General features: G+C 72.2%; 437 protein-coding genes, 7 tRNA genes and 3 pseudogenes (2 of these 447 only partly in view). 290 read left to right on the forward strand and 157 right to left on the reverse strand.

The window, feature by feature from the left end:
• The 4 genes in view from FHU33_RS03265 to FHU33_RS03280 are tightly spaced (at most 51 nt apart) and all read left to right on the forward strand, a layout consistent with a single transcriptional unit that may run on beyond the window.
• A protein-coding gene (locus FHU33_RS03265; RefSeq protein ID WP_142024081.1) for an NADH-quinone oxidoreductase subunit M crosses the window boundary here: on the forward strand, positions 1-42 show its 3' portion. It extends 1,563 nt beyond the left edge of the window; only the last 42 of its 1,605 coding nucleotides appear in the window; the start codon falls outside the window, past its left edge; it ends in the stop codon at positions 40-42.
• Positions 42-1,580 (forward strand): NADH-quinone oxidoreductase subunit NuoN, encoded by a 1,539-nt coding sequence (gene nuoN, locus FHU33_RS03270; RefSeq protein WP_142024082.1) that lies wholly within the window; start codon positions 42-44, stop codon positions 1,578-1,580. Before FHU33_RS03265 ends, nuoN begins: the two co-directional genes overlap by 1 nt.
• On the forward strand, positions 1,580-2,656 hold the full coding sequence (locus tag FHU33_RS03275) for a polyprenyl synthetase family protein (protein WP_142024083.1): 1,077 nt from the start codon (positions 1,580-1,582) through the stop codon (positions 2,654-2,656). The genes nuoN and FHU33_RS03275 overlap by 1 nt, the downstream gene beginning before the upstream one ends.
• A gap of 51 nt (positions 2,657-2,707) precedes the next feature.
• Entirely contained in the window at positions 2,708-3,883 is a 1,176-nt protein-coding gene (locus tag FHU33_RS03280) for a PQQ-dependent sugar dehydrogenase (protein ID WP_142024084.1), read from the forward strand.
• Between the two features lie 66 nt (positions 3,884-3,949).
• Here FHU33_RS03280 and FHU33_RS03285 read toward each other — a convergent pair whose 3' ends face one another.
• Together FHU33_RS03285 and FHU33_RS03290 are read right to left on the reverse strand one after the other, a co-directional pair.
• Positions 3,950-5,041 carry a 2-oxoacid:ferredoxin oxidoreductase subunit beta gene (locus FHU33_RS03285; protein ID WP_142024085.1) on the reverse strand — a complete coding sequence of 364 codons (1,092 nt, stop codon included), beginning with the start codon at positions 5,039-5,041 and terminating at the stop codon, positions 3,950-3,952.
• Positions 5,038-7,017, reverse strand: a complete 1,980-nt coding sequence (locus tag FHU33_RS03290) for a 2-oxoacid:acceptor oxidoreductase subunit alpha (RefSeq protein ID WP_211354990.1) — start codon at positions 7,015-7,017, stop codon at positions 5,038-5,040. The genes FHU33_RS03285 and FHU33_RS03290 overlap by 4 nt, the downstream gene beginning before the upstream one ends.
• A 175-nt stretch (positions 7,018-7,192) precedes the next feature.
• Here FHU33_RS03290 and htpX point away from each other — a divergent pair, with 175 nt between their 5' ends.
• Complete coding sequence (gene htpX, locus FHU33_RS03295; protein ID WP_142024086.1) at positions 7,193-8,065, forward strand: zinc metalloprotease HtpX; 873 nt, start codon at positions 7,193-7,195, stop codon at positions 8,063-8,065.
• Here htpX and FHU33_RS03300 read toward each other — a convergent pair.
• The gene (locus FHU33_RS03300) at positions 8,062-9,036 is read right to left on the reverse strand and encodes a DUF559 domain-containing protein (protein WP_142024087.1); all 975 of its coding nucleotides are present in this window, start codon (positions 9,034-9,036) and stop codon (positions 8,062-8,064) included. The genes htpX and FHU33_RS03300 overlap by 4 nt on opposite strands.
• 132 nt (positions 9,037-9,168) lie before the next feature.
• Complete coding sequence (locus tag FHU33_RS03305; protein ID WP_142024088.1) at positions 9,169-9,660, reverse strand: YajQ family cyclic di-GMP-binding protein; 492 nt, start codon at positions 9,658-9,660, stop codon at positions 9,169-9,171.
• A gap of 92 nt (positions 9,661-9,752) precedes the next feature.
• On the opposite strand from FHU33_RS03305, the gene FHU33_RS03310 reads away from it, so the two are divergent.
• Positions 9,753-9,834, forward strand: a tRNA-Tyr gene (locus tag FHU33_RS03310).
• A gap of 51 nt (positions 9,835-9,885) precedes the next feature.
• Here the strand turns inward: FHU33_RS03310 and FHU33_RS03315 are convergent.
• Positions 9,886-10,317 carry a pilus assembly protein TadG-related protein gene (locus tag FHU33_RS03315; protein WP_142024089.1) on the reverse strand — a complete coding sequence of 144 codons (432 nt, stop codon included), beginning with the start codon at positions 10,315-10,317 and terminating at the stop codon, positions 9,886-9,888.
• A 151-nt stretch (positions 10,318-10,468) separates the two neighbouring features.
• On the opposite strand from FHU33_RS03315, the gene FHU33_RS03320 reads away from it, so the two are divergent.
• The 9 genes from FHU33_RS03320 (at position 10,469) to FHU33_RS03360 (ending at position 18,930) form a co-directional block, all read left to right on the forward strand.
• A complete protein-coding gene (locus FHU33_RS03320; protein ID WP_142024090.1) occupies positions 10,469-10,753 on the forward strand; it encodes a hypothetical protein in 285 nt (94 codons plus the stop codon).
• Positions 10,750-12,945: a hypothetical protein gene (locus FHU33_RS03325; RefSeq protein ID WP_142024091.1), complete on the forward strand. Its 2,196-nt coding sequence runs from the start codon at positions 10,750-10,752 to the stop codon at positions 12,943-12,945. The genes FHU33_RS03320 and FHU33_RS03325 overlap by 4 nt, the downstream gene beginning before the upstream one ends.
• Positions 12,946-13,394: 449 nt before the next feature.
• Complete coding sequence (locus FHU33_RS03330; RefSeq protein ID WP_246063238.1) at positions 13,395-15,932, forward strand: putative bifunctional diguanylate cyclase/phosphodiesterase; 2,538 nt, start codon at positions 13,395-13,397, stop codon at positions 15,930-15,932.
• A 66-nt stretch (positions 15,933-15,998) separates the two neighbouring features.
• A tRNA-Thr gene (locus FHU33_RS03335) sits at positions 15,999-16,071 on the forward strand.
• Between the two features lie 47 nt (positions 16,072-16,118).
• A tRNA-Met gene (locus FHU33_RS03340) sits at positions 16,119-16,192 on the forward strand.
• A 96-nt stretch (positions 16,193-16,288) separates the two neighbouring features.
• The gene (rpmG, locus tag FHU33_RS03345) at positions 16,289-16,453 is read left to right on the forward strand and encodes a 50S ribosomal protein L33 (protein WP_092194908.1); all 165 of its coding nucleotides are present in this window, start codon (positions 16,289-16,291) and stop codon (positions 16,451-16,453) included.
• 32 nt (positions 16,454-16,485) lie between these two features.
• The gene (locus FHU33_RS03350) at positions 16,486-16,932 is read left to right on the forward strand and encodes an FAS1-like dehydratase domain-containing protein (RefSeq protein WP_142024093.1); all 447 of its coding nucleotides are present in this window, start codon (positions 16,486-16,488) and stop codon (positions 16,930-16,932) included.
• 157 nt (positions 16,933-17,089) lie between these two features.
• On the forward strand, positions 17,090-17,503 hold the full coding sequence (locus FHU33_RS03355; protein WP_142024094.1) for a MaoC family dehydratase: 414 nt from the start codon (positions 17,090-17,092) through the stop codon (positions 17,501-17,503).
• Positions 17,500-18,930: a M1 family aminopeptidase gene (locus tag FHU33_RS03360; protein WP_142024095.1), complete on the forward strand. Its 1,431-nt coding sequence runs from the start codon at positions 17,500-17,502 to the stop codon at positions 18,928-18,930. Before FHU33_RS03355 ends, FHU33_RS03360 begins: the two co-directional genes overlap by 4 nt.
• 18 nt (positions 18,931-18,948) lie before the next feature.
• Here FHU33_RS03360 and FHU33_RS03365 read toward each other — a convergent pair whose 3' ends face one another.
• Both FHU33_RS03365 and FHU33_RS03370 read right to left on the reverse strand, forming a co-directional pair.
• Entirely contained in the window at positions 18,949-20,199 is a 1,251-nt protein-coding gene (locus FHU33_RS03365; protein ID WP_142024096.1) for a pyridoxal phosphate-dependent aminotransferase, read from the reverse strand.
• Entirely contained in the window at positions 20,196-20,870 is a 675-nt protein-coding gene (locus FHU33_RS03370; protein WP_246063239.1) for a dihydrofolate reductase family protein, read from the reverse strand. Before FHU33_RS03370 ends, FHU33_RS03365 begins: the two co-directional genes overlap by 4 nt.
• Positions 20,871-21,034: 164 nt before the next feature.
• Between FHU33_RS03370 and FHU33_RS03375 the strand changes: the two genes are divergently transcribed.
• From FHU33_RS03375 to FHU33_RS03475, 21 genes are all read left to right on the forward strand, one after another.
• A tRNA-Trp gene (locus FHU33_RS03375) sits at positions 21,035-21,110 on the forward strand.
• A 73-nt stretch (positions 21,111-21,183) separates the two neighbouring features.
• Positions 21,184-21,711, forward strand: a complete 528-nt coding sequence (gene secE, locus FHU33_RS03380; protein WP_142024097.1) for a preprotein translocase subunit SecE — start codon at positions 21,184-21,186, stop codon at positions 21,709-21,711.
• A gap of 125 nt (positions 21,712-21,836) precedes the next feature.
• Positions 21,837-22,748, forward strand: coding sequence for a transcription termination/antitermination protein NusG (gene nusG, locus FHU33_RS03385; RefSeq protein WP_142024098.1), 912 nt, complete (start codon positions 21,837-21,839; stop codon positions 22,746-22,748).
• Positions 22,749-22,846: 98 nt separating this feature from the next.
• Positions 22,847-23,278 (forward strand): 50S ribosomal protein L11, encoded by a 432-nt coding sequence (rplK, locus tag FHU33_RS03390; protein ID WP_142024099.1) that lies wholly within the window; start codon positions 22,847-22,849, stop codon positions 23,276-23,278.
• A gap of 87 nt (positions 23,279-23,365) precedes the next feature.
• A complete protein-coding gene (gene rplA, locus FHU33_RS03395; protein ID WP_142024100.1) occupies positions 23,366-24,085 on the forward strand; it encodes a 50S ribosomal protein L1 in 720 nt (239 codons plus the stop codon).
• A gap of 348 nt (positions 24,086-24,433) precedes the next feature.
• Positions 24,434-25,072 carry a 50S ribosomal protein L10 gene (gene rplJ / locus FHU33_RS03400; RefSeq protein WP_142024101.1) on the forward strand — a complete coding sequence of 213 codons (639 nt, stop codon included), beginning with the start codon at positions 24,434-24,436 and terminating at the stop codon, positions 25,070-25,072.
• Positions 25,073-25,089: 17 nt separating this feature from the next.
• Positions 25,090-25,482 carry a 50S ribosomal protein L7/L12 gene (gene rplL / locus FHU33_RS03405; RefSeq protein WP_142024102.1) on the forward strand — a complete coding sequence of 131 codons (393 nt, stop codon included), beginning with the start codon at positions 25,090-25,092 and terminating at the stop codon, positions 25,480-25,482.
• 365 nt (positions 25,483-25,847) lie between these two features.
• Positions 25,848-26,984: an ABC transporter ATP-binding protein gene (locus tag FHU33_RS03410; protein ID WP_142024103.1), complete on the forward strand. Its 1,137-nt coding sequence runs from the start codon at positions 25,848-25,850 to the stop codon at positions 26,982-26,984.
• On the forward strand, positions 26,981-27,796 hold the full coding sequence (locus FHU33_RS03415; RefSeq protein WP_246063240.1) for an MlaE family ABC transporter permease: 816 nt from the start codon (positions 26,981-26,983) through the stop codon (positions 27,794-27,796). Before FHU33_RS03410 ends, FHU33_RS03415 begins: the two co-directional genes overlap by 4 nt.
• A gap of 67 nt (positions 27,797-27,863) precedes the next feature.
• Positions 27,864-28,730 (forward strand): MlaE family ABC transporter permease, encoded by an 867-nt coding sequence (locus FHU33_RS03420; RefSeq protein ID WP_246063241.1) that lies wholly within the window; start codon positions 27,864-27,866, stop codon positions 28,728-28,730.
• 7 nt (positions 28,731-28,737) lie between these two features.
• On the forward strand, positions 28,738-30,114 hold the full coding sequence (locus FHU33_RS03425) for an MCE family protein (RefSeq protein ID WP_142024104.1): 1,377 nt from the start codon (positions 28,738-28,740) through the stop codon (positions 30,112-30,114).
• Positions 30,115-30,131: 17 nt separating this feature from the next.
• Complete coding sequence (locus FHU33_RS03430) at positions 30,132-31,175, forward strand: MCE family protein (protein WP_246063242.1); 1,044 nt, start codon at positions 30,132-30,134, stop codon at positions 31,173-31,175.
• Positions 31,175-32,206 (forward strand): MCE family protein, encoded by a 1,032-nt coding sequence (locus FHU33_RS03435; RefSeq protein ID WP_142024106.1) that lies wholly within the window; start codon positions 31,175-31,177, stop codon positions 32,204-32,206. Before FHU33_RS03430 ends, FHU33_RS03435 begins: the two co-directional genes overlap by 1 nt.
• Entirely contained in the window at positions 32,203-33,444 is a 1,242-nt protein-coding gene (locus FHU33_RS03440; protein ID WP_142024107.1) for an MCE family protein, read from the forward strand. The genes FHU33_RS03435 and FHU33_RS03440 overlap by 4 nt, the downstream gene beginning before the upstream one ends.
• Entirely contained in the window at positions 33,441-34,718 is a 1,278-nt protein-coding gene (locus FHU33_RS03445) for an MCE family protein (protein WP_142024108.1), read from the forward strand. Before FHU33_RS03440 ends, FHU33_RS03445 begins: the two co-directional genes overlap by 4 nt.
• Positions 34,715-35,989, forward strand: coding sequence for an MlaD family protein (locus FHU33_RS03450; RefSeq protein WP_142024109.1), 1,275 nt, complete (start codon positions 34,715-34,717; stop codon positions 35,987-35,989). Before FHU33_RS03445 ends, FHU33_RS03450 begins: the two co-directional genes overlap by 4 nt.
• Before the next feature lie 52 nt (positions 35,990-36,041).
• The gene (locus FHU33_RS03455; RefSeq protein ID WP_142024110.1) at positions 36,042-36,698 is read left to right on the forward strand and encodes a hypothetical protein; all 657 of its coding nucleotides are present in this window, start codon (positions 36,042-36,044) and stop codon (positions 36,696-36,698) included.
• 304 nt (positions 36,699-37,002) lie between these two features.
• Positions 37,003-37,518 (forward strand): hypothetical protein, encoded by a 516-nt coding sequence (locus tag FHU33_RS03460; protein ID WP_142024111.1) that lies wholly within the window; start codon positions 37,003-37,005, stop codon positions 37,516-37,518.
• 381 nt (positions 37,519-37,899) lie between these two features.
• Entirely contained in the window at positions 37,900-41,388 is a 3,489-nt protein-coding gene (gene rpoB / locus FHU33_RS03465) for a DNA-directed RNA polymerase subunit beta (protein WP_142024112.1), read from the forward strand.
• A gap of 89 nt (positions 41,389-41,477) precedes the next feature.
• Positions 41,478-45,383, forward strand: coding sequence for a DNA-directed RNA polymerase subunit beta' (locus FHU33_RS03470; protein WP_142024113.1), 3,906 nt, complete (start codon positions 41,478-41,480; stop codon positions 45,381-45,383).
• A gap of 137 nt (positions 45,384-45,520) precedes the next feature.
• Complete coding sequence (locus FHU33_RS03475; RefSeq protein WP_425456752.1) at positions 45,521-46,708, forward strand: IS30 family transposase; 1,188 nt, start codon at positions 45,521-45,523, stop codon at positions 46,706-46,708.
• A gap of 222 nt (positions 46,709-46,930) precedes the next feature.
• Here FHU33_RS03475 and FHU33_RS03480 read toward each other — a convergent pair whose 3' ends face one another.
• From FHU33_RS03480 to FHU33_RS03490, 3 genes are all read right to left on the reverse strand, one after another.
• Positions 46,931-47,971, reverse strand: a complete 1,041-nt coding sequence (locus FHU33_RS03480; RefSeq protein WP_142024114.1) for an LLM class F420-dependent oxidoreductase — start codon at positions 47,969-47,971, stop codon at positions 46,931-46,933.
• Between the two features lie 83 nt (positions 47,972-48,054).
• A complete protein-coding gene (locus FHU33_RS03485; RefSeq protein ID WP_142024115.1) occupies positions 48,055-48,270 on the reverse strand; it encodes a hypothetical protein in 216 nt (71 codons plus the stop codon).
• Positions 48,271-48,342: 72 nt separating this feature from the next.
• Positions 48,343-49,350, reverse strand: coding sequence for a chymotrypsin family serine protease (locus FHU33_RS03490; protein WP_142024116.1), 1,008 nt, complete (start codon positions 49,348-49,350; stop codon positions 48,343-48,345).
• 613 nt (positions 49,351-49,963) lie between these two features.
• On the opposite strand from FHU33_RS03490, the gene rpsL reads away from it, so the two are divergent.
• The 36 genes from rpsL (at position 49,964) to truA (ending at position 72,953) form a co-directional block, all read left to right on the forward strand.
• Positions 49,964-50,338, forward strand: a complete 375-nt coding sequence (rpsL, locus tag FHU33_RS03495) for a 30S ribosomal protein S12 (RefSeq protein ID WP_012950487.1) — start codon at positions 49,964-49,966, stop codon at positions 50,336-50,338.
• Positions 50,338-50,808 carry a 30S ribosomal protein S7 gene (gene rpsG / locus FHU33_RS03500; protein WP_113811313.1) on the forward strand — a complete coding sequence of 157 codons (471 nt, stop codon included), beginning with the start codon at positions 50,338-50,340 and terminating at the stop codon, positions 50,806-50,808. Before rpsL ends, rpsG begins: the two co-directional genes overlap by 1 nt.
• 95 nt (positions 50,809-50,903) lie before the next feature.
• A complete protein-coding gene (fusA, locus tag FHU33_RS03505; protein WP_142024117.1) occupies positions 50,904-53,000 on the forward strand; it encodes an elongation factor G in 2,097 nt (698 codons plus the stop codon).
• A 102-nt stretch (positions 53,001-53,102) separates the two neighbouring features.
• Positions 53,103-54,296, forward strand: a complete 1,194-nt coding sequence (gene tuf / locus FHU33_RS03510) for an elongation factor Tu (RefSeq protein WP_142024118.1) — start codon at positions 53,103-53,105, stop codon at positions 54,294-54,296.
• A 101-nt stretch (positions 54,297-54,397) separates the two neighbouring features.
• Positions 54,398-54,703 carry a 30S ribosomal protein S10 gene (gene rpsJ / locus FHU33_RS03515; protein ID WP_014377994.1) on the forward strand — a complete coding sequence of 102 codons (306 nt, stop codon included), beginning with the start codon at positions 54,398-54,400 and terminating at the stop codon, positions 54,701-54,703.
• A gap of 15 nt (positions 54,704-54,718) precedes the next feature.
• The gene (rplC, locus tag FHU33_RS03520; protein ID WP_040338551.1) at positions 54,719-55,384 is read left to right on the forward strand and encodes a 50S ribosomal protein L3; all 666 of its coding nucleotides are present in this window, start codon (positions 54,719-54,721) and stop codon (positions 55,382-55,384) included.
• Positions 55,381-56,328, forward strand: coding sequence for a 50S ribosomal protein L4 (gene rplD / locus FHU33_RS03525; RefSeq protein WP_211354991.1), 948 nt, complete (start codon positions 55,381-55,383; stop codon positions 56,326-56,328). Before rplC ends, rplD begins: the two co-directional genes overlap by 4 nt.
• Positions 56,325-56,627, forward strand: coding sequence for a 50S ribosomal protein L23 (gene rplW, locus FHU33_RS03530; protein ID WP_142024119.1), 303 nt, complete (start codon positions 56,325-56,327; stop codon positions 56,625-56,627). The genes rplD and rplW overlap by 4 nt, the downstream gene beginning before the upstream one ends.
• 79 nt (positions 56,628-56,706) lie before the next feature.
• Positions 56,707-57,540, forward strand: coding sequence for a 50S ribosomal protein L2 (gene rplB / locus FHU33_RS03535; RefSeq protein ID WP_142024120.1), 834 nt, complete (start codon positions 56,707-56,709; stop codon positions 57,538-57,540).
• 31 nt (positions 57,541-57,571) lie between these two features.
• Positions 57,572-57,853 carry a 30S ribosomal protein S19 gene (gene rpsS / locus FHU33_RS03540; protein WP_029340037.1) on the forward strand — a complete coding sequence of 94 codons (282 nt, stop codon included), beginning with the start codon at positions 57,572-57,574 and terminating at the stop codon, positions 57,851-57,853.
• 20 nt (positions 57,854-57,873) lie between these two features.
• Positions 57,874-58,341 carry a 50S ribosomal protein L22 gene (gene rplV, locus FHU33_RS03545; protein ID WP_142024121.1) on the forward strand — a complete coding sequence of 156 codons (468 nt, stop codon included), beginning with the start codon at positions 57,874-57,876 and terminating at the stop codon, positions 58,339-58,341.
• The gene (gene rpsC, locus FHU33_RS03550) at positions 58,341-59,285 is read left to right on the forward strand and encodes a 30S ribosomal protein S3 (RefSeq protein ID WP_142024122.1); all 945 of its coding nucleotides are present in this window, start codon (positions 58,341-58,343) and stop codon (positions 59,283-59,285) included. The genes rplV and rpsC overlap by 1 nt, the downstream gene beginning before the upstream one ends.
• A 3-nt stretch (positions 59,286-59,288) precedes the next feature.
• Positions 59,289-59,705, forward strand: coding sequence for a 50S ribosomal protein L16 (gene rplP / locus FHU33_RS03555; RefSeq protein ID WP_097182408.1), 417 nt, complete (start codon positions 59,289-59,291; stop codon positions 59,703-59,705).
• The gene (rpmC, locus tag FHU33_RS03560) at positions 59,705-59,938 is read left to right on the forward strand and encodes a 50S ribosomal protein L29 (RefSeq protein ID WP_091929105.1); all 234 of its coding nucleotides are present in this window, start codon (positions 59,705-59,707) and stop codon (positions 59,936-59,938) included. Before rplP ends, rpmC begins: the two co-directional genes overlap by 1 nt.
• Entirely contained in the window at positions 59,935-60,228 is a 294-nt protein-coding gene (gene rpsQ, locus FHU33_RS03565; protein ID WP_142024123.1) for a 30S ribosomal protein S17, read from the forward strand. The genes rpmC and rpsQ overlap by 4 nt, the downstream gene beginning before the upstream one ends.
• A 240-nt stretch (positions 60,229-60,468) precedes the next feature.
• Positions 60,469-60,837: a 50S ribosomal protein L14 gene (gene rplN / locus FHU33_RS03570; protein WP_089336470.1), complete on the forward strand. Its 369-nt coding sequence runs from the start codon at positions 60,469-60,471 to the stop codon at positions 60,835-60,837.
• Positions 60,838-60,840: 3 nt separating this feature from the next.
• Positions 60,841-61,182, forward strand: a complete 342-nt coding sequence (gene rplX, locus FHU33_RS03575) for a 50S ribosomal protein L24 (protein WP_425456753.1) — start codon at positions 60,841-60,843, stop codon at positions 61,180-61,182.
• 5 nt (positions 61,183-61,187) lie between these two features.
• Positions 61,188-61,772 carry a 50S ribosomal protein L5 gene (gene rplE / locus FHU33_RS03580; RefSeq protein ID WP_142024124.1) on the forward strand — a complete coding sequence of 195 codons (585 nt, stop codon included), beginning with the start codon at positions 61,188-61,190 and terminating at the stop codon, positions 61,770-61,772.
• 17 nt (positions 61,773-61,789) lie between these two features.
• Positions 61,790-61,975, forward strand: coding sequence for a type Z 30S ribosomal protein S14 (locus FHU33_RS03585; RefSeq protein ID WP_089336472.1), 186 nt, complete (start codon positions 61,790-61,792; stop codon positions 61,973-61,975).
• 136 nt (positions 61,976-62,111) lie between these two features.
• Positions 62,112-62,516 carry a 30S ribosomal protein S8 gene (rpsH, locus tag FHU33_RS03590; protein WP_425456754.1) on the forward strand — a complete coding sequence of 135 codons (405 nt, stop codon included), beginning with the start codon at positions 62,112-62,114 and terminating at the stop codon, positions 62,514-62,516.
• 14 nt (positions 62,517-62,530) lie between these two features.
• Complete coding sequence (rplF, locus tag FHU33_RS03595; RefSeq protein ID WP_142024126.1) at positions 62,531-63,070, forward strand: 50S ribosomal protein L6; 540 nt, start codon at positions 62,531-62,533, stop codon at positions 63,068-63,070.
• Positions 63,070-63,477 carry a 50S ribosomal protein L18 gene (rplR, locus tag FHU33_RS03600; protein WP_142024127.1) on the forward strand — a complete coding sequence of 136 codons (408 nt, stop codon included), beginning with the start codon at positions 63,070-63,072 and terminating at the stop codon, positions 63,475-63,477. Before rplF ends, rplR begins: the two co-directional genes overlap by 1 nt.
• Before the next feature lie 49 nt (positions 63,478-63,526).
• Positions 63,527-64,141 carry a 30S ribosomal protein S5 gene (gene rpsE, locus FHU33_RS03605; protein WP_092194942.1) on the forward strand — a complete coding sequence of 205 codons (615 nt, stop codon included), beginning with the start codon at positions 63,527-63,529 and terminating at the stop codon, positions 64,139-64,141.
• Position 64,142: 1 nt separating this feature from the next.
• The gene (gene rpmD, locus FHU33_RS03610; RefSeq protein WP_142024128.1) at positions 64,143-64,322 is read left to right on the forward strand and encodes a 50S ribosomal protein L30; all 180 of its coding nucleotides are present in this window, start codon (positions 64,143-64,145) and stop codon (positions 64,320-64,322) included.
• Positions 64,323-64,335: 13 nt separating this feature from the next.
• On the forward strand, positions 64,336-64,779 hold the full coding sequence (rplO, locus tag FHU33_RS03615) for a 50S ribosomal protein L15 (RefSeq protein WP_142024129.1): 444 nt from the start codon (positions 64,336-64,338) through the stop codon (positions 64,777-64,779).
• Positions 64,780-64,896: 117 nt separating this feature from the next.
• The gene (gene secY / locus FHU33_RS03620; protein ID WP_142024130.1) at positions 64,897-66,207 is read left to right on the forward strand and encodes a preprotein translocase subunit SecY; all 1,311 of its coding nucleotides are present in this window, start codon (positions 64,897-64,899) and stop codon (positions 66,205-66,207) included.
• Complete coding sequence (locus tag FHU33_RS03625) at positions 66,207-66,812, forward strand: adenylate kinase (RefSeq protein ID WP_142024131.1); 606 nt, start codon at positions 66,207-66,209, stop codon at positions 66,810-66,812. Before secY ends, FHU33_RS03625 begins: the two co-directional genes overlap by 1 nt.
• A gap of 82 nt (positions 66,813-66,894) precedes the next feature.
• A complete protein-coding gene (gene map, locus FHU33_RS03630; protein WP_142024132.1) occupies positions 66,895-67,698 on the forward strand; it encodes a type I methionyl aminopeptidase in 804 nt (267 codons plus the stop codon).
• Between the two features lie 313 nt (positions 67,699-68,011).
• Entirely contained in the window at positions 68,012-68,233 is a 222-nt protein-coding gene (gene infA, locus FHU33_RS03635) for a translation initiation factor IF-1 (protein WP_012950459.1), read from the forward strand.
• A 73-nt stretch (positions 68,234-68,306) separates the two neighbouring features.
• Positions 68,307-68,420: a 50S ribosomal protein L36 gene (rpmJ, locus tag FHU33_RS03640; protein ID WP_012950458.1), complete on the forward strand. Its 114-nt coding sequence runs from the start codon at positions 68,307-68,309 to the stop codon at positions 68,418-68,420.
• A gap of 14 nt (positions 68,421-68,434) precedes the next feature.
• Complete coding sequence (rpsM, locus tag FHU33_RS03645) at positions 68,435-68,815, forward strand: 30S ribosomal protein S13 (RefSeq protein WP_089336481.1); 381 nt, start codon at positions 68,435-68,437, stop codon at positions 68,813-68,815.
• Between the two features lie 110 nt (positions 68,816-68,925).
• Positions 68,926-69,333 carry a 30S ribosomal protein S11 gene (gene rpsK, locus FHU33_RS03650; RefSeq protein WP_026857037.1) on the forward strand — a complete coding sequence of 136 codons (408 nt, stop codon included), beginning with the start codon at positions 68,926-68,928 and terminating at the stop codon, positions 69,331-69,333.
• 35 nt (positions 69,334-69,368) lie between these two features.
• Positions 69,369-69,995 carry a 30S ribosomal protein S4 gene (rpsD, locus tag FHU33_RS03655; protein WP_092194948.1) on the forward strand — a complete coding sequence of 209 codons (627 nt, stop codon included), beginning with the start codon at positions 69,369-69,371 and terminating at the stop codon, positions 69,993-69,995.
• 141 nt (positions 69,996-70,136) lie between these two features.
• The gene (locus FHU33_RS03660) at positions 70,137-71,216 is read left to right on the forward strand and encodes a DNA-directed RNA polymerase subunit alpha (protein WP_142024133.1); all 1,080 of its coding nucleotides are present in this window, start codon (positions 70,137-70,139) and stop codon (positions 71,214-71,216) included.
• A gap of 140 nt (positions 71,217-71,356) precedes the next feature.
• Positions 71,357-72,100, forward strand: coding sequence for a 50S ribosomal protein L17 (gene rplQ, locus FHU33_RS26380; RefSeq protein ID WP_142024134.1), 744 nt, complete (start codon positions 71,357-71,359; stop codon positions 72,098-72,100).
• A gap of 70 nt (positions 72,101-72,170) precedes the next feature.
• Positions 72,171-72,953: a tRNA pseudouridine(38-40) synthase TruA gene (gene truA, locus FHU33_RS03670; protein WP_281281668.1), complete on the forward strand. Its 783-nt coding sequence runs from the start codon at positions 72,171-72,173 to the stop codon at positions 72,951-72,953.
• On the opposite strand, the gene FHU33_RS03675 is transcribed toward truA, so the two are convergent.
• The 3 genes from FHU33_RS03675 to mobA are packed head-to-tail and all read right to left on the reverse strand — an operon-like array spanning position 72,931 to position 74,964.
• Positions 72,931-73,614: an SDR family oxidoreductase gene (locus FHU33_RS03675; protein ID WP_142024135.1), complete on the reverse strand. Its 684-nt coding sequence runs from the start codon at positions 73,612-73,614 to the stop codon at positions 72,931-72,933. The two genes, truA and FHU33_RS03675, sit on opposite strands and share 23 nt — an antisense overlap.
• Positions 73,615-73,653: 39 nt before the next feature.
• Positions 73,654-74,274 (reverse strand): AMIN-like domain-containing (lipo)protein, encoded by a 621-nt coding sequence (locus FHU33_RS03680; protein WP_142024136.1) that lies wholly within the window; start codon positions 74,272-74,274, stop codon positions 73,654-73,656.
• Between the two features lie 39 nt (positions 74,275-74,313).
• Positions 74,314-74,964 carry a molybdenum cofactor guanylyltransferase gene (gene mobA, locus FHU33_RS03685; RefSeq protein ID WP_142024137.1) on the reverse strand — a complete coding sequence of 217 codons (651 nt, stop codon included), beginning with the start codon at positions 74,962-74,964 and terminating at the stop codon, positions 74,314-74,316.
• A gap of 54 nt (positions 74,965-75,018) precedes the next feature.
• Between mobA and fdhD the strand changes: the two genes are divergently transcribed.
• Entirely contained in the window at positions 75,019-75,849 is an 831-nt protein-coding gene (gene fdhD, locus FHU33_RS03690) for a formate dehydrogenase accessory sulfurtransferase FdhD (RefSeq protein WP_142024138.1), read from the forward strand.
• A gap of 435 nt (positions 75,850-76,284) precedes the next feature.
• Here the strand turns inward: fdhD and FHU33_RS03695 are convergent, their stop codons facing one another.
• The 3 genes from FHU33_RS03695 to moeA form a co-directional block, all read right to left on the reverse strand.
• Positions 76,285-76,791 (reverse strand): MogA/MoaB family molybdenum cofactor biosynthesis protein, encoded by a 507-nt coding sequence (locus FHU33_RS03695; protein ID WP_142024139.1) that lies wholly within the window; start codon positions 76,789-76,791, stop codon positions 76,285-76,287.
• Entirely contained in the window at positions 76,788-77,261 is a 474-nt protein-coding gene (moaC, locus tag FHU33_RS03700) for a cyclic pyranopterin monophosphate synthase MoaC (protein WP_142024140.1), read from the reverse strand. Before moaC ends, FHU33_RS03695 begins: the two co-directional genes overlap by 4 nt.
• A 151-nt stretch (positions 77,262-77,412) precedes the next feature.
• On the reverse strand, positions 77,413-78,606 hold the full coding sequence (moeA, locus tag FHU33_RS03705) for a molybdopterin molybdotransferase MoeA (protein WP_142024141.1): 1,194 nt from the start codon (positions 78,604-78,606) through the stop codon (positions 77,413-77,415).
• Positions 78,607-78,678: 72 nt separating this feature from the next.
• Between moeA and FHU33_RS03710 the strand changes: the two genes are divergently transcribed.
• The 6 genes from FHU33_RS03710 (at position 78,679) to glmS (ending at position 84,677) form a co-directional block, all read left to right on the forward strand.
• Positions 78,679-79,659: a PfkB family carbohydrate kinase gene (locus FHU33_RS03710; RefSeq protein WP_142024142.1), complete on the forward strand. Its 981-nt coding sequence runs from the start codon at positions 78,679-78,681 to the stop codon at positions 79,657-79,659.
• 48 nt (positions 79,660-79,707) lie between these two features.
• A complete protein-coding gene (locus FHU33_RS03715; protein WP_142024143.1) occupies positions 79,708-80,193 on the forward strand; it encodes a beta-class carbonic anhydrase in 486 nt (161 codons plus the stop codon).
• 154 nt (positions 80,194-80,347) lie between these two features.
• Positions 80,348-80,791, forward strand: coding sequence for a 50S ribosomal protein L13 (gene rplM / locus FHU33_RS03720; protein ID WP_142024144.1), 444 nt, complete (start codon positions 80,348-80,350; stop codon positions 80,789-80,791).
• Positions 80,788-81,207, forward strand: a complete 420-nt coding sequence (gene rpsI, locus FHU33_RS03725) for a 30S ribosomal protein S9 (RefSeq protein WP_142024145.1) — start codon at positions 80,788-80,790, stop codon at positions 81,205-81,207. Before rplM ends, rpsI begins: the two co-directional genes overlap by 4 nt.
• Positions 81,208-81,228: 21 nt before the next feature.
• The gene (gene glmM / locus FHU33_RS03730; RefSeq protein WP_142024146.1) at positions 81,229-82,575 is read left to right on the forward strand and encodes a phosphoglucosamine mutase; all 1,347 of its coding nucleotides are present in this window, start codon (positions 81,229-81,231) and stop codon (positions 82,573-82,575) included.
• Between the two features lie 224 nt (positions 82,576-82,799).
• The gene (glmS, locus tag FHU33_RS03735; protein ID WP_142024147.1) at positions 82,800-84,677 is read left to right on the forward strand and encodes a glutamine--fructose-6-phosphate transaminase (isomerizing); all 1,878 of its coding nucleotides are present in this window, start codon (positions 82,800-82,802) and stop codon (positions 84,675-84,677) included.
• 17 nt (positions 84,678-84,694) lie between these two features.
• Here the strand turns inward: glmS and FHU33_RS03740 are convergent, their stop codons facing one another.
• Positions 84,695-86,557, reverse strand: a complete 1,863-nt coding sequence (locus tag FHU33_RS03740) for a GAF domain-containing SpoIIE family protein phosphatase (RefSeq protein WP_170182307.1) — start codon at positions 86,555-86,557, stop codon at positions 84,695-84,697.
• Positions 86,558-86,659: 102 nt separating this feature from the next.
• On the opposite strand from FHU33_RS03740, the gene FHU33_RS03745 reads away from it, so the two are divergent.
• The 4 genes from FHU33_RS03745 to FHU33_RS03760 are packed head-to-tail and all read left to right on the forward strand — an operon-like array spanning position 86,660 to position 90,820.
• A complete protein-coding gene (locus tag FHU33_RS03745) occupies positions 86,660-87,055 on the forward strand; it encodes a holo-ACP synthase (protein WP_142024149.1) in 396 nt (131 codons plus the stop codon).
• Positions 87,052-88,518: an NAD(P)H-hydrate dehydratase gene (locus tag FHU33_RS03750; RefSeq protein ID WP_142024150.1), complete on the forward strand. Its 1,467-nt coding sequence runs from the start codon at positions 87,052-87,054 to the stop codon at positions 88,516-88,518. The genes FHU33_RS03745 and FHU33_RS03750 overlap by 4 nt, the downstream gene beginning before the upstream one ends.
• Positions 88,515-89,657 (forward strand): alanine racemase, encoded by a 1,143-nt coding sequence (gene alr, locus FHU33_RS03755; protein WP_142024151.1) that lies wholly within the window; start codon positions 88,515-88,517, stop codon positions 89,655-89,657. Before FHU33_RS03750 ends, alr begins: the two co-directional genes overlap by 4 nt.
• Entirely contained in the window at positions 89,657-90,820 is a 1,164-nt protein-coding gene (locus tag FHU33_RS03760; protein WP_142024152.1) for an alpha/beta fold hydrolase, read from the forward strand. Before alr ends, FHU33_RS03760 begins: the two co-directional genes overlap by 1 nt.
• A gap of 5 nt (positions 90,821-90,825) precedes the next feature.
• Here the strand turns inward: FHU33_RS03760 and FHU33_RS03765 are convergent, their stop codons facing one another.
• Positions 90,826-91,728, reverse strand: coding sequence for a TIGR04222 domain-containing membrane protein (locus FHU33_RS03765; protein ID WP_281281611.1), 903 nt, complete (start codon positions 91,726-91,728; stop codon positions 90,826-90,828).
• On the opposite strand from FHU33_RS03765, the gene FHU33_RS03770 reads away from it, so the two are divergent.
• Both FHU33_RS03770 and tsaE read left to right on the forward strand, forming a co-directional pair.
• Positions 91,630-92,214: a uracil-DNA glycosylase gene (locus tag FHU33_RS03770; RefSeq protein WP_281281612.1), complete on the forward strand. Its 585-nt coding sequence runs from the start codon at positions 91,630-91,632 to the stop codon at positions 92,212-92,214. The two genes, FHU33_RS03765 and FHU33_RS03770, sit on opposite strands and share 99 nt — an antisense overlap.
• Complete coding sequence (tsaE, locus tag FHU33_RS03775; protein WP_142024155.1) at positions 92,211-92,663, forward strand: tRNA (adenosine(37)-N6)-threonylcarbamoyltransferase complex ATPase subunit type 1 TsaE; 453 nt, start codon at positions 92,211-92,213, stop codon at positions 92,661-92,663. The genes FHU33_RS03770 and tsaE overlap by 4 nt, the downstream gene beginning before the upstream one ends.
• A gap of 84 nt (positions 92,664-92,747) precedes the next feature.
• On the opposite strand, the gene FHU33_RS03780 is transcribed toward tsaE, so the two are convergent.
• Together FHU33_RS03780 and FHU33_RS03785 are read right to left on the reverse strand one after the other, a co-directional pair.
• A complete protein-coding gene (locus FHU33_RS03780; protein ID WP_142024156.1) occupies positions 92,748-93,164 on the reverse strand; it encodes a TA system VapC family ribonuclease toxin in 417 nt (138 codons plus the stop codon).
• A 6-nt stretch (positions 93,165-93,170) separates the two neighbouring features.
• Positions 93,171-93,392 (reverse strand): antitoxin, encoded by a 222-nt coding sequence (locus FHU33_RS03785; RefSeq protein ID WP_142024157.1) that lies wholly within the window; start codon positions 93,390-93,392, stop codon positions 93,171-93,173.
• 86 nt (positions 93,393-93,478) lie between these two features.
• Here FHU33_RS03785 and tsaB point away from each other — a divergent pair, with 86 nt between their 5' ends.
• From tsaB to tsaD, 3 genes are read left to right on the forward strand one after another with little or no spacing between them, the layout of a single operon-like run.
• On the forward strand, positions 93,479-94,117 hold the full coding sequence (tsaB, locus tag FHU33_RS03790; protein WP_142024158.1) for a tRNA (adenosine(37)-N6)-threonylcarbamoyltransferase complex dimerization subunit type 1 TsaB: 639 nt from the start codon (positions 93,479-93,481) through the stop codon (positions 94,115-94,117).
• Between the two features lie 17 nt (positions 94,118-94,134).
• On the forward strand, positions 94,135-94,629 hold the full coding sequence (gene rimI / locus FHU33_RS03795) for a ribosomal protein S18-alanine N-acetyltransferase (RefSeq protein WP_246063244.1): 495 nt from the start codon (positions 94,135-94,137) through the stop codon (positions 94,627-94,629).
• The gene (tsaD, locus tag FHU33_RS03800; RefSeq protein ID WP_211354993.1) at positions 94,622-95,665 is read left to right on the forward strand and encodes a tRNA (adenosine(37)-N6)-threonylcarbamoyltransferase complex transferase subunit TsaD; all 1,044 of its coding nucleotides are present in this window, start codon (positions 94,622-94,624) and stop codon (positions 95,663-95,665) included. Before rimI ends, tsaD begins: the two co-directional genes overlap by 8 nt.
• Before the next feature lie 73 nt (positions 95,666-95,738).
• On the opposite strand, the gene FHU33_RS03805 is transcribed toward tsaD, so the two are convergent.
• Entirely contained in the window at positions 95,739-96,968 is a 1,230-nt protein-coding gene (locus tag FHU33_RS03805; protein WP_246063245.1) for a class I SAM-dependent methyltransferase, read from the reverse strand.
• A 210-nt stretch (positions 96,969-97,178) separates the two neighbouring features.
• On the opposite strand from FHU33_RS03805, the gene groES reads away from it, so the two are divergent.
• The 3 genes from groES (at position 97,179) to FHU33_RS03820 (ending at position 101,159) form a co-directional block, all read left to right on the forward strand.
• Positions 97,179-97,487, forward strand: a complete 309-nt coding sequence (groES, locus tag FHU33_RS03810; RefSeq protein ID WP_092194970.1) for a co-chaperone GroES — start codon at positions 97,179-97,181, stop codon at positions 97,485-97,487.
• 108 nt (positions 97,488-97,595) lie between these two features.
• Entirely contained in the window at positions 97,596-99,239 is a 1,644-nt protein-coding gene (gene groL / locus FHU33_RS03815) for a chaperonin GroEL (protein ID WP_142024160.1), read from the forward strand.
• 180 nt (positions 99,240-99,419) lie between these two features.
• The gene (locus FHU33_RS03820; protein ID WP_142024161.1) at positions 99,420-101,159 is read left to right on the forward strand and encodes an IS1182 family transposase; all 1,740 of its coding nucleotides are present in this window, start codon (positions 99,420-99,422) and stop codon (positions 101,157-101,159) included.
• Between the two features lie 127 nt (positions 101,160-101,286).
• Here the strand turns inward: FHU33_RS03820 and FHU33_RS03825 are convergent, their stop codons facing one another.
• The gene (locus FHU33_RS03825; protein WP_142024162.1) at positions 101,287-101,586 is read right to left on the reverse strand and encodes a WhiB family transcriptional regulator; all 300 of its coding nucleotides are present in this window, start codon (positions 101,584-101,586) and stop codon (positions 101,287-101,289) included.
• Between the two features lie 348 nt (positions 101,587-101,934).
• Between FHU33_RS03825 and FHU33_RS03830 the strand changes: the two genes are divergently transcribed.
• Entirely contained in the window at positions 101,935-102,660 is a 726-nt protein-coding gene (locus FHU33_RS03830; protein ID WP_142024163.1) for a response regulator transcription factor, read from the forward strand.
• Between the two features lie 92 nt (positions 102,661-102,752).
• Here FHU33_RS03830 and FHU33_RS03835 read toward each other — a convergent pair whose 3' ends face one another.
• Positions 102,753-103,151, reverse strand: a complete 399-nt coding sequence (locus FHU33_RS03835) for a DUF5319 family protein (protein ID WP_142024164.1) — start codon at positions 103,149-103,151, stop codon at positions 102,753-102,755.
• 134 nt (positions 103,152-103,285) lie between these two features.
• Between FHU33_RS03835 and guaB the strand changes: the two genes are divergently transcribed.
• Genes guaB through guaA form a run of 3 tightly spaced genes read left to right on the forward strand, consistent with a single transcriptional unit; the run spans position 103,286 to position 107,521 of the window.
• Positions 103,286-104,800 (forward strand): IMP dehydrogenase, encoded by a 1,515-nt coding sequence (guaB, locus tag FHU33_RS03840; RefSeq protein ID WP_142024165.1) that lies wholly within the window; start codon positions 103,286-103,288, stop codon positions 104,798-104,800.
• 1 nt (position 104,801) lies between these two features.
• On the forward strand, positions 104,802-105,959 hold the full coding sequence (locus FHU33_RS03845; RefSeq protein ID WP_142024166.1) for a GuaB3 family IMP dehydrogenase-related protein: 1,158 nt from the start codon (positions 104,802-104,804) through the stop codon (positions 105,957-105,959).
• Positions 105,959-107,521, forward strand: coding sequence for a glutamine-hydrolyzing GMP synthase (gene guaA, locus FHU33_RS03850; RefSeq protein WP_142024167.1), 1,563 nt, complete (start codon positions 105,959-105,961; stop codon positions 107,519-107,521). Before FHU33_RS03845 ends, guaA begins: the two co-directional genes overlap by 1 nt.
• Positions 107,522-107,693: 172 nt before the next feature.
• On the opposite strand, the gene FHU33_RS03855 is transcribed toward guaA, so the two are convergent.
• Positions 107,694-108,461 carry an META domain-containing protein gene (locus FHU33_RS03855; RefSeq protein WP_170182308.1) on the reverse strand — a complete coding sequence of 256 codons (768 nt, stop codon included), beginning with the start codon at positions 108,459-108,461 and terminating at the stop codon, positions 107,694-107,696.
• A gap of 135 nt (positions 108,462-108,596) precedes the next feature.
• On the opposite strand from FHU33_RS03855, the gene FHU33_RS03860 reads away from it, so the two are divergent.
• The gene (locus tag FHU33_RS03860) at positions 108,597-109,670 is read left to right on the forward strand and encodes a sodium:calcium antiporter (protein WP_246063246.1); all 1,074 of its coding nucleotides are present in this window, start codon (positions 108,597-108,599) and stop codon (positions 109,668-109,670) included.
• A gap of 67 nt (positions 109,671-109,737) precedes the next feature.
• On the opposite strand, the gene FHU33_RS03865 is transcribed toward FHU33_RS03860, so the two are convergent.
• Positions 109,738-110,040, reverse strand: coding sequence for a hypothetical protein (locus tag FHU33_RS03865; protein WP_142024169.1), 303 nt, complete (start codon positions 110,038-110,040; stop codon positions 109,738-109,740).
• Positions 110,033-110,980 (reverse strand): PspC domain-containing protein, encoded by a 948-nt coding sequence (locus FHU33_RS03870; RefSeq protein ID WP_142024170.1) that lies wholly within the window; start codon positions 110,978-110,980, stop codon positions 110,033-110,035. The genes FHU33_RS03865 and FHU33_RS03870 overlap by 8 nt, the downstream gene beginning before the upstream one ends.
• A gap of 135 nt (positions 110,981-111,115) precedes the next feature.
• Between FHU33_RS03870 and FHU33_RS03875 the strand changes: the two genes are divergently transcribed.
• The 3 genes from FHU33_RS03875 (at position 111,116) to FHU33_RS03885 (ending at position 114,429) form a co-directional block, all read left to right on the forward strand.
• Positions 111,116-112,321, forward strand: a complete 1,206-nt coding sequence (locus FHU33_RS03875; protein ID WP_246063247.1) for an ATP-binding protein — start codon at positions 111,116-111,118, stop codon at positions 112,319-112,321.
• The gene (locus FHU33_RS03880; protein ID WP_211354994.1) at positions 112,318-112,977 is read left to right on the forward strand and encodes a response regulator; all 660 of its coding nucleotides are present in this window, start codon (positions 112,318-112,320) and stop codon (positions 112,975-112,977) included. The genes FHU33_RS03875 and FHU33_RS03880 overlap by 4 nt, the downstream gene beginning before the upstream one ends.
• Before the next feature lie 108 nt (positions 112,978-113,085).
• The gene (locus tag FHU33_RS03885; protein ID WP_142024171.1) at positions 113,086-114,429 is read left to right on the forward strand and encodes a short-chain fatty acid transporter; all 1,344 of its coding nucleotides are present in this window, start codon (positions 113,086-113,088) and stop codon (positions 114,427-114,429) included.
• A 4-nt stretch (positions 114,430-114,433) separates the two neighbouring features.
• On the opposite strand, the gene FHU33_RS03890 is transcribed toward FHU33_RS03885, so the two are convergent.
• Genes FHU33_RS03890 through FHU33_RS03900 form a run of 3 tightly spaced genes read right to left on the reverse strand, consistent with a single transcriptional unit; the run spans position 114,434 to position 116,659 of the window.
• Positions 114,434-115,168: a PIG-L deacetylase family protein gene (locus FHU33_RS03890; RefSeq protein WP_142024172.1), complete on the reverse strand. Its 735-nt coding sequence runs from the start codon at positions 115,166-115,168 to the stop codon at positions 114,434-114,436.
• Between the two features lie 10 nt (positions 115,169-115,178).
• Complete coding sequence (gene sigJ, locus FHU33_RS03895) at positions 115,179-116,090, reverse strand: RNA polymerase sigma factor SigJ (RefSeq protein ID WP_142024173.1); 912 nt, start codon at positions 116,088-116,090, stop codon at positions 115,179-115,181.
• Positions 116,087-116,659, reverse strand: a complete 573-nt coding sequence (locus FHU33_RS03900; RefSeq protein WP_142024174.1) for a carboxymuconolactone decarboxylase family protein — start codon at positions 116,657-116,659, stop codon at positions 116,087-116,089. Before FHU33_RS03900 ends, sigJ begins: the two co-directional genes overlap by 4 nt.
• Positions 116,660-117,151: 492 nt before the next feature.
• Here FHU33_RS03900 and FHU33_RS03905 point away from each other — a divergent pair, with 492 nt between their 5' ends.
• Positions 117,152-117,445, forward strand: coding sequence for a hypothetical protein (locus FHU33_RS03905; RefSeq protein ID WP_142024175.1), 294 nt, complete (start codon positions 117,152-117,154; stop codon positions 117,443-117,445).
• Between the two features lie 62 nt (positions 117,446-117,507).
• Here the strand turns inward: FHU33_RS03905 and FHU33_RS03910 are convergent, their stop codons facing one another.
• Positions 117,508-117,798 carry a chorismate mutase gene (locus tag FHU33_RS03910; protein WP_142024176.1) on the reverse strand — a complete coding sequence of 97 codons (291 nt, stop codon included), beginning with the start codon at positions 117,796-117,798 and terminating at the stop codon, positions 117,508-117,510.
• 334 nt (positions 117,799-118,132) lie between these two features.
• Between FHU33_RS03910 and pcrA the strand changes: the two genes are divergently transcribed.
• Complete coding sequence (pcrA, locus tag FHU33_RS03915) at positions 118,133-120,445, forward strand: DNA helicase PcrA (RefSeq protein WP_246063248.1); 2,313 nt, start codon at positions 118,133-118,135, stop codon at positions 120,443-120,445.
• Between the two features lie 103 nt (positions 120,446-120,548).
• Here pcrA and FHU33_RS03920 read toward each other — a convergent pair whose 3' ends face one another.
• Complete coding sequence (locus tag FHU33_RS03920) at positions 120,549-121,397, reverse strand: M23 family metallopeptidase (RefSeq protein ID WP_142024177.1); 849 nt, start codon at positions 121,395-121,397, stop codon at positions 120,549-120,551.
• Between the two features lie 326 nt (positions 121,398-121,723).
• On the reverse strand, positions 121,724-122,623 hold the full coding sequence (locus FHU33_RS03925) for an esterase/lipase family protein (protein ID WP_142024178.1): 900 nt from the start codon (positions 122,621-122,623) through the stop codon (positions 121,724-121,726).
• Positions 122,624-122,905: 282 nt separating this feature from the next.
• Between FHU33_RS03925 and FHU33_RS03930 the strand changes: the two genes are divergently transcribed.
• Positions 122,906-123,910: a hypothetical protein gene (locus FHU33_RS03930; protein ID WP_246063249.1), complete on the forward strand. Its 1,005-nt coding sequence runs from the start codon at positions 122,906-122,908 to the stop codon at positions 123,908-123,910.
• A gap of 35 nt (positions 123,911-123,945) precedes the next feature.
• Entirely contained in the window at positions 123,946-124,347 is a 402-nt protein-coding gene (gene icmB / locus FHU33_RS03935) for a coenzyme B12-dependent isobutyryl CoA mutase small subunit (protein ID WP_142024179.1), read from the forward strand.
• 73 nt (positions 124,348-124,420) lie between these two features.
• Here the strand turns inward: icmB and FHU33_RS03940 are convergent, their stop codons facing one another.
• Complete coding sequence (locus FHU33_RS03940) at positions 124,421-126,274, reverse strand: CocE/NonD family hydrolase (protein WP_142024180.1); 1,854 nt, start codon at positions 126,272-126,274, stop codon at positions 124,421-124,423.
• Positions 126,275-126,444: 170 nt separating this feature from the next.
• Here FHU33_RS03940 and sucC point away from each other — a divergent pair, with 170 nt between their 5' ends.
• The 7 genes from sucC to FHU33_RS03975 all read left to right on the forward strand — a co-directional run bounded on the left by sucC (position 126,445) and on the right by FHU33_RS03975 (position 134,045).
• Positions 126,445-127,608 (forward strand): ADP-forming succinate--CoA ligase subunit beta, encoded by a 1,164-nt coding sequence (gene sucC, locus FHU33_RS03945; protein ID WP_142024181.1) that lies wholly within the window; start codon positions 126,445-126,447, stop codon positions 127,606-127,608.
• A 28-nt stretch (positions 127,609-127,636) separates the two neighbouring features.
• On the forward strand, positions 127,637-128,512 hold the full coding sequence (gene sucD, locus FHU33_RS03950; protein WP_142024182.1) for a succinate--CoA ligase subunit alpha: 876 nt from the start codon (positions 127,637-127,639) through the stop codon (positions 128,510-128,512).
• Positions 128,513-128,778: 266 nt separating this feature from the next.
• Positions 128,779-129,924, forward strand: coding sequence for a hypothetical protein (locus FHU33_RS26130; RefSeq protein WP_211354995.1), 1,146 nt, complete (start codon positions 128,779-128,781; stop codon positions 129,922-129,924).
• Positions 129,925-130,007: 83 nt separating this feature from the next.
• Positions 130,008-131,183 (forward strand): cell division protein PerM, encoded by a 1,176-nt coding sequence (locus FHU33_RS03960; RefSeq protein WP_142024183.1) that lies wholly within the window; start codon positions 130,008-130,010, stop codon positions 131,181-131,183.
• A gap of 44 nt (positions 131,184-131,227) precedes the next feature.
• Positions 131,228-131,854 (forward strand): phosphoribosylglycinamide formyltransferase, encoded by a 627-nt coding sequence (gene purN / locus FHU33_RS03965; protein ID WP_142024184.1) that lies wholly within the window; start codon positions 131,228-131,230, stop codon positions 131,852-131,854.
• The gene (purH, locus tag FHU33_RS03970) at positions 131,851-133,401 is read left to right on the forward strand and encodes a bifunctional phosphoribosylaminoimidazolecarboxamide formyltransferase/IMP cyclohydrolase (protein WP_142024185.1); all 1,551 of its coding nucleotides are present in this window, start codon (positions 131,851-131,853) and stop codon (positions 133,399-133,401) included. Before purN ends, purH begins: the two co-directional genes overlap by 4 nt.
• A 2-nt stretch (positions 133,402-133,403) precedes the next feature.
• The gene (locus FHU33_RS03975; protein ID WP_142024186.1) at positions 133,404-134,045 is read left to right on the forward strand and encodes a pentapeptide repeat-containing protein; all 642 of its coding nucleotides are present in this window, start codon (positions 133,404-133,406) and stop codon (positions 134,043-134,045) included.
• On the opposite strand, the gene FHU33_RS03980 is transcribed toward FHU33_RS03975, so the two are convergent.
• A complete protein-coding gene (locus FHU33_RS03980; protein WP_142024187.1) occupies positions 134,042-134,596 on the reverse strand; it encodes a hypothetical protein in 555 nt (184 codons plus the stop codon). The genes FHU33_RS03975 and FHU33_RS03980 overlap by 4 nt on opposite strands.
• Before the next feature lie 154 nt (positions 134,597-134,750).
• Between FHU33_RS03980 and FHU33_RS03985 the strand changes: the two genes are divergently transcribed.
• From FHU33_RS03985 to FHU33_RS03995, 3 genes are all read left to right on the forward strand, one after another.
• Complete coding sequence (locus FHU33_RS03985; protein WP_142024188.1) at positions 134,751-135,050, forward strand: DUF3017 domain-containing protein; 300 nt, start codon at positions 134,751-134,753, stop codon at positions 135,048-135,050.
• A gap of 72 nt (positions 135,051-135,122) precedes the next feature.
• The gene (mdh, locus tag FHU33_RS03990; protein WP_142024189.1) at positions 135,123-136,076 is read left to right on the forward strand and encodes a malate dehydrogenase; all 954 of its coding nucleotides are present in this window, start codon (positions 135,123-135,125) and stop codon (positions 136,074-136,076) included.
• A gap of 38 nt (positions 136,077-136,114) precedes the next feature.
• Positions 136,115-137,329, forward strand: a complete 1,215-nt coding sequence (locus FHU33_RS03995) for an NADP-dependent isocitrate dehydrogenase (RefSeq protein ID WP_142024190.1) — start codon at positions 136,115-136,117, stop codon at positions 137,327-137,329.
• A gap of 139 nt (positions 137,330-137,468) precedes the next feature.
• Here FHU33_RS03995 and FHU33_RS25670 read toward each other — a convergent pair whose 3' ends face one another.
• The gene (locus tag FHU33_RS25670; protein WP_246063250.1) at positions 137,469-138,335 is read right to left on the reverse strand and encodes a CAP domain-containing protein; all 867 of its coding nucleotides are present in this window, start codon (positions 138,333-138,335) and stop codon (positions 137,469-137,471) included.
• Between the two features lie 260 nt (positions 138,336-138,595).
• Between FHU33_RS25670 and FHU33_RS04005 the strand changes: the two genes are divergently transcribed.
• On the forward strand, positions 138,596-139,924 hold the full coding sequence (locus FHU33_RS04005; protein ID WP_142024191.1) for a hemolysin family protein: 1,329 nt from the start codon (positions 138,596-138,598) through the stop codon (positions 139,922-139,924).
• An 80-nt stretch (positions 139,925-140,004) separates the two neighbouring features.
• Here the strand turns inward: FHU33_RS04005 and galE are convergent, their stop codons facing one another.
• Positions 140,005-140,961 carry a UDP-glucose 4-epimerase GalE gene (galE, locus tag FHU33_RS04010; RefSeq protein WP_142024192.1) on the reverse strand — a complete coding sequence of 319 codons (957 nt, stop codon included), beginning with the start codon at positions 140,959-140,961 and terminating at the stop codon, positions 140,005-140,007.
• Between the two features lie 74 nt (positions 140,962-141,035).
• On the opposite strand from galE, the gene hisC reads away from it, so the two are divergent.
• The 4 genes from hisC (at position 141,036) to FHU33_RS04030 (ending at position 144,820) form a co-directional block, all read left to right on the forward strand.
• Positions 141,036-142,148 carry a histidinol-phosphate transaminase gene (hisC, locus tag FHU33_RS04015; RefSeq protein WP_142024193.1) on the forward strand — a complete coding sequence of 371 codons (1,113 nt, stop codon included), beginning with the start codon at positions 141,036-141,038 and terminating at the stop codon, positions 142,146-142,148.
• Positions 142,149-142,237: 89 nt separating this feature from the next.
• A complete protein-coding gene (gene trpS, locus FHU33_RS04020) occupies positions 142,238-143,236 on the forward strand; it encodes a tryptophan--tRNA ligase (RefSeq protein WP_246063880.1) in 999 nt (332 codons plus the stop codon).
• Entirely contained in the window at positions 143,233-143,799 is a 567-nt protein-coding gene (locus tag FHU33_RS04025) for a 2'-5' RNA ligase family protein (protein ID WP_142024195.1), read from the forward strand. The genes trpS and FHU33_RS04025 overlap by 4 nt, the downstream gene beginning before the upstream one ends.
• A 55-nt stretch (positions 143,800-143,854) precedes the next feature.
• Positions 143,855-144,820, forward strand: a complete 966-nt coding sequence (locus FHU33_RS04030; protein WP_246063251.1) for a YihY/virulence factor BrkB family protein — start codon at positions 143,855-143,857, stop codon at positions 144,818-144,820.
• Here FHU33_RS04030 and FHU33_RS04035 read toward each other — a convergent pair.
• The gene (locus tag FHU33_RS04035) at positions 144,741-146,033 is read right to left on the reverse strand and encodes a D-alanyl-D-alanine carboxypeptidase family protein (protein ID WP_142024196.1); all 1,293 of its coding nucleotides are present in this window, start codon (positions 146,031-146,033) and stop codon (positions 144,741-144,743) included. The genes FHU33_RS04030 and FHU33_RS04035 overlap by 80 nt on opposite strands.
• A gap of 264 nt (positions 146,034-146,297) precedes the next feature.
• Here FHU33_RS04035 and FHU33_RS04040 point away from each other — a divergent pair, with 264 nt between their 5' ends.
• The 10 genes from FHU33_RS04040 (at position 146,298) to FHU33_RS04085 (ending at position 158,358) form a co-directional block, all read left to right on the forward strand.
• Entirely contained in the window at positions 146,298-147,347 is a 1,050-nt protein-coding gene (locus FHU33_RS04040; RefSeq protein ID WP_211354996.1) for a BMP family lipoprotein, read from the forward strand.
• A 317-nt stretch (positions 147,348-147,664) separates the two neighbouring features.
• Positions 147,665-149,254, forward strand: coding sequence for an ABC transporter ATP-binding protein (locus FHU33_RS04045; protein WP_142024197.1), 1,590 nt, complete (start codon positions 147,665-147,667; stop codon positions 149,252-149,254).
• A complete protein-coding gene (locus tag FHU33_RS04050; RefSeq protein WP_142024198.1) occupies positions 149,251-150,486 on the forward strand; it encodes an ABC transporter permease in 1,236 nt (411 codons plus the stop codon). The genes FHU33_RS04045 and FHU33_RS04050 overlap by 4 nt, the downstream gene beginning before the upstream one ends.
• Positions 150,483-151,760, forward strand: coding sequence for an ABC transporter permease (locus FHU33_RS04055; RefSeq protein ID WP_142024199.1), 1,278 nt, complete (start codon positions 150,483-150,485; stop codon positions 151,758-151,760). The genes FHU33_RS04050 and FHU33_RS04055 overlap by 4 nt, the downstream gene beginning before the upstream one ends.
• Complete coding sequence (locus FHU33_RS04060; RefSeq protein WP_281281613.1) at positions 151,760-152,200, forward strand: cytidine deaminase; 441 nt, start codon at positions 151,760-151,762, stop codon at positions 152,198-152,200. Before FHU33_RS04055 ends, FHU33_RS04060 begins: the two co-directional genes overlap by 1 nt.
• Positions 152,200-153,468 carry a thymidine phosphorylase gene (locus FHU33_RS04065; protein ID WP_142024200.1) on the forward strand — a complete coding sequence of 423 codons (1,269 nt, stop codon included), beginning with the start codon at positions 152,200-152,202 and terminating at the stop codon, positions 153,466-153,468. Before FHU33_RS04060 ends, FHU33_RS04065 begins: the two co-directional genes overlap by 1 nt.
• Before the next feature lie 154 nt (positions 153,469-153,622).
• The gene (locus FHU33_RS04070; RefSeq protein WP_246063252.1) at positions 153,623-154,525 is read left to right on the forward strand and encodes an ABC transporter ATP-binding protein; all 903 of its coding nucleotides are present in this window, start codon (positions 153,623-153,625) and stop codon (positions 154,523-154,525) included.
• Positions 154,522-155,355, forward strand: coding sequence for an ABC transporter permease (locus FHU33_RS04075; protein WP_142024201.1), 834 nt, complete (start codon positions 154,522-154,524; stop codon positions 155,353-155,355). Before FHU33_RS04070 ends, FHU33_RS04075 begins: the two co-directional genes overlap by 4 nt.
• 187 nt (positions 155,356-155,542) lie before the next feature.
• The gene (locus FHU33_RS04080; protein WP_142024202.1) at positions 155,543-156,619 is read left to right on the forward strand and encodes an adenosine deaminase; all 1,077 of its coding nucleotides are present in this window, start codon (positions 155,543-155,545) and stop codon (positions 156,617-156,619) included.
• 242 nt (positions 156,620-156,861) lie between these two features.
• Positions 156,862-158,358 (forward strand): DEAD/DEAH box helicase, encoded by a 1,497-nt coding sequence (locus FHU33_RS04085; RefSeq protein ID WP_142024203.1) that lies wholly within the window; start codon positions 156,862-156,864, stop codon positions 158,356-158,358.
• 67 nt (positions 158,359-158,425) lie between these two features.
• On the opposite strand, the gene FHU33_RS04090 is transcribed toward FHU33_RS04085, so the two are convergent.
• From FHU33_RS04090 to deoC, 4 genes are all read right to left on the reverse strand, one after another.
• Positions 158,426-159,775 carry a hypothetical protein gene (locus FHU33_RS04090; protein WP_142024204.1) on the reverse strand — a complete coding sequence of 450 codons (1,350 nt, stop codon included), beginning with the start codon at positions 159,773-159,775 and terminating at the stop codon, positions 158,426-158,428.
• A 70-nt stretch (positions 159,776-159,845) separates the two neighbouring features.
• Positions 159,846-160,715 (reverse strand): aldehyde dehydrogenase family protein, encoded by an 870-nt coding sequence (locus tag FHU33_RS04095; protein WP_142024205.1) that lies wholly within the window; start codon positions 160,713-160,715, stop codon positions 159,846-159,848.
• Complete coding sequence (locus FHU33_RS04100; RefSeq protein WP_211354997.1) at positions 160,712-162,157, reverse strand: aldehyde dehydrogenase family protein; 1,446 nt, start codon at positions 162,155-162,157, stop codon at positions 160,712-160,714. Before FHU33_RS04100 ends, FHU33_RS04095 begins: the two co-directional genes overlap by 4 nt.
• A 5-nt stretch (positions 162,158-162,162) precedes the next feature.
• On the reverse strand, positions 162,163-163,158 hold the full coding sequence (gene deoC / locus FHU33_RS04105; RefSeq protein ID WP_246063253.1) for a deoxyribose-phosphate aldolase: 996 nt from the start codon (positions 163,156-163,158) through the stop codon (positions 162,163-162,165).
• Positions 163,159-163,362: 204 nt separating this feature from the next.
• On the opposite strand from deoC, the gene FHU33_RS04110 reads away from it, so the two are divergent.
• The 3 genes from FHU33_RS04110 (at position 163,363) to FHU33_RS04120 (ending at position 166,178) form a co-directional block, all read left to right on the forward strand.
• Positions 163,363-164,595, forward strand: a complete 1,233-nt coding sequence (locus FHU33_RS04110; RefSeq protein ID WP_142024206.1) for an HNH endonuclease signature motif containing protein — start codon at positions 163,363-163,365, stop codon at positions 164,593-164,595.
• Positions 164,596-164,661: 66 nt separating this feature from the next.
• Positions 164,662-165,285: a uracil phosphoribosyltransferase gene (gene upp / locus FHU33_RS04115; protein ID WP_142024207.1), complete on the forward strand. Its 624-nt coding sequence runs from the start codon at positions 164,662-164,664 to the stop codon at positions 165,283-165,285.
• A gap of 2 nt (positions 165,286-165,287) precedes the next feature.
• Positions 165,288-166,178, forward strand: coding sequence for a Gfo/Idh/MocA family protein (locus FHU33_RS04120; RefSeq protein ID WP_142024208.1), 891 nt, complete (start codon positions 165,288-165,290; stop codon positions 166,176-166,178).
• A 93-nt stretch (positions 166,179-166,271) separates the two neighbouring features.
• On the opposite strand, the gene FHU33_RS04125 is transcribed toward FHU33_RS04120, so the two are convergent.
• Positions 166,272-166,835: a dihydrofolate reductase family protein gene (locus tag FHU33_RS04125; protein ID WP_142024209.1), complete on the reverse strand. Its 564-nt coding sequence runs from the start codon at positions 166,833-166,835 to the stop codon at positions 166,272-166,274.
• A gap of 181 nt (positions 166,836-167,016) precedes the next feature.
• Here FHU33_RS04125 and FHU33_RS24795 point away from each other — a divergent pair, with 181 nt between their 5' ends.
• Entirely contained in the window at positions 167,017-167,424 is a 408-nt protein-coding gene (locus FHU33_RS24795) for a DUF805 domain-containing protein (protein ID WP_170182310.1), read from the forward strand.
• Between the two features lie 19 nt (positions 167,425-167,443).
• Here the strand turns inward: FHU33_RS24795 and FHU33_RS04135 are convergent, their stop codons facing one another.
• The 3 genes from FHU33_RS04135 to FHU33_RS04145 all read right to left on the reverse strand — a co-directional run bounded on the left by FHU33_RS04135 (position 167,444) and on the right by FHU33_RS04145 (position 170,764).
• Entirely contained in the window at positions 167,444-169,069 is a 1,626-nt protein-coding gene (locus FHU33_RS04135; RefSeq protein ID WP_142024211.1) for a phospho-sugar mutase, read from the reverse strand.
• Complete coding sequence (locus FHU33_RS04140) at positions 169,066-169,881, reverse strand: NAD-dependent epimerase/dehydratase family protein (RefSeq protein ID WP_142024212.1); 816 nt, start codon at positions 169,879-169,881, stop codon at positions 169,066-169,068. The genes FHU33_RS04135 and FHU33_RS04140 overlap by 4 nt, the downstream gene beginning before the upstream one ends.
• A gap of 76 nt (positions 169,882-169,957) precedes the next feature.
• A complete protein-coding gene (locus FHU33_RS04145; protein ID WP_246063254.1) occupies positions 169,958-170,764 on the reverse strand; it encodes a purine-nucleoside phosphorylase in 807 nt (268 codons plus the stop codon).
• Positions 170,765-170,832: 68 nt separating this feature from the next.
• On the opposite strand from FHU33_RS04145, the gene FHU33_RS04150 reads away from it, so the two are divergent.
• The gene (locus FHU33_RS04150; protein ID WP_170182311.1) at positions 170,833-171,399 is read left to right on the forward strand and encodes a GNAT family N-acetyltransferase; all 567 of its coding nucleotides are present in this window, start codon (positions 170,833-170,835) and stop codon (positions 171,397-171,399) included.
• On the opposite strand, the gene FHU33_RS04155 is transcribed toward FHU33_RS04150, so the two are convergent.
• Together FHU33_RS04155 and FHU33_RS04160 are read right to left on the reverse strand one after the other, a co-directional pair.
• Positions 171,386-171,652: a hypothetical protein gene (locus FHU33_RS04155; protein WP_142024214.1), complete on the reverse strand. Its 267-nt coding sequence runs from the start codon at positions 171,650-171,652 to the stop codon at positions 171,386-171,388. The two genes, FHU33_RS04150 and FHU33_RS04155, sit on opposite strands and share 14 nt — an antisense overlap.
• Before the next feature lie 272 nt (positions 171,653-171,924).
• Positions 171,925-172,182: a hypothetical protein gene (locus FHU33_RS04160; RefSeq protein WP_142024215.1), complete on the reverse strand. Its 258-nt coding sequence runs from the start codon at positions 172,180-172,182 to the stop codon at positions 171,925-171,927.
• A 198-nt stretch (positions 172,183-172,380) separates the two neighbouring features.
• On the opposite strand from FHU33_RS04160, the gene FHU33_RS04165 reads away from it, so the two are divergent.
• The 6 genes from FHU33_RS04165 to meaB all read left to right on the forward strand — a co-directional run bounded on the left by FHU33_RS04165 (position 172,381) and on the right by meaB (position 184,628).
• Positions 172,381-176,769, forward strand: a complete 4,389-nt coding sequence (locus FHU33_RS04165) for an nSTAND1 domain-containing NTPase (protein WP_142024216.1) — start codon at positions 172,381-172,383, stop codon at positions 176,767-176,769.
• Positions 176,770-176,966: 197 nt separating this feature from the next.
• Positions 176,967-178,172 (forward strand): glutamate--cysteine ligase, encoded by a 1,206-nt coding sequence (locus FHU33_RS04170; RefSeq protein ID WP_142024217.1) that lies wholly within the window; start codon positions 176,967-176,969, stop codon positions 178,170-178,172.
• The gene (locus tag FHU33_RS04175; protein ID WP_142024218.1) at positions 178,169-179,482 is read left to right on the forward strand and encodes an amidohydrolase; all 1,314 of its coding nucleotides are present in this window, start codon (positions 178,169-178,171) and stop codon (positions 179,480-179,482) included. The genes FHU33_RS04170 and FHU33_RS04175 overlap by 4 nt, the downstream gene beginning before the upstream one ends.
• Positions 179,457-181,388 (forward strand): methylmalonyl-CoA mutase family protein, encoded by a 1,932-nt coding sequence (locus FHU33_RS04180; RefSeq protein ID WP_142024219.1) that lies wholly within the window; start codon positions 179,457-179,459, stop codon positions 181,386-181,388. The genes FHU33_RS04175 and FHU33_RS04180 overlap by 26 nt, the downstream gene beginning before the upstream one ends.
• Positions 181,385-183,592, forward strand: coding sequence for a methylmalonyl-CoA mutase (gene scpA, locus FHU33_RS04185; protein WP_142024220.1), 2,208 nt, complete (start codon positions 181,385-181,387; stop codon positions 183,590-183,592). Before FHU33_RS04180 ends, scpA begins: the two co-directional genes overlap by 4 nt.
• Before the next feature lie 40 nt (positions 183,593-183,632).
• Positions 183,633-184,628 carry a methylmalonyl Co-A mutase-associated GTPase MeaB gene (meaB, locus tag FHU33_RS04190; protein ID WP_142024221.1) on the forward strand — a complete coding sequence of 332 codons (996 nt, stop codon included), beginning with the start codon at positions 183,633-183,635 and terminating at the stop codon, positions 184,626-184,628.
• Positions 184,629-184,635: 7 nt separating this feature from the next.
• On the opposite strand, the gene FHU33_RS04195 is transcribed toward meaB, so the two are convergent.
• From FHU33_RS04195 to FHU33_RS04205, 3 genes are read right to left on the reverse strand one after another with little or no spacing between them, the layout of a single operon-like run.
• The gene (locus tag FHU33_RS04195; RefSeq protein WP_142024222.1) at positions 184,636-185,715 is read right to left on the reverse strand and encodes an iron-containing alcohol dehydrogenase family protein; all 1,080 of its coding nucleotides are present in this window, start codon (positions 185,713-185,715) and stop codon (positions 184,636-184,638) included.
• Positions 185,712-186,464, reverse strand: a complete 753-nt coding sequence (locus FHU33_RS04200) for a phosphocholine cytidylyltransferase family protein (RefSeq protein ID WP_170182312.1) — start codon at positions 186,462-186,464, stop codon at positions 185,712-185,714. Before FHU33_RS04200 ends, FHU33_RS04195 begins: the two co-directional genes overlap by 4 nt.
• 50 nt (positions 186,465-186,514) lie before the next feature.
• Positions 186,515-186,985, reverse strand: coding sequence for a gamma-glutamylcyclotransferase family protein (locus tag FHU33_RS04205; RefSeq protein WP_142024224.1), 471 nt, complete (start codon positions 186,983-186,985; stop codon positions 186,515-186,517).
• 127 nt (positions 186,986-187,112) lie between these two features.
• Here FHU33_RS04205 and FHU33_RS04210 point away from each other — a divergent pair, with 127 nt between their 5' ends.
• Positions 187,113-188,519, forward strand: a complete 1,407-nt coding sequence (locus FHU33_RS04210; RefSeq protein WP_142024225.1) for an NAD(P)H-quinone dehydrogenase — start codon at positions 187,113-187,115, stop codon at positions 188,517-188,519.
• 12 nt (positions 188,520-188,531) lie between these two features.
• Here the strand turns inward: FHU33_RS04210 and FHU33_RS04215 are convergent, their stop codons facing one another.
• Positions 188,532-190,211, reverse strand: a complete 1,680-nt coding sequence (locus tag FHU33_RS04215) for an LCP family protein (RefSeq protein ID WP_246063255.1) — start codon at positions 190,209-190,211, stop codon at positions 188,532-188,534.
• 351 nt (positions 190,212-190,562) lie between these two features.
• Here FHU33_RS04215 and FHU33_RS04220 point away from each other — a divergent pair, with 351 nt between their 5' ends.
• The gene (locus FHU33_RS04220) at positions 190,563-192,242 is read left to right on the forward strand and encodes a reprolysin-like metallopeptidase (RefSeq protein ID WP_142024226.1); all 1,680 of its coding nucleotides are present in this window, start codon (positions 190,563-190,565) and stop codon (positions 192,240-192,242) included.
• A 22-nt stretch (positions 192,243-192,264) separates the two neighbouring features.
• Here the strand turns inward: FHU33_RS04220 and FHU33_RS04225 are convergent, their stop codons facing one another.
• The 4 genes from FHU33_RS04225 to FHU33_RS04240 are packed head-to-tail and all read right to left on the reverse strand — an operon-like array spanning position 192,265 to position 196,521.
• A complete protein-coding gene (locus tag FHU33_RS04225) occupies positions 192,265-194,013 on the reverse strand; it encodes an acetyl/propionyl/methylcrotonyl-CoA carboxylase subunit alpha (protein ID WP_142024227.1) in 1,749 nt (582 codons plus the stop codon).
• A 59-nt stretch (positions 194,014-194,072) separates the two neighbouring features.
• Positions 194,073-194,681 (reverse strand): Maf family protein, encoded by a 609-nt coding sequence (locus FHU33_RS04230; RefSeq protein ID WP_142024228.1) that lies wholly within the window; start codon positions 194,679-194,681, stop codon positions 194,073-194,075.
• The gene (locus FHU33_RS04235) at positions 194,681-194,896 is read right to left on the reverse strand and encodes an acyl-CoA carboxylase subunit epsilon (RefSeq protein WP_142024229.1); all 216 of its coding nucleotides are present in this window, start codon (positions 194,894-194,896) and stop codon (positions 194,681-194,683) included. The genes FHU33_RS04230 and FHU33_RS04235 overlap by 1 nt, the downstream gene beginning before the upstream one ends.
• A complete protein-coding gene (locus FHU33_RS04240; RefSeq protein ID WP_142024230.1) occupies positions 194,893-196,521 on the reverse strand; it encodes an acyl-CoA carboxylase subunit beta in 1,629 nt (542 codons plus the stop codon). The genes FHU33_RS04235 and FHU33_RS04240 overlap by 4 nt, the downstream gene beginning before the upstream one ends.
• Positions 196,522-196,619: 98 nt before the next feature.
• On the opposite strand from FHU33_RS04240, the gene FHU33_RS04245 reads away from it, so the two are divergent.
• The 5 genes from FHU33_RS04245 (at position 196,620) to FHU33_RS04265 (ending at position 203,688) form a co-directional block, all read left to right on the forward strand.
• Positions 196,620-197,447 carry a biotin--[acetyl-CoA-carboxylase] ligase gene (locus tag FHU33_RS04245; protein ID WP_142024231.1) on the forward strand — a complete coding sequence of 276 codons (828 nt, stop codon included), beginning with the start codon at positions 196,620-196,622 and terminating at the stop codon, positions 197,445-197,447.
• Positions 197,448-197,619: 172 nt separating this feature from the next.
• Positions 197,620-198,858 (forward strand): acyltransferase family protein, encoded by a 1,239-nt coding sequence (locus FHU33_RS04250; protein ID WP_142024232.1) that lies wholly within the window; start codon positions 197,620-197,622, stop codon positions 198,856-198,858.
• Positions 198,859-198,937: 79 nt separating this feature from the next.
• Entirely contained in the window at positions 198,938-199,504 is a 567-nt protein-coding gene (locus tag FHU33_RS04255; protein ID WP_142024233.1) for a PH domain-containing protein, read from the forward strand.
• Positions 199,505-199,582: 78 nt separating this feature from the next.
• Positions 199,583-200,731, forward strand: a complete 1,149-nt coding sequence (locus FHU33_RS04260; RefSeq protein ID WP_142024234.1) for an exonuclease SbcCD subunit D — start codon at positions 199,583-199,585, stop codon at positions 200,729-200,731.
• Complete coding sequence (locus tag FHU33_RS04265; RefSeq protein WP_142024235.1) at positions 200,728-203,688, forward strand: AAA family ATPase; 2,961 nt, start codon at positions 200,728-200,730, stop codon at positions 203,686-203,688. Before FHU33_RS04260 ends, FHU33_RS04265 begins: the two co-directional genes overlap by 4 nt.
• Before the next feature lie 23 nt (positions 203,689-203,711).
• On the opposite strand, the gene FHU33_RS04270 is transcribed toward FHU33_RS04265, so the two are convergent.
• From FHU33_RS04270 to FHU33_RS04295, 6 genes are all read right to left on the reverse strand, one after another.
• Complete coding sequence (locus tag FHU33_RS04270; protein WP_142024236.1) at positions 203,712-204,866, reverse strand: glycosyltransferase family 2 protein; 1,155 nt, start codon at positions 204,864-204,866, stop codon at positions 203,712-203,714.
• Positions 204,863-207,184: a hypothetical protein gene (locus tag FHU33_RS04275; RefSeq protein WP_142024237.1), complete on the reverse strand. Its 2,322-nt coding sequence runs from the start codon at positions 207,182-207,184 to the stop codon at positions 204,863-204,865. Before FHU33_RS04275 ends, FHU33_RS04270 begins: the two co-directional genes overlap by 4 nt.
• A complete protein-coding gene (locus FHU33_RS04280) occupies positions 207,181-209,391 on the reverse strand; it encodes a hypothetical protein (RefSeq protein WP_142024238.1) in 2,211 nt (736 codons plus the stop codon). The genes FHU33_RS04275 and FHU33_RS04280 overlap by 4 nt, the downstream gene beginning before the upstream one ends.
• A gap of 53 nt (positions 209,392-209,444) precedes the next feature.
• A complete protein-coding gene (locus tag FHU33_RS04285) occupies positions 209,445-211,622 on the reverse strand; it encodes a glycosyltransferase family protein (RefSeq protein WP_142024239.1) in 2,178 nt (725 codons plus the stop codon).
• Between the two features lie 92 nt (positions 211,623-211,714).
• The gene (locus FHU33_RS04290; RefSeq protein WP_170182313.1) at positions 211,715-212,674 is read right to left on the reverse strand and encodes a lysylphosphatidylglycerol synthase domain-containing protein; all 960 of its coding nucleotides are present in this window, start codon (positions 212,672-212,674) and stop codon (positions 211,715-211,717) included.
• Positions 212,675-212,824: 150 nt separating this feature from the next.
• Positions 212,825-213,526, reverse strand: a complete 702-nt coding sequence (locus tag FHU33_RS04295; RefSeq protein ID WP_142024241.1) for an acyl-ACP--UDP-N-acetylglucosamine O-acyltransferase family protein — start codon at positions 213,524-213,526, stop codon at positions 212,825-212,827.
• Positions 213,527-213,729: 203 nt separating this feature from the next.
• Between FHU33_RS04295 and FHU33_RS04300 the strand changes: the two genes are divergently transcribed.
• Positions 213,730-214,821: a DegT/DnrJ/EryC1/StrS family aminotransferase gene (locus FHU33_RS04300; protein ID WP_170182314.1), complete on the forward strand. Its 1,092-nt coding sequence runs from the start codon at positions 213,730-213,732 to the stop codon at positions 214,819-214,821.
• 1 nt (position 214,822) lies between these two features.
• Complete coding sequence (locus tag FHU33_RS04305) at positions 214,823-215,788, forward strand: Gfo/Idh/MocA family protein (RefSeq protein ID WP_142024243.1); 966 nt, start codon at positions 214,823-214,825, stop codon at positions 215,786-215,788.
• Between the two features lie 78 nt (positions 215,789-215,866).
• Here the strand turns inward: FHU33_RS04305 and FHU33_RS26135 are convergent, their stop codons facing one another.
• From FHU33_RS26135 to FHU33_RS04325, 4 genes are read right to left on the reverse strand one after another with little or no spacing between them, the layout of a single operon-like run.
• Entirely contained in the window at positions 215,867-216,361 is a 495-nt protein-coding gene (locus FHU33_RS26135) for an acyltransferase (protein ID WP_170182315.1), read from the reverse strand.
• Positions 216,362-216,366: 5 nt separating this feature from the next.
• Positions 216,367-217,299, reverse strand: coding sequence for an NAD-dependent epimerase/dehydratase family protein (locus tag FHU33_RS04315; RefSeq protein ID WP_142024244.1), 933 nt, complete (start codon positions 217,297-217,299; stop codon positions 216,367-216,369).
• Between the two features lie 41 nt (positions 217,300-217,340).
• Complete coding sequence (locus FHU33_RS04320; protein ID WP_142024245.1) at positions 217,341-218,486, reverse strand: DegT/DnrJ/EryC1/StrS family aminotransferase; 1,146 nt, start codon at positions 218,484-218,486, stop codon at positions 217,341-217,343.
• Between the two features lie 54 nt (positions 218,487-218,540).
• Positions 218,541-219,062: a GtrA family protein gene (locus FHU33_RS04325; RefSeq protein ID WP_142024246.1), complete on the reverse strand. Its 522-nt coding sequence runs from the start codon at positions 219,060-219,062 to the stop codon at positions 218,541-218,543.
• An 87-nt stretch (positions 219,063-219,149) separates the two neighbouring features.
• Between FHU33_RS04325 and FHU33_RS04330 the strand changes: the two genes are divergently transcribed.
• From FHU33_RS04330 to FHU33_RS04350, 5 genes are all read left to right on the forward strand, one after another.
• Positions 219,150-220,364, forward strand: coding sequence for a 5-(carboxyamino)imidazole ribonucleotide synthase (locus FHU33_RS04330; protein ID WP_246063256.1), 1,215 nt, complete (start codon positions 219,150-219,152; stop codon positions 220,362-220,364).
• 2 nt (positions 220,365-220,366) lie between these two features.
• Entirely contained in the window at positions 220,367-220,873 is a 507-nt protein-coding gene (purE, locus tag FHU33_RS04335; RefSeq protein ID WP_142024247.1) for a 5-(carboxyamino)imidazole ribonucleotide mutase, read from the forward strand.
• 23 nt (positions 220,874-220,896) lie between these two features.
• A complete protein-coding gene (locus FHU33_RS04340; protein WP_142024248.1) occupies positions 220,897-222,051 on the forward strand; it encodes an acyl-CoA dehydrogenase family protein in 1,155 nt (384 codons plus the stop codon).
• Positions 222,052-222,144: 93 nt separating this feature from the next.
• A complete protein-coding gene (locus tag FHU33_RS04345; protein WP_142024249.1) occupies positions 222,145-223,779 on the forward strand; it encodes a class I SAM-dependent methyltransferase in 1,635 nt (544 codons plus the stop codon).
• Positions 223,776-224,138, forward strand: coding sequence for a DUF6752 domain-containing protein (locus FHU33_RS04350; RefSeq protein WP_142024250.1), 363 nt, complete (start codon positions 223,776-223,778; stop codon positions 224,136-224,138). Before FHU33_RS04345 ends, FHU33_RS04350 begins: the two co-directional genes overlap by 4 nt.
• Positions 224,139-224,153: 15 nt before the next feature.
• Here FHU33_RS04350 and FHU33_RS04355 read toward each other — a convergent pair whose 3' ends face one another.
• The 5 genes from FHU33_RS04355 to lhgO all read right to left on the reverse strand — a co-directional run bounded on the left by FHU33_RS04355 (position 224,154) and on the right by lhgO (position 229,983).
• Entirely contained in the window at positions 224,154-224,957 is an 804-nt protein-coding gene (locus FHU33_RS04355) for a TIGR03089 family protein (protein ID WP_142024251.1), read from the reverse strand.
• Positions 224,957-226,375 (reverse strand): LCP family protein, encoded by a 1,419-nt coding sequence (locus FHU33_RS04360; protein WP_246063257.1) that lies wholly within the window; start codon positions 226,373-226,375, stop codon positions 224,957-224,959. Before FHU33_RS04360 ends, FHU33_RS04355 begins: the two co-directional genes overlap by 1 nt.
• A 369-nt stretch (positions 226,376-226,744) precedes the next feature.
• The gene (locus FHU33_RS25320) at positions 226,745-227,098 is read right to left on the reverse strand and encodes a DUF6752 domain-containing protein (protein WP_142024253.1); all 354 of its coding nucleotides are present in this window, start codon (positions 227,096-227,098) and stop codon (positions 226,745-226,747) included.
• Positions 227,077-228,516: a class I SAM-dependent methyltransferase gene (locus FHU33_RS04370; RefSeq protein WP_170182316.1), complete on the reverse strand. Its 1,440-nt coding sequence runs from the start codon at positions 228,514-228,516 to the stop codon at positions 227,077-227,079. The genes FHU33_RS25320 and FHU33_RS04370 overlap by 22 nt, the downstream gene beginning before the upstream one ends.
• Positions 228,517-228,789: 273 nt before the next feature.
• Positions 228,790-229,983, reverse strand: coding sequence for an L-2-hydroxyglutarate oxidase (lhgO, locus tag FHU33_RS04375; protein WP_142024255.1), 1,194 nt, complete (start codon positions 229,981-229,983; stop codon positions 228,790-228,792).
• Between the two features lie 214 nt (positions 229,984-230,197).
• Between lhgO and FHU33_RS04380 the strand changes: the two genes are divergently transcribed.
• The 6 genes from FHU33_RS04380 to glfT1 all read left to right on the forward strand — a co-directional run bounded on the left by FHU33_RS04380 (position 230,198) and on the right by glfT1 (position 237,801).
• Positions 230,198-231,673, forward strand: coding sequence for an FG-GAP repeat domain-containing protein (locus tag FHU33_RS04380; protein WP_142024256.1), 1,476 nt, complete (start codon positions 230,198-230,200; stop codon positions 231,671-231,673).
• A 328-nt stretch (positions 231,674-232,001) separates the two neighbouring features.
• Entirely contained in the window at positions 232,002-232,523 is a 522-nt protein-coding gene (locus FHU33_RS04385) for a hypothetical protein (RefSeq protein ID WP_142024257.1), read from the forward strand.
• Positions 232,520-235,201, forward strand: coding sequence for an LGFP repeat-containing protein (locus tag FHU33_RS04390; protein ID WP_142024258.1), 2,682 nt, complete (start codon positions 232,520-232,522; stop codon positions 235,199-235,201). The genes FHU33_RS04385 and FHU33_RS04390 overlap by 4 nt, the downstream gene beginning before the upstream one ends.
• An 88-nt stretch (positions 235,202-235,289) precedes the next feature.
• The gene (wzm, locus tag FHU33_RS04395) at positions 235,290-236,120 is read left to right on the forward strand and encodes a galactan export ABC transporter permease subunit Wzm/RfbD (protein WP_246063258.1); all 831 of its coding nucleotides are present in this window, start codon (positions 235,290-235,292) and stop codon (positions 236,118-236,120) included.
• Between the two features lie 20 nt (positions 236,121-236,140).
• Entirely contained in the window at positions 236,141-236,914 is a 774-nt protein-coding gene (gene wzt, locus FHU33_RS04400; protein ID WP_142024259.1) for a galactan export ABC transporter ATP-binding subunit Wzt/RfbE, read from the forward strand.
• The gene (gene glfT1, locus FHU33_RS04405) at positions 236,911-237,801 is read left to right on the forward strand and encodes a galactofuranosyltransferase GlfT1 (protein ID WP_142024260.1); all 891 of its coding nucleotides are present in this window, start codon (positions 236,911-236,913) and stop codon (positions 237,799-237,801) included. The genes wzt and glfT1 overlap by 4 nt, the downstream gene beginning before the upstream one ends.
• Before the next feature lie 19 nt (positions 237,802-237,820).
• Here glfT1 and FHU33_RS04410 read toward each other — a convergent pair whose 3' ends face one another.
• Positions 237,821-239,758, reverse strand: coding sequence for a glycosyltransferase (locus FHU33_RS04410; RefSeq protein WP_142024261.1), 1,938 nt, complete (start codon positions 239,756-239,758; stop codon positions 237,821-237,823).
• A 7-nt stretch (positions 239,759-239,765) separates the two neighbouring features.
• Positions 239,766-240,953 (reverse strand): UDP-galactopyranose mutase, encoded by a 1,188-nt coding sequence (glf, locus tag FHU33_RS04415; protein WP_211354999.1) that lies wholly within the window; start codon positions 240,951-240,953, stop codon positions 239,766-239,768.
• Positions 240,954-241,099: 146 nt separating this feature from the next.
• Here glf and FHU33_RS04420 point away from each other — a divergent pair, with 146 nt between their 5' ends.
• The 4 genes from FHU33_RS04420 (at position 241,100) to FHU33_RS04435 (ending at position 244,899) form a co-directional block, all read left to right on the forward strand.
• The gene (locus FHU33_RS04420; protein ID WP_142024263.1) at positions 241,100-242,035 is read left to right on the forward strand and encodes a glycosyltransferase family 2 protein; all 936 of its coding nucleotides are present in this window, start codon (positions 241,100-241,102) and stop codon (positions 242,033-242,035) included.
• 19 nt (positions 242,036-242,054) lie between these two features.
• Positions 242,055-243,137 (forward strand): mannose-1-phosphate guanylyltransferase, encoded by a 1,083-nt coding sequence (locus FHU33_RS04425; RefSeq protein WP_246063259.1) that lies wholly within the window; start codon positions 242,055-242,057, stop codon positions 243,135-243,137.
• 22 nt (positions 243,138-243,159) lie between these two features.
• Positions 243,160-243,930 carry an SDR family NAD(P)-dependent oxidoreductase gene (locus tag FHU33_RS04430; protein WP_142024265.1) on the forward strand — a complete coding sequence of 257 codons (771 nt, stop codon included), beginning with the start codon at positions 243,160-243,162 and terminating at the stop codon, positions 243,928-243,930.
• Between the two features lie 150 nt (positions 243,931-244,080).
• Positions 244,081-244,899, forward strand: coding sequence for a DNA-3-methyladenine glycosylase family protein (locus FHU33_RS04435; RefSeq protein WP_246063260.1), 819 nt, complete (start codon positions 244,081-244,083; stop codon positions 244,897-244,899).
• A 13-nt stretch (positions 244,900-244,912) separates the two neighbouring features.
• On the opposite strand, the gene rfbA is transcribed toward FHU33_RS04435, so the two are convergent.
• The 4 genes from rfbA to cofD form a co-directional block, all read right to left on the reverse strand.
• Positions 244,913-245,779, reverse strand: coding sequence for a glucose-1-phosphate thymidylyltransferase RfbA (gene rfbA / locus FHU33_RS04440; protein WP_142024267.1), 867 nt, complete (start codon positions 245,777-245,779; stop codon positions 244,913-244,915).
• 83 nt (positions 245,780-245,862) lie between these two features.
• On the reverse strand, positions 245,863-246,471 hold the full coding sequence (locus FHU33_RS04445) for a dTDP-4-dehydrorhamnose 3,5-epimerase family protein (protein WP_142024268.1): 609 nt from the start codon (positions 246,469-246,471) through the stop codon (positions 245,863-245,865).
• Positions 246,472-246,480: 9 nt separating this feature from the next.
• Positions 246,481-247,602, reverse strand: a complete 1,122-nt coding sequence (locus FHU33_RS04450) for a coenzyme F420-0:L-glutamate ligase (RefSeq protein ID WP_142024269.1) — start codon at positions 247,600-247,602, stop codon at positions 246,481-246,483.
• Positions 247,595-248,545 (reverse strand): 2-phospho-L-lactate transferase, encoded by a 951-nt coding sequence (gene cofD, locus FHU33_RS04455; protein WP_142024270.1) that lies wholly within the window; start codon positions 248,543-248,545, stop codon positions 247,595-247,597. Before cofD ends, FHU33_RS04450 begins: the two co-directional genes overlap by 8 nt.
• 333 nt (positions 248,546-248,878) lie before the next feature.
• Here cofD and FHU33_RS04460 point away from each other — a divergent pair, with 333 nt between their 5' ends.
• Both FHU33_RS04460 and FHU33_RS04465 read left to right on the forward strand, forming a co-directional pair.
• On the forward strand, positions 248,879-249,145 hold the full coding sequence (locus FHU33_RS04460) for a WhiB family transcriptional regulator (RefSeq protein WP_170182547.1): 267 nt from the start codon (positions 248,879-248,881) through the stop codon (positions 249,143-249,145).
• Positions 249,146-249,292: 147 nt separating this feature from the next.
• The gene (locus FHU33_RS04465) at positions 249,293-250,102 is read left to right on the forward strand and encodes a hypothetical protein (RefSeq protein ID WP_142024272.1); all 810 of its coding nucleotides are present in this window, start codon (positions 249,293-249,295) and stop codon (positions 250,100-250,102) included.
• A gap of 3 nt (positions 250,103-250,105) precedes the next feature.
• Here FHU33_RS04465 and FHU33_RS04470 read toward each other — a convergent pair whose 3' ends face one another.
• Both FHU33_RS04470 and FHU33_RS04475 read right to left on the reverse strand, forming a co-directional pair.
• Complete coding sequence (locus tag FHU33_RS04470; RefSeq protein ID WP_142024273.1) at positions 250,106-251,014, reverse strand: hypothetical protein; 909 nt, start codon at positions 251,012-251,014, stop codon at positions 250,106-250,108.
• Positions 251,015-251,074: 60 nt separating this feature from the next.
• The gene (locus FHU33_RS04475) at positions 251,075-251,533 is read right to left on the reverse strand and encodes a metallopeptidase family protein (protein ID WP_142024274.1); all 459 of its coding nucleotides are present in this window, start codon (positions 251,531-251,533) and stop codon (positions 251,075-251,077) included.
• Positions 251,534-251,727: 194 nt separating this feature from the next.
• On the opposite strand from FHU33_RS04475, the gene FHU33_RS04480 reads away from it, so the two are divergent.
• Positions 251,728-252,078: a DUF3499 domain-containing protein gene (locus FHU33_RS04480; RefSeq protein ID WP_097182248.1), complete on the forward strand. Its 351-nt coding sequence runs from the start codon at positions 251,728-251,730 to the stop codon at positions 252,076-252,078.
• 369 nt (positions 252,079-252,447) lie between these two features.
• On the opposite strand, the gene FHU33_RS04485 is transcribed toward FHU33_RS04480, so the two are convergent.
• The gene (locus FHU33_RS04485) at positions 252,448-254,472 is read right to left on the reverse strand and encodes an HNH endonuclease signature motif containing protein (protein WP_142024275.1); all 2,025 of its coding nucleotides are present in this window, start codon (positions 254,470-254,472) and stop codon (positions 252,448-252,450) included.
• A gap of 204 nt (positions 254,473-254,676) precedes the next feature.
• On the opposite strand from FHU33_RS04485, the gene FHU33_RS04490 reads away from it, so the two are divergent.
• The 14 genes from FHU33_RS04490 (at position 254,677) to hpf (ending at position 273,870) form a co-directional block, all read left to right on the forward strand.
• A complete protein-coding gene (locus FHU33_RS04490; RefSeq protein ID WP_142024276.1) occupies positions 254,677-256,041 on the forward strand; it encodes a phosphomannomutase/phosphoglucomutase in 1,365 nt (454 codons plus the stop codon).
• Positions 256,038-256,247, forward strand: coding sequence for a Trm112 family protein (locus tag FHU33_RS04495; protein ID WP_246063261.1), 210 nt, complete (start codon positions 256,038-256,040; stop codon positions 256,245-256,247). The genes FHU33_RS04490 and FHU33_RS04495 overlap by 4 nt, the downstream gene beginning before the upstream one ends.
• 24 nt (positions 256,248-256,271) lie before the next feature.
• Positions 256,272-257,414 (forward strand): SIS domain-containing protein, encoded by a 1,143-nt coding sequence (locus FHU33_RS04500; RefSeq protein ID WP_142024277.1) that lies wholly within the window; start codon positions 256,272-256,274, stop codon positions 257,412-257,414.
• Positions 257,415-257,573: 159 nt separating this feature from the next.
• Positions 257,574-258,518 carry a DUF808 domain-containing protein gene (locus FHU33_RS04505; protein WP_142024278.1) on the forward strand — a complete coding sequence of 315 codons (945 nt, stop codon included), beginning with the start codon at positions 257,574-257,576 and terminating at the stop codon, positions 258,516-258,518.
• Between the two features lie 153 nt (positions 258,519-258,671).
• Complete coding sequence (locus FHU33_RS04510; protein ID WP_142024279.1) at positions 258,672-260,435, forward strand: glycerol-3-phosphate dehydrogenase/oxidase; 1,764 nt, start codon at positions 258,672-258,674, stop codon at positions 260,433-260,435.
• A 91-nt stretch (positions 260,436-260,526) separates the two neighbouring features.
• The gene (gene manA, locus FHU33_RS04515) at positions 260,527-261,702 is read left to right on the forward strand and encodes a mannose-6-phosphate isomerase, class I (protein ID WP_142024280.1); all 1,176 of its coding nucleotides are present in this window, start codon (positions 260,527-260,529) and stop codon (positions 261,700-261,702) included.
• Positions 261,703-261,892: 190 nt separating this feature from the next.
• Positions 261,893-264,148, forward strand: coding sequence for a hypothetical protein (locus FHU33_RS04520; RefSeq protein ID WP_211355001.1), 2,256 nt, complete (start codon positions 261,893-261,895; stop codon positions 264,146-264,148).
• 157 nt (positions 264,149-264,305) lie between these two features.
• Positions 264,306-266,195 (forward strand): glycosyltransferase, encoded by a 1,890-nt coding sequence (locus FHU33_RS04525; RefSeq protein ID WP_142024281.1) that lies wholly within the window; start codon positions 264,306-264,308, stop codon positions 266,193-266,195.
• A 178-nt stretch (positions 266,196-266,373) separates the two neighbouring features.
• Entirely contained in the window at positions 266,374-267,858 is a 1,485-nt protein-coding gene (gene ahcY, locus FHU33_RS04530) for an adenosylhomocysteinase (protein ID WP_142024282.1), read from the forward strand.
• A 151-nt stretch (positions 267,859-268,009) separates the two neighbouring features.
• On the forward strand, positions 268,010-268,726 hold the full coding sequence (gene mtrA / locus FHU33_RS04535; protein WP_142024283.1) for an MtrAB system response regulator MtrA: 717 nt from the start codon (positions 268,010-268,012) through the stop codon (positions 268,724-268,726).
• 55 nt (positions 268,727-268,781) lie between these two features.
• The gene (gene mtrB / locus FHU33_RS04540) at positions 268,782-270,500 is read left to right on the forward strand and encodes an MtrAB system histidine kinase MtrB (RefSeq protein WP_142024284.1); all 1,719 of its coding nucleotides are present in this window, start codon (positions 268,782-268,784) and stop codon (positions 270,498-270,500) included.
• The gene (locus tag FHU33_RS04545) at positions 270,497-272,221 is read left to right on the forward strand and encodes an LpqB family beta-propeller domain-containing protein (RefSeq protein ID WP_246063262.1); all 1,725 of its coding nucleotides are present in this window, start codon (positions 270,497-270,499) and stop codon (positions 272,219-272,221) included. Before mtrB ends, FHU33_RS04545 begins: the two co-directional genes overlap by 4 nt.
• 104 nt (positions 272,222-272,325) lie before the next feature.
• Entirely contained in the window at positions 272,326-273,147 is an 822-nt protein-coding gene (locus FHU33_RS04550; protein ID WP_246063263.1) for a ComF family protein, read from the forward strand.
• Between the two features lie 39 nt (positions 273,148-273,186).
• Entirely contained in the window at positions 273,187-273,870 is a 684-nt protein-coding gene (gene hpf / locus FHU33_RS04555; protein ID WP_142024285.1) for a ribosome hibernation-promoting factor, HPF/YfiA family, read from the forward strand.
• A 96-nt stretch (positions 273,871-273,966) separates the two neighbouring features.
• On the opposite strand, the gene FHU33_RS04560 is transcribed toward hpf, so the two are convergent.
• The gene (locus tag FHU33_RS04560) at positions 273,967-274,464 is read right to left on the reverse strand and encodes a GNAT family N-acetyltransferase (RefSeq protein WP_170182317.1); all 498 of its coding nucleotides are present in this window, start codon (positions 274,462-274,464) and stop codon (positions 273,967-273,969) included.
• Positions 274,465-274,535: 71 nt separating this feature from the next.
• On the reverse strand, positions 274,536-274,928 hold the full coding sequence (locus FHU33_RS04565) for a pyridoxamine 5'-phosphate oxidase family protein (RefSeq protein ID WP_142024287.1): 393 nt from the start codon (positions 274,926-274,928) through the stop codon (positions 274,536-274,538).
• 72 nt (positions 274,929-275,000) lie between these two features.
• On the opposite strand from FHU33_RS04565, the gene secA reads away from it, so the two are divergent.
• Positions 275,001-278,009 (forward strand): preprotein translocase subunit SecA, encoded by a 3,009-nt coding sequence (gene secA / locus FHU33_RS04570; RefSeq protein ID WP_142024288.1) that lies wholly within the window; start codon positions 275,001-275,003, stop codon positions 278,007-278,009.
• A 58-nt stretch (positions 278,010-278,067) separates the two neighbouring features.
• On the opposite strand, the gene FHU33_RS04575 is transcribed toward secA, so the two are convergent.
• Entirely contained in the window at positions 278,068-278,625 is a 558-nt protein-coding gene (locus FHU33_RS04575; protein WP_142024289.1) for an Rv3235 family protein, read from the reverse strand.
• 52 nt (positions 278,626-278,677) lie between these two features.
• The gene (locus FHU33_RS04580; protein WP_142024290.1) at positions 278,678-279,379 is read right to left on the reverse strand and encodes a LysM peptidoglycan-binding domain-containing protein; all 702 of its coding nucleotides are present in this window, start codon (positions 279,377-279,379) and stop codon (positions 278,678-278,680) included.
• A gap of 98 nt (positions 279,380-279,477) precedes the next feature.
• On the opposite strand from FHU33_RS04580, the gene FHU33_RS04585 reads away from it, so the two are divergent.
• Entirely contained in the window at positions 279,478-280,047 is a 570-nt protein-coding gene (locus tag FHU33_RS04585; protein WP_142024291.1) for a hypothetical protein, read from the forward strand.
• Positions 280,048-280,090: 43 nt separating this feature from the next.
• On the opposite strand, the gene FHU33_RS04590 is transcribed toward FHU33_RS04585, so the two are convergent.
• The gene (locus tag FHU33_RS04590; RefSeq protein WP_142024292.1) at positions 280,091-280,348 is read right to left on the reverse strand and encodes a helix-turn-helix domain-containing protein; all 258 of its coding nucleotides are present in this window, start codon (positions 280,346-280,348) and stop codon (positions 280,091-280,093) included.
• Between the two features lie 211 nt (positions 280,349-280,559).
• Between FHU33_RS04590 and FHU33_RS04595 the strand changes: the two genes are divergently transcribed.
• The 4 genes from FHU33_RS04595 to FHU33_RS04610 all read left to right on the forward strand — a co-directional run bounded on the left by FHU33_RS04595 (position 280,560) and on the right by FHU33_RS04610 (position 284,643).
• On the forward strand, positions 280,560-281,345 hold the full coding sequence (locus tag FHU33_RS04595; protein WP_246063264.1) for an SAF domain-containing protein: 786 nt from the start codon (positions 280,560-280,562) through the stop codon (positions 281,343-281,345).
• A complete protein-coding gene (locus tag FHU33_RS04600; protein ID WP_142024294.1) occupies positions 281,345-282,640 on the forward strand; it encodes a CpaE/TadZ family protein in 1,296 nt (431 codons plus the stop codon). Before FHU33_RS04595 ends, FHU33_RS04600 begins: the two co-directional genes overlap by 1 nt.
• Before the next feature lie 62 nt (positions 282,641-282,702).
• Positions 282,703-284,082 (forward strand): WS/DGAT/MGAT family O-acyltransferase, encoded by a 1,380-nt coding sequence (locus FHU33_RS04605; RefSeq protein WP_142024295.1) that lies wholly within the window; start codon positions 282,703-282,705, stop codon positions 284,080-284,082.
• A 48-nt stretch (positions 284,083-284,130) separates the two neighbouring features.
• Positions 284,131-284,643 (forward strand): DUF6912 family protein, encoded by a 513-nt coding sequence (locus FHU33_RS04610; protein WP_142024296.1) that lies wholly within the window; start codon positions 284,131-284,133, stop codon positions 284,641-284,643.
• Here the strand turns inward: FHU33_RS04610 and FHU33_RS04615 are convergent.
• Complete coding sequence (locus tag FHU33_RS04615) at positions 284,586-288,887, reverse strand: type VII secretion EssC family protein (RefSeq protein WP_142024297.1); 4,302 nt, start codon at positions 288,885-288,887, stop codon at positions 284,586-284,588. The two genes, FHU33_RS04610 and FHU33_RS04615, sit on opposite strands and share 58 nt — an antisense overlap.
• Positions 288,888-289,037: 150 nt before the next feature.
• Between FHU33_RS04615 and FHU33_RS04620 the strand changes: the two genes are divergently transcribed.
• Positions 289,038-289,331 (forward strand): WXG100 family type VII secretion target, encoded by a 294-nt coding sequence (locus FHU33_RS04620; RefSeq protein WP_142024298.1) that lies wholly within the window; start codon positions 289,038-289,040, stop codon positions 289,329-289,331.
• Positions 289,332-289,572: 241 nt separating this feature from the next.
• Entirely contained in the window at positions 289,573-290,079 is a 507-nt protein-coding gene (locus FHU33_RS04625; RefSeq protein WP_142024299.1) for a MaoC family dehydratase, read from the forward strand.
• 31 nt (positions 290,080-290,110) lie between these two features.
• Here the strand turns inward: FHU33_RS04625 and FHU33_RS04630 are convergent, their stop codons facing one another.
• Positions 290,111-290,557 (reverse strand): NUDIX hydrolase, encoded by a 447-nt coding sequence (locus tag FHU33_RS04630; RefSeq protein WP_246063265.1) that lies wholly within the window; start codon positions 290,555-290,557, stop codon positions 290,111-290,113.
• A gap of 98 nt (positions 290,558-290,655) precedes the next feature.
• Here FHU33_RS04630 and FHU33_RS04635 point away from each other — a divergent pair, with 98 nt between their 5' ends.
• The 5 genes from FHU33_RS04635 to FHU33_RS04650 all read left to right on the forward strand — a co-directional run bounded on the left by FHU33_RS04635 (position 290,656) and on the right by FHU33_RS04650 (position 294,028).
• Positions 290,656-291,279 (forward strand): DUF6758 family protein, encoded by a 624-nt coding sequence (locus tag FHU33_RS04635; protein ID WP_142024300.1) that lies wholly within the window; start codon positions 290,656-290,658, stop codon positions 291,277-291,279.
• 164 nt (positions 291,280-291,443) lie between these two features.
• Positions 291,444-291,602: a hypothetical protein gene (locus FHU33_RS24805; RefSeq protein ID WP_170182319.1), complete on the forward strand. Its 159-nt coding sequence runs from the start codon at positions 291,444-291,446 to the stop codon at positions 291,600-291,602.
• 12 nt (positions 291,603-291,614) lie between these two features.
• Complete coding sequence (locus tag FHU33_RS04640) at positions 291,615-292,256, forward strand: PH domain-containing protein (RefSeq protein WP_142024301.1); 642 nt, start codon at positions 291,615-291,617, stop codon at positions 292,254-292,256.
• A 22-nt stretch (positions 292,257-292,278) separates the two neighbouring features.
• Entirely contained in the window at positions 292,279-293,136 is an 858-nt protein-coding gene (locus FHU33_RS04645; protein WP_142024302.1) for a PHP domain-containing protein, read from the forward strand.
• Between the two features lie 37 nt (positions 293,137-293,173).
• Complete coding sequence (locus tag FHU33_RS04650) at positions 293,174-294,028, forward strand: RecB family exonuclease (protein WP_142024303.1); 855 nt, start codon at positions 293,174-293,176, stop codon at positions 294,026-294,028.
• A 65-nt stretch (positions 294,029-294,093) separates the two neighbouring features.
• On the opposite strand, the gene FHU33_RS04655 is transcribed toward FHU33_RS04650, so the two are convergent.
• From FHU33_RS04655 to FHU33_RS04670, 4 genes are read right to left on the reverse strand one after another with little or no spacing between them, the layout of a single operon-like run.
• The gene (locus FHU33_RS04655; protein ID WP_246063266.1) at positions 294,094-294,969 is read right to left on the reverse strand and encodes an oxygenase MpaB family protein; all 876 of its coding nucleotides are present in this window, start codon (positions 294,967-294,969) and stop codon (positions 294,094-294,096) included.
• Positions 294,966-295,883, reverse strand: a complete 918-nt coding sequence (locus FHU33_RS04660) for an alpha/beta fold hydrolase (protein WP_142024304.1) — start codon at positions 295,881-295,883, stop codon at positions 294,966-294,968. Before FHU33_RS04660 ends, FHU33_RS04655 begins: the two co-directional genes overlap by 4 nt.
• Before the next feature lie 43 nt (positions 295,884-295,926).
• Positions 295,927-297,072, reverse strand: a complete 1,146-nt coding sequence (locus tag FHU33_RS04665; RefSeq protein WP_142024305.1) for an outer membrane protein assembly factor BamB family protein — start codon at positions 297,070-297,072, stop codon at positions 295,927-295,929.
• A gap of 5 nt (positions 297,073-297,077) precedes the next feature.
• The gene (locus FHU33_RS04670) at positions 297,078-298,742 is read right to left on the reverse strand and encodes a DEAD/DEAH box helicase (RefSeq protein ID WP_246063267.1); all 1,665 of its coding nucleotides are present in this window, start codon (positions 298,740-298,742) and stop codon (positions 297,078-297,080) included.
• 355 nt (positions 298,743-299,097) lie between these two features.
• On the opposite strand from FHU33_RS04670, the gene FHU33_RS04675 reads away from it, so the two are divergent.
• Positions 299,098-299,751, forward strand: a complete 654-nt coding sequence (locus FHU33_RS04675; protein ID WP_246063268.1) for a ferritin-like fold-containing protein — start codon at positions 299,098-299,100, stop codon at positions 299,749-299,751.
• Positions 299,748-300,482 (forward strand): SDR family NAD(P)-dependent oxidoreductase, encoded by a 735-nt coding sequence (locus tag FHU33_RS04680; RefSeq protein ID WP_142024307.1) that lies wholly within the window; start codon positions 299,748-299,750, stop codon positions 300,480-300,482. The genes FHU33_RS04675 and FHU33_RS04680 overlap by 4 nt, the downstream gene beginning before the upstream one ends.
• A gap of 55 nt (positions 300,483-300,537) precedes the next feature.
• Here the strand turns inward: FHU33_RS04680 and FHU33_RS04685 are convergent, their stop codons facing one another.
• On the reverse strand, positions 300,538-300,774 hold the full coding sequence (locus FHU33_RS04685) for a DUF3107 domain-containing protein (RefSeq protein ID WP_092195138.1): 237 nt from the start codon (positions 300,772-300,774) through the stop codon (positions 300,538-300,540).
• Between the two features lie 115 nt (positions 300,775-300,889).
• Positions 300,890-301,519, reverse strand: coding sequence for a TetR/AcrR family transcriptional regulator (locus tag FHU33_RS04690; protein WP_142024308.1), 630 nt, complete (start codon positions 301,517-301,519; stop codon positions 300,890-300,892).
• Between the two features lie 68 nt (positions 301,520-301,587).
• Between FHU33_RS04690 and FHU33_RS04695 the strand changes: the two genes are divergently transcribed.
• From FHU33_RS04695 to FHU33_RS04730, 9 genes are all read left to right on the forward strand, one after another.
• On the forward strand, positions 301,588-302,670 hold the full coding sequence (locus FHU33_RS04695; RefSeq protein WP_142024309.1) for an alpha/beta fold hydrolase: 1,083 nt from the start codon (positions 301,588-301,590) through the stop codon (positions 302,668-302,670).
• Between the two features lie 134 nt (positions 302,671-302,804).
• Entirely contained in the window at positions 302,805-303,722 is a 918-nt protein-coding gene (locus FHU33_RS04700) for a DUF3152 domain-containing protein (protein WP_246063269.1), read from the forward strand.
• 229 nt (positions 303,723-303,951) lie between these two features.
• Positions 303,952-304,905: a mechanosensitive ion channel family protein gene (locus tag FHU33_RS04705; RefSeq protein WP_142024311.1), complete on the forward strand. Its 954-nt coding sequence runs from the start codon at positions 303,952-303,954 to the stop codon at positions 304,903-304,905.
• A 114-nt stretch (positions 304,906-305,019) separates the two neighbouring features.
• Positions 305,020-306,180 carry an adenylyltransferase/sulfurtransferase MoeZ gene (moeZ, locus tag FHU33_RS04710; protein WP_142024312.1) on the forward strand — a complete coding sequence of 387 codons (1,161 nt, stop codon included), beginning with the start codon at positions 305,020-305,022 and terminating at the stop codon, positions 306,178-306,180.
• A 100-nt stretch (positions 306,181-306,280) separates the two neighbouring features.
• The gene (locus tag FHU33_RS04715) at positions 306,281-306,865 is read left to right on the forward strand and encodes a TIGR03086 family metal-binding protein (protein WP_142024313.1); all 585 of its coding nucleotides are present in this window, start codon (positions 306,281-306,283) and stop codon (positions 306,863-306,865) included.
• Between the two features lie 94 nt (positions 306,866-306,959).
• A complete protein-coding gene (locus FHU33_RS04720) occupies positions 306,960-307,253 on the forward strand; it encodes an MGMT family protein (RefSeq protein ID WP_142024314.1) in 294 nt (97 codons plus the stop codon).
• Positions 307,254-307,307: 54 nt separating this feature from the next.
• Positions 307,308-307,478: a hypothetical protein gene (locus FHU33_RS24810; protein WP_170182320.1), complete on the forward strand. Its 171-nt coding sequence runs from the start codon at positions 307,308-307,310 to the stop codon at positions 307,476-307,478.
• A gap of 64 nt (positions 307,479-307,542) precedes the next feature.
• Positions 307,543-310,737: an ATP-dependent helicase gene (locus tag FHU33_RS04725; RefSeq protein ID WP_246063270.1), complete on the forward strand. Its 3,195-nt coding sequence runs from the start codon at positions 307,543-307,545 to the stop codon at positions 310,735-310,737.
• On the forward strand, positions 310,734-314,078 hold the full coding sequence (locus tag FHU33_RS04730; protein ID WP_142024315.1) for an ATP-dependent helicase: 3,345 nt from the start codon (positions 310,734-310,736) through the stop codon (positions 314,076-314,078). The genes FHU33_RS04725 and FHU33_RS04730 overlap by 4 nt, the downstream gene beginning before the upstream one ends.
• Before the next feature lie 135 nt (positions 314,079-314,213).
• On the opposite strand, the gene FHU33_RS04735 is transcribed toward FHU33_RS04730, so the two are convergent.
• Both FHU33_RS04735 and FHU33_RS04740 read right to left on the reverse strand, forming a co-directional pair.
• Positions 314,214-314,669 (reverse strand): hypothetical protein, encoded by a 456-nt coding sequence (locus FHU33_RS04735; RefSeq protein WP_142024316.1) that lies wholly within the window; start codon positions 314,667-314,669, stop codon positions 314,214-314,216.
• 650 nt (positions 314,670-315,319) lie between these two features.
• Positions 315,320-316,171, reverse strand: a complete 852-nt coding sequence (locus FHU33_RS04740; RefSeq protein WP_142024317.1) for an alpha/beta fold hydrolase — start codon at positions 316,169-316,171, stop codon at positions 315,320-315,322.
• Between the two features lie 57 nt (positions 316,172-316,228).
• On the opposite strand from FHU33_RS04740, the gene FHU33_RS04745 reads away from it, so the two are divergent.
• Positions 316,229-317,644, forward strand: coding sequence for a M20/M25/M40 family metallo-hydrolase (locus FHU33_RS04745; protein ID WP_246063271.1), 1,416 nt, complete (start codon positions 316,229-316,231; stop codon positions 317,642-317,644).
• A 10-nt stretch (positions 317,645-317,654) separates the two neighbouring features.
• Here FHU33_RS04745 and FHU33_RS04750 read toward each other — a convergent pair whose 3' ends face one another.
• Positions 317,655-318,422 carry a putative protein N(5)-glutamine methyltransferase gene (locus FHU33_RS04750; RefSeq protein ID WP_142024318.1) on the reverse strand — a complete coding sequence of 256 codons (768 nt, stop codon included), beginning with the start codon at positions 318,420-318,422 and terminating at the stop codon, positions 317,655-317,657.
• Positions 318,423-318,474: 52 nt separating this feature from the next.
• Between FHU33_RS04750 and FHU33_RS04755 the strand changes: the two genes are divergently transcribed.
• The 4 genes from FHU33_RS04755 to nudC all read left to right on the forward strand — a co-directional run bounded on the left by FHU33_RS04755 (position 318,475) and on the right by nudC (position 323,094).
• On the forward strand, positions 318,475-319,365 hold the full coding sequence (locus FHU33_RS04755) for a DUF2510 domain-containing protein (protein WP_142024319.1): 891 nt from the start codon (positions 318,475-318,477) through the stop codon (positions 319,363-319,365).
• A gap of 146 nt (positions 319,366-319,511) precedes the next feature.
• Complete coding sequence (locus FHU33_RS04760) at positions 319,512-320,822, forward strand: M16 family metallopeptidase (protein WP_142024320.1); 1,311 nt, start codon at positions 319,512-319,514, stop codon at positions 320,820-320,822.
• On the forward strand, positions 320,819-322,174 hold the full coding sequence (locus tag FHU33_RS04765; RefSeq protein WP_142024321.1) for a M16 family metallopeptidase: 1,356 nt from the start codon (positions 320,819-320,821) through the stop codon (positions 322,172-322,174). Before FHU33_RS04760 ends, FHU33_RS04765 begins: the two co-directional genes overlap by 4 nt.
• A gap of 56 nt (positions 322,175-322,230) precedes the next feature.
• Entirely contained in the window at positions 322,231-323,094 is an 864-nt protein-coding gene (gene nudC / locus FHU33_RS04770) for an NAD(+) diphosphatase (protein ID WP_246063272.1), read from the forward strand.
• Here nudC and FHU33_RS04775 read toward each other — a convergent pair.
• From FHU33_RS04775 to FHU33_RS04785, 3 genes are all read right to left on the reverse strand, one after another.
• Positions 323,087-323,641, reverse strand: coding sequence for a nucleoside/nucleotide kinase family protein (locus tag FHU33_RS04775; protein ID WP_246063273.1), 555 nt, complete (start codon positions 323,639-323,641; stop codon positions 323,087-323,089). The two genes, nudC and FHU33_RS04775, sit on opposite strands and share 8 nt — an antisense overlap.
• 95 nt (positions 323,642-323,736) lie before the next feature.
• Entirely contained in the window at positions 323,737-324,297 is a 561-nt protein-coding gene (locus FHU33_RS04780; protein WP_246063274.1) for an ANTAR domain-containing protein, read from the reverse strand.
• Between the two features lie 208 nt (positions 324,298-324,505).
• Positions 324,506-324,772 (reverse strand): mycoredoxin, encoded by a 267-nt coding sequence (locus tag FHU33_RS04785; RefSeq protein ID WP_142024324.1) that lies wholly within the window; start codon positions 324,770-324,772, stop codon positions 324,506-324,508.
• 165 nt (positions 324,773-324,937) lie between these two features.
• Here FHU33_RS04785 and FHU33_RS04790 point away from each other — a divergent pair, with 165 nt between their 5' ends.
• The 4 genes from FHU33_RS04790 to FHU33_RS24815 all read left to right on the forward strand — a co-directional run bounded on the left by FHU33_RS04790 (position 324,938) and on the right by FHU33_RS24815 (position 328,187).
• The gene (locus FHU33_RS04790; RefSeq protein WP_142024325.1) at positions 324,938-326,965 is read left to right on the forward strand and encodes an ATP-dependent helicase; all 2,028 of its coding nucleotides are present in this window, start codon (positions 324,938-324,940) and stop codon (positions 326,963-326,965) included.
• Positions 326,966-327,177: 212 nt separating this feature from the next.
• Positions 327,178-327,471 carry a hypothetical protein gene (locus FHU33_RS04795; protein WP_142024326.1) on the forward strand — a complete coding sequence of 98 codons (294 nt, stop codon included), beginning with the start codon at positions 327,178-327,180 and terminating at the stop codon, positions 327,469-327,471.
• Between the two features lie 144 nt (positions 327,472-327,615).
• Complete coding sequence (locus tag FHU33_RS04800) at positions 327,616-327,957, forward strand: WhiB family transcriptional regulator (RefSeq protein WP_281281615.1); 342 nt, start codon at positions 327,616-327,618, stop codon at positions 327,955-327,957.
• Between the two features lie 65 nt (positions 327,958-328,022).
• The gene (locus FHU33_RS24815; RefSeq protein WP_170182321.1) at positions 328,023-328,187 is read left to right on the forward strand and encodes a hypothetical protein; all 165 of its coding nucleotides are present in this window, start codon (positions 328,023-328,025) and stop codon (positions 328,185-328,187) included.
• 252 nt (positions 328,188-328,439) lie between these two features.
• Here FHU33_RS24815 and FHU33_RS04805 read toward each other — a convergent pair whose 3' ends face one another.
• From FHU33_RS04805 to FHU33_RS24820, 3 genes are all read right to left on the reverse strand, one after another.
• The gene (locus FHU33_RS04805) at positions 328,440-329,762 is read right to left on the reverse strand and encodes an ABC1 kinase family protein (protein ID WP_246063275.1); all 1,323 of its coding nucleotides are present in this window, start codon (positions 329,760-329,762) and stop codon (positions 328,440-328,442) included.
• 67 nt (positions 329,763-329,829) lie between these two features.
• Complete coding sequence (locus FHU33_RS04810) at positions 329,830-330,972, reverse strand: ThiF family adenylyltransferase (protein WP_142024327.1); 1,143 nt, start codon at positions 330,970-330,972, stop codon at positions 329,830-329,832.
• Positions 330,973-331,185: 213 nt separating this feature from the next.
• A complete protein-coding gene (locus FHU33_RS24820; protein ID WP_012950213.1) occupies positions 331,186-331,338 on the reverse strand; it encodes a DUF5679 domain-containing protein in 153 nt (50 codons plus the stop codon).
• A 494-nt stretch (positions 331,339-331,832) separates the two neighbouring features.
• On the opposite strand from FHU33_RS24820, the gene FHU33_RS04815 reads away from it, so the two are divergent.
• Positions 331,833-332,465, forward strand: a complete 633-nt coding sequence (locus FHU33_RS04815; RefSeq protein WP_142024328.1) for a M48 metallopeptidase family protein — start codon at positions 331,833-331,835, stop codon at positions 332,463-332,465.
• Here the strand turns inward: FHU33_RS04815 and FHU33_RS04820 are convergent.
• Positions 332,462-333,883, reverse strand: coding sequence for a zinc-dependent metalloprotease (locus FHU33_RS04820; RefSeq protein ID WP_142024329.1), 1,422 nt, complete (start codon positions 333,881-333,883; stop codon positions 332,462-332,464). The two genes, FHU33_RS04815 and FHU33_RS04820, sit on opposite strands and share 4 nt — an antisense overlap.
• A gap of 119 nt (positions 333,884-334,002) precedes the next feature.
• On the opposite strand from FHU33_RS04820, the gene FHU33_RS04825 reads away from it, so the two are divergent.
• The 3 genes from FHU33_RS04825 to FHU33_RS04835 all read left to right on the forward strand — a co-directional run bounded on the left by FHU33_RS04825 (position 334,003) and on the right by FHU33_RS04835 (position 338,323).
• On the forward strand, positions 334,003-335,025 hold the full coding sequence (locus FHU33_RS04825; RefSeq protein WP_142024330.1) for a YlbL family protein: 1,023 nt from the start codon (positions 334,003-334,005) through the stop codon (positions 335,023-335,025).
• A 164-nt stretch (positions 335,026-335,189) separates the two neighbouring features.
• Positions 335,190-338,165 carry a UPF0182 family membrane protein gene (locus tag FHU33_RS04830; RefSeq protein ID WP_246063883.1) on the forward strand — a complete coding sequence of 992 codons (2,976 nt, stop codon included), beginning with the start codon at positions 335,190-335,192 and terminating at the stop codon, positions 338,163-338,165.
• Positions 338,166-338,246: 81 nt separating this feature from the next.
• Positions 338,247-338,323 (forward strand) — tRNA-Met (locus FHU33_RS04835).
• A 95-nt stretch (positions 338,324-338,418) separates the two neighbouring features.
• On the opposite strand, the gene FHU33_RS04840 is transcribed toward FHU33_RS04835, so the two are convergent.
• The 3 genes from FHU33_RS04840 to FHU33_RS04850 all read right to left on the reverse strand — a co-directional run bounded on the left by FHU33_RS04840 (position 338,419) and on the right by FHU33_RS04850 (position 341,811).
• The gene (locus FHU33_RS04840) at positions 338,419-339,087 is read right to left on the reverse strand and encodes a response regulator transcription factor (protein WP_142024332.1); all 669 of its coding nucleotides are present in this window, start codon (positions 339,085-339,087) and stop codon (positions 338,419-338,421) included.
• Complete coding sequence (locus FHU33_RS04845) at positions 339,080-341,185, reverse strand: sensor histidine kinase (RefSeq protein ID WP_142024333.1); 2,106 nt, start codon at positions 341,183-341,185, stop codon at positions 339,080-339,082. The genes FHU33_RS04840 and FHU33_RS04845 overlap by 8 nt, the downstream gene beginning before the upstream one ends.
• Positions 341,186-341,256: 71 nt before the next feature.
• A complete protein-coding gene (locus FHU33_RS04850; RefSeq protein ID WP_142024334.1) occupies positions 341,257-341,811 on the reverse strand; it encodes a hypothetical protein in 555 nt (184 codons plus the stop codon).
• 537 nt (positions 341,812-342,348) lie between these two features.
• Here FHU33_RS04850 and FHU33_RS04855 point away from each other — a divergent pair.
• Positions 342,349-342,750, forward strand: a complete 402-nt coding sequence (locus FHU33_RS04855; RefSeq protein WP_142024335.1) for a hypothetical protein — start codon at positions 342,349-342,351, stop codon at positions 342,748-342,750.
• A 22-nt stretch (positions 342,751-342,772) separates the two neighbouring features.
• Here FHU33_RS04855 and FHU33_RS04860 read toward each other — a convergent pair whose 3' ends face one another.
• The 3 genes and pseudogenes from FHU33_RS04860 to FHU33_RS04870 form a co-directional block, all read right to left on the reverse strand.
• Positions 342,773-343,261 (reverse strand): DUF4148 domain-containing protein, encoded by a 489-nt coding sequence (locus FHU33_RS04860; protein ID WP_142024336.1) that lies wholly within the window; start codon positions 343,259-343,261, stop codon positions 342,773-342,775.
• Positions 343,262-343,302: 41 nt separating this feature from the next.
• Positions 343,303-343,611: pseudogene (locus FHU33_RS04865) on the reverse strand (integrase core domain-containing protein); the annotation flags it as partial.
• 243 nt (positions 343,612-343,854) lie between these two features.
• A complete protein-coding gene (locus tag FHU33_RS04870; RefSeq protein ID WP_142024338.1) occupies positions 343,855-344,313 on the reverse strand; it encodes a hypothetical protein in 459 nt (152 codons plus the stop codon).
• A 140-nt stretch (positions 344,314-344,453) separates the two neighbouring features.
• Here FHU33_RS04870 and FHU33_RS04875 point away from each other — a divergent pair.
• The 4 genes from FHU33_RS04875 to FHU33_RS04885 all read left to right on the forward strand — a co-directional run bounded on the left by FHU33_RS04875 (position 344,454) and on the right by FHU33_RS04885 (position 346,451).
• A tRNA-Met gene (locus FHU33_RS04875) sits at positions 344,454-344,527 on the forward strand.
• A 129-nt stretch (positions 344,528-344,656) separates the two neighbouring features.
• Positions 344,657-345,943 carry a cytochrome P450 gene (locus FHU33_RS04880; RefSeq protein ID WP_170182323.1) on the forward strand — a complete coding sequence of 429 codons (1,287 nt, stop codon included), beginning with the start codon at positions 344,657-344,659 and terminating at the stop codon, positions 345,941-345,943.
• The gene (locus tag FHU33_RS24825; RefSeq protein ID WP_170182324.1) at positions 345,940-346,134 is read left to right on the forward strand and encodes a ferredoxin; all 195 of its coding nucleotides are present in this window, start codon (positions 345,940-345,942) and stop codon (positions 346,132-346,134) included. The genes FHU33_RS04880 and FHU33_RS24825 overlap by 4 nt, the downstream gene beginning before the upstream one ends.
• Positions 346,135-346,166: 32 nt before the next feature.
• The gene (locus FHU33_RS04885) at positions 346,167-346,451 is read left to right on the forward strand and encodes a GNAT family N-acetyltransferase (protein WP_142024339.1); all 285 of its coding nucleotides are present in this window, start codon (positions 346,167-346,169) and stop codon (positions 346,449-346,451) included.
• A gap of 29 nt (positions 346,452-346,480) precedes the next feature.
• Here the strand turns inward: FHU33_RS04885 and FHU33_RS04890 are convergent, their stop codons facing one another.
• A complete protein-coding gene (locus tag FHU33_RS04890) occupies positions 346,481-346,978 on the reverse strand; it encodes a VOC family protein (protein ID WP_246063276.1) in 498 nt (165 codons plus the stop codon).
• Positions 346,979-347,063: 85 nt separating this feature from the next.
• Here FHU33_RS04890 and FHU33_RS04895 point away from each other — a divergent pair, with 85 nt between their 5' ends.
• The 6 genes and pseudogenes from FHU33_RS04895 to FHU33_RS04920 all read left to right on the forward strand — a co-directional run.
• Entirely contained in the window at positions 347,064-347,378 is a 315-nt protein-coding gene (locus FHU33_RS04895; RefSeq protein ID WP_142024340.1) for an antibiotic biosynthesis monooxygenase family protein, read from the forward strand.
• On the forward strand, positions 347,375-348,151 hold the full coding sequence (map, locus tag FHU33_RS04900) for a type I methionyl aminopeptidase (protein WP_142024341.1): 777 nt from the start codon (positions 347,375-347,377) through the stop codon (positions 348,149-348,151). The genes FHU33_RS04895 and map (FHU33_RS04900) overlap by 4 nt, the downstream gene beginning before the upstream one ends.
• A gap of 76 nt (positions 348,152-348,227) precedes the next feature.
• Positions 348,228-348,977, forward strand: coding sequence for a helix-turn-helix domain-containing protein (locus FHU33_RS04905; RefSeq protein WP_142024342.1), 750 nt, complete (start codon positions 348,228-348,230; stop codon positions 348,975-348,977).
• A gap of 20 nt (positions 348,978-348,997) precedes the next feature.
• A complete protein-coding gene (gene istA, locus FHU33_RS04910) occupies positions 348,998-350,278 on the forward strand; it encodes an IS21 family transposase (protein ID WP_142024343.1) in 1,281 nt (426 codons plus the stop codon).
• 5 nt (positions 350,279-350,283) lie between these two features.
• Complete coding sequence (istB, locus tag FHU33_RS04915; RefSeq protein WP_281281617.1) at positions 350,284-351,144, forward strand: IS21-like element helper ATPase IstB; 861 nt, start codon at positions 350,284-350,286, stop codon at positions 351,142-351,144.
• A gap of 77 nt (positions 351,145-351,221) precedes the next feature.
• Positions 351,222-351,782, forward strand: a pseudogene (locus tag FHU33_RS04920) (IS30 family transposase); the annotation flags it as partial.
• A gap of 43 nt (positions 351,783-351,825) precedes the next feature.
• Here the strand turns inward: FHU33_RS04920 and FHU33_RS04925 are convergent.
• The gene (locus FHU33_RS04925; RefSeq protein WP_142024344.1) at positions 351,826-352,962 is read right to left on the reverse strand and encodes a cystathionine gamma-synthase; all 1,137 of its coding nucleotides are present in this window, start codon (positions 352,960-352,962) and stop codon (positions 351,826-351,828) included.
• Positions 352,959-354,353: a cystathionine beta-synthase gene (locus FHU33_RS04930; RefSeq protein ID WP_142024345.1), complete on the reverse strand. Its 1,395-nt coding sequence runs from the start codon at positions 354,351-354,353 to the stop codon at positions 352,959-352,961. The genes FHU33_RS04925 and FHU33_RS04930 overlap by 4 nt, the downstream gene beginning before the upstream one ends.
• 241 nt (positions 354,354-354,594) lie before the next feature.
• Here FHU33_RS04930 and FHU33_RS04935 point away from each other — a divergent pair, with 241 nt between their 5' ends.
• From FHU33_RS04935 to FHU33_RS04945, 3 genes are all read left to right on the forward strand, one after another.
• The gene (locus FHU33_RS04935; protein ID WP_142024346.1) at positions 354,595-355,632 is read left to right on the forward strand and encodes an aldo/keto reductase; all 1,038 of its coding nucleotides are present in this window, start codon (positions 354,595-354,597) and stop codon (positions 355,630-355,632) included.
• A 309-nt stretch (positions 355,633-355,941) separates the two neighbouring features.
• Complete coding sequence (locus FHU33_RS04940) at positions 355,942-356,415, forward strand: XdhC family protein (protein ID WP_142024347.1); 474 nt, start codon at positions 355,942-355,944, stop codon at positions 356,413-356,415.
• Positions 356,416-356,423: 8 nt separating this feature from the next.
• Positions 356,424-357,809, forward strand: coding sequence for an FGGY family carbohydrate kinase (locus FHU33_RS04945; protein WP_142024348.1), 1,386 nt, complete (start codon positions 356,424-356,426; stop codon positions 357,807-357,809).
• A gap of 180 nt (positions 357,810-357,989) precedes the next feature.
• Here the strand turns inward: FHU33_RS04945 and hisN are convergent, their stop codons facing one another.
• Positions 357,990-358,793, reverse strand: coding sequence for a histidinol-phosphatase (hisN, locus tag FHU33_RS04950; protein ID WP_142024349.1), 804 nt, complete (start codon positions 358,791-358,793; stop codon positions 357,990-357,992).
• Positions 358,794-358,815: 22 nt separating this feature from the next.
• Positions 358,816-358,998 (reverse strand): DUF2795 domain-containing protein, encoded by a 183-nt coding sequence (locus FHU33_RS04955; RefSeq protein WP_142024350.1) that lies wholly within the window; start codon positions 358,996-358,998, stop codon positions 358,816-358,818.
• Between the two features lie 52 nt (positions 358,999-359,050).
• Here FHU33_RS04955 and FHU33_RS04960 point away from each other — a divergent pair, with 52 nt between their 5' ends.
• Positions 359,051-359,587, forward strand: coding sequence for a DUF2087 domain-containing protein (locus FHU33_RS04960; RefSeq protein WP_142024351.1), 537 nt, complete (start codon positions 359,051-359,053; stop codon positions 359,585-359,587).
• A 73-nt stretch (positions 359,588-359,660) separates the two neighbouring features.
• The gene (locus FHU33_RS04965) at positions 359,661-360,407 is read left to right on the forward strand and encodes a hypothetical protein (protein ID WP_142024352.1); all 747 of its coding nucleotides are present in this window, start codon (positions 359,661-359,663) and stop codon (positions 360,405-360,407) included.
• Between the two features lie 58 nt (positions 360,408-360,465).
• Here FHU33_RS04965 and rsgA read toward each other — a convergent pair whose 3' ends face one another.
• The 3 genes from rsgA to FHU33_RS04980 are packed head-to-tail and all read right to left on the reverse strand — an operon-like array spanning position 360,466 to position 364,294.
• Positions 360,466-361,482, reverse strand: coding sequence for a ribosome small subunit-dependent GTPase A (rsgA, locus tag FHU33_RS04970; RefSeq protein WP_142024353.1), 1,017 nt, complete (start codon positions 361,480-361,482; stop codon positions 360,466-360,468).
• A 10-nt stretch (positions 361,483-361,492) separates the two neighbouring features.
• The gene (gene aroA, locus FHU33_RS04975) at positions 361,493-362,785 is read right to left on the reverse strand and encodes a 3-phosphoshikimate 1-carboxyvinyltransferase (RefSeq protein WP_142024354.1); all 1,293 of its coding nucleotides are present in this window, start codon (positions 362,783-362,785) and stop codon (positions 361,493-361,495) included.
• A 48-nt stretch (positions 362,786-362,833) separates the two neighbouring features.
• Positions 362,834-364,294 (reverse strand): NAD-dependent succinate-semialdehyde dehydrogenase, encoded by a 1,461-nt coding sequence (locus FHU33_RS04980; protein ID WP_142024355.1) that lies wholly within the window; start codon positions 364,292-364,294, stop codon positions 362,834-362,836.
• Positions 364,295-364,427: 133 nt separating this feature from the next.
• Between FHU33_RS04980 and FHU33_RS04985 the strand changes: the two genes are divergently transcribed.
• Both FHU33_RS04985 and FHU33_RS04990 read left to right on the forward strand, forming a co-directional pair.
• Positions 364,428-365,174 (forward strand): SOS response-associated peptidase, encoded by a 747-nt coding sequence (locus tag FHU33_RS04985; RefSeq protein WP_142024356.1) that lies wholly within the window; start codon positions 364,428-364,430, stop codon positions 365,172-365,174.
• 2 nt (positions 365,175-365,176) lie between these two features.
• Positions 365,177-366,691, forward strand: coding sequence for a fused MFS/spermidine synthase (locus tag FHU33_RS04990; RefSeq protein ID WP_142024357.1), 1,515 nt, complete (start codon positions 365,177-365,179; stop codon positions 366,689-366,691).
• 90 nt (positions 366,692-366,781) lie between these two features.
• Here the strand turns inward: FHU33_RS04990 and ybaK are convergent, their stop codons facing one another.
• Positions 366,782-367,255: a Cys-tRNA(Pro) deacylase gene (gene ybaK / locus FHU33_RS04995; RefSeq protein ID WP_142024358.1), complete on the reverse strand. Its 474-nt coding sequence runs from the start codon at positions 367,253-367,255 to the stop codon at positions 366,782-366,784.
• Between the two features lie 209 nt (positions 367,256-367,464).
• On the opposite strand from ybaK, the gene FHU33_RS05000 reads away from it, so the two are divergent.
• Positions 367,465-368,151 carry a sigma-70 family RNA polymerase sigma factor gene (locus FHU33_RS05000; protein ID WP_142024359.1) on the forward strand — a complete coding sequence of 229 codons (687 nt, stop codon included), beginning with the start codon at positions 367,465-367,467 and terminating at the stop codon, positions 368,149-368,151.
• Positions 368,148-368,522: a mycothiol system anti-sigma-R factor gene (rsrA, locus tag FHU33_RS05005; protein ID WP_142024360.1), complete on the forward strand. Its 375-nt coding sequence runs from the start codon at positions 368,148-368,150 to the stop codon at positions 368,520-368,522. Before FHU33_RS05000 ends, rsrA begins: the two co-directional genes overlap by 4 nt.
• 68 nt (positions 368,523-368,590) lie before the next feature.
• Here the strand turns inward: rsrA and FHU33_RS26440 are convergent, their stop codons facing one another.
• A complete protein-coding gene (locus FHU33_RS26440) occupies positions 368,591-368,665 on the reverse strand; it encodes a 50S ribosomal protein bL37 (RefSeq protein ID WP_014377707.1) in 75 nt (24 codons plus the stop codon).
• Between the two features lie 171 nt (positions 368,666-368,836).
• Here FHU33_RS26440 and FHU33_RS05010 point away from each other — a divergent pair, with 171 nt between their 5' ends.
• Together FHU33_RS05010 and FHU33_RS05015 are read left to right on the forward strand one after the other, a co-directional pair.
• The gene (locus FHU33_RS05010; RefSeq protein WP_142024361.1) at positions 368,837-369,889 is read left to right on the forward strand and encodes a biotin carboxylase N-terminal domain-containing protein; all 1,053 of its coding nucleotides are present in this window, start codon (positions 368,837-368,839) and stop codon (positions 369,887-369,889) included.
• Between the two features lie 55 nt (positions 369,890-369,944).
• A complete protein-coding gene (locus FHU33_RS05015) occupies positions 369,945-370,169 on the forward strand; it encodes a biotin/lipoyl-binding carrier protein (protein ID WP_142024362.1) in 225 nt (74 codons plus the stop codon).
• A gap of 11 nt (positions 370,170-370,180) precedes the next feature.
• Here FHU33_RS05015 and FHU33_RS05020 read toward each other — a convergent pair whose 3' ends face one another.
• From FHU33_RS05020 to FHU33_RS05035, 4 genes are all read right to left on the reverse strand, one after another.
• Entirely contained in the window at positions 370,181-370,720 is a 540-nt protein-coding gene (locus FHU33_RS05020) for a hypothetical protein (protein ID WP_142024363.1), read from the reverse strand.
• Positions 370,721-371,878, reverse strand: coding sequence for a hypothetical protein (locus FHU33_RS05025; RefSeq protein WP_142024364.1), 1,158 nt, complete (start codon positions 371,876-371,878; stop codon positions 370,721-370,723). It abuts the gene before it with no gap.
• A gap of 215 nt (positions 371,879-372,093) precedes the next feature.
• Positions 372,094-372,591: a GNAT family N-acetyltransferase gene (locus FHU33_RS05030; RefSeq protein ID WP_142024365.1), complete on the reverse strand. Its 498-nt coding sequence runs from the start codon at positions 372,589-372,591 to the stop codon at positions 372,094-372,096.
• Between the two features lie 267 nt (positions 372,592-372,858).
• Entirely contained in the window at positions 372,859-373,428 is a 570-nt protein-coding gene (locus tag FHU33_RS05035) for a dihydrofolate reductase family protein (protein ID WP_142024366.1), read from the reverse strand.
• A gap of 269 nt (positions 373,429-373,697) precedes the next feature.
• Here FHU33_RS05035 and FHU33_RS05040 point away from each other — a divergent pair, with 269 nt between their 5' ends.
• A complete protein-coding gene (locus tag FHU33_RS05040) occupies positions 373,698-375,191 on the forward strand; it encodes a sensor histidine kinase (protein ID WP_142024367.1) in 1,494 nt (497 codons plus the stop codon).
• 112 nt (positions 375,192-375,303) lie between these two features.
• Here FHU33_RS05040 and FHU33_RS05045 read toward each other — a convergent pair whose 3' ends face one another.
• Both FHU33_RS05045 and FHU33_RS05050 read right to left on the reverse strand, forming a co-directional pair.
• Positions 375,304-375,555 (reverse strand): WhiB family transcriptional regulator, encoded by a 252-nt coding sequence (locus tag FHU33_RS05045; protein WP_142024368.1) that lies wholly within the window; start codon positions 375,553-375,555, stop codon positions 375,304-375,306.
• A 306-nt stretch (positions 375,556-375,861) separates the two neighbouring features.
• A complete protein-coding gene (locus FHU33_RS05050; RefSeq protein ID WP_142024369.1) occupies positions 375,862-376,884 on the reverse strand; it encodes a diacylglycerol/lipid kinase family protein in 1,023 nt (340 codons plus the stop codon).
• A 95-nt stretch (positions 376,885-376,979) separates the two neighbouring features.
• Here FHU33_RS05050 and FHU33_RS05055 point away from each other — a divergent pair, with 95 nt between their 5' ends.
• The gene (locus FHU33_RS05055) at positions 376,980-377,471 is read left to right on the forward strand and encodes a hypothetical protein (protein WP_246063277.1); all 492 of its coding nucleotides are present in this window, start codon (positions 376,980-376,982) and stop codon (positions 377,469-377,471) included.
• A 40-nt stretch (positions 377,472-377,511) separates the two neighbouring features.
• On the opposite strand, the gene FHU33_RS05060 is transcribed toward FHU33_RS05055, so the two are convergent.
• The 5 genes from FHU33_RS05060 to sodN form a co-directional block, all read right to left on the reverse strand.
• Complete coding sequence (locus FHU33_RS05060) at positions 377,512-378,294, reverse strand: HAD-IIA family hydrolase (protein ID WP_170182325.1); 783 nt, start codon at positions 378,292-378,294, stop codon at positions 377,512-377,514.
• Positions 378,294-378,791 (reverse strand): GNAT family N-acetyltransferase, encoded by a 498-nt coding sequence (locus FHU33_RS05065; protein ID WP_142024370.1) that lies wholly within the window; start codon positions 378,789-378,791, stop codon positions 378,294-378,296. Before FHU33_RS05065 ends, FHU33_RS05060 begins: the two co-directional genes overlap by 1 nt.
• On the reverse strand, positions 378,788-379,588 hold the full coding sequence (pssA, locus tag FHU33_RS05070; protein ID WP_142024371.1) for a CDP-diacylglycerol--serine O-phosphatidyltransferase: 801 nt from the start codon (positions 379,586-379,588) through the stop codon (positions 378,788-378,790). The genes FHU33_RS05065 and pssA overlap by 4 nt, the downstream gene beginning before the upstream one ends.
• A gap of 12 nt (positions 379,589-379,600) precedes the next feature.
• Positions 379,601-380,245: a phosphatidylserine decarboxylase gene (locus tag FHU33_RS05075; RefSeq protein WP_142024372.1), complete on the reverse strand. Its 645-nt coding sequence runs from the start codon at positions 380,243-380,245 to the stop codon at positions 379,601-379,603.
• 227 nt (positions 380,246-380,472) lie between these two features.
• Positions 380,473-380,877, reverse strand: a complete 405-nt coding sequence (sodN, locus tag FHU33_RS05080) for a superoxide dismutase, Ni (protein WP_142024373.1) — start codon at positions 380,875-380,877, stop codon at positions 380,473-380,475.
• Positions 380,878-380,928: 51 nt separating this feature from the next.
• On the opposite strand from sodN, the gene FHU33_RS05085 reads away from it, so the two are divergent.
• Both FHU33_RS05085 and FHU33_RS05090 read left to right on the forward strand, forming a co-directional pair.
• The gene (locus tag FHU33_RS05085) at positions 380,929-381,306 is read left to right on the forward strand and encodes a S26 family signal peptidase (protein WP_142024374.1); all 378 of its coding nucleotides are present in this window, start codon (positions 380,929-380,931) and stop codon (positions 381,304-381,306) included.
• Positions 381,307-381,376: 70 nt separating this feature from the next.
• On the forward strand, positions 381,377-382,567 hold the full coding sequence (locus FHU33_RS05090) for an NAD(P)-dependent malic enzyme (RefSeq protein ID WP_246063278.1): 1,191 nt from the start codon (positions 381,377-381,379) through the stop codon (positions 382,565-382,567).
• A gap of 33 nt (positions 382,568-382,600) precedes the next feature.
• Here FHU33_RS05090 and FHU33_RS05095 read toward each other — a convergent pair whose 3' ends face one another.
• From FHU33_RS05095 to FHU33_RS05135, 9 genes are all read right to left on the reverse strand, one after another.
• The gene (locus FHU33_RS05095; RefSeq protein ID WP_142024376.1) at positions 382,601-383,788 is read right to left on the reverse strand and encodes an RtcB family protein; all 1,188 of its coding nucleotides are present in this window, start codon (positions 383,786-383,788) and stop codon (positions 382,601-382,603) included.
• Positions 383,789-383,836: 48 nt separating this feature from the next.
• A complete protein-coding gene (locus FHU33_RS05100) occupies positions 383,837-384,298 on the reverse strand; it encodes a maleylpyruvate isomerase mycothiol-dependent enzyme family protein (RefSeq protein ID WP_142024377.1) in 462 nt (153 codons plus the stop codon).
• Entirely contained in the window at positions 384,295-384,465 is a 171-nt protein-coding gene (locus FHU33_RS25325) for a maleylpyruvate isomerase N-terminal domain-containing protein (RefSeq protein WP_211355003.1), read from the reverse strand. Before FHU33_RS25325 ends, FHU33_RS05100 begins: the two co-directional genes overlap by 4 nt.
• A gap of 322 nt (positions 384,466-384,787) precedes the next feature.
• Positions 384,788-385,501, reverse strand: a complete 714-nt coding sequence (locus tag FHU33_RS05110) for a metal-dependent hydrolase (RefSeq protein WP_142024379.1) — start codon at positions 385,499-385,501, stop codon at positions 384,788-384,790.
• Positions 385,502-385,621: 120 nt separating this feature from the next.
• The gene (locus tag FHU33_RS05115; RefSeq protein WP_142024380.1) at positions 385,622-385,810 is read right to left on the reverse strand and encodes a DUF6104 family protein; all 189 of its coding nucleotides are present in this window, start codon (positions 385,808-385,810) and stop codon (positions 385,622-385,624) included.
• Positions 385,811-385,835: 25 nt separating this feature from the next.
• On the reverse strand, positions 385,836-389,618 hold the full coding sequence (locus tag FHU33_RS05120; RefSeq protein ID WP_246063279.1) for a multifunctional oxoglutarate decarboxylase/oxoglutarate dehydrogenase thiamine pyrophosphate-binding subunit/dihydrolipoyllysine-residue succinyltransferase subunit: 3,783 nt from the start codon (positions 389,616-389,618) through the stop codon (positions 385,836-385,838).
• 175 nt (positions 389,619-389,793) lie between these two features.
• The gene (locus FHU33_RS05125; protein ID WP_142024382.1) at positions 389,794-390,600 is read right to left on the reverse strand and encodes an ankyrin repeat domain-containing protein; all 807 of its coding nucleotides are present in this window, start codon (positions 390,598-390,600) and stop codon (positions 389,794-389,796) included.
• Positions 390,601-390,728: 128 nt separating this feature from the next.
• Positions 390,729-391,484: an ABC transporter permease gene (locus FHU33_RS05130; RefSeq protein ID WP_142024383.1), complete on the reverse strand. Its 756-nt coding sequence runs from the start codon at positions 391,482-391,484 to the stop codon at positions 390,729-390,731.
• Complete coding sequence (locus FHU33_RS05135) at positions 391,481-392,401, reverse strand: ABC transporter ATP-binding protein (RefSeq protein ID WP_246063280.1); 921 nt, start codon at positions 392,399-392,401, stop codon at positions 391,481-391,483. Before FHU33_RS05135 ends, FHU33_RS05130 begins: the two co-directional genes overlap by 4 nt.
• A gap of 199 nt (positions 392,402-392,600) precedes the next feature.
• Here FHU33_RS05135 and FHU33_RS05140 point away from each other — a divergent pair, with 199 nt between their 5' ends.
• Genes FHU33_RS05140 through FHU33_RS05150 form a run of 3 tightly spaced genes read left to right on the forward strand, consistent with a single transcriptional unit; the run spans position 392,601 to position 395,803 of the window.
• Positions 392,601-393,071 carry a universal stress protein gene (locus tag FHU33_RS05140; protein ID WP_142024384.1) on the forward strand — a complete coding sequence of 157 codons (471 nt, stop codon included), beginning with the start codon at positions 392,601-392,603 and terminating at the stop codon, positions 393,069-393,071.
• 14 nt (positions 393,072-393,085) lie between these two features.
• Positions 393,086-394,144: an adenylate/guanylate cyclase domain-containing protein gene (locus FHU33_RS05145; RefSeq protein WP_142024385.1), complete on the forward strand. Its 1,059-nt coding sequence runs from the start codon at positions 393,086-393,088 to the stop codon at positions 394,142-394,144.
• A gap of 21 nt (positions 394,145-394,165) precedes the next feature.
• Positions 394,166-395,803: an ABC-F family ATP-binding cassette domain-containing protein gene (locus tag FHU33_RS05150; protein WP_142024386.1), complete on the forward strand. Its 1,638-nt coding sequence runs from the start codon at positions 394,166-394,168 to the stop codon at positions 395,801-395,803.
• Positions 395,804-395,808: 5 nt separating this feature from the next.
• Here FHU33_RS05150 and FHU33_RS05155 read toward each other — a convergent pair whose 3' ends face one another.
• The 3 genes from FHU33_RS05155 to FHU33_RS05165 are packed head-to-tail and all read right to left on the reverse strand — an operon-like array spanning position 395,809 to position 397,844.
• Positions 395,809-396,360 (reverse strand): GNAT family N-acetyltransferase, encoded by a 552-nt coding sequence (locus FHU33_RS05155; RefSeq protein ID WP_142024387.1) that lies wholly within the window; start codon positions 396,358-396,360, stop codon positions 395,809-395,811.
• A gap of 1 nt (position 396,361) precedes the next feature.
• Positions 396,362-397,483 carry an alpha/beta fold hydrolase gene (locus FHU33_RS05160; RefSeq protein WP_142024388.1) on the reverse strand — a complete coding sequence of 374 codons (1,122 nt, stop codon included), beginning with the start codon at positions 397,481-397,483 and terminating at the stop codon, positions 396,362-396,364.
• Positions 397,404-397,844, reverse strand: a complete 441-nt coding sequence (locus FHU33_RS05165) for a hypothetical protein (RefSeq protein WP_142024389.1) — start codon at positions 397,842-397,844, stop codon at positions 397,404-397,406. Before FHU33_RS05165 ends, FHU33_RS05160 begins: the two co-directional genes overlap by 80 nt.
• Before the next feature lie 205 nt (positions 397,845-398,049).
• Here FHU33_RS05165 and FHU33_RS05170 point away from each other — a divergent pair, with 205 nt between their 5' ends.
• On the forward strand, positions 398,050-398,820 hold the full coding sequence (locus tag FHU33_RS05170; protein WP_142024390.1) for an SDR family NAD(P)-dependent oxidoreductase: 771 nt from the start codon (positions 398,050-398,052) through the stop codon (positions 398,818-398,820).
• 14 nt (positions 398,821-398,834) lie between these two features.
• Here the strand turns inward: FHU33_RS05170 and FHU33_RS05175 are convergent, their stop codons facing one another.
• Positions 398,835-399,722: an alpha/beta fold hydrolase gene (locus FHU33_RS05175; protein WP_246063281.1), complete on the reverse strand. Its 888-nt coding sequence runs from the start codon at positions 399,720-399,722 to the stop codon at positions 398,835-398,837.
• Between the two features lie 174 nt (positions 399,723-399,896).
• Between FHU33_RS05175 and FHU33_RS05180 the strand changes: the two genes are divergently transcribed.
• The 3 genes from FHU33_RS05180 to FHU33_RS05190 all read left to right on the forward strand — a co-directional run bounded on the left by FHU33_RS05180 (position 399,897) and on the right by FHU33_RS05190 (position 404,503).
• The gene (locus FHU33_RS05180) at positions 399,897-400,232 is read left to right on the forward strand and encodes a helix-turn-helix domain-containing protein (RefSeq protein ID WP_142024391.1); all 336 of its coding nucleotides are present in this window, start codon (positions 399,897-399,899) and stop codon (positions 400,230-400,232) included.
• Positions 400,233-400,603: 371 nt separating this feature from the next.
• Positions 400,604-403,057, forward strand: coding sequence for an AAA family ATPase (locus FHU33_RS05185; protein WP_142024392.1), 2,454 nt, complete (start codon positions 400,604-400,606; stop codon positions 403,055-403,057).
• Between the two features lie 192 nt (positions 403,058-403,249).
• Complete coding sequence (locus tag FHU33_RS05190) at positions 403,250-404,503, forward strand: SIR2 family protein (protein WP_142024393.1); 1,254 nt, start codon at positions 403,250-403,252, stop codon at positions 404,501-404,503.
• A 31-nt stretch (positions 404,504-404,534) separates the two neighbouring features.
• On the opposite strand, the gene FHU33_RS26445 is transcribed toward FHU33_RS05190, so the two are convergent.
• Together FHU33_RS26445 and FHU33_RS05200 are read right to left on the reverse strand one after the other, a co-directional pair.
• Complete coding sequence (locus FHU33_RS26445; protein WP_142024394.1) at positions 404,535-404,996, reverse strand: ImmA/IrrE family metallo-endopeptidase; 462 nt, start codon at positions 404,994-404,996, stop codon at positions 404,535-404,537.
• Between the two features lie 47 nt (positions 404,997-405,043).
• The gene (locus FHU33_RS05200) at positions 405,044-405,334 is read right to left on the reverse strand and encodes a hypothetical protein (protein ID WP_142024395.1); all 291 of its coding nucleotides are present in this window, start codon (positions 405,332-405,334) and stop codon (positions 405,044-405,046) included.
• A 299-nt stretch (positions 405,335-405,633) separates the two neighbouring features.
• Between FHU33_RS05200 and FHU33_RS05205 the strand changes: the two genes are divergently transcribed.
• Positions 405,634-407,376: an SGNH/GDSL hydrolase family protein gene (locus FHU33_RS05205; RefSeq protein ID WP_170182326.1), complete on the forward strand. Its 1,743-nt coding sequence runs from the start codon at positions 405,634-405,636 to the stop codon at positions 407,374-407,376.
• Here FHU33_RS05205 and FHU33_RS05210 read toward each other — a convergent pair.
• From FHU33_RS05210 to FHU33_RS05225, 4 genes are all read right to left on the reverse strand, one after another.
• Positions 407,366-407,641: a hypothetical protein gene (locus FHU33_RS05210; protein ID WP_142024397.1), complete on the reverse strand. Its 276-nt coding sequence runs from the start codon at positions 407,639-407,641 to the stop codon at positions 407,366-407,368. The genes FHU33_RS05205 and FHU33_RS05210 overlap by 11 nt on opposite strands.
• A gap of 97 nt (positions 407,642-407,738) precedes the next feature.
• Positions 407,739-408,209: a helix-turn-helix domain-containing protein gene (locus FHU33_RS05215; protein WP_142024398.1), complete on the reverse strand. Its 471-nt coding sequence runs from the start codon at positions 408,207-408,209 to the stop codon at positions 407,739-407,741.
• 160 nt (positions 408,210-408,369) lie between these two features.
• Positions 408,370-408,624, reverse strand: coding sequence for a helix-turn-helix domain-containing protein (locus FHU33_RS05220; RefSeq protein ID WP_142024399.1), 255 nt, complete (start codon positions 408,622-408,624; stop codon positions 408,370-408,372).
• A 183-nt stretch (positions 408,625-408,807) separates the two neighbouring features.
• Positions 408,808-410,469 (reverse strand): hypothetical protein, encoded by a 1,662-nt coding sequence (locus FHU33_RS05225; RefSeq protein ID WP_142024400.1) that lies wholly within the window; start codon positions 410,467-410,469, stop codon positions 408,808-408,810.
• Positions 410,470-410,859: 390 nt separating this feature from the next.
• Here FHU33_RS05225 and FHU33_RS05230 point away from each other — a divergent pair, with 390 nt between their 5' ends.
• The gene (locus FHU33_RS05230) at positions 410,860-411,966 is read left to right on the forward strand and encodes a hypothetical protein (protein ID WP_170182327.1); all 1,107 of its coding nucleotides are present in this window, start codon (positions 410,860-410,862) and stop codon (positions 411,964-411,966) included.
• 185 nt (positions 411,967-412,151) lie between these two features.
• On the opposite strand, the gene FHU33_RS05235 is transcribed toward FHU33_RS05230, so the two are convergent.
• From FHU33_RS05235 to FHU33_RS05250, 4 genes are all read right to left on the reverse strand, one after another.
• Positions 412,152-413,651 (reverse strand): PH domain-containing protein, encoded by a 1,500-nt coding sequence (locus FHU33_RS05235; protein ID WP_142024402.1) that lies wholly within the window; start codon positions 413,649-413,651, stop codon positions 412,152-412,154.
• Complete coding sequence (locus tag FHU33_RS05240; RefSeq protein WP_170182328.1) at positions 413,651-414,166, reverse strand: PH domain-containing protein; 516 nt, start codon at positions 414,164-414,166, stop codon at positions 413,651-413,653. The genes FHU33_RS05235 and FHU33_RS05240 overlap by 1 nt, the downstream gene beginning before the upstream one ends.
• Positions 414,167-414,348: 182 nt before the next feature.
• Positions 414,349-414,501 (reverse strand): aureocin A53 family class IId bacteriocin, encoded by a 153-nt coding sequence (locus FHU33_RS26450; protein ID WP_142024404.1) that lies wholly within the window; start codon positions 414,499-414,501, stop codon positions 414,349-414,351.
• A gap of 1,222 nt (positions 414,502-415,723) precedes the next feature.
• The gene (locus FHU33_RS05250; protein ID WP_142024405.1) at positions 415,724-416,005 is read right to left on the reverse strand and encodes a site-specific integrase; all 282 of its coding nucleotides are present in this window, start codon (positions 416,003-416,005) and stop codon (positions 415,724-415,726) included.
• A gap of 149 nt (positions 416,006-416,154) precedes the next feature.
• Here FHU33_RS05250 and FHU33_RS05255 point away from each other — a divergent pair, with 149 nt between their 5' ends.
• The 13 genes and pseudogenes from FHU33_RS05255 to FHU33_RS26455 all read left to right on the forward strand — a co-directional run.
• On the forward strand, positions 416,155-416,484 hold the full coding sequence (locus tag FHU33_RS05255) for a hypothetical protein (RefSeq protein ID WP_142024406.1): 330 nt from the start codon (positions 416,155-416,157) through the stop codon (positions 416,482-416,484).
• A 6-nt stretch (positions 416,485-416,490) separates the two neighbouring features.
• Complete coding sequence (locus tag FHU33_RS05260) at positions 416,491-416,712, forward strand: hypothetical protein (protein WP_142024407.1); 222 nt, start codon at positions 416,491-416,493, stop codon at positions 416,710-416,712.
• Complete coding sequence (locus FHU33_RS05265; protein WP_142024408.1) at positions 416,709-417,269, forward strand: hypothetical protein; 561 nt, start codon at positions 416,709-416,711, stop codon at positions 417,267-417,269. The genes FHU33_RS05260 and FHU33_RS05265 overlap by 4 nt, the downstream gene beginning before the upstream one ends.
• On the forward strand, positions 417,266-417,457 hold the full coding sequence (locus tag FHU33_RS05270) for a hypothetical protein (protein WP_142024409.1): 192 nt from the start codon (positions 417,266-417,268) through the stop codon (positions 417,455-417,457). The genes FHU33_RS05265 and FHU33_RS05270 overlap by 4 nt, the downstream gene beginning before the upstream one ends.
• A gap of 219 nt (positions 417,458-417,676) precedes the next feature.
• Positions 417,677-417,895 carry a hypothetical protein gene (locus FHU33_RS05275; RefSeq protein WP_142024410.1) on the forward strand — a complete coding sequence of 73 codons (219 nt, stop codon included), beginning with the start codon at positions 417,677-417,679 and terminating at the stop codon, positions 417,893-417,895.
• A gap of 17 nt (positions 417,896-417,912) precedes the next feature.
• Positions 417,913-420,033, forward strand: a complete 2,121-nt coding sequence (locus tag FHU33_RS05280) for a type IV secretory system conjugative DNA transfer family protein (protein WP_142024411.1) — start codon at positions 417,913-417,915, stop codon at positions 420,031-420,033.
• Between the two features lie 202 nt (positions 420,034-420,235).
• Complete coding sequence (locus FHU33_RS05285; RefSeq protein ID WP_246063885.1) at positions 420,236-420,973, forward strand: replication-relaxation family protein; 738 nt, start codon at positions 420,236-420,238, stop codon at positions 420,971-420,973.
• A 29-nt stretch (positions 420,974-421,002) separates the two neighbouring features.
• The gene (locus FHU33_RS05290) at positions 421,003-421,959 is read left to right on the forward strand and encodes a DNA-methyltransferase (RefSeq protein ID WP_211355004.1); all 957 of its coding nucleotides are present in this window, start codon (positions 421,003-421,005) and stop codon (positions 421,957-421,959) included.
• Positions 421,960-422,000: 41 nt separating this feature from the next.
• The gene (locus FHU33_RS24830; protein ID WP_170182329.1) at positions 422,001-422,339 is read left to right on the forward strand and encodes an antirestriction protein ArdA; all 339 of its coding nucleotides are present in this window, start codon (positions 422,001-422,003) and stop codon (positions 422,337-422,339) included.
• Between the two features lie 110 nt (positions 422,340-422,449).
• A complete protein-coding gene (locus FHU33_RS05300) occupies positions 422,450-422,773 on the forward strand; it encodes a hypothetical protein (protein WP_142024415.1) in 324 nt (107 codons plus the stop codon).
• Positions 422,774-423,005: 232 nt separating this feature from the next.
• A complete protein-coding gene (locus tag FHU33_RS05305; protein ID WP_142024416.1) occupies positions 423,006-423,383 on the forward strand; it encodes a helix-turn-helix domain-containing protein in 378 nt (125 codons plus the stop codon).
• A gap of 72 nt (positions 423,384-423,455) precedes the next feature.
• The gene (locus tag FHU33_RS05310) at positions 423,456-424,091 is read left to right on the forward strand and encodes an ImmA/IrrE family metallo-endopeptidase (protein WP_170182330.1); all 636 of its coding nucleotides are present in this window, start codon (positions 423,456-423,458) and stop codon (positions 424,089-424,091) included.
• A pseudogene (locus FHU33_RS26455) lies at positions 424,088-425,146 on the forward strand (recombinase family protein); the annotation flags it as partial. The gene FHU33_RS05310 and the pseudogene FHU33_RS26455, both read left to right, overlap by 4 nt.
• Before the next feature lie 27 nt (positions 425,147-425,173).
• Here the strand turns inward: FHU33_RS26455 and FHU33_RS05325 are convergent.
• From FHU33_RS05325 to FHU33_RS05340, 4 genes are all read right to left on the reverse strand, one after another.
• Positions 425,174-425,620, reverse strand: coding sequence for a hypothetical protein (locus FHU33_RS05325; RefSeq protein WP_142024418.1), 447 nt, complete (start codon positions 425,618-425,620; stop codon positions 425,174-425,176).
• Between the two features lie 205 nt (positions 425,621-425,825).
• Positions 425,826-425,900, reverse strand: a tRNA-Arg gene (locus FHU33_RS05330).
• A gap of 59 nt (positions 425,901-425,959) precedes the next feature.
• Complete coding sequence (locus FHU33_RS05335; protein ID WP_142024419.1) at positions 425,960-426,625, reverse strand: DUF305 domain-containing protein; 666 nt, start codon at positions 426,623-426,625, stop codon at positions 425,960-425,962.
• A gap of 37 nt (positions 426,626-426,662) precedes the next feature.
• Entirely contained in the window at positions 426,663-427,409 is a 747-nt protein-coding gene (locus FHU33_RS05340; protein ID WP_142024420.1) for a thioredoxin-like domain-containing protein, read from the reverse strand.
• 161 nt (positions 427,410-427,570) lie between these two features.
• Here FHU33_RS05340 and argS point away from each other — a divergent pair, with 161 nt between their 5' ends.
• The 24 genes from argS to FHU33_RS05465 all read left to right on the forward strand — a co-directional run bounded on the left by argS (position 427,571) and on the right by FHU33_RS05465 (position 451,887).
• Complete coding sequence (gene argS / locus FHU33_RS05345) at positions 427,571-429,232, forward strand: arginine--tRNA ligase (RefSeq protein WP_142024421.1); 1,662 nt, start codon at positions 427,571-427,573, stop codon at positions 429,230-429,232.
• Positions 429,229-430,755, forward strand: coding sequence for a diaminopimelate decarboxylase (lysA, locus tag FHU33_RS05350; protein ID WP_142024422.1), 1,527 nt, complete (start codon positions 429,229-429,231; stop codon positions 430,753-430,755). The genes argS and lysA overlap by 4 nt, the downstream gene beginning before the upstream one ends.
• Positions 430,746-432,041, forward strand: coding sequence for a homoserine dehydrogenase (locus tag FHU33_RS05355; protein WP_142024423.1), 1,296 nt, complete (start codon positions 430,746-430,748; stop codon positions 432,039-432,041). Before lysA ends, FHU33_RS05355 begins: the two co-directional genes overlap by 10 nt.
• Positions 432,038-433,126: a threonine synthase gene (thrC, locus tag FHU33_RS05360; protein ID WP_211355005.1), complete on the forward strand. Its 1,089-nt coding sequence runs from the start codon at positions 432,038-432,040 to the stop codon at positions 433,124-433,126. The genes FHU33_RS05355 and thrC overlap by 4 nt, the downstream gene beginning before the upstream one ends.
• Before the next feature lie 20 nt (positions 433,127-433,146).
• On the forward strand, positions 433,147-434,067 hold the full coding sequence (gene thrB / locus FHU33_RS05365) for a homoserine kinase (RefSeq protein ID WP_246063283.1): 921 nt from the start codon (positions 433,147-433,149) through the stop codon (positions 434,065-434,067).
• Between the two features lie 245 nt (positions 434,068-434,312).
• A complete protein-coding gene (gene rho, locus FHU33_RS05370) occupies positions 434,313-436,421 on the forward strand; it encodes a transcription termination factor Rho (protein WP_142024424.1) in 2,109 nt (702 codons plus the stop codon).
• Between the two features lie 135 nt (positions 436,422-436,556).
• Positions 436,557-436,808, forward strand: a complete 252-nt coding sequence (rpmE, locus tag FHU33_RS05375; protein WP_142024425.1) for a 50S ribosomal protein L31 — start codon at positions 436,557-436,559, stop codon at positions 436,806-436,808.
• 102 nt (positions 436,809-436,910) lie between these two features.
• Complete coding sequence (gene prfA, locus FHU33_RS05380; RefSeq protein ID WP_142024426.1) at positions 436,911-437,975, forward strand: peptide chain release factor 1; 1,065 nt, start codon at positions 436,911-436,913, stop codon at positions 437,973-437,975.
• Positions 437,976-437,989: 14 nt separating this feature from the next.
• A complete protein-coding gene (prmC, locus tag FHU33_RS05385) occupies positions 437,990-438,826 on the forward strand; it encodes a peptide chain release factor N(5)-glutamine methyltransferase (RefSeq protein ID WP_142024427.1) in 837 nt (278 codons plus the stop codon).
• 27 nt (positions 438,827-438,853) lie between these two features.
• Positions 438,854-439,495 (forward strand): L-threonylcarbamoyladenylate synthase, encoded by a 642-nt coding sequence (locus FHU33_RS05390; RefSeq protein WP_142024428.1) that lies wholly within the window; start codon positions 438,854-438,856, stop codon positions 439,493-439,495.
• Between the two features lie 401 nt (positions 439,496-439,896).
• Entirely contained in the window at positions 439,897-441,165 is a 1,269-nt protein-coding gene (locus tag FHU33_RS05395) for a glycosyltransferase family 4 protein (RefSeq protein WP_142024429.1), read from the forward strand.
• Positions 441,162-441,650 carry a Cg1360 family ATP-synthase-associated protein gene (locus FHU33_RS05400; protein WP_142024430.1) on the forward strand — a complete coding sequence of 163 codons (489 nt, stop codon included), beginning with the start codon at positions 441,162-441,164 and terminating at the stop codon, positions 441,648-441,650. The genes FHU33_RS05395 and FHU33_RS05400 overlap by 4 nt, the downstream gene beginning before the upstream one ends.
• A gap of 130 nt (positions 441,651-441,780) precedes the next feature.
• Positions 441,781-441,993, forward strand: a complete 213-nt coding sequence (locus FHU33_RS05405) for a hypothetical protein (protein WP_246063284.1) — start codon at positions 441,781-441,783, stop codon at positions 441,991-441,993.
• Complete coding sequence (gene atpB, locus FHU33_RS05410; protein WP_142024432.1) at positions 441,990-442,814, forward strand: F0F1 ATP synthase subunit A; 825 nt, start codon at positions 441,990-441,992, stop codon at positions 442,812-442,814. Before FHU33_RS05405 ends, atpB begins: the two co-directional genes overlap by 4 nt.
• Before the next feature lie 103 nt (positions 442,815-442,917).
• Positions 442,918-443,145 carry an ATP synthase F0 subunit C gene (atpE, locus tag FHU33_RS05415; RefSeq protein WP_142024433.1) on the forward strand — a complete coding sequence of 76 codons (228 nt, stop codon included), beginning with the start codon at positions 442,918-442,920 and terminating at the stop codon, positions 443,143-443,145.
• Between the two features lie 51 nt (positions 443,146-443,196).
• Positions 443,197-443,775 (forward strand): F0F1 ATP synthase subunit B, encoded by a 579-nt coding sequence (locus tag FHU33_RS05420; protein ID WP_142024434.1) that lies wholly within the window; start codon positions 443,197-443,199, stop codon positions 443,773-443,775.
• A complete protein-coding gene (locus tag FHU33_RS05425; protein ID WP_142024435.1) occupies positions 443,775-444,650 on the forward strand; it encodes a F0F1 ATP synthase subunit delta in 876 nt (291 codons plus the stop codon). Before FHU33_RS05420 ends, FHU33_RS05425 begins: the two co-directional genes overlap by 1 nt.
• Positions 444,651-444,702: 52 nt before the next feature.
• Positions 444,703-446,340 (forward strand): F0F1 ATP synthase subunit alpha, encoded by a 1,638-nt coding sequence (gene atpA / locus FHU33_RS05430; RefSeq protein ID WP_142024436.1) that lies wholly within the window; start codon positions 444,703-444,705, stop codon positions 446,338-446,340.
• A gap of 3 nt (positions 446,341-446,343) precedes the next feature.
• Positions 446,344-447,327, forward strand: coding sequence for a F0F1 ATP synthase subunit gamma (locus FHU33_RS05435; protein WP_142024437.1), 984 nt, complete (start codon positions 446,344-446,346; stop codon positions 447,325-447,327).
• 75 nt (positions 447,328-447,402) lie between these two features.
• Positions 447,403-448,848, forward strand: a complete 1,446-nt coding sequence (atpD, locus tag FHU33_RS05440) for a F0F1 ATP synthase subunit beta (protein ID WP_142024438.1) — start codon at positions 447,403-447,405, stop codon at positions 448,846-448,848.
• 208 nt (positions 448,849-449,056) lie between these two features.
• Positions 449,057-449,254, forward strand: a complete 198-nt coding sequence (locus tag FHU33_RS05445) for a hypothetical protein (RefSeq protein ID WP_142024439.1) — start codon at positions 449,057-449,059, stop codon at positions 449,252-449,254.
• Between the two features lie 257 nt (positions 449,255-449,511).
• Positions 449,512-450,771 carry an RNA-guided endonuclease InsQ/TnpB family protein gene (locus FHU33_RS05450; RefSeq protein ID WP_170182331.1) on the forward strand — a complete coding sequence of 420 codons (1,260 nt, stop codon included), beginning with the start codon at positions 449,512-449,514 and terminating at the stop codon, positions 450,769-450,771.
• 283 nt (positions 450,772-451,054) lie between these two features.
• The gene (locus tag FHU33_RS05460; protein ID WP_142024441.1) at positions 451,055-451,444 is read left to right on the forward strand and encodes a F0F1 ATP synthase subunit epsilon; all 390 of its coding nucleotides are present in this window, start codon (positions 451,055-451,057) and stop codon (positions 451,442-451,444) included.
• Between the two features lie 41 nt (positions 451,445-451,485).
• Complete coding sequence (locus FHU33_RS05465; RefSeq protein ID WP_142024442.1) at positions 451,486-451,887, forward strand: DUF2550 domain-containing protein; 402 nt, start codon at positions 451,486-451,488, stop codon at positions 451,885-451,887.
• Positions 451,888-451,948: 61 nt separating this feature from the next.
• Here the strand turns inward: FHU33_RS05465 and FHU33_RS05470 are convergent, their stop codons facing one another.
• Positions 451,949-452,569: a cob(I)yrinic acid a,c-diamide adenosyltransferase gene (locus tag FHU33_RS05470; RefSeq protein WP_142024443.1), complete on the reverse strand. Its 621-nt coding sequence runs from the start codon at positions 452,567-452,569 to the stop codon at positions 451,949-451,951.
• Positions 452,570-452,642: 73 nt separating this feature from the next.
• Here FHU33_RS05470 and murA point away from each other — a divergent pair, with 73 nt between their 5' ends.
• Positions 452,643-453,347, forward strand: the 5' portion of a protein-coding gene (murA, locus tag FHU33_RS05475) for a UDP-N-acetylglucosamine 1-carboxyvinyltransferase (RefSeq protein ID WP_142024444.1). Its footprint extends 576 nt past the window's final position; only the first 705 of its 1,281 coding nucleotides appear in the window; the start codon lies at positions 452,643-452,645; the stop codon falls past the right edge of the window.

A 453,347-nucleotide genomic window follows, 5' to 3' on the forward strand; every position in this document is an offset into this window, starting at 1 on the left:
GCCGTCAGCGCCACCATGAGCGACCTCGGAGGGACCGACTGATGTTCGAGGCCCCTGACCTCTCCTTCGCCGCCCTGGCGCCGCTGCTGTTCATCTTCGGTGCGGCCTGCGTCGGCGTCCTCGTCGAGTCGTTCTGGCCCCGCGACACCAGGCACCCCGTGCAGGTGGCCGTGGCCCTCGTGGGAACGCTCGGCGCGCTGGGAAGCACCCTGCTGCTCGCCGGCCGCCGTGAGGTCACCGCCGACGGCGCCCTCGCCGTCGACGGCGCCGGGCTGTTCCTCCAGGCGACCATCGCCGGTCTCGGCGCACTGGCGATCCTGCTGTTCGCCGAGCGGGCGCTGGACCCCGCGCGGTCGGCGTTCGTGACCTCGGCCGCCGTGCCGGCGGGCAGCCCGCGTGACCGGGAGCTGCTCACCTCGACCCGGGTGCAGACCGAGGTCTACCCGCTGGCCACCTTCGCCATCGGCGGCATGATGCTGTTCGTCACGTCCAACGATCTGCTGATCATGTTCGTCGCGCTCGAGGTGCTCAGCCTGCCGCTCTACCTGATCAGCGGGATGGCCCGCCGGCGACGGCTGCTGTCCCAGGAGGCGGCGGTCAAGTACTTCCTCCTGGGCGCCTTCGCGTCGGCCTTCTTCCTGTACGGGCTGGCGCTGGTCTACGGGGCCACCGGCAGCGTCCGGCTCAGCGACATCCGGGACGCATCCCTCGCCGACGGCACCGACGTCCTGCTCGTCCTGGGGCTGGCGCTGCTCGTCGTCGGGTTGCTGTTCAAGGCCAGCGTCGCCCCGTTCCACACCTGGACGCCGGACGTCTACCAGGGCGCACCCACGCCGGTCACGGCATTCATGGCGGCGTGCACGAAGGTCGCCGCGTTCGGCGCGATCCTCCGCCTGCTCTACGTGGCCTTCGGCACCGCCGAGTGGACGTGGCGGCCGCTGATCTACGGGGTCGCGATCGTCTCCATGGTCGTCGGGTCCGTGCTCGCCCTCACCCAGACCGACCTCAAGCGCATGCTGGCCTACTCCTCGATCGCGCACGCCGGGTTCCTCCTCACCGGCGTCATCGGGCTCGGGGCCGGCGGGGAGGGCTCGGGCCTGGCGGCCACGATGTTTTACCTGCTGGCCTACGGGCTGACGACGATCGGCGCCTTCGCCGTCCTCACCCTGATCCGGGACGGCGACGGAGAGGCCGGCCATCTCTCGCAGTGGGCCGGCCTGGCCGCCCGCTCGCCGCTCACCGCCGCGGTGATGACGCTGTTCCTCCTCGCGCTGGCCGGTATCCCGCTCACGTCGGGGTTCACCGGCAAGTTCGCGGTGTTCCGGGCTGCCGTCGAGGACGGCGCGTGGCCGCTGGTCCTGGTCGCCGTCCTGGCCAGCGCCGTCGCCGCGTTCTTCTACCTGCGGGTCATCGTGCTGATGTACTTCTCGCCCCCCGCAGCCGACGGGCCGACGGTGGGCGTCCCGGGTCTGCCCACCACGGTCGTCCTGGCGATCACCGCCACGACGACCCTGGCGCTGGGCATCGTGCCCGGGTCGGTGCTCGACCTCGCGGAGCAGGCGGCTATCTTCGTCGGTTGATGACCGGAGCCCGTGCCGCAGTCGAGGGCACCAACCCCGAGGTCCAGGGCGGCAGCCCCCAGGCGCAGCGCCGGATCTCCACCCCCGCCTCGACCATCGGTCCCTGGCTGCCCGAAGGGGCGCTCGGTGCGTCGCTGGCCGACGGACTGGCCCGCGTGGAGTCGGCGCTCGTCGCGGCCGTCGGCAGCGAGCACGCCTTCATCCGGGAGGCGGCCGGGCACCTGATGTCGGCCGGCGGGAAGCGGTTCCGGCCGATGCTGGCGCTGCTCGCCGCCCAGTTGGGGGATCCGGATGCCCCGGGAGTCACCGAGTCGGCGGTCGTCTGCGAGCTGACCCACCTGGCGACGCTCTACCACGACGACGTCATGGACGAGGCCGCCGTGCGGCGGGGGGCGCCCAGCGCCAACAGCCGGTGGACCAACAGCATCGCGATCCTCACCGGCGACCTGCTCTTCGCCCGGGCATCGGACCTGCTGGCCGATCTCGGCCCGGAGGCGGTGCGCATCCAGGCGCAGACGTTCGAGCGGCTGGTCACCGGACAGATCCGGGAGACCGTCGGGGCCGAGCCCGGTGTCGACCCCATCGCGCACTACCTCGACGTGCTGGCCGACAAGACCGGCTCCCTGGTCGCCACCTCGGCCCGCTTCGGGGCGCGTTTCGCCGGGCTCGAGGAGTCGCTCGTCGCCGCCCTCACCGCCTTCGGCGAGGAGGTCGGCGTGGCGTTCCAGCTCTCCGACGACCTGCTCGACATCGTCAGCCAGGGCGGCACCTCGGGGAAGTCGCCCGGCACCGACCTGCGCGAGGGGATCGCGACGCTGCCCGCCCTGTTCGCCCTAGCCGGCGACGACCCGGCCGACGCCCGGCTGCGCGAGCTGGTGGCCCGGCCGGTCACCGACGACGACGAGCACGCCGAGGCCCTGGCGCTGCTGCGGTCCTCCACGGCACTGGAGCGCGCCAACGAGGTCCTCTCGCAGTACGCCGACCGGGCCCGCGCCCGGCTGGACGCCGTCCCCTCCGGGGACGTCCGGAACGCCCTGTCGGCGCTCTGCGACTACGTGGTCACGCGTACGAGCTGAGAAAGGACCCCCATGCCCCCCACCGCTCGCACGCTCGCGGCGGGACCCTGCATGGGGGCCGCCCTCCTGCTAGCCGCGTGCTCCGCAGGCTCCGCCGACGACGACGGCGCGAACCAGGTCTCCACCCCGCCGACGACGTCCCCGCCGACCGGCGCGCCGGGGCTGGAGGTCACCGTGGTCGCCGACGGTCTCGACCACCCGTGGGACGTCGCCCAGACACCTGACGGCACGCTGCTGGTCGATGAGCGTGCCGGCGGCCTCACCGCCGTCCTGCCGGACGGCACGGTGCGCGAGATGTCCGCTGACTTCGGCGACCTGTACGCCCGGGGCGAGACGGGCCTCATGGGTCTGGCGGTCGACCCGGGCTTCGCCGAGAACCGGCGGTTCTACACCTGCCAGGGCGTCACGGACGGCGGCCCGGACGGCGGCCCCTCGATCGAGGTGATCGCCTGGACGGCCGCCGACGACTGGAGCACGGCCACGCGCGTGGCCGATCCGCTGGTCCCCGGCATCCCGGCCAACGAGCAGTCGGGCCGGCACGGCGGCTGCCGCGTGGAGTTCGGCCCGGACGGTGCCCTGCTGATCGGTACCGGGGACAACGCCGTCGGCACCAACCCGCAGGACCTCGGCACGCTGGCCGGCAAGGTGCTGCGCGTCGACCCGGAGACCGGCGAGCCCGCCGAGGGCAATCCGTTCGCCGACCGGGCCGATCCCGAAGCGGCCTACATCTGGACCTACGGCCACCGCAACGTCCAGGGCTTGGCGGTGCGCCCAGGCACCGGCCAGGTGTTCTCCGTGGAGCACGGGCCGGACGTCGACGACGAGGTGAACCTCCTGCAGGCCGGTGCGAACTACGGCTGGGACCCGGTCGGCTCCGGGCGGTACGACGAGAGCGTTCCGATGACCGACCCCGCGCTCCCTGCGGCCGTGCCGGCGGTGTGGTCGTCGGGCGATCCCACGATCGCGCCCAGCGGTGCGACCTTCCTCGAGGGAGAGCAGTGGGCCGACTACGCAGGGCTGCTGCTGCTCGGCGTGCAGAAGGACACCGGCGTGCTCGCTCTGCGGCTCGACGACCAGGGCCGGCTGGTCGAGCAGTTCCGCATCCCGGAGCTCGAGGAGACCTACGGGCGGATCCGCACCCCGCAGCTCGGCGCCGACGGCGCGCTCTACGTGACCACCGACAACGGGGACGCCGAGGATGTGCTCCTGAGGGTCACGCCCCGCTGAGCGCGCCTCCTGCTCACGCGAGCAGCAAGTCCGCGCCGCGCGCCGCGGCAGTCATCACGTGGACTCTCAGGCCTCGACGGTCCAGGTGTCGCCGCCGGCCAGCAGCGCATCGAGGTCGGCCGGCTCCTGGACGCGAGCGACGTCGAGCTGCTCGGCCATCATCGCGTCGTACGTCGGCTTCTGCACCGACCGGAAGACGCCCATCGGCGTGTAGCGCAGATCCTGGCTCGAGAGCCGGGACAGGGCGAACGCGTAGGCCGGGTTCTCCCGATGCGCGTCGTGCACCACGATGTCGGACTCGTCGACCTGGTTGGTCTCGGCGATCCGCAGCCCGCCGAAGTCGTCGCGCACCACGCACGAGGCGCCGTCCGGACCGAACACCAGTGGCTTGCCGTGGTCCAGCGGGATCGACCACTGGGTGCCGGTGGCCGGGTCCTTGAGCAGCTCGAATGCGCCGTCGTTGAAGATGTTGCAGTTCTGGTAGATCTCCACCAGGGACGTGCCCTGGTGCTCGGCGGCCTGCCGGAGGACCTCGGTGAGCCCCTTGCGGTCGGAGTCCATCGCCCGGCCCACGAAGGTGGCGTCGGCGCCCAGCGCCAGCGACACCGGGTTGAACGGGGCGTCGATCGAGCCCATCGGCGTGGACTTGGTGACCTTCCCGACCTCGGAGGTGGGGGAGTACTGGCCCTTGGTGAGGCCGTAGATCCGGTTGTTGAACAGCAGGATCGTCATGTTCACGTTGCGGCGCAGGGCGTGGATCAGGTGGTTGCCGCCGATGGAGAGCGCGTCGCCGTCGCCGGTCACGACCCAGACCGAGAGGTCGGGACGGGAGGCGGCCAGGCCGGTGGCGATCGCCGGCGCGCGGCCGTGGATCGAGTGCATCCCGTAGGTGTTCATGTAGTACGGGAAGCGCGACGAGCAGCCGATCCCGGACACGATGACCATGTCCTCGCGGGCGATGCCGAGGCTGGGCAGGAAGCTCTGGACCGCGTTGAGGATGACGTAGTCCCCGCACCCGGGGCACCAGCGCACCTCCTGGTCGGTCTTGAAGTCCTTGCCCTTGAGTTCGGTCTGCTTGGGACCGTGGGCCTCGACCGAGTGCGCGATCGCGTCGGCGACGGGGCCTTCGGCCGGCATGCCGAGTTCGACGGTGGTCACTGGAGCTCTCCGTTCGCGGTGGCGCCGATGGTCTCGGGGGTCCCTGTGCGGTCGATGACCTCTTGGATGACGGCGGCCAGCTCGGCCGCCCGGAAGGGCAGGCCGCGGACCTGGGTGTGGCTCTCGACGTCGACCAGGTACTTCGCCCGCAGCAGCATGGCGAGCTGGCCGAGGTTCATTTCAGGGCAGACCACCCGGTCGTAGCGGCGCAGGATCTCCCCGAGGTCGTTCGGCATCGGGTTGAGGTGGCGCAGGTGCACCTGCGCGACCGCGCGCCCGGACCGGCGGATCCGCCGGCAGGCGGCACCGATCGGACCGTAGGTGGACCCCCAGCCGATGACGGCGACGCGGGCGTTCCCGTCGGGGTCGTCGACCTCGGTCGGCGCCAGGCTGTTGGCGATGCCGTCGATCTTGGCCTGGCGGGTGCGGGTCATGAAGTCGTGGTTGGCCGGGTCGTAGGAGATGTTCCCCGTCCGGTCGGCCTTCTCCAGCCCGCCGATGCGGTGCTGCATCCCCGCGGTTCCCGGGATGGCCCAGGGTCGCGCGAGAGTCTCCTCGTCGCGCAGGTAGGGCAGGAAGACGCCCTCCTCGCCGTCGGCGGCCTTCCCGTTCGGTTCCGTCGCGAAGTCCACGCTGCCGGTCAGGTCGGGAAGGTCGTCGATTGCCGGGACGGCCCAGGGCTCGGCTCCGTTGGCCAGGTACCCGTCGGACAGCAGGATGACCGGCGTCCGGTAGGTCAGCGCGATCCGGGTCGCCTCGAGGGCGGCGTCGAAGCAGTCACCGGGCGAGCGCGGGGCGATGACCGGGACCGGGGCCTCGCCGTTGCGGCCGAACAGGGCCTGCAGCAGGTCCGACTGCTCGGTCTTGGTGGGCAGGCCCGTCGAGGGACCGCCGCGCTGGACGTCGACGATGACCAGCGGCAGCTCGGTCATGACTGCCAGGCCGATGGTCTCGGCCTTCAGGGCCACACCCGGCCCGGACGTCGTCGTGATGCCCAGCGCGCCGCCGAAGGAGGCACCCAGCGCCGCGCCGATGCCGGCGATCTCGTCCTCGGCCTGGAAGGTGCGCACGTTGAACGACTTGTGCTTCGACAGCTCGTGGAGGATGTCCGACGCCGGGGTGATCGGGTAGGCGCCCAGGAAGATGGGCAGTCCCGACCGCTGGCCGGCCGCGACCAGGCCCAGCGCCAGCGCCTGGTTCCCGGAGATGTTGCGGTAGCGACCAGGCGCCATCGGGGCGGGCTTGATCTCGTAGGAGACCGCGAAGGCCTCCGTCGTCTCCCCGTAGTTGTAGCCGGCCCGGAAGGCCGCGATGTTCGCGGCGGCGATCTCGGGCTTGCGGCGGAACGTGCGCTCGAGGAAGCGGATCGTGCCCTCGGTGGGCCGGTGGTACATCCAGGAGAGCAGGCCGAGCGTGAACATGTTCTTCGAGCGCTCGGCCTCCTTCTTGCCGAGGCCGGATTCCTTCAGGGCGTCGGTCGTCATGGAGGTCAGCGGGACGCTGACGGTCTGCCAGCCCTCCAGCGACCCGTCCTCGATCGGGTTGGTCGCGTAGCCGACCTTCGCCAGGTTCCGTGGGGTGAACTCGTCGGAGTCGAGGATGAGCAGGCCGCCACCGGGAAGGTCGATGAGATTCGCCTTCAGCGCGGCCGGGTTCATGGCCACGAGGACGTCGGGAGCATCGCCCGGCGTCATGATGTCGTGGTCGGCGAAGTGCAGCTGGAAGGAGCTGACGCCCGGCAGGGTCCCCGTCGGCGCCCGGATCTCGGCCGGGAAGTTCGGCAGCGTCGACAGGTCGTTGCCGAAGCTCGCCGTCTCGCTGGTGAACCGGTTGCCCGTGAGCTGCATGCCGTCGCCGGAGTCACCGGCGAGCCGGATGACGACGCGATCGAGTTCGACGACGCTCTTCACCAGCCCGCCCGTCGCCGCACTGGTCAGCGGCTCGCCGTCCGCCGTGGTCGGGGTGAACGCAGTCATCAGTGGTGTACCTCCACCGGCCGAGGTTACGTGCGTGTGTCGGCGGCCGGGTTGTGGATCCGGACACCACGATCTCTCTGATCCTCCAACCGGGCGTCGGTCTCCCTCATTCCGACGAGGGAGAGGTCGCACCCGCCCGGGGAACGGCGTCCCGCGGCGCGGCGTTGGACCGGACGTGCAGCGCTGGAACAACGGACTCAAGACCGCCGTCCTCCTGGGGGCCATGGGTGGGCTGATCCTGGCCATCGGGGGCTTCGTCGGCGGTCGCGGCGGGCTGTTCATCGCGCTCGTGATCGCGCTGGGCGTGAACGGCTACGCGTACTTCAACTCCGACAAGCTGGCGCTGCGCGCGATGCGGGCGTTCCCCGTCACCGAGACCCAGGCGCCGCAGCTGTACGCGATGGTGCGCGAGCTGGCGACCGAGGCCCGCCAGCCCATGCCGCGGCTCTACGTCAGCCCGACCAATCAGCCGAATGCGTTCGCCACCGGCCGCAATCCGCGCAACGCGGCCGTGTGCGTCACCCAGGGCATCCTCGAGCTGCTCGACCGTCGCGAGCGGCGGGGTGTGCTCGCCCACGAGCTCTCGCACGTCTACAACCGCGACATCCTGATCAGCTCCGTGGCCGGCGCGATGGCCACGGTCATCACCTACCTGGCGCACATGGCGATGTTCGCGTCTCTGTTCGGCGGGCGGTCCGACGACCGGGGCGGGGGGAACGCGCTCGGGGGGCTGCTGCTGGTCTTCCTCGGGCCGCTGGCGGCCGGCCTGGTGCAGATGGCGGTCAGCCGCAGCCGCGAGTTCCAGGCCGACGCCTCGGGCGCGGTCCTGTCGCAGGACCCGCTGGCGTTGGCGTCGGCGCTGCGCAAGATCGAGCGCGGAGCGACCGCGCTGCCGCTGCCGCAGGACGACCGGCTGGTCACCCAGAGCCACCTGATGATCGCCAACCCGTTCCGCGGCCAGGGGATGGCCTCGATGTTCGCCTCCCACCCCCCGATGCCGCAGCGGATCGCGCGGCTGGAGGAGCTGGCCCGGGAGCTCGGCCGCTAATTGTCGGTTGACCTCGGCCACGGTGACCCACTGCCGGACATTCTGGCTCCAGGAACGTCCGCCACGGGGACACCGTGGACGCGCGTGCGGTAAGCGGCCGCGACCTGCGCGCCGCATGCCGTCGGACGGCGGGTGATGTCGGCATAGCTGAAGCGCAGGACGACCCACCCCAGGGCGGCCAGGGCGGCGTCCCGCCGGAGGTCGCGCTGCCACGCCTCGCGGTCGGCATGGAACGCCGCCCCGTCGAACTCGACGGCCAGCCTGACTTCCGGCCAGGCCGCGTCGACGTGCACGGTCCCGGCCCCCAGCCGGATCTCGTGCTGGAGCACCGGTGACGGCAGACCGGCGGCGAGGAGGGCCTGCAGGCCGAGGCGCTCCAGGTGGCTCTGCTGTCCGGCCGCAACTGCCCCGAGCAGCTCGCGGAGAGCGGCGAGTCCGGGGAGCCGGGGCACGAGGCCGAGCTCCGACTCGACACCGGCCGGGTCGAGACGCCGTTCCCTGGCGGCGCGGAAGACCGCCTGCTGCGCCAGGTCGGTGTAGCCGCGGCTGTGCCGACCCTCGTGAGCATCGCCCCAGGTGTCCACCAGCGCCCGCGCGATGGACGTGGCCGCGAGACCACTCGCGATGACGATGCCGGTAGGGCGCGCGCTGCGGTGGATGCGCAGCCACCGGGTGCTGCGGACGCGATCGCGCTGGACCGTGACGTCGAGCCGGGTCAGCCCCTCGTCCACCAGGCCGTGCGCGTGCAGGGCGCTCGCGTGGCGCAGAACGCCGCCGGTGTATCCCGTCGCGGCATGGGCCCGGACGGTCCAGTCGTCGCGCCACTCGGGCAGCGTGACCCAGCCGGGGTGCAGGCGGACGAGCCGACCGGACGCGAGCCACCGCCGGACGGTGCGGTCCGTCGCGGCCCTCGACAGCGTGGCGGCGGAAGCGGTTCGGCAGGGGCCCAGCAGGGCGGCGAGGTCGTGCACCGGGTCAGGGTGCCGCCCGGGCCCTCGGCGGCGCGGACATCGAGCCGGCGGCTGTGGACAGTGCGCGCACGGTGTCCCTCAGGCGGACATCCGGGATGCGGCAATGTCCGACTGAGGGTCACCGTGGCCGGGCTAGCGGTAGTTGTCGAACTGCAGGGCGACGTCGAGGTCGGCGCCGCGCAGCAGCTGCTGCACCGCCTGCAGGTCGTCCCGCTTCTTGCCGCTGACGCGGAGCTGTTCGCCCTGGATCTGCGCCTGGACCCCCTTCGGGCCCTCGTCGCGGATCAGCTTGGCGATCTTCTTGGCGACGTCGCTCTCGATGCCCTGCTTGATCTTGGCGCCGATCTTGTAGGTCTTGCCCGAGGCCTGCGGCTCGCCGGCGTCGAGCACCTTGAGCGAGATGTTGCGCTTGATCAGTTTCTCCTTGAACACCTCGAGCGCCGCGGCGACGCGTTCCTCGGTGTCGGCCTGGAGGCTGACGCCGTCCTCCCCGGCCCACGCGATGGTGGCGTTGGTCCCGCGGAAGTCGAAGCGCTGCGAGAGTTCCTTGCCCGCCTGGTTGAGGGCGTTGTCGACCTCCTGGCGGTCGACCTTGCTCACGACGTCGAAGGACGCGTCGGCCATGGCTTTTCTCCTTCCGCTGGGCGGACCGCGTCCCGGGGGGTTTCCGAGGACGTCGTCCGCCGTTCTTGTACGCTGCTCCGGTACCACCGCAGGGCGGGTTGCCCGAGTGGCCAATGGGAGCGGACTGTAAATCCGTCGGCTTAGCCTACGAAGGTTCGAATCCTTCACCCGCCACGCCCGGTACGACGGCCCCCGACCCCTCCAGGTCGGGGGCCGTTCGCGCGCTCAGGGCAGGGTCGGCGCGCGGGCGCTCGCAGTCGCGGTGCGCTCCAGGGGCTCGCCGCCCAGGAACAGCCAGCCGAAGGCGATGTCGACGTAGCGGGTGCACCGGACGGTGACCTCGGCGCCGTCGGTCTCGACCGCCCAGGAGTCCAGCGCGGTTCCTCCGTCGGCCAGCTGATCGGCGACGGCGGCCTGTGCGGTCGCCCGGGTGAACGGCAGGCCGTTCCCCAGCCCGTTCGTGTAGACGACGGCCTCGTCGGCGCGGTTGGCCGCAGCCAGTGCGGCGCCGTCGCACACCGACTGCACCTCCTGCTGCTCGAGGAACGCGTCGGACGCCGCGATGGCCCCGAACGCCATCAGCGCGGCCACGGTCCAGCAGACCAGCACGAAGGGCAGCGTCGACCCCCGCTCGGGGTTCCGGACGTCGCTGCGCACCCGGGCACTCTAGGCAGCGGAACGGTTGTCCACTGCCTGTGGACAGGATCTGTGGACACTGTGGACACCCGATCGGGTGGCGGCTTGGAGAAGCGACCGGGCCTGTGGACGACGGCCGCGGCAGGTGGTCCGGCCCCGCCAGACTGCCGCCATGTCCATCGAGATGCCGCCGGCCGAGGTCCACGCCCTCGCCCACACGTTGCGCGGGGCCGCCGCGGACGCCGAGGAGATCGCGCCCCGGCTGGCTCGGCCGGGAAACGTGGGGGACGTCCTGCTGCCGGGGGTGGAGGCGTTCCTCGACGGCCAACGAGCGGTCGGGCGGGCCCTGGCCGGAGAGCTCGGCTGGCTGGCCGCGACGGTCGCCGCCGTCGCTGACTCCTGGATGGCGCTGGACCGGGCGCTGCTCGCATCCCGTGGCCGGTCGGGTGCCGAATGACCGTCGAGATGCCGGACCCGGTGCCCCTCGACATGCCGCCCGGCGAGCCGGCCGCCGTCGACGACCTGGTCCGCGACGTCACCGGAGCTGCGTACTGGCTGGCCGTGCTGGCCGATCAGCTGTCGGGCCCGGCGGCGTCGGCCCCGGCATGGCTGGGCGCCGACGCGGTGGCGGCCGCGACCCAGCTGGCTCGCGTCGCCGCCATCACCCGCGGGTCCGCGGACGCGGTGCGGGCCACCGCCGGCCGGCTGAGCACCCACGGGGCGCTGCTGCGCGACACACGGCGCGAGGTGACCGCCCTCCGCGAGGAGCAGGACGAGGACTTCCGGGTGGCGTGGCAGCGCCTCGGGCAGAGCGAGGACCTGCGGCTGGCCGTGCTGACCGGCTCGTCCGCCTGGGTGGGGGTGGTGGCCGAGCTCGAGGCGGCGGAGTCCCGTCGTCGGCGGCGGCACGCACTCGTGCTCGAGGAGCTCGCGGACGACGCCGCCGCGACGGTCCGTGAACTGGCCGACGCCGGCCGGCTGGTGGGCGCCACCGGGCGGACGGGCGACGGTGGCCGCGTGCTGGCGTACCTGGCGGCGGAGCTGCCCGGGTGGGGGCATCCCGAGCTGGCCGGCCGGGGTCGTGCGCTGGCCGACGCCATGATGGGCGAAAGCCTCACCCCGGAGGAGCGCGCGGCCCTCGCCTCGGACTCCGCGAGCCTGGCCGGGAACCCCGTCTTCGCCACCGCACTCGTCCGGGGGCTGGGGGAGGTGGGCGTCGGCCTGCTGCTGCAGCTGCTCGGTCAGGACCCCGACGGTCCCGACAACCCGCTGGCGGGTGTCCTGGCATCAGCCCTCGGTGCCGCGACGCCGGGCCCGTCCGCGCACGACGGGGTGGCTGCCGTGCTCGGAGCCACCTACGTCCGCGCCGACGAGCGCATCGGCGCCGCCGCGACGGCTGCCGGGATGGCGGCCGTGCTCCTCGCGGGGGCCGGTTCCGCCGGGCTCCGGCCGGCAACCGCGGGGGAGTGGGCGCGGCAACTGCTGGTCCGCGAGCACGTCCAGAAGATGCCGGCCGGAACGGTGCCCGTGGCGTGGCCCTCCGAGGCGGCCGATCCGGTGGCGGTGGCGGTGCAGTTCGTGGCGCGGAGCGGCGACCCGGAGGCCGCAGCCGCTCTCCTCGGGGACGAGCGGGTCTGGGAGGCGCTGCTCGTACGGTTCTGGGGCGACGGCGGAACGGCTCTCGGCGACCTGGTCGCCGAGGCCGGGCGCGAGAGCGGCCCGGCCGGGGACCGGGCGGTGCGGCTCGGGCTGGAGACGATCGGGGCGGGGCTGGTCGAGGGGGACCCGGCCGACTGGACGGTGGACCGGGACGTCGTCGCGGCGGTGTCCCCGGCGTTGGGCGATGCGGTGGCCGCTCACGTGGACCTCGCGGCGAACGCCCTCGGGGCCGTGGCATCCGACGATGGGGCATCCGACGGCGTGGCATCCGACGGCGTGGCCTCCGGCGGCGGCGGCGGAGAAGCGAGCGGGGACCTGCTGAAGGGCCTGGGCTACCTGACGGTGGACCGGCAGGCCGCGGCTGCCGTGGAGGGTGCCCTCTCGGAGTGGGCCGGCATGCAGTCGCACGACCTGGCGGGGAGCAGTCGCGCACACCCGCTGCCCGCCGTCGCCGTCCCCGCCGCCTACCTCGCCGTCCAGGAGTACGGGCAGCGGTTGAACCACGCGCTGGACGGGTTCGAGCTGCAGGAGGAGGCCGAGAACAAGGAGCGGCTGTGGAACTGGACCGCTGGGTGGGTGCTGGAGGTGGTCTCCTACGTGCCGGTCAAGCCCGTGGCTGTCGCCGCCGACGTCCTGGGCGCGTACGGCCCACTCTTCCTCGACATGGACGGGACGTTCGAGCAGCTCCCGGACCGGGGACTGCGCCACGACGCCGACATGGCCGGCGCGAATGCACTCGCCGCGCTGCCGCCGGACCTGACGGCCCGGGCGGACGCCGTACGGGCGCAGGCCGAGGCGTCCTACCGGCGGACGGCGGGGTGGCTGGGCGATCCGGTGGCCCCGACGTCGCCGGAGAAGGACTGGGTCGGTGCCACCCTCGACCTCCTGACCGGAGGGATGGCCGACATGGGGATCGACGAGCTGCGCGACCGTGCGGAACGCGAGGGCGCCCACGGCCGCTTCGGTGGCCTGCTGCCCGGGCGGCGCTGACGGCGTCACCCACTCCAATTGGTGACGTGCCGTGGAAGTCTGATAACACAGAGCGACGACGCGACTGTCCGTCACCCGGTCGTGATCTTCGGTGCTTGTCCGATCGAGTGACGGGAAGCAATGTCTCCCGCGCGGTCCGTACTGAACGACGCTCTGCCCCCGCGCGTAGGTGGCTGCCGCAAGTCGCAGTCAGTCATGCCTGAGGAGGCGCTATGAGCAGCAACGTGCGTGGAGTTCGCTGGAGCCGTGGGGTTCGTTGGAGCCGTGGAGTTCGTTGGAGCCGCGGCGTTCGCTGGAGCTGAACTCCCGGGGGCCAGAGCCCCCGGGCGTGAGGCCCTTCAGTGAGGGGTCCCCGAACGACCGACCCATTAGGGTCACGAGGGGGTTGTCCGGCGTCTTCGCGCTGTTAGCCTCGTCGCGCCCATCTTCCCCGGGGAATGCAGGTAAGAGTGGCCCAGCAGGACGCCCGCGCGCCATACCGGCCGCCGTTGTTCCGCAATCCCTGGACGGTTGCGTGGCTGGCCTTCGCGTTGGCCGTTCCCGTGTCCCTCGCGGTGCTGTGGTCGGCTCCGGTGAGTGCCGAGCTGCCCTTGGTCCTCGCGCTCTTCTGCGCTCTCGCGGCCGCCGAGTGGTTCAGCGTCCACGTCGAGTTCCGGCGGCAGGGCTTTTCCGTCTCGGCGGCCGAACTGGCCTTCGTGATCGCGCTGGTCGAGATCGGTGGTGCCTGGACCGCGGTGGCCCGGGCGGCGGCGGTCGGTTTCGTCCTGCTCGCGCAGGGCTTCCCGCGGGCCAAGGTCGTCTTCAACATGGCCGTGGTGGCCCTCGAGGTCAGCGTGGCCGTCGCCGTCCTCACCTGGCTCCCCGTCGGTGACATCTCCTCGCCGGCCACGTGGCTCTCCTACCTGGTCGCCGTCCTGGCGGCCAGCGCGGTCGGGGCCCTGTTGACCGCAGGCGCCATCACGTGCACCCAGGGGTATCCCGGCCGTGCACTGTGGGCCAGCCTCCTCGTGACCGTGGTGATCATCGGCCCGGTGTCCGTCCTGGTCGGCCTCACGATCCTGGTGGTCGTCGACGTGAGCTCCTGGGCGTGGCTGATGGTCGCTCCGCTGATGCTGGCGCTCGTGCTGCTCTTCCGACGGTTCGCCGCGGTCTCACGCGAGGGGCAGACGCTGGAGCAGGTCTATGAATTCGCGCGACGGGTGGAGCAGGTCTCGCCCGACGAGGAGGGCACCCTCCAGATCGTGCACGCGGTCCGCGAGCTGCTGAACGCCGAGCGGGTGGCACTCTGGCTGCCGCCCTATCTGGACGAAGAGCCTCGAATGGTCGTCTCCGCGGAGAACGGGGCGGTCTGGTACGACGGCCCCGGCGACCCCGACGACGTCTTCCGCCGCCGCGCAGTGGCCTCGGAGGATGGCCCGGTCCGGGTGTCTCTCGACCGCGCGGACGAGGAGGAGACGGCCGCGCTGGCCCGGCGTGGTGTCTCCGATCTGCTCGGCGCCTCGGTGACGACCGCGGCCGGCGAGCCCGGTTACCTCGAGGTCTGCGACCGGCGCAGCGACGTCATCACCTTCGCCGACAGCGACCGCGCCGCCCTCGACTCGATGCTCACCCACGTCAACGCGGCGATCCGGCACCAGCAGCTGCTGACGCAGATCCGCTACGACGCCGACCACGACCGACTGACCGGGCTGCCCAACCGCCAGCGCCTGGCAGCCGAGATCGACGAGCTCCTCGCCGCCGACCCGGTCAGCGCACGGGCTGGGCTGATCCTGGCGGCGCTGGGCAACTACACCGAGGTAACCGACACCCTGGGTCACGCCGCGAGCGACGAGCTGCTGCTGGTCACCGCCGGCCTGCTGCGCGAGCACGCCCCGCCGTCGGCACGGCTGGCGCGGATGGAGGGCGAGCAGTTCGCCGTCCTGCTGCCCGGGCTCTCCCTGCAGGCCACCGAGCGCGCCGCCCGGCGGCTGCGGGAGGCGGCGTCGACGCGCGCCCGCGTGGCGGGTCTGGACCTGGAGGTCACGCTGACGATCGGGGTGGCCGCCGCACCGGTGCACGGCCCCGACTCCGGGATGCTGATGCAGCGGGCCGACGTCGCTCTCCTCGCGGCGGCCGAGTCCGGTGGGGTGGCCAGCTACCACCCGGTCCTCGACCAGCAGAGCCTGCGCCGGCTGCAGCTGGGTACCGAACTCGAGCAGGCGATGGCCGACGGGCAGATCAGCGTCGTCTTCCAGCCGATCATCGATGCCCAGACCTCCGACATCGTCTCGGTGGAGACGCTCGTGCGGTGGGCGCACCCGCGCTACGGGGCGATCGCGCCGGACGACTTCATCCACCTCGCCGAGCAGATCGGCCGCATCGGAGCGGTCACCGACCACGTGCTCGACCTCGCGCTGGCCCGCTGCCGGCGCTGGCTGGACCAGGACATCGCGCTGTCGGTCGCGGTGAACCTCTCGGTGCACTGCCTCACCGAGCCCGACCTCGTGGCGCGGGTGCGGCGCGCGCTGCAGCGGCACCGCGTGCCGGGGGAGCTGCTCACCCTCGAGCTGACCGAGGGCAGCGTCGTCGACGACTCGGTGCGCGACAGCACGGTGCTCGCGGACCTGCACGGGCTGGGCCTGCGGCTCTCCATGGACGACTTCGGCACCGGCTACTCGTCGCTGTCGCAGCTCCGTCAGCTGCCGATCGACGAGGTCAAGATCGACAAGTCCTTCGTGCTGGGGATGTCCACCAGCCAGGGGGAATCGTTCATCGCCCGCTCGATCATCGAGCTGGCTCACAACCTGGGCCTGCGTGTCGTGGCCGAGGGTGTGGAGGACGAGCTGACCCGCAACCTGCTGGCGGAGATGGGGTGCGACAAGCTGCAGGGCTTCCTGGTCAGCCGGCCGCTGCCCGACGACCGCCTGGAGAGCTGGCTGCTGGCCCGCACAGGTGTCCGGAAGGCTGCGCCGGGGGCCATCCACCGGCGCCTCTTCGTCCGGACCTGAACCGTCCGACCCCCTGCCCGGCGCGGGCCGCGGGTCAGGTACAGTTCTCGACGGCTCTTCGAGCACGCCCCTTTAGCTCAGTCGGCAGAGCGTCTCCATGGTAAGGAGAAGGTCTACGGTTCGATTCCGTAAAGGGGCTCTGTGGCCAGCCGGTCCTGTCGCGAGACCGGGCCGCACGGTCATCCCGGCGGTGTAGCTCAGCCTGGTAGAGCAAGCGGCTCATAATCGCTGTGTCACCGGTTCAAGTCCGGTCACCGCTACTCCCGACGGACCCCGCACTCCGGGGTCCGTCACCGTGTCGGCAGCCGCCGCCGCGATGCACTACACCTGCAACGACAAGGCTAGGAGCACTCCTCATGGCAGCAACCGACATCCGTCCGAAGATCACCCTGGCCTGCCAGGAGTGCAAGAACCGCAACTACATCACTCGCAAGAACCGGCGGAACGACCCCGACCGGCTCGAGTTGATGAAGTACTGCCCGCGTGAGCGCAAGCACACGCTCCACCGCGAGACCCGCTGACGCGGGTCCACAGCTGAGCCGAGGGCGGGAGCATGGCGCTGGACCGGGAGCTGGTCGGGCGCAGCTACCCGCCCTCAGCCGTCTACGAGGTCGGCCGGGCGAAGATCGCCGAGTTCGCCACCGCGATCGGTGCGGACGACCCGGTCCACCGCGACGCCGATGCCGCGCGTGCCGCCGGCCATCCTGACGTCGTCGCGCCCCCCACGTTCGCCATCGTGGTCAGTCTCGAGGCCGCCTTCGTCGTGCTGAGCGACCCCGACGTCGGTATCGACTACAGCCGCGTGGTCCATGGCGAGCAGAAGTTCGCCCACCACCGGCCGATCCGGGCGGGTGACCGGCTGGTCGCGACGACCACCATCGACGCGGCCCGGACCGTGGCCGGCAACGACATGCTGACGGCGCGGGTCGATCTCGCCACCGAGGACGGCGAACCCGTCTGCACCGCGACCTCGATGCTCGTGGCCCGGGGGGAATCGTGAGCGGACAGGGGCGTGAGCATCGCAGCGAGCGACCGAGCCGACAGCGAGTGAGCATCGCAGCGAGCGCCAGCGAGCGAGGAGCGGAGCGAGCGCGGAGGCGAGTAACGGCAGAGCGAGCGAGGAGCGGAGCGCCCCGCGGGAGCGAACGGGGGGTGTCGTGAGCACGACAGTCGAGGTGGGCGCGGAGCTGCCCGAGCAGGTCTTCCGCATCACCCGTGCCGATCTCGTCCGCTACGCCGGGGCCTCCGGCGACTTCAACCCGATCCACTGGAACGACCGCGTCGCGACCGCGGTGGGGCTGCCCGGGGTCATCGCGCACGGCATGTTCACGATGGCGCTGGCCGGCCGGGCGGTGACCGCCTGGACCGGTGACCCGTCCGCGGTCGTCGAGCAGCACGTCCGCTTCGGCCGGCCCGTCGTCGTCCCCGACGACGACGAGGGCGCCGAGGTGACGGTGCGCGGCACGGTCGGCTCGCTGCTCGACGACGGCCGGGTCCGGGTCGACCTCACCGTCACGACCGGCGGCGAGAAGGTGCTCTCCCTGGCTCGCGCGATCGTCCGTCTGGCATGAGGGGCCGGCGGCCGGTCGTCCTGGTCGCTGCCGGCGTGTTGATCCTGTCCGGCTGCACGTCCTTCGCCGAATCGGTGACCGTGGCGCCGCCTGCGGCCACGGAGCCCACGCCGGAGGCCGTGGAGGAGGGCTGCCCTGCTGCACGGGCCGAGCCCGACCCTGACCGGCCCGAGACAGCCCTCGACTTCCGGCTCGCGGACGACGGGCGGAGCGTCACCGGCACCGAGACCGTCGTCTTCACCCCGGACATCGACGTCCGGGAGCTGGTCTTCCGGCTCGTACCCAACGGTCCGGACTCCGCGCCGGCCGGTAACCGGCTGGTCGTCGAGGACGTCCGGGGGGACGACGTCGCCGGCGGCCGGTACGAGGCCGCGGGAGCGGCCGACCCGGGCGGGCTCTACGTGGTGGAGCTCGAGGAGGCGCTGGCGGCGGGAGAGTCCACCGAGCTGTCGCTGGACTTCTCGCTGACCCTCGGCAGTGGCGCGTTCGATCGGTTCGGCGTCGCCGGGGGCACCTCCTGGTGGGCGAGCGGTGCGCCGCTGCTCGCCTGGGAGCCCGGCGTCGGCTGGGCCCGCGACCCGTTCGTGGCGCTCAGCGGGGAGACCACGGCCAGCCCGGTCGCGGACACCGTCGTCACCGTCTCGGCTCCGGAGGAGCTGACGGTGCTGATGACCGGCGCTCAGGCCGAGCCCTCAGCCCCCCGCGACGGGCGGCGGATCTGGACATCGCGGGAGCCGGTCGCCCGCGACGTCGCGGTCGCGGCCGGGCCGTTCACCACCACGGGGACGACGACTCCGGGCGGTACCCGGGTGACGACCGGCGTGCTGCCCGGCGCCGAGGTCCCCGGCGACGTCCTCAGTGCCTGGACGGTGGCGGCTATCGCCGACCTCGAGGCGTTCCTCGGCCCGTTCCCCTACCGGACGCTGACAGTGGCGCTCCTGCCCGACCTCGGCGGCGGCATCGAGTACCCGAGCATGATCCTCGAGGCCACCCCGAGCCGGGAGGTCCTCGTCCACGAGGTGGCCCACCAGTGGTTCTACGGGATGGTGGGCAACTCGCAGTTCCGCGACCCCTGGCTCGACGAGGCATTCGCGTCCTGGGCCGAGGCCGTCGTCGACCCCGGCTCGGGTCTCGTCACCGAGCAGGCGCTGACCCTGCCCGGGCCGGTCGGCGCCGCCATGGACGAGTTCGAGACCTCGGGCAGCTACTTCCGGCTGGTCTACGACAAGGGCGGCGCGGCCTTGCTGGCGGCGCAGCGGGCCGTGGGGGACGCGGCCTTCGACGCGGCGATCAGGTGCTACGTCGATGCGACGGCATGGAGCATCGCCACGCCGACCGACGTCCATCGGGCGCTGGCCGACCTGCCGGGCGCGCTGGCCGTCCTCGAGGACGCCCAGGCCCTCGGGGAGGACGACGCCCCGCGCTGAGACCCCCGGGGCGGGTCGCTATTCGGCGGAGGCCAGCAGCCGCTGCATCCGCGAGACGCCCTCGACCAGGTCGTCGTCGCCGAGGGCGTAGGACATCCGCAGGTAGCCGGGTGTGCCGAAGGCCTCGCCCGGGACGACGGCCACCTCGGCCTCCTCGAGGATGATCTCGGCGAGCTCGACGCTGGTCTCCGCCGTCCGCCCGGCGATCGGCCGCCCCAGGAGGCCCTTCACCGACGGGTAGACGTAGAACGCGCCCTGCGGCTCGGGGCAGGCGACGCCGGGGATCTCCCGCAGCATCGACACGATCGTCTGCCGACGGCGGTCGAACGCCTCCCGCATGGTCGCGACGGCCGACAGGTCGCCGGTGAGGGCAGCGACCGCGGCGGCCTGGGAGACGTTCGCGACGTTGGAGGTCGCGTGCGACTGCAGGTTCGTCGCCGCCTTCACGACGTCGGTCGGCCCGAGGATCCAGCCCACCCGCCAGCCGGTCATCGCATAGGTCTTGGCGACGCCGTTGACGACGACGCAGCGCTCTGCGAGCTCGGGGACCACCACGGGCATCGAGGGTGCGGTCACCCCGCCGTAGGTGAGGTGCTCGTAGATTTCGTCGGTGAGCACCCAGATGCCGGCGTCCAGGGCCCAGCGGCCGATCTCCTCGACCTGCTCGGCGGGGTACACCGCGCCGGTGGGGTTGGACGGCGAGCAGAAGAGCAGCACCTTCGTGCGGGGTGTGCGGGCGGCCTCGAGCTGGGCGGCCGACACCAGGTACCCGCTCTGCTCGTCGGCCACGACCGGCACCGGGACGCCGCCGGCGAGCCGGATCGCCTCGGGATAGGTGGTCCAGTACGGCGCGGGCAGGAGAACCTCGTCGCCCGGGTCGAGCAGCGCGGCGAAGGCCTCGTAGACGGCCTGCTTGCCGCCGTTGGTCACCAGGACGTTCGCCGGGGTGGACTGCAGGCCGGAGTCACGCGCCGTCTTCGCGACGATCGCGTCCTTCAGCGCGGGCAGGCCGCCGGCGGGGGTGTAGCGGTGCATGGCCGGTTGGCGGCAGGCGGCGACCGCCGCCTCGACGACGTAGTCGGGGGTCGGGAAGTCCGGCTCCCCGGCGCCGAACCCGATGACCGGCTTGCCGGCGGCCTTGAGCGCCTTGGCCTTGGCGTCGACGGCCAGCGTGGCCGATTCGCTGATCGCGGCGATCCGGCGCGAGATGCGGCTCGTGCCCGTGGGGGCGGCGGACTGGCTGGCGGACTCCGAGGAGACGGCGGTCATGCCCCCATCGTGTCAAAGTCGGCCGGGCCGCGACGGAGCAGCACGTGGGCGACCGACCGCGACGGCGCGAACTCCACGCGGGTCCAGCCGCCCAGGGCGTCCCCGAGGTCGCCGAACAGCCGCTCACCGGCGCCGAGCAGCACCGGCACGACGACGACGTGCAGCTCGTCGAGCAGCCCCGCCTGCAGGTACTGCCGGACCGTGGAGACGCCGCCGCCGAGCCGCACGTGCCGACCGCCCGCCGCCTCTCGTGCGCGGTCCAGCGCCGCCTCGATCCCGTCGGTGACGAAGTGGAAGGTCGTCCCGCCGACCATCGCGACCGGGTCCCGCGCATGGTGGGTGAGCACGAAGACGTCGTGGTGGAACGGCGGGTCCTCGCCCCACCACCCCCGCCACTCGTCATCGGGGTCCCCCGAGCCGCCGACCGGGCCGAACATGTGGCGGCCCATGATGGTGGTTCCGATCCCCTCGGTCCCGCGGTCGGAGTACCGGCGGTCCACCTCCGGCGCGTCCGCGGCGAACATCCATTCGTGCAACTGCTCGCCGCCGACGCCGAGTGGGTCGTCCATGTCCTGACGCGGCCCCGCGCCGTACCCGTCGAGGGAGATCGAGAAGTTGTGCACCCGCAGTTCGGCCATGGAGGGTGGACCCGCCGGGATGGGCGAACTCATCGCCTGCGGGTCGCCTCGCCCGGGACGTTGGCTGCCGGTGCGTGCGGTCCCGTACACTTGCCGTCCTGGGGCAGCTGACCCCGCCACCGGCGTGCCCCGGAACCTCCCCGAGGCTCCGTGCTGTCGTGGTGAGGCGGGCGGTCCCGGGCCCCTCCCAGGGGACTAGGGGTGTAGCTCAATTGGCAGAGCAGCGGTCTCCAAAACCGCAGGCTGCAGGTTCAAGTCCTGTCACCCCTGCCACCGCACGGCAGGTACCGACCGACCATGCGGCCGCTCATCCGAGCGGTCACCACCACGAGGCGAGCGAGGCGCAGTGAGCGACGAGAAGCCGGGACGCGAGGACGACCCTCGCGACGCCGAGCTGACCGACGAGCAGCTCGATCGCGAGACGCCGGGGGTCGACGACGCCGCGGAGCTCGAGGCCGCCGAGGACGAGCTCGCCGCCGAGGCGGAGTCCGACGAGGACAAGGTGGTCACGGCCCGGGCGACCGGCGAGCGCAGTCGTCGCGGTCGCATCACCGCCGACGGCGACGACGAGGACGACGAGGCGCGGCCCACGCGGGCGCGCCGCCCGGCCGGTGCCCGTCCGGCCACGCGCGAGGGTGGTGGCACCCGCTCCCGGGCCGCAGCCGAGCGGGCCCGCACCGAGAGCGGGCAGAAGCGCTCGCTGGCCCGGTTCCTCCGCGAGGTCGTCGCCGAGCTGCGCAAGGTCATCTGGCCGGGCCGGCGCGAGCTGATCACCTACACCACCGTGGTCATCATCTTCGTGGCGTTCGTCGTCGCGCTGGTGGCTGGCCTGGACCTGCTCTTCGCCCAGGGCGTGATCGCCGTCTTCGGCTGATCTGTCGTCCCGCGCCTGCCGCCACCTGACAAGGAAGAGACAACACCTGTGATCGAGCTTGTGAGATCACCAATGAGCGCAGCACCGTCGGTCACGACGCCGACGAGCGCCAGCGAGGAGAAGTAGTGACCGACCCCCGCGAGCCCTTCGAGACCGCCACCCCGGTCGAAGGTGCGACCGCCACGGACCTGGACGACGCCCGCCTCGAGCAGCGCGGGACGGCAGACATCGAGACCGGTGCCGGTGACACCGGTGCCGCCGAGGGCTCGACCGACACCGCCGATCTCGACACCGGCACAGAGGTCTCGGACGTGACGCCGGAGATCGAGGGTGGCGACCCCGACAGCCTCGTGAGCGACCCGCTGACCGCCCCCGCCGAGGCCTCGGATTTGCCGGCCGCCACCGCGGAGGCGCAGGAGGACGAGGACCCGGTCGAGGCGATGAAGAAGGCGCTGCGCATCGCCCCCGGCGACTGGTACGTGGTGCACTCCTACGCCGGCTACGAGAACAAGGTGAAGACCAACCTCGAGGCGCGGATCCAGTCCCTGGACGTCGAGGACTACATCTATCAGATCGAGGTGCCCACCGAGGAGGTCACCGAGATCAAGAACGGCAAGCGCGCGCAGGTCAACCGCAAGGTCCTGCCCGGTTACCTGCTCGTGCGCATGGAGCTCAACGACGAGTCGTGGGGCGCGGTCCGCAACACCCCCGGCGTCACCGGCTTCGTGGGTGCGACCTCCAAGCCCTCGCCGTTGACCATCGACGAGGTCGTCAAGATCCTCGTGCCGGCGACCACGCCGCAGGCCGCGCGCACCACCGGGGCCGAGGCGGCGACCGGTGGCGCCGCCGCAGCCCCCACCGCCGTCGTCGACTTCGAGGTCGGCGAATCGGTGACCGTCATGGACGGGCCGTTCGCGACGCTCCCGGCCACGATCAACGAGATCAACGCCGAGCAGCAGAAGCTGCAGGTGCTGGTCTCCATCTTCGGCCGCGAGACGCCCGTCGAGCTGTCGTTCACCCAGGTCGCGAAGATATAGGCCCCCTCGCCCCTACGCCTCGCACGCTCGGCGCGGGCCCCTGCGAGGGCCTTCCAGCCAAGACCACAGCCCCACGTTCACGACGAAGAAGGAAAGTCATGCCCCCCAGGAAGCGGTTGACCGCGGTCATCAAGCTCCAGATCAACGCCGGTGCGGCGACCCCCGCCCCGCCCGTGGGTCCGGCGCTCGGCCAGCACGGCGTCAACATCATGGAGTTCTGCAAGGCCTACAACGCCGCGACGGAGTCGCAGCGTGGCAACGTGATCCCGGTCGAGATCTCGGTCTTCGAGGACCGGTCGTTCACGTTCGTCACCAAGACCCCGCCGGCCGCGCGCATGCTGCTCAAGGCCGCCGGCGTCGAGAAGGGCTCGGGCGAGCCGCACAAGACCAAGGTCGCCACGGTCACCCGTGACCAGGTCCGCGAGATCGCCACCACCAAGATGGCCGACCTCAACGCCAACGACCTCGAGCAGGCCGAGAAGATCATCGCCGGCACCGCCCGGTCGATGGGCATCACCGTCACCGGCTGAGCAACCGCTCCAGCCCGCACTCGTGGGAGGGCCTCGCCAGGCCCGTTCACCACATGACCGGGGCGCACGCCCCGGAGAGGAAACACCATGGCGAAGCACGGCAAGAAGTTCCGCGCAGTGGCCGAGAAGGTCGACCGCGACAACCTGTACTCCCCGCTCCAGGCCGCCAAGCTGGCCAAGGAGACGTCGACGACGTCCTACGACGCCACCGTCGAGGTGGCCATGCGGCTGGGCGTCGACCCGCGCAAGGCCGACCAGATGGTCCGCGGCACGGTCAACCTGCCGCACGGCACCGGCAAGACCGCCCGCGTCATCGTCTTCGCGACCGGTGACAAGGCTGCCGAGGCGGAGGCCGCCGGCGCCGACGTCGTCGGCTCGGACGACCTGATCGAGCGCATCCAGGGCGGCTTCCTGGACTTCGACGCCGCGATCGCGACGCCGGACCAGATGGCCAAGGTCGGCCGGATCGCCCGCATCCTCGGCCCCCGCGGCCTGATGCCGAACCCGAAGACCGGCACCGTGACCCCCGACGTCACCAAGGCCGTCAACGACATCAAGGGCGGGAAGATCAACTTCCGCGTCGACAAGCAGGCCAACCTGCACCTGGTCATCGGCAAGACCTCCTTCGACGAGGCCAAGCTGGTCGAGAACTACGCCGCGGCCCTCGACGAGGTCCTCCGCGCCAAGCCCTCCTCGGCCAAGGGTCGGTACCTGAAGAAGGTCACCGTCTCCACGACCATGGGCCCCGGCATCCCGGTCGACCCGAACCGCACCCGCAACATGCTGGTGGACGAGCCCACGTCTTGATGATCAGGTGACCTGATCGTCCGGGGTCCTACCTCACCGTCGACGGTGAGGGAGGACCCCATGGGACGAGGTAGGACGGCCCCGTTGCGTACCCGCGCGGCGGGGCCGTCGTCCTATCGCGTACTCTTGCTCCCGTTCCCCCCAAGACCGTTGGTCGTCGCACGTCCGCGTGCGATCGAAGGTCCCGGAGTTCCGGGCGGCCCGCGCAGGAGGACGGTTCGATCGACGGGCGCTCGCCGCCCGCCCCTCGCCCCGTGCGCCCTGCGCCGGGGCGTTCCTCGTCTCCGGGCCGTCGATCGCCGCAGTCGCGCAACGGCCGGTGGTCGCCCGACAGACGAGAGGAGGCCCATGCCCACGCAGGCGAAGGCCGCGGTGATCGACGAGATCACCGAGCGGTTCCAGAACTCGAGTGCGGCCGTGCTCACCGAGTACCGCGGGCTGACCGTGGCCCAGCTGACCCAGCTGCGCCGTTCCCTCGGTGAGGGCAGCAGCTACGCAGTCGTCAAGAACACCCTGACGAAGCGGGCGGCGGACTCGGTCGGATTCTCCGACCTCGGCCCGCTGCTCAACGGACCGACCGCGATCGCCTTCATCGAGGGCGACCCGGTCGAGGCCGCCAAGGCCATCCGTGACTTCGCCAAGGCCAACCCGATGCTCGTCGTCAAGGGCGGCGTCGTCGACGGCCGCACGGTCGACGCCGGTGAGGTCACCCGCCTCGCCGACGTCGAGCCCCGTGAGGTCCTGCTGGCCAAGCTGGCCGGCGCGATGAAGGGCAACCTGACCAAGGCTGCCGGGCTCTTCCAGGCCCCGCTGTCCCAGGTCGCCCGCCTCGCCGCCGCGCTGCAGGAGAAGAAGGCCGCCGACGCTCCGGCCGAGGCCGCCGACGCTCCGGCCACCGACGACAGCGCTGCTGCTGCTGACACCACCCCCGAGACGGCCGCCCAGGCCACCGAATCCCCGGCCGCCGACGCGGCCAGCGACGACTGACCCAGAAGGAGACAGACATGGCCAAGATTTCCAGCGCGGACCTGCTCGACGCTTTCAAGGAGATGACCCTCCTCGAGCTGTCCGACTTCGTGAAGCAGTTCGAGGAGACGTTCGACGTCACCGCTGCTGCTCCCGTGGCCGTCGCGGCCGCCCCGGCCGCCGGTGGCGGTGGCGGTGGCGACGAGGCCGCTGCCGAGCAGGACGAGTTCGACGTCATCCTCGAGAGCGCCGGCGACAAGAAGATCCAGGTCATCAAGGAGGTGCGCGGCCTGACCTCGCTCGGCCTCAAGGAGGCCAAGGACCTGGTCGACAGCGCGCCGAAGCCCGTCCTCGAGAAGGTCGCGAAGGACGCCGCTGACAAGGCCAAGGCCGCCCTCGAGGGCGCCGGCGCCACCGTCACCGTCAAGTGAAGGACCCCGGCGCCCCCCAGCCCTCGCTCCGCTCGGGCCGGGTCCCTGCGCCGGGGCCGTTCCATCGCGTCACGTAGCGGCGTTTCGCCGCACCACCAGGGGCCGTCCTCCCATTCGGGAGGGCGGCCCCTGTCGCGTTCCTCCGGTCAGGTGAACCTCGCCGTCGCGCGGGTGCTAGATGGAGGTCCGGGTCACAGCAACTCCGTGACGCACGTAACCTGTCGTCCCGGTCGTCGTTACTGGTGAGTAGGTGTGGACGGGATCGTCCGGATGCGCGATACGTCCGGACACAGGAAGATTCCCGGGCTCGTCATGTGGCGAGGCGGGGAACCGGCAGCGCAGCCGGAGCGGAGGGGCAGGTACTCGTGGGCGTCGCAGTAGAGGTCGAGGGGCTGACCAAGTCCTTCGGGAGCCAGAACATCTGGAGCGACGTCACGCTCACCTTGCCGCCGGGGGAGATCTCGGTGCTGCTCGGCCCGTCCGGCACCGGCAAGTCGGTGTTCCTGAAGTCGCTGGTCGGCCTGCTCAAGCCCGAGCGGGGCTCGATCGTCATCAAGGACACCGACATCGTCCGGACCAGCGAGCACCAGCTCTACGAGATCCGGAAGCTCTTCGGCGTCCTGTTCCAGGACGGCGCTCTGTTCGGCTCGATGAACCTCTTCGACAACATCGCCTTCCCGCTGCGCGAGCACACCAGGAAGAGCGAGTCCGAGATCAGGTCGATCGTCCTCGAGAAGATGGACATGGTCGGTCTGCAGGGCGCCGAGGGGAAGCTCCCGGGCGAGATCTCCGGTGGCATGCGCAAGCGCGCCGGCCTGGCCCGGGCCCTGGTGCTGGACCCCGAGATCATCCTCTTCGACGAGCCGGACTCCGGTCTCGACCCGGTCCGCGTCGCCTACCTGAACCAGCTGATCGTCGACCTCAACGCCCAGATCGACGCGACGTTCCTGATCGTCACCCACGATATCGGGACCGCGCGGACGGTGCCGGACAACCTCGGGCTGTTGTTCCGCCGGAACCTCGTCATGTTCGGCCCGCGCGAGCAGCTGCTGACGTCGCAGGAGCCGGTGGTCCGCCAGTTCCTCAACGGCCGCCGCGAGGGGCCGATCGGCATGAGCGAGGAGAAGGACGTCGCCCAGGTGGAGGCCGAGATGGCCGCCCTGGAGGCGCGTGGCGGCGACTCGCACAACGGTGTCGGTCCCAAGGGCGCTTCCGGCGGGGACGCCGTCCCGCCGCAGCTGACACCGACCGAGGGACTGCCCGAGCGCAAGGCCGAGCGTCGACGGCAGGAGCGCGTCGCCCGGATGCTGCACGAGTTCGACGGCGAGACGCAGGCGGCCATCAGGAAGTCCCTGCCCGAGGAGCTGCTGGCGAAGGTCGACTCCGGTGCCTTCGAGCCGACGCGGGGCACCGGCGGGCGGCACTGGGCTCCCGAACCCGACGCCGGCCCCTCGGGAGCGACCGCCACCGCCGTGCTGCCCCGGCAGGGCGGTGAGGGGTGACGGCGACCGACAAGCCGCAGGCCCCCGGCCTGCTCGACGGGAAGTTCTCGCCGACCCGCCCGCTGGCGGCCAGTGGCAACCTGTTCGCCTTCGCCCTCGACGTCATCCGGAACCTGCCGAAGCGGCCGTTCCAGGTCCGCGAGTTCCTCCAGCAGGCGTGGTTCGTGGCCAGCGTGACGATCATCCCCACGGCTCTGGTCGCGATTCCCTTCGGCGCCGTCATCGCCCTGCAGCTGGGGTCCCTCACCCGCCAGCTCGGCGCGCAGTCCTTCACCGGGTCGGCGTCGGTCCTGGCGGTGCTCCGCGAGGCCAGCCCGATCGTGACCGCGCTGCTCATCGCCGGTGCCGGCGGGTCGGCCATCTGCGCCGACCTCGGCGCCCGCAAGATCCGCGACGAGATCGACGCCATGGAGGTGCTGGGCATCGACCCGATCCAGCGCCTCGTCGTCCCCCGGGTGCTCGCCTCGATGTTGATCGCGGTCCTGCTCAACGGGCTGGTCAGCGTGGTCGGCGTCGCCGGCGGCTACTTCTTCAACGTCGTCCTGCAGGGTGGCACCCCGGGGGCCTACCTGGCGTCCTTCAGCGCGCTGGCTCAGGTCGAGGACTTCTGGTCGGGGGAGATCAAGGCACTGACCTTCGGTCTGATCGCCGGCATCGTCGCCTCCTACAAGGGGTTGCGGGCCGGAGGTGGGCCGAAGGGCGTGGGTGACGCGGTGAACCAGTCCGTCGTCATCACGTTCCTGCTGCTGTTCGCGGTGAACTTCGTGCTCACGGCGATCTACTTCCAGCTCGTTCCGCCGAAGGGGCAGTGATGGCGCTCGCCTCCTCTACCTCGGCCACGAGCCGCTGCCGCCACTCTCGAGAGGGTGTGCGGTCGGCATGACGCTGCTTTCTCCTCGGGACCGGATCACGCTCGGCCTGCGGCGGATCAGGCGGGTCGGCCGTCGTCCGCTCGACACGCTCGACGACCTCGGCGACCAGCTCGGCTTCTACGGACGGGCCCTGGCCTGGACCCCACGGACGCTCAATCGCTACAAGAAGGAGACCTTCCGGCTGCTGGCCGAGGTCACCTTCGGCACCGGCGCGCTGGCGGTCATCGGCGGGACCGTCGGGGTCATCGCGTTCCTGTCCTTCTTCACCGGCACCGAGGTCGGCCTCCAGGGCTACGCCGCCCTGGACCAGCTCGGGACGTCGGCCTTCACCGGCTTCCTCTCCGCCTACTTCAACACCCGGGAGATCGCGCCGCTGGTCGCCGGACTGGCGCTGTCGGCCACGGTCGGCTGCGGGTTCACCGCACAGATCGGTGCCATGCGCATCAACGAGGAGATCGACGCGCTCGAGGTCATGGGTGTGCCGTCCCTGCCGTTCCTGGTGACGACGCGGATCATCGCCGGCTTCATCGCCGTCATCCCGCTGTACGTGCTGGGCCTGCTCACCAGCTACTTCGCCACCCGGACGATCGCCACCCAGGCCTTCGGGCAGTCGACGGGGACCTACGACCACTACTTCAACCTGTTCCTGCCACCCGAGGACGTCCTCTGGTCGTTCCTCAAGGTCCTCGTGTTCGCCGTCGTGATCATCCTGACCCACTGCTACTACGGCTACCGGGCCAGCGGTGGCCCGGCCGGCGTGGGGCTGGCGGTCGGGCGGGCGGTCCGGTTCTCGATCGTGGCGATCAACATCATCGACCTGTTCCTGTCCCTCGCCATCTGGGGCTCGACGACGACCGTCCGGATCGCGGGGTGAGCGCACGATGACCGGTTCGAGGGCGAAGGTGATCCGGGTCCGGCTGCAGGGGCTCGCGTTCCTCGTCGTGCTGGCGATGCTGCTCGGCCTCTCGGTGGCGGCCTACAAGAAGGCCTTCACCGAGGTCGCCCGGGTGACGCTGGAGACCGATACGGCGGGCAATCAGCTGCAGGAGGCCTCCGACGTGAAGGTGCGCGGAGTGATCGTGGGTGACGTGCGCGAGGTCTCGGCCGATGCCGACGGCGCGACGATCGAGTTGGCGATCAAGCCCGAGTACCTCGAGCAGATCCCCGCCGACGTGTCGGCCCGGCTGCTGCCCAAGACGTTGTTCGGTGAGCGCTACGTGTCCCTCGTGCTCGACGAGGCGCCCGCGCAGGAGCGGCTGGCCGACGGCGACGTCATCGGCCAGGACCGCAGCTCGAACGCGATCGAGCTGCAGCGCGTCATCGACGACACCCTCCCGTTGCTGCAGGCCGTCCGGCCCGACGACCTCGCCTTCACGCTGGGCGCGGTCGCCGACGCGCTGCGGGGGCGGGGCGACGACCTGGGCGCGAACCTGGCCGCGACAGGCAAGTACTTCGGCGAGATCAACACCGTCCTGCCGCAACTCCAGGCCGACATCTCGGGCCTGGCCGACTTCGCCGAGACCTACGAGGGCGCCGCCGACGACCTCCTCGCCGTCCTCGACAACCTGGTGATCACCAACACCACCGTGGTCGACCAGGAGGAGCAGCTGCGCCGCACCTTCACCGTCGGAGCGAGCTCCGCCAACGTGACGGCGGGGTTCCTCGAGGTGAACGAGCGCAACCTGATCTCGCTCGCCGAGACGTCCCGACCGGTGCTCGGTCTCTTCGCCGAGTACTCGCCGGTCTACCCGTGCCTGCTGGAAGGGCTCGCGCGGTCCGTGCCGCGGATCGGGGAGACCTTCGGCCAGGACGGCGATCCGGCCCTGAACCTCAACATCCAGTTCACGTTCCCGCCGCGCAATCCCTACCAGCCCGGCGACCAGCCGATCTACGCCGACACCGCGCCGCCCGACTGCCGGGGGCTGGACGACATCGACGGCGAGATCGCCCAGGCTCAGGCCGGGGAGTACTACTGCCCGTACCCGCCCGACGACGGCGTCGATTCGGTCGAGAGCGCCGAGCGCCCGGAGCCGGCCTGCTACGAGGGCGGGGCGGACGACGGGGGCAACCCCGACAACGTGCCCGGTGCCCGGGCGGGGGAGTCGTTGCCCGACGTCCTGGCCGGCTCGACCGCCGAGCTCGACTTCGTCCGGAGCATCCTCGCGTTCCAGTCCGGCGTGCGCCCCACGGACGTGTCCGACCTCGGTGCAGCCACCCTGGCGCCGATCCTCCGCGGAAAGAGCGTGATGCTGCGATGACGGGCCAGTTGAGGGGCATGGCCGGCCCACTGATCAAGCTCGTGGTCTTCGCCGTCGTCACCATGATGGCCGCGTACGTACTGATCTCGACCATCACCAATGCCGGCTACGGCGACCAGCTCACCTACCGGGCGCAGTTCAACGACGTCGCCGGCCTGGTGGAGGGCGACGAGGTGCGCATCGCCGGCGTCCGGGTGGGCCAGGTGGTGGGCATCGGCCTGGGGGAGGCCACCGATCGGCCGGTCGCCGAGGTGGAGCTCGAGGTCGGCGCCGACGTCCCGCTGCCTGCTGCCGTCGAGGCGACCATCCGCTACCGCAACCTCGTCGGTCAGCGGTACATCGCTCTCACCGAGGGCGAAGGGTCCTCCGGGCGGACGCTGGAGGAGGGAGCGGTCATCCCTCTCGCCCAGACCACCGACGCCCTCGACCTGACGGTGCTCTTCGGTGGGTTCCAGCCCCTTCTGCAGGCCTTGTCGCCCGCGGACATGAACCGGGTGTCGTTCGAGATCATCCAGGTCTTCCAGGGCGAGGGCGGCACGATGGAGAGCCTGCTGGCTCACGTCGGGTCGCTGACCAACAGCCTCGCCGACCGGGACGAGGTCATCGGCAGCGTGATCGACAACCTGACCACGGTGATGGGGACGTTGGCCGAGCGCGACCAGCAGCTCTCCGACCTGGTGGTCAGCCTGCAGGAGTTCGTCACCGGGCTGGCCGGGGACCGCGAGGCCATCTTCGACTCCCTGCAGACCATCGACGAGCTGGCGGTCTCCACGAGCGGCTTCCTCGAGGACGCCCGCGCGCCGCTAGCTGCCGACATCCAGGCCCTGGGCGACCTGTCCGGGAACCTGGCCGACACCGGCGACCTGGTGGAGCGGTTCCTGCAGACCGCCCCCGTCAAGCTCGACCTGACGACGCGGACGGCGATCAACGGCAGCTGGTTCAACTTCTTCATGTGCAGCGCCGGCGGCACGGTGACCCTGCCCGGGTCCTCGTCGGTCCCGGGCGCGGAGCCGGTCGCCCAGGAGTTCTCGTTCGACAGCGGAGCGGAAGGGTGCAGCTGATGGCCCGCCAGTCCAAGAATTTCCGCGACCGCAACCCCGTCGTCGTCGGCGCGGTCAGCCTGACCGTCATCGCAGCGCTGGTGTTCCTCGCCTTCAACGCACAGTCACTGCCGCTCATCGGGGGTGGCACCGTCTACAAGGCACAGTTCTCCGAGGCCGCCGGCCTGAAGCCCGACGATCCCGTCCGGGTGGCGGGGGTGAAGGTCGGCACGGTGGAGGGTCTCGCGCTCGAGGACGGCGCGGTGACCGTCGAGTTCCGGGTCAAGGACGCCTTCGTGGGCGATCGCTCGGAGGCAGCCATCAAGATCGAGACGGTGCTGGGTGCCAAGTACGTGGCCCTGGTGCCCCGCGGCTCGGAACCGCTGGACCCGGACGAGCGCATCCCCGTGGAGCGGACCGCCTCGCCGTACGACGTGGTCGAGGCCTTCGCCGACCTGTCCTCGACGGTGCAGGAGATCGACACGGCTCAGATGGCCCGCTCCTTCGAGGTGTTGTCGGAGACCTTCACCGACACCCCCGACGAGGTACGCACGTCCCTGCAGGGACTGGCCCGGCTCTCCGACACCATCGCCTCGCGCGACGCGCAGCTGCGGGAACTCCTCTCGGCCACCCGTCAGGTGACGCAGGTGCTCGCCGATCGCAACGGCGAGTTCACCCGGCTCATCCTCGACTCCAACACGCTGCTCACCGAGGTGCAGGAACGCCGGGAACTGATCGACTCCATCCTGACCAACACCCAGGAACTCGCGCAGCAGCTCTCCGGGCTGGTGGCCGACAACCGCGAGACCCTCACGCCGGCCCTCCAGCAGCTCTCCCGGGTGACCGACATCCTCTCGCGCAACCGGGCGGCCCTGGCCCAGACGGTCGACGAGCTCGCGCCGTTCGTCCGGGTCTTCACGAACACCCTGGGCAACGGTCGGTGGTTCGACAGCTTCGTCAACGATCTGCTGCCCACGATCGTCGGTACGGCGGTCTGCACCGGGGCCGAGACGCCGGTGACCGGCTGCACTGCCACGGAGGGAGGACGATGAGCGGCGCACTGCAGCGCGGCGTCGCGCTCGCCGCGGCCCTGGTCCTGCTGGCGGCCCTGGGGTGGACGATCCTGCGGCCGGCCGGTCAGTACCGGGTCACCGCCTTCTTCACCGAGACGGTCGGGCTCTACCCGGGTTCGGACGTGCGGGTGCTCGGCATCCCCATCGGCACCATCGACGACATCGTGCCGCTGGGCGACAGGGTGCGGGTCGAGATGAGCATCGACGACGACTACGACATCCCCGCCGACGCCGACGCCATCGTCCTGGCGCCGTCGCTGGTGTCGGACCGGTACGTGCAGTTCTCGCCGGTCTACGACGGGGGGCCGACCATGGAGCACGGCGCCGAGGTGCCGCTGGACCGCACCGCCATCCCGGTGGAACTCGATGCCGTGTACGGCGCGCTGGACGAGCTCTCCGACGCGTTGGGTCCCAACGGTGCCAACGCGGACGGCGCGCTGTCCGACCTGGTCGACGTGGGAGCGGCCAACCTCGCGGGCAACGGCGAGGCGCTGAACCGGACGCTCACCGGCTTCTCCCAGGCCGTGCAGACCCTGGCGGAGAACCGGGACGACCTCTTCGGTTCCCTGGACAACCTGCAGACGTTCACCAGCGCTCTGGCGACCATCGACGCGCAGGTGGGCCAGTTCAACGCCAACATGGCCGCCGTGAGCGACCTGCTGGCCAGCGAGCGGGAGGACCTCCAGGCCGCGATCGCCATGCTCAGCGACGCCCTGGGCGACGTGGCCGGCTTCGTGCGGGACAACACCACGCTGCTGACGACCAACGTCGACCGGCTGGCCGACGTGACGCTCGTGCTGGTGCAGCAGCGGGCCAAGCTGGCCGAGGTGCTCGACGTGGCCCCGGCGGCACTGGGCAACCTGGCACGCGCCTACAACCCCGATTTCGGCACGCTGGACACCCGCGACAACGGCCTCGGCTCGCTGAACGCCGAGATCGTGGTCTGCGGGGCTCTCGCCCAGCTCGGCCGGGTCGACCTGCAGGTCGACCTGCCACTGCCCGACCCGGCGGCCCCGATCCGGGACGCCACCGAGCAGATCTGCGCCCGTCTGCTCTCCGGCGACGCGAACGCCGACGGCAACCTCGACGACCTGAACGCCAACGGCGTACCCGACTACGAGGAACTGCGGCAGGCCCTCCTCGGCGGTGGCGGTGGCGGTGGCGGTGGCGGCGGCGGCGGACCGCTGCCCGGTCTCCCCCTGGTCGGTGCTCCGTGAACCGGCGCGTCCAGCGGGCGGCTGCGCTGGCGGCGGGGGTGCTGCTGCTCGGCGGCTGCGGCTTCCGGGGTGCGTACTCCCTGACCCTGCCCGGCGGGGCCGACATCGGCGACGACCCGTACACCGTCCAGATCGAATTCCTCGACGTGCTGGACCTGGTGCCCCAGTCCGGCGTCCGGGTCGCCGACGTGCCCGTCGGCCGCGTCGAAGCGATCGATCTCGATCAGGAGGACTGGACCGCGGTCGTGACCGTCTCGGTCAACCGGGACGTCGAGCTGCCGGCCAACGCGGTCGCGGCCATCCAGCAGTCCTCGCTGCTCGGCGAGAAGTACGTCGAACTGGCCCCGCCGGGCAACGAGGAGCCCGAGGGGCGGCTGGACGACGACTCGCGGATCACCCTCGATCGCACCAACCGCAACGTCGAGGTGGAGGAACTGCTCGGGGCGCTGTCCCTCGTGCTCAACGGTGGCGGACTCGCCCAGCTGCAGACCATCAACCGGGAGCTCGGCGACGCCCTGGAGGGCCGGGAAGCCGAGATCAAGGACACCCTCGGCCAGCTCGACACGTTCATCGGCGGGCTCGACGAGCAGAGGGCGGAGATCAACCGGGCGCTGGACCGCGCGAACGAGCTGGCCACCACGCTCGCGTCCCGCACCGCGACGATCGAGAACGCCCTCGACACCATCGGCCCGGGCCTCGACGTCATCAACCAGCAGCGCGACCTGCTCGTGTCGATGCTCGAGGGCCTGGCCCGGCTGGGTGACGTCGGCACGCGGATCATCCAGCAGTCGGCGGCCAACACCGTCGAGGACCTGGAGCTCCTGCAGCCGATCCTCACCCAGCTGGCGGCGGCCGGCCCGAACCTGGGCCGGTCCCTGGAGCTGCTGCTCACCTATCCCTTCCCCGACAGCTCCCTGACGGCCCTCAACTACCGGGAGGCGCAGTCGGGCGGGGTGGCGCTGTTCACCAACATGACGGCCACGGTGGACCTCGACCTCTCACACCTGCTGTGCCGGTACGTGGTCGACCAGGCCGGCGCCGTCCGGCAGCTCCCGCTGGAGGAAGCGCTCACCCAGGGCAGGTGCGGTGTCGAGAGCGGAGGAAGCGGGGGCGGCGCGACCGACGGCTCCGGGGGAGCGCAGTCCACCTCGAGGTCGTCGGGTACGCCGTCGCTCCTCGAGGACATCACGGGGCAGCTCGTGCAGCAGGTGCCCGGAGCCGATCAGCCCGCCGGCCGTCTCGGCCTGCCGTCCGTTCCGGGGGTGACGCCGTGATCACCCGCGGCACCAAGCTGAAGCTGCTCGCCTTCGTCACCCTGGCGGTGCTGGGCATGGCCTACCTGGGGTTCAAATACGTCGGCCTCGACCGCGCCCTGCTGGGCGGGGGGTACGAGGTGGCTGCCGACTTCCGCGACTCCGGCGGCATCTTCGTGAACGCCGAGGTGACCTACCGCGGCGTCGCGGTGGGCCGGGTGACGGACATGGAGCTGGTGGAGGACGGGGTCCGGGTCACGCTGCGGATGGACCCCGGTAGCGACCCGATCCCGGCGGACGCCGACGCTGTCGTGGCGACCCGGAGCGCGGTGGGGGAGCAGTACGTCCTCCTGCGACCGCGGAAGGAGGGCGGGCCGTACCTGGAGGAGGGCGCCATCATCCCGCAGGAGCGCACCAGCATCCCGGTGCCCGTGGAGCAGATGCTGCTCAACATCGACGAGTTCGTCGGCTCCATCGATCAGGAGAACCTCCGGATCGTCATCGAGGAACTCGGGAGGGCCTTCGAGGGCGCCGGTGAGGACCTGGGCCGCCTCATCGACAACGGCGACCTGCTCCTCGCCCGGGCCCAGCAGTCCCTGCCGCAGACGCTGCAGCTGATCACCGACGGGCAGACGGTGCTCGACACGCAGCGCGACAGCCGCTCGGCGATCCGTCAGTGGGCCGCCGATCTGCGGCTGTTCACCGACACGCTCGTCGAGATGGATCCCGACCTGCGCAGCATCGTCGTCAACGCTCCGGATGCGGGAGAGGCCCTGGAGGACCTGGTCGAGGGCGCCGGTCCCGGACTGGGGTCACTGGTGCGCAACCTGGACATCCTGAACGGAGTGCAGATACCGCGGCTGGACGGCATCCGGCAGATGCTGGTCACCTATCCCGACGCGGTCACCGGCGGCTTCACCGTCGTCCGCCGCGACGAGGACGGCGTGCTGCGCTCGCACTTCGGCTTCGTCCTCAACGCCGGTGAGCCGCACGCGTGCGCGACCGGCTACGTGGCCACCGGGTCGACCCCGAGCCAGGGAGCGGTCGAGAACGTCGACACCGACGCCATCGGGTGCGAGGTGGTCAACGGCGTGGACCCGGATCCCGGCGACGGCTACGACGAGAACGGCTCCAACATCCGGGGGGAGCAGAACATCGGCCGGGACGGCGGGCGGGGCGTCACCACCCCGCAGGAGGAGGTGGAGGGCAGCAGTCCGCTGTCGGCCACGGCGCTCTCCGAGCTGGTGGGTGGGCTGTTGCACGCCAATCCGATCGCCACCCTGACGGGTTGACCTCGGCATGGCCGCTGGCCCCCAGCAGACGACGACAAGGAGAATCGCCCGGGTGACGAGCGAAGCGCGGGCACGTGCCCGGGACGACGAGGTGGCCGTGACTGCCGCCGGTCCCGGCGACGGACCCACTGCAACCACCGACGCCGTCCCCGGTCCATCCGGCGACCGCGAGACGGCCGGCGGCGCGGGCGACGACCGACGCGACCGGGGCCGGGTCTCCCTCCGGCTCGCGCCGGTGCTCGCGGTCCTGCTCGTCCTGCTCCTGGGCGCGGCGGCCGTCCTGTGGTTCAGCCGACCCGGCGGATCGCCGGTCCGGACCGGCGACTACGCCGAGGCCCTGCAGGCGGCACGTTCGGGGGTCGTCGACCTCACGTCGTTCGACTACCTGACGCTGGACGACGACATCGAGCAGGCCCGCAGGGTCACCACCGGTGAGCTGCGCGATGAGTCGGTGGCCCAGCTCGACCAGCGAAGGCAGGAGATCACCGAACTGCAAGCGGTGGTGAACACCGAGGTCGTCGGCGCCGGGGTGACCCGTGCCGACGGCGAGGACGCCACCGTGCTGCTGGTCATCCAGTCGACGCAGGAGAGCGCGGCCAGCCCGCAGGCGGAGGTCGTGCGCTACCGCATCGAGGTGACGCTGGAGAAGTCGGACGACCGGTGGCTGCTGTCGGGGATCAAGGGAACGGAGTCGCCCGGTGATGACTGACACCCCTGACGACCGCCCACGTCCCACTCCACGGCCCCGTCCCGGTGCCGGCCCCCGCCCGACGCCGCGTGCCCGGGTCGCCGGCAGCCGCCGCGACCGCGAGGACGGCGCGGACGCCGTCCGTGAATCGGCGCGCCCGGGGTCTGCTCCGCGCTCGGCGGCCGGGCAGACGGCGAACGGGAGCGCCGCCGGCCGCCCCATGGCTACCGCGCGTCCGAGCACGGCGCGCGATCCGTCGTCCGGTGCGGGCCGAAGGGGAACGTCGACCGGAGACAGGAGTACCGGCCGGAGGCTTTCCGCCCTGGTGCTGGTCCTGGCGTTGCTGTGTGCGCTCGCCGCAGCCGGTGCCGGCCTGCTGGCGTGGCAACGGCTGAATCCGGCGCACGTCGACGCCGCGATCTTCGCCGCGGCGCGCAGCGGGATCGAGGCCGTCTACGCCTACGACTACGAGGACTCCGAAGGCAGTGTCGAGGGCAAGCTCGAGGTGCTGACCGGCGACCTCCGTGACCAGTACGAGCGGGACCTGTCCGAGGGCGGGATCATCAGCACCTACGAGCAGGTGTCGGCGACCACTCGCTACGAGGTGCTCGACGTCGGCCTGCAGCAGGTCAACGAGTCCCAGGACACCGCGACGCTGGTCGTCTTCGGGCAGTACGTCGTCGAGTCGGTGAACAGCGGCAGCCAGCCGGCCCCGGAGGGGTCGGAGTGCCAGGTGACGCCCAGTGGCGCGCAGTCGTGCACGCAGACGGTGCAGGTCCGGCTCACCAAGGTGGACGGGAACTGGAGGATCAGCGAGCTGACGCTCCTGACGACCAGCTGAGCGAGGCGTCCGTCGGGGCCGGTCGGGAGAAGACGTTCGGCGTGGCATTCCGGTGAACCGCCTCCGGCTGGCATCATGGTCGCCGCACGCCCTGCTGCCCCGGCTCGACGGGTCGCGGTCCCCGGGATGTGGCGCCGGTCGCACCGGCCCTCCCGGCGTGGACATCGCGCTCGAGCAGGGGTAAGGTCTCCTGTTGCGCTGCCCTCCTGACTGCCTGCCCGCCGAGACGGGTCACCAGGGGTGCCCGGGAGCTCTCCGGGACGCCCCGGCGACCACTGCGGACAGAGACGATCGCGGGCAGCCCGCCATTACCGACGACGACCCAGGACGAAACCCGCACAGACCCGCCCGCACGTCGTGAGGTCCTTGGAAGGACGCATCTTGGCAGGCTCTCGCCCCACCAGCACGCCCACCAGCACCACCCAGCCCAGCACTCCCCAGACCGGCCCCCGCACCGGCGAGGCCGACCAGCAGAAGATCCCCGGCGCACCGCTCCGGGTCTCCTTCGCGAAGATCAGCGAGCCCCTCGAGGTCCCCGATCTGCTGGCCCTGCAGACCGCATCCTTCGACTGGCTGATCGGCAGCCCCGAGTGGCGGGCCACCCTCGCCCCCGAGGAGCAGGCCGACGCCGTCGGCGGCCTCGCCGAGATCCTCGAGGAGATCTCCCCGATCGAGGACTTCAGCGGCTCGATGTCGCTGTCCTTCTCCAACCCGCGCTTCGAGGACGTCAAGGCGTCCCTCGAGGAGTGCAAGGACAAGGACATGACCTACGCGGCGCCGCTGTTCGTCACCGCCGAGTTCATGAACAACACCACCGGCGAGATCAAGAGCCAGACGGTGTTCATGGGCGACTTCCCGATCATGACGAACAAGGGCACGTTCGTCATCAACGGGACCGAGCGCGTCGTCGTCTCCCAGCTCGTCCGCAGCCCCGGCGTCTACTTCGACAAGACGCTGGACAAGACCTCCGACAAGGACGTCTTCAGCGCCAAGGTCATCCCCAGCCGCGGTGCGTGGCTGGAGTTCGACGTCGACAAGCGCGACACCGTCGGCGTCCGCATCGACCGCAAGCGCCGTCAGCCGGTCACCGTGCTGCTCAAGGCGCTCGGCTGGGGCGAGGACCGGATCCGCGAGCACTTCCAGTGGTCGCCCACGGTCCTGGCCACGCTGGAGAAGGACCACATCGCCGGTCAGGACGAGGCCCTCCTCGACATCTACCGCAAGCTGCGGCCGGGCGAGCCCCCGACGCGCGAGTCGGCGCAGGCGCTGCTCGAGAACCTCTTCTTCAACCCGAAGCGCTACGACCTCGCCAAGGTCGGCCGCTACAAGGTGAACAAGAAGCTCGGCGTCTCGGTGCCGCAGGGCACCAGCACGCTGACCGAGGACGACATCGTCGCCACCATCGAGTACGTCGTGCGTCTCCACGCCGGCGAGCCCGAGCACGGCACCGACGACATCGACCACTTCGGCAACCGTCGCCTGCGCACCGTCGGCGAGCTGATCCAGAACCAGATCCGGGTCGGCCTCTCCCGCATGGAGCGCGTGGTCCGCGAGCGGATGACGACGCAGGACGTCGAGGCGATCACGCCGCAGACCCTGATCAACATCCGGCCGGTCGTCGCCTCCATCAAGGAGTTCTTCGGCACCAGCCAGCTGTCCCAGTTCATGGACCAGACCAACCCGCTCGCGGGCCTGACCCACAAGCGCCGTCTGTCGGCGCTGGGCCCGGGCGGCCTGTCGCGCGAGCGGGCCGGCATGGAGGTCCGCGACGTGCACCCCAGCCACTACGGCCGGATGTGCCCGATCGAGACGCCGGAAGGCCCGAACATCGGCCTGATCGGCTCGCTGTCGGCCTTCGGGCGGGTCAACGCGTTCGGCTTCATCGAGACGCCGTACCGCCGGGTGAACAACGGTGTCGTCAGCGACCAGATCGACTACCTGACCGCCGACGAGGAGGACCGGTTCGTCGTCGCCCAGGCCAACTCGCCGCTGGACGCCGCCGGCCGGTTCGCCGAGGAGCGCGTCCTCGTCCGCACCAAGGGCGGTGAGGTCGACTACCTGGCGCCGGAGAACGTGGACTACATGGACGTCTCGCCGCGTCAGATGACGTCGGTCGCGACGGCGATGATCCCGTTCCTCGAGCACGACGACGCCAACCGCGCGCTCATGGGCGCGAACATGCAGCGTCAGGCCGTTCCGCTGCTGCGCAGCGAGGCGCCGCTGGTCGGCACCGGCATGGAGCTGCGCGCCGCCGTCGACGCCGGTGACGTCGTCGTGGCCGAGAAGGCCGGTGTGGTCGAGGACTCCACCGCCGACTACGTCACGGTCATGGCCGACGACGGCACCCGGCAGACCTACCGCCTGCTGAAGTTCCGCCGCTCGAACCAGGGGACGTCGATCAACCAGTCCCCGGTGGTCGAGGAGGGGCAGCGGGTCGAGGTCGGCCAGGTCATCGCCGACGGCCCGTGCACCGACGAGGGCGAGATGGCGCTGGGCAAGAACCTGCTCGTCGCCTTCATGCCGTGGGAGGGCCACAACTACGAGGACGCGATCATCCTGTCGCAGCGCCTCGTGCAGGACGACGTCCTGTCCTCGATCCACATCGAGGAGTTCGAGGTCGACGCCCGCGACACCAAGCTCGGTGCCGAGGAGATCACCCGGGACATCCCGAACGTCTCCGAGGAGGTCCTCGCCGACCTCGACGAGCGCGGCATCATCCGCATCGGTGCCGAGGTCGTCCCCGGCGACATCCTCGTCGGCAAGGTCACGCCCAAGGGCGAGACCGAGCTGACCCCCGAGGAGCGGCTGCTGCGGGCCATCTTCGGCGAGAAGGCCCGCGAGGTGCGGGACACGTCGCTGAAGGTCAAGCACGGTGAGTCCGGCAAGGTCATCGGCGTCCGCGTGTTCTCCCGCGAGGACGGCGACGAGCTGCCCGCCGGCGTCAACGAGCTGATCCGGGTCTACGTCGCCCAGATGCGCAAGATCTCCGACGGCGACAAGCTCGCCGGACGCCACGGCAACAAGGGCGTCATCTCGAAGATCCTGCCGCAGGAGGACATGCCGTTCCTCGAGGACGGCACCCCGGTCGACATCGTGCTCAACCCGCTCGGCGTCCCCGGCCGCATGAACGTCGGCCAGGTCCTGGAGATGCACCTGGGCTGGGTCGCCAAGCAGGGCTGGCAGGTCGAGGGCAACCCGGAGTGGGCGGCCAACCTGCCCGAAGCCGCCAAGTCGGCTGCTCCCGGGACGCGCGCGGCGACGCCGGTCTTCGACGGCGCCAAGGAGGACGAGATCGTCGGCCTGCTCGGCTCGACGACGCCGAACCGCGACGGCAACCGGATGGTCAAGGAGACCGGCAAGGCGCGGCTGTTCGACGGCCGCTCCGGGGAGCCCTTCCCCGAGCCGATCGCCGTGGGCTACGTCTACATCCTGAAGCTGCTGCACCTGGTCGACGACAAGATCCACGCCCGGTCGACCGGCCCGTACTCGATGATCACGCAGCAGCCGCTGGGTGGTAAGGCGCAGTTCGGTGGCCAGCGCTTCGGTGAGATGGAGTGCTGGGCGATGCAGGCCTACGGTGCGGCCTACGCGCTGCAGGAGCTGCTCACCATCAAGTCCGACGACATCCTGGGCCGCGTCAAGGTCTACGAGGCGATCGTCAAGGGCGAGAACATCCCGGAGCCGGGCATCCCGGAGTCGTTCAAGGTGTTGCTCAAGGAGCTGCAGTCGCTCTGCCTCAACGTGGAGGTGCTGTCCGGCGACGGGCAGGCGATCGAGCTGCGCGACACCGACGACGAGGTCTTCCGGGCCGCGGAGGAGCTGGGCATCGACCTCAGCCGCCGCGAGCCTTCTTCGGTCGAAGACGTGTGATCGGCCGCAGGCCGGTCCTCAGGGGCCGGCCTGCGCGCCCACCCATCGATCAGTAATTCCGTAACGAGCCCCGGAAAGGGGTCATCAACTTGCTGGACGTCAACTTCTTCGACGAGTTGCGCATCGGCCTGGCCACCGGCGACGACATCCGCCAGTGGTCGCACGGTGAGGTGAAGAAGCCCGAGACCATCAACTACCGGACGCTGCGTCCGGAGAAGGACGGTCTCTTCTGCGAGAAGATCTTCGGTCCCACCCGGGACTGGGAGTGCTACTGCGGCAAGTACAAGCGGGTCCGGTTCAAGGGCATCATCTGCGAGCGCTGCGGCGTCGAGGTGACCCGCGCCAAGGTCCGCCGTGAGCGCATGGGTCACATCGAGCTGGCCGCGCCGGTCACCCACATCTGGTTCTTCAAGGGCGTGCCGTCGCGCCTGGGTTACCTGCTCGACCTGGCGCCCAAGGACCTCGAGAAGATCATCTACTTCGCGGCCTACCTGATCACCACGGTGGACGACGAGGCGCGGCACCGCGACCTGCCGACCATCGAGGCCGAGATCAGCGCGGAGAAGTCCAACCTCGAGGGCCAGCGTGACGCCAACGTCGAGGCCCGTCAGCAGAAGCTCGAGGCCGACCTGGCCGAGCTCGAGGCGGAGGGCGCCAAGTCCGACGTCCGCCGCAAGGTGCGCGAGGGCGGCGAGCGCGAGATGCGCCAGCTGCGCGACCGCTCGCAGCGGGAGATCGACCGCCTCGAGGAGGTGCTCGACACCTTCCGCAAGCTCGAGGTCAAGCAGCTCATCGCCGACGAGGGCCTCTACCGCGAGCTGCGCGACCGCTTCGGTGAGTACTTCGAGGGCGGCATGGGTGCCGCGGCGCTGCAGAAGCTGCTCGCCGACTTCGACCTCGACGCCGAGGCCGTCTCGCTGCGCGAGACCATCCGCAGCGGCAAGGGCCAGCGCAAGCTGCGTGCCCTCAAGCGGCTGAAGGTCGTCGCGGCGTTCCAGCAGACCCGCAACTCGCCCATGGGCATGGTGCTGGACTGCGTCCCGGTCATCCCGCCGGACCTGCGCCCGATGGTGCAGCTCGACGGTGGCCGCTTCGCGACCAGCGACATGAACGACCTGTACCGCCGCGTGATCAACCGGAACAACCGGCTGAAGCGCCTGCTCGACCTCGGGGCGCCCGAGATCATCGTGAACAACGAGAAGCGGATGCTCCAGGAGTCCGTGGACGCGCTGTTCGACAACGGCCGTCGCGGTCGGCCGGTCACCGGCCCGGGCAACCGCCCGCTGAAGTCCCTGAGCGACCTGCTCAAGGGCAAGCAGGGCCGGTTCCGCCAGAACCTGCTGGGCAAGCGCGTCGACTACTCCGGCCGTTCGGTCATCGTCGTCGGCCCGCAGCTGAAGCTGCACCAGTGCGGCCTGCCCAAGCAGATGGCGCTGGAGCTGTTCAAGCCCTTCGTCATGAAGCGGCTGGTCGACCTCAACCACGCGCAGAACATCAAGTCAGCCAAGCGGATGGTGGAGCGCGCGCGTCCCGTGGTCTGGGACGTGCTGGAGGAGGTCATCACCGAGCACCCGGTGCTGCTCAACCGGGCGCCGACGCTGCACCGCCTGGGCATCCAGGCCTTCGAGCCGCAGCTGGTCGAGGGCAAGGCCATCCAGATCCACCCGCTCGTCTGCACCGCGTTCAACGCGGACTTCGACGGCGACCAGATGGCGGTGCACCTGCCGCTGTCGGCCGAGGCGCAGGCCGAGGCGCGGATCCTGATGCTGTCCAGCAACAACATCCTGAGCCCGGCCGACGGTCGCCCGATCACCGCGCCGACCCAGGACATGGTGCTGGGCCTGTACCACCTGACGACCCTCGTGGCGTCGCCGGCCGAGGCCGACGGCGGTCAGCCGCAGTCGTTCTCGTCGACCGCCGAGGCGATCATGGCGTACGACAAGGGTGCGCTGGGTCTGCAGGACCGGGCGCTGATCCGCCTCGACGAGGTGTTCGGCGTCGACAACGGCGCGGTCAACGAGCCGTGGGAGCAGCCGGAGGACTGGACGCCGGGTGCCCCCGCGACCGTGCTCACCAGCCTCGGCCGCGTCCTCTTCAACGAGGCCCTGCCGGAGGACTACCGCTTCGTCAACTACCAGGTGCCCAAGAAGGAGCTCGGGGCGATCGTCAACGACCTCGCCGAGCGCTACCCCAAGGTGCAGGTCGCGGCGACGCTGGACGCGCTGAAGTCCGCCGGGTTCCACTGGGCGACCCGGGCCGGCATCACGATCGCCATCGACGACGTCGTCACGCCGCCGTCGAAGCAGGCGATCCTGGACCGGCACGAGGACGAGGCCGCCAAGATCGAGCGCCAGTACGAGCGCGGTGTCATCACCGACACCGAGCGTCGTGGGGAGCTCATCGAGATCTGGACCCGCGCGCGGGCCGAGGTCAGCCAGGCGATGGTGGACAACTTCCCGACCACCAACCCGGTCTGGGTCATGGTCAACTCGGGCGCCCGAGGCAACATGATGCAGATCAGCCAGATCGCCGGTATGCGCGGTCTGGTCGCCAACCCGAAGGGCGAGATCATCCCGCGGCCGATCAAGGCCAACTTCCGGGAGGGTCTGTCCGTGCTGGAGTACTTCATCTCCACGCACGGTGCCCGCAAGGGTCTGGCCGACACGGCGCTCCGTACCGCGGACTCCGGGTACCTCACCCGCCGGCTGGTCGACGTCTCGCAGGACGTCATCATCCGCGAGGAGGACTGCGGCACCGACCGCGGCGTGCTCATGCCGATCGGCACGGTCGTCGACGGCGTGGTCACCCGTGACCCGCACGTGGAAACCAGCGTCTACGCCCGCGCCCTGGCCGCCGACGTGGTGGCCGAGGACGGGACGGTCATCGGACAGGCGAACTCCGACCTGGGCGACGTCCTGATCCAGACGCTGATCGACGCGCAGGTGTCCGAGGTCAAGGTCCGCTGCGTGCTCACCTGCGAGTCCCTGCTGGGGACCTGCGCCACCTGCTACGGCCGGTCGCTCGCGACCGGCAAGCTCGTGGACGTCGGCGAGGCGGTCGGCATCATCGCCGCCCAGTCGATCGGTGAGCCCGGTACCCAGCTGACGATGCGCACCTTCCACACCGGTGGCGTCGCGGGTGAGGACATCACCCACGGTCTGCCGCGTGTGGTGGAGCTCTTCGAGGCCCGCGTGCCCAAGGGCAAGGCGCCGATCGCCGAGCTGGCCGGCTCGATCCGGATCGAGGACGGCGAGCAGTTCCGCAAGCTCACCATCACCCCGGACGACGGCTCCGACGAGGTCGTCTACGACAAGCTGTCGCGTCGCTCGCGGCTGCGGGTCGAGGACGGCGCCCACGTCGAGGTCGGCGAGCAGCTCACCGAGGGTGCGGTCGACCCACACGAGGTGCTGCGGATCATGGGTCCGCGCGAGGTGCAGCTGCACCTGGTCCGCGAGGTCCAGGAGGTCTACCGGTCGCAGGGTGTGTCGATCCACGACAAGCACATCGAGGTGATCATCCGCCAGATGCTGAAGCGGGTGACCATCATCGACTCGGGTGCGACGGAGTTCCTGCCCGGTGCGCTGGTCGAGCGGACGCTGTTCGAGACCGAGAACCGTCGCGTCGTCGCCGAGGGCGGCGAGCCGGCCTCGGCCCGTCCGGTGCTCATGGGCATCACCAAGGCCTCGCTCGCGACCGAGTCGTGGCTGTCGGCCGCCTCCTTCCAGGAGACGACCAAGGTACTCACCGACGCCGCGATCCAGGGCAAGAGCGACAGCCTGCTCGGACTCAAGGAGAACGTGATCATCGGAAAGCTGATCCCGGCGGGTACGGGCATCAGCCGCTACCGGAACATCACGGTCGAGCCGACCGAGGAGGCGCGCGCCGCCGTCTACACGATGGCCGGCTACGACGACGGGCAGTACTACAGCCCGGACGTCTTCGGTCAGGGCTCCGGCGAGGCCGTGCGCCTCGAGGAGTACGACTGGCGGGGCTGATCCCCGGTAGGTGATGAGAGGGCCCCGCAGGCGACCGCCTGCGGGGCCCTCTCGCGTCCCCCGTGCCCGGCGATGATCAGCTCACCCGGGCTCAGTGGGTGGTCGCAACACCCCTGAGCTGACCTGGGGGTCGGGGCATGGCGGAGACGGCGGAGCTGCAGCACCTGCGGCGGGCGTTCTGGCGAGGTATTCGCGACGGGCGGGCCACGGTGGCGGCGGCGAAGCAGGCCGGTGTGTCGCAGGCCCGTGGGTTCCGGTGGTTCCGCGAGTGTGGCGGGGTGTCACCTGTCGAACTGAGTGAGCCGAAGGGCCGGTATCTGAGCCTGCCCGAGCGGGAGGAGATCGCCTGCGCGCTGGAGCGGGGGGAGGGGGTGCGGGCCATCGCCCGGGGGCTTGATCGTGATGCGGGCACGATCAGTCGGGAGATCCGCCGCAACCGTCCGCCGGGCAGGCCGTATCGCGCCGTGCCGGCGCAGGCCGCGGCCGAGCAGCGGGCGCGCCGCCCGAAGCGGCACAAGCTCGCTCACCTGCCGCTGCGCGACCATGTGCAGGCCTGGCTGGAGGACAAGTGGTCACCGCAGGCGATCGCGGCCCGGCTGCGGCTGGACTTCGGTGACGATGAGGCGATGCAGGTCTCCCACGAGACGATCTACCGGTCGCTGTTCATCCAGGGCCGCGGGGAGCTGAGCCGGGAGCTGACCAAGCACCTGCGCACCGGCCGGGCGCTGCGCAAGCCGCGTAAGCGGGTGGACGGTCGGTCCGATCCCGACCGCCGTATCCCGGACAAGATCTCCATCCGGGAGCGGCCGGGCGACGCCGATGACCGCGCCGTGCCCGGGCACTGGGAGGGCGACTTCCTGATGGGCAAGAACAACCGCTCCGCGGTGGGCACCCTGGTCGAGCGCTCGACTCGGTTCACCATCCTGCTGCACCTGCCCGGCCCGCACGACCTGCTCGCCTTCCACGACGCCGTGGTGGCCGCGATGGGCGGGCTTCCGGCGGAGTTGCGCCGCTCGCTGGCCTGGGACCAGGGCCTGGAAATGCGCAACCACAAGCAGATCAGCATCGCCGCCGACCTGCCGATCTACTTCTGCGATCCGCACTCGCCCTGGCAGCGCGGCACCAACGAGAACACCAACGGCCTGCTGCGCCAGTACCTGCCCAAGGGCACCGACCTCTCGGTGCACAGTCCCGCAGACCTCGCCGCCATCGCGGCCTCACTCAACGGCCGGCCCCGCAAGGTCCTCGGCTGGCTCAAGCCCGACGAGGTCATCGGCCCACTATTGTCGGGCCATCAATCCACGGGTGTTGCGACCGCTCCGTGAATCCGCCTCACCTGATCGTCAGGGGTCCTACCTCGCGGTCGACGGTGAGGGAGGACCCCGGACGGTGAGGGTGGACGGCGAGCGGGTCAGGCGTCGGCGCTTCCCGACGATCTCCTGCAGCGCCCGGACGTGAGCGGCGTAGGCACGCCTGCCCTCCGGGGTGGGGGAGAACCAGAGCCTCACCCCACACGGCAGTTGCGATCCCGGGGGAGTCGCGCACCCTCAGCCGGCGAGGCGCTTCATGGTCTCCACGGTCCTCAGGCGGCCCTCGCGGCTGCCGTCCATGGGCTGGAGCATGAGCGTGGTCACGCCGGCCCCGGCGAACGCCGCGATCCGCTCGGCGACGTAGCCCTCGGACCCGATCAGCGACGAGGCCCTCACCAGCTCGAGGGGGACGGCGGCCGCGGCCTCGTCCTTCTTGCCGTCGAGGTAGAGGTCCTGGATGGTCTTCGCCTCCGCCTCGTAGCCGTAGCGGACGGCGAGGTCGTTGTAGAAGTTCTTGCCGCGCGCGCCCATCCCGCCGATGTAGAGCGCCAGCGCCGGCCGCACGAACTCCAGCAGGGGCTCGACGTCGTCGCCGATCGCCACGGGCACGCCGGTGATGACCTGCAGCTCGCCCAGCGCCGGGTCGCGCCTGGCCTTGCCGGCGGCCAGCGAATCACCCCACACCGAGGAGGCCTTCTCGGGCACGAAGAAGATCGGCTCCCACGCCTCGGCGATCTCGGCCGCCAGTTCGACGTTCTTCGGGCCGAGGGCGGCCAGCATGACCGGGATCCGCTCCCGGACCGGGGTGTTGATCAGCTTGAGCGGCTTGCCCAGCCCGGTGCCCTGCTCGGCCGGCAGGGGGACGGTGTACTTCTTGCCCTCGTGGGCCAGCCGCTCGCGGCGCCACACCTGGCGGCAGATCTCCACGATCTCGCGGGTGCGCTGGAGGGGGGCGTCGTAGGGGACGCCGTGCCAGCCCTCGATGACCTGCGGGCCGGAGGCGCCCAGACCGAGGGTGAACCGGCCCCCGGAGACGAAGTCCAGGCCGGCCGCGGTCATCGCGGTGAGCGCGGGAGTGCGGCTGTAGATCGGGAAGATGGCGCTCAGCAGCTCGACCCGCTCGGTCACCGCCGCCAGGTAGCCCAGCTGGCTGACGGCGTCGAACGTGTAGACCTCGGCCACCGCCGCGAGGTCGAGCCCCGCGGACTCGAGGTCGCGGATCTCGGCCGCCGTCTCCTGGAACCCACCGCTGTAACTGGCCTGGATGCCGATCCGCACGTGCACTCCCTCGGTCGCGGCCCCCTCGTCGGCGCCACCGCGCACGCTATCGGCTGCGCCCTGTCGGGCGTCTCGGAGCCGGCTCAGAGCGGTCGGACGGCCCCGATGACCTCGGTGACCACGCGGACACCGTCGACATCCCCGGGCACCCGCGGCGCCGCGGCCGCGTCCGCCAGGTCCACCTTGAGGACGTAGCCGCTGTCCCGCCGGGCCAGACCGATCCCCACGACCCCCGGCTCGCCGGACAGGCGCTCGGACAGCGTGCTCTTGGCGGCACGCGCCGCGGCCCGGTCGGTCATGCCCTCATGGTGCCCCGCCCCGTGCCGGCGCGACACTCCCGGCGGCCGTGACCTGTGCTGGAACGGCCGCCCTCAGGACCCCGACGCCAGTGTGCGACCGGTGGGGGGAGGGCGGTCCTCGCACCACTCGACGTCGAGGATGGCCAGCACGGTGGAGAGCGGATTGGCGAACGTGACCCCGGTGCCCGCCGCACCACCGGTCTCGCTGCCTGCGAAGAGCAGGGCCACCGGCGCCCTGTCCCGGCTGCGCCAGATGACCGAGCCGCTGTCACCCCCGGCGCTGAAGGCCCCCGACCGGCCCTCGATCTCGATCTGGTCGTCGAAGCGGTAGATTCCCTGGGGGGAGGACAGAGCGTCGTACTGGACGGCGACGCCGTCCACCTCGACCGCCGTGATCCGGCCGCGGGTGTGGCCGGTGGTGCGGCCGATCTTCTCCACGGCCTCGTCCGGATCGACGTCGAGACGGGCGGGAACCGTGGCCAGGAGGGGGCCACCGGGGAGATCGCCCGGGGCGACGTCCACGTCCTCGTCGAGGGCCGCGACGGCGGCGTCGACCAGGTTCACCCCGGCCGCCATCGGCTGGAAGCCGGTGAGCGTCGCCACCCGGTCGGCCGTGCGGCCACCGTCGGACGGACCGGGCTGCAGGACGGCGTCGCCGGCGGACGCGGCGTTGCTCGCGGCGAGGACGTGGTTGTTGGACAGGATGGCCAGCCCCGAGGCGGTCCGCACGAACCCGCCCAGCGTGCCGGCGGTGACCGAGGCGTGGGCCACCGACAGTCCCGGGCGCAGCGGGCGGACCCGGCGCTGCAGTTCGCCGGGGGAGCTCAGGGAGCGGACCGGACCGATCACCTTCACGTCCACCTCCTCCGCCGCGACCCGGCCCAGATCGGGCAACAGCGCGCGATCGCCGTTGCGCTGCAGTCGCACCGCCACGCGGGCACCCGCGCTGGTGGGGCTCAGGCCCACGGCAACCCACGGCCACGGGGCGTCGCGCTCGCCGGGCGCGCTGCTGGCCTCGACCGCCGAGGGGAGGCGCTCGAGGATGCGGGCCTTGAGCTCGCGGGCGGCATCGGGATCCACGGGTCCTCCGGCAGCGGGAAGAGGGGCAGGGGGCACGACGGACGCTAGGCCCGGGGTGCGACGTTCCCGTCCGCCGCGCGGCCTACTCCCCATCCGAGCCGCCGACGGGTAACGTGCGCCTCCGCTGCCGGGGTCCCCCGGGGAGCGCCGGCCGGCCGGGAAGAGAAGCGGTCGCGGCGTCGTTCCCCCGGGTGTCGTCCGCCCCGGTGGGCGACACCCGGCCACCGGCTGCGTGTGTGAGGGACCCGGCTTTGACCGGTCTCGCAGGCACGGGTATCGTGGTCTGCTGTGCCCAGGGTGCCCTGGGCCTGCTCCCGTTCGCGGTGCGCCTGGGTGACCGGAGGCTGAAGCCTCCAGGTCGCCGGGGACCACCTCCTGGCCCTGGGCCGGAAGGTGGCGGCGCCGAGTCGCGAGGGGCGACCGATTCCGGTCCGACGTCCATCGGCCGGTCCCGGGAAGGGCGACACGCCCGACCGCGGGGGCCGGACAATGACTGGCGGCCAGAATGGGCCAGTCCGGGCAGGTCCGGCACGCGGCACCCGAGCAACGCAGCACGACAGCAAGCACCACGCCGATAGCACGACCCAGCGCAGGTAGGAGATCCAGGCCACCCATGCCCACGATCAACCAGCTGGTCCGCAAGGGCCGCGAGGACAAGGTCGAGAAGACCAAGACTCCGGCGCTGAAGGGTTCGCCCCAGCGCCGCGGAGTCTGCACGCGCGTCTACACGACGACGCCGAAGAAGCCGAACTCGGCGCTGCGCAAGGTCGCTCGCGTCCGCCTCACCAGTGGCATCGAGGTGACCGCCTACATCCCGGGCGTCGGCCACAACCTGCAGGAGCACTCGATGGTGCTCGTGCGCGGCGGCCGGGTGAAGGACCTCCCGGGCGTGCGCTACAAGATCATCCGCGGCTCGCTGGACACCCAGGGTGTCCGCAACCGAAAGCAGGCCCGCAGCCGCTACGGCGCGAAGAAGGAGAAGAGCTAATGCCGCGCAAGGGCCCCGCGCCGAAGCGTCCGCTCGTCGCCGACCCGGTGTACCAGTCGCCGCTGGTCACCCAGCTGGTGAACAAGGTGCTCGTCGACGGCAAGCGTTCGGTCGCCGAGGCGATCGTCTACGGCGCCCTCGAAGGCGCCCGCGCCAAGAGCGACACCGACCCGGTCGTCACGCTCAAGCGCGCGCTGGACAACGTCAAGCCGGCCCTCGAGGTCCGCAGCCGCCGTGTCGGTGGCGCGACCTACCAGGTCCCGGTCGAGGTCCGTCCCTCGCGGAGCACCACGCTCGGCCTGCGCTGGCTGATCCAGTACAGCCGGGCCCGTCGCGAGAAGACGATGACCGAGCGTCTGATGAACGAGCTCCTCGACGCCAGCAACGGCCTCGGTGCCGCCGTGAAGCGTCGCGAGGACACCCACAAGATGGCCGAGTCGAACAAGGCCTTCGCGCACTACCGCTGGTAAGCACCAGCGCCCGCCGCCGGCGGGACCACCGGGACGCTTCGAGATGTCGTAGCCCCGGAAGCCCGCACGCGGACCCGAACGAAGAGGAGTAAGAGATGGCCACAGGGGCCCAGCTCGCCAAGACCCGCAACATCGGGATCATGGCGCACATCGACGCCGGCAAGACCACGACGACGGAGCGCATCCTCTTCTACACCGGTATCAACTACAAGATCGGTGAGGTCCACGACGGCGCGGCCACGATGGACTGGATGGAGCAGGAGCAGGAGCGCGGCATCACGATCACGTCGGCCGCGACGAAGTGCGTGTGGAACGGCTTCGACATCAACATCATCGACACCCCCGGCCACGTCGACTTCACCGTCGAGGTGGAGCGGTCGCTGCGGGTGCTCGACGGTGCCGTCGCCGTCTACGACGGTGTCGCGGGCGTCGAGCCGCAGACCGAGCAGGTGTGGCGGCAGGCCGAGAAGTACGGCGTCCCGCGCATGTGCTTCGTCAACAAGCTCGACCGCACCGGTGCGAACTTCTTCCGCTGCGTCGACATGATGGTCGAGCGCCTCGGGGCCAACCCGCTGGTGCTGCAGATCCCGATCGGTGCCGAGGCCGACTTCATCGGTGTCGTGGACCTGGTCCAGATGAAGGCCCTCACCTGGCGTGGCGAGACCAAGCTCGGCGAGGACTACGCGATCGAGGAGATCCCGGAGGAGCTGGCCGAGCAGGCCGCCGAGTACCGGGAGAAGCTGCTCGAGGGCATCTCGGACTTCGACGACTCGATCATGGAGTCCTACCTCGGCGGTGAGGACATCTCGGTCGAGACGATCAAGGCCGCGATCCGCAAGGCCACCATCGCCGGCCAGGTGAACCCGGTCGTCACCGGCTCCGCGTTCAAGAACAAGGGCGTCCAGCCCATGCTCGACGCGGTCACCGACTACCTGCCCAGCCCGCTGGACATCGAGGCGATCGTCGGCACCGCGCTGGACGGCGAGACCGAGGTCCTGCGGCACGCCGACGAGGACGAGCCGTTCTCCGCGCTGGCCTTCAAGATCCAGACCGACCAGCACCTCGGCAAGCTGACCTACATCCGCGTGTACTCCGGCAAGCTGGACGCCGGCTCCCCGGTGCTCAACAGCACCAAGGACCGCAAGGAGCGGGTCGGCAAGATCTACCAGATGCACGCCAACAAGCGCGAAGAGCGCGCGGGCGTGGGCGCCGGCGAGATCGTCGCCGTCAACGGCATGAAGCAGACGACGACCGGTGACACCCTCTGCGACCCGCAGAAGCCGGTGATCCTCGAGTCGATGTCCTTCCCGGCGCCGGTCATCTCGGTGGCGATCGAGCCGAAGACCAAGAGCGACCAGGAGAAGCTGGGCACGGCCATCCAGAAGCTGGCCGAGGAGGACCCGACCTTCCAGGTCAAGCTGGACGAGGAGACCGGTCAGACGGTCATCTCCGGCATGGGCGAACTCCACCTGGAGATCCTGGTGGACCGCATGCGCCGCGAGTTCAACGTCGAGGCCAACGTCGGCAAGCCCCAGGTGGCCTACCGCGAGACGATCCGCAAGACCGTCGAGCGCGCCGACTACACGCACAAGAAGCAGACCGGTGGTTCGGGCCAGTTCGCCAAGGTCCAGATCAGCCTCGAGCCGCTCCAGGTCACGGCCGACGGCCCGACCTACGAGTTCGAGAACAAGGTCACCGGTGGTCGCATCCCGCGGGAGTACATCCCTTCGGTCGACCAGGGCATGCAGGATGCCATGCAGTACGGCGTCCTGGCCGGCTACCCGATGGTGGGCGTCAAGGCCTCTCTGCTCGACGGCCAGTACCACGAGGTCGACTCCTCGGAGATGGCCTTCAAGATCGCCGGCTCGATGGTCTTCAAGGAGGCCGCCCGCAAGGCCAGCCCGGCCCTGCTCGAGCCGCTCATGGCAGTCGAGGTGACCACGCCCGAGGAGAACATGGGCGACGTCATCGGCGACCTGAACTCCCGCCGCGGCACCATCCAGGCCATGGAGGAGCGGGCCGGCGCCCGCCTCGTCCGCGCCCTGGTGCCGCTGTCGGAGATGTTCGGCTACGTGGGCGACCTGCGCAGCCGCACCCAGGGACGGGCGAGCTACTCGATGGTGTTCGACTCGTACGCCGAGGTCCCGGCCAACGTCGCCAAGGAGATCATCGCCAAGGCGACCGGCGAGTAACACCGACATCGGGCCCTGACCTGGTCAGGCTGCCCGCCGTCACCCAGCACCGCCCCACCCCAGAGCACGCACCACCTGCGTAACCACGAGGAGAGGAACCCAGTGGCCAAGGCCAAGTTCGAGCGGACCAAGCCGCACGTCAACATCGGCACCATCGGGCACATCGACCACGGGAAGACGACGCTCACCGCGGCGATCACCAAGGTCCTGCACGACAAGTACCCGAACCTCAACGAGGCGTCCGCCTTCGACCAGATCGACAAGGCGCCCGAGGAGAAGGCTCGCGGCATCACGATCTCGATCGCGCACGTCGAGTACCAGACGGAGAACCGTCACTACGCGCACGTCGACTGCCCCGGCCACGCCGACTACATCAAGAACATGATCACCGGCGCGGCGCAGATGGACGGCGCCATCCTGGTGGTCGCGGCGACCGACGGCCCGATGCCGCAGACCAAGGAGCACGTCCTCCTGGCCCGCCAGGTCGGCGTCCCCTACATCGTGGTGGCCCTCAACAAGGCCGACATGGTGGACGACGAGGAGATCCTGGAGCTCGTCGAGCTCGAGGTCCGCGAGCTGCTGTCGGAGTACGAGTTCCCGGGCGACGACGTCCCCGTGGTCCGCGTCTCGGCGCTGAAGGCCCTCGAGGGCGACGCGGAGTGGGGCGACAAGCTCATGGAGCTGATGAACGCCGTCGACACCGCGATCCCCGAGCCCGAGCGTGAGATCGACAAGCCGTTCCTCATGCCCGTCGAGGACGTCTTCACCATCACCGGTCGTGGCACGGTCGTCACCGGCCGCGTCGAGCGGGGCATCGTCAAGGTCTCCGAGGAGATCGAGATCGTCGGTATCCGCGAGAACTCGACCAAGACGACCGTCACCGGCGTCGAGATGTTCCGCAAGCTGCTCGACCAGGGCCAGGCCGGTGACAACGTCGGTCTGCTGCTGCGTGGCATCAAGCGCGAGGACGTGGAGCGCGGCCAGGTCGTCGTGAAGCCCGGCTCGATCACCCCGCACACCAACTTCGAGGGGTCGGTCTACATCCTCTCGAAGGACGAGGGTGGCCGTCACACGCCGTTCTTCAACAACTACCGTCCCCAGTTCTACTTCCGGACGACGGACGTGACCGGCGTGGTGACCCTGCCCGCCGGCACCGAGATGGTCATGCCCGGCGACAACACCGAGATGACGGTGGAGCTCATCCAGCCCATCGCCATGGAGGAGGGCCTCCGGTTCGCCATCCGTGAGGGTGGCCGCACCGTGGGCGCCGGTCGCGTCGTCACGATCAACAAGTAAGTCCCTGGTAGGCGGCGGCCGCGCGTGCGGCCGCCGCCCACCCCGGGTCACCTGACCCATTCAGCTACTCGAACACCGATCGGCAGGAGCAGAAGACAGCGATGGCGGGACAGAAGATCCGCATCCGGCTGAAGGCCTACGACCACGAGGCGATCGATGCCTCGGCGCGACGCATCGTGGAGACGGTCACCAAGACCGGAGCGCGAGTGGTCGGCCCGGTGCCGCTGCCGACGGAGAAGAACGTGTACGCGGTGATCCGTTCACCGCACAAGTACAAGGACTCGTTCGAGCACTTCGAGATGCGCACGCACAAGCGGCTCATCGACATCCTCGACCCGACGCCGAAGACGGTGGACGCGCTCATGCGCATCGACCTGCCGGCCTCGGTCGACGTCAACATTCAGTAAGGGCAGTCAGCAGACATGGCGAGCACATTTCGCGGTCTCCTCGGCGAGAAGCTGGGGATGACCCAGGTTTTCGACGAGAACAACCGTCTCGTGCCGGTGACCGTCGTCAAGGCGGGCCCGTGTGTGGTGACCCAGGTGCGCACCCCCGAGGTGGACGGCTACTCGGCCCTCCAGCTCGGTTTCGGTGAGATCGACCCGCGCAAGGTGAACCGCCCCGAGGGCGGACACTTCACCAAGGCGGGCGTCACGCCGCGGCGGCACCTGGTGGAACTGCGCACCGAGGACGCCGGCGACTACACGGTCGGCCAGGAGCTGACCGCCGACGTCTTCGACGGCGTGGCCAAGGTCGACGTCATCGGCACCAGCAAGGGCAAGGGCACCGCGGGCGTCATGAAGCGTCACGGCTTCAAGGGCCTCGGCGCGTCGCACGGCACCCAGCGCAAGCACCGGTCGCCCGGTTCCATCGGTGGCGCGTCCACCCCGGGCCGCGTGTTCAAGGGCCTGAAGATGGCCGGCCGCATGGGCGCGGTGAAGACGACCACGCTCTCGCTGGTCGTGCACAAGGTCGACGCGGAGCGCGGGCTCATCCTGATCAAGGGTGCTGTGCCCGGTCCGAAGGGTGGCCTGCTCCTCGTCCGCTCCGCGGTCAAGGGTGGCCCCGTGGGGAGTGACAAGAAGTGAGTCAGTCGATCGACACGCGCACCGACCGTCAGGTCGACGTCCGCACCCCGGCAGGGGAGACCTCCGGCAGCGTCACGCTGCCCGGTGAGCTCTTCGACGCAGGAGCGAACGTCTCTCTGATGCACCAGGTCGTCGTGGCCCAGCTCGCCGCGGCCCGTCAGGGCACGCACTCGACCAAGACCCGCGGTCAGGTCAGCGGTGGTGGCGCCAAGCCGTACCGGCAGAAGGGCACCGGCCGGGCTCGTCAGGGCTCGACCCGCGCACCCCAGTTCGCCGGCGGTGGCACCGTCCACGGCCCGACGCCGCGGGACTACACCAAGAAGACCCCGAAGAAGATGAAGGCCGCCGCCCTGCGCGGTGCCCTCTCCGACCGGGCCCGTGAGGGCCGGGTGCACGTCGTCTCCGCATTCGTGGACGGCGACGCCCCGAAGACCAAGGCCGCTCTGGCCACGCTGACCTCGGTCACGCAGGCCAAGCGAGTGCTGGTCGTGCTCGACCGGGACGACGTCCTCAACTGGGTCAGCCTGCGCAACGCGCCGCAGGTGCACCTGATCGAGGCCGGTCAGCTCAACACCTACGACGTGCTGGTCGCCGACGAGGTCATCTTCACCGAGACCGCGCTGGCCGAGTACGTGGCCGGACCGGCCAAGGGCAAGCAGCTGCCGGACGTCTCCACCACGGAGATCACCGGCGTCCCGTCGGTCGCGCCCGCCGAGGGCGAGGGCACCGTCGAGACGACGACGGCTGCCGAGGCGCCGGCCAAGAAGGCTCCCGCCAAGGAGACTCCCACCGCGCCAGCCGCCGCCCCCGAGGACGTCGCTCCGGCCACCGCGGAGGAGGCCGCCAAGGCCCCCGCCGAGCTGGCGGACGTCGCCGATGCGGGTCCTGACGCACAGGCCCCGTCCGAGGACGGCACCACCGAGACCACCGAGGAGAAGGCATGAGCGTCCGCGACCCCCGGGACGTCCTGCTCGCCCCGGTCATCTCGGAGAAGAGCTACGGGCTGCTCGACGGCAACCAGTACACCTTCATCGTGCTGCCCGAGGCGAACAAGACCCAGATCAAGATCGCGGTCGAGCAGATCTTCGAGGTGAAGGTCCTCTCCGTGAACACGATCAACCGCCAGGGCAAGCGCAAGCGCAGCCGGGGCACGCAGATGGGCAAGCGCAAGAACACCAAGCGCGCCATCGTCTCCGTCGCCCCCGGCGACCGCATCGAGATCTTCGGCGGCCCGGGCGCCTGAGCGCTGGGCATCCAGCCCACCCCACCGCCCCGGACCCAACCGACCAGGACCAGAGAGAACAGACAGGGACTCACGACCCATGGCTATCCGCAAGTACAAGCCGACGACGCCGGGCCGCCGCGGCTCCAGCGTCGCCGACTTCGCCGAGGTCACCCGCGACCATCCCGAGAAGTCGCTGGTCCGGCCGCTGCACGGCCGCGGTGGACGCAACGTCCACGGCAAGGTCACCGCTCGCCACCAGGGTGGTGGTCACAAGCGCGCCTACCGCCTGGTCGACTTCCGCCGGGCGGACAAGGACGGCGTGCCGGCCAAGGTCGCGCACATCGAGTACGACCCGAACCGCACCTCGCGGATCGCACTGCTGCACTACGCCGACGGCGAGAAGCGCTACATCATCGCGCCGGCGAAGCTGAAGCAGGGCGACACGGTGGAGTGCGGCCCCTCGGCCGACATCAAGCCCGGCAACAACCTGCCGCTGCGGAACATCCCCGTCGGCACCGTCGTTCACGCCATCGAGCTCCGTCCCGGTGGCGGCGCGAAGATCGCCCGGTCCGCGGGGACCAGCGTCCAGCTGGTCGCCCGGGAGGGCCGCTTCGCGCAGCTGCGCATGCCGTCGGGCGAGATCCGCAACGTCGACGTGCGCTGCCGCGCGACCGTCGGCGAGGTGGGCAACGCCGAGCAGTCCAACATCAACTGGGGCAAGGCCGGTCGCATGCGGTGGAAGGGCAAGCGCCCGACCGTCCGCGGTGTCGCCATGAACCCGGTCGACCACCCGCACGGTGGTGGTGAAGGCAAGACCTCCGGTGGTCGCCACCCGGTGAACCCGAAGGGCAAGCCGGAGGGCCGGACGCGCAAGCGGAAGGCCAGTGACGCCCTGATCGTGCGCCGCCGGCGCGCCAACAAGAAGCGCTGAGCCCGGGTAACCGGCGGTAGAGGAGAGCCGAATGCCACGCAGCCTGAAGAAGGGCCCGTTCGTCGACGACCACCTGCTCAAGAAGGTGGACGCGCAGAACGAAAAGGGCACCAAGAACGTGATCCGCACCTGGTCGCGCCGCTCGACGATCATCCCCGACATGCTCGGCCACACCCTCGCGGTGCACGACGGCCGCAAGCACGTCCCGGTGTTCGTGACCGAGGCGATGGTCGGGCACAAGCTCGGCGAGTTCGCCCCCACGCGCACCTTCCGTGGGCACATCAAGGACGACCGCCGCTCGCGGCGGGGCTGACCAGGTAGAGAGAGATTCAGATGACTTCCCAGTTGGGACAGGAGGCGCCGGTCGCCCGGGCTACGGCCCGATTCGTCCGCGTGACCCCCATGAAGGCCCGCCGGGTGGTGGACCTGGTCCGCTACCTGCCGACCGACGAGGCCCTGGCTCTGCTCCGGTTCGCTCCGCAGAGCGCGAGCGAGCCGGTTGCCAAGGTCGTCGCCAGCGCGGTGGCCAACGCCGAGCACAACCTGCAGCTGGACCCCGCCAACCTGGTGGTCAGCGCTGCGTACGTCGACGAGGGCCCCACGCTCAAGCGGATCCGTCCGCGTGCGCAGGGCCGGGCGTTCCGCATCAACAAGCGGACCAGCCACATCACCATCGAGGTGAGCGAGGTCGCCACCAGCGACGTCCTCGCGCAGAAGTCGCGCAAGGCGCGCCGGGACACCGGCATGTCCGGCCCGGCGACCCAGCAGTCCAGGAGCAACACGAGGGGAGGGACCCGCTAGTGGGTCAGAAGGTCAACCCGCACGGGTTCCGACTCGGGATCACCACCGACTACAAGTCCCGGTGGTATGCGGACAAGCTGTACAAGGACTACGTCAAGGAAGACGTCGCGATCCGCAAGCTCATGTCCAAGGGCATGGAGCGGGCCGGCATCTCCAAGGTGGAGATCGAGCGCACCCGTGACCGGGTCCGCGTCGACATCCACACCGCACGCCCGGGCATCGTCATCGGCCGCCGCGGCGCCGAGGCAGACCGCATCCGCGGCGAGCTCGAGAAGCTCACCGGCAAGCAGGTGCAGCTGAACATCCTCGAGGTCAAGAACCCGGAGTCGGACGCGCAGCTCGTCGCCCAGGGCGTCGCCGAGCAGCTCTCCAGCCGTGTCAGCTTCCGTCGCGCCATGCGCAAGGCCATGCAGTCGGCCCAGCGCAGCCCGCAGGTCAAGGGCATCCGGGTGCAGTGCTCGGGTCGCCTCGGTGGCACCGAGATGAGCCGGTCGGAGTTCTACCGCGAGGGCCGCGTGCCGCTGCACACGCTCCGCGCGAACATCGACTACGGCATCTACGAGGCCCGCACGACCTTCGGCCGCATCGGCGTGAAGGTCTGGATCTACAAGGGCGACGTCAGCGGCTCCCGCGCCGAGCGGGCCGCTCTTGAGGCCCTGGCCGACCGTCAGCAGCGTCGCGAGCGGGCCCAGCGTCCGCAGCGTCGCTCCGGTTCCTCCGGCACCACCGCCGGTGGCACCGAGGCCGGCCGCGCGGCCGTCGAGTCCTCGACTGGTCCCGTTGCGGACACGACCGAGAGCACCGTCGCGGTGACCTCGGGCGAGGTCGTGCCCGAGACCACCGTCGCCGAGGTCGCCGGTCCCGAGGCCACCGCGGCCGCCGAGAGCACGGCTGCCGACACCACGGCGACCGAGACTACGGCGACCCAGAACGTGGAGAGCTGAGCCATGCTGATCCCACGGCGCGTCAAGCACCGCAAGCAGCACCACCCCGACCGTGGCGGCAAGGCCAAGGGCGGCACCGCGATCAACTTCGGTGAGTACGCGATCCAGGCTCTCGAGCCCGCGTACGTGACCAACCGTCAGATCGAGTCCGCTCGTATCGCCATGACCCGGCACATCAAGCGTGGCGGAAAGGTGTGGATCTCCATCTACCCCGACCGTCCGCTGACCAAGAAGCCGGCCGAGACCCGCATGGGTTCCGGTAAGGGTTCGCCGGAGTGGTGGGTGGCCAACGTCAAGCCCGGGCGCATCATGTTCGAGCTCTCGGGTGTCGCCGAGCCCGTGGCCCGCGAGGCCATGCGCCGCGCGATCCACAAGCTCCCCATGAAGTGCCGCTTCATCACGCGTGAAGGAGAAGTGTGATGGCCGCCGGTCTGACCGCTCCGGAGCTGCGCGAGCTCTCTGTCGACGAACTCGCCTCGCGGCTCCGTGAGTCCAAGGAAGAACTGTTCAACCTGCGGTTCCAGGTGGCCACCGGCCAGCTGGACAACAACCGGCGACTGCAGACCGTCCGCCGCGACATCGCCAGGATCTACACGATCATGCGCGAGCGCGAGCTGGGTCTCTCGGTTGCCCCGAACGAGGGTGTGGCATGAGCGAGACCCAGTCGAGCGCGACAGGCCCTGGCCTGGCCGGCCGTGGGTACCGCAAGGTCCGTGAGGGCCTCGTGGTCAGCGACAAGATGGAGAAGACCATCGTCGTCGAGGTGGAGGACCGTGTGAAGCACGCCCTCTACGGCAAGGTCATCCGCCGGACGAACAAGCTCAAGGTGCACGACGAGCAGGGTGTCGCCGGCATCGGCGACCGCGTGCAGATCATGGAGACCCGGCCGACGTCGGCCACCAAGCGGTGGCGGCTGGTCGAGGTCCTCGAGAAGGCCAAGTAAGCGCAATTTGCAGGCAGTAGCGGTCCTCCGGGGCCGTAGCACGACGCTCCAGCACGTGCGAGTACGCTGGACGACTGGCGCGCATCGCACCTCTCACCAGGGGGGGGTGCGCGCCGCATCCCGGTACCCGTGCCTCGGACGCACCGGCGGCGCTCGCCGCCGGTGCGTCGGCACGCGGGTATCGGACAGCCGGTTCACCGATCCGGCCCGGCTGTCACCACAAGATTTGGGAGTAGGGACGTGATCCAGCAGGAGTCGCGGCTGCGAGTCGCCGACAACACCGGTGCGAAGGAGATCCTCTGCATCCGGGTGCTCGGCGGTTCCGGGCGACGCTACGCGGGCATCGGCGACATCATCGTCGGCACCGTGAAGGACGCGCTGCCCGGTGCCGGCGTCAAGAAGGGCGACGTCGTCAAGGCCGTCATCGTCCGCACCGTGAAGGAGCGTCGTCGTCCTGACGGCTCCTACATCCGCTTCGACGAGAACGCCGCGGTCATCATCCGCGACAGCGGCGACCCGCGCGGTACGCGCATCTTCGGCCCCGTTGGCCGGGAGCTCCGCGACAAGCGCTTCATGCGGATCATCTCGCTCGCTCCGGAGGTGCTGTGAACCATGGCTGACAACAACAAGACGCCGTCCATGAAGGTCAAGAAGGGTGACACCGTGGTCGTCCTGTCCGGCAAGGACAAGGGCGCGAAGGGTCGCGTCATCGCCGCCTTCCCGAAGGTGCAGCGCGTCCTGGTCGAGGGCGTGGGGCGCGTGAAGAAGCACACCCGCATCAGCTCGACCCAGCGCGGCGCCCAGCAGGGCGGGATCGTCACGCAGGAGGCGCCCATCCACGTGAGCAACGTGATGGTGATCGACTCCGAGGACAAGCCCACCCGTGTCGGGTACCGCAAGGACGACAACGGCCGCAGCGTCCGCGTCTCGCGGCGAACCGGTAAGGACCTCTGAACGTCATGAGCGCACCCACCCGCGAGCTGCCCCGCATGCTCGCCCACTACCGCGAGACCATCGCGCCGGCGCTGCAGTCGGAGTTCAGCTTCGAGAACGTCATGCAGATCCCGCGCCTGACCAAGATCGTCGTCAACATGGGCGTCGGCGAGGCGACTCGCGACGCCAAGCTGATGGACGGCGCCGTCCGCGACCTCACCGCGATCACCGGTCAGAAGCCGGCCGTCGTGCGGGCCCGCAAGTCCATCGCGCAGTTCAAGCTGCGCGAGGGCATGCCGATCGGCGCCAAGGTCACCCTGCGCGGCGACCGGATGTGGGAGTTCCTGGACCGGCTGCTGTCGCTGGCCCTGCCCCGCATCCGTGACTTCCGCGGGCTGAACCCCAAGCAGTTCGACGGCCACGGCAACTACACGTTCGGCCTGAACGAGCAGTCGATGTTCCGCGAGATCGACGTCGACAAGATCGACCGGCAGCGCGGCATGGACATCACGCTGGTCACCACCGCCACGAACGACGAGGAGGGTCGCGAGCTGCTCCGCCAGCTCGGGTTCCCCTTCGCCGGCCAGCCCGTCGTGACCACCATCCGCTGAGCCGGTAGGAGACAACCATGGCCAAGAAGGCTCTGATCAACAAGGCGGCCCGCAAGCCGAAGTTCGCGGTCCGCGGCTACACCCGCTGCCAGCGGTGCGGCCGTCCCCACTCGGTCTTCCGCAAGTTCGGCCTGTGCCGGATCTGCCTGCGGGAGATGGCGCACGCCGGGGAGCTCCCGGGCGTCCGCAAGTCCAGCTGGTAACGAACAGCGCTCCACGCGGCCGGAGCACTCGCCCCGGTCGCATCACAGCTCCACCGTTCGCCGACAGGCCCACGACCACCGAAGCACTCGGGAAACGTGCGGAACCGCGGCGAGAGAGGCACCACACACCATGACGATGACCGACCCGATCGCGGACATGCTGACGCGGCTGCGGAACGCCAACCAGGCGTACCACGACACCGCGGTCATGCCGTCCTCGAAGCTCAAGACGCACATCGCGGAGATCCTCCAGCAGGAGGGCTACATCGCCGGCTGGAACGTCAGCGATGTCGAGCGGGACGGCAGCACCTTCAAGCAGCTGCAGATCGACCTGAAGTACGGCCCGAACCGTGAGCGCAGCATCGCCGGCGTCCGGCGCGTGTCGAAGCCCGGTCTCCGGGTCTACGCGAAGTCCACAGCACTGCCCAAGGTCCTCGGTGGCCTCGGCGTCGCGATCATCTCGACGTCGACCGGGCTGCTGACCGACAAGCAGGCGAACAAGAAGGGCGTGGGTGGGGAAGTCCTCGCCTACGTCTGGTAAGGGAGCGAACGACAATGTCACGGATCGGACGACTCCCCATCGCCGTGCCGAGCGGTGTGGACATCGCCATCGACGGTCAGACGGTCAGCGTCAAGGGACCGAAGGGTGCGCTCAGCCACACGGTCGCCGCGCCCATCACGGTGGAGCGCGACGAGGACGGCACGCTGCGCGTGCAGCGTCCCAATGACGAGCGCCAGAACCGCGCTCTCCACGGGCTGTCGCGGACGCTCATCGCCAACATGATCACCGGCGTCACCGAGGGCTACACCAAGACCCTCGAGATCGTCGGTGTCGGATACCGCGTCCAGGCGCGCGGCTCGGACCTCGAGTTCGCCCTGGGCTTCAGCCACCCGGTGCCGGTGAAGGCCCCCGAGGGGATCTCCTTCGCGGTCGAGTCCCCCACCCGACTGCGGGTGAGCGGCATCGACAAGCAGCAGGTCGGCGAGGTCGCGGCCAAGATCCGCAAGATCCGCAAGCCCGACCCGTACAAGGGCAAGGGCGTGCGGTACCAGGGCGAGGTCGTCAAGCGCAAGGTCGGGAAGACGGGTAAGTAATGGCTCAGGCAGAGAAGACCGCTCGGGTCCACAAGCCCGTCGGCACCGACATCAGCACGGCCCGCCGCGTCTCGCGGCTGCGCCGTCACAACCGCCTCCGCAAGCGCGTCGCCGGCACGGCCGAGCGTCCGCGCCTGGTGGTCAAGCGCTCGTCGCGCCACATCCACGTGCAGCTGGTCGACGACACCGTCGGCCGCACGCTGGCCAGCGCCTCGACGATGGACGCCGGCCTGCGCGGCGCCGAGGGTGACAAGTCCGCCCTGGCCCGCCAGGTGGGTGCCCTCATCGCCGACCGGGCGAAGTCCGCCGGCATCTCCGCCGTCGTCTTCGACCGCGGTGGCAATCGGTACGCCGGCCGCATCGCCGCGCTCGCCGACGGCGCCCGTGAGGGTGGGCTGGACTTCTGATGACCAGCACTCGGAACACCGTGCAGAAGCAGATCGAGAGGGACGTCTGATGCCAGGACCACAGCGACGCGGCGGCGGCGCCGGCGGCGGCAACGACCGCCGCGACCGTCGTGACGGCGGGCGGGGCCCCGGGGGCGCGCCCGCCGAGAAGAGCAACTACATCGAGCGCGTGGTGGCCATCAACCGCGTGTCGAAGGTCGTCAAGGGTGGCCGGCGCTTCAGCTTCACCGCCCTGGTGATCGTCGGCGACGGCGACGGCAAGGTCGGCGTGGGCTACGGCAAGGCCAAGGAGGTGCCCGCGGCGATCGCCAAGGGCGTCGAGGAGGCCAAGAAGCACTTCTACGCCGTGCCGCGCATCGCCAGCACCATCCCGCACCCCGTGCAGGGTGAGGCGGCCGCCGGTGTCGTGCTGCTCAAGCCGGCCAGCCCCGGTACCGGTGTCATCGCCGGTGGTCCGGTGCGCGCCGTGCTCGAGTGCGCGGGCATCCACGACGTGCTCTCCAAGAGCCTCGGCTCGTCGAACCCGATCAACATCGTGCACGCCACGATGCAGGCGCTGAAGGACCTCGTCCGCCCCGAGGAGATCGCGGCCCGCCGCGGTCTGCCCCTCGAGGACGTCGCCCCGGCGGCCATGCTCCGTGCGCGTGCGGGTCAGGGAGTCTGAGATGGCACAGCTCAAGATCACCCAGGTCAAGTCGGGGATCGGTCGCAAGCAGAACCAGCGCGAGACGCTGCGGACGCTCGGCCTGAAGCGGATCCACGACTCGGTCGTGCAGGAGGACCGTCCCGAGATCCGCGGGATGGTCGCGACGGTGCCGCACCTCGTCACCGTCGAAGAAATCTGAGGAAAGACTCGCTATGACTCTGAAGGTTCACCACCTGCGTCCGGCCCCGGGCGCCCACACCCCCAAGACGCGAGTCGGCCGTGGTGAGGGCTCCAAGGGCAAGACGGCCGGTCGCGGCACCAAGGGCACCGGCGCACGGGGCAACACCCACGCCCGCTTCGAGGGTGGGCAGACCCCGCTGCACATGCGGCTGCCCAAGCTCTCCGGCTTCAAGAGCCCGAACAAGGTCGTCTTCCAGGTCGTCAACCTCGACCGGATCGCGGCGCTGTTCCCGCAGGGCGGGCCGGTCACCCCGGACACGCTGGTCGAGGCCGGCGCCGTCCGCCGGGGTCAGCCCGTGAAGGTCCTCGGCACCGGTGAGCTCGGCGGTGTCAAGGTCGACGTCCAGGCCCACGCCTTCTCCGCATCCGCCGCCGAGAAGATCGGCGCGGCCGGGGGCAGCACCACCCGTATCTGACGCCGGCGACCCCCGCGAGGCACGAATCGTGCCTCCGCGGGGGTCGTCTGCTGCCCGGCGCGCGCAGGACCGCGCGGGTCCGTTGCTAACCTCACTCGACCGATCAGGGGAGGGCACGTGCTGCAGGCGTTCGCCGCGGCGTTCCGGACGCCAGACCTCCGGCGCAAGCTGCTGTTCTCCCTGGCGATCATCGCCGTGTACCGGCTGGGTGCCGCGGTGCCCGGGCCCGGTGTCTCCGTCGAGGCCATCAACAACTGCCTCGAGCTCGCCCAGGCCTCCGACCAGCGCGACATCTACTCGCTGGTCAACCTGTTCTCCGGCGGCGCGCTGCTGCGGCTGAGCGTCTTCGCGCTCGGGATCATGCCGTACATCACGGCCAGCATCATCGTGCAGCTGCTGGTGGTCGTGATCCCGCGGTTCGAGCAGTTGAAGAAGGAAGGGCAGTCGGGTCAGGCGAAGCTGACCCAGTACACCCGCTACCTGACGATCGCCCTGGCCGTGCTGCAGAGCACCGGCATCATCGCCCTGGCGCGCAGTGGTCAGTTGTTCCCCGGCTGCCCCGACAACATCATCCCGTCGGATTCCGTCTGGTCGACGATCGTCCTGGTGGTCGCGTTGACGGCCGGGACCGCCCTGATCATGTGGCTGGGCGAGCTGCTCACCGAGAAGGGCATCGGCAACGGCATGTCCGTGCTGATCTTCACCTCGATCGCCGCCCGCATCCCGGCCGAGGGCGGTGCGATCCTGCAGACCCGGGGTGGCCTCGTCTTCGCCGTCGTCTGCACCTTCGCGCTGCTGATCATCGGCGCGGTCGTCTACGTGGAACAGGCCCAGCGCCGCATCCCGGTGCAGTACGCCAAGCGCATGGTCGGCCGCCGCATGTACGGCGGGACGTCGACGTATCTGCCGCTCAAGGTGAACCAGGCCGGGGTCATCCCCGTCATCTTCGCCTCGTCGCTGCTGTACCTGCCGCAGCTGATCGTGCAGCTGCAGGGCAACGAGACCGGTGGCGTCCGGCAGTTCTTCGAGACGCACATCATCGACCAGAGCAGCCCGGTCCACATCGCGGTCTTCTTCGGCCTGATCGTCTTCTTCACGTACTTCTACGTGTCGATCACGTTCAACCCGGAGGAGCGGGCCGACGACATGAAGCGATACGGCGGCTTCATCCCCGGTATCCGGCCCGGCCGGCCGACCGCCGAGTACCTGCAGTACGTGCTCTCCCGGATCACCCTCCCCGGGTCGATCTACCTCGGTGTGGTCGCCGTCCTGCCGAACTTCTTCCTCGCCGTCACTCAGGAGGGGCAGAACCAGAACTTCCCGTTCGGTGGCGTCGCAGTGTTGATCATGGTCGGAGTGGGGTTGGAGACGGTGAAGCAGATCGAGACGCAGCTCAACCAGCGCAACTACGAAGGGTTCCTGAAGTAGTGCGCGTCGTCCTCCTGGGGCCGCCCGGAGCGGGCAAGGGCACCCAGGCGCAGATCATCGCCGGCAAGCTCGGCGTCCCCGCTGTCTCGACCGGTGACATCTTCCGGGCCAACGTGAGCGGCCAGACCGAGCTGGGCCAGAAGGCCAAGACCTACATGGACGCCGGCGACCTCGTCCCCGACGAGATCACCGTGGCCATGGTCCGGGACCGCCTGGCCGAATCGGACGCCACGGGTGGGTTCCTGCTCGACGGCTTCCCCCGCACGATCGCCCAGGCCGAGCAGCTGCGGGAGTCGCTGGCCGATCTCGGGCACGGCCTGGACCGCGTGCTGGAGCTCGTCGTGGACGAGGACGAGCTGGTCCGGCGGTTGTCGGGCAGGCGCATGCTCGTCGACGGTCAGATGGTCCAGCGCGACGACGACAAGCCCGAGACGGTGCGGCACCGCCTGCAGGTGTACCGGGAACAGACGGCGCCGCTGTCGGGCTTCTACGAGGCCGAGGGCCTGCTCTCCCGCATCGATGCGATCGGTGAGGTCGAGGAGGTCACCGCCCGCGCGGTGGACGCGCTGGGCTCCGTGGACGGCGACGAGCCGAGCGCAGGCTGAGCGGCGCGAACGTGGGGCGAGGCAGCGCATGAGCGCGGGCATACTGTCTCGCGTCCCGCTGCTGGCGAAGTGGAGTGGACGCATGATCCAGATCAAGACACCGCACGAGATCGAACTCATGCGTGCGTCGGGGCTCATCACTGCGGGAGCCCACGCCGCGGTCAGGGCCGCCATCCGCCCCGGGGTCAGCACCGGTGAGCTCGACGCCATCGCCGAGGACCACATCCGGTCCCACGGCGCGGTGCCGAACTTCCTCGGCTACCACGGGTTCACCGGCACCATCTGCGCATCGATCAACGACGAGATCGTGCACGGGATCCCCGACCCCGACCGCCGGCTCGCCGACGGTGACAACATCTCCATCGACTGCGGCGCGATCCTGCAGGGCTGGCACAGCGACGCCGCCGTCACGATGACGGTGGGGGAGCCCTCACTCGAGGACGCCGCTCTCCTGGAGATCACCGAGCGCTCGATGTGGGCCGGTCTGGCGAAGGCGATCGCCGGCGGGCGGCTGACCGACATCAGCCACGCGGTGGAGCAGACCATCAGGGCCGAGTCGCACCCGTACGGCATCGTCGATCACTACGGCGGCCACGGCATCGGCACCGAGATGCATCAGGACCCGCACGTGCTCAACTACGGCCGTCCGGGCCGTGGGCCCAAGCTGGTCCCAGGGCTCGTCCTGGCCATCGAGCCGATGGTCACGATGGGCGACCCGGCGACCGTCGAGCTCGAGGACGGTTGGACCGTGGTCACGAAGGACGGCTCCCGTGCCGCCCACTTCGAGCACTCCGTCGCCATCACCCCCGAGGGCCCGTGGGTGCTGACGGCGGAGGACGGCGGCGTCGCCGGACTCGCGCCGTTCGGCATCACCGCTCGCGCCTGACGAAGGACCCCGTCGCCCCCCACCGCTCACGCCTGATCACGACCCCCGCCCCGCGGCGACGGGCCATGGCCGGCGCAGGCGTGCTGGCTGTCACTCTTTCCCCTCCGGGGGCGGGTTGGTGACTGGTGGGGCGTCAAGGTACAGTGGCCGATGGCGTTCGCGCCGTTCCGCCGTCGTGCTGTGGCCGCACGACCCGGAGCGCCCTCGCGAGAGCGCCTGCACCACCTGTTCTGCAACCACCGAGCGCGTCCGACGGGGCTTCCCCGTGGGCGAGCGAGGACATGGACCACCGAGTCGAGGAGCGCGCTAGGGAATGGCGAAGAAGGACGGGGCCATCGAGGTCGAGGGTCGCGTCGTCGAGCCGCTGCCCAATGCGATGTTCCGGGTCGAGCTGCAGAACGGGCACCGGGTGCTCGCCCACATCAGCGGCAAGATGCGCCAGCACTACATCCGCATCCTGCCCGAGGACCGCGTGGTCGTGGAGCTCTCGCCCTACGACCTGACCCGCGGTCGCATCGTCTACCGGTACAAGTAATCGCTCGGACCGCGCCTGCCCGACCGGCAGCGTGGGACCGGCACACGATCGACAGGAATGAGGGGCGGCACCGGTGAAGGTCCAGCCGTCGGTGAAGAAGATCTGCGACAAGTGCAAGGTGATCCGCCGGCACGGCCGGGTCATGGTCATCTGCGACAACGCCCGGCACAAGCAGCGCCAGGGCTGAGGGAGTACCTGAACATGGCACGACTGGCCGGCGTCGACCTGCCCCGCGAGAAGCGGATGGAGATCGCGCTCACCTACATCTATGGCATCGGCAAGGCCCACGCCAAGGAGACCCTGGCCGCGACGGGCGTCAGCCCCGACCTGCGCGTCAAGGACCTCGGCGACGAGGACCTGCTGAAGCTCCGTGACTACATCGACGAGCACTTCCGCGTCGAGGGTGACCTGCGCCGCGAGGTCGCCGGCGACATCCGCCGCAAGGTGGAGATCGGCTGCTACCAGGGGCTGCGTCACCGCCGTGGGCTCCCGGTCCACGGTCAGCGCACCAAGACCAACGCGCGCTCGAGCAAAGGCCCGCGCAAGACCATCGCCGGCAAGAAGAAGGCCGGCAAGAAGTAATCCGCGTAGCGCGCCGTCACGGCGACCCGTGAGGGCGGGAGTGACGGCGCGCCGCGGGCTGCCTCTGGCAGCACCCCCAGGCCATAGCAACTGAAGGAAACCGGAGAGACATGCCTCCCAGGGCTCGCACCGCGGCTGGTGCCAAGAAGGTCCGCCGCAAGGAGAAGAAGAACGTCGCCCACGGCGCCGCGCACATCAAGAGCACGTTCAACAACACGATCGTGTCGATCACCGACCCGAACGGCAACGTGATCAGCTGGGCCTCCGCCGGCCACGTCGGCTTCAAGGGCTCGCGCAAGTCCACGCCGTTCGCGGCGCAGATGGCTGCCGAGAACGCCGCGCGCAAGGCGCAGGAGCACGGCATGCGCAAGGTCGACGTCTTCGTGAAGGGCCCCGGCTCCGGTCGCGAGACGGCGATCCGCTCCCTGCAGGCCACCGGCCTCGAGGTCGGGCAGATCCAGGACGTGACGCCGCAGCCGCACAACGGCTGCCGCCCCAAGAAGCGCCGCCGGGTCTGACCGGTCACTGACGAGACGAAACAGGAGTATTTGACGTGGCCCGTTACACCGGAGCCGATTGCCGCCTCTGCCGGCGCGAGAAGATGAAGCTGTTCCTCAAGGGCAGCAAGTGCGAGTCCCCGAAGTGCCCGATCGAGATCCGGCCCTACCCGCCGGGCGAGCACGGCCGCGGTCGCACCAAGGACAGCGAGTACCTGCTCCAGCTCCGCGAGAAGCAGAAGGCCCGCCGCATCTACGGCGTGCTGGAGAAGCAGTTCCGCGGGTACTACGAAGAGGCCAACCGCAAGACCGGCAAGACCGGTGAGGTACTCCTCCAGATCCTGGAGTCGCGGCTGGACAACGTGGTCTACCGGGCCGGCTTCGCCGAGTCCCGCGACATGGCCCGCCAGCTGGTGCGCCACGGCCACATCCGGGTGAACGGCCGCAAGGTCGACATCCCGTCCTACCGGGTCAGCGAGAACGACATCATCGAGGTCGCGGAGAAGTCCCGCACGATGCTGCCTTTCGAGATCGCCCAGGCCCGCGCCGGCGAGCGCCCCGTGCCCGCGTGGCTCGAGGTCATCAGCAGCCAGCTGCGCGTGCTCGTGCACAGCATCCCGGCCCGCCAGGTGATCGACACCCCGGTCCAGGAGCAGCTGATCGTGGAGCTCTACTCCAAGTAAGCGGCAACACCCGGGGGCGGAAATGGCCATTTCCGCCCCGGGTGCACGACGGCGGGGCGGGCGGACAGATGTCCGCCTCGCCGGCACCACCCCCTCACGGCGTCATATGGCGGTCGCCGGAGGACGTGAAGGAGAACCACCATGCTCATCGCACAGCGCCCCACCCTCACCGAGGAGACGATCACCGAGTCGCGTTCGCGATTCGTCATCGAGCCGCTCGAGCCCGGGTTCGGCTACACCCTCGGCAACTCCCTGCGCCGCACGCTCCTCTCCTCGATCCCCGGTGCTGCTGTCACCAGCATCCGGATCGAGGGCACCCTGCACGAGTTCACCACCGTGCCGGGCGTCAAGGAGGACGTCACCGAGATCATCCTCAACCTCAAGGGCCTGGTCGTCAGCTCCGACTCCGACGAGCCGGTGACGATGTACCTGCGCAAGCAGGGCCCCGGTGAGGTCACCGCCGCCGACATCGCGCCGCCGGCCGGTGTCGAGGTGCACAACCCCGACCTGCACATCGCCACGCTCAACGGCAAGGGTCGTCTCGAGATCGAGCTGGTCGTCGAGCGGGGCCGCGGCTACGTGCCGGCGCCGCAGAACAAGCAGCCCGGCCAGGAGATCGGCCGCATCCCCGTCGACTCGATCTACTCGCCGGTCCTCAAGGTCACCTACGCCGTCGAGGCGACCCGTGTCGAGCAGCGCACCGACTTCGACCGCCTGGTCGTCGACGTCGAGACCAAGCCGTCGATCGCTCCCCGTGACGCGATCGCCAGCGCCGGCTCCACGCTGGTCGAGCTCTTCGGCCTGCTGCGTGAGCTGAACATCGACGCCGAGGGCATCGAGGTCGGGCCCAGCCCGGCCGAGGCCGCCGACATCGCGAACTTCTCGATGCCGATCGAGGACATGGACCTCACCGTCCGGTCCTACAACTGCCTCAAGCGCGAGGGCGTGCACACGGTCGGCGAGCTCGTGACCCGGTCCGAGGCCGACCTGCTCGACATCCGCAACTTCGGGGCGAAGTCGATCGACGAGGTCAAGATGAAGCTGGCGGCCATGGGCCTCGCGCTCAAGGACAGCCCGCCCGGGTTCATCCCCACCTCGATCGAGAGCTACGACGAGGGCTACGAGACCGACGCGTACCAGGGCTCGCCCGAGTACGGCAATGGCCAGTTCGGCGAGGCCGAGTACAGCGACGCCTCCTACCAGGAGACCGAGCAGCTCTGAGCCGGTGCGTGCCGGGCGGCGGGGCAACCCGCCGTCCGGCGCCCCTCTCCGGGCAGCCACACTGAGCGACAGCACCACAGGACGCAGCCCCACCACGGACGCAGCCGGCACTCCCTCCGGCCGCCTGAGGAAGGACCGACATGCCCACCCCCACCAAGGGCCCCCGTCTCGGCGGGTCCCCCTCGCACGAGCGGCTGATGCTGGCCAACCTGGCCACCTCGCTGTTCGAGCACGGGCGGATCACGACCACCGAGACCAAGGCGAAGCGCCTGCGTCCCCTGGCCGAGAAGCTGGTGACCTTCGCCAAGCGCGGTGACCTGCACGCCCGCCGCCAGGTCATGACGACCATCCGGGACAAGGACGTCGTCCACACCCTCTTCGCCGAGATCGGACCTCGCTACGAGAACCGCCCCGGTGGCTACACCCGGATCACCAAGGTGGGTCCCCGCAAGGGCGACAACGCGCCGATGGCGGTCATCGAGCTGGTCGAGGCCCTGACCGTCGGTCAGCAGGCCGTCGGCGAGGCCGAGCGGGCCCGTGGCACGACGTTCGCGTCGGGTGCCGGCGCGGCCGCCGCGTCCGGTGAGGTCACCGCAGACGTCGTCGACTCGGCTGATTCCGCCGACTCCGCCGACTCGGCTGATCCCGCGGACAGCCCCGACGAGATCGTCGCCGACGTCTTCGTGCCCGACGGTGAGCGCCAGGACGACGGCGACGTCGACCGCGAGCCGACCGCCGAGAACGGCGTCGTCGTCGAGGGTGACAACGTCTCCCCGGAACTGGCCGACGCCGCCGCGGCGGAGATCAACGCCGCGGAGACCCAGGACGCCGCCACCGAGAGCCTCAAGGCTCCCGGCGGCGAGGCTGCGCCCGACCCCAAGTAAGACCCTGGACCGCCTGCACGTCCCGGACGAGCCCGTTCCCCCCCGGGGGGACGGGCTCGTCCGTCTTCGTCTGGACGTCTCCTACGACGGCACCGCGCTGCACGGCTGGGCGCGCCAGCCCGGGCAGCGCACCGTCCAGGGTGACCTGGAGCAAGCGCTGTCCATGGTGCTGCGCGTGCCGGTCGACCTCACCGTCGCCGGCCGGACCGACGCCGGCGTGCACGCGACCGGGCAGGCCGCGCACTGCGACGTCCCGCGGCCTGTGTGGGAGGAGCAGGGGCAACGGCTGGTCCGCCGGCTCCGCGGGGTGCTGCCGGCCGACATCGCCGTGCCGGCCGTCGCGGAGGTCTCACCGGACTTCGACGCCCGGTTCAGCGCACTCGGCCGGCACTACGTCTACCGGCTGACCGACGACCCGGCCGGGCCGCCACCGCTGCGCCGTGCGGACACGGTCGGCTGGCCCCGCAGGCTCGACGACGGGGCGATGACCGAGGCCGCCGGGCTCCTGCTCGGCGAGCACGATTTCGCGGCGTTCTGCCGACGCCGCGAGGGGGCGACGACGATCCGCACGCTGCTCGCCCTCGGGGTCGTCCGCAGCGGCAGCCTGGTCACGGTGAGCGCCTCGGCAGACGCCTTCTGCCACTCCATGGTGCGCAGCCTCGTCGGTGCGCTGACCGCCGTCGGTGAGGGCCGGCGTCCCCCGGAGTGGCCGGCCGCCCTGCTCGCCCGCACCGAGCGCTCCAGCGAGGTGCCGGTCGCGCCGGCCGGGGGTCTGACCCTGGTGCGGGTGGACTACCCCGTCGACGAGGAGCTGGCAGCCCGGGCGCTGGTCACCCGCGCCCGCCGCGGCTGAGCGACTCCTCCACGGCCTGGGCGATCGGCGTGGGCCCCGCGACCAACTCCAGTACCGCGCCGTCCCGGCCGGCGTCGAGCAGGGCCACGAGCACCGCGGCGACGTCGTCACGCGGGATGCTGCCCCGGTCGACGGACCGCCCGAGAGTCACCCGGCCGGTGCCGGGGTCGTCGGTGAGTCCGCCCGGTCGCAGCACCGTCGTCCGCAGGGCCGGGCGGGACAGCAGGTCCTGTTCCGCGGCGAGCTTGGCCTGCAGGTAAGCCAGGAACACGTCGTCGAGGCCGTGCGGCCGGCGTCCGTCCGCGACGGAGTCCACGCCCATCGAGGACACCAGCAGATACCGCTCCACCCCGGCCCGGACGGCTGCGTCGGCGAGCAGCACGGCGGCGCCCCGGTCGACGGTGTCCTTGCGGGCGGCGCCACTGCCCGGGCCGGCTCCGGCGGCGAACACCACCGCGTCGGCCCCCGTGACGGCACTCGCGACCTCGTCGACCGACGCCGACTCGAGGTCGAGGACCGCGGGCTCCATGCCGTCCGCCCGCACGTCGGTCGCATGGTCGGGGTTGCGGATGATGCCGACGACGGTGTCGCCGCGGGCGGAGAGGAGACGGCCGAGGCGGCGGGCGACCTGCCCGTGGGCCCCGGCGAGGACGATGCGCATGCCGATCGCCTACCCCGGTGGCTCCCTCCGGTACACCGATCAGCCGTAGCGCACGTCGATGACGATCCGGCCCGGATCGGTGAGCGCGAACGCCCGGAACGGCTGTTGGCCCCCGTCGATCCCGAGCAGGATCTCCTCGTACCCCTCGAAGAAGCCGGTCGTCAGGGCCTCGACGACCGGACCGGGGCTGGTCCTGATGCGCGACGTCGACTGGCCACCCGGCGCGGCCCCGGTTCGCAGCTGCACCCGCAGGAAGGCCTCACCGGCGATGTCGACCGGCCCTCCGCCGGGGCCGGTGGGCTCGGAGTAGCCCACCGTCCACTCCGGAACGCCGTTGGTGTTCAGGTCCACCACCAGCCGGGTGTAGCCGTCGTGGGAGCGGAACCGCAGACCGTCGACGTGCATCGCGCCGGCGGGATCGCCCGTCCCCGGCTGCGCCGGACCCGAGTCGTCCTCGGTGTCGGCGGGGAAGGACGCGTCGTCGGGAGCCTGCTCGTCGGTCGGGGCCTGCGGGGCGGACGGCGTCGGGCTGCCGCCCGACGGAGGGGAGGTGGACGACGACGCGGGCCCGCCGGGGCTGGCGACGCCGTGCACCTCGTCCGTGCAGGCGGCGACGAGCAGGACGGCGAACACCAGGACGGTGACTCTGGGGCGACGCATCGGGGCCTCTCTGCCGGTGGGCAGGACGACGCTAGCCGCTCACCCCCGATCCGGGGGAGCCTGGAAGCGCGGTAGGAGGGGCGGGGCCGAGGGCCGGGGTGGTGCCAGGTGACCGTCGGCCATGGCGCGGGCCCGGGCCAGGTCGGCCGGGGTGTCGCAGTCGAGCCAGGGAGGTGGCGCGTCGGCCGGCGCCTCCGGTCGCCAGCGGCGGACCGCGATCGAACCCAGCACCCGGCGCAGCGACGTCGGCCCCTGGACGTGGCTGACCGCCGCCCGGAGTGCGTCCGTCCGCCAGGCGCCCAGCAGGTACTGATCGCGGCCGGTGTCGTCGACGACCAGGACTCCCTCGCCGGTGAGGCGTGCCCGCAGGCCGGCGACGAGGTCGGCGGTCAGGAAGGGAAGGTCACCGGCGAGGACCACCACGACGTCGGTCAGCACCTCGGCGAGGCCGGCGCGGACCGCCGCGACCGGCCCGCCCCCCGGCGGCTGCTCGCGCACCAGGACGACGTCCGGCGGAACAGGCTGGGGCGGTCCCACCACGATGCGCCGCTCGGCGGCGGCCACGGCGTCGAGGACGGCCGACAGGATGGGGCGCCCGCCGACCAGCAGCTGGGGCTTGGCCTGCCCGCCGAGACGGGCCGCCCGGCCGCCGGCGAGGATCACGGCGCTGCAGGGCGGCAGGTGGTCCATGCCGGAACGGTAGGGCCGTCATCGCGACGCCGGCACATGGGTACCGTCCTCGGCGTGGGACGAGTCACCAGCCGGACGCCGGTGCTGCGCATCCGCGGATCGCAGCACAGCACCCGGCCGGACACCGTGGCCGCCGAGGAGCCGCTGGAGATCCGCCTGGCCGGCACGCCGCTGGCGGTGACGATGCGGACGCCGGGTGCCGACTTCGACCTCGTGCACGGCTTCCTCGCCACCGAGGGGGTGATCGCGGGGCATGACGACGTCGCCGGCCTGCGGTACTGCGACTCCGTGGACGCGGACGGCCGCAACACCTACAACGTCGTGGACGTCGACCTCGCGCCCGGGGTGCCGATCCCCGACACGGGGCTGGAGCGGAACTTCTACACGTCGAGCTCCTGCGGTGTCTGCGGGAAGGCGAGCATCGACGCGATCCGCACGAAGACGTCCTTCGACGTGCGCGCTGATCCCGCGCGGGTGCCGCTCGAGGTGCTGCTGGCGCTGCCGGACCGTCTGCGCGCCGAGCAGCAGGTGTTCGAGAAGACCGGCGGCCTGCACGCCGCCGGATTGTTCTCCGCGGCCGGCGAGCTGAGCGCGCTGCGCGAGGACGTCGGCCGGCACAACGCCGTCGACAAGGTGGTCGGGGACGCCGTCCGCGCGGGCCGGCTGCCGCTGGCGGGGCACGTGCTCATGGTGAGCGGGCGGGCGAGCTTCGAGCTGACCCAGAAGGCCGCCATGGCCGGCATCCCGGTGCTGGCGGCCGTGTCCGCACCGTCGTCCCTGGCGGTCGAACTCGCCCGCGAGGTGGGCATCACGCTGGTCGGCTTCCTGCGGGGTGACGGGTGCAACGTCTACACGCACACCGAGCGGATCGTCCTGCCGGACTGACTCTCGTCCGGGGCATCACCCTGCCGAGGTCACGGTGCAGGTTGCGATTCGTCCGCGATTCCCTCGCCCACGTGGCGACGTCGCAGTGCGAACACCCAGACCACCGTGGCGAGAGCAGCAACGAGAATTGCCAGGTAGATCCAGGCGGGCGCACTTCGCTGGGGATCGAGCAGGCGGACAACCACAGTCACCGCGGCCAGGCCGGGGCCTACCGCCACCCATGCTGACGGCCGGTTCCTGTTCGAACGCTCGGACGACGGAGGCTCTCGGCTCGGCGGCACGAGAACGATCTTGCTCGGGGTAGGGAGTCGGTGCCACCGCGACGTCCCGGGGTGGGCCGCCCGCGGGTCCGGCATCACCGCAGCCCTGGGCCGAGACGCCGACCGATGGCTGCAAGAAACCGGCCCGTCAGCCAGGAGCGCGGGTTCCGTTCGCCTAGGCCGGCGGGTGGTCGCCGCCGCGGAGCTGGCTGACCACGTGGGGGAGCAGCGGTCCGAGGACGGCCAGCCCGTCCTTCACGCCGCCGGTGGAGCCGGGCAGGTTCACGATCAGCGTGCGCCCCGCCGTACCGGCCAGGCCGCGGGAGAGCACCGCCGTGGGCACGCCGTTCTCGGCCCCGTACCGGCGCACCGCCTCCGCGATCCCCGGCGCCTCCCGCTCGAGCATGGCGCGCGTCGCCTCCGGCGTGACGTCGGTGGGCGAGAGGCCGGTGCCGCCGGTGGTGAGGACGACGTCGAAGCTCGCGTCGGCCGCGGCGCGCAGCACCGCCTCCAGCTCGGCGGCGTCGTCCGGCCGCACGTGCGGGCCCTCGACGTCGAAACCGAGCCGGGCCAGGCCCTCGGCCAGCACCTGCCCGCTGCGGTCCTCGTAGACGCCGGCGGCGGCACGGTTGGACGCCGTGAGCACCATCGCGCGGGCGTCGGCAGGCAGCTCGGCGGTCATCGGGTCCACTCCCCGCTCTTCCCGCCGGATTTCCGCAGCAGCCGGACGTCGGTGATGGCCGCCCGCGGGTCCACCGCCTTCACCATGTCGATCATGGTGAGCCCGGCGACGGCCACTGAGGTGAGCGCCTCCATCTCCACCCCGGTCCGGTCGGCGGTGCGGGCGGTGGCGGTGATCTCCACCGCCTCGTCGGTCACCTCGATGTCGACGGTGACGCCGTGCAGCGCGATGGGATGGCACAGCGGCACGAGGTCCGGCGTCCGCTTGGCCCCCGCGATGCCCGCGATCCGGGCGACGGCCACGGCATCACCCTTGGGTACCCCGCGCCCGCGGAGGAGGTCGACGACCTCGGGGCTGACCAGCACGCGGCCGGCGGCGGTCGCCTCGCGTGCGGTGACCGGTTTGGCGCTCACGTCGACCATCCGGGCGGCGCCGGTCTCGTCGACGTGGGTGAGCCGCTGTTCCGTCATCGTGCGTCTCCTGTTCGGCTCCGCGCTCGCTCCGCTCCTCGCTCCACGCCCCAGGCCGCCTCCGCGGTCGGTCCGCTCCTCGCTCGTTCCTCGCTGCGATGCTCCCTCCCTGTCGGCGGCCGCCTCGCTGCGATGCTCACTCGCTGTCGCCTCACTGCAGCGCTCCTTCGATCAGCACGACGTCCACCTCGGCGCCGGCGGACAGTTCGGTGACGTCCTGTGGAACGACGACCAGGCAGTTGGCGCGGGCCAGGTGTGCCACGAGGTGGGAGCCGGGGCCGCCGACCTGGGAGACCTGGCCGCCGTCGAAGCGGCCACGCAGGAACTGCCGCCGCCCGGCCGGTGAGCGCAGTGGTCCGGTCAGCCGGGCAGGCACGTGCAGCCGGTCGGGGGACGCGTGACCCATCGCCCGCCTCAGGGCCGGCCGGACGAACACCTCGAAGGAGACGAACGCGCTGACCGGGTTGCCCGGCAGCGTCACCACGGGAACGCCGTCCACCGTGCCGGCGCCCTGCGGACCGCCCGGCTGCATCGGCACCTTCACGAACTCCACGGTGCCCAGCTCCCGGAAGGCGTCCTTGACCACCTCGTAGGCGCCCGCGCTGACGCCGCCGCTGGTGATGAGCAGGTCCGCGCTCGCGACCTCGGCCCGCACGGTGGTGAGGAACTGCTCGACGTCGTCCGGGACGAAGTGCAGCCGCCGGGCCACGCCGCCCGCCTCCTCCACGGCCGCGACGAGCAACCGGGAGTTGGACTCGTAGATCTGGCCCGGCAGCAGCGGCTGCCCCGGTGCGACGAGCTCGCTGCCGGTCGACAGGACCAGGACCTGCGGCCGCCGGCGCACCGGCAGGACGGTGACCCCCACCGCCGCGGCCAGGCCCAGCTGGGTGGCCCCGAGCGGGCTGCCGGCCTCCAGGGCGACCGTGCCCTCGGCGATGTCCTCGCCGGCCGCGCGCAGATGGCTGCCCGCGGGGGGCGCGTCACGGATCTCCACGACGTCGGTGCCGCCGTCGGTGAGCTCCACGGGGACGACGACGTCGGCTCCCGGCGGGAGGGGAGCGCCGGTCATGATCCGTTGCACGGTTCCCGGGGCCAGCGGGACGACGTCGGTGCGCCCGGCCGGGATGTCGTCGGCGACGGGGAGCGTCACGGGAGTACGCGACACCTCGGTCCAGCGGGCGGCGTACCCGTCCATCGCGGAGTTGTCGAAGCCCGGCAGGGCGACCGCGGCCGCGACGTCCCTGGCCAGTACGCGACCGTGCGCCTCGGCGAGGGGGACCTCCTCCTCGCCGAGCGGGGGCAGCAGCGCAGCGACCGCTGCGCGGTGTTCCTCGACGGTGCGCACGGGGCACATCCTGTCCGATCGACGGCCTGCCGGCGCCGGCAGGCCGAGAACCGCCGACGAGGGGACGCGTGGATGGCCGACGTCGTCGTCCTCGGCCAGGTGGGCCGGGACCTGGTCGTCCGCACGCGCTCGTTGCCGGAGGCGGGCGGTTCGACGACGGCGGAGGACCTCCGCGAGCTGCTCGGCGGGAAGGGCGCCAACCAGGCGGTCGCGCTGGCGCAGCTGGGCGTGCCCGTCGCGCTCGTCGGGGTCGTCGGGGACGACGGCCCTGGACGGCAGGTCCGTGACCAGGCCGCCGCGGACGGCATCGACGTCTCCTGCGTCGTCGTCCGCCCCGATGCAGGGACGGCGCTCCTCCTGGACCTGGTCGAGGACGGTGGCCGCCGCCGACTGGTCGAGCACGTTCCTCCCGAGGTCCTCCTCACACCCGGGGACGTCGCGGCCGCTGCCGGGGAGCTCCGGTCCTGCCAGGTGCTGCTGGCCCAGCTCCAGCAGCCCGGGGACGCCATTCGCGCCGCTCTGGGGCTGGTGCCCGACACCGCCTTCGTGGTCAGTGACGGCGCTCCCGCCGACGAGGCCACCCGTGCTGCGGTGATCGCCCGCGCCGCCGTCGTCCGTGCCGACGCCGTGGAGGCCGGACGCCTCGCCGGGCGGCCGCTCGCCGGGGTCGACGAGGCCCGGGAAGCCGCAGCCGAGCTGCTGACCGCGGGGCCGCGGCTGGTGGCCCTCTCGGTCGGGGAGGCGGGGGACCTGGTCGTCTGGCGGGCCGGTCCGACGCTGGGCGCCGCATCCCGCGACCCCGAGGTCGATCCGCGCTGGGCCGACGGCGAGGTCCTGGTGCCGCACCTGGGACCGCCTCCGATGGATCCCACGGGAGCCGGCGACGCCTACGCCGCGGTCCTGACCGCCAGCCTGCTGGGCGGGGCCGGGCCCGAGGAGGCCGCGTGGGCCGCCTCGGCGGCGGCGGCGGTCACCGTCGCCCATGCCGGGGGGCGCCCGCAGCTCGACGCCGGTGCGCTGGGTGAGGTGATCCGTCGGCACCGGGCGGCCTGAGCGCGCCCGTTAGGGTTCGGTCGTACACGGCGAGCACGGGAGGAACGCGTGGCCGAGATCGACCGGATGCTGCAGGCCAACGAGGAGTGGTCGCAGCGCTTCCCCGGCAGCAAGCCGGTGCGGCCGGCCCGCCAGGTCGCCGTCGTGGCCTGCATGGACTCCCGGATGCCGCTGTTCGGACTGCTCGGACTGGACGTCGGCGACGCGCACGTGATCCGGAACGCGGGTGGCGTGATCACCGAGGACGTCATCCGGTCGCTGACGATCTCCCAGCACCTGCTGGGCACCCGCGAGATCGTCCTGGTCCACCACACCGAGTGCGGGCTGCAGGCCACCGACGACGTCTCCTTCGCCGACGTCGTCGAGCAGGCGACCGGCCGGCGCCCGCCGTGGGCCGCCCGAGCCTTCACCGACGTCGACTCCGACGTCCGCGAGTCCATGCGGCTGATCCAGGAGAGCCCGTACCTGCTCTCCCGCGAGGTCCGCGGCACCGTCTACGACGTCGGGACGGGCCGCCTGCGCGAAGTCGTCTGAGCTCGGGCCCGCGCCGGAAGGCGGAGAACGGGCGACTGGTATCGTCATCGGCTGGCGCGCGCAAGCCGGCTGGTGCCCGCGTGTCGCAACGTCTCCCGTGCTCGGTGAGGCGATCCCACCAGCCTTCCCGACGACGACGGAGGACACGAGCGCCGTGCGCACGTACTCACCCAAGCCCGGCGAGATCGCCCGGGCCTGGCATGTCATCGACGCCACCGACGTGGTGCTCGGCCGACTCGCCAGCCAGACCGCGCAGCTCCTGCGCGGCAAGCACAAGCCGCAGTACGCCCCGCACCTCGATGTCGGCGACTTCGTCGTCATCGTCAACGCCGGGAAGGTCGCGCTCACCGGCTCCAAGCGCGACGACAAGGTCGCCTACCGGCACTCCGGTCACCCGGGTGGTCTCAAGACCATCAACGTGGGCGACCAGCTGCGCACGCACCCCGACCGCGTCATCGAGCGCGCGATCAAGGGGATGCTTCCGCACAACACCCTCGGACGGCAGATGCTGTCCAAGCTCAAGGTGTACGCCGGCCCCGAGCACCCCCACGCTGCGCAGCAGCCCCAGACCTTCGAGATCAAGCAGGTGTCCCAGTGACCAGCGCAGCGACGCTCACCGACGCCGACGGGCGTCCCATCCAGACCGTCGGCCGCCGCAAGGAGGCCATCGTCCGGGTGCGCCTCCTCCCCGGCACCGGCAAGTTCACGCTCAACGGCCGGACCATCGAGGAGTACTTCCCGAACAAGGTCCACCAGCAGCTCATCCGTGAGCCCTTCGTGATCCTGGAGAAGGGCGAGCAGTACGACGTCGTGGGCCTCCTCCACGGTGGCGGCGTCTCGGGTCAGGCCGGCGCGCTGCGCCTGGCCATCGCCCGGGCCCTCATCGAGGTCGAGCCCGACGACCGTCCGGCGCTCAAGAAGGCCGGCTTCCTGACCCGTGACCCCCGTGTCACCGAGCGCAAGAAGTACGGGCTCAAGAAGGCGCGCAAGGCGCCTCAGTACTCCAAGCGCTGACCCGTACGGGCTGCACCGCTCATGGGGGGCAGACTGTTCGGGACCGATGGCGTGCGAGGTCTGGCCAACGCCGACCTCACGCCGGAGCTGTCCCTCTCGGTGGCACGTGCTGCCGCCGGAGTGCTCGCCGACCGCGACGGGACCTCGCGTCCCGTCGCGGTCGTCGGGCGTGACCCCCGCGCCAGCGGGGAGATGCTCGAGGCCGCGGTGGTGGCCGGTCTGAGCAGCGCCGGCGCCGAGGTGCTGCTCGCCGGTGTGGTGCCCACACCGGCGCTCGCCCACCTGACCGCGGAGACCGGCGCCGACCTCGGCGTCATGATCTCGGCCAGCCACAACCCGATGCCCGACAACGGCATCAAGCTGTTCAGCCGCGGTGGCCACAAGCTGCCCGACGCCGTCGAGGCGGCGATCGAGCGCACCGTCGTCAGCGGCTCGTCCGACGGCCTGCGGCCCACCGGCGCGGCCATCGGCCGGGTGCGGCCGCTCACGGACGCCGCCGAGCGCTACGCCCAGCACGTGCTCTCGACCGTGGACCAGCCGCTCACCGGCCTCCGCGTCGTCGTGGACTGCGCCCACGGCGCTGCCGCCGCGACGGCCCCCGACGTCTACCGCCGGGCCGGGGCGACGGTCCACGCCATCGGCGACGAGCCCGACGGCTGGAACATCAACGACGGCATCGGTTCGACCCACCTCGGACCGCTGGTCGACGCCGTCCGGCAGCAGGGTGCCGACCTCGGCATCGCCCACGACGGGGACGCCGACCGGTGCCTCGCGGTGACGGCCGAGGGCGAGGTCGTCGACGGCGACGCGATCCTCGCGGTCTGCGCGCTCGCCCTGCACGAGCGCGGCGCCCTCAAGGGCGACACCGTCGTGGCGACCGTGATGAGCAACCTCGGCTTCCACCACACGATGCGCGACGCCGGCATCGCCGTGCAGACCACCGCCGTGGGTGACCGCTACGTCCTCGAGGCCCTGCGTGCCCGCGGCCTGAGCCTGGGCGGCGAGCAGAGCGGCCACCTCGTCTTCCTGGACCACGCCACGACCGGCGACGGCCTGCTGACCGGCCTCGCCCTGCTGTCGCGCATGCGGGCGACCGGTGCGTCGCTGGCCGAGCTCGCCTCGGTGGTGCAGCGGCTGCCCCAGATCCTCGTCAACGTCCCGGTCACCGACCGCCTGGCGGTGGCGGAGAGCGACGCGGTGGCCGAAGCCGTGAACGCCGTCGAGGCGGAGCTCGGGGAGACCGGCCGGGTGCTGCTGCGCCCGTCGGGCACCGAGCAGCTCGTCCGCGTGATGGTGGAGGCGCCCACTCAGGAGCAGGCGGATGCGCTCGCCGCCCGGCTCGCCGAGGTCGTCGCCGGCGTCGGATAGCCGGCTTGTCGCGACGAGTGGGGCCCGGAGGGTCCCGCGAGGAACGACGGTGGGGCTCCGCGCAGCCGGGGAACGGCAGTCGGTCGCGGTGTCGTCCGGAGGACGACAGTGTCGGAGTGACGGACGGGGCGCACCGTGACGCGTGAGGCGGCGGTCGGCGGTCACGTGGCCGCGCCACCCTGTCCTGGACGGACTGGTCCGCCCCCGCCGGTACTCTGGCACCAATGTGCGGCATTGTGGGATACGTCGGTCCGCAGGACGCCCGGGACGTCGTCCTGGAGGGACTGCGGCGGCTCGAGTACCGGGGCTATGACTCCGCCGGCATCGCGGTCGTCGCTGACGGTGAGCTGAGCACGGCGAAGAAGGCCGGGAAGCTGGCGAACCTGGAGAAGGTCCTGGCCGACCGTCCGCTTCCCGCGGCCACCGTGGGCATCGGGCACACCCGGTGGGCCACGCACGGGGGGCCGACCGACCGGAACGCGCACCCCCACCTGTCCGCGGACGGCACCGTCGCGGTGATCCACAACGGCATCATCGAGAACTTCGCCGCGCTGCGCGGCGAGCTCGAGGACGACGGCGTCGAGTTCGGGTCCGAGACCGACACCGAGGTCGCCGCCCATCTGCTGGCGCGCGCCTACGCCGGAGAGCCGGAGGGAGAGGGACGCCTGGCCGACGCCATGCGCGCGGTCTGTCGCCGCCTCGAGGGCGCCTTCACGCTGGTGGCCACGGCGGTCGCCGAGCCCGACACCCTGGTCGCCGCCCGGCGCAGCAGCCCCTTGGTGGTCGGCATCGGACAGACGGCCGACGGCACTGCCGAGTACTTCCTGGGCTCCGACGTCGCCGCGTTCATCGGGCACACCCGTGAGGCCCGCGAGCTGGGCCAGGACCAGGTCGTCGAGATCGACCGCACCCGCGGCCTGACCGTCACCGACTTCTTCGGCGAGGTGGCCGAGCCCACGGCGTACACGGTGGACTGGGACGCCGCCGCCGCCGAGAAGGGCGGCTACGACTGGTTCATGCTCAAGGAGATCGCCGAGCAGCCGCAGGCGATCGCCGACACCCTGCTGGGCCGGCTCGGCGAGAACGGTGAGCTGGTGCTGGACGAGGTCCGCCTGTCGGACCAGGAGCTGCGCGACATCGACAAGATCTTCGTGGTCTCCTGCGGCACCTCCTACCACGCCGGGCTGATCGCGAAGTACGCCATCGAGCACTGGACCCGCATCCCGGTCGAGGTCGAGGTCGCCAGCGAGTTCCGCTACCGCGACCCGGTCCTCGACCGCTCCACGCTCGTCATCGTCATCAGCCAGTCCGGCGAGACGATGGACACGCTCATGGCTCTGCGGCACGCCCGGGACCAGAAGGCCCGGGTGCTGGCCATCTGCAACGCCAACGGTTCGACCATCCCGCGCGAGTCCGACGCCGTGCTCTACACCCGCGCCGGGCCGGAGATCGCCGTCGCCTCCACCAAGGCGTTCCTCAGCCAGATCGTCGCCTGCTACCTGGTCGGTCTCTTCCTCGCCCAGGTGCGCGGCATCAAGTACGAGGACGAGGTCGCCGCGATCGTCGAGGACCTGCGCCGCCTGCCCGACGCCGTGGCCGAGGTGCTCACCGGCATGGAGGAGGTCCGGGCCCTGGGCCGTTCCCTGGCCGATGCGAACACGATCCTGTTCCTCGGCCGCCACGTCGGTTACCCCGTCGCGCTGGAGGGTGCCCTCAAGCTGAAGGAGCTGGCCTACATCCACGCCGAGGGCTTCGCGGCGGGTGAGCTCAAGCACGGCCCGATCGCGGTCATCGACCAGGGCACACCGGTCGTGGTCGTGGTGCCCTCGCCGCGCAGCCGCGAGTCGGTGCACGGCAAGGTGGTCTCCAACATCCAGGAGGTCCGGGCCCGCGGCGCGCGCACCATCGTGATCGCCGAGGAGGGCGACGAGGACGTCGTCCCCTACGCCGACCACCTCATCCGCGTCCCCCGCACCCCGACCCTGATGGCTCCGGTCGTCACCACCGTGCCGCTGCAGGTGCTGGCCTGTGAGATCGCCGACACCCGCGGGTACGACGTCGACCAGCCGCGCAACCTGGCCAAGAGCGTCACCGTCGAGTGAGGCCCGGCGGGTGACCGCTACGGCAGCACGGTGGGGCCCGCTCCGACGGTCCGCGGCGCGTCCTCCCGGAGCGCCCGGACGGCGATCAGTGCGATGTCGTCGCTGATCTCTGGCTGCATCCGGCCGATCAGCGCGTCGCACAGCTGCTCGAGCGGGAGGTCGCGGAGCTCTCGGACGGCGTCCAGCAGCCGGTGCAGCCCGCTGTCGAGGTCCTCCGCCCGCCGTTCGACGAGCCCGTCGGTGTAGAGCAGCAGCGTCCCGGCGGGAGGCAGGTCGACCTCGTGGTCGCGGCGGGGCGGGCCGTCCACCGGCTCGTCCAGGTCGAGTCCGAGCGCCCGGTCGGGTCGGCTGTCGAGCAGGGACACCTCGCCGTCCGGGACGACCAGCACGGGCGGCAGGTGGCCGGCCGAGGACCAGGTCACCCGGCGATGCCGTGCGGGACCGCGGTCGTCGTACCGGGAGATCTGCGCGAGCAGGGCGGTGGCGAACACCGAGACCCCGAGCGTGCGCGTGGCGGCGTCGACGGTGGTCAACACGTCGGAGGGCCGCTGATCGCCGCTGTGCCCGGCCATCCGGAGCATCGTGCGCAGCTGCCCCATGGCGGCAGCGGCCTCGATGTCGTGGCCGGCGACGTCCCCGATGACGAGGGCGGTGGTGCCCCGCGCGTCGAGGTAGGAGTCGTACCAGTCGCCGCCGACCAGCTGGGCACTGCCGGCGGGCTGGTAGCGGGACGTGATCTGCAGGTGGTTGGGCTGCGGCACGATCCTGGGCAGCATGGACTCCTGCAGGCGCAGGGACAGCGCGCGCTCGCCCTCGTAGAGGAGCGCGTTGTCGATGGCCAGCGCGGCGCGGCCGGCGATGGCCTCGACCAGCTCGACGTCGCCGTCGTCGTAGGCCGGGGAACCGGCCACCCGGACGACGCTCAGCGCGGCGATCAGTTCGTTGCGGGCCCGCAGCGGAACGGTGACGCTGTGGACCGCGCGGAGGGTGCGGACCCCGTCCTGCTGCTCCGGCGTCAGCCCCTCGGTGGAGGCGGTCAGGTCCGTGAGGACCTCCGTCCGGCCGGTGGCCGCGACCCGGCCGGGCCCGTGGGTCTCGCCGACCCGGCGTTCCCGGACGTGCACGTAGTCCTCCAGCAGCCGCTGCTGGACAGGGTCGCCGTGCAGGACGGCCCGCGGGACGACCGAGCCGTCGCCGGGGATCGAGTAGATGAAGGCGTAGTCACCGAGCGCGGGAACGGCGAGGCGGACCACCGTCTGCCACACGGCGTCCAGGTCGAGCCCCGCGACGAGGAGCTCACCGATGCGGGCGAGCAGTTCGGCGCGGGCTCGCTGCTTCTCGGCCTGGGCCGTCGCCTGCTCCGCAACGCGGGCGGCCTCGGCGGCCGTGGCCGCGGCGGCCCGGAGCGTCACCTCGCGGGTGGCGATCGCGGCCAGGTCGCCGAGGATTCGGACCTCGTCGTCGGTCCACTGCCGGACGACGGTGTCCACCACGCACAGGGTGCCCAGGACATGGCCGTCGGGGCCGTGCACCGGATAGCCGGCCCACGCGACGACGCCCATCGATTCGATCGACGGGTTGTTCCGCGTGCGCTCGTCCACCCGGACGTCGGGCAGCACCAGCGGCTCCCGGCTGTCGACGACGTACTGGCAGAAGGACTCCTCGAGCGTGTTCTCCCGGGGGCCGCCCTCGGCGATGCCCAGGCAGGCCTTCCAGAACGACCGCCGCTCGTCCACGACGGTGAGGAAGGCGAACGGCGCACGGAGAAGCTGCCGGGCGAGCGCCGCCAACCGGTCGAACGCTTCCTCCCTCCCGGTGTCCAGCAGGCCGGTCGTCTCGACGGCCGCCAGGCGATCGGACGAGAGGACGTACTCGTGCACCGATGCCTCCGATCGCCGCCTCGGGTGGTGGCACCCATAGTGCCTGACGTGGGAGATGCCGCCGACGGCGCGGACCGGGCATCGGCGGGGCAGACTGGCCCGGTGATCATCGGGGTCGGCATCGACGTCGTTCCGGTCGAGCGCTTCGCCGAGTCGCTCAGCCGGACACCGGGTCTGCGGGACCGGCTCTTCACGGCGGCCGAGCAGCTCACGCCGTCCGGGAACCGGCGTACCGGCGAGTCGCTGGCTGCCCGGTTCGCGGCCAAGGAGGCGCTGGCGAAGGCCCTCGGTGCGCCGGGTGACCTGCTGTGGCACGACGCCGAGGTGACCGTGGGGGAGCACGGCCGCCCCCACCTGGAGGTCCGCGGGTCGGTGGCCGGGCGCGCGGCACAGCTGGGCGTCTCCTCCTGGCACGTCTCCCTGAGCCACGACGGCGGGATCGCCTCGGCGGTCGTGGTCGCCGAGGGCTTCCCGCGGGCGGGCCAGGAGCGCCCATGATGGGCCTGTACACGGCCGCCGAGGTCCGGGCCGCCGAGGAACCCCTGCTGGCGGCGACCCCGCCGGGCGCGCTGATGCAGCGCGCCGCGGCGGGCCTGGCGACCGTGTGCCTGCGGCTGCTGGGGGAGACCTACGGGCGCCGGGTGGTGGTGCTGGTCGGCACCGGCAACAACGGCGGGGACGCGCTGTTCGCCGGTGCCCGTCTCGCCGCACGCGGGGCACAGGTCACCGCTGTCCTCCTGGACGTCGACCGCGTCCACGGTCCGGGTCTGGCCGCGCTGCGCCGGGCGGGCGGGCGGGTGCACCCGGCGGGGGCCGCGGCTGTCGAGCGGATCGTCACCCGCGCCGACCTGGTGCTGGACGGCATGCTGGGCATCGGCGGTTCCGGTGGCCTGCGGCCTGCAGCGGCGGAGCTGGCCGCGCTGGCCGCGCGCGGCGCGGGGATCACGGTCGCCGTGGACCTCCCCAGCGGGGTGGACGCCGCCACCGGCGCGGTCGACGGCTCCGCCTTCCCGGCGGTGCACACGGTCACCTTCGGCGCGGTCAAGCTGGGCCTGGTCGTGGGGGAGGGGCGGGGCTGGGCGGGCCAGGTCCACCTCGTCGACATCGGCCTGGACCTTCCCGCGGCGACGGTCCACCAGCTCACCGACGCCGACGCGGCCGCGCGTCTGGAACCGCCCTCGGCATCGGACGACAAGTACTCGCAGGGCGTCGTCGGCATCGTCGCCGGCTCGGCCGCCTATCCCGGGGCCGGTGTCCTCTGCACCGGGGCCGCGCTGCGGACGCGCCCCGGGCTGGTCCGCTACGCCGGCACGGCGGCCGACGGCGTCCGCGCGGCCTGGCCCGAGGCGATCGTCACCGACGGCCGGCCCGCCGACGCGGGACGCGTGCAGGCCTGGGTGGTGGGGCCGGGGATGGGCACCGACGACGCCGCCCGCAGCGTGCTGGCCGAGGTCCTCGCGACCGATCTGCCCGTGGTCGTGGACGCCGACGCCCTGACGATGCTGGCCGAGCAGCCCGCGCTGGTGCGCGACCGCGGTGCCGGCACGCTGCTCACGCCGCACGACCGGGAGTTCGCCCGGTTCGGGAGCGAGGTGGGTACCGACCGGGTGGGCGCGGCCCGGCGCCTGGCCGCCGAGCTCGGCTGCGCCGTGCTGCTCAAGGGCGACGCCACGGTCGTGGCCGACGCCGGCGGGGCCGCGTTCGTCAACGGCACCGGGACGCCGTGGCTGGCCACCGCCGGCACCGGCGACGTGCTGTCGGGCATCGCCGGTGCCGTGCTGGCCACCGGCCTGCCCGCCGTCGAGGCCGGTGCGGTCGCCGCCCACGTGCACGGCCGCACCGGGCAACTGGCCGCCCGGCGGGGGCCACTGCTCGCCGGGGACCTGGTGCGCCGGCTGCCCGAGGCGATCGGGCGGGTGCACGGGCTCGCGCCGGTCGGCCTGGGAGACTCGGAGGCGTGACCGATCCAGCCGCCCGTGCCGAGATCGTCGTCGACGTCGACGCGATCGCCGCCAACACCGCGGTCCTGCGCGAGCGCGTCGGCCGGCCGCTGATGGCGGTGGTCAAGGCCGACGGCTACGGCCACGGCCTGCTGCCCGCCGCCCGAGCCGTGCTCGCCGGAGGGGCGGACTGCCTCGGCGTCGCCGTCCTCGACGAGGCACTGGCCCTGCGCGCCGGAGGTGTCACCGCCCCGGTCCTCGCCTGGCTGCACGGGCCGGGTGCCGACTACGCCGCGGCGCTGCGCGCCGACGTGGAGGTCTCGGTCAGCGCGGAGTGGGCACTGGAGGAGGTGGTCGCCGCCGCCCGTGCGACGGGCACCCCCGCACGCGTCCACCTCTTCGTCGACACCGGTCTCTCCCGGGAGGGCGCCACCGCCGCGGACTGGCCCGGTGTGGTGGCCGCCGCCGCCCGCGCGCAGGCCGACGTCGACATCACGGTGGTCGGGCTGTGGAGCCACATGGCGTACGCGGACGCGCCCACGCACCCGACGATCGGTGCCCAGGTGCGGGTCTTCGAGGAGGCCGTCGCCCTCGCGCGGGGAGCCGGCCTGACCGACGCGCGGCTCCATCTCGCGAACTCGGCCGCCACGGTCGCGCTGCCCGACACCTGGTACGACATGGTGCGCCCCGGCGTCGCCCTCTACGGCCTGGACCCGCTCGGCGGTCCCGACCCGACCGCACACGGGCTGCGGCCGGCCATGACCGTGCGGGCCTCGGTCGCCCTGACCAAGCGGGTGCCCGCGGGCGTGGGCGTCTCCTACGGGCACACGTACTTCCCGGACACGGAGACCACGCTGGCCCTGGTCCCCGTCGGGTACGCCGACGGCGTCCCGCGGGCAGCGGGCAACTCCGCCCCGGTGCTCGCCGCGGGCGCCCACCGGACCATCGCCGGCCGGGTCTGCATGGACCAGTTCGTCCTGGACGTCGGGAACGCGGCGGTGCGGCCCGGCGACGACGTCGTGCTGTGGGGTCCCGGCGACCGTGGCGAGCCGACGGCGCAGCAGTGGGCCGACGCCGTCGACACCATCCACTACGAGCTCGTCACCCGGATCGGTGGCCGGTTCACCCGCCGCTACGTCGGCTCCGCAGGGGCGGTCTGATGGTCCGGGAGCACCGGCCGAAGCACTCCCGCGGGTACACCGCCGGCATCGTCGGGGCCGTCGTCGGCCTGGCGGCCGCGGGGACGGCGGTCGGTGTCGCCGTCACCCGCATCGCCGGACGCCGCGTGCGGGCCGCCGAGCTCGGGCCGGTCGCGGACATCGCCGAGCTCTCGGCGGCCCAGCTGCGCGAGGACGATCCGCTCGGTGTGAACTCGCGGGTCGCCGACCGGACCGCCATCGTCCACGCCGACGACGGCGTCCTGCTCGCCGTCGAGGAGATCGGGCCCACGGACGCCCCGCTGACCGTGGTGTTCGTGCACGGCTACACGCTCTCGATGGCCTCCTGGACGTTCCAGCGGCGCACCCTGGCGGCGGAGCTCGCCACCGCGAACGGCCACCGCCCCGACGCGCGGCTGGTGTTCTACGACCAGCGCGGCCACGGGGCCTCCGGTCGGGGGGCGCCCGAGCACTCGACGATCGAGCAGCTCGCGCGCGACCTGGCCAGGGTGCTCGAGACACGGGCGCCTCGCGGGCCGGTCGTCCTGGTGGGCCACTCGATGGGCGGGATGACGATCATGGGCCTGGCCGCGCTGCGGCCGGAGCTGTTCGGATCCAGGGTCGTCGGCGCGGCGCTGCTGTCCACGTCGAGCGGTCAGCTCGCCGATCTGGACTTCGGGCTCCCGGAACTGCTCACCCGGGTGCGCGCGGCGGTGATCCCCGTGGCGGCCTGGACGATGCGCCGGCGACCGGTGCTCGCCGAGCGCACCCGGCGGCTCGCCGCCGACGTGGTCTCGGCGGCCACCCGGTCGCTGTCCTTCGCCTCGGCCGACGTGGACCCCGCGCTCGTGCGCTACGTGGACTCGATGATCGCGGGGACCCCGGTCGACGTAATCGCGGAGTTCTACCCGGCGCTGGCCGGTCTGGACGAGACGGGGTCGCTGGAGCCGCTCCGTGTCATCCCCACGCTCGTGCTCACCGGTGACAGGGACACGATGATCCCGATGCAGCACAGCGAGCTCATCCTGGAGCGGCTGCCGGACGCGGAGTTCGTCGTCGTCCCCGACGCCGGGCACATGGTGCTGCTGGAGAAGCCCGCCGAGGTGACCGAGGCGTTGACGGCCCTGCTCCGCAGGGTCGGGGCCGGGTCGCCGGCCGGCCGCTGAGGAGGTCAGAAGCCTCCGCCGTCGCCGGCGCCGCCCTCGATGAACCCGCCGGCCGCGGCGCCGCCGATGGCAGCCCTTCCGTCCAACGTGGCCCAGGACAGGTCGATCCGGTCCGCCTTCCGCAGCCGACGACCGATTCCCGCGCCGTCCGGGGCGACCGTCGCGGCGGGACGATCGAAGATCGCCGCCCGCAGGCCCGTGTCTGGCATGGCCTGCCGGCCGTGCAGCGCGACCCGGAGCGCGCTGCCGCCGTCCAGCGCGGGATCCGTCGGAGGCCGCTCCATCGCCCGGAGCAGGGCCTGGCGTCCCGAGCCGGTCGCCGACCAGGTCGGGCGTCTCGCGTGCCGACGGCCGAGTCGCCGCCGGCGTCGGAGGAGGCCCGCGGCGGCCAGTGACGGTCCTCGGCCGGTCAGCCGCACGTCGCCGGCCACACGCCAGTGGACGGTGTCGATCGAGCGGTGTCCGTGGGTGCCCACGGCGTCCATCACGGCCGCTTCGATGGGGTGCTGACGGCCCGGCTCCACGACCGCGAGCCGCCCGGGGGCGTGCACCCGGACGCGACCGGACTCGACCAGGGCCACCACCGCGGTGTCGACGACCCGGTCGGGTCCGCCGGCGAGGAAGGCGAGGTCGTAGAGGTCCAGGTGCGGGGTGGATCCGGGTGCCGCCATGACCGCCTGCCCTTTCCGAGAGGCCCTGCGTCGACGGTCCCACGCCGAGCCGGGCGCCGGAAGAGCTGTTCCCCACCTCGCTAGGGTGCGGAGGTGGCCGCCTCCCGACCGCCCCGGTTCGACGCGACCGCCGACGAGGTGGCCCGCGTCGCCGCCGCGGCTCCCGACTGGGCCGCGCTCGCCGAGGTGAACCGGCCGTGCGTCGCCTGTCCCGAGCTCGCGGCCACGCGGCAGCACGTCGTCGTCGGAGACGTCCCGGCCGGTGGCCGGCCGCGGTTCGTCCTGGTCGGCGAGGCTCCGGGCGCGACGGAGGACGAGACCGGCCGGCCCTTCGTGGGCAAGTCCGGCGCGCTGCTGGACCAGTTGCTCGGCGAGGCGGGTCTGTCGAGGGCCGAGGCCGCCGTCCTGAACATCGTGAAGTGCCGGCCGCCGGGCAACCGCACACCGAAGGCACCCGAGGTGGCGCGCTGCAGCGGCTGGCTGCGCCGTCAGCTGGAGCTGCTCGACCCGCCGGTCGTCGTCGCGCTCGGGCTCTCGTCCGCGAAGTGGTTCCTGGGCCCGCGGACGGTGCTGGCACAGGTGCGTGCCCGGCCGCACGACGTCGACGGCCGCGCCGTCTGGGCGACCTACCACCCGTCCGCGGCCATCCGGTTCGGACCGAAGGGAGCTCCGCGCGCGGGGCTGCTCGCCGATCTCACGGCGGTCGCCGGGACGTTGGCATGAGGCGCCAGCACGTCCTGTCGACGCCGGAGGACACCCACGCGCTGGGGCGGGAACTGGCGGGCGTGCTGGCGCCCGGTGACCTCGTCGTCCTGGTCGGGCCGCTGGGTGCCGGGAAGACCGCGCTCACCCAGGGCATCGGCGCCGGCCTCGGCGTGCGCGAGCCGGTCACCTCACCGACGTTCGTCATCTCGCGGGTGCACCGGGGCGGGCGCGTGCCGCTCGTGCACGTCGACGCCTACCGACTGGGCAGCGTCGCCGACGTCGACGACCTGGACCTGGATGTCACGGTCGCGGACTCCGTCACCGTCGTGGAGTGGGGGCTGGGTCTGGTCGAGCGGCTCACCGACGAGCACCTCGAGGTCCGCCTCGATCGGCGGGACGACGACGTCCGGACGGCGGTGCTGGTGCCGCACGGTCCTGGTTGGCAGGCCCGGCTCGGCGGCTCCTGAACGCCACGCCCCATGGCGGCCGGTCCGGACCCTCCGTTGCCCTTCCCGTGTGCTGAGCACGCAGCCGTTGCTGCGGCATGGGCTCTACAGGACGCGGAGCAGCTCGACGTCCCGGCCGGCGGCCAGCGCAGCGAGCCCCGCATCGAAAGTCACCAACCGGACGCCTCGGCGGCGGGCGAGGGTCAGCAAGTGGGCATCGGTCACCTGGCGGTGCCCGGCCGTCGCGGGCACGTCGGCATCGACCATCGATACGTCGTCGGCCAGGAACCGGTGCACGCCTGCGCTGCGCAGGCCCGTCAGAACCTCTCGCGCGGCTGCGGTCCCGAGTGCGCTCGGCAGCACCGTGCGGTTGGACGAGACGCGCACGAAGCCGCTCTCGGTGACGGGGCACGTGGCCCAGCCATCGGCGGCATTCGTGGAGAACCAGCTCCGGATCGCGACGTGGTGGACGTGGGAGTCCCACGCCAGCGCAACCAGCGCGTTGACGTCCAGCAGCGCCATCGCCCGTCAGCTCTCGTCGACGGCTCTGGCGACCATCGCCGGCGTGATCGGGGCCGTACCGGCCGGCACCCGGATCACTGGCAGCCCGTCCTCGCTCTCGACGCGGGCGGGGGTCAGCCCGCGGCGGGCGAGCTCCGAGATGACTGCACCGAGCGAGCGGCGTCCACTGGCGGCCAGCTCGCGCGCCGCGGCGACCACGTCGTCGTCGATGTCCAGGGTCGTGCGCATGAGGTGATGCTAACGCATCAACGCATCACAGCATCGTCGCAGGTCGAGAGGATCGGCGCGGGGGAGCCGCACTACCCTCGGCGGACGTGCTCGTCCTCGCCCTCGACACCGCGACGCCGACCCTCGTGGCCGGCCTGGCGCGATGGTCGCCGGAGAACGGGACGGCTGTGCTCGCGGAACGCGCGGTGCCGTCGGGCAACCGGCACGCCGAGCTGTTGACGCCGGCGATCCAGGGCGTGCTGGCCGACGCGGGCCGTGTGATGGGCGATGTCGACGCCGTCGTCACCGGCCTCGGGCCCGGCCCGTTCACCGGCCTGCGGGTCGGCGTGGTGACCGCAGCGGCGCTGGCCGACGCCCGTGGCATCCCCGTCATCGGGGTCTGTTCGCTGGACGGGATCGGGTCGGGGGAGCGGACGGTCGTGACCGACGCCCGCCGCAAGGAGATCTACTGGGCGGCCTACGACGTCCAGGGCACCCGCACCGACGGTCCGGATGTCGTCCGCCCCGAGGAGCTGGGCCGGCCCGGCCCGTTCGTCGGCGACCCGGCGTTCGCCGCGCGGCTGGGTGCCGACGTCACGCCGGCCGAGGTGACGACGGCGGGTCTGCTGCGCGCGGCCGCGCCGCAGCTGGCCGACCCGTCGTCGGCCGAGCCGCTGCGGCCGCTCTACCTCCGTCGCCCCGACGCCACCCCGCCGACCGCCATCAAGGGGGTGTCGCAGGCATGACAGTCACGCTGCGGCCGATGACGACCGACGACCTGCCCGGCGTCATGCGACTGGAGGAGGAGCTCTTCTCGCCGGACACCTGGACCGAGGCCATGTACCGCGACGAGCTCTCCCGCGGCGACACCCGCTACTACGTGGTGGCCGAGTTCGACGTCAGCGGCGACGAGGACGAGCCGGTCGAGGGGCCGCCGGTCATGGTCGGCTACGGCGGACTGATCGCCTACGACGACGAGGCGCACGTGGCCACCCTCGGCGTCACGACGGCGCTGCAGGGCGAGGGGATCGGGTCGCTGCTGCTCGACGCGCTGCTGGCCGAGGCGGACAAGCGCAGTCCGGTGGTGCTGCTCGAGGTGCGGGCGGACAACGAGACGGCCCAGCACCTCTACCGGCGTCGCGGGTTCGTCGAGATCGGCCGGCGGCGCGGCTACTACCAGCCCAGCGGGGCCGACGCCGTCGTCATGAAGCGCAAGCGGGTGCGGGCATTGAGCCGGGTGGGAGGCGGACGTGGCTGAGCGCGGGGAGGCCCTGGTCCTGGGGTTCGAGACCTCCTGCGACGAGACCGGCGTCGGGCTGGTCCGCGGGCACACCCTGCTCGCCGACGCCCTGGCCACCTCGATGGCTGAGCACGAGCGCTTCGGCGGGGTCGTACCCGAGATCGCGTCCCGGGCGCACCTGGAGGCGATGGTCCCGACGGTGCACCGGGCGCTGGCCGACGCGGGCGCGACGATCGACGACGTCGACGCGATCGCGGTGACCTCCGGGCCGGGGCTGACCGGCGCGCTGCTGGTCGGCGTCGCCGCCGCCAAGGCCTACGCGCTCGCGCTCAGCAAGCCGCTGTACGGGGTCAACCACCTGGCCGCGCACGTCGCCGTCGACGAGCTGCAGCACGGGCCGCTGGCCGAGCCGTCGATCGCCCTGCTGGTGTCCGGCGGGCACAGCTCGTTGCTGCTCGTCCCCGACCTGGCGCAGGAGGTGCAGTCCCTCGGCCGCACCGTCGACGACGCCGCGGGGGAGGCCTTCGACAAGGTGGCCCGCGTCCTCGGCCTGCCGTTCCCGGGAGGGCCGCCGATCGACCGGGCGGCGCAGGAGGGGGACCCCACCGCCATCGGCTTCCCGCGCGGTCTCACCGGCCCCCGGGACGCGCCCTACGACTTCTCCTTCTCCGGCCTGAAGACGGCGGTGGCGCGCTGGATCGAGGCCCGGCAGCGAGCGGGGGAGGAGGTGCCGGTGGCCGACGTCGCGGCGTCCTTCCAGGAGGCGGTCGCCGACGTGCTCACCGCCAAGGCGGTGCGGGCCTGCCGCGACCACGGCGTGGACCACCTCGTGCTCGGGGGAGGGGTGGCCGCCAACTCGCGGTTGCGGGCGCTGGCCGAGGAACGCTGCGCGGCCGCGGGGATCGTGCTCCGGGTGCCCAGCCCGCGGTTGTGCACCGACAACGGCGCCATGGTGGCCGCCCTCGGTTCCCGGCTGGTGGCCGCCGGCGTCGCGCCCTCCTCGCCGGACCTCGGCGCGGACAGCTCGCTGCCGATCGAAACCGTGAGTCGCTGAAAGACGATTGGGGCGGCCCCGTTCAGAGGCTCGCCCCGAGCCTGCGAGGGGTGAGGAAGAACGGGGTCCTTCTTCACGCGCTGAGTGGATCGCAGACCAGCACGGTCGGCGCTCCGGCCACCCGGGTGACCACGACGACGGCGGAACCGCTCCCCGGCCCCCTCAGCCGGCGGGCCAGCGTCTCCGGCTCGATCGGTGAGCCGCGCTTCTTGACGACGACCCGTCCGATGCCGCGGGCGCGCAGGTGAGCCTTGAGCTTCTTGAGGTTGAACGGCAGGACGTCGGCCACCCGGTAGGAGCTCAGCCACGGGGAGCCCGACGGTCCGTCGGAGGTCAGGTAGGCGATCGTCGGGTCCACGAGCGTCGCGTCTGCGGCGACCAGCGACATCAGCCCGGACCGGATCAGCGCGGGATCGGGTTCGTGCAGCCAGCCGCGGACCGGCCCGACGGGCGCGGGGCCGGGTTCGGCGTCGGCCGTCACCTCGGAGAGGCGGCCGTCGCGCAGGAGGGTCGCTCGCCGCCAGGTGGTCGAGACGCCGCGGCCCCACAGCAGTGCCTCGACGATCGAGCCGCCGGTGGAGACCCATTCGGCCTCGATGCCGTCGGGCACGCGGTCGTGGTCGAGCCCGGGTGCCACCTTCACGACGGCGGCGGGCACACGGTCCAGCAGCGCGGTGACGGTCGACCACGGCGGAGACCAGCGGTCGGGATCAAGCTGCCGTCGTCCCCCGGCGCGGCGGGCGGGGTCCAGGACGGCGGCCCGGCAGCCGGCCACCTTCCCGTCGGTCGCGGCGGCCACCAGGTCGACGACGTCGGCGTCGACGACCTCGACCCCGGTCAGCCCCAGCGCTGTGGTGTTCAGCCGGGTCAGCTCCCGGGCCACCGGGTCGCGGTCGACGGCGACCACCCGGGCGCCGGCCCGGGCCAGCGCGATCGTGTCGGTGCCCGCCGCGCAGCCCAGGTCGGCCACCGGCTCCGCGCCCTCGGCCAGCAGTCGCGCGGCGCGACGGTCGGCGAGCGCGGGCCGGCCGGCCTGCTCGAGGGTGTCGCCGGTGAACAGCAACCGGTCGGCGTCGGGCCCGAACGTCGACCGCGCCTTCTCCCGCTGACGCGCGACGCCCCACGCCGGTCCGGCCAGGTCCGTGCCCACCTCGGCGCGCAGGCGGGTCAGCGCGGACACCGCATCCATCCCGCCGGCCAGCAGCGTCGCCGCCCGCGACAGCGCTGCTGCGCCCTCCGGCGTGGCCAGGGCCAGCAGTTGGCGCACCGTCTCGACGGCCTGCTCCTCGGGCTCCCGGTCCACCTGCACAGGGTGGCGCACGGGCCGGCCGGTCCCGCCGTCACCCACCTCGGGGACCCGGTTGAGGCGTTGGCACTCTCGTGGGTAGAGTGCCAACCGACACGGGCTGGCGCCCGACCCCCGCGACGGCGGGTGCCCGGATCCCGTGCCACAGCATCAGCAGCACGCACCACCATCCACCAGCCGTCCGACACCGAAGGGGGCGTCACCGACGTGACGACCGCTACCAAGGTCAGCATCAAGCCGCTGGAGGACCGGGTCGTGGTCCAGGCCAACGAGGCCGAGACCACCACCGCCTCCGGTCTGGTCATCCCGGACACCGCCAAGGAGAAGCCCCAGGAGGGCACCGTCGTCGCCGTCGGCCCCGGCCGCATCGACGACAACGGCAACCGCGTCCCGCTCGACGTGAACGTGGGCGACGTGGTCATCTACTCCAAGTACGGCGGCACCGAGGTCAAGTACAGCGGCGAGGAGTACCTCGTGCTCTCCGCTCGCGACCTGCTCGCCGTCGTGGAGAAGTGACCTCTCCTCAGCACTGAGCCCTAGCGCTCACCCGACCGCCCCGGCGACCCGAACACCGGGTCCCGGGGCGGTCGTCTTTCACTGCACTCCCTCTACGAGAGGTCCGGCATGGCCAAGATCATCAAGTTCAACGAGGACGCCCGGCGCTCCCTCGAGCGCGGCGTCGACAAGCTCGCCGACGCGGTCAAGGTGACCCTGGGCCCGCGCGGGCGCAACGTCGTCATCGACAAGAAGTTCGGCGCCCCGACGATCACCAACGACGGCGTGACCATCGCCCGCGAGATCGACCTCGACGACCCGTACGAGAACCTCGGCGCCCAGCTGGCGAAGAACGTCGCCACCAAGACCAACGACGTCGCCGGTGACGGCACGACGACCGCCACCGTGCTCGCCCAGGCCCTGGTGCACGAGGGCATGCGCAACGTCGCCGCCGGCGCCAACCCGATGGCGCTCGGCCGGGGCATGCGCGCCGCGGTCGACGCCGTGCACGCCGCACTCGACAAGGTGGCCATCCCGGTCGACGACCGCAAGGCCATCGCCGGGGTCGCCACCATCTCCGCCCAGGACCCCGAGGTCGGCGAGCTGATCGGCGAGGCGATGGAGCGGGTCGGCAAGGACGGTGTGATCACCGTCGAGGAGAGCAACACGATGTCCACCGACCTGGACGTCACCGAGGGTGTCCAGTTCGACAAGGGGTACCTCTCGCCGTACTTCGTCACCGACTCCGAGGCGATGGAGGCCGTCCTCGAGGACGCCCTCGTCCTGCTGGTCAGCGGCAAGGTCGGCGCGCTCGCCGACCTGCTGCCGCTGCTGGAGAAGGTGCTCTCGACCGGCGGCCGTCCGCTGCTGATCGTCGCCGAGGACGTCGAGGGTGAGGCGCTGTCGACCCTCGTCGTCAACTCCATCCGCAAGACCATCAAGGTCGTCGCGGTGAAGTCGCCCTTCTTCGGCGACCGGCGCAAGGCCTTCATGACCGACCTGGCGATCGTCACCGGCGGCCAGGTCGTCAGCGAGGACGTCGGTCTGTCGCTGGACTCCGTCGGCCTCGAGGTGCTCGGCACCGCCCGCCGGGTCACCGTCACCAAGGACGCGACGACGATCGTCGACGGCGGCGGTACATCCGAGGCCATCGGCGACCGCGTCGCGCAGATCCGCCGCGAGATCGACGCCACCGACTCCGACTGGGACCGCGAGAAGCTCCAGGAGCGCCTCGCCAAGCTGGCCGGCGGCATCGGGATCATCCGCGTCGGCGCGGCCACCGAGGTGGAGCTCAAGGAGCGCAAGCACCGCATCGAGGACGCCATCGCGGCCACCCGCGCGGCGGTCGAGGAGGGGGTCATCCCCGGCGGTGGCTCGGCGCTGGTGCACACCGCGTCCGCGATCGACGCCCTCGACCTCACCGGTGACGAGCTGACCGGCGCCCGCGCCGTGCGCTCGGCGCTGGACGCCCCGCTCGCGCGGATCGCGGAGAACGCCGGGTTCGAGGGTCGCGTCGTCGTCAGCAAGGTGCGCGACCTCGGCGACGGTCAGGGCTTCAACGCTGCCACCGGCGAGTTCGGCGACCTGGCCGCCCAGGGCGTCATCGACCCGGTCAAGGTGACGAAGGCCGCGCTCGGCAACGCCGCGTCCATCGCGGCGATGGTGCTGACCACCGACTCGGCGGTCGTGGAGAAGCCCGAGGAGGAGCACGAGCACGGCGGCGGGCACCACACCCACGGTCACTCGCACGGTGGGCACGGCCACTCGCACTGACCTCCTCACCGACGATCAGGTGACCTGAACATCACGGGTCCTCCCTCGTCGTCGACGATCCTGCTGGCCAATTCAGCGCGGCCTAGTGATCTTGGTTGGCGTGTTGTGTTGCCAGGTGGCCGGGGTTTGATGGTCCGGCGGCCGGTCTTCCCCCGTTCTCCCGGCCGTGGGGTGGTGCTGATGTGTGTGCAGCCGCAGTCATGGCCGGAGCCGGCACCGGAGGTGGCCGCCGCGGTGCGAGCGGCCTATCGGCGGCGGGAGTCGCCGTTGCCGGTGACGATTCGGGATCGGCTCGGTGAGTTGTTCCCGGACCGAGAGTTCACCGAGGCGTTCGGCGTGCGCGGCCGGCCGGGGTGGTCACCGGGTCGGCTGGCGCTGATCACGGTGTTGCAGATGGCTGAGAACCTGACCGATCGGCAGGCCGCCGAGGCGGTGCGGGACAAGATCTCGTGGAAGTACGCGTTGGGGCTGGGGCTGGATGAGGAGGGGTTCGACGCCTCGGTGCTGGCGGAGTTCCGAGCCCGGGTGCTCGCGCACAACCTGGAGCAGCGCGTGTTGGAGTTGCTGCTGGAGGTGTTGAAGGCCGAGGGGCTGGTGACCCCCCGCGGGCGTCAGCGCACCGACTCCACGCACGTGATCTCGGCGGTGCGCGACCTCAACCGGCTGGAGCTGGCCGGGGAGAGCGTGCGCGCGGCCGTCGAGGCGCTGGCGGCGGCGGCACCGGGCTGGTTGGCCGGCGTCGTGGACGTCGCCGACTGGGCGCACCGCTACGGCGCCCGGGTCGACAGCTGGCGGCTGCCGGCCTCCAAGGCCAAGCGGGCCGACCTGGCCGGCGACTTCGGCCGGGATGCGCTGAGGCTGCTGCGCGCGGTGTACGCCGAGCAGGCACCGGGCTGGCTGCGCGAGCTGCCCGCCGTGGATGTGCTGCGCCGGGTGCTGGTGCAGAACTATGTGCTCGGCACCGACACCAGCGGGCGGGAGGTGATCAGGATGCGGGAGGCGGCCGACGGTCTCCCGCCGGGCAGAGTGCGGATCAGCTCGCCGTATGACCCTGACGCCCGATGGGCGGCCAAGGGCGCAGACCTGATCTGGAACGGCTACAAGGTGCACCTGACCGAGACCTGCGACCCGCCAGCCCAGCACCCGGCCCAGCACCCGCCCGAGGAGACGGTCGGGCAGCGGCCGAACCTCATCGTCTCGGTGACCACCACCGACGCGTCGGTGCCGGACTCGGCGATGGTCGAGCCGATCCATGCCACGCTCGCGCAGCGGACTCTGCTGCCCGGCGAGCATCTGCTCGATTCCGGTTATCCCTCGGTCGCAGCAGTGCTCCAGACCGCCCGCCGGTGGGACGTCACGCTGGTCAGTCCGCTGCGCGCCGACCAGTCCCGGCAGGCCCGCGACGGGACCGGCTACGACCGAACCGCGTTCACCCTCGACTTCGACGCCCGGCAGGCCCGCTGCCCCCAGGGTCAGACCAGCACCTGGTGGACCCCGACCCGCGCCCAGCGCGGCACCGAAAAGATCAAGATTGGATTCACCGCCGACACCTGCCGCCCCTGCCCGGTCCGACAGCAGTGCACCCGTTCGACGCTGTCCCACGGGATCGGCCGCCAGCTCGCCGTGCCACCCCGCGAGGTCTACCAGGCCCAGCAGGCCGCCCGAGCCGAACAGAGCACCTTCGACTGGCGAACCCGCTACGCCGCCCGAGCCGGCATCGAGGGCACCATCGGTCAAGGCCTGGCGGTCACCAACCTGCGCTACGCCCGCTACCGCGGCCTGCCCAAAACCAGGCTGCAACACGTGTTCTCCGCCGTCGCGCTCAATCTGATCCGCCTGAGCGCCTACTGGAACGGACACCCTCTGGACCGAACCCGCACCAGCCACCTGACCCGCCTCGACCTCGCCCTGGCCGCCTGACGAATTGGCCAGCAGGATCGTCGACGGTGAGGGAGGACCCGCCACGGTGAGGTAGGACCTCCCGGCAACACGAAGAGGGCGGGTTCCGGAAGATCCGGAACCCGCCCTCTCGGCGTGTGTGTGGGTCTCAGACCCCGGCGGCGACGGCGGCGGGCTCCGCGGCGATCAGCCGGGTCCGCTCCTCCTCGCTCATGCCGCCCCAGACCCCGTACGGCTCGCGAACCGCGAGCGCATGCTTCAGACAGGCGTCGAGGACGGGGCACCGCGCACAGACAGCCTTCGCGGCGTTCTGCCGCCGAGCCCGGGCCGGGCCGCGTTCACCGTCGGGGTGGAAGAAGAGCGACGTGTTCTCGCCACGGCAGGCGCCGTGGAGCTGCCAGTCCCAGACCTCCGCGACCGGCGTCGGGAGTCTGCGAATGTCGGCCATGTCTCCTCCAGGGCTCGATGAGCCGGAGGGGGCTGTCCGGCTGCAAGGGGCCGGTGCCCTTGGCCCCGCATGGTCAAACACGTCGTGATCGCAACTTTTCGCCCGATGTTCTCCGTCACCGGCCCTCACCCCCCGGGGTGAGGGCCGCTGTCGTAGCCCGATCGTGTCGATCAAGGTGGGTTCTGGACGCGTCGGTTCCGGAGGTCGATCCATCCCGGAACCGAGCCGCGACCAGCGCAGGGGCAGTGGTTCCAGGGAAGGAGCCGCTACCCGCGCGACGCCGGCCGGGTGTCCCCCGGCCGGTTCGGGCCCGGTCGCGAGCCGTCCGGGGGGAGCGAGGAGCAAGGCGTGATCGACGACAGGATGCGTGGGCCGGTCAACGGCGCCACTGTCTGGGTGTACGACGAGCGCCGGCGGGTCCGGGACGACGTCGCCTCACGCCTGGTGGCACTGCCCTTCGTCGGCCGGGTCGAGGTGGTGGCCGACGCCGCCTCCCTCATGTCCCGGCTGGCCACCCGGTCGCCCGACGTGCTGATCGTCGGCACCCAGCGGGCCGTCGACACCGGGCTGAGCGCCGCCACCCAGGCGCTGCGTGCCCACCCCGGGCTGCCGGTGCTGGTCCTCGGTGCCCCCGACGACTCGGAGAGCGTCCGTGCCGCCGTCGCCTTCGGTGCCCGCGGCTACCTCCGTTGGGACGCCAGCCCCATCGAGATGGGCCTGGGCCTGTCCCGCGTGGGGCTGCGTGCCGACGGTGGCCGCATCCCGCAGCAGGTCGGCGCCGGGCACTCGAACGGTGTGCCCGCGTGGAGCGTCGCCGCTCCGCTGAACGGGTCGACGCCGACCACGGTGCGTTCCACCGTCCGGGAGGCCACGCCGCAGGCGAGCCTGTCGATGCGGGAGATGCAGGTGCTCACCGGCATGAGCCAGGGCAAGAGCAACGCCCAGATCGGCCGGGAGCTCTACCTGTCCGAGGACACGATCAAGACCCATGCGCGCCGGCTGTTCCGCAAGCTGGGCGCCAAGGACCGCGCCGAGGCCGTCGCGACGGGCTTCCGCCGCGGCATCATGACCTGAGCGGAGCGGCTTTCCTGCCGAGATGCGAATGAGGGCGGTTGTCCGATGCCGGATGACCGCCCTCGTACGCATCTCGGCGCCATGCGCGCCGCTCAGTCGTCGCGGGCGTGGCGGCCGCCGTGCCGGCCGGTCGGTTCCTCGTGCTCGGCGGTCGCCGCCACCCCGTCGGCGTAACCGCTGGCGTAGTCCCAGCTGACGTAGTCGTCGGGGTTCGGGTCGAACGGCGGCTCGTGCCGGCCGGTCTGCCCCTCGTCCAGCAGCTGGCGCAGGTTGGCCTGCATCAGCGCCCAGTCGACGTGGTGCTCCTCGTCGCAGTCGGGGCAGTCGACGACGATGCCCTTGATGCCCGTCGGCTCGAGCAGCGTGCGGAACACCTCGAGCTCGGCGAGGTCGTCGAGGACACCGGCACGCTCCTCCATGGTCAGCGGGGGCTGGCCCGCCGGGTCGAGGGGCCCGTAGTCGGGACCGGAGGCGTCGTCGAACGGAGTCACGCCTCCCACGGTAACGGCCGAGCACGCAGAACACCGCCCCTTCCGGCCGCCGCCTACGATCGGGTGTGGTCCTCCCGCGCCCGGCGAGGGCGCCGACCGCAGTTGGACCCGATCCGCGAAGGGTGGCCGCGCACATGCACGCCGACTCCGTGCCCGAGCTGCCGGCGAAGTTCGCCCCGCTCGGGCTGACCTACGACGACGTCCTGCTGATCCCGGGGGCGTCGGACATCGTGCCCACCGAGGTCGACACCAGCAGCCTGGTCACGCGTCGCATCCGGCTGGCCGTGCCGCTGCTCTCCAGCGCCATGGACACCGTCACCGAGGCCAGGATGGCGATCGCCATGGCGCGGGTCGGCGGCATGGGCGTCCTGCACCGGAACCTCTCCGCCGAGGAGCAGGCCGGTCACGCCGACCTCGTGAAGCGCTCCGAGGCCGGCATGGTCACCAACCCGGTCACCTGCTCGCCGGACAACACCCTCGCCGAGGTCGACGCGCTCTCGGCCCGCTACCGCATCTCCGGCGCCCCGGTCGTCGACGGCGACGGCGTCCTCGTCGGCATCGTGACCAACCGCGACATGCGCTTCGAGACCGACCAGAACCGCCTCGTGCGCGACGTGATGACGCCGATGCCGCTGGTGACCGCGCCGGTGGGCGTCGATGCCGACACCGCGCTGGCCCTGCTCCGCGAGCACAAGATCGAGAAGCTGCCCCTCGTCGACGCCTCCGGCCGCCTCCGCGGGCTGATCACGGTCAAGGACTTCGTCAAGCGCGATCAGTTCCCCGACGCCACCAAGGACGCCGACGGCCGACTGGTCGTCGGTGCCGCCCTGGGTGTCGGTGAGGACGCCTACAAGCGCGCCGGTCTCCTGGTCGAGGCCGGCGTGGACGTGCTCGTGGTCGACACCGCCCACGGCCACCAGCGCGCGGTCCTCGACATGGTCGCGCGGGTCAAGAAGGACTTCGGCGGCGAGAACGGCGTCGAGGTCGTCGGCGGGAACATCGCCACCCGCGCGGGTGCGCAGGCGCTCATCGACGCCGGGGCGGACGCGGTCAAGGTCGGCGTCGGCCCCGGCTCGATCTGCACGACCCGCGTGGTCGCCGGCGTCGGCGTCCCCCAGGTCAGTGCGATCCACGAGGCCTGGCTGGCGGCCGGCCCGGCCGGCGTCCCGGTCATCGCCGACGGCGGCCTGCAGTACTCCGGTGACATCGCCAAGGCGCTGGTCGCCGGCGCCGACACGGTCATGATCGGCGGACTGTTCGCCGGCGTCGAGGAGGCCCCGGGTGAGCTGGTCTTCATGAACGGCAAGCAGTACAAGACCTACCGCGGGATGGGCTCGCTGGGCGCGATGCAGAAGCGCGGCAACCAGTCGTTCAGCCGCGACCGCTACTTCGCCGACGACGTCCTCTCCGACGACAAGCTCGTCCCGGAGGGCATCGAGGGCCAGGTGCCCTACCGCGGGGCGCTCTCGGGCGTCGCCCACCAGCTCGTCGGTGGCCTGCGGGCCTCGATGGGCTACGCCGGTGCGGCCACGGTCGCCGACCTCAAGGAGCGCGGACAGCTGACCCGGATCACCTCGGCGGGGCTGGTGGAGAGCCACCCCCATGACATCCAGATGACCGTCGAAGCGCCGAACTACCGGGGCCGCTGACATGAGCGCACGCGACACCGTCGAGATCGGTCTCAACCGGTTCGCCCGGCGCGGTTACGACCTCGACGAGGTCTCGATCGTCCCGTCCCGGCGCACCCGCGACGTCGACGACGTCTCGACCGCCTGGCAGATCGACGCCTTCCGGTTCGGCATCCCGCTGGTCACCAGCCCGTCGGACGCCGTGGTCAGCCCGGCGACGGCGATCGCCGTCGGGCAGGCCGGTGGCCTGGGCGTGCTCAACGCCGAGGGCCTGTGGACCCGGTACGAGGACCCCGGGCCGGTCTACCGCAAGCTCCGGGACGCCGCGAGCGCGGGTGCCCCGCCGGTCGCGCTGCTCCAGGACGTCTACTGCGAGCCGGTGAAGCCGGAGCTGATCGGTGAGCGCATCCGCGAGATGCGCGACGCGGGGGTCACGACGGCGGTCCGCGTCTCCCCTCAGCACACCGAGCAGCTCGCGCCCGCCGCGCTGAAGGCCGGGGTCGACCTGCTGGTCATCCAGGGCACCATCGTCTCCGCCGAGCACGTGACGACGCACGGCGACGCCCTCAACCTCAAGCAGTTCATCGCCGACCTCGACGTCCCGGTGATCGTCGGCGGGGCCGCGAACTACACGACCGCCCTGCACCTGATGCGCACGGGAGCCGCCGGCGTCATCGTCGGCGTCGGTGCCGACAGCTTCTCCACCGGTGACGCCGTGATGGGCATCCGCGTGCCGCTCGCCAGCGCCATCGCCGACGCCGCGGCCGCCCGCCGCGACTACCTCGACGAGACCGGCGGCCGGTACGTCCACGTCATCGCCAACGGCCGGATCGAGACCAGCGGCGCGATCGCGAGGGCACTGGCCTGCGGAGCCGACGCCGTGCAGTTGGGGGAGTCGCTGCGGATCGCCGCGGAGGCGCCCGCCGGCGGCATCTGGTGGGACTCGGTGGCCGCCCACCCGCGGCTGCCGCGTGGCGGTACCTCCGCACCCGTCGGGCCGGTCGGCTCGCTGGAGCAGGTGCTGCTCGGCCCGGCGCAGACCTCCGACGGCCGCACCAACCTGTTCGGCGCCCTGGCCCGCACGATGGCCAAGACCGGCTACCGCGACCTCAAGGAGTTCCAGCGGGTCGACCTCGTCATCGGCGGCTACGACGCGGCCTCGCCCGGCGGCCAGGACTGATGGACTTCCCGACGGTCCTCGTCGTCGACTTCGGGGCCCAGTACGCGCAACTGATCGCCCGCCGGATCCGCGAGGCCGGCGTCTACTCGGAGATCGTGCCGGGCGACGTCCCGGCCGAGGAGATCGTCGCCCGCAAGCCGGCCGCGATCGTCCTGTCCGGCGGGCCGTCGAGCGTCTACGCCCCGGGTGCCCCGCAGGTCGACCCCACGCTGTTCGAGGCCGGCGTCCCGGCCTTCGGCATCTGCTACGGCTTCCAGGCGATGGCCCAGAGCCTCGGCGGAACGGTCGCGCACACCGGCGACCGCGAGTACGGCGGCACGCCCCTGACCGTCACCACCGAGGGCCGGCTGTTCGGCGCCCTCCCGGTCGAGCAGAACGTCTGGATGAGCCATGGGGACGCCGTCAGCGCGGCGCCCCCCGGCTTCACCGTCACCGCCACGTCGACCGGTGCGCCGGTGGCCGCGTTCGAGGACGTCGACCGCAAGCTCGCCGGCGTCCAGTTCCACCCCGAGGTCCGGCACACCGCGCACGGGCAGACGGTGCTCGAGCACTTCCTCTTCGGCATCGCGGGCCTCGAGCCCACCTGGACGATGGCCAACGTCGTCGAGGAGCAGGTCGAGCGCATCCGAGCCCAGGTCGGCGAGGGCCGGGCGCTCTGCGCGCTGTCGGGAGGCGTCGACTCCGCCGTCGCCGCGGCCCTGGTCCAGCGGGCCATCGGGAACCGACTGACCTGCGTCTACGTCGACCACGGGCTGATGCGCGAGGGCGAGACCGAGCAGATCGAGCGCGACTTCGTCGCCGTCACCGGGGTCGACCTGCGCGTGGTCGACGCCCGCGAGCAGTTCCTCGGTGCGCTGGCCGGGGTCTCCGACCCCGAGGAGAAGCGGAAGATCATCGGCCGGGAGTTCATCCGGGTCTTCGAGCAGGCCGCGCTCGACGTCGTCGGCGACGCCAAGGAGCACGGCGACTCCGTCGACTTCCTCGTGCAGGGGACGCTCTACCCCGACGTCGTCGAGTCCGGCGGCGGCAGTGGGACGGCGAACATCAAGAGCCACCACAACGTGGGCGGGCTGCCCGAGGACCTCCAGTTCACCCTCGTCGAGCCGCTGCGGACGCTGTTCAAGGACGAGGTCCGCGAGGTCGGTCTCCAACTGGGCCTGCCCGAGGCGATGGTGTGGCGGCAGCCGTTCCCCGGACCGGGGCTCGGCATCCGCATCGTCGGCGAGGTGACCCAGGAGCGCCTGGACATCCTCCGCAAGGCCGACGCGATCGTCCGGGCGGAGCTCACGGCGGCCAAGCTGGACCGCGAGATCTGGCAGTGCCCGGTCGTGCTGCTGGCCGACGTCCGGTCGGTCGGCGTCCAGGGTGACGGCCGCACCTACGGCCATCCGATCGTGCTGCGGCCGGTGTCCAGCGAGGACGCCATGACCGCGGACTGGACCCGGCTGCCCTACGACGTGCTCGCGAGGATCTCCACGCGGATCACCAACGAGGTGCCCGAGGTCAACCGGGTCACCCTCGACGTCACCAGCAAGCCGCCCGGCACCATCGAGTGGGAATAACAGAAGGACCCCTGGAAGGACCTCGCTGCCCCCCTCCGCTCGCAAGCTCGCGGCGGGACCCTGCACCGAGGCCGTCAGACCCCTCGCAGGCTCGCGGCGGGACCCGGGACGGGGCCTGACCCACGCCTCGCAAGCTCGGCGCGAACCCCCGCAGCGAGGCCGCTCCAGCACGTCACGTGGCGCGGTAGACCAGTCCACGGCCGTCGGGATCGCTCAGCGTCAGCCGGTCGCCGTCGACCGATACCTGGAAGCCGTCGCCGAGCACCGTCACCACGTGGCCGTCCTGCGCCGCGACGTCGGCCGGGCAGTCCTCGGTGCCGGCGCGGAGATCGGTCAGCCGCACCACGTCGCCCTCGATCCTGAAGCGGCCCGTCAGGTCGCGGCAGCCGGTGGAGCCGGTGGAGCCGGTCAGCGTCCCGTCGTCGGAGAGCTCGAGCGTCGCCGGCTCGCCCACGGTCGAGCTCGCCGTCTCGCCGTCCAGCAGGGTCTCGAGCGTCCACCGGGTACCCGTCAGTTCGCTCTCGGGCACCGGCGTCACCCGGGTGAACCGCAGCTCGACGCCGTCGCCGGTGAGCACGAGGGCCTCCCCGTCGGTCACCGCGGTGTCCACGGTGCCGAGGGCGGCCAGGTAGACGCGCTCGGCGGCCATCACGTCCGGCTCGCACCCCATCTCGGTGCCGCCCAGACCGTCGACCGAGAAGGACGTACCGCTGATCCGGTAGGACGAGAAGTAGTGGTTGCAGAATGAGACGCCGCCCGCCTCGCCGCCGTCGAGATCGAGGGTGGCGCGAGCCCCCGAGGGTTGCGGCAGTGCTGCGCCGTCCGCCGTCCCCCCGCTGAACTGCCACCGCCCCTCGACATCCCCCGCGCCCGCGCTCGCGCCCGAGCCGCAGGCGGCGAGCGCCAGCACGGCGACAAGGAGCAGCACGGAGCGGTGCACGTCAGCTCGACGCGCGGCGGGACCGTCCGGTTCCCACGGCGACGGCGTTGCCGGCGACGGTCCCGCCGCGAATGCGGTGCTGCCGCAGCCGTGCTGGGGTGAGGCGACCTGGTCGGCGAGCGGACGGAGCACCGAGTGACCACCTCGCCGTGGCCGCTCGTGCCCAGCCTGCTCGCGCTGGCCGGCATGGCGGTCGTCATCGTGCTCGCCGGCGTCCGGCTCACCCGCATCGCCGACACCCTCTCCGAGCGCACCGGGCTCGGTGACGCGGTCGGTGGAGCCCTCCTGCTCGGGGCGGTGACCTCGCTGCCCGGCAACGTCACGGTGCTGACCGGCGCGCTGGAGGGCGATCCCGGATTCGCCTTGAGCAACCCGATCGGCGGCATCGCGCTGCAGACGGTCTGGCTCGCCATCGCCGACCTGGTCTATCGCCGGGCGAACCTCGAGCATGCCGCGGCATCACTGGAGAACGTGCTGCAGTCGGTGATCCTGATGGCGATGCTGGCAGTACCCGTCATCGGCTACGCGACGCCGGAACTGCGGCTGGGCTGGATCCACCCGATCACGCTGCTGATCCCGCTGCTCTACGCCTACGGCCTGCGGCTGCTCCGCCGGATGCACGAGGAACCGATGTGGCGGCCCACCCGTACCGACGAGACGGCCGACGACGACACCGGTGAGAACGGGAACGGCGGGGACGCCGGGAACGGGGGAGGTGACGGGACGGACGACGCGGACGGCGCACCCTCCACGGCCCGGCTCTGGGCCGGACTCGCCGGCCTGGGCCTGGTCGTGGGTGTCGCCGGCTGGATCGTCGGCCAGGCCGGCCTGGGCGTGGTCGCGGCGACCGGACTGGACAGCGGGCTGGTCGGGTTCACGCTCACCACGGCCATCAGCTCGCTGCCCGAACTGGTCGTACTGGTCACGGCGGTCCGCATCGGCCAGCTGACCCTGGGCGTCGGCAACATCGTCGGCGGCAACGTCTACGACGTCCTGATGATCTCCCTGGCCGACGTCGCCTACCTGGAGGGTCCGATCTACCGCGACGCCGGCCCGACCAGCCTGGTGCTGCTGGGCGGCACCGTGCTGATGACGGCCGTCCTCACCGGTGGCCTGATCATGCGCGACCGCAAGTGGATCGGCTTCGAGGGGATCTCGATCCCGCTCATCTACCTGGGCACCGTCGCCCTCGTGTTCTCCAGCGACTGAGCCCCTCGACGGCGAGGGCCCGGGGAGCGGTTGCTCCCCGGGCCGTTCCGACGTCCGCGCCTCGTGCTCAGCCCCGGCGGCGCCGGGCCTTCTTCAGCTCCGACACCAGCAGCGCGACACCGCCACCGATCAGCAGGACCCAGACGAACCCGCCGTCCTCCCAGAACTCGAACGGCAGGTCGACGCCGGCCATCGAGACGACCGCCAGGGCGATGAACAGCAGCCCCGGGATCAGCGCACCCAGGTCGACCGGTCGCTTGCGCGGCTCGGGGGAGTCCTCGGTGGACAACGGGGTCACGGTCTGCCAGTCCTTCAACTGCTGCTCCTGCCAGGCGGTCGGCGTGGTGGGGAACTCGCTGTAGTCAGCCACGCCGCACCTCCACGTCCCCGAGACCGGCGTGGATGGTCAGGACGAACTCGGGTTCACCGTCGTCGGTCCACGAGCGGTCGCCGGTGCCGGGGAAGAAGCCCTCGGTCTCGGACCCGCGGTCGAAGACCTGGACGTCACCGAGGCCGTGGTCGATCTGCAGCCGCACGTCCGCCGGGCGGGGGACGACGACCTCCAGGTCGCCGACGCCGTGCTCGATGCGGGTCGTCACCGGGTCGCCGGAGATGCCCTGGTCCAGCCGGGTCAGGTCGACGGTCACGTCGCCCAGCCCGCCCCGGTAGACCTCGCGGACCTCCGCGACGGTGGCCGGCCGGTAGGTCCGGTCGCCCACGCCGGAGCCGGACACGTCCACCGTCGACACGGTGACCAGCGCCAGCGAGAGGACGACGCCGAGGGCGACGAGGCCACCGCGGGAGCTCCGGCCACGGGTGAAGGCGGCGGCCACGAGACCGAGGCCGACGACCAGGAGCGCGGTGCCGAGGAAGACCCGACCGCCGAGATCTGAGTCCGTGACGTTGTTCAGCAGGGTCAGGAAGCCCATCGCGATCAGCAGGCCGGCGATGGTCAGGCCCGGGACCGGCGACCGCGGTCCGGCCGGCTGCTTCGCCACCGCGGTGCCCGCCGGTGCGCCCGCGGTGGAGGGGGGCCCGGCAGGCATCAGCACCCAGAGCAGCAGGTAGACGATCACGCCGGTGCCGGCGGCGAGGGTCAGGGCGACGAAGCCGACCCGCCAGAGCAGCGCGTCGATGCCGCTGTACTCGGCCAGGCCGCCGTTGACACCACCGAGGATCTTGTCGGTGCGGCTGCGGCGCAGCTGCGGGCGGACCGGCTGCGGTCCCTCCGGTGGGGGCGGCGGCCAGGACGGCGGCTCCATCGGCGGCGGCAGGGGAGGGGGAGCTGCGGGAGGCGGTGCGGATGTCATGTCACAGAGCCTGCCGACCGGGCGGGCCGGAATCCATCAGGGAACGCCCCCATCCGACCCTGGATCGGCCGGGACTGCTCTTCCAGGGTGATCACCCGTGTCGGAGCGGGGGGCAGCGGTGCGACGATCGAGTACGTGACCACCACTGCGACCGGGGCGCTGCCCGGCACGACGGCCGCCCGGCCGCCGCTGGTGCGCCCACGGTCCGGGCGGCTGGTGGCAGGCGTCGCGGCGGGGACGGCCGCGCACCTGCGTCAGGACCCACTGGTGGTCCGGGTCGCCTTCGTCGTCCTGGCGAGCTTCGGCATCGGCGTCGTCATGTACGCGCTGCTGTGGCTGACCATGTCCGTGGCCGCGCCGGGGGAGGACCCGACCCCGGGCGCCGTGCAGCTGATGCGGCCCACCGGCCGCCGGCAGCTGATCACCCTGGTGCTGCTCGGGATCGCTGCCGTCACGGTCATCGGCCAGGTGGCCAGGCTCAGCAGTGGCGACCTGGTGCTGCCGCTGATCGTGGTCGCCGTCGGCATGACCGTCATCTGGCGGCAACTGGACAGCGACCGCACGCTCAACGTGCCCGGCGTCCGCTGGGCCCTCGCCGGGGGTGCCGCCCTGGCGGCGGGCGGCGTGATCCTGCTGCTGGCGACGACCGGACAGCTCGCCAACGCCCGCAACGGCTTCGCCGCCACCCTGGTCATCCTCACCGGCGTCGTCCTGGCGACGGCGCCGATCTGGCGGCGGCTGCTGGACTCCCGGGCCGAGGAGCGCACGGCGCGCATCCGGTCGGAGGAGCGGGCCGCCGTCGCCGCCCACCTGCACGACTCCGTGCTCCAGACGCTGGCGCTGATCCAGCGCCATGCCGAGGAGCCGCAGGCGGTCGGGCGGCTGGCCCGCAGCCAGGAACGGGAGCTGCGCGCCTGGCTGTACGACCCGCAGGTGGTCCGCGAGGGCGGTACCTGGGCCGGGCTGGTGGCGCAGATGGTGTCCGACGTGGAAGCCGACCACGCCCTGCTGGTGGAGCCGGTCGTCGTCGGGGACGCCCCGGTGGACGAGGCGCTCGCGAATCTGGGCTCGGCGACCCGCGAGGCGCTGGTCAACGCGGCCAAGCACTCCGGGGCCACGGCGGCCGACCTGTACACGGAGGTCACGCCCGACCGGGTGTCGGTCTACGTCCGCGACCGCGGCACGGGGTTCGATCCGGCGGAGGTGCCCGACGACCGCCGGGGGCTGCGCGACTCGGTCAGCGGCCGGCTGGCCCGGCTCGGGGGGACGGCCGTGGTGCGGTCCGCGCCCGGCGAGGGAACCGAGGTGGAGCTGGTGCTCCCGAGAGGAGCAACCCCATGATCTCCCCGCGCGTCTTCGTGGTCGACGACCACGCCATGGTCCGTGCCGGTGTGCGCGCCGAGCTGGGGGACGACGTCACGTTCGTCGGTGAGGGTGTCGACGTCCCCTCGGCCGTCGACGGCATCCGCGCCACGCGACCGGACGTCGTCCTGCTCGACGTGCACATGCCGGGCGGGGGTGGCCGGACGGTGCTGGAGACGCTGCGCACCGAGCTGCCCGACGTGAAGTGGCTCGCGCTCTCGGTGTCCGACGCCGCCGAGGACGTCATCGCGGTCATCCGGGCCGGCGCGAAGGGCTACGTCACCAAGACCATCTCCGGACCGGACCTGCTCGACGCCGTCCGCCGGGTGGCCGACGGCGACGTCGTCTTCAGCCCCCGGCTGGCCGGGTTCGTGCTGGACGCGTTCTCCGCCGGCGGGCCGTCGGCGCCGGAGCCGGAGGAGGAGGCGACCGACCCCGGGCTGGACCTGCTCAGCGCGCGTGAACGCGAGGTCATGCAGCTCCTGGCCCGTGGCTACACCTACCGCGAGATCGGCTCCCGGCTGTTCATCTCGGTGAAGACCGTCGAGTCCCACGCGTCGAACGTGCTGCGCAAGCTCCAGCTGTCCAACCGCAACGAGCTCACCCGCTGGGCGGCGACCAACCGCCTGCTCTGACCGGTCCGCCCCGGGCGCCCGCCGAGCGCCGACTCACGGTCACCCCCATGATGCTGAGGGCGGGGGTGAACCAGGTCACGCCCGCAGCCCCGTGAGGAGATGACGCCGATGCTGCGCACCTTGTCCCGCCCGCTGGTTGCCGGCGTGGAGCGTTATCTCCCCGGCGCCTTCGTCTTCGCGGTGGTCCTCACCGTCATCGTGGCCGTGCTCGCGCTCGTCTTCGGCGACGTCGGACCCGCGGAGCTGACGCGGGCCTGGGGCGACGGGCTGGCCGGCCTGCTGGCGTTCATGACGCAGGTGGCCCTCGTGCTCCTGCTGGGCTACACGCTGGCGCTGACCCGGCCGGTCAAGGCGGGCCTGATCCGCATCGCCGATCTGCCCAAGAGCCCCCGCGCGGCGTACGCGTTCGTCGCGTTCGTCTCCGCGGTGGCGTCGCTGATCAGCTTCGGGCTGGGGCTGGTGGTCGGTGGCGTCATCGCCCTCGAGGTGGGTCGCGCCGCTCGACGCCGGGGCACGAAGCTGCACTACCCGCTGCTCGTCGCCAGTGCCTACTCCGGCTTCGCCGTCTGGCACATGGGGTACAGCGCCACCGGTCCCCTCGCCGCCGCGACGCCCGGCAGCTTCGTCGAGGAGGCGATCGGCCGGACCATCCCGATCAGCGAGACGGTCTACTCGCCGTGGAACCTCATCGCGATCGTGGTCGCCGTCGCGGCGATCCTCGGGACCGTCGTCCTGATGGCCCCGAAGGGCAAGGACCGGATCATCGAGCTCCCCGAGCGGATGGGGGAGGAGGAGCCCGACGTCGCGCTGAAGGACCCGGAGACCCCCGCCGAGCGCATGGAGGCCTCCCGGCTGGTCACCCTGATCCCCGGCCTCGCGCTGCTGGCCTACCTGGGGGTCTACTTCGCGCAGGAGGGCTTCGATCTCACCCTCGACATCGTCAACTGGAGCTTCCTCGCCGCCATCCTGCTGATCGTGCGCAGTCCGGCAGAGCTCGCCGAGCTCGTGGGCGGGGCGGTGCGGACGGTCGGCGAGGTGCTGCTCCAGTACCCGCTCTACGCCGGGATCATCGGGATGATGACCGCCTCCGGGTTGGCGGCCCAACTCAGCGGCTGGTTCAGCGACATCTCCAGCCCCGGCACTCTGGGGCTGTGGGCCTTTCTCTCGGCCGGCCTGCTCAACATGTTCGTCCCGAGCGGCGGCGGGCAGTTCGCCGTCCAGGCGCCGATCTTCCTGAACGCTGCCGACTCGCTCGGGGTCGATCCGGCCGTCATCACGATGGCGATCGCCTACGGCGACCAGTGGACCAACATGATCCAGCCGTTCTGGGCGCTGCCGCTGCTCGCCGTCGCCGGGCTCGGGGTCCGGGACATCTTCGGGTTCACCGCGATCACCTGCCTGATCACCGGGATCGTGTTCGGCGGGACGATGCTCGTTCTCGGAGCCGGTTGAGCGGTCAGGCGGTGTGGACGACGTGGAAGGCCTCGGCGAGCCTGCCGTCGGCCAACCCGAAACGCTGCGCCGTCTGACCCATCCAACCCGTCACGAACTGCTCCAGCTCGGGCATGTGGCCGACCTGCGTCACGTGGCAGCGCAACGCGGCCATCTTGCGGTCGAGCACGTCGGTGACGTCCACGGGGTGGTCGGCCCGCGGGCTGGCGCCCAGCCACACCTCCGACACCGTCCAGGCCTCCAGCCCCTCCTCGTCCAGCAGCTCCGGGAACGCGAACGGATTGCGGGCGTCGGGGTAGACCGCGCGCATCGTCGCCTCGCCGACGGTCATGTGGTCGGGGTGGCTAGCGGCGACCCGCTCCCAGAACCGCTCCGGCGAGGTGGTCAGGACGCGCTGCGGCTTCACCTGCCGGATGACCCGGCTGATGTCCCGGCGCAGGTCGAGGGTCAGCTCCAGCCGCCCGTCGGGGTAGCCGAGGAAACGCACGTCGCTCACTCCGACCGCGGCTGCGGCGGCCTGCTGCTCGGCCCGCCGGAGGATCGGCATCTGCTCCCGAGGTGTCTCGTCGAAGCCGCCCGCGTCGCCGTCGGTCACGATGCAGTAGACGACCTCGGTGCCGGCCGACGTCCAGGTCGCGACGGTCCCCGCCGACCCGAAGTCCACGTCGTCGGGATGGGCGAGGACGCAGAGGACCCGCTCGACGTGCTCGGCCGGATTGCGGGGGAGGGGCGGGGTCACCCGCGCGAGCCTAGAAGTCGTTCGCGGCGGCGGAGAGGCCGGAGAGCTTGTCCGGGTTCCGCACGATGAGGACCTGCTCGACGACGCCGTCGGCCACGACCAGCGACATCGCCAGCAGCGGCTCCTCCCCGGCCCAGGCCACGATCCCGGGGGCGCCGTTGACCTCGGCGACCTCGACCCGCAGGCCGGGAAGGCTGAAGCCCTGCGTCGCGGTCGCGGCGACGAACCGGGCGACCTTCTCCGCACCCAGGATGGGGCGGAGCGCGGCCTTCGCCTTGCCGCCGCCGTCGCTGACCAGCACGACGTCCGGCGCGAGGACGGCCAGCAGCGCCGCCAGATCACCGGAGGCGCAGGCGGCGAAGAACCGCTCGGTCACCTCCCGCTGCGACTGCCGGTCGGTGTCGAAGCGAGGACGGCGGGCGCGCACGTGCTCGCGGGCGCGGTGGGCCATCTGGCGGACGGCGACCTCGGTGCGGCCCAGCGTGCCGGCCACCTCGGCCATCGACATGCCGAACACCTCGCGCAGCACGAAGACGGCCCGCTCCGTGGGGGAGAGCGTCTCCAGGACCACCAGCAGAGCCAGCGACACCTGCTCGCCGACCTCGGCGGCCTCCGTCGGGTCGACCGGTGCGGACCCGGAGGCGACCAGTCCCGCGCCGGTCAGGAGCGGTTCCGGCAGCCACGGACCGACGTAGCTCTCCCGCCTGCTGCGGGCCGAGGTCATCCGGTCCAGCGCGAGCCGAGTAGCGGTCTGCACGAGGTAGGCCCGCTCGTCCGCCACCTCGCTCCGGTCGGCCGCAGACCAGCGCAGCCACGCGTCCTGCACGACGTCCTCGGCGTCGGAGACGCTGCCGAGCATCTGGTAGGCCACCGAGAACAGCAGCCGCCGGTGGCGGTCGAACGGAGCGAGCGCCGAGGTCATGCCGGGCGGCCGGGGATCTCGCAGCGGTCCCTGAAGCCCTGGCTGGTCAGTCCGAGGGCGCTGTTGAACCGCGACCGGCTGTTCTCCACGGACACCATCATCGTGAGCTCGACCAGTTGGGCGTCGTCCAGCCGGCGACGCAGTGCAGCGACCATCTCGTCGGTGACCCCGACCGGCGTGGTGCTCATCGCCTCGGCGTAGGCCATCACCTGGCGCTCCAGGTCGGAGTAGACGTCGCTGTCGCGCCAGCGCGGGACGTCGCGGAGCTTGGCCGGGTCGACGCCGTCCTCGGCGCTCACCCAGTAGCCGAAGTCCATGCACCAGGAGCAGCCGATCGTGGCGGCCGAGGACATGACGGCCAGCGCCTTCAGCGTCGGGTCGAGGTGGTTCCACCGGGCGAGCGACTGCTCGTACCGGATGTAGGTGCGCAGGACGCGGCCGTTGTGCGCGATCGCCGCACCCGGGTCGAGAACCGTGCCGTAGGTGCGGCGCGAGTACCACTGGGTGAGCCGGTTGAGCAGCGTGCGGGGCGGGTCGAGGGGGATGCGGGCGTCGTCGGTCGCGGTCATGTCGGTTCCTCTCCATCGGGTGGGTGCACTCATGGAGACGGAACAGCGCAGCCGGATGTGACACGGCCGGGAGATCAGGGCCGGAGCCGGTCGGGTCCAGCCCCTGGCGACCCGACCGGCCCGGCGACCGGATGCACCCTCGGCCCCTCGGAGAGCGGCGAAGCGGTGGCGCCCGGTCCCCGGCAACATCCGGGCGCTCCGCGGGGTCACGGCGGACACGCCCGGTCGCGCCGGACGTCGGGATCAGCAGAGGCCGGGTGCGATACGTCGCACCCGGACGGGCGCACGGGCGCAGTGACGGGACGCGGGTGCAGATGCTGTCGCCCGGAACCTGGCGGCGACGTCGGCGGGCAGGCGGTGCCCGAACGGCGGCACGGGCATCGGTTCGTGCATCGGCCTCACGTCCTTCCGGTGGGCGGTGACCGGAGGAGGCGCGGGACGGGACGCCGGATACAGCGCCCGCCGCGAGAGGCCGGCGGGCACACTCTCGCGGTGGACACCTTCACCCTCTTCCTCGCGCTGCGTCCCGAACCACCGCTGGACCAGGCGGCCGTCGACGCGCTGGGTGGAGTACTGCGCCCCGGGGACGACGACCTGCGCGTGTGGCGCGAGGAGGGGCGCGGCCTCCTCCGGGTGTCGACGGAGACATCCGCCGAGGGGCTCGAGGCGGCGCTGGAGCTCGCGCACGGGCTGGGCGCCGAGGTGCTGGCGGAGTGCCCGGGGACGCTGCTCGAGGTCTCGGCCCTGGGGGACGAGGACTCCCTGGTCTGGCGCGCGGTCCCCTGACGGTCCCGCTGTACGGCCCCGTCCCGAGGCTCGCCCTGAACGTCGAAGGACGGGGACCTCGTTCAGAGCCGGCCGCGACCCTGACGGAGCAGCATCATGCCGAGCGCGGCGCCGTCGGCACCCAGCGCCGCCTCGAACCGCGCGAGCACCTGCTGCTCACGGGAGAGGTTGAGTCGCGTGCCGCCGCTGGCCGACCGCAGCGCGCCGATCTCCTGCGAGATGGCCAGCCGGCGCCGGACGAGCTCGATGATCTCGGCGTCGCACGCGTCGATCGCGGACCGCAGTTCGCCGATGCGCTCGATCTCGGTGCCGGTGACGGCGACGGGCGCGGAGGAGGCGGTGAGGGCGCTCATGGGATGTCCTTCGGGTGCTGGTGGCCCGTAGGTCCCCGGAAACGAGAAAACGCCCCGGGGCTCTTCGGGCCCGGGGCGTCTGTTGCGGCGGAGTGCTCAGCCAGCGGTGACGGACACCGGATCCCGGTGACCGTAGTAAAAGCTGACCGTGGCGAGCACGGACCGGAGTCTGCCACAGGTCCGACGCGATCGCCACGATCGGCTCGTGGGACGGGTGGGGTGGACGTGGACGGCGCCCGGGGAGTGTCCCCCGTCCGGCTTACAGTGATGTGGTCATGAACCCACCCCACGAAAACGCTCCGCTGGCGCTCCACGTCTCCGCGGGGACCCCGGGATGAGCGTCCAGGAGGCCCTGACCGGGCCGCAGCAGTCCCTGCCCGGAACCGAGGCCCTCCAGCGCACCGCCAAGGGCCCCGTCGGGCGCGAGCTCGAGCGGATGCTCGCCGGTCTCAACGGCCCACAGCGCCAGGCCGTCGTCCACGAGGGCGGGCCGCTGCTCATCGTGGCCGGCGCGGGCTCGGGGAAGACCCGGGTGCTCGCGCACCGGATCGCCTACCTGCTGGGTGCGCGCCACACCCAGCCCGGCGAGATCCTCGCGATCACGTTCACGAACAAGGCCGCCGGCGAGATGAAGGAGCGGGTGGCCCACCTCGTCGGGCCGCGCGCCCGCGCGATGTGGGTCTCGACGTTCCACTCCATGTGCGTGCGCATCCTCCGCGCCGAGGCCGCCAAGCTGGGCCTGAAATCGTCGTTCACGATCTACGACCAGGGCGACTCGGTCCGGCTGATGACGATGGTCGCCCGCGACCTCGACCTCGACGCCAAGCGCTACCCGGGCCGCAGCCTCGCCGCGCAGGTGTCCAACCTCAAGAACGAGCTGGTCGACGAGGAGGGCTACGTCCCGCAGACGGCGCCGGAGAAGGTGCTCGCGGAGGCCTACAAGCTCTACCAGCAGCGGCTGCGCCAGGCGCACGCCATGGATTTCGACGATCTGATCATGAACACCGTGCACCTGCTGCAGGCGTTCCCCGACGTCGCCGAGCACTACCGGCGCCGCTTCCGGCACGTGCTGGTCGACGAGTACCAAGACACGAACCACGCCCAGTACATGCTGGTCCGCGAGCTGGTGGGCGACGGCACGGGCCCGGTGCCCATGGCCGAGCTGTGCGTCGTCGGCGACGCCGACCAGTCGATCTACGCGTTCCGCGGCGCGACGATCCGCAACATCGACGAGTTCGAGCGCGACTACCCGCAGGCCACCACGATCCTGCTGGAGCAGAACTACCGCTCCACCCAGCGGATCCTGAAGGCCGCGAACCAGGTCATCTCGCGCAACACCGGTCGCCGTCCCAAGAACCTGTGGACCGACTCCGGCGACGGCGAGCTGATCGAGGGCTACGTCGCCGACAACGAGCACGACGAGGCCGCCTGGGTCGCCGAGCAGATCGACGCCCTGGTCGACGAGGGCGTGGCCCAGCCGAAGGACATCGCAGTCTTCTACCGGACCAACAACGCCTCCCGTGTCTTCGAGGAGGTCTTCATCCGGGTCGGCATGCCCTACAAGGTCGTCGGCGGGGTGCGCTTCTACGAGCGCAAGGAGGTCCGCGACGCGCTGGCCTACCTGAAGGTGGTCGCCAACCCGACCGACATCGTCAGCCTGCGCCGGGTCATCAACACCCCGAAGCGCGGCATCGGCGACCGGGCGGAGGCATGCATCGAGAACTTCGCCGACCGCGAGCGGATCCCGTTCGCCTCGGCGCTGCGCCGGTGTTCGGAGGTGGGTGAGCTCGCCACCCGCTCGCTGAAGTCGGTCCAGGAGTTCGTCGCGCTGCTGGAGGAGTTCGAGCAGCTGGTCGAGACCGGTTCGGGGCCCGCCGCGCTGCTGGAGAGCATCCTCGACCGCACCGGCTACCTCGCCGAGCTGCAGGCGAGCACCGACCCCCAGGACGAGGGGCGGGTCGACAACCTCAACGAGCTGATCTCGGTGGCCGCGGAGTTCGAGGCAGCCAACCCGAACGGGACGGTCACCGACTTCCTGGAGCAGGTGTCGCTGGTGGCCGACGCCGACCAGATCCCGGTCACCGGCGACGACGCCGGCGTCGTCACGATGATGACGCTGCACACGGCCAAGGGCCTGGAGTTCCCGGTCGTCTTCCTGACGGCGCTGGAGGACGGCGTCTTCCCGCACCTGCGCGCCCTGGGGGACCCGCGAGAGCTGGAGGAGGAGCGGCGGCTGGCCTACGTGGGCATCACCCGCGCCCAGCAGAGGCTGTTCCTCTCACGGGCCCAGGTGCGCACCAGCTGGGGGCAGCCGTCGTACAACCCGCCGTCCCGGTTCCTGGACGAGGTCCCGCCGGACACGGTGCACTGGGCCCGGCTCGAGCCGGCCCCGGCGTCGACCGGCTACTCGTCGGCCCAGTCGCGGGTCGCCGCGACCGGTCTGTCGACCGGTGGCCTGCGCGGTGGCGCGGGCAACCGGGCGGTCATCGCGGTGGACGTCGGCGACCGGGTCAGCCATGACGCGTTCGGCCTGGGCACCGTGGTCGAGGTGACCGGCGTGGGCGACAAGGCCCAGGCCACGGTCGACTTCGGCTCCGGCGGCACCAAGCGCCTGGTCCTCAGGTACGCCCCCCTCGTGAAGCTCTGACTCCCTGGCTCAGCCGTGCTCTAGGGGTTGTTCTCGCCCTTCGGGGACGATGCAGCGCTCCGAATGTGTGAAGAACACTCCCGAAGCCGCGCTCGAACGACCGTCAGATCTGCACGCCGCGCTCGGCGAGCCAGTCCTGCGGGTCGAGCGGGCGGCCGTCGATGTCGCCGCGGTGGATCTCGTAGTGCAGGTGCGGCCCGGTGGAGTAGCCCTCGTTGCCGACCTTCGCGATCTGGTCGCCGGCGTGCACGATGTCGCCGGCCCGGACGTCGTAGTACCGCATGTGCCCGTAGATGTGCACGTTGCCGTCGGCGTCCTGGATGTAGACGGCATTGCCGAAACCGGAGACGCGGCCGGCCTTGATGACCACGCCGTCGGCGGCCGAGTAGATCGGAGTGCCGAGCGGGGCGGCCAGGTCGAGGCCGTAGTGCATCTGGCCCCAGCGCATGCAGTAGCAGGTGGTGAGCCGGCCCTGGGTGGGGAGCACGGTCTTCGGGGCCCGCGCGGCGCGGGAGGCCGCGAGCTCGCCGAGCCGGGCCTGCGCCTCCGCTTCGGAGATGCTGCGGCGCACGCCGGCGTCGTCGATGCCCCCGCTCAGGGCGAGGTCGGCGGCGACGCCGAGGCCGTAGTCGGAGGCGGTGCCCGTCAGTTCGTCCGATGGTCCGGTGAGGCCGGGGACCGCCGCGAGGACGGCGCCGGCGATCAGGGCGGCGAGCCAGAGGTGGGCTCGGCGGCCGGGAGGGTGGGGGAGCCGCCGGGTCCGGGGGCGCGTGGCCGGCTCCGCGGTGACCGGCTCCGCGGTGACCGGCTCCGCGGCGGTGGCCGTCGGCCCCGCCGTGGAGACGGCGGCGGGCGCTGTCCGCGTGGCGTCGACGATGGGGGCGCCCAGGGAGGCGGTGTCGCGCTCGGTCCCGGGCCGCTCGAGGACCTGGGGTGCACTGCTGCGAGACATGGCGCACCTTCCCGGACGAGCGCTGCCCTGCCGAGCCGTGTGGCGGCCCGCCGGGGGAGCGGCGGTGGCTGAGGACGACCGGGTCCGGTCGTCCACCGGTGGTCACCGGCGCCGTGATCGAACCGTAACGATGTGTCATGGCACGGCAAAGCACCGCACGGCACGTGTCGCGTTGTGTGCGCGGTGTGATGAGGCTCGGACGGCAGGACGGCAGGACGGCAGGACGGCAGGACGGCAGGACGGCAGGACGGCAGGACGCTGGCACGCGGGTACGACGGAACCGGCATGACCGCGGCCGCGCCTACGGCGACGCGCCCGGGAACGGCTCAGGCGACGGCGGTGCGGCCGACCGCCGGCCGGTCCGTGGCCTCGCGACGGCCGGCCAGCGTCGCGGCGACCTCGTCGACCACCTGCCGGTGCCGGGGCAGGCTCATGTGCCCTACTCCCCGGACCAGGACGTTACGGGCGGCGAGATCGGGGTGGTCGCACCGGCCCGACCGCGTCGGCAGTACCACCTGGTCGAGATCGCTGTAGATCGCCGTGACCGTGGTCCGGCAGGCAGGGGCGGGCTCGGCGAGCTCCCGCAGCACCGGTGATCCCGGCCGGAGCTGGCGGATCAGCGGGGTGGGGACGACGTGGGCGAGGACCGAACCCTGGTGCGGGGTCCCGAGGGTCACCAGCGACTCGACCCGACGGTCCCCGCCCTGGCGCTGCACGTGGTAGCGGGCGATCAGTCCCCCGAGGCTGTGCCCGACGACGTGCACCCGGTCGTAGCCGGTCTGCTCGCAGAGGCGCTCGATGTGCGCGCCGAGATCGGCCGCTCCGCGGGCGACGTCGGTGAGGAGCGGGCTGTAGTTCCAGGTGCAGACGTGGGCGAACCCGCGCCGGCGCAGGCTGCGCTGCATCACGGAGAAGACCGACCGGTTGTCCACCAGGCCGTGCACGAGCAGTACCGGGATGCGGGCGGCCAGCGGATCGGCGGCGAAGAGCGCCCGCACCGTGGGTGGTTGCTGCCCCGGGCGGTTGCGCGGGTCGGGCCGCAGTGCCGGTACCCGCGTGCCGAGGGGATACATGAGCACGTGGGCGCCGACCCAGGCGAGTTCGGTGAGGCCGCCGGTCAGCGTGGCGGGGCTGCACAGGGCGCGCAGCGTGCCCCCTGGCGTGCCGACGGGTGCCGGTCCGGTGTGCGACTCTGGGTGGCGCTCCGGACCACTCGTTGCACGCATGACCGATCTCCCCGACTGTCCTCCACCGGCATCGGCGCGGTTCGGCCTCGCTGGTCCGTGGATATGTGTCCGTCGATTTCACGGTAATGCGCTCGTGTGATGCGCATCACACACGACTCTCCGGATCGTCGGCGGATCGAGTCCGGTTCGTGACCGGATCGCTGCCATCCGGAACCACGCGACCGCTGCCCGCGGTCGCAGACTGAGGTCGATTCCGACGACCTGGGAACCGAAGGGGGAACCGTGTCCCGCGACGCCCGAACGGGGCCGACCAGCCGCCGCGTGACGCCGACCGCGCGCCGCGGTGCGGTGCGGCCGACGCCGTCGGCGCGCCCGGCCACGCAGCAGGCAGGGACGCCGACGCCGGGGGAGGGGCTCGTCGTCGGCCCGGTGCCCCCTGGTGCTCGCGTCGCCGGGGTGCTGCTCGTACTCGCCGCCCTGGCCGGCGTCGCGGCCGCCTTCCCCACGTATCTGGTCGTGGGCGGCCAGGACCTGTCGGCGGTGGACGGGTTCGGCAGCGCGCTCGTCGCCCTGCTCGTGCCCGGAGTCCACCTCGCTGTCGGCGGCGCCCTCCTCCGGGGAGCGGTGCCGAAGTTCGGTCTGGCCTACGCGGGTGTGGCCGGGGCGCTGGGTGTCGGACAGCTGCTGATCGAGCTCTACCACGGCAGCAGTTCGACGACCCGGCCCGCGGTCGAGGTGCTCGCCGGGGAGCGCGTGCTCACCAGCGGCGTCGAGGCGGCGCCCGGCTGGGTCCTCGGCGTCGTCGCCCTCGGGCTCACCGTCCTCGCGGGCGTCGTGGCCATCTGGTCGTGGGGTCGGACCGTCATGGAGGACGGCGGCGCGCTCGACTCCGTCCGCTCGGGCCTGGCCGGCTCCGCCGTGCTGCTGGGCGTCACGGCCGTCCTGTGTCTCTCGCTGCCGTCCTCCGACGTGCCCGACGAGCTGGTCACCGACCCCGCGACGGGTCTGGAGACCGTGGTGACCCAGGAGGGCCCGCGGGCGTTGCTCGAGCGCCCCGGGCTCGCGCTCCTGGGTGGGTTGCTGCTCGCCGGCGCCGTCGTCCTCTGCTCGGTCATCGCGCCGTCGCTGCGCCCGCGCCTGGCCGTCGTCGGGGGCCTGCTCGGCGTGACCGTCGTCGTCCTGGGGGCGGCGCTGACCGGGGTGCGGGACGCAGCCTCCTCCGGCGAGCTGGAGTGGACCCTTCCCGGAGCGGGCCTGCTCGTCGCCGGGCTGGCTTACGCGGCGCTCACCGCGCTCGCCTGGCGCCTGCGCCGTGGCCGTTCCTGACCGCGATCAGCGCAGCTGCTCCTAAGCTACGTCTCGTGGACGAACGCATCCGGGTGGTCATCGCCAAGCCGGGCCTCGACGGGCACGACCGCGGCGCGAAGATCGTGGCGCGTGCACTGCGCGACGCGGGCATGGAGGTCGTCTACACCGGCCTGCACCAGACGCCGGAGCAGATCGTCGAGACCGTGATCCAGGAGGACGCCGACGCCGTGGGGCTGTCCGTGCTGTCCGGCGCCCACATGACGCTCTTCGCCCGCCTGCGCGAGCTGATGGACGAGCGCGGCATCGACGACGTCGTCGTCTTCGGCGGCGGGATCATCCCCGACGAGGACATCCCGGAGCTCGAGCGCCTGGGCATCGGCCACATCTTCACGCCGGGCGCGACCACCACCGAGATCGTCGACTGGGTGCAGCAGAACGTCGGCGCCCCCGCCTGACCACGGACCAGGCATAGGTACCAATACCTGCGTCTCGGGGCCCAGAACGCAGGTATAGGTACCTATGCCTGGCTCAGTCGACGACGGGCAGCGTGAGCTGCTGGATGTGGTCGGGGCCGGTCGCGAGGCTCACCGGCTGCGGCACGGTGGACCCCCGGTAGGCCAGGTCGCCGCCGGCGAGGACCACGGCCAGCCGGTGACCGGCCTCGAACCGGTGCACGATCGCCGGCAGCTCGATGGTGACCGGCTTCGTCACGTCGGCGACGCGCGCGGGGGAGATCAGCCGGTACGGCAGCTCGACCGTGCCGTCGGGGCCGATGTCGTAGACCTTGGCGTAGACCACCAGCTGCCCGGCCGGTCCGGTCGGCTGCGTCGCGGCCACCGCGGGGGCATCCAGCTGCACGGTGAGCCGCGGGGAACCGACGACGTCCAGCGGCTCGGCCAGCGGCGGCGTGGCGAAGCGGATCGCCGTCCCCGGGGGATCGGTCACCGGACCCGACTGGTCGAGGAATGCGGTCTCGGTGTAGTTCGGCCCGAACGGCGCCACGCTGCTGTACGCGCTGACGCCGGGGACGACCTCCGCCTGGCTGTCGACCAGCGCACCGCCCTGGAGGCCGCCGCCGGACAGGTGCAGCGTCCGCTCCTCACCGACGGGGTAGGACGGCGCCGAGGCGTAGGCCTCCTCGATGTCGCCGGTCTCCTCCATGACCCAGCCGCGGTAGTAGTCGAACGCCGGCTTCGGAGCCGGGCCTCGGCCGCGGACGTAGTGGTCGAACCAGGCGAGCGCCTGGCGGCCCTGGTAGGAGTCCTCCGGGTTGCGCTCGTCCAGCTCTCCCGGCCGCGGGCTCGGGCCGCTGTGGCCCCACGACTGCCAGACCAGCGACACGGGGGTGCCCTGCTCCTTCAGGGCGGTGTACGTCGCGACCGACTCCTGCAGGTTGAACAGGGTGTCGGCCTGGCCCTGCGCGATGAGAGTGGGGACGCGCACGTCGGACACGTAGCCGGCCACCGAGTTCGACCGCAGGAACTCGACCGACTCCTGGCTGGCGAAGCCGGTCGCCGCCACCTCCGCGAGGGCGGTGCACACCGGGGCGTCGAAGTTGAGGCAGTTCTCCCGCGCCAGGTCCTGCACCTGCGCCGGATCGGACAGCGCGGGGAGGTCCTGCACCCCGTTGGCGAACCCGAGCGCGGTGAACAGCAGGGACCACTGGTACTTGAAGACGCCGGTGTTCGCCGAGCTGACCGAGCCGCTCCCTGCCGCGCCGCCGGGGATCCCGCTGTTGTCGGGGTTGAGCGAGTAGGCGAGGTCGTTCCACGTGATCATCGGGATGATCGCGTCGAGGCGGTCGGTGCCGGCCGCGTGCTCCACCGCGGCGGCCGCGAACTGGATCTGGCCGCCGTAGGAGCCCCCGACCATCCCGACCGCGGGGTCGTGGGCGACGCCGGTGCGGCGATCCTCGCGGATCACCTGGTCGACGAGGACGCGCGCACCGGTCGCGTCGTCCACCGCGACGATCGACGGGTCGCCGCCGAGGAACCGCAGGAGCTGGCCGGCCGCCGCGCCGTCGTGCTCGCGGTCGTCGAGGGTGATGGGGCAGAGGTCGCCGTCGACGAATCCGAGGCCGGTGTAGGAGAGCGTCACGTACCCGTGTTCACCGAAGCCCTGCGCGAAGTCTGCCTGGTCGTCCTTCGTGCCGCCGAAGCCGTTCGTCGTGAGCAGTGCCGGTCCCGGCCGCCGCGCGGTCACCCCGGCCGGCACGTAGAGGTCGGCGTCGATCTGGCACGTCCGCCGCTCGGGTCCGAGTCCGGTCACGGTGATCGTCAGGTCGCGCGGCACGACCTCGGTGGCAGCCGCCGGCGGAGCCAGCGCGGTCATGCCTCCGGCGGCCAGCACGGTGGTGACCAGGGCAGTTGCGGCTCGGCGCACGGACGGCTCCTCATCGGCGGCGATCGGGGCGGTGCGGCGGGCGGCGAGCGCTCCAGGAGCTCCGGAGTGCAGCGATCGGGTGACGCACCGTGTGATGCGCCCCACGCCTTCCCGGCCCCTACAACGCCCGAGGGGGCGGCGGGGTTACGGGCGGTCTACGGTGCCTGTTCGTGGATCTCTTCGAGTACCAGGCCCGTGACCTGTTGGCCTCGCACGGCGTCCCCGTGCTCCCCGGCGGCGTCGCCGAGACGCCCGAGGAGGCGGAGGCGATCGCCCGCGAGATCGCCCAGCCCGTCGTCGTCAAGGCGCAGGTGAAGGTGGGCGGCCGCGGCAAGGCCGGCGGCGTCAAGCTCGCCGACGACCCCGAGGACGCGAGGGCCCGCGCCCAGGACATCCTCGGGCTGGACATCAAGGGGCACATCACCCACAAGGTGATGGTGGCCCAGGCCAGCGACATCGCCGAGGAGTACTACTTCTCCTACCTGCTCGACCGGTCCAACCGCACCTTCCTGGCCATGGCCTCGAAGGAAGGCGGCATGGACATCGAGCAGCTCGCGGTCGAGCGGCCCGAGGCGCTGGCCCGCATCCAGGTCGACGCGTCGAAGGGCGTGGACGAGGCCAAGGCGGCCGAGATCGTCGACGCCGCCAACTTCCCGGCCGACGTGCGCGACCAGGTCATCGCGATCGCCGTCCAGCTGTGGGAGGTCTTCACCCAGGAGGACGCCACCCTGGTCGAGATCAACCCGCTGGCCAAGGCGCCCGACGGCACCGTCCTCGCGCTCGACGCCAAGGTGACCCTCGACGCGAACGCCGACTTCCGGCAGGCCGAGCACGCCGCCCTCGAGGACGCCGCCTCGGCCGACCCGCTCGAGGCCGCCGCCAAGGAGAAGAACCTCAACTACGTCAAGCTCGACGGCGAGGTCGGGATCATCGGCAACGGCGCCGGGCTGGTCATGAGCACCCTCGACGTCGTCGCCTACGCCGGCGAGGAGTTCGGAGGCGTCAAGCCGGCCAACTTCCTCGACATCGGTGGCGGCGCCTCGGCCGAGGTGATGGCCAACGGCCTGCACATCATCCTGGGCGACCCGGCCGTCAAGAGCGTCTTCGTCAACGTCTTCGGCGGGATCACCGCCTGCGACGCCGTCGCCAACGGCATCGTCTCCGCGCTCGGCATCCTGGGCGACGAGGCGACCAAGCCGCTGGTCGTCCGGCTCGACGGGAACAACGTCGAGGAGGGCCGGCGGATCCTCGCCGAGGCCAACCACCCCCTGGTGACCGTGGTCGACACGATGGACGGCGCCGCGCGCCGGGCCGCCGAACTCGCCGCCGCCTAATCGCCCCTCGAACCGACAGGACACCAGAATGTCGATCTTCCTCAACGAGAACAGCAAGGTCATCGTCCAGGGCATGACCGGCTCCGAGGGCAGCAAGCACACTTCTCGCATGCTGGCCTCCGGCACCGCCATCGTCGGCGGCGTGAACCCCCGCAAGGCCGGGACCAGCGTCGACTTCGACGGCGCCAGCGTCCCGGTGTTCGGCGGTGTCGCCGACGCCATGAAGGAGACCGGCGCCGACGTCAGCGTCATCTTCGTGCCGCCGCCGTTCGCCAAGGCCGCCGTCATCGAGGCAGTGGACGCCGGGATCGGGCTCGCCGTGGTCATCACCGAGGGCATCCCGGTACACGACTCGACGTACTTCTGGGCGCATGCCCAGGGCAGCGCCACCCGGATCATCGGGCCCAACTGCCCCGGTCTGATCAGCCCCGGGCGCTCCAACGCCGGGATCATCCCGGCCAACATCACCCAGGCCGGGAAGATCGGGCTGGTCAGCAAGTCGGGCACCCTGACCTACCAGATGATGTACGAGCTCCGAGACATCGGTTTCTCCACCGCCGTCGGCATCGGCGGCGACCCGGTCATCGGCACCACGCACATCGACTGCCTCCAGGCCTTCCAGGACGACCCGGAGACCGAGGCCATCGTGATGATCGGTGAGATCGGCGGCGACGCCGAGGAGCGCGCTGCCGACTTCATCAAGGCCAACGTGACCAAGCCCGTCGTGGGCTACGTCGCCGGCTTCACCGCGCCCGAGGGCAAGACGATGGGCCACGCCGGCGCCATCGTCTCGGGCTCGGCCGGCACCGCGCAGGCCAAGCAGGAGGCCCTCGAGGCCGCCGGCGTGCGCGTCGGCAAGACGCCGTCGGAGACGGCGCGCCTCATGCGGGAGATCGTCGGCTGACAGCCCTGGGAGCATCGCAGCGAGCGCCGGCGAGCGAGGAGCGGACCAGGGCGCGGAAGCAGACCACGGGCATCGTCGGTTCCTGACAGGACCACCGTCACCGGCTGCCCGGTGTCCCCGCCTGGGGGCACCGGGCAGCGGCGTCCCCGGCGCCCTGCGAAGATCACGGTCGGACGACGACGCGCGTGGCGTCGTTGCCGGACCTCTCGCGGGGCGGTGACGATCCGCCTCGGACACCTCCGATCCTCTGCGAGGAGAGCCCTGCGATGACCGCCAGCCAGCCTCCCCAGCCGCCCACCGGTGAGCAGCCGGAGCCGGAGCACGGGCACTCCCAGCAGCAGCCCCCTCAGGGCCCGCCACCCGGGTACGGCACGCCGCCCCCTCACGGCCAGCAGCCCCCACCGGGCTACGGCCAGCAGCCTCCGCCCGGATACGGGCAGCAGCCGCCACCGGGCTACGGGCCCCCTGGTTACGCGCCCCCGGGCTACGGGCCCCCCGGTTACGCGCCTCCGGGCTACGGGCCGCCTCCCGGTTACGGTCCGCCTCCCGGCTACGGGCCCCCGGGATATCCGGGCGGCTACGGACAGCCGGGTTACGGGCCGCCTCCCGGCTACGGGCCCCCGGGATATCCGGGTGGCTACGGGCAGCCGGGCTACGGGCCCGGGCACAACCCTTACGCCCGCCCCGCCGGACCCGGGATCACCTTCTCCGTCGACCTCAAGCGGCTGAAGATCGCCGACTACGTCCTCGTCGGTGGCACGCTGCTTTTCTTCGTCCTGGCGTTCTTCCCCTGGGTGACCTTCGGGAACGAGTTCTTCGGCTTCCAGCTCAGCGGCTGGGAGCTCGGCCAGGTCACGTCTGCCTTCGTGCTGTTCTTCCTGGCGACGGCGTGGGCGGTTCTGCCGGCCTTCGTCACGATGACGCTCGGCTTCCCGCGCTCGTGGATCACCGTGGGCCTGGCGGGACTGGGCTGGCTGCTCACGCTCTTCGCGTGGCTCGACGCCCTGGACGGCGGCTTCTCCATCTGGGCGCTGCTGGGATTCCTGACGGCGACGGGGATCCTCGTGGTCGCCGGCCTGTTGCTCGTGCCCGAGATCCGCAACCGCCCGGCGCTGCCCGGGCACGTGGCCGACGCGGCCCCATGGGCCAGCCAGCCGGCGCCGGGCTTCGGTCAGCAGCAGGTGTTTCCCCACCAGCCCTACGGTCAGGGTGGGCCCGGCCAGCCGCCCTACGGCCAGGGCGGTCACGGACAGCCGGGCCACGACCAGCCGGGTCAGCCCTATGGCCGGCAGGCGCAGCAACCGTCCTCGTCGTCGCCTCCGCCGCCGTCCGCGCCCCCGACCCCCGGGGGCTCGACCGCGTCCGGTGAGGGTTCGGGTACTCCCGGTCCCGACGAGCGGCCCACCGCCTGACCGTCGCGACGGGACGACCGATATCGGGGACGGTCCCGGCGCGTGCGGCCACGTCCGTCGCGAGCACTTGCGAGAGTGGGGGCGTGGTCTCCCTGCTCGCCCGCCTGCCCCGGGGTAACCACGTGGCCGCGATTCCGCTCGTCGGTCTGGCCGGGGCGGCGTCCGTCGCCGTCAGCGCCGCCGCACTGGCCGGGCTGGCGCTGGCACTCGTCGTCGTCCAGACCCTCGACCCCGTCGGCGGCCGGTCCGTGGGGAACTCGATCGTCCTGGCCGGCCGGCTGTGGCTTCTCGCGCAGGGCGGGGAACTGCGCATCGCCTCCGGGCCCCTGGTCCTCGCGCCACTCCTGCTGACCCTGGGCCTGGCTTGGGGGCTGTCCCAGGCCGGCCGCGGGGTGGCCCGGCTCCGTGCCCCGCTCAGCACGACGGACGCCGGGCGGGCTGCCGGTGTCGTCGCCGGCGTGCACGTGCTGCTCACGGTGGTGCTGGCTCTCGCGGTCGACGCGCCCGAGGCCCGGGTCGGCCTCGTCCGGACGGTGGTCGGCGCCACGGTGCTCGCGGTGGTCGCTGCCGGATGGGGCGTGGTCCGGGAGTCCGGTCTGCTCGACGAGACGCTGGACCGGGGACCCGTCCGAGCGGTCCTGCGCGGAGTCCTCGCGGGTCTGCTGGCCGCACTGGGGCTCTGCACCGTCGTGGTCGCCGTCGCCCTGGTGTCCGACGCCGGCGGCTACGCCGCGCTGTCGGGCTCGCTGGGCGGAGCGGGAGCCGGCGCGGTCGGGCTGGTCGGTCTGGCCCTGATCCTCCTGCCCAACGCCGCAGCCGCGGTGCTGGGACTGGCCGCCGGTCCCGGATTCCACGTCGGCGCCGGAACCCTGGTCTCCGTGCACGGGGTGACGCTCGACGCCGTCCCCGCGCTGCCGATGCTCGCGGCGCTGCCGGACACGCAGGCGGTCCCGCTGATCGCCTTCGTGTCCCAGGTCATCCCGGCCCTCGCCGGGCTGGTCGCCGGCGTCACGGTGGGCCGCTGGCTGCGGGACGACGCCGGCGGCTCCGTGGTCGCCGGGCTGAACGGGATCCTCACCGGCGCGCTGCTGGGCGTGGCGGGCGGGCTGCTGGTCTGGCTGGCGGGCGGCTCGCTGGGTGACGGCGCCCTCGCGCAGGTCGGCGCGCCCCCGGTCGCCACCGGCATCGCGATCGCGGCGCAGGCCGGGATCGCGGCGGCCGTCGGCGCCGCCGTGAGCCGCTGGCGCGCGCACGGCTGAGCCGTCCTGTCCGGAGCTCCCGGCCCGCGGTTAGGGTCGTGGTCGTGCCCGCACCCGTGTCCGTCCCGCGGGCCCGTGTCGCCGTCCTGCTGTCCGGGAGCGGCTCGCTGTGCGCGGCGCTCCTCGCCGCGGCCGACGACCCCGCCTACCCGGCCGAGGTCGTCGTCGTCGGCAGTGACCGCGCCGCCGCCGGGCTGGAGCACGCCCGGCGGCGCGGTATCCCCACGTTCACCTGCGCGCTCGGCGAGCATCCCGACCGCGGCGCCTGGGACCGTGCGCTGGCCCGCATGCTGGCCGACCACCGGCCCGACCTCGTCGTCTCCGCCGGGTTCATGAAGCTGGTCGGCCCGGCCGTGCTGGCGGCCTTCGGCGGTCGGCTGGTCAACACCCATCCGGCGCTGCTGCCTGCCTTCCCCGGCGCGCACGCCGTGCGGGACGCCCTCGCCGCCGGGGTTCCCGTGACGGGCGCGACCGTGCACCTGGTCGACGCCGGCCTCGACACCGGCCCGGTTCTCGCCCAGCGCGAGGTGGCTGTCCTCCCCGACGACGACGAGGCGGGCCTGCACGAGCGGATCAAGGGCGTGGAGCGCCAGCTCCTGGTGGAGACGGTGGCGCAGCTCGTCGCCCCCGATCGGATGTCACAGCGAGGAACGAGGAAGAGCGACCGATGAGCGACCGCACCCCCATCCGCCGTGCCCTGCTGGGCGTCTACGACAAGACCGGCGTGGAGGAGCTGGCCGCGGGCCTGGCCGCCGCCGGCGTGGAGCTGGTCAGCACCGGCGCCACCGCCCGGCGCATCGCCGAGGCCGGCATCCCGGTGACGCCCGTCGAGCAGGTGACCGGCTTCCCCGAGTGCCTGGACGGCCGGGTGAAGACGCTGCACCCCGCCGTCCACGCCGGGATCCTGGCCGACCGTCGCAAGCCGGAGCACGTCGCGCAGCTGGGCGAGCTGGGGATCGCCCCGTTCGACCTGGTGGTGGTCAACCTCTACCCGTTCACGGAGACGGTCGCCTCGGGCGCGACCCCCGACGAGTGCGTCGAACAGATCGACATCGGCGGCCCGGCCATGGTGCGGGCCGCGGCGAAGAACCACCCCTCGGTCGCCGTCGTCGTCGACCCCGCCCGCTACGGCGACGTCCTGACCGCCGTCGGCAACGGCGGCTTCACGCTCGCCGAGCGGCAGAAGCTGGCCGCGGCCGCGTTCCGGCACACGGCGTCCTACGACATCGCCGTCGCCTCGTGGCTGGGCAACGTGGTGGCTCCGGACGACGACAGCGGCTTCCCGGCCTGGGTGGGCGCGAGCTGGGAGCGGGCCGACGTCCTGCGCTACGGCGAGAACCCGCACCAGAGCGCGGCGCTGTACCGCAGCTGGCAGCCGGGGCTGGCGCACGCCGAGCAGCTGCACGGCAAGGAGATGTCCTACAACAACTACGTCGACACCGACGCCGCCTGGCGGGCCGCGCACGATCACGCGGAGCCCTGCGTCGCGATCATCAAGCACGCCAACCCGTGCGGGATCGCCGTCGGCACCGACATCGCCGCGGCGCACCGCAAGGCCCACGCCTGCGATCCCCTCTCGGCCTTCGGCGGCGTGATCGCGGCCAATCGGGAGATCGACCTGACTATGGCCGAGCAGGTCGCGGAGGTGTTCACCGAGGTCGTCGTCGCGCCGTCCTTCACCGACGACGCGGTGCGCGTGCTGACCGGCAGGAAGAACGTCCGGCTGCTGCGGCTTCCCCACCTGCCGGCGCCGGGGGCGGAGATGCGCCCGATCGGGGGCGGCCTGCTCCTGCAGGTCAAGGACCGCCTCGACGCTCCCGGCGACGACCCCACCACCTGGCGGCTGGCGACCGGCGAGCCGCTGGACGCCGCCGGTCTCGACGACCTCGTGTTCGCCTGGCGCGCGGTCCGCGCGGTGAAGAGCAACGCGATCCTGCTGGCGCACGACCGGGCCACCGTCGGCGTCGGCATGGGCCAGGTCAACCGGGTGGACTCCGCTCGGCTGGCCGTGTCCCGGGCGGGGGAGCGGGCCGTGGGGTCGGTGGCGGCCTCGGACGCCTTCTTCCCGTTCGCCGACGGGCTGCAGGTCCTGCTGGAGGCCGGGGTGCGCGCCGTCGTCCAGCCGGGTGGCTCGGTACGGGACGAGGAGGTCGTCGCGGCCGCGGCGGCCGCCGGCGTGCCGCTGTACCTCACCGGCACCCGCCACTTCGCGCACTAGTCGTGGCGCAGCGCTACTCGTCCCGCCCACAGGTCGGTCCCCCCGAGGCCGGTGCGGAGATCGAGGGTGCGGACTTCGCCCGGGTCGACTGGTGGGGTGCCGAGCTCGACGGCGTGACGTTCACCCGGTGCCGGTTCGACGATGCCGGGCTGGAGGAGCTGGTCACCCGGCGCTGCGTGTTCGACCAGTGCGCCCTCACCGGGGTGCGGATGGCCGGCTCCCGGCACCTCGGATCGGCGTTCCTGTCCTGCCGCTTCGACCGGGCCAGGCTCATCGACGCCACCTGGGAGGGCTGCAAGCTGACCGGCTCGCAGTTCCCGGGCGCCCAGCTGCGGCCGATGACCGCGACCGAGTGCGATTGGAGCTACGCCTCCCTGCGGGGCGCGGACCTCTCCGCGCTGGTCCTCTCCGGGCAGCGGTTCCGCGAGGCCGACTTCACCGACGCCGACCTGCGCGGGAGCGACCTCACGAACGCGGACCTGGACCGGGCCCGCCTGCAGGGCGCGAAGCTGCGCGGCGCCGACCTGAGGGGCACCTCGACGGACGGGATCAACTGGCGCGCGTTCGAGCTGACCGGCGTCCGGATCGACCTGAGCCAGGCCGTCCAGTTCGCCGCTGCCCACGGCGCCGTCGTGTCGGGCTAACGGGCGTACCGCCGGCGGCTGACCAGCGCCTTCAGGCTGCCGAGGAGGCCGAGGACGGCGACGGCGATCGCGCACCAGAAGCCCGGCCCGAAGAAGCCGAGGTCCCAGTCGGCGTCCGCGAGCGGTACCAGGACCCCGGCCGTCACCGCGGCGCTGACCAGCAGCGCCAGCAACCCCAGGAAACGGTGGGACTTCATCGGCAGCCACAGCATCAGGCCGAGGAGGAAGAGCACCCCGCCGCCGAGCACGATCGCCAGCGGCTGCCACAGGCCGTCGTCGAAGATCCCGCCGAGGTCGTCGAAGCCGTTCCGGACCAGGCCCCAGCCGGAGATGTCGCCGTCGGCCAGCCAGTCCAGGACCAGGCTGATGGCGGCCGCGATCCCGGCGAGGATCAGCAGCAGACCGCCCAGGCTCTCCGGCCCGCGGATCGCGACCGGCCGGTCGGAGTAGTCGGGAGCCGTGTCTCCGGCGGGTGCGCGGTCCCGCGAGGGCGGGTAGGCGGTCGCGCCGGCAGGCGACGTGCCGGGTCGGTCGGGTTCGCGCTCGGTCATGTGCGTACCTCCGGCGGTCGGGGGGCGCGGGGTGCCCTCTCCTGGCGAGCGTAGGACCGCGCAGTGATCCGCGGGGCTTCTCGGGCAGACTGTCCGGTGTGCCCGCGACGATCCTCGACGGCAAGGCGACGGCCGCGGCCCGGATTCCCCGACCATGACCCGTCCGCCGCTCTACGTCCGCCGGCCCTTCCTCGCCGGGCTGCTGCGTCAGCTCCCCCTGCTGGTGGTCCTCGGCTTCGTGGCCACGGGGCTGCTGTTCGTCAGTCTCGGGCACTGGCGCCAGGGGCTGGTCATCGTCGGTCTGGCCCTCGGCGGTGCGGGCGTCCTGCGGCTTCTCCTGCCGGTGCGACGTGCGGGGTTCCTCGCGGTGCGCAGCCGGCCGGTGGACTTCGTCCTCATGACGGGCGCCGGTCTCGCGCTCGCCGTCATCGCCCTGATGATCCCGGCCGCCTGAGGAAGGACCTCGCGCACGCTCGGGGAGGGGGCCGGTCGGCGGGTACGCCCGTGCGGCGATAGGTTGACGGCCATGGCAGAGAAGTCGCGGAAGGGCAAGGTCACCGTCGTCGGTGCCGGTTTCTACGGCTCGACCACTGCACTCCGGCTCGCGGAGTACGACATCTTCGAGACCGTCGTGCTCACCGACATCGTCGAGGGCAAGCCTGAGGGCATCGCGCTGGACATGAACCAGTCGCGACCCATCGAGGGCTTCGAGACGAGGGTCGTCGGGGTCGGCGGGGGTTCCTACGAGGGCACCGAGGGTTCCGACGTCGTCGTCATCACCGCGGGACTCCCGCGCAAGCCCGGCATGAGCCGGATGGACCTCATCGAGACCAACGCGAAGATCGTCCGCTCGGTCGCGGAGAACATCGCCGCCACCTCACCCGACGCGGTGATCATCGTGGTGTCCAACCCGCTGGACGAGATGACCGCGCTGGCGCAGCTGGCCACCCAGTTCCCGAAGAACCGGGTGATGGGCCAGGCCGGCATGCTCGACACCGCGCGCTTCAGCAACAACGTGGCCGAGGAGCTCGGCGTCCCGGTGTCCTCCGTGCAGACCCTGACCCTGGGCTCGCACGGCGACACCATGGTCCCGGTGCCCTCGCGCTGCACCGTCGACGGCAAGCCGCTGTCCGACGTGCTGGCCGCCGACCGCATCGAGCACCTGGTCGACCGCACCCGCAACGGCGGCGCCGAGGTCGTGGCGCTGCTGAAGACCGGTTCGGCCTACTACGCGCCCTCGGCGGCCGCCGCCCGCATGGCCCGCGCCGTGATGGAGGACTCCGGCGCGGTCATGCCCGTCTGCGCCTGGGTCGACGGCGAGTACGGGATCAACGGCGTCTACCTGGGCGTCGAGGCCGAGATCGGCCGACAGGGTGTCCGGAAGGTCGTCGAGGGCGACCTGTCCGAGAGCGAGCTGGCCGGGCTGCGCGAGGCGGCCGAGGCCGTGCGCGCCAAGCAGGCTGACGTAGCCGACCTCTGAGCCCTTCCGGCTCGGAGCATGTAGAGAGGGACCCGCACGTGGCGAAGATCAAGGTCGAGGGCACCGTCGTCGAGCTCGACGGCGACGAGATGACCCGGATCATCTGGCAGTTCATCAAGGACCAGCTGATCCTCCCGTACCTCGACGTCAACCTGGAGTACTACGACCTGGGCATCGAGGCGCGGGACGCGACCGACGACCAGATCACCGTCGACTCCGCGAACGCCATCAAGAAGCACGGCGTCGGCGTCAAGTGCGCGACGATCACGCCCGACGAGGCGCGCGTCGAGGAGTTCGGTCTCAAGCGGATGTACCGCTCGCCGAACGGGACGATCCGCAACATCCTCGGCGGTGTCATCTTCCGCGAGCCGATCATCATGGAGAACGTGCCGCGGCTGGTGCCCGGCTGGACCAAGCCGATCGTCGTCGGCCGCCACGCCTTCGGTGACCAGTACCGTGCCACCGACTTCAAGTTCCCCGGTGAGGGGACGCTGACGATCAGCTTCCAGCCGGCCGACGGCTCTGCGCCGATCGAGCACGAGGTGTTCCAGTCGCCCGGCGGCGGTGTCGCGATGGCGATGTACAACCTCGACGACTCGATCCGCGACTTCGCGCGGGCCTCGATGAACTACGGCCTGCAGCGCGGCTACCCGGTCTACCTCTCGACCAAGAACACGATCCTCAAGGCCTACGACGGCCGCTTCAAGGACCTGTTCGAGGAGGTCTTCCAGGCCGAGTTCAAGGACAAGTTCGACTCCGCCGGGATCACCTACGAGCACCGGCTGATCGACGACATGGTGGCCGCGTCCCTGAAGTGGGAGGGCGGCTACGTCTGGGCCTGCAAGAACTACGACGGCGACGTGCAGTCCGACACCGTGGCCCAGGGCTTCGGCTCGCTCGGCCTCATGACCTCGGTGCTGATGAGCCCCGACGGCCGCACCGTCGAGGCCGAGGCCGCCCACGGCACGGTGACCCGCCACTTCCGGCAGCACCAGCAGGGCAAGGAGACGTCGACCAACCCGATCGCGTCGATCTTCGCCTGGACCCGAGGCCTCGCCCACCGCGGCAAGCTGGACAACACCCCCGAGGTGACCCGCTTCGCCGAGACGCTGGAGAAGGTCTGCATCGACACCGTCGAGGGCGGTCAGATGACCAAGGACCTCGCACTGCTGATCTCCAAGGACCAGCCGTGGCTGACCACCCAGGACTTCCTGGCGGCCATCGACACCAACCTGCAGAAGGCCATGGCCTGAGTGCCCTGAGCTGACCGTCGACGGCCCCCTCACCCACCGGGTGAGGGGGCCGTCGCACGCCCGGAGGTAGGACCACTGCGCATGAGCGTCGTGCCGCGGCCGTCTTCTCGCCGCCACGGCTCCTGCGTGAGGCTCGGAGTCAGCCGAAGAGCTGGGTCCACCAGGGGCCGCCGCCGCCCTGGGCGACGCCCACCCCGAGACGGGTCAGGCCGCAGTCGAGGATGTTCGCCCGGTGCCCCGAGCTGTTCATCCAGGAGGTCATGACCTCGGCGGCGGACTGCTGGCCCCGGGCGATGTTCTCGGCCCGCGCGGAAACGCCGGCGCGGTCGGCGCGGTCGAACGGGTCGAGCCCGTCGAGGTTGACGTGGTCGAAGAACCCGCGGTCGCGCATGTCCTCGCTGTGCGCCCGGGCGACCGCGGTCAGCCCGGCGTCCGCGGAGACGGGTCCGCAGCCGGCGGCCGCCCGCTCGGTGTTCACCAGGGCCAGGACCTGGTCCTCGACGCCACCGGACGCCGGCACCGCGGCAGCAGCCACCGGTGCGGGTGCGGGGGCCTCCGGAGCGGGGGCGGGAGGCTCGGGCGACGGGTCAGCGGGCTCGGCAGCCGGCTCGGGAGCGGGCTCGGCAGCCGGCTCCGGCGGCGCGGCCGGTGCCGAGGTGACCGGGTCGGGCACCGCCGGCGTGGTCGGGAGCGGCGCGCTGAGGGGCGGCGCCGTCGTCGGCGCCCCGGCCGGCGCGTCGGTCGGCGACGGTGCGGCGGTGGCCTCACCCGTCGTCGAGGAGAACGTCGCGGTCGACGTCAGGCCGGCGAACGCGCGCGAGGACAGAGCCTGCCCGTCCTGGCCGAGCACCACCGGGGAGTTCGGCCCCGTGCCCGCCATCACCGGGACGGCGAGGACCAGTGCGGTGATCACCGTGCTGAGCGCCGCACTCAGCGCCAGCCGCGCGCCCCGGTGCCCGGACGCGCGGCGACCGAGCCGCGCCCAGCGGATGAGTGCGCGAGTCATGCGGGCAGTGAGCGGAGGACCCGCAGGGACGTGGTGCACGGCATAACCTCACGAGAGCGATCGATCACGATTCGTTATCGCGTCGAGACTAACGGTGCGCGCAAGGTGACCGTGAGTCCCCGAGAGAAACGTCACGGGCAGCTTCGTGAATCCCCAGGTGGACGCGCCACGGCACCCGCTCGGCACCCCGGCGTCTCGCGACCAGGCACCATGGACGCGACCGCGCCCCACCCACCGAAACCCCGAGGAGTACGCCGCCGGTGAGCGACGTCTGGCTCAGCATCGTCATGGTCGTCGTCTTCATCATGATCGGCGGTGTCTTCGCCGGAGCGGAGATCGCTCTGGTCTCCCTGCGCGAGTCGCAGGTCCGCGCCATGGCCGAGGCCGGACGGCGCGGCAAGGCCGTGCAGAAGCTCCTCAGCGATCCCAACCAGTTCCTGGCCGCGGTCCAGGTCGGGGTGACCTTCGCCGGGTTCTTCTCGGCCGCATTCGGTGCCAGCACCCTGTCGCAACCCTTCGCCGACTGGCTGGTCGGCCGGGGGGTGTCGGAAGGCCTGGCCGGCACCCTGGCGCTCGTCCTGGTCACGATCGCCATCAGCTACCTGTCGCTGGTCGTCGGCGAGCTGACGCCCAAGCGACTGGCCCTGCAGCGGGCCGAGGGGTTCGCGCTGCTCGTCGCCGCCCCGCTGAACGCCATCGCCAAGCTGTCGCGGCCGATCATCTGGCTCCTCTCCAGATCCACCGACGTCATGGTCCGGCTCTTCGGTGGTGACCCGAAGCAGAGCGGGGAGTCCATCAGTCAGGAGGAGCTGCGCGACCTGGTGGCCGCGCACGAGTCGCTCAGCAGCGACGAGCGCCGGCTGATCGACGAGGTGTTCAGGGCCGGCGAGCGCGAGGTCCGGGAGGTCATGACTCCCCGGACGGAGGTCGCGTTCCTCGAGGGCTCGATGACCGCCAGTCGTGCCGCCAAGCTGGTGGCCGACTCCAACTGGTCACGCTTCCCGGTGGCCGGCCGCGACCAGGACGACGTCGTCGGCTTCGTGCACGTGCGCGACCTCTTCCTGCCCAACCACCCGGCCGGCCGGGCCGCGACCGTCGGCGATCTCGCCCGCGAGGTGAAGCGGCTGCCCGGTACGGCGGGGGTGTTGACCGCGCTGAGCGAGATGCGGCGGGAGAACCACCACCTGGCGATCGTCGTCGACGAGTACGGCGGCACCGACGGGATCGTCTCCCTCGAGGACCTCATCGAGGAGGTCATCGGGGAGATCTACGACGAGTACGACGAGGAGGTCGGCCGGGAGGCCGGTCAGCCCCCCGGGGGACCCCGCGAGGTGGACGGCCTGCTCAACCTGGACGACTTCACCGAGGCCACCGGCCTGCAGCTGCCCGACGGCCCCTACGAGACCGTCGCCGGCTACGTCCTCGCCGAGCTCGGCCGGCTGCCGGAGACGGGCGACACCGTCGAGGTCGAGGGGCGGTCGCTCTCGGTGGTCGAGCTCGACGGCCGGCGCATCGCCCGGATCCTCGTCAGCCCCCCGCCGGCACCCACGGACGACGGGGCGGCGGCCGGCGAGAACGCGACGAGCTGAGCTCCAGGACCAGGCATAGGAACCTATGCCTGCGGTTCAAGGGGCTTGGGCCATAGGTAAAGGTTCCTATGCCCGGGGGGTCAGCCGCGAGACCGCGCCACGTCCCAGGCGTCGCGGACGATCCCGACGAGATCGGTGTGCTTCGGGGTCCAGCCCAGGTCGGACCGGATGCGGTCGCTCGAGGCCACGAGCTGCGCGGGGTCGCCCGCCCGCCGGTCGCCGACGACGACCGGAACGGGGTGCCCGGTCACCTCGCGCGCGGCGTCGACGACCTCCTGCACAGAGAAGCCGGTGCCGTTGCCCAGGTTGTAGATCCGGTGCTCGCCCTCGGCCGGGGCCGGCAGGGCCAGCAGGTGCGCGTCGGCGAGGTCCTCGACGTGCACGTAGTCGCGGATGCAGGTGCCGTCGGGCGTCGGGTAGTCCTGGCCGTAGACGGTGAGCGACTCCCGCCGGCCGGCCGCGACCTGCAACGCGAGCGGGATGAGGTGCGTCTCGGTCGTGTGCCGCTCCCCGAGGCCGTAGGCGGCGCCGGCGACGTTGAAGTAGCGCAGGCTCACGGCCGCGAACCCGTGGGCGACCGCGTACGAGGTCAGCATGTGGTCGACGGCGAGCTTCGAGGCGCCGTAGGTGTTGGTCGGCCTCGTCGGTGCGTCCTCACGGATCGGCACCGACTCGGGCTCGCCGTAGGTGGCGGCGGTGGAGGAGAAGACGATCCGGCGGCAGTCGGCCGCGCGCATCGCCTCCAGCAGCGCCAGCGAGCCGCCCACGTTGGTGTCCCAGTACTCGTGCGGTCGCTGCTGCGAGACGCCGACCAGCGACTTGGCGGCGAAGTGCAGCACCGCCTCGGGCCGGACGTCGGCCAGCACCGGCGCCGAGTCGTGCAGGGACACCGCCGCCAGGGACGCGCCCTCGGGGACCGCGTCGGCGTGGCCGGTCGACAGGTCGTCGAGCACCGTCACCTCGTGGCCGTCGGCCAGCAGCGCCGCCGTCACTACGCTGCCGATGTAGCCGGCTCCACCGGCGACGAGTACGCGCATGGCGTCACCCTAGGTGTGACGGAACCGTGCGCTCGACAGCACAGGCCACCGGCCTGGTCAGGAGGCACCGTCCCGTGGTCAGCCCACGCCCCGCCGTGCGGGCCCTGCCGGCCTACAAGCCCGGACGCAACCCGGCCGACCTCGCCCGCGAGATCGGCGTGGACCGTGCCGTGAAGCTGGCCAGCAACGAGGTCGCCTTCCCGCCCCTGCCGGCGGTCGTGCAGGCCCTGACCGCGGCGGCCGCGGAGACCAACCGGTACCCCGACAACGGCGCCGTCGTCCTGACCCGGGCGCTGGCCGAGCGCTACGACGTCGGCCCGGAGCAGGTGGCCACCGGCTGCGGGGCGGTCACCCTGTGCCAGGAGCTGGCGCAGGCCTACAACGACCCGGGCACGAGCATCGCCTTCGCCTGGCGCTCGTTCGAGATGTACCCGCTGCTCGCCCAGGTCGCCGGCGCCCGCGCCGTCCAGGTGCCGCTGGTGCCCGGTCACCCGGGCGGGCCCGCCGACACCCACGACCTCGACGGGCTGCTCGCCGCGATCGACGACACCACGCGGCTGGTCTTCGTGTGCAACCCGAACAACCCCACCGGGACGGCGGTGCGGCGGGCGGAGCTCGAGCGGTTCCTCGACGCCGTCCCCGCGCAGACCCTCGTCGTCCTCGACGAGGCCTACCGCGAGTTCGTGACCGACCCCGACGTCCCGGACGGCATCGAGCTCATGCGCGGCCGGCCGAACGTCGCCGTCCTGCGCACCTTCTCCAAGGCCTGGGGCCTGGCCGGGCTCCGGGTGGGCTACCTGGTCGCCGAGGACCCGGCCGTCGCCGAGGCCGTCCGCAAGACGCACGTGCCGTTCAGCGTGTCCATGCTCGCCCAGGCGGCGGCGGTCGCCGCGCTGGCCAGCGAGGAGGAGGTGCGGGCCCGCTGCGCCGCCGTCGTGTCCGAGCGGGACCGGCTGACCGTCGCCCTCCGCGAGCGCGGGCTGGAGGTCGCCGACAGCCAGGCCAACTTCGTCTGGCTGGCAGTGGGGGAGGAGGCGGCGGGCCTCGCTGCGGCGCTGGAGGCACGGGCGGTCATCACCCGCCCCTTCGCCGGGGAGGGCATCCGCGTCACCGTCGGCACCCCCGAGGAGGACGACGTCTTCCTGGCCGCGCTGGACGACGTACGGGCCGGCGCCACCGTCCCATGACGCCACCGGAACGGGGGAGGTCGGTTCATCTGGCCCGCCCGGCTGGTTTGATGGCCGACGTGGCCCCGCACCCAACGCCATTGCCCCGTGTGCTCTCCGGCATCCAGCCGACGGCGGGCTCCTTCCACCTCGGGAACTACCTCGGCGCGCTGCGTCAGTGGGTGGCGCTGCAGGACTCGGCGGAGGCCTTCTACTGCGTCGTCGACCTGCACGCCATCACCGTCCAGCAGGACCCGGCGGTGCTGCGGCGCAACACCATGGTCTCGGCCGCGCAGCTGCTCGCCCTCGGTGTCGACCCGGAGCGCAGTACGCTGTTCGTGCAGAGCCACGTGCCCGAGCACCTGCAGCTGTCGTGGGTGCTGGAGTGCCTCACCGGCTTCGGTGAGGCCAGCCGGATGACGCAGTTCAAGGACAAGAGCCAGCGGGAGGGCACGTCCGGGGCCTCGGTGGGGCTCTTCACCTATCCGGTCCTGCAGGCCGCCGACATCCTCGTCTACCAGGCCGATCAGGTGCCGGTCGGCGAGGACCAGCGTCAGCACCTCGAGCTGACCCGCGACCTCGCGACCCGGTTCAACAGCCGCTACGGGCCGACGCTCACGCTGCCGGCCGCCCACATCCCGCCGGGTGCGGCGAAGATCCTCGACATGCAGTCGCCGGACAAGAAGATGAGCAAGAGCCTGCCTCCGGCCGGCTGCGTCTTCCTGCTCGACGAGCCGAACGTGACGGCGAAGAAGATCCGCTCCGCGGTCACCGACACCGGCCGCGAGATCGTGGCCGACGCCGAGGCCAAGCCGGGCGTCACCAACCTCCTGACCATCCACAGCGCCCTCTCGGGCCGCAGCGTCGCAGAGCTGGAGGAGCACTTCGCCGGCCGCGGCTACGGGGACCTGAAGAAGGAGCTGGCCGAGGTCGTCACCGACTTCGTCACCCCGGTCCGCAGCCGCACCCAGGAGCTGCTGGACGACCCGGCCGAGTTGCAGCGCATCCTCGCCGGCGGGGCGGAGCGGGCCCGCGAGGTCGCCGCCGCGACGGTCGCCGACGTCTACCAGCGGACCGGGTTCCTCTCCCCGGCAGGGGCACCCCGGTGAACGACGACACCTTCGTGCCGCGCGGCAGCACACGACCGGAGAACGCCGTCGTCGGCATCGTCGTCCCGGTGCCCGAGCCGTGGGCCCAGCTGCTGGTCGACTGGCGGTCCAAGGTCGGTGACCCGCAGGCGAACCAGGTGCCTCCGCACGTCACCCTGCTGCCGCCCACCGAGGTCGCCGTCGCCGACCGCACGCTGATCAGCGCCCACCTCGCGGAGGTGGCCCGCTGCCATCCGCCGTTCGACATGCACCTCTCGGGGACGGGCACATTCAGGCCGGTGTCCGACGTCGTGTTCGTGGCCGTGGCCCGGGGGATCGGCAACTGCGAGCTGCTCTCCAACGACGTGCGCCGCGGCCCGCTGGCACGGTCGCTGGCGTTCCCGTACCACCCCCACGTGACCGTGGCCCACGACGTCCCCGAGGACATGCTGGAGCTGGCCTACACCGGCCTGGCCGACCTGTCCGCCGAGTTCCGGGTCACCGCCTTCACCGAGTTCGAGCAGACCGCCACGGGGGCGTGGGCCGTCGCCCGCGAGTACCCGCTCACCGGCCCCGAGCACTGAAGCGCCCCGCGCTGCAGCGCGCGCGGACCGAGAGGCCAGGCCCCAGACTCGGGCGGTGAGTTCCGCCGCGCCTCCGGAGCAGTCCGCCGTCCGGACGCCGTGGTGGACCCGGCTGTACTCCCGGTTCGAGGCCACCATCGACGCGCAGCGCCGGCGGCACCACTGGTTCGACCACCTGGCCCGTGCGGGCGGCCGCTACCAGCGCACCCAGGGCGACCTCATGGCCGCCGGCGTCACCTACTTCGTGTTCCTCGGCCTCTTCCCGATGCTCCTGCTGATCGCCTCGGTCATCGGGCTGGTCCTCGCCGGCAACGAGCTGCTGCAGCAGGAACTGTTCGCCGCGATCCGCGACACGTTCCCCGGCTCCATCGGACAGGAGCTGGTCCGGCAGCTCCGGAGCTCCATCGACGGGGCAGGCTTCATCGGGCTGATCGCGCTGGCGGGTTTCGTCTACGCCGGGCTGCGGGCCATGGACAAGCTCCGCATCGGCATGGAGCGGATCTGGAAGGGCCACGCCGACGAGCCCCACGTCCTGCGCGACAACCTCCAGGACATCGTGGCGCTGGTGGCGCTGGGTGCGGTCGGAATGGCGAGTCTGGGCCTCACCGGAGGGATCACCTACGCGACATCGTGGGTTTTCGAGCTGCTCGGGATCGCCGACGAGCCGGCATTGGCCGTGCTCACCTGGGTGCTGGGCATCGCGCTCGCCATGGCCGCCGACACCCTGGTCCTGCTCTGGTTGTTGCGGGTCGTGCCGTCGGTCAACCACCCGTTGCGGCTGCTGCTGCCCGGCGCGCTGTTCGGCGCAGCCGGTGTCGAGGTGCTCAAGCTGATCGGCGGTTTCTACCTGTCCCTGATCTCCGGCAGCGTCACGGCCTCGGCCTTCGGCGGCGCGGTGGGCCTGCTGGTGTGGATCAACCTGGTGGCCCGCTTCGCGTTCTTCACCGCCGCCTGGACGTCGACCCTCCGGCGGATCGAGGCGGTGAGCCCGCCCCGGCAGGAGCGTCCGGTGATGGCCTGAGCACCGGGACCACCCGCACCGCCCGACGGCGCCCCACGAGGGTCGCGGTGACGATCGCGAGTGCACCTCCGCCGAGGGCCACCGGCACCCAGGGGGACGTCCCGGCCGGGTCGGGCTCCACCGCCTGCGGCACGGGCACCGGCGGGTGGGTCCGCGGCGCGGTGCTCGTCGGGGACGGGAGCGGCGGGAGTTCCCCGGAGGTCACGAGCGTGCCCACGCCGTCGACACCGGCCGGGACGGCGAACCCCCAGTCGAGCAGGAGTGCCGCCTGGTCCGCCGCGCGCAGCGGGACGTTCTCGGTGTCCATCACGCTGACCACCAGCCGGCGGCCATCGCGTTCGGCGGCGGTGACGAAGGTGTGGCGGGCGGCGTCGGTGAAGCCGGTCTTGCCGCCGAGGTTGCCGGGGGTCGCCGCCAGCGGGTTCTGGTTCTGGATCTGGTAGCCGGGGAAGCGGCCCTCGACCGGGGGCATGTCGGCGGTCGGCGTGGTGAGCACCGCGGCCGTCACCGGATCGGCCAGCAGCGCGCGGAAGACGAGCGCGAGGTCGTAGGGCGAGGACGACTGGCCGGCCACATCGAGACCTGACGGGGTGCCGGCCACGGTGTCGTAGGCGCCGAGGCTTTCGGCGGTCTCGTTCATGGCCGCGAGGGTGACGTCGATCCCGCCGGCCGCTCGGGCCAGCGCGTTGGCGGCGTCGTTCCCCGACTGCAGGACGAGGGCTTGCAGCAGCAGGGACACCGGGTACCGCCCGCCCTGCACCAGGCCCACCCGGCTGCCCTCGATGTTCTCGTCCTCGACCGTGCCCTCCACCACGGTGGCCGGGTCGAGCAGGGGTGCGAGGGTCAGCAGTGTGAGGGTCTTCAGCGTGCTGGCCGGGTAGTAGCGGCCGTGCGGGTCCCGGGCGGCGAGGATCTCACCGCTGCCGATGTCGGCCACCAGCCAGCCGTTCGCTGCCAGGCCGTCGGGCACGGGCGGGGCGCCGTCGGCCACCACGGTGCCGCGCGTGTCCAGGTCCTCGCCGCCGACCGTCCGGCCGTCGGGTGCCGAGCCCTGGGGCGGGCGGCCGACGTAGGGGGCGGTCGGCGTCGGTGCGGACGGGTCGACCGTGGGCCGTGCGTCGTCGGCAACGGCAGGCGCCGCCGCGGGAAGGACGACCGCCGCCGCGACCAGGGCGGCCACCGGCCACCTCGCCCGCCGCAGGCGTCGCTCCATGGTCAGGCACCGTAGGCGCCGCCGTCCCCGTCGCACCCGATGGGGTGAGACGGCTCACGCCCGGCGGCTGGTTCGCAACGATCGCATCTCAGTCCTGAGCGAGGCGGTGGCGTCCGCCCCGGACGCAGTTAGCGTTCCTCAGTCCTGAAGCGATCGAGTCCGGCCCGGCGGCCGGGGCCGAAGGATTTCTGACCCGATCGGGGCGCACCGTGACGAGTGGACGCGCGCCCCCCCAGAGAGGAGATCGTCTTGCGCCGAGCGCGGATGACGAAGGCTGCGGCACTGCTGCTGGCCGGTGGCATGGCCCTGTCGGCCTGTGCCAGCGACGAAGAGCCCGGCGGCACCGCCAGCGAGACCGGCGGTAGCGGCAGCGAGGAGCTCCGCATCGGCCTGGCGTACGACACCGGCGGTCGCGGCGACCGCTCCTTCAACGACTCGGCCTACGCCGGTGTCGAGAGGGCGATCGACGAGTTCGGCGGCACGGTCCAGGAGTTCAGCCCGAATGACGACGGCTCCAACCGCGCCGAGGGCCTCGCCAACCTCGCCCAGGAGGGCTTCAACCCGGTCATCGCGGTCGGCTTCGCCTACGACGAGGTCCTCGGTGACGTGGCGGCCGACTTCCCGGACACCACCTTCGCGCAGGTCGACGGCTCGGTCGACGCGCCGGAGTACAAGGGCGACAACGTCACCGGCCTGCTGTTCGCCGAGGAGCAGGGCTCCTTCCTGGCCGGCGTGGCCGCGGCGCTGAAGTCCGAGACCGGGCAGGTCGGTTTCGTCGGCGGCGTCGAGACCCCCCTGATCCAGAAGTTCCAGGCGGGCTTCGAGGCCGGCGTGGCAGCGGTCGACCCGGCCATCACGGTCAACAGCCAGTACATCTCGCCGGCCGGTGACTTCTCCGGGTTCAACGATCCCGCCCGCGGCGAGATCCTGGCGCAGGGCATGTTCGATGCCGGCGCCGACATCGTCTACCACGCGTCCGGTGGCTCGGGGACGGGCGTGTTCCGCGCCGCCGCGGCCTCCGGTGGCCGGGCGATCGGTGTCGACTCCGACCAGTACCAGACGGTCGACGACCCGGCGCTGCAGGCCGTGATCATGACGTCCATGCTCAAGCGGGTCGACAACGCCGTGTATGCGTTCATCGCCGACTTCGTCGAGGGCGGCGTCGAGGGTGGCACCGACATCGTCAACGACCTGTCCACGGAGGGCGTCGGCCTGGCCACCACCGGTGGCTTCATCGATGACATCCAGGACCAGATCGACGACTACCGTCAGCAGATCGTCGACGGCGACATCGAGGTCCCGACGACTCCGTGACGCCGGACGCGGGCCCGCTCCGGCGGGCCCGCGTCCTCGGTCGATCCGACGGCGGGTCCGGGCGCACGCTGCCCGGGCCCGCCGTCGTGATGCCGACGGTGGCGCTGTCGCCGACCCGGGTGGTCCCCGGCCCCCGGCCCCCGGCGCCCGCAGGTCCGCCGGTGTGCGACATCATGCGGCCAGCCGTATTCCGGGCACCTGGCGCATGGGCCGGGCAGCCGGTCGAGCCGGTGACGACGGTCGACCCCTTCGCCACCGACGAAGACGAGCAGACGTGCACCGCGCACCCGTGGTCGCACATGAGGGAAAGGCCCACCATGGCCGCAACAGGAGCGACGGCGGGCGACCGTCCGCCCGCCGGGCAGTCCGGGCGCAGCGACGATGCCCCCTATGCGGTGGAGTTGCGCGGGATCACCAAGCGCTTCCCGGGTGTGGTCGCCAACCGCGACATCGAACTACGGGTGCGGCGCGGCGAGGTGCACGCGATCGTGGGGGAGAACGGCGCCGGCAAGTCGACGCTGATGAAGACCCTCTACGGCATGCACCGCCCGGACGAGGGCGACATCCTGCTGAACGGCCGCGAGGTGCGCTTCCGCAGTCCCGCGGACGCGATCGAGGCCGGAATCGGCATGGTGCACCAGCACTTCATGCTGGCCGACAACTTCACCGTCCTGGAGAACGTCGTCCTGGGCAGCGAGCCCACCCGGGCGGGCCGGCTGGACCGGGCAGAGGCCCGCCGCCGGATCACCGAGATCTCCGACCGCTACGCCCTCGGCCTCGAGCCCGATGTGCTCGTGGAGGACCTCGGCGTCGGGGACCGGCAGCGGGTCGAGATCGCCAAGGTGCTCTACCGCGGGGCGACCACGCTGATCCTGGACGAGCCGACCGCCGTCCTCGTGCCCCAGGAGGTGGACGAGCTGTTCGGCAACCTCGCCGAGCTCAAGCGCGAGGGCCTGACCGTCATCTTCATCTCGCACAAGCTCGACGAGGTGCGCCGCGTCGCCGATTCGATCACCGTCATCCGGCGCGGCACGACGGTCGGCACCGCCGATCCCCGGACGACGTCGGCCAAGCAGCTCGCCGAGCTGATGGTCGGCTCCGAGCTGCCCACGCCGGAGACCCGCACGTCGACCGTCCGCGACACCCCGGTGCTCCGGCTCGAGCACCTCACCGTCGTCGGCGTCGTCGGCCGGCCGCTGGTCGACGACGTCAGCCTCACCGTCCGCGAGGGCGAGGTCGTCGGCATCGCGGGCGTCGAGGGCAACGGCCAGGCAGAGCTCGTGGACGCGATCATGGGGCTGCGCCCGCTGGCTGGTGGCGAGGTGCGGCTCGGCGACGACGACGTCACCACGTGGTCCACCCGCGCCCGCCGGGAGGCCGGCGTCGGCTTCATCCCCGAGGACCGCCACCGGCAGGGCATGCTGCTCGACGCGCCGCTCTGGGAGAACCGGATCCTCGGCCACCAGACGCGCCCGCCCGCGGCGAAGGGGCTGTTCATCGACCGAAGAGGGGCGCGCGCCGACACCGAGCGGATCATGCGGGAGTACGACGTCCGGGCCCCCGGCGCGGACACCCTCGCCGTCGCGCTGTCCGGCGGCAACCAGCAGAAGCTGATCGTGGGCCGCGAGATGAGCGCGAACCCCCGCCTGCTCGTCGCCGCCCATCCCACCCGTGGCGTCGACGTCGGCGCGCAGGCCGGGATCTGGGAGCTGCTCAAGGATGCCCGGGCCGAGGGGCTCGGGATCGTCCTCGTCTCCGCCGACCTCGACGAGCTGATCGGGCTGTCCGACACGCTGCACGTCATGCTGCGCGGCGCGCTGGTCGCGACGGTCGACCCCCGGCGCGTCACGCCCGAGGAGCTCGGCGGCTACATGACCGGCGCACGGAGCGCGGCGGGCGCGGCATGAGCGCCGTCACCGCGAGAGTGCGCCGTACCGGGCTGGCCCTGTTCGGCCCGGTCCTCGCCGTGCTGGTCGCGCTGGTCATCTCCGCTCTCGTCATCGCGCTGATCGGGGAAAACCCGCTCAGCGCGCTGCGGGTGATGCTGGACCTCGGCGACTCCCCGTCGCAGCAGGTCCAGTCGATCGTCGTCATCCTCAACCGGGCGGTTCCGCTGTTCCTGGCCGGCCTGGCGGTGTCGATCGCCTTCCGGATGGGCTTGTTCAACATCGGCGTCGAGGGCCAGTACCGGATCGCCACGATCGTCGCCGCGGCGGTGGGTGCAGCCGTGGTGCTGCCCGGCCCGCTGCACGTGCTGCTGATCGTGGTGGTCGCGATGCTCGTCGGGGCGTTGTGGGCCGGCATCGTCGGCGTGCTGAAGGTGACCCGCGGCGTCAGCGAGGTCATCAGCTCGATCATGCTCAACTTCATCGCCCTGGGAACGGCGTCCTTCCTGCTCACCGGCCCCTTCCGGGGCAGCCCCGAGGGTGCCTCGGTGATCACCACCCGGGAGATCCCGGAGTCCGGCTGGTTCCCGAGCCTCAACGGCCTGCTGACCGGCATGGGGCTGGCCGAGCCCCGGACCGAGCTCTTCGGCTTCCTCGTGGTGGCGATCGTCGTCGGCGTGGCGATCGCGGTGTTGCTCGAGCGCACCCGCTTCGGGTTCGATCTCCGGGCCACCGGCCTGTCGCCGTCGGCGGCGACCGCGAGCGGCGTCGACGCCCGCGGCATGGTGGTCAAGACGATGTTGCTCTCCGGCGCCGTGGCCGGGCTGATCGGCCTGCCGGACCTGCTCGGCGACAGTCGTGCCTTCGGTACCGAGTTCACCGCCGGGCTCGGCTTCCTCGGCATCGCGGTGGCCCTGCTGGGGCGCAACAGCCCCGTGGGCGTCGCCGTGGCGGCGCTGCTGTTCGCCTTCCTCGACCGCGCCGCGCTGCCGCTGCAGTTCGCCGACATCCCGGCCTCGGTGGTCACGATCATCCAGGGAACGATCGTGCTGGCCGTCGTCATCGCCAACGAGGTCGCTCGCCGGCTGGCCCTGCGGTCGGCCGAACGGGCCGGCGCGTCGTCCTCGCCTCCCGACGGCGGCGGGGACGGCGGTGGGGGCACGCCGGTTCCCGACGACGGTCCGCCCGGCAACAGCGGCGGACAGCGGGTCCGTGCCGGGGTTCCCGGGCAGCCGCGGGGAGCGCAGGCATGAGCACCGTCGCGGAATCCCCGGACACCCGGCCCAGCCGCGGACCACTGACCGATCTGCTCACCGGCGGTGGCCGGCAGCGGCGGATCATGTGGCTGGTCGTCGGCGCGATCGTCGTGTTCTCCGTCGTCCGCGTCATCTCCGGTCAGCAGGAGCTGACGTCGTCCTCGACCCTGTCCGCGGCGCTGCTCCTGGCGGTGCCGATCGGCCTGGCGGCGCTCGGCGGGCTCTTCGCCGAACGCGCCGGCGTGGTCAACATCGGCCTCGAGGGGATGATGGTCCTGGGCACCTGGGGTGCCGGCTGGGGCGGCTGGCACTGGGGCTGGGCCGGTGCGCTCGTCGTCGGAGCCACCTTCGGGGCGATCGGTGGCCTCGTGCACGCGGTCGCCACCGTCAGCTTCGGTGTGGACCACGTGGTCTCCGGTGTGGCGATCAACCTCCTCGCCGAGGGGGTCGTGCGCTTCCTCTCGGAACTGGTCTACGTCGACGGAACCGGTGGCGGACCGACGCAGTCACCGTCCCTCGCCAGCCAGCCACCGTCGTTCTCGGTGCCAGGGCTCTCGTCCGGGCCGGACGTGCTGGGCGACCTCGAGGCGAAGGGTTGGTTCCTGCTCAGCGATGTCGCGGGCCTGCTGCGCGGCCTGACCAGCGGCGTCGGACTGCTCACCCTGTTCGCCGTCCTGCTGGTCCCGATCAGCTACGTGGTGCTGTGGCGGACTGCCTTCGGGCTGCGGCTGCGCTCGTGCGGCGAGAACCCGGCGGCCGCGGACTCCCTCGGTGTCCCGGTCATCCGGCTGAAGTACATCGCGGTGATCATCTCCGGTGCCCTCGCCGGCCTCGGCGGGGTCTTCCTGGTGTTCATCGCCGGCATCTATCGCGAGGGGCAGACGGGCGGCCGTGGCTTCATCGGGCTGGCGGCGCTGATCTTCGGCAACTGGCGACCCGGTGGCCTGGCGGCCGGTGCCGGCCTGTTCGGCTTCGCCGATGCGCTGCAGCTGCGCAGCCGGACGGCGGTCGTGGCACTGCTGCTGCTGGTCGCCGTCCTGCTGGCCGCGGTGGCGGTCTACCAGGCGGTGCGGCGCAAGCTGCTGCAGGCCATCCTCGCCGGCGCGTTCGCGGCCGCCGCACTGGTCGGCTTCCTCACCATCGACGTGCTCCCCGACGGGATCGTCTTCTTCACCCCGCACATCACGACTCTGCTCGTGCTGTCGCTGGCATCCCAGCGACTACGGATGCCCAAGGCCAACGGGCTGGTCTACCGACGAGGAGAGCACTAGTGACTGACGGGGTGGTGGGGCGGGTGGACGACGCTGCCTGGGACGCTCTGCGGGCGGCCGCGCGGGAGGCGATGACCCGCGCCTACGCGCCGTACTCGAAGTTCCCCGTCGGCGTCGCCGGCCTCGTGGACGACGGTCGCGTCGTGACGGGCTGCAACGTGGAGAACGCCTCCTACGGGCTGGGCCTGTGCGCCGAGTGCGGGATGGTCAGCGACCTGGCCCGCACCGGCGGCGGCCGGCTCGTCGCCGTGGCCTGCGTGGGTGGCGACGGCCGGCCGCTGATGCCCTGCGGGCGGTGCCGGCAGCTGCTGTGGGAGCACGGGGGAGCGGACATGCTCATCGAGACCGTGTCGCTCGGCATCGTGCCCATGCGCGAGGTGCTGCCCGACGCCTTCGGTCCGGACGATCTCGTCGCCGCGGCCGAGCGGGGACAGGGCTGATGGACGCGATCGACGTGCTCCGCACCAAGCGGGACGGCGGACAGCTCACGCCCGAGCAGATCCGCTGGATCATCGGCGCCTACACCGCGGGCTCGGTGCCCGACGAGCAGATGAGCGCGCTGCTCATGGCGGTGTTCTTCCGCGGCATGTCCGCTGACGAGCTGGCCGTGTGGACGCAGGCGATGATCGACTCGGGCGAGCGCAAGGACCTCTCCTCGCTCGGCCGCCCCACCGCCGACAAGCACTCCACCGGCGGCGTGGGCGACAAGATCACGCTCCCCCTGGCGCCGCTGGTCGCCGCCTGCGGGGTCGCGGTGCCGCAGCTGTCGGGCCGCGGGCTCGGGCACACCGGCGGCACGCTGGACAAGCTGGAGGCCATCCCCGGGTGGCGGGCCGACGTCCACGAGGAGGCCTACCTCCGGCAGCTGCGCGAGGTGGGCGCGGTGATCTGCGCGGCGGGCAACGACCTCGCGCCCGCCGACAAGTTGCTCTACGCGCTGCGCGACGTCACCGCCACGGTCGAGTCCATCCCGCTGATCGCCAGCTCGATCATGAGCAAGAAGATCGCCGAGGGCGCCGACGCACTGGTGCTGGACGTCAAGACCGGCTCCGGAGCGTTCATGAAGGATCCCGAGACGTCCCGGGAGCTGGCCCGCACGATGGTGGGTCTCGGCGAGGCGGCCGGAGTGAAGACGGTCGCACTGGTGACGGCGATGGACCGGCCGCTGGGCCGCGCCGCGGGCAACGCCGTCGAGGTGGCGGAGTCGGTCGAGGTGCTCGCCGGAGGCGGACCGGCCGACGTCGTCGAGCTGACGCTCGCCCTGGCGCGCGAGATGCTGGCCGGGGCCGGGCGGGACGACGTCGACCCCGCCGACGCGCTGGCCGACGGCCGGGCGATGGACGTCTGGCGGCGGATGATCGCCGCCCAGGGCGGTGATCCGGACGCGCCCCTGCCGGCGCCGGCCGAGACCCACGTGGTGACCGCCCCGTCGACCGGCACGCTGACCCGGCTGGACGCCTTCTCGCTCGGCGTCGCGGCCTGGCGGCTGGGCGCCGGGCGGGCCCGCAAGGAGGACCCGGTCTCGGCCGCGGCCGGCGTCGTCTGGCGAGCGGGGGTGGGGGAGCAGGTGACCGCGGGCCAGCCGCTGCTGGAGCTGCAGGCCGACGACGCGAGCCGCATCCCGCGCGCGCTGGAGGCGCTCGAGGGCGCGATCGGCATCGACACCGACGAGCAGCCGCTGCCGCTGATCCTGGACCGCATCGAATGACATCGCGACCCTCCGGGCCGCACCGCGACCAGGAGCCGTGACACTGCGATCCTCCGGATCGCATCGCGACCACGCACGTGGCCGTTGCATCGAGCGTCTCGTGTCACGCCTCCGGGGCCCACTCGGCGTGACAGGGCTGGGAGACTGTCGTGTCGTGACACGTACTCCGGCGGCTCCTCCTGTGGCGGCGCCGCACTCCGGCGAGCCGCTCGACGCGGACGCCGCCATCTCCATCCGGGGCCTGGTCAAGCGGTACGGCGACTTCGTCGCCGTCGACGGGCTCGACCTCGACATCCGGCGCGGCGAGATCTTCGCGCTGCTCGGCCCCAACGGTGCGGGCAAGACGACGACGGTCGAGATCTGCGAGGGCTACCGCGCCCGCGACGCCGGCGAGGTCCGGGTGCTGGGCCAGGATCCGGCCGGCGGGGCGCGCGCGTGGAAGGCGCAGCTGGGTATCGTGCTGCAGTCCGGTGCCGGCGACAGCCAGCTGACCACCCGGGAGATGCTGACCGCACAGGCGTCCTACTACGCCGACCCGCGCGACCCCGACGAGGTGCTGGAGCTGGTCGGCCTCACCGAGAAGGCCGGCGTCCGCGGGAAGTCGCTCTCCGGTGGCCAGCGTCGCCGGCTCGACGTCGCCCTCGGCATCGTCGGCCGGCCCACCCTGCTCTTCCTGGACGAGCCGACCACCGGATTCGACCCCGAGGCCCGGCGCCAGTTCTGGTCGCTGATCCGGTCGCTGCGCGAGCTCGGCACCACGATGCTGCTGACCACCCACTACCTGGACGAAGCGGAGGCGCTGGCCGACCGCGTCGGCGTCATCACCCGCGGCCGGCTGGTCGAGGTGGCGGTCCCGTCCCTGCTGGGCGGCCGCGAGACCGCCCCCGCCGTCGTCAGCTGGACCGAGGACGGCACCCGCCGCACCGAGGCCACGGCGACGCCGACCGCGCTGCTGCGCGAGCTCGCCACCCGCTTCCCCGGCGAGGTCCCCGAGCTGGCGGTGGCCCGGCCCACCCTCGAGGACGTGTACCTGCAGATGATCGGTGAGGCCCGATGACCACCCCGGCAACCACGCAGTCCCCGGTGACCACGCGGCCGCTGCCGTCCCTGCCGAGCGTCTACCGCTCGCGCGCCTCGGTCGAGCTCAAGGAGTTCTTCCGGCAGCGGGAGTCGGTGGTCTTCACCCTCATGCTGCCGGTGCTGCTGCTCGTCGTGTTCGGCGCGGTGCTGAACTTCGACCTCGGCAACGGCGTCACGTTCACCCAGTACTTCATGGCCGGGATCATCGCGGCCGGCATCCTCGGCGCCAGCATGCAGAACATGGCGATCAGCATCGCGACCGAGCGCTCGGACGGAACGCTGAAGAGCCTGGCCGGGACGCCGATGCCGAAGAGCGCCTACTTCGTCGGGAAGGTCGTCCAGGTGCTCGCCGTCACCGTGGCGATCATCGTCGTCCTGCTGCTGATCGGCGTCGTCTTCTACGGCATCGACCTGCCCTCGGGTGCCGAATGGCTGACCTTCGCCTGGGTGGCCGGCCTCGGTGCGGCCGCCTGCACGCTGCTGGGGATCGCCCTGTCGAGCCTGGCCAAGAACGGCCGGTCGGCCTCGGCGACGGTCACGCCGTTCGCCCTGCTGCTCCAGTTCATCTCCGGGGTGTTCTTCCAGTTCAGCGAGATCCCGACGTGGATGCAGACGGTGGCGGCCCTCTTCCCGCTGAAGTGGATGGCGCAGGGGCTGCGCTCGGTCTTCCTGCCCGACGTGATGGCCGCCTCCGAGCCGGCGGGCAGCTGGGAGCTCGGCCGGATCGCGCTGGTCCTGGGCGCGTGGTGCGTCGCCGGGCTGCTGCTCTGCGTCGCCACCTTCCGCTGGCAGGACTCTGCACACTGACGTCCTCCGGACGTCAACGCGGCCAACGGCCGTGCCCCAACGGCGTTGAGCCCTTCCCGTCCCGCCTCGGGGAGCCCTCCGGGCCCCCGCTCGACGCGACCCGCTGCGCGGAGTTGCTATCCCGTCCCGCCTCGGGGAGCCCTCCGGGCCCCCGCTCGGCGCGACCCGTGCCAGGTAACTTTCTCGCGTGCCAGTCCCACTGACCGCCGAGTCGATCCGCCGCGCGCCGAAGGTGCTCCTGCACGACCACCTGGACGGCGGCCTGCGCCCGCAGACGGTGCTCGAGCTGGCCGACGAGGCCGGCTACCGCGACCTGCCCGCCTCCGACGCCACCGAGTTGGGCGCCTGGTTCCGGCAGGCGGCGTACTCCGGCTCGCTGGTGCAGTACCTGGCGACGTTCGCGCACACGGTCGGCGTGATGCAGCGCCCGGAGGCCATCCACCGGGTCGCGCGCGAGTGCGCGCTGGACCTGGCCGCCGACGGCGTCGTGTACGCGGAGGTCCGGTTCGCCCCCGAGCTCTCCACGGCTGAGGGGCTCCCCATCGACGCCGTGGTCGAGGCGATGGTGGACGGCTTCGCCGTGGGTGGCCGGAAGGCAGCCGAGGCCGGCACCCCGATCCGCGTGGGGGCCCTGCTGTGCGCCATGCGCCAGGCCGACCGCTGGGACGAGGTCGCCGGCCTGGTCGTCCGGTATCGCGACGCCGGGGTGGTCGGGTTCGACCTCGCGGGCCCCGAGATGGGCTTCCCGCCGGACCGGATCCCCTCGGCCATCGGCGTGCTCGACGGTGCCCGGGCGCACCGCACGATCCACGCCGGTGAGGCCGCCGGCGTCGACAGCATCCGCGCCGCGCTGGACGGGGCGCGCGCCGAGCGCCTGGGTCACGGCGTCCGCATCGCCGACGAGGTCGCCGCGGACGGAACGCTCGGCCCGCTGGCGCGACGGGTGCGCGACGAGCAGGTGACGCTTGAGATCGCGCCGTCGTCCAACGTGCAGACCGGCGCCTACCCGTCCCTGGCCGAGCACCCGGTCGACCGGCTGCACCGGCTCGGCTTCGCCGTCACGCTCAACACCGACAACCGGCTGATGAGCGGGGTGTCCGCCAGCAGCGAGATCGCCGCGGTCGCCGGCACGTTCGGCTGGTCCTGGGACGACGTCCGGACGGTCACCGAGCGTGCGCTGACCGGCGCCTTCCTCGACGACGGGGAGCGCGCCCGCCTGCTCGAGACGGTCGTCCGGCCGGGGTACGCGGGACTGCGGTCCTGACGGAGGGTGACCGTTGACACCCGGTCCTGGGGAATCGTCCGGCGATCACCGCTGCTAACCTGGGCGTACCGGCGCAACGCCGGTCATCCTCCCGGACGGTTGGTCCGGGCATGAGCGCATCCGTGCAGATCACGCGTTCCATCCCTGGGCGCACACGATCGCCAAGTGAGGACGCCGGTACCTGACGGTGCTCCTCCTCTTCCACGGGACGCGCTCCGAGCTGTATCGGAGCCCCACCCCGCATGACTTTGGTCCACCCTGTCTCGTTCGAGTCCAACACGACTGAGAACGCCGTTCATAACACCACCGAGAACACCGCCGTCGAGGCCGCGACCGGGCCGACGTTCCACGAGCTGGGCCTGCCCCAGCTGCTGGTGACGGCGCTCGAGCGCCGCGGCATCCACCGCCCGTTCGCCATCCAGACCTCCGCCCTCCCGGACGCTCTCGCCGGGCGCGACGTGCTCGGCAAGGCCGCCACCGGTTCGGGCAAGACGCTGGCCTTCGGCCTGCCGCTGCTCGCCCGCATCGGCGCCGAGGTCAAGAACGGCCGCCGTGCCCCGCGCGGGCTGGTCCTCGTCCCGACCCGCGAGCTGGCCCAGCAGGTGCACGACAACCTGGCGCCCCTCGGCCAGGCCACCGGTGTCCAGCTGGCCACCGTCTACGGCGGTGCGCCCATGTACCGCCAGATCCAGCAGCTCCGTCGCGGCGTCGACGTCATCATCGCCACCCCTGGCCGGCTGCAGGACCTGATCAGCCAGGGTGAGGCGACCCTCGCCGAGGTCGTCGTGACCGTGCTGGACGAGGCCGACTTCATGGCCGACCTGGGCTTCCTCCCGGTCGTCAAGGAACTGCTCGACCAGACCGACCGCAACGCCCAGCGGCTGCTGTTCTCGGCCACGCTGGACGGCGAGGTCGATTCCCTGGTCCGCCGCTACCTCAAGGACCCGGCGCGCCACGAGGTCAAGCGCACCGGCGACGACGCGCCGCCGGCCGAGCACCTGGCGTTCAGCCTCGCCTTCCGCGACAAGCTGCAGGTGGCGACCGAGCTCGCCGGCCGCCCCGGACGCACGATCGTCTTCGCTCGCACCCAGCTGGGGGTGGACCGGCTGGCGGAGAACCTGAAGGCCGCCGGCATCAAGGCCGAGGCCATCCACGGTGGGCTGCCGCAGTCCGCGCGCAAGCGCGCCCTGGAGGAGTTCACCGACGCCCGGTCCCCGGTCCTGGTGGCCACGGACGTCGCCGCGCGCGGCATCCACGTGGACGACGTCTCGCTGGTCCTGCACTACGACCCGCCGACGGACGCCAAGACCTACCTGCACCGCTCGGGCCGCACCGCCCGCGCCGGTGCCGCCGGCGTCGTCGTCTCGCTGCTGCTGCCTGATCAGGTGGGCCAGTCCAAGCGCCGGTTCCGCACCGCCAAGGTCGACCCGGCCATCGACCGGATCCGTCCGGGCGACCAGGCGATCCTCGACCTGGTGGCGAAGGGGGTCCCGGTGGAGCCCAAGGAGCGCACCCAGCGCGACATGCGTCGTGGCGGTGGCGGTCCCGGCGGCCGTCCCCGTCGGGACGGCGACCGCCCCACCGGCGGTCACCGTGGCGGCCCGCGTCGCTCGTTCGGCGACAAGCCGCGGCCGGCCGGTGAGCGTTCCGGTGGCTCGTACGGCGAACGTTCCTCGGGTGGCGAGCGCGGCGGGCGTTCGGGTGGTCGGCCGAGCCGGCCCTCGCGCTACAGCAACTGAGCACCGAGCACTGACGCAAGCGGCCGGTCCCGGGATCCCCGGGGCCGGCCGCTTCGTCGTTCGGCGTTCAATCGCGGAAGACGAGCGCTCCGCTGATCTGGGTGACGACCTGGTCCCACTCCCCGCGCAGCGTGGCGGCGTCCTCGGCGCGGAGCACCGCCCGCGGCTCGGCCTCACCGCGGGCGACGGCCTTGCCGAGAGCGGACGTCGGGGAGAGCAGTGCGTCGACGCGGGCGAGGCCCGCGTACTCGGCCAGGTCGCGGACGCCCTCCACGGGCTGGGCGAAGGCCTGGTGGTCGACCAGTCCGGCGGCGCCGTCGGCCACCTCGGACAGCACCTCGGAGAGCTCGGTGAGGTCGTAGCGGTCCTGGTCGGCCGGCAGTGGCGGGACGTCGGTGTCGGCGACCTCCGGCCAGGAGGCGATCTCCATGAGGTCGTGGTCCTCGGTGCCCCTGCAGAAGCGCGCGAGCGCTTCGGGGGTATCGAACACGAACACCTCGCCGTTGCGGCCCAGGAAGCGGGCGACGTCCTCCACGTAGCAGCGCAGGGTCACCCCGGCGCCCTCGGGGACGACGACCTCGACGGGCAGGATGCCGACCGCCTCCCAGAACGCCCCGGCCTTCGCGACCTCGCTCGGGGATGCGCTGATCCGGCCCCCGCGGGCAATGGTGCGCACCGGAGCGCCGGCGGTCGAGCCCGCCTGCTCCTCGTCGTCCACGAGCACCATGTCATCCCCGCGGCCGCCCCCCACGTCGTCGGTGTCGACGTCCTCGGCCCCCGCCGCCGACGGGTAGTCCTCGAGCGTGGCCGAGCCCGCGCCGGTCCAGTCGAAGTGGTCGTCGAGCTCCTCGACGACGTCCTCCCACAGGTCGTCGAGGACACTCCCGACGCCGACCCAGGCGTTCTCGCCCGAGCGGCCGACGAAGGCATCCACGCCGAGGCCGAGCGAACCGATCTCGGGCTTGGCGGCCAGCTCGGCGACGGCCTCGAACTGGGTCTCGTCGTCGTCCTCGTCGTCGTCACCGCCGGTGTCCAGGCACTCGGCGAGCCGGCTGACGATGTCGACGGTCGCGGCCAGCTCCTCGACGGCCCACCGGTCGGGGCTCTCCGCGGCGATGTCGTAGACGCCGTCGAGGTCGAACCGGTGGTCGTCGTCGGGCGTCAGGTCGGCGGCACCGAGCCCCACGACGACCGGCCACACGGGGTGGTCGGCGAGGTCGTGGTCGGTGCTGCGCCGGCAGAACGCGGCGAGCGCCGCGGGGGTCGGGAAGAGGTGGACCTTCGCGACGTCGTCCTCGGTGGTGCCGAGGAACGCCTGCCACTCCTCCCCGTCCTCCTCCCACGGGGGAGCCCACAGCGTGTAGCCGGTGCGGTCATCGAGGGTGAGTGCGATCGGGACGATGCTGGGCCTGGCCACGGCTCCATCCTGCCCGGTCCACCCCCGGGCGCGCGCCCGGGTTGGGGAGCGGGGGGCGCCGGCTGCGTCGCTAGACCCCGATCGGGTGCCACACCGTCTTCGTCTCGAGGAACGGCGTCATCCGGGACAGGCCGGGATCCGCGGTCCAGTCCGGATCGGCCGCCGGCGCGCGCAGCACGCGCTTGACCGTGCCGGCCGCCTCGCGCTCGAACTCCATGGCCCGCCCCGCGGGTGCGCCGGTCAGGTCGATGGCGTCGACGTCGGCGTGCTCGGCCAGCCAGGTGCCCAGCTCCGCGGCGTCGCCGGTCAGCAGGTTGACCGTGCCGGCCGGGACGTCACTGGTCGCGAGCACCTCGGCGAGCGTCACCGCGGGCAGCGGCCGGTCCTTCGACGTCACGACGACGGCCGTGTTGCCGGTGGCCAGCACCGGCGCCAGGACGCTGACCAGGCCGAGCAGCGAGGACTGCTGCGGCGCCAGGACGGCGACGACGCCGGTCGGCTCGGGCATCGAGAAGTCGAAGTACGGCCCGGCGACGGGGTTGGCCCCGCCGAGGACGGCGGCGAGCTTGTCGGTCCAGCCGGCGTACCAGACCCAGCGGTCGATGGCGGCGTCGACGGCGGCGCGGGCCTTGGAGCCTGACAGCCCCTCGCCGGCGGCGACCTCCTCGCAGAACTGGACGTGCCGGCCCTCCATCACCTCGGCCACGCGGTAGAGCACCTGGCCGCGGTTGTAGGCGGTCGCGCCCGACCACGTGCCGAACGCGGCGCGGGCGGCGACGACGGCGTCCCGGGCGTCCTTGCGGGAGGCCCAGGCGGCGTTGGCGAGGAAGTGCCCCTTGGTGTCGGTGACCTCGTAGGTGCGCCCGGACTCCGAGCGCGGGAAGGCGCCGTTGACGTAGAGCTTGTAGGTCTTGCGGACGGCGAGCCGGTCGGAACTCACTGATCGTTCCCCTTCAGGTAGGCGGCGAGCCCGTGCCGGCCGCCCTCGCGGCCGTAGCCGGACTGCTTGTAGCCGCCGAACGGCGACGTCGGGTCGAACTTGTTGAACGTGTTGGCCCACACGACGCCGGCTCGGAGCTGGTTGGCGATCTTGAGGATGCGCGACCCCTTCTCGGTCCAGATACCGGCCGAGAGGCCGTAGGTCGTGTTGTTGGCCTTCGCGACGGCCTCGTCCGGCGTGCGGAAGGTGAGCACGCTGAGCACCGGCCCGAACACCTCGTCGCGGGCGATGCGGTGCGCGGGGGAGACGTTGGTGAAGACCGTCGGCGGGAACCAGAAGCCGCGGTCGGGCAGATCGCAGGCCGGCTGCCACCGCTGGGCGCCCTCGGCCTCGCCGTAGTCCGACAGCTCGCGGATGCGGGCGAGCTGCTCGGCGCTGTTGATCGCGCCGATGTCGGTGTTCTTGTCCAGCGGGTCGCCGACGCGCAGCGTGCCGATCCGCCGCTGCAGCGAGGCGATGACCTCGTCGTGGATCGACTCCTGGACCAGCAGCCGCGAGCCCGCGCAGCAGACGTGCCCCTGGTTGAAGAAGATCCCCTGGACGATGCCCTCGACCGCCTGGTCGATGGGGGCGTCGTCGAAGACGATGTTGGCCGCCTTGCCGCCGAGTTCGAGGGTGAGCTTCTTGGCGGTGCCGGCGACCGCGCGGGCGATCGACTTGCCGACCTCCGTCGAGCCGGTGAACGCCACCTTGTCGACGTCCCCGTGCTCGACCACCGCACGGCCGGTGTCACCGGCGCCGGTGACGATGTTGACCACGCCGGGCGGCAGGTCCGCCTGCCGGCAGACCTCGGCGAACAGCAGGGCGGTGAGCGGCGTGGTCTCCGCCGGCTTGAGGACGACGGTGTTGCCGGTGGCCAGGGCCGGGGCGATCTTCCACGCGAGCATCAGCAGCGGGAAGTTCCACGGGATGACCTGGCCGGCCACGCCCAGCGGCCGCGGGCCGGGTCCGAGCCCTGCGTGATCGAGCTTGTCGGCCCAGCCCGCGTGGTAGAAGAAGTGCGCCGCGGCCAGGGGGACGTCGACGTCGCGGGACTCCCGGATCGGCTTGCCGTTGTCCAGCGACTCCAGGACGGCGAACTCGCGGGCGCGCTCCTGGAGGATCCGGGCGATCCGGAACAGGTACTTGCCGCGGTCGGCCGGGCGCATCGGGCCCCACACGCGGGTGAACGCGCGCCGGGCGGCGGCCACGGCACGGTCGACGTCGGCCTCGCTGGCGGAGGAGACCTCGGTGAGGACCTCTTCGGTGGCCGGGTTGACGCTCTTGAACGCCTCACCGGTGCCGTCGACGAACTCGCCGTCGATGAAGAGGCCGTAGGAGGGCGAGATGTCGACGATGGACCGCGACTCGGGCGCGGGGGCGTACTCGAACATGCTGGTCATCGCTGTCAGTCCACCGTGACGTAGTCGGGGCCGGAGTAGTGGCCGGTGCGCAGCTTCTGCCGCTGCAGCAGGAGGTCGTTGAGCAGGCTGGAGGCGCCGAAGCGGAACCAGTCGGGGTCCAGCCAGTCAGGGCCGACAGTCTCGTTGATCAGCACCAGGTGCTTGATCGCGTCCTTCGTCGTCCGGATGCCGCCGGCGGGCTTGAACCCGATCTGGCGGCCGGTCGCGGCGCGGAAGTCGCGGACCGCCTCGAGCATCACGAGGCTCACCGGGAGGGTCGCGGCCGGGTTGACCTTGCCGGTGGAGGTCTTGATGAAGTCGCCGCCGGCGAGCATGGCGATCCACGAGGCGCGGCGGACGTTGTCCAGCGTGACCAGCTCACCGGTCTCGAGGATGACCTTGAGGTGTGCCTCTCCGCAGGCCTCCTTGACGGCGACGATCTCCTCGTAGACGTCGAGGTAGCGGCCGGCGAGGAAGGCGCCGCGGTCGACGACCATGTCGATCTCGTCGGCGCCGTTGGCCACGGCGTCCTCCACGTCGGCGATCTTCACCGCGCGGCTGGCGCGGCCACTGGGGAACGCGGTGGCGACCGCCGCGACGTGGATGCCGCTGTCGCCGAGCGCCTCGCGCGCGACGCCGGCGAGGTCGCCGTAGACGCAGACGGCCGCGACCTGCGGGCAGGCGGGGTCGCCCGGGTCGGGACGGCGGGCCTTGGCGGCCAGCGATCGCACCTTGCCGGGGGTGTCGGCGCCCTCGAGCGTGGTGAGGTCGACCATCGCGATCGCGGTGTCGATGGCCCAGGCCTTCGAGGTGGTCTTGATCGACCGGGTGCCCAGCATCGCGACGCGACCCTCGGCGCCCACCTGGTCGACGCCCGGCAGGCCGTGCAGGAAGGCACGGAACGCCGAGTCGGAGCGCGTCACGTCGTCGTACGGCGGGAGCGGCGTCATCAACGCGCGCGCGCCGTCGGGCAGCGCGTCGGGGTCGAGCACGTGGGTCATGCGCGCCATTCTCCCCTGCCGGGGGTTCGTGATCCGAACCTGCAGCCCCGATGGGGTGGGGCGTCGATTGCGCTCGTACTCCGGGGAGTGGGTCAAGGGGCTGACGCCATCTGTGTACAGCGCCTTGACCTGGGGATTCATGCTGCGATAGCCGCTGTGGCGCGATAGACTTCGAACACTTGATCGAGCGGTGTGGGAGGTGTCGTGGGCGAGCTGGCATCGGCGCTGGACGCCCTCGCCGCCGAGGACCTGCATGCCATGGTTGCGCCCCAGCTGCTGGACCGGAGCGCGGAGCTGGTGCGGGCGCGGAACCGGATCGACGCCGAGCTGGCGCGCACGGTGCGGGTGGCCGACCTGACGCAGGCGCCGGAGCACGACGGGTTGAAGACGATGCGGTCGTGGTTGCGCGGGCATGCTCGCCTCTCGCCGTCCGCGGCCGGTCAGCTCGTGCGCAACGGGCGGGTGCTGGAGCATCTGCCTGCGGTGGCGGCCGGCTGCGCTGCCGGTGAGATCACCGCCGAGCAGGTGTCGGTGCTCGCCCCGGTGGTGTCGCCGGAGAACGTGGCGGCGGCCGCCGAGCAGGGTGTGGACCTGGCCGAGGTCGATGCGGTGCTCGCGGAGACGGCTGCCACCCGCCAGCACGCGCACCTGGGTCGGGTGGTGCACCACTATCTGGAGCGACTCGACCCCGACGGCAGCGAGCCCGATCCGACCGAGCAGCGCTCGCTGCGGATGACGAAGCACTCCGACGGCAGCCTGAGTGGCGCTTTCGACCTCGACGCGGTCGGCGGGGAGAAGGTGCAGTCGGTGCTCGAGTCGTTCGTGCAGGCCAACCGGCCCGCCGGCGACCTGCGCACCCGCGCCCAGCAGCTCGGTGATGCGCTGGTGCAGTGGGCCGACGTCACCCTCGCCTCGGGCCAGGCGCCGATCATGCGCACGGTCAAGCCGCACGTCATCGTCCTGATCGACGTCGAGGACCTGGCCGACCCGGCCACCGGCCCCGGTGCGGGCGAGATGGGGTTCGGCGCCGTCATCTCCGCCGCCCGGGCCCGCTGGCTGGCCTGCGACGGCACCATCAGCAGGGTCGTCATGGGGCCCGACGGCGAGGTCCTGGATCACGGGCGGACCAAGCGGATCGTCCCGCCGGGCCTGCGCCGGGCCGTGGAGGTGCAGGAGCGGCACTGCGTGTTCGCCGGCTGCGAGGCGCCGACCCACTGGTGCGACGTCCACCATGTCCAGGAGTGGGTGCTCCACGAGGGCCCGACCAGCCTGGAGAACTCCGCGCTGCTCTGCGAACGTCACCACACCAAGGTGCACCACGGCTTCCGGGTCGAACGACAACCCGACGGCCGATGGCGCACCTGGCGACCCGACGGCACCGAGATCCTCGTGCTCCAGCGCATCACCGGCGGGACGGAGCGCGCCCGTACGGGCTGAGCGGGCTCCACCACGGAAGCGAGCGGGCGCGGACCGGGCGTGTGTGCTGCCGATACGGTGTGCCGCGTGCAGCTCACCGTCGTCGACCACCCGTTGGCCCGTGCCCGTCTGACCAGGATGCGCGACGAGCGGACGGACAACGCCATGTTCCGCGCCGCCCTGCGCGAGCTCACGCAGATGCTGGTCTACGAGGCGACCCGCGATCTGGCCATCGCCGAGGAGCCGATCCAGACGCCGGTCGTCGCGACGACCGGCTTCCGGCTGGCCGCACCCCCGTTGATCGTGCCGGTCCTGCGGGCCGGCCTCGGGATGGCCGACACCGCGCACGGGATGCTGCCGGAGTCGCAGATGGGCTTCGTCGGCCTGGCCCGCAACGAGGAGACCTTCCAGCCGGAGGCCTACATGGCGTCGTTGCCGGCGTCCCTGGTCGACCGCGAGGTCTTCGTCCTCGACCCGATGCTGGCCACGGGCGGCTCGCTCGTGCACTGCTGCGGTCTGCTCACTGCCCGCGGCGCCACGTCGATCACCGTCCTGTGCGCGCTGGCCGCGCCGGAGGGCATCCAGCGGCTGGAGGAGAGCGGGCTGCCGCTGCGGGTGTTCACCGCCAGCGTGGACGAGGGGCTCAACGACAAGGCCTACATCGTCCCCGGCCTGGGCGACGCGGGCGACCGCCAGTTCGGCGCGGTCTGACCGTGCGCTTCGGCGTCCTGGGCACCGGCTTCTGGGCCAAGGAGATCCACGCCTCGGCGCTCGCGGCGCATCCGGCCGCCGAACTGGTCGGCATCTGGGGTCGTGACGTCGCGAAGGCGGAGGCCGTGGGCGCGGAGTTCGACGTCCCCGGGTTTGCCCACGTCGACGAGCTGCTGGCGCAGGTGGACGCCGTCAGCATCGCGCTGCCGCCGGACGTGCAGGCGCCGCTGGCCGAGCGCGCTGCCAGGGCGGGCAAGCACCTGCTGCTGGAGAAGCCGATCGCCCTCGACGTCGAGGGCGCCGACCGAGTGGTGGCCGCCGTCCGGGATGCCGGCGTCGCGTCGGTCGTGTTCTTCACCTTCCGGTTCCGTCCGGCGACGGCGACCTGGCTCGAGCAGGCGGCCCGGACGACGCCGGCCGGTGGGCACGGGTCGTGGCTGTCGTCGCTCGCCGGCTCGCCGTTCGACTCCTCGCCGTGGCGCAAGGACCGCGGGGCGCTGTGGGACATCGGCCCGCACGCGCTCTCGCTGCTCGTGCCCGCGCTCGGCCCGGTGGTCGCCGTGCAGGCCGGCGCGGGGCTGGGGGACACCGTGCACCTGGTGCTCACGCACGAGTCCGGCGTGGCATCGACGGTCACGGTGTCGCACACGGTGGCCCCGATGTCGGTGGGCAACGAGTTCTTCGTCCACGGGGACGCCGGTCGGCTCGTGCTGCTGCCGGAGGACGGGGTGGCGCCGGAGGCCTTCGCGGTGGCCGTCGACGAGCTGATGCAGGCCGCGGTCGCCGGTGGCACGCACCCGTGCGACGTCGGCTTCGGGCGGGACGTCGTCGCCGTGCTCGCGGCGGCCGCACGCGCGCTGGACTCCGGCTGCCGGGAGCCGGTCGGCCGGTGACCACCGCGACGGCGCAGCGGACGAGGAGGACGGGGCTCCCGCGGTCCAACCGGTTCGGCCCATCACCCCACTGACGCCCGGCGGGCGCCCGGCTCAGCGGGCGCGCTCGTGCCGCAGCAGGACGACGCCGTTGCCGAAGGTCCGCGCCTCGACCAATCGCAGGTCGGTCGGTGCACCCGACGGCCCGAAGAGCTGCCGCCCACGGCCGAGCAGCACCGGGTTCACGAAGAGCCGGTACTCGTCGATCAGGTCGTGCCGCCGGAAGGTCGCGGCGAGGTCGGCGCCGCCCAGCACCATGTCGCCTCCGGGCCGGTCCTTGAGCGCACGGATCTCGGCCGGGTCGACCTCGTTCCGCACCTCGGTGGCCCAGTCGACACGGTCCAGCGTCCGCGAGAAGACGATCTTGGGCATGTCCCGCCAGATACCGGCGAACTCCTTCATCGGCGCGGAGACCTCCGGGTCCTGGTCGGCCGTGGGCCAGAACGCCGCCATGAGCTCCTGGGTGACCCGTCCCTCGAGGAACGTGCTCGCGGTCGCGAGCTGCTCGTTGACGTAGGTGTGCAGCTCGTCGTCGACCCGGTGCCAGCTGATGTCGTGGTCCGGCCCCTCGAAGAAGCCGTCGAGCGACACCGACATGTGCACGATGATCTTCCGCATCGAATCTCCTCCAGGTGGTTCGGCCGTCGCCCTGTCATCAAGGAGGACCGCTCCGGCGGGCGGAACTCATCGGCGTCCAGCGGCTCACCCGACCGGGTGGTTTCGACGCTGGCCGGTCGCCCCAGGTCCACCAGAACCGCACAGTCCACGTCGCAGCGGTCGACGAGCGGATGGAGTGGGCGTGACGGTGGGGCAGTGGTACGTACGACGTGGTCGGATCTCGCGACGGGTCTTCTGGCTGCACTATTTCCTGCCGATCCTCGGTGCCCAGATCGCAGCCGGCATCCTCGACCTCGTCCTCGGGTTCGCGAGCACCAGGCCCGAGAGCGGTGAGGGCTTCGTCTTCTCGACGACGTCCGGGCCGATCGGGCTCGTCGTCGCCCTCGCCCTGCTCGTGCCGAGCGTCGCCTCGCAGGTGACCCGGCTGCACGACCGTGGCCACTCGGCCTGGTGGCTGTTGTGGGTCTTCCTGCCGATCGTCGGCGTGATCCTCCTCATCGTCCAGACCGGTTTCCTCCGTGGCGATGCCGGCCCCAACCAGTACGGGCCGGCCCCCGACCGTCCGGTGCGCGACCCGATCGACGCCTGATCCCGCGCGGCTCGGCGGCTCAGAGACCCAGCGCCGCCGACATCTCCGCGCGCAGCTGGTCCAGCTCGTCCTCACCCCGCCCACGGGCGGCGATCAGCCCGGCGTCCTCGTGCACCGGGACCACGGTCTCCAGGTAGGCCTTGAGCTTCGGCTCGGTGCCGCTGGGCCGCACGATCACGCGGACGCCGTCGCCGAGCAGCCGTACCGCGTCGACCGGAGGGTCCTCCAGCGCCAGGTCGGCGTAGCCCACCGGGCGGCCGAGCAGGGTCGCCGGCGGCCGGGCGCGCAGCCGCGTCATCGCATCCGAGATCAGCGACAGGTCCTCGACCCGCGCCGACAGCTGGCCGGTCACGAACAGCCCGTGCTCGCCCGCCAGCTCGTCCAGCCGGTCCAGCAGCGTGCGCCCGTCGGACTTCAGCTCGGCCGCCAGGAGCGCGACGGCCAGGGCGGCCGAGATCCCGTCCTTGTCGCGGGCCACCGACGGGGTGACGGCGTAGCCCAGCGCCTCCTCGTACCCGTAGACCAGCGGCGCCTCGTCCGACCCGGCGCGGATGATCCACTTGAACCCGGTCGGCGTCTCCGCCGACGGCTGCCCGGCGGACTGTGCGATGACGTGCATCAGCGAGCCGCTCACCAGCGACGACGCGTACGTCCCGCGCGCGCCACGCCGCAGCAGCCAGTCGGCCAGCAGCGCACCGACCTCGTCACCGGTCAGCTGACGGCCGCCGCAGACCACTGCGCACCGGTCGGCGTCGGGGTCCTCCGCGATCGCGAGGTCGGCCTCGATCCGCGCGGCCAGTGCCTTCAGCAGGTCGGTGGCGCCCGGCTCCTCCGGGTTGGGGAAGGAGACGGTCCGGAACGTCGGGTCGGGAGAGTCCTGCTCCGGCACGGTCACCGGCTCCGCGAGCCCGGCGGCGGTGAACACCGCCCGTGTCGTCCCCGCGCCCACGCCGTGCATGGCGGTGTACGCGACCGTGAGGTTTCCCCGGGCCGGTACGCGCGCCGGCTGGAGCGCCTCGACGACCGCGGTCACGTAGTCGTCCCGGACGTCGTCGCCCAGGGTCAGCCACTCGTCGGACAGCGGCACGTCCCGTGCCGGTCCGACCGCCGCGATCGCGGACTCGATCTGCCGGTCGGCCGGCGGCACGAGCTGTGCGCCGTCGCCGAGGTAGACCTTGTAGCCGTTGTCGTCGGGCGGGTTGTGGCTGGCCGTCACCATGACGCCGGCCACGCACGCGAGGTGCCGGACGGCGAAGCAGAGGACCGGCGTGGGCAGTGCCCTGGGCAGCACCTGCACCGCGAACCCCGCACCCGCCAGGACCGCGGCGGAGAGTCGCGCGAACTCGTCGGACCGGCGGCGCGCGTCGTAGCCGATGACCACGCCGCCACCCGCGTGCCCGGACTCGGTGAGGTGGCGGGCCAGACCCGCAGCGGCCCGGGTGACCACGGCGGCGTTCATCCCGGCCGGCCCGGCACGCAGCGGACCCCGCAGCCCCGCCGTCCCGAACGTCAGCGGACCCGAGAAGCGACGGGCCAGCTCCTCGAGGTTCGCGGCCTCGATCAGCGCCTCGATCTCCGCGCGGTCCCCGGCGTGCGGATCGGCGTCGGCCCAGGCCCGGGCGGTGGTGAGCAGGTCGTCGCTCATGCCTGGAAGTTCTCCGCGTCGAACTCGGCCAGCGTGTACTCGCCGCCGACCCGCGCGTGCACCGGGTCGGCGGGGTCGGGCGTGCCGAGCGCCTCGATCAAGGCCTCGGCGTAGACCTCGGCGTCGTCCTGCGGCTCGTAGCCGAGCGCGCGGGCCGCGGTGAGGTCCCACCAGTTGCGGGTGTTGGCCGAGACGCCCCAGATCACCGAGAAGCCGGGGGACGGCGCGGTCAGCGCGGCGTCCACCAGCGACACGGTGTCGGCGGGGGAGAGCCAGGTCGCGAGCTGCCGGGTCGTCGTCGGCTCCGCGAACGCGCTGCCGATCCGCAGGCACACGACGTCCAGGCCGTACCGGTCGACGTAGAGCGAGCCGAGGGCCTCCATCGCCACCTTGGAGACGCCGTAGTAGGTGTCCGGCCGCGGCGGGGCGTCGACCTCGCGCAGCAGCCCGCCGTCCGGGCGCGGGGTGTACCCGGTGGCGTGGTTGCTGCTGGCCAGGACGACACGGGACACACCGGTCAGCCGCGCGGCCTCGAGGGCGCAGAAGGTGCTCTCGATGTTGGTCGACCGGATCGCCGGCCAGGTGGACTCCCCGGAGATGCCGGCCAGGTGCACCACCGCGGACGCTCCCTCCGTGGCGTCGACCATGGCCACGAGGTCGCCGGCGTCGGCGACGACCTGCTCCTCGCCGGGGCGGACGTCGGGCAGCGGGACGACGTCCAGGCTGCGCAGCGCCCACCCGCGTTCGGGCAGCCCGCCCCGCAGCACCGTGCCGATGCGGCCGGCCGCGCCGGTGACCAGGACCAGGCTCACGTGTCCTCCTCGCTGGCGCTCGTCGGCCGCGTTCGCGGGGCTGCTCTGCCTTCTCGTGCGCTCGCGAGCTCGCGCATCACATCCGCCCGATCAGCTCGACCAGGAAGTTCCCCAGCCGCCCGGCAGCCGCCTTGCCCGCGGCGATGACCTCGTCGGCGTCGAGCTTCTCGCCCGTCACGCCGGCGGCGGCGTTGGTGACCAGGGACAGGCCGAACACCTCCAGCCCGGCGGCATGGGCGGCGATCGCCTCCAGCGCCGTCGACATGCCGACCAGGTCGGCGCCCAGCGTGCGCAGCATCCGGATCTCGGCCGGCGTCTCGTAGTGCGGACCGGGCAGAGCGGCGTAGACGCCCTCGCCGAGCGTCGGGTCCAGCTCGCGGGCCAGGGCCCGCAGGCGGGCGGAGTACAGGTCGGTGAGGTCGACGAAGTGCGCGCCGACGAGCGGTGAGCGCGCGGTGAGGTTCAGGTGATCGCTGATGATCACGGCCTGCCCCACGCGGTGGTCCGGCGCCAGGCCGCCCGCTGCATTGGTGAGGACGACGGTCCGCACGCCCGCGGCGGCCGCCGTGCGCACCCCGTGCACCACCGGGTCGACGCCGCGGCCCTCGTAGAAGTGGGTGCGGCCGAGGAAGAGCAGCACGCCGCGGTCACCGACCCGCACCGACCGGACCTCACCGCCGTGGCCGACCGCGGTGGGGGCCGCGAACCCGGGCAGGTCCCCGATCGCCACCGAGGCGGAGGCGCGGCCGAAGGCGTCGGCGGCCGGGGCCCAGCCGGAACCCATGACCACCGCCACGTCGTGCGGCCCGCCCAGCGCGGCGGTGAGGTCCTTCGCCGCCATGGCGGCGAGGGATGCGGGATCGGTTCCGGGGGCCTGGTTCACGCACGGACGCTAACGCAGACGCGGAAAAGCGGTGTGCGTCCGTCCGGGGCCACGGAGACGATGGGGGCATGACGGGGACCGAGCGAGGGACGCAGCCCATCCTGACCGGTGATCGCGTGCGGCTGCGGCCCTGGCGGCCGGACGACGCGGCAGTCGTGCTCGCTGCCTGCCAGGACACCGACATCCAGCGGTGGACCCAGGTGCCTCTGCCCTACGCCGCCGAGCACGCGGAAGGGTTCGTCGGAGGGATCGCGCCGCAGACCTGGGACGAGGGCGGCGCGCTGTTCGCCGTCGAGCCGGCCGACGGCGGGCCGCTGATCGGCAGCATGGGCCTCTTCCCGCCACGCGACGGCGTCGGGGAGGCCGGCTACTGGACCGCGCCCGAGGGCCGCGGTCAGGGGTTCACGGCCGAGGGGCTCCGCGTCCTCGCCGACTGGGCGCTGGACGTCGTCGGCGTCCACCGGGTCGAGTTGCTGGTCGACCCGGCGAACGCCGGTTCCCGCCGGGTCGCGGAGCGCGCAGGCTTCGTCGCCGAGGGGACGATCCGGCAGCGCTTCCTCTTCCGCGGGCAGCCGAGCGACGTCGTCCTCTACGCCCGGCTCGCGGGCGACCCGCGCCCGCCTACCGCTCGGTGAGGTCGGGCGTGCACGCCGCTTGCCGCGACAGGTAGCTGTCGTACGCGTCGGACACCAACCGGTACTCGTCCTGGCCGTCGCCGACGGTGCCGGGCCAGACGCCCGCGGCGGCGATGGCGACGGCGCATGGGTCCCGGTTCAGGGCGGGCGGGTCCGCGGTGGCGACGCCGCTGACCGCGCCGGCCAGCAATGCGGCGGAGGCCAGGGTGATCGTGGCGGTGCGGGCGGGGTGCTGGGACAGGCGAGTGGACATGATCCGTACCTCACGGGAGAGAGAGCCGGGCCGTCCGGGCTGCGCAGGCGGGCGCAGAGCGGGTGGTCGAGGGGCCTGGGGGTTCACCGGTGGCGGGGGCTCCGCCCGGTGCGCGTCGGTGGACTCCGACGCCGGGGAGAGGTGGCGAGGACCGGGCGGGATACATCCGGCGGCGGGCACGTGCCGGGCTCCTGAGCCCCCAGCGACGTCGGCGGACGGCAACCGCCGTCCCCGACCCGTGGACCGGGGACGGCGGGCCGGACCGGGGGCGGTCAGTTCCCGGTCGCTGTGCACTCCGGCTGCCGGAGCAGGTAGCTGACGAACCCGTCGGACACGTGGCGGTACTGCCCCTCGGGAGTGGGCACGAGCCCGGGCCACACCTGGGCGCGCGCCAGCGTGCTGCTGCAGGTGGGCAGGTCGAGATCCGGCGGATCGGCCGACGCCGTCGTCGGCGGGAGGACGACGAGGCCGCCGGCGAGGGCGACGGTGACGAGAGTGGCGCGGTGGTTGCGGCGCGAGGGAACGGACATGACCGGGTTCCTCCTCAGTGGTGCCGGGCGGTTCCCGGCGACGTCATCAGCAGAAGCCGGTGCGGTTGAGGGTCGGCTGGCAACGGTTGCGGCCCGGTGCGGCAACTTCGTCCGGCCGGCACCGCGGGGCCTGAGCGATCGCCCGCCGCGGCGCGCAAAGGCCTCCTGTGCGCCTGCTCTCCGGGCCTACCGTGTGGCATGCGTGTCGCGGTCCTCGGACCGCTGGAGGTCCGGACGGATTCCTCCGCCCCCGTCCATGTGCCCGGGGCGAAGGAACGGCTGCTCCTGGCCGTGCTCGTGGCCGGCGCTCCCGGGATAGTCAGTACCGATTCGCTCGCCGAGGCCCTGTGGGACGGCGATCCGCCCGTGTCCGCCCGCAAGTCGCTGCAGGCCCACGTCGTCCGCCTCCGCAGCGCCCTCGAACCCGACCGACCGACGGGCTCGCCCGGCCGGTTCGTGGTGCGTCGCGGCCCCGGCTACGCGCTGACCCTCGACCGTGACTCGGTCGATGCACTGCGCATCACCGACCTCGCCGGACGCGGTTCCGCCAGGCTCGCCGCCGGTGAGCTCGAGGAGGCCGAGCGCGAACTCCGGGCCGCCGTCGCGCTGTGGCGTGGGGAGCCGTACGCGGACTGGCCGGACGCCGGGTTCGCTTCCGCCGAGCGACGCCGGCTCGCGGAGGTCCGGGCGAGTGCGATCGCCGGACTGCTCGAGGCGCAGCTGCAGCTCGGCCGGCATGCCGAGGTGCTGCCGGAGCTGGAGCGGCTCGTCACCCAGGAGCCGCTGCGCGAGGGCTGGTGGCGGTTGCTCATGCTCGCTCTCTACCGGGCCGGCCGGCAGGCCGACGCGCTGGCGGCAGGCCGTCGGGTCCGCGCCCTGCTCGCCGACGAGCTCGGTGCGGAACCCGGCCCGGCGCTTCGCGCCGTGGAGAGAGCCGTGCTCACCCATGACCCGTCATTGGTCGCTCCGCGGCCTCCGACCCGACCGGTCGACGCCGTCCAGTTCCCGGGATCGTGCCCGTACAAGGGGCTGGCGGCCTACCAGGTCGACGACGCCCCGCTGTTCCACGGTCGGCGCCGTCTCGTGGAGAGCCTGGTCACCCGGCTGGTCGATGCGCCTCTCCTCGTCGTCTCCGGGCCGAGCGGCGCGGGCAAGTCCTCCGTCGTCCGCGCCGGCCTGGTGCCGGCCCTGGTCGGCGGCGCGCTGCCGGCGAGCCGCACCTGGCGCCCCGTGATCGTTCCGCCGGGACGGGCGCCGGTGGACGTCCTGGCCCAGTTGGCCGGCGATCCGCCCCCGGCCGATCCGGTCCTGCTCGTCTGCGACCAGTTCGAGGAGCTGTGGGCACCTGGGATCGACCCCGCGGAGCGCAGGGCCTTTCTCGACGCCGTCCTCGGGCTGTTGGCCGACCGGGTCGTCGTCCGCTGCGTCGTCGTCGTGCGGGGTGACCACGTCGGCCGGCTGGCCGAGCACCCCGCGTTCACCGACCACCTGGGGGCCGCGTTCGCCCTCGTGCCGCCGCTCACCGAGCCGGAACTCCGGGAGATCGTCCGGGAGCCGGCGAGCGCGGTGGGGCTGCGGGTGGATCCCGAACTGGTCGACACCGTCGTCACCGACGTCCTCGGGCAGGCCGGCGCCCTTCCATTGCTGTCGACCGCTCTGGTGGGCACGTGGGAGCGTCGCCGGGGCGACGTCCTGACGCTCGCCGGGTACCTGGAGGCCGGCGGCGTCTCCGGAGCACTGATGCGGTCCGCCGAGTCGGCGTACGCGGCGCTGGACGAGACCGAGCAGGACGTCGCCCGGCGGATCCTCGTCCGGCTGGCCGACACCGACGACGGCGGCGCGCTGGTCCGTCGCCCCGTTCCACTCGCCGAGCTGGACCTGTCCGGGGCCCGCCGCGAGGTGGTGGAGACGTTCGTCGAGCGCCGGCTGCTGGCCGTCGACGGGAGCCGGCTCGAGGTGGCCCACGAGGCGCTGCTCACCGAATGGCCGAGGCTCGGCCGCTGGCTCGAGGACGACGCCGCCGGACGCGTGGTGCGGCGGCACCTGGCCCCGGCGGCCCGCGAGTGGGAGGCGGCCGGCCGGCCGGAGGACGAGCTGTACCGGGGAGCCCGGCTCACCGCCGCGCTCGACTGGGCGACCACTGCTGGGGACGAGCTCACCCCGGTCGAGCGGGACTTCCTCGACGCGTCCCGGGCGCACGCGGAGCGGGATCTGGTCGCCGCCCGCCAGCGGGCCGAGCGGGAGGCGCGGGGACGCCGCCGCACCCGGCGGCTGGCCGCGGGCCTGGCCGCCGCCCTCGTCGTCGCCCTCGTCGCCGGGGCCCTGACCCTGCGTGCCCAGCGGGAAGCGACCCGGGCCTCCCTGGTCGCCGACGCCAACCGCCTGGCCGCGCTGTCCACGACGGTCGGGTCCCTGGACGTCTCCCTGCTGCTGGCCGCCCAGGCCGTCCGCCTCGCCGACACCTCGGAGACCGAGGACGGTCTGCTCACCGCACTGGTGACGCACCGGCGGGCGGAACGGGTGGCGCCGTTCGTCGGACAGGCCGGCGGCGCGTTGCTCGCCGACGACGGCGGGACCCTCTTCATCGGTGCGGGCGCCCAGGTGGCGGCGTGGCGGCTCGGCCCCACGTCGCTGCCGGAACCGCTCGTGGAGGTCGGATCCCGGTGGCGGGTGTGGCGGGCCTCCGACGCCTCTCCCACGGAGGGGCTGCTGGTCGCCGCCGGATGGGGCGAGAACGACGACCCCTGGGTCCGGTCGCTCACCGCGGAGGGCACCGAGCGCCTGCTGCTGGCCGACACGGAGGTCGGCGGGCTCCCCATCGCGCTGAGCTTCACGGCGGACGGCCGCGCGGTCCGCCTCCTCCTGGCGCACCCGGACGACGCGGGGGTGCGCTGGACCATGAGCGTGCTCGACCCGGTGACGGGAAGCCACCGGAAGACGGGCGTCGGCGGGATGTCGCCGGCTGCCGTGGGGGACCTGCTCGCGCACGTCTCCGACGCGGGCGGCAGCGCGGTGCTGTGGGACTTCCCCGGAGCCGGCCCGGCAACGCTCGTCCGCCTCGACGACGGCTCGCAGGTCACCCTTCAGGTGCCGCAGCGCACCGTCGGGACGGTCGCCTTCCACGCGCTGGAGTCAGGAGCCGCCCAGGCATGGGCCGACGGCGTCCTGACGCTGTACGACGCCGGCGGCCGAGCCGTGCAGGAGCTCGACGTCGGCGCCGCGGTGGTGAGGGACGTGGCTGTGGCAGCCGACGGCAGTTGGGCGGTCACCGTGGGGGGCAGCGACACCGTCCAGCTGTGGGCCATCGATCCGACCAGCGGTCGGTGGAGCTCTCGCGGGTCGCTGACCGGGCACGACGCCGACGTCCTGCAGGCCGAGGTGGACCCGGCGGGTGAGCGGCTGCTCACCGTCTCGCTGGACGACACGGTGATCGCCTGGGACATGACGGCCGATGCGGGCTTCGGCGAGTCCCACCCCGGGGTGCCGGACCGGTGGATCTCCAACCGGCCGCAGCACGTCGAGCCCACCGGGATGGTCGTCGCGCCCACCCGGTCGGGCAGTTCCCTACCCGCCCCGATCGACCGAGGCCCCGACTCGCTCGGCGTGGCCGCGACCTTCCTCGACCCCGGGACGGGGAGCGTGGTCGAGCAGGTCGAGGTGGGCGACACGCTCGTGGGCGCGCGGTTCGGCTCGTCGGTGTCGGTCAGTCCGGACGGTGCCCTGGTCGCGGTGACCTCGGGGTTCGCCACGACCGTGCTGGACACCGGCACCGCCGAGGTGGTCGAGCGGATCGTCCTCCCGCCGACCGGTGAGGTCTTCGAGGGCGAACCGCTCCCCGCACAGGTCGTGTGGTGTACGGGCTGGACCCCGGACGGCTCCCGCCTGCTGCTCTGCGCGGAGGGCGAGCTCGCGAGCGGGACCGGTGGCCAGCTCGTCGTGGTGGACACCGCGACGTGGGAAGTCACCGGGCAGGTCGACATCGGCGGTGCGGCTCAGGTCATCGAGACCAGCCCGGACGACCGGCACATGGCCGTGGCGATGTCGAACTCCTCCGCGCTGCGGGTGCTCGACGCCGACACCCTCGAGACCCAGGAGACCATCGAGATCGAGAACGAGGACCTGCAGTTCGACCTCTCCTTCTCCCCGGACGGTCGGTACCTGGCCACGGGCGGGGACAACGGCCTGCTCCACCTGTACGACACCCGCACCTGGCAGCGGGTGTGGTCGCCCATCCCCACGAACCACGGGATGGTCGTCCAGGTCGAGTGGCGCCCGGACAGCAGGACGGTCGTGACCTCCGGCGAGGAGGGAACGGTCACGCTGGTCGACGTCGAACGGGGCCTCGCCCGATCCGTGCCCCTGCCGGGCTCCGACGAGCCCGGACAGGGCAGGGCGTACCTGGCGATGACGCGCGACGACGAGATCGTCGTCCTGGCGAGTCAGCACGCGGGGCGCCGTTACCCGATGGAGCCGTCGGTCTGGTTGGCCGACGCCTGCGCCGTGGTGGGGCGGGACCTCACCAGCGAGGAGTGGTCGCGCTACCTACCCGGACGGGAGCGGGCGCCGACCTGCACGGATCTGGACTGAGACGGACACGCCACCGTCCCCGACGGGCGGGAGCGGCTGTCACGTGGCTGTGCCCGCGGCGGGGGCGGGACGCCGCATCGCGCGGCTGTCACCGGGTGCCTGCACGCGGGAGCGCAGTGCGCGGCCTGTGGAACTCGCCCGTGGTGATCCGCCCGTGCGGAGGGGTGGACGACCGTGATCGAACCTAGACTTCCGACGTGCAGATCCCCTTCGAGTCCTCCGAGCGCTCCAGCCTGGGCGTGGAGTGGGAGCTGCAGCTGGTCGACCTCGAGACCCGCGAGCTGACGGCGGGGGCGATCGAGATCCTCGAGGAGATCCGGCCCGAGGGCGCTGACGAGCACCCCAAGGCCAAGCACGAGCTGCTGCAGTCGACGATCGAGATCATCACCGGGATCTGCACCACGGTGTCGGAGGCCAAGGCCGACTTGGCCGGCACGCTGGCCGAGGTGAGCGCCGCCGCCGAGCGCCGCGGGCTGGGGCTGATGTGCGCGGGCACGCATCCGTTCACCGACTGGCAGAGCCAGCTCATCTCGCCCAAGGAGCGCTACCTGCAGCTGGTCGAGCGCATGCAGTGGCTGGCCCGGCGGCTGCAGATCTTCGGCGTGCACGTGCACGTCGGCGTCCGGTCGCCGGACAAGGCCATCCCGGTCGTGAACGCGCTGTGCCAGTACATCCCGCACTTCCTGGCGCTGTCGTCGTCGTCGCCGTTCTGGGTCGGCTGCGACACCGGTCTCGCGTCGTCCCGGACGAAGGTCTTCGAGTCGATGCCGACCGCGGGACTGCCCTACCAGCTGTCGGGATGGGACGAGTTCGAGACCTACATGGAGACGCTGATCTCGACCAACTCCATCGAGAGCGTCCGGGAGGTGTGGTGGGACGTCCGCCCGCACCCCGGTTTCGGCACGGTCGAGCTGCGCATCTGCGACGGCCTCCCCACCCTCGACGAGATCGGCGCGGTCGCCGCGCTCTCCCAGTGCCTGGTCGAGCAGTTCGACACCCAGCTCGACCGCGGCTACACCCTTCCCACGCCGGCGAGCTGGGTGCTGCGGGAGAACAAGTGGCGCGCGGCCCGGTACGGCCTCGACGCCGACGTCGTCGTCGACGAGAAGGGCACCATCCGCCCCGTACGGCAGGCGATCCTGGACCTGATGGAGGACCTCACCCCGACGGCGAAGCGGCTCGACTGCGAGGCCGAGCTCCGCGACGTCGAGCGGGTCCTCGCCGTCGGCGCCTCCTACCAGCGGCAGCGGGCGGTGGCCCTGGGCGCCGACGGCGACCTGAAGCCGGTCGTGGACAGCCTGCTCGCGGAGATGCGGGACGGCCTGCCCTCCTCCGGTCCGGTCGGCGACCCCACCGGTCCGGTGCCCGGCCCGGCCGACTGCGCCGGGGGGCACGCGGCATGACGCCGGTCGTCGAGAAGCTCGGTGCCGCCGTCGACGAGTGGGTCACCGCCAACCAGTCCGCGCTGTCGGCCACCCGGCGGCACCTGCACGCCCACCCCGAGCTCGGCTACGCGGAGTTCGAGACGACGTCCTTCCTCGAGCAGCGGCTGCGCCACCACGGGCTCACACCGCGCCGGTTGCCCACGGGCACCGGCCTCACCGTCGACGTCGGCTCGGGTGGACCGATCGTCGTCCTGCGGGCCGACATCGACGCCCTGCCCCTGACCGACCTCAAGGACGTGCCCTACGCCTCCACCCGCGAGGGGGTCGCCCACGCCTGCGGGCACGACGTGCACACCACCGTCGTCCTCGGCGTCGCCGTCGCGCTCGCCTCGATGGACGGCCTGCCCGGCACCGTCCGCTGCGTCTTCCAGCCCGCCGAGGAGACGGTGCCCGGCGGCGCGACCGAGGTGGTCGCCTCGGGTGTGCTGGACGGCGCGTCCCGGGCGTTCGCGCTGCACTGCGACCCGTCGATCCCGGCCGGGACGATCGGCCTGCGGACCGGCCCGATCACCGCGGCCTGCGACCGCATGGACGTCACCCTCACCGGGCCCGGCGGGCACACCGCCCGCCCGCAGCTCACCGTCGACCTCGTCGACGCGCTCGGCCGGTTGATCACCGACGTCCCCGGCCTGCTGTCCCGGCAGGTCGACCCGCGGACGGGGATGTCGCTGGTGTGGGGAGCGGTCAGCGCCGGGGTCGCGGCCAACGCCATCCCGCAGCGCGGCCAGCTGCGCGGCACCGTGCGGGTACTGGACCGGGATGCCTGGAAGGGCGCCGAGGAGCTGATGCGCTCACTGGTGGAGCGGGTCGTCGCCACGACCGGCGCCGAGGTGGACGTCGACTACATCCGGGGCGTCCCGCCGGTGGTGAACGACCCCCGCGCGGTCGCGCTGCTGCGGGCCGCGGCGCTGGAGACGGTCGGCAGCGACCACCTGGCGCTGTCCCCGCAGTCCATGGGTGGTGAGGATTTCGGCTGGTTCGCCGACGTCATGCCCATCGCGCTGGCCCGGCTGGGCACCCACGGCGGCGGCGCGCCCCTCGACCTGCACCGGGGCACGTTCGACGTCGACGAGCGCGCGATCGGGGTCGGCGTCCGCCTCCTGGCCCGCACCGCGCTGCACGCGCTGGAGGCCGACGCGGAGCCGTCACCCAGCAGCCCGCCGCCACCCCCTCGCACGCGGCCGCCCGCGCCCGGAGACACTTCTGCTCGACGATCCGTCGACGAGAGGCGGGAACCTGAGGATGAGCCGCACCGACCGGCAGGCTGACGCACCCGCGCCCGCGCACGCTGACGCAGAGGTGCCGGCCGAGCACGAGGTCCCCAGCGATCTGGCGCTGGCCGCCGAGTTCGGCGCCACGACGCGGGACCAGTGGCGGGAGCTGGTGGCAGGCGTGCTGCGCAAGAGCGGCCGCGAGGAGCTGCCCGACCCGGTCGAGGACGCGCTGAGCCGCACCGTCGCCACGGGTGTGCGGGTCGCCCCGCTGTACACGGCCGACGACGCCGGCGACCTGCCGACCGCGGTGGGTGTCCCTGGCCTGGCGCCGTTCGTGCGCGGCTCACGCGCCGGGGGCGATCCAGCCGTGCCCGGCGGCTGGGACGTGCGCCAGCGGCATGCCCATCCCGACGTCGCCGTCACCAGGGAGGCCGTCGCCGCCGACCTGGAGAACGGCGTCACCTCGCTGTGGCTCGTCGTGGGCGACGGCGCGGTGCCGGCCGAGGAGCTCGGGAACGTGCTCGCCGACGTCTATCTCGACCTCGCGCCGGTGGCGGTCACGGGCGGCCTGCCGGCCGCGGAGGCGTTCCTCGCGCTGGTGGAGGGCCGGGACGACCTCGCGCCCGGCGGCTCGCTGGGCCTGGACCCCCTCGCGGTGCACGCGGCCACGGGGGAGCGGCAGGACCTCACCTGCCTCGCCGGCGTCGCCCGGCGGGCAGCGGCCCATGACGGTCTGCGTTCCGTCGTCGTCGACGCCACCGTCTTCCACGACGCGGGCGCGTCGGTGGTGGAGGAGATCGGCTGCTCCCTCGCGGCGGGTGTCGCCTACCTGCGGGCGCTGACCGAGGGCGGGCTGTCGGTCGACGAGGCGTTCGGCCAGCTCGAGTTCCGCTACGGCGCGAGCGCCGACCAGTTCACGACGATCGCCGCGCTGCGTGCCGCGCGCCGCCTCTGGGACCGTGTGGGCGGGGTCAGTGGTGCCTCGTCGGAGAGCCGCGCCCAGCGTCAGCACGCGGTCACCTCGTCGGTGATGACGACGAAGCGCGACCCGTGGGTGAACATGCTGCGGACGACGGTGGCGTGCTTCGCCGCCGGCGTGGGCGGCGCCGACGTCGTGACGGTCCAGCCGTTCGACGCCGCGCTCGGCCTGCCCGACTCCTTCTCCCGCCGGATCGCGCGCAACACCCAGAGCCTGCTGGTCGAGGAGGGGCACCTGGCCCGCGTCCTGGACCCGGCCGGTGGTTCCTGGTACGTCGAGTCGCTGACCGACTCCGTCGCGCGGGCGGCGTGGGACTGGTTCACCGAGATCGAGCGGGCCGGGGGGCTGGTCGCCGCGCTGGACTCCGGTCTGGTCCGCGACCGGATCGCCGCCGCCTGGGACGACCGGGCTGCCCGCCTCGCCACCCGGGAGGACGCGATCACCGGCGTCAGCGAGTTCCCGAACCTGGCCGAGAAGCTGCCGGAGCGGCAGCCGTACACCTGGTCGGCGCCGTCCGGAGGGCTGCCGAAGGTGCGGGCGGCCCAGGAGTTCGAGGCGCTGCGCGACGCCGCCGACGGTGCGCAGGAGCGACCCCGGGTCTACCTGGCGACTCTCGGCCCGGTCGCGAGGCACACCGCGCGCGCGACGTTCGCGGGCAACCTGTTCCAGGCCGGCGGCCTGGCGACCCCGTCGGGGGACGGCGCCTCCGGGCTGGCGGAGGCATCGACGACGGTCGCCTGCATCTGCGGCACCGACAAGGACTACGCCGAGTCCGCCGCCGCGCTGGCGAAGGAGCTGCGCGCGGCCGGCGCGACCCAGGTCTGGCTGGCCGGGAAGCCGGACCTCGCCGTCGAGGGCGTCGACGGGTACGTGTTCGCCGGCTGTGACGCCCTCCACGTCCTCCGGGCCGCCCACGAGCACCTCGACCTGAGTGCAGTTATGGCCATAAACGCCCCTTCTGGGGAGGGAGCAGGCGCATGAGTGGGATTCCCGACTTCGGGTCCGTCGAGCTGGGCCGCCCGGCGGCCGCGACCACCGCCGCCGACTGGGCCAAGGCGTTCGAGGAGACGACCGGCCGGGGCGTGGCGGAGGCGACGTGGGAGACGCCCGAGGGGATCGCCGTCCCGCCGCTGTACACGCCGGCCGACCTCGAGGGGCTGGACTTCCTCGAGACCCTGCCCGGGCTGCCGCCGTTCCTGCGCGGGCCGTACCCGACGATGTACACGACCCAGCCGTGGACCGTCCGGCAGTACGCCGGGTTCTCCACCGCGGCGGAGTCCAACGCGTTCTACCGGCGCAACCTGGCCGCCGGGCAGAAGGGCCTGTCGGTCGCCTTCGATCTGCCCACCCACCGCGGCTACGACTCCGACCACCCGCGGGTGCCCGGCGACGTGGGGATGGCGGGCGTCGCCATCGACTCGATCCTGGACATGCGGCAGCTGTTCGACGGCATCCCGCTGGACAAGATGTCGGTGTCGATGACGATGAACGGCGCGGTGCTCCCGGTGCTGGCGCTCTACATCGTCGCGGCCGAGGAGCAGGGCGTGAAGTCCGAGCAGCTCACCGGCACGATCCAGAACGACATCCTCAAAGAGTTCATGGTGCGCAACACCTACATCTATCCGCCCAAGCCCTCGATGCAGATCATCAGCGACATCTTCGCGTTCACCTCGCAGCAGATGCCGCGGTTCAACTCCATCTCGATCTCCGGGTACCACATCCAGGAGGCCGGGGCCACGGCCGACCTGGAGCTGGCGTACACGCTGGCCGACGGCGTGGAGTACCTGGAGGCCGGCAAGGCCGCCGGGATGGACGTCGACACGTTCGCGCCGCGATTGAGCTTCTTCTGGGCCATCGGCATGAACTTCTTCATGGAGGTCGCCAAGCTCCGGGCCGGCCGCCTGCTGTGGGCCAAGCTGGTCGAGGAGGCCGGCGCGCAGAACCCGAAGTCGCTGTCGCTGCGCACCCACTCGCAGACCTCGGGCTGGTCGCTGACCGCCCAGGACGTCTACAACAACGTCGTCCGCACCTGCCTGGAGGCGATGGCCGCCACCCAGGGGCACACCCAGTCGCTGCACACCAATGCGCTGGACGAGGCGCTGGCGCTGCCGACCGACTTCTCCGCCCGCATCGCCCGCAACACCCAGCTGCTGCTGCAGCAGGAGTCGGGGACGACACGCGTCATCGATCCGTGGGGCGGCTCGGCCTACGTGGAGAAGCTGACCTACGACCTGGCCCGCCGCGCGTGGGCGCACATCCAGGAGGTCGCCGAGCACGGCGGCATGGCCCAAGCCATCGACGACGGCATCCCGAAGCTGCGCATCGAGGAGGCCGCGGCCCGCACGCAGGCCCGGATCGACTCGGGCCGCCAGCCGGTCATCGGCGTGAACAAGTACCGGGTCGAGGCCGACGAGGCGATCGAGGTGCTGCGCGTGGACAACGCCGACGTGCTCGCCCAGCAGAAGGCGAAGCTCGAGGAGTTGCGGGCCTCCCGCGACGCCGGGGCGGTGCAGGAGGCGCTGCGCCGGCTCACCGACGCGGCGCGGGCGGCGGCGGAGGGACGGCGGGGGAGCGACCTGGACTCCAACCTGCTCAAGCTGGCCGTCGACGCCGCCCGCGCCAAGGCGACGGTCGGCGAGATCTCCGACGCGCTGGAGGAGGTCTACGGGCGGCACGCCGGCCAGGTGCGCACCATCTCCGGTGTGTACCGCGACGAGGCAGGGAGTTCAGCCCCCGTGGAGGAGACCCGCCGGATGGCCGAGGCGTTCGCCGACGCCGAGGGCCGCCGCCCCCGGATCCTGGTCGCCAAGATGGGCCAGGACGGCCACGACCGCGGGCAGAAGGTCATCGCGACCGCGTTCGCCGACCTCGGGTTCGACGTCGACGTGGGCCCGCTGTTCCAGACGCCCGACGAGGTCGCCCGGCAGGCGGTCGAGGCCGACGTCCACGTCGTCGGGGTCTCCTCGCTGGCCGCCGGACACCTCACCCTGGTGCCCGCACTGAAGACGGCGCTGGCCGAGCTCGGGGCCGACGACGTGATGATCGTCGTCGGCGGCGTCATCCCGCCGGACGACGTCCCGACCCTGCAGGAGATGGGTGCGGAGGCGGTCTTCCTGCCGGGCACGGTCATCGCCGAGGCCGCGCAGGACCTGCTCCGTGCCCTCGCCGACCGCCTCGGTCACTGATGCGTGCGTTTATGGCCATAAACGCACCTCGGGTGGGCGTGTGAGCCGGGAGGTCGACGTCCCGGCGCTCGTCGAGGGGGTGCTGGCCGGGGATCGGCGGGTGATGGCGCGGGCGATCACGCTGGTGGAGTCCCGGCGGGGTGACCACCGGGAGCGGGCGCAGGAGCTGCTGGTCGAGCTGCTGCCGCACGCCGGGGGCGCGCGGCGGGTGGGCATCAGCGGCGTCCCGGGTGTCGGCAAGTCGACCTTCATCGACCAGCTCGGGGTGGACCTGACCGCCGCCGGCTCGAAGGTGGCGGTGCTCGCCGTCGACCCGTCGTCGGCTAGGTCGGGTGGGTCGATCCTCGGCGACAAGACCCGGATGTCCCGGCTGGCCGTCGACCCGGATGCGTTCATCCGGCCCTCGCCCACGTCCGGCACGCTCGGCGGGGTCGCGCAGGCCACGCGGGAGTCGATGGTCGTCGTCGAGGCCGCCGGTCACGACGTCGTCCTGGTCGAGACCGTCGGCGTCGGGCAGTCGGAGATCGCCGTCGCCGAGATGGTCGACTCGTTCCTCTTCCTGACCCTGGCCCGCACCGGTGACCAGCTGCAGGGCATCAAGCGCGGCATCCTCGAGATCGCCGACGTCATCGCCGTGAACAAGGCCGACGGGCCGGCGGCCGGGGACGCCCGCAAGGCGGCGCGCGAGCTGGCCGGCGCGATCCGGATGCTGCGCGGGCACACGGACGGCGGTTGGGACGTGCCGGTGCTCACCTGCGCCGGGCTGACCGGCGAGGGGCTCGACGAGGTCTGGGCGAAGCTCGTCGAGCACCAGGACCGGATGAAGGCGTCGGGGGAGTTCGACGAGCGCCGCCGCACCCAGCAGGTGCGCTGGACCTGGCAGCTGGTCCGAGACGCGCTGGAGCACCAGCTGCGGTCGCACCCCGGCGTGCGCACGGCCGTCCCGGATCTGGAGAAGGCGGTGGTCTCGGGCGAACTGACCGCGGCCCTGGCAGCGCAGCAGATCCTGGAGACCTTCCTCGCACGGCGACCCTGACGGGGCACTACACGGTCGCGAGCCGCACCTCCGCGAGGCGCGCATGCACCGTCGACATCAGGTCGGCGAGCGCGGGAGCCGTCCAGCTCCGACCCGACAGGACCGTCCATCGGCCCGGCCGGGTCGACGGCGCCTCGTCCAGGGCCCGCAGCAGCTGCTCGCCGGTCAGACCGAGGGCGCTGGGAGCGGTCGGGAGTCCGAGACGGACATAGGTCGTGAGCAGCTCATCGGTCAGCTCGCCCTGGAGGGTCAGGGTCAGCAGGCTGGCGAACGCCACCTGCAGGCCGTGCGCGTTCTTCGGGACGTCCAGCCGCTGGTCCAGGGCGTGGCTGATCAGGTGCTCGGAGCCCGAGCACGGTCGGGAGGAGCCCGCGATCGCCATCGCCAGACCGCTCATGATCAGGCCACGCGCCAGCCCCGCCAGCGCACGGGGGCTCTCCAGGTCGGCCGTCGTCAGGACCGACTCGGCGGCCTGCTCGGCGATCAGCGCGCTGAACTCGTCACAGCGGTCGTGACCGCCGGCCTCGGACAACCGCCAGTCGGTGACCGCCGACAGGTTGGACAGGAGGTCGCCCACCCCAGCCCGGCGCGTGGCGACCGGGGCGTCGGCGATCAGCGCGACGTCGACGAGCACGCCGATCGGCATCGTCGCGGCCAGGGAACGACGGACGCCGTCCCGGTCGACCAGCGAGGCAACCGGTGACACGACCCCGTCGTTGGCCAGCGTCGTGGGCACCGCCACCCAGTCGACTCCCACCCGGCAGGCCGCGTACTTGGCGGTGTCGAGAACCCGGCCGCCGCCGATCGCCACGACCAGCTCGACGTCCTCGGCGATGAGGCGCTGGGCCAGCCGGGAGCACTCCTCCACGGTGCCTTCGGTGACCGTCTCCGTGGCCGACGTCGTCCCCCGGCCCGCCAGGCTCTCCCGTGCGACGGCTGCCATGCGCGCCGACGGCCCTGCGCCGGTCACGATCAGCAGCCGGCGCGGCAGCCAGCCCACCGCGGCCATCTCGGTGGCGAGGTCGGGCAGGCAGCCCGCCCGGATGCGCATCAAGGCGGGGAAGACACTGGCCGCGGGGCCGGTCATGCGCCCACCGATGCGGCCCTCTCCAGGTCCGCTGTGTCGTCGATCTCGACCCAGGCCGCCCCGCCGACCTCGACCGGCCGGCAGACGACCTCGCTGAGCAGGCCGTCACGGATGACGGTCTCGTACCAGCCGTTCGGGTCGCGGTCGCCGGTGGCCCAGTCCTCCAGCAGCTCGCGGAAGCGCAGCGCCGTCGCGCGGTCGAGCATCAGCATGCCGACGTACTCCCCGACCGGGGCGGCGACGCCGACCTTGCCGATGTCCACGACCCGGCCGTCCTCGACCTGCACCTTCATCGCCTCGTCGGTGAGCTGGTGCGACGAGTCGATGGCGAGGCAGGCACCGGCCCCGGCGGTCCGGCTCTCCCGCACGAACGTCCGGTAGAGCGCCGCCGGCGCGTAGAGGTCGCTGTTGAGCAGGTAGACCCGTTCGGTGTCGGCCGACAGGCAGGCCCGCAGCGCCACCAGGGCCGAGTACCAGTTGTTCCGGGTGGCGTACTGCTCGTTGAACAGCGTGCAGTTCGGCGGCAGCCCCCGTCCGCGGAGGAAGGGGCCGACCTCCTCGGCCCCGTGGCCGGTCACCACCAGCAGCCGGCGGTCGAGGTCGAACACGTCCCCCAGCGCCCCGAGCTGACGATCGGCGACCCGGTTGCCGCCCACGTCGAGCAGCCATTTCGGTGTGGTCGCCGTCAGGCTGCCGAGCCGGGTGCCGGTGCCGGCGGCGAGGACGACGAGGACGTCGGCGTGCTGCACGATGGAACTCCTTCGGATGACGGGAACGCCGTCGTGGTCGTCGTACTGTCTCAGACGCCGGTGGAGCGGCATTCCCGCGAGCGCAGGTCCAGCAGGTAGTCCTCCGGCGCGCCCGCGGCCTCGGCGGCATCGGCCAGCGCCCCCAGGTAGCGGGCCGACGGCAGCCCGCCCTCGAAGGCGTCCAGGACGTAGACACAGGCGACGACGTCGCCGCCCAGGGTGTGCACCCGCAGGTGCAGCTTGCGGTAGATCCCGAGGTCGGCGCCCTCCCACGCGTCCAGCGCCGCCTCGTCGGCCTCGGCCAGGTCGTAGAGCGCGACGAACACGCCGGGCGTGAGCGCCTCCCGGTCCTCCTCCGCCGGGACGAGGGTGGCCAGCGCCCCCTCCCAGCCCAGCTCCTCGGCGCCGAAGGTGAGCCGCCAGCCCGGGATCCACCCGGTGCCGGTGTGCGGGGAGGAGGGACAGCGGCGCAGCATCTGCGCGGGATCCATGTTCGACCCGTACGCGGCGTAGAGGCCCATCGGCGAGAGACTAACGACCGGACGGGGCGGACCGGAGGACGCCGGTCACAGCGCCCACGCGCGGCACCGGGGAGAATGGCCGCGAGGCCCGCAACTCGAACGTCCGCTGAGCACCGGAGAAGGAGCCATGACCCGCATCGTCATCATCGGCGGCGGACCGGCCGGCTACGAAGCCGCGCTGGTCGCCGCGCAACTCGGTGCCGAGGTCACCGTCATCGAGCGGGACGGCATCGGCGGCGCCAGCGTGCTCACCGACTGCGTCCCGTCCAAGACCCTCATCGCCGCGGCCGGTGCCATGACGTCGGTGCGCGACTCCGCCGTCCTCGGCCTCCAGGGCGCGGAGCTCGCGACGGTGAACCTGGACCTGGCCTCGGTGAACCAGCGTGTCAAGGGTCTGGCCGTGGCCCAGTCGGCCGACATCCACGCCCGGCTCAGCGCCGAGGGCGTGCGGATCGTCGCTGGTCATGGGCGGCTCTCCGACGAGGTCCGCGGTCTGGCCGCGCACAAGGTCGAGGTCGTCGACGCCGCGGGGCAGGTCGGGGAAGAGCTGGAGAGCGACGTCGTCCTGATCGCCACCGGCGCGGATCCGCGGGTGCTCCCCGGCGCCGAGCCCGACGGCGAGCGGATCCTCGACTGGCGCGACGTCTACGACCTCGACGAGATGCCCGAGCACCTGGTCGTCGTCGGGTCCGGCGTCACCGGGGCCGAGTTCGCCTCCGGGTACCTCGAGGCCGGCGTTCCCGTCACGCTGGTCTCCTCCCGCGACCAGGTGCTCCCGGGGGAGGACTCCGACGCCGCAACCGTGGTCGAGCAGGTCTTCCAGTCCCGGGGCGGGAAGATCGCGCAGAAGGCCCGCGCCGCCGCGGTGCAGCGCACCGAGAAGGGCGTGCTGGTCGAGCTGACCGACGGGCGCACCGTCGAGGGATCGCACGCGCTGATGACGGTCGGCACGGTGCCCAACACCTCAGGTCTCAACCTCGAGCAGTGCGGGGTCGAGGTGACCGACTCCGGTCACGTCGTCGTCGATCGCGTCTCCCGGACGTCGGTCCCCGGCATCTACGCCGCCGGCGACGTGACCGGCGTCTTCCAGCTCGCCTCCGTCGCCGCCATGCAGGGCCGGATCGCGATGTGGCACGCCCTCGGTGAGGCGGTCGCTCCCATCCGGCTCAAGACCGTCGCGGCCAACGTGTTCACCCATCCGGAGATCGCCACGGTCGGGGTGCAGGAGAAGCGCCTGCCGGACTATCCGGACGTCGAGGTCGTGCTCCTGCCCCTGGCGACGAACGCGCGGGCCAAGATGAGCGACCTGCACGACGGGTTCGTCAAGATGTTCGCCCGTCGGTCGACCGGCGTGATCGTGGGCGGGGTCGTGGTCGCGCCCGGCGCCTCCGAGCTCATCCTCCCGATCGCCCTCGCGGTCACCAAACGGCTGACCGTCGACGACCTGGCGCAGACCTTCGCGATCTACCCGTCGCTCTCGGGCTCGATCACCGAGGCCGGGCGGCGGCTGATGGGGGCCGACCACCTCGCCTGACGATCGCCGCTCTCAGCGACGGCGCGTCGGGGGTTCCCCTTCGGCGATCGACTCCGCGGCCCGCACGGGGTCGTAGGCGCAGGCATCCGTGGTGCCGGCGACCGGCGTGGGAGCGGTGGCGGCGTCCTGCCCGGCACCGGCAGCCGGCGCCGGTGCCGACGCGGACGGCGCCGACGCAGCAGCGGGCGGTGCGGTCGTGGCCTCGACCGCCGGCGCGCTCTCCACGGGTGCGGCCAGTGCCTCCCGGACCAACGCGCGCATCGCGTCGTAGTCGGGGTAGGCGGGCCGGATCACGCTGTCGTCGAAGACGACGCTCCGGATCTCGGTGTCCTTGACCTTCAGGGCGAGGTCGGCGAAGTCTCCGACCACCGCCTGGGGGATGTCGGTGCTGACGATGTCCTGCGTCGTCGCCGCGATCTCCTGGTACTGCGTCAGCATGGTCATCGGGTCGGCGGCGGAGACGATCGCGTCGACCATGCACCGCTGACGGTCCATGCGCTCGTAGTCGGTGAGGCCGAACCGGCCGCGTGCGTAGTGGAGCGCCCGCTCGCCGTCCATCCGCTGATCCGCCCCAGGGGCGATGTAGTCCTCGGGGAGGATCCCGATCGTCGGCTCCCCACCGATGGGGACGAAGTAGTTCACGTTGACGGTGATGCCGCCGAGCGCGTCGATGAGTCGGCTGAAGCCCTCGAGGTTGACCAGGACGTAGTAGTCCAGCGTCAGCCCGAGCGCCTCCCCGACACCCAGCTTCAGGAAGTCTGCCCCGGGGTCGTCGGTGGCACCGAGGACGTCGGGGTGGTCGCTGGGGCCGTTGCGGTAGACGGCGTTGAGCAGGCTCTCGCCCTCGCTGCCGCTCCAGAAGCCGTCGGGGTAGACGTCGTGCAGGGGGCTGTCCTCCGGGAAGGGCAGCTCCTGCAGGTTGCGGGGCAGGCTGAACAGCGTGGTGGCCCCCGTGTCGGTGGCGATGCTGGCCACCATGATCGTGTCCGTGCGCACGCCGTCCCGGCCCTCGCCACCGTCGCCCCCGAGCAGGAGCACGTTCACCCGCTCCTTGTCGCCGAACGGAGTGGCGTCGACCGGGTCGACGGTCGCGGACTCTCCGTCGGCGAAGAGGTTCTGGATCAGGTCGCGCTGCACCGCGGCCAGGTGGGCGACCTCGAACGCGGGAGCCGCGATACCCAGTGACAAGGCGGACACGAGGACGGTTCCGGCCAGGTGCTGGGCCCTCGTCGTCGACTCCGGCGCCAGCATCCGGTAGCCCGCGATGATCACGAGCGTCCACACCACGGCGAGGCCGACGGCCGCGACGATGACACCGAGCATCGCGGTGGGGTCGACCGCCAGACCCACGACGCGGTCGCGGCCGACGGTGGCGAGCAGCGCGAGGCCCGTGCCCAGGGCGGCGAAGAGTGCCACGAGCGTCCATCCGCTCCTGCGGGCACCGGCCGCCACGAGTGCGCTCCCGGGGACGACCGCCCCGAGGGTGGTCAGGCCCAGGACCCGGCCGAACCCGTGCGGTGCGGTCCGAGGACGGTCATCGGCCCAGCGGGGGTGGACGGGGGGCGCGGCGGCGTTGCTGGACGCCGCGGAGCCGTTGTCCCTCCTGGCCCGCGGCGGGCGCCCCACCCGTGGGTCGAGGCGCGGCGGCAGCGGGCGGGCAGGAAGTGCACGCACCTCTTGCACTCGGCTCACGCAATCCTCATGTGCAGATCGGCAGGCGCGGCCTCGGCCGCGTCCCGCGGCGCTGGTCGGCCGCAGTCCTCCTCGAGGAGGTTGGGCGATGCTATGCGCGGCGGCCGGAGTGCGAGGACGTACGACACGTCGTCGGAATTGCTCACCGTTCCCCGCCGACCCCGTGGTCGCAGCCGCCCCAACCGAACCGGCCGGCGCGGTTCCCCCGTTCCGCCGGGCGCCCACCACGGGGGAGCGAACTCCGGGGGCGGGTGGGGGACGTGCGCCGACCGAGACGGAAGTGACCTCGGTTTCCGCTGAACATCGCTCCGGCGGTGCCGATGCGCGACGCGCCCGCCGATGCAGCAGGAGATGCCAGCTCACAGGTTCGTCCCCGCCCCCACCGGTCGCCGGTCCCTGCGCCCCGCCGTGGGTGTCGGCACCCTGTCCGTCGCCGTCCTCGCGTCGCTCGCTCTGCCCGCTGCGGTGGCAGCCGCGGAGGAGCCGGCCGGCACGACGGTCGTGGGAGAGCTGGTCCAGGCGTGGCCGGAGCCCGCGAGGCACACGGCCGCCGCCGAGGCGCCGCTGAGCTGGATCGAGACCCCGGCCGGGGATTCCGTCCGTGTGCCGACGCCCGACGTCGCCGACCTCGTGCCCGGCTCGACCGTCTCGGTCACGCTCGGCGAGCAGGTGGCGGACGACGGCAGCGAGGCCGGTGCCGTTCCCGCCCGGGAGGTCCTCGGCAGCGACGTCGTCGCCCCGGCCGAGAACCCGCCGGCACCGGCGCCGGCGCCGCGGACCGGGCTCACGAACGAGGTCACCGTCGTCCTGGTCGCCCCCGGCGGCGTGGCGGACGACGGCACGGCGGTCGAGGACGTCGCCGCCGTCGTCGACGGCGCCGTCGCGGACTTCTGGTCCGAGCAGACCGACGGCGCGATCTCCCTGGGGGTGACGTCGACCCACGAGTGGATCGACACGGTCGCCGGGTGTTCCGACGCCGCCCTCCTGTGGAAGGAGGCCGCGAGCGCGGTCGGCTTCACGCCCGGCCCCGGCCGGCACCTGCTGCTGTACCTGCCCACGGGCGCGCCCGGCTGCGCGTACGCGCTGGCCGAGGTCGGCGCCGGCCCCGGCGCCGGGGGCCGGGTCTACGTCACCGACCTGTCCAGCTCGGTGATGGCACACGAGTTCGGGCACAACTTCGGCCTCGGCCACTCGTCCGCCGAGCAGTGCGACGGCGTCGTGGAGGGCGGTTCGTGCCGCTCGGCCGCCTACCGCGACTACTACGACGTCATGGGCGTGTCCTGGGTGCAGACCGGAACCCTGAACGTCGTCCAGGCGGCCCGGCTGGGGGTGCTCCCGGAAGCCCAGCAGCAGACCCTGACGGTGTGGGACGACGCCACCACGGCGACGGTGTCACCGCTGTCGCGCCGTACCGGTACTCGCGGGCTCCGCCTCACCGATGCCGAGGGAACCGACTACTGGCTGGAGTACCGCACGCCCACCGGACGCGACGCCTGGCTGACGTCGGCCAACCGGTTCGGCCTCGAGTCCGGGGTGCTGCTGCGCAGGGCGGGCGGTCTGCCCGACACCTCGGTCCTGCTCGACGGCACGCCCTCGGCGTCCGGCGACTGGGACGGCGACTACCGCGTGGCGCTGCCCGTGGGCGTGGCCGTGCCGCTGTCCGGCGGTGACTTCTCCGTGGTCGTGCAGAGCCTCTCCGCCGACGGCGCGGTCGTGAGCGTCACGCCGACCGCACCGGCCGTCGCCGTCGCGCCCGCGCCCGCCACCCCCACGGCACCCGAGGTGGGAGGCCCGATGTCCGGCCGCTCCGCTCCTGCTGCCCAGACTTCCGCGGTCACCGTCCACGGACCCGTCGCGTCGAGGGCGCCGGAGTACGTCCGGGTCACCGGCCGGACCGCCCCCGCGCTCGATCCTGCCTCCGGCTCGGCGCGCGGCAGCGGACCCCTGATCGCCGCGGGCGGCGCGCTCCTCGCCGGCGCGGCACTGCTCGTCGTCCGGCGCCTCCGGGCGGCGGCCCCGCGTCCGCGCTGACGGAAGAGCGGCGCCGCCGGTCTCAGTCGGCGATGGTGCAGAGAACGGCGCCGCTGGTCACCGCGGCGCCGACCTCGGCGGCGAGGCCGGAGATCGTCCCGGCCTTGTGCGCGGTGATCGGCTGCTCCATCTTCATCGCCTCGAGGACGACGACCAGGTCGCCGGCCTCGACGGTGGCGCCGTCCTCGACCGCGACCTTGACGATCGTGCCCTGCATGGGGGACGTGAGGGAGTCGCCCGAGGCGGCCGAGCCGCCGTGGCCGCCGCCGCGCTTGCGCGGCTTGGCGGCCGCACCGGGAGCCGCGCCGCCGGTGGCCAGCCCGGCCGGGAGCGAGACCTCCAGCCGGCGTCCGCCGACCTCGACGACGACGGTCCGGCGCGGCGTCTCCTCGTCCCGCTCGGCCGGCGCGGCGTCGTGGGGCGGGACCTGGTTGTCCCACTCGGTCTCGATCCAGCGGGTGTGGACCGTGAACGGCTCGCTGGTGAACGCCTCGTCGCGGACCACTGCGCGGTGGAACGGGATCACCGTCGGCATGCCCTCGACGATCAGCTCGTCCAGGGCGCGGCGGGCCCGCTGCAGCGCCTCGTCGCGGGTGGCGCCGGTGACGATCAGCTTGGCCAGCATGGAGTCGAACGCGCCGGCGACCTCGCCGCCGGTCTCGACACCGGAGTCCCAGCGCACGCCGGGGCCCTGCGGGATCTCCAGCCGCTCCACGGGGCCGGGTGCCGGCATGAAGTTGCGGCCGGCGTCCTCGGCGTTGATCCGGAACTCGATGCTGTGCCCGCGCGGGGCGGGGTCCTCGGGCATCTCGAGGGGCTCGCCCCGGGCGATGCGGAACTGCTGACGCACCAGGTCGATGCCGCTGGTCTCCTCGCTGACCGGGTGCTCGACCTGCAGGCGCGTGTTGACCTCGAGGAAGGAGATCGAGCCGTCGACACCGACGAGGTACTCGACGGTGCCGGCCCCGTGGTAGCCGGCCTCCGCGCAGATCGCCTTGGCCGAGGAGTGGATCCGGGCGCGCTGCTCGTCGGTGAGGAACGGCGCGGGGGCCTCCTCGACCAGCTTCTGGTTGCGGCGCTGCAGCGAGCAGTCGCGGGTGCCGACGACGACGACGTTGCCGTGGGTGTCGGCCAGCACCTGCGCCTCGACGTGCCGCGGCTTGTCCAGGAATCGCTCGACGAAGCACTCGCCGCGGCCGAAGGCGGAGACCGCCTCGCGGACGGCGGAGTCGAACAGCTCGGGGATCTCCTCCATGGTGCGGGCCACCTTCAGGCCGCGCCCGCCGCCGCCGAACGCGGCCTTGATGGCGACGGGGAGGCCGTGCTCTTGCGCGAAGGCCACCACCTCGTCGGCGCCGCCGACCGGGTCCTTGGTGCCCGGCACGAGGGGGGCGCCGGCCTTGGTGGCGATGTGCCGGGCCGCGACCTTGTCGCCGAGGTTGATGATCGACTGCGGGGAGGGGCCGATCCAGATGAGCCCCGCGTCCAGGACGGCCTGGGCGAAGTCGGCGTTCTCGGACAGGAAGCCGTAGCCGGGGTGGATCGCGTCGGCGCCGGACTGCTTCGCCGCCTCGAGGATCTTCTCGATCACCAGGTAGGAGTCACCCGGCGTCGTGCCGCCGAGCGCGAACGCCTCGTCGGCGACCCGCACGTGCAGCGCGTCCCGGTCCGGCTCGGCGTAGACGGCCACGCTGGTCAGGCCCTCGTCCTTGCAGGCGCGCGCCACGCGGACCGCGATCTCCCCGCGGTTGGCGATCAGGACCTTCTGCACCGGTGCAACTCCCTCGTCGAGTCAATCGGTCGGACTGTAGTGCTGGATGGAGCGGCTGGTCAGCGGCGCCAGAGATCGGTGATGGCCAGGCCACGCTTGGCCAGCTGCGTGCGCAGGACGGTCAGGGACAGCCCCACCACCGCCGCCGGGTCGCCCTCGACGCGGCGGACGAAGGGCGCTCCCAGGCCATCCAGGGTGAACGCGCCGGCCACGGCCAGCGGCTCCCCGGTGGCCAGGTAGGCCTCGATCTCCTGGGGCGTCGGCGTCGTGAAGTAGACGACGGTCGAGGCGACGGCGATGTCCCGGCCCACGACGGCGCCGTCCTGGACGTCGAAGAGCGCCTGCCCCGTGTGCAGCACCCCGGACCGGCCGGCCATGCGCTGCCAGCGGTCCCGGGCCTCGGCCGCGTCCGCCGGCTTGCCGAGCGGCCTGCCGTTGAACTCCAGCAGCGAGTCCGCGCCGATGACGAAGGCGTCGGTCTCCCGCTTGGCCACCGCGGCCGCCTTGGCCGCGGCGAGCAGGGCGACCTGCTCGGCGACGCGCGGGGCGGACACGGTCGATTCGTCGACGTTGCTCACCACCACCTCGGGGAAGAGCCCCGCCTGCTTCAGCAGTGAGAGCCGGGCGGGGGAGGCCGAGGCGAGGACCAGCCTGCGGTCGCCGCTCATCAGGAGAACCTCCCGGCAGCGCGCCAGCCGCCGTGGCCCACCGGGAACGGGCGGCGATGACCGTCGGCGTGAGAAGCCCACGCGCCCACCGGCGTCGGCCGCCGACGCGACCGGCGCTGCGACATCGCCGCGACGACGACGGTCAGGGCGGCGAGCTCCTCGGCGGAGGGCTCGCCCTTCGCGACGCGCAGGAGCGGGCGTGCTTCCTCGCTCACAGCGGGATGTTCCCGTGCTTCTTCGGCGGCAGGGTCTGGCGCTTGTTGGCCAGCACGCGCAGCGCCTTGGTGACCTGCACCCGCGTCTGCGACGGCGGGATGACCGCGTCCACGTAGCCGCGGTCGGCGGCGATGTAGGGGTTGGCGAGGGTGTCCTCGTACTCCGCGATCAGTTCCGCCCGCGTGGCGTCGGGGTCCTCGGCCGCGGCGAGTTCCTTGCGGTACAGGATCCCGACCGCGCCCTGGGCCCCGACGACGGCGATCTGCGCACTGGGCCAGGCGAGGTTGACGTCGGCGCCGAGGTGCTTGGACCCCATCACGTCGTAGGCGCCGCCGTAGGCCTTGCGGGTGATCACCGTGACCTTGGGGACGGTGGCCTCGGCGTAGGCGTAGATCAGCTTGGCGCCGCGGCGGATGATCCCCTCCCACTCCTGCGACGTCCCGGGCAGGAAGCCGGGGACGTCGACGAAGGTGAGCACCGGGATGTTGAAGGCGTCGCAGGTGCGCACGAACCGCGCCGCCTTCTCGCTGGCGTCGATGTCCAGGGTGCCGGCGAACTGGGTGGGCTGGTTGGCCACGATCCCCACCGGGCGGCCCTCGACCCGGCCGAAGCCGATCAGGATGTTGGGCGCGAACAGCGGCTGCACCTCGAGGAACTCGCCGTCGTCGAGGACGTGCTCGAGGACGGTGTGCATGTCGTAGGGGGTGTTCGCCGAGTCGGGGATGAACGTGTCGAGCTCGAGGTCGGAGTCGGTCAGCGCGCCGGGCAGCACCGTCTCCACCGGCGCCATCTCGATCGCCGGCAGCGGGTCGAGGTTGTTGCTCGGCAGGTAGGACAGCAGCGCCTTCACGTAGTCCAGGGCGTCGTTCTCGTCCTCGGCCAGGTAGTGCGCGACGCCGGACTTGGTGTTGTGCGTGCGCGCCCCGCCCAGCTCCTCGAGCGTGACGTCCTCGCCGGTCACGGTCTTCACGACGTCGGGGCCGGTGATGAACATCTGGCTGGTCTTGTCGACCATCACGACGAAGTCGGTGAGCGCGGGGGAGTAGACGTGCCCACCGGCCGCCGGGCCCATCACCAGGGAGATCTGCGGGATGACGCCGGAGGCGTGCACGTTGCGCCGGAAGATCTCGCCGTACAGGCCCAGGGAGACCACGCCCTCCTGGATGCGCGCGCCGCCGCCCTCGTTGATCCCGACCACCGGGCAGCCGTTCGTCACGGCGAAGTCGAGGATCTTGACGATCTTCTCGCCGTAGACCTCGCCGAGGCTGCCGCCGAAGACCGTCACGTCCTGGGAGAAGATCGCGATCGGCCGGCCGTCGACCGTGCCGTAGCCGGTGACGACGCCGTCGCCGAACGGGCGCTTGGACTCCATGCCGAAGTTGGTGGAACGGTGCCGGGCGAACTCGTCGAACTCGGTGAACGAGCCCGGGTCCAGCAGCGCCTCGATGCGCTCGCGGGCGGTCATCTTGCCCGCGGCGTGCTGCTTCTCGACGGCGCGCTCGGAGCCGGCGTGCGTGGCCTCCTGCACCCGCCGCTCGAAGTCGGCGAGCTTCCCGGCGGTCGTGTGGATGTCGATGTCGTCGGGGACGTGCTCCCCGGCGTTCTCGAGTTCAGCCGCGCTCACGTGTTGATCTCCTCGCTGGCGCTGGTCGGCCGCGTGCGCGGCGCTGCTGTGGCCATGCGTGACCTGGAAAGCTCGATCACGGGCCGTAGCGTAAGGGAGTGCCCGACACACCCTCATCCCGATGGTCCGATCTCGAGCGCCCCGCGCTCGACGGCCCGGCGCTCTCGGCCGCCCTGACCCGCGACAGCGGGCTGTGGCGGAGCGTGCGGGTCGTGCCCGAGATCGGGTCCACCAACGCCGAACTCGTGGCCGCGGCGGCGGCCGACGAGCCGGAAGGCCTGGTGCTCGTGGCCGAGCACCAGGTCGCCGGAAGGGGGCGGCTGGACCGGGTGTGGACGTCGCCGCCCAGGGCCGGGCTCACGGTGTCGTTCCTGCTGCGACCCGACGTGCCCGCCGCCCGCCGCGGCTGGCTCCCGCTGCTCACCGGGGTCGCGCTGGCCGAGGCGGTCGGGCAGGTGACGGGCGTCCGGGCGTCGCTGAAGTGGCCCAACGACCTGCTGGCCTTGGACGGTCGCAAGCTCGCCGGCATCCTGGCCGAGGCCGGCGGGGCCGCCGTCGTGGTCGGCGTGGGCCTCAACGTGTCGACGACCGCAGCCGAGCTGCCCGACACGGGAACCTCGCTGTCCCGCGTGACCGGCGCGACCGTGGACCGGGCTCCGGTGCTCCTCGGGTTCCTCCGTGCGGTGGAGCGGCGGTACCGGGAGTGGACGGCGGCCCTCGGCGACCCCGTCTCGTCCGGGCTGGCCCGCGACTATCTCGCCTGGTCCGCGACGATCGGCACGGACGTCGCCGTGAGCTTGCCCGACGGCTCGACGATCGAGGGCACGGCCACGGCGGTGGACTGGGACGGCCGGCTCGTGGTGGCCGGGACGGAGGGGCAGGTCGCGCTGGCCTCGGGCGACGTGCGGCACGTCCGGCGCGTCTGACCGCCGGTCCCTGCCGCGGGTCCCTGCTGCCGATCCGAGGCGCGGAGGGGGCGGATGGGACGGACGATGACCGCGTGGGGCGGCGCGGAGGACATCTCCCGGGAGATCGCGATGCGTCTGGTTACCGTCAGGATTCGATCACGGACGGTAGCCAGGCGAAGGTGAGCAGTAGATGGCGGGGACATCGCGACCGCCCCGGGGCGAGATCCGCGGGCTCACCGGGCTCCGGCTGGTCGCCGCCCTCTGGGTGGTCGCGCACCACTACTGGCTCTTCGCGCCCGCTCAGCCCTGGCTGCGCCACCTCGAGCCGGTACGTCCCTTGCTGGAGAGCGGCTGGCTCGGCGTCGACCTCTTCTTCGTGCTCAGCGGTTTCGTCCTCGCCCACAACTACGTCACCGTTCTCGGCAGCCGGCCAGGCGTGCGCGCGGCCGTCGAGTTCTACTGGGCGCGGCTGAGTCGCATCTGGCCCATCTGGATGGTGGTCCTGGGCGTGGTCACCGCCGGGCTGGTCGTCAAGCAGTTGGGTGCCGTGGGCGCCGCGGAGTCCGTTTCCCGCATCGATGCGCCGACCATGCTGCGGCAGGTCCTCCTGGTGCAGGTGTGGGACCGGCCGGACTACTCCGCGACCGGCCCGGTCGGCCCGGGATGGTCGCTGAGCGCCGAGTGGCTCGCCTACCTCTTCTTCCCGGTCGTGGTGCTGGTCCTGTACCGGCTCCGTGGCTGCCGGGCGACCGTGCTGGGGGCGTTGGCCCTGGCGGCGGTGACCCCCTTCGTCTACGGCTGCCTCGCGCTGGGGTCGCACGACTGGCGCTGGAGCTGGCTGGTGCGGCTGGCCGGCTGCTTCCTCGCCGGGGCCCTGGTCTCGCTGTGCGTCCACCGGATCCGCGCCACGGTGCCGGCCGGGGCGGCAGAGCGGGTGGCGGCCTGGGCCGCTGGGGTCGCGGTCGCGACGATGGTGCTGGTGCTCTGGTGGGCCGACGCGGTCGAGGAGGACCACGGAGGTGCGGCCGTCCTCGTCTTCCCCCTCCTCGTCGGTGCCCTCGCGCTGACCGACGGAGGTCCGGCCAGGCTGCTGTCGACGCCGGTCGTGGTCCTGGGTGGCCGCATCTCCTTCGCGCTCTACCTCGTCCACATGGCCGTGTTCGAGGTCGTCTGGACGGTCGCGGACGTCGTCGCCTCCCTCGGCGGAGGGTCGGCGCCGGCCACGCTGCTGCACGTAGTGGGCCTGGCACTGCCCCTCCCGGTGGCATGGACGCTCTGGCGCTTCGTCGAGGAACCGGCCCGGCTCCGGATGCGCCGGATCGGCCCTCGTCCGGCGGGGGTGGCCGAACCGCGCGCGTCCGGCGGAGAAAGCCGGCCTCCGGAAGAGGCCGGGGCGACGGTGTCGGCTCTCGTCGGACAGACCGCCTGAGGTCCACCGCAGCCCCGGCAACACGCGGTCGACGCCGCGGGAGAGTGACGCGGGTCGGGGAGTCCGTCATCCTCGTGGGGTGGCCTACCCCGACAAGCTGCTCCACGAGGACGAAGAGGTCGTCCAGCACCTGCACCCGCACTGGCTGACCGTCTTCTGGCCGGTGGTGCGCTTCCTACTGGTGGTGGGCGCGGCGTCGTTCGGGACGGCGATGGTGCCGACCGGTCGGCAGCAGGGGCTGATCCGGCTGCTGGTCCTGGTGGTGGCACTCGCGCTGCTCGCCGTCCTCGTCCTGGTCCCCCTGCTGCGCTGGCGGACGACGCACTACGTCATCACCACGCATCGGCTGCTGTTCCGGACCGGGATCCTCGCCCGGCGCGGTCGGGACATCGGCCTGTCGCGGATCACCGACGTCTCCTTCCGGCAGTCGCTGTGGGACCGGATCATCAGGTCCGGGACGCTCACCATCGAGTCGGCGGGGGACGGCGGTGCCACCGTCCTCCGGCAGATCCCCGACAGCGAGGGCGTCCAGCAGCTGCTCAACCACATGATCGAGGAGGACGCCGACCGGCGGGCTCAGGAGAGCGCCGGTCACCTCGGCGAGTACTACGGGCCGTGGCGCACCGAGACCCAGCAGCCCCTCTGACCCCGGGCGTCCGCCGGACCGGTCCGTCACGGCGCGTCCGGGCCGGACCTGTCGGTACCCCCGCATACCTTCCGTGGCATGCGCCTGCTGCACACCTCCGACTGGCACATCGGTCGCTCGCTCCACGGCACCGACCTGCTCGCCGAGCAGGAGGCGGTGCTGGGGTCGCTGGCCGAGGTCGTGAGCGCGGAGCAGGTCGATGTCGTCGTCGTCGCGGGTGACGTCTACGACCGCGCGGTCCCGTCGGCCGACGCGACCGGGGTGCTCGACCGGGTGGTCGGGCGGTTCCTCTCGGCCGGCGCCGCGGTCGTCATGACACCGGGAAACCACGACTCCGCCCGCCGGCTGGGCACCTTCTCGGGGCTCCTGCGCGCAGCGGGCCTGCACGTCCGGGCGGCGGCACGCGCCCTCGACGAGCCGGTCCTGCTGAGCGACGAGCACGGCGACGTCGCGGTCTACGGGTTGCCGTACCTGGAGCCCGAGGTCGCCCGCCACGAACTCGGTCTCCCCGACGCGCGCAGCCACGAGGCGGTGCTGGCCGCAGCGATGGACCGGGTGCGGGCTGACCTGTTCCTCCGTCCCGGCGCGCGGTCGGTCGTGCTCGCCCACGCCTTCGTCGGCGGCGGCGTGGCCAGTGACAGCGAGCGGGACATCTGCGTCGGAGGCGTGGACCTGGTGCCCTCCGCCGTGTTCGACGGCCCCGACTACGTGGCGCTCGGACACCTGCACCGGCCGCAGGTGCTCTCGCCGCGGATGCGCTACAGCGGGTCCCCCCTCGCGTACTCCTTCGGCGAGGCGGGGCAGGACAAGCTGGCCTGGCTGGTGGAGCTGGACGCCGACGGGCTGGCGGGGGTCCGTGCCGTCCCGCTGGCCGCCCCCCGGCAGCTGTCGGTCCTGACCGGCGACCTCGCCGACCTGCTGGCGGATCCGGCGCACACCCCGGCGGAGGCGCACTTCGTGTCGGCCCGGCTGACCGACGCCGCCCGCCCGGTCGACCCGATGCGCCGGCTGCAGGCCCGCTTTCCGCACTGCGTCCACCTGGAGTGGACCGGGGCCGGGGCCACCGCCGACGGGCGCAGTTACCAGGACCGCATGCGCGGGCGCAGCGACCTCGACGTCGCCGGTGAGTTCGTCAGCCACGTGCGGGGCGTGGCCGCGACCGCGGCCGAGCGCGAGCTGCTCGGCCGCGCCCTGGGCGCGGAGGACCGGGCGGAGGCCCTCCGGTGAGGCTGCATCGTCTGGCGCTGACCGCGTTCGGCCCCTTCGCGGGCACCGAGGAGGTCGATCTCGACGAGGTCGGCCGGGACGGGCTCTTCCTGCTGTGGGGCCCGACGGGAGCGGGCAAGACGACGCTGCTCGACGCCGTCGTGTTCGCCCTGTACGGCACGGTCCCCGGCGCCCGTGGCGAGGAGAAGCGGCTGCGCAGCGACCATGCGGACGCTGCCACCCGCACCGAGGTCAGCTGCGAACTCACACTGGCCGGTGAGCGCCTGCTGGTCACGCGACGGCCGGAGCAGCAGCGGCCCAAGAAGCGTGGCGAGGGGTGGACGACCGAGCAGGCCCGGCTCCTGGTCCAGCGACTCACCGACGGCGGGTGGGAGCCGGTCAGCACGCGGATCGACGAGGGGTCCGAGCATCTGCGCATGCGCCTCGGCCTCGACGTCCACCAGTTCTGCCAGGTGGTGCTGCTGCCCCAGGGTGACTTCGCGCGGTTCCTGCGCGCCGAGCCCGAGCACCGCGCGGAGCTGCTGCGGACCCTCTTCGACGTGGGCCGGTTCGCCCGCGCCGAGGATTGGCTGGCCCACGAGCGGTCCGAGGCACGCGATCGCGTGGCGATGCAGAAGGCCCGCCTGAGCAGCCTCATGGCACGGGTGGCCCAGACCGCCGACGTCGAGATCCCCGAGGAGCTGGCGCCCGAGCTGCTCGCCGCCGGCCCCGGCAACCGTGGCACCCCCTGGGTGGGAGAGGTGCGGACGGCCGTGGCGACGCGGCTCGCCCGAGCGGTCGAGCGCGCCGGAGCAGCCGCGGCACGCGTCGCCGAGCTGGACGCGGCACTGGCTGCGGCCCGTGCGCTCGACGAGCGGCACGGCCGCCGCGCGCAGGCGCAGGAGGCGCTCGAGACCCTGACCGGACGCGAGGCGGACGTGGCACCGCTGCGGGTCGAGCTGGACCGCGGTCGCCGGGCGGAGACGCTCCGCGACGTGCTGGCAGCCGTGCGGCACGCCACGGACACGGTCGAGCAGGCCGCCACCGGTCTGGACGGCGCCCGCCGCGCATGGCAGGCGGTGGCCGGCGGGCGGGAGTCGTCGCCGGCGCTGGCCCGCGAGCTCCGCGACCACGCGGCCGCGGCCAGAGCCCTGTGGCCGGAGGTCGAGCGGAGCGCCGAACTGGGGGCCGCCGTCGGCGGACTCGACGTGCGCATCGCCGCGCTGACCGCCGCCTGCGCCGCCGGCGCCGCGTCCGCCGAGACGTGGCCGGCTCGCCTGGCCCGGCAGGAGACCAGGGTCGCCCTGGCGCAGGCAGCGTCGGCGCGCCTACCCGGGGAGCGCGACGCGCTCCACGCGGCTGAGGACGCCGTGACCGCGGCGCGGGCGGCGGACCGGCTGGCGGAAGCCCTCGCGGCCGCCCGACGAGAGGTCGACGTCCGGCGGGGGACGTGGTCCGACGCCCGGGAGCGGTGGCTGGACCTGCGCAGCCAACGGCTGGACGGCATGGCGGCCGAGCTGGCCGCGCAGCTGGTGGACGGCGCGGACTGCCCGGTCTGCGGAGCCGTGTCCCACCCGCGCCCCGCCACGCACTCCGGCCCGGCGGTCACGGCCGAGGACGAGCGGGTCGCGCGTCAGGAGGCCGAGGCGGCCGAGCGGGAGCTGGCCACCGGCACGGCCGCGGCGGACGCGCAGGAGCGGGAACTGGCGGGGCTGCGAGCCCGCGCGGGTGCGCTGCCGGTCGGCGAGCAGGCCGCGCTGCGCGACGGGCTGGCGGCAGCCGCGGACCGGACCGCCGTCGAGGCCGCGGATCTCGAGCCCGCGCGGGCGGAGCTGACCGGGCTGCTGGCGGAGCGCGAGCGGTCGGCGGCCCGGCTGGCCGCCGACCGGGAGGAACTGCGAGCCCGGGCGGCAGAGCGGAACACGCTGGCCGATGCACTGGACGTGCTGTCGTCGCGGCTCGCCGACGCATGCGGGGAGGACCCCGACCTCCGCACCCGCGTGGTCCGGCTGGAGACGGCGGCAGGCCACTGCGAGGCGCTGGTGACGGCGCAGGCCGAGGACGAGCGAGCCCGCGTCATCGCCGGGACCGCCCGTCGCAACGCGCTCGAGCGGTGCCTGGCCGCAGGGTTCGACGAGGTCTCGACCGCCGTGCAGGCGCTGCTCCCGGAGCACCGGCTGGCTGCCCTCGACCGCGAGGTGGCCGCGCACGACGACCGGCTCGCGCTGGTCCGGGCGCGGCTGGCCGAGCCCGAGCTGGCCGATCTGGGGCAACGGCCCGACGTTCCCGGTCTGACGGAGCGGTGCTCGACCGCGACGCGCGAGCGGGAGGACGCCGTCGCCGACCTCGACGGTGCGCGGCGCTGCGACGCCGCCCTGGAGCAACTGGCCGGATCGGTCATGTCCGCCGAACTGGAGCTGACCGACCTCCTCGCCTGGGCCGATCAGGTGACCGCACTGGCCGACCTGGTGCACGGCCGGGGCTCCAACGTGCTGCGGATGCGCCTGCAGTCCTTCGTGCTGGCTGCGCGGCTGGAGCAGGTCGCGGAGGTTGCCAGCGGGCGGTTGCAGGACATGTCCGGCGGGCGGTACACCTTCCTGCACAGCGACGCGCAGGGCCGCAACGGCGCCCGCGGCGGCCTGGGCCTCGACGTGTTCGACGAGTACACCGGCGTGCGGCGGGCGACCAAGACCCTCTCCGGCGGGGAGAGCTTCATGGCCTCGCTGGCACTGGCGCTGGGCCTCGCCGACGTCGTCACGGCCGAGACGGGCGGCGTGCAGATCGACACGCTGTTCGTCGACGAGGGGTTCGGAACCCTCGACCCGCAGGCGCTCGACGCCGTGATGAGCGTGCTGGACGAGCTGCGGCGAGGGGGCCGCACGGTCGGGGTCATCAGCCACCTGGAGGAGCTGCGCACCCGCATCCCCACCCGGCTGGAGGTCGTCGCGGGGCGCAACGGCTCCCGGCTGGCCGGCTGACCCCCGGGGCGCGGCCCCGGCGGTCAGGCCCCGGACGCTGTCGCGCTGCCGCGGGCGTGGGCGACGGCGGGGATCGGCGCCGTCGCGGCCCCCGGCATCGTGGCGGCCGGGGCGGCCGTTGCGACCGCGGCGGCGGGGGAGGCAGGGGCGGCCGCGGACCCGTGGGCGTGCTCAGCCACCGGGCGGTGGGCGACGACGTCGTGCACCGAGCGCATGACGTAGATGGGCCGCTGGCGGGCGTCGTCCCCAGCTCGCCAGACGTATTCACCCATGACGCTGAGGAAGCCGAGGTTCAGGCCCCCGGTCAGCAGCACGGCTGAGGTGACGAACCAGTACCCGGCGCTCCCGTCGGTCGCCACGGCGAGGATGACGGCCACCAGCGCGGCGAGGACCGCCAGCACGCAGATGATCGCCCCCAGGTAGCCGGCCACCCGGGCGGGCGCCTGGCTGAACTCGACGAAGGAGTCCACCACCAGCTTGATCTTCTTGGCGTTGGTCCACTTGCTCCGCCCGGCCGGCCGGGGCAGCTGCTCGAAGCCCACCGTCGTCTGGTTGAAGCCCGCCCAGGCGACCAGCCCGAAGATGTTCCGGTTCGACTCCTGCATCCCGTTGACGACCTCGAGGATCGCGCGCGAGACGAGCACGATCGACGGCCCCTCCGCCGGATAGGTCGGGATGGTCGACCAGCGGTGGAACCACCGGGAGAAGGCGCGGGAGAGCGCATTGCCCAGGCCGGTGGGCACCGAGCGCGTGGACCGCACGCCCCACACCACGTCGTTGCCGGCTTCCCAGGCAGCCAGGAAGCGGCCGATGACCTCCATCGGTTCCTGCAGGTCGGCCGACAGCGTCATGGCGCAGGCGCCCCGGGCGGCGCGGAAGCCGGCCGTGATCGCCGCGTGCGACCCGAAATTCCGGGACAGGGCAACGATGCGGGCCGTGACCGGGCCACCGTCCAGGGCCGCACGCAGCAGATCGGGCGTGCCGTCGCTCGACCCGTCGTCCACGACCACCAGCTCGAACCGGTGCCCGGGGTGGTTGGCGTCGATCTGCCGGACCAGTTCGACCAGCCCGGCCACGTTCTCCGCCTCGTTGAAGGCCGGGACGACGAGGCTGACCAGGGGGCCTTCCGTGGCGGCCGCAGCCGGGGACGGTGCCGGTGACGTGGGGTGGCTGATCATCTTCTCTGGTTCTCCCGTGTGGTGCGGCCGGCGGGCAGCGGAGCCCGCTCGGGGATGTGCGGGACGCCGGTCGCGTCCTCCGGAGTCAGGTGGGTGTGCCGCCGGCTCCGGCGGGTGCGGAGTTCGGCTGCGGTCAGGCCGGCGACGAGGACGGCGGCGGCGCCCACTGCGGCCAGCGACAGTGTGGTGCCCGGGGGCGACCAGGCGAGGGTGAGCGTCCCGGCGTCGACGTCCTCGGGGATCGGGACGGCGAGCAGGCCGTTGGGTCCCTGCTCGACCGGAACCTCGCGGCCGTCGATCTCGGCGGTGTATCCCGGCCAGGCCAGCCGGGCGAAGGTGAGCTCGATGGGGCCTCGTCCGTCGCGCCGGAACTCGACGGTCTCACCGACCTCGCCGACGCGGGTGTCGGAGACGATCTCGACTGGTCCGTCGGTGTCGGACAGCCGGCCCTCGGGCCAGGGCAGCGGCTCGGTGCGCCGCCAGACGTCGACGTAGTCGGTCGACTCTTCCAGCTGCCAGCCCTGGGGGGCCGGCTCGTCCTGCGTGTCGCGCAGCGCACGCTGGACGACGACCGTCTCCGCGCGGATCAGGTCGGCCAGCCGCTCGTCGGCGCCGTCGGGCGTCTCCCAGAGCGCATCCCAGGCCTCCGGACAGGTCGAGCCGGTGTATTCGGTGCACAGCGGCACGTCGAAGTTCGTGAACCCGACGCCGCTGTAGGCGGTCAGCGACTCCACCCCGGCCACGGCGTACATCGACCCGAACAGCACGTCCTCGTACACGCCGTTGGTCCCGCGGTCCGGCCCGGCCGCCGCAACGGAGCCGATCTGCACCCGCAGACCCGGGCCGTTGTCGGCGAAGGACCGCTGGATGGCCTCAGCGCCCCGGGGAAACCGGTAGTCCAGCACGTTGGCGTTGGAGGGCCACCACGAGAGCTGCACGGCGAGGACGACCAGGGTGCCGGCCATCCCGACCAGCGCCGCAGGTCGTGCGCCACGCCCGGCTGCGACCAGCAGCCCAGCCATCAGGCCCGCCACGAGCCCGGTGCTGAACAGGTGGCGGTCCAGCTCCACGGGCACGTCGGACCAGGCCAGCCAGCCGCCGAGGAAGACGAGGCCACCGCTGAGAGCTCCCCGGAGCCGCAGCCGGTCCCGCTGCAGCCCGGCGCTGAGCAGCACAGCCGCGGTGACGGCGACCGCCAGCCACAGGTAGGGGAGGAGGCGGACCGGCCAGCGGAAGAACCAGATCTGGGACGGGCCCAGGACCAGCAGCAGGTTGATCACTCCGACGACCCAGAGAGCCGCGAGCCCGCGGACCCGCTCGCGGAGCACCGACCAGCGCAACCACGGCAGCAGCGGGAGCAGGTACCAGGCCAGGTAGAGGCCCGGGAAGCTGAAGGTCAGCTCCCCGAACACGTCCATGTAGGGCGTGAACGACGGGGAGCTCAACCCGACGAGGTCCGACAGCTCGGGGGACAGGAACTCGTCGTTGAAGGTCTGGGAGCCGGCGCGGTAGCTGACGGAGGCGGAGAGCACGAACGGCAAGTACGTGGGGACGGAGAGCAGGGCGACCGCAATTCCGGCCGAGGTCACCCCGACCCCCGCCCGGAACCGGCGGCGCAGCAGCGCCTCCGCGAGGACTCCGGCAACGACGAGGCCGCTGGCCAGCAGGCCGTAGGGATTGCCGGCCGAGGCGCACAGGTAGCCGGCGAGCACAGCCCACAAGAACGAGCCGCGGCCCTCGGCGGCGCGTCTGGCGGTGTACCAGACCCAGGGCGCCAAGGCGGTCACGGTGAGGCCGGTGACCCAGGCCGCGCCGTCCATCCACAGCGTGAACCCGGACAGCGGCAGGCTGCTGCCCAGGAGGGCCGCGGGCCAGGGGCGGGCGCCGTACTCGCGGCACAGCAGGTAGGCGCCCAGGGCCATCGTGAGGAAGAGGAACGCTTTGATGACCACGGTGACCAGGGCGAGGTCGTCGATCGCACGGGTTCCCGCGTACAGCCCCAGCAGCAGCGGGTTGTAGAGGCCGAAGGCGGCTTCGGCGGCGTAGTTGCCACCGCGCCAGGCTTCGATGTCGAGCAGGAGCAGCCGCCCGTCCAGCAGGGCGTCGCCGATGTTGCGCCAGGCGCCGACCGAGGCCCCGGCCGTGTCGTCCCAGAAATAGAAGGTAGGTGTGCGCACCAGCGGCGCACACACCCCCGCCAGCACCACCCCGAGCATCGTCAGCGGCGGCCACCAGCGGCCCGGGCGCAACGGCTTCCCGGGAGGGGCCGGGGTGAGCACCGGCGCCGGCCTGGGCGCGCGCATGGTCGCGGTGGTCACGACCGGATCTCCGCACGGCGGGGCAGGTCGTCCACGGAGCCGGTCCGCCGGCTCCGGCGGGTGCGGAGTTCGGCTGCGGTCAGGCCGGCGACGAGGACGGCGGCGGCGCCCACTGCGGCCAGCGACAGTGTGGTGCCCGGGGGCGACCAGGCGAGGGTGAGCGTCCCGGCGTCGACGTCCTCGGGGATCGGGACGGCGAGCAGGCCGTTGGGTCCCTGCTCGACCGGAACCTCGCGGCCGTCGATCTCGGCGGTGTATCCCGGCCAGGCCAGCCGGGCGAAGGTGAGCTCGATGGGGCCTCGTCCGTCGCGCCGGAACTCGACGGTCTCACCGACCTCGCCGACGCGGGTGTCGGAGACGATCTCGACCGGTCCGTCGGTGTCGGACAGCCGGCCCTCGGGCCAGGGCAGCGGCTCGGTGCGCCGCCAGACGTCGACGTAGTCGGTCGACTCGTCCAGCTGCCAGCCCCGGGGGGCCGGCTCGTCCTGCGTGTCGCGCAGCGCACGCTGGACGACGACCGTCTCCGCGCGGATCAGGTCGGCCAGCCGCTCGTCGGCGCCGTCGGGCGTCTCCCAGAGCGCATCCCAGGCCTCCGGGCAGGCTCCGCCGTCGTACGAGGCGCACAGCGGGATGTCGAAGGCCGTGAACGCCACGCCGCTGTAGGAGGTGGTCGACTCGACGTCGGCGACGTCGTACATCGAGCCGAACAGGAGGTCCTGGTAGGCGCCATCGGGAGTGCGGTCGCCGTCCGGGCGTCCCGTCTCGGGCAAGCGGGCGATCTGCACCACCAGGCCCGGCCGGTAGTCGGAGAACTGGTCCTCCATCTCCGACTCGACGTGCGGGAAGTTGAAGTTCGTCGTCGTGGCGTTCACCGGCATCCAGCCCAGCTGCACGACCAGCACCACGACGGTGCCGGCCATGGCCGCCAGCGCCAGGCCCCGTTCGGTGCGGGCAGCCCACAGGGTCAGGCCCAGGAGCACCGCCACCAGTCCGGCGGCGAGCAGGTGCCGATCCCAGCGATCGGGGTCGTCGGACCACGCCCACCAGAAGCCCATGAAGACGGCGGCGGCGCTCAGCGCCCAGCGGGTCCCGCTGCGGGAGCGGACCAGGCCGGCGCTGAGCACGACTGCGAGGAGGACGACGACGGTCAGCCAGAAGTAGGGCAGCAGCCGCATCGGCCAGCGGAAGAACCAGACCTGCGACGGGCCGAGAACCAGGGCCAGGTACAGGCCGGCGACCAACCAGACGCCGGCCAGTTCACGACCGCGCTGCCACAGCGTCGACCAGCGCAGCCACGGGGCGAGGGGAAGGACGAACCAGGCCAGGTAGGCCGCCGGGAAGGTGAAGTAGGGGAACTCGAAAGCCCACATGTAGGGGGTGAGCGAGGGCGAGCTCAACCCGGCCAGCTCGGAGATCCCGGGGGAGAGGATCTCGTCGTTGACGATCGAGGCGCCCTCCCGGTAGCTCACCGACGACGACAGCAGGAAGGGCAGATACGTGGGGAGCGCGAGCAGGGCCACCGCGAGACCGGCGACGGCCGTGACGGCCGACTGCCGCCTCCGCCGACGCCACAGTGCCTCGACGAGAACGGCACCGATGACGATGCCCGCCGAGAGCAGCCCGTAGGGATTGCCGGCCGACCCGCACAGGTAACCGGCCAGCACCAGCCAGAGCGCGGAGCCACGCCCCTCCGCGGTCCGCTTGGCGGTGTACCAGACCCACGGGGTCAGCGCGGTGACGATCAGCCCGGTGACCCAGGCGGCGCCGTCCATCCACAGGGTGAAGCCGGAGAACGGGAGTGCGCTCCCCAGCATCGCCGCAGGCCACGGTCGCGCGCCGTACTCGCGGCTGAGCAGGTAGGCGCCGAGCGCCATCGCGAGGAAGAAGACCCCCTTGATGATCACGGTGACGACCACCAGGTCGTCGATCGGCATGGTGCCCGCCGACAGCGCCATGATCAGGGGGTTGTACAGCCCGAACGCCGCCTCCGCCGCGTAGTTCCCGCCGCGCCACATCTCGATGTCGAGCAGCTGGATGCGGCCCTCGAGCAGGGCCGACCCCATGTTCCGCCACGCGCCGACCGCGGCCGCCGCGGTGTCGTCCCAGTAGTAGAACGTCGGCGCGCGCAGCAGCGGCGCGCAGACTCCGGCCAGGACGACGCCGAGCATCGTCAGGGGAGCCCACCAGTGCCGGCCGCGGCCCGGCATGGCGGGATCGGGGGGCGGCGTGCGGGTGGCGGCCTCGCGCAGGGTCGGGGTGCTCAGTGGGGGGCCTCGGCGGGTTCGGCCCGGCGCCGGGCGGTGGAGTCGGTCCCTCGGGAGCGCCGGTGGCGGAGTTCGACGGCGGCCAGCGCGACGACGGCGAGGCCTCCCAGCCCGACCGCGGCCAGGGACAGCTGCGCGCCGGGAGGGGTCCAGGACAGTGTGAGCGTACCGGCGTCGGCGCCGGCGGGTAGGGCGACGGTGAGCAGGCCCACGGAGTTCTCCCCGACGGGCACCGTCTCGCCGTCGACGGTCGCGGTGTAGCCGGGCCAGGCCAGTCGCGCGAAGGTGAGCTCGACGCGCCCGGGCCCTTCCCGCTCGAAGGTCACCGTCTCGCCGACCTCGCTGGTGCGCTGGTCTGCGGTCACCTCCACCGGCCCGGAGACCGCCGAGAGCCGGCCGTCCGGCCACGGCAAGGTGCCGGTGCGCCGCCAGATGTCGGCGAACTCCGTGGACTCGGTGAGCTCCCAGCCCTCGGGGGACGGCTCGGCGCTGGTGTCGATCAGGTCGCGCTGGACCACGACGGTGTCGGCCTTGAGCAGGTCGGCCAGGACCACGTCGGAGCCTTCCGGCTCCTCCCACAACGGCTCCCAGGCCGCCTCCCTGCAGGTGGCGCCCTGGAAGTTCATGCACAGCGCCCGGTCGAGCGCGTTGAAGCCGACCCCGCTGTAGGCGGTCAGCGACTCGACGCCGGCGACGGAGTGCATCGACCCGAACAGGATGTCCTGGTAGATGCCCTCGGCGTTGCGGGTCGGCAGCTTGCCGACGGTGTAGGCGAGCTGGACGGTCACCCCTGGCCCGTAGTCGGCGAAGGTCTCCTGCATGGCCGACTCGCTGCGCGGGAAGTTGTAGTTCGACATGTTGGCGTTGACCGGCATCCACCGCAGTTGCAGGACGAGCACCAGGAGGGTCCCGCCCAGGGCGACCAGCACCAGGTTCCGCTCGGAACGGCGGGCCATGCGGAGCACGAGCCACAGCAGCGCGGTGATCAGCCCGGCGTAGAAGACATGCCGTCTGGTCAACCCCGGCATGTCCGACCAGGCCAGCCAGAGGCCGGCGAACACCGCCAGCGCGCTCAGCAGCCAGCGCACGCGGGCGTGCGAGCGGTCCAGTCCCGCGCTGAGCAGCACGGCGAACAGCACCACCACGCCGAGCCAGAGGTAGGGGATCAGCCGGAACGGCCAGCGGAAGAACCAGACCTGGGACGGACCGAGCAACAGCAGCAGGTAGACCGCACCGAACACGAAGGGGCCGGCCAGCCGGCGCGCCTGGGAGCGCAGCAGCGGCCAGCGCAGCCACGGCGCCAGGGGGAGCACGAACCAGGCCAGGAAGGCGGCCGGGAAGGTGAAGTAGTTGTAGGAGAAGGCCGGCATGTACGGCGTCAACGACGGGGAGCTCAGCCCCAGCAGTTCCGTGAGGCCGGGGGAGAGGTACTCGTCGTTGAGCGTCTGCGAGCCGGTCCGGTAGCTGACCGACGAGGACAGCACGAACGGCAGGTAGGTCGCCACGCATAGCAGCGCCACGGCGATCCCCACCACGACGAGGCCCGTGGTCCGCTTCGGCCGGCGGCAGAGGAAGGCCTCGACGATGACCGCGCCGATGACGATCGCGGTCGCGATCAGTCCGTAGGGGTTCCCGGCAGATCCGCAGAGATAGCCGGCGAGGACGACCCACAGGAGGCTGCCGCGGGCCTCGGCGGCCCGCTTGGCGGTGTACCAGACCCAGGGGGTGAGGGCGGTGACGGTCAGCCCGGTGACCCAGGCGGCGCCGTCCATCCAGAGGGTGAAGCCCGAGAGCGGCAGCATGCTGCCGGCCAGGGCCGCCGGCCAGGGCCGCGCGCCGTACTCCCGGCAGAGCAGGTACACGCCCAGCGCCATCACGAGGAAGAAGAAGCCCTTGATGACGAGTGCGACCAGGGCCAGGTCGTCGATCGGCATCGTCGCGGCCGACAGCGCCGTCAGCAGCGGGTTGTACAGCCCGAACGCCGCCTCCGCCGCCAGGTTGCCGCCGCGCCACATCTCCAGGTCCAGCGGCAGCAGGCGGCCTTCCAGGGCGGCCGCGCCCATCGCGCGCCACGCGCCGACGGAGGCCGCGGCGGTGTCGTCCCAGTAGTAGAAGGTCGGCGCGAGACGCAGCGGCGCCAGGACGCCGGCGAGGACCACACCCAGCATCGTCACCGGCGCCCACCAGGAGCGTCGGGGCCCGCGTGGAGCGATGACGGCAGGCTGCTCGCCGGTCTTCCTGAGGGGCGCTTCCGTGGTCGCCGTGCTCACAACGTCGGTTCGGGCGCGTCCGCCGGACGCGCCGGGTGCAGCCCGCGGGCCGACCAGGCGGCCGCACCGGCAGCCAGGACGTCGGCCACCGTCAGGATCAGCCGCGAGGCCAGTGCCACGCCCAGGGCGGTGCCGACGCCGCCGAAGGGCGACAGCGAGGCGACCAGCACGGCCTCCCGGACACCGAGACCCGAGGGCGACGCGATCGCGAGCAGCCCGGCGGTCATGGCCAGGGCGAAGCTGCCGATGCAGTCGAGCAGGGTCGGCGTGAGGCCGCCCCCGGCGCCCACGCCCAGCAGGTAGAAGTGCACGCCGAACAGCGTCCAGGCCAGCGCGGACCAACCCATGACGCGCAGCAGACCGAGCAGGCGGAGGCGGTGCCCCAGGCCGGCGCGGCCCAGGATCCGGAGGAAGAGGTCGACCAGCCGGCTCAGCACCGGCGGGACGGCGCAGATCAGCGCCACGGGGGCCAGCACGGCGGCGCCCCAGACGGCCGCGCCGCCGACGCCGACCAGGGTCGGGATACCGAAGAGGCCGAGCAGCAGCGCGGCGGTGGTCGAGAGGCCGACGAGGACCAGTGAGGCGGCGAAGGACCGGGCGCGGGGGATGCCGGCGCGCAGCGAGAGCTCCATCTGCAGCACGAAGGCCCAGACGCTGCCCGGGAGGTACTTGCCCAGCTGACCCACGAGGTAGATCTGTCCGGCGGCGACCGTCGGGATGTCGTGATCCAGTTCGCGGAGGACGGCCTGCCAGGCCTTGACGTTGGCGCCGATGGCCAGCATCGCGGTGACGAACGCGCCGGCGATCGTCCAGCCGTTCAGGGCGAGCAGGGTGTCCCGGACGTCGGGCCACAACCGCACGACGGCGTAGACGATGGACGCCGCGATGGCGACGGCCAGCACCACCCGTGCGGCTTTGAGGACGAGGGCCCGCTTGGAGCGGGTGGGGGCGCTCACGACGGGCGCGCGAACGATGACGTCTGTTGCCAAGGGGGTTCTCCTCCGCGACCGGGCTCGCGAGGAAGGAGCGAACCAGCGCTGTGCCCCGAGGCTAACAACGAAATGCGGATCGGCCACGTCTCGTGACCGACCGTAGTCACAGGGCTCTCACCGGACCCTCGCGCGCGTCCGCCACCACGAGAGGGCCGGCTGGAGGGACTCCGTCCCGGACCAGTCGTCGGGGAGGCGGCCCCCGTCGGCGTACAGCGCGGCGAGCTGGGCGGCGTCGTCGTCGGGCAGGCCCTGGCGGCTCATGCCCACCGCGTTGACGCCCTGCACCCGGACCGGGTTGCCGAATGCCTTCGCGAACGGCGGCACGTCGTGGGTCACCACCGTTCCCATGCCCAGCATGACGCCCGGGCCGATGACCCGCCGCTGGTGCACGATCGCCCCCAGCCCGAGGTTGGCGCGCTCCCCGACGGTCACGTGGCCACCCATCGTGACGTTCGACGCCATGGTGACCCCGTCGCCGACCGACCCGTCGTGCCCCACGTAGACCTTGTTCATCACGAAGCAGTCCGAGCCGATCCGCGTGGGGTGGGCCGAGCCCGAGTGGACGGTCGTGTACTCGCGGAGGGTGGTGCGGTCCCCGACGGAGACGCCCGCGCCCACGAGGTCCCCGTCCCAGGCGGCCCCGTGGTCGAAGCCGCGGATCTCGGGGGGTGCACCCAGGACGACGTGCGCCCCGATCCAGTTGTCGTCGCCGATCCGGCAGGGCCCCAGCAGGACCGCGTACGGGCCGATGACGTTGCCCGTCCCGAGGTCCACACCGGGCCCCACGACCGCGGTGGGATGGATCCGGTTGGTCATGAACGCCTCCTGTGCCCGACGGTCGACGGCGGGCGGCAGTGGCGCCCGCGACCTCCGCGAGAGTGCCACGGCGGCGCCCGTCGCGTGCCGCGTGGGCAGAGGAGAGGCCTGTGTGACGGGTGGGTCCGGCACGGGCGGAGGGTCGTCGGCCGGGCGGTTACGGTAGCCACGTCAGTACAACGATCCGAATGGAAGCAGCTGTCGTGATCCCCATCAGTGTGGTCGACGTCCGCGAAGCAGAACCTCTCGTCCTGGAGGTCATCAGGTCCGGCGTCATCGCCCAGGGGCCGATGGTGAAGCGCTTCGAGGAGGCGTTCGCAGAGGTCGTCGGTGTGCGGCACGCCGTGGCCGTCAACAACGGGACGACCGCGCTCGTCGCCTCCCTGCAGGTCCTCGACCTGCAGCCCGGTGACGAGGTGGTGACCTCCCCCTTCACCTTCGTCGCGACCCTGAACGCCATCCTCGAGGCCGGCGCGACCGCACGGTTCGCCGACATCCGGGAGGACGACTTCGCGATCGACCCGGCCGCGGTGGGCGAGCGCGTGGGCGACCGCGCCAAGGTGCTCATGCCGGTCCACCTCTACGGCCAGACCGCCGACATGGGCCCGCTCATGGACATCGCCCGCGACCGCGGCCTGCACGTCGTCGAGGACTCCGCCCAGGCCCATGGCGCGACCTACCAGGGCACGGGGGCGGGGGCGTTCGGGATCGGCTCCTTCTCCTTCTACGCCACCAAGAACCTCACCACCGGTGAGGGCGGCATGATCACGACGAACGACGACGCGATCGCCGACCGGCTGCGCGTCCTGCGCAACCAGGGCATGCGCCAGCGCTACCAGTACGAGATGGCCGGCCACAACTACCGGATGACCGACCTGCAGGCCGCCGTCGGGATCCCGCAGATCGCCCGCGTGGACGAGATCGTCGAGTCGCGGAAGAAGAACGCCGCCCGCCTCACCGCCGGCCTGGCCGACGTCGCCGGGATCACGCCGCCGCGGGAGCTGCCGGGACGTTCGCACGTGTGGCACCAGTACACGGTGCTGCTCGACGAGGCGATCGACCGCGACCGGGTGGTGGCCGACCTGGTCGACGCCGGTGTCGGCGCCGGCATCTACTACCCGCGGACGGTCTTCGACTACGACTGCTACCGCGACGACCCCCGCGTGGTCATCGAAGACGTGCCGGTGGCGGAGTCGGTGGCCCGACGCTGCCTGTCCCTCCCGGTGCACCAGCACCTCACCGACGAGCAGCTCGACACCGTGGTCGAGTCCGTCCGCCGAGTGGTGGGCGCCTGAGATGGCCCGTCCGTCGATCGCAGTGGTGGGCACGGGCTCGATGGGCTCGCTGCACGCCCGTGTGCTGAGCGGCTCCGCCCGCGCTGATCTGGCCGTCGTCATCGAGCCCCGTGAGGAGATCGGCCGCGCGGTGGCCGACCGCTTCGGTGCCGCCTGGGCACCCGACCTCTCCGGCCTCAGCGGCGTCGACGCGGTGATCGTCGCCGCCGCGACCGGGGCGCACCACCAGCTCGCCCTGCAGGTCATCGAGGCCGGGCTCCCCATGCTGGTGGAGAAGCCCGTGGCCGACAGCCTGGAGAAGAGCCAGGAGATCGTCGACGCGTCGGCGGCAGCAGGCCTGCCCCTGATGTGCGGATTGCTGGAGCGCTACAACAGCGCGGTCGTCACGGCCATGCAGCTCACCCGCGAGCCCGTGCACGTGAGTGCCACCCGGCACTCGCCGTACGCGCCGCGCATCAAGACCGGGGTGGCCTGGGACCTGCTGGTCCACGACGTCGACATCGCGCTGCGCATCCTGGGTGGCGAGCCGTCGTCCGTGGAGGCGAAGCTCGGGTACTTCCACCCGTCGTCGGTGGCCGGGGCCGAGGACATGGCCGAGGCCCTGCTGTCCTTCTCGGGCGGCAAGCTCGCCTCGGTGTCCGCGTCACGGATCGGGCAGCAGAAGATCCGGACCCTGACGATCACCGAGGTCGACCGGGCCATCGAGGTCGACCTGCTCCGCCAGAGCGTGACCCTCTACCGGCACATCGACGGTGACGCGGCCAGCGAGGACGGTCTGGGCTACCGGCAGCAGACGATCATCGAGATCCCGGCCCTGGTGCAGATGGGTGAGCCGCTCGGCGCCCAGCTCAACCGGTTCATCGACCTCATCGAGGGCACCGTGGACGCCGGCGAGGAGCGGGCGTCGATCATGCCGGCCCACCGGGTGGTCGGCGAGGTGGTGACCACGGCGCCGGCCCTGGTCTGAGCGAGCCGGTCGCGGCAACGACGAAGGGGGCGGGGCACCGATCGGTGCCCCGCCCCCTTCGTCGTGCGTCCTCCGCCGTCAGCCCTCCGCGGAGCCGGGAGCGCCGTCTCCGGCGGACTCCAGGGCAGGAAAGGTGACCATCCCGTCGTCGGCGATGTCGACCCGGGCGATCGGCCGTGCAGGAACCCCCGCGACGACCGTGTAGGGCGGGACGTCCCGGCTGACGACCGCGCCGGCCCCCACGACACTGTGGTCCCCGATGGTGACGCCCATGTTGACGACGGCGTTGGCGCCGACGAACACGTAGTCGCCGATGTGCACCGGAGCCCGTTCGACGGCGGGGAACGATCGCCCCGACACGCACCGGCGGGCCGACGAGTGGGTGTAGACGTGCACCCCGCTCGAGATGTCGCAGCCGGTGCCGATGGTCAGTCCGCCCGAGCCGTCGATCATGGTGAAGGCGCCGATCCAGGTGCCCTCACCGACGACCGGGTCCCCGATCACCCAGGCATGCGGGTTGTACGGGTTGGCCGGCAGGGCGGTGCTGTCGTGCACCGTGTCCGGGCGGGTCACGACCGTCAGACGATCTCGGTGTGGACCAGTTCCTTCATGCCCGTCTGCACGTCGATGGTGGGCTCCCAGCCGAGCACCTCGCGGGCCCGGGTGATGTCGGCCGCCCGTCGGGAGACGAGGACCTCGCGAGGGTTGAACTGCGGCTCCACGTTCACACCCACGGCCGCGATGAGGGTGCGGGCCAGCTCGGCCACCGTGGTGTCGATGCCGGTGCCGATGTTGATGGCGACGTTGGCCTTCGCCGGGTCGGCGTCGAGGGACATGACGACCGAGCGCGCGATGTCGTGCACGTGCACGAAGTCCATCGACTGCTCACCGCTGCCGTCGATGACCGGCGGCTCGCCGGCGCGCAGGCGCTTGACGAAGTGGTTGATGACCGACGTGTAGTAGGCGGTCGGCTTCTGGCCGGGGCCGTACACGTTGAAGAAGCGCAGCCCGATCCAGGTGTTGCCGGACCGCCGGGCGTAGTAGTCGAGCAGGTGCTCGCCGGCGAGCTTGGCGATGCAGTACGGCGTGAGCGGGCTGACCGGGCCGTCCTCCTTCATCGGGAGGGTCTCCGGGTCGCCGTACACCGACGCGCTGGAGGCGAAGACGACGCGCTTGATGCCGTGGTCGGCGGCGGCGGCGAACACGTTGTTCTCGCCGACGATGTTGATGTCGACGCTCTCGAACGGGTCGGCCTGGCTCTTGTTGATCGACACGGCGGCGAGGTGGATCACCGAGTCGCAGCCCTTCATGGCGGCGTGCACGGCCCCGCCGTAGCGGACGTCCTGGTCGATGAACGTGACCTTGCCGGTGGCGACCCACTCGGCGACCTTGTCGCGGTCGCCGCGGAACATGTTGTCGAACAGGACGACCTCATCGCCCCGCTCGAGCAGCATGGGGATGACGTGGGAGCCGATGAAGCCGGCCCCTCCGGTGATGAAGACCTTGGACATGGAACTACTCCCTGACGTGCGGTGGTGAGGTGGTCGGAGGGTCAGCGGGCCGCGGGGACGACCTCGCGCACGGCCGCGGCCACCCGCTCGATCTGCGCGTCCGTGAGGTTCGCGTGCATGGGGATGGCGAGGTGCCGGCGGAAGAGGTCCGCCGAGACGGGGCAGGGGTTCGTGGTGCCGTAGACCGGCTGCAGGTGCGAGGCGTAGGTGCCGAAGTTGCACTGCACGCCGCGGCCGCGCAGCTCCGAGGCGACGACGCCCCGGTCGACGCTCGGGTCGAGGGTGAGGGCGTAGCTCTGCCAGGAGTGCGTGCGGTCCTCGCCCGTGACGGGCAGGCTGACGAGGTCGAAGTCGCCCAGGAGGTGCTGGTAGGCCTCGGCGACGCCCTGGCGGGCCTTCACCAGGTCGGGCAGCCGCTGGAGCTGAGCCAGCATGATCGCCGCGGAGACGTCGGAGAGCTTGTAGTTGTAGCCGATCTCGTCGAACTCGGGGACGGGCAGACCCGCCGTCCCCGCCCGGGAGAGGGCGCTCTCGATGCCGAAGTTGTGCGTCTTGCGGGCCTTCGTCGCGATGTCCTCGCGGTCGGTGGTGAGGGCACCGCCCTCGCCGGCGGTGATCCCCTTGCGGCCGTGGAAGGAGAAGCAGGCCGCGTCACCGAAGCTGCCGGCCGGGCGCCCCTTGTAGGTCGCGCCGGAGGAGCAGGCGGCGTCCTCCACCAGCCACAGGCCACGCTTGGCGGCGATGGCCTCGAGCTCCGCGTAGTCGGCCAGCTGACCGAGGGTGTCGACGGCCATGATGCCGACCGTCCGCTCGGTGACGGCGGCCTCCACGGCCTGCGGGTCGACCGTCCACGTGTCCGGCCGGACGTCGACGAAGACCGGCTTCCCGCCGCCGTACACGACCGAGTGCCCGGTGGCCGGGAAGGTGTAGTCGGCGACGATCACCTCGTCGCCCGGCTGCAGGCCCAGTGCCGAGGTGGCCAGGTGCAGGGCCGCGGTGCAGTTGTTGACCGGCAGCGCGAAGGCGGTGCCGGCGCTCTTCGCGAAGGCCTCCTCGAACCGCTTTCCCGTGGGCCCCTGGCCGGCGACCCATCCCGAGCGGAACACCTCCTCGACGGCGCGGAGTTCGGGCTCACCGAAGGTCGGCTGCCCCAGGGCGATGACATCGGTGGACGGTGGGGTCGACATGGGGCTCCTGACGCGCGGGATTGTGCCGGTCGAGGTCACGGCTCGATCACGAGACTACGTGGTCTGGGGCCGCGCTTCAGTCGAGGACGGGAAGGGCGCGCCTGCTGTGACGGAAGGGTCACCCGCGTCGGAAGAAATCGGTCGCCGCGGGAAGACCCAGACCCGGTAGGCCAGGAACCGCAGCACCGTCCCGAGCCCGATCGACGCGACGTTGGCGGCCTGCAGGACGGCCACGCTCTCCTGCCCCAGCGGGTAGCGGACGACGGCCACGACCGTCAGGCCCAGGCCGAGCGTGAGGACGTTCACCGCGGCGAAGCGCAGCGACTCCCGACGCACCCCCGTGCGCGCCCGGTGGGCGAACGACCAGTAGCGGTGGCCCACGAAGGCCGCCGCCATCGAGGTCAGTGTCGCGACCAGTTTGGCGGTCACGGCGCCGACGCCGAACTGGACGTAGAGCAGCTGGAACAGCGCGACGTCGAGCGCGAAGCAGGTGGCGCCGACGACGCCGAAGGCGCTCAGCTCCCGGACGAGCACCCGGTAGGTGTGGGCGGGCCGGTCACGGACGGGCTCACGCACTCCTGGACTGTACCGACCGGGCGGTGCGGCCGGGCCGCTCCGGGCAGCGCCGGGCGGCGACCGTGGGCCCGCTAACCTCGGACCATCATGGCTTCCCCGCTGGATCCGCAGACCGGTCTCCCGGTCGTGGCGATGATCGGTGGTGGGCAGCTCTCCCGGATGACGCAGCAGGCGGCGATCGCCCTGGGGCAGTCCCTGCGCGTGCTCGCCGGCGACGCGACCGAGTCGGCGGCCCTGGTGGCGGCCGACGTCGTGCTCGGCGACCACCGCGAGCTCGCCGACCTGGTGCGGGCCGCCGACGGAGCCACGGTCGTCACGTTCGACCACGAGCACGTGCCGACCGAGCACCTGCGCGCGCTCCAGGACGCCGGTCACCGGATCGCCCCCGGCCCGGCCGCCCTCGTGCACGCGCAGGACAAGCTGGTCCTGCGCCGGGCGCTGCGCGAGGCGGGGGAGCCGCAGCCGGCCTGGACCCGGGCGGAGCGGCCCGACGACGTCGCCCGGTTCGCCGCGGATCATGGCTGGCCGGTCGTACTGAAGACCCCCCGGGGCGGCTACGACGGCAAGGGCGTGTTCGTGGTCGACGACATCGCGGAAGCCACCGGCCTGCTCGAGCGGCACGGAACGCTGCTGGTCGAGGAGCGGGTCGAGATGGTCCGCGAGCTGTCGGCCCAGGTCGCGCGGTCGCCCTTCGGGCAGGTCGCCGTCTGGCCGGTGGTCGAGACCGTGCAGCGCGACGGCGTCTGCGCCGAGGTGCTCGCGCCGGCACCGGACCTTCCGGAGGCGCTCGCGACGTCGGCACAGGAGCTGGCGGTCCGGATCGCCGATCGGCTCGGCGTCGTCGGCATGCTCGCGGTCGAGCTCTTCCAGACCGCCGGCGGCGTGCTGGTCAACGAGCTGGCGATGCGTCCGCACAACTCCGGTCACTGGACGATCGAGGGCGCGCGCACCAGTCAGTTCGAGCAGCACCTGCGTGCCGTCCTGGACTACCCGCTGGGATCGACCGCGATGACCGCGCCCGTCGTCGTCATGGCCAACGTCCTGGGCGGTGCGGCCACCGGCGAGGACTGGTCCGGCGCGCCGCTCGACGAGCGCATCCACCACTTCATGGCGCACTGGCCCGACGTGAAGCTGCACTGGTACGGCAAGGGGCTGCGCCCGGGCCGCAAGCTCGGCCACGTGACGGCCCTCGGGGACGACCTGGCCGAGGTCCGTGCACGGGCGGTCGCCGCCGCGCGCTACCTGGCAGACGGTGTGGTCGACGACGCCTTCGCCTTCGAGACGGAGCACCGAGGAGCATGAGCATGCGTGACCCGATCGTCGGCATCGTCATGGGCAGCGACTCCGACTGGCCGATGATGGAGCCCGCCGCGCTCGCCCTCGATGAGTTCGGCGTCGGCTACGAGGCGCACGTCGTCTCCGCCCACCGCACGCCGCGCCGGATGCTCGACTACGCCGAGTCCGCCGCCGGCCGCGGACTCCGCGTGATCATCGCCGGCGCCGGGGGAGCGGCCCACCTCCCCGGCATGGTCGCGGCCGCGACGCCGTTGCCGGTCATCGGCGTCCCCAGGCCGCTGGACCGGCTGGACGGCCTGGACAGCCTGCTCTCGATCGTCCAGATGCCGGCGGGCGTCCCGGTCGCGACCGTGGGCATCGGCGGGGGGCGCAACGCGGGGTTGCTCGCCGTGCGGATCCTGGCCGTGTGCGACGACTCGCTACGGGACGCGGTCGTGCGGTTCCAGGCCGATCTCGCCGAGCAGGTGGCGGTACGTGACCTCACCCTCCAGGAGCGTCTTGCCTCGGCCGACTGAGCCGGCGGGCTTACGATCTACCCGTGGGTAACAACACCGGGCTCTACGCCCTCACCGAGGAGCACGAGGCGATCCGGGCGGCCGTCCGCGAGATCGCCGAGCGGGAGATCGCGCCGTACGCCGCCGAGGTGGACGCCGAGTCCCGGTATCCCATCGAGGCGCAGAAGGCGCTGACCACGGCCGGCTTCCACGCCACCCACATCCCCGAGGAGTACGGCGGCGAGGGTGCGGACGCCATCGCCACCTGCATCGTGATCGAGGAGGTCGCACGGGTCGACATGAGCGCCTCGCTCATCCCGGCGGTCAACAAGCTCGGCTCGATGCCGATCATCCTGTCCGCGTCCGAGGACGTGAAGCGGATGGTGCTCCCCTCCATCGCCGCCGGCGACGCGATGATCAGCTACGGGCTGTCCGAGCGGGAGGCCGGCTCGGATGCCGCCGCCATGAAGACCCGCGCCCGTCTCGACGGCGACACCTGGGTGCTGGGCGGCACGAAGGCCTGGATCACCAACTCGGGCATCTCCGAGTGGTACACGGTCATGGCCGTCACCGACCCGGAGAAGGGCGCCAACGGCATCTCCGCGTTCGCCGTGCACCGCGACGACCCCGGCTTCGCGGTCGGGCCCAAGGAACGCAAGATGGGCATCAAGGGCTCGCCCACCTGCGAGCTGTACTTCACCGACTGCACCATCCCGGCCGACCGGATCATCGGCGCGCCCGGCACCGGCTTCAAGACCGCGCTGCGGACTCTCGACTTCACCCGGCCGACGATCGGCGCGCAGGCCGTCGGCGTCGCGCAGGGCGCCCTGGACGCGACGGTCGACTACGTCAAGGAGCGCAAGCAGTTCGGAACATCGGTCGGCTCGTTCCAGGGCGTGCAGTTCATGCTCGCCGACATGGAGATGAGGATCCAGGCCGCGCGGCACCTGGTGTACGTGGCGGCCGCGGCCGGCGAGCAGGGGCGCCCCGACGTCACCCGGGTGTCCGCGTCGGCGAAGGCGTTCGCCTCCGACGTCGCCATGCAGGTGACCACCGACGCCGTCCAGCTGTTCGGCGGCGCGGGCTACACCCAGGACTTCCCGGTGGAGCGGATGATGCGCGACGCCAAGATCACCCAGATCTACGAGGGCACCAACCAGGTGCAGCGCATGGTGATCGCCCGCTCCCTCCTGCGCTGACCAGCCGTCCGAGCCGCCGTCGGCGGGGACTCGTGCGCTGTTAGCCTGGCCGGGCCGGACACCGGCTCACGCACGGGGAGGTCGAGGCCAGTCGTGGCGCATCCGGAGCCGTCAGCGCTCGTACCCGACGGCACCGGCGGGATCCGCCAGGTGTGGGCCACGGAGCAGGGGCTGGTCTTCGAGGTGTCGGCGCCCGGGGAACGCAGCATCGACGTCCGGGTCGACGGCCGTCGCGTCTGGTCGTTCCAGGAATCGGCGACCGAGGTCCCGCCCGGCCTGCGGCCTCCGGCGGCGCGGAACGGGCAGCTGCGCTTCGAACCCTGGCCCGTCGTCCTCCGGAGCCGACTCGTGGGCACCTTCCACGTCGAACTCTGTCCCGTCGACGGTGGTGCGGGCGCCTCCGTCGTCGCCGTGCTCGGCGACCCGGCCGCCCGCCCGGTGCTCGCCGACGTGCACGGTCGCCCCCTGGTGGTGAACAAGTGGGGCCGCCTGGGTCACACGATCGCCGACGCCGACCCCGACATGGTCGGTCGGCTGCTCGGGCACATGGACGAGATCCGGGATCTGTTGCGGGCCCACCTCGGAGACCGGGTGTTCGTCACCGGAGGCACGCTGCTGGGACCCGCGCGGGCCGACGGCCGGCTCATCCCGTACGACGACGACGCCGACCTGGCCTACCTCAGCTCGTGGCAGCACCCCGCCGACGTCGCGCGGGAGAACTTCGAGATCGGCCGGCTGCTGCGCGAACGGGGGTACGACGTCATCCGGCTCTCCGCTGCCCACGTGCAGATGCACTTCGACCACGGTGGGGTGCCCGACCACTACGTCGACGTCTTCGCCGGCTTCCTGCTGGACGGCATCTGGTACCAGTACTTCGCCATCGGCGCCGAGGCCGGTCCCGAGCGGCTCCTCCCTCCCGGCACCGTCCACGTCGAGGGCCGGCCCGAACCGACGCCACAGGACCCCGGGTTCATGCTGACGCAGCTGTTCGGACCCGGCTGGCGGGTGCCTGACCCGGCCTTCGGGTTCGACCTCCCGCCGGCGCTCACCGATCGGTTCTTCGGCTGGTTCGGTGACGACCACGCCGACCGCGAGGACTGGGACGACGTCGTCCTCCTGTCCGCCCCCGGCACCGCACCGGCCGACGACGTGCCGAGCGCCTTCGCCGACTGGGTGGACCGGCGGACGCCGGAGGACCACGCCATCCTGGAGCTCGGCAGCGGACTGGGTGCCGACGCGCGCGCTCTGGGCGCCCGGGGGCGCACCGTCCGGGGGGTGGACTTCTCCCGCATGTGCGTCCGTGCCTCGCGAGCGCGCCTGTCCGGACCGGGAACCCGGGTCACCTTCGACACGGTGAACCTGCTGGACGTGCGCGCCGTGCTCCGGCTGGGTGCCGAGTGCGCGGCGACGGGCACGCCGTGGACGGTCGTCGGCCGCCGGGTCCTCAATGCGCTCGACGGCCGGGGCCGGGACAACGTCTTCCGGCTGTGCGGCATGCTCCTGCGGCGTGGGGGAGCGGCCCGCTTCGACGTGCTCACCGATGCCGCCTATCCCCACGTGCCGGCGCACCAGAGACCCGATCTCGACCAGTTGTGGCGGGAGTGCGGGGTGCACGGCCTGGTCCTCGAGGAGGCCGAGCGCCGGCTCGAGCCGATGACCTGGCCGCGTGCCCCCGAGGAACAGGTGGTGGAGATGACCCGCGTGACCCTGCGACGGAGGCCCCGATGACCGACCCACGAGTTCCCGACGGCGGCCGGCCACTGGTCGCCCGGCTGGCGTATCCGGTACGGCGGGCGCTCGCACCGGCAGCGCTCGAGCTGGCCGAGCAGGTGCACCGGTTGAACGACGAGGTCGGCCGGCTGCGGGACGATGCCGAGCGGCTACGGGCGCGCGCGGAGGACGCCGAACGGCGTCTGGCGGAGCAGGAGGAGCGCGCCGCCGAACTCCGGAACGGACTCTTCGAGTCCCGGCGGCTCAGCCTGCGGATCGCCGAGCTCGCCGACGTGGTCACCGAACTGGTGCTCCCGCTGCACGACCGGGAGATCGACCCCGCGGCGCTGCGGAGGCTGCGTCCCGACACGGTCTGAGACGCTCCGGCAGGCTCAGTCCGGACGGCCCAGTTCGCGGACGCCCTCGATCCGCAGACCCAGGGTGGCGCTGACGCGTTCGTCCGCCGCCCGGCGCGGCAGGGCCTCGGCGACGGGATGCCGGCACAGCACCAGCGAGGCGCCGGCTGCCAGCGGGGCGAGCAACCAGACGACCGGGCCGGCCTCGAGACCGGTCTGCTCGTCCACCATCAGCCGGTCGCCGGCGCGCAGGCCGAGCCGGTCGGCCAGTTCCCGGGCAGCCGTGACCAGCCCCTCCAGGCTCAGCGACAGACCACCGACGACCAGGCCCCGGGCGCCGGGCTCCGGGGCCGCGTAGGGCACGAACACGTCGCCCTGCGCCCGGACCTCGACAGCGAAGTCCCGGGCAGACCCCGCGTAGCCGGCCATGCCCATCCCCAGGGGATGCAACGAGAGGCCGAGGAGCTCGGGGAGGTCCTGGTCGTCCAGCGCCGCCAGCCGGTCCTGGGCGGCGAGGACGACGTCGGCCTCGCCGAGCCGGCCCTCGTCCTCGGCCGCGGTGTCCAGCACGGTGGCGCCGCAGCTCCACACCGCCAGCAGGACGGCGGCGGTCTGCCAGTGCACGGGCAGTGCGACGGCGACCGTGCTGCCGGGGCCGACGTCGAACTCGTCCTGCAGCAGGTTCGCCGTCTTGGCGACCCAGTTGGCCAGGGTCGTGGCGGACAGCTCGACGCGTTCGCCCGTGGCGTCGTCGTAGTGGGTGATCAAAGGCGCGGCCGCCTCCCGGCGCACCGTCGCCGCGAGAAGACCGGACGGGAGATCGGCCGACGATCCCGGCATCAGTTGATGCAGGTCGTGTCGGCGGCGGTCCGGGCGTCCTCGCCCTCGACGGGAACCGCCGGCGCGGCCGGGTCCACCGCCTGGCCGATGCCGTTGAAGTCCCCGCCGACGACCAGGTGCACGGTGCCGGCAGCGGCGTCGTCGCTCACCACCGTCACGGCTCCCGGGACGGCGGCCGCCAGCGTGGCGGCGAGCGCCTCGTCCCCGGCCGCGTGACGGATCTCGGTGACCTCGTAGTCCATCGAGTCGGCGTTCGCGGTAGTGCCCACCTGGAAGCCGGCCGTCTCGAGGGCTTCCGCCGCGCTCCCGGCGAGTCCGGACGTGCCCGAGCCGTTGTAGACGTCCACGGTGACCTGTTCCGGAGTCACCGTCTGCGGCGCCTCGGCGGTGGGTGCCGCCTCCTCCGCAGGGTCCGCCGAGAGGTCCGCGAAGAAGTCGTGGAGCGTGTCGGTGTCCTCGAGCCGGAGGATGTAGCGGCCCGCGTCGTCGGTGTCGTCGCCGACGTAGGGCACCGTCTGGAACTGGATGTCGCCGGCGGTGACCGACTGCATCTGGCTGGCCAGCTGGAACAGGTCGAGGGACCGGTCGACGGTGAGCGACTCCGACGCCGCCTCCACCAGTTCCCGCTGCTTGCCGAGGTCGAGGAGGACGTCGTCGGACAGCATCTTCCGGAGGACGCCGGCGATGAAGATCTGCTGACGGACGATGCGGTCGAAGTCCCCGCGCGGCAGGCCGTGGCGCTGACGCACGAACTTGAGGGCGTCGGCACCGCTGATCGTCTGCGGTCCGGCGGAGAAGACGGCGCCGGACCAGCGGCGGTCGTCGACGGCCTCGCAGAGGTTGACCTCCACACCGCCGACCACCGAGCTCAGGTTGAAGAAGCCCAGCAGGTCCACCTCGGCGTAGTGGTCGATCTGCAGACCGGTCAGGGAGCTGATCGTCTGCACCAGGAGCTGGGCGCCCCCTGCCTGGCGCTCGGTCTCCGGTGCATCGGCGGGGGTGTCCGCGTAGCCGTAGGCGTACGCGGCGTTCAGCTTGTCCCGTCCGTAGCCGGGGATCTCCACGTAGGAGTCCCGGGGGAAGGAGACGAAGGACGCCTTCGACCCGTCGGCGGGGATGTGCACCAGGATCATCGTGTCGGTGTTGGCGCCCGAGTCCGAGCCGGCGTTCAGCTCCGCGAGCTGCGCCTCCGTCAGATCCGCGCGGCTGTCGTTGCCGACCAGCAGGAGATTCATCGCCTCGCCGGAGCGGTTGGTCCCGTCGTTGCCGGAGGTGGGGATGGCGTCGGTGCGGTTGACGCTCGCCTCGGCGACCTGGAACAGGTACCACCCGCGCCCGCTGGTGGCGAGGACGGCGACGGCGAGAACCGCGGCCAGGACACGGGCGGCGACGACGATCCGGCGGGTCCTGGTCCGCACCGGGCGGGCAGCTCGCGGGCCTGCGACGTCGGTGCCGGAGCGCCTCGGGGGCCGACCCGCCCGCGGGTCGAGCCGCGGGGGGAGCGGGCGCCCGTCGCGGTCGCCCGGCTCGGTGCGGTCTCGGCCCACGGGATCCTCACTACGCGTCGGGGAGTGGCCGGTTTTCCCAACCGGCCCGGGCTGCTGTCAGCGGCGGGCCGGACGCCCGGCGGGCAGTCGTCGGCTGCCGGCCATGGTAGCCGCGGACGGCCGGACGCCGGGGCTCCCGACACGGTCGAGCGCTCCCCGGGCTGCCTCGTCGTCCACCGTGCACCGCCAGTTCCCAACCGCCGCAGGCGTCCCGACCCCGACCGGACCTCCCGCGCGCGGTCAGAGGGCGTCGGGTGCGAGGGCGTCGAGCTTCGACCGATCGATGTCGCGGTTGTGGAGCGGAAGGACCAGCTCGGACACGACGTCGGTGAGCTCGGCCAGGCGCAGGTTCAGCCGGCGGGACTCGTGCAGCTCCTCGTCGAGCCGGGCCACACGCGTCTCCAGCGCCTGGACGCGGTCCTGCAACTGGCGGTTCTCCGACTGCAACCGGCGGTTCTCCGTCTGCAGACCGGAGATCCCCTCACGAGCCGTGGTCGCATCGGCCAGCAGGTCCTCGTATTCCGGCACCAGCGACCGCCGGAACCGCTTGGCCGGCGCACGCAGTACCTGCTTCAGCGCGTGCTGGGCTGCCATGACACCACCATCCTCGTGGTCGGGAGGGAGACGCTGTCCGCGCTCCAGGGCATGTGCTCGACGACGTCGTCGGCCTCGTCCACGTCCTCGACGACCAGGCCGTAGGGCGCCATCTCGGCGGCGAGCAGGTCGGGGGTCACCGCGCGGTGCAGCGGAACCCCGGTGCCGGGGTCGGGGATCAGGCTCGTCCGCGGGACGTCCAGGTGGGCCCGCCCGCCGCTCCTGAGCACCATCGACAGCAACCGGAGCAACTGCGGGCGGCCGATGTCCCACATGGTGCCGAGCAGGCCACGTCCGTAGACGACGACGGGCTCCTCGCGGGCGGCGATCTCCGCACCGAGCGCCAGCACGCGGCGCAGGTCGTACAGGTTGAGGGTCCGGAAGGTCGCCGGGAGCCCCTCGTCGGCGGCGATCGCGGCGGCCCGCTTCGTCGGCCACCGGACGTAGTCGACGGCGAGGACGCGATGTCCCTGCCGAGCCAGCCACAGCGCGTCGTGGCCGCGGCCGCTGCCCAGCTCGAGGACCGGTGCCGCAGGGTCGATGCGTTCGGCCAGGGACCGCGCGTACGGCGAGGGGGCGGTGCCCGGTGCGATCCGGTCGCCGGCGAGGTCGTACCGGTAGTGGTCCTCCCAGAGGACGCGGTCCATCTCGTAGTCGGAGAAGAACGCCCAGAAGCGGTCGGAGGTGCTCTTCGGGATGTCGAAGCGGAAGGCGGGGTCGGGCGTCCGCCAGCCAGGGCCGTAGTTCGCCTCGAGCATGATCTCCGGCTCGCGCGGGGCAGGCTCCGGACGTCCCTCGACGTCGATGGTGATGGTCGGGAGGACCTGGTCCCGACGGGCCCGGGTGCGCACCGCGAAGGTGTGCTGCCACCACCCGAAGTCGTCCACCCAGCCGGTGAACAGGTCGACGTAGGCGTCCGGACGGCCCTCGTGGCTGAAGTTCACCTGCAGGTGCCCGGCCGAGGCCCGCACCACTTCCAGCCCGGCCGCGCGCAGGTGCCGACCGACACCGAAGGCCTCGCGGACGACGTCGACCGGGTGGCTGTGCCGGCTCAGGTAGCCGAGGTCGGCATCGTCGTCGTGGGGCATGATCCGGCCGTCGCGGTACGGGCCGAGGAGCGTCCCGCCCATGACGTAGACGTCGAGACCGGTGCTGGTGGACACGACGTCGCGCACCTGGTCCATGTGATCGAGCAGACGCGACACGATGCCTGGGTCGTAGTCGGCGAGGGCGTGGCCGATCTTGCCGAACTTGTTCACGATCAGGCCGATCCCGTACCGGTCGTCGAACCGCAGCGGCTCGTCGCCGGCCCCCAGGCGGGCAGTGGCCGACAGCTCCGGCCCGTTCCCGTCCACCGGCCGGAGGGTGAACGTCCCGATCCCGACCAGGTAGGCGTCCAGCGCCCGGGGCCACGACACGCGCACCGTTCCCGGGTTCCCTGGTTCGGGCACGGCGTCGGCCATTCGGAACGACCAGATCCGGCGCCCGTCGAGGAGGAGGTCGACGACCCGGTCGGCGTCCTCGGCCCCGGCACAGAAGGTCAGCCCGCGGTCGTCGACGGTCAGGGTGGAGAGCAGAGGAACGGCTCCTGGCTCGGGCTCGTGGTCGGCTCGGTGTGGAGCCGGAGGCGGCAGGCGGAGATGACCGGCAGGTTAACACCGCTGTGCCGGCCGCCGGACGTCGAACGCCGGTCAGGCGGCGGCCAGTGCCTTGTCCGCGATCAACTCACCGATGGGGATGGCGGAGGTCGCGGCCGGTGACGGCGCGTTGAGCACGTGCAACGTGCGTGCGGTCTCCTCGAGCAGGAAGTCGTGGACCATCGTCCCGTCCCGGAGGACCGCCTGAGCGCGGATACCGGCCTCGTAGGGCAGCAGATCCTCCAGCTGCAGGCCGGGGCAGTACCGGCGGGCCGCGGCCAGGTACCCACGCTTGAACATCGAGTTGCGCATCTCCACGGCGCCGGTTCTCACCTGGTGGCGGGCGAGCCGCCAGAAGCCGGGGAAGGACACGATGTCGCGCACGTCCCGCCGGTCCACGCTCCCCTTGCGGTACCCCTCCCGGGACAGCCCGAGCACCGCGTTGGGACCCACGGTGACCCGCCCGTCGACCATGGGGGTCAGGTGCACGCCGAGGAAGGGCAGCGCGGGGTCGGGCACCGGGTAGATCAGCCGGGTGACGATGCCGCTCCGCTCGGGCGGCAGCTGGTAGTACTCGCCCCGGAACGGCACGATGCGAGCTGCCGAGGTCAGGCCCGCGAGGGCGGCCAGCCGGTCGGCCTGCAAGCCGCCGCAGACGACGAGCCGGCGTGCGCGCCAGGTCGTGCCCTCGGTGGTGACGGCGACGGAGTCCGCCCCTTCCGCGATCCCGGTCACGGCCTGGCCGACCTCGACCTGGCCGCCCTCGCGCTCCACGGTGTCGCGCATCGCCCGCGTGATCGCGACGTAGTCCACGCTGCCCGTGGCCGGCACCAGCAGCGCCCCCACCCCGGCCACCTCGGGCTCGAGTTCGCGCAGCTCTGCGGCACTGATCCGCCGGGCCTCGATGCGGTTGGCCGCGGCGCGGTCGACGAGAGCGTCCAGTCGCCGCGCGTCACGGTCGTCGCTGGCCACGAGCAGCTTGCCCTGCACCGTCATGGGCAGGCCGTGCTCGGCGCAGAACTCCTTGGTGGCCTCGGCGCCGCGCCTGCTGAGTTCGGCCTTGAGGCTGCCGGGCTCGTAGTAGATGCCCGAGTGGATGACCCCGCTGTTGTGCCCGGTCTGGTGCCGGGCGATGTCGGTCTCCTTCTCGAGGACCAGGACGGTCGAACCCGGGCGCCTGCGCACCAGCGCCATGGCCGAGGCCATGCCGACGATGCCCCCGCCGATCACGCAGTGGTCGTAGATCATCTGGGTCCCCCCGCTCAGGTGTCCTCCGGTCCCAGGACTCCGGCGTCCGCCGGTGCCGGACCGTCGTCGATCCCACCGTAGGACGTCGCCGTGGCGCACCGGACGGGGGTCGGCCCGGGGGGTCGCTTGCACCCCGGGAGAAAGTTCTCAAGCCGACACGCGGGGTTGACGATGAGGAAGGGGCCTGCATCTCGACGAAATTCGGTGGTTCCCCGTGCGTACGACCCGTCCCCGTTCCCTGCTCCTCGGCCTGGTCACCGCGGCCCTGACCGCGGTGCTCGTGGTCACCGGCCCCGCGACGGCCGGCGCGAGTGGCCTGTTGACGCCTCCCGTCCCCATGCAGACCGTCCCCGACGCACCGTCGGCCTACCGCGGTCAGGTCTCCTGTGACCCCTCGGCCAAGCCGGGCGCGATCGCGCTGCGCAACATCGTGCTCGCCTACTACGGCGTCGGACGCGACGGCGGTCTCACCCGGGCCTGCAACATCAACGCGCGCAGCGAGCACCAGGAGGGCCGCGCGTGGGACTGGATGCTGGACGTGAACAAGCCGGCCGAGAAGGCCGTCGGTGACGACTTCACGCTGTGGCTGACCGGCCCGGACGCCACGGGCGAGCCGGCGGGGAATGCCCGTCGGCTCGGCGTCATGTACGTGATCTGGAACCGCCAGATCTGGTCGGCCTCGCAGGCCTCCGCCGGCTGGCAGCCCTACAGCGGCCGGAGCCCGCACACCGACCACGTGCACGTCAGCCTGAGCTGGGACGGCGCCTTCCAGCGCACGTCCTGGTGGACCGGTGTCGCCGTGCCGCAGGCCGACGTCGGCCCGTGCCAGGTGTACGTCGGCGAGTGGGCCGCGACCTACAGCGCGCCGCGCTACGACCCCTGCCCGGCCGTGCGGCCCCGGCCGGTGAATCGCGGCGTGTCCGCGAGCCAGGACCTCGACGGCGACGGCAAGGCGGACACCGTGGGCCGGGAACGCTCGGTCGGCCGGCTGTGGTTCTACGCCGGTGACGGCCGGGGCGCCTCGGTGTCCCGCCGCGCGGTGGGCACCGGCTGGCAGATGCACGACTCGCTGATCATGAGCGCCGACGTCACCGGCGACGGGAGGCCCGACCTCTACGGCCGCGAGATGGCCAGCGGGAGCCTGTACGTCTATCCCGGCGACGGCGCCGGCAGCTTCACGCCCCCCACCATGGTCGGCACCGGCTGGCACATGCACGACGCGCTGATGTCCGCCGGGGACGTGACCGGCGACGGGTTCGCCGACATGTGGGCCCGGCAGCAGGGCACCGGCCGGCTGTACCTGTATCCCGGCTCGGCCGGGGGTGTGCTGACCCCGCCGCGGCTGCTCGGCACCGGGTGGGACATGCACGACGCCCTGACCTCGCCCGGCGACGTCGACGGTGACGGCGACGCCGACCTGTGGGCCCGGGAGGCCGGCACCGGCGTGCTCTGGTTCTATGCCGGCGACGGCACCGGCGGGTTCGCCAGCCGCGCGGCCGTCGGCACCGGGTGGTCGATGCACGACGTGCTGACCCCGAGCCAGGACATCTCCGGCGACGGGCGGCCCGACCTCTTCGGCCGCGCCAAGGCCCTCGGCGTCCGCTGGGCGTACACGACCGGCAACGGCGGTGTGCCCCACTCGGCGCGGACCGTCGGCTCCGGGTGGGACATGCACGACGTCGTCCTGTGACCAGAGGTCGCTGACCTCTGGATCGAAACCGCGCGCATCCCCGTGGCCCGCTCACCGTCCCGGTGTGCGGGCCACGGCCCTGTCCGGCGTGTCGGGGCGGCGCGACGCATGCCTCATCGGCTCACTGGCACCGGTGGACGCCAGTCGTCCCACCCGACTCAACACTCCCGCTGGGTGGTCGATACAGAAGGTTCACTCAGTCGACGGCCGCCTCTCTTCCCGGCGGCCGCACCGGGAGGAACACTCGTGCACTTCGCCCTCGCGGACCGGCGTCCGCCCGTCGCACCCGCACCCGGCCCGGCCACCTCGACGACTCGGGGTGGCGCCGATGTCTAGCCCGCGGGTGGGGCTGATCGCAGTCGGCGCGGTCGCGGTAGCCGGTGCGGCGGTGGCCGGGTACCTCGTCGTCCGGTCGCAGGCCGACGTGCCCGCGGCCGTCGCCGACGACGCGTTCCACGGAGCCCCGACCGACGGAGTCCCCTACACCGTCGTGAACCCGCCGCCGGAGGATCCGGCCGACGTGGCCACCGATACCGCCACCCCCTCCGGCGCCGACGTCCGCATCACGTACGCCGTGGCGGACGAGGCGGAGGGCGGCGTGGCCGTCGGCGCGCTGGTCGCCGGCATCATCGAGAACGGGGGCGAGTGCATCCTGGTGCTCCAGCAGGCGGGCCGGTCGGTCACGACCGCGACGGAAGCTCGTGCCGACGCCTCCACCACCACCTGCGGGCAGCTGCTCGTGCCGTTCGCCGACCTCGGTTCCGGCTCCTGGACGGCGACGGTCACCTACGTCTCTCCCGCGGGCGAGTCGCTCGGCGTCGCTGACACCACCGTGGAGGTGTCGGCATGAGGCCCATGAACCGTGCCCGGGTGCTGCTGCGGTGGACACTCGGGGCGCTGACCGCCGCCACCCTGCTCGTCATCGGCCCGACCGCGGGGACCTCGCCGGCCCGGGCGGCCGACCTGAGCGAGTTCGACCCCGGCAACATCATCACCGACCAGATCTTCTTCGACTCCGGCGCGATGTCCGCTGTCCAGGTCCAGGCGTTCCTCGACGCGAAGGGCACCCGCTGCACGGCCGGCAGCCTCTGTCTGAGTGCGTACCACTCCGGCACGTTCAGCAAGTCGGCCACCCAGTACTGCCCCGGCGGCTACGCGGGCCTGGCGTCGGAGTCCGCGGCCTCGATCATCTGGAAGGTGGCGCAGGCCTGCGGCGTGAACCCGCAGGTACTGCTGGTCACCTTGCAGAAGGAGCAGGGTCTGGTCACCGCCACCAGCCCGACCCAGGGCAAGTACGACAAGGCGATGGGTTACGGCTGCCCGGACACGGCGGCCTGCGACACCCAGTACTACGGGCTGCAGAACCAGCTCTACAGCGCCGCTTCCCAGTTCCGCCGGTACGTGACCAACCCGAGCAAGTACAGCTACCGCGCCGGCGTGGTGAACGACATCCTGTACCACCCGCACAACGACTGCGGGCGGCAGTCGGTCTACATCCAGAACGGCGCCACCGCCGCGCTGTACAACTACACGCCCTACGTCCCGAACGTCGCGGCGCTCAATGCCGGTTACGGCGAAGGCGACAGCTGCTCGGCGTACGGCAACCGCAACTTCTTCAGCTACTTCACCGACTGGTTCGGCTCGACCCAGTCATCGGGCAGCGGCGCGATCAACCTGACGTACAAGGCGCTGGGCGGCTCGACGGCGATCGGCGATCCGGTGGCGGCGACCCAGTGCGGTCTGCCCAGCAGCGGCTGTGCCCGGGCCTACACGCAGGGCTCGATCTACTGGTCGCCGGCGTCCGGCGCCGCGTACGTCACCGGGCCCTCGCTCGGCGCGTACTGGAACAACGGCGCGGTGGGCGGCCCGCTCGGCTATCCGATCGCCAGTTCCGGGAACATCACCGGGGGAGCCGCGACGGCGTTCCAGGGCGGCTCGATCTACTGGTCCTCGGCCACCGGGGCCCGCGTGGTCACCAAGGACATGCTCGCCGCCTGGTGGAACAGCGGTGGGGTCTCCGGCCCGCTGGGCTTCCCCATCGCCGACAGCGCCCCCGTGGCCGGCGGGCGGGCGACCGCCTTCTCGGGCGGCTCGGTCTACTGGTCGGCGGGGACGGGAGCGCACTGGCTCTCCGGTCCCGTGCTCTCCCGGTACTGGGCCACCGGTGTGACCACCGGTCCCCTCGGCTTCCCGATCAGTTCGCTGGGCCCGGTCCCCGGCGGTCAGGCGGCGGCGTTCCAGGGCGGGTCCATCTACTCGTCGGCGTCGACCGGGGCCCGGGCGGTCACCGCGGAGGCGCTGCGCACGTGGTGGGCCACGGGCGGCGTCAGCGGCCCGCTCGGGTTCCCGACCGCCGACAGCGTCGCCGTCGCGGGGGGACGGGTCACCGAGTTCGGAACCGGCTCGGTCTACTGGTCGAAGAGCACCCGCGCACACGTCGTGCAGGGCGACATCCTGGCCTACTACGAGGCACAGGGGGGGCCGGCGGCGCTGGGCTTCCCGACCGCCGATCAGGGGCCGGTGACCGGGGGCTCGGCGCTGGCGACGCAGAAGGTCTCGATCTACTCCTCGGCGTCCACCGGCACCCATGCGGTGCACGGCGGCGTGCGGGCGGCCTGGTGGGCCACGGGCGGCATCACCGGCCCGCTGGGTTTCCCGACCGCCGACGTCGGCGTGACCGCCGGCGTGGACGGTCTGGTCGGGAACTTCTCCGGCGGTGCGGTCTACTGGTCGACGGCCACCGGTGGGCGCATGGTGCAGGGCGACATCCTGGCCTACTACGAGGCACAGGGGGGTCCGGCGGCGCTGGGCTTCCCGATCGCCGACCAGGGGCCGGTGACCGGTGGCACCGCGCTGGCGGCGCAGAAGGTCTCGATCTACTCCTCGGCAGCGACCGGCACGCACTCGGTGCACGGCGGCGTGCGGACGGCCTGGTGGGCCACGGGCGGCATCACCGGCCCGCTGGGCTTCCCGACCGCCGACGTCGGCGTGACCGCCGGCGTGGACGGTCTGGTCGGGAACTTCTCCGGCGGTGCGGTCTACTGGTCGACGGCCACCGGTGGGCGCATGGTGCAGGGCGACATCCTGGCCTACTACGAGGCACAGGGGGGTCCGGCGGCGCTGGGCTTCCCGATCGCCGACCAGGGGCCGGTGACCGGTGGCACCGCGCTGGCGGCGCAGAAGGTCTCGATCTACTCCTCGGCAGCGACCGGCACGCACTCGGTGTACGGCGCGCTGCGGACGGCGTGGTGGGCCACGGGCGGCATCACCGGCCCGCTGGGCTTCCCGACGACCGACGTCACGACGGTCGCGGGCACCGCCGGCACCACCGGTCTCGTCGTGGACTTCTCCGGCGGGGCGGTCTACTGGTCCGAGGCGACCGGCGCCCGGGTGGTCACGAGCGCGGTGCTCTCCACCTACCGCAGCGCCGGCGGGCCCGCGTCCACCTACGGCTGGCCGGTGTCGGACACCTACGCCGTCCCGGGCGGCTCGCGCAACGACTTCCAGGACGGTCAGATCACCGGCTGAAACTCCGGTGAGCCCGCTGCCCGCCCCTCGGGTGGGCAGCGGGTTGCGGCCCGGGACGGGCCGATGAGGGAAGGTAACCTGCTTCGTCGTGGCAACTCTCAGGACGGCGACCCCGATGGGCCGCGCACTCGACGACCTGAGGGTCGGGTGGCGGCAGCGCCAGCTCTGGGGACACCTGGGCTGGCAGGACATCCGTCAGCGGTACCGGAGGTCCGTGCTCGGACCGATCTGGATCACCATCAGCATGGCGGTCACCGCGGTCGCGCTGGGCATCCTCTACGCCGGCCTCTTCGGCAACGCACTCGAGGACCAGCTCCCCTACATCCTGGTCGGATTCATCGTCTGGGCGTTCATCTCCGGCTGCATCATCGAGGGTGCCGACGTCTTCATCGCCAACGAGGGGCTGATCAAGCACCTCCCGGCGCCCATCTCGGTGCACGTGTACCGGCTGGTCTGGCGGCAGAGCCTGCTGTTCGCGCACAACCTGATCGTCTACGCGGTGATGCTCCTGATCTTCCCGCAGGATCTCGACTGGTCGAGCCTGCTCGCCATCCCGGCCTTCGTGCTGATCGCGCTCAACGGCGCCTGGGTCGCGCTGTTCCTGGGCATGGCCAGCGCCCGTTTCCGCGACCTGAACCCGATCGTGGGCAGCATCGTCCAGCTGACCTTCTTCCTCACGCCGATCGTGTGGATCTACGAGGACTTCCTCAACAGCGAGAACCCGGCCATCGCCGAGCGGGCCCGGTGGGCGGAGATCAACCCGGCGCTGCACTTCATCGAGTTCATCCGGCGGCCGATGCTCGGCCAGGAGCAGGTGTGGCGTCACTGGTACGTCGTCCTCGCCATCACGGTCATCGGCTGGCTCATCACCCTGTGGGCGCTGCGCCGCTACCGCGCGCGCGTGTCCTACTGGGTCTGAGCGGCGGGAGAGGAGGAAGCATGGTCCGGATCGAGACGCGTGGGGCGAGCGTCGACTTCCCCATCTTCGACGCCAAGACGCGTTCGCTGAAGAAGGCGGTGCTCGGCGTCGTCGGCGGCAACATCAGCTCCGAGCGCAAGGTGCCGGTGATCGAGGCGCTGCACGACATCGACATCACCATCGAGGAGGGTGACCGGGTCGCACTGGTCGGTCACAACGGGGCCGGGAAGTCGACCCTGCTGCGACTGCTGTCGGGCATCTACGAGCCAACTCGCGGCTCCGCCACGATCGAGGGCCGGGTCGCTCCGGTGTTCGACCTCGGGGTCGGGATGGACCCGGAGATCTCCGGCTACGAGAACATCATGATCCGCGGGCTGTTCCTCGGGATGACGCGCAAGCAGATGGAGGCCCGGGTCGACGAGATCGCCGACTTCACCGAGCTCGGTGACTTCCTCGCCATGCCGTTGCGCACCTACTCCACCGGCATGCGGGTCCGTCTCGCCCTCGGGGTGGTGACCAGCATCGACCCGGAGATCCTGCTGTTCGACGAGGGGATCGGGGCGGTCGACGCGGCCTTCCTCGCCAAGGCTAAGGACCGGCTCGCCGAGCTGGTGCAGCGTGCCGGCCTGCTGGTCTTCGCGTCGCACTCCGACGAGTTCCTGCGGCAGCTGTGCACCACCGCCATCTGGATGGAGCACGGCCGGGTGAAGCAGCAGGGTGAGCTGCGCGCGGTGCTGACCGCCTACAAGGGCCGGGACCCGTTCCTCGACAGCGCGCCCGCGAGCAGCGCGTGAGCGTCGACGACGTCGTCGTGGCGGTCGTGGTCACCCGGCAGCGACCGGACCTGCTGGCCGAGAGCCTCGCGGCCCTCGGCGGACAGTCGCGTCCCGTCCAGCACGTCGTCGTCGTCGACAACGGCCCGGACCGCGAGACCGAGGACGTCGTCCGTGCCTCCGGCCTCCCGGTGACCTACCTGCCGTCACGGCACAACCTGGGCGGCGCCGGCGGCTTCGCCCTCGGCATGCTCACGGCCCTGGCCCGCGGCGCCGACTGGGTGTGGTGCGCCGACGACGACGGGCGACCGGCCGACCAGTCGGTCCTGGCCACGCTCCTGGACTGCGCGGCGACCCACGACCTCGCCGAGGTGTCACCGGCGGTCGTGGACAAGGCGGACCCGACCCGGCTGGCCTTCCCGCTGCGTCGCGGCCTGCGCTGGCGGCGGACCCTCGCCGACTTCGCCGGGATGGACCTGCTGCCCCGGTACGCCTCCCTGTTCAACGGCGCGCTGTTCCGCGCGGACGCGCTGGAGGTCGTCGGCGTGCCGGACTACCGGCTGTTCCTGCGTGGCGACGAGACGGAGGTGCACCGGCGACTGGTCCGCTCCGGGCTGCGGTTCGGCACCTGCCTGCGAGCGGCGTACCTGCACCCGGAAGGAACCGACGAGTTCCTGCCCATCGCCGGTGGGCGGCTGTCGGCGCAGTACCCGGCGGACGAGACCAAGCGGTTCTTCACCTACCGCAACCGCGGCTACCTGATGGCCCAGCCGGGGATGCGCTGGCTCTTCCCGCTGGAGCTCGTGCGCTTCTCGTGGTTCTTCCTGGCGCGACGGGACCTGCGCGGTCTGCGCACCTGGTTCGGCCTGGTACGGCAGGGGCGCCGGGAGCGGTTCACCCGCCCCTGAGGGGCCCCTGCCGTACCGCTCAGCTTCCGCTGACGTCGCCCCCGCTGGCGACGAAGGCCGCCCGCCAGTTCTCCCGCGAGGTCAGGTCCCCGTACGCGGCCCGGTACCGGTCCGACAGCTCGGGGAAGCGCTTCACGATCTCGCGGTTCAGCCGCACCGAGCGACGCAGCAGGTCACGGAAGGCGGCCGGATCCCGCTGCCGCAGGGTGACTCCGCGGCCGTCCGCGGTGCCCACGGCGACGCTGTCGAGCCGCGCCAGCACGTACCACTGGGCGTCCTGGGCCGGAAGCTGGACCTGCGGCCGGTCCCGGGCCTCGCCGGCCGGCCGGAGGCTGTGCCGCAGTCCGCGCACCGCCGAGGAGAGGATCGCCCGCTTGCCGACCGGTGGCTGGGCCATGGCCTCGGCCACGACCGCGTCGAGCTCGGGCTCGGGGATCTCCGAGCGCGCCGTCACCACCCGGCTGTCGGGGAAGCGGGACTGCTCGGCGCGGACGTCGCCGAGCGCGGTGGGCAGTGCCGAGAAGACCGACGAGGGCCCGGCGAGGAAGTCCTCGTAGGCCTTCAGGTGCAGGGCGACGGCGGAGTACTCCAGCTTCAGCAGATGCTTGAGGTCGGCGAGGATGCTGCTGCGCGGGATGCCGCCGCCATCGGTGTGCGGGCTGTGCAGCGCCGCGACGATCAGCCGGTTGCGGGCGAAGAAGTAGGCCTGCCAGTCACTGACGTCGTCCTTGTCGGTCCAGGCGAGGTGCCAGATCGCCGCACCGGGCAGCGTGACTGTGGGGTAGCCGGCCGCCTTGGCCCGGAGACCGTACTCGGCGTCGTCCCACTTGATGAACAGCGGCAGCGGCAGGCCGAGCTTCTCCGGCACCTCCCGGGGGATCAGGCACATCCACCAGGCGTTGTAGTCGACGTCGACCCGCCGGTGCAGCTGCCGGGTCTCCCGCAGCGACTGCTCGGCGAAGTTGTGGCCGGTGACGGCGTAGGCGGCCGGCCGGTAGAGGAAGCTGTGCCGGTCGACGACCTCGCCCATGGTGTGCAGCACGGAGCGGTCCTGCAGCGCGAGCATCTGGCCACCGACGAGGACCGGCTGGTCGGTGAAACGGCTGAAGGTCAGCGCCCGGTGCAGGCTGTCGGCCTCGAGCTGCACGTCATCGTCGAGGAAGAGCAGGTGGGTGGCGTCGGTCCGCTCCAGCGTCTCGTACATGGCCCGCGCGAACCCGCCGCTGCCGCCGAGGTTGCCCTGCTCGACCAGGTGCAGCCGGTCGCCCAGCAGCGCGGCGACCTCCGCGTAGCCGGCGTCGTCGCGAACCTTGCGGTTGCCCTGGTCGGCCACGACCACGGCGGAGAGCTGAGCGCTCACGACCGGGTCCGCGGCGATCGTCGCCATGGCGGCGGTGCAGTCGCCCGGCCTGTTGAAGGTGCAGATGCCGACGGACAGCCGGCCCTCGCGCAGCGGTTCGTGGTCGGCGTACCAGCCGGCCTCCACGATCGTCAGCTCGCTGTCGGCGACCAGGTCGAACCAGTACCAGCCGCCGTCGATGAACGGGGTCAGGTCGAGCTGGAACTCCACCTCCTGGTCGGTGCCGCCGACCGCGGAGGCGGTGACGTGCACGATGTCGCCGTCCGCCTTCGACCGGTAGACGTCGACCCGGCCGGAGCCGGACAGGCGCAGGCGCAGTACCACCGACGGCACCGACGTCCAGCGGCGCCAGTAGGCCGCGGGGAAGGCGTTGAAGTAGGTGGCGAAGGAGACCTGGTCCCCGCCGAGCAGGTGCGCGGTGGCGCGGCTGTCCACCCGCAGGGTGCGTGCCAGGCTCTCGTCGACGTACAGGCTGCGCACGTTGCGGGGGTCGTCGAGGCGCGGCATCAGCACCCGCTGCAGCAGGGTGACCGCCGGGGTGGGCCGCTGATCGGCGTCCGCGTCGACCGTGGGGCCGGGGGCCGTGGTGCTCGTCATCGTGGGATCAGTCCTCGAGGCGGCCGTCGAGCGACGCGCCCTGGTCGAAGTGCGGGCGGATGCGGTTGTCGAACATGGTGAGCGCCGAACCGATCGCCATGTGCATGTCCAGGTACTTGTACGTGCCGAGGCGGCCTCCGAAGAGCACGTGCTTCTCCGCCGCCTCCTTCGCCGCCAGCTCGCGGTACCGCTCGAGCTTCGCCCGGTCCTCCGCGGTGTTGATCGGGTAGTACGGCTCGTCGCCGGACTGGGCGAAGCGCGAGTACTCGCGCACGACGACGGTCTTGTCGTCGGGGTAGTCCCGCTCGGGGTGGAAGTGCCGGAACTCGTGGATCCGGGTGTAGGGCACGTCCTCGTCCGCGTAGTTCATGACCGACGTCCCCTGGAAGTCGCCGATCGGCAGGACCTCCTGCTCGAAGTCGAGCGTCCGCCACCCGAGCTCGCCGGCCTCGTAGTCGAAGTACTTGTCGATGGGGCCGGTGAACACGGTGGGCACGTCGCGGGGCAGCTCGTCACGGACGTCGAAGTAGTCGGTGGAGAGCCGGACCTCGATGTTCGGGTGCTCGGCCATGCGGGTCAGCCAGGCGGTGTACCCGTCCTTGGGCAGACCTTCGTAGGTGTCGTTGAAGTACCGGTTGTCGAAGGTGTAGCGCACCGGCAGCCGGGCGATCACCGCCGCGGGCAGGTCGGTCGGGTCCGTCTGCCACTGCTTCTTGGTGTAGCCCCGGATGAACGCCTCGTAGAGCGGACGGCCGATCAGCGAGATCGCCTTCTCCTCGAGGTTGGCGGCCTCCGCGGTGTCCATCTCCCCGGCCTGCTCCGCGACCAGCGCCCGCGCCTCGCCGGGGGAGAAGCTGCGGTCGAAGTACTGGCAGATGGTGGCCAGGTTGATCGGCAGGGAGTAGGTCTTGCCCTGGTAGATGCTGAAGACCCGGTGCTGGTAGCTCGTGAACTCGGTGAACTGGTTGACGTACTGCCAGACCCGCTCGTTGGACGTGTGGAACAGGTGCGCCCCGTACACGTGCACCTCGATGCCGGTCTCCGGCTCAGGCGCGGAGTACGCGTTGCCGCCGATGTGGTCGCGGCGATCGATGACCAGCACCCGCTTGTCGAGCTGGCTGGCGACGCGCTCCGCGACCGTGAGTCCGAAGAATCCGGAGCCGACGACGACGAGATCAGGTGCTGTGACGGTCACGGGCATCGACGGTACCTGTGCCGAGCGGGCGGCACGACAACGCGACGGGGTTCCGGGTTCGTGGGGGTCCGTTCCGTCACACGAACCCCAGGGGTCACCCAGCGAGGCGCTCCGCGGTGCTCGACGGGACTGCCTAGGGTCTGTGCGTGACCACTCCGACCGATCCCGCCCCGCTGCGCGTCGTCGCGGTCACCTACTCACCCGGCGCCACGCTCGTGGACTTCGTGGACTCGCTGGCGCAGGCCACCTCGCGGCCGGTCGAGGTGGTGCTCGCCGACAACGGCTCCACCGACGGGGCGCCCGATCGGGCCGCAGCGCGCCACCCGCACGTCCGGGTGCTGCGCACCGGCGGCAACATCGGCTACGGGGCCGCGGCGAACGCCGGGCTGGCCGACCTGCGCACCGGACGGGCGCTGATCGCCAACCCCGACCTGCGCTTCGCTCCGGGCTCGGTCGACGAGCTGCTCGCCGCGGCCGACCGGTGGCCGCGAGCCGCCACGCTCGGGCCGGCGATCATGACCCCCGACGGGGAGCTGTACCCGTCTGCCCGAGACCTGCCACGCCTGTCCACCGGCGCCGGGCACGCGCTGCTGGGCTGGGCGTGGCCGAGCAACCCGTGGACGGCGCGGTACCGCCGGGAGCGGGAGACGCCGCGGGAGCGCCCCGCAGGCTGGCTGAGCGGCTCCTGCCTGCTGGTCGACCTCGAGGCCTTCTGGTCGGTCGGGGGCTTCGACGCCGGCTACTTCATGTACTTCGAGGACGTCGACCTCGCCGAACGGCTCACCCGCCGTGGGTGGCTGCACGTCTACGTGCCTACCGCCGTGGTCGAGCACGAGGGCGGGCACGCCACTCGGCGGGAGCCGCACCGCATGCAGCGGGTGCACCACACCAGCGCGCTGCGCTACCTCTCCCACCAGTACCCCCTGCGGCGGCATGCGCCGCTGCGCGCGGCCTTCCGGGCCGGGCTGGGTGCCCGCATGCTCGTCTCCTACGTCAGCGGCCGGGTGGCCGCCGGAGCCCGCTTCCAGCGCCGGGCCGGCGAGCTCGCCGGGCGCGTGGCCGCCGAGCCGACGGAGAACTGACGTGCGACACGCGGTGATCATGGCTGGCGGATCCGGGACGCGGCTGTGGCCGCTCTCGCGCGCCCAGCGGCCCAAGCAGTTGCTCGACGTGGTGCACGACGCCGACGGCGGCGCCCACAGCCTCCTGGTGGAGGCGTTCACCCGCCTGGCGGCGGTGCTGCCGGCGGAACAGATCTGGGTCTGCACGGCCGCCCGCTACGGCGAGCAGGTACGCGCGGCGCTGCCGGAGCTGGGCGCCGACCGGCTGGTCCTGGAGCCGGTCGCCCGGGACACCGCCAACGCCGTCGGGCTGACCGCTGCGCTGGTGGCCGACGTCGACCCGGACGCCGAGCTCGCCGTGGTCAGCGCCGACCACGTCATCCGGCCGGTCGAGCGGTTCGCCGCCGTGCTGGAGACGGCCTACCGGGCGCTCGCCGCCCGCCCGGATGCCCTGGTGACCCTCGGCATTCCGCCGGCCTCGCCGGCCACCGGCTTCGGATACGTCCAGCGTGGCGCCGCCACGGAGGTGGCCGGGGTCGCCGAGGCCGCGTCGTTCCGCGAGAAGCCCGACCGGGCGACCGCGGAGGCCTACGTCGCCGACGGGGGGTACCTGTGGAACTCGGGCATGTTCGTCTGGCGCGCCCGGACGGTCCTCGACGCCCTGGCCGACCACCTGCCGGAGTCCGCCGAGGGGCTGGCGCGGATCGTCGCCGCGCCGGCCGGCCCGGAGCGCGAGCGCGTCCTGGGCCAGGTGTTCCCCACGCTGCCGAAGATCAGCGTCGACTACGCCGTCCTGGAGCCGGCCGCCGCCGAGCCGGGTCGGGTGCTCGTCGCCGACCTCGACGTCGACTGGCTCGACGTCGGCTCCTGGCCGGCGTTGGCCCACACGCTCGAGACCGACGGGGCCGGCAACGCCGTCCGTGGCCCCTCCGTGCTGGTCGACGCCTCCGGCAACGTCGTCTTCAATGACGACCCCGACCATCTCGTGGCCCTCGTCGGCGTCCACGACAGCGTCGTCGTCCACACCGCCGACGTGACGATGGTCTGCCCCGTGTCCGACGCCGAGCGGGTCAAGCAGCTGCTGGCCGTCGTCGAGGAACGGTACGGCCCCCGGTTCGGCTGAGTCCGGTCGCTAGCCTCCGCGCATGAAGAGCTTCGACGTCGCAGCCGTTGTCAGTGGAGGAGCCTCCGGGCTCGGTGCGGCCACCAGCCGGGCCCTGGCCGCCCGGGGGGCGGCCGTGACGATCCTCGACCTGCAGGAGGAGCGCGGGCAGGCGCTGGCCGCGGAGCTGGGTGGGCACACCACCTTCGTCCGGACCGACGTCACCGACGAGGCGTCCGTCCAGGCCGCGATCGCCGAGGCGACCGGCAAGGACCGGCCGTTGCGGATCGCGGTCAACTGCGCCGGCATCGGCTGGGCCCAGCGCACCGTGGGGCGCGGCGGCGAGGCGCACGACCTCGGCGCGTTCACGAGGACGGTGATGGTCAACCTCGTCGGCACCTTCAACGTGCTCCGGCTGGCGGCGGCGGCGATGTCGGCCACCGAGCCGGGCGAGGACGGCGAGCGTGGCGTCGTCGTGAACACCGCCTCGATCGCGGCCTACGACGGGCAGATCGGGCAGGTCGCCTACGCGGCGTCCAAGGGCGGGATCGTCGGGATGACCCTCCCGGCGGCGCGGGACCTCTCCAGCGTCGGCGTCCGGGTCTGCACGATCGCCCCCGGGTTGGTCGACACGCCGCTGCTGGGCAGCCTCCCCGAGGAGGCGCGGACGGCGCTGTCGGCGGGCATACCCTTCCCCAAGCGCCTCGGCCGTCCCGAGGACTTCGCGGAGCTGGCGCTCGCCATCGTCACGCACGGCTACCTCAACGGCGAGGTCATCCGGATGGACGGCGCGCTGCGCATGGCACCGAAGTGACCGCCTGACCGCTGCACCCGGGGGAACGTCCTGAACACCGTCACGCTGTCCTCGGTTACTGCGGCGTTCGAGTCCGCCTGGACGCCGGACTGGCCGCTGGACCTCGCGCGGGCACTGGGCCCGCACCGCCGCGGCATCGGGGACCCGACCATGCGGGTGGCGGCCGACGGGATCTGGCGGACCACGACGACCGACGACGGCCCGGCCACCGTGCGGATCGCCCTCGGAGCCGGCACGGTCCAGATCACGGCGTGGGGGCCGGGGGCCGAGCGTGCCGGGGCGACGGTGCCCGAATGGCTGGGCGCCGCCGACCGCACCGACGGCTTCGACCCCTCCGGCCACCCCGTGGTCGCCGAGCTGCACCGCACGACGCGGTGGCTGCGGCTGGGTCGCACGGGCCGCACCTGGGATGCGCTCGTGCCCGCGGTCCTGGAGCAGAAGGTGACCGTCGTCGAGGCCAACCGGGTGTGGCGGGACCTGTTGCGCCTGGCCGGTGCGCCGGCGCCGGGACCAGCCCCCGACGGGATGCGGGTGCTCCCGTCGGCGTCACGGGTGCTGGACGTCACCGACTGGGAGTGGCACCGCTGCGGCCTGGACGGGGCCCGCCGGCGGGCGCTGCGGGCGGTGGCGTCCGTCGCGTCGCGACTCGAGCCGGAGGTGGCCGGGAACTCGGCCGCGCTGCAGCGGCGGCTGTGCTCGATACCCGGCATCGGGGTCTGGACGGCGGCCGAGGTGGTCCAGCGGACCCTCGGCTGCCCCGACACGGTGAGCGTGGGGGACTACCACCTGAAGAACGTCGTGGGCTGGGCTCTGGCAGGTCGGAGGAACACCGACGACGCGGGCATGCTCGAACTGCTGGAGCCCTGGCGGGGCCACCGGCAGCGCGTGGTCCGCCTGCTGCTGGCCGGCGGTCCGCGCCGCCCGCGGCACGGGCCGCGCTTCGCGCCGACGGACTACCGGTCGATCTGACCCTCGGGACCGCTCAGAGCCCGTGCAGGAGCGCGAGCAGGTAGTCGCCGTAACCGCTCTTGCCCAGCGGCTCGGCCGCGCGCCGCAGCCCGTCGTCGTCGAGCCAGCCGTTGCGCCAGGCGACCTCCTCGATGCAGCCGATCTTGAGCCCCTGCCGTTCCTCGACCACCGAGACGAACTCGGTGGCCTGGCGCAGCGAGGCGAACGTGCCGGTGTCCAGCCAGGCGGTGCCCCGGTCCAGCGCCGTGACGGTCAGCCGCCCCTCGCGCAGGTAGTGCTCGTTGACCGCGGTGATCTCCAGCTCGCCCCGGGCGCTGGGGCTGATGCCGCGGGCCACCTCGACGACGTCGCCGGCGTAGAAGTACAGCCCCGGCACCGCGAAGGAGCTCTTGGGCCGGGCCGGCTTCTCCTCGATGGAGAGCACCCGGCCGTCGGTGTCGAACTCCACGACGCCGTACTCCCGCGGGTTGGAAACGTGGTAGGCGAAGACGTGCCCGCCGGCCGGGGAGGGGAGCCGGCTGAGGGCGGTGCCCAGTCCGGCGCCGTAGAAGATGTTGTCGCCGAGCACGAGGGCCGCGGGCTCGCCGTCGAGGAAGTCCGCCCCGATGAGGAAGGCCTGCGCCAGCCCCTCGGGGTGCGGCTGGACGGCGTACTCGATGCGCATGCCGAACCGGGCGCCGTCCCCGAGCAGCGCGCGGAAGGCGGCCTGGTCGCCGGGCGTGGTGATGATCAGCACCTCGCGGACGCCGGCCATCATCAGCGTCGAGAGCGGGTAGTAGATCATCGGCTTGTCGTACACGGGCATGAGCTGCTTGCTCACGGCCTGGGTGATGGGGAACAGCCGGCTCCCGGTCCCGCCCGCCAGAATGATGCCTCGCACCGCGTCACCGTATCGGGGGAACGCGTCGCGTCCGCCGCGCTGAACTGGGCCCTCCCCAGAAGGAGGGACCGGTCAGCCGGCCCTCAGGAGGACAGCGCGCGCAGTTCGGCGTACCGCGCCGCGCACTGCTCCATCGTCGGCAGCAGACCCGACTCCTGGGCCTCGGCGAGCGTCGGGGCGGCCCGGTCCTTGGCCGAGAACTCGAACTCGAGGCCGGAGGGCCACGGCAGGTCCAGCTCGGGGTCCATCGGGTCGACGCCGAACTCGCGGCCGGGGGAGTAGCCCGTGGACACCAGGTAGGTGACCGAGCTGTGGTCCGTCAGCGAGACGAAGGCGTGGCCCAGCCCCTCGGCGAGGTAGACCGCACGCGGCTCGGCGCTGTCGAGCAGGACCGAGTCGTGGACGCCGAACGTCGGCGAGCCGAGGCGGATGTCCACGACCACGTCGAGGACCTTGCCCGAGGGGCAGTACACGTACTTCGCCTGGCCGGGCGGGACGAGCGCGAAGTGCACCCCGCGCAGGGCGCCGCGGGCGGACACGCTGTGGTTGGCCTGGGCCAGGGTGAGCGCGAAGCCGGTGGCCTCGGCGAGCACGTCGGCGCGGTACCACTCGGTGAAGCGTCCGCGGGCGTCCCCGTGCGGCACGAGGTCCAGCACGTAGCTGTCCGGGACGGCGAGTTCGCGGATCTGCACGTGCCGACGTTATAGAACCGCCGGGAGGGTGCCGAGCCACAACCTCCCGACGAGTGAGGAGCCGCCGGGCGTCCCGACGGGCTCCCAGCGGGTCGCCCATCCCTCGGCGTGCAGCTGCACGATCGCCGCGCCGAGCAGGGCGCCCAGGTTCAGCGCCGTCGTCAGGTTCGGGGTGTCGGTGAGGTGGACGTCGATGACGCCGTCGCCCTCGCCCCCGTGGCGGAGGACCACCGGGAACTCCGGGAGGGCGGCGCTGGCGACGCGGAAGGCGGAGGCCGCCGCGGAGAGCTCGCCGGCCCGCGGGACCAGTTCGGCGCCCGGCTCCCGGGCGCGGACGAGGTCGCGCGCGCCGTAGGGGAAGAGGTCGTCGGCCGGCAGCCGCACGAGGGGCCGCGTGCCCGGATCGTCCTCGCCGGCCGGTGCCGGCGGGAGCCCGCGGACGACCGCGACGGGGACCCCGGCCAGCTTCCCCTTGACCAGGTCCGCGGCGGAGGCGAGCTCGTCGACGACCGCCACGCGGGTGGTCTCCAGACGGTTGCCCCAGGCGTCCACCGCTCCCCGGTGGTCGGTCAGCGCGGCGATCCCGGCCGAGCCGACCGCCACGTCCGTGAGCCCCTCGCGCCAGGTCCGGCCGAAGGTGTCGCTCACCACCACGGCGACCCCGACGCCGAGCAGCTCCCGGAGCCGGTCGCGCAGGCGGCGGGCGGAGGCGTCGGCGTCCTCCGGGAGGAGCACGAGGACGTCCTGGCGCACGTTCGAGGCGTCGATGCCCGCGGCGGCCACCACCCAGCCCTGACGGGTCTGGACGATCGCCAGGGGTCCGCGGCGGGCCACCACGCGCACCGCCTCGTCCTCGACCGCTTGCAGGCGGACCGCCTCGCGGTCGGCCCCGGGAGGCACGTGCAGGAGCCGGCCCTCCACCTTGGAGACCGCCTTGGAGGTGACGACGACGACGTCGCCGTCGGCCAGCCAGGGCGCCGCGCCCGCGATCGCCGCCGCCAGGTCGTCGTCCGGCGCGAACTCGGGTAGCCCGTGGACGGGCAGGATCGATACACCCGATGGAACGGCCCCGTCCCGGGCCCCACCCTGAGCCTGCGAAGGGTGGGCAGGACGGGGTCCTTCTTCAGCCATCGGCGGCATCGAGGGCGGCGCGGGCCAGCGCCGCGGTGGCCTCGGGGGAGGACATGAGCAGGGGCACCTGCCGGACGTCGACCCCCGGGACGTCCGCGGGGTCGTCGGGGGCCACCAGCCAGGCGTCGAGGAGGCCCTCGGCGGACCGGGCGCCGTAGTGCCGGCCGACGCCCTCGGCGCTGACCTCGATGCCCAGGGCGGGCAGGCAGCGGTCGGCCATCCCGCGGACGACGGCACCTCCGACGATGGGCGAGACGCCGACGATGCGGGCCGGGGAGGCGAGCAGCGCCGCGCGCAGGCCGGGGACGCCGAGGATCGTGCCGATCGACACCACCGGGTTCGACGGCGCGAGCAGGACGGCGTCGGCCGTGGCGAAGGACTCGACGACACCCGGGGCCGGGCGGGCCACGTCGACCCCGATCTGGACGAAGGCCCGCGGGTCGAGGGCGGCGCGGTGCCGAACCCACCACTCCTGGAAGTGGATCGCGCGCTGCCTGTCCGACTCCGGGTCGGGAACGACGACGTGCGTCTCGACCCGCTGGTCGCTCATCGGCAGCAGGGTCACACCCGGCTGCCAGCGGTCGGCGAGCGCCGCGGTCACCGCCGACAGCGGATAGCCGGCGTCGAGCATGCGGGTGCGGACGAGGTGGGTCGCCACGTCGCGGTCGCCCAGGCCGAACCAGTCGGGGTCGGCGCCGTAGGCGGCGAGCTCCTCCTTGACCGTCCAGCTCTCGCCGGCCCGGCCCCAGCCCCGCTCCTCGTCGATGCCTCCGCCGAGGGTGTACATCACGGTGTCGAGGTCCGGGCAGATCCGCAGGCCGTGCAATGTCACGTCGTCGCCGGTGTTGACGACGGCGGTGATCTCCGCCTCCGGCCGGGCGGCGCGAACCCCACGCAGGAATCGAGCCCCTCCGGTCCCACCAGCCAGCACGACGATCTGCACGAAAGACATCGTGCCCGATAGGCAGTTGTCGACTGTTCCACGGGCGTGTCGGGAGTTGGAACGAGATCTGACGAACGCCTGGTACAGGTGGGGCTGCTGTGGCGTGTCGCTTACACCGGGCGAAGTTGACGGGCAGGCAACGACACGCGTGTAATTCCGGCGATGTCATCGAGTGCTTGGCGGTCCGGGAACGTCCCGGGGACCGCGCACCGGGACAAGAGCGAGAGGGGACGCAACGACATGGCCGAGGTTTCGTGGTTGAGCGACTACGTCAGTGGCAACGACCGGTCCGACCGGTTCGGGGCGGGCGCCGGCCAGGGCTCGAGCCAGGGCATGGGCCAGGGGATCGCCGGCCTGCTGGGCATCGGTGCCGAGGCCGACGCCCAGTCGTGGCAGGAGCAGGCGCTGTGCGCCGAGACCGACCCCGAGGCGTTCTTCCCCGAGAAGGGCGGCTCCACCCGCGAGGCGAAGAAGATCTGCACCGGCTGCGAGGTCAAGGCGCAGTGCCTGGAGTACGCGCTCGCCAACGACGAGCGCTTCGGCATCTGGGGCGGCCTGTCCGAGCGTGAGCGCCGCCGGCTGCGTCGCCGCGCCGTCTGAAACCACTCCCTGCCCCACCGCTCGCGGCGGGAGCCGGCGGGGGCCAGGACGGGTCCGCCGCCCGAGAACGAGACAGCATGACCTGACCCCTCGGGTCATCCCACAGCCGCCGACGGTGCCCGTCGGCGGCTGTGGTCGTATTCGGGGGTGTTCACCCGGGTCGCCGTCGGTCGTGCCGGGGTGGTCCGCGAGGTCCGTGCAGCGGGTCCGCTGATGGCCGCTCTTCGCGCCCCGGCGACCGCCCGCGGGCCCTGGCTCACCGCCGTGCTCAACGCGGGGGCCGCCCGCCGTGGCGGCGGCCGGCCGGTGGCGATCGTGGTCGAGCCGCACGCGCAGGGCCGTCCGGAGGCCGTGGCGTTCCTCACCCTGCGCCGCCGCGGCCTGGCGACACACGTCACGATGCTGGGCGACGGGGTGGGTCCGGTTCCCGGTGGTCGGCCGCCGGCACGGCTGCTCGCCCGCGACGGACGGGCCGCCGAGCTGCTCGCGGTGGGGATCTGCGACCTGCTGAACTCGCTGCGGGGTCCCCGGCGGCTGTCCCTGACGGGCCTGCCGCTGGGCGATCCGACGGCGCGGGCGCTGGCGGCGCAGCTGCCCGACGGGCTGATCGCCAACGCCCGCAGCAGTGGGACCGTCGACGGGCTCGACGGCGTGGGTGAGGTGGCGCGGAGCCAGGAGTCGCGCGACCTCGAGCGACTGCTGCCCGCGGTGCTGGCCCGCGAGCCGGACCGTCGGAGGCGGGACTTCCTGCGGGCCGCCGCCCGCCTGCACGCCGCGATCGGGCAGGTCGAGCTGGCCGTGCTGCCCGGCGGCGAGCAGCCGCGAGCCGCGCTGCTCACCCTCGTCGACGGCGCCGACCGCTGGCCCTGGTGGGGCTGGACCGACGTCGGGGGCCTCGACCCCGGCATGGGTGCGCCGGTGGTCGCGCTGACCGATCCAGCGCATGGCTGGCCCTGAGCGTCAGCCGCCGTAGGTGATCACGCTGGCCCCGTCGTCCCGCGTGCCCACGCGCTCGTCGCCGAGCTCGAGCAGGCCGGTGGCAGCCTCCCGCCCGTTCCCGGCCCGGCCGTCACGGGGAGCGGCGGTCACCGTGAACTCGTAGACCCGTCCGGTGGCGACAGGGGGCGAGCCGAACGGCTCGCGCCAGGTCGGGAACGCACCCGAGACGCGGAGCGTGTCGCCGTCGGGTCGCACGGCGAGCTCCGGCGCGGACAGCTGGGCGTACTCGGTGACCGACCGGCTGCAGCCGGCCGCGACGGGGTCCTCGGGCGCCTCGTCGCGCAGGCAGTTGTACGTCTCGAGTTCCACCTCGGCGGTCGCCCGCCCGTCCGCCGCGGTCACCCGCACCGTCGGAGCGGCCACCGTGACGCCGACGGCGTGCCGTTCCAGGACGACGTTCTCGAACGCCAGCTCCGCCGACACGGAACCGGGCGCCGGTCCGGGCGAGGTGCTCGCCCGCTCCGGCCGGGCGTCCCTGTCCCCGACGCCGGCGGGGTTCGGGGCCCGGGCGGTCGCGACCGCCGCGGCCGCACCGATCAGCAGCAGCGCGGTGACGGCCATCGCGACCAGCACGCCGGTGCTCCCGGACCTGTCCCGTGGTGGCACGGGCGTCGCCGGCGGGCGAGGCGCGGGGGCGCTGAGTGCCGGCCAGCCCGCGTCCGGGAGAGGTGGGGCGGGCACGGAGCCGGGTGGGGACTCCAGGAAGCCGGGCAGGTCGTCGACGACGGGACCGGGGGGTGGCGGTGCGGCCGCTCGGGTGCCGGGGCGGCGGCGCCGGGCCCTGACGGCGAGTGCGCCGAGCACCGGCAGGAGCATCCCCAGCACCAGGCCGAGCACGAGCCACGGCCCGGCGGTCACGGGGATCTCCATCGCGGTCAGCATCCCAGGGCGTCCCGCGCGGGCTCGCCGGTGACCGCCGGGCCGCCCTGCTCAGCCGGTGGGGTCGATCTCCTCGGGGTCCCGGCCCAGCAGGACCGCGACCTGGTCGACGACCACGTCGCGCACGAGGTCGGCGAGGTCGTCGCGGTCATGCGCCCGGATCTCCAGCGGTCGCCGGTAGACGACGATCCGCGGCGGCACCTCGCGGCCGTTGTCGCGGTGGGCGGGCAGCACCCGGGCCAGCGGCACGGAGGCGTCGTCCAGGACGTCGGCGTCCAGGACGACGTCGTCGGGACTGGTGTGCTCGACCCAGGGCACGTCCTCGACGGCGAACTCGACGCCGGCCAGCTCACGCTCCCAGCGGCGCTCGATGTCCTCCACGGCGTCGAGGACCAGGTCGTCGAACTGCTCGGCGCGGCTGCGGGCCAGCGGGACCTCGCTGGGCACCAGGCGGCCGCGCAGTCCGCGACCGTGGCGGTCGCGGCGGGAGCGGTTCGGGGGTCGGCTCATGACGGGTCGAAGGGTACGGCCACCGGCGGGGCTGCGGCCGAGACACGGGTGCGGGAAGGGCCAGGACCGGTGTCGGTGCCTGCGGGGTCATCGTGCAGGATGGGGCGCGGCGTCCACCGTCGACCAGATTTCCGGTGCGCCTGCTCCCATCGACCGCCGAGCGCGATTACTGTGCCGAGCGTGAGGAACCGGTGGTGAGGCAGTCACGTCGCTGCTCGCGCAGCGGCTGCGCGCAACCGGCAGCGGCGACTCTGACCTACGTGTACGCGGAGTCGACGGCCGTTGTCGGTCCGTTGGCGACGTTCTCCGAGCCGCACAGCTACGACCTGTGCGAATTCCACGCCGAGCGCCTGACGGTTCCGCGCGGCTGGGAGGTCGTCCGCCACGAGATCGACCTCGACGACGCCGGGCCGACCGGTGACGACCTGCTCGCCCTGGCTGACGCCGTCCGCGAGGCGGCGCGCCCCGAGCCGCCGCGAAACCCCGCCGACGACGGCAGTGGCACCCGTCGTGGACACCTCCGGGTCTTGCCTGACCTGACCTGAGTTCCCTTGCGGTGAGGGCGGGACGTCGGCGCTCGTAGCGAGCGCGCGGCGTTTCCAGCACACCGTTGGACCCTGCTCGCGGCAGCCCAGAAGGATCTGCGGGTACCCGTGTTCCCCCTCCGGGGAAAGTGCCGGCCGTTCATGAAGTAGTCGCGCGACGACCGTGCCGTCGGCCGGGTGAGATCGGCGGCCTCCCGCTCAGGTGTTCGTGGCCGCGCAGGCCGTCATCGTCGCAGCCAGCACTCAGCGCTGGTGCGAGGGCAGGGCTACCGCGGCATCCGGACCCGCAGGCTGGAGGTTGGGACGCGGCGCCCGGGCAGGCGCGGGTTCCTACCTCACCCTCAACGCAGTGGGCGTGAGTCCCAGCGTTCAGAAGGGGATGCGCGGGTCGGGTGGGGCGGGCCTGGATGCGCGGATCGCGGCGCGGGCCGCGGCGTACTTCTGCTGGCCGGTGGGTGGTGGTGGGAGGGCGGTGGGGGTGCTGCCGTCGTCGGTGCCGAAGGCGGGCGGGTGGGTGGTGAGGGTGCGTCCGCTGGGCAGGGTCCACACCAGGCCGCCGTCGGGGTCGCGGTGCAGTCGCCAGCCGGGGGCTTGGTGGGAGAGGCGGTGGTGGTGTTCGCACAGGCAGGCGAGGTTGTCGTGCGCCGTGGGCCCGTGGGGGTGGGGGGTCTGGTGGTCGAGGTCGCAGCAGCGGGCGCGGGTGCGGCAGCCGGGGAAGCGGCAGCGTCGGTCGCGGAGTTGGACGAAGCGGTGGAGGGGGTCGGTGGGGCGGTAGGCGTGGGTGCCCGGTGGGGGTCTGAGTCCGTGGCCGGTGGTGGCGGCGTGCCGGAGTTCGGTGCTGTCGGTGAGCGCCAGCAGCGTGCCGGTCAGTTGGTCGGTCACCGCGATGCGGGGCCGTTCGGCGAGCGCGGTGTCGATCAGCCGGCGGGTGTCCAGCAGTCGGGTCAGCGCCGCCCGTGCTGCTGTGTCGGCGACGCCGGTCCGGGTCTGCCGGGCGGCGCCGGTGAGGGTGGTGAGTAGTTCCTGGGCTGCGGTGAGTTCCGCGCTGCGCAGCGCGGCGATGTCGGTGTCGGGCCGGCGGCCAGGGGAGGCGGCTGCGGCGGAGGGGCCCGGCTCGGCGGTCGCGGCCTCCCCGGCAGCGCCGCGCTCGGCGACGCCGCCCTCAGCAGCGCCGTCCTCAGCGGTGCCCCCCTCGGCGGTGTCGGTGTCGGTGTCGGGGTCGGTGTCGTCGGCGGTGTCGGCGTGGGCCGCCTCCGTGTCGTCGCCCTGCCCGTCAGCGCCGGGCGTGTCGGTGTCGGTGTGGTGGCCGTCGGTGTGGTGGTTCTCGGTGTCGCCGGGGGTGGGTGCGGGGCGGGGGAGCAGGCCGAGGGTGTAGGCGAGTTCGCGGAGGAGTGCGGCGGGCACGAGGTCGCCGTCGACCTCGGCCGGCTCGTCGGCGCCGGGTCCGTGTCCGGTGAGGGTGTCCACGCCGGTGACCAGGGTGAGTGCGATCTGCACCGGCGGGTGGTCGGCGTGCGGGCGCAGGATGAGGTCGGCGAGGCAGTCGGCCATGCGCTGCTGGTGGGTGCGGGGGTCACGGTCGCCGTTCTCGTCGTATGCGCAGGCCGTGGCGTAGGCGCTGAGCGTCTGGTGGCAGGCGCGGGCGAGCGGGGTGGCCCACAGCGTGGTCATCGCCGTCATGCCGTCGTCGCGGGCGTCCAGCCGGACCTGCCTGTTCCGCACGGCGGCGGCCAGTCGTTGCGCGGCGGCGGCGGCGTCGATGCGGGCGACCGCGCGCCGCAGACAGGCCCGCAGGGCGGCGGTGGTCTGCCGCGGGGCCCGGGGCAGCACCGCCGCCTGCACCTGCGCGCGTTTCTGCGGGGTGGACACCGGGCCGGCGATCTCGACCATCACGTGCGCGTGGGCGGGGGAGATGTCGCCGGCGCCCAGCGCGGCGAGGGTGGCGGGCAGGCCCTCCACCAGGGTCACCGCCTCGACGAGCATGAGGGAGGCGGTCCGCGCGGAGACGCCCAGCGTGGCCGCGGCCTCGTCCACGGCCCATTCGCTGACCTCGGTGAGTGCGGCGGGCCGGGCCGCGACCGATGCCGCCGAGGCCGCGCCCCGCTCGCCGGGTGCGCGGTCGAACATCGCCGCCGGGCGGCTGCGGGCGAAGGCGGCCAGGGCCCGGGCGCGGGCGGCGGCGGCGCGGGCGGCGTCCCGGTCGGCGGCGGCCGCCTGGTCGAGCTGGGCCGCGCCGGCCGACAGCAGCCGGGCTCGGGCGTCGAGGAAGCGCTGGTGCTCGTCGCGGACGAAGTCGGCGGCATCGGGGTAGTCGGCGCCGAACTCGGTCTCGAGGCAGGCGATGACGTAGGCGTCGTACTCCGCCGCCGTCAACACCACCACGTCGTCGAACACATGTTCGATGATAGCGGACGTGCGGGGGCCTCACCAGCGGTTTCGGAGGAGCGTTGCTCCGGGTGCGGCGACCGGGCTGGTCGTCCGGCAGCCGGTCCCAGGTCCGCGGCGGTGCCCCCGAGCCGTGGCCCGCCGGCCGCCGTTAGGGTCGGCGACGCCGGGTGTCACCCGGCCGCATGATGTCGCGAGCGAGGGTGAGCTGCGTTGCCGGACCTGTCACCGATCATCAAGGCGTACGACGTCCGCGGCGTCGTGCCCGGCGACTGGGACGAGGATGTCAGCCGGGCGATCGGCGCGGCGTTCGCCGAGTTCGTGATGAGCGACGGCGAGGCCACCGCGGTGGTCACCGCCCATGACATGCGCGAGTCCTCGGTGCCGCTGTCGCGGGCCTTCGCCGAGGGCGTGATCAGCCGTGGCGTCGACGTCGTCGAGGCGGGCCTGGGCTCCACCGACCTCCTGTACTACGCGTCCGGGTCGCTCGACATGCCGGGCGCGATGTTCACCGCCAGCCACAACCCCGCGCAGTACAACGGCATCAAGATGTGCCGCGCCGGTGCGGCGCCGATCGGCCAGGACTCCGGCCTGGCGACGATCCGCGAGTGGGCCGAGCGCGACGCCTACGACCGTGTCCCCGACCGGGTCGGGACGGTCAGCTCCCAGGACGTCCTCGCCGGGTACGCGGACCACCTGCACTCGCTCGTCGACCTGTCGGGCATCCGCCCGCTGACCGTCGTCGTCGACGCCGGGAACGGCATGGGTGGGCACACAGTCCCCGTTGTCCTCGCGGGCCTGCCGCTGGAGATCGTGCCGCTGTACTTCGAGCTCGATGGCAGCTTCCCCAACCACGAGGCCAACCCCCTCGACCCGGCGAACCTCGTCGACCTGCAGGCCGCCGTCCGCGAGCACGGCGCCGACATCGGCCTGGCCTTCGACGGCGACGCCGACCGGGTGTTCGTCGTCGACGAGAACGGCGACCCGGTGAGTCCCTCGGCGGTGACGGCTCTGGTCGCCGTCCGCGAGCTGGCCAAGGGCCGCGGGACGACGATCATCCACAACCTGATCACCTCCCGGGCGGTCCCCGAGATCGTCCGTGAGTACGGGGGCGAGCCGGTCCGGACCCGCGTCGGGCACTCCTTCATCAAGGAGGAGATGGCCCGCACCGACGCGGTCTTCGGGGGTGAGCACTCCGCGCACTACTACTTCCGCGACTTCTGGCGGGCCGACACCGGCATGCTCGCCGCCATGCACGTGCTGGCCGCGCTGGGAGAGCAGTCCCGGCCGCTGTCGGAGCTGACCGCCGCCTACAGCCGGTACGCGGCATCCGGCGAGATCAACTCCACGGTCGCCGACACCTCGGCGACGATGGGCGAGGTCCGCGATGCCTTCGCGGAGCAGGACGGCGTCGCCGTCGACGAGCTGGACGGCCTGACGGTGCAGCTGCCCGACGGCGCGTGGTTCAACCTGCGGGCCAGCAACACCGAGCCGCTGCTGCGGCTCAACGTCGAAGCGCCGGACGAGGCGCGGATGACCGAACTTCGGAATCGGATCCTGGGAATGGTGCGCGCATGACGGAGACCTCGAACCCGGCGACCGGGCCCCTGGGCCTGGACCCGCACCTGCTCTCGATCCTGGCCTGCCCGGACACCCACCACAGCCCGCTCACCGTCGACGAGCAGGCCGGCGAGCTGCTGTGCACCACGTGCGACCGGGCCTTTCCGGTGCGCGACGGCATTCCCGTCCTCCTGCTGGACGAGGCCCGTCACCGGAGCGCGTGACGCCAAGATGACGGGGAGCGCCCGATGACGTCGCCCGAGCTCGCCGAGGAGGTCCTCGACGACCTCGACCTGCTGCGCGCGCGGGACCCGAGGGGCCTGCTGCCGGCGGTCGCGGGAGCCGGCGCCCAGGTCCGGGAGACTGCGCGGCTCACCGCCGAGGCGGGCCTGGCGCGGGTGACCGGAGGGGGCCGGCCCCGCGGGCTGGTCATCGTCGCCCGCCGCGAGGGCGCGGTGGCCGCCTCGGTGCTGCGGGCGCTGCTGGGCCCCTCCAGCCCGGTCACCGTGGAGGTCGTGCCAGGACCGACGCTGCCGGTGTGGTCCGGCCCGAGCGACATCGCCGTCGTGGCCACCCGCACCGGTGCCGGAACCTACGCGGTCGCCCCCGCCTACGAGGCCGCCCGGCGAGGCGTCGCACTCGTCGGCATCGGGGCCGAGGACGCGCCGTTGCGCGCCGCGTGCTCCGCGGCCCGTGCCCCCTACGTCGCGCTGCCGGGCTCCCGGGTGCAGCACACCACACTGTGGTCGCTGCTCACGCCGCTGCTGCTCCTGGCCCGTGATCTGGAGCTGCTCCCCGCGGAGGTCGCCGACCCCGAGGCGATCGCCACGGCGCTCGACGAGGTCGCCATGGAGTGCGGCCCCGCCCGGGAGTCGTTCGTCAATCCGGCCAAGACCCTCGCCCTGGAGCTGCTCGACGCCCTGCCGGTGATCGTCGCCGAGGGGCCGCTCGCCGGGGCGGCGGCCGCCCGGATCGCCGACCAGCTGGCCACCCTCGCCGGGCTGCCCGCGACCGGGTTCCGACTGCCGGACCAGCGCGTCGCGGCCTGCGCGGTCCTCGGCGGGCCGCTGGCCCCGCGCGACGCGGACGACTTCTTCCGGGACCGTGCCGACGATCCGGGCCGCCGGCTGCGCCTGCTGACCATCCGCGACACCGACGCCGGTGGGGACGACGGCGCGGGGGAGCGGGAACCGCGCTCGGCCGCCGCCGCGACGGACGAGGTGCTGCGCACCGCGGCCGCCCACACCGTCCCGGTCAGCGGGCTCGCCGAGCACGGTGACCCGGGCCGCTTCGCCCGACTGCCCCGCCTGGCGCGGCAGCTGGCCGTCGCCGACTTCAGCGCCGTCTACCTGGCACTCGCACTCGACAACGAGCGGGCCCTCCGCCCATGACCCTGCGTCGACGGCCCGGCCGCGGCAGCCGAGGGCTTCGACGGGGCGCGACCGGGTATCAGCGCCGGGAATCGTCGAGCGCATCCGCGCGCGGCACGGCCGGACGAGCCAAGATCACAAGGACAGCGCACACGTGCTGACCGACCGGAAGGACTTCCCGTGGCGGGTGGACTGGTAGCCCTGCTGGACGACGTGGCGGTGCTGGCGCGCGCCGCCGCCGCCTCGATCGACGACATCGGGGCCGCCGCAGGGCGAGCCAGCATGAAGGCGGCCGGCGTCGTCGTCGACGACACCGCGGTCACGCCGCAGTACGTGCACGGCCTCAACGCCGAGCGCGAGCTGCCGATCATCCGGAAGATCGCCTTCGGCTCGCTGCGCAACAAGCTCCTGATCATCCTGCCCGCGATCCTGCTGCTCAGCCAGTTCCTGCCCTGGCTGCTCACGCCGATCCTGATGATCGGCGGTGCCTACCTCTGCTACGAGGGGGCGGAGAAGATCTGGCACCGGATCAGCGGCCACGCCGAGGCCCACGCCACGGTGGAGGACGCGCTCCCGGACGAGAAGACCATCGTGTCGGGGGCCGTGCGCACCGACTTCATCCTGTCGGCCGAGATCATGGTCATCAGCCTCAACGAGGTGGCGAGCGAGGCCTTCCTCTCGCGGGCGGCCATCCTGGTCGTCGTCGCCATCGGGATCACGGTGCTGGTCTACGGCGTCGTCGGCCTGATCGTGAAGATGGACGACGTCGGGCTGGCTCTTTCCCAGCGCTCCGGGAAGGGCATCGCCCGCTTCGGCCGCGGACTGGTGAAGGCCATGCCGCGGTTGCTCAGCGCCCTCACCGTCATCGGGACCGTGGCGATGCTGTGGGTGGGTGGGCACATCATCCTGCTGGGCACCGACGAACTGGGCTTCCACCCGCTGTACGAGTTCGTGCACCACCTCGAGGAGGCCGCGCACGATGCCACCGGCGCGCTGGGCGGGGTGGTCGGCTGGATCGTCAACACGCTGGGCAGCGCGATCCTCGGGCTGGCCGTCGGGGCGCTGGTCGTGCTGGTCATGAACCTGACGTTCCACCGCAAGAAGAAGACGGCCGAGGCCCACTGAAGAAGTCGAAGGACCCCGTCCTCCTCACCCTTCGCAAGATCGGGACGAGCCTCGGGGCGGGGCCTTACCCCACCGCTCGCAGCTCGCGGCGGTGCCATGGGAAGGGCCGGGCCTCGGGACGGGGCCGGTGGCCGTTGGGGGACAGTGGGAGTCATGCACTCGGGGAAGACCGACCGCACTCTGCTGTCACCGGAGCGCCGCCGGGCCGACCGGGACGCGCTCGCCGAGGGCGTCGTCGACGTCCTCGTGATCGGCGGCGGGGTGACCGGCGCGGGCGCGGCGCTGGACGCGGCCAGCCGTGGGCTGTCGGTGGCGATCGTGGAGGCGCGCGACTGGGCGGCGGGGACGTCGAGCCGCTCGAGCAAGCTCATCCACGGTGGGCTGCGCTACCTCGAGCAGTTCGCGTTCCCGCTGGTCCGCGAGGCGCTGTCCGAGCGTTCCCGGCTGGTCCAGACGATCGCCCCGCACCTGGTGACCCCGCTGCCCTTCCTGCTGCCGCTCACCGCGCCGGTCTGGCAGCGCGCCTACTTCGGCGCCGGGGTCGCCCTCTACGACGTGCTCGGCGCTGCCTTCACGCCGGGTCGGGAGATTCCTCGCCACCGGCACCTGTCCCGGACGAAGACCCTGGCGGCCTTCCCGGCGCTGAGGGGCGACGTCGTGCGCGGTGCCATCCGCTATTGGGACGCCCAGGTGGACGACGCGCGGCACACCCTCGCCGTCGTGCGCACCGCGGCCGGGTACGGGGCGCGGGTGCTCTCCAGCGCCCGGGTGACCGGGCTGCTGCGGGACGGCGCGGGCACGGACTCGCCGGTCGTCGGTGCCCGCGTCGCTGACCTGACCGACGGGTCGTCGTTCTCGGTGCGGGCCCGCAGCGTCGTGGCCGCGACCGGTGTCTGGAGCGACGACATCGGGTCGATGCTCGGCGACTCGGCGCCGAGCCTCAAGGTGCGGGCCTCCAAGGGGGTGCACCTGGTCCTGCCCGGGTCGGCCATCGACCGGGCCGGGCTCGGCGAGGCGGGTGGCTCGCAGGCCGGCCTGATCCTCCGGACACCCACCAGCGTGCTGTTCGTCATCCCGTGGGGCGAACGCTGGATCGTCGGCACCACCGACACGCCGTGGCGGCTGGACCGCGACCATCCCGCGGCGAGCAGCGCCGACATCGACTACATCCTCGATCAGGTCAACCGGGTGCTCGTACGGCCGGTCGGCACCGACGACATCCTCGGTGTCTACGCGGGCCTGCGGCCGCTGCTGGCGGGGGAGTCCGACGAGACGAGCCGGCTCTCGCGCGAGCACGCCGTCATCACCCCGGTCCCCGGCCTCGTCCTGGTCGCCGGCGGCAAGTACACGACCTACCGGGTCATGGCCGAGGACGCCGTCGACGCGGCGGTCGCCGGCCTGCCGGGAGTCCCGGCGTCCCGGACGGCGCGGCTGCCACTGGTCGGCGCGCACCGCTGGCAGGACGTCAGGGTCCGGGCGGCCGAGCTCGCGGCCGCCGGCGGGGTGCCCGAGGAGACCGTGGGACGGCTGCTGCGCCGGCACGGCGACCGCATCCAGGACGTCCTCGACCGGGTGCGGGACGACCCGGCGCTGGGCCGGCCGCTGGAGGGGGCGCCGGGCTACCTGGCCGCTGAGGTGCTGCACGCCGTCGTCGCCGAGGGGGCGCTGCACCTCGACGACGTCCTGACGCGGCGGACCCGCGTGTCGATCGAGACCGCGCACCGTGGGGTCGAATCGGCCCCGGAGGTGGCCCGTCTCATGGCCACGACCCTGGGCTGGGACGAGGAACGGACCGCGCGCGAGGTGGCGCACTACGCCGCGCGCGTCGACGCCGAACGGGAGTCCCAGCGGATGCCCGACGACCACACCGCGGACGCCGCCCGGCTCGGTGCCCCGGACGTGCGCGCGGGGGTGTGAGCCACCGGTCCCGTGGCGGTCGCTGAGGGGTCCCCCTCCCACGGGTGAAGACCTCCTGCGGGACCGGCCCGGGCCGGTAGCCTCCCAGCCGATGTGGCAGCTGATGAACACCGTGCGGCACTACCCCTGGGGTTCGCGCACGGTCATCCCGGAACTCCTGGGTGAGGTCAGCCCTGCCGACCAGCCGTACGCGGAGCTCTGGATGGGCGCCCACCCCGACGCGCCGAGCGTGCTGTCCACCGGCACGCCGCTGGACAAGGCCATCCAGTCCGACCCCGACCTGTTGCTGGGCCCGGCCGTCAGCGAGCGGTTCGGCGGTCGGCTGCCGTTCCTTATGAAGGTGCTGGCCGCGGAGCAGCCGCTGTCCCTGCAGGCGCACCCCACGACCGAGCAGGCGCAGGCCGGCTTCGCGGCCGAGGAGACGGCGGGGATCCCGCACGACGATCCCAAGCGCACCTTCAAGGATCCCTTCCACAAGCCGGAGCTGCTCCTCGCGCTCACCGAGTTCGAGGCCCTGTGCGGCTTCCGGCCCGTCGAGGAGTCGCTGCACTGCCTGGCCAAGCTGCAGGTCCCCGAGCTGAAGCCGACGATCGCGGCACTGGCCCGCGGCGGCCTGCGCGCGGCCATCCCGCAGCTGCTCGCGCTGAGCCCGGAGCTCCGCGACGAGCTGGTCACCGCCGTCGCCCGGTCGGCGACCCGGTTCGTGACCGCGCACGACCCGGAGTTCATCAACACCTACCGGTGGGCGGCGTCGCTGGCCGAGACCTACCCCGGCGACCCGGGGGTGGTCATCTCGCTGATGTGCAACCACCTGAAGCTGGCCCCGGGCGAGGCGGTCTACCTCCCGGCGGGCAACCTGCACGCCTACCTGTCCGGGGCCGGCGTCGAGGTGATGGCCAGCTCCGACAACGTGCTGCGCGGTGGCCTGACCGGAAAGCACGTCGACCTGGCCGCCCTGATCGAGGTACTGGACTTCGCCGACGGGCGTGTTCCGGTCATCCACCCGGTCCTGGGCCCCGGTGGGCTCCGCTACCCCGTGCCGGTCGAGGACTTCGACCTCACCCGGATCCAGCTGGACGCGCAGACCGGTTCCCTGACCACCCGTGGCCCTCAGGTCCTGCTGTGCACCGAGGGCGACGCGGAACTCGCGTCCGCCGACGGGACGCTGACCCTCGCGCAGGGGGCGGCGGCGTTCATCCCGGCCGGCGTGCCGGTCAGCGCCCACGGGCCGGCCGTGCTGTACCGGACGACGACCGCCCTTCGCTGAACCGGGTGTTCCGTTCGGGATCCGGCCATCCCTCGTAGCCTGGGTCGACCGGGAACGGACGTCCCGGGAAGCGTCGAGCACCTCGCCCGCCCGGGCCGAGGCCGGAGGAGGGCGACCTGGTGCGGTACCACCGCGTGTCCATGGACCCGGAGCGGCGCGACGGCTCCCGGACGTCGGTACGGGCCGGCCAGTGAGCGCTGACACCACCGACCAGGTCGTCGGCGCATCCGTCGCGGCCGCTCGCGACACCGCCGGCTCCCCAGCCGCCCCCTCGCTGCCCAGGCGGATCGGACGCCGGCTGCGCACCACCCCGGAATGGCTCGTCACCCTGGGGGTGGGGGCGCTCTCGGGCCTGATCGGCCTCATCCCGCAGTGGCGGGGGAACTTCTTCTACTACGTCGGTGACAACGTCGAGTCGTTCATCCCGCGCTGGCACATGCTGGGGACGGCGCTCCGGAACGGGGAGTGGCTGGTCTTCGACCCGGACAGCTGGGCCGGCGGGAACGTGGTCGGGGAGGCCGCGTACGGGGTGTTCAACCCTGTCACGCTGGTGGACGCCGTCCTGATCTCCACCTTCGACAACCTGTCGCTCGCTGCGGCCGCCGTGATGGTCCAGTTCCTCGCCCTCCTCGCGATGGGCACGTACCTGCTGGCCAGGGAGTACGGGGCCGGCCGTGTGCCGGCCGTCGTCGTCGCCGTCGCCCTGCCGGTGTCGGGCTTCACGCTCTGGTACGAGGCCTCGGGCTGGCCGGCCGGCCTCATGGCGTTCACCTGGGTGACCCACTTCTGGTGGTCCGCGCGGCGGCACGCGCGCGGTCGGCTGATCCCCCTCGTGCCCTTCCTCTTCGGGTTCCTCGCCATGACCACCGGGAACCCCTACGCGGCGCTGGGCCTGGTGGTCGTACTCGCCGCGATCGCCGTCGAGCTCCTCCTGCAGCGCAACCTCGCCCGGCTCGCGCACCTGGTGGTCATGGGCGCCTGCGTGGGCGTGGTCGCGTTCCTCGTCTTCCTCCCGCTGCTCGGCACGAGCTCCGTCTCCGCGCGCCAGCAGCTCGCCGACCTGGTGAACGACACCTTCCTCGTGCCCGACCTCGGCGACCTCGCAGCCTCGAGCTCACCGACCTACCTGCCCTCCATCACCAACTGGAACGGCGCGCTGCTGGAGCAGCTGCCTTCCACGTACTTCGCCTGGTTCGTGCTGCCCCTCCTGCCCTGGCTGCGATGGGCGGACGCCCGGCACCGGCTGGCATCCATGACCAGCCTGTTCGTCGTCGCCGGCCTGTACCTGCTGGCCACCGTGGGGCCCTCGAACCTCTGGCTGTTCCGCTGGCCGCTGCGGCTGATCGAGTACCTCTACCTCGCGCTCGCTGTGCTGTTCGCCGTCCTGCTGTCCGCCGGGCTCGCGACCGACCGGCGACGGCAACGGGCCGTGGCGAGCGCCGCGGTGGTCCTGGCCGGGGCGTACCTGTCCTGGGCCGTCCAGCCGGAGATGACGCGGGTCCACGTGGCGGGGCTGGCGGGGGTCGCGATCCTCGTCGCCCTCGCCACCACGGCGTTCTTCCGGCGCGGCATGGCCGCCCTCGGCCTCGTCGTCGTCGTCGGCACGGCCGGGGTGGTCGCCTTCCAGACGACGGTCTTCCCGCCCGTGCCGGAGGGGCACATCCCCAACTACCCGGCCTACGAGCTCTCCGGTACGTCGGCCGGTGCGGTCGATTACGAGGGCAGGGTGCTGCAGCTCGCAGCCCAGACCGGCGTGACGTCCCAGCAACTCCGCTCGGGGGAGTTCCTCTTCGGGAACCTGCCCGGCGCGGCCGGGGTCGACAGCCTGACCAGCTACAGCGGGATCGGGTTCCTGGAGTTCAACGACGAACTGTGCATCGACTACCGGGGGGTCATGTGCCCGGAGGCGTTCGACCGGCTCTGGGCGCCTGCCGGCGGCGGCGTGCCGGTGCCGCTGATCGATGCGCTGGGCGTGTCGACGCTGGTCGTCCAGCACTCGCTGGTCCCCGGGGTCGCCGACGAGGCGCCACCCGAGGGCTGGGCGCTGGCCGACCGGACGCCGGTCCGCTCGGTCTGGGTCCGCGAGGAGCCGCTCGCCGGCCCCGGGCGCGTCACCTGGGCGTCCCCGGAGGTCGACGTCCTCGCCGGCTCTGCGACACCCCGCCGGGAGACGGTGGACTACCGTGCCGACGGCCCGGGCCGCATCCTGCTGGCGCGACTGGCGTGGCCCGGATACACCGCGACGGTGGACGGGCGGGAGATCGAGGTCGACAACGGCCCGGCCGGGCTGATCGTCCTGGACGTGCCTGCCGGCGAGCACACGCTCACCGTGACCTACGAGATCCCCGGTCTCCGCCTGGGGGCCGCAGCGGCCGCGTCGGCCGCGATCGTCGTGCTGGTGCAGACGCTGGTCTGGTGGCGCCAGCGGCGTCGATGGCGCGGGTGACGTCAGCGAGCTGGCATCTGGTCGCTCTGCGTGACGACCCAGGGGGTTTTCGGCTCGGCAGCGACCGCTCGGGCTGTCGGACCCACCTGTCGCGGTTAGCGTTCTCCGAGCTGTGCCCGCCACGCGGGGAACGTCGTCGACAGGGAGCCCTTCGTCCATGGTGCTGTACACCGAGGCGCCGGCTGCGCGCCAGCAGGCCGTCCAGCCCGCCGTACGGGCCGGCCGGCTGCTCGCCCAGCGCACGCTGTTCGCCGGTCCCTCGCCGGACGCGCCGGACGAGCTCTACGTCGCGCCCGTCAAGGGCGTGCTCGTCCAGGAGCGGACCCGGCTGACCCTCGACGGCCACGCCGTCGCGTCCACGAACACGTACTTCGGCCGTTTCCCCGCCTCGTACTGGCAGCGCTGGACCTCCGCGCGCTCGGTCGACGTCAGCGCGGTCGTGAGCGGCTCGGGTCAGGTGCGCGTGATGGCGTCCGACAGTGCCGGGGAAGCGCGCGCGGTCGCGACCCGGCGCATCGACGACGGCCGGTCGGAGGCCGTCGAGCTGACCGTGGCCATCGACAAGTTCGTGGACGGCGGAGCCCTCTGGCTCGAGTTCCGGACGACCGCTGCGGAACTGACCGTCGAACAGGTGCGCTGGACGGTGGCGGCCATCCGGCCGCGCCGATCGACCGCCGTCGTCATCTGCACGTACAACCGGGCGGACGACTGCCTGGCCACCCTGCGCACGCTCGTCTCCGATCCCGAGGTGACCGCGGAGCTCGGCGCCGTCTACGTGATCGACCAGGGCACCGACACGGTCGACTCGCGGGACTCCTTCCCGGCCGTCGCGGAGCTGCTCGGCTCGACCCTGCACTACATCCGGCAGCCGAACCTCGGCGGCGCCGGCGGCTTCACGCGCGGCATCTACGAAGCCGTCCGCAACGAGACCAGCGACCGCGTCAACCTCCTGCTGATGGACGACGACATCCGGCTGGAGCCCGACACCGTCTTCCGGCTGCGCGCACTGGCCGACCGGGCGGACCAGCCCGTCATCGTCGGCGGGCAGATGCTGAACCTCCTGCACCCCGACCGGCTGCACGTCGGTGCGGAAACGGTGGACCTGGGCATCCTGCGCGCGGGGCTGCCGGTCAAGGACGCCCTGGCCAACACCGACGTCACCGAGGAGCAGCAGGACATCCGCGTGGACGCCGACTACAACGCGTGGTGGTCGTGTCTGATCCCCTCCGAAGTGGTCCAGGCGATCGGCTACCCGTTGCCGATGTTCTTCCAGTGGGACGACATCGAGTACGGGCTGCGCGCCCGTGCGGCCGGGTTCCCCACGGTGACCCTGCCGGGGGCCGGCGTCTGGCATGCCGAGTTCTCGTGGAAGAACTGGGACGACTGGTCGCGGTACTTCAGCTTCCGGAACTCGCTGATCACCAGCGCCCTGCACAGCGACTTCGACCGGCGGCGGCTCGTCAACCATCTCGCCAAGCAGCTGGTCGACAGCCTGGTCTCCATGCGCTACGGCCTGGCGGCGCTGACGATCCGCGCGGTGGAGGACTTCCTCCGCGGCCCCTCCGTCCTCGATGACGGCGGTGCCGACACCGTCGCCGAGGTCCGCAAGCTGTGGGCGGCGTACCCGGAGACGGCCAACCACCCCGTCCACGCCGTGCCCGGCGTGCCGTCCGTCGGCATGCCGAGGACGACATCGCCCGGTACGCCCTCGATGCTGCGGTCCGTGCTGGCCAAGCGCATCATCTGGCAGCTGCTGCGCAAGCCCAGCGGTACGGCAGCCGTCCCCGTGTCCGATGCCTCCTGGTGGCACGTGGCGCAGTTCGACACGGCCGTCGTGACCGATGACTCGCAGGAGGGCGTCCGGGTTCGCCGCTTCGACCGGGGCGTCATGCTCGAGCTCGCCCGTCGTGGTGGCGAGGTGCTCTGGCGGCTGGCGCGGGACGGCGAACGCGCCCGGGAGCAGTACCGGTCGCAGCTGCCGGAACTGACCGACCGCGAGACGTGGACGCGACTGTTCGAGGGGCGCCGGCAGGCGGCCGAGCGGTAGCGGTCGACCGCTGGGCGGCGCGGGTCCGGGCCGCGCCGCCGGTGTGGACGTATCCTGGGGGCGGCACGAGCCCCGCCGAAGCCTCGGCATGCTCGCTCTCCCCGCTCCCGCGGGGATCGAAGCGACCCTGCATCCGACTGCATCGCCCGGCCTGCCGGCCGGGCCCACCTGGAGCGACATGACCGCCAGCACCGGCACCCGCACCCTGACCGACGGCGACTTCAGGGTCGCCGATCTCTCCCTGGCCGGCTTCGGCCGCAAGGAGATCCAGCTCGCCGAGCACGAGATGCCCGGCCTGATGGCCCTGCGGACCGAGTACGGCGATGCGCAGCCGCTGGCCGGCGCCCGCATCGCCGGGTCGCTGCACATGACCGTGCAGACCGCCGTCCTCATCGAGACGCTGAAGGCGCTGGGCGCCGACGTCCGCTGGGTCAGCTGCAACATCTTCTCCACCCAGGACCACGCCGCCGCCGCGATCGTCGTCGGCGACGGCACCCCCGAGCAGCCCGCCGGCGTCCCGGTGTTCGCCTGGAAGGGCGAGACGCTGCCCGAGTACTGGTGGTGCACCCAGCGGCTGTTCGAGTTCCGCGACGAGAGCGGCGCGGTGGTCGGCCCCAACATGCTGCTCGACGACGGCGGCGACGCCACCCTGCTCGTGCACCTCGGCACCCGCTTCGAGGCGGACGGCGTCGTCCCGGACACGACCGATGCCGATTCCGAGGAGTACGGCGTCATCCTCGACGTGCTGCGCGACACCCTCGCCGAGGACCCGGGCTACTGGACGCGCATCGGCCAGGGCATCGAGGGCGTCACCGAGGAGACCACCACCGGCGTCATGCGGCTCTACGAGCTCGCCCGCGACGGCCGGCTGCTCTTCCCGGCGATCAACGTCAACGACTCGGTCACCAAGAGCAAGTTCGACAACCTCTACGGCTGCCGGCACTCGCTGATCGACGGCATCAACCGCGCCACCGACGTCATGATCGGCGGCAAGGTCGCCGTGGTCTGCGGCTACGGCGACGTCGGCAAGGGCTGCGCCGAGTCACTCCGCGGGCAGGGCGCCCGCGTGATCGTCACCGAGATCGACCCGATCAACGCCCTGCAGGCGGCGATGCACGGCTACGAGGTGACGACCCTCGACGAGGTCATCGGCAAGGCCGACATCATCATCACCGCGACCGGCAACAAGGACATCATCAGCGCCGACCAGCTGGGCCGGACCAAGCACCAGGCGATCATCGGCAACATCGGGCACTTCGACAACGAGATCGACGTGGCCGGCCTGGCTCGCACGCCCGGCATCGAGCGGACGACGGTCAAGCCGCAGGTCGACGAGTGGCGCTTTGCCGACGGCCACACGATCATCCTGCTGTCCGAGGGCCGCCTCCTGAACCTCGGCAACGCGACCGGGCACCCGAGCTTCGTGATGAGCGCCTCGTTCGCCAACCAGGTGCTCGCGCAGATCGAGCTGTGGACCAACCGGGCCGCCTACGAGGGGCAGACCCCCGGTGTGACGGTGCTGCCGAAGAAGCTCGACGAGCACGTGGCGCGGCTGCACCTGGACGCGCTCGGCGTGCAGCTGACCGAGCTGACCAAGGTGCAGGCCGACTACATCGGCGTCCCCGTCGAGGGTCCCTACAAGAGCGACCACTACCGCTACTGAGGTCTTCAGGCATAGGAACCTTTACCTGCGTCCCGGGCCGTCGGGGAGGGGGTAAAGGTTCCTATGCCTGCGACCTCGCGGGGAGTCGACCGCCGCCGCGCCGACATCTCACCCGGACGGGTAGGCCACCTTTGCCGCTGAGCAGCGCAGAATGGTCGCCGTGCCACCCACCGCTCCGCAGAACGGGCCCAGTCGCGGCCGTGTCCTCGTCGTCGACGACGACGCCGCTCTCGCCGAGATGCTCGGCATCGTGCTGCGGCGTGAGGGATACGAGCCAGCGTTCGTCTCCGACGGCAACCGGGCGGTGGGGGTCTTCCAGCAGACCCGGCCGGACCTCGTGCTGCTGGACCTGATGCTGCCCGGCCGCAACGGCCTGCAGATCTGTCAGGACATCCGCACCCAGTCCACGGTGCCGATCGTCATGCTGACGGCCAAGGGCGACACGATCGACGTCGTCCAGGGGCTGGAGGCCGGCGCCGACGACTACGTCACCAAGCCCTTCAAGCCGGTCGAGCTGGTGGCCCGCGTCCGGGCGCAGCTGCGTCGCGGCGAGACCGGCCAGGCCGAGAACCTCGCCATCGGTGACGTGCAGATCGACGTCCCCGCCCACCAGGTCACCCGCGACGGCGTCCCCATCGCGCTGACGCCGCTGGAGTTCGACCTCCTGGTGGCCCTGGCCCGCAAGCCGCGGCAGGTGTTCACCCGCGAACTGCTGCTCGAGCAGGTGTGGGGCTACCGGCATGCCGCCGACACCCGGCTGGTGAACGTCCACGTCCAGCGGCTCCGGGCGAAGATCGAGCGCGATCCGGAGAAGCCCGAGGTCGTCCTGACCGTCCGCGGCGTCGGCTACAAGGCCGGGCCGTCCTGACCGGCGCGGAGCGCGGCGGCGGAGCCGCCGGCACCGGAACGGTCACAATGGCGGAGTGACCCGCACCGCGCTGCCGCCCGGCGGCTCCGAGGCGCCCGCTCCGGCGCCCGAGCCGCCCGCGCGGGTCGGTGCGGAGCTCCGGCGCCTCCGCCGGGGCTTGCGGCGGCGCACGGGCCTGGCCCGTCGCCGTGCCCAGCGCGTGGCGCGGCGGGAGACCGCCCGCGCCCTGCACGTCTGGCGCTCGTCCCTCCAGGTGCGCATCGGCGCGATCACCATGCTCGTGGCCGGCACCGTGGTGGTCATCGTCAGCCTCGTGCTGTTCAGCCAGATCCGCGATCAGCTGCTCTCGGTCAAGGAGGAGGCGGCGATCGACCAGGCGCAGGCCGGGGTCGTCTACGCGCAGACGCAGGTGCCGGCCATCGCCCCCGGCGACGGGGCGAGCGTCCGTTCGACGCTGAACCGCACGGTGAACGCGCTGCTGCAGCGAGGCGGCGCCGCCGGTGACTTCGCGGTGGTGATGGTGCACCGCACCAGGGAGGTGGAACGGACCGCCCCGAGCCCCAGCCCCGTCTTCCAGGCCCTTCCCACCGATCTCCGTGCCGACGTCGCCTCCGGGGGGCAGTCCCGCAAGTACCACCCGGTGCCGGACGCGTCCGGCGAGCCGCAGCCGACGCTGCTCGTGGGGGCAGCGGTGCCGAGCGACACCAGCGGAGCGCAGCAGGTCGAGCTCTACTACGCCTTCCCGCTCCAGCAGGAGGCGGAGAGCCTCTCGCTGATCCGGAGCACGGTGGTGATCAGCGGGATCGCGCTGACGCTGTTCGTCGTGGGCATCGGGGTCCTGGTCACCAGGCTGGTGGTCGACCCGGTCCGCCGGGCCGCCGGAACGGCGCAGCGGCTGGCCGAGGGGCAGCTGGAGGAGCGCATGGCGGTGCGCGGCGAGGACGATCTGGCGCGTCTGGCGACCAGCTTCAACGCGATGGCCGACAGCCTCCAGCGGCAGATCACCCAGCTGGAGGGGCTCTCCCAGCTGCAGCAGCGGTTCACCTCCGATGTCTCGCACGAGCTGCGGACACCGCTGACGACCGTGCAGATGGCCGCCGACGTGCTGCACGAGGCGCGCGAGGACTTCCCGCCGCACGTCGCCCGGTCGGCGGAGCTGCTCCGGGCGGAGCTCGACCGGTTCGAGGGGCTGCTGACCGACCTCCTGGAGATCAGCCGCTACGACGCCGGGGCCGCCGTCCTCGACTCCGAACCGGCCGACCTGGGCGCGCTGGTCGCCCGCGTCGTCGCCGGTATGACCTCGCTGGCCGAGCGGCACGGCTCCGAACTGGTCGTGAACAGGCCCGGCGAGGCGGTCATCGCCGAGGTCGACGCGCGCCGGGTGGAGCGGATCCTGCGCAACCTGGTGGGCAACGCCATCGAGCACGGCGCCGGGCGCCCCATCGAGATCACCCTGGCGGCCAACCGCACCTCGGCCGCGGTGACCGTGCGCGACCGCGGTGTGGGGCTGAGCTCGGCAGAGGCCCAGCACGTCTTCGACCGGTTCTGGCGGGCGGACCCGTCGCGGGTGCGCACGGTGGGCGGCAGCGGGCTGGGCCTGTCCATCAGCCTCGAGGACGCCCGCCTGCACGGCGGCTGGCTGCAGGTGTGGGGTCAACAGGGACAGGGTGCGCAGTTCCGGCTCACGCTGCCACTGACGGCCGGCGGGGAGCTCACGAGCTCTCCGCTGCCGCTACGACCCGCTCTCATCAGGCAGCCGGGGAGGCCGCTGTGACCGGGCTCCGGGGTGCCGTCGTGCTGATCGTGCTGCTCGCGCTGTCGGCCTGCTCCACGGTGCCGATGACGTCGTCGACCGTGCAGATCACCCAGGCACCGAGCCGGCCCGCCGAGGTCGTCGGCATCGAGCCGCTTCCGCCGGAACCGGGGGCCACGCCCGAGGAGGTCGTCCGGTCGTTCATCGACGCGGCGGCGAGCGCCCGGCAGGGCCACCCCGTGGCCGTGGAGCACCTCGCCCCCGAGGCGGCCCGGACCTGGGACGACGAGGCCGGTATCACCGTCATCAGCCCGGGCTACGCGACCGTCACCACCGCGGCCGGCGCGGTGGAGGTGACGGCGAACCCGGTGGGAACGATCGACGACCGCGGGGTCTTCACCGTCACGACCGGGACCACCTTCACCCGCCAGTTCACCCTCGAGCAGGTGGAGGGCGAGTGGCGCATCACCGACCCTCCCGACGGTCTGATCATCCTCGAGCCGGACTTCCAGCGGCTCTACGAGGAGTCACCCGCCTACTTCCTCGACCCGACCTACCAGCGCCTGGTGCCCGACCCGCGCTACGCCATCTCGGGTGACGCGTTGCCCACGGTCGTGGTCGAGCGGCTGATCGCCGGACCCTCCGCCCCGCTGGCCGCCGGGGTGCGCAACGCGTTGGAGGGCGCCATGTTGCGCAGCGCGGTCACCATCGAGGGCCAGACCGCCGTCGTCGATCTCACCGGGCTCCCCGCCGAGCCGTCGCCGCTGCTCGGCCAGCTCTCCGCGCAGCTGGTGTGGACGCTGACCCGGCTCGGCAACGTCACCATCCGCTCGGTCGAGGTGCGCATCGACGGAGAGCCGGTCGCCATCGCCGAGGTGCCCGACGAGCAGACGCCCGAGCACTGGAGCGGCTTCGACCCCGATGCGGTCCCCCTGGAGACGGTCGGCCACTACCTGACCGATGGCGGGCTCCACACGGTCACCACCGGCGAGCCGGTCCCCGGCCCCGCCGGTACCGGCGAGTACGGCCTCACCGACGCCGCGGTCTCGATCGACGCCGCCACCGGGCAGCCGACTTTCCTCGTCGGCGTCCGGCCCGAGGCCGGCGGGGTCACGCTGCTCGCCGGTCCCTACGACGGCGCGCTGGCCCCTGTGCTCAGCGGCTCCCGGTGGAGTTCCCCCTCCGTGGCGATCACCCGCACGGAGGTCTGGGTGGTGCGGGACGGCACCTCGGTCGTGCGGGTCCAGGCCGGCGGCCCGCCGCAGGCGGTGGCCACGCCGACCCTCCCCGGGCTGGGGGTGACCGAGGTGCTCGAGCTCTCGCCCGACGGGACGCGCGCGGCGCTGGTCATCGACGGGTCGGGCGACCGCGGCCTCTACATCGGGACCGTGGTCCGTGCCGACGACGGCAGTGTCGCGCTGCGGGACTTCCGCACGATCGCGCCGCAGCTGTCGGGGGTCGTCGACGTCGCCTGGCAGGACAGCGGAACCCTGATGGTGCTCGCCGGTGACGCGCGGGACGGCCGGATCGTGCCCTACGAGGTCGGCGTCGACGGCTGGGGCCTCGCCGAGATCTCCCAGTCGGGCCTCCCCGACCAGCCCCGGTCGGTCGCCGCCGTTCCCACCCGGCCGCCGCTGGTGGACGCGGGAGGCACGATCTGGCAGCTCACGGGCGGCACCTGGTCCACCCTGCTGCGCGGGCAGGAGCCCCTCCCGGGGACGGCGCCGTTCTACCCCCTCTGAGAAACAGCCCCGTCTCGGGCCCGGCATCCACAGGAGAAGGACCCGTCCTCCTCAGGCCTCGCAGGCTCGGCCCGAGCCTCGGGACGGGACCATAGGGTGCTGGGATGGCCAGGTCGATGCTCGCCGGGATGGGGGCCGCGCTCGCCGATCTGGTCCTGCCGCGCACCTGCGCCGGGTGCGGGATCCCGGGCGCGATGTTCTGTGCCGGCTGCGCGGAACTGCTGGCCCGGCCCCGGCCGGCCGCACCGCGACGCGTTCCCTGGGGCTTTCCGCCGACGGCCGCCGCCGGGGCCTACGCCGGACCGGTCCGGCCGGCGGTCCTGGAGTTCAAGGAGCGCGGGCGGGCCGAGCTGGCCCGGCCGCTCGGCGCAGCGCTCGCCCTGGCCGTCGCGGCGGTCGTCTCCGCCGTCCCCGGGCCGCTGGGGCCGTGGCGCCCGGTGACGCTCGTGCCGGTGCCGAGTTCCCGGGCGGGCCTGCGCTCGCGCGGCCGGGACCACGTGCGGGAGCTGACGGTGCGGGCGGTCGCGGAGCTGCGAGCGGCCGGCGTGCCCGCCGCGGAGGCGCGGCTGCTGCGCCGCCGTGGGCACGTGCGGGACTCCGCGGGGCTGTCCGTGGCGCAGCGCCGGGCGAACCTGTCCGGCACGTTCCAGCGTGTGGCCACGCGCCCGCCGCCGGCTCCGGGCGCGTTGCTGGTCGTCGTCGACGACGTCGTGACGACCGGCGCCACCCTCACCGAAGCCGCGGCGGCGCTCGCTGCCGGCCGCCCCGCAGGGGCCACGCCGGTCCTCGCCGCCGTCGTCGCAGCGACCCCCAGGGCCGCCCCCGAGCGTGCTCCGCAGGCCCACCTGCACGTTGTCCCGAAGCGGTCCGAGAACGTCTGCCGCGGACCCGGCGACCGACTGTCGGGACCCGACGGGAGGGACTAGCGTCGAAGCGACCTACAACCGGCTCAACCGGGAGGTCCCATGGAGATCGTGGTCCGAGGTCGCAACGTCGAGGTTCCGGAGCACTACCGCCAGCACGTGGAAGACAAGGTCGGTCAGCTGGAGCGGTTCGACGCCAAGCTGTCCCGCATCGACGTGGAACTGTTCCACGAGAAGAACCCCCGCCAATCGGCGGCCTGCCAGCGTGTGGAGATCACGCTGCGCGGCAAGGGCCCCGTCGTCCGCGCCGAAGCCGCAGGCCCCGACTTCTACGCCGCACTCGACATGGCGTGCGCGAAGCTCGACAACCGGCTCCGTCGCGCCGCCGACCGCCGCCGCGTGCACCACGGCCGGCGCACACCGGCCAGTGTGCGGATCACCGGCAACACGGCCGCGGAGGTCGGCGCCATCGACGCCCTGGAGCTCGATCGCCAGCTCGCCGAGGGGCCACACGTGACCGACCTCGACGAGCACCTGCCCGGCCGTGTCGTGCGCGAGAAGCACCATCCGGCCACCCCCATGACCGTCGACCAGGCCCTGCACGAGATGGAGCTGGTCGGCCACGACTTCTTCCTCTTCCAGTGCGCCGACACCGGGCAGCCGACGGTCGTCTACCGCCGGCACGCCTACGACTACGGCCTCATCCGGCTGACCGAGGTGCCGCAGAACGGCAGCGGGCCGGCGTCCTCCCGCACGGCCGAGCAGCCGGCCGTCTCCACCGCCTGACGCGCCCGTCCCTGGAGTCGATCATCGTCTGCATGCACGACGAGCGGCAGGACACGCCGCAGGATCGAGCAGGTGGACGATGATCCACTCCGGGGGTCAGGCGCTCTGTCGCCCGAACAGGACGGCGTCGGCCGTCCGGCGGTCGCGGTAGTCCAGACAGCGCCGGACGATGCCCTCCTCCTCGAACCCCGCCCGTCGGGCCACCGACAGCGGGGCGGTGTTGGCCACGTCGACGAAGAGGTGCACCCGGGCGGCGCCGTGCGCGAAGGCCCACTCGACGAGATCACCCGCCGCCTCGGCCGCGTAGCCCTTGCCGCGGGCCCAGTGCGCCGTCCAGTAGCCGATCTCCGGTCCCAGGCGGCCGGCCGTCAGCGCGTGCATGCCGCAGGAGCCGACGAGGTCTCCATCGGCTTCCACCACGCAGCCCAGGTCGGTGCCGCCGGCTCGGGCGCGCGGCGCGACACCGGTGACGTACTCGACGGCGGCCTCGCGGGTGTAGGGCGAGGGCAGCGCACTGAGCCACCGCGTGATCTCCGGGTCCGGGCAGGCACGGAAGACCGCGTCCACGTCGTCCACCCGGTAGGGACGCAGCACGAGCCGGTCGGTGCGGCCCCGTCCCGGGTCCCACCGCGAGCTCGCGAGTGGTGGGGAGGACGGGGTGTTTCTCAGGCGTTGCCCAGAACCCTGTCGACCGAGATCTCGAGGACGACGCGGGCCGGGTTCTCGCGGGGCTGCCGGTAGCGCCGGGCGTAGCGCTGCACGGCGTCGGCGACCGCGGCCGCGTCGTCGCGGACCACCGCCGTCCCCTCGAGGGTGATCCAGCGCCGGCCGTCGACCTGGCAGACGGCGACCCGCTGCTGTCCGGTGCGCACGTGCCGGGCCTTCGCCGACGTGCCGGAGGTGATCACCCGTGCGGTGGCCGTCGGGACGTCGTACGTGACGCCGACCGGGACCACGTGCGGGCTGCCGTCGGCGCGCAGCGTGGTGAGGGTCGCCAGGTGCCGTTCGGTCAGCAGGTCGAGCAGGCCGGCGTCGAGGTCATGGGGATCGTGGGGCACGCGGGAAGGCTACGGAGCGGGTGCTGTGCCGTACTGGCTGATCCGAGCGCGCACGCCGCCTACGCTGGGGTCGTGGTGTTCCAGAAGCTTCTCCGTGCCGGCGAGGGCAAGCTCGTCCGTCGGCTGTCCAAGATCGCCGACGCGGTCGAGTCCTACGCCGACGAGACCGGTGCGCTCAGCGACGCGGAGCTCCAGGCCAGGACAGACGAGTTCAAGGAGCGTTACGCCGACGGGGAGTCCCTCGACGCGCTGCTCCCCGAGGCGTTCGCCGTCGTCCGCGAGGCGGCCACCCGCACCCTCGGCCAGCGGCACTACCGGGTCCAGCTGATGGGCGGGGCCGCGCTGCACCTGGGCAACATCGCCGAGATGAAGACCGGTGAAGGCAAGACCCTCACCGGCGTGCTGGCGGCCTACCTGAATGCCCTGGCCGGCAACGGCGTGCACGTCGTCACGACCAACGACTACCTGGCCTCGCGCGACGCCGAGTGGATGGGGCGGGTGCACCGGTTCCTCGGCCTGACCGTCGGCACCATCGTCTCCGGTCAGCGTCCGGACGTGCGCCGCGAGCAGTACGCCTGCGACATCACCCACGGCACCAACAACGAGTTCGGCTTCGACTACCTGCGCGACAACATGGCCGGCAGCCGGGCCGACCTGGTGCAGCGCGGGCACCACTTCGCGATCGTCGACGAGGTCGACTCGATCCTCATCGACGAGGCCCGCACGCCGCTGATCATCAGTGGCCCGGCGGGTGACGCCCAGAGCAACCGGTGGTACGGGGAGTTCGCCCGGATCGCGCCGATGCTCAAGCGCGACGTCCACTACGAGGTGGAGGAGGGCAAGCGCACCGTCGCCATCACCGAGGAGGGCGTGGAGTTCGTCGAGGACCAGCTCGGCATCGAGAACCTCTACGAGGCGGCCAACACCCCGCTGATCAGCTTCCTGAACAACTCGCTGAAGGCCAAGGAGCTCTTCCACCGGGACCAGCAGTACATCGTCAGCAACGGCGAGGTGCTCATCGTCGACGAGTTCACCGGCCGCGTGCTCTCCGGCCGCCGCTACAACGAGGGCATGCACCAGGCCATCGAGGCCAAGGAGAAGGTGCAGATCAAGGACGAGAACCAGACTCTCGCCACGATCACGCTGCAGAACTACTTCCGGCTCTACGAGAAGCTCTCCGGGATGACCGGCACGGCCCAGACCGAGGCCGCCGAGCTCAACCAGACCTACAAGCTGGGCGTCGTCCCCATCCCGACGAACCGGCCGATGGTCCGGGAGGACCGCTCCGACGTCATCTACAAGACGGAGAAGGCGAAGTTCGACTCCGTCGTCGACGACATCGCCGAGCGGCACGAGGCCGGACAGCCGGTGCTGGCGGGTACCGCCAGTGTCGAGAAGTCCGAGATCCTGTCGAAGTACCTGCTCAAGCGCGGCATCAAGCACGAGGTGCTGAACGCGAAGAACCACGCGCGTGAGGCCGCGATCATCGCGCAGGCCGGCCGCCTCGGCGCGGTCACCGTGGCCACCAACATGGCCGGCCGCGGTACCGACATCGTGCTGGGCGGCAACCCCGAGTTCATCGCCGACGAGCGCCTGCGGGCCCGGGGCCTGTCGCCGGCGGAGACGCCGGAGGAGTACGAGGCCGCGTGGGACGAGGCCCTCGACGCCGCCAAGGCGCAGGTCAAGGCCGAGCACGAGGAGGTCGTCGACGCCGGCGGTCTCTACGTCCTGGGCACCGAGCGGCACGAGAGCCGCCGCATCGACAACCAGCTGCGCGGCCGGTCCGGCCGTCAGGGCGACCCGGGGGAGTCGCGGTTCTACCTCTCCCTGGGCGACGACCTGATGCGCCGGTTCAACGGACCGATGCTCGAGTCGATGATGAACACCCTGCGGGTGCCCGACGACCAGCCGATCGAGTCGAAGATGGTCAGCCGGGCGATCCTGTCGGCGCAGACCCAGGTCGAGCAGCAGAACTTCGAGGTCCGCAAGGACGTCCTGAAGTACGACGAGGTGCTCAACCGGCAGCGCATGGTCATCTACGACGAGCGCCGCAAGGTGCTCGACGGGCAGGACCTGCACGTGCAGATCCAGTCGATGGTCGACGACGTCATCAGTGCCTACGTCGACGGCGCGACCGAGATCGGCTACGCCGAGGACTGGGACCTCCAGCAGCTGTGGACCGGGCTCAAGGCGCTCTACCCGGTCGGCCTCGACATCCAGGAGCTGCTGGACCGGGTGGCCGAGGGCGACCAGTCCTCGCTGGCCCCCGAGGTGCTCAAGCAGGAGCTGCTGGACGACGTGCACCGCGCCTACGAGGAGCGGGAGGCCGCCCTCGGCTCGGAGGTCATGCGCGAGCTGGAGCGGCGGGTGCTGCTCTCGGTGCTGGACCGCAAGTGGCGCGAGCACCTCTACGAGATGGACTACCTGCGGGCCGGCATCCACCTGCGAGCGATGGCCAACCGGGACCCGGTCGTGGAGTACCAGCGCGAGGGCTACGACATGTTCAACGCGATGCTCGACGGCATCAAGGAGGAGTCCGTCGGCTTCCTGTTCAACCTCGAGGTGAAGACCAGGGAGGAGCAGGACGTCGAGGCCAGGGCCAAGCAGGCCGAGGCCGAGGCCAAGGCACTCGCGGCCGCCCAGGAGGGCACCGCGCGCGTGCTGGCCCGGCAGGCCGCAGAGGCCAAGTCCGCCGCCCAGGGGCAGGCGGCCGCCGCGCCGTCCGCCCCGTCCGCGCCGTCCGCGCCGTCCGCGTCGGGCAACGGGACGGCGACGCCCACGGCCCGCCGGTCGGGGGCGGCGAAGCCGGCCGCTGCTGCTGCTCCCGCGGTGGCCGCGCCGACGCCGTCGGGCACGGGCCCGCAGCTGGACGTCAAGGGTCTCGACGCGCCGCGGCGGAGCCCCGAGCAGCTCAGCTACTCCGCGCCCAGCCTGGACAGCTCGGCGGCGGAATCCGGCAAGGCGAAGGCGGCCAAGTCGGCGACGGTGAGCGGTACCAAGGAGACGCCCCGCAACGCCCCCTGCCCCTGCGGCTCGGGCAAGAAGTACAAGCAGTGCCACGGGTCGGCAGCGAACAACTAGACCGCATCCGCACAGCGCCCCCGTCGAGCACCTCGGCGGGGGCGCTGTCGTTCCCGGTTCAGCCGATCTGCAGGGCGGTGCACCGCCAGCGGCCGTCGATGCCCTCCAGCCGGGCGGCGACGGCGTGGGCCCGTCCGGCCCGCCGGGCGACGGCGCTGATCTCCGCGACGCCGTCGACCGGTTCGCTGACGTGGACGGGACCCACGAGCAGCGGACCGGTGCCCTCGGTGCACCACCGCGGGCGCCGGCCCTGGATCAGGGCGGTGAAGACCGCGAGCGAGGTCATCGCCTGCACCTGGGTGAGCGGTCGGTGTCCCGCCAGTGCCTCGAGGGTGCACGTGACCAGGCGACGTCCGGTCACCCGGGCGTCCGGGAGCTCGGCGCGCACCGACCAGGACGGGCCGAAATCGTCGTCCGGTCGTCCCACCGTGCGGGCGGCGAGGGGCCGGGGCCCCGGGCGGTGTGCGGGCCGGGGCGCGGTGACGCCCGGCAGCACGAGCCGCAGCGGCAACCGCTCGTCGTCCAGAGGTGGTTGCGGCGTGGGGACGACGACCAGCCGCAGAGGCGGCCGTGCGGCCAGGGGGGACGGCTCGGGTGCGCGGGTGGAGGCGGTCATCGGGTAACTCCGGGGATCGTCGGTCGGTCGAGGGGCGCGGGTGGACGGGGGCTCATGTCGACTCCGGCGGGCGCAGCACCTGGCCGGGCAGCAGGCGGTCGGGGTCGGGACCGATGACGTCGGCATTCGCCGCCCACCAGGCATGCACCGCCCGGGCGGTCTCGCCGTCCGTCGGCGGCATCCCCGCCCGTTCGAGCAGGCGGGCCTCCGCGATGTGCCAGAGGCAGTCGCCGCGGACGACGACGTGTGATCCCCGCTCCGGGGCGGCGGGTTGCTCCGCAGGCCAATCGGGCACCGACGTGGGCGCAGGTGCGGCGGCCGGAACCGCCGCGGCGGGCCAGTCGGGTACGCCCACGGCCGGTGCGGCGGCCGCTGCCGCAGGGGCCGTGACGGTGACCGCCACTCCGGCGATCGGGGCTGCTACACCGAGGCCGAGACCCAGGAGCAGGCCGGCGCTGCGTCGCGCGCCGGCCGGCAGGAGCACCTGGGTGGCCAGCCGGGCGGCAGTGCCGAGCAGGCCGGGGAGGACCGAGGCGGCAGTGAGCCCGAGCCCCAGGACGCCCCAGGCCCACACGGCCCAGGCGAGCAGTCCCGCCGCAGCGATGACCAGAGCATCGGGCCCCGCGGTGTCGACCGTCCGCTGAGGGGCGGCCAGGGTGCCGGTCATCTCATCGACCCCGGGGGTCAGCCCGGCGAGCGCTGTGGCGATGAGGGCCATCGCAGCTGCGGTGAGCGCCAGTCTGCGGACGGACACGGCACGCCTCCTCTCGTTGGTGGATGCAGACTAGGACAAGCAAATGCATGTAAATGCAAGTATCCACAGAGATCTAGGGTTGAGTCACGGAGGTGGCGATGCGCTGGCAGCAGCTGTTCGACGACTTGCAGTCGCAGTTCGAGGCAGAGGAGGCGGCCGCCGCACGGGCCGAGTCGGCGTCCAGGACGCGGGCCGAGGTCGGTGCGGTGCGGCTGGCCGAGCGACTGGGTGGCGCCCTGGGCTTCCCGCTCGTCCTCGGGGTCCGTGGCGCCGGTCAGGTCGCGGGCACCCTCGTCGACCGGGGGCCGGACTGGCTGCTGCTGGAGGACGAGCAGGGGCGGGAGCAGTTGGTGGCGCTGGCCGCGGTCCGCACCGTGTCAGGGCTGGGCCGGCGCACGGCCGTCCCCGAACCCGCCGAAGGGGTCCGCGCTCGCCTGGACCTGCGCTGGGCGCTACGGGGACTGGCGCGCGACCGCAGCTCCGTCCACCTCGTCCTCGACGACGGCGCGGCGGTGACCGGCACGGTGGACCGCGTCGGAGCGGACTACGTGGAGCTGGCCGAACACCCCGCGGACGCGCCGCGTCGCACCGAATCGGTGCAGGGCGTGCGGGCCGTGGTCATCGGTGCCGTCGCGGTCGTCCGGACGCTGGTGCCCGGACTCGGCTGAGCGCGGTCGCAGTGATCGGCGGCCGGCGCCGGGAGTGCGCGGATCAAGCGCGGGAGGAACCGCCGCTGGAGACTTCGCGCTCGGCCGCCGGTTCCTCGGCGGGGACCGTGCCGGCGCGAGCCTCGGCGTACTTCTGCTGGATGAAGCGCTCGAGCTCGTCGACCTCGACGCGCCACTGACCGCGGCCGCCGATCTGGATGGCGATCAGTTCCTTTCGGCGGACCAGGGCGTAGGCCTGGGACCACGAGACGTTGAGGGTCTCCGCGACGTCGTCGAGGGTCAGGAAGCGGGGCGTGGGCATCGGTCTCTCCGTCCGGTCGCGGTCAGTCTGTCAGCCCGTCCGGGGACACATGGCGGTTCTCCACACCCGAACGTGTGGATGACGAGTGCGCGCCATCGCACGTATGACGCATCATCTGCACTCGAACGCCGTCATGCCTGGCTTCAGGCACGCGACACGCCCTGTCGCCGGCGTCTGTGCACCGGTCGGTGCTGGAAGAGGTGAACGTGCTGTGACCGCCGTCCGGCCGTCGGCCGCCCCGCCCCCCGCGGTGGACGCGGCCCCCGGTCCGGCTCCGAGACGGGTACGCCCGCCGCGCTGGCTGGACCTCCGGCTCGTGCTCGGCGTCCTGCTCGTGCTCGCGTCGGTGCTGCTCGGCGCGCGGATCGTCAGCTCGGCCGACGCGACCGTCCCGGTCTGGGCGGTCGCCGAAGACCTCGCCGCCGGGACGGAGTTGAGCCCCGAGGACCTCGTCGCGGTCGACGTCCGGCTGGACGAGGCCGGCGGCGCATACCTGTCCACGGGCACCCGCCCCGCAGGCCGCACGCTGGGCCGCGCGGTGCGCGAGGGAGAGCTGCTGCCTCGTTCGGCGCTGGAGGAGAGCGACGACCTCGTCCAGCTGGCGCTGCCCGTGCAGTCGGGCTACGTGCCTCCCGGTCTGCAGCGGGGGCAGCTGGTCGACGTCTACGCGGTGGCCGATCCGGCTGCCGGCGCCACGGCGGTCGCCGACGGCAGCGTCACGCTCGTGGTCGCGCGCGCTCCCGTGCAGGCGCTCTCCGGACGCTCGGAGGGCGTGCTGTCCACGCCGACGACGGCGGTGCAGGTCGTCGTCGCGGTGCCGGCGGACGACGCGGCAGACGTGCTCGCGGCCATCGCCGGGCGCCCGCTGGTCGTCGTCGTCCACGAGTCGGTGGACGTCGACGAGGTCGACGCGGGCACGGTCGGGTCGCGTGCGGCCATCGGAGGAGCTCCCGCGGCGGGGGCGACGACGTCGGCGCCGGCAGGGCCGGCCGGCTGATGGCCCTCCAGGTCTTCACCGCCGTCACGGGCGCGGCCTGGGAGTCGGAGCTGGTCGGTGCCCTCGACCGGGCCGACCACGGGGTCACCGTCGTCCGCCGGTGCGTGGACGTCTCCGAGCTGCTGGCGGTCGCGGCGACCGGGACCGGCCAGGCGGCCCTGCTCTCGGCCGAGCTCCGTCGACTGGACGGCGACGCCGTCGCCCGGCTCGAGGCGGCCGGGGTGGCCGTGGTCGGTCTGGTGGAGCCGGGTGACGAACGGGCCGCCGACCGGTTGCGGCAGCTGGGAGTGCGGCAGGTCCTACCGGCCGACGCCGACCCCGACGCGATCGCGCAGGCGCTGCGGGAGGCGGTCGCCGGCGCGCCGTCCGCGGGGCGGGACGTCGCGGACCCGCGGGCCGCGCTGCCGCAGCTCGGTGCGCCCGAGCAGCCGGAGGAGCGCCCGGCGGGTCGCGGCCGCGTGGTGGCGGTCTGGGGGCCGACCGGCGCACCGGGGCGGACGACGGTCGCGGTCGGCGCGGCCGACGAGCTGTCCCGGCTGGGGGTGTCGACCCTCCTGGTCGACGCCGACGTCTACGGCGGCGTGATCGCCCAGATGCTCGGCCTGCTCGACGAGTCGCCGGGACTGGCCGGCGCGGCGCGGCTCGCCGCCTCGGGAAGCCTGGATGCCGCGCACCTGGTGCGGCTGGCGTGGGCGGTGCGGCCCCAGCTCCGGGTGCTCACCGGCCTGGCACGCGCCGACCGGTGGCCCGAGCTGCGTCCGCGGGCGGTGGGCACGGTGCTGGAGGAGGCCCGCCGGTTGGCCCAGGTGACGGTGGTCGACTGTGCGTTCAACCTCGAGGACGACGAGGAGCTCTCCTTCGACACGGCGGCGCCCCGGCGCAACGGGGCGACCCTGGCAGTGCTGGAGGACGCCGACACGGTGCTGTGCGTCAGCGGCGCCGACCCGGTGGCTCTGCAGCGCAGTATCCGGGCGCTCGGGGAGCTCCGGGACGTGCTCCCGGACGTGGAGCCGGTCCTCGTGGTCAACCAGGTGCGACGCGGGCCGGTGCCAGGGGACCCGCGCCGGGAGATCGGGGAGGCCTTCGAGCGCTTCGCGGGCCGCGAGGTGAGCTTCTTCCTCTCTGCCGACCGGCGGGCCACCGACGCGGCTCTGGCGTCCGGCCGCTCGCTGGCCGAGGTCGCGCCCGGATCTCCGCTCCGGGTCGAGCTGCGGGCGCTGGCCGCGGCCGTGGCCGACGTTCCCGTTCCTGCGGGGCGGCGGCGAGGGGTCCGCCGCCAGCCGGTGTCCCGGTGAGCGCCGAGATGTGCGGGATCCCCGGCGAGCCGTAGCGTGAGCCACCGACCCTGAGGAGATCGATGGTCGAGCGGCTGACCAGACTGGATGCGTCCTTCCTCTACCTCGAGGAACCGGGTACGCCGATGCACGTCGGCGGCGTGCTGGTCCTGGAGCGACCTCCCGGTGGGGTCGAGGCGCTGGCCGCTCTCGTGCAGGCGCGGCTGCCGCTGGTACCGCGCTACCGCCAGCGGGTCGCGGAGGTGCCTGGTCACCTGGCCGACCCGGTGTGGGTGGACGACCCGGACTTCGACATCGACTACCACGTGCGCCGGTCCGGTCTGCCCCGCCCGGGCACCGAGGCCCAGTTGCTCGACCTGGTGTCCCGGCTGACCTCCCGCCCCCTCGACCGACGGCGTCCCCTGTGGGAGGCGTACCTGGTGGAGGGGTTGTCCGACGATCGCGTCGCGGTGGTCACCAAGACGCATCCGGCGCTCGTCGACGGCCTCAGCGCGCTCGACATCGGGCAGGTGCTCCTGGACGTCGATCCGGACGCGCCCATCCCGCCGGCCGAGGAGTGGCACCCGAAGCGGCCGCCGAACGGTGCCGCGCTGGTGTGGGAGGCGCTGGACGAGTACGCCCGGCGGCCCTCGGCGGTGGTGGACACCGTGCGGGGAGCGGTCACCGATGTCAGGTCCACCGCCGCCCGCGTCACCGGGGTCGCCGGTGGCCTGCTGCGCACCGTGCGGAAGACGCTCATGCCGGCGCCGCACAGCCCGCTGAACGCGACGGTGAGCCGGCAGCGTCGAGTCGCGGTCGCGCGTGCGGAGCTCGACGACCTGAAGAAGATCCGCAAGGTCCACGGCGGGACGGTCAACGACGTCCTGCTGACGGTCGTGACCGGCGCACTGCGGGAGTGGTTGCTCTCCCGCGGGGAGCCGGTCGTGGCCGGGACGTCGGTGCGCGCCCTCGTGCCCGTGTCGATGCAGGACGAGGACGCCGCCCCCGGCAACCGCGTCTCCTCCTACCTGGTCGACCTGCCGGTCGGGGAGCCCAATCCCCGGGTGCGCCTGACCCGCCTCAGTTACGCGATGCGGGGCATCGCCCTGCACGGGCAGTCCGTGGGTGCCGACAGCCTCATCGCGCTCACCGGCTTCGCGCCGTCCACGCTGCACGCGCTCGGCGCCCGGGCGGCGCGGGGGCTGTCCCGCCGGCTGTTCAACCTGGTGGTCACCAACGTGCCCGGTCCTCAGCTGCCGCTGTACGCGGCAGGCAGCCGGATGCTCGAGGTGTTCCCGGTCGTCCCCCTGGCCCGGGGGCAGGGGCTGTCCATCGGGATGACCAGCTATGACGGCCGGGTCTACTTCGGGTTCAACGCCGATCGTGACGGGGTCGGCGACGTCGACGTGCTGGCCGACCTGGTGGAGCAGGAGGTCGGCCAGCTGGTGGAGACGGCGAGCTGAGTCCGCTTCCGGGATACGGTCGCTCTTTCGACGAAGGGAGCGATCCGGGTGCGCGTGTACCTGCCTGCCACCACCACGGTCCTGCGGACCCTGGTGGACGAGGGTGCCCTGCCCGGACCGCACACCGTCTTCGCGGTGACACCTGAGCTCCGGCAGTTCTACGAGCTGAGCGACGCCGATGCCGACGTCGAGGAGCTGGAGTACGCGGCCCTGCTCGGGGCGGCTCGCGCCAGCCTGCGGCTGATCGACATCGATCCCACCGCGGCGCGCCGGCGGGTGGTCGTGGCCGCCGACGTCCCCGACGGCGGGGTGCAGCCGATCGACGACCCGGACACCGACCGGGGCGCGGCGCGCGTCGAGGCCGGCATCCGGGTGCAGGACGTCGCCAGCGCGCACATCGACGGCGCGGATGCCGAGGACGACGTCCGCGCGGCGGTGAACGTGGTGCTCGAGGCCGACCTGGGCAGCGAGGACGCGCAGTTCGTCGTCGACCAGGCCGAGGGTCACGAGCTGGCCTGGTACGCACGCCAGGAGATGGGTTCGGCGCTCGACCTGCTCTGACCCCCCGCCGGCCATGGTTCCGAAGGGGCGGGCATCTGTCGCCGGGCCACCTGCACGCGCTGTATCCCCGCGCCGGTGACCAGCCAGCCGCTCCCGGGGCGCTGGGGAAGCGGGGTCCGGGGGAGCCGGACGCCCAGCAGATCAGCGTCACCGGGGCCCGGGCACAGCAGGAGCCCGGTGCGGCTGCGCCGAAGGGCGGCCACCGGCCCCTGGTAGTGCGCCGACAGGGAACCGGCGTTCGCGGCGGCGACGAGGGCCACTCCTCCGTGGGTGCCGCCGGTGATCCGGGTGAGGGCCGGCATGTCCGCCGGGGCGCCGACGCCGTCGGCGACGACGACCCCGGGGCGGCCGTCGAGGCCGTCGAGCCACTCCGATGTGCCGGTCTCGTCCGCTGCGTCCAGCCGGACAGCCCCGGGAACCGGGTCCTGCGCGTCGGCGGCCGGTGTGCGCGGTCGGCCGAGGAGCAGCACGGCCGCGCCGAGGGCCGACAGATGCTGGGCGAAAGCCGTCAACGCCGAGGAGCGGCCGCTGCCAGCCGGCCCGGTCACCAGCAGCCCCCCGGTACGGAGCAGATCCACGGTGAGTGGCCGGCCCTCGTCGCCCCCTGGCCCGATGGGGAGGAGCAGCTCAGCGGGGTCTGCCAGGCGGGCGGAGACCGAGTCGTGCGCCGGGAGCGTCAGCCAGGGATCGGCGGGCAGTTGGACGATGCGCAGCGGCTCCCGGCGGGGGCGCCCGCCCGGTGCTGCGGGGGTCACCGCCCGGGGGAGCGCGAGCTGGCATTCCCGTCCCTCCTCGCCGACCAGCGCCCGGCCCGGGGACCGTTGTGCGGGGACGTCCCGGGCCGCGATGCCGGCCACCGCGTAGTCCGCGCGATCCGGGAGCGGGAGGACGAGTCGCTGACGTGCGACTGCGGCGAGGCGGCCGCCGGGCACGGCGCGGTCTGCGGTCGCGACGCAGGTGAGGCCGACGGCCGCGCCGTCACGCATCACCCTGAGGAGGTTCGCCGATCCACGACCCGGGTCGTTCTCGTCGAGCAGGGTGCTGATCGTCTCGACGCCGTCGACGAGGAGCAGGATCTTCGGGTTCCCGCCGTTGCCCGTCCCCGCTCGTCGGCTCGCGATCTCCTGGGCCAGCCGGTCGACGAGCCGGACTGTCCGGAGCGGGTCCTCGCCGCTCACCACCGTGCCGCTGTGGGGGAGCGGCGCGGCCTCGCCGGCCAGCATCCCGGCGCCGGCCTCCAGCACGTGGACGTGCAGCTCATCGGGACCGAACCGGCTCACGGCCTCGCCGAGCACGGTCCGCAGCAGTGTGGTCCGGCCACTCCGGGGTCCGCCGACCGCCAGCCAGGTGCCCCCGTCGTCGAGGTCCAGCCGCAGCACCTCCTGCGACTGCTGGTCGGGACGGTCGATCAGCCCGAGGGCGAGCAGCGCCCGCTCGGAGCAGGCCGGAGGAGTGCTCTCGTCGAGCGCGCCGGCGGGAATGTGGTCGGGGAGCGGCGGTCGCCACGGACGGTGCGGCGTCGGTACGCCGGTTTTCCGGCAGCGCTCGGTCAGGGCGCGGCAGAGGCGGGCGAGGTCGCTGTCGCCCGCGGCGGTGCGGCGCTCGGCGTGCGGCGTCTCGGAGAGCGGCCAGCTCCAGCGCCGGGCCGTGGGCGTGGTGCCGGCCGCCACCGGGGTGTGCCCGGCGACACGGGCCACCTGGAGCGCCGTAGGTGCGCCGCTGCCGGAGCGCAACCAGGCACGGCCGGGCACGTCGAGCGGCAGGTGTGCCGCCTGAGGGGTACCGAGGACGTCGCGGGACTCCGCCTCGTCGGTCGTGCGGAGGCAGATGCGGAGGCTGCAGTTGGCCCGGATCTCCGGCGAGACGACTCCGCTGGGCCGCTGGGTGGCCAGCACGAGGTGAACACCCAGGGAACGGCCCCGCTGGGCGATGGCCACCAGCCCCGGCACGAACTCCGGGAGTTCTTCCGACAGGCCGGCGAACTCGTCGACGACGATGACCAGCCGGGCCAGGTCGGCCGAGTCGGGAAGGCCCGCGATGTCGGCCACTCCGTGGGCGGCCAGGACCGCCTCGCGCCGGGTGAGCTCGGCTGCCAGCGAGCGCAGGGCGCGCGCGGTGGTCTGCCCGTCGAGGTCGGTCACCAGTCCGACGGTGTGCGGCAGCGCGGCGGCCTCGGCGAAGGCGGCGCCCCCCTTGTAGTCGACGAGGAGGAACGAGCAGCGGTCGGGCGGGTGGTTCAACGCCAGCCCGGCGATGAGGGTCTGCAGCAGTTCGGACTTCCCGGACCCGGTGGTGCCCGCGATCAGTGCGTGTGGCCCCTGGCGGCAGAGGTCGACCGTCAGCGGTCCGTGGGCGGTTCGCCCCAGCGGGGCCACGAGGCGGTCGCGGGCGCGGGACCAGGACACGGCGATCTGGTCCGTCTCGCCGGGCTGGTGCCCGGCACCGGCCACGTCGAGCAGACGGACCCGACGAGGGAGCGTGCTGTCGGTGGCCACCGGTGTGAGGGCGGCCAGGTCTCGGGCCAGATCAGCAGCCAGCCTGGCGGAGAGCCGGTCGACGGCCACCCCGCTGCGGTCGGGAAGGCCCTGCCGGCTCAGCACGCCGGTGTCGCCCGTCTCCCCGGACAGCCGCAGCACGGCGTCGACGTCGACCGTGAGCTCCTCCTGCGTGTCCGCCGAGGTGAGGACGACGACGCCGGCAGCACGAGCCGCGCGCAGAGTGGCGGAGGTCCGCGGATGCACGGGGCCGTCGACCACGACCACGAGCCACCCGGGCCGGGGATCCGCCTGCCCGGTGACCATCGCCCGTCGCCCGGCCACGAGCGCCGCCAGGCGTGCGTGGAGGCCGTCGTCGGTCGTGTGCTCCTCGACCGACGGTTCCGGGAGGAGGACGTGGACCGCGCCCGGATCCAGGTGGGGCAACCAACGGCTCCAGGCCCAGTCCGACAGCCGGTCCGCCGCCACCAGGAGGAGAAGGTCCACCTCCCCGGGGGCGTGCAGCGCGCAGATCTGGGCGACCACCGTGGAGAGCGAGCCCGCGGTCCGTTCCCGAGGACCGACGACCGCCAGCCCGCCGGTGGTGCGGAGGTCCACGACCACCGGCAGATGGGCTGCGGTCTCCCGCGTCCGCGCCCCCTCGCCGTCGATGCGGACCACCCGGGTGGTTCCCGGGCCACTGCCGATGCGGATGCCGAGTGCCTCCTGGTCGTCGCGCGTACGGCTCCACAGCAGCGAGGTGCGCCGTCGGGCGGCCACGGTCAGTGCCGCGAGGTCGGGGTATGCGGCCTCGGCGGCGCGGATGTCTGCACGGACGGCCTCGCTGAGTCGCGCCTCGGCGGCTCGGACCTCGAGGGCGTGTGCGGCCGCTTCCCGCCGGCCGCTGCGGCGTCCGGACCACCGCTCGGACAACCAGGTCGCGAGCGCCACCACGGGGCTCAGCAGGGCGAAGAACAGGAACGTGGGAGCGTTCAGCAGCCAGGCCATCGTCACGCCACCCACCGCAGGCAGAGCGACCGCGATCCAGGCCAGCCGCCGGCGGGGAGCGGAGGCCGGCGGCCGGGGGAACCGCACCTCGACCTCCGGCGCTGGTGCGCTCATCCGCGGAACGGGGCGCACTCGCCGCCGCCCGTCCGGTCCGGGGTCGAGAGTCGGCGGCGGCGCGACGGGTCCGGCGAGCACCACAGCGCTGGCGCCGAGCCGGAGGACCGCGCCGGCCGGCCACTCCCGCGGGTCCTCCGCGAGATCGGCACCGTCGAGCCGGCTCCCGTTGCTCGACCCCAGGTCGGTGACCGTGACGGAGCCGCCGCCGACGTGCACCCTCGCGTGCCGGCGGGACACGTCCGGGTCGTCGAGCCGCACCTGGGCATCGCTGCTGCGGCCGATGACGTGGTGCCCCTGGCCGAGCGGGAGGGAGCGTCCGGCATCGGGCCCACCGACGACGTGCAGCTCGAGTGCGCTCGGAGTGCGCCCCGCGTGCTGCCGTCGGACCGGCCGGCCCACGCCCAGGACCGCTCCGTGGTCGAGCACCGACGCGGTGAGGGGAGTGTCGTCGGCCAGGCGCGTGGATCCGGCCCACAGGCCGTCGACCGGCCCTCCGACGACGTCGGTCATCGCCGGGAGCACCTCGCACAGCCGGTGGTGGCGCGCCGCGGTGACCTCGACGTCGAGCGTGCCCCGGTCGCCGGCCAGCGTCCAGCAGCGGGCGGCAGGTACACCGGGGGCATCGCCGGTCGGGAAGTCGGTCACGGTCGCGATCTTGTCCGCTGCCGGCCACCCGCCGGGACGGTCGCGGCGAATCTGTGGACAGCGACGGGCCTGTGGACAGCGGGGGAGGTGTCGGCGCCGGACGCCCTAGCGTTCGCCGCCACCGGGATGGACCCGGACCGAGGAGGAACCGTGAAGGTCGACATCGCCACCCTGCAGTCCATGGCGGGCCAGTGCCGCGCCGAGGCCGCCGACACCGCCGGCCGGCACGCCACCCTGTCCAGCAGCATCAACACCTCGGTGCTCGACGGGTGGACCGACAGCCAGGCGGCCGTCCAGTTCAGCCAGCTCTACGAGCAGTGGCGGATGTCGGCTCAGGGCGTCAGCGACGCCCTGACCGGCATGGGCGCACTGCTCACCAACGTCGCCTCCTCCTACCAGCAGCACGAGGCCGACATGGCCGCGCGCATCGGCGCGATGCTCTGAGTCCTCGGCACAGCGACGCCGTGGGTGGCGTCCGGCCGCCCACGGGTCGCCGCCGGACGCAGCTCCGGCTCAGGAGGCGGCACGGGAGGCGGCACGGAGGCGGCGCGGAGAGCCGTCCGTAAGATCACCACCCGTCCAGGCGGTCCCCGGTGCGCCGTCGTGGGTTGCCGGCCGCCCGCGGGTGGGCCGGCGGCTCCCGCGCCCGGTGTCCGGCTCAGTCGTCCACATCGGGAGCCAGCAGATGCAGTTCGGTCGGTACTACGAGGAGTTCGAGGTCGGGGCCGTCTACAAGCACTGGCCCGGGAAGACCGTCACCGAGTACGACGACCACCTGTTCTGCCTGCTCACGATGAACCACCACCCGCTGCATATGGACGTGAACTACGCGGAGAAGACCACCGACTTCGGCAAGAACGTCGTCGTCGGCAACTACATCTACTCGCTGCTGCTCGGCATGAGCGTCCCGGACGTGTCCGGCAAGGCCATCGCCAACCTGGAGATCGAGTCGCTGCGGCACGTGGCACCCACGTTCCACGGCGACACGATCTACGGCGAGACGACGGTCCTCGACAAGACCCCGTCGAAGTCGAAGGACGACCGGGGCGTCGTGTACGTCGAGACGATCGGCTACAAGCAGGACGGCACCGTCGTCTGCATCTTCCGCCGCAAGGTCATGGTGCCCAAGCAGTCCTACGGCAAGGCCCGCGGCGGAGAACAGCCCGGTCGTCCGGAGCCCACCCCGCGCTGAGGCTCCTGCCGGCGCGGTCCGGGCGGCGGCGTCAGTGGTGGAGGACTCCCCACGCGCGGAGGGTCTCCACCAGCCGCGGGGTGCACGGCAACCGGTCCAGGGCGGCGGGGTCGGCGAGCACGACATCGATCGCGTCGTCGCCGGCCACCGGCTGCTGGTCCGGCGGATCGAGCGTGCAGGCCAGGTCGACCACGTCGTACACGACGGTGCCGGCGGGGATGCGGACCTGCCCGACCACGTCCCCGACGGCGACCCTCAGGCCGGTCTCCTCGAGCACCTCCCGGCGGACCGCCTGCGCGAGGGTCTCGCCTTCCTCGACCCGCCCACCGGGCAGCGACCACAGCCCGGCGTGCGGATCGTGGCCACGCCGGATCAGCAGCAGCCGGCCGTCGGCATCCAGGACGACGGCGCCGACGCACGCCACGACCGGCGGCCCGTCGTCCACGGGTCCGGGGGTGGCGGGTCGTTCGGGCGGCACGGACGGCACGCTACCCAGGGGACCTACCGGTGGCCGTCCCGGCGGTGGCGTCGCGCCCCGCTTGACGATTACCGGATGTCCCAGGACGGTGATGCCCGATGAGCGTCTCGCCGGTCTGCCCCCGATGCGGCGAAACACTCGTCGTCCGGCCCGGCTCGGCCGCGCAGGCGTGGTGCCACGTGCACGGCGCGGTCACGCCGCTGCACCACACCGTCCTCGTGGCCCACGACGCGATCTCCGCAGTGACCGCGGATGCCCGCGTGCCCGCCTGGGTTCCCGATCCCATGCCGGCCGGGTGGTCGGTCACCGGCATGGCCTGGGGCGGCGAGCCCGGCGCCCGGGCGATCGTCGTCGACTGCGCCGGCCCGGCGCCGCTCGGCGGCTCCGCCGAGCTGGTCCTGGTCGCCGAGGAACCGGGCACCGGGGTCGGCTGCGGGTACGCCGGCCTGCCCGGACTCGACCCCGGCGACGTGATCGAGGGGCCCTCGTCGGTCGACGTCAAGGCGGCCGGACAGCACGCTCCGCTGTGGGCCGTCCCGACGGCCGACGACCGCGCGGCCTTCGTGGGCGAGGCCTACGGCGTCTGGTTGTGGCTGGTCATGTGGCCGATGAACGCCGCCTGGCTGCTCGCCGAGCAGCTGGAGCTCATCGACCTGCGCGATCGCATCTACCCCGACCTGCCGTTGGGCCCGCCGAGCGAGCACCTGATCCCCGGGCGCTGAGCGGAACCCGACCGGTCGCTTTCCTGACCGGCGCGTCGCCGGTGTGACGCCTGGGCTCTCTGTTACCCATGGGACGAAGCCGTCCGCCCCAGGGGGTGGACCCTGTACCCGCAGGCTCGCACCCACCGGAGCCTGCCCGCACGAGCGCACCCGTGGAGGTGGCGGTGAACCTCAAGAAGGTCGTCACCTGGTTGGTCGTGGCATTCGTCGTCTTCTACGTCATCCAGGCCCCCGAGCACTCCGCCGAGCTGGTGCGCAGCGCCGGGGAGGCGCTCGGCGACGCAGCGTCCTCGCTCGCCCAGTTCGTCGGCTCGCTGGTCTAGTCCGCTGACCGCATGACCGGACCCGCGCCCCTGGAGCTCCCTCCCCGGGCCAGCAAGGACGTCGAGAAGTACCTGCTGCCCGACGAGACGGCGGTGGTCGCGACCCGCCGGCACTGGGCGGTGCTCATCGAGCCGACGGCCAAGTTCCTGCCGTTCTTCGTCGCCGGGGGCTGGCTGCTCCTGTTCGACCCCGACAACCGGGTCACCAGCTCGGCCGGGCTCCTGGTGATCCTCGGCTCGCTCGTCTACTACGGCCTGCGGGTCGGCGAGTGGTGGATGCGGCACTTCATCGTCAGCACCCGTCGCGTCCTGCTGACCTCGGGTGTCATCGTGCGCACGGTGACCCTCCTGCCGCTGCGGCGGATCACCGACCTCACCTGGAAGGAGACACTCCTCGGCCAGGTGCTCGGGTACGGCACCTTCCGGTTCGAGTCCGCCGGGCAGCAGCAGGCGCTGTCGGAGATCACCTTCCTGCCGGGCGCCGACGTCCTCTATCGCCGGGTCAGCGCACTCCTCTTCAGCAGCGACTGGGGCGGCGGGGGCGGAGCCGCCTCCAGCGGTGACGACGAGGGCAACCCGGAGCCGCCGCCTCCGCGGCCACCCGCAGGCGACGGCGGACGGCGGGACACCGAGCCCATCCCGCGCCTCCCGTGATCCTGGGGCAGGCTGGGCCGTGATGCGGATCGACCTGCACACCCACTCCTCGGTTTCCGACGGCACCGAGAGCCCCGCCGACCTGCTCGCCGGCGCCTGCGCTGCCGGCCTCGACGCGGTCGCCCTGACCGACCACGACACGACGGCCGGCTGGTCGGTGGCCGAGGCCACGCGCCCCGCCGGCCTCACCGTCGTGCCCGGCATGGAGATGTCCTGCCGGTGGTTCCCCGGCGACCAGCCGCCGATCAGCGTCCACCTGCTTGCCTACCTGTTCGACCCGAACCATCCCGGCTTCGCCGCCGAGCGGGCCCGGCTGCGCGACGAGCGGCTCGAGCGCGGGGAGCGCATCGTGGCCGCGCTCGCCACGGCCGGGTACCCGGTGTCGTGGGAGCGGATCGTCGAGCGGTCCGACGGCGGCGTGGTCGGGCGCCCGCACATCGCCCGCGCCCTGGTGGAGGCGGGCGCGGCGGACTCGGTCGACCACGCATTCGCGACCCTGCTGCACCACCGCAGCCCCTACTACGTCACGAAGGCCGACACCGAGGTCCGCGAGGGCATCGCCCTGGTGCGCGCGGCCGGCGGGGTCCCGGTCTTCGCCCACGGCCTGGCCACCAAGCGGGGGCGGATCGTCGGGGACGACGCGATCGCCACGATGGTCGATGCCGGGCTGCTGGGGCTCGAGGTGGACCATCCCGACCACTCGCCCGACGAGCGGGCCCACCTGCGCGGCCTCGCCGGCGACCTCGGGCTGATCATCACCGGCTCCAGCGACTACCACGGCACCAACAAGGTCACCCCGATCGCGGCCTGCACGACCGACCCCGACCAGTTCGAGGCGATCCTGACGGCCGGCACCGGCAGCACGCCGTTCCGCGACTGAGCCGGGACCGTCGGACCCGCTCGTTACCGTGAGCGCCATGGGGACGAGCGCGCAGATGGAGATGCCGGGCATGCCGCGCCGGCTGTTCTCCGCGACCCCCAGCAAGCTCGCGTCCTTCGCCGACTGCCCCCGCCGCTACCGGTACGCCTACGTCGACCGGCCGACCCCGCCCAAGGGGCCGGCGTGGGCGCACAACACGGTCGGTGCGGCCGTGCACGCCGCGCTCCGCTCGTGGTGGGACCTCCCGGTGCAGAAGCGGACGACAGGGGCGGCGCGGCAGCTGTTGTACGCGGCGTGGTCGCAGAACGGGTTCCGGGACGCCGAGCAGGCCGACCGGTGGCGCGCGCGGGCCGCGGGCTGGATGACCGACTACGTGCCGACGCTGGACCCGACCGACGAGCCCGTGGGCAACGAGCGCACGGTCGGTGCCACCACCGGGCGGCTGGCGCTGTCCGGCCGGGTCGACCGCATCGACCAGCGCGGCGACGAACTGGTCATCGTCGACTACAAGACGGGGCGGGTGCCCTCCACCGACGACGAGGCCCGGGGGTCACCGGCACTGGCGGCCTACGTGCTCGGGGTGCGTCGCACGCTGCGGCGGCCGTGCAACCGGGTGGAGCTGCACCACCTGCCCAGCGGCACGGTGGCCGCCTTCGAGCACACCGAGCGGTCGTTGGCCAACCACGTCCGGCGCGCGGAGGACATCGCCGTCGACATCACCGCGGCGACCGAGCAGATGGCGGCCGGCGAGGATCCGGACGCCGCCTTCCCGACGGTCCCGGGCCAGCAATGCAGCTGGTGCGACTTCCGGCCCAGCTGCCCGACCGGGCAGGCGGCCGTCCCGCCGCGCGAGACGTGGAGCTTCCTCGCCGAGGACGAGAAGGGCACCTGAGGGAACGGCCGCGCTGCAGGAGTCCGCGCCGAGCGTGCGAGGTGCGGGGGCAGCAGGGTCCTCTTTCAGGCGGCCGGCACCTCCGTCACCCGTTCCCAGCCGGCCCGCGCGATCGGTGACCAGCGCGTCCGCTCCGGCACCGCCACCAGGGCGGTCCGCAGTGCCCGAAGCGCCGCCGTCGCCGCCGTGTCCGTGAGCCCGAGGCCGGGCAGCGAGTACATCCGCCGCGCCCACGGCGGCAGGGTCGCGAAGCCCAGTGAGGCCAGCGTCACCCACGCCGGACGGGCCGGGGTGAGCAGCTGCACCCAGCCCTTCATCGGTGGCAGGAAGAGGTCGCGCACCCCCTCCAGCGCGGCCGGCGTGACCGCCAGTGAGGGGCGGGTGTCCTCCAGGTAGGCGTCCAGCTCGGCCACCGACCGCGGCACCGTCTCCAGCGGCACGCCGACCAGGTGCGCGAACGCCACCTGCTCGGTCACGTACCGGTCGGCGTCGTCGTCGGTCAGGGGCACACCCGCCCGGCGCGCCGTCGACAGGAGGGAGTCGACCGCCGTGGCGTGCACCCAGAGCAGCAGGTCGGGGTCGTCGACCCGGTACGCCCGGCCGGTCCTCTCCTCCACACCGGACAGCTGACGGTGGTAGCCCCGGACGCGGGCCGCCATCCGCCGGGCCTCGGTGCGCGAGCCGAAGGTGACCGTCTCCATGTACTCGCCGGTGCGGGTCATCCGCATCCACCAGTCGTCCTTGAAGCCGGTGGAATTGCGCGCCACGCCGTCCATCGCCACCGGGTGCAGCGCCTGCAGCATGAGGGCCCGCAGGCCGCCCACGTGGTACGAGGGATCGCCGTGGATCCGCCAGGTGATGCTGTCCGGGCCGAAGAAGCCCAGCCGGTCCTCCTCGGCCGTCCAGTCGTCCGGCGAGGGCAGCGGGGCCAGCCGGCTCATGACCGCACCGCGGCGCCGGCCCAGAAGTCGAGCAGCACCTCCAGCGTCCGCACCGGGTTCTCGACGGCGGGGGAGTGGATGGAGTTGAGGATGACCTCGTGGCGCGCGCCCAGCCGCTGCGCCATGTCGGCCTGCACGTGCGGCAGCCAGGCGTCGTCGGCCTCGCCGTGGGCCACGAGCAGCGGCACTCCGACCGCGGCCAGCTCGGGCACCCGGTCCGGCTCCTCGAGCATCGCATCGGCCATCCCGCGCAGCCCCGCCTCGGAGTTGCGCAGGAACCGGCGGGAGTAGAAGTCCCGCGTCGGCGCCGGCACCGCCTGCGCCCGCGGATCGGTCATGGCGACCTGCTCGAGCGTCTCGTGCACCAGCCGCACGCCGCCGGCGTCCAGCAGCGGGCCGAGATGGTCCAGCAGCTCCGCCCGCCGGCCGCCCAGCTTCGAGGGCCCCGAGCCGAGCAGGGTGAAGGAGGTGAAGAGCGTCGGCTCGGCCAGCACCGCGGCCCGCGTCACCAGGCCGCCGAAGCTGTGCCCGAGCAGGTGCAGCGGCTCGCCGGACTCCTCGCGCAGGACCCGGGCGACGGCGAGGACGTCGCGCCCGAGTTCCTCGACGGAGTAGGCGGCCGGGTCGTCGGGGCCGGGCGACTCGTACTGCCCGCGCTGGTCGAGCGCGACCACCCGGTAGCCGGCCCCGGCCAGGGGGGCCAGCAGCGGCGCGAAGTCCTCCTTGCTGCCGGTGTAGCCCGGGACCAGCAACGCGGTGCCGCGGACAGCCTCGCCACCGGTGTCCAGCGCGGTCAACGGGCCTGCGCGACCCGGGAAGGTCCGGTGCGCAGCCTCGTGGACGGCGAGCTGCCGCAGATCGTCGGGGGCGATGGCGAGGGGCACGGTGAACTCTGCGCCGCCGGGCAGGACCATGGCCCCCAGTGAACCCCGCTGCGGCCGGGCGTGCAGCAGCGGGTCAGCGGTAGCCGACGACGCCGTCGTCCGACCGGAGGACGACGGCCGGGCCGATCGCCGATGCCGTTCCTCCGGGGGGCAGATCGGCGATCGCGGAGCGGGACAGCTCGGCGCCCGTGGCCACGTCCCGGAACGAGAACCCGTCCCGGTCCGGCAGCACGAGCGAGCCCGGCCGGGCGGCGTCCTTGGCGTCCGCCGGCACGGGCAGTCCGACCGCGGGGGCCTCCCACAGGACCGCGCCCGACGAGGTGTCCCGCACGGTCACCGTGTCGTCGACCCGCACCAGCGAGACCGGGCCGACGGTCACCTGCTCGACGTCCGTCGTGCCCGCTGGCACCGGCAGCCGCGCCAGCTCCGCGCCGTCCGGGCCGCTCAGCATCCGGACCTCGTCACCGACGAGCACCGTCACCGCCCCGTCGGCGCCCAGGAGCCGGACGGCGTCGTCCTCGGCCGCAGGCAGGGCGCGGTTCCAGTGCTCCGAGCCGGCGAAGCCGTCGAGGAGGCGCACCTGCACGTCGGAACTGCTTTCGCAGCGCTGCAGCACGACGACGCCGGTGCTCCCGGTGTCCGCGTCGACGAACCGGCAATCCTCCGGGGCGGCCTGGCGCCAGCGGATGCCGCTGCCGGTCGGGTCGAGCGTGAGGACCCCGGTGGGGTTGACCGCCAGCACGATGGCGCTGGTCGAGTCCAGGACGGCGTCCCCGGCGAGGTCGAGGCTCCGGGTCCATTCCCGCACGCCGGTGCCCGCGTCCAGGGCGACGGCCTCGTCGCAGCGGTCCGCGGTGGCGAACACGGCCACGGCCACGCCGTCGGTGACGGTCAGGCCGCACATCCGGGCGTTGGACCGCGTGTAGTGCCACGCCTCCTCGCCGGTGAGCGGGTCCAGCGCACGGATCCCGTGCTCGGATCCGACGACGACCCGGCCCTCGGACACGATCCTCTCAGGCAATGGGTTGCCGTCGGCCGACCACGCCTCGGAGACGGCACCGGCCGGCGTCCCGGAGGGGACGTCGGCCGGCGGCGCGGTGGTGCTCTCCGTGGCGGCCGCGTCCGAGCCCCGCCACAGCAGGGCGGCGATCAGGACCAGTGCCACGGTGCCCGCCGTCCACACCCACACCCGCAACGGCGGCCGGCGGAACGGAGGCATCACGTTCAGGCGGCGGACTCGGAGCCGCCGCCGCCGCGGTTGGCGCCGCCGCGGCGACGACGGCGGCGCGGCTTGCTCGCGGCGCCCTCGGTGGGCGTGGACTCCGGTGACGCGGCAGGGCTCGACTCGCCCTCGGCCGCGGGCGCGCCGGTGCGGCGGGTGCGGCGACGGGGGCGGCTCTTGCCCTCGCCCTGCTCGCCGTCGGCCGACCGGCCCGGACGCTCGCCCTGACGGCCGCCGGAGGGACCGCGCTGGCCGGCCCGCCCACCTGAATCCCCGCGGCCGCCGGAGGTCGGCCGGTTGCGCTTGCCGGTCTCGCCGAGGTCCTCGAGGGTCTCGGCGTCCAGTCCCTCGCGGGTGCGCTGCGAGCGGGGCAGCCGGCCCTTCGCGCCCTCGGGCACGTCCAGGTCGGTGTAGACCCAGGGGGAGGTGGAGTAGGTCTCCGGCGGGTCGGCGAAGTCGAGGTCGAGCGCCTTGTTGATCAGCTGCCAGCGGGGGATGTCGTCCCAGTCGACCAGCGTGACCGCGACACCGGTGCTGCCGGCCCGGCCGGTGCGGCCGATCCGGTGCACGTAGGTCTTCTCGTCCTCGGGGCACTGGTAGTTCACGACGTGGCTGACGCCGGTCACGTCGATGCCGCGGGCGGCGACGTCGGTGGCCACCAGCACGTCGACCTTGCCGCTGCGGAAGGCGCGCAGCGCCTGCTCGCGGGCGCCCTGGCCGAGGTCGCCGTGCACGGCGGCGGCGGCGAACCCGCGGTCGACCAGCTCGTCGGCGACCTTCTGCGCGGTGCGCTTGGTGCGGCAGAAGACCATGACCAGGCCGCGGTCCCGCGACTGCAGCACGCGGGAGAGCAGCTCGGGCTTGTCGAGGTTGTGCGCCCGGTAGATGAACTGGGTGGTCTGCGGGACCGTCGAGCCCTCGTCGTTGCCGTGCGCCCGGATGTGCGTGGGCTGGGTCATGAACGAGCGGGACAGGGTCACGATCGGGCCGGGCATCGTCGCGGAGAACAGCATCGTCTGCCGCTTGTCCGGAACCATCGCGAGGATCCGCTCGATGTCGGGCAGGAAGCCCAGGTCGAGCATCTCGTCGGCCTCGTCGAGGACGAGCACCTTCACCTTGCCCAGGATCAGGTCGCCCCGCTGGGCCAGGTCGAGCAGCCGGCCGGGCGTGCCGACGACGATCTCGACACCCTTCTGCAGCGACTCGACCTGCGGCTCGAACGCGCGCCCGCCGTAGATGGCCTGCACCCGGATGCCGCGCTTGGCGCCGGCGGCGCCGAGGTCGCGGGCGACCTGCACGCACAGCTCACGGGTGGGGACGACGACCAGCGCCTGCGGGACGCCGTCACCGCCCTCGGCCGGCGGGCTGATGCGCTGCAGCATCGGGACGCCGAAGCCGAGGGTCTTGCCGGTGCCGGTGCGCGCCTGGCCGATCAGGTCGTTGCCGGCCAGCGCCAGGGGGAGAGTCAGCTCCTGGATGGCGAAGGTGCGGGTGATCCCGACCTCGGTCAGCGCGGCGACGATGTCGGGGTGCACGTCGAAGTCGCTGAACAGCGGGCTGTCGCCGGCGACGGGGGCGCCGCCGAGCTCTTCGACCTGCGACTCGAGCTCCTCGGGGGCGGGCGCGCCGGTCTCGGCGTGCTCGAGGGCGACCGCTTCGGTGGCCACGGGGGTTTCGGGCGTGGGGGTGTTCTCGATGGAGGTCAGTGCTCTCGCCTCTGGTCTGCCGGGGGAGAGGTTCCGTCGCGCTCGTCGCGGCGGTCCTGTCCCGGTGGGTTGTCGCGGGATCAGTTCCAGCGCCAACGCAGCCAGCAGAACCGGGCGTTCCGGAGATCAGGCCCGGGAGACAGCCCGAGAGGGCGTCGTCCAGCGGTCGTCAGCGCACAGATACACAGCGCACCCGGAGGTGCACCGATTCCCATGGTAGCGCGGCCACCGGTTAGCCTCTGCGCGCCGCGCTGTCCCAGGTGACCTGCGCCACCTGTTCCGACCGGCGGCCCCTCGTGGATTCCAGGAGATGTGTGTGACGACCTCGGTCGACAGCAGTGCCGTCGTGGACCTGCTGGGCGCGCTCGCCTACGCCGAGCTCACCGCCTTCGACCGGCTGGCCGAGGACGCCCGGCTCGCGCCCACGCTCACCGGGCGGGCCGCGCTGGCGAGGATGGCGGCGGCCGAGATCGGGCACCACTGCCGGCTGGTGGAACGGCTGGAGCAGTTGGGTGCCGACCCGTCGCAGGCCATGGCGTCGTTCGTCCCTGCCCTCGACGCGTTCCACGAGAGCACCCGGCCCAGCACCTGGTTGGAGGGGCTGGTCAAGGCCTACGTCGGCGACGGGCTGGCCAGCGACTTCTACCGCGAGATCGCCGCCTTCCTGCCCGACCCGGACCGCGAGCTGGTGCTGGAGGTCCTCGCCGACACCGGCCACGCCGACTTCGCCGTCCGCGAGGTGCGCGCGGCCATCAAGGCCGACCGCAAGGTTTCCGGCCGGCTGTCCCTCTGGGGACGGCGGCTCGTGGGTGAGGCGATGAGCCAGTCGCAGGCGGTCATCGCCGAGCACGACGGGCTGGCCGAGCTGATCATCGCCGGCACGGGTGACATCTCCGGCGTCGCGCGGCTGATCGAGCGCATCACCAGCGCCCACACCCAGCGGATGAAGGCACTGGGGCTCAACCCGTGAAGGACCCCGATGCCCCCCACGCCTCGCACGCTCGGCGCGGGCCCCTGCACCGGGGCCGTCGGGCGCCGCACCTAGTCGTCGTCGGGGCCGGAACGGGCATCTCCCAGGCCACCGGCCGCCGGCTCGGCGCCGACGGCTACGCCGTCGGGCTGGTCGCCCGCAGGGAGGGTCCGCTGGCCGAGATCGGCAGCGCGCTGCGCGAGGACGGCGTCCGGACGGAGTGGGCGACGGCGGACGCCGGGGACCCACGATCGCTGACCGCGGCCGTCGAGTCGCTCACGGCGGCCCTCGGGCCGGTCGGTGTCCTGCTCTACAACGTGTCCGTGGGCCGGGCGGCCGCCGTGCCCGATCTGGCGCCGGAGGACCTGCTGGGTGATCTGGCGGCGGGGGCGGTGGGCCTGCAGACGGCGGTCCGCGCCGTCCTGCCCGGGATGCGGGAGCGCGGAACGGGCACCGTCCTGGTCACCGGCGGCGGGTCGGCGGACCGGCCCATCCCCTCGATGGCGAGCCTGGGCGTCCAGAAGGCGGCGCTGCGTGCTCTGGTGGACGTGCAGGCCAAGGCGCTGGCGCCCGAGGGCATCCACGTGGCCACGGTGACGGTCCGCGGGCTGGTCGGGGAGGACGAGCAGATCCACCCCGACCGGGTGGCCGCTGTCTACGCCGAACTGGTGGCCGAGACCGCAGGCCCGCAGGAGACCTGGCGGACCGTCGTCGAGTTGAAGGCCCACTGACGAGAACGGGGCGCCGCCCGCAGGATGCGGACGACGCCCCGGTCGGGGTGTGCGTTCAGGCGCCGGCGATGAAGCCGACCCGGCGCTGGTCGGCCTGCGCGATCTCGACGTAGGCGATCCGGTCGACGGGGACGACGACACGACGACCCCGCTCGTCGACCAAGGTCAGCAGACCGTCCTTGCTCGAGCCGGACATGGCTGCGGCGACATCCGCAGCGATCTCGTCAGGGGTCTTGGGGCTGTCGATGACCAGCTCCCGGGGGGAGTGCTGGACGCCGATCTTGACTTCCACGTGGGCGATGCCTCCTCGTTCGCGCGACTACCCCCACGCTAGCCCAGCGGTGGTGCGACCGGCCCGCCGTGCGGCTGCGCCGTCAGCGAACGTGACCCCGCGCAGGCGGGTCCTGCTACTCGACCCGCGGGAAGCCGGAGATGCCCCGCCAGGCCAGAGCAGTCACCAGGGCGACCGCTTCGTCGCGGGAGACGGTCCCCTTGCGGGGCAGCCACCAGCGCGCGCTGGTCTCCGACAGCCCGGTCAGCCCGGAGGCGAGCAGCAGCGCGCGCTCGGGGTCGAGGCCGGTGTCGGCGGCGATCACCTCGGCGATCGCCTCGACGCAGGCGCCGGTGCCCCGGTCGACGATCGCCCGGACGTCGGGGTCGTTGCGCAGATCGGACTCGAAGACCAGGCGGAACGCCTCGCCCTCGGCGTCGATGAAGTCGAAGTACGCCCCGACGGCGCCGTCCACGCGGGCCCGGTTGTCGTCCGTGCCGCCCATCGCCTGCGCGACGCGGTCGGCCAGCTCGGAGACGTGCTCCTCGAGCAGGGCCAGGTACAGCTCCCGCTTGCCGGGGAAGTGCTGGTACAGCACCGGCTTGCTGACACCGGCCCGGTCGGCGATGTCGTCCATCGCCGCGGCGTGGAAACCCTGGGCCACGAAGACGTCCTGCGCGGCACGCAGCAGTTGGAGCCGACGCGCACCCCGGGGGAGTCGGGACGTGCGCCGGTTGTTGACGGCGGCGGGACGGGGCGGCTGCATGGCACCGGGGATGTTACCGGCGGGTTCTCGTACCGCATGCCCGGCCGGCGGGGATTACCGTCGACCGGATGTCCGAGGCCCCTCCGCCCGACGTCGCGGCGGCCGACGTCCCGGCGGCGCGCCCGTCGGCCACCCCGCTGCCCGCGCGCACCTCGCTCCTCCCGCTCTGGCCGGGGGAGGCGCTGGTTGTCCGCGGCGGCGAGGTCTTCGTGCGCACCACCCCGTGGACCGGCCCGGTCGACGGTGCGGCGGAGGACGCGCCCCGCGAGCGGGCGCTCTACGTCCACGGCCTGGGCGGGGCGTCGACGAACTGGACCGACCTCGCCGCGCTGCTCGCCGTCCGGTTCGACGGCTGGGCGCTCGACCTGCCCGGCTTCGGCCGGTCGCAGCCACCCTCGCGGGGGCGGTACTCGATCCGCGGTCACGTGCGCGCGGTCGTCGACGTCCTCGAGCACGTCGTCGCGCAGCCGGGGAAGGCGGCGGGGCGTCCGGTGCACCTGCTCGGCAACTCGCTCGGCGGACTGGTCAGCCTCTTCGTCGCCGCGCGTCGTCCCGACCTGGTGGCGACCCTGACGCTGGTGTCACCGGCCATGCCCGTCTACCGCGTCCCACCGGCGTTCAGCCGCGCCCTGCTCCTGCTCCTCGTACCCGGCATCCCCACCTTGGCCGCTCGGCGGATGGGCGGCATCACGCCGGAGGAGAACGTGCGGGGCATGATCCGGATGTGCTTCGGCGAGCCCGGCAGGGTGCCGCCGGAGCGGGTCGAGCAGGCGGTCCAGGAAATGCGCGAGCGCGCCCAGCAGCCATGGGCCGGGCATGCGCTGACCCGGAGCATGCGCGGCCTGATCACGTCCTACCTGCGGGTCGGGGCGGCGAACGCCTGGCGCGCGGCGCGCACCCTCCGGCCGCCGACGCTGGTGCTGTGGGGAGCCCGCGACAGGCTGGTCGACCCCGCGATGGCGCCGCGGCTGGCCTCCGTCGTCCCCGATGCCCGGCTGGAGGTCCTGGAGCGGGTCGGGCACCTGGCCATGCTGGAGGCGCCGGAGGCCACCGCCCGGGCGGTCCTCGGCATGGTGGAGGAGGCCGCGGCGTGCCGTGAGCCGCGCGCTGCGCCTGGACTCGCGACACAGCGTGAGACGCTGAGAAGCTGACGCCGGAAGACGGACGAGGAGCACGAGTGCGGCCTGTGGGAGGACGCCCCGCGGACGGCCGTCCTCCGGGCGGTCGCCCCGATGACGTGCGCCGTGTTCGCCCCGGCCCACCGGTCCCGCCGTCCGCGCGCCCGGTGACGGCGCGTCCGGAGGTCCGCACCGCCGAACGTCCTGGCCCGCTGGTCGCCCGCCCGGGCCTTCCCGACCCGGCCGGCCCGCGGCCGAGCGCACGGCAGCGGCCGGGGAGGCTCCGCGGCTTCGCCCGGCGCTACGGCTGGCGCGCGTACGCGATCCCGCTGCTCGCCCTCGCCACCATCGCGGTCCTGGTCGACCTGGCCCGCACCACGCCCGGCGTTCCGGCCGACACCGCCGCAGCCGCGCCGGCGACCGCGTCGGCTCCGGTCACCCAGCCCGCGCCGGTTCCGCAGCCGGCCACGGAGACCACCCCGACCGCTCCGGCGGAGGGTGACGTGGCGCCGCCCGAGGCGCCGCCCACCGCCGGCGTGGAGAGCTACGTGGAGCAGGGCGCCGGGAGCCTGACGGTCGTCGACGGCACCTCCGCCGTCTCCGGCGCCGGCCCGCTGCGCCGCTTCATCGTGGAGGTGGAGGACGGCAGCGGCGTCGCCGGCGCCCCCTTCGCGCAGGCCGTCGAGGCCACCCTCGCCGACCCGCGATCCTGGGGGAGCGAGGGCCGGATGTCCTTCCAGCGGGTCGGCGCCGCGGAGGCCGCGGCCGGGCAGTTCGACTTCCGGGTGAGCCTGGTCACCCCGGGCAGCATGGAGACCTACTGCCCGGGTGTGGGCACCGGTGGATACACCTCCTGCCGCTACGGCGATCGCGCCGTCATCAACCTGGCCCGGTGGGCGACCGCTGTCCCGCACTACGACGGCGACATCGCCACGTATCGCCAGTACGTCGTCAACCACGAGGTCGGGCACGTCCTGGGCAACGGGCACGTCGACTGCCCGGGGGCGGGTCTGCCGGCCCCGGTCATGGTGCAGCAGACCCTGAGCCTCGGCGGCTGCGTCAAGAACGCCTGGCCCTACCCATAGTCGTCCCTCCGGGACGACACCGCGGCCAGTCTCCGTTCCCCTGTCGCGCTGAGCCGTTTCCGCGCACCCGTCGGGGAGCCTCCGGCCCCCGCTCCGCGCACGCGCCTCGCAGGGCGGCTTGCCTCGTGATCCGCGACTCAGGTGCCGCCCCGGTGGCGCAGCGCGGCTCCGGCGGTCCGCTCGGGGAGCCTTCGGCCCCCCTCACGGACCGCCCCAGCACACTGACGGCATGACCGTCGAGGTGTTCGGACAGGAAATCCGGCTGCTGTTCCTCAGCGAGGAGAACGGCATCAAACTGCTGCTCACCCTCGGGCTGGTGCTGGCCCTGCTCCTCCTGCGATGGGCCGCCCGGTTCCTCGCCCGGACCCTCCTGCGCGGCCTGCACTACGAACGGGCGAGGTTCTGGACCCGGCAGGCGATCAACCTGGTCGCCGCGCTCCTGCTGCTGCTGGGCTTCCTGTCCATCTGGTTCGACGACCCGAGTCGCCTCGCCACGGGGATCGGCCTGGTGACGGCGGGTCTGGCGTTCGCGCTGCAGAAGGTCATCACAGCCCTCGCCGGCTACGTGGTGATCCTCCGCGGGGACACCTTCAACGTCGGGGACCGGATCACGATGGGCGGCGTCCGCGGCGACGTCATCGCCCTCGGGTTCATCCGCACCACGATCATGGAGATGGGGCAGCCGCCCGCCGTCCAGAACGCCGATCCCGCACAGTGGGTCCGCAGCCGGCAGTACACGGGGCGAGTGGTGACCGTGACCAACGACAAGGTCTTCGACGAGGCGGTCTACAACTACACCCGTGACTTCCCCTACCTGTGGGAGGAGGTCACCCTGCCGATCCGCTACCAGGACGACCGGGCGCGGGCCGAGGCCATCCTGCTGGCGGCGGCGCGGCGGCACACCGTCGCGGCCGAGGACATGCCGGCCGAGGCGCTGGCCCAGATGCGCCAGAAGTACTTCGTCCGCGGCGCCGATCTCGAGCCGAAGGTGTACTGGCGGCTCACCGACAACTGGCTGGAGCTCACGGCCCGCTTCCTGACCGGCGTGTACGGGGTGCGCGACGTCAAGGACCAGATGGCCCGCGAGCTGCTGACCGAGCTCGACGAGGCCGGCATCGGCCTGGCCTCGGCCACCTTCGAGGTCGTCGGGCTGCCGCCGCTGCGGGTCACCCCGGACGCCTGAGCCGATCCGCGGCGACCCTCCCAGGCGCGGCGGGAAGAGCCGGGCCTGTTCCGCTGTTGTCCGCGTGAACGCTGGTCCCACGGGGCCGCTGTCCGCTGATCAGAGGAGCAATCCGTGTCCCTGCCACCCCTGGTGGAGCCCGCCGCCGACCTCTCCATCGAGGAGGTCCGGCGCTACAGCCGCCACCTGATCATCCCCGACGTCGGGATGGACGGGCAGAAGCGACTGAAGAACGCCAAGGTGCTCGCCGTCGGCGCCGGTGGCCTCGGGTCGCCCGTGCTGATGTACCTGGCCGCCGCCGGTGTCGGCACGCTGGGCATCGTCGAGTTCGACACCGTCGACGAGTCCAACCTGCAGCGCCAGATCATCCACGGGCAGTCCGACGTCGGCCGGTCCAAGGCCGAGAGCGCGCGCGACTCCATCAAGGAGATCAACCCGCTGATCGACGTCCGGCTGCACGAGACGCGGCTGGACAGCGACAACGTGCTCGACATCTTCGGCGAGTACGACCTGATCGTCGACGGCACCGACAACTTCGCCACGCGCTACCTGGTCAACGACGCGTGCGTGCTGCTGGGCAAGCCCTACGTCTGGGGCTCGATCTACCGGTTCGACGGCCAGGTCTCGGTCTTCTGGAACGAGCACGGCCCGAACTACCGCGACCTGTACCCGGTGCCCCCGCCGCCCGGCATGGTGCCGTCGTGCGCCGAGGGCGGCGTGCTCGGCGTCCTGTGCGCCACCGTCGGCGCCATCCAGGCCACCGAGGCGGTCAAGCTGATCACCGGTATCGGCGAGACGCTGCTCGGCAGGCTGATGGTCTACGACGCCCTGGAGATGACCTTCCGCACGATCAAGGTGCGCAAGGACCCCGAGGGCGAGCCGATCACCGGGCTCATCGACTACGAGGCCTTCTGCGGCGTCGTCTCGGTCGAGGCCCAGGAGGCGGCGGCCGGCTCGACGATCACCGTCGACGAGCTCAAGGACATGATGGACGCCGGCAAGGACTTCGAGCTCATCGACGTCCGCGAGCCCAACGAGTACGAGATCGTCTCCATCCCCGGCGCGAAGCTGATCCCCAAGGACGAGATCCTCTCCGGCCGCGCCCTGGCGCAGCTGCCGCAGGACAAGCCGATCGTGCTGCACTGCAAGACCGGCGTGCGCTCGGCCGAGGCCCTGGCCGCGGTCAAGAACGCCGGCTTCCGGGACGCCGTGCATGTGCAGGGCGGCGTGACGGCGTGGGCGACGCGCATCGACAAGGCGCTGCCCACCTACTGAGAGCAGGGCGTCCTCCCCGCCCGCACGCTGGCCTCGCCCGGAGGCTCGGCCCGAGCTTGCTCGGGTTGAGAGGGGCGAGGTCCTTCTATTGACTGACGGCATGTCGGACTTCTCCCCGGTGGAGTTGCTTGAGCTCTTCCAGCGCGCGCAGAACGAGTTCACCGACCGGGTCGACGCCGTGGAGCCAGGTCAGTGGGACGACGAGGCGCTCCCCGGCTGGACCGTCGCCGATCTCGTCGCGCACCTGGTGAACGAGGCACTGTGGGTGCCGCCGCTGCTGGCCGGCGAGCCGGTCGACCTGATCGAGGGCCGATTCCCGGACGGGACCGACGACCTGCTCGGCGACGATCCGTTCACCGGCTGGGAGACCGCTGCGGACGGCGCACTGTCGGCCTTCGCGGAGGACGACGCCCTCAAGCGCACCGTGCACCTCTCCCGCGGCCCGATGCCGGCGGCCGAGTACATCTTCGAGATGACCGCCGACCTGACCGTGCACGCCTGGGATCTGGCGTCGGCCACCCACGGCGACACCAGCCTGGACGGCGAACTGGTGACCGCCGCGCTGGTCTACGCCGAGCGGCTGCCCGAGGACGGCGTGCCGGGGCTGTTCGAGCCCCCGCTGGGGGTCCCGCCGTCCGCGTCGCCGCAGACCCGGCTGCTGGCGCGCTTCGGTCGCCGCGGCTGAGTCCGCGCCACTGGCGCCGCCACGCTGTCCCTCGGGCGGACATCGTCGGCCCCGTCCTGGCCGTCTCAGGGTCATCGCTTGCCATGATCGGCGGGTGACCCCGGACCCGGCCGACGTCGACGAGGCGGTGTTCGACGTCGTCGAGCGCATCCCACCCGGCCGGGTCAGCACGTACGGGGCGGTCGGCGCCCTGATCGGCATCGGCCCTCGGCGGGTGGCGCGGGCACTGTCCTCGGGCGGCGGCGCGGTGCCCTGGTACCGCGTCGTGCGGGCCGACGGGTCGGCGGCCGAGCCGGTGCGGGTGCGGCAGCTGGAGCTGCTCGCCGCCGAGGGCGTGCCGATGCGCGACGGGCGCGTGGTGCTGTCCGCCGTCCGCTGGCCGGACTGAGTCGGTCGCCGCCGGCCGCTACAGCTCACCGTGGTTCCTGCCGAACTCTTGGGCATGAACAGCATCGCGTGCAGTGCCGTGGCGCAGGCCGGGCTCGTCGCGGCGACGGCGTCCCTCGACTGCGAGGGCGAGTGGCCGCTGCTGCAGGTGGCCGGCTGGCTGACGACGGCAGCGGACCTGATCGTGGAGGCAGGCATCAGGGAGGCCGCACTCGCCCTGACCTGAGGCGTTTGTCCCACCCACCCCAGACGTCGGCGGAACTGTCGGCCGTCCGTGATTCCATCGAGGGGTGGCACAGGGGGGAGCGGCACCGGTCTACCGGCTCGTGGCCGGTGAGGCGCCGCGCCTCTCCGCTCCGCGGCTCGACCCCACGCAGCAGGCGGTCGTCGACCACGGGTCCGGTCCGCTGCTCGTGCTGGCGGGCCCCGGTACGGGGAAGACGACGACGATCGTCGAGGCCGTCGCCGCCCGCATCGATGCCGGGACCGACCCCGAGCAGATCCTGGTCCTCACCTTCAGCCGCAAGGCCGCCGCCGAGCTGCGCACCCGCATCACCGGCCGGGTGGCCCGCACCATCCGCGAACCGCTCGCCCGCACCTTCCACTCCTACGCCTACGGCGTCCTCCGCCGGGCCGCTCTGCTGCGCGGTGACCCGCCGCCTCGCCTGCTCGCCTCGGCCGAGCAGGACGCCGTCGTGGCCGAGTTGCTCCGCGGCGACGCCGAGGAGGAGGGCGCGGTCCGCTGGCCGGATGCCCTGACCCCGGCGCTCGGCACGGCCGGGTTCCGCGCCGAGCTGCGTGACCTGCTGATGCGCGCCACCGAGCGCGGCGTGGGCTCCGACCGGCTGGCCGCCTGGGGACGGGAGACCGGCCGCGACCACTGGGTCCTCGCCGCCGCCTTCCAGGAGCAGTACGAGAACGTGACGACGTTCGCCACCGTCGGTCGTGGTGACGCCTCCGGCTACGACCCGGCCGAGCTCGTGCGAGCCGCCATCGCGGAGCTCGACGGCGATCCGGAGCTGCTGCGGCAGGAGCGCGAACGGGCCCGCTGGCTGTTCGTCGACGAGTACCAGGACACCGACCCCGCGCAGGTCGAGCTGCTCGAGCTGCTGGCCGGCGGTGGAAGCAACCTCGTCGCGGTCGGCGACCCCGACCAGGCCATCTACGCCTTCCGCGGCGCCGAGCCGCGCGGCATGACCCAGTTCACCGACCGGTTCCGGCACACCGACGGCCGGACGGCGGGGCGCGTGTCGCTCGGGGTCTGCCGGCGGTCCGGTGAGGAGCTGCTGCGGATCAGCCGCCGGGTGGCCGAGGGCCTCCCCGGTCCCTGGGAGCACCGGCGCCTGGCCCCCGGCGAAGGCACCGATCCCGGCAAGGGTGAGGTGCACGTGTTCGGCTCCGCCGCGGTCGAGGCCGCCTATCTGGCCGATGTCCTGCGCCGCGCCCACCTGCTCGACGGCGTGCCGTGGTCGCAGATGGCCGTCGTCGTGCGCTCTGCCGTCGCGCTCGGGCCGCTGCGTCGTGCCCTGGCCTCGGCGGGGGTTCCGGTCGCGGTCTCGGCCGACGACCTGCCCCTTGCCGGACAGCCGGCCGTCGCCCCGTTCCTGACCGCGCTGAGCGCCCTCCTGCCGGCCTCCGGCTCGGGACCGGAGGCCGAAGGGTCGGCGGTGGGGCTGGACGAGCCGGCCGCCGAGGCGCTGCTGGCGTCGCCCCTGGGTGGTGCGACGGTGCTGGACCTGCGCCGGCTCCGGCGTGCGGTGCGGATCGCGCTGGTCACGCAGGGCGTGGACCCGGCCGAGCGTGGGGCACCGCTGGCCCTCGCGCTCGGCGACGACACGCTGCTCGACTCGCTGCCCGAGCACGTGTACCGCCCGGCTCGCAGGGTGGCCGACGTCCTGGCCGCCGGACGGCTCGCGCTGGCGGACGACGGCACGGCCGAGGACGTGCTGTGGGCGATGTGGCAGCGCAGCGGGCTGGCCGCGCGGTGGGCCCGGGCCAGTGCGGCGGGCGGGCCCTCGGGAGCGGTGGCCGACCGCGACCTCGACGCAGTCGTCGCCCTCTTCGACGCCGCCGCCGGCTTCGTCGACCGGCTGCCGTCGGCCGACGTCCGCGCCTTCGTCGCCCACCTCTCGGCGCAGGAGCTCCCCGGTGACAGCGGCGCGGCCCGCGCGGTGGTGGGGGAGACCGTCCGGCTGCTGACCGCGCACGCCTCCAAGGGCCTGGAGTGGGACGTCGTGTGCGTCGCCGGTGTCCAGGAAGGCGTCTGGCCCGACCTCCGCGAGCGGTCCACCCTGCTCGGCACCGAGGAGCTGGTGGAACGGGCCTCGGGCGTCGACGGCACGGCGGTCGACCGTCGCACCCTCGCCCTCGCCGAGGAGCGGCGGTTGTTCTACGTCGCCTGCACCCGCGCCAGGCAGCGTCTCGTCGTGACCGCGGTCGAGGGAGCTCTGGACGGCGCGGACGCCGGAGCCACCGCCTCCCGCTTCCTCGACCTCGTCGCCCCGCCCCCGGAGGAGGGCCGGCCGCTCACCGAGCTGCCCCGCTCGCTGACCCTCCCGGCGCTCGTCGCCGACCTGCGCCGCGCGCTGACCGACCCGCAGACGCCGGCCTCCCGCCGGGCGGCCGCCGCGTCGGTGCTGCACCGGCTGGCGGACGAGGGCGTCGCGGGAGCCGCGCCCGCGAGCTGGTGGGGGCTCGCCGCGCTGTCCGACGAGGCACCACTGGTGCCGGAGGCGGACGCCGTGCGGGTGCGCCCGTCGGCGATCGAGACCTTCCAGCGGTGCCCGCTGCGGTGGGTGCTCGGGGCGGTCGGCGCCGAGGCGTCGCCGGACACCACCCGGACCGTCGGCTCCGCGGTGCACGCGGTCGCTCAGCAGGTGGCCGAGGGGCTGCAGCCGGCCGAGGCGCCCGCCGTGCTCGCCGCCGAGCTCGACCAGCTCGACCTGGGCCCCGGCTGGTCCGACCAGCGGCAGCGGGTGTCGGCCCAGGAGATGCTCGACAAGTTCCTCCGCTGGCACGCGGCCAACGGCCGCGAGCTGCTCGGCGCCGAGGAGGACTTCCACGTGACCGTGGGCCGCGCCCGCATCCGCGGGCAGGTCGACCGGCTCGAGCGCGACGCGGAGGGCCGGCTGGTCGTCGTGGACCTCAAGACCGGGAAGACGGCGGCGAAGAACACCGAGGAGCACGGCCAGCTGGCCGCCTACCAGGTGGCGATCGCGGCCGGGGCCTTCGGCGACCGCGGCGCCGTCCCGGGCGGGGCCGCGCTGCTGCAGGTGGGCACCGGTGCGAAGGCCAAGGAGCAGCACCAGGAGCCGCTGCCCGCCGACGTGCCCGTCGACCAGACCTGGGCCGGTGAGCTGCTGGCCCAGGTCGGCGAGGGGATGGGCGCGGCCACCTTCGAGGTGCGCACCGGATCGCACTGCTCCCGGTGTCCCGCCCGGCGCAGCTGCCCGTTGCAGGAGCCCGGCCGGCAGGTGACCGCATGACCCCGCTGACCGGGGCGGCCGCCGAGGGGCAGCTCTCCTTCGACGACCTGCTCAGCGAGACGGCGCTCCAGCAGCCCACGGTTCGCCGGCGGCTCACCCCGGCCGAGGTGGCCGCCCGCTGCGCGCTCTCCTACGCGCCGTCACCCGAACAGGCCCGCGTGGTCGAGGCCCCGGCCGACCGGCCGCTCGTCGTCGTCGCCGGCGCAGGGTCGGGCAAGACGGAAACCATGGCCGCCCGGGTCTCCTGGCTCGTGGCCAACCGCGTCGTCGCGCCCGAGGAGATCCTCGGCCTGACCTTCACGCGCAAGGCGGCCAGCGAGCTCAACGAGCGGATCCGGCTGCGGCTGGGCGCCCTCGCCCGGCATCCCGAGACCGACCCCGACCTCCGGGAGCGGCTGGAGATCGCCCAGCCCACGGTCTCGACCTACCACGGCTACGCCGCCGCGCTGGTCGCCGAGCACGGCCTGCGGATCGGCGTGGAGCCCGGTGCCGGGGTGCTCGGCCCAGCCATGTGCTGGGGGCAGGCGGCGCAGGTCGTCACGGCCTACACCGGCGACATGAGCGACGTCCCGCTCACCCTGCTCACCACCGTCGAGGACGTCCTCGCCCTGGCCGCGGACCTGGGCGAGCACGACATCAGCCCGGCGGCGCTGCGGAACTGGACGGCGCGGCTGGAGTCGCAGATCGCCGGCTACCCGGACGCGCCGCGCAAGAAGGGGCCGTACGCGCCCGTCCTCGAGATGCTGGCCCGGCAGAAGGCGCGGGTGGCGCTGCTGCCGCTCGTCGAGGCGTTCGAGGCCCGCAAGCGCGCGGCCGGAGCCATCGACTACGCCGACCAGGTCGCCTACGCCGCCCGGATCGCCGTCGCCTCGCCGGAGGTGGGTCGCCGCGAGCGCACCCGCTGGAAGGTCGTGCTCCTCGACGAGTACCAGGACACCAGCGTCGGCCAGCTCCGGATGCTGGAAGCCCTGTTCGGCCGCGAGACCGGCCACCCGGTGCTGGCCGTCGGCGACCCGCGGCAGTCCATCTACGGCTGGCGGGGAGCGTCGGCGGGCACCATCGAGCGGTTCGCCCGCACCTTCCCCGGGTTGCCCGGACGGCGGGCCGAGCGGCTGACGCTGGCCACCAGCTGGCGCAACGACGACGCCGTCCTCGCCGTCGCCAACGCCGTGTCCGGGATGCTGCCGCCCCCCGACCAGCCGCTGCCCGACCTCGCGCCCGCGTCCACCGCCGGGCGGGGGGCGGTCACCGTCGGGCTCTACGACACCGTCGCCGACGAGACCGAGGCCCTGGCCGACCGGCTGGCCGCGTGCTGGCTGAACGAGGACCCGCTCGTCGCCCGCCAGGACGGGAAGCACCCGACGGTTGCGGTGCTGGTGCGTGCACGGAAGCAGCTGCCCGGCATCGCGGCCGCCCTGCGGGAGCGCGGCCTGCCGGTCGAAGTGGTGGGCCTCGGCGGCCTTCTCGAGGTGCCCGAGGTCTCCGACGTCATCGCGACGCTCACCGTGCTGGTCGACCCGACCGCCGGCGACGCGCTCGGCCGGCTGCTCACCGGCGCGCGCTGGCGCGTCGGTCCGCGCGACCTCGCCGCCCTCGAGGCCCGCGCACGGGCGCTCGTGCACTCACGCCGCCCCGCCCCCGCCGAGTCCGCGGAGGGGGCGCCGCCGGCCGTCGAGGCGCCGTCCGAGCGCGGCAGCATCGTCGAGGCGCTGGACGACCTCGGCGGTCCCGATGCGTACTCGCAGGCCGGCTACCGGCGGCTGCGGCGGCTGGGACAGGAGCTCGGGCACCTGCGTACCCGGCTGAGCGAGTCGCTGCCCGACCTCGTCGACGAGGTAGCCCGCACGCTCGGGCTGGAGACGGAGCTGGCCAGCGCACCGGGTGCCAGCCCGGCCGGAGCACGGGCCCATCTCGACGCCCTGCACGGTGTCGCCGCCGAGTTCACCGAGCTCGCCGAGCTGCCCTCGCTGCCGGCTTTCCTCGGGTACCTCCGCGACGCCGAGGAGCGCGAGCGCGGACTCGAACCCGGCGAGGTCGCCGTGAACCCCGACGCGGTGCAGCTGCTCACCGGTCACTCGGCCAAGGGCCTGGAGTGGGACGTCGTCGCCGTCCCCGGGCTCACCACCGACCAGTTCCCCTCGAAGGCCGACACCAGCGACTCCTGGATCCGCGACCCGGGAGCGGTGCCGGCCGACCTGCGACTCACCGACCGCGAGGAGCTGCCGCGGCTGCGGCTGCCCGTTCCGGGCTCCGGTGACCAGGCCGTGGTCAAGCAGGCGCTGGAGGAGTACGTCCAGGAGTGGAAGGACTTCGGCACCTCCGAGGAGATCCGGCTGGGCTACGTCGCCGTCACCCGCGCCCGGCACCTGCTGCTGTGCTCGGGCAGCTGGTGGCGGGACGGCGTGAAGCCGTGCGGGCCGTCGTCTCTGCTCCTCACCGCCCGGCAGGCGTGCGACGACGGCGCCGGCATCGTCGTGCATTGGGCCGAGCCGCCGGCCGACGACGCGACGAACCCGGCGCTGGCGGAGTGGCCGGTGGGGATCTGGCCCGCCGACCCGCTCTCGTCCGGACGGCGCCGGGCGCTCACCGCGGCGGCCGAACTGGTCACCGGTGCCGCGCCGCACCCGCTCCAGCCCGAGCAGGTGCTCGACGGCTCCGATCCCCTGGTCGAGCAGTGGGTGCGCGACGCCGACCTGCTCCTGAGGGAGCGGTCGCGGCACGCCAGCTCGACGGTCGACGTCCCGCTGCCCTCGCACCTGTCGGTCTCGGCTCTGGTCGCCCTCCGACGGGATCCGGCCGAGCTGGCCCGGCGGCTGCGCCGGCCGATGCCTGCGGCACCGGCGCCGCAGGCCCGTCGGGGCACCGCCTTCCACGCGTGGCTGGAGGAGCGTTTCGGTGCGGCGAAGCTGGTCGACCTCGACGAGCTGCCGGGTTCCGGTGACGAGTTCGCGGCTCCGGACGGCGCCCTGGCAAAGTTGCAGGAGGCGTTCCTCGCCAGTGAATGGGCCGACCGCCAGCCCGCCGAAGTGGAGGTGCCCTTCGAGACGCCGCTCGGGCCGCTGACCCTGCGCGGGCGGATCGACGCCGTCTACGCCGACGCCGACGGCGGCTTCGAGGTGATCGACTGGAAGACCGGACCGCCGCCGTCGGGCGCCGAGCTCACCGCGGCCGGGGTGCAGCTCGCGGCCTACCGGCTGGGCTGGTCACGACTGACCGGCGTACCCGTCGAGCGGGTCAGCGCCGGCTTCCACCACGTGGCGGCCAACCTCACGCTGCGCCCGGTGGATCTGCTCGACGAAGCAGGCCTGCTCAACCTCGTCACCGGCTCGCGCGAGACCTGACCGCGACACGCCGTCCCTCCGGCCCGATGTGTCCGTGAGCCGCCCACTATGGGCGGTCCGAACGTCCGCCGCACGGCCGCGCCGCGGCGCACGGCAGACGGCGGGGCGGCGGAGGAATCGGCGACCGTCGCCCGCTCACAGGAAGGCCTGCGGGCGACCGGGCGCGTGGATCCACGCCCGCAACCGCGCGGCGTGGCGCTCGAGGGCGCGGTTGAAGCCGGGACGAAACGGGGCCTCGGTCAGCTGGACATGGTGGCGCGAGCCGTTGTGGAGGAGGAGCCACACCGTCCAGCCGGTGCCCAATCGGCCGTGGGCCCTGTCGACCACCGCATCGGCCAACTCGTCGCGATGGAAAGTGCGGGTCGTGAACTGGTTGCGAACCGTCAGCCGGCCGTCGGAAGTGCCAACGGCGCCCATCACGAACATCCGGGCGCCCAATGCCAAGCCGAAGGCCGCGACCAGCCAGCCGACCATCCCCGGCCCGTCGGACTGCTGGACAACGATCCACAGCCACGCCGGGAGGAACACCACGATCCATAGCCGGGCCCACAGCGGCGGGTGGATGTGCAGCTCTGGTTGCGACGCGGGCATCACTTGATCATGCAGGTGGCCACTGGCACTCGCGATCTTGGCGGCAGACCTGCTGCGTCGACCTGCTGGCCCTGTGCGGCCCACGATGGGATCCGGATCAACGACGGCCCGCAGAGGACGACAGGCACACGTCTGGCCGACGTGGCCGTTGTCAGCGACGCCCGGACTGTCGTCGCCCGGCGTCCTCCCACAAGATCACGGGCATGGCAGACCGGGCGGGCGCAACGGAATGAGGCTTCGGTGGTGGCGTCCCGCCGAGGACGTCCCTGGCTGGGCGACAAGCCGCCTGGTACAGGCCCTGTTCCTGTCGGGCATCGGCATCCTGATCGGCGGATTCGTCGCCCTCGACCACGTCTGTCCCACCACCCCTGGCCTTCGGCCATACCTGACGGCATTCCTGGGACTGGGTGCGTGCCTACTCGTGACGGTGCTCCTGCGCCTGGAACAGGTTCGCCGTCACAAGCGCAGGGGCAGGCGTCAGTCGCCGGAGCCGTAGGGCTCCGTGTGTCCCTGAGGCCGCGTTCGGGACAGTTCCGGCGCCGCTCTCACGCCCTCTGTCAGGGGACGGTGCGGTCACCCCGGTAACCGGACGAACAAGGGACGCCCCGCGCCCCTTGGCCGCGGTCACGGCGAGCCGACGCGCGGCTTGGTCAGCTCGATGCAATCCGGTCCAGGATCGCGCGGGTCAGCTCGTCAGGGGCCTGCTCGGGGATCCAGTGCGTGATGCCGGCCAGTTCCACGAAGCGGTAGTCACCGGCCACGTAGTTGGCACACGCCTCGGCCGCGGTCCGCCCGATGGCGACGTCGCCGTCGCTCCACACGTACGTCGTCGGCACAGCGACCGGGTCGACCCGGATGTCGGAGCTCATCGCCCGGTACCAGTTCAGCGCCGCGGTCAGTGCGCCCGGCGCCGACAGCACCGCCACGTACTCGTCGATCGCCTCGGCCGGAATGCCGCTGTCCTGCTCGCCGCCCGACAGCATCCGCCGCAGTCGCCTTGCGTCGTCGGCGAGCAGCACCTCCTCGGCCTTGCCCGCCTGCCAGAACAGCCGGATGTAGGCCGACCGCTCCTTCTGCTCGGGGTCGGCACGGAACGCCGCGGTGTAGGCAGCCGGGTGCGGCACCGACACCGCCGTCAGCGAGCGCACGCGGTCGGGGTGCCAGGCCGCCAGGGTCCAGGCGACGTTCGCGCCCCAGTCGTGCCCGACGACATCGGCCACCGGGATCTCCAGCGCCGTCATCAGGTCGGCGGTCACCTGCGCGAGGTTCTGCATCGAGTACGCCTCGACCTCGCCGGGTCGCGCGCCGGGGGAGTACCCGAGCTGGTCGGGGGCGTAGGTACGCAGCCCGGCCTGGGTCAGCAGCGGCGTGACGGCGGCCCACGACGCCGACGTCTCCGGGAAGCCGTGCAGCAGCAGCACCGGTCGCCCGTCCTCGGGACCGTCGACGCGGACGTCGAAGGTCAGGTCGCCGACGTCGGTGCGCAGCAGCTCTCCAGACATGGTGCGGACGCTAGCCGGGGGCGGGCCGCGCTGCTCACGGCGCTACCGTCCAGGACCGTGACCAGCAGTCCGGAACGCGCATTCGTGCTCGACCACCTCGATGACCTGCACGCCGACCTAGACGCCTGGCTGCGGATCCCCTCGATCTCCGCCGACCCGGCGCACGCCCCCGACGTGGCCGACAGCGCCGCCTGGCTGGCCGATGCGTTGCGCCGCACCGGCTTCCCGACCGTCGAGATCTGGCCGACGCCGGGCGCGCCGGCCGTCTTCGCCGAGTGGCCGTCGTCGGACGCGGACGCACCGGTCGCGCTCGTCTACGGCCACCACGACGTCCAGCCGGTCGATCCGCCCGAGCTGTGGGTGCACCCGCCGTTCGAGCCGACCCGCGTGGACGGGCCCGACGGCCCGGAGCTGCACGCGCGAGGCGCGATCGACGACAAGGGCAACGTCGCCTTCCACCTGCTGGGCATGCGCGCCCACCTCGCCGCCACCGGCCGCGACACCCCCTCCGTCACCGTGAAGCTGCTCATCGAGGGCGAGGAGGAGTCCGGCTCCCCGCACTTCGCCGCCCTGCTGGAGGAGAAGGCCGACCGGCTCGCCTGTGACGTCGTCGTCGTCAGCGACACCGGCATGGCCGCACCCGACGTCCCGAGCGCCGTCACCGCCATGCGCGGCCTGGCCGACGCGGAGATCACCCTGCGCGGACCGGCGATCGACCTGCACTCGGGTTCCTTCGGCGGCGCCGTCCCCAACCCCTTGCACGCTCTTGCCCAGCTGCTGGCGAAGCTGCACGACGACCAGGGCCGCGTCACGCTGCCCGGGTTCTACGACAAGGTGCGGCCGCTGTCCGACCGCGAGCGCGAGCTCATGAGCCGGGTGCCCTTCGACGAGCAGGCCTGGCTGGCCGGCCCCGCCGCCTCCCGCGCCACCTACGGAGAGGCGGGCTTCAGCACGCTGGAGCGCACCGGCGCCCGGCCGACCGCGGAGGTCAACGGCATGTGGGGCGGCTACACCGGCCCCGGCCACAAGACGATCATCCCGGCCGAGGCGCACGCCAAGGTCACCTTCCGGCTGGTCGCCGACCAGCGCCCGGAGGACGTCGGACCGCAGCTGAAGGCGTGGGTGGAGGCCAACGTCCCGACCGGCATCGAGGCCGAGGTGCGCACCCCGCCCGGCGGCGTCGCCCCGTGTGCGAGCGACCTCGACTCGCCGGCCATGGACGCCCTCCTCCGCGCCATCGGTCAGGCCTTCGACGTCGACCCCGCCGACGTCCTCTTCACCCGGGAGGGCGGCAGTGGACCGGAGGCCGACCTCGTCGAGGTGCTCGGGGCGCCGCTGCTCTTCCTCGGCGTCGGGCTGCCCACCGACCGCATCCACTCGCCGAACGAGCGCGTGCTGCTGCCGATGCTCCACCGCGGCGCCGAGGCGGCGGCGCACCTGTGGCGGGAGCTGGGAGCCATGCGGCCGCGCTGAGACGCCCCCGTCAGGCGGCAGTCCCGACGACGACGGTCGCACTCAACTCGTCGTCGGTGACCACGCGCGGGACGAGTCCCGCTTCGGCGACGACCCGGACCGCCGTCGGCACCTGAGCGTTACCCACCTCGAAGAGCAGCGAGCCGGCCGACGCCAGCCACACCCTGGCGCCGGCCACCACCCGGCGGGCGACGTCCAGCCCGTCGGCCCCGCCGTCGAGGGCCACCCGGGGCTCGTGCTCCCGGGCCTCCGGCGGCATCAGAGCGACGGCGGCGCTCGGCACGTAGGGCACGTTGGCGACGATGACGTCGACCCGGCCGTGCAGGTGCGCGGGCAGGGCGCCGAACAGATCGCCGGCGTGCACCGTCCCGTACGGGAGGTTGCACCGCGCGCAGTCCACCGCTGCCGGGTCGAGGTCCGAGGCGTGCACCTCCGGGGCGTCCAGCACCGCGCTCAGCGCGGCGGCCACTGCGCCCGATCCGCAGCAGAGGTCGACGACGACGGGCCGCGACGGGGCCAGCGCGGCGGCCTGGGCGACGAGCAGTTCGGACCGGCGGCGCGGGACGAACACGCCCGGGGCCACGGCGATGCGTAGGCCGCAGAACTCCGCCCAGCCCAGCAGGTGCTCCAGCGGATCGCCGGCGACGCGGCGGAGCACCAGCTCCTCCAGCCGAGCCGGCGAGCCCGCCTCCGCCGCGAGCAGGCGGGCCTCGTCCTCGGCGAAGACGCAGCCGGCGGCGCGCAGCCGCGCGGCGACGGTGGGTGTTCCAGCGGACACGGCACCTCCCGGCTGAGCCGGGAACGCTACCCGCCGTCCTAGGGTGAGAGCCGTGACCGGACCTGGCCAGCCGGCCCCACCTCCCGGCTGGTACCCCGATCCCGACGGCACGCCGGGATTCGTGCGCTGGTGGGACGGCGCGGCGTGGTCCGACGTCGCGACGCCGGCCGGTCCCGGGGTGGCCGTGCAGTTCTCGCCGGTGCTCGCATCCCCGGAGCCCGCGTCCTCGCCGATGCTGCCGGAGGAGGAGCCGCGCGCCGGTGGAGACGGCGCCCGCACCGCCTGGGTCATCGGCGTCTCGCTGCTGGTGCTCGTCGCGGTGGTCGTCGCCGCCGTCGTCCTCGGCCGGCCCGAGCCCGACCCGGTGGCGCAGACGCCGGCGCCGTCGGCCCAGCCGCTGCCCCCGCCCGGCACGGAGTTGCCGCCGGGAACGGTGCGGATCATCGACGAGGCGGCCGGCATCTCCTACCCCTATCTCGGCGAGAACTGGTACGAGTTCGACCTGGGCATCCAGGCCGAGGTCACCGCGATCGCCGGGCAGTACTTCGTCACCCAGGATCTGACGCCCGACGGCAGCACCTTCATCGCCCAGTGCACGTCGGGTCCGCTCGCCGAGACCCTCGGGTGGGCGGGCCCCTCCACCCTGCAGCGCACCACGCGAACCGTCGCGGACAGCGTCCGCTTCAACTACTACCCGCGGCCCAACGAGCGGACGGTGCTGCGCGAGGAACCCCGGACCGTCGACGGGCACCCGGCGTACCTCTACGAGTTCCAGCTGGCCTGGGACGCACCCGGTTACGACGCGAGCGGCGAGCGGGCTGTGCTGATGCTCATCGACGTCGGCCGGCCGGTGCCTGCGCTGCTCTACATCTCCATCCCGAACACCCACGCCGAGCTCTACGGCGTGATCGACCGCGTCATCGAGGACGTCGACGTCCTGTGACGCTCATCCCTGATGATGAGCTTTCCTGGTCATCAGGGGTCCTCCCTCGCGGTCGACCATGAGGGAGGACCCCACACGGTGAGGGAGGACGCACCGAGCCAGGACGCAGCGACCCCGGACCGCGCCCAACGATTACTGTCGGGCGCGTGACGACTGCTGGTGCCGAACTGACCCTGCGGCACCCGGTGGAGCGGTTCACGCTCGACAACGGGCTGCGCGTGGTCCTCGCCCCCGACCGGAGCGTCCCCGTGGTGGCCGTGAGCGTCTTCTACGACGTCGGGATGCGCAACGAGCCCGAGGGGCGGACCGGTTTCGCCCACCTCTTCGAGCACATGATGTTCCAGGGCTCGGCCAACGTCCCGAAGATGGAGCACGCCCGCCTGGTGCAGGCCGCGGGCGGCACGTTCAACGGCTCGACCCACCAGGACTACACGAACTACTTCGAGGCGCTGCCGGCCGAGGCGCTGGAGCGCGCGCTGTTCCTCGAGGCCGACCGCATGGCGGCGCCGGCGATCACCGAGGAGAACCTCCGCAACCAGATCGACGTGGTGAAGGAGGAGATCAGGGTCAACGTGCTCAACCGGCCCTACGGCGCCTTCCCCTGGCTGCAGCTGCCGCAGATCGCGTTCGACAGCTTCGCCAACACCCACGACGGCTACGGCTCCTTCGTCGACCTGGAGTCCTCGACGGTCGACGACGCGACCGACTTCTTCTCCCGCTACTACGCGCCGGGCAACGCTGTCCTCTGCATCGGCGGTGACCTCGACGTCGCCGAGACCGAGCGACTGATCCAGCGCTGGTTCGGACCCGTCGCCGCCCGCGAGGTACCGCCGCTCCCGCCGACCGGGGAGCCCCTGCCGACCACCGTGCGCACGGCGGTCGTCGAGGACGCACTGGCGCCGGCCCCCGCGCTGGCCATCGGCTGGCGGGTGCCCGACCCCGTCGGCGAGTTCGACCGCTACCTGGGCACCGTGCTGCTGGCCGAGCTGCTCAGCGAGGGCGACGCGTCGCGGCTGGAGCGCCGCCTCGTGCACGCCGACCGCATCGCCATCGCGCAGAGCAGCTACGTCGGCCTGTTCGGCGACCCCTTCGACGTCCGCGACGCGACCCTGCTGACCACCCAGGTGCACCATCCCGCCGCGGTCCCCGCCGACCGCGTCCAGGCCGCCGTGCACGAGGAGGTGCGGCGGATCGCGGAGGACGGCGTCCCCGTCGACGAGTTGCGTCGCGTGCAGGCCCGTACCGAGGCGCAGCTGCTACGCCAGGCGGACTCGGTGCTCGGCCGCACCCTCGGCTTCGCCGCTGCCGAGATCGTGCACGGCCGGGCCGAGCTGGCCGGTGAGCTCGCCGCCCGGCTGGCCGCGGTGACCCCCGACCAGGTCCGGGCCGCCGCCGGAGAGCTGGACCCCGACACCGCCGCCGTCCTCGAGCTGCGCGCCACGGGAGGACGGCGATGAGCCTCGATCTGTCACTCATCCCGCCCCTGGGGGAGCCACGCCCTCAGCCGGTGCCCACCGCGGTGGAGTCGACGCTGCCCAGCGGGTTGCGGCTGATCGTGGTGCCCCGGCCCGGCGTGCCGCTGATCGAACTGCGCCTCCGGGTGCCGTTCGCGGCGACGACGGCGGCCGACGCCGGACTGCACACCGCCCGCGGGTCGGTCCTCTCCGGCGCCGTGCTCCTGGGGACGGCGGCGCACGACCAGACGGCCATCGCGCAGCTGCTGCAGGGACACGGCGCCGAGCTCTCGGTCTCCACCGACCCCGACCGGCTGCTGTTCGCCACGACGCTCCTGCCCGGCGGCCTCCGTCCCGTCCTGGACGTCCTCGCCGAGCTGCTCACCGGCGCGACCTACCCCGACGGCGAGGTCGAGGGGGAGCGCGACCGCGTGGCCGAGCGGATCGGCATCGCGCTCTCCCAGCCGGGCGTCATCGCTCGCGGTGCGCTCGCTGCCCGCCGCTACGGCGACCATCCCTACGCGATCACGCTGCCCGACCCGGGGCTGGTGAGCGCCGTCGACGGCGGCGCGCTGCGGGAGCTGCACAGGTCCCGGGTGCTCCCGGCCGGCAGCACCCTGGTCCTGGTCGGTGACCTCGACCCCTCCGCCGCGGCCGACGTCGTCGCCGGCGCCCTGGGGGAGTGGACCGGGATCGGGCACGCCGTGGAGGCGCCCCCGGCACCGGACCTGCGGGCGGTCGGCATCGAACTGGTCGACCGGCCGGGTGCGGTGCAGTCCAACATCCGGCTCGGCGGCCCCGCCCCCGGCCGGACCGATCCGGCGCTCCCGGCCGTGCGGTTGGCCAACATGATCTACGGCGGGTACTTCTCCTCCCGGCTGGTCGAGAACATCCGGGAGCGGCGCGGGTACACCTACAGCCCGCGCAGCTCGGTGGACCACCAGGCCGCCGGGTCCTCGTTCCTCGTCGAGGCCGACGTCGCCACCGAGGTCACCGGGCCCGCGCTGCTCGAGACCTGGTACGAGCTGGGTCGCATGGCCCTGCTGCCGGTCACCGAGGCCGAGCTCGACGGGGCCCGCCGCTACGTCCTGGGGAGCATGGCGCTGTCGACGTCCACCCATGCGGGGCTCGCCAGCACCCTCTCGGCCCTCGTCGGTGCAGGTCTGCCGCCGGGCTGGCTGGCCGAGCACCAGCAGGCCCTCGCCGAGGTGACCGTCGAGCAGGTCCAGGAGGCCGCGCACCGCTACCTCGCGTCGTCCGGACTGACCGCGGTCGTCGTCGGGGACGCCGACCGGATCGCCGGGCCGCTGGGTGCCCTGGCGCCGGTCAGCGTGCGCGCCGGCGCCCCGGAATGACGGTGCCCGCCTCGGCGTGGCCGGAGAACACTGGGCCGTCCCGCGGGGAGGTCCCGGTGCTCTCCCGCGTCGCCCACGACCGCACCCACCTAGCGCGGTCCCTGCCCGACCCGACCGGGGGACGGCCGGTCCGCGTGCTGACCGTCGACGCGCAGCGCAGCGTGCCGGTGGCGGAGGGGCCGGACGGTCCGGAGCTGGTCTGGGACGAGCAGCCCGAGCTGCCGGTCGGGGCGGTCTACCTGGGAGAGGCGGACGGCGTCCCGTACGCCGCGGTCCGCGGCGCGCGCTCGCTCACGGTCGTCGGCCGCCCCGTCGACTCGTGGTCGGGATTGCGGGAGGTGGGGGCCGACCTGGGCGCTCTGGACGCCGGCCTGCTCGTCGAAGCCATCGGGATCCTCGAGTGGCACGACCGCAACCGGTTCAGCCCGCTGACCGGAACCGCGACGACGATCGAGCGGGCCGGGTGGAGCCAGCGCGACCCGAGCACCGGCACCGAGATCTTCCCGCGCACCGACCCGGCCGTGATCATGCTCGTCCACGACGGCGCCGACCGGGTGGTGCTGGGACGGCAGGCCGTGTGGCCGCCGGGCCGGTTCTCGATCCTGGCCGGGTTCGTCGAGCCCGGGGAGTCGGCCGAGGCGGCCGTCGCCCGGGAAGTCGCCGAGGAGGTCGGCCTCGCGGTGACCGACATCCGGTACGTCGGCAGTCAGCCGTGGCCGTTCCCCCAGTCGCTGATGCTCGGCTTCGTGGCCCGGGCCACCGGGAGCGACGAGCTGGTCCTCGACCCGACCGAGATCGAGGAGGCCCGCTGGTTCACCCGCGACGAACTCGGCCGGGGCGCGGGACCCGCCGCGCTGCCGCCGCCGGTGTCGATCGCCCGGCACATCATCGACCGCTGGGTGGCCGGCGAGCTCAGCTAGCGAGGCGCCCGGCCAGCACCAGCGCCGGACGGTCGGGGTGGTCGGCCAGCACCACGGCGTCCGCGAGCGCCGCCGGGTCCACCTCGTCGTCGTAGCGGTCGAAGGCCGGGAGCTCCCACGCCTGCTCCGGTGGGGTCAGCCGCCGCCGCGCCGCCGGGGACATCCGCAGGTGCACCACGACGTCGAAGGGCAGCCCGACGCCCTGCAGCAGCGAGCCGGCCACCAGCAGCACACCCTCGTCCGGAGCCGGGCGGCGCCGCGCCCGGGCCGCCCGGTCGCGGACGACGTCCCACAGGACCGGCAGGTACTCCCCGGAACCGCCGGGGCCCACCGGGCCGAGCACCTCGCGGGTGAGGGCGCCGGCGTCGAGCCAGTCGGTGTAGCGGGCGTCGGGATCGGTCCGCCCGTGCTCGAGTCGCAACGAGGCCGGCCGGTAGAAGCCGCCGGCGGGGACGACCACGGACGGGCGACCCAGAGCCGGCAGGCGCTCGGCCACCGCGAGGGTCAGGCGCTCCGGGGCGGCGGCGTCCGGGCCGTCGACGGCCACCCGTAGCGCGGTCGCGCCGGGCTCCGGGGCGAGGGGAGCGAGGAGGTCGGCCAGGCGCTGGGCGAGAGCGTGCGGGGTGAGTGGCTGCGGACGGGTCAGGAAGCGCCGTCCGCGGGAACGACGGCCGCGGGTCCCGGAGCGGGCCGGGGGGCCGGCGGGATCACGGCAGCGACGACCGAGCCCGGCCGGCGCCGACCCGGGGTCGGGACGGACCGGCCGGAGGGCGGTGGCGGGGTTCCGGCCGACGCCGCGTCCGCGGGCGGAGGCGCCGCGGCGGAGCCGTCGCTCAGGCCGTCGAGCACCTCGCGCGCCAGCTCCGCCACGGGGCGGCCCTGGGACCGGGCGTCACGGCGCAGCGCCTCGAACGCCGTTCGGGCACTGGTGCCGTGCCGCTCGGCGAGGACGCCGATCGCACGCTCGGTGGACACGCGGGCGGCCAGCGCGTGCTCGAGCTGGGCGACGGTGCGTTCGAGTTCGGCCACGCGTGCCGCGGCCGGGTCCAGCGGTGCGTCACCGGCGCCGCCGGGCCCACGGGCCGATCGGCGAGCGGTGCGGTCGGGCTCGGTCAGGACGCCGAACTCCTCGGCCACGAGGTCGGCCAGGGAGAGCCCTTCCACCAGGTCCCCGGCCGCCTCGCTGCCGGCGGGGGACTGCACGCACCAGCCGCGATCGGTGCGCGTGAGAGCGACCGTCGTGGCGGCGCAGTCATCGGTCGTGGCGGAGGACTCAGGCCCCGGGATGACGACCGCGGCTTCCGGAAGGGCGGCCGGTGCGGTGGGCCGGCCGACGTCGGTGCCGCGGTCGCGGCCCGCTCCAGGGCAGCTCTGCCCCTTCGAGGGCCGGGGACCGGGGATCACGGGGTGCTCACGCCTCCGGCTGGGGGCCCAGCTGGGCCTTCACCTGGTCGATGGTGGGATTGGTGAGCGCGGCGCCGTCGGCGAACAGCAGGGTCGGCACGGTGCGGTTGCCACCGTTGGCCTTCATGACGAGCTCCGCCGCCTGCGCGTCGTGCTCGATGTTGACCTCGGCGAACGGGATCCCCTCGCGCTGCATGAGCTTCTTGAGCCGCACGCAGTAGCCACACCAGTCGGTGGTGTACATGGTCACGAGGGCCGTGGGGGTCGAGGTCATCGGGCAGGATCCTCCCTGGTAGTTCCGGACGGGTCCACCCCCTGGAGGGTGGACCCGACGTGTGTCCACGGCAACGCAGCGTCGTTGGGGATGCTTCCCACCTGTGTCCCTCCGGGCTGAGAGGATCAGCGGCGCACGACGGTCGTGATCCGGGAGGAGGCTCAGATGTCGCAGACGGAATCCGTACGTCACGGTACCGAGCCGGCCTCCCGCGCGGAGTCCGTCCTGGCCGCGCTCGACGAGGAGCAGCGCGAAGCCGCGCAGGCGGTCGTCGGGCCGGTGTGCATCCTCGCGGGTGCCGGCACCGGCAAGACCCGCACGATCACCCACCGGATCGCCTACGGCGTCCACACCGGTGTCTACGTGCCTGAGCAGGTCCTCGCGGTGACGTTCACCGCGCGCGCCGCCGGCGAGCTCCGTGGCCGGCTGGCGGCACTGGACGTCGGCGGCGTGCAGGCGCGGACCTTCCACGCCGCGGCGATGCGGCAACTGCGCTACTTCGCGCCGCGGGTGCTGGGCGGCCCCATGCCGTCGCTGGTCGAGAACAAGCTGCGCCTGGTGGCCACCGCCGCTTCCCGGTCCCGGCTGTCCACCGACCGCACCAGCCTGCGCGACCTGGCCAGCGAGATCGAGTGGGCGAAGACCACGCTCGCCACGCCGGACGACTACCCGGCCCGCGCGGAGGCCGCCGGCCGGGAACCGCCGTTCGACGCCGCCGCGGTCGCCGCCGTGTACGCCAGCTACGAATCGGCCAAGCAGCGCGACGGGGCGCTGGACTTCGAGGACCTCCTGCTGGTGACCGCCTTCGCGATCGAGGAGCACCCGCAGGTCGCCCGCGAGGTGCGCACCCAGTACCGCCACTTCGTCGTCGACGAGTACCAGGACGTCAACCCGCTGCAGCAGCGGCTGCTCGACGCCTGGCTCGGCGGTCGGGCCGAGGTCTGCGTGGTCGGCGACCCGAACCAGACGATCTACTCCTTCACCGGCGCCGATCCGGACTACCTGCTCGGCTTCGCCGACCGCTATCCCGACGCGGCAGTGGTCAAGCTGGAGCGGGACTACCGCTCCACCCCGCAGGTCGTCGGACTGGCCAACCGGTTGATCGGCCAGGCGCCCAAGCGCAAGGGTCTCCCCGGCCTCCGCCTGCTCGGTCAGCGCCCCGACGCCGGCGAGCCGACCTTCCACGAGTACCCCGACGAGCCGGCCGAGGCGGCCGCGGTGGCCGCGAAGTGCAATGCGCTGATCGACTCCGGGATGCCGGCGGCGGAGATCGCCGTGCTCTTCCGCATCAACGCCCAGTCCCAGGTCTACGAGGCGGCGCTGGCCGACGTCGGGGTGCCGTACGTGCTCAAGGGCGGCGAGCGGTTCTTCGAGCGGCCCGAGGTCCGTGAGGCGGTGCTGCTGCTGCGGGGCGCGGCCGCGGGGGGCAGTGATCCGGGCGCCCTCGTGCCGACCGTCCGCGACGTCCTCGCGTCGGTGGGCTGGGCCGAGCACCGGCCGCCGGCCGGCGGCGCGGCCCGCGACCGCTGGCAGTCCCTGGCCGCCCTCGTCGACCTCGCCGTCGACCTGGTGGCCGAGGACCCGACCCTCGACCTCGCCGGGTTCGTCGGGCATCTCGCCGAGCGGGCCAACGCCCAGCACGCACCCACCGTCCAGGGCGTGACGCTCGCGTCGATGCACGCGGCCAAGGGCCTGGAGTGGGACGTCGTCTTCGTCGTCGGACTGGTCGACGGGGTGGTGCCGATCGCCCAGTCGCTGAGCCGGCCGGCCGCGGTCGAGGAGGAGCGCCGGCTGCTCTACGTCGCCGTGACCCGTGCCCGTGAGCACCTCTCGCTCTCCTGGTCGCTGGGCCGCAACCCCGGGGCCAAGCGGGCGCGCCCGCGCAGCCGGTTCCTGGACGGCCTGGCTCCGGGGTCCGGGCCCACCGCCCCGGTGGCCCGTCGGCCGGCCAAGCGGGCCAAGGTGGTCCTGGAGGGGGAGGCGGGGGAGCTCTTCGAGCGGCTCCGCGCATGGCGCAGCCAGGCGGCGCAGTCGGCGTCGGTGCCGGCGTACGTGGTCTTCACCGATGCGACGCTGCAGGCGATCGCCGAGACCCGGCCGTCGACCCTGCGCGAGCTGTCCGGGCTCCCGGGGATCGGGGCCAGGAAGCTCGAGCTCTACGGCGAGGACGTGCTGGCCGCCGTCAGCGGCTGACCCGCTCGAGCCCTTCCGGACCCGGGCCGGGTCGGTACCGAGGGCGACGGCAAGCGGTGTCGCGGGGGCCGGGGCGACACGTCCTGAAGAACTCGTCGTTAATTCGATTGACCCGGTTTCCGCCCACCCCCTACTGTCTCGCACACACGAGCCGCACCCCCACGCTCCTGGCCGTCCGGCCAGGGCCGATACCGAGGAAGGAGGGGGCACTGATGATCAGCATGACGTGGACCACGGCCTCCGCCGATCTCCTCGGCCTGGGCGGTCTCGACGTGCGCCCGGTCTACGGCCCGGGCCTGTGCGCTGCCGTCGCCGAGCGTGCCGTGGCGCCCATCGCTGCGTTCGCCGCTCCGTCGCAGGGGACCGGTCTGCCCACCGGCGGCACCGCCGTCCGCCTCCGCCCCGTCACCCGGCAGGCCATCGGCCACGGCGTCGTGACCACCAAGACCTTCGAGAACAACGGCACCACCCTCGGGAACCACTCCTCGAGGAGACCGCAGAGCTAAGCGCTCGACCGGTCCTCCACGAGGCCGCGGAACCCGAACCCCGGGATCCGCGGCCTTTCTCTTTGTCTGCGGCGCCCCGGCACCGACTTCCGGTCGGCGGACCTCCGCCGGCCGTCGTAGACGAGAGAACGAGGAGGAGCGGCAGTGCAGCAGACGATCGCCCACCCGACGTCCCACCGCCGACCCGGGCTCCCCTGGACCGGGGACTTCCCGCCGAGACGACCCACGCCACTGGCTCCCGTGCCGGTACGGCGCCCCCTGCCGTGCCGAGTGGAGGACCCGGAGCTGTGGTTCGCCGAGAGCCCGGCCCTGCTCGACCAGGCCAAGAGCCTGTGCGGGGAGTGCCCGATCCGCGACGCCTGCCTGGCCGGCGCCCTGGACCGGGGCGAGCCGTGGGGTGTCTGGGGCGGCGAGATCTTCGAACGCGGCGCCGTCATCGCGCGGAAGCGCCCGCGGGGCCGTCCCCGCAAGGTCGTGGCCGCCTGAGCCACGACCGAGAACTTCCCCTGTCGCTCGGCAGGGGGCCGATCACTCATCCAGAAGGAACCGTCATGTACATGCTCGAACAGGATCTGGCCCGCAGCCGGATGGGTGAGATGCAGGCGGAGGCCGCCGCGGCCTCGCGTGCTCGTCGCCTCTACCTGGCCCGCCGCGCGGCTCGTCGCGCGGAGCGTGCGGTGCGCCGCGCCGCGCGGGCCAGCGCCGCCGTCTACTGAGAAAGACCACCCGAGCCGAGGCCGGGTCACGGACGCTTCTGGTGTGTCCGTGACCCGGCCTCTATGACATTGCGGTCCTCCGGGACATTGCGGTCCTCCGGACCGCACCGCGGCCAAGTGCCGTCCCCTGTCGCGAGGAGCTCCCTTCGTCGTGCCTGCGCGGACCCTCCGGGTCCCACTCGGCACGACCCCGCCAGCCTCATCCAGTCGGTCGTGCCTGCGCGGACCCTCCGGGCCCACTCGGCGCGACCATCACTCGACGAAGCCGGGGAGCCATTCCTCGAGGACGCTCCGGAAGTCGCCGGCGGCGTCGAGCTGGCAGAGCACCCCGATGGAGCCGATCGTCACCCGGTGGATCAGCAGGTACGCCGGCGGCAGATTCAACTGACGGCCGAGCCGGCTGGCGTCATTGCGCGGGTCGGCGATGCGGGCGGCCTGCTCCTGCATCCAGGCCCGGGTGAAGTGGAAGTGCCGGGACGCGACCGGCTCCATCAGGGGACGGACGAAGTCGAGGACCCCCTGGGGATCGACCTCCATCGACGGCCGTACGAAGCCCTCGAGACGCAGGTCGGCGAGCACCTCGTCGGCCTTGCCGGCCAGCGCCCACCGCAGCAGCCGGCCGATCGGCTCCGGGTGGCCGTCCGGCAGCCGCGCGGTGGCCCCGAAGTCGATGACGCCGAGCCGACCGTCGGGCAGCAACCGGAAGTTTCCCGGATGTGGGTCGGCGTGCAGCATGCCCGCCCGCTGCGGACCGGAGAAGTGCAGCACCGCCAGCAGGTGTCCGGCGCGGTCGCGCTGCTCGCGGGTGCCGTCGGCGATGACCCGTGAGAGCGGTGTGCCGTCCAGCCATTCGGAGACGATGACCTTCGGCGCGCTGGCCACGACGCGCGGGACCCGGATCTGGTCGTCACCGGCGTAGGCGGCGGCGAAGGCCCGCTGCGCGTCGGCCTCCAGTCCGTAGTCCAGTTCCTCGACGACGCGCGCCTTGAGCTCGGCGATCAGCGGCTTGACGTCCATGCCGGGGAAGAGGGCGGCGAACAGGCGCGCGAACCGGGCCAGCTGGTTGAGGTCGGCCATGAGCGCCGTCGCCGCGCCGGGGTACTGGATCTTCACGGCGACGTCCCGGCCGTCGCGCCAGGTCGCGCGGTGGACCTGGCCGATGCTGGCCGCCGCCGCCGGCTGGTCGTCGAACTCGGCGAACCGCGTGCGCCAGCTTCCGCCGAGCTGCTGGGCGAGCACCGCGTGCACGGTGCGCGCCGGCATCGGGGGCGCCTCTTCCTGCAGCTTCACGAGGGCCTCGCGGTAGGGCGCCGCGACTTCCTCGGGAACCGCCGCCTCGAACACCGAGAGGGTCTGGCCCAGCTTCATCGCCCCGCCCTTGAGCTGGCCCAGGACAGCGAACAGCTGCTCCGCCGTCCGCTGCTGCAGCTCGGCGGCGACGGCGTCGGCGTCACGGCCGGAGAGCCGCTTGCCGAGGCCCAGGGTGGCGCGGCCGGCGGCCCCGAGAGGGAGGGAGGCCAGCCGGGCGGTCCGGGAGACCGAGCCTCGCGGCATCACCGGTCCGTCGTCACTCACGCATCCTCCTCGCCGCCGGACGCCCCGCGGCGCCCTCCGTCTCGTCTCGGTGAACTCGCGAGCCCGGTCAGCCGCCCATTGTTCCCTGCCGGAGGCCGTCTGCGCCCGCAGGAGGCGTCGCCGGATCGCTCGCGCGGGTGGCAGGAGCGCCGGTCCCGCTCGTGGGGACGGCGTCCCCACCCGCACCACAGTGGCAGCCGCGGTGGGCCGGCCAGCGCCGCATCCGTGGCGTGAGGTGAGGAGGGCGCAGCTCGACGGTGGCTTCCAGGACCCCCGGTGCCGCGGAGCCGTCGAGATAGGCGAGCACCTGCAGCGCCGCGGTGGCGGCGGTGAGCAGGCAGGTGATCGTGGAACCGCTCGGCGGTGGCTCGCCGGCCGTCAGCTGAGCCGCCAGCCGCGGCCAGCGTGGGTCCGCGTCACGGCGGTGCAGATCGGCGCAGTGCAGGCAGCTGGTCACCCCGGGGACGACGAGCGGACCGACCACGCCCGTCTCGCCGCGGACCGTCGCCACCAGATGGGGCACTCCGGCGCGCTGGATCCCGGCCACCAGTGGATCGGAGGCGGCCCACGGCCGGGCCAGGACCACCAGGTCGGCGCCGGCGTGCGACGGCAGCGGCCGGAGGTCGGTGAGCGGGCTCGCGCGACGCACCGCGTCCGCGGCGGCCAGCGCGCGCGGCCGTCCCTCGTCGGCGGCGCTCAGGCCCCCGACGACGGCGTCCCCGGCCGCGGTGAGCCCGGGATCGCGAACGGTCACCCGGCCGACGCCGCTCGCGGCCAGCATCGCCGCCAGGGGAGTGCCCACGCGCGTGGCGCCTTCCACCACGACCACCGCCTGCCGCCGTGCGCGCCAACCGCCGGGTCGCGCCACCGCAGCAGGCAGCTCCGGAGCGGTGCGCGCGGCGGCTGCGGGGCCGGCGGCCGCGGCCAGCAGGTCACCGGCGTCCAGGTCCACGAGCAGTCCGGCGGCCCGCAGGCCGTCCAGGACACCCGCCACCATGCCGGGATCGAGCCCGTCCCGGGCGGCGTCTCCCAGGACGGTCCGCTGGGCCCGCCGTCCGTCCAGCCCGCGCAGCAGGGCGACCACGTCGGCTCCGTCCGGGCCCAGCACTAGGCCGTCGCGCGCGTCGACGCCGCCCACCTGCACGCCGTCGGCGCCGTCGTGCAGCAGGGGGGTGGCGGCCGGGAGCAGGGGATGTGCGGAGTCACTCACCGGGGCAGCGTCGCAGCGCGGCGTCGCGCGCGCCGCGACCGTCCACAGGCCCCGGGACGACGAACGGCGGCGCCCCGATCGGGGCGCCGCCGCGGTGACGTTCTGGAACGGCCACCCTTCCCCACCGGCCTCCTGCAGGGACCCACCGCGAGCCTGCGAGCGATGGGTAGCAGGGGGTCCTTCTACGAGGTGTGGGGGAAGGGTGGTCCTTCTTCAGGCCTTGCCGAGGATCCGGTTCATCTTGGTGCCGCAGACCGGGCAGGTTCCCTGCGCCATGCGACGGCCGGACTCGCTGACCTTGACCTCGCCGTCGAAGTCGCGCTTCTCCTTGCACTTCACGCAGTAGCCGTTGTAGCTCTCAGCCACGGGGATCTCCTCGAACTCGGGGTGCCTCGGCACGCGCGCCGGGCGCCGTTGCGCAGGAACGCTACCCGTGCGGGTGGGTGGGCGGGCCAGCCGTGGCGTCGCGAGTGGGCGCCCGGGCGGCGCTGCTCCCACCACGTTCCCCACAGCCTGTGGACAACCCTGTGGAGCACGTGGGGACGGTTCGGCGTGTCCCTGTGCGCGGAGCGGGGACGGGCCCGGGACAACCCTGTCCGGTCACCGGCGGATCCCTATCCCACCTGGGCAAACGCCGCCACCGCGGCTGTGGAGCGACCACCGAGCGCAAGCCTTGTCACCGGGTGGAGCGGCGGTCGTGTCCACCGTCCGTGCGACGTGCACCCGAGTGGGTGCCTTCGCACAGGCGCGGTGTCGGCGGAGTGCCTTACGGTGCCTCCGTGCCCGGATGGACTCCTGACGCTCTCGCGTGCCCCGAGGCGGGGGCCACGTCGTCCTCCGCCGACCGGGGTGGTCGCGCGATGCCGGCTGCCCGTCCACGCCGGGGTGCCGAGGACAGCACCACGGGTCGGGACGCCGGTCTGCCGGAGCTCGCCGGCGGTCCCCCCGGCATGGGTGTCGTGGAGGTGCGCCGCAGCGCGCGGCGCCGTCGGACGGTGACCGCCTACCGGGAGAAGGGGCGCACCGTCGTCCTGATCCCGGCCGCGTTCAGCCCGGCGGAGGAGCGGCGCTGGGTGGCGCAGATGGTGGCGAAGCTGCAGACCCGGGAGGAGCGGCGGCGCCGCTCGCTCGGCGGCGACGACGAGCTGATGGCCCGGGCCCGCGCGTTGTCGGCCGCCCACCTCGACGGGCTGGCCGAACCCACCAGCGTGCGGTGGGTGGACAACCAGAACCGCCGATGGGGTTCCTGCACCCCGGCCGATGGGAGCATCCGCCTGTCGGGCCGGTTGCGGTCGATGCCGGAGTACGTCGTCGACTACGTGCTCGTCCACGAGCTGGTGCACCTGCTCGAGCCGGGGCACGACGAGCGCTTCTGGGCGCACGTCGCCCGCTACCCCCGAGCGGAGCGGGCCCGTGGCTTCCTGGAGGGCATCGAGCTGGCCGCCTCGGCCGGCGACGCGGACGGGGACCCCGCGGCCGACCTCGTCGACTAGACGCCGTCCTGGCTGGGCCGCCCCTCGCCGCCGGGCCCTTCGCTCCCGTCGTCGCCGGAGTCGCCGCCGGCCTCGGTGCCGGGCTGCTCGCGAGCGTCGGCGTCGTCCGCGGTGAGCGCCGCCAGCTCGTCGTCCAGGCCCTGGCGCGCGACGAAGTCCAGCGGCTCGTCGAGGTCGTCGGACGTGGGCAGCAGGTCGGGGTGCGACCAGAGCCGGTCGCGGACGTCGGCTCCGTGCTGCTGGGTCATCGCGCCCCACACCGTCGCCGCGTCGCGCAGCCGCCGCGGGCGCAGCTCGAGCCCGACGAGGGTGGCGAACGTCTGCTCCGCCGGACCGCCGGAGGCGCGGCGGCGGCGCATCGTCTCGGCGAGCGCCGAATGCCCGGGCAGCCGGTCCTTGGCCGCCTCGGCGACGACGGTGTCGACCCACCCCTCGACCAGCGCGAGCAGGGTCTCCAGCCGACGCAGCGCCATCTGCTGCTCCGGGGTCTCCTCCGGCTCGAGGACGCCGCTGCCCAGCAACTGCTGGATGCTCTCCGGGTTGCTCGGATCGATGCCCCCTTCCATCCCGGACATCGCCTCGCCGAGCTTCTGCTCGATCGCCTCGCGGTCGATGGTGATGCCACGGGCGTAGGCGTGCACCGCATCCTGCAGCTGCTGACGCAGCCACGGGACGTGGGCGAACAGACGCTGGGAGGCGGCCTCGCGAAGGGCGAGGAACAGCCGGACCTCGTCGGCGGGCCGGTCGAGACCGGCCGCGAAGGCGGACACGTTCTGCGGGACGAGCACTCCGGTGCCCGCCGGGGCCAGGGGCAGCCCGACGTCGGTGCTGGTGATGACCTCGTCGGCCAGCCTGCCGAGTGCCTGGCCGACCTGGGCGCCGAACATCAGCCCACCCATTCGGCCCATGATCCCGGCGACCGGCCCGAACGCCATGGCCGCTTCCTGCGGGAGCGCGCTGGTCATCGCCGCGACGACCTTCTCCGCGAGCGGATCGATGAGCGCGCCCCAGGCCGGCAGCGTCTGCTCGACCCACTCGACGCGCGACCAGGCGGCGGTGCGCTCGATGCCCGAGGGCAGCTCGGTCACCTGGTCGAGCCAGAGGTCGGCCAACCGCAACGCCTCGGCGACGGCGGTTCGCTCGGCGTCCGACGACGGCTGGTGGCCGGCCGCCAGCTGGCTGATGGCGCCCTGGCGGGCGAGGTCCCAGTTGACCGGGCCGCCGGACCAGTTCATCAGCTTCTGCAGCTCGGCGAACAGCGGCATCTTGCCGAGCAGGTCTTCCGGGGAGCCGCCGCCGGCGATGCCGCCGAACAGGGCACCCAGCCCGAAGGGGTCACCGGGGTTACCGCCCTGACCGGGCTCCCGGCGCTCGGGGTCGCGGTCGGACGGTCCGAAGCCGAACGGCACGTCACTCATGCGTCCACGGTAGACGCCAGAAGGACCCCGTCCTCCTCACCGCTCGCATGCTCGCGGCGAGCCTCTGGACGGGGCCACTCGCAGGTGATCCCCAGGTTCGCGACATAGGCTCGCCCGTCGTGACCCGCCGCATCGCCGTCCTGACCGCCGGTGTCGTGCTCCTGGTCCTCTTCGGGATCCTGGGGACGACGCTGCCGGTGCCCTACGTCGCGCAGGTGCCGGGGCCCACGTTCAACACCCTCGGCGACATCGACGGCGAGGCGATCATCAGCATCGAGGGCCGGGACCGTGACGAGATCGAGGGCAACCTGACCCTGACGACCGTCGGCGTGAGCCGGGGCGGTCTCAGCCTGGTGCAGGCCGTCCACGGCTGGTTCGACGACGAGGTGAGCATCGTCCCCGAGGAGTCGGTCTACCCGCCGGACCGCTCGGAGGCGGAGACCCGCCGGCTGAACCGCGAGGCGTTTCTCACCTCCGAGCAGGCGGCGCAGACCGTCGCACTGGGCCGGCTGGGCTACCCGGTGAAGGTCGTCGTCCAGGGGTTCGCCGAGGACTCGCCGTCGGAAGGAGTCCTCGAGGAGGGAGACGCCATCGAGGCGATCGACGGCAGACCCACCCCGGACACCGAGGCGCTCGACGAGGTCCTCACCTCGATTCCCGGCGGCTCGACGGTGACGGTGTCGTACACGCGCCTGGGGGAGCCCGGAACGGCGACGGTCACCACCCGGTCCGCGGAAGAGGGCACGGGTTCGCTGCTCGGCATCACGATCCTCGAGCAGCCGGCCGCGCCCTTCGACGTGGACATCCAGGTGGAGGACGTCGGTGGCCCCTCGGCCGGCCTGATGCTGACCCTGGGCATCCTCGACCTCGTCGGGGACGACGACCTGACCGGGGGAGCGGTGATCGCGGGAACCGGCACGATCGACATCGACGGCAACGTCGGCGCGATCGGCGGGATCCCGCTCAAGATGGTGGCCGCCACGGACATCGGCGCGGAACTCTTCCTCGTCCCGGAGGGCAACTGCGCCGAGGCCGCGGCGGCGCCCGACCCGGGGTTCCCGCTGGCCCGGGTCGCCACCCTCGACGACGCGCTGGAGGCACTGGCCGACTTCGAGGCCGGCCGCACACCGGAAACCTGCTGAACCCCTCGACCTGCCGGGGAACCCCGTCGCCCCTCGAGCGTTGTGCTGGGATGACCGGAGGTTCTCTCCGGGGCCCGATCGAAGCCCTTCGATCGGCCGCGGGTCGGATCCCGACCCATCGCACGCCCGCAACTGTCTGAAACTGAAGGAGAGCGCTCGTGGCCATGCGGCCCCCCGTGCCGGTGCCGACCCTGTCGCGCCGCGCGAAGCTGGTCCTCGGCGCCGTCGCCGTTCTGCTGGTGCTGTTCACGGTCATCGGCACGCTGACCAACGTCTACGTCGATTACCTCTGGTTCGACGAGACGAACTACACCCAGATCTTCTGGACCGAGCTCCAGACCCGAGCCTTGCTGTTCGCCGTCGCCGGCGTGGCCACCGGTGGTGCGGTCGCCGCGTCGATCCATCTCGCCTACCGGTTCCGGCCGACCTTCCGGCCGATGTCGCTGGAGCAGCAGAACCTCGAGCGCTACCGCCAGTCGCTGGAGCCCCGCCGCGGCCTGGTGCTCACCGCCGTCGCCGTGGTGCTGGGCCTGTTCGCCGGTTTCACCGCGCAGAGCAGCTGGCAGACGTGGCTGACCTTCCGGAACAGCACCGACTTCGGGAGTACCGACCCGCAGTTCGGCATCGACATCTCGTTCTTCGTCTTCGAGTACCCCTTCTACCGGCTGCTGCTGGGCTTCGGCTTCGCGATCGTGCTGCTGACGCTGATCGGCTCGGTGCTCACCCACTACGTGTTCGGCGGGCTGCGCCTGCAGACGCCGGGGCAGAAGCTCACCGCCGCCGCCCGCGTGCAGCTGTCGGTGCTCCTGGGCCTGTTCGTGGCCCTCAAGGCGGTGGCGTACTGGCTGGACCGCTACGGGCTGGTCTACTCCGACCGCGGTGACGTGTTCACCGGCGCCAGCTACACCGACGTCAACGCGCTGCTCGTGCCCAAGACGATCCTGGTGTTCGTCGCCGCCATCTGCGCCATCGCGTTCTTCGCCAACATCTTCGTCCGTAACTTCCTGCTCCCGGCCGCCGCGCTGGTGCTGCTGCTGCTTTCCAGCGTGGTCATTGGCGTGGCCTACCCGGCGATCGTCCAGCAATTCGTGGTCCGGCCCAGCGCCAACGAGAAGGAAGCGCCCTACATCGAGCGGGCCATCGAGATGACCCGGCAGGCCTACAACCTCGTCGACGGCGACGACGTCGAGTACGTGAACTACGCTCAAGAGACCACCGGCGAAGCGGGTGAGGAGGTGGACCCGCAGGTCGCGCTCGCCGAACTGCGCAACGACACCGAGACCATCCCGAACGCCCGTCTGCTGGACCCCAACGTGCTCTCCGAGACGTTCACCGCGCGCCAGCAGATCCGAAACTGGTACGGCTTCCCCGAGAAGCTGGACGTCGACCGCTACGCCGTCGACGGTGAACTGCGTGACTACGTCGTGGCGGTGCGCGAGCTCGACAGCGCGGGGCTGTCGGAAAACCAGAGCACCTGGATCAACCGGCACACCGTGTACACGCACGGGCACGGTTTCGTCGCCGCACCGGCCAACGAGGTCGTGGGCGGCTCCGACGGCGGCGAGCCGAACTTCACCACCGGCGACCTGCCCGTCCGCGGGGACATCGTGCCCGAGCAGAGTCGGATCTACTACGGCGAGCTGATCGAGGACTACTCCGTGGTCGGTGCGCCCGAGGGCACCGCTCCCCGTGAGTCCGACCTGCCCGAGGGCGGCTCCGACGACCGTCAGATCAACAACACCTACGACGGCGAGGGCGGGGTGTCGGTCGGCAGCTTCTTCCGCCAGCTGACCTTCGCGATCAACTTCCGGGAGCGCAACTTCCTGCTCTCCAGCGCGGTGAACGAGGAGTCGAAGGTGCTCTACGTCCGCGACCCGCGGGAGCGGGTGGAGAAGGCGGCGCCGTTCCTCGAGGTGGACGGCGACCCGTATCCCGCGGTGATCGACGGGCGGGTGACCTGGATTCTCGACGGCTACACCACGTCGGATTCCTACCCCTACGCCGAGCAGATGCAGCTGGGCGAGGCCGCCGCGGACTCCTTGACCGGCACGGGCACCACCGCGTTGCCGAACGAGACGTTCAACTACATCCGCAACTCGGTGAAGGCCACCGTCGACGCCTACGACGGCACGGTCACGTTGTACGAGTACGACACGGAGGACCCGGTCCTCCGGACCTTCATGAAGGCGTTCCCGGGGGTCGTCCAGCCCAAGAGCGAGGTGTCCCAGGAGCTGGAGAGCCACTTCCGCTACCCGGAGGACCTGTTCAAGGTGCAGCGGGACATCCTGACCCGCTACCACGTGGACGACCCGATCGCCTTCTACGAGGGCAGCGACCGGTGGCAGGTCCCGACCGACCCGACCCAGGACGTCGAGGCGGACCAGCCGCCATACTACATCCTCGCCCAGCGGCCGGGGGATGACGAGGCCACCTTCCAGCTGACCAGCGCGCTCAACGCCTTCCAGCGGCCGAACCTGTCGGCGTTCGTGTCGGCGTCGAGCGCGCCGGACACCTACGGCGACATCCAGGTGCTGCAGCTACCCGGAAACACGCCGTTCCTGGGACCGACACAGGTGCAGAACTCGTTCGAAGCGAACGACGACATCCGCCGCGACCTCACCCTGTTCGATAGCGACGACTCCAACTCGGTGTTCGGCAACCTGCTGACGCTCCCGATCGGTGACGCCGGCCTGCTGTATGTGGAGCCGCTCTACGTGGAGAGCACGGGGGAGGGGAGCTTCCCCCTGTTGCAGCGGGTGATGGTCAACTTCGGTGGCCGCATCGGCTACGCGAGTACGCTCGCCGAGGCGCTGGACCAGGTCTTCGGCGCAGGAATCGGGGAGATCGCGACGGACAGCGACGGCGCCCCGCCGACGCCGGACGATGACGGCGACGAGACGCCGACGCCCGCGCCGACGGATCCCGCGGATCCGACGACTCCACCGGACACCGGTGGAACGCCGGCGACCCCGGGCATGGAAGCGGCCGTCCAAGACATCAACGCCGCCCTGGAGGCGCTCGCCACCGCCCAGCAGGCCGGTGACTTCGCCGGACAGGGGCAGGCGCTGGAGGACCTGCAGACGGCCGTCGACGCCTACCAGGCCGCCCAGCAGGCGGCCGGGGCCACACCCGGCGGATGACGGACCCGTCGTGGGTCGAGGGGGCGGCGCGGAGGTCGTGTCCGCCCCCTCGACCGCGGCTGGTAGGGTGGTGCCTACCGACGCGGGGTGGAGCAGCTCGGTAGCTCGCTGGGCTCATAACCCAGAGGTCGCAGGTTCGAATCCTGCCCCCGCTACCAACCGACAGTGGCCCTCACAGTGCCTGTGAGGGCCACTGTCGTTCGTGTACGGGTATGCACGCGTTTCTACGGAGTGGTCTGTCACGTCCTCCGAATCAGCCGCCGAGGCCGGCGTCCCGGGCGCGGAGCGCCGCTTGGGCTCGGTCGGCGACCTGCAGTTTGGTGAGGATGCTCGAGACCAGATTGCGCACGGTCTTGGGGCTGAGGAACAGCTCGGCGGCGATCTCGGCGTTTCTGCGTCCCAGCGCCAGCTGCTGCAGCACCTCCCGCTCGCGCGCGGAGAGATCCGGGAAGGCGTCGGGCGGCACCGGCGGCGGGGCCGAGGTGAACCAGTCGATCAGCCGCTCGGCGACTCCTGGGCCGAACAGTGCCTCGCCGTGGCCGACCGCGCGGATGGCCCGTAGCAGTTCGCTGAAGCTCGCGCCCTTCAGCACGTAGCCGCGGGCGCCTGCTCGCACCGCACGGAACACCGTCGCGTCGTCCTCGAACATGGTCACCACGAGCACCCGCACGGACGGTGCGGTCCCCACCAGCCGTCGGGTGGCCTCGATGCCGTCGAGATCCGGCATCTGCACATCCATGACCACGACGTCCGGGCACAGCTCCTGGGCCAGCGCCACCGCCTTCGCGCCCGTGTCCGCCTCTCCGGCCAGCACGAGATCCGGCGCGGCCGCCAGCACCGCGCGGAGCCCGGCGCGGAAGGTCGGGTGGTCATCGGCGGTGACCACGCGGAGGGGCGTGTCGCCGTAGGGGGGATCAGCCATGCGGCACCAGGTCCCGGATGGGAAGGAGGGCGCCGACCCGCGTGCCGCCGCCGTCGGCCGTGCCCAGGGTGCAGCGGCCGCCCAGTTCGGCCGCGCGCTCCCGCATCGAGTTCAGGCCCACCCCCGCCGACCAGGTCCGCCGGGGACCCACCCCGTCGTCCACCACCTCCACCACCAGGTCTCCAGCGGCGCAGGTGAGCCGGACCGTGCAGCGGCGGGCCCGGGCGTGCCGGACGACGTTGGTGACCGCCTCGTCGACGATCCGGTATGCGGCCACCTCCACGGCCGCCGGCAGTGGTGGCAGCTCGTCGGCTTCGACCGCGACCTGCACGTCGCTGACTCGGTAGCGCAGCGCCGCCTCGCGCACCGCTCCGACCAGGCCCAGCTCGTCGAGTGCCGGGGGGCGCAGGTCCTCGATCAGCCGCCGCAGATCGTCAAGGGCGCGCTCGACGTCGACCTCCAGCTCGGCCAGGATCGCGTCGGCCGCTTGTGGACGTACCGGGTAGAGCGCCCGCGCCGAGCCGACCTTGAGCGTCTGCGCGGCCAGCTGCGGTCCGAGCCCGTCGTGCAAGTCCCTGCGTAGCCGGCGGCGCTCCTCCTCCCGCCCGGCGACCAGCCGCTCGCGGGCCTGCTGCAGCTCGTCGGTGAGGCGGGCAGCGTGCACAGCCGCCGCGGCCTGCCGAGCCAGGTCCTCGATCAGCGGTGCGTCGGCGTCCCGCAGCCGGCTGCGTGGCGTGAGCACGAGGGTGCCGACAGCCTCCTGCTGGTGCACCAGCAGGACCCGGAGAGGGTCGTCCTGGCCGGGCACGCCGCTCTCTGCGGCAGGTAGGTCTTCGCCGTCCGGCGTCCGCACCTCCAGGCCGGTGTAGTGCAGATCCAATGCCGAGCGCACGGTTTCGACGATGGCGCGGAGGGCGGCTGCCGGTGCGAGAGCCGCTTCCAGGTGCCGGCCCAGGCGGGACAGCACCTCGTAGGGATCGTCCCGGCGGCCGAACACCAGCCGGTTGACCCAGCGCTGCACCCGCTCCCGCAGTGGGGCGAACATCACAGCGGCCAGACCGGTGGCCACCAGGGACACCGCCAGGCTGTCCTCGATCTGCAACAGCGCCCCGAGCCAGGCGACCACCACGACGTACACCGCGACGACGACCGCAGACAGAACGCCGTACACGAGGGTCCGGCTGATGAGCAGGTCGATGTCGTAGAGCCGGTGCCGCAGGATGGCCACGGCCGCGCCCACCGGAAGCCCGGCCAGGGCCGCGAGGCCGGCCACCCACAGCAGCGCGTCGAGGGGTGCGGGTGCGAACTCCGTGGCGGTCCAGCAGACGACGTTGAGGGCCGCCGGGTAGGCGATCCACTTGATCTGCTGCCGCTGCCGGACGACGGCGCGCCGGTAGCGAACCACCTGGGATCCGAGGGCGGCCAGCAGCGTAGCGGTGCCGAGCACGGTGGTCGCCGGAACGACGTCCCCGGCCAGTACGCCGACGGGTCCGTCGACCTCGACGGGGTTGCTCAGGCCCGGGAAATCGGACGCGTCGATCTCGTCGGGTCGCATGCCCAGCGCCAGTGCGCCGGCGATCGCCGCGGCGACCGACGTCCACAGCACCGGCCGCCACCTGGGCGAAGGCAGCGCGCCGTCCGGGAAGAACAACAGCAGCACGGTCGGCGCCAGCAGCGCGAGCGGAGCCAGGCTGTTCGTGACCCAGGCGACCGCGGTGGGGTCCGGCCACCGGCCGGGTTGCACGAGGGCGAGGTCCGCCCACGCCTTCGCCGCGAACACCGACGCCAGACCCGGCCCCACGACGGCCAGGCTCCAGCCGACCGGATTGCGCGGTCGTCGTTCGGCCACGAGCGCTCCGACGCCCGCGAACACCAGCGCGGCGGCGAGCACGACCAGGAGGAACGGGAGCGGCGCGGGATTCGGGTCGTCCGCCGGCGGACCGCCGGCGGAGACGGCGGCCCCCACCGCCAGCGTGGCCAGCGCGGCGGTGAGCAGCGGCAGTCCCCAGGCTGCCCGGGCGCGTGGTCCGGCCGGCGGCCCCCCGGCCGCCGTGTCATGGCGCGTCTCCACGGGGTCGGGTGCAGGACGTGTGCGCATGCGCGCTCCTCGCGGTCGTGCGGGGCCCACGGCCCGCCGGCGTGAGCGGGTCGAGGGCGCCGCGACGCGGGTCAGGCTAGTGGCGCGGGAGCTTGCTCGATGGTGCGGCTGCGCGCCCACAGCGCGACGCCGAGCGCAACGTAGAGCAGCCCGGCCAGGATCGTTCCGGGTCCCTCCACCACCAGGGGCAGGGGCAGGGGCAGGATGAAGCCGAGTGCGCACCAGCGAGGGAAGACTCCCGCTCGCCAGGTGGCGACGCCGTACAGCACCGAGCCGGCCATGAACGTGAGCACCCCGATCACGGTGAGGGGCTCATCCAGCAGGGCGACCTTGCCCGCGGCATCCACGAGCAGCCCACCGACCACCAGGGGAAGGGCGAGCACGCCGAGTCGGCCGGTGCGCTCGTGCTGCACCGCGGCGTAGCCGAGGTAGCCCACGAGCATCAGGACGACGGCGGGGCCGAGGACGACGGCGAGCGGGTAGCCCCCCGGGGAGGAGAGGGTCGTGGCGATCCCCTCGACGGCGAACAGTGAGCCGCCGATCACGAACGCGGCGGCACCCGCCCGGGCCGGCGTGCGGGGAGACGACGTCGTGCGGGGCGGGGCGATGAGCGACGAGCTGGACATGCGGGCCTCCTGACAGGGAGCGGTACTCGGGCTCGCCCACCGTGGCTCCGGCCGCGTCCCGCCGTCTGGTGTCCGGCGTCCCGAGAACCGTCCCGATCGCACGGTGGGCGATCCCCGCCGAGGACCCTTGCCGCGATCGGCAGGCCTGTTCCGGGAGGAAACGGACCCGGACTCGACGGTCTGCCGGGGAGGAACGTCCGGCCAGGGAGACATGGGTGGAGATCGTCTCGGGGAGGCGGTCGGAATCATCCGTCACGATGCCTGCGTCGTCGGACGAGCGGGCGAGTCACGTCGTGAACGGACCAGCACGGGGGTGTGCAGCTGCGTAGGCAGCAACTCGCTACCTGCGGAGTCGGCGACCTGCAGTTCGGCGAGGATGCGCGACACCAGGTTGCGCACGGTCTCGGGACAGCGGAACAGCTCGGTGGCGATCTCGGCGTTCTTGCGCCCGAGGCGAGTGGCGCCGGCACTCCCGCTCCCGGACGGAGAGCGTCGGGAAGGCGTCCGGCGGCACCGGCGGTTGGCTGAGCTGAGCCGATGCTGACCGCGGAGGCGGTGATCAGCCCCGTACGCCTGGACGTGGACATCCCCACGCTCCGCGTCTACGCCGACGCGATGTTCCACCACGGGTACGTGGCCAAGGCCGTCATCGACGAACACGGCGGGCTGCCATCGGACCCCGTCGTCCCCGAGCGGGTGTCGCTGTCCGTCGACCCGGACGGCAGCCTCCGCGTCATCGGCCACGCCACCGACCCGCTCGTCGCCGCGGACCTCGCCGACACGGCGGCCGCGGCCTTCGTGCCCAAGCTGAACGAGATGGGCCGAATCCTCGTGCCCGGCGACGCCGCCCACGGGACTGAGGCCTGGAAGGAAGCCATGACCATGGCCGAGGAACTCGGCCCCGTCGGCGAGTTCACCGTCGCGGAGTGGGCCAACTGACCCGCTCCGCGACGGCGCCCGGTCAGTAGGTGCAGCCGGCCACGCCCACCGGCACCAGGTACGCCTGGATCTCGTAGATGTTGTACGAGGGAACGTCGCTGACCCAGTTCGGCCTCGGGTTGACGTGCGTCGAGACGCCGTTGTAGCCGCCCCGCACGTACCACCAGGCGCTCGTGCTCACGGCCTCCGGGTCGAACCGGGTGTCGTAGATGACGTAGCGGTACCCGCTGCACCAGCCCGGGTTCGTCCACATCTGCTGCGGCTCGGAGGAGATGAGGACGTCACCGGCCTCGCCGTAGTAGCAGCCCTCGCAGACGTACGTCTGGTGGAGCGGGTCACCGGTCTGGTCCTGGAACGAGAACAGCATGTTGGACTGACTGAGATCGGCGCGGACGTGCACGCCGACGAGGCCGCTGTTCTGCACCGCCTGCGCAGTGCCGGCCGGGCCGGCCACGGTCAAGCCCAAGGCCACGCCCAGGGCGACCAGCAGCGCGGTAATCCTGTTCTTCATTTTCCGGCCCTTTCAGTCGGGACTGAACCGCCCCGGGTTCGCTACAGGGCGGATTCTCCCACGAGCGGGTGCTCGGTGGAGTCGATCTGACGGTAGTGCTCGGCTTCGACCTCCGCCGGTGGTCGGTAGCCCAGCGCGGAGTGCAGGCGGGTGTGGTTGAACCAGTCGACCCAGCCCAGGGTGGCCAGCTCGAGGTCGTCGGCGCCCTTCCAGGGGCCCTCCCAGAAGACGAGCTCGGTCTTGAACAGGCCGATCACCGACTCTGCCAGGGCGTTGTCGTAGGAGTCGCCGACACTGCCGATCGAGGCCTGCAGGCCGGCCTCGGCGAGCCGGTCGGTGTAGCGGATCGAGGCTGAGGCGAACCAGTCGATCAGCGGCCCGGTCACTCGGGTCCGAACAGCGCCTCCCCGACGAGGGGCAAGCCAGGTCGGGAGGTGGACGACCCGTGGGCGGATACCTGTGCACCACGTCGTGACCTGCGGAAGGACGCCGCGCCCGACAGAGAGATCGTTGGGCCGGTCGGTCCCCCGCGACGACGACGGAAGGCGCGTCCCTCCCTGGCTTCCGTGTCTTCGAGTCGAGGGGCAGACCGGTCAGACGACGCTCAGGTAGGCCTCGTGCTTGCGCAGGTACTGATTCCGGCGCACGCCGGCCGGGTCGCGATGCAGCGGCGGCTCGGCCGGGCCCTGGAGTGCGGGGGGCTGCACGGCGTGCGCCGGCTTGCTCGGGCGGTTGCGCATCGCCGCGAGCAGGGCGTGCGGTCGCGTTGCGTCGTCCTCCTCGCCGGTGCCCACGGGAACGGGACGCCGCACGACCGCGGGAAACGGCTCCTTGTGCGGGGGGCGCTGGGGGTCGGGCAGTCGAAGGTCGGCCAGGTCCATCCAGGCCGAGTGCCGCAAGCCGTCGACGCGGCAGCGCACGCGCGCGGCGACCCGGCCGCTGTCCTCGTGCCGCCAGCCGATCAGCTCGCCGGAGTACCAGATGCCGCGGTGGTGGATCTCCACCGGCTGTGGCTGCCCGGCGAACATGCTCGCCGTCTCGTCCCCCACCACGTAGCGGACTGTAAGCGGACAAGCACGCACGAAACGGGAAGGCGCGCGCGTGCCTGGGACCCCTGTGACGGAGTGGTACCGGAGGCGTTCCGGGGTCCCCGCGAGGGCGCTGCGGGCGAGGTGTACTGTGGAATCACCGACGCGGGGTGGAGCAGCTCGGTAGCTCGCTGGGCTCATAACCCAGAGGTCACAGGTTCGAATCCTGTCCCCGCTACGACGAAAGGCTCGGTCACCGCGGTGGCCGGGCCTTTTTCGTGGCCCGGCATGCCGTGTGTTGTGCATCACCCCACCCACTCTCTAGCGTCACGGTCACCGTTGACCGTTACTACCGGGGAGGTCCCCGATGGCCGTGGACGCCGGATCCGGACTCCCCGACCTGGAAGCTGTCGACCTCTCCGACCGGGACTTCTGGGTGGAGCCCCCGGAGGTGCGGCACGCGGTGTTCGACCGGCTGCGCGCCGAGCGGCCGTTCGCCTTCTTCGCCGAGCCGGAGATCCCCGGGCTGCCGGTCGGGCCCGGCTACTACGCCGTCACCCGGCATGCCGACCTGGACGCGATCAGCTCCCAGCCGCAGGTCTTCTGCTCCGGCAAGGGGGCGGTGTCCATCCAGAACATCCCGGCCGACCTGAACGAGTTCTACGGCTCGATGATCAGCATGGACGACCCCCGGCACGCCCGGATCCGGCGCATCGTGTCCAAGACCTTCACGCCGCGGATGCTGGAGCGGGTCGTCGACTCGGTGCGCGGCATCGTCGAGGACGTGCTGAGCGAGGCGCGCCGCACCGCCGAGGCGAACGACGGGCGCCTCGACGTCGTCGCCGACGTCGCCGCGCCCATCCCGCTGCGGGTCATCTGCGACATGATGGGAGTGCCCGCCGACGACCGGGCCCTGGTGCTGTCGGCGTCCACCGTCATCCTCTCCGGCGGCGATCCGGAGCTGATCGAGGACCAGGACGAGCAGCTCACCGCGCTGTTCGAAGCCGGCATCGCGCTCGCGGGGGTCATGGAGCGGCTCGCGGCCGAGCGTCTCGAGCGGCCCACCGACGACCTGACGACGGCGCTGGTGACCACCGAGGTCGACGGCGAACGCCTGACACACCAGGAAATCGGGTCCTTCTTCATCCTGCTGCTGGTGGCGGGCAACGAGACCACCCGCAACGCGATCTCCCAGGGCATCCTCGCGCTGTCCGAGCACCCCGAGCAGCGCGCGCGCTGGGCGGCCGACCCGTCGATCGACAAGACGGCGGTCGAGGAGCTCGTGCGCTGGACCAGCCCGATCAGCTGGATGCGCCGCACGGCGACGCGCGACGGCGAGGTGAACGGCCACCGGTTTGCCGAGGGCGACAAGTTCCTGCTCTTCTACGCGGCGGCCAACCGCGACCCGGAACTCTTCGCCGACCCGCACGTGTTCGACCTGACCCGCGACCCGAACCCGCACGTGGGCTTCGGGGGCCACGGCCCGCACTTCTGCCTCGGCGCCCACCTCGCCCGGCGGGAGATCGCGGTGACCTTCCGCCAGCTGTTCGAGCAGCTGCCCGACCTCGAGGTGGCGGGGGAGCCGGCCCGGCTGCGGTCGTCGTTCGTCAACGGCCTCAAGCGGCTGCCGGCGCGGCTGACGGACGTGCGGTGACCCGCATAGCGGTGGACCGGGAGCGTTGCGTCGGATCGGGTACCTGCGAAGTGCTGGCGCCCGACGTCTTCGAGGTCGACGACGAGGGCGCCCTCGTCGTGCACCGGCCCGAGCCGGCCGGCGACGAGGTGGACGAGGTCGAGGACGCCGTGCAGGCGTGCCCGACCCGCGCGCTGTCGCTGGTGGAGTGATCGGACCGGCCCGGCCGGGGTAGGGGACCGTCATGGAGCCCACTGTGAAGGACGCCCCCGAGGCGAACCGGTACGAGATCCGCGACGGCGACCAGCTGCTCGGCCACGCCGACTACGAGCGGCGCGGGGACACCGTCGTCTTCACCCACACCGAGGTCGACCAGGACTCCGGACGGAAAGGCCTGGGCAGCACGCTGGTGAAGGCCGCCCTCGACGACGTCAGGGCGAAGGGCGGCTCCGTCGTCCCGCAGTGCTCGTTCGTGCGCGGCTGGATCGGCAAGCACGAGGAGTACGGCGACCTCGTCCGGTCGCGCTGAGCCGACGGGACGGCGGCCGGCTCCCACTCTCAGAGGACGTGGTGGCCGTACATCTCCCCGAGCGGGTCGGCGATGAGCTCGATGCGCGCGCCGTCGGGGTCGCGGAAGTAGACCGAGACGCCGCTGTGCACCTCGTGCTCGACGCCGGCCCCGGCGAGCCGCTCGACCAGCGTCGCCCAGCGCTCGGGGTCGACGCTGATGGCCATGTGGTGCAGGCCGCCGAGCACCTCGGCGTAGGGGCCGACGTCGAGGCCCGGGAAGTCGAAGAAGGCCAGCAGGTTGCCGTTGCCGATGTCGAAGAAGAAGTGCGAGGAGCCCGGGTAGTCGCGGTTCTCGATCAGCTCGGTCAGCGGGAACCCGAGGACGTCCTGGTAGAAGCGGACGGTCCGCTCGACGTCGCTGCTGATCAGCGCCGTGTGGTGCAGCCCGCGCGCGGTCGATGCCGGACGTTCGCCGGAGGGCTTGAGGTGCGCCTCGCGGATGCGCGCGCGCTCCTGCTCGAGCGCGTCCAGGTCTCGGGTGCTCACGCTGGTGATCCTCCTCGGTGCGGCTGCCCGGACAACCCGCGGACGTGTGATCTCGTTCCCGCACGCGGTGCGTAGCCTCCGCCGGGTGATCCTGGAACACGCGCCGCTGACCGTCCGACCGGGGGAGCAGGAAGCCTTCGAGACGGCGTTCGCCCGGGCGCGGTACCTCATCGCCGGCGTCCCCGGCTTCCGGCGGCTGAGCCTCTCCCGGTGTCTGGAGCGCGACACCGGATATCTGCTGCTCGTGGAGTGGGAGCGGCTCGAGGACCACACCGAGGGCTTCCGCGGCTCGCCGGTCTACCAGGACTGGCGGGCGCTGCTGCACTCCTTCTGCGCCCCGTTCCCCATCGTGGAGCACTACGCCACCGTGCTCACGGCCGAGCCTGAGGAGGGCGCGTGATCGAGCTGCGCACCCTCGGCGAGCTGGATGCCATGCGCGCCGCCGGTGCGGTGGTGGCCGACATGCTGGCCGCCGTCCGGGCGGCTGCCGCGCCCGGCGTCCGCCTCACCCGGCTCGACTCGGTGGCCCGCGACGTCCTGGCCGACGCGGGCGCGACGTCACCGTTCCTCGGCTACGCGCCACTGGCCACCACCCCGCCCTTTCCGGGCGTCGTGTGCCTGTCGGTCAACGACGTCGCCCTGCACGGCATCCCGACGCCCGATGTGCTGGAGGACGGCGACCTGCTGAGCGTCGACGCGGGTGCGGTCCTCGACGGCTGGGTCGGGGACGCCGCGATCACCTTTCCGGTCGGGACGCCGCGGCCGGAGGACCTGGCCCTGGTCGCCACGGCCGAGCGGGCCTTGGAGGCCGGCATCGCGGCAGCCGTCGTCGGCAACCGGGTCGGTGACATCTCCGCCGCGATCGGGGCAGTCGGCCGCGCCGGCGGGTGCGGCATCAACACCGACCAGGGCGGGCACGGGGTCGGCCGCACGATGCACGAGGCGCCGCACGTGCCCAACGAGGGGCGGGCCGGCCGCGGGTTGCCACTGCGTGCCGGGCTGGTGATCGCCATCGAGCCGTGGTTCCTGGCCGGCGGCAGCGACGACTATCGCGTGGACGCCGACGGCTGGACCCTGCGCAGCGCCGACGGGAGTCGCGCCGCGCACGTCGAGCACACCGTCGCCGTCACCGACGACGGCCCCCGCATCCTCACCGCCCGCGGTGAGGTATAGGAACCTTTACCTGCGTTTTCGAGCCTTGGGTTCAAGGAGTCGATGCAACACCCCGCGGTGAAGTGGGGTGGTGTCGATGGGGCGTCCGCGGATGCCGAAGGAGATCGAGCGCAGGTTCTGGCGGCTGATCGCTGCGGGATCGGCGACGGAGCAGGCGGCGGAAGCGGTCGGCGTGTCGGCCGACACTGGGCAGCGGTGGTTCCGCGACGGTGGCGGCATGGCGCCGATGGCATTGACCGAGCCCAGCGACCGATTCCTGACCGTGGCCGAGCGGGAGACGATCGACCTGTGCTGGGCCGAGGGCTGGCCGCAGGCCGACATCGCCCGCGAGATCGGCCGGCATCCCTCGACGGTCTCCCGCGAGCTGCGCCGCAATCGACTCGAGGGCTATCCGCGGCGTCCGCCGCTGCCCGTCGGCCAGCGGCACCGCCCCGGGCCGGCGCCGGGGACTCAGGGCCCGGGACGGCGCCCACGGCTGCGCTATCGGGCCGCGCCGGCGCAAGCCAAGGCCGAGGCGCGGGGCCGCCGCCCGAAGCCGAGCAAGATCGCCGAGTTCCCCGAGCTGCAGGCCTACGTGCAGCGGCAGTTGAAGGAGGGCTGGAGCCCCGAGCAGATCACCGGCCGTCTGGTCGTGGATTTCCTCGACGATGAACGGATGCGCATCTCACATGAGGCGATCTACCAGGCCCTGTTCGTCCAGGGCCGCGGTGGGCTGAACCGGGAGCTGACCAAGCACCTGCGCACCGGGCGGGCGCTGCGTAAGCCCCGCCGTCGTGTCTGTCGACGACGAGTGAAAAGTGACCCCCAGGCGTCGGATGAAAGTTGACCCCCGCCGACACCTGAAGGGTGATCACTGTGGAGGACTGGGCCGAGATCCGTCGACTGCATCGGGCGGAGAAGGTGCCGATCAAGGAGATCTCACGGCGGCTGGGAGTCGCCCGTAACACCGTGCGATCGGCGTTGGCTGCTGACCGCCCGCCGAAGTACGAGCGGCGGCCGAAGGGGTCGCTGGTGGACGCGGTGGAGCCGCAGATCCGGGCGATGCTCAAGGAGTTCCCGCGGATGCCGGCGACGGTGATTGCCGAGCGGATCGGCTGGACCCACTCGATCACGATCCTCAAGGACCGCATCCGGGCGATCCGTCCCGAGTACGCCGGCATCGATCCGGCCGATCGGCTGATCCACGAGCCCGGGCAGGCGACCCAGTGCGACCTGTGGTTCCCGGAGGTGAAGATCCCGGTCGGGCACGGGCAGGCGGCGGTGCTGCCGGTGTTGGTGATGACCGCGACGTACTCACGGTTCATCTCCGCGGTGATGCTGCCCTCCCGGCAGGCTGGGGACCTACTGGCCGGGATGTGGCAGCTGATCAGCGCGGTCGGAGCGGTGAGCAAGACGCTGGTCTGGGACCGGGAATCCGCGATCGGCGGCACCGGCCGAGTGAGCGCACCGGCGGCGGCATTTGCTGGCTCGCTGGCCACCCAGATCCGGCTGCTGCCCCCGCGCGACCCCGAGTCGAAGGGGATGGTGGAACGGAACAACGGGTTCTTGGAGACCTCGTTCCTACCCGGCCGACAGTTCTCCTGCCCGCACGACTTCAACGACCAGCTCACCGACTGGCTCCCGACGGCCAACCGCCGGCTGGTGCGGGCCACCGGCGCCCGCCCGGTCTCGGCCCTGGAGGCCGACCGGGCGGCGATGACGCCGCTGCCGCGGGTCGCCCCGGCGGTCGGGCTGAGCCACCGGGTGCGGCTGGGCCGGGACTACTACATCCGACTCGACGGCAACGACTATTCGGTCGACCCGCGAATGATCGGCCGGATCGTCGACGTGGAGGCCTCCCCCACCCAGGTGGCGGTCGTGCACGACGGCCTCGACGTCGCCGTGCATCAGCGGTGCTGGGCCAAGCGGGCGGTGATCACCGATCCCGAGCACGTGCGCATCGCCGCCGAGCTGCGCGCCGAATACCGGCTGCAAGCGGCCGAGGCGGCACGTCGGTCGCGGGCCCGTCACCACGAGGACGGGCATCCGGTGATGCTGCGCGCCCTGCCCGACTACGACGCGCTGTTCGGCTCGGACTTCGACCCCGCCGGCGCAGTCCAGGCTTCGATGCCGGAGGGCGCGCGGTGAGCCCGGTGATCACTCGCGGCGCGGATCTGCCCGCCGACGCCGGCCACGTTGCCGGCCGCAGCAGCAGTGAGTTGGTCTCCCACATCGCCTACCTGGCGCGAGTGCTCAAGACCCCGATCATCGGCCGGATTTGGGCCGAGCTGGCGACCCAGGCCCGCGAGGAGCACTGGTCGCACGAGGAGTACCTGGCCGCCGTGCTGGCCCGCCAGGTCGCCGACCGAGAAGCCAACGGCACGCAGATCCGTCTGGCCGGAGCTCACTTCCCGCAGGTCAAGACGCTCGAGGAGTTCAACGTCGACCACCAGCCCTCTCTGCGCCGCGACGTGCTCGCGCACCTGGCCGGCTGCGCCTACATCGGCCGAGCGGACAACGTCGTACTGCTCGGCCCGCCCGGAGTCGGCAAGACCCACCTCGCCCTGGGCCTGGGCCTCAAGGCAGTCCAGGCCGGACATGCGGTGCTCTTCGACACCGCTATCGGCTGGATCACCCGACTGCGTGACGCCCACACCGAGGGCCGGCTGGCCGCCGAACTCAAGCGACTGCGCCGCTACCGGCTGCTGATCATCGACGAGGTCGGCTACATCCCGTTCGACTCCGCCGCGGCCAACCTGTTCTTCCAACTGGTCTCCACCCGCTACGAACAGGGCTCGATGATGATCACTTCGAACATGCCCTTCGGCCGCTGGGGCGAGGTCTTCGGCGACGACATCGCCGCCGCCGCGATGATCGACCGCCTCGTCCACCACGCCGAGGTCATCACCCTCGCCGGGGACTCCTACCGCACCCGCGCCCGCCGCGAGCTCCTCGCCCGCGACCCGGCCGCGGCCACCCGCACCACCCCGCCGGCTACCGGGCCGACGGACTGACCAACCAACCCCAGGGGGTCAAGATTCACACGACGCCAGGGGGTCAATTTTCGGGCGCCGTTGACAGTGTCGATGGCCGCCGGGAACGGATCAAGGACAAAGTCATGATCTCCGAGCGGCCCGCCGAGGCCGACGACCGCGCCGTACCCGGCCACTTCGAAGGCGACCTGATGGTCGGCAAGGACAGCGGCTCGGCGGTCGGCACCCTGGTCGAGCGCACCACCCGGTTCACCATGCTCCTGCACCTGCCGGCCGATCACGGTGCCGAAGCCGTCCGCGACGCCATCACCACCAAAATCGCCACGCTGCCGGTACATCTGCGCCGCTCGCTGACCTGGGACCAGGGCATCGAGTTGGCCAGGCACACCGAGATCACCATCGCGGCCGACCTGCCGATCTACTTCTGCGATCCGCACAGCCCCTGGCAGCGCGGCACCAACGAGAACACCAACGGCCTGCTCCGCCAGTACCTGCCCAAGGGCACCGACCTCTCGGTGCACACCATCGCCGACCTCGAGGCCATCGAGACCCGACTCAACGGCCGACCCCGCAAGACCCTCGGCTTCAAGACCCCCGCCGAAGCCTTCGCCCAGCTACTCTCCGAAGATCAACAAGCTGGTGTTGCGACGACCAGTTGAATCCGCCAGCCGAGAACGTAGGTAAAGGTTCCTATGCCTGGGGTCAGCGCAGCGCCTGGTCCAGGTCCGCGAGCAGGTCGTCGACGTCCTCGATGCCCACCGAGAGGCGTACGAGGTCGGCCGGCACCTCCAGCGGCGAGCCCGCGGCGCTGGCGTGGGTCATCCGGCCGGGGTGCTCGATCAGCGACTCGACGCCGCCCAGCGACTCGGCCAGCGTGAACAGCTGCGCCCGCTCGCATACCTTCAGCGCCTGCTCCTCACCGCCGCGCAGGCGGAAGGACAGCATCCCGCCGAAGCCGGACATCTGCTTCGCCGCGATGTCGTGGCCCGGGTGGTCGGGGAGCCCCGGGTAGAGCACCGAGGCGACGTCCGGGTGCCCGAGCAGGAACTCGGCGATCCGAGCCGCGTTGGCCTGGTGCCGGTCCATGCGGACGCCGAGGGTCTTGATCCCGCGCAGCACCAGCCAGGCATCGAAGGGCCCGGCGACGGCGCCCATCGCGTTCTGGTGGTACGCCAGCTGCTCGCCGAGCTCGGCGTCCGAGGTCACCAGGGCGCCGCCGACGACGTCGGAGTGGCCCCCGAGGTACTTCGTCGTGGAGTGCACGACGACGTCGGCGCCCAGGGTCAGCGGCTGCTGCAGGTAGGGCGAGGCGAAGGTGTTGTCGACGACGAGCAGCGCGCCGTGCTCGTGCGCGAACTCCGCCAACCGCGCGATGTCGGCGATGTTGAGCAGCGGGTTGGTCGGCGTCTCGCACCAGATGACCCGGGTCGTCGGCCGCATGACCGAGCGCAGGGCGTCGAGGTCGTTGAGGTCGGCCGGCGTGTGCTCGACCCCCCACCGGGAGGCGACGCGGGAGATCAGCCGGAACGTGCCGCCGTAGGCGTCGCCGCCCAGCACGATGTGCGAGCCGGGCTCGCAGACCGTGCGGAGCACGGTGTCCTCGGCGGCCAGACCGGAGGCGAATGCCATGCCGCTCGTGCCCTGCTCGAGCGCGGCGATGGCCTCCTGCAGCGCCGTCCGGGTGGGGTTGGCGCTGCGGCTGTACTCGTAGCCGCCCCGCAGGCCGCCGACGCCGTCCTGCTTGTAGGTGGTCGTGAGGTGCACCGGGACGATGACCGCGCCGGTGGCCGGGTCGGGCTCCTGGCCGGCGTGGATGGCCCTGGTGTTGAAGCCGCTCATCGAGTCACCGTATGCGGCAGGCCCGCGAGGTGCCCGAGGACGTCCTGCCGGGTGACCACGCCGGCGGGCTTGCCGTCGACGTGCACGAGGAGCGCATCCGCCGAGCCGAGGGCGGTCACCGCCTCGGTGACCGCCTCGCCGGAGCCGATGATCGGCAGTGGCGGGCTCATGTGCTTCTCCACCCGGTCGGACAGGCTCGCCCGGCCGGCGAACAGCGAGTCGAGCAGCGTCTTCTCGTCCACCGAGCCGACGACCTCGCCGGCGGTCACCGGTGGTTCGGCACGCACCACCGGCAGCTGGCTGACGCCGTACTCGCGGAGGATGTCGATGGCGTCCCGGACGGTCTCGTTCGGGTGCGTGTGCACGAGGGTCGGCGTCTCGCCGGACTTGGTGTGCAGCAGCTCGCCGACCGTCTCGCCGGACGCCGACTCGAGGAAGCCGTAGTCCGACATCCAGGCGTCGCTGAAGATCTTGTTCAGGTAGCCGCGGCCGCCGTCGGGCAGCAGCACCACCATCACGTCGTCCTTGGTCAGCTTCGTCGCCGCCTGCAGGGCGGCGACCACCGCCATCCCGCAGGACCCCCCGACCAGCAGGCCCTCCTCGCGGGCGAGCCGGCGCGTCATGGCGAAGGAGTCGCCGTCGGAGACCGGGATGATCTCGTCGGCGATCTCGCGGTCGTAGGTCGACGGCCAGAAATCCTCGCCGACGCCCTCGACCAGGTACGGGCGACCGGTGCCGCCCGAGTACACCGACCCCTCGGGGTCGGCGCCGACGACGCGCACCTTCCCGCCCGATGCCTCCTTGAGGTATCGACCGATGCCGCTGATCGTGCCGCCGGTGCCCATACCGGTGACGAACGTGGTGATCCGGCCTTCGGTCTGCGCCCATACCTCCGGCCCCGTCGTCTCGTAGTGCGACTGCGGGTTGGCCGGATTGGAGTACTGGTCGGGCTTCCAGCCGCCGGGCGTCTCCCGGGCGAGGCGGTCGGAGACGGAGTAGTAGGAGCGCGGGTCGGCGGGGTCCACGGCCGTGGGGCAGACGACGACCTCGGCGCCGTAGGCCTTGAGCACGTTGATCTTCTCCTGCCCCACCTTGTCGGGGCAGATGAAGATGCACTTGTAGCCGCGCTGCTGCGCGACCAGCGCCAGGCCGATGCCGGTGTTGCCGCTCGTGGGCTCGACGATGGTGCCGCCGGGCTTCAGCGCGCCGCTGGCCTCGGCCGCGTCGACCATCCGGACGGCGATCCGGTCCTTCACCGACCCGCCCGGGTTGAGGTACTCGACCTTGGCCAGCACGAGCGGCGCGTCGGGACCCAGATCGCGGGTCACCGAGGTGAGCCGCACGAGTGGGGTGTTGCCGACCAGGTCCACGACGGACTCGGCGTACTGCACGGGGCCTCCTCGCAACGGCACCGACCGTCGGCGTCCGTACGGCCATCCCATCAGATGGACGGCCGGGTGTCCGCCTGCGTTCCGGGCCCAGCCGGTGGGCAGGGGCGCGGGATGAGCCGGACCGACGTTCCCGAGGGAATCGCGGCGGACGTCGCAATCACCGGGTTCTCGCCGACGGCCGAGGAGGGGGCTCGCATCGACGCCCTGGCGGGCGGCTGAGCCGTCGGGCGAGGATGCGGGCATGACTTCTCCCGTGGGCACCCGCACGCTCGGACAGGACGGCCTGACCGTCTCCTCGCTCGGTCTCGGTTGCATGGGCATGAGCCAGATGTACGGCGCCGCCGACCGGCAGGAGTCGATAGCCACCGTCCACCGGGCGCTGCAGCTCGGCGTCACCTTCCTCGACACCTCGGATGTCTACGGGTTCGGGCACAACGAGGAGCTGGTGGGCGAGGCGATCGCCGACCGCCGGGACGCGGTGCAGCTGGCCACGAAGTTCTCCCTCGGGCAGGACCAGAACGGCGCCCGGACGATCGACGGGCGGCCGGAGAACGTCCGGCGCTGCGCGGAGGCCAGCCTGCGCCGGCTGGGCGTCGACGTCATCGACCTCTACTACCAGCACCGCGTCGACCCGGAGGTCCCCATCGAGGACACCGTCGGCGCGATGGCAGAGCTCGTGGAGCAGGGCAAGGTGCGCTACCTCGGTCTGTCGGAGGCCAGCGCGGCGTCGATCCGGCGGGCCGTCGCGGTCCACCCGATCGCCGCGCTGCAGAGCGAGTGGTCGCTGTGGACCCGGGACCTGGAAGTGGCAGGGGACGGCGGGGCGCGCAGAGACACCGTGCTGGAGGTCGCCCGCGAGCACGGGATCGGCATCGTCCCGTACAGCCCGCTGGGCCGCGGCTTCCTCACCGGCGCCATCACCAGCCCCGACGACTTCGACGAGGACGACTTCCGGCGCAACAACCCCCGATTCCAGGGCGAGGCCTTCTCCGCCAACCTGCGATTGGTCGACGCCGTGCGCGACCTCGCCGCCGAGAAGGGGGCGACGCCCGGTCAGCTCGCGCTGGCGTGGGTGCTCGCCCGGGGCGAGGACGTCGTCCCGATCCCCGGCACGAAACGGCGCCGCTACCTGGAGGAGAACGTGGCCGCCGTGGCCGTCGAGCTGACCTCCGACGACCTGGCCCGGCTCGACGCCATCGCCCCGCCCGGGGTGGCGGTCGGCGGCCGGTACGCGAGCAGCGCCTACGCCTACGGCGACAGCCCGGAGAAGGTGGCGTGACCGAGCTCGCGAGGTCACCGAAGAGCAGAGCACCCGTGGGCACGTGGCCGACGAGCGCCAGCGAGGAGGGCGCGTGACCGAGCTCGCGAGGTCACCGAAGAGCAGAGCACCCGTGGGCACGTGGCCGACGAGCGCCAGCGAGGAGGGCACCAGTGACCGAGCTCGCGAGGTCACCGAAGAGCAGAGCACCCGTGGGCACGTGGCCGACGAGCGCCAGCGAGGAGGGCGCGTGACCGAGCTCGCGAGGTCACCGAGGAGGAGAGCACCCTTGGGCACGTGGCCGACGCCCGACAAGAGGAGGGTGCACCAGTGACCGACCGCCTGCTCGTCGCCGTCTTCGCCTCGCCGGTGTCGGAGGTGCTGCTGCGGTGGGGCGGGGAGCTGGGCTTCCGGACCGTGCTGGTGGAGCCGGGGGACGGCGCAGTCGACGTGCGGGCGGACCGCATCGCGCGCGGCTTCGCGGAGATCGAGGACGAACTGGCCGGTGGGGACGCCGACGTCGTCGTCACCGACCACCACCGCGACGAGCTCGGGAACCTGCTGCGGGACGCCCTGAGCCGGCCCGCCCGGTGGGTCGGCGTCATGGGCAATCCCCGCCACGAGGGCCCGCACGTCGCCGCCCTCACCGCGCTGGGTGTGCCGCCGGCGGAGATCGCCCGTGTCCACCGGCCGATCGGCCTGGACATCGGCTCGCGACAACCGGCCGAGATCGCCCTGTCCACCCTGGCCGGGCTGCTCGCCGACCGCAACGGCCGTGCCGGCGGCTTCGCCCACGGCGGCTGACGGCGGCCGTGGCCGACGTCCTGCTCGGCGCCGACCTCGGGACCTCGGGCCTCAAGCTGGTGGCGCTCGATTCGGCCGGTGGCGTGGTGGCGGAGGCCGAGCGCGCCTACGGCTACGACCGCCCGGCGCCGGGGCGGGCGGAGAGCGACGTCCGGACGTGGCACGCAGCTCTCGACGCCGCCGTGGCGGCCGTGGTCCCGCGGCTGGCTGGAACGCGCGTACGGGCACTGGGGATCGCGGGCCAGATGCACGGCGCCGTCCTCGTCGACGGCAGCGGCGCCGCCCTGCGCCCCGCGCTGCTGTGGCCCGACCAGCGTGGCGAGCCCCACCTCGCACGGTGGCGGGATCTCGCCGCCGGCGATCGCGCGGCCCTGGGCAACCCGCTGGCCGCCGGGATGACCGGCCCGCTGCTCGCCTGGCTGGCCCGGCACGAGCCGGAGGCGCTCCGGCGGGCATCGGCGGTGCTGCTGCCGAAGGACGCCCTGCGGGCAACGCTGCTGCCCGGTACGGATCCGGCGGTCACCGACCGCAGCGACGCCTCGGCGACCCTGCTGTGGGACGTGGTCGCCGACGACTGGTCCGCGGCCGCGGTCGCCGCGGCGGATGCCGACCCGGCACTGCTGCCCGTGGTCCGGCCGTCGGAGGAGGTCGTCGGCAGCGCGCGCCTCCCGGTCGGCGAGGTGCCGGTCGTCGTCGGAGGTGCGGACACCCCGCTGGCCCTGCTGGCATCGGGTGCGAACACCGGGGCGCAGATCAACCTGGGTTCCGGCGCCCAGCTGCTGCGGCCCGGCCGACGGCCGGCGCCCTCGGTGGACCCGGTCGTGCACACCTATGCCGACACCACCGGTGGGTGGTATGCGATGGCCGCGCTGCAGAACGGCGGCTCCGCCTGGGAGTGGGCCTGTGGAGTCCTCGGGCTGTCCTGGGCGGAGTTCGTCGACGCGGCCGCGTCGGTGCCGGCCGGTGCCGGGGGAGTGGTGTTCCGGCCGTTCCTGACCGGTGAGCGCGGGACCGTCGCCGGGCCCGACGATCGCGGCGGGTGGATCGGGCTCTCGGCCGGGACCACGCGCGCCGACCTGGCCCGTGCCGCGGTCGAGGGCGTGGTCTTCGCGGTCCGGACGGCGTTCGAGCTCCTGGACGCGGCCGACCGCGAACCGGTCCTGCTCACCGGTGGGGGCGCGCGCTCCGGCGTCGTCGTCCAGCTGCTGGCCGACGTGCTCGAGCGGCCCGTGCGCCCGCTCGGGCTGCGCAGCGCCTCGGCGGTCGGTGCGGCGCTGCTGGCCGGGCGAGGGGTGGGGATGGACGTCCACCCGGAGCGGGACGCCGGGCCGCTCGTGGAGCCGAGGCCGGCACGTGGTCTCGCGGACGCCGCCGCCCGCTGGACCGGCGCCTGAGCCGGCAGGCATGGAACGTCGGCGCACGCAGGCCATCCGGCAGTCCACCGACAAAGGCCCAACAGCTGGCCGAGGACCGGAAGACCCGGGCGACGATCGACGACGTGCGCCGCCGCATCCAGGGTGGCGGTCGCGGAGGCAGGGGAACGGGCGCCGGCCCGACCGTCCAACCCCGCCGGATCAGGCGGGGTCGGGCAGCCGCACGTGCGCGAGGGCCGCGTCGTGCAGCGCTCCGTTCGTGGCGATGGCATGGCCGCCGGCCGGACCCGGGGCGCCGGTCAGATCGGTGAACCGGCCCCCGGCCTCCCGCACGATGACGTCGAGGGCGGCGAGATCCCAGACCGACACCTCGGGCTCGCACGCGATGTCGACCGCGCCCTCGGCCAGCAGGCAGTAGCTCCAGAAGTCGCCGTAGGCGCGCGTGCGCCAGACCGAGCGGGTCAGGTCGAGGAAGCCGTCCAGGACGCCGCGCTCCTCCCAGCCGGACAGGCTGGAGTAGGACAGGCTCGCGTCGCCGAGGTCGGTGACCTCCGAGACCCGGCAGCGGGTGGCGGACTCCAGACGCCGGCCGGTCCACGCGCCGACGTCCTTGGCCGCCCACCAGCGGCGGTTGAGGGCCGGCGCGGACACCAGCCCCACGACGGGTTCCTCGCCGTCGAAGAGGGCGATGAGCGTGGCCCACACCGGCACGCCGCGGACGAAGTTCTTCGTGCCGTCGATGGGATCGAGCACCCAGCGGCGCGGGCCGTGCCCGGTCGTGCCGAACTCTTCGCCCATGACCGCGTCCCGGGTGCGGGCGCGGCTCAGGGTGATCCGGAGCATCTCCTCGACCGCCCGGTCGGCGTCGGTGACCGGCGTCAGGTCCGGCTTGGTGTCCACCGTCAGGTCCTGGGCCCTGAACCGGTCCAGGCTGATCGAGTCGGCTTGATCGGCCAGCACGTGTGCCAGCCGCATGTCCTCGGAGAATCCCCGGCCCGATGTCATGGGCACCGAACCTAGCGGGGTCTCAGTCGAAGACCGCTGAACTGACCCCGCTCGGCCCCTCGTACTCCCGGTCCTCGATCTTCTTGAGGGCCTCGATCACGTCGTCGTCACCACCCTGCTGCTCGGCATGCCGGACGATGTCGTCCTTGCTCGCCGGGTAGTCCATGCCGGACAGGGCCTTCTGGATGTCGATGGGGCTCACCATGCCTCTGCCCCTACCCGGGTGAAGTCGACCAATGCGTCGATACCGTCGAGGAGTGGACGCCGCGACGATCGCCGGGCTGCTCGCCGATCCGGCCCGGCTGAAGGTGGTCGCCGCGCTGGCGCTCGGCGCCGGGACGATCGAGGAGGTGTCGGCGGCCTCGGGGCTTCCGCTCAAGGACGTCGCCCTGGCCGCCCGCCGGCTGGCCCGCGCCGGGCTCGTCCACCGGGACGGGCACGTCCTCGCGTTGCGCACCGAGCGCTTCGGGGCGGCGGCCCGGGCCGCCGCCGAGTCGGCCCCGGCCCCGGAGGCGCTGTCCGACGACCCGGCGGAGAACGCCGTGCTGACCACCTTCGTCCGGGACGGCCGGCTGGTCTCGATCCCGGCCCAGCACAGCAAGCGCCGGGTGGTCCTGGAGCACCTGGTCCGGGTCTTCGAGCCCGGCGTCCGGTACCCCGAGCGCGAGGTCAACGCGCTGCTCGGCGTCTGGCACGCCGACGTGGCGGCGCTGCGCCGCTATCTGGTGGACGAGGGGCTGCTGTCCCGGGAGGCAGGCGTCTACTGGCGCAGCGGCGGTTACGTCGAGGTCTGAGTCGGTTTCTCGACTTGGCGACCTGTCGACGAATCCGTTCGACGACCGGCGCCGGCGTCCGCACACTGCCGGGGTGGTCCCGACCCCGTCCGCCGACACCTTCGCCGCCCTGGCGCGCTCGTCGCCGTGGCGCTGGTCGACCCTGCGATTCACCGTGTCCTGGGCGGAGGATCGGTGGACGACCGGTGCGGTGCGGGCCTGGCTGCGGCGGCCCGACCTGCTGCGGGTGGAGGAGCTGGACGGCGCGCTGCTCCAGGTGGTGCGCGACGCCCCGGACGGGAATCGGGTGGTGCCGGTCCTGCGTCCCGACGGGCTCGTCGCGAGCCGTCCCGCGCCGTGGGCCTCCGGCACCGACGCCCCGATGTACCAGAACTACCACTGGGTGGCGATGCTCGACCCGGCGGAGCTCGCCGACGGGATGGACCCCGACACCGACCGCACCGTGCCGGGCGCCGACGTGGAGTCCGTGGCCGAGGTGGAGCACGGCGGGCGGCCGGCGTGGGAGGCCGCCGTCCGCCCGACCGCCGCCTACGAGCCGCGCTGCGGCTGCTGCTCCCTGCTGCGCTGCCGCGCGGTCGACCTGGTCGAGTACCGGGACCACCCGGAGCACGTGCTGGCGGCATACCCGGACGCGTACCGGGTGCGGCTGGACGTCGGCACCGGCGTCTGCGTGCTGACCGAGCAGATCGGCGGGCTCACCCCCGGCAAGGGGCACGACGTCCGCATCGAGGCGGTCGACGAGCCGATGGACGACGGGCTGTTCTCCGTGCCGCCCCGCCGGCCGTTCCGCCGGCGGTCGGGGTGGTCGCCCTTCCGCTGACCGGCCCCCTCGCAGGATCTCGCCGCGAGCGTGTGAGTGGCGGGGGGCGAGGGGGTCCTTACCAGCCGGGGCCGACCTGCCCGACGGCGCCGAGCAGCACGCGCAGGGCGGCCAGCTGATCCTGGCGGGCCGGGGGGCCGGCCGCGGCCCACGCGTCGAGAGCGCAGCCGGGATCGTCGGCCGTGTGCCCGCAGCCCGGCGGGCAATCCACCGCCGCCTCGGCGATCTCGTCGAAGGACGCCAGGACGTCGTCGGCGGTGACGTGCGCCAGGCCGAACGACCGGATGCCCGGGGTGTCGATGACGGTGCCGCCGTCGGGCAGGTCGAACAGCACCGCCGAGGACGACGTGTGCCGCCCCTTGCCGATCTTGCTCACGTCACCGGTGGCCCGGAGGGCATCGGGGACGAGTCGGTTGACCAATGTCGACTTGCCGACACCGGACTGCCCGACGAACACGCTCATCCGGTCGGTGATCCGGTCGAGCAGGGGTTCCAGCGACACCTCGCGGGAGATCGCCACCGCGTCGAGCCCGAGGCCGGCGTACCGGTCGAGCAGCGGCTGCGGGCTGCCCAGGTCGGTCTTGGTCAGGCACAGCAGGGGCTCGAGACCACCGGCATAGGCGGCGACCAGGCACCGGTCGAGGAAGCCCAGCGCCGGCTCGGGGTCGACGACGGCGGTGACGACGACCAGCAGGTCCGCGTTGGCCACCACCACCCGTTCCGTGGGATCGGTGTCGTCGGCGGTGCGCCGCAGGGACGTGGCCCGTTCCTCGATGGCCACGATGCGGGCCAGGCTGTCGGTGCGGCCGCTGGTGTCGCCGACCACCCGCACGCGGTCGCCGACGACGACGCCGTGCTTGCCCAGCTCGCGGGCGCGCATGGTGGTCACGTCGACGGCGCCGTCGGGCCCGTCGACCCGGACGGTCATCCGGCCGCGGTCCACGGCGACGACGAGCCCTGGGACGGCGTCGGCGTGCGTCGGCCGGGTACGGGTGCGGGGACGGGAACCACGTCGGCTGGGCCGGACCCGGATGTCGTCCTCGTCCGAGCGGCTGTCGTGGCGTCGCCCGCTCATGACCGGCCGCTCAGGGGTGCGCTCCGGCCGGCTCGCCCAGCAGACCCGCCCAACGCTCGGTGAAGTCGGGCAGCGTCTTGGTGACCGCGCCGGGGTCGGCGACCCGCACGCCGTCGATGGCCAGTCCGAGCACCGCGGCCGCCATGACCATGCGGTGGTCGGCGTAGGAGTCCAGCTCCGCCGGCCGCCGGGGGCCGGGCTCGATCGCCAGGCCGTCGGAAAGCTGCTCGATCCGGGCGCCCACCGCGGTCAGCACCTCGTCCAGGGCCTGCAGCCGGTCGGTCTCGTGGCCCCGCAGGTGGCCGATGCCGGTGAGCCGGGAGGGGCCGTCCGCGAGCGCGCAGAGGGCCGCGAGCACCGGCGTCAACTCACCCACCTCGCCGAGGTCGGCGACCAGCGGGCGGATGGTGTGCCCGCCGGTGACCTGGAGGCCCTCGGCAGTGCGGGTGACCTCCGCCCCCATCCGGGCCAGCAGCCGGTCGAGCTGGGCGCCGGGCTGGGTGGTCGCCTCCGGCCAGTCGCGGACGGTCACCCGACCGCCGGTGACCAGGGCGGCGGCGAGGAAGGGGGCGGCGTTGGAGAGGTCGGGCTCGATGACGACGTCCCGCGCGGCGACCGGCCCGGGAGCGACCCGCCAGCCGCGCTCGGTGGCGACGACGTCCACCCCGTGCGCGCGCAGCGTCGTCACGGTCATGTCCACGTGCGGCATCGAGGGCACCCCGCCGGTGAGGGCGAGGTCGATGCCGTCGTCGAACCGCGCGGCGGCGAGCAGCAGGCCGGAGACGATCTGCGAGGACTCGCCGGCGTCGACGACGACCGCCCCACCACGCACCCGCCCGATCCCGTGCACGGTGAACGGTGCGCGGCCACGACCGCCGTCGTCCACCTCGACGCCGAGCGCGCGCAGCGCGGCCAGCAGACCCGCGTTGGGACGGTCGCGCAGGCGGGCGTCGCCGTCCAGGCGGACCGGACCGGCGGCCAGTGCGGCGACCGGCGGCAGGAACCGGAGCACCGTGCCGGCGAGTCCGGCGTCGACCTCGGCCGGCCCGGTGAGCGGGCCCGGGGTGACCAGCTGGTCCGGGTGGGTGGGCGAGCCATGGTCGTCGATCCGCACCCCGAGCGCCCGGAGGGCATCCGCCATCAGGTCGGTGTCCCGCGCGCGCAGCGGCCGGACCAGCCGGCTGGGTCCGTCCGCGATCGCCGCCAGGATCAGCGCCCGTGCGGTGATCGACTTGGAGCCGGGCAGGGCGACGACGGCATCGACGGGCGCCGTGCGGTGCGGCGTCGTCCAGACCGGGGGCATGCCTACATCCTGCCCGGTCGGACGCGCCGCACCGCCGTCAACCGTCCGTCAGGCGCCCGCAGGCTTGGCCTTCTTCGCCGGCACGGTGCGGACCAGGCGCCGGTTGGCGAATTCGAACATGCCGAGCTCGGACAGCTCCCGGCCGTAGCCGGAGCGCTTGACGCCGCCGAAGGGCAGCTCCGGGGACGAGCCGGTGGGCTGGTTGATCCACACCATGCCGGCCTCGAGCCGGTCGGCCACCGACCGCGCGCGGTCCAGGTCGCCGGAGAAGACGGTCGCGCCCAGCCCGAAGTCGCTGTCGTTGGCCAGCTCGATCGCCTCGTCCTCGTCCTTGACCTTGTAGACGACGGCCGCCGGGCCGAACAGCTCCTCCCGGAAGGCCCGCATCTCGGGGGTCACGTCGGTGAGGATCGTGGCCTCGACGAACGCGCCGGGCAGGTCGGGGCGCTTGCCGCCGGCCACGACCGTGGCGCCCTTGTCGATCGCGTCCTGGATCTGCGCGTGCAGGTCCTCGGCGGCGCGCTCGGAGGACAGCGGCGCCAGGGTGGTCGACGGATCGGCCGGGTCGCCGGGGGAGAAGGTGGCGAACGCCTGCTGCAGTCCGCCGACGAAGTCGTCGTACAGCTCCTCGGTCACGATGAACCGCTTCGCGGCGGTGCACGCCTGGCCGGTGTTCTGCATCCGGCCCATGGTGGCCGCCTTGACGGTCGAGCCCAGGTCGTCGGCGTCGAGCACGATGAACGGGTCGCTGCCGCCCAGCTCCAGCACCGACTTCTTCAGGTGCCGGCCGGCGATCTCGGCGACGCTCGCACCGGCCCGCTCGCTGCCGGTCAGGGTGACGCCCTGGACGCGGCGGTCGGCGATGACCTTCTCCGTGTCCGGGATCTGCAGGAAGACGTTGGTGAACACCCCCTCCGGCGCGCCGGCGTCGGTGAACAGCTGCTCGATGGCCAGTGCGCACTGCGGCACGTTCTCCGCGTGCTTGAGGATGATCGTGTTGCCCAGCACCAGGTTCGGGCCGGCGACCCGGACCACCTGGTAGAAGGGGTAGTTCCAGGGCTCGATGGCGAGCAGGACGCCGACCGGGTCGGTCTCGACGACGGCGTCGCCCTTGCCCATCATCACGTCGATCGGCTTGGGCTCGAGGAAGCCCGGGCCCTTCTCGGCGTAGTACTTGAGGATCATCGAGCACAGGTAGAGCTCGCCCGTTGCCTCCTCGCGGCGCTTGCCCATCTCTTTCGTGATCAGACCGGCGAGCTCGTCCCGGCGCTCGTCGATCAGCTCGGCGGCCCGGGCGACGACGGCCGCGCGCTCCTCGACGGGGCGGCGGCGCCACTCCTGGTAGGCGGCGTGCGCCCGTTCGACGACGCCGTCGATCTCGCCGGTGTCGAGGAAGGGGAACTCCTGCTCCGTCTCCCCGGTGTAGGGGTTCACCGTCGCGTACGGCCGGGCGCCGGCGTCGCTGGCGGTCTTCGGGTGGTCGGTCGGGGGGGTCTGCGTCGCGGTCACGCGGGTGATCCTCGTCTCCTGGGGGACATCGTCCGACACGAGGTGTACCCCGGCGCCCCTGGCGCACGCACGGCGGGTCGTCGCAGGCCGCACCTAGAGTCGGGGGAAGAGCCGGAGCAGGGAGGAAGCGCCGATGTGCGGTCGCTACGCGGCCAGCCGCAACCCCGACGACCTCGTCGTCGAGTTCGAGGCGGTGCGTGCCGACGGGCAGGAGCCGCTGCCCGCCGACTACAACGTCGCCCCGACCAAGGACGTGTACGTCGTCCGGCACAAGAAGGAGCGCGACGCCGAAGGCGCGCCGACGGGCGGCGGGCACCGCGAGCTGCGGGCCGTGCGCTGGGGGCTGGTCCCGTCCTGGGCCAAGGACGCGTCGGTCGGCAACCGGCTGCTCAACGCCCGCGTCGAGTCCCTGACGGAGAAGCCGGCCTTCCGCAAGGCCGCAGCCTCGCGCCGGTGCCTCGTGCCGGCCGACGGCTGGTACGAGTGGGCCAAGCGGCTGGACTCACCGACCAAGCAGCCCTACTTCCTCACCCCGCGCGACGGCTCGGTGCTCGCCTTCGCCGGGCTCTGGGAGGTCTGGGGCCGCGGCCAGGACCGGCTGTACACCTGCACGGTCATCACCACCCCCGCGGTCGGCGAGCTGACCGAGATCCACGAGCGCATGCCGCTGGTCCTGCCGCCCGACCGCTGGAGCGCCTGGCTGGATCCGGCGCGGGACGACGTCGGCGAGCTGGTCGAGCCGACGCCCCTCGAGCTGGTCGAGGCACTGGAGCTGCGCCCGGTGAGCACCGCGGTGAACAGCGTGGCCAACAACGGCCGCGAGCTCGTGGCCCGCGCGGAGTCGGTCAGTCCGCCCGCCGAGCAGCCCGCGCTGTTCTGACGGTGAGCAGCCCCGCTCCTCCGCCACCCTCGGAACCCCTGCCGCGCTGGGTCGCGGCCGCCGTCACCTTCCTCTCCTCCGGCGCGGTGCTGGTGCTGGAGATCGTCGGGCTGCGGCTGATCGCGCCCTACGTCGGCGTCACGCTGCAGACCAGCACCGCGGTCATCGGGTTCGCGCTGGCCGCCATCGCCATCGGGGCGTGGACCGGGGGAGCGACGGCGGACCGGACCGACCCGCGCCGGCTGCTGGCGCCGCTGATGGTCGCCGGCGGTGCGCTCGTGGCCGCCGTCCTTCCGCTGGTGCGGTTCACCGGTGCCCTGCTCACCGGCGCCGACGCGGGGGGCGTGCTGCTGCTGGCCGCGGTCGCCGTCGTGGTCCCCGCGGCGTTGCTGTCCGCGGTGCCGCCGATGGTGGTCAAGCTGCAGCTGGCGAGTCTGGCGGAGACCGGGTCGGTCGTGGGCCGCCTGTCGGGCATCGGGACGCTGGGCGCGATCGCGGCCACCTTCGCCACCGGCTTCCTGCTCATCGCGGTCCTCCCCAGCAGCGTGATCCTCGTGGGCACCGGTGCGGTGACCGCCGCGGTCGGAGTCGCCCTCGGCGTCCTGATCCACCGCCGCACGCCGGCGGCCGGTCGCGTGCCGCCGGCGCTGCTGGTCCTCGCGGTGGCCGGCCTCGGCCTGGCCGCGGTCGCGCCGACGCCGTGCGAGGAGGAGACCGCGTACCACTGCGCGCGCGTCGTCGCCGACCCCGAGCGGGACACCGGGCGGGCGCTGCTGCTGGACACCCTCCGCCACTCCTACGTCGACCTCGCCGACCCGACCCATCTCGAGTTCGAGTACGTCCGGGCGATCGCGGCGGTCACCGACGTGCTCGCCCCGGCCGGCGAGCCGTTGTCGGCGCTGCACATCGGCGGCGGCGGCCTGACGCTGCCGCGCTACCTGGCGCACGCGCGGCCCGGCACGGAGAGCCTGGTCGTGGAGGTGGACCCCGGGGTCGTGGACATCGACCGGGAGCAGCTGGCGCTGGAGACCTCCGAGCAGCTGCGGGTGCGGGTGGCCGACGGCCGGGTGGCGCTCGCCGAGGAGGCCCCGGGGCAGCGCGACCTCGTCGTCGGCGACGCGTTCGGTGGCCTGTCGGTGCCCTGGCAGCTCACCACCCGCGAAGCGGTCGAGCTGGTCGACCGGGCGCTGGCCGACGACGGCGTCTACGCGCTCAACCTCATCGACCACCCGCCGCTGCAATTCGTCCGCGCGGAGCTGGCCACGCTGCGATCGGTGTTCCCGCACGTCGCGTTGCTCGCCCGCATCCCGGTGCTGGCCGGGGAGGACGGCGGGAACCTCGTCGCCGTCGCCTCCCGCTCGCCCATCCCCACCGAGGAGATCGCCGCGCGGCTGACCGACCGGGATCTCGTGTGGCAGGTCGCGCACGGGTCCGAGCTGGACCGCTTCGTGGGGGACGCCGAGGTGCTCACCGACGACTTCGCCCCGGTCGACCAACTGTTGACCCCCTACGGCTGAGTCATCGCCCGACGAAGTGTGCGCAGAAGCCCACTTCCAGGGCCCGGACGTGGGCGTCAGCGCACATCGTCCGATGCTCGAGGGGGCGCGTCAGCGGCCGATCACGGCCGTGGTGGCCCGCGTCAGCCGTACCAGGTCGGCGGGCGGGAGCTCCACCTGGAGGCCGCGGCGCCCGGCGCTCACCATGACGGTGCCGAAGCCGAGCGCCGAGGAGTCGACCACGGTCGGGAGGGCCTTCTTCTGGCCCAGCGGGCTGATGCCGCCCAGCACGTAGCCGGTGGCCCGTTCGGCGTCGGCGGGGTCGGCCATGACCGCCTTGCGACCGCCCGAGGCCGCGGCCAGCGCCTTGAGGTCGAGGGTGCCGGCCACCGGGACGACGGCGACGGTGAGCGCGCCGTCCACTCGTGCCACGAGGGTCTTGAAGACCTGCCGCGGATCGGCCCCGAGCGCGGCGACCGCGGCCTCGCCGTGGCCCTGGTCGGAGGGGTGCTCCGGGTCGTAGGGGTGCAGGGTGTGCGTCACGCGGTCCCGCTCGAGAACCCGTACCGCCGGAGTCGCCGCCACGGCGCCGGAGCGTAGCGAGCGTCCTGCCGGTCGTGCGCCGGAGAGGGAATCGGCATGAGCACCGCTCGGTTGCACCGGCCGTGAGCAGCACCGTCTCCAGCACCCGCCCACGGCCCGCGCGCCGGCGGCCCCCGGGCCGTCCCGATGCCGCGCGGCTAGGATCGACCGATGCGGCGCCCCGCATCCGGGGGCCCCAGAGAGGACGGTCGGTGCCTGAGCAGACCGCAGATCAGACCCCCGAGGCAACGGTTCCGGTGGAGACGCCCGAGGCGCGGGCGGACGGCAGCCGGGCCGAGGCGGCCGAGACCCGTGCCGAGCGGGACGCCCGTTTCGAGCGCGACGCGCTGCCGTTCCTCGACCAGCTCTACCCGGCGGCGTTGCGGATGACCCGCAACCCTGCCGACGCCGAGGACCTGGTCCAGGAGACCTTCGTGAAGGCGTACTCGGCCTTCCACCAGTTCGCCGAGGGCACGAACCTCAAGGCGTGGCTGTACCGGATCCTGACCAACACCTACATCAACAGCTACCGGAAGAAGCAGCGGCAGCCGCAGCAGTACCCCACGGAGCAGGTGCAGGACTGGCAGCTCTACGCGGCCGAGGAGCACACCTCCAGCGGGCTGCGGTCGGCCGAGATCGAGGCCCTGGACCACCTGCCCGACACCGACATCAAGGAAGCGCTGCAGCAGCTCCCGGAGGACTTCCGGCTGGCGGTGTACCTCGCCGACGTCGAGGGCTTCGCCTACAAGGAGATCGCCGAGATCATGGGGACGCCCATCGGCACGGTGATGTCGCGGCTGCACCGTGGCCGCCGGGGGCTGCAGAAGCTGCTGGCCGACTACGCCCGCGAGCGCGGTTTCGTCCGTGCCGGAGCCGGTGAGGAGGCGAGCCAGTCATGACCGACGACGTCCATGGTCGCGCCGGGAAGGGCCCCTCCGATGAAGGACATGGCGAGCCGATCGAGATCCACTCCTGTGACGACGTCCTGTCGCACGTGTTCGAGTTCCTCGACCACGAGACCGGTGACGAGCGGCGCGCGCTGATCGCCGAGCACCTCGAGGACTGTTCCTCCTGCCTGCGCGAGTTCGGCATCGAGCAGGAGTTCAAGGCGCTGGTCCGGCGGCGCTGCGGCGGCGACGCCCCGCCCTCCGGCCTGCGCGAACGCATCAAGATCCAGCTGACCACCGTCTCCTTCGAGGAGGACGGCACGCAGATCACCGTCGAGCGGATCAGCACCGAACACACGGTGGACCGGCCCGCCTCCGCCTGACCCCACGACGACGAGCGCCCCGTTCCCGCAGCTGCGGGGACGGGGCGCTGTCGCGCTCCAGCCGTGTTTCAGGCGTTGGGCCGCTTGCCGTGGTTGGCCTTGTTTCCCTTGCGGGAGCGACGCTTGCGTCCGCGCTTGGACATCGCTGCCCTCCTCTCGCTGCCGGTGTGGGCCCGCAGACCCCGCGTTCTCGCGGGCCGGGACGCCGGGGCACGTATCGTGCGCGGCGCCGCCGGAACCGCCAAGCTGACGCTGCAAGCCTCTCACGGGGCGCTCCGGTCGCATGCCGGGCGGGGAATGCGGAGGGAGCACTGGTGGCACAGCTGGGGATCGAGAGCGCGCTCGTGGCCGGCCGTGGGCCGGCCGCCTGCGCCGTCGTGACCGCCTGCACCCGGCTCGGGGTGAAGGCCGTGGCGGTGCACTCGGAGTCCGAGCGCTCGGCGCGGCACGTCCGGCTGGCCGACGACGCCGTGCTCCTCGGCCCGGCTCCCGCCAGCGAGTCCTACCTGGCGGTCGAGCGCATCGTCGAGGCCGCGCGCCGCAGTGGCGTGAAGGCCGTCCTCCCCGTGCACCCGGCGCTCGCCGGCAACGCCCGTCTGGCCGCGGAGGTGGCCGCAGCGGGGCTGATCTGGGTCGGCCCCGACGCCGAGGTGCTCGAGCGTCTCGGTGGCGACGGGGTGGAGCCGGCCAGCGAGCGCGGCCTGCTGGCGTGGGTGACCGCCGACGGGCTGCGCTTCGTCACGCCCGTCGCCCGCGACCGCGCCGCCGGCATCGCCCGGGTGTCGTGGACGCCCGAGGAGTGGGCGGCCGACGGCTCCCTCGCGCTGCCGCCGGCCGCGCAGCGGCTGGCGGACGTGGGATGGCGCGGGCTGGTGACGGTCGGGATCGCGCCGGACGGCGACCTCGCCGAGGTCGCGGCCGGCTTCTCGCTCGACATCGCCGTCCTGGAGCGCGCGCACGGCGTGGATGCCGTGGAGCTGGCCCTGCGCAGCGCCGACGGCGGCCACACGCAGGTGCCGGCGGGGCGCGGCGTTCGGGCGGCGGTGGCGGCCCAGCTGAGGTCGACGCTGCCTCCTGGAACGGCCGGCCGGGTGACCGGGAAGCTGCCGGGGAGCGACGGCGGCACACCAGCGACCGACGTGGAGCTGGTGGCCGTCAGCGGTTACGACCCCGGGGACCGGCTGGACGGCTGGTACGACGCGCTGCTGGCCACGGTGAGCGCGGCCGGCCCCGACACGCGGTCCGCGGCGAGCATCGTCTCGGACGTCCTCGGGGAGCTGACCGAGGCAGGCGTGCCGCACGACGGGACCGAGGTCTCGGCGGTCCTGGCGCGGCTGGCCGCCGGGAGCAGCGTCTCCACGCCGTGATCGCCCGTGCTTGGATGACTGCGCCTGGAACGGTGCACGCTCACGAGGAGGCACGGTGGCGGTCGAGGAGATCCACGCGGAGATGGTCTCCAGCGTCTGGAAGGTCCTCGTGCAGCCCGGTGCGCCGGTCGCTGCGGGGGACACGCTGGTGATCCTCGAGTCGATGAAGATGGAGATCCCCGTCCTCACCGAGCGGTCCGGCGTCGTGCACGAGATGCACGTCGTCGAGGGTGAGGTGCTCCAGGAGGGCGACCTGATCGCCACCGTCACGCACGGCTGAGTGCGGAGCAGCTAGCGCTGCAGTCGCTGACGCGCCTCCTCCAGCTCCTCCCCGAGCGAACGAAGCGCCAGCTCGGCTGCGCGCTCGCCGCCCCGGGCCATCACCTCGACGGCCTCCTCGTCGTCGAGTTCCGCCGTGTCCAGGGTCGGCTCACCGACGTGGGCCCGCAGCGCCACGAGCGCGCCGCCGAGCAGGACGTCCAGCAGTGCGGACGCGTCGACCCAGTTGCTGTCCGGTCGCTCTTCCCGGCCCGGCCGCCACGGGTCGACGTCGGGGACGAGGTCGGGCATCGCCCGCTGCAGGACGAGGTCGAGGACGAGCTGGAAGGACTGGCACTGGCTCGCTCGGCGGCCCAGTGCGTCGCGCGCGTGCACTCCGACCAGCTTGAGCGCCAGCGGCGTCATGTCTTCGAGATCCGGGTTCGAGGTGGTGAGCACGGCCTCGAACACGTTGCCGTCGAAGATCACGTCGAGCGCCAGCCGGCTGTTCATGCAGCGGATCCGGTCGGCCCGGGTGCCCCACACAGCGAGATTGCGGTAGTAGGCCCGCACCTATTCCAGGTGGGACGAGCCGGCCGCCGAGCCCAGGAAGCCCTTGTCGAACTCGGGCAGTTCCGGGAACACCATGCCGACGAGATTGATGTTGACGAAGTGGTGCCAGGTCGCATCGGTGATGACCCGGCCGACCCCGGCGCGATGCCCGTCGTAGGCACAGATGCCACCGAACGCCTGCGCGTATGTCGCGCGCTTCTGCCCACCGGGGAGCCGGGCGACGTTGCCGGCGGGGACGGTGTTGGTGGAGATGACCTCCGGCAGAGGGCGCGGACCGCCGTCGACGGCTGGTGGGTACTCGGCGTCCCCCGTCGGGAGCGTGGCCGAGGTGTCGGCGGGCTCGACGCACTCGCCTTCGTGCGGGTGGTCGGGCATCACCCGGATGACGCCCCGTGGACCGCACAGGAGTGGGTGGGGGAAGGTCAGGGGGAAGAAGTGTCCGGCCGTGTACATCCTCGGCGCGACCACCTGCGGGACGTCGTCGGACTGGTCGTTGAACAACCCGCCGCGATTCGTGTCGTTGCGGCGGGGACCGCCCATGGAGACCCGATCGAACTCCTCCTGCGCGGACGTGGAGTTCCAGAGCCGCATCCCACGGGCCCGGGGCACCTCCGAGGAGAGGGCTTTTCCGAGGGCCCCGTGGTCACCGGTCGCGAAGAGTCCGCCGCCGCCGTTCATGTACTCCGTCAGCGCGCGCAACTCGCTCTCGGCGAGACTGTCCGCGGGACCGCGTCCGGGGTACGCCGAAGAGATGCCGAACAGCATCACGACGTCGTAGCGGTCCGCGGCGAAGTGGTCCCCGTCGTCGAACCGGAAACCGGAGATGCGCCGCGCGATGCGAGGCTCCCCGACCATGAGCCGGGTGGGGTCGACCGCGGAGATGTGCGCCAGCGTGATCTCGTGCCGGACGTAGCGCCCGGGAGTGTTCAGCAGGGTACGCACGAACACGCTGAGGCCGAAGTCCTGCTCGGAGAAGTCGAGTCCTCCGTCGGCCACCAGGAGCACCCGGTTGCGGCACGGGCGGAAGAACGGATACAGGCGCTCGGGCAGCAGCTGGAGGTCCCGGCGGAAGCGCTCGCGGAGCAGCACTTCCTCCAGCGCCCACGGCGGAAGCGGACCGGCCAGGTCCACGGGCATCGGCACGTCGGTCTCGGTCATGGACGTCCCCCTGTTCGTGACTACCGTCAGGCGGACGACTCCCGGGTGAGACCGGCTCCATCAGTGATCCGACGGATGCGACGCGGGACCTCGTCAGGAGTGTTCCCGTCGCTCGCGTCTGCCTGTGGCCAGGCTGACAGGCGCCTCATCACCGCACCGTCACGGTGTCGTCACGGCGACGCCGGCGTCCCTGGACCAGCGGGGGAAGGCCGCAGCTACAGGTACAGCGAGTAGACGAGCAGATCGACGCCGGGGACCGGTGTCCAGTCCCGCTCGGGCACACGGGTGAAGCCGAGCCGCTCGTAGAGCCGCTGCGCTGCGGTCATCCGCGAGCCGGTGGACAGCACCATGCGCCGCTTGCCGGCGGCGCGCGACCGCTCGAGGCACTCGGTCATGAGCATCTTCCCGAGCCCGCGCCCCTGAGCCGACGGGTCGACGACAAGCATGCGGACGCCGGCGTCGTCGTCGGACTCCGTGACCTCCCCGAAGTCACCCTGCAGCACGAGCGCGACGCTGCCGACGACCCGGTCGCCCTCGCCGCGCAGCACGAGCAGTTCCGCCTTGCGCGCGCGACCCGCCACGTCGGCGAGCTCGGCGGCATAGCCGGGCGAGGCGAGCCCGCCGTCGATGTAGGTGCGGACGGTCAGGTCGGCGATGCGGTCGTAGTCGGCGGGGGAGGCAGTGTCGATGCGGAGGGCGGGGGTGCTGACCACACCCCCAGCGTAGTAAGAGGCCCTGTCCCACTCCTCCCTCACAGGCTCGGGTGAGCCTCCGGACAGGGCCTCACCGGGCGTGTCCTATTCGGCTGAGACTGCCGTAGCAGGGTCGGTCGGCACCGTGCACGGCATGTCGTACGCCAGTGACCTGACCGACGAGCGCGCCTGGCGCGTCGAGGTCGCCCACGGCCGGCTGGGCGCATCGTGTAGTGATCTCTACAGCGCGTCGGCCGGGATGACCCCGGCGCGCGAGATCCGGCGCTGTCAGACAGTCTGGTCGGACTGCTTGCGGACGCGGAAGCGGAGGATGGTGGCGTCGCCCGACCGCGTGCTGCTGATCGGTTCCAGGTCTGTCCTCGCAAGGCCCGGGGACGAGAAGCGGATGCCGTCGCCCAGCAGAACCGGCAGCACATACACCAGGATCTCGTCGACGAGCCCCCGCTGCAGGCACTGGCCGGCCACGTCGGCGCCGAGGATTTCGAGGTTCTTGCCGTCGGCAGCGTCCAGTGCCGTGGCGACCGCTTCGCCGATGTCGCCGGTGAGGATCGTGACGCTCGGATTCGGTGGCACCAGCGGCCTATGGGTGAGGAGGAACATGGGTCCGGAGAAGGGGTAGTCGACGCTGCCCGGCTTCTCGTCCTCCATCCGGTCGCCTACCTCCCACGTCCGCCGGCCGACGAGCATGGCACCGGTGGCTGCTGCGATCTCCGCGACATCGTCCGGTGCCACGAAGTCGGCGAGAGCGCGATCATCCCCCCAGTCCATGGAATGGCCGGGACCGGCGATGAAGCCGTCAAGCGACATGCACCGGTTCACGACAACCTTGCCGTTCATTTCACACCCCCATCCCTGAGTCATCACCGCACGTCTGACCAATCCCCGAGCCGACGTCTGCGAGACCTCAGCGCGCGCTGTCACGGTTGATCTTTCCGCCGATCGGGGCAGTCGGGGAAGTGCCCCTCCAGCACGTCCACGCGTGACAACCCGGCCGGGCAGTAGCGACAGCTAGGACATCCGCATCTCGGCATGACAGCGCGCCCGGCTCCCAGGGCCGGAGGCGCTAGGGAATGAGCACACCCGCTTAGACTTAGGCTCCGGTCACCATGAGCAGCCTCTCGGAACGCCTGACCCGCGGGTCGGCGTCGACCCCCTCGCAGGTCGACCACGCGCGCCGGCTGGTCGCCGACTGGCAACTGCTGGCCGATCTCGCGTTCGCCGACCTGACCCTGTGGGTTCCCCTGCCCACCGGTGCGTGGTGGTGCGTGGCGCAGGTCCGCCCGCTGACCGCGCCCACGAGCCGACCGGAGGACCTGGTCGGCAGCGAGGTCGCCGGCGAGCTCGCCGAGCCCTTCAGGACGGCGCACCGCGAGGGGCGACCGCTCACCGAGGGCGAGCCCGACTGGTCCGGTGCGACGCCACGACGCCGCGAGGTGATCCCGGTCCGGCACGACGGCGTGGCCGTGGCGGTGCTGGCGAAGGACACCAACCTCGCGGTGACCCGGTCGCCCTCCACCCTGGAGCTCACCTACCTCGACATCGCCGCCGACCTCTGCCTCATGGTGTCGGCGGGGACGTTCCCTCCGCAGAAACTCCAGGACGCCGAGATGAGCCCCCGCGTGGGCGACGGCCTGGTCCGCCTCGACGGGGCGGGCCGGGCGACCTACGCCAGTCCCAACGCGCTGTCGGCCTACCGCCGGATCGGGGTGTCCGGAGACGTCGTCGGCGCCGACCTGGCCGACCTCACCCGAGGCGTGTGCGCCGACCGCGTGGCCGGCGAGGCCGTGGCCGCGGGGATCGCCGCCGCCGTCGCGGGCCGGTTCCCCGACCCCATGGACGTCGAGAGCCGCACGGCCACGATGCTCCTGCGCGCGCTGCCACTGCAGGCCCCGGGCGGTGAGGAGGGGGCGCTGGTCCTCGTCCGCGACGTCACCGACGTCCGCAGCCGGGACCGTGCGCTGCTCACCAAGGACGCCACCATCCGGGAGATCCACCACCGGGTGAAGAACAACCTGCAGACCGTCGCGGCCCTGCTGCGGCTGCAGGCACGCCGCATGACCGAGCCGGCCGCGCGTGCCGCCCTGGAGGAGTCCGTCCGGAGGGTCGCCTCGATCGCGGTCGTCCACGAGACCCTGGCCGGCAGCCGCGAGGACGTCGTCGACGTGGACGACGTCCTGGACCAGGTGCTGCCCATGCTCGGCGACCTGACCTCCATCGGCCCGGCGGCGGGCACGCGGCGCACCGGCTCCTTCGGCGAGCTGCCCGCCGCGGCCGCCACACCGCTGGTCCTGGCGGTGACCGAGTTGTTGCACAACGCCGCCGAGCACGCCTTTCCCGAGGGGCCGGGCAGCATCGAGCTGGTCGCGGAGCGGGACGACGAGGACCTGGTGGTACGGGTGCGGGACAACGGCACCGGCCTGCCGGAGGGTTTCGACCCGGCTGCCAACGACGGGCTGGGACTGCAGATCGTGCGGACACTGGTCACCAGCGAGCTGGGCGGCACGCTGTCGATGACCAGCCCGCCGAGCGGAGCTGCCGCCGGCCAGCGGGGCACCGAGGTGGTCCTCGCGCTGCCCGGAGCAGGCCGGCCGCGACGCTGATACGCGCCGAGGCCGGCCCGGGAGAATTCCCGGACCGGCCTCGAGGCGATCTGTTCGTGCTGTCGTGCCGGCGCTCCGGGGAGGATGCCCCGGGTGCCCGTGGTGCTCGGGATCAGGCGGTGTGCACCCGGGTGCGAGCCTGACGGCGCTTGAGCGCGCGTCGCTCGTCCTCGGACAGCCCACCCCAGACGCCGGAGTCCTGACCCGAGCGCAGGGCCCAGTCCAGGCACGACTGCGTCACGGGGCAGCGGCGGCACACGGCCTTGGCCTGCTCGATCTGCACGACTGCCGGGCCGGCCGTCCCGATCGGGAAGAACAGCTCCGGATCCTCGTCCCGGCAGAGCGCGCGGTGGCGCCAGTCCATGGCGGTGTACTCCTCGGTGTCGTCTACGGTTGGTGCGTCAGTCGCCGGCTCGGACCGCGGTGCAGGGCCGACACCGGTTGCCCAGCGCTGTGGCTCAGCGACTACCTGCCTTGTTACCGGCAAGTTGCGTTCTGCACGCGATGTTTTCACGTGAAAGACGCCTGTCAAGCAGATCGAGGCCGTCGTTCGACCCCTCGTGAGCAAGCTCACCACGGGCGTGCTAGGACCGCCACTCGACGGAACCACACACCGGTCCGGCGCGTTGACAACTTCCGGTCGGCGTGCGTGAGAGCGGAGCCCCGGGGCTCAGGCCACGACGCGGAGAGCGGCCGGCACGTGGCGCACCCGCAGCCCGGTCGCCGTCCCCAGGTGATCGCCGTCCACCTGCCAGCCCTGCGGCCGGACGGCGGTCAGGGAGAGCTCCTCCAGGTCGTGCCGGCGGTGCACGCCGCGGCCGCGCGCGTCGGGTTCACGGGCGAGAGCCTGGCGCAGCGTGTGCAGCATCCGCAGCGGGCCCATCCGGCCCAGGGCGAAGACGTCCAGACCGGTGTCGAAGGACGCCTCCGGCGACGGGTTCACCGGGCGCCCGCCCAGATATGTCCACGGGCTCACGTTGGACACCAGGCAGAGGAACAGTTCCTCCAGGTCCGGCTCGTCCGGCAGGTGCAGCGCCAGGGCCGGACGACGTCGTTCCCGCCCGAGCAGGAAGGCGGTGGTCGCCTCCTTCACGTAGAGGGCTCCGGTGGAGCGGCGGCCGGCCGCCCGGCGGGCCTCGACCCGTGCGAGCACCTCCGCGTCGAAGCCCAACCCTGCCGTGAAGACGAACCAGCGGGGCGCGGTCCACTCGTCGTGCACGGCGGCGTCGGCGGTGGCCACCGCCGACGCAGTGGCCGGCTCGACGCCGCTCACCGGTGCGCTGCTGGTTCCCGTGGCGCTGGCGGTGCCGAGGGAGACCAGCCGGGTCCGTCCGGCGCGCAGCGAGGCCAGGATCTCTGCCGTGGCCTCGACGGGGTCGCGGGAGCGTCCGAGGGCCCGGGAGAAGACATTGGTCGAGCCGCCCGGCACGACGGCGAGCATCGGCAGGTGGGGCGCCGGACCGTCGCCGAGCAGTCCGTTGACGACCTCGTTGACCGTGCCGTCACCGCCCACGGAGACGACGAGGTCCATGCCCTCGGCGACCGCCTGGTGGGCGAGTTCGCGGGCGTGCCCGCGGTGGGAGGTCTCGACGACGTCCAGCTTGAGCTCGCTGGCGAGGGCGCCGACCAGGACGTCGCGCATCTTGGCGCTGGTGGTCGTCGCCGCCGGGTTGACCACCACGAGCGCGCGCATGGACGCCAGGCTAATCAGGCGCAGCGCGGATCCGGGGGAGGAGCCGGCCGGCGGGAACCGCGGGGCAGCGGAGCGCGCCGCGTAATCTCGCCGTCGTGGACGAGTCGAGCGGGCTGCCGCGCCGGCCTTCCCGTCGCGCGCTGGACCGGTTGTTCGGCGCCGCCGCCGAACCGTCGGCGCCGCGGCCGGCGCGCCCCCGGGTCGAGGCGCCGCGGGCACTGCGCTGGGCGGCGCTCGTCGTCGGCATCGAGGCGGCCGCGATCGCCCTGGGTGCTCTCGTCCTGCTCTACCTGACGTTCACCAGCGACGCCGCCAGCGTGTCCCGCGCGGTCGCCGAGGTCGTGCTCGTGGCCGGCGGGGCGGCGGTGCTCGCGGCGGCCGCGGTCGGGCTCTGGCGGGTCGCCGGCTGGGCGCGGGGCCCGGTGATCGCGCTGCAGCTGCTGCTGGCCGCGCTCGCCTACACCACCGCCTTCGAGGCCGAGCAGCCGCTGATCGGCGTGCCCGTCCTCGTGCTGGTCGCCGTGGAGCTCTACCTGCTGGCCACTCCCGAGGCGCGGCTGGCCTACCTGGAGCGCGACGACCGCTGAGCCCCTCGCAGGCTCGCGGCGGGCCCCTGGAGGGCCCGCGTCAGATCAGGTCGATGACGTCGGCGATCGAGTCGAGGATCCGGCTGGGGCGGAACGGGAAGCGGGCGACGTCGGCCGCCGCGGTGGAGCCCGACAGCACCAACACCGTCTCCAGCCCGGCCTCGATACCGGCCACGACGTCGGTGTCCATCCGGTCGCCGATCATGATCGTCGATTCCGAGTGCGCGTCGATCCGGTTCATCGCGCTGCGGAACATCATCGGGTTGGGTTTGCCGACGAAGTAGGGCTCGGCGCCGGTCGCGCGGGTGATCATCGCCGCGACGGAGCCGGTCGCGGGCAGCGGCCCCTCGGGCGACGGGCCGGTGACGTCGGGGTTGGTGGCGATGAACCGGGCGCCCCGCCCGACCAGCCGGATGGCCCGGGTGATCGCCTCGAACGAGTAGGTGCGCGTCTCGCCGAGGACCACGTAGTCCGGGTCCGTGTCGGTCATGACGTAGCCCACCTCGTGCAGTGCGGTGGTGAGGCCGGCCTCGCCGATCACGAAGGCGGAGCCACCCGGGAGCTGCGTCTTGAGGAAGTCCGCCGTCGCCAGGGCGGAGGTCCAGATCGACTCCTCCGGCACGTGCAGGCCGGTGCGCGCGAGGCGGGCGGCCAGGTCACGCGGGGTGAAGATCGAGTTGTTGGTGAGCACCAGGAAGCGGCGCTGCTTCGCGACCAGCTGGTCCAGGAACTCCGCGGCGCCGGGCAGCGCCTTCTCCTCGTGGACGAGCACGCCGTCCATGTCGGTGAGCCAGCACTCGGCGGGCGCGCGTTCGATGGTCATCAGGTCCTCCGGTCGGCGGCGAAGTCGGTCAGGGCCTCGTCGGTGAGACGGAAGACGGTCCATCCGTCCATGGGGACGGCGCCGGCCGCCTTGTAGAACTCGATCGACGGGGTGTTCCAGTCGAGCACCGACCACTCCAGCCGCGAGTACCCGCGCTCGACGCAGACCGCGGCCAGCGTGCGCAGCAGCTCCTTGCCGAGCCCTCGGCCGCGCTGCCCGGGCTGCACGTAGAGGTCCTCGAGGTAGACGCCGTGGGTGCCGCGCCAGGTGGAGAAGTTCAGGAACCACAGGGCGACCCCGACGACGTTCCCGAGGGTCACCCCGTCGTCAGCTACAGCGACGTGGCCGAAGAGGGCGGGCGAGTCGCCGAAGAGGCACTCGGTGAGCTGCTCCTCGGTCAGGCGGACCTCGTGCAGCGCCTTCTCGTAGTCGGCGAGCTCGCGGACGAGCCCGACCACCGCGGGGACGTCGTCGGGGCGGATGGGCCGCACGCTCATGAGAGGGCCTCCTTCAGCTTGCCCGGGAGCAGCCTGCCCAGCGGAGCGAGGACGGGGACGAGGACCGGCGCGAACAGGTAGCCGTAGGCCAGGAACATGCCCGTGACGACCGGCCACAGGGCGAATCCGACCACCAGCAGCAGCGCGGTGGCGATGAGCCCGTACGGCCGCCCGCTCTTGGGACTGACCAGCGAACGGAAGGAGCGGAACCGGATGTTGGTGACCATCAGCAGGGCCGGCACGAGGACGATGAGCAGCACCCACAGCCGGTCACGGCCCTGCATGTCGTCACCGAAGGCGAACACCGAGGCGAGGACGACGCCGGCGGCGCCGGGGCTCGGCATGCCGATGAAGTACCGCTTGTCGGCGGTCGGATCGATCGTCGTGTTGAACCTGGCCAGCCGGATCGCGGCGCAGGCCACCCAGACGAAGCACACCACCCAGCCCAGGGGATCCCACTCGTCCTTCCCCTGCGAGAAGAGTGTGAAGGCCAGCAGGGCCGGCGCCAGACCGAAGGACACCAGGTCGGCGAGGGAGTCGAACTGCAGGCCGAAGGGGGTGACGGCGCCGACCAGCCGGGCGACGGCGCCGTCGGCGATGTCGAAGACGACCGACAGCCCGATCAGGACCGCCGCGAGGCTGTACTGGCCGCGGATCGACACCAGGATGGCGAAGAACCCGCAGAACATGTTGCCGAGGGTGAAGAGGCTGGGCAGGCTCGCGAGGGCCCGGCGGCGGGTACCGCGGACGGAGCCGCGGACGAACTCCACGGTGGCGGTGCGCCGGGTCGGTGGCATGGCCTCGCCCTCTCAGCCGGCCGCGGGCCAGCGCGCGATGACGGTCTCGCCGCCCCGCACCCGCTGCCCCTTCGTCACCGTGACCGTGCACTCCGGCGGGAGGAAGACGTCCATCCGCGAACCGAACTTCATCAGTCCCATGCGTTCCCCGGTCGCCAGCCGCTGCCCCGGTCCGGTGCGGGTGACGATCCGCCGGGCGAGCACACCCACGATCTGCCGGAAGACGACCGTGCGGTCCCCGTCCCGCACCCACAGCTCGCTGCGCTCGTTCCGGTGCGCGGACTCCTTGCGGTAGGCCGCCAGGAAGCTGCCCTTGCGGTAGGAGCTCTCCACGACCTCCCCGCGGTAGGGCGACCGGTTCACGTGCACGTCGACGACGGAGAGGAAGACGCTGACCTGCTGCCACTCGCCCTCCGGGGCGACGCCGTCCTGAGGCGCCCCGGCGACCATCACCACGCCGTCGGCGGGGGAGAGGACGTCGTCCGGATCCGGCGGCACGGTGTCGCACCGCCGGTCGGGGTCACGGAAGAACAGGGCCATGTAGGCCGAGAGGGCCAGGAAGGGCCATACGGCCCAGCGGCGTCGGGCCGCGCCGAGGGCGGCGGCGGGAAGAAGGGGTCCGGTGATGAAAGGCCACCCGGCCCGGTCGATGCGCATGGTGGGCAAACGGTACCGGCCCTTGTATGTGCCCGGTCCCGACGTCCGGGGTCGACCGGGCGCCGAGGCGCGGTCGGGGTCGGTGCTGAGCTCGGAGGTGCCGTTCGGGAACGACCGCGGCAGGCCATCGTGGCGTCGTCCCGGAGGCCGCCGCCCGTGGTTGCGAGACGACGGGCGGCGCCGGCCGACGGATGTCGGACGGCGCCGTCCGAGGCGCTGCGGGAGGGTCAGGCGGCGGCCTTCGTCTCCCAGAAGATCTTGTCGATCTCGGCGATGTAGTCGAGCAGCTTCTGACCCTCGGCCGGATCCATGCTGTTCTTGGCGGCACCGCCACCGGCCTGCTTGGTGGCCTTGTTGAACAGTTCGTGCAGCTGCGGGTACTTCTCGAAGTGCGGGGGCTTGAAGTAGTCGGTCCACAGCACCCACAGGTGGTGCTTGACCAGGTCGGCGCGCTGCTCCTTGATCAGCACGGCGCGCTGGCGGAAGACCGGGTCCTCGTTGCCCTGGTACTTCTCCTGGATGGCCTTGACCGACTCCGCTTCGATGCGGGCCTGGGCCGGGTCGTACACGCCGCAGGGGAGGTCGCAGTGAGCGGTGGCCTCCACGGTGGAGAACATGCTGGTGAAACGCATGGATGTGCCTCCGGATGTCGTGGGGTTGTGTCGTCTGCGACCCTACTCGCGGTGGTCCACGGCGACAGTGCGGGAGACGGGGGCCATGCTTGCCTCCCCGGGCTCGACAGCCCCTGGGCGCTGGTCCGGGTGAGCGGCCCGTCGATGTCCCCGACGGTGCGGCACGGCGATCGGCTGCTCGTCCGCCGCGTCCGGCCCCGAGCCGACGTCGCACACGGGACCGTCGTCCTGGCCCGGTTCCCCTCACGACCGGAGCTGCTGGTCGTCAAGCGGGTGCGCCGGTCGGTCCCCGGCGGGCACTGGGTCGAGGGCGACAACCAGTTCGTCGAGGACGACAGCCGGGCGTTCGGGCCGGCGGTCGTGCTCGGCCATGTCGTGGCGCGCCTGTGGCCGCGGCCCGGCCGCCTGCCCTCGGCGCCGTCGGTCTGAGACGGAGGCCCTGAGATGGAGGGCCCTGACCGACGAGGGGTCGCCCGCCTTTCGATTACGCTCGATGTCCATGGGTGCAGACACCATGGGCGATCAGCCGGCCGACCGCTTCGCCGACGACCCGGCCTTCGCCGTCCACGAGGGCGGGAAGCTATCGGTGACGCCGACCCGGTCGATCGACTCCATCGCCGACCTCGCCCTCACCTACACACCCGGGGTCGCCCGCGTCTCCAGCGCCATCGCCGCCGAGCCGGACCTGGCCCGGCGGTTCACCTGGGCTCCCCGTGTGGTGGCGGTGGTCTCCGACGGCACGGCGGTGCTCGGCCTGGGCGACATCGGTCCGGTCGCCTCCCTGCCGGTCATGGAGGGCAAGGCGTGCCTGTTCAAGGAGTTCGGCGGGCTCGACGCCGTCCCCATCGTGCTGAGCAGCACCGACGTCGACACGATCGTCGAGACCGTCGCGGCGATGGCGCCGTCCTTCGGGGGCGTCAACCTCGAGGACATCAGCGCCCCGCGGTGCTTCGAGATCGAGGCCCGGCTGCGGGAGCGGCTGGACATCCCGGTCATGCACGACGACCAGCACGGGACGGCGATCGTCGTCCTGGCCGCGCTGCGCAACGCCGCGAAGGTGGTCGGGCGCGAGCTCGCCGACCTGCGCGTGGTCGTCGCGGGGGCCGGCGCCGCGGGAGTCGCCTGCACCAAGATCCTGCTCGAGGCAGGCATCGGCGACATCGCCGTCGCGGACTCGCGGGGCATCCTGCACGCCGGCCGGGAGGATCTGACGCCGGTCAAGCGGTGGATCGTCGAGAACACCAACCGCTCGGGGTTCGCCGGGACCATGGTGGCCGCGCTCGAGGGGGCCGACGTCTACCTGGGCCTGTCCGGCGGCACGGTGCCGGAGTCGGCGATCGCGTCGATGGCCCCCGGCTGCATCGTCTTCTCCCTGGCCAACCCGACGCCCGAGGTGGACCCGGAGATGGCGGCGAAGTACGCGGCCGTCGTCGCCACCGGCCGCAGCGACCTGGCGAACCAGATCAACAACGTGCTGGCCTTCCCCGGGATCTTCCGGGGCGCCATCGACGCCGGAGCGACCGCCATCACCGAGGAGATGAAGCTCGCCGCGGCGGGCGCCATCGCCGATGTCGTCGGGGACGAGGTGCGGGCGGACTACGTGGTGCCGAGCCCGCTGGACCGGCGGGTGGCCGAGGCCGTCGCCGCGGCTGTCGCGTCCTGCGCACGGGAACAGGGCATCACCCGGTGACCGCCGACTCACCGCAGGCGCGGTGCCCGGGGCTCAGTCGCCCTTCACGTTGACCAGCTGCCGGAGCGTGTGCCGGATCTGGACGAGGTCCGCGGCATCGGCCATGACGACGTCCACGTCCTTGTAGGCAGCGGGGATCTCGTCGAGGAAGGCGTCGCTGTGCCGCCACTCGATGCCCTTCATCGACTCCTCCAGCTGGGCCCTGGTGAACGTCTTGCGGGCCTTCGTCCGCGAGAACATCCGCCCGGCACCGTGCGGGGAGGACGCGAGCGAGTCCGGGTTGCCGAGTCCGCTGACCACGTAGCTCGCCGTGCCCATGGAGCCGGGGATGAGGCCGTCCTGCCCCTTCCTCGCCTGGATGGCGCCCTTCCGGGAAATCCAGAGATCGCTGCCGAAGTGCTGCTCCCGCTGGGTGAAGTTGTGGTGTGCGTTGATCCGCTCGAGCTCCGGTGTCTCGTCGGCCCGCAGGTGGGTGGCCAGGCACGCGGCGACGCGGTCCATCATCTCCTCGCGGTTGAGCAGCGCGAAGTGCTGCGCCCACCGCAGCTCGGCGATGTACCGGTCGAACTCCGGCGTCCCCTCGTCCAGCCACGCCAGATCGCGGTCGGGCAGATCGAGGCCCTCCCGGCGGGCCCGTTCCTGCGCGATCGCGATGTGCTTCTGGGCGATCTTGTTGCCCACCCCGCGGCTGCCCGAGTGCAGGAACAGCCAGACCCGGTCCTGCTCGTCCGCGGTGACCTCGATGAAGTGGTTACCGGAACCGAGGCTGCCGAGCTGCATCGCCCAGTTCGGTGCGGTGGTGGTCACCGAGTGGAGAACCCGGCCCCCCAGCTCGTCGGCCGTCGCCTGCAGTTCGGCGACCCGGCGCTCGGCCGACTCGGTCAGCTTCCTGTTGTACTTCCCGGCCGACAGGGGCACCGCCCGCTCGATGTCGCCGCGCAGCGGTGCGAGAGAGCCGCGCGCCCGCACCTCGTCGGCCGTCCACGGCGAGCGGACGGCGATCATGCCGCAGCCGATGTCGACGCCGACGGCCGCCGGGATGATCGCGCCCTTGGTCGGCAGCACCGACCCGACGGTGGCGCCCTTGCCCAGGTGCGCGTCCGGCATCAGCGCCACGTGCGGATGGATGAAGGGCAGCGTGGCGGTGCGCTCGGCCTGCCGGCGGGTCTCGTCGTCGAGGATGCTGGCCCAGTTCAGCAGCTTCTCGGAGAGGCGTTCCACACCTGCGAGTCTGCGGCGGGCGGAGGTTGTCCGCGATCGGAATCCGGGTCAGCTGTGCGACGTCGCCAGCCGGTCCACGCCCGGGCCGGAGAGCCGGCCCAGGGCGGCGGTGCGGCCGGTGAGCAGCAGGAGGAGGGCCTCGATCGGGCCCTCCACCAGGACGCCCTCGCCGGCCGACCAGTCGGTGTCGGTGGCGACGAGCCGCAGGCCGCGCATCCGGCGCCGGACGTGGAAGGCGATGGACAGCGGCCATCCCGTCGTCCACACCCGGGTGGCCGCTGCGGTCGCCGCCGCCACCGGCATCGTGCGGGAGCGACCCAGCGGGAGGGTGAGGTCCTGGCCGTGGACCAGGACGTCGATCAGCGGCTCGAGCGGGGTGATCAGCGGCGCGCGCCGGCGTGAACCCGCCATCGCCCGGATCTCGGCTGTGAGCTGCCCCGTCGGGACGACGGCGTGGCGCAGGGCGGTGTCGCGGACCATCCGGTGGTAGTCGCCGCGGGCGCGAGTCATCTCCGCGACGGCCTGCCCCAGCCCATCTGCGCCAGAGCGCGGTGCGCGGCGACGTCGCGGACCCGCCAGCCGTCGCAGAGGGACGGCGTCTCCCACTCCTTCGGGGAGAGATCGTCGAGCAGGTCGGTCTGGCTGAGGTGTGCCCTGACCGTCGACCCGGAGCTCACGGAGTCCGATCTCGACGTCGGTCTCCTGCTGTTCATCCCCTCCCGGGCAGGTGACCAAGCAGACGGCCAGCTTCCTCGTGGCTGCGCTGGAGCGCGCCGGCTACGTGCGCCGCATCCCTGATCCCTCGGACGCCCGTGCGCGGCTGGTCGTACTCGGCGAACGCGCCCGGGCGGCGCAGCCGATCGCCGAGGCCGCCGTCGCCGCGGTCGAGGCGGAGTGGCGCGCGCGCCTGGGAACCCGGAGTGGGACAGGTTGCGGACCACGTGACCCGCCTGCGCGAGATCACCGACCCCTATCGATGACCGGTGTCCGGAGCAGGGGTCAACCCAGGCTGAGCAGGCGCTCCACCAGCGGGTCCACCGCGCCGCGGACCGCGGTGTTGAGGTAGACGAAGACCGCGATCGCGACGAGGAAGGCCGGCACCAGAACCGCCTTCTCGACGAAGGCGCCGGTGCGCAGGTGGATCGGCGCCAGCCGGCTCCGGCGGACCAGCCAGACGATCGGGACCGGCACGCCCTCCTTGGTCAGGAAGTCGCCGGCGATGTGAGTCAGGACGCCGACCCCCACCGCGTAGGGCAGCCAGGCCGGGCTCGGGCTGTGCTCGAGCAGGTACCAGGCGCCGCCCCACGAGAGGAGCAGGTTTCCGATGACGGTGTTCTCCGCCCGGCCGGGGATGACGAAGTGCAGCGCCCGCAGGGCCAACCCGATGGCGAGCGCCAGCAGCAGCAGGCTCGACCAGTAGGCGCCGGCCGCCAGGTGGGCGAGCAGACCGAAGACCGCCGGCCCGAGGATCGCGTCGTGCGTGCCCCAGCGGTGACCGCGGGCCACCGTGCCGACCGCGCCGGAGGGGACGTCGGTGAACGGTCCCCACATGCGCGAGATGGTCGAGCCCCGCTGGTCGAGGTCGGGGAGCATCGCGAAGCCGCCCGCTGCGGAGATCCAGGCGACCTGGGCGACGGTGCCCTGGACGGGTGCCCACGGCAGGGTCGCCGCACCGGCGGCTAGGCCGGACAAGGCATGCGAGTGGCCGAGCACGCGCACAGGGTGACGCCCGGACGAGGCGCGTCGGGATAGGCGCGCGGTCGGCCGACCGCAACTTCGGGGAAGTCGCGGCCTGGTCGGTGGATCAGGCAGCGACTTCCCCGAAGTCGTCGTTCAGTCGTCGAGGTCGGCGTCGTCCGTGCCGCCGCGGGCCAGCCAGGTGGCCAGCCGCTCGACGGGCACCTCGAAGTCGGGGAACTGGTCCACGAACGCCTGCATCTGGTCGGCCAGCCAGGCGAGGGTGACCTGCTCCTCGCCCCGCCGCTCGGCCAACTCCTCGAGTCCGCGATCGGTGAAGTACATGGTTCGGGTCCAGGTGTGCCGGCGGCTAGTCCGCGAAGGCCTCGGCGACCAGCTGCCGCTGCTCGAGGTCGTGCACCTTGGCCGAGCCGACCGCGGGACTCGCCGACGCCCGCCGGCTGACCCGGCGGAACGTCCGGCCCTGCGGCAGGTGCTCGGGGAGGTTGACGGCCATGAACTGCCAGGCGCCCATGTTCATCGGCTCCTCCTGCACCCAGACGACGTCGTTCGCGTCCGGGTACCGCTCGAGCTCGGTCCGGATCTGCTCGGCCGGCAGCGGGTACAGCTGCTCGACCCGCACGATCGCGGTGTCGGCGCGGCCATCGGACTCCCGCTGCGCCATGAGGTCGTAGGCGACCTTGCCGCTGCACAGCAGCACCCTGCGGACGGCGGACGCGTCGAGCGGGTCTCCACCGACGCCGGTGTCGGGCAGCACCGGGCGGAAGCTCTGCTCGGTGAAGTCCTCGACCGGGCTGACCGCTGCCTTGGCGCGCAGCAGCGACTTGGGCGTGAAGACGACGAGCGGCCGGTGCACGTCCGAGAGCGCCTGGCGGCGGAGCAGGTGGAAGTAGTTGCCGGGGGTGGTGCAGTTGGCGACGGTCATGTTGTTCTCCGCCGACAGCTGAAGGAACCGCTCGATCCGGCCGCTGGAGTGGTCGGGGCCCTGACCTTCGAGGCCGTGCGGGAGCAGCATGACGACGCCGGAGCGCTGACCCCACTTGGCCTCGCCGGAGCTGATGAACTCGTCGATGACCATCTGGGCGCCGTCGACGAAGTCACCGAACTGGGCCTCCCACAGGACGAGGGCCTTCGGGTTGGCGACCGAGTAGCCGTACTCGAAGCCCAGCGCGGCATATTCGCTCAGCAGCGAGTCGTAGACGAAGAACTTCGCCTGGTCGTCGGTGAGGCTGGCCAGCGGCGTGTACTCGGCGCCGTTCTCGCGGTCGATGAGCACCGAGTGCCGCTGCACGAACGTCCCGCGCCGGGAGTCCTGACCGGCCAGCCGGACCGGGATGCCCTCCATGAGCAGCGACCCGAAGGCCAGCAGCTCGCCCATGGCCCAGTCGACGCCGCCCTCGCTGGCCATCGCCGCGCGCTTCTCGAGCATCTTCTGGAGCTTCGGGTGCGGGGTGAAGTCCGGCGGGAAGGAGACGTGGGCGTCGCCGATGGTCTTGAGGACCTCGGGGGTGATCGCCGTGTCGACCTGGGACTCCTGCGGCGTGCGGGGGTCCATGACCGGCTCGGGCTTGGAGGAGTCCTGCGCGTCGTGGGTCTCGGCGAACGCCCGCTCCAACTGCCCGCGGTAGTCCTTGAGCGCCTCCTCGGCCTCCTGCAGCGTGATGTCGCCCCGGCCGACCAGTGCCTCGGTGTAGAGCTTCCGGACCGAGCGCTTGCGGTCGATGATGTCGTACATCTGCGGCTGGGTCATCGACGGGTCGTCACCCTCGTTGTGCCCGCGCCGGCGGTAGCAGACCAGATCGACGACGACGTCCTTCCTGAACGCCTGCCGGTACTCGACCGCCAGCCGGGCGACCCGCACGCAGGCCTCGGGGTCGTCGCCGTTCACGTGGAAGATCGGCGCGTTGACCATCCGGGCGACGTCGGTCGAGTACAGGCTCGAGCGCGCAGCCGTCGGGCTGGTGGTGAAGCCGACCTGGTTGTTGATCACCACGTGCACCGTGCCGCCGGTGCGGTAGCCGCGCAGCTGGGAGAGGTTCAGCGTCTCGGCGACGACGCCCTGGCCGGCGAACGCGGAGTCGCCGTGCAGCAGGACGGGCAGGACGGTGAAGCCCTCCTCGCCCTTGTCGATCATGTCCTGCTTGGCCCGGACGATGCCCTCGAGCACCGGGTTGACCGTCTCGAGGTGGCTGGGGTTGCTCGCCAGGGACACGGCGATCTCGGTGTTCTCGCGGAACGGGTTGCGGAACTTCCCGGTGGCGCCGAGGTGGTACTTCACGTCGCCGGAGCCCTGGACGGTGCCGGGGTCGATGTTGCCCTCGAACTCGCCGAAGATCTTGGCGTAGCTCTTGCCGAGCACGTTGGCCAGGACGTTGAGCCGGCCGCGGTGCGCCATGCCGATCGCGACCTCGTCGAGGCCGTGGTCGGTGCCGGCGATCAGCACCTCGTCGAGGATCGGGATGACCGACTCGCCGCCCTCGAGGCTGAACCGCTTCTGGCCGACGTACTTGGTCTGCAGGAAGGTCTCGAAGGCCTCCGCGGCGTTGAGCCGGCCCAGGACGTGCTTCTGCTTCTCGCGGTCGGGCTGCTCGTGCTTGACCTCGATCCGCTGCTGGAGCCACTCGCGCTCCTCGGGATCGGTGATGTGCATGTACTCCACGCCGACGGTGCGGCAGTAGGAGTTGCGCAGCACGCCCAGGATGTCGCGCAGGGCCATCAGCCGCTCGCCGGCGAAGCCGCCGACCGGGAACTTCCGGTCGAGGTCCCACAGGGTCAGGCCGTGCTGGAGGATGTCGAGGTCGGGGTGGGTGCGCACCTTGAACTCGAGCGGGTCGGTGTCGGCCATGAGGTGGCCGTTGCGCCGGTAGGACTCGATGACCTCGACGACCCGGGCTTCCTTGTCGATCTGCCCCTCGCGGGTGATCCGGACGTCCGGCATCCAGCGCACCGGCTCGTAGGGGATCCGCAGCGACCGGAAGACGTCGTCGTAGAAGCCGTCCTCACCGAGCAGCAGGGCGTGCAGCCGGCGCAGGAAGTCGCCGGACTCCGCGCCCTGGATGATCCGGTGGTCATACGTCGAGGTCAGGGTGATGATCTTCGACACGGCCATCTCGGTCAGCGCGTCGGGGTTCATCCCCTGGAACTCGGCCGGGTACTCCATGGCGCCCACGCCGATGATCGCGCCCTGGCCGGCGGTGAGCCGCGGCACCGAGTGGTTGGTGCCGATCGTGCCCGGGTTGGTCAGGCTGATCGTCGTGCCGGAGAAGTCCTCCATCGTCAGCTTGTTGGCGCGAGCCCGCCGGATGATGTCCTCGTAGGCGGCCCAGAAGCCGGCGAAGTCCATCTCCTCGGCGGCCTTGATCGAGGCGACGACGAGCGACCGGGAGCCGTCGGGCTTCGGCAGGTCGATGGCCAGGCCGAAGTTGACGTGCTCGGGCTGCACCAGCACCGGCTTGCCGTCGACCTCGGCGTAGGCGTTGTTCATGTTCGGGAAGTCGTCGAGCGCCCGGACCAGCGCGTAACCGATCAGGTGCGTGAAGGAGATCTTCCCGCCGCGGGAGCGGGCGAGGTGGTTGTTGATGACGATGCGGTTGTCGGCGAGCAGCTTCGCCGGTACCGCACGCACGCTCGTCGCCGTCGGCACGGTCAGCGAGACGTTCATGTTCTTGACCACGGCGGCGGCCGCGCCGCGCAGCGGTGACTGGGAGCCGGCGGCCACCGGGGGAGCGGGGCTCTTGGCGGCCGGCTTGTCCGCGGGCTTGTCCGCGGCCTTCTCCGCCGGCTTGTCGGCGGGCTTGTCGGCGGCCTTCCCGGCCGGCGCTGCGGCGGCCGGCTCGGGGGCGGGCGCCTTGGGGGCGGGCGTGTTGTCGCGGGCGGGGGCCGGCGAGGCAGGGGACGTGGCCGCGGGCCGGGCGGCGGCAGGGGCTCCGTCGCGTGCGGCGGCGGGCTCCTCGCGGTCCGCGCCACCGACGGGGCCACCGGGCCGGTAGTCGGCGAAGAACTCGTGCCAGGCCTGGTCCACGCTCGAGGGGTCGGCCAGGTACTGCTGGTACATCTCCTCGACCAGCCACTCGTTGGTGCCGAATCCGGCCACCGGGGAGGAGGACGCGGAGGAGGGCCGGGATGAGCTCACGCTTGACACGGGGTCGAGTGCCTTCTTCGTCTGTGGGCGGCGTCTGGTGCAGTGGTCTGGTGCAGTCGTCTCGGCCGCGGCGTGGCCGCAGGCCGGAAGTGCGGAGCCTGTGGACATGGCTGGACCGGGTGTCGAGTCTACGCCGGGTCGGAGGCGCTGACCGGGTGTGACAGTCCTAGTCCGCGGCACCGTGTGACACGAGCAGCTGCGCCAGGGCGTCGTCCGCCGTCGCCCGGGCGGAGTCGCCGCGCCGGTGACGGGCCGCCGACACCCTGCTGATGTCCAGAGCGCTCGCGCCGTCGTTGGTGGTGGCGTTGACGTCGGCGCCCGCGGCGAGGAGCACCCGGACGACCTCCAGAGAGTCGTCCGCGCCGCCGGTCACGGCGGCGTGCAGCGGCGCCCGCCCGGTGTCGGGATCGCGACGGTCGACGTCGGCGCCGGCCTCCAGGAGCAGCCTCACCAGCTCGAGCCTCGAGCCGCCGGCCGCCGCGTGCAACGCTCCGCCGTCGGCATCGGCACCCCGCTCGAGCAGCAGCCGCGCGGCGGCCGGGGCCCCGCCGAGAGCTGCCCAGGAGAGCAGGTCCAGACCGGACCCCGCGTCGCTGAGCGATGCGCCGTCGTCGAGGTGGGCGGTGAGCTCGTCGAGCCGGCCCAGGTAGGCGGCACTCGGGGCGTCGAGGACGGCGCCCAGCTCGAGGAGCGACGGCACCAGGACCGGGCAGAACTCCAGGGCGACGTGCAGCGGCGTCCGGTGGTGCTCGGTGCGCGCGTCCAGGTCCGCGCCGGCGTCGACCAGGACGCGCGCGATGTCTGCCCGGCCCTCCGCGACGGCGACGTGCAGAGGGGTCCAGCCCCCCTGGCCGTCCCGCTCGACGGTGCTGCCGAGCAGTCGGGGCGTCGACGCGATCGCGGCCTGCACGGCGTCGATGTCGCCGGCGGCGATCAACCTGCCCAGCCGCTGTGCGGTCATGCGAGTGGTCACGCGTGTCCTTCGGTGTCGGGGACGGAGGGGCGATCGGCCACGTCCAGGTAACCACCTCGAGCCTGCGCGAGGCGGCCCTCCTACCCGACCCTCGCACGCTCGGGCCGGGTCCGGGAGGGGGCCTTCGTTCAGACGACGTCGCGCCGCACGGCCAGCAGGGTGCCCAGGAGCGCGGCGAGCAGGCCGTAGCCGACCAGCAGCAGGCCGCCCTGCCAGGCGCCCAGGAGGTCGGGCCCCTGGAACGTCGCCGTCATCGCCTCCAGCCCACCTCCCGGCATCCACTTGTAGGCCCCTGACGTCGCCGGGATCGAGCGGATCACCGGCTCGACGACGAAGAGGTACACCAGCCCACCGACGATGGCGCCGACCTGGTTGCGCAGCAGCGCCCCGATGCCCACTCCCATCAGGGCGTAGATGACCAGCGCGAGGCCCGAGGTGCCGATCACCTCGAGGTTGTCGCCGGTGAGGGACGGCGCCGCACCCCTGGCGCCCGCGTAGAGCCCGACCACGAGGAGGTTCACGCCCAGCAGGATCAGCGCGAACGGGACGGCGACGAGCGCGTAGGCGATCAGCTTCGCCACCACCACCTTCCAGCGGCGGGGAGTCGTCAGGAAGGTGGGGGTCGCGGTGCGGTGCCGGTACTCCTGCGTCATCCCGATGATGCCCAGGATGAGGAACAGCACGGTGGCGTTGGTCGCCTGCGCCAGCGCGACCTGCTCGAATTCCGCCGTACCGACCGGGGGGAGCCCGCTCTCCGCGTTGCCGGCGAAACCGGTCAGCAGCGCAGCGAAGCCGCCCACCATGACGCATGCCCCGAGCAGCAGCCCGAGCCAGACCTTGGTGGTGAACAGCTTGGTCCACTCCGCACGCACCAGGCGGATCATCGGATGGCCTCCTGAACGGTCGGCGAGGGCGCGGCGAACTGCTCGGAACCGCTGGTGAGCTGGAAGTAGATCTCCTCGAGGCCGCTGGTGCGCGAGCGCAGTTCGTGCAGCTCGATGCCGGCGGCGAACGCCTGGCGCCCCACCTCGGCCGGGGTCGACCCGGAGACGGTGAGTGTGCCGTCTTCGTGGATCACCTGCGCGCCGTCGGCAGCCAGCACCTCGGCGAGCCGGGCGACCTCCGGGCTGCGGACCAGGACCGTGCCGGCGCCGTCGGCCCCGGAACGGAGCTGCTCCATGGACCCCTCGCGGACCAGCCGGCCGGCGCCCACGATGACGACCCGGTCGACGGTCTGCTCGACCTCCGACAGCAGGTGGCTCGAGACCAGCACCGTGCGGCCCTGGTCGTGCGCGAGGTGGCGGAGGAAGCCGCGCAACCACTGGATGCCCTCGGGATCCAGGCCGTTGGCCGGCTCGTCCAGGACGAGGACGGAGGGGTCGCCGAGCAACGCCGTGGCCAGCGCGAGCCGCTGCCGCATGCCGAGCGAGTAACCCCCGGCCCGGCGGTCGCCGGCATCTGCCAGGCCCACCTGCACCAGGACCTCGTCGGCCCGGGAGAGCGGGAAGCCCGCGGCCCGGCAGTACACGCGCAGGTGGTTGCGACCGGAGCGCGCCGGGTGGAAGGCGGTCTCCAGCACGGCCCCGACCGTCCGCAGCGGCTCGGCCAGCGAGGTGTACGGAGCGCCGTCGAAGGTCGCCGTCCCCGCGTCGGGGTGCATGAGGCCGAGCAGCATCCGCAGTGTCGTGGTCTTGCCGGCGCCGTTGGGGCCGAGGAAGCCGGTCACCGATCCCGGTTCCACCGTGAACCCGAGGTCGGAGACTGCGCGCACCTGACCGAAGGACTTGCTGAGTCCGCGCACCTCGACCCGGACGGGGTCGACCGTTCCGGTGCTTGCGATGGAAATGATGTCTCCTCGTCGTGGGCCGCGGGGTCCTCCCCATCCAAACGCACCGGGGGTTGCGCCCGGGAGCCCCCGGGTGCCCTGGCGTGCCGACGTCCACCGGGGCGAGATGATCTCGGCGTGACCCCTGGCACACGCCTCACATAGAGTGCGCGCCGTGAGCGAGACCTCGAACGCCTACCGGACGGTCGTCGTCGGGACCGACGGATCGGAATCCTCCCTGCGGGCCGTCGCGCGGGCGGGCTCGCTGGCCGGCGCGTGCGGCGCCACGCTGGTGATCGCCTGCGCCTACCTGCCCGCCGAGGCCGACGACCGCGAGCTGGCCCGCGCCCAGGACGTGCTCCGCGACGAGGCGTACCAGGTCGTCGGCTCGCACCCCGCCGAGGACACCGTGCGGACGGCGGCGGAGCGGGCCGGTTCCGCGGGGGCGACGAAGGTGAAGACCGTGGCGGTCCAGGGCTCGCCGGTGGAGACGCTGCTCGACGTGGTCCGCCGCGAGAGCGCCGACCTGCTGGTGGTCGGGAACCGGGGCCTGGCCGGCATCAAGGGGCGCCTGCTCGGCTCGGTGCCCGCCGACGCGACCCGCCGCTCGGAGTGCGACGTGCTCGTCGTGCACACGACCGACTAGGTCGCCGGACGCCCATGGACGACCCGGGGGAGGGCCCCGGCCCGAGTGCCCGTGAGGCGCTCGAGCAGCTGCTGCTCGACGGGCCGCGGCGGTACACCCGCCTGCAGGTCGCCGAGATGGCCGGCATGGCGTCGCAGCGCACCCAGCGGCTGTGGCGGGCGCTCGGCTTCCCGGACGCCGCCGACGACGACCCCGCCTTCACCGACGCCGACGTCGCCGCCCTCGGCGTGCTCTCGGAGCTGATCGACTCCGGTTTCGTCGATGCGGCCACCGAGGCCTCGATCGCCCGGGCCATGGGGCAGGCGCTCTCCCGCCTCGCCGACTGGCAGGCGGACATGCTCGCCGACGCGCTCATGCGGACGGGGCCGGACGGCGAGCGGCGGCCCGCCTCCCCCGAGGAGGCCGTCGCGGTGGCCCAGGCGCTCCTGCCGAGGATGCGCGACATCCAGAGCTACGTGTGGCGGCGGCACCTGGCCGCCAACGCCGACCGGCTGCTGGCCGTGTCCGCCGGGCAGGGCGACCGGCGGGTACTGGCCGTCGGGTTCGCCGACCTGGTGGGTTACACGTCGCGCAGCCGCGGCATGGGCGGCCGGGAGCTCGGGGCCATGGTCGAGGACTTCGAGAGCACGGCGACCGAGGTCATCGCGCGGCACCGTGGGCGGGTGGTGAAGACGGTCGGCGACGGCGTGCTGTTCACGGTGGCGTCGCCGGGCGACGCAGCGGAGATCGGGCTGCTGCTCCCCGAGGCCTGGGACACCGAGGAACGGCCGCCGCTGCGCGTGGGTGCGGCGTACGGGACAGTGCTCACCCGCCTCGGCGACGTCTACTCGCCCGTGGTGAACCTGGCCAGTCGGCTGACGTCCCTGGCGCGCCCGGGCGCGGTGCTGGTCGACCGCGACCTCGCGGACCGGCTGCGCGACCATCCCGGCTACCGCGTCCGGCCGCTGCGCCGGGTGTCGGTCCGCGGGTACGACCACCTCCAGCCGTGGTTGGTGCGGCGCCGCCCGACGGGGGACGACGCCCCGGCCGCGCCGGACGCCTACGACGAGGACTCCTTCGACGACGAGGGGTGACCGGGTGGCACGCTCTGCTCCATGAGCGCCACCCTCGTCGCCCGCGGTCTGGCGGCCGGACACGGCGCCCGCGTGCTGTTCTCCGGTCTCGACCTCGTCGTCGCCCCCGGTGACGTCGTCGGACTCGTCGGCGTCAACGGGGCGGGCAAGTCCACGCTGCTGCGCACGCTTGCCGGGGAGCTGGCGGCCGAGGCCGGATCCGTCGTCGTCAGTCCGCCGACCGCCACTCTCGGATACCTGCCGCAGGAGCACGAGCGCCGGGAGGGGGAGACCGTCCTCGACGCGCTCGCGCGGCGCACCGGCGTGGCTGCCGCCCAGGCCGCGCTGGACACGGCGACCGACGACCTGGCCGCCGGCCGCGAGGGCGCTGACGACGTCTACGGCGACGCGCTCGAGCACTGGCTCGCCCTCGGCGGCGCCGACCTCGACGAGCGTGCGGCGGACGTCGTCGCGGAGGTGGCCCCCGGTGTGGAGCTCGCCGCACCGACGGCGTCGTTGTCGGGGGGACAGGCGGCCCGCGTCGGCCTGGCGGCGCTGCTGCTCTCCCGCTACGACGTCCTGCTGCTCGACGAGCCCACCAACGACCTGGACCTGGCGGGGCTCGACCAGCTGGAGCGGTTCGTCACCGGTTCGCGCGCGGGCATCGTCGTCGTCAGCCACGACCGCGAGTTCCTGGCCCGCACGGTCACCCGGGTCGTCGAGCTCGACCTCGCGCAGCAGCTCGTGCGGGTCGTCGACGGGGGGTACGAGGCGTACCTGACCGAGCGCGAGGTGGCCCGCCGGCACGCGCGCGAGGAGTACGAGGAGTTCGCCGACACGAAGGCCTCGCTCGAGGCGCGCGCACGGATGCAGCGCAACTGGATGGCCAAGGGCGTCCGCGACTCCATCAAGAAGCCCAAGGACGGCGACAAGCACATCAAGGCCGCCAATCGGGCGTCGTCGGAGAAGCAGGCAGCGAAGGCGCGGCAGACCGACCGACGGATCGAGCGGCTGGAGGTGGTGGAGGAACCGCGCAAGGAGTGGGAGCTGCGGATGGAGATCGCCACCGCACCCCGCGCGGGCGCCGTGGTGGCCACCCTGCGCGGCGCGGTCGTCCGACGTGGTGACTTCCGGCTCGGTCCGCTCGACCTCCAGGTCGACTGGGGCGACCGGGTCGCCATCACCGGCGCCAACGGCTCGGGGAAGTCCACGCTCCTGGCCGCCCTGCTCGGCCGCGCGCCGCTGGACGAGGGCACCGCCTCGCTCGGGCCGGCCGTGCGGATCGGTGAGATCGAGCAGGCCCGCAGCCGGTTCTTCGGTGCCGAGCAACTGCTGGACGCGTTCTCCGCCGAGGTGCCCGACTGGCCGACGGCGGAGGTGCGCACCCTGCTGGCCAAGTTCGGGCTCGTCGCCGACCACGTGCTGCGCCCCGCCGCGACCCTCTCGCCCGGCGAGCGCACGCGGGCGGGCCTGGCCCTGCTGCAGGCGCGCGGGGTCAACGTCCTCGTGCTCGACGAGCCCACCAACCACCTCGACCTGCCGGCGATCGAGCAGCTCGAGCAGGCGCTGGCCGGATACCCGGGCACGCTCCTGCTGGTCACGCACGACCGCCGGATGCTCGAGGCGGTCGCGACCACCCGCCGGCTCGAGGTCGCCGACGGGCGGGTCACCGAGCGCTGACCGGCTCAGCCGGGTGCGTCCAGCTCGTCGGCGATGCCCACCGTGTCCATGCCGGCCCACGTCTCGGACACGTGGTGGGCCAGCACCATCAGGTCCCGCAGCTGACCACCGCGGTCACGGATGTGATCGCGCAGCAGCGCCTCTCCGGAGAACCCCAGGTCGGTGAAGAGCGCCAGCGCCGCCCCCTGCTCGGCCACCACCTCCACGACGAGCTTCGACAGGCCCGACGAGACCGCCTCCACGAGGGCGCGGCGGGCCAGTTCGCGTCCCAGTCCGCTGCCCCGCCGGGACGGGGAGACGACGAGGCGCACCTCGCCGACGTGGTCGGACCACCCGGGCAGTGGCCGGACGGCGACGTAGCCGGTGACCTCCTCGGCGTCCGGACTGCCGTCGACGGCCACCCAGCGCCCGCCCGGTGTTTTCGCGGAGGCCCAGGAGCGGACCGTCTCCGGATCGGTGACCTCCTCCTTGATGAAGGTGAGGTCGCCGTCGGGCAGTGCCTCGAAGAAGCGCAGCAGCGCGTCGCACCGCTCCGGTCCGAGCTCCACGACCGCCATGTCACGCCTCCTGACGCGCGTCGTCGCCGAGGAGGTCGCTCCGGCGGCGGACGAAATCGATGATCGTGGGCACCGTCGTCCTGGCCGCCGTCCGGCCGACGACCAGCCCCATGTGGCCGGCGTCCAGGCGCAGCTCGTGCTTGTCCGGCGAGCCGACCAGGTCGATCAGCGGCGCCGTGGCGTCCGGCGGCACGATGTGGTCGCGGGTGGCCCGCACGGTCAGGAACGGCACCTGGATGTCGGCGAGGTGCACCGGATCCCCGCCGACGGTGAGCCGGTCGGTGACCATGCCGTTCCGGCGCACGAGCATCTCCGCGGTCTCCCGGGCCGCGGCGCCGGGAAAGGGCACGTGGTCGTCCGACCAGCCGGTCATCGCCTGGTAGGAGGAGACGTACTCGTCGTTCCAGAGCTTCTCCCACAGGGTCACGTACCGGGTGACCTCGGCCGTCGGCGTCAGCGACCGGAAGCCCTGCACCACGACCGACGGCGGGACGTTGCCGTCCGCGTCGAGGACGGAGCCGACGTCCATCCCGCCGACGCTGAAGATGTCCGCGAGCGGGCCCATGTGCCGGAAGTCGACCGGCGTCGCCAGCACTGTGAGGCTGCGCAGCGGTGCGTCGGGGTGGTGGGCCGCGTAGAGCAGGGTGAGGTTCCCGCCGAAGCAGTAGCCGAACAGGTTGACCTCGTCGGCGCCGGAGAGCTCGAGGACGCGGTCGATCCCGGCGGGGATGTAGTCGTCGGCGTAGTCCTCCAGCCGGTTCTCCGCGTCCCGCTCGTCGGGTTCGCCCCAGTCGAGCATGTACACGTCGAAGCCGGCCTCCAGCAACTGCTCCACGAAGCTGTTCCCCGGCGTCAGATCGAGGATGTAGCTCTTGCTGACCATGCTGAACACGATCAGCAACGGCGGCCCGTAGCGGACGCCCCCGTAGGTGTCGGGGTCGTTGCGGTAGTGCCAGAGCTGGGTGCGGCCCCGCTGCCAGACGACGTCCTTGGGGGTCTGCCCGACGCCGGGGCGGTCGACGCCGGCGACGAGCTTGATGCCGTTACGGGCGCGCAGGGCGTTGCGTTCGACGTCGCGCCGGACGCGGTCGAGCACCGTCTGCGGGCTGGGCACCGTCGGCATCGCTGTCCTCCGTGGGGGCGGTCGTGGGATGGGCAGTGCCAGGGCGGGACGAGGCACGTCGCCGCTCCTGCTCCAGCTGGATGGTCAGCCGTCGCACCTCGCGGTCGAGCGAGCCGATCTGTGCGCGCAGCCGGCTGATGTCGCTGCCGGCAGGGAGGTTCACCAGGTGCCAGGCGCGCGCCGTGAGGCCCTGGACCGAGCTGCCCGCGACCGTCTGCGCGCGGCGGAGCAGCGCCGTGGCCAGCGAGAAGTAGTCGCTGCGCACCAGGTCCTCGGCGCGCGGGGCGACCGCGCGCTCGGCGGCGTCGAAGGCCTGCCGCCACAGCGGTGCGGGCGGCGGGGGTTTGCGGGGTGCGTTCATCGCCGGCGAACCCCGTGGGTCACCTGCGCGATGTCGGGCACGTGGTCCAACCTGGTCACGATCGTCTGCCTCCCCGTAGAACTGCGGGTCCTCGTGGTCCGGAATGCCGCCCTACCCGCCCGGGAGGTGGCCTACCCCACATCACGGCTACGGTCGCCGGACGGACACGACAGGCAGACAGAGCACGACGAAGGGGAGCCCGACCATGGCAGACCGCACGATCCTGGAGATGTTCCGGCTGGACGGCCGGGTGGCGATCGTGACGGGGGCGTCCTCGGGTCTGGGCGCCGTCTTCGCGCGGACCCTCGCGGAGGCGGGGGCCGACGTCGTCCTCGCGGCCCGGCGCGTCGACCGCCTGGCCGACACGCAGCAGGCCGTGGAGGCCGCCGGCCGGCGGGCGATCTCCGTGCGCACCGACGTGGCCCTGCCGGAGGACTGCCAGGGTCTCGTCGACGCCGCGATGGCGGAGTTCGGCAAGGTCGACATCCTGGTGAACAACGCGGGCATCGGGACTGCCGCGCCGGCCACCCGCGAGACCCCCGAGCAGTTCCGCCAGGTCATCGACGTGAACCTCAACGGCTGCTACTGGATGGCCCAGGCCTGCGGACGCGTCATGCAGCCGGGCAGTTCCATCGTCAACATCTCCAGCGTGCTGGGGCTCACCACCGCGAGCCTGCCGCAGGCGGCCTACGCGGCCAGCAAGGCGGGGCTCATCGGGCTCACCCGCGACCTCGCCCAGCAGTGGACCGGCCGCAAGGGCATCCGGGTGAACGCCCTGGCACCGGGGTTCTTCACTTCCGAGATGACCGATCAGTACCCCGAGGGCTACCTGGAGTCGCAGTTGACGCGCGTGCTCGTCGGCCGCAAGGGCGACCCGGAGGAGCTCGCCGCCGCCCTGATCTTCCTGGTCAGTGACGCCGGCGGGTACGTCACCGGCACGACCATCCCGGTCGAGGGCGGGATGCTGACCAGCTGAGCTCCAGCCCCCGGTCAGCCGGCCCGCTCGATCAGCGCGCCGATGCGGTCGAGGATCTGCGGCCACACCTCGCGCGGCAGGTCGTGCCCCATGCCGTCGACGACGAACAGGTCGGCCTCCGGGATGGCCGCCGCGGTCGACCGGCCGCCGCTGACGTTGACCAGCGCGTCGTCGGACCCGTGGATCACCAGCGTGGGGACGGCGACCTTCACCAGATCGGCGGTGCGGTCAGGGGTGGTGAGGATCGCCGCCAGCTGCCGCGCGACGCCGGCCGGGTCGTGGGCGCGGTCGAAGGAGAGGCCGGCGCGGTCGCGCAGCGCGGACTCGTCGAACTCGAAGCCCGGGGATCCGATCACCCGGTAGGTGTCGATGACCCGCTGGACCGCGGCCTCCCGGTCGCTCGCCGGCGCGGCCAGCAGAACCCCCATGGCGGCCTCGTTCGGTGCGCCGACCGCGGGGTCGCCCGTGGTCGACATGATCGAGGTCAGGCTCCGCACCCGCTCCGGGTGATGGACGGCCACGAGCTGGGCGATCATCCCGCCCATCGATGCGCCGACCACGTGCACGGAGTCGAGCCCGAGGGCGTCCAGCAGACCGACCGTGTCGTCGGCCAGGTCGCTGAGCGCGTACGGAACGGTGGAGGTGTCGCCGCCGAACACGGTGAGGATGTCGGGGGCACCCGCGGCGTGCAGGTGGGTGGAGAGGCCGATGTCGCGGTTGTCGAAGCGGACGACGAAGTGGCCCCGCTCCGCCAGCCCGGCGCAGAAGTCGTCGGGCCAGCCGATCATCTGGGTGGCCAGCCCCATGACGAGGAGGACCGGCGGATCGCCCGCGTCGCCGAAGGTCTCGTAGGCGAGCTCGATCTCGCCCACCTGGGCCCGCTGGATGCCGCTGCTCTGCATGGGCCCGGACGCTAACGCAAGCCGTTGTGCACGGTCACGGGCGGTGCGGCGCGGATCGGATGAGTGCGCCTAAGAGAATCTCTTTCCAGCGCATTGCCCCTGTTCAGACGCCTGGCCGGCGAACAAAATCGTCTACGCGAGCGGTCCGGCGTGTTGGAAGACCGTCCGCGGGTCGTGCTCACGCAGCCGAACCGGAAGCTGTCGCCGGCTGAGATCGATGAGCTGGTGTCGGCGTACGAGGCTGGCACAGCCATCGCGCATCTCAGCAGCCGCTTCGGCATGCACCGGCAGACGGTGCGCTTCCATCTGAAGCGGCGCGGGATCACGCTGCGCTTCAGCACCCGGCTCCTGGAGTCCGCTCAGATCGATGAGGTCGTACAGCGCTACGCCGATGGATCGTCGACCGCCGAGCTCGGTCAGCGGTTTGGGGTCAGCGCGGACACGATCCGCCGTGCCCTGCGAGGGCGTGGTGTCAGGCTGCGTCCGCCGCCGGATCGTCCCCGCCCATAATCAGTACGCCTGGGTGCCCATGCTCTATACCCTGTGGGGACAGACTCTAGGAGGGGACTTCGTACACCCGGGCCCTTCCGAGCGTCCCAAGGAAGTCATCATCATCGGGGTCGCAAACGCCACATATCGCCCCCGTCTTGCCGCACTGACATTACGAGGCGCCTGCCGTAATATAGGGGCTATAATGGAACGGAACATATGTCCAATATTGAACAGCAAATTCTCATCGACTTCGTGTCGGAACTCGTCACGCAAGGCTCAGTTCCTGCATCACTAATCTCCGAGCTGCATGATCGGTTGACTTCCGAGAAGTTGCCGAGCGCCGAGATGCTCCTAACGGTCCTGCGTGACGCAGCCAAGGAGGGAACGCCTTGATTCAGCTTGAGGCCATACACATTGAAGAGTTTCGCGGCATTCGCAAACTCGACCTTAAGCTGGACTGCAAGTCGTTCGTCGTACATGGCCCGAACGGCTCAGGGAAAAGCGGGGTGGTGGATGCGATCGGCTTCGCAATCACCGGTACGATCAGTCGGCTTAGCGGTCCCGGAACCGGCGGCTTGACGGTTCTCAGACACGGACCGCATGTCCACCGACGCGACGATCCCGCTGCCGCCAAGGTCTCTCTGACGATCCGCGATACCACCACGGGCAAGAGTGCAGTGCTCAGTCGCACCATCAAGGCGCCAGGCAGCTTCACGCTGACGCCGGACACAACCGAGATGCGCGAGGCATTGAGGTCCGTACAGGATCATCCTGAGCTGACGCTCTCCCGTCGTGAGATTATCAAGTTCATCCTCGCCGAGTCAGGCAAGCGGGCTGCAGAGGTCCAGGCTCTCTTGAAACTTGAGGGCCTCGAAGAACGTCGGAAGACACTGAAAACCACCTTGTCTCTGGCGTCAAGGGACGTTACTGGGTCGAAAGCCTCACTTGAGGACGCCAGGGACGGTGCGCGCAGGCATTTCGATGTAGCCGATCTCGACGCCACAGAAATCATGAAGGCCGCAAACAAGCGGCGTGATTTGTTGAAGCTTACGCCGCTCCAAGAACTCAGCCTTGACACGGACTTCAAGCAGGGGCTTGAACAAGAGGAGACGCAGACGACTTTCAATAAGGCTTCTGCGACTCGAGACGTGGAAGCCTTGGTGAAAGCCTTAGCGCACTCGGAAGTCATGAACGACAACATCGCGGCGCTGCGACCTGCACTGAGCGATCTCGCGAGCGACGTGACCATCCTTGAGGCGTTGCAGCAGCGGGAGTTCGTGGCCAGCGGTCTTGACTTGGTCATCGATGCAGCGGTGTGCCCGCTCTGCGACACCGCCTGGGAGAATGTTGACGCGCTCCGTCAGCACCTCCAGGAGAAGATCGCGCGTTCCGACGCTGCTGCAGCGCTACAGAAGAAGATCATGACGGCCGGCACGGCTCTGATAGCACAGATTCGCAGTCTTCGAGGGCTCGTGCGAGCTACCCAGCCTCACGCTCTCGCCCATGGCGACGTGCCGCTGCAGCTTGCCTTGGAGCAGGTCTATGAGGATTTTCTGACCGTGGAGACAGCGTTGGGGAGCCCACAGGGAGCGCTTGGGCAGAAGGAACGTGTCGACAGTGACTTGCTTCGTATTCCGGCCGACCTGCAGGACGGGCTCGCCGGCTTGATCAGGACACTGAGGGCTCTGCCGGACAACAGCGCCCGCGTGGATGCGCAGAGCTACCTAGTTCTGGCGGACGAGCGCTGGTCTCAGCTTCGGCTCGCCAAGGCCAAGTATGGGCGCTCCATGGCGGTCAAGTCATCTGCACAGACCATCTACGACGCCTACTGCAAGAGCGTCGACACCGCACTTACGAATCTCTACGAAACGGTAGAAGGCAGCTTCAGCGAGTTCTACCGGCAGATCAACTCAGACGACGAGGCCGCCTTCAAGGCAGAGCTTGGACCAAGTTCCGGAAAGCTCGACCTTGTGGTCGACTTCTACGGGCTCGGCATGTTTCCGCCCGGGGCCTATCACAGTGAAGGCCACCAGGACGGCATGGGCGTCTGTCTGTACCTCGCTCTCGTCAAGCAGCTGCTCGGCGACAGCTTCCGCTTCGCTGTGCTCGACGACGTCGTCATGTCGGTCGACAGCAACCACCGCCGGCAGTTCTGCGAGCTCTTGAAGGAGCGCTTTCCCGACGTCCAGTTCGTGATTACTACCCACGACGAGATCTGGGCCAAGCAGATGCAGTCCTCCGGCCTTATCTCGCGCACGGGTCACGCCCGCTTCTACGGCTGGAACGTCAACGAGGGTCCCGCCGCCGAACAGGGCGTGGATCTCTGGGACCGGATTGACGCAGACCTCGCCAAGGACGACGTAGCCGGCGCCGCGCACAAGCTGCGCCGCGGCCTAGAAGCCATCATGACCGACCTTGCCGAAGCGCTCCGGGCCAGAGTTGCGTATAAGGGGGACGCAAAGTATGAGCTCGGCGAACTTCTGGGATCGGTCACGGGGCGACATGGAGACTGGCTAAGCAAGGCGGCGAAGTCTGCGAACAGCTGGGGGAATGCCGCGGCGAAGCAATCGGTCGAAGAACTCAAGGACTCGCGAAGTAAGGCAGTGCTCGCTCAGCAGAATGAGAACTGGGCCGTCAATGCGCTCGTGCATTACAACGAGTGGGCCTCCATGTCTAAGGCCGACTTCGTCCCAGTCGTGAAGGCTTGGCGGCAGTTTCTCGAACTATTCCAGTGTGACAACGCAGCCTGCGAGTCCTGGATCTACGTGTCGGGCGCGGCTGGCAAAGAGGAGACCCTTCGGTGCGACTGCGGAGTTTATAACCTCAACCTCGTAGGTAAGTAGAGGCGATGCAGCGCACTGATCGTGTCGCCGGTTGGACGGTCGAAAGTCTCGCCCCCTGCGCCTCGGTCCCGAAACTGTCAGCGCTGCCTGAGAGAGTCGGGATGCCCGCAGTTTTTGTGAGACTCGAAGTAGGTAAGCTGGCACGCCGCTCTCTGCATGGCGGTTTACCTGTGGACGAACATTGGAGGTTGAATGTCCGATCACTATGTTTTGCTGGGAGCCGGGTTCTCTCGCGCAATCTGCGACGAGATGCCATTGCTGCATGACTTATCCGAGCAGGTATTCACCGAGTTGGGTTTAAGTAGGGATGCGTTGGCGCCGTTCGGTGGAGATCTGGAGCAATGGCTGTCTCACTTATCGAGCAATCAACCCTGGCTCACCGACCAGGAGAACCTGCGCAACTTAGCTACCTTTAGAGATGCAAGCGAAGCTGTGCACACCTGCATCGTTCGATCCGAGACAGTTGCCGTCGCCTCGCCGATCCCTTCCTGGCTGACGCGGTTGATCTGGCATTGGTGCACACTGAATGCCAACATCGCGACGTACAACTACGACGTCTTACTTGAGACGAGCGTCTCGCACCTGAGCCTGACGAGAACGTGGGCGGATCTCTACGCCATGCCAATCGCCGAAAGGAGGGCGCCAGGGGATGTATCGCAGTACCCGACCGAGCAGCCGCCCAGCTCCGTCCTTCGACTCTTCAAGTTGCACGGCTCAACGAACTGGTTCTACGGCGGCCCTGACGCACCTGTGACCGACCGAGTGGTCATGACCCAGGCTTCTGGTTGGTGGCCTGGCTCGCCAGCGGAACACTCTCTTCCTCGTTCCTCGGGTCGCCAGACCAACCTATACGACGATCTCCTGCCGTTGATCATCCCACCGACCGGTACGAAAGGCGGCTATTACGGTAACCGGTCGCTGCGAGCACAGTGGCAGACGGCATTCACGGCTCTTAAGGCCGCCAAGAGTCTCACTATCATCGGCTATTCCTTCCCGCCGAGTGACCTGGCGGCAAGACACTTCATTGCGAGCAGCCGACTAGCGGTTCCCGTCGCAGTTGTTGACAGGCGTCCTGAGGTCGCGGCTACCGTCGAAGCACTTCTGCCGTCGGCAGCAATCTCCGCATACTCCGGCGAGCAGGCGATAGAGAAGTACGTTGACGACACATGCGGTGATGTCGTCCTCTGGGGTGTGCAGCACAACGCCGCAGGACGCCGATCTCGGTTACAGGTTAACGGCATCGACATTGACCTGAGCGGCGAGGTCAACCCGTACGATCCCGATTTGCCTACGGGGGACCCAGATCCAGCGAGTACGTGGATAGCGCAAGAAGTGGAGCGCAAATACCCTGGCGCAACGCGTGCTGCATTAAGGGATCACTGGCCACGCAGCAATGACGGAACTCTGTGGCAGGGCATTTACACCGGCCCTCGGCAGTCGGAGTGACAAGTTGGCTGGGAGAGCAATCGCTGGCTCGCTAATCCCCGTGGGTAAGCATGCCCAAGTTGATAAGCCTGAATTCCATCGCGCTGCGACTAACCTGAAACTTGCCGGCCAGGACGTCGACTACCTCGCTGTCGGTTCGGTGGCGGCCGCGTACGATCCGATGCAATTCGTCGGTCACTGCAGCGCTTGGCATAAGCAAGCCCGCTGCGAATGCGTTCGCCTCCATCTCCTCCCGGTCCGTGGCTAGGGACGAGACCGAATCTCGAAAATTGACACGGACAGCGCGATCGACAACCAAGCGCTTGCCCTTGTGTAGGACCAAATGCCCAAGTTCGTGCGCGATAGTGAATCGTTGTCGCACTTCGGCATTGTTCGCGTTCACGCCAATAATCGGTGTCTCGCCGGGCTCTCGAAGTAGGAGACCGCTGACAGGCGCCGATGTCAGTAGACGGCAACGAAGCCGAACTCCTCCAGATTCTGGACGAACGGTCAAGCCCGCTGGCGTGGTGTGTGACGACTACCGCGTGATCTTCATGTCGGTCAGGCGCTGAGCGCCGGGATCGTCGTCTGGGTGGGCACCTCCTCGGTTCCGTCGGCGGTGTCGGTGGCCGCCTCTACGTGCAGGGCCCGCTGCTCACCGGGGCCGTCGCACACCACCTTGGTGGACGCCACTGCCGCCACCGTCTCGTCCGACAGCCGCTGGCTTAGTTTGTGTGGCCGGTAGGCGGGCCTGAGGGGCAGCGCTCGCGCCCTGCCCTGTCGCTCGAGGTGCCGCGTCAGCCTGGTGACGCGCTGGACGACGCCGTACGAGTTCGAGTAACGGCGAAGCACTCCTCGACGCCAACACCCGCCGCCTCCAACTCCAACATGCTGGATGCCGGCCGAAGCGACAAGATCGACTTTCTTTCTGAGCCGAGTCTCGGGAGTTGTGCAGACTGTCACGGCCCCGCACCCCCTTCCACAAGCGGCGGCAGATGCTTAGGTTGTCGCTGACCCGGGCGCGTCGCTCGGCCGAGAGATGCGAGGGCGCCGTGAAGACGTGGACGGCTCGGCTGCGGATTCTTGCTGTGACTACGGTATTGATGGTTACTAGCGTGGTGACAGCTGCATCTGCGAGCGCGGATGCTCCCTTGGCACTGCAGGCCTGGTCTGGGTCGGGTACATATGACGAGACACCTGAAGACACCCAACTGGTCTTCGAAGTGCAGGTGACTGGGGGGCCCTTAGTGCCCCGATCCAATATTCAGATCGGGCTACCTTTCAGCTATCTCAATTTCGTTTGTAGGGACCCTGGAACCGGTTCGAATCTCGGCGGCGGTGGCTTTGCTTTCGACGAGGAGGAGGCGGTCTCCGTTGTAGGGGATGTTACAACATATCGCTTGACACTTACTCCAGGTGCGTGGTGGGGAGAGTGTCGGCTAATCAGCGCTATGCTGGTTGCCCAAAGTGGTGCCCAGCAGGAATACCCATCCGAAGATAGCCTCGCGACTCTTGGCTCCCCATTCCTGGTCAAGCAGGGATCATCCACAGATGGCATAGCGCTTTCCTCGTGGAACGCGACTGTAGGGGCCGACCGGTCTGTGATAATCGATCTCACGGTCAGTGGCGGTGGCGGCCTGCAGTCACGGTTCACTGGCGAGGCGAGCGTAATCGGTTACGTGTGCGTGGATGCCGTTACCGGGGAAGATGTGTATGGGCACGGCAGTCTGATAGGCGCGGAGGAACTCGTCTCAGGTAGCACATATCGGTCGGGTCCTCACTCGCAGAACAACCCAGATTACCCGACGCTTAACTGCCATATGAACGCTGCGTACCTGTACGGAAAAGATGGATCGTCGAAGCTCTACTACACGGTCGAGGACCTGCAGGCGGCTGGACTGACTCTGGAATTCTCGATTCCTGGACCGGATGTCGCACCTCGGCCTCCAGTGGATACCACACTCACGTACGTGGCGCTCGGGGATTCCTTCGCTGCCGGAGAGGGGGTCGAGCCTTTCTGGCAGCCACCAGATTACAAGTGCCACAGGTCCCAATTGGCATATCCCCGATACGTAGAGCAACCAGGCGTACCAGACGCCTCGATCTTCGATCGTCTCGGGACCGATGACGTTGAGTGGGGATTTCAGGCGTGCAGCGGAGCTCGAACTTGGCATGTGCTGCCGACTGAAATGGGCGGCAAGGGCAACCACGGCGATCCCCTGCCGCAGCTCGAGCAGAATCGTGCGGCTGACACGGACAATGTGTATGACCTTCCGGTGGATGAGAGTGTCGAGCTGGTCACTATTACAATCGGCGGCAATAACGTTGACTTCTCGTCCATCCTTGGAATCTGCTATTCCAGCTCCGACTGCACTAAGGCTCGGGTGAATGGGCGAGTTCTTGAGGCGGAGATCACTCGACGGCTCAGCGCCCTCGGGCGGGAACTAGACAAGGTATATGCGCAAATCCGTCTCCAGGCGCCTAATGCCCGAATTCTTGTTGCGGGTTACCCGCACCTCTTTCCAGCCACAGCCAAGGAGCAAAATTGCCCGAAGTTGGCTCAACGGCCGTACTTGCGGGGCACCAGGGGGCCGAGCGCCACTCTGGGCTTTAGCCGGAAAGAGCAGAACTTTCTTCGCGGGCAAACCTCACGCCTCAACCAGGTCATCGCCGACCGTGTCAATAATACTCGGTGGGCAGAGTTTGTGCCGGTGGATGCCATCTTCGCGGGTCATGAGGTCTGCGGCAAGAGCGGTGAGTGGATCAACGCCCCACAAGTAACAGCAAGGTGGCCCAGCCCCGTGAATGACCAGTCATTCCATCCGAACGAGCATGGGCACGAGTTGGGATACGCTGCAGCCATCAACGCAGTGCTCCACGGGGTCACCTTCTAGAGGACTGTGGACGCCGCAGGTTGCGATAGGTCAGGAGGCCTGCCGTAACGTCGATGAGAATTGCCGACACTAGCGCACCGTAGGAAATCACCGTCGGCCAGAGGCGAGGTCTGAAGTTCTCGGAGGCAGATGCGCCGAAGCCGCCAAGGGTACCGCCTTGTTCGAAGAACATGGCGAGGGCAATGAAGAATGCGCCGAGGCCCAAGGGAATGGCCAAAGCGATCGCCATCAGCCCTGCCAAGATGCCGGCCTTGAGTCGGCTCATCGTTGGATCGAGGCCAGTAGCTCTAGAGGAATGTTGTGTTCTCACTTAAAAGTAATTATACCGCGACCGTCCGGAAATAGCGCTCCTTTTCGCACCATTATCGTACAAGTCTGGGGCGGATATTGACGCCAGCCCTTACCAGGGCCCGCATGATCGTGCTGGCACCAAAGCCGAGGTGGTCGGCGATGACTCGGACGCTCAGCCCAGCTTCGTAGAGGTCGACGGCCTGTCGTGCCTCATCGGCGGTCAGGCTGTGGCTGCGGGCCGTGATGCCGTGCTGCTTGAGCAGCTTGTTGATCGAGCTATGCGCCAGCCCGAACTGCTCGCCAACTTCGCGGGTAGTGGCCCCAGCCTGATAGGCAGCGAGGATCGTGGGCACCGTGCCGCCAGACAGCCGCTGGCTGAGCTTGTGCGGCTGGTCAGTGCGGGGTGCTGACGTCCGGTCGCCGACCTGCCGTTCCAGATACCGCGTCAGCCGAGCGACCCGCTGCACGACGCCGTAGTTGTTGGAGGTACGCCGAAGCACCTCCACCATGAACGTCTTGCTCGAACCCGCGTCCAAGGACACGGAGGCGAGACTTCGAGAGCGCCGACGCCACCGTGTGCGCCTGGCCCTTCAGCATGTCCCCTCATCGAGACAGGGCTGGCCTCGTCGCGGGTTTGTCAGCCACGGCCGTCGGATTGAAGATCACCGACCTGCCGGTGGTAGACCACCGCCGGTGCTGCGGTTAACCGGCGTCCCGCGGCGGTTTAAGCCCGCGCACCAGTTCGCCGGGGTCGATGCCAAGCCCTCGCGCGATCTTGAGGATGTTGTGCAGCGTTAGATTCCGCCGTCCGCGCTCGACCTGGCCCAGGAAGGTCCAGTGCAGGTCGCAGGCGTGCGCCAGGGCTTCCTGGCTGAGGCCGAGCTCGTTGCGGCGGGTGCGCACCCGCTCGCCGAACTGGGTGGCCGCCTTTGAGACCGGGGCGGGAGAGACGGGCATGGCGGGCCAAGCACATATGGCCCATGACCATGCGGCCAGAGACCATACGTCTCATCCCTTGGTCGGCGTACTGCCCACTGCTGCACTTCCAAGAGCAACCAGCGACGCCTGCGAGCTGGCCGCGCTGTTCGAACGGGTGTTTCCATCGGACAGATGCCCGCGACGGTAGCGGGCCCTCCGCGCCTAGCCAGCTGAAGCGAAGCCATCGTCCGCTGCCGCATGTTCGAGCACCGACCGGATGAGGTACCAGTGTTCATCGTCGACCGGCTCGAACCAGGCCACCTGTTCGCCCGGAGAGTTTCGGTTGGCCGCCAGTTCGGCACGGTTCGCCAGCCGGATCCGCGGCGCGTAGGTTGCCAGCCCCGACACGGTATAGGAGCGACCGTCGAGCACGAACTCGGCGGAATGGGTTATGTACAGCGCACCCCCCGCTTCGGCAATCGATGCCAGGAATCTCGGCACTCCTCCTGGCACGACCTTGGCGCTCAGTGCGGTGTAGGGCAACTGGGCTCGCTCCCCTGACAACGCGTCGGCGACACTGAGCAGGTCTCGCACCACGTCCTGCGACAGCTCCTCCGTGGGGATGGGAATCAGCGTCCGCAAGTGCCGCTGGAGCGCGACCAGTGCCCCGACAAGGCGGCACAGCGGCCCAAGATCGTCTGGCCAGGTCGTGTCCGCTTGGAACCCGCCCAGCTCCGCCGGCCCAGCGCATAGCGTCAGTCGGTCGCCGGGTTGCAGCGTCGCCAGGAACTGTAGGGCCGGCAGGACTTCATGAGGACGTCGCCCAGCCACCGAGCGAAGGGTGACGTGGAGCTGTCCACGGACAGTGCCGTCCTCACGGAGGACCAGACGCACCGCAAGCGCGTCGCTGGCGTCGGCACCCAGCATGGTGCTGCCGTGGCTGCCACCGACGCGCCTCGTGAAGGTCACGGGGAGCGTGACGGCGGGGCGATCAGCCGTCGATGGCTGGAGCGTCAGAGACGCCTGCAAAGGGAAACCCTGCGTGACGGGAATGCTCAGCAGCTCCAGGTCGCCGGCTCGGTCGTCGTCACCCAACAAGCGCTGCGTCGCCTCGGACGCCGCTACGACGTCGAAGCGACTGACATAGCGCCCGGGGATAGCTACCTCGCCACCCACCTCCAAGGTCTCCCTGAGCCGGTCCGCGATGTCGCGCGCTTCCGGATCGTCAGCCGGGAAGTAGAACGTCGGAGTGATTGAGATCGGGTCGTCGACGGGCGCTTCCGGGTGCCTGGGCATGAGCGTCCGCATGCGCCCGCGCGGGCCGGAGCTGAACTCCCATCGCCAGTACGGGGAGATCTCGTCGCCCCGCTCGAGCAAGGCGTCGAGCCGCTGCGACAGGTCGTCGCCCGAGGCCAGGACCGCCTGCTCCATGTTGAATTGGCGCGCTCGCTCCAACAGTCCGTACGTTTCGCCTTCGATGTACGAGATCAGATCGTGCCGGCCAGCGATCCGGCGATCGAGCCAGTCGCGTCCCCACCACTCCAGAGCAACCCCGGGAGCAATGTCGATCAGACCCGTCAGCCAGGCCAGCTCCTTGGGGGTGGGGACGGACCGGGTGATCAGCACCCATCGAGTCGGTGCGTGGAGGTTGACCGCCCGGGCCAGCGACCGCTTCACTTGGCGCCTTTGACTGGTGACGAGACGTCCACAGAACGACTTCACCTCGAAGATGACGAGTCCGTCGGGGCTATCCCACCGCATGTCCTGCGCTTCATCACCGCCCGCGCCGTCGATGGCAGTGACACTGTCGCCAAGTTCATCGCGCAGCAGCATCTGTACCACCCGCTCCAGCCGGTGCGGGTCGAGATCGTTCCATTCGAGCACGGCCTCAGTCTGCGGCAAGGCACCGACAGCATTGCCCAGACTCGGCCGGTTGTCGTCTTCGGTCGCAGAAATTGGTGGTGACCGTACGTCACCGACTGGGCCGCCGCGCCTACCGCTTGGATAGACCTTGCATCCCATGACCTTTCATCCTTATCGTGGTCAAGGCCGGTCGAGGTACGGCCGGCCCCTCCCAGGGCGACGGCGGAGGCGGGGTGGCGATCGAATGAACGGCGGCGGCGGTTGAGTACCGCGAATCTGACGTAGGACCGGGGCGCCGCGGCGGCCTTGCTTGGCGGCACGACCACCGCGGCGTCTCCCTCGTGCCGTGGCCGCTGCATCGCATTTCGCAATCGATAAAGCGCGAGCGCTTTGCCATAATTGGCAATAGTTATGCGCGACCCGCTCCACCGGCTGTATCAAACCAAGCTCGCTCTCCTGGCGACCATCCTCACCGTGACCGGCCTGGCCCTAATCGTGCTGGCCCGCTGGAGCGACGGACAGGCCGGCTGGCAGTGGTTGAGCCGTCTACCCGTCATCGACCTCGGGTCGGCCCTCTTCACAACCGGACTGGTTGCCGTTGTCTTCAGCTACCTGGACGGCCAGGACCGCGAAGTTCGGGACACCGAGCGGCTCAAGCGGGTGATTTCCACTGAGGCGCCCGCCATCCGGGACGCCGTCATCGACGGCTTCGCGTTCAAGCAGGAAGACCTCGCCCGCGTCGCCACCCCGGAGCGGCTCGACCAGATCGTCAGCAACAGCCTGGCTCTGCGGCTGGGAGATGCAGCCTTTGCCGGAGACATCTATACCGATATCCGCGAGCAAGCCATCCGGGCCACCGAGCGCTGGTACGACTGCCGGATCTCGATACGGCTCTCTAAGGCCTTAGAGAGGGGAACGGGCAGCGCCCGTTCCCCTCTCTTCGTCGCCACGGTGACCTGGGAGTACACCGTCATGCCGACGACGCAGATACGCCGTTTCACCTGCGTCGACGACCGGGCCGAGTACCGCGAACTGACACAGGACCCCACAACCTCCGTCTGGTACGTCAACCCGCGCCATGGCATCCATGCCGGCAGCAAGGCGGCGTTCGAGCTCGTCCAGTTCGCTGTGCACGGCGCGGATCTACCCATCCGGCGGACCGAGCGATCGGATGGCCAGACCTACAGCGTGAATATCGGCAAGGAAGTCGTTCAGGAGGGGAGGCCCGTCACGATCGCGTACACCTACCGGACAGTCGTCCCCGTACGTGGACACCTGCTGCACCTTGACCTCGAGCAGCCGACCAAGGGCGTCGACATCGAGCTGGACTACAGCGACTGCGGCATCGAGTACGTCAACGTCGTCGACTTCATCGCCAGCAGCGAACAGGCGCGGGTGTCTCAGAGCCCGGAGACGGTCCCGGGGCAGCGGGTCAGCGTCGGCTTCGATGGTTGGGTCTTCCCGCGCTCGGGAGTGGCTTTCGTATGGGTGCGCGACCGATCGCGCCATCGCGAGTGACCGTAACGTTCAGCTCGTCAGACGCCATCCTCGGACCCGTCGCGCTTGACCACAATGAACTCGACCTTTGCGGTGCTTCCCGCTGCAGCAAGCGTTCAAGAGCCTCGAGCAAGCAACGGAACTGCAAACTTCTTTCGATGGGTGGGTGTTCCCCGGTCGGGCGTAGCGTTCGTTTGGCTTGCCAACTAGCGACTCTTGCGCTTCCCGCTCAGCGCTGGGCGCGGTGCAGCAAGGATACTCTGCAGGACCACGGAGATGGAATCCGACGCATAGCCAATCACGCGTAGGCGCACGGGGCGGGCATCATGCACTACAAGAGACACGCTGGCTAGACCCAACTGTCTTCCCACAGGACCCTGGCTTTGCGCGGCAACGTGCACCGAGCTTGCTGGAAGCGCATATTGCTTCACCCAGAGAAAGCCGCGCTTGTACTGGATCATCATATCCCCGTGTACGGCAATTGCCGTCCAGAGACGATTTATCCCGAGCAACAGCAGCAAGCCCAGGACGATGCCAGCGAGCAGACTATCCTCGGAGCGCAGCCACGCGACCAGCGCCCATACGCTTGCGGCGACAACGCAGCAGGAAGCGATGACGATGCGGTGGGGCCCCTTAGGCCGTAGCGGCTCCCTGAGGGCGCTGCCATGCTCGGGGAATGTATCGGCGACGGTGGCCATCACATGGTCGAGACGGACAGCGGGGAAGATTACGTTGGCCTTCATTTTGCTGCCGGCCTCGCGGCTCACCAGGCTTAGTCGGGCGTAGCCCGTTGCACGCATAGCGGGGTTCTGCTCCAACTTCAGTCCGGCAACATCAGACTGCTCGATCTGTCGGCGCTCCCGGATAGTGAGTCCGCCGGTGATGTAGAAGGTGTCACCGCGGCGTTCGACCCGAAAGGAACGATAGCGGAGCCACGCGACAGCCAGTCCATAGGCGAAGGCGAAGACTAGGGCGCTCACTAGAAGCAGCGTCAGCTGCCACGGGTTCGGAGGATTGAATAGGCCGACTAGCCAATCCGCGGCTGGCAGTGGTAACCAGGCCGAACCCTCGGCATAGAGACCGAGCAAAACCGGGAAAACCAGAAAGACCTGACCGTAGGTAGCCGCGATGAGCAGATAGTCTCGTGGCCTAGCGGTGTAAATGACGGCGTCGTTCAGTTCGTCAGCGGCCGTGGGGAAAGCTACGTTAGATGCTTGTCGCGTATCAGTCTCAGTGGCTACCTTGCCCGGAGGCCCTTGTTCTCTATGCGGCATGGCTGTGGCGGCATGGCGGCGCTGCATTTCTTCTGCCAAGCGACGATCTAGTGCGTCCAAAACGACTTGCTGCTTCGTCTGCGCGCCGACCCCAACCTGTACCGAAACACAGTTCAGGACCCGCTGCACCAGCGGTTCGGAGACTTGCACGGAGGCCATGTCTGCCCAGGCCAGTGACAGCCGCTCCTTGACTATCAGCCCCTTTTCGAAGATGAACGCGTTGTCTGTTAGGGCAAAACGGACAGTCCACCAGTCGAAAAGGATGGCGTGTAGCCGCGAGTAGGTGAACGCCCAAAAGAATAGGTCGAGCGCGATACCCAATGCACCCTCAGTATGGCGCAAAGTCGCGAGGTAAAAGAAGAGGAATGGTCCATACAGTTTCACGCTCTCAATTGCCCGGATGGCAAGCATCTTCGGGCTGTTGCGCTGCATCAGTCGCGGCTCCCGCCTCGACGCTGCACGGCGGTTCGGACCTCGACGGCTACAGTGGGCGGCACCGGTCCGAGCGCATGATGTTCCGCGATCGTCCCCAACTGAACCTTGACCAAGCCATAGCGGGCGAGGGCTGGCCCCTGACGAGTTTCAACGAAGAGTATCTGATGCAACGGCAGCACAAGCAGCCGACGGAATAGCCTGCCCCGGCGAATGGCCACATGGTCTTCAGCCACTTGAAACTCATAGTAGCGGTAGCGTCGTGGGATAAGAACGATTGCTTCGAACAAGCCGATAGCAAGGACGGCTGCAGCGACCGATATGCGCAACGGCTGCCAACTATCAGGGACGGCAGGGATGTAGAATGCCACCACTGCAAGAAGGAGAGCGATCGTCGTTGTAACGACGTTCTCGATGTGCCACACAACTTTGGCCTCGCTGGGCAGGTGCTGATACGGCTGGGCGGTAATAGTCCAGTCCGCGGGTTGTTCAGATGGTTGTTCGGCTGCGGTCAACACATGCATCCTCGCTTGCTGAGCATTTGCTCAGTTTCCTCTTGCAGTGTACCAATTGGCAACGGGTGCGTCCATACTTATGCATTGGTGGCGCTTGTTCGCCGTATGTCATTGCCTGCTTGCAAAGGGGCCTGCCTTGGCCCTCTCTTCCTGAGCCAAGGCAGGCCTCCTCGCGCGGCTACCTACAGGTTCGACAGAACCCACCAAACGACTTGACCAATGGGCCAGCCGTTCGTGAGCAGCCAGATGATCTGGCTCTTGTGGGCCCAGGCCCAGTTGACGGCACGAGATCCGTACGGGGCCAAAGCCCGGATCACACGCAGGAATGCGAACATTCAGTTCCTCCGGAAACCGTGGGTGATGAAGTCAGTGAGGCGCAAGGGCATCCGGGCCCTTAGCCTTTACTCAGGGTGCCTCCTCCTCTGCGAAGAAGCCGGGGCTTCGACGTAGCCCGCGCGCCGCGGAGCCGGACAGCAGCGAGAATGAGGGCAGGGCCCGCACGTCGGTCAACACGGACCAGCGCTGTCTAGCCATGTGGGGACGCCGTGAGGACGCCCTGGAGATGGAACGAGGACGCCGGGGGGACGGCCGAGGACCGTCCGTGGCTGGGACGCATCCCACGCCAGGTTGCCTGTCTTCCGACCGGGCTACATGGGAGGGCACTGTGAGAGACGGAGATGCGGTAGGGAGCGTCTCGCCCGATCCCGCGCGATTACTGGCGGCCGCCCGTCAGTTCGGTCGAGAGATGGAGCAGCTCCGACTCATTCAGGGAATGTCATGGCGACAGATTGACGAGGCGGTCCAAGGCCAGCCAGGCGTATCCGGCTCGGAGAGCACCTTCTACAGGATGGTAAAAAACCCAACGGGAATGCCTAAACCCGATTACGTCCGCAGCTTCGTCCTCACGCTTGGGCTGACCGAGCAGGACGGAAACTACTGGCTGGAGCGCCGAAAGCAGCTCATCGACAAGGCGAGCCGCGGCGACTCGCAGGACGAGCCGGCCACGCAGCCGGCTTCCACGAGCAAGCTTCCATTGTCTAGCTCCCCGGAACTGTGGCCCCCTGTGGCGGAAGATCAGGCGGATGGTCATTCTCTGCGGTGGCGGAAGCCTATGACCGTGGCATCCGCCGCCATTCTCGCTGTCGCTGTGATTAGCGGCGGGACATTCCTGGCCTTTCAACCGGGATCAGAGGGGGCGTCGCTCGTCGAGGGGGAAGTGACGTGTCAATCTGGAGCTCAGGTCGTGGGTGTTTGGATACAAACAGAAAATGGTCCAAGCTCCGGTTTTGCTGCCAGAAGCACATCGGGCGCCGGTGTCCGATACGAGTATGCCTTGTCCGAGGGCACGCGATATGCCGTCCATGTTGGATGTGGCGGAACACGAGAGAACTGGGACACGAACAATCGGTCTGGCTATGGAACCGGCCCCTTCCGGTCGTTTGTGTGCCGCGATCAAGCGACTCCAAGTGAAGGCCGCAAGTACGGCATCTGCGATGAGATATAGACGTGAATCTAGTCCGAGCGAAGATATGGGTTCACTGGCCTTGTAGCCCACAGTCACGTTAAGTTGGCAGCTGCCCGCCGAAAGCCTTCCCAAGCAGTCCGCCGGCGCCGGACGGTGTTCTCGCTGTACTTCCGCCGCCTCAGGAGCGCCTGATACTGCCTGAACTGCTGCTCGGTAAGGGTGAAGACGTCGAAGCCCCGCTCCTCGCACCAGTCGTACAGGTGCTCAAGGTCGCCCCAGTACGCCCGAGCGGTGTTGTAGCCGTAGTTCAGTAGGTACTCCTCGCGGGCCTCTGCGAAGCGCCGATCGCGCTCCGGCAGGTGCCGGATGAACATCGACCGGCCTTCGGGATATCGCCCCTCCGCCACTGGTTCAGAGTAGGTGTGGGGGGCCTGCGTGCTATCACGCTTATGTTTTGAGCCCTCTGACCTGCGCCTTAGCGTCGAAGACGATCCGTTCGTTTCCGACCAAGGAGTTGTCAGACATGTCCGCAGAGCTCTCCCGCTACAGCGCCGATCTGCTACCCGGTGATGCCCGGCGCGCCGGCCGGGCCATCAGCCGCTACCAGACCGGCGGCCAGGTCCGTACCGCCAAGGTCGACACCGAGACCGACGTCGCCATGGCGAAGGCGGATGCCCTCACCGCCGTGACGGGCCAGGCCATGGCCAACGTCGTCCGCGTCGCGCAGGCCCACCGTCAGCTGGAGCAGTTGGCACCCGAAGCAGCCGGCCGGCTGGCCTTCCTGGCCGACGACCACCTGCTGGCCATGAGCGAGACCGTGGCGGACTTGCGCCGCGATCTGCGCCGGAGGTAGGCAGCCGTGATCATCTTCCTCGCCCTCACCGGCGTGCTGGTCATCGGCCTGATGCTTGGTCTGCTCTGGCACAGCACCGTCCTGATTGGCGACCGTCGGGCCCTCGACCGGCTGGCGAGCCACTTGGCAGCGGAGCAGCTGATTCAGGCCCGGACCCACGACACGTTGCGCGCCATGCGCGACGCCGCACACAACCAATGGCAGCGCGGCTCGGGCGGTGCCTCGTGAGGGGCCTGAGCCTGCGCCGGGCCTGTAGTGATCTCAGCGATCTCATCCTGAGCGCCACTGCCACTACCCAGGGGCTGGTCGGCTTCGGCTGGGCACCCCGCCCGGATGCGCCGAGTACCTATCCCGACCTTGTCGCAGCGGTCGAACGATCGGTACGTACCGGGGAGCCGTTGCCGGTGAGCGACGAGAATTCCGAGTCGGTCATCTACGCCCACCCCGACGTCAACCTGGCGCTGCGCTACTGGCATGACGTCTCGCATGTTCTGCGCGGGTTGGACTTCACGCCGCCGCAGGAGCTGCAGTTGGCGCAGGTCCACCTCAGGGTTCTCGAGATAGCCGGTTACGACGAGGAGACGCTCGTCTGGCGGCTGCTGCGCGCCGACCTGGTAGGGCAGGTCTACCTGTCGGCCGTCGGCAAGCGCTTCCCTGCGGATCAGGCGGCGTTCGTGCAGCGCTGCCTCGAACGCGGTCTCGAGGCGGCCGTACTGGCCGAGCTCGGCGGCGAAGTGACGCCGCAGCGCCTGACACTGCCGCCGTCAGGAGTCGTGGCGGCGTGAGCTCGGACCCGCGGTCGTGGACGGCCGGCATCGTGGGCTTCGCGCTCGCGGTGCTGGTCGCCTGCTGGGCGCTTCAGTTGGCGGCGGGGCTACTGCTCGACGCCCTGCCGATCCTCGGGCCGGTAGCCGGCCTGGTGGTCGTTGGGTGGGCGGGCTGGCGGTATGTCAACCGGCCCCGTGGCTGGTAACCCTCGATGCCTCACGATCTGCGATCGCCGCCCGGCGGCCGTTGCATAAATATGCCGCCTGACAAATCCCCCAGCCAACTCGGTCAGCGCATTCCAGTCGGTGTTGTGAAATCATCATAGTCCATTGACCGCTGCAATTACGCAGCACATAGTAGTTCCCACTGCTGCGCAAGTGCAGCGATTCCACACATTAACTTGAGCGGAAAGGAGGGCGGAGCTATGTCCAGGACATATCGAAACAGCAAGCAGGGGGACGACCGACGCCGGCGCGTCAACGCCCGGGCGGTGCGACGGAACCCGCCGGACCTGCGCACGCTGGCCAAGGCCCTGCTCATGCAGGCGGCCGACGAAGCAGCTGCCGCCATCCAGAAGGTCGACGCCACCAAGCCCAGCGGTCGGACGGACGAGCCGCCCGAGACGAAAGGGCCGCGCCCGTGAGCCGGCACGAGTCTTCGATGAGCTGGCGACTGCTCCAGTGGCAGCGGCCACTACCGCCCGAGGTCGCCCTGAGCGTCCTCCGGCAATGGGCGGCAGATCAGCGCAGCCCCCGACTGGTACTGGAGGCCCGGGCGAACCGGACGGGTGTGCGCTACCTGTTGGGCGGCACAGCCCCCGCACTGCATGACGCCGCTTCCGTGGTGACGCGAGGCTTCCCGGGCTCAGCACTGTTGCCGGCTCCCGAACGATCGCCCATCGAGGCGGCCGGACGGCTACAGGCATCAACGCGGCACCGGGCGATCGGCCGCAGCGAACCGGAGACCGTCGTCCGAAGCATCCTCGGAGCGCTGACCCAGGTCACCGCCGACGAGCAGCTGGTCCTGCAGATAGTTCTGGGACCGCGGCGGATACCGCTGTCGGTACCGACGCAGAGCCCGTCGTCCGTCGTCGCTCCCTGGCACCAGGCGCTCTGGCACGGCCGGGGCGGCGTCATCGACGGGGAGAAGCGCACGGCGCTTCGCGACAAGGTCAGCGACCACGGCTTCGCCTGCACGATTCGGCTCGGCGTCAGCGCTGCCAGCCCTGCGCACCGTCGTCGGCTCCTCCTCGGGCTGCTGGCGGCAATCCGCACCAGCGAGGCACCCGGCGTACGGCTGCGGCTGATCCCCGAGCCGGCCAGGCGGCTCAACGAGACGCGCCCCCCGTGGCTCTGGCCCCTGCGGCTCAACGTCCGGGAAGTTCTGGCCCTCACCGCCTGGCCGCTCGGCAACGACGAGCTGCCCGGCCAGCCGCCGGCCCACCCGCGGCTGCTGGCCCCCGTTGCACCTGGACCACGCCGTGGCCGGATCGTGGCGGCTCCCGCTGCTCCCGGCGTGGCTGCCCCATTGAGCCTGTCAGCGCGAGACGCACTGCACCATCTGCATGTCATCGGGCCGACCGGCGTCGGGAAGTCGGTACTGCTCGGCCGGCTGATCGAGCAGGACATCTATGACGGCCGGGCGGTCGTCGTCATCGAGCCGAAGGGCGACCTGGTCGACGACGTCCTGGCCCGCATCCCGGAGCACCGCCGGGGCGACGTCGTTGTCCTCGACCCGACCGACGCCCGTCCGGTCGGCTTCAACCCGCTGCTCCGCGGCGGCCAATCGGCCGAGGTCGTCGCCGACAACCTGCTGAGCGTCTTCAAGGCCCTCTACGCCGACGCCTGGGGCCCGCGCCTGCAGGACATCCTGCACGCCTGCCTGCTGACCCTCGCCCGCCGAGACGATGCCAGCCTGGTCATGCTGCCGCTGCTGCTGACCAACCCCGGCTTCCGACGTTCGCTGACGGCAGGCCTGCGCGACCCGATCGGGCTCGGCCCGTTTTGGGCCTGGTACGAGGCGCTTAGTGACGCCGAGCGTGCGGCCGTCATCGCCCCGGTCATGAACAAGCTGCGGCAATGGCTGCTGCGGCCCAGCCTGCGCGCCGTCCTCGGACAGCGGCGTCCGGCCTTCTCGATCAGGCAGGTCTTCACGGAACGGAAGATCCTGTTGGTCCCGCTGCGCAGCGGCGTCATGGGACCCGAAGCGGCCAGCCTGCTCGGCTCGCTGGTCGTCTCCGCGCTCTGGCAGGCCACTCACTCGCGCGCTGCCATCCCGGCCGATCGGCGCCACCCCGTCATGGTCTACATCGACGAGGTCCAGGACTACCTGCACCTGCCGACCGACCTCGGCGACGCCCTGGCTCAGGCTCGCGGGCTCGGCGTCGGCTTCACTCTGGCGCACCAGTACCTCGACCAGTTGCCACCGGCGATGCGGAGCGCGGTGCTCAGTAACGCCCGCTCGCGGGTCTGCTTCCAGCTGTCGCACGAGGACGCCGCCGCCCTCGCCAAGGGGCATCCGGAACTGAGCCCGGAGGACTTCACGGCGCTCGGGCCGTTCGAGGTATACGCCAGCCTGTTCACCGGCGGGCGGGTCACGCCCTACGCCTCTGGGCGCACCCTGGCGCCGTCGTCACCCGCTAGGGACGCCGGGCTGCTCCGCCGAGCCAGTGCCGAGCGCTACGGCCAAGCGGTGGACGCCGTCGAGGCCGGCTTCGCCGAACTTCTCGAACCCCATAAAGCCCGTCCGGACAGCGGCCGTCGGCCCCGGAGCACGTCATGACCGGACTACCGACCGCCCTGCCGGTCGCCCCCCAGATGACTACCGCGCCATGCCTGGCCAGCGGCCCGCCTGCCGGATTTGCTGACCGGAAAGACTGCTCTCCCGGGGGCTCCTCATGAGCCGTCCCGAACGCCGCCGCGGCCCCGGTCGCCCGGGGCTGACCACCCTGGCGGAGCGGCTCAGCGACCGGGATCAGGCGGTAATGGCCGAGTTGCAGCGACACCGCTTTCTATCCACCGATCACCTGCAGCAGCTGGTCTTCACGGGTCACCGTTCGCTCATCTCGGCTGCCCGGACTTGTCGGCGGGTGCTCGGCCGGCTGCATGACGAGCGCCTCATCGAGCGCCTCGACCGCCGGGTCGGCGGCCTGCACGGTGGCTCGGCGGCCTCAGTTTGGACGCTCACCGCTGCCGGCCAGCGCGTGCTCGGGCTGCAGACCGGTAGCGGCAGCAGCATGCGGGTCCGGCAGCCCGGCGGGGCCTTCGTGCAGCACTACCTGGCCGTCGCCGACGTCCACCTGGTGCTGCTCCGGGCCGCCCGTGAGGGGCAGATGGAACTGCTCAATCTGGAATTGGAACCGGTCTGCTGGCGGCACTTCCTCGACCCGATGGGGACCCGGCAGGTCCTTAAGCCGGACCTGTTCGCCGTCACCGCCACGGAGAACTACGAGAACCACTGGTTCATTGAGGTCGACCGCGGCACGGAGGGCATCCCGACGCTGGTCCGGCAGTGTCAGGCCTACGCCCGCTACCGAGCGTCCGACCAGGAGCAGGCTGAATCCGGGTTGTTTCCGCGGGTCATCTGGCTGCTGCCGACTGAGATTCGGCGGCGGCGCTTCCAGGCGGCGCTCACGGCAACGCGCTCGCTCGACGGCGATCTGTTCCGCCTGGTGACCGCTGGTGGACTCTTACCCGTTGTCACCGACCAGGAGGCCTCATGAGCGGCCTCACTCTTGATCTCGTCAACCGCGTGCTCGTCGGTGACGCGACGGAACTCCTGGCGCATCTGCCCGACAGGAGCGTCGACATAGTCCTGACCAGCCCGCCGTACTTCCGGCTGCGCGACTACGGCGTCGACGGCCAACTCGGGCTGGAAGGCGACATCGAGGAGTGGGTCAAGAACCTGCGCGGCGTCAACCGGGAGGTGGCCCGGCTGCTGACGCCGACCGGCAGCCTGTGGCTCAACCTCGGCGACAGCTACGCCACCCATCCGCGCGAGGGCGCCACCCGTAAGAGCCTGCTGCTCGGTCCGGAACGGCTGCTGCTGGCGCTGCAGGCCGACGGCTGGCTGGTCCGCAACAAGATCGTCTGGAGTAAGAGCAACCCGGTACCGAGCCCAGTCCGCGACCGGCTGGCTGCCACCTGGGAAGTCGTCTTCTTCCTGACGCGCCATCCGCGCTACTTCTTCGACCTCGACGCCATCCGGCAGCCGCACACCAGCCATGCGCAGGCGCCACGGCGACCGGCATCAGCACCACACACGCCGGACACATGGCGCGGCCCGAACGCCGTCGGTCGCAGTGGTTTGGCCGGGATGCGAAGGTCCGGACGAACCGGCCACCAGCGAGGCAAGAACCCCGGCGACGTCTGGCGCATTGCCAGCGGTCGAAGGCATGGGTCGCACCACGCCACCTCCCCGCTGACGCTGGTTGAACGGGTCATCTGCGCCGCCTGCCCGGAGGCCGTCTGCAGCGAGTGCAGCTCCCCGTGGACGGCCGGGACGGCGGCCTGCCAGTGCCAGGCACCCAGCCGGCCGGGACTGGTACTCGACCCGTTCCTTGGCTCGGGCACCACGGCCGTCGCCGCCAATCGACTCGGCCGCGACTGGCTCGGTATCGAACTGAACCGCGCCTTCGCCGCCGAAGCCGAGCAGCGGATTCGGGCCGCCGGGGCCGAGCGCCCGAAGCGAAGCCGCTCGCCGCCGTAGCGCACCGACCGGTCCGGAAACAAGTAACGAAAGGAGGTGACGTGAGCCTTGAGACCCAACAACGAGAGAAGCGTGAGGAGCTGCAGACCGCCTGGTACGCCTTCCAGTACTGGACGGGCACCCAGGACGAGAGCCGGTTCCGGGAGAGCTACCTCGGCCACTACACCGACCGGGAGGCCTTCGGGGAGGAGCTGCTGGCTCGCCTGGGCGCCGACGGCCGCCTGGCCAGGCTCCCCGACTGGCTCCGGGCCTACATCCGGCTCGACGGCGAGGCCGTCGTCCGAGACTTCGAACGCGCCGGCCACTTCTACGTCTTCGAGGCACCCGAAGGCGGCGGCACGTTCGTTTTCGACAGACACAGCTACGCCGCGGGCGAGTGAGACCGGGGCTGGCAGGTGCCCACGGCTTCGTCGCTGCCCCGGGCCCTTCGATCCAAGAGAGCGGGCATCCAGCACGCTCGTCGAAGCGCCCCAGCACCGAGGAGGCCGCAATGTCCCTGGCCGACAACGGTTCCACCCGCGGCGGCGTCAAGACGCTCGCCATCCGGTTGGAGCCGGACATGCACGCCCAGCTGAGCCTGGTTGCCCAGCTGCGCGGCAGCACCATCACCGATGAGATCCGGCGAGCCATCGAGGCGCACATCGCCGGCGCTACGTCCGATCCCGACTTCACCGCCCAGGCGACTGGGGCGCTCGAGGACATCGAGCGCGAGGTCGAAGCCCGGCGGGCCGCCATCGCCAGCCTGCTCAAGCCGAAGTCGGCAGGAGCGGCTGAGGGCAGCCCGAAGGGTCGACGGAGCGGGCCGGCCGACTGACCCTTCTACGGGTTCACGGTCGACCTGACCGTGTCGGTGCACCACCGCGGCGGGGCGACAGATGTTGGCAGCTACTCGGCCGCCACTCTGATCGTCCCCGCCGCGCAACACTAAATGCAGTAAGGAAAGGCTTTGCTCGGCGAAAGAGGCGTTGTGAAATTGTCCGACAGTGATGCGTTTTTGCAACTAATCCGATAGAATTAAAAGAAATGGCACAGGAAAGTATTGCGACATGTTGACCACGAGAAGCCACGAACTGGGCGCCCGGCTCCGCGCGGCGCGCGAAGACGCCAAACTATCGACGCGCGAGCTCGCAGCGGCCGTCGGGGTCAACTCCTCGCAGATCAGCCGGCTGGAGCGCGGCACGGTCGGGTCGCCCAACATCGAGCTACTGAGCCGGATCGCCAGCACGCTTCACCTCAGTTTGGCCAGCGTCCTCGACCATGCCGGCTTCCCGATGCACCGCGAGCTGCCGCATCTCGTGCCATACCTCCGGGAGCGCTACCCGGAACTTCCAGAGGCGGCGGTCATCGAAATGGAGCGCTACTTCGACCGGATCGCCCGCGACTACGGCACCAGTGGTCCGGCGGCGAAAGAGGACGAGACATGAGCCGGACGCCATAACGCGGCCGGAGACCTAACGAGAGAGGAGGAAAGCAAGATGCGTTATCAATCATCACCGGTGAACCACAACCCGCTCAACGTCTTGACCAAACTCCGTCAGCTCGTTCCTAACCGGCCCCTGCGCTTCTCCGAAGCGATGCATCTGGCCGAACTGCAAGCCCGGCGGCTGCTGGAGCTCGCTGGTGTAACCGCGCTGCCCGTCTCCTGCCGCGTCATCACGGATCTGCCGCAGATCCGGATCGTCGACGATCCGCAACTGCCACTTGCCGGCGCCAGCCACTGGGACCCCGCGGCCCGTCAGTGGGTTATCCGCCTCAATCCCACCGACTCGGCGGCGCAGCGTCGCTTCACCCTGCTGCACGAGTTCAAACACATCCTCGACTTCGGCGGCCCGGGCCTCCTGCCAATCGGCCTCGACCAGCACCAGCTCTGCACTGACCAACTGGCCGAGCAGATCGCCGATCACTTCGCCACCTGCGCCCTGCTGCCCAAGCGGCTGGTGCGGGAGGCCTGGGCCGCCGGCACGCCCGCGATCGCAGCCCTGGCTACCCGCTGCGACGCGCCGCCCAGCGCGACGCGAAGCCGACTCATCCAGCTCGGCCTGATTGACCCCGCCACGCGCACGGGCCGGCCGCATGAGCATCCAGATGACATCTCCCCGTCCAATACCGAAGCGACTGAGGTAGCGGCATGACGTCCCAGACTGACTCACTCCCGCAGGCGGCAGCCGTCTCCTACCTGCGTGTCTCCACCAAGGAGCAGGCCGAGCGCGACGGCGACCCCGAGGGCTATTCGATCCCGGCGCAGCGGGACGCCAATCGCCGTAAGGCCGAAGCCCTCGGCGCGGTCATCACCGCCGAGTTCGTGGATCGGGGCGAGTCCGCCCGCTCGGCTCACCGGCCGGAGCTACAGCGGATGCTGGCGTACGTCTTGGAAAACCCGGTCGCCTTCGTCGTCGTCCACAAGGTCGACCGGCTGGCCCGCAACCGCATCGACGACGTCGAGATCAACCTGGCACTGCAGGAGGCCGGGGTGACGCTGGTGTCGGCTACCGAGAACATCGACGAGACGCCCAGCGGCATGCTGCTGCACGGGATCATGAGCACCATCGCCGAGTTCTACTCGCGCAACCTGGCCAACGAGGTCGTCAAGGGCATGAGCCAGAAGGCTCGCACCGGCGGCACGCCGAACCGGGCGCCGCTCGGCTACCGCAACGTCCGGGCCGTCAACGACGAGGGTCGCGAGGTCCGCACCATCGCAGTCGACCCTGAGCGCGGCCCGCTGATCACCTGGGCCTACCGGGCCTACGCCACCGGCAACTGGACGCTCCTCAAGCTGGCTGCTGAATTGGAAGTCCGCGGCCTGCGCACCGTCGCCACCCCGGCGCAGCCCAGCCGGCCGGTCCGGCCGAACATCGTCCACAAGATCCTGACCAGCCCCTACTACAAGGGCGAAGTCATCTGGCGCGGCGCCAGCTACCCCGGCCGGCACACCCCGCTGATCGATGAGGTGACTTGGCAGCGGGTGCAAACCGTGCTGTCGACGCACCGGGTGGGGGAGAAGCAGCGGGCCCACCCGCACTACCTGAAATCGACCGTCTTCTGCGGCACCTGCGGTAGCCGCTTTGTGGTCAACCTGTCGACAAACCGCTACGGCGCCAGCTACCCGTACTTCATGTGCCTCGGCCGACACCAGAAGCGGACTGGCTGCACCCAGAAGGCGCTGCTCATCGCGGCCGTGGAGGAGCGCGTCGAGGACTTCTACGCCGACGTTGAACTACCTGCCGAGCTGCGGGAGCAGATCGAGCGCTTCCTCCGCGACGAGCTCGCCACCTCCCGTGCCGCGGCCGAACGCGAGCACGGCGCGCTCACCACGCAGCGGCAGCGCCTGATCAACGAACGGGCCAAGCTGCTGCAGGCCCACTACGCCGGTGCCGTCCCGGTCGACCTGTTGAAGGTCGAACAGGACCGCATCGCCGCGCAGCTGGCCCACATCGAGGACCGGCTGCAGCGCGCATCGGAGGCCGCGGAAACCGTTGAGGAGAGCCTGACACTGGCCCTCGACTTGCTCAGCGACTGCCACGAGGCTTACCGCCGGGCCAGCGACAGTGTCCGCCGGCTCTACAACCAGGCCTTTTTCGAGCAGATCTTTTTCTCCGACGAGGGGATCAGCGCCGTCCTCGCCGAACCCTTCCGCACTCTCATCGGGCCGGAGGTCGTTCACGAGGTCCAGACGGGCACGGACGACGCCGACACGGCGGCCGAAGGGCCGGTGGAGACATCCGATGACGGCCTGGACACGTCGCCGGGCGCCTGGACGGCCGAGGACCTCCGCCTCATCCGGACCTCGCCGGTCCGGCCACCACGGGGCACAACGAAACAACCTGCGCCGCATTGGTCATGCGGCGCAGGTTGGAAACAACACACGTTGGTGCCCCCGGCAGGATTCGAACCTGCGCCCCTGCCTCCGGAGGGCAGTGCTCTATCCCCTGAGCTACGGGGGCTCGTCCGTTCGTGCGGGACGAACGCTATCAGCCGCCGGACGACGTCCGGACGCAGGCCCTCAGGGGGCCGGCAGCGGGGTGCCGCCGCGCGCCGCCAGCATGTCGGCCATCAGCGTCGTCTCGGCCGTCTGCGACTCGGCGATCGCATTCGCGAGGTTGCGCACGACGTCGGTCTCGGCGTTCTCCTCGGCGTACTCGGCCATGCCCAGGCCACCCTGGTGGTGGCGGATCATGAGCCGGAGGAACTCCACGTCGAAGGCGTTTCCCGACAGCGACCGGAGCTGGGCGAGCTCTTCCTCCGTCGCCATCCCGGGCATGACTGCGGTGTCCACGTCCATGGCGTGGCCGGAGTGCCCGCCCGCGTGGTCCATCCAGCCCATGACCTCACCGCCGGTCGGGGAGTAGCCCCAGAGGGACAGCCAGCCCTGCATGCGGCCGACCTGGTTCGTCTGCGTCGTCCCGATGTCGAACGCCAGTCCGCGGACGGCGGGGTCCTCGCTGCGGTCGAGGGCGGCGTTCGCCATCTCGACGCCCTGCAGGTGGTGGAGCGCCATGTCCCGGGAGAACCCGACGTCGACCGCACTGGGCTCGGCTGCGTCGTCCCGGCCGAGGCCCAGCGCCACTGCCAGCCCGCCGCCCAGCAGGACCAGCCCGACGGCGATGACCGCCAGCAGGACCACCCGCAGAGGACTCCGGGTCGATGTCGGTTCGTCGGCCGTGGTCACGGTCCTCCTCGGTGTCGTCCGGTGCTCTGGCAGCGGGTCAGGGGGCGGCCGTCTCGGCCGGCGCCTCGGTGCCCGTCGCGCCGTCGGGCTCCTCGAGCAGCGGGTCCGCGGCGAACGTGGGGTTCTCGCAGCTGGCACCGGGCTCAGGAGTGAACTCGGCGTTCAGCGTGAGGAAGTCGGCGAACTGCTTGATGCGGATGTCGTCGACGCTGTCGACCTTGAGCTGGTGGCCCCACGACTGGAGGGAGATGGGTGAGTCCAGCCCCTCGACGGGGGACAGCATCCGCCCGGACTCGTCCTCGACGAGCGCGGCAAGGGTGTCGATCTCGTCCTGCGAGAGAGCCTCGGGGTCGTAGGTGATCCAGACGGCGCCGTGCTCGAGGCTGTGCACGGCGTTCTCGTGCCGGATGTCGACGTCGTAGACCGTGCCCGTGCAGTCGGCCCAGTCCGGGGGCGGGGCGTGCGGACCACCCACCGGCGGCGACTGCTCGTAGTCGACCGGAGTGGTGACGTGCTCCGCGGACAGGTCGTCGTAGACCTGGACCCCGTCGATCTCGTCGACCGCCTCGACCCGGTTGGCGTTGGACTCGTTCACCTGGACCACGGCGTAGGTGATGACCGCGGCGGCGAACACCACCACGGCGAGGGCGCCGGCGATAAGGCCCCAGGGCCGCTGCGGGGCGACGACGTTGGCCGCCGGACGGGTGCGTCCGCCCTTGCCGGCCGTGGCGCCCTTGCCGGCAGGCCTGCCGTTGCCGCTCGCGGGCTTGCGGTCCTTGGCCAAGGCCTCTCCTCATGCTGACGTGACGCTTACGGGGGATGCGGGCACGGACGGCCCTCGCCGGACGAGTCTAGGTCGGGGCCCTGTGCAGACCCTGTGAGCGTGAGAATCCTGTGGCCGGGCGGGTCGACGGGGCAGCCGAGGCCGGTCAGTACGCTCGTGCGGTGACACCTGAGCAGCTGCGGAACGTCGTCCGGACCGTCGTGGCCGCGGCCGTCGACCGTGGCGCCCTCGCGGTCGAGGTGCCCGACGAGGTCGTGGTCGAGCGCCCGAAGAACCGGGCGCACGGCGACTACGCCACCAACATCGCCCTCCGGCTGGCCAAGGCCGCCGGCCGGCCGCCGCGCGAGGTGGCCGAGCTGCTGGCCGGCGACCTCGCCGCGCAGCCCGGCATCGCGGCGGTCGACGTCGCCGGCCCCGGCTTCCTCAACATCACCCTCGCCCAGGGCGCGCTCGGCCGGATCGCGGTCGACGCGGTCACGGCCGGGGCCGCGTACGGGCGAACCGAGGTGCTGGCCGGCCAGAGGCTCAACCTGGAGTTCGTCTCGTCGAACCCGACGGGTCCGGTCCACATCGGCGGCACCCGCTGGGCGGCTGTGGGCGACGCACTGGGCCGGCTGCTCGAGGCCAGCGGTGCCGACGTCACCCGGGAGTTCTACCTCAACGACGCCGGGGCGCAGATCGACCGGTTCGCCAAGAGCTTGCACGCCGCCGCGCTCGGCAGGCCCGTGCCGGAGGACGGGTACGCCGGGAGCTACATCGGGGAGATCGCCCGCCAGGTCGTGGCCCGTGAGCCCGGGCTGCTCGACCGGCCCGCCGACGAGCAGCTGGCGGTGTTCCGCGCCCACGGCGTGGAGCTGATGGTCGCGGAGATCCGCAGCTCGCTGGTCGCGCTCGGCGTCGAGTTCGACGTCTTCTTCTCCGAGACGAGCCTGCACGAGTCCGGAGCCCTGGAGAAGGCGGTGGCCCGGCTGCGCGAGCAGGGGCACGTCTTCGAGCATGACGGGGCCGTCTGGCTGCGGACGACGGACTTCGGCGACGACAAGGACCGGGTACTCATCAGGGCCGACGGCGAGCCGACCTACTTCGCCGCCGACTGCGCCTACTACCTGGACAAGCGGGCCCGTGGCTTCGATCGCGTCGTGATCATGCTGGCCTCGGACCACTCGGGGTACGTGGGCCGCTACAAGGCACTCGTCGCGGCGACCGGCGACGACCCCGACGCCCATCTCGAGATCCTCATCGGGCAGCTGGTCAACCTGCTGCGGGACGGCGAGCCGGTGCGGATGAGCAAGCGCGCGGGCAACGTCGTCACCCTCGACGACCTCGTCGAGGCCATCGGGGTCGACGCGACCCGGTACGCGCTGGCCCGGGCATCCGTCGACCAGCAGATCGACGTGGACGTCGACCAGTGGACGCGGAAGACCAACGACAACCCGGTCTTCTACGTCCAGTACGCGCACGCCCGGATCTCCTCGGTGCTGCGCAACGCCACCGACCTGGGCCTGGCCCTGGGAGAGGCCAGGGACGTCGACGTCACCCAGCTGGTGCACGAGCGGGAGAGCGACCTGCTCCGGGCGATCGGCGAGTTCCCCCGGGTGCTGACGGCAGCCGCCGAGCTGCGGGCGCCGCACCGGGTCGCGCGCTACCTGGAGGAGCTGGCCGGTACCTACCACCGGTTCTACGACTCCTGCCGCGTGCTGCCCCGCGGCGATGAGGAGGCCACGGCGCTGACCACCGCGCGGCTCTGGCTGTGCGCGGCCACGGCGACCGTGCTGCGCAACGGCCTCGACGTCCTCGGTGTCTCCGCCCCGGAGCGGATGTGAGGGCGCACCCTGCGGGACCGCTGCACGGCAACATCCAGCAGCCGACCGCCGCGGGTGCGCCGCCGAGCGACCTCGGCGTCCTGGACCCGCACGTCTGGCCACGCTCGGCCGAGCGGGTCGACGGCGAGTTGCACGTGGGCGGACGCCCGGTCACCGAGCTGGCCCGCGAGCACGGCACCCCGCTGTTCGTCCTCGACGAGGGCGACTTCCGTGGCCGGGCCGCCGACTTCGCGACCGCGTTCGCCGACGCCGACGTGCACTACGCCTCGAAGGCATTCCTCTGCGGGCAGGTGGCCCGCTGGATCGCCGAGGACGGCCTGCACCTGGACGCCTGCAGCGGCAACGAGCTCGCCCTGGCGCTGGCCGCAGGCTTCCCCGCCGAGCGGATCGCGCTGCACGGCAACAACAAGTCGCTGGTGGAGCTCCGCCTGGCCGTCGACTCGGGGATCGGGCACATCGTGCTGGACTCCTTCGACGAGATCGACCGGCTCGTCCCGCTGGCCGAGGCGCGGGTGGCCGCGGGCGGTGCGCCGGTGCCCGTGCTGATCCGCGCGACGGTGGGCATCGAGGCCCACACCCACGAGTTCATCGCCACCGCGCACGAGGACCAGAAGTTCGGCTTCTCCCTGGCCACCGGTGACGCGCTGGCGGCTGCCGTCCGGGTGATCCGGGAGCCGGCACTGCTGCTCACCGGGCTGCACAGCCACATCGGCTCGCAGATCTTCGACACCGCCGGCTTCGAGGCCGCCGCCCACCGGATCGTCGGGCTGCTCGGCCAGGTGCAGCAGGCCACCGGCGAGCTGCTGGGGGAGCTGAACCTCGGCGGAGGGTTCGGCATCGCCTACCTGGCCGAGGACGACCCGGTCACCCCGGCGGACGTCGCCGTCCGGCTGCGGTCGGTCGTCGCCGCGGAGTGCGCTGCCCTCGGGCTGCCGGTGCCCCGCCTGGCCGTCGAGCCCGGCCGGGCCATCGCCGGGCCGGGCACCGTCACCCTGTACGAGATCGGCACGATCAAGCCGGTCCGCCTGGGCGCCAGCGGTGCCCCCGGCACGCCGATGGTGCGCAACTACGTCTCCGTCGACGGCGGCATGAGCGACAACATCCGTACCGCCCTCTACGACGCGAGCTACACCTGCGTCCTGGCCAACCGGACCTCCGAGGCCCCGCCGGCGCTCTGCCGCGTGGTGGGCAAGCACTGCGAGAGCGGCGACATCCTCGTCCGCGACCTGTGGCTGCCATCGGACGTGCAGCCCGGCGACCTGCTCGCGGTCGCCGCCACGGGCGCCTACTGCTGGTCGATGGCCAGCAACTACAACTACCTGCTGAAGCCGCCGGTGGTCGCCGTGCGGGACGGCGGGGCGGAAGAGATCGTGCGGCGTCAGACGCTCTCCGACGTGTTCGCCCTCGACGCCGTCCTCGCGGGCTCGCCCGCGCCCTCGCCGGCGCCCTCCCAGCCGGCGCCCGAACACCCCGTGGGAGCTGGCTCGGCGAGCTCGCGAGTCGATGAGAAGGCATGGTCGTGAAGCCCTTGAAGGTTGCCCTGCTCGGCTGCGGGACCGTCGGCAGCGCCGTCCTGCGCCTGATCGACGAACAGGCCGACGACCTCGCCGCCCGCGTCGGGCGCCCCGTCGAGGTGGCCGGCATCGCGGTGCGCCGTCCGGCCCACCACCCCGACGTCCCGCAGCACCTGCTCACCACCGACGCCCAGGCCCTGGTCAGCCGCGACGACGTCGACCTCGTCGTCGAGGTGATCGGTGGCATCGAGCCGGCCCGGACGCTGATCCTGGCCGCCTTCGAGGCGGGCAAGTCGGTGGTCAGCGCCAACAAGGCCCTGCTGGCCGACGACGGGCCGGCCCTGCACGCCGCCGCGGCGAAGTCCGGCGTCGACCTCTACTACGAGGCCGCGGTCGCCGGCGCCATCCCGCTGCTGCGACCGCTGCGCGAGTCGCTGGCCGGCGACCAGCTCCGCCGCGTGGTCGGCATCGTCAACGGGACCACGAACTACATCCTGTCCCGCATGGCCGAGACCGGCGCCGGCTTCGCCGAGGCGCTCGCCGAGGCCACCGAGCTCGGGTACGCCGAGGCCGATCCGACCGCCGACGTCGACGGGTTCGACGCCGCGGCCAAGGCGGCGATCCTCGCCTCGCTGGCCTTCCACACCCCCGTGTCGGCCGCCGACGTCTACCGCGAGGGCATCTCGGCGGTGTCGGCCACCGACGTCGCGCGGGCCGCCGAGATCGGCTGCACGGTCAAGCTGCTGGCCATCTGCGAGCGGGTGGAGAACGGGAACGGCGACTCGGTCGCCGTCCGCGTGCACCCCGCGATGATCCCGACCACGCACCCGCTGGCGTCGGTCGGCGGCGCGTTCAACGCGGTGTTCGTCGAGGCCGAGGCGGCCGGGCAGCTGATGTTCTACGGGCAGGGCGCAGGCGGAGAGCCGACGGCCAGCGCCGTCCTCGGCGACCTCGTGGCCGTCGCGCGCAACCGGCTGGCCGGGGCCTCGGGCCAGGGGCCGACCGGATACGCCAACCTCGACGTCCGGCCCATCGCCGACACCCCGACCCGCTACCACGTCAGCCTCGACGTGGCCGACAAGCCGGGCGTGCTGGCGACCGTCGCGCAGGAGTTCGCCCGGCACGAGGTGAGCATCGCCACCGTCCGCCAGGACGGGCACGGCGATGCGGCCACGCTGGTGATCGTCACCCACAGCGCCCCCGACGCCGCGCTGTCTGCCACCATCGCCGCGCTGCGGGACATGCCCGCCGTGCGGGGGGTCACGAGCGTGCTGCGCGTGGAGGGGTTGTCATGAGCGTCTCGGGGACGACGGTGTCGCCCGGCTGGCCGGGGCTGATCGAGGCCTACCGCTCCCGCCTGCCGGTGAGCGACGACACCCCGGTGGTGACGCTCCAGGAGGGCGCGACCCCGCTGCTCCCGGCGCCGGAGCTCTCCCGTCGCACCGGCTGCGAGGTGTTCCTCAAGGTCGAGGGCGCCAACCCGACCGGCTCCTTCAAGGACCGCGGCATGACGATGGCGATCACCAAGGCCGTCGAGGAGGGGGCGAAGGCGGTCATCTGCGCCTCGACGGGGAACACCAGCGCGAGCGCCGCGGCCTACGCCGCCCGCGCCGGGCTCACCTGCGCGGTGCTCGTGCCGCAGGGCAAGATCGCGATGGGCAAGCTGGCCCAGGCGCTGGTGCACGGCGCGCAGCTGCTCCAGGTCGAGGGCAACTTCGACGACTGCCTGGCACTGGCCAGCAAGCTCGCGATCGACTACCCGGTCAGCCTGGTCAACAGCGTCAACCAGTACCGCATCGAGGGACAGAAGACCGCGTCCTTCGAGATCGTCGACGTCCTGGGCGACGCCCCCGACATCCACTGCCTGCCGGTCGGGAACGCCGGCAACATCACCGCCTACTGGCAGGGCTACCGCGAGTACTGCGCCGACTCCGACGCCCCCGGCCCCGCCTCGCGCACCCCGCGCATGTGGGGCTTCCAGGCCGCCGGTGCCGCGCCGATCGTCAGCGGTCAGGTCGTGGAGAACCCGAGCACGATCGCCACCGCCATCCGGATCGGCAACCCGGCGTCGTGGACCAAGGCCCTGGCCGCACGCGACGAGTCCGGCGGCCGCATCGACGCCGTCACCGACCGCGCGATCCTGGCCGCCTACCGGCTGCTGGCCCGAAGCGTTGCGGTCTTCGTCGAGCCGGCGTCGGCGGCCTCGGTCGCCGGGCTGCTGCAGGTCGCCGCAGCCGGTGAGCTGGAGCCCGGGCAGCGCATCGTCTGCACCGTCACGGGCAACGGGCTCAAGGATCCCGAGTGGGCGATCTCGGGCGCGCCGGCCCCGGTCACCATTCCCGTGGACGCGGCGGCCGCCGCCGCCCAGCTCGGATTGTGAGCCATGCGGTGCGGGTCCGTGTGCCCGCCACCAGCGCGAACCTCGGGCCGGCGTTCGACTGCGCCGGCCTGGCGCTGACCTGCCACGACGTCCTCGAGTTCGCCGTCCTCCCGTCCGGCCTCGAGGTGTCGGTCTCCGGCGTCGGCGCCGGGGAGCTGCCGGCCGACGAGTCGCACCTCGTCGTCCGCGCGTTCCGGGCGGCCTCTGCCGGCCTCGGCTGGACGCCGCCGGGGCTGCGCGTCGTCGCGGAGAACGGCATCCCGCAGGGGCGGGGGATGGGTTCCTCCGCCGCGGCCGTCGTCGCGGGGGTGCTGGGTGCCTGGGCGCTGTGCCCCGACGTCGAGGCGATCGACCTCGACGCCGTCCTCCGGCTGACCACGGAGCTGGAAGGGCATCCCGACAACGTCGCCGCCTGTCTGCTCGGGGGCGCCACGCTGTCGTGGATGACGCCGGACGGCGCCCGTGCCGACCGGCTGGAGGTCGACGCCACCGTCACGCCCGTCGTCCTCGTCCCCGGCGACACGCTGTCCACGCACGTGGCCCGGGGCCTGCTGCCCGACGTCGTTCCGCACGGCGACGCCGCGCATGCAGCCGGCCGGGCCGCGCTCCTCGTGCACGCGCTGACCCGCGAGCCCGGCCTCCTGCTCGAGGCGACCGAGGACCGGCTGCACCAGCGGCAGCGGGCCGCCGCGATGCCGGAGTCGCTCGCGCTGCTCGACGCGCTGCGCGGGCAGGGGCTGCCCGCCGTGGTCTCCGGCGCGGGCCCGAGCCTGCTCGTCCTCGCCCAGGGGTCGTCCGGCGCCGGGGGCGACCCCTCCACCGCGGACCACCTCCGGACCATCGGTGAACTGGCCCCACCGAGCTGGACGGTCCTCCCGCTGGAGGTGGACGTGCACGGGGCGCGCGTGCTCGATGAAAACCCTCAGGTATCGTCTCGGTAACGAGGAACACACGCCGGACCCACCGGTGTTGTCACGGTCTGTGAGCTGCGTCTAGGCTCACGGCGTAGCCGCCCACTCGGGTGAGCCTCGCGCGGGGCCGAAGCAGACGATCTCTCTTCGCCGCTGATCCGCCTCGCATCTTTCGACCCGATCCCTTCTGCGTTCCCGCCTCCGGGCCGGACCTCCGGGGACCGGGGCACCCCCTGCGCTGCAACGCGCAGGTCACCGCAGGGAAGGACCTGTACGTGAGTGAAACCACCGACCTCGAGGTGACCGGTACGCAGGACGCTGCCGGCCCGACCGAGGCGACTGCCGCTTCTGGGACGACGGGCAGCCCCCGTCGCCGCGGCAACGGACTGTCGGGGATGCTGCTGCCCGAGCTGCAACGGCTCGCCGGCGAGCTGGGCATCTCCGGCACCGGCCGGATGCGCAAGGGCGACCTCGTCGCCGCCATCTCCGCCCGCCAGGTGGGCGGCGGCGACGCCCCGGCCGGCGGCGCGCCCGCGGCCCGCGTCCCCGAGGCCCGTGGCGTCGCGGCGACGTCCGCGCCCCTGGAGGCCCCCGTCAGCGGTGGCGCCAACGGCGGCCCGCTGACCGGCGCGACCGAGACGCCCGAGGCGGTACGTCCCACCCGCACGCGTCGTGGCGCCAGCCGCCCCGCCGGCTCGCCGTCGGCCGATGCGGCCCCCGCAGGCGAGACGACCGAGATCCCCGCTGCCATCGAGTCCGCCGCTCCGGCCGCGCCCTCCACCGACGACGCCCCCGCCGACGGCGACCAGCGCACCGAGGGGGACCGCCCCCAGCGCAGCCGCGACCGTGGCCGTAACCGCGGCGACCGTGACGGAGCCCCCCGCGACGCTGCTCCCCGCGACGGTGGCAACAACCGTGACGGCGGCAACCGTGACGGCGGCGGCGCCCGCGACGGGGGTAACCGTGACGGCGGCAGCGCTCGCGACGGCGGCGCCCGCGACGGCGGCACCCGTGACGGCAACCGTGGTCCCGACCGCGGCGACCGCAACGACCGGGGCGGACGTCCGGACAACCGGAACGACAACCGCAACGACGGCCGGACCAACACCAACGATGACGACGACGACGACTTCGAGGGTGGCCGAGGTCGCCGCGGCCGTCGCTACCGGGACCGCAACAAGCGCGGCGGCAACTCCGGTGGCGGCCGCGACCGCTACGACCAGGGCGAGCCGACGGTCAGCGAGGACGACGTCCTGCTCCCCGTCGCGGGCATCCTCGACGTCCTCGACAACTACGCGTTCGTCCGGACCTCGGGGTACCTGACCGGCCCGAACGACGTGTACGTCTCGCTGTCGCAGGTTCGCCGCTACGGCCTGCGCCGCGGCGACGCCATCACCGGCGCCGTCCGCCAGCCGCGTGAGGGCGAGCGCAAGGACAAGTACAACGCGCTCGTCCGGCTGGACACCGTCAACGGGCTCGAGCCCGACCAGGCGAAGAACCGTGCCGAGTTCACCAAGCTGACCCCGCTCTACCCGCAGGAGCGCCTGCGGCTGGAGACCGAGCCGCACGTGCTGACCACCCGGGTCCTCGACCTGGTCATGCCGATCGGCAAGGGTCAGCGCGCCCTGATCGTCAGCCCGCCGAAGGCCGGAAAGACGATGGTCCTGCAGGCGCTGGCCAACGCGATCACGACCAACAACCCCGAGTGCCACCTGATGGTCGTCCTGGTCGACGAGCGGCCCGAAGAGGTCACCGACATGCAGCGCTCGGTGAAGGGCGAGGTCATCGCCTCCACCTTCGACCGGCCGCCGGCCGACCACACGACGGTCGCCGAGCTCTCCATCGAGCGGGCCAAGCGCCTGGTCGAGATGGGCCACGACGTCGTCGTCCTGCTGGACTCGATCACCCGCCTGGGCCGCGCCTACAACCTGGCGGCCCCTGCCAGCGGGCGCATCCTCTCCGGTGGTGTCGACTCCACGGCGCTCTACCCGCCCAAGCGCTTCCTCGGCGCGGCCCGCAACATCGAGAACGGCGGCTCGCTCACGATCATCGCCTCGGCGCTGGTCGAGACCGGCTCCACGATGGACACGGTCATCTTCGAGGAGTTCAAGGGCACCGGTAACGCCGAGATCAAGCTCGACCGCCGCCTGGCGGACAAGCGGGTCTTCCCGGCGGTCGACGTGAACGCGTCGGGCACCCGCAAGGAAGAGATCCTGATGAACCCCGACGAGCTGGCGATCGTCATCAAGCTGCGCCGGGTGCTCGCCGCGCTCGAGCCGCAGCAGGCCCTGGAACTGCTCCTGGACAAGCTGAAGAAGACGCGCAACAACGTCGAGTTCCTCATGCAGATCCAGAAGACGACGCTCGGGCCGACGAACGACTGAACGAACCCCGGTGCGGTCGGCCGGTCTCCTTCTGGGAGACTGGCCGACTGAGCCCCGCCGGCGGCGCGGAATGACCATCGGCCCGCCGGCGTTCGACCACACGAACACGACAGACTTCTCGGAAGAGGCGCAGGCATGAAGAGCGACATCCACCCGGCCTACAACGTCACCACGGTGACCTGTGGCTGCGGCAACACGTTTCAGACGCGCAGCACGTCCCCGACCGGTCAGCTGACCGTCGAGGTCTGCTCGGCGTGCCACCCCTTCTACACCGGCAAGCAGAAGATCCTCGACACCGGTGGCCGCGTCGCCCGCTTCGAGAAGCGGTTCGGCAAGCGTGCCCCCGCCGGTGCCGAGACGGCCGGTTCCGAGGCCGCCGGCAAGTAGCTCCTCCGACGGCGCCCGTGCCGCCCCCACCCGGGGCGGGGCGGGCGCCGTCGTCATGTCCGCAGCCGTGTCCCGGCGTGTCCGTCCGAGAGGAGTCCACCGATGAGCGCCCCCGACCGCCTCTCGGCGCTGCTCGACGAGCACGCCTCCCTGGAGCGCGAGCTCGCCGATCCGGCGGTGCACGCCGACCAGTCCCGGGCCCGGCGCCTGGGCCGCCGCTACGCCCAGCTCGCTCCGCTCGTGGAGACCGCCCGGGCACTGGACGAGACACGCGGCGACCTGGCGACGGCGCGCGAGCTGGCGGGTGAGGACGCGTCGTTCGCGGCCGAGGCCGCCTCGCTGGAGCAGCGGGTCGAGGAGCTCACCGACCGGCTGCGCGAACAGCTCCTGCCCCGGGACCCCGACGACGACAAGGACGTCATCCTCGAGATCAAGGCGGGGGAGGGTGGGGCCGAGTCGGCACTGTTCGCCGGCGACCTGCTGCGCATGTACCTGCGCTACGCCGAGCGCCGCGGCTGGTCGACCGAGGTGCTCGACGCCGTCGACGCCGAGCTCGGCGGCTACAAGGACGTCGCGGTCGCCATCAAGTCGCGCGGCGACGAGGGGATCTGGTCCCGGCTGAAGTTCGAGGGCGGCGTCCACCGGGTGCAGCGGGTGCCGGTCACCGAGTCGCAGGGCCGCATCCACACCTCCGCTGCGGGCGTCCTCGTGCTGCCCGAGGCCGAGGAGGTCGACGTCACCGTCGACCCGAACGACCTGCGCATCGACGTCTTCCGGTCGTCGGGTCCCGGTGGGCAGAGCGTGAACACCACCGACTCCGCCGTCCGCATCACCCACCTGCCCAGCGGCATCGTGGTCAGCTCGCAGAACGAGAAGAGCCAGCTGCAGAACCGGGAGTCCGCGCTGCGGGTGCTGCGCTCGCGACTGCTGGCCGCCGCCCGCGAGGAGGCCGACGCCCTCGCCAGCGACCAGCGGCGCAGCCAGGTCCGGACCATGGACCGCAGCGAGCGGGTGCGCACCTACAACTTCCCGGAGAACCGGATCGCCGACCACCGCGTCGGCTACAAGGCGCACAACCTCGACCAGGTGATCGATGGTGACCTCGATGCGGTGATCGACGCACTGGTGGCCGCGCACACCGCGGAGCTGCTGGCGGCCGGCTCCTGAACATCAGGCCACTGATGACCGCCGCCGTCCGCCGGCTGACCGACCGCGGTGTCGAGTCCGCTCGTGTGGACGCCGAGCTGCTGCTCGCCCACGTCCTCGGCGTCCCGCGCCGCCGGCTGCTCACCCTCGACGAGGTGACGGACGACGACGCCGCCCGGTTCGGAAGGCTCGTCGAGCAGCGGGCCGACCGGGTGCCCCTGCAGCACCTCACCGGTCGTGCGCCGTTCCGCTTCCTGGAGCTGGCGGTCGGGCCCGGGGTGTTCGTCCCCCGGCCGGAGACCGAGCAGCTCGCCGGCTGGGCGCTCGAGCGGCTGGCCGGTGCCGCCGAACCCCTCGTCGTCGACCTCGGCGCGGGCTCCGGGGCGCTCGCCCTGTCGATCGCGCACGAGCACCGCGGTGCGCGCGTCACCGCCGTCGAGCGCGACCCCGGTGCGATCGAGTGGACCCGGCACAACGCCGCCGTCCGGGCCGCGGCGGGGGACACGCCGGTCGAGGTTCTCGCGGGCGACATGACCGACCCCACGCTGCTACCGGAGCTGGACGGCACCGTCGACCTCGTGGTGTCCAACCCGCCCTACGTGCCCGACGGCGCCCGCGTGCCCCGCGAGGTGGCCGACCACGACCCGCCGCTGGCGCTCTGGGGCGGTCCCGACGGCCTGGACGTCGTCCGCGGGCTCCTGGTCACCGCCGCGCGGCTGCTGCGTACCGGGGCCTGGCTCGGCATCGAGCACGCCGACCAGCAGGGCGGCTCGCTGCCCGCGCTGGTCCGGGCGCACGGCGGCTTCGCCAACGTCCAGGACCACCTCGACCTGGCCGGGCGCCCCCGGTTCACCACCGCCCGCCGGGTGTGATCCGGTCGTGGGGGAGACTCCCTGTCCGTGGCTGACCTCTTCGACTGCGCCGATCCGGAGCAGCGCGCCGCCGGGCTCGACGCCGCGGCTGCCGCCATCGCCCGCGGTGAGCTCGTCCTGATCCCGACCGACACGGTCTACGGCGTCGCGGCCGACGCGTTCACGCCGGCTGCGGTCACCGGGCTGCTGGCCGCGAAGAACCGCGGCCGCACGATGCCGGTCCCCGTCCTGATCGGCGAGGCCTCCACCCTGGCCGGTCTCGTGGTGAACCTGCCGCCCGCGGCCCACGAGCTGGCCCAGGCGTTCTGGCCCGGCGGCCTGACCCTGGTGCTCGAGCACGCACCCTCCCTGGCCTGGGACCTCGGCGACGCCCAGGGCACCGTCGCCGTCCGGCTCCCGGACGACGACGTCGCCCGCGACCTGTTGCGGAAGACGGGACCCCTCGCCGTCTCCAGCGCCAACCGTTCCGGGCGGCCGGCCGCGACGACGGCGGGTCAGGCGGTGGAGCAGCTGGGAAGCCACGCGGCCGTCGTCCTGGACGGCGGCGCGCGGGAGGGCTCGGCGGCCAGCACCATCGTCGACTGCACCGGTCCGGTGCCGCGCGTGCTCCGGATCGGCGCCATCAGCGTCGACCGCCTGCGCGACGTCGTCCCGAACATCACCGACTGAGCCGACGCGAGTGGGCCCGGAGGGTCCGCGGAGCGGCGGCTCGCAGGCCTGGGGTCCCGACGAGCGGGGGCCCGGAGGGCTCCCCGAGGAGCGGACGGCAGCGGCTCAGCGCGCGAGGGGTACGGCACGTGGCCGCGGTGCAGTCCTGAGGACTGCCATGTCGTGGCCGCGGTGCAGTCCGGAGGACTGCCATGTCATGGCCGCGGCGCGATCCGGAGGATCGCAGTGTCATAGTGGGGGATCGCCGCACGTCCTAGCCGGGGCACCGCGGGCAGCCGCAGCGAGTTCGACGGAGTGGGGGTCGGAGATGAGCGCGCCGTCCTCCAGCCACCGCGCCGTCGTCGCCGATGCCCGTAGGCGGTCCGTCGCCCGTCACTGCCCGATCAGCGCCACCTGATCCCGTGCGCGAGTACGCCGTCGTCCTCCTCACCGCCGCGCTGGTCACCTTCCTGACCACCCCGGTGGTGCGCATGGTCGCCATCCGGGCGCGGATGATGGCGGCCCCACGCGAGCGGGACGTGCACGTCATCCCCACCCCCCGCGGCGGCGGCGTCGCGATGTACCTCGGCGTGGCCGCGGCCATCCTGGTCGCCACGCGGCTGCCGGCGCTGCAGCGGACGTTCGAGGACTCCCAGACGATCGCGGTCCTCGTCGCGGGCGGGCTGATCTGCCTGCTCGGCGTCCTCGACGACCGGTGGGGCCTGGACGCGCTGACGAAATTGACCGGTCAGATCGCGGCCGCGGGGGTCATGGTCCTGCTGGGCGTGCAGTTGGCCTTCCTGTTCCTGCCGGTCGCCGACATCGGCACGATCTCGCTCGGTCCCGACATCGGTGTGCCGCTGACGATCCTGCTGACGGTCGCGACGGTGAACGCGCTGAACTTCATCGACGGTCTCGACGGTCTCGCGGCCGGCGTCTCCGCCATCGCGGCGCTGGCCTTCTTCGCCTACAGCTACCACCTCGGGATGGTCGGCTACGACGACGTGGCCAGCGCCCCGGCGCTGATCACCGCGGTTCTCGCCGGCGCCTGCATCGGCTTCCTGCCGCACAACTTCAGTCCGGCGCGGATCTTCATGGGCGACTCCGGCTCGATGCTCGTCGGCCTGATGCTCTCGGCGGCGGCGGTCACGGCGACCGGCGGGGTGGACCCCCAGTCCTTCGACTCGGCGGCCACCCTGCTGCCGCTGGCGCTACCGCTGCTGGTCCCGATCGCGATCCTGTTCATCCCGTTCGTCGACCTGCTGATGGCCGTCGTCCGGCGCACCCGCAAGGGTCAGTCACCGTTCTCGCCGGACAAGATGCACCTGCACCACCGGCTGCTCTCGATCGGCCACTCGCACCGGCGTGCGGTGCTGGTCATGTACTTCTGGGCGGCGCTGCTGTCCTTCGGCGCCGTGGGCCTGTCGATCACCGGCGGTCAGGCGGAGCTGGTCGTGGCGATCGCCGTCCTGCTGGTGGTGGGCGTCGTGGTCGTGCTCAGTCCGCGCGCCCGCCGGGCCGCGCGGGAGGCGCGGGCGGCGGAGCTGGCCGCGCAGCGCGAGCGCAGCCGCGCCGAGCACCCCACGGCCCGCGCCGTCCGGGCGCACGCCGCCGGGCGACCGCCTCGTCCCGGCGAGGGAACCGCCAGGACGACGCCACGTACTCCTGACACCCGAAAGGCCCTCCGATGACTGTTGCAGGACCGCGCCCCACCCGGGGTGACGCACCCTGGGACATCTCCTTCCTCCGGGTCGGCGCCTCGGTCACCGCAGTGGCTGCACTCGTCGGGGCGCTGGTCACCGGCGTGGTCGGCGGCTGGCCGGACGCCGTGGGAGTACTCATCGGCGCCGCGATCGTTACGGCCTTCTTCGCGGTGTCCGGCGTGGTCATCGCGTGGGCCGGCCGGATCGACGACACCTTCACCCTCCCCGCCGCCCTGGGCATGTTCTTCGTCAAGGCGGTCGTCCTCTTCGGCGTGCTGAATGCGCTGCCGGAGGACGGCTGGCTGGACCGTCGGACGCTCGCGTGGACCGTCGTCGTAGGGGCACTGCTGTGGAGCCTGGTCCAGCTCCGGTGGGTGTGGACGCGCCAGCTCTACTACGTGCCGCCCCCCGCGCCGCCCACGGCCTCGGGGACGCCCCGCCCGGACCCGGAAAAGCCCGCGTCAGGCGGCTGAGATAGTGTCCGACCCGATGGCCGAGGACAGCCCTGCTCGTGGAGAGGCTCGACCTCGACCTGCACGTCCGCCCCGGCAGGGCAGCGGTGCCGAGACCGGTTACGCGGTCATCGGGACGATGATCTCCGGAATGGCCGTGTGGGGCGGGGCCGGGTGGCTGCTCGACCAGTGGTGGGACACGCGAGTGTTCTTCCCGGTCGGCGTCATCCTCGGCATGGCTGTGGCGATCTACCTGGTGGTCGCCCGGTACGGAGCCATCGACCCGGCCCCGGGTCAGTGGTCAGCAGGAAACACCCCGGGCGGACGACGGAGCCGGCCCAGGACGCAGAAGGGACAACGGTGACCCCCAGCGCCCTCGCGCTCGACGGCGTGCTCGCTGCCGAAGGATCGGGCGACGGCTTCCAGGCCCCCGGACTCGGCGAGTTCTACCCCGAGGTGATCGCCAGTTTCTCGCTGCTCGGCATCGACTTCGAGATCACCCGGATCACCCTCATCCTCTGGGTGGCGACGCTGGCGATGATCGCTTTCCTCGTGGCCACGGTGCGCAACCCGCAGATCGTCCCCGGCAAGCTGCAGTTCGTGGGGGAGTCGGGTTACTCGCTGGTGCGCGACGGCATCGCGCGTGACGTGGTGGGGCCCAGGGGCCTGCCGTTCGCCCCGTTCCTTGCCTCGCTGTTCTTCTTCATCCTCGCGAACAACCTGATGGCGATCATCCCGTTCGCGCAGATCTCGCCGATGTCGAAGTTCGCCTTCCCGCTGGTGCTCGCCGCGATCTGCTGGGTCCTCTACATCTACATCGGAATCCGCGAGCAGGGAGTCGGGAAGTACTTCAAGGACATCCTCTTCCTTCCCGGCGTGCCCAAGCCGATGTACATCCTGGTCACCCCGATCGAGATCCTCCAGAACTTCATCGTGCGACCGTTCACGTTGGCGGTTCGACTCTTCGCCAACATGTTCGCCGGCCACATGCTGCTGGTCGTCTTCTCCCTCGGCGCGGTCTACCTGTTCAGCCGGGACAACTTCTCGATCGTCTTCGGGCCGGTCTCCGCGCTGATGGCGATCGTGATGACCTTCTTCGAGTTGCTGGTCATCTTCCTGCAGGCCTACGTCTTCACCGTGCTGATGGGCACGTACCTCAACGGTTCGATCGAGGCCGAGCACTGAGCGAACCGCTACACGAACGTCACACCCCTGAACCGCACCACCCGCACGACCCCGCCAGCCGCCCGGCGACCGCCGGGCGACGACAGAGGAGGAACACCCCGCAATGGACGTTCTCGCAGAACTGACCGGCAGCGTCGGCTCGATCGGCTACGGTCTCGCCGCCATCGGCCCCGGCATCGGTGTGGGCATCGTCTGGGCCGCCTACATCCAGGCGACCGCCCGGCAGCCCGAGTCCGCCGGCCTCACCCGTACCTATGCCTTCCTGGGGTTCGCGCTCTCCGAGGCGCTCGCGCTGATCGGCTTCGTCGTCCCCTTCGTCTACGGCACCTGATCCGTACCGTCTGAGTACGGTGACCGACTCTGAGACAGGGACACTGAGAGCATGAGCATCCTCGCTGCGGAGAGCGCCAATCCGCTCCTCCCGCCCGTGGGCGAGATCATCATCGGACTGATCGCCTTCGCGATCGTGCTGTTCGTGATGTTCAAGTTCGTCGCACCGCGCTTCGAGCAGGTCTTCCAGGCCCGGCGCGAGGCGATCGAGGGCGGCATCGAGCGGGCCGAGGCCATGCAGGCCGAGGCCAAGGCCGCGCTGGAGCAGTACCGCGCCCAGCTGGCCGAGGCGCGCAACGAGGCCGCACAGATCCGCGACCAGGCCCGTGCCGAGGGGCAGCAGATCCTCGAGGGGCTGCGCAGCCAGGCGCAGGAGGAATCGGCGCGCATCGTCGCCCGCGGCGAGGAGCAGCTGGCAAGCGCGCGCCAGCAGGTGGTCAACGAGCTGCGTGGCCAGATCGGCACGCTCGCCGTCCAGCTGGCGGGTCAGGTCGTGGGCGAGTCCCTCGCCGACGACGCCCGGCGCAGCGGCACGGTCGACCGCTTCCTCGCCGAGCTCGACGGCATGGCGGCCGGCAGCCCGGACGGACGGACCGGTGGGGCGACCAGCGTCTCGGGGAGCCACCGTTGATGGAGGCCTCCAGCCGGGCGGCACTGGCCGAGGCGCGCGAGCGCCTGGACCAGCTGAGTCGTCCGGCCTCCGGCGTCCTGGAGAAGGCGAAGGACCGGCTGACCGGGCAGCCCGCGCGGGCTGCGTCGGGACCTGAGCTGCTGGCCCTGGCCGACGAGCTGTTCGCCGTCGGCCGGCTGCTGAACGGCCAGCTCTCGCTGCGCCGGGCACTGTCGGACCCGGCGGGCCGTCCGGAGGACCGGGCGGCCCTTGCCCAGCGGCTCTTCGGCTCGAAGGTGTCGTCGACGGCCCTGGACATGGTGGAGACCGTCGCGCGCCAGCGCTGGTCCCACCCCATCGACCTCGTCGACGCCTTCGCCGCACTGGCGACCGAGGCGTCGTTGGACGCGGCGGACGCCCGCGGGGAGCTCGACACCGTCGAGGACGAGCTGTTCCGCTTCGGCCGCATCGTCGCCGGTGACCGCGAGCTGGGCCGCATCCTCAGCGACCGCAAGGCCCCGGCCGAGGGCAAGAGCGCGCTGCTGGACCGGCTGCTCTCGGGACGGGTCAGCCCGGTCACCGAGCAGCTGCTGCGCAACGTGCTCACCGGTCCCCACGTCGGCAGCGCGGAGAACGCCGTCGAGCGGCTCTCCGAGGTGGCCAGCCGGCGCCGGGGCCAGTCCGTGGCCCGCGTCACGACCGCCGTGCCGCTCACCGACGCCCAGGAGCAGCGGCTGACCGAGGTGCTCCGCCGGATCTACGGGCGGACCGTCAATCTGCAGGTCTCCGTCGACCCGGGCGTGCTCGGCGGCCTGATCGTCCAGGTGGGCGATGAGGTCATCGACGGCAGCATCGCCCACCGCCTGGAAGCCGCCGAGCGGCGCCTGGCCGGCTGACCGCCCCACCGACCGACCACCCAGACACCACCCGCAGGGAAGAGGACGACCCATGGCCGAGCTGACGATCTCCGCAGACGAGATCCGCAGTGCCATCCAGAGCTACGTCACCGAGTACAGCCCCGACATCTCCCGCGAGGAGGTCGGCACGGTCACCGAGGCCGGCGACGGCATCGCCCGTGTCGAGGGACTGCCCTCGGTCATGACCAACGAGCTGCTCGAGTTCGAGAGCGGCGTTCGTGGTCTGGCGCTGAACCTCGACGTGCGCGAGGTCGGCGTCGTGGTGCTGGGTGACTTCTCCGGCATCGAGGAGGGCCAGCAGGTCCGCCGCACCGGCGAGGTGCTCTCGGTGCCCGTCGGCGACGGCTACCTCGGCCGTGTCGTCGACCCGCTGGGCAACCCGATCGACGGTGGCGGTCCCATCGAGACCACCGGCCGCCGCGCGCTGGAGCTCCAGGCACCCACCGTGGTGCAGCGGCAGTCGGTGCACGAGCCGATGCAGACCGGCATCAAGGCCATCGACGCGATGACCCCGATCGGTCGCGGGCAGCGCCAGCTGGTCATCGGCGACCGCCAGACCGGCAAGACGGCGATCGTCACCGACACGATCATCAACCAGAAGGAAGCCTGGGCCACCGGCGACCCGGCCCAGCAGGTTCGCTGCATCTACGTCGCCGTGGGTCAGAAGGGTTCGACCATCGCGGCGATCCGCACCGCCCTCGAGGAGGCCGGCGCGATGGAGTACACGACCATCGTCGCCGCCCCCGCGTCGGAGGCCGCGGGCTTCAAGTACATCGCCCCCTACGCCGGCTCGGCCATCGGCCAGCACTGGATGTACGAGGGCAAGCACGTCCTGATCGTGTTCGACGACCTGTCCAAGCAGGCCGAGGCCTACCGCGCGGTCTCGCTGCTGCTGCGCCGCCCGCCGGGCCGCGAGGCCTACCCCGGGGACGTCTTCTACCTGCACTCCCGCCTGCTGGAGCGCTGCGCGAAGCTGTCCGACGAGCTGGGCGCGGGTTCCATGACCGGGCTGCCGCTCGTCGAGACCAAGGGCAACGACGTGTCGGCCTACATCCCGACCAACGTCATCTCGATCACCGACGGGCAGATCTTCCTCGAGACCGGTCTGTTCAACTCCGGTGTGCGCCCGGCCATCAACGTCGGCATCTCGGTGTCCCGCGTCGGTGGCTCGGCCCAGATCAAGGCCATGAAGTCGGTCGCCGGCCGCCTGCGTCTCGACCTCGCGCAGTACCGCGAGCTGGAGGCCTTCGCCTCCTTCTCCTCCGACCTCGACGCCTCCAGCCGCGCCACGCTGGACCGCGGCATGCGCCTCGTCGAACTGCTCAAGCAGGGGCAGTACTCGCCGTACCCGGTCGAGCGCGAGGTCGTCTCGCTGTGGCTGGGCACGACCGGCAAGCTCGACGTCGTGCCGGTGAGCGACGTCCGGCGCTTCGAGTCCGAGTTCCTCGACTTCGTCGCCCGTGGCGACAACGGCATCTTCGACACCATCCGGACGTCGAAGAAGCTCGAGGACGACACGGTGCAGGGCCTGGAGCGTGCGGTCGAGGCGTTCTACGGGCAGTTCACGACCGGTGAGGGCGAGTCGCTCAAGGTCAACGAGCCCGAGGCCGAGGCGATGGATGCGTCCGAGCGTGGCCAGGAGCGCGTCCAGGTCAAGAAGAAGGCCTGACCCATGGCAGCCTCCCTCCGCGCGCTGCGGCGCCGCATCCGCTCCACCCAGTCGACGAAGAAGATCTTCTCGGCCCAGGAGCTGATCGCCGGTGCCCGCATCGTGCGCGCCCAGGCCCGGGTCGAGGCGTCCAAGCCCTACGCCCGGGAGATCACGCGGGTGCTCTCGGCGCTGGCGTCGTCGGCGTCGCTGGACCACCCGTTGCTGAGCGAGCGGCAGAACCCGCGTCGTGCGGCGGTCCTCGTGATCACCTCCGACCGCGGGTTCGCCGGCTCGTACAACGTCAACGTCCTGCGGCGCACGGAAGAGCTGCTCTCGTTGCTGCGGCAGGAGGGCAAGGAGCCGGTCCTCTACGTGGTCGGCCGCAAGGGGGAGACGTACTACTCCTTCCGCGACCGCGAGATGGCCGAGACCTTCACCGGCTTCTCGGAGCAGCCCGGTTACGAGGACGCGCAGAGGGTCGGCTCCGCGCTCATCGACGTCTTCACCGCGGGTGAGGACGACGAGGACGGCGACGCAGGTGCCGACGGCATCCTGGGCGTGGACGAGCTGCACATCGTCTACACCGAGTTCCGCTCGCTCCTCTCCCAGGTGCCCGTCGCCAAGCGGATGGCACCGCTGGAGGTGGAGGAGGTCGAGGAGTTCGACTACGAGCGGGAGGACAGGGAATCGAGCGCAGCGAGCGGCGGTTCCGGCGACTCCGGCGTCCCGACGTCCTACGAGTTCGAGCCGTCCGCCGAGGGGCTCCTCGACGCGCTGCTGCCGAAGTACGTCACCACCCGGATCTACGCGGCGATGCTCGAGGCGGCCGCCTCGGAGTCGGCGTCGCGGCGCCGCGCGATGAAGTCGGCCTCGGACAACGCCGAGGAGCTGGCTAAGAACCTTTCCCGGCAGGCCAACCAGGCCCGCCAGGCCGAGATCACCCAGGAAATCAGTGAGATCGTCGGTGGCTCCGACGCGCTGGTGTCCGCCGGTGCCGGCGACTGAGTCGGGCCGAGCGCCCGACATGAACCACCCGAACACGCGAGACCACCGCAGCCCGAGGGCAGGAGAGCAGTACAGATGACCGTCACCGAGGACCGTCCGATCAACCAGCAGACGCAGGCCGCGGGCCGTGTCGTACGGGTCACCGGACCGGTCGTCGACGTCGAGTTCCCCCGCGACGCGATGCCCGACCTGTTCAACGCCCTGAAGGTCGAGGTCACGCTGGCCGACCTGGGCAAGATCCTGACCCTCGAGGTCGCCCAGCACCTCGGCGAGGGTGTTGTCCGCACCATCTCCATGGCGCCGACCGACGGCCTCGTGCGCGGCGCCGAGGTGCGCGACACGGGGGAGTCCATCACCGTCCCCGTGGGTGACGTCACCAAGGGCCACGTGTGGAACACCCTCGGCGAGTGCCTGGACGAGCCCGGCTACGGCGCGGACGCCACGCGCTGGTCGATCCACCGGCACGCGCCCCGCTTCGACCAGCTCGAGGGGCGCACCGAGCTGCTCGAGACCGGTATCAAGGTCATCGATCTGCTCACGCCGTACGTGGCGGGCGGGAAGATCGGCCTGTTCGGCGGCGCCGGTGTCGGCAAGACCGTTCTCATCCAGGAGATGATCCGCCGGGTCGCTCAGGAGTTCGGTGGTGTGTCGGTGTTCGCCGGGGTCGGCGAGCGCACCCGCGAGGGCAACGACCTCATCACGGAGATGACGGAGTCCGGCGTCATCGAGGCCACCGCGCTGGTGTTCGGCCAGATGGACGAGCCGCCGGGCACCCGTCTGCGGGTGGCGCTCTCGGCGCTGACCATGGCCGAGTACTTCCGTGACGAGCAGAACCAGGACGTGCTGCTCTTCATCGACAACATCTTCCGGTTCACCCAGGCCGGGTCCGAGGTCTCGACGCTCCTCGGCCGCATGCCGTCCGCCGTGGGCTACCAGCCGACCCTGGCCGACGAGATGGGCGAGCTGCAGGAGCGGATCACCTCGACCCGGGGCCGGTCCATCACCTCGCTGCAGGCGATCTACGTGCCCGCCGACGACATCACCGACCCGGCGCCGCACACCACCTTCGCCCACCTCGACGCGACGACCGTGCTCTCGCGGCCGATCTCGGAGAAGGGCATCTACCCGGCCGTGGACCCGCTGGACTCGACCAGCCGGATCCTCGACCCGCAGTACGTGGGCGAGGAGCACTACCAGATCGCCCAGACCGTGAAGCGGATCCTGCAGCGGTACCAGGAGCTGCAGGACATCATCGCCATCCTCGGCATCGACGAGCTCGGTGAGGAGGACAAGGTCACGGTCAACCGGGCCCGGCGCATCGAGCGATTCCTCTCGCAGAACATGTTCGTGGCCGAGGCGTTCACCGGGCAGCCGGGCTCGTTCGTCCCGCTGTCCGAGACGCTGGAGGCCTTCAAGGCCCTGACCGAGGGCACCTACGACCACCTGCCGGAGCAGGCCTTCTTCATGCAGGGTGGGCTCGAGGACCTCGAGAAGAACGCGGAGCGGCTCAAGAAGGGCTGATCCGCCACGACGACCGGACGGCCGGGCTCCTCTTCGGGGCCCGGCCGTCCGCCGTTGTGCGCCCGATGAGGCTCCGGATCCCCTGATCGGGGGGACGGGCCGTCACCCGAGTGAGTGGATCGGGGCTACTGTTCCTCCTGGTCAGCCCTCGGGGTGCCGACCATTCGACCGATGAGCCCGAGCCCCGGGCACCGTGACGAGGATCGACGTGGACCTGGACGACGCCATGCGAGCGAACGTGGAATCCGACAGTGCCGACCCCGGCTGGACCTGGCCCCCGTACGCGCCGGTGCAGTCGGTCGACGGGGAACCCTTCGGCACCGACGAGTGGGCCCCCGCCTCGACCGTCCGACGTCCCTGGGTCCGGCTCGGTCGCTGGACGCTGCTGTACCGCCGGGCCGCCTGACCACGACCCCTTCCGCTCCGCCCTTCGCAGGCTCAGCGCGGCCGAAGCGGCCCGTGCCGGGGAGCTGGCCCGGGGCTGCGCATGCTCGACGACGACATGGCGCTCGTACAAGGAACCCGTCCTCCCCACCCCTCGCATGCTCGGGGCGGTGCCCTGGACGGGGCCGGTGCCGATCGCCTCGCTAGTACCGCGGCCGGCAATGTTTGCCGTCGATGACGGCTCGCGGTTTTGTCGGTGGTGTGGGGCAGGGTGCGGGCGTGCCTCGTCGTCGGGAGTCGTCCGCGCCGCCGGTGGTGTACCGGACGGCGCGGGTGGCGCTGCGGGTGACGGTCGGTCAGCGGCGGCGGCTGTTCGGGTTGCTGCGGTCGGGTGGGGATGTGTGGGCGGCGGTGCTGCTGCTCAACCGCTGGCGCCGGCAGCGTGGTGACCGGCCGATCGTGGGCTATCAGGAGCTGTGCCGGGAGCTGGCCGCCGCCGGGGAGGGCACCTTCGGTGAGCTGTCCACCGTGGGCGCCCGGTCGGTGCTGCGGGCCTACTCGGATGCGTGGATGAGCGCGGCCCGACGCCGCCGGGCCGGCGACGAGACGGCGCGGTTTCCGCGCCGGCGGCGGGGGCTGGTGCCGGTCCGCTTCTACGCCGGCACCTTCACCGTGACCGGCGGGCGGGTGCGGCTGCCGGTGGCTCGCGGCCGCCCGCCGTTGTGGGTGCGGCTGGCCCGCCCGCTCCCGTACCCCGCGGAACAGGTGCGCTCGGTGCGGCTGACGTGTGCTGGGCGGCGGCTGTGCCTGGAGGTCACCGCCGAGGTCCCGGTCGCGGTCTACCCGGCGGGGGCGGGCCCGGATCCGGCTCGGGTCGCCGGCGTGGATCTGGGCATCATCCATCCCTATGCCGTTCTCGCTCCCGGCGGCGGCGAGGGGCCGGAGGCGGCGCTGCTGGTGTCGGGGCGGGCGCTGCGGGCCGAGCACCGGCTGCACCTGGCCGAGGCCAAGGCCCGCGCCCGCGCCGCCGCCCGACGCGCCCCGGCCCGGGGGCAGCGCGGCTCCCGGCGGTGGAAGCAGTTCCGCCGGCGCGGCCGCGCGCTGGAGGGCCGGCACCGCCGGCGACTCGGCCAGGCCCGGCACGAAGCCGCCAAGGCGGTCGTGTCCTGGGCCGTCGGGCAGCGGATCGGCACCCTGGCCGTGGGCGATCCGCGCGGCGTGCTGGCCCGCGACGCCGGGCGGCGGCAGAACAAGGCCGTCCGCGACTGGGCCGTCGGTGACCTGCTGCGGGCGCTGGCCGACAAGGCCGCACAGGCCGGCATCGCCGTCGAGCTGGTCGACGAGCGGGGCACCTCCTCCACCTGCCCGGCGTGCGCCGCCGCGTGGCCAAGCCGCGGGGGCGGGTCTTTGACTGCCGGCACTGCCGGTTCACCGGGCACCGCGATCTGGTCGGTGCCGCCAACATCGCCACCCGCACCACCGCCGTCGCCGGTGGCGGCACCGGTGGTGGACCTGTCGTCGGCGGTTCGTCGCCGGTGACCACGCACCGTCGAGCCGGCCGGCACCTGCCCGGTGCCGGCCGGTCCCGGCGTGATCCCCGTCGCGGACTGATCAGCCGGCCCCCCGGCCGGCCGATCCCCACCGATCCGGTGGGTCGCGGCGGCGGGTCCATCTGGCCCGCCGTGGCCCGCCCCGCAACCGGTCCTGGTTCCGGGGAGTCGCTCGCCGGCACCCGCCGCGAGGATCAGGCACCGCCCCCCGGGCGAACCTTGCCTGACACGGCACTAGAGTGGAGGCCCCGTCCGTGATCCCGAGGAGTGTCGTGGCGACCCTGCAGGTCGAGTTGGTGGCCGTCGAGCGGAAGATCTGGTCCGGCGAGGCGACGATGGTCATCGCCCGCACGACCGAGGGTGAGCTGGGCGTGCTGCCCGGTCATGCACCGCTGCTGGGCGAGCTGGCCGGAGGCGGCGTGGTCACGATCCGCACCGAATCCGGCGAGGACGTCGTGGTCGCCGCTCACGGCGGGTTCCTCTCGGTGACCGAGCGGGGGGTGTCGATCCTCGCCGAGACGGCGGAGATCGCCGGCGAGATCGACGTCGAGCGGGCGCGCGAGGCGCTGCGTCGTGCCGAGGGCAACGGGGACGACCCGGAGGCCGTCGACGCGGCCCGTCGTGCGCAGTCCCGCCTGCGGGCAGCCGGCGAGAGCGCCTGATCCACCCCCGCTGACCGATCCGCGTCGTAGCCGGTCGCCCCGTGAACACGGTCCTGCTGGTCCTGCTCGGCGGTCTCGTCGTAGCGCTGGTCGTCGCCTTCCTGCTGCGCCGCCGTTTCCTGCTCTCCGGCCTCGGCGCGGTCACCATGTGGCTGCGTCCCGTCGGCTCGGCCCGCTGGTCGGTGGGCGTCGCCTGGTATGCCGGCGACATGCTCCTCTGGTACCGCGGGCTCTCCCTCGCCGTCCGGCCGCACGAACGCTTCTGCCGCTCGGGCCTGCGCGTGGAGTCCCGCCGCAGCGCGGGGCGGGACGACCTCGCCCTGCCCTCGGACGTGGTGGTCCTCGCCATCGCTACCCCGGAAGGGCCGCGCGAGCTGGCGATGGACAGCTCGACGGTGACCGGCTTCCTGTCCTGGGTGGAGTCGGCCCCACCCGGCAGTTAGCGGAAGGACCCCCTGCCACCCACCACTCGCACGCTCGCGGCGGGGCCCTGCAGGGGGCCGATCAGTCGGTCGTGGTGGCCCGAGCTGCGGCCGCGCGCTGGGTGTGGGCACCGCTGTGCGCTCCCGGCTCCCAGAGGATGTCGCCGTCGGGGTTGGCGACCCGGGACAGGATGAACAGCAGGTCCGAGAGCCGGTTGAGGTAGCGGGCGGTCTCGGCGTTGGTGCGCTCGGCGTCGACCTCCAACAGGGCCCACACGCTGCGCTCGGCCCGCCGGGCCACCACGCGCGCCTGGTGCAGCAGCGCCGCGGCCGGGGTGCCGCCGGGGAGGATGAAGCTGTCGAGCTTCGGCAACGACGCGTTGTACTCGTCGCAGGCCGCCTCCAGCCGCTCGGTGTAGGCCGACGTCACCCGCAGCGGCGGGTACTTCGGGTCCGGGGTGATCGGCGTGCAGAGATCCGCGCCGACGTCGAACAGGTCGTTCTGGATGCTGCGCAGCAGGTCGACGACGGCGGGGTCCGGGGCGCCCAGCGCCAGCACGGTCCCGAGCACGCTGTTGGCCTCGTCCACGTCGGCATAGGCGACCAGACGTGGATCGGTCTTGGCGACCCGGCTCATGTCGCCGAGGTGGGTCTGGCCGGCGTCGCCGGTCTTCGTGTAGATGCGGGTGAGCCGGACGGTCATGCTCCGCAGCCTAGGACCCGGTGCGCACCGGCTCCGGCCGGGCGGCGGTGGCCGCCCGCCGTAGGGTGGTCCGGTGGAGTGCTTCGAGGTGACCGGCGGCACCGCCCTGACCGGGCGGGTACGGGTCACCGGTGCCAAGAACAGCGCGCTCAAGCTCATGGCGGCCGCGTTGCTCGCGCCCGGCCGGACCACGATCGACGAGGTCCCCGACATCCTCGACGTCGCGATCATGGGCGAGGTGCTGCGCCGGCTGGGTTGCGAGGTGGACTACCAGCGCACGGCCGGGGGTGGTGGCGGGGGACGGGTGCTGATCGACGTCCCCGACAAGCCGTCCACCGAGACCGACTACGACCTCGTCCGCAGGATGCGCGCCTCCATCAGCGTGCTGGGGCCGCTGGTGGCCCGCTGCGGCAGCGCCCGCGTGGCACTGCCGGGCGGCGATGCCATCGGCTCCCGCGGGCTCGACATGCACATCGCGGGCCTGGAGCGGCTGGGTGCCACGATCGTCAGCGAGCACGGCTTCCTGGTGGCCACGGCGCCCCGGCTGTCCGGGACGTCGATCTGGCTGGACTTCCCGTCGGTGGGCGCCACCGAGAACCTGGTCATGGCCGCGGTGCTCGCCGGCGGGACCACCGTCATCGACAACGCCGCGCGCGAGCCGGAGATCGTCGACCTCTGCTCGATGCTGCGCGCCATGGGCGCCCACATCGAGGGGGCCGGTACCTCGACGATCACCGTCGAAGGCGTGGAGGCGCTCTCGCCGGTGAGCTACACGACC

Origin of the sequence: Blastococcus colisei, from assembly GCF_006717095.1 — a bacterium.
Classification (GTDB): domain Bacteria; phylum Actinomycetota; class Actinomycetes; order Mycobacteriales; family Geodermatophilaceae; genus Blastococcus_B; species Blastococcus_B colisei.

Excerpts from the sequence above, each read along its gene's own strand:
- FHU33_RS04500 (WP_142024277.1), top strand. The coding sequence starts at position 256,272 with ATGACGTCGCCCGAGCTCGCCGAGGAGGTCCTCGACGACCTCGACCTG.
- FHU33_RS04925 (WP_142024344.1), bottom strand. The coding sequence starts at position 352,962 with ATGAGCGGCTTCAACACCAGGGCCATCCACGCCGGCCAGGAGCCCGAC.
- FHU33_RS05025 (WP_142024364.1), bottom strand. The coding sequence starts at position 371,878 with ATGACCGAGACCGACGTGCCGATGCCCGTGGACCTGGCCGGTCCGCTT.
- FHU33_RS03785 (WP_142024157.1), bottom strand. The coding sequence starts at position 93,392 with ATGCGCACGACCCTGGACATCGACGACGACGTGGTCGCCGCGGCGCGC.
- FHU33_RS04740 (WP_142024317.1), bottom strand. The coding sequence starts at position 316,171 with ATGTCTGGAGAGCTGCTGCGCACCGACGTCGGCGACCTGACCTTCGAC.
- FHU33_RS03910 (WP_142024176.1), bottom strand. The coding sequence starts at position 117,798 with ATGAGCGCCCTCACCGCCTCCTCCGCGCCCGTCGCCGTCACCGGCACC.
- atpE (WP_142024433.1), top strand. The coding sequence starts at position 442,918 with ATGGACGTTCTCGCAGAACTGACCGGCAGCGTCGGCTCGATCGGCTAC.
- glmM (WP_142024146.1), top strand. The coding sequence starts at position 81,229 with ATGGGGGGCAGACTGTTCGGGACCGATGGCGTGCGAGGTCTGGCCAAC.
- FHU33_RS04935 (WP_142024346.1), top strand. The coding sequence starts at position 354,595 with ATGACTTCTCCCGTGGGCACCCGCACGCTCGGACAGGACGGCCTGACC.
- FHU33_RS04315 (WP_142024244.1), bottom strand. The coding sequence starts at position 217,299 with ATGTCCAAGGTCTTCATCACCGGAGGGGCCGGCTTCATCGGCTCCCAC.
- FHU33_RS03695 (WP_142024139.1), bottom strand. The coding sequence starts at position 76,791 with ATGACCGCCGAGCTGCCTGCCGACGCCCGCGCGATGGTGCTCACGGCG.
- sodN (WP_142024373.1), bottom strand. The coding sequence starts at position 380,877 with ATGCGTTTCACCAGCATGTTCTCCACCGTGGAGGCCACCGCTCACTGC.
- FHU33_RS04305 (WP_142024243.1), top strand. The coding sequence starts at position 214,823 with ATGGCCCGTCCGTCGATCGCAGTGGTGGGCACGGGCTCGATGGGCTCG.
- FHU33_RS04625 (WP_142024299.1), top strand. The coding sequence starts at position 289,573 with ATGCAGTTCGGTCGGTACTACGAGGAGTTCGAGGTCGGGGCCGTCTAC.
- glmS (WP_142024147.1), top strand. The coding sequence starts at position 82,800 with ATGTGCGGCATTGTGGGATACGTCGGTCCGCAGGACGCCCGGGACGTC.
- FHU33_RS04590 (WP_142024292.1), bottom strand. The coding sequence starts at position 280,348 with ATGCCCACGCCCCGCTTCCTGACCCTCGACGACGTCGCGGAGACCCTC.
- FHU33_RS04390 (WP_142024258.1), top strand. The coding sequence starts at position 232,520 with ATGAGGCCCATGAACCGTGCCCGGGTGCTGCTGCGGTGGACACTCGGG.
- FHU33_RS04655 (WP_246063266.1), bottom strand. The coding sequence starts at position 294,969 with ATGAGCCGGCTGGCCCCGCTGCCCTCGCCGGACGACTGGACGGCCGAG.
- FHU33_RS04100 (WP_211354997.1), bottom strand. The coding sequence starts at position 162,157 with ATGACCAGCATGTTCGAGTACGCCCCCGCGCCCGAGTCGCGGTCCATC.
- FHU33_RS04840 (WP_142024332.1), bottom strand. The coding sequence starts at position 339,087 with ATGGCTGATCCCCCCTACGGCGACACGCCCCTCCGCGTGGTCACCGCC.
- nuoN (WP_142024082.1), top strand. The coding sequence starts at position 42 with ATGTTCGAGGCCCCTGACCTCTCCTTCGCCGCCCTGGCGCCGCTGCTG.
- FHU33_RS04410 (WP_142024261.1), bottom strand. The coding sequence starts at position 239,758 with ATGACGAGCACCACGGCCCCCGGCCCCACGGTCGACGCGGACGCCGAT.
- rplW (WP_142024119.1), top strand. The coding sequence starts at position 56,325 with ATGAGCGTCCGCGACCCCCGGGACGTCCTGCTCGCCCCGGTCATCTCG.
- deoC (WP_246063253.1), bottom strand. The coding sequence starts at position 163,158 with ATGACCCACGTGCTCGACCCCGACGCGCTGCCCGACGGCGCGCGCGCG.
- FHU33_RS04665 (WP_142024305.1), bottom strand. The coding sequence starts at position 297,072 with ATGCCTCCGTTCCGCCGGCCGCCGTTGCGGGTGTGGGTGTGGACGGCG.
- hisN (WP_142024349.1), bottom strand. The coding sequence starts at position 358,793 with ATGACATCGGGCCGGGGATTCTCCGAGGACATGCGGCTGGCACACGTG.
- FHU33_RS04055 (WP_142024199.1), top strand. The coding sequence starts at position 150,483 with ATGAGCACCGTCGCGGAATCCCCGGACACCCGGCCCAGCCGCGGACCA.
- FHU33_RS05100 (WP_142024377.1), bottom strand. The coding sequence starts at position 384,298 with ATGACTCGCGCCCGCGGCGACTACCACCGGATGGTCCGCGACACCGCC.
- FHU33_RS05235 (WP_142024402.1), bottom strand. The coding sequence starts at position 413,651 with ATGCAGCGCAACAGCCCGAAGATGCTTGCCATCCGGGCAATTGAGAGC.
- FHU33_RS04765 (WP_142024321.1), top strand. The coding sequence starts at position 320,819 with ATGAGCCTCGATCTGTCACTCATCCCGCCCCTGGGGGAGCCACGCCCT.
- FHU33_RS05435 (WP_142024437.1), top strand. The coding sequence starts at position 446,344 with ATGGCAGCCTCCCTCCGCGCGCTGCGGCGCCGCATCCGCTCCACCCAG.
- rsrA (WP_142024360.1), top strand. The coding sequence starts at position 368,148 with ATGACCGACGACGTCCATGGTCGCGCCGGGAAGGGCCCCTCCGATGAA.
- FHU33_RS04135 (WP_142024211.1), bottom strand. The coding sequence starts at position 169,069 with ATGAGCGACGACCTGCTCACCACCGCCCGGGCCTGGGCCGACGCCGAT.
- manA (WP_142024280.1), top strand. The coding sequence starts at position 260,527 with ATGTGGCAGCTGATGAACACCGTGCGGCACTACCCCTGGGGTTCGCGC.
- FHU33_RS04125 (WP_142024209.1), bottom strand. The coding sequence starts at position 166,835 with ATGCGGAAGATCATCGTGCACATGTCGGTGTCGCTCGACGGCTTCTTC.
- FHU33_RS03680 (WP_142024136.1), bottom strand. The coding sequence starts at position 74,274 with ATGCGTCGCCCCAGAGTCACCGTCCTGGTGTTCGCCGTCCTGCTCGTC.
- rpsH (WP_425456754.1), top strand. The coding sequence starts at position 62,112 with ATGACCGACCCGATCGCGGACATGCTGACGCGGCTGCGGAACGCCAAC.
- rpsS (WP_029340037.1), top strand. The coding sequence starts at position 57,572 with ATGCCACGCAGCCTGAAGAAGGGCCCGTTCGTCGACGACCACCTGCTC.
- rplA (WP_142024100.1), top strand. The coding sequence starts at position 23,366 with ATGGCGAAGCACGGCAAGAAGTTCCGCGCAGTGGCCGAGAAGGTCGAC.
- FHU33_RS04885 (WP_142024339.1), top strand. The coding sequence starts at position 346,167 with ATGGAGCCCACTGTGAAGGACGCCCCCGAGGCGAACCGGTACGAGATC.
- prmC (WP_142024427.1), top strand. The coding sequence starts at position 437,990 with ATGACCGCCGCCGTCCGCCGGCTGACCGACCGCGGTGTCGAGTCCGCT.
- FHU33_RS04495 (WP_246063261.1), top strand. The coding sequence starts at position 256,038 with ATGACGGAGACCTCGAACCCGGCGACCGGGCCCCTGGGCCTGGACCCG.
- FHU33_RS05220 (WP_142024399.1), bottom strand. The coding sequence starts at position 408,624 with ATGCCCGTCTCTCCCGCCCCGGTCTCAAAGGCGGCCACCCAGTTCGGC.
- FHU33_RS05155 (WP_142024387.1), bottom strand. The coding sequence starts at position 396,360 with ATGGCGGTCGTGGAGCTCGGACCGGAGCGGTGCGACGCGCTGCTGCGC.
- FHU33_RS04470 (WP_142024273.1), bottom strand. The coding sequence starts at position 251,014 with ATGGAGATCCCCGTGACCGCCGGGCCGTGGCTCGTGCTCGGCCTGGTG.
- mtrA (WP_142024283.1), top strand. The coding sequence starts at position 268,010 with ATGGTCGCCGTGCCACCCACCGCTCCGCAGAACGGGCCCAGTCGCGGC.
- FHU33_RS05035 (WP_142024366.1), bottom strand. The coding sequence starts at position 373,428 with ATGAACGGCAAGGTTGTCGTGAACCGGTGCATGTCGCTTGACGGCTTC.
- FHU33_RS04195 (WP_142024222.1), bottom strand. The coding sequence starts at position 185,715 with ATGACCGGCCCCGCGGCCAGTGTCTTCCCCGCCTTGATGCGCATCCGG.
- rplP (WP_097182408.1), top strand. The coding sequence starts at position 59,289 with ATGCTGATCCCACGGCGCGTCAAGCACCGCAAGCAGCACCACCCCGAC.
- FHU33_RS04575 (WP_142024289.1), bottom strand. The coding sequence starts at position 278,625 with ATGACCGCCTCCACCCGCGCACCCGAGCCGTCCCCCCTGGCCGCACGG.
- guaB (WP_142024165.1), top strand. The coding sequence starts at position 103,286 with ATGCACGCCGACTCCGTGCCCGAGCTGCCGGCGAAGTTCGCCCCGCTC.
- FHU33_RS04220 (WP_142024226.1), top strand. The coding sequence starts at position 190,563 with ATGCCAGCTCACAGGTTCGTCCCCGCCCCCACCGGTCGCCGGTCCCTG.
- rpmG (WP_092194908.1), top strand. The coding sequence starts at position 16,289 with ATGGCAGCAACCGACATCCGTCCGAAGATCACCCTGGCCTGCCAGGAG.
- FHU33_RS04850 (WP_142024334.1), bottom strand. The coding sequence starts at position 341,811 with ATGTCCAGCTCGTCGCTCATCGCCCCGCCCCGCACGACGTCGTCTCCC.
- aroA (WP_142024354.1), bottom strand. The coding sequence starts at position 362,785 with ATGCCCCCGGTCTGGACGACGCCGCACCGCACGGCGCCCGTCGATGCC.
- FHU33_RS04795 (WP_142024326.1), top strand. The coding sequence starts at position 327,178 with ATGATCAGCATGACGTGGACCACGGCCTCCGCCGATCTCCTCGGCCTG.
- FHU33_RS03870 (WP_142024170.1), bottom strand. The coding sequence starts at position 110,980 with ATGACATCCGCACCGCCTCCCGCAGCTCCCCCTCCCCTGCCGCCGCCG.
- FHU33_RS04585 (WP_142024291.1), top strand. The coding sequence starts at position 279,478 with ATGCGCTGGCAGCAGCTGTTCGACGACTTGCAGTCGCAGTTCGAGGCA.
- rplK (WP_142024099.1), top strand. The coding sequence starts at position 22,847 with ATGCCCCCCAGGAAGCGGTTGACCGCGGTCATCAAGCTCCAGATCAAC.
- FHU33_RS03780 (WP_142024156.1), bottom strand. The coding sequence starts at position 93,164 with ATGGCGCTGCTGGACGTCAACGCGCTGGTTGCGCTGGCGTGGGACTCC.
- FHU33_RS03430 (WP_246063242.1), top strand. The coding sequence starts at position 30,132 with ATGGCCGGCCCACTGATCAAGCTCGTGGTCTTCGCCGTCGTCACCATG.
- FHU33_RS03760 (WP_142024152.1), top strand. The coding sequence starts at position 89,657 with ATGGTCCGGGAGCACCGGCCGAAGCACTCCCGCGGGTACACCGCCGGC.
- FHU33_RS04150 (WP_170182311.1), top strand. The coding sequence starts at position 170,833 with ATGACGGGGACCGAGCGAGGGACGCAGCCCATCCTGACCGGTGATCGC.
- FHU33_RS03325 (WP_142024091.1), top strand. The coding sequence starts at position 10,750 with ATGACCGTCGAGATGCCGGACCCGGTGCCCCTCGACATGCCGCCCGGC.
- FHU33_RS03845 (WP_142024166.1), top strand. The coding sequence starts at position 104,802 with ATGAGCGCACGCGACACCGTCGAGATCGGTCTCAACCGGTTCGCCCGG.
- FHU33_RS04640 (WP_142024301.1), top strand. The coding sequence starts at position 291,615 with ATGACCGGACCCGCGCCCCTGGAGCTCCCTCCCCGGGCCAGCAAGGAC.
- wzt (WP_142024259.1), top strand. The coding sequence starts at position 236,141 with ATGGTCCGGATCGAGACGCGTGGGGCGAGCGTCGACTTCCCCATCTTC.
- FHU33_RS04155 (WP_142024214.1), bottom strand. The coding sequence starts at position 171,652 with ATGTCCACTCGCCTGTCCCAGCACCCCGCCCGCACCGCCACGATCACC.
- FHU33_RS05305 (WP_142024416.1), top strand. The coding sequence starts at position 423,006 with ATGTTGACCACGAGAAGCCACGAACTGGGCGCCCGGCTCCGCGCGGCG.
- galE (WP_142024192.1), bottom strand. The coding sequence starts at position 140,961 with ATGCGCGTACTCGTCGCCGGTGGAGCCGGCTACATCGGCAGCGTAGTG.
- FHU33_RS04510 (WP_142024279.1), top strand. The coding sequence starts at position 258,672 with ATGCACTCGGGGAAGACCGACCGCACTCTGCTGTCACCGGAGCGCCGC.
- FHU33_RS05160 (WP_142024388.1), bottom strand. The coding sequence starts at position 397,483 with ATGCCGACGGTGCCCAGCCCGCAGACGGTGCTCGACCGCGTCCGGCGC.
- rsgA (WP_142024353.1), bottom strand. The coding sequence starts at position 361,482 with ATGAGCGGGCGACGCCACGACAGCCGCTCGGACGAGGACGACATCCGG.
- rpsM (WP_089336481.1), top strand. The coding sequence starts at position 68,435 with ATGGCACGACTGGCCGGCGTCGACCTGCCCCGCGAGAAGCGGATGGAG.
- rplJ (WP_142024101.1), top strand. The coding sequence starts at position 24,434 with ATGCCCACGCAGGCGAAGGCCGCGGTGATCGACGAGATCACCGAGCGG.
- FHU33_RS05470 (WP_142024443.1), bottom strand. The coding sequence starts at position 452,569 with ATGACCGTCCGGCTCACCCGCATCTACACGAAGACCGGCGACGCCGGC.
- FHU33_RS04855 (WP_142024335.1), top strand. The coding sequence starts at position 342,349 with ATGCTGACCGCGGAGGCGGTGATCAGCCCCGTACGCCTGGACGTGGAC.
- FHU33_RS03370 (WP_246063239.1), bottom strand. The coding sequence starts at position 20,870 with ATGAGTTCGCCCATCCCGGCGGGTCCACCCTCCATGGCCGAACTGCGG.
- rpsG (WP_113811313.1), top strand. The coding sequence starts at position 50,338 with ATGCCGCGCAAGGGCCCCGCGCCGAAGCGTCCGCTCGTCGCCGACCCG.
- rpsJ (WP_014377994.1), top strand. The coding sequence starts at position 54,398 with ATGGCGGGACAGAAGATCCGCATCCGGCTGAAGGCCTACGACCACGAG.
- FHU33_RS04295 (WP_142024241.1), bottom strand. The coding sequence starts at position 213,526 with ATGACCAACCGGATCCATCCCACCGCGGTCGTGGGGCCCGGTGTGGAC.
- FHU33_RS04210 (WP_142024225.1), top strand. The coding sequence starts at position 187,113 with ATGACCCGCATCGTCATCATCGGCGGCGGACCGGCCGGCTACGAAGCC.
- FHU33_RS04050 (WP_142024198.1), top strand. The coding sequence starts at position 149,251 with ATGAGCGCCGTCACCGCGAGAGTGCGCCGTACCGGGCTGGCCCTGTTC.
- FHU33_RS03920 (WP_142024177.1), bottom strand. The coding sequence starts at position 121,397 with ATGTCTCGCAGCAGTGCACCCCAGGTCCTCGAGCGGCCCGGGACCGAG.
- FHU33_RS05285 (WP_246063885.1), top strand. The coding sequence starts at position 420,236 with ATGGCCGAGTTGCAGCGACACCGCTTTCTATCCACCGATCACCTGCAG.
- lhgO (WP_142024255.1), bottom strand. The coding sequence starts at position 229,983 with ATGATCTACGACCACTGCGTGATCGGCGGGGGCATCGTCGGCATGGCC.
- mobA (WP_142024137.1), bottom strand. The coding sequence starts at position 74,964 with ATGGACCACCTGCCGCCCTGCAGCGCCGTGATCCTCGCCGGCGGCCGG.
- FHU33_RS04350 (WP_142024250.1), top strand. The coding sequence starts at position 223,776 with ATGACCGACCCACGAGTTCCCGACGGCGGCCGGCCACTGGTCGCCCGG.
- FHU33_RS05420 (WP_142024434.1), top strand. The coding sequence starts at position 443,197 with ATGAGCATCCTCGCTGCGGAGAGCGCCAATCCGCTCCTCCCGCCCGTG.
- FHU33_RS04645 (WP_142024302.1), top strand. The coding sequence starts at position 292,279 with ATGCGGATCGACCTGCACACCCACTCCTCGGTTTCCGACGGCACCGAG.
- FHU33_RS04690 (WP_142024308.1), bottom strand. The coding sequence starts at position 301,519 with ATGCAGCCGCCCCGTCCCGCCGCCGTCAACAACCGGCGCACGTCCCGA.
- groL (WP_142024160.1), top strand. The coding sequence starts at position 97,596 with ATGGCCAAGATCATCAAGTTCAACGAGGACGCCCGGCGCTCCCTCGAG.
- rplE (WP_142024124.1), top strand. The coding sequence starts at position 61,188 with ATGAGCGCACCCACCCGCGAGCTGCCCCGCATGCTCGCCCACTACCGC.
- FHU33_RS04730 (WP_142024315.1), top strand. The coding sequence starts at position 310,734 with ATGACCCCGCTGACCGGGGCGGCCGCCGAGGGGCAGCTCTCCTTCGAC.
- FHU33_RS04035 (WP_142024196.1), bottom strand. The coding sequence starts at position 146,033 with ATGGAGCGACGCCTGCGGCGGGCGAGGTGGCCGGTGGCCGCCCTGGTC.
- FHU33_RS05275 (WP_142024410.1), top strand. The coding sequence starts at position 417,677 with ATGTCCAGGACATATCGAAACAGCAAGCAGGGGGACGACCGACGCCGG.
- rplB (WP_142024120.1), top strand. The coding sequence starts at position 56,707 with ATGGCTATCCGCAAGTACAAGCCGACGACGCCGGGCCGCCGCGGCTCC.
- FHU33_RS05145 (WP_142024385.1), top strand. The coding sequence starts at position 393,086 with ATGGACGACCCGGGGGAGGGCCCCGGCCCGAGTGCCCGTGAGGCGCTC.
- FHU33_RS04525 (WP_142024281.1), top strand. The coding sequence starts at position 264,306 with ATGGTGCTGTACACCGAGGCGCCGGCTGCGCGCCAGCAGGCCGTCCAG.
- FHU33_RS26130 (WP_211354995.1), top strand. The coding sequence starts at position 128,779 with ATGACCGCCAGCCAGCCTCCCCAGCCGCCCACCGGTGAGCAGCCGGAG.
- FHU33_RS04280 (WP_142024238.1), bottom strand. The coding sequence starts at position 209,391 with ATGCCGGGCCGCGGCCGGCACTGGTGGGCTCCCCTGACGATGCTCGGC.
- FHU33_RS03750 (WP_142024150.1), top strand. The coding sequence starts at position 87,052 with ATGATGGGCCTGTACACGGCCGCCGAGGTCCGGGCCGCCGAGGAACCC.
- FHU33_RS04985 (WP_142024356.1), top strand. The coding sequence starts at position 364,428 with ATGTGCGGTCGCTACGCGGCCAGCCGCAACCCCGACGACCTCGTCGTC.
- FHU33_RS04040 (WP_211354996.1), top strand. The coding sequence starts at position 146,298 with ATGACGAAGGCTGCGGCACTGCTGCTGGCCGGTGGCATGGCCCTGTCG.
- FHU33_RS04085 (WP_142024203.1), top strand. The coding sequence starts at position 156,862 with ATGACTTTGGTCCACCCTGTCTCGTTCGAGTCCAACACGACTGAGAAC.
- FHU33_RS04450 (WP_142024269.1), bottom strand. The coding sequence starts at position 247,602 with ATGGCTGAAGAAGGACCCCGTCCTGCCCACCCTTCGCAGGCTCAGGGT.
- pcrA (WP_246063248.1), top strand. The coding sequence starts at position 118,133 with ATGAGCGTCCAGGAGGCCCTGACCGGGCCGCAGCAGTCCCTGCCCGGA.
- rpsL (WP_012950487.1), top strand. The coding sequence starts at position 49,964 with ATGCCCACGATCAACCAGCTGGTCCGCAAGGGCCGCGAGGACAAGGTC.
- FHU33_RS04075 (WP_142024201.1), top strand. The coding sequence starts at position 154,522 with ATGACCACCCCGGCAACCACGCAGTCCCCGGTGACCACGCGGCCGCTG.
- FHU33_RS04550 (WP_246063263.1), top strand. The coding sequence starts at position 272,326 with ATGGCCAGGTCGATGCTCGCCGGGATGGGGGCCGCGCTCGCCGATCTG.
- FHU33_RS04715 (WP_142024313.1), top strand. The coding sequence starts at position 306,281 with ATGTCGGACTTCTCCCCGGTGGAGTTGCTTGAGCTCTTCCAGCGCGCG.
- FHU33_RS04430 (WP_142024265.1), top strand. The coding sequence starts at position 243,160 with ATGAAGAGCTTCGACGTCGCAGCCGTTGTCAGTGGAGGAGCCTCCGGG.
- FHU33_RS03360 (WP_142024095.1), top strand. The coding sequence starts at position 17,500 with ATGAGGGGCCGGCGGCCGGTCGTCCTGGTCGCTGCCGGCGTGTTGATC.
- pssA (WP_142024371.1), bottom strand. The coding sequence starts at position 379,588 with ATGCCACCGACCCGGCGCACCGCCACCGTGGAGTTCGTCCGCGGCTCC.
- FHU33_RS03675 (WP_142024135.1), bottom strand. The coding sequence starts at position 73,614 with ATGCGCATCGTCCTCGCCGGGGCCCACGGGCAGGTCGCCCGCCGCCTC.
- prfA (WP_142024426.1), top strand. The coding sequence starts at position 436,911 with ATGAGCGCCCCCGACCGCCTCTCGGCGCTGCTCGACGAGCACGCCTCC.
- FHU33_RS03420 (WP_246063241.1), top strand. The coding sequence starts at position 27,864 with ATGACGCTGCTTTCTCCTCGGGACCGGATCACGCTCGGCCTGCGGCGG.
- FHU33_RS03425 (WP_142024104.1), top strand. The coding sequence starts at position 28,738 with ATGACCGGTTCGAGGGCGAAGGTGATCCGGGTCCGGCTGCAGGGGCTC.
- FHU33_RS03350 (WP_142024093.1), top strand. The coding sequence starts at position 16,486 with ATGGCGCTGGACCGGGAGCTGGTCGGGCGCAGCTACCCGCCCTCAGCC.
- FHU33_RS05425 (WP_142024435.1), top strand. The coding sequence starts at position 443,775 with ATGGAGGCCTCCAGCCGGGCGGCACTGGCCGAGGCGCGCGAGCGCCTG.
- FHU33_RS05170 (WP_142024390.1), top strand. The coding sequence starts at position 398,050 with ATGGCAGACCGCACGATCCTGGAGATGTTCCGGCTGGACGGCCGGGTG.
- FHU33_RS03885 (WP_142024171.1), top strand. The coding sequence starts at position 113,086 with ATGCTGCGCACCTTGTCCCGCCCGCTGGTTGCCGGCGTGGAGCGTTAT.
- FHU33_RS03365 (WP_142024096.1), bottom strand. The coding sequence starts at position 20,199 with ATGACCGCCGTCTCCTCGGAGTCCGCCAGCCAGTCCGCCGCCCCCACG.
- FHU33_RS04460 (WP_170182547.1), top strand. The coding sequence starts at position 248,879 with ATGGGCCAGGGGATCGCCGGCCTGCTGGGCATCGGTGCCGAGGCCGAC.
- scpA (WP_142024220.1), top strand. The coding sequence starts at position 181,385 with ATGAGTGGGATTCCCGACTTCGGGTCCGTCGAGCTGGGCCGCCCGGCG.
- rpmC (WP_091929105.1), top strand. The coding sequence starts at position 59,705 with ATGGCCGCCGGTCTGACCGCTCCGGAGCTGCGCGAGCTCTCTGTCGAC.
- FHU33_RS03275 (WP_142024083.1), top strand. The coding sequence starts at position 1,580 with ATGACCGGAGCCCGTGCCGCAGTCGAGGGCACCAACCCCGAGGTCCAG.
- rimI (WP_246063244.1), top strand. The coding sequence starts at position 94,135 with ATGACGACCGACGACCTGCCCGGCGTCATGCGACTGGAGGAGGAGCTC.
- FHU33_RS04735 (WP_142024316.1), bottom strand. The coding sequence starts at position 314,669 with ATGCCCGCGTCGCAACCAGAGCTGCACATCCACCCGCCGCTGTGGGCC.
- FHU33_RS04065 (WP_142024200.1), top strand. The coding sequence starts at position 152,200 with ATGGACGCGATCGACGTGCTCCGCACCAAGCGGGACGGCGGACAGCTC.
- ahcY (WP_142024282.1), top strand. The coding sequence starts at position 266,374 with ATGACCGCCAGCACCGGCACCCGCACCCTGACCGACGGCGACTTCAGG.
- FHU33_RS05300 (WP_142024415.1), top strand. The coding sequence starts at position 422,450 with ATGTCCCTGGCCGACAACGGTTCCACCCGCGGCGGCGTCAAGACGCTC.
- FHU33_RS04435 (WP_246063260.1), top strand. The coding sequence starts at position 244,081 with ATGCGGGTGGCGGCCGACGGGATCTGGCGGACCACGACGACCGACGAC.
- FHU33_RS03485 (WP_142024115.1), bottom strand. The coding sequence starts at position 48,270 with ATGACCGACCGGGCCGCGGCGCGTGCCGCCAAGAGCACGCTGTCCGAG.
- tsaE (WP_142024155.1), top strand. The coding sequence starts at position 92,211 with ATGAGGCGCCAGCACGTCCTGTCGACGCCGGAGGACACCCACGCGCTG.
- FHU33_RS05115 (WP_142024380.1), bottom strand. The coding sequence starts at position 385,810 with ATGTACTTCACCGATCGCGGACTCGAGGAGTTGGCCGAGCGGCGGGGC.
- FHU33_RS04250 (WP_142024232.1), top strand. The coding sequence starts at position 197,620 with ATGGCGGGGACATCGCGACCGCCCCGGGGCGAGATCCGCGGGCTCACC.
- FHU33_RS05165 (WP_142024389.1), bottom strand. The coding sequence starts at position 397,844 with ATGAACGCACCCCGCAAACCCCCGCCGCCCGCACCGCTGTGGCGGCAG.
- FHU33_RS03660 (WP_142024133.1), top strand. The coding sequence starts at position 70,137 with ATGCTCATCGCACAGCGCCCCACCCTCACCGAGGAGACGATCACCGAG.
- moaC (WP_142024140.1), bottom strand. The coding sequence starts at position 77,261 with ATGACGGAACAGCGGCTCACCCACGTCGACGAGACCGGCGCCGCCCGG.
- FHU33_RS05050 (WP_142024369.1), bottom strand. The coding sequence starts at position 376,884 with ATGCGCGCGCTCGTGGTGGTCAACCCGGCGGCGACGACCACCAGCGCC.
- FHU33_RS04790 (WP_142024325.1), top strand. The coding sequence starts at position 324,938 with ATGTCGCAGACGGAATCCGTACGTCACGGTACCGAGCCGGCCTCCCGC.
- FHU33_RS04605 (WP_142024295.1), top strand. The coding sequence starts at position 282,703 with ATGGTCGAGCGGCTGACCAGACTGGATGCGTCCTTCCTCTACCTCGAG.
- map (WP_142024132.1), top strand. The coding sequence starts at position 66,895 with ATGATCCAGATCAAGACACCGCACGAGATCGAACTCATGCGTGCGTCG.
- FHU33_RS05045 (WP_142024368.1), bottom strand. The coding sequence starts at position 375,555 with ATGGACTGGCGCCACCGCGCGCTCTGCCGGGACGAGGATCCGGAGCTG.
- FHU33_RS05230 (WP_170182327.1), top strand. The coding sequence starts at position 410,860 with ATGCGCGACCCGCTCCACCGGCTGTATCAAACCAAGCTCGCTCTCCTG.
- FHU33_RS04045 (WP_142024197.1), top strand. The coding sequence starts at position 147,665 with ATGGCCGCAACAGGAGCGACGGCGGGCGACCGTCCGCCCGCCGGGCAG.
- FHU33_RS05190 (WP_142024393.1), top strand. The coding sequence starts at position 403,250 with ATGTCCGATCACTATGTTTTGCTGGGAGCCGGGTTCTCTCGCGCAATC.
- FHU33_RS03475 (WP_425456752.1), top strand. The coding sequence starts at position 45,521 with ATGGCGGAGACGGCGGAGCTGCAGCACCTGCGGCGGGCGTTCTGGCGA.
- mdh (WP_142024189.1), top strand. The coding sequence starts at position 135,123 with ATGGCAGAGAAGTCGCGGAAGGGCAAGGTCACCGTCGTCGGTGCCGGT.
- rplX (WP_425456753.1), top strand. The coding sequence starts at position 60,841 with ATGGCTGACAACAACAAGACGCCGTCCATGAAGGTCAAGAAGGGTGAC.
- FHU33_RS03435 (WP_142024106.1), top strand. The coding sequence starts at position 31,175 with ATGGCCCGCCAGTCCAAGAATTTCCGCGACCGCAACCCCGTCGTCGTC.
- FHU33_RS04165 (WP_142024216.1), top strand. The coding sequence starts at position 172,381 with ATGCGTGTCGCGGTCCTCGGACCGCTGGAGGTCCGGACGGATTCCTCC.
- FHU33_RS04270 (WP_142024236.1), bottom strand. The coding sequence starts at position 204,866 with ATGATCAGCCACCCCACGTCACCGGCACCGTCCCCGGCTGCGGCCGCC.
- FHU33_RS05075 (WP_142024372.1), bottom strand. The coding sequence starts at position 380,245 with ATGCGCATCGACCGGGCCGGGTGGCCTTTCATCACCGGACCCCTTCTT.
- FHU33_RS03980 (WP_142024187.1), bottom strand. The coding sequence starts at position 134,596 with ATGACCGAGCGCGAACCCGACCGACCCGGCACGTCGCCTGCCGGCGCG.
- FHU33_RS04160 (WP_142024215.1), bottom strand. The coding sequence starts at position 172,182 with ATGTCCGTTCCCTCGCGCCGCAACCACCGCGCCACTCTCGTCACCGTC.
- FHU33_RS05060 (WP_170182325.1), bottom strand. The coding sequence starts at position 378,294 with ATGACCATCGAACGCGCGCCCGCCGAGTGCTGGCTCACCGACATGGAC.
- FHU33_RS04705 (WP_142024311.1), top strand. The coding sequence starts at position 303,952 with ATGACCGTCGAGGTGTTCGGACAGGAAATCCGGCTGCTGTTCCTCAGC.
- FHU33_RS04860 (WP_142024336.1), bottom strand. The coding sequence starts at position 343,261 with ATGAAGAACAGGATTACCGCGCTGCTGGTCGCCCTGGGCGTGGCCTTG.
- FHU33_RS04880 (WP_170182323.1), top strand. The coding sequence starts at position 344,657 with ATGGCCGTGGACGCCGGATCCGGACTCCCCGACCTGGAAGCTGTCGAC.
- FHU33_RS04815 (WP_142024328.1), top strand. The coding sequence starts at position 331,833 with ATGCCGGCTGCCCGTCCACGCCGGGGTGCCGAGGACAGCACCACGGGT.
- FHU33_RS03710 (WP_142024142.1), top strand. The coding sequence starts at position 78,679 with ATGGCCGACGTCGTCGTCCTCGGCCAGGTGGGCCGGGACCTGGTCGTC.
- FHU33_RS04785 (WP_142024324.1), bottom strand. The coding sequence starts at position 324,772 with ATGACCTCGACCCCCACGGCCCTCGTGACCATGTACACCACCGACTGG.
- FHU33_RS04205 (WP_142024224.1), bottom strand. The coding sequence starts at position 186,985 with ATGGGCCTCTACGCCGCGTACGGGTCGAACATGGATCCCGCGCAGATG.
- FHU33_RS05065 (WP_142024370.1), bottom strand. The coding sequence starts at position 378,791 with ATGAGCGTGCGGCCCATCCGCCCCGACGACGTCCCCGCGGTGGTCGGG.
- FHU33_RS03585 (WP_089336472.1), top strand. The coding sequence starts at position 61,790 with ATGGCCAAGAAGGCTCTGATCAACAAGGCGGCCCGCAAGCCGAAGTTC.
- purE (WP_142024247.1), top strand. The coding sequence starts at position 220,367 with ATGCGTGACCCGATCGTCGGCATCGTCATGGGCAGCGACTCCGACTGG.
- FHU33_RS26450 (WP_142024404.1), bottom strand. The coding sequence starts at position 414,501 with ATGTTCGCATTCCTGCGTGTGATCCGGGCTTTGGCCCCGTACGGATCT.
- FHU33_RS24815 (WP_170182321.1), top strand. The coding sequence starts at position 328,023 with ATGTACATGCTCGAACAGGATCTGGCCCGCAGCCGGATGGGTGAGATG.
- atpD (WP_142024438.1), top strand. The coding sequence starts at position 447,403 with ATGACCGTCACCGAGGACCGTCCGATCAACCAGCAGACGCAGGCCGCG.
- FHU33_RS03290 (WP_211354990.1), bottom strand. The coding sequence starts at position 7,017 with ATGACTGCGTTCACCCCGACCACGGCGGACGGCGAGCCGCTGACCAGT.
- FHU33_RS04820 (WP_142024329.1), bottom strand. The coding sequence starts at position 333,883 with ATGAGTGACGTGCCGTTCGGCTTCGGACCGTCCGACCGCGACCCCGAG.
- FHU33_RS04660 (WP_142024304.1), bottom strand. The coding sequence starts at position 295,883 with ATGGTCCTGCCCGGCGGCGCAGAGTTCACCGTGCCCCTCGCCATCGCC.
- FHU33_RS03280 (WP_142024084.1), top strand. The coding sequence starts at position 2,708 with ATGGGGGCCGCCCTCCTGCTAGCCGCGTGCTCCGCAGGCTCCGCCGAC.
- FHU33_RS04955 (WP_142024350.1), bottom strand. The coding sequence starts at position 358,998 with ATGGTGAGCCCCATCGACATCCAGAAGGCCCTGTCCGGCATGGACTAC.
- FHU33_RS03820 (WP_142024161.1), top strand. The coding sequence starts at position 99,420 with ATGTGTGTGCAGCCGCAGTCATGGCCGGAGCCGGCACCGGAGGTGGCC.
- FHU33_RS04320 (WP_142024245.1), bottom strand. The coding sequence starts at position 218,486 with ATGTCGACCCCACCGTCCACCGATGTCATCGCCCTGGGGCAGCCGACC.
- rplO (WP_142024129.1), top strand. The coding sequence starts at position 64,336 with ATGACTCTGAAGGTTCACCACCTGCGTCCGGCCCCGGGCGCCCACACC.
- sucD (WP_142024182.1), top strand. The coding sequence starts at position 127,637 with ATGTCGATCTTCCTCAACGAGAACAGCAAGGTCATCGTCCAGGGCATG.
- FHU33_RS04180 (WP_142024219.1), top strand. The coding sequence starts at position 179,457 with ATGAGCCGCACCGACCGGCAGGCTGACGCACCCGCGCCCGCGCACGCT.
- FHU33_RS04830 (WP_246063883.1), top strand. The coding sequence starts at position 335,190 with ATGCGGCCCCCCGTGCCGGTGCCGACCCTGTCGCGCCGCGCGAAGCTG.
- FHU33_RS04905 (WP_142024342.1), top strand. The coding sequence starts at position 348,228 with ATGGGGCGTCCGCGGATGCCGAAGGAGATCGAGCGCAGGTTCTGGCGG.
- FHU33_RS03825 (WP_142024162.1), bottom strand. The coding sequence starts at position 101,586 with ATGGCCGACATTCGCAGACTCCCGACGCCGGTCGCGGAGGTCTGGGAC.
- FHU33_RS05355 (WP_142024423.1), top strand. The coding sequence starts at position 430,746 with ATGGTCGTGAAGCCCTTGAAGGTTGCCCTGCTCGGCTGCGGGACCGTC.
- rpmE (WP_142024425.1), top strand. The coding sequence starts at position 436,557 with ATGAAGAGCGACATCCACCCGGCCTACAACGTCACCACGGTGACCTGT.
- FHU33_RS04650 (WP_142024303.1), top strand. The coding sequence starts at position 293,174 with ATGGGGACGAGCGCGCAGATGGAGATGCCGGGCATGCCGCGCCGGCTG.
- FHU33_RS05150 (WP_142024386.1), top strand. The coding sequence starts at position 394,166 with ATGAGCGCCACCCTCGTCGCCCGCGGTCTGGCGGCCGGACACGGCGCC.
- FHU33_RS04385 (WP_142024257.1), top strand. The coding sequence starts at position 232,002 with ATGTCTAGCCCGCGGGTGGGGCTGATCGCAGTCGGCGCGGTCGCGGTA.
- rplQ (WP_142024134.1), top strand. The coding sequence starts at position 71,357 with ATGCCCACCCCCACCAAGGGCCCCCGTCTCGGCGGGTCCCCCTCGCAC.
- FHU33_RS25320 (WP_142024253.1), bottom strand. The coding sequence starts at position 227,098 with ATGGCAGCCCAGCACGCGCTGAAGCAGGTACTGCGTGCGCCGGCCAAG.
- FHU33_RS05210 (WP_142024397.1), bottom strand. The coding sequence starts at position 407,641 with ATGAGCCGACTCAAGGCCGGCATCTTGGCAGGGCTGATGGCGATCGCT.
- FHU33_RS05250 (WP_142024405.1), bottom strand. The coding sequence starts at position 416,005 with ATGTTCATCCGGCACCTGCCGGAGCGCGATCGGCGCTTCGCAGAGGCC.
- FHU33_RS05405 (WP_246063284.1), top strand. The coding sequence starts at position 441,781 with ATGGCCGTGTGGGGCGGGGCCGGGTGGCTGCTCGACCAGTGGTGGGAC.
- FHU33_RS05175 (WP_246063281.1), bottom strand. The coding sequence starts at position 399,722 with ATGCAGAGCAGCGGCATCCAGCGGGCCCAGGTGGGCGAGATCGAGCTC.
- FHU33_RS03440 (WP_142024107.1), top strand. The coding sequence starts at position 32,203 with ATGAGCGGCGCACTGCAGCGCGGCGTCGCGCTCGCCGCGGCCCTGGTC.
- FHU33_RS03900 (WP_142024174.1), bottom strand. The coding sequence starts at position 116,659 with ATGACCGCGACCGACGACGCCCGCATCCCCCTCGACCCGCCCCGCACG.
- rplF (WP_142024126.1), top strand. The coding sequence starts at position 62,531 with ATGTCACGGATCGGACGACTCCCCATCGCCGTGCCGAGCGGTGTGGAC.
- FHU33_RS03985 (WP_142024188.1), top strand. The coding sequence starts at position 134,751 with ATGACCCGTCCGCCGCTCTACGTCCGCCGGCCCTTCCTCGCCGGGCTG.
- FHU33_RS04695 (WP_142024309.1), top strand. The coding sequence starts at position 301,588 with ATGTCCGAGGCCCCTCCGCCCGACGTCGCGGCGGCCGACGTCCCGGCG.
- FHU33_RS05255 (WP_142024406.1), top strand. The coding sequence starts at position 416,155 with ATGTCCGCAGAGCTCTCCCGCTACAGCGCCGATCTGCTACCCGGTGAT.
- FHU33_RS04600 (WP_142024294.1), top strand. The coding sequence starts at position 281,345 with ATGGCCCTCCAGGTCTTCACCGCCGTCACGGGCGCGGCCTGGGAGTCG.
- FHU33_RS03320 (WP_142024090.1), top strand. The coding sequence starts at position 10,469 with ATGTCCATCGAGATGCCGCCGGCCGAGGTCCACGCCCTCGCCCACACG.
- FHU33_RS05040 (WP_142024367.1), top strand. The coding sequence starts at position 373,698 with ATGAGCAGCCTCTCGGAACGCCTGACCCGCGGGTCGGCGTCGACCCCC.
- FHU33_RS03925 (WP_142024178.1), bottom strand. The coding sequence starts at position 122,623 with ATGCGTGCAACGAGTGGTCCGGAGCGCCACCCAGAGTCGCACACCGGA.
- FHU33_RS03880 (WP_211354994.1), top strand. The coding sequence starts at position 112,318 with ATGATCTCCCCGCGCGTCTTCGTGGTCGACGACCACGCCATGGTCCGT.
- rpmD (WP_142024128.1), top strand. The coding sequence starts at position 64,143 with ATGGCACAGCTCAAGATCACCCAGGTCAAGTCGGGGATCGGTCGCAAG.
- purH (WP_142024185.1), top strand. The coding sequence starts at position 131,851 with ATGAGCGACCGCACCCCCATCCGCCGTGCCCTGCTGGGCGTCTACGAC.
- FHU33_RS05090 (WP_246063278.1), top strand. The coding sequence starts at position 381,377 with ATGGGTGCAGACACCATGGGCGATCAGCCGGCCGACCGCTTCGCCGAC.
- rplC (WP_040338551.1), top strand. The coding sequence starts at position 54,719 with ATGGCGAGCACATTTCGCGGTCTCCTCGGCGAGAAGCTGGGGATGACC.
- rpsQ (WP_142024123.1), top strand. The coding sequence starts at position 59,935 with ATGAGCGAGACCCAGTCGAGCGCGACAGGCCCTGGCCTGGCCGGCCGT.
- FHU33_RS04330 (WP_246063256.1), top strand. The coding sequence starts at position 219,150 with ATGGCTTCCCCGCTGGATCCGCAGACCGGTCTCCCGGTCGTGGCGATG.
- rplL (WP_142024102.1), top strand. The coding sequence starts at position 25,090 with ATGGCCAAGATTTCCAGCGCGGACCTGCTCGACGCTTTCAAGGAGATG.
- FHU33_RS04355 (WP_142024251.1), bottom strand. The coding sequence starts at position 224,957 with ATGCCGGGATCGTCGGCCGATCTCCCGTCCGGTCTTCTCGCGGCGACG.
- rpsK (WP_026857037.1), top strand. The coding sequence starts at position 68,926 with ATGCCTCCCAGGGCTCGCACCGCGGCTGGTGCCAAGAAGGTCCGCCGC.
- fusA (WP_142024117.1), top strand. The coding sequence starts at position 50,904 with ATGGCCACAGGGGCCCAGCTCGCCAAGACCCGCAACATCGGGATCATG.
- FHU33_RS05130 (WP_142024383.1), bottom strand. The coding sequence starts at position 391,484 with ATGATCCGCCTGGTGCGTGCGGAGTGGACCAAGCTGTTCACCACCAAG.
- FHU33_RS04475 (WP_142024274.1), bottom strand. The coding sequence starts at position 251,533 with ATGAGCCGACCCCCGAACCGCTCCCGCCGCGACCGCCACGGTCGCGGA.
- thrC (WP_211355005.1), top strand. The coding sequence starts at position 432,038 with ATGAGCGTCTCGGGGACGACGGTGTCGCCCGGCTGGCCGGGGCTGATC.
- FHU33_RS03305 (WP_142024088.1), bottom strand. The coding sequence starts at position 9,660 with ATGGCCGACGCGTCCTTCGACGTCGTGAGCAAGGTCGACCGCCAGGAG.
- atpA (WP_142024436.1), top strand. The coding sequence starts at position 444,703 with ATGGCCGAGCTGACGATCTCCGCAGACGAGATCCGCAGTGCCATCCAG.
- FHU33_RS05280 (WP_142024411.1), top strand. The coding sequence starts at position 417,913 with ATGAGCTGGCGACTGCTCCAGTGGCAGCGGCCACTACCGCCCGAGGTC.
- FHU33_RS04175 (WP_142024218.1), top strand. The coding sequence starts at position 178,169 with ATGACGCCGGTCGTCGAGAAGCTCGGTGCCGCCGTCGACGAGTGGGTC.
- FHU33_RS04845 (WP_142024333.1), bottom strand. The coding sequence starts at position 341,185 with ATGCGCACACGTCCTGCACCCGACCCCGTGGAGACGCGCCATGACACG.
- hpf (WP_142024285.1), top strand. The coding sequence starts at position 273,187 with ATGGAGATCGTGGTCCGAGGTCGCAACGTCGAGGTTCCGGAGCACTAC.
- infA (WP_012950459.1), top strand. The coding sequence starts at position 68,012 with ATGGCGAAGAAGGACGGGGCCATCGAGGTCGAGGGTCGCGTCGTCGAG.
- guaA (WP_142024167.1), top strand. The coding sequence starts at position 105,959 with ATGGACTTCCCGACGGTCCTCGTCGTCGACTTCGGGGCCCAGTACGCG.
- FHU33_RS04230 (WP_142024228.1), bottom strand. The coding sequence starts at position 194,681 with ATGAGCGGCGACCGCAGGCTGGTCCTCGCCTCGGCCTCCCCCGCCCGG.
- rpsE (WP_092194942.1), top strand. The coding sequence starts at position 63,527 with ATGCCAGGACCACAGCGACGCGGCGGCGGCGCCGGCGGCGGCAACGAC.
- FHU33_RS04425 (WP_246063259.1), top strand. The coding sequence starts at position 242,055 with ATGGCTGGCGGATCCGGGACGCGGCTGTGGCCGCTCTCGCGCGCCCAG.
- rplV (WP_142024121.1), top strand. The coding sequence starts at position 57,874 with ATGACTTCCCAGTTGGGACAGGAGGCGCCGGTCGCCCGGGCTACGGCC.
- FHU33_RS05400 (WP_142024430.1), top strand. The coding sequence starts at position 441,162 with ATGACTGTTGCAGGACCGCGCCCCACCCGGGGTGACGCACCCTGGGAC.
- FHU33_RS24810 (WP_170182320.1), top strand. The coding sequence starts at position 307,308 with ATGAACAGCATCGCGTGCAGTGCCGTGGCGCAGGCCGGGCTCGTCGCG.
- FHU33_RS25670 (WP_246063250.1), bottom strand. The coding sequence starts at position 138,335 with ATGACTCGCGCACTCATCCGCTGGGCGCGGCTCGGTCGCCGCGCGTCC.
- FHU33_RS04260 (WP_142024234.1), top strand. The coding sequence starts at position 199,583 with ATGCGCCTGCTGCACACCTCCGACTGGCACATCGGTCGCTCGCTCCAC.
- sigJ (WP_142024173.1), bottom strand. The coding sequence starts at position 116,090 with ATGACCTCGGCGCTCGCTCCGTTCGACCGCCACCGGCGGCTGCTGTTC.
- FHU33_RS04635 (WP_142024300.1), top strand. The coding sequence starts at position 290,656 with ATGAGCGTCTCGCCGGTCTGCCCCCGATGCGGCGAAACACTCGTCGTC.
- rplR (WP_142024127.1), top strand. The coding sequence starts at position 63,070 with ATGGCTCAGGCAGAGAAGACCGCTCGGGTCCACAAGCCCGTCGGCACC.